Origin of the sequence: Streptomyces sp. NBC_00820 (genome assembly GCF_036347055.1) — a bacterium.
In the GTDB taxonomy this organism is placed as follows: domain Bacteria; phylum Actinomycetota; class Actinomycetes; order Streptomycetales; family Streptomycetaceae; genus Streptomyces.
The window spans coordinates 7659195-8106388 of record NZ_CP108882.1; the positions used below are offsets into that span (position 1 = coordinate 7659195).

A 447194-nucleotide genomic window follows, 5' to 3' on the forward strand; every position below is an offset into this window, starting at 1 on the left:
GACCTTGGTCATGTCCAGCAGCTCAGTGACGTCGACATCGAGATCGATGCCCAGTTCGGTCTTGGCGGCTTCGATCCATTCGTGCATGCGGCTCATGTTGTCGTCCTCGCGGTCGTGTGGTCGGTCTGGTCGGGTCGGGTGTCGCGTCCGGGGATCAGCCGCCGATGGCCGACATCGGGCGGTCCGGGCGGCGGAAGTCCTCGCTGTTGATGGCGTGGCCGCGGGCCTTGCCGGCGATGCAGGACCGCCAGGCCGCCTCCAGCGCCTCGTCGTCGGCGCCGTCGCGGAGCAGGGCCCGCAGGTCCGACTCCTTGGTGGCGAACAGACAGTTGCGCAGCTGGCCGTCCGCGGTGAGCCGCACCCGGTCGCAGGTGCCGCAGAACGGGCGGGTGACGCTGGCGATGACGCCCACCACGGCGTCGGTGCCGTCGATGCGCCACTCCTCGGCCGGGGCGTTGTCCTCCCGGCCGACCGGGGTGAGGTCGAAGCGCTCGCCGATGCGCTCCAGGATCTCCTCGGCCGTGACCATGCGGTCACGCTCCCAGGCGCCCTGCGCGTCCAGCGGCATCGACTCGATGAACCGCATGCGGTAGCCGTTCTCGACGGCGAAGGCGACCAGATCGGCGATCTCGTCGTCGTTGACCCCGCGTACCGGGACCGCGTTGACCTTGACGGGGTCCAGACCGGCCGCGTGCGCGGCCCGCAGACCGTCCAGCACGTCGGCGAGCCGGTCGCGCCGGGTGATGGCGGCGAAACGCTCCGGGCGCAGGGTGTCGAGGCTGACGTTGACCCGGCTCAGTCCCGCCTCGCGCAGTGCGGTGGCGCAGCGGGCCAGGCCGATGCCGTTGGTGGTGATGGAGAGCTGGGGGGCCGGATCCAGGGCGGTCAGACGGGCGATCAGGTCCGGCAGGCCGCGCCGCACCAGCGGTTCGCCGCCGGTCAGCCGGACCTCGGTGATGCCGAGGCGCTCGGTCGCGATGCGGACCAGACGCACGATCTCGTCGTCGCTGAGGATCTCGTCCTTGGGCAGCCACGCCAGGCCCTCGGCCGGCATGCAGTAGGTGCAGCGCAGGTTGCACCGGTCGGTCAGGGACAGGCGCAGGTCCGTGTGGACACGGCCGAAACGGTCCACCAGGGGCTCCGGTGCGGCCGGCCGGCGCCCGGCGGGGCCGTGCCGAAGCGGACCGGCGCCGGCGGTTTCGCTGTGCTGGTCGGTGTGCTTTCGGTACACGGTCCTGCCTTCTTCCTCTGCTGCCCGAATCCGGTCGTACGGTGCGGGATACTCCTCCGCGGGGAGGCGGTCTTATGGTCGTATGGTGCGCGATCCGGGGCCGTGTTGACCTGCCGCGGCGCGCCGGGGCGGCGACTTCGGCACGATCGGTCCGCCTGACGGGCCGCCCGACAGGGGCTGCCCGGGTCGTTCCGGCCGCTCGGGCCGTCCCGGTCGCGTGGCGGTGGACCCGGCCGCGGTGGCGCGCCGGTGCCAGGTGGCCGGAGTCCGCCGTACCGGCGTGAACGCGGCACGTCCCGATGATGATCTCGGGAAGGGGCCCGGCCCCCGGACATCGCCACGCCGTCGCCTGCCCCGCCGGGCCGCCGTCGGACCGCGCGGGAGGCGCGGCCCGCGGTGGCGCGGGGGAGCGGGCGAGAGGCGTGGGACGTCATGGCGGGCCGGGTTCTCACCGGGCGGCGTGGCTGCCGTGGACGGGGCCGTGCACGACCGGCGCGGGAATGTGCTGCACGCCGATCCGCTTGCGGAACACCCAGTAGGTCCAGCCCTGGTAGAGCAGCACCAGCGGGGTGGCGAAGCCCGCGACCCAGGTGATGATGCCCAGCGTGTACGCGCCCGCCGCCGCGTTGGTGGCGGTCAGGCTCCAGGCCGGGTTCAGGCTGGACGGCATGACCTGGGGGAACAGGGCGAGGAACAGCATCGCCGTGGCCGCCACCACGCTCAGGCCGGAGCTGATGAACGCCCGGCCCTCACGCTGGCCGAAGTTGAAGCCGATCGCCGCCACGATCGCCAGTACGGCGATCACCTCGGCGACCAGGCTGCGCGGGTTGCCCGTCTGGACCTGGGTCCAGGTCAGGAAGGCCAGCAGCAGGGCGATGACCAGCACGCCCAGCTTCTGGGCCAGGTGCCTGGCCCGGTGCCGGATGGTTCCGACGGTCTTCAGCGAGGCGAACACCGCCCCGTGGAAGGTGAACAGCACGGTCGTCGTCACGCCGCCGAGGATGGCGTACGGGTGGACCAGGTCGGACAGGCTGCCGCGGAACTGGTGGTCGGCCCCGATCGGCAGGCCGTGGACCATGGCGGCGAACAGCAGGCCCCAGATGAAGGCCAGCACCAGGGAGGTGATGAAGATGATCGCTTCCCAGTTGCGCTTCCAGCGCTCACCGTTGCGCTTGGCCCGGTACTCGAAGGCCACGACGCGCAGGATCAGGCAGAGCAGGATGACGAACATCGGCAGGTAGAAGCCGCTGAACAGGGTGGCGTACCAGTCGGGGAAGGCCGCGAAGGTCGCGCCGGCCGCGGTGACCAGCCAGACCTCGTTGCCGTCCCAGACGGGGCCGATGGTGTTGATGAGGACGCGGCGCTCGTCCTCCCCGCGGGCCAGGAGCCGCGTGAGGATGCCTATGCCGAAGTCGAAGCCTTCGAGGAAGAAGTAGCCGACCCACAACAGGGCGATGACGAAGAACCACAGATCATGGAGATGCACGGATCCGGTCTTTCTCTCTCAGTAGGCGAAGGCGAGCGGCTTGTCGGGGTTCTGCTCGGCGCCCGGCTCCGTGGATCCGCCGCCCAGCTTGATGTCCCGCATCGGCGGCCGGTCCGCGGTGACCGGACCGGCACCCGCGTACTTGACCAGCAGCTTGAGCTCGACGACGGCGAGCGCGATGTACAGCAGCGCGAAGCCGATCAGGGTGATGAGCTGCTCGGTGAGCGACACGTTCGGCGAGACGGCGTCGACAGTGCGCAGCAGGCCGGTCACGGCCCACGGCTGACGGCCCATCGCGGTGAAGATCCAGCCGAAGGAGTTGGCGATCACCGGGAAGGCGAGGGTGAAGATCAGGGCACGCCAGACCAGGCCGGTCACGGCGGGGCCGAGTTCACGCTTCTTGGTCAGCATCATCCGCGGCACGTCGAAGGAGCCGGTGCGGAACTCGGGAGCCAGCCAGAACTTCCGCCGCGTCAGCCACAGTCCGGCCGCGCCGAGCGAGAAGGAGGTCATGCCGAACAGGATCATCGCCCTGAAGCCCCAGTACGTCATGGGGACGTTCGGCATGTACGCGGACGGGCTGCCGCCGTACTTGGCCGCCTCGGCCTTCGCCGTGTCGTTGATGCCCGGGACCGCCGAGTGGAAGTCCTTGTGCGCCAGGAAGGACAGCAGTCCGGGAACCTGGACGTCGACGCTGTTGCGGTGGTTGGCCACGTCGGGGACGGAGAAGGCGGAGAAGGGGGCGGGAGCCTCCTTGTCCCACAGCGCCTCGGCGGCGGCCATCTTCATCGGCTGCTGCTCGAACATGACCTCGCCGAGCTTGTCACCGCTGATGGCGGTACCCAGACCGAAGATCACGGCCAGGACGAGGCCGAGCCGCAGCGACGTGCGCATGGCCGCCACCTGCTTGAGGTCGGTCGGCCGGCCGGCGCGCTGCCGGCGGGCGGCACGCCACAGGTGGATGGCGGAGATGCCCATGACGAAGGCCGCGCCGGTGAGGAACGAGGCGGTCAGCGTGTGGGCGACGACCACCAGGTTCAGCTTCTGGAAGAGAACCGCGGCGATGTCCGTCAGGTGCGCCTTGCCGCCCGTCCTGTCGAGCCGGTAGCCCACGGGGTTCTGCATGAACGAGTTGGCGGCGAGGATGAAGTACGTCGACAGGATCGTGCCGATCGAGACCATCCAGATGCACGCACAGTGGATCTTCTTGGGCAGCTTGTCCCAGCCGAAGATCCACAGCCCGATGAAGGTGGACTCGAAGAAGAAGGCGAGCAGGGCTTCCAGCGCGAGGGGCGCGCCGAAGACGTCACCGACGAAGCGGGAGTAGGCGGACCAGTTCATGCCGAACTGGAACTCCTGCACCAGCCCGGTGGCGACGCCCATGGCTATGTTGATCAGGAAGAGCTTGCCCCAGAACTTGGTGGCGTGGAAGTACTTCGTCTTCCCCGTGCGCACCCATGCGGTCTCCAGGCCGGCTGTGATCGCGACCAGGCTGATGGTCAGGGGTACGAACAGGTAGTGATAGACGGTCGTCATGCCGAACTGCCATCGCGCGATGGTGTCCGGGGCCAGTGCCAGGTGCACGGCGGGTCTCTCCTCACTCCACGGCGCCGCTCGCGAGGCCGAGTCGGGGCACCGCCAGAGGGTGAATGTGGATATGTCGGTAATCATCCCGAAAGCGACATTTCGTGAGCCGTCTTCGGGTGTGATAAGGGTGCTCTGCCGGCGGAGCCTTTTCCGCGGCGGTGAATGCTTGATTACTGTGCGCTCGCCAGCGTCGACGAATTTCCCGTACAAGTCAAAGAGGGGCGGTCGATCGGGCAATAGGTGGCACTTATCTATCGCTCACCGGCGGCGTCGAGGTCAGCCTACGGCCGACATTATGCCTGGTCCGAGGGGTGTGCGTCGCGACGGGACCCGATCGGGACCGCCCCTGGAGGGAAAGGGCGCGGGCGTGCGGCGACCGAATATGAGATGCTCCGTTCCGGGGAGAGGCCCTAGATAAGCGGCGCCTATCGCGTGATCGGAATTGCCTCTTTGACTTTCCCTGCCGGAATAGAAGAAGCTGCCGTTGCAGCGGGATTCGGAAATCGCGACTCGCAGACGACGCAGACGACGCAGGGAGGAAGAGTGCGGGACCTGACGCGGCACACCGACGCGGGACCCGGCTCTACGACGGCGCGGACCGTCACGGCCTGCACGGCCGCGGAGGTGCCCGCGTCCTCGAATCCCCCTCCGGGCTGACCCACCTGCCGCAGCGCCCGCCCGCTCGCCCGTCCCGGATCCGGGGAGACACGTCTCTCCCGGGGACGCGAGCGGCCCGCCCTCGGCGACACGCGTCTCCCCGTCGACCGGAACCCGCCTGTACAGGCGTATGTCAGAAAGAGGCAGAGCACATTATGAGCAGCAGCATCGAGGATCCGATCGACGACCTCACGGTCACGCCGCCCAAGAAGTGGGCGACGGGTCTCCCCGCCGTGACGCACGCGCTGGAGTACTCCCTTAGCCAGACGTCCCCGCGGCGCACCATGCTGACGCTGCTGAACATCAACCAGGTCGACGGCATCGACTGCCCGGGCTGCGCGTGGCCCGAGGACAAGAAGCGGCACTTCAACGAGTACTGCGAGAACGGCGCCAAGCACATCAACGACGAGGCCACCTCGCGCCGCGTCACCCGTGACTTCTTCCGCCAGTACTCGATCGCCGAGCTGGACTCCAAGTCGGACTACTGGCTGAACCAGCAGGGCCGCCTCACCGAGCCGATGATCAAGCGCCCCGGCGCCACCCACTACGAGCCGGTCAGCTGGGACGAGGCCCTCTCCCTGCTCGCCCGCGAGCTGCGCGCGCTGGACCACCCCGACGAGGCGATGTTCTACGTCTCGGGCCGTCTGAACAACGAGGCCGCGTTCCTCCTGCAGTTGTTCTCCCGCGCCTTCGGCACCAACAACCTGCCGGACTGCTCCAACATGTGCCACGAGTCCACCGGATGGGGTCTGGGCCAGTCGCTGGGCATCGGCAAGGGCAGCGTCTCGCTGGACGACATCCACAACTCCGACCTGATCTTCCTGGTCGGCCAGAACCCGGGCACCAACCACCCGCGCATGCTCGCCGCGCTGGAGGAGACCAAGCGCAACGGCGGCGAGGTCGTCGCGGTCAACACCCTTCCCGAGGCCGGCCTCATCCGGTTCAAGCACCCGCAGAAGGCCCGCGGTGTCATCGGCAACGGCACCGCGCTCGCCGACCAGTTCGTGCACATCCGCGCCGGTGGCGACATGGCCCTGTTCCAGGGCCTGAACAAGCTGCTCCTCGACGCCGAGGACGCGGCGCCGGGCACCGTGCTCGACCACAAGTGGATCAAGAAGAACTCCATCGGCTTCGAGGAGTTCACCGAGAACGTCCGCAAGATCTCGTGGGACGACATCCTCGACGCCACGGGCATGACCATGGCCGAGATCGAGCAGGTCCACCAGCGGGTCATGAAGAGCAAGAGCGCCATCGTCTGCTGGGCGATGGGCGTGACCCAGCAGAAGCACGGTGTCGCCACCATCCGCGAGATCGTCAACTTCCTGATGCTGCGCGGCAACATAGGCAAGCCGGGCGCGGGCGTCTGCCCCGTCCGCGGCCACAGCAACGTGCAGGGCGACCGCACCATGGGCGTCTGGGAGCAGATGTCCGACGAGTTCCTGGACGCGCTCGGCCGCGAGTTCGACTTCAACCCGCCGCGGCACCACGGCTACGACGCGGTGCAGGGCATCAAGGCGATGCACGACGGCAAGGCCAAGGTCTTCCTCGGCGTGGCCGGCAACTTCGTCCGGGCGACCCCCGACAGCGAGTACACCGAGCGGGCGATGCGCAACTGCCGTCTGACCGCGCACATCTCCACCAAGCTCAACCGCTCCCACACCGTCTGCGGTGAGTACGGCCTGATCCTGCCCACGCTGGGCCGCAGCGACCGGGACTACCAGAACGGCGTCGAGCAGTGGATCACCGTCGAGGACTCGATGAGTGACGTGCACCGCTCGCACGGCAAGCTGCCCCCGGCCTCCAAGCACCTGCTCAGCGAGGTCTCGATCATCGCGCGCCTGGCCCGCAAGACGCTCGGTGCCGAGTCGAACATCCCGTGGGAGGAGCTGGGGGCCGACAACGACAAGATCCGCGACCGGATCTCCCGCGTCGTCCCGGGCTTCGAGAACTTCAACGAGCGCGTCCGCCAGCCCGGTGGCTTCAACCTGGGCAACCCGGTCAACAAGGACGTGTTCCCGACGCCGAGCGGCAAGGCCGTCTTCTCGGCCAGCTCGTTCTACGTGCCGCACGTGCCCGAGGGCCACCTGCTGCTGCAGACGACCCGCTCGCACGACCAGTGGAACACCATCTGGTACGCCCCCAACGACCGTTACCGCGGCATCCACAACGCCCGCCGCGTCGTGATGGTCAACCCGGCCGACCTCGACGAGCTGGGCTTCAAGGACGGCGACATGGTCGACCTGGTCAGCATCTGGCACGACAAGGAGCGCCGCGCCGAGAGCTTCAAGGTCGTCGCCTACCCCGCCAGCCGCGGTTCCGCCGCCGCCTACTACCCGGAGACCAACGTCCTCGTCCCGCTGGACAGCACTGCTGACATCAGCAACTGCCCCACGTCCAAGGGCGTCGTGATCCGCCTTGAGCCCGCCCGAGTCACGACGGGCGTCGCACACGCCGGCTGAGCGGACCGGTGGCCACTCCTGTCTACGGTCAGGGAGGAGTGGCTCGTGCGCCTCGGATGGCCCGGGGCCCGCTGCAGGAGCGGGCCCCGGGCCGTACGGGGATCTCATGCCGCACACCGCGGGCCGGAACCTTTCGTCCGCCCGCGTGCTGACGCGTCAGTTCTGATGCGTCAGTTCTGATGAGCCGGCTCTGAATCGTCCAGCTCTCTTTCCCCGCGCGCACCGGACCTGAAGCACCCGTCCGTACCGTCCGCGCACGCGACCGGCGGCCCTCACCCGCCCGCGGCCGTGCCACCGGGACCACGGCGGACAGACGCGCCCCTCGCACCAGGACCCGCCACGGGCCTGGTACGCCCCGAGTGTCAGGCCCCCCCCACCACAGGCCGGTATGCGCCCCGAGCACCAGAACCCCACGGGGGCCCGATACAGCCCCACGCACCAAGACCCGCCACGGCCCTGTACGACCCCGAGCACCAAGACCCGTCACGGGCCAACGAAGCACCGCGTACTGATGTCCACCGCGTTCCGACGCGTACAGAAAGGTACTTCCCGGCATGCCAGCCACTCGCGCCGCGCACGGATGGTTTCCGGCGGCGGCCGCGGTATCCGCTGCTGGATGGGGTGCGAACCAGTTCACCCCGCTCTCGATGGTGTACCGGACGCAGAAGCACTGGGCAGCCGTCCCGGTCGCCTCCATGTTCACCACCTACCTGCTGGGCTTCCTGCCCGGCCTGTTGCTCGGTGGCCCCGCCGCCGACCGCTACGGACGGCGGCGCGTGGTCCGGCCGGCCCTCGTGCTGTCCGCGATCGCCAGCGCCCTGCTCGCCGCGGCGGTCCTGCTGCAGCCCCTCGTCTACGTCAGCCGCCTGCTCACAGGCATCGCGGCCGGACTCGTCCTGTCCGCCGGCACCACCTGGCTGCAGGAACTGTCGGCCGCCTCCGGCAACCCGGAAGCCGGCACCCGCCGAGCCACCTACGCGACCGGATCCGGCTTCGCGGCCGGCGCGCTGATCGCCGGCGTCCTCGCCGAATGGCTGCCCGGGCCGATGCTGCTGCCCTGCCTCGTGCACGTGCTGCTCGCCCTGGCGATCGTCTTCGCGACCCGCGACCTGCCCGAGACGGCGGCGCCGCGCGCGGGCGCCCTGCCGAACCCGTACGCCTCCGGCCGACGGCGGTGTCCCGTCCTGCACCCCCGCTTCATCAAGGTGATACTCCCGGCGGGCCCGGCGGTCTTCGCGGCCTCGACCGTGGCCTACGTCGTCCTGCCCCCGCTCGTCGCCAACCGGACCCTCGGGTACGCGCCGGTGTTCAGCGGGGCCGTCACGGCGCTGACGCTCGTGGTCGGCATCGCCGTCCAGCCCCTGGCCGCGTGGCTGGACCACGTGCGCAGTGCGCGGGCCACCCTCGTCGCCATGATGACGGTGATCGGCGGCCTCCTGGTCAGCGCGCTCGCCGTGCACTGGAACTCCGCCGGCCTGGTGCTGACCGCCGCGGTCTTCCTGGGCGCCGGCTACGGCCTCACCCTGTCCTCGGGCCTCAGGGAGGTCCGGCGACTCGCTCCACCCGAGGCGCGGCCGGCGGCCGTCTCCCTCTACCACGGCGTCACATACAGTGGGTTTCTGACCCCGCTGCTGCTCGCCGTCACCGCCAGATCCGCCCCCTACCCCGCCCTGCTGGCGGGCCTGGCCGCCATCGGCCTACTGTGCCTCATGATCACGGCATGGCACAGCCGCCGGCATCTTCCCTGATGGCACGGTAGGCGGCAGCCGCGCCGGCCGCGGAACCCGCCGCACACCGACGACACCACCCACCGGAGGCCCGGGACCGGCCCGCCGCCCCCATCGAACCAACTCACCGGCACGACACCTTCGGAGCCGGAATCCGAGGAGAGGAACAAGACCATGGGACGAGTGACCGCGCGGCGACGGGTGCTCCGCATTCGCGACGGAGTCTCCTCATACCGTCCGGACACGCTGGCCGCGGAGGAGCCGATGGAGATCCGTGTCAACGGACGCCCGCTCACCGTGACCATGCGCACCCCGGGTGACGACTTCGACCTCGCGGCCGGATTCCTGGTCAGCGAAGGCGTGGCGCACAAGGAGGCGGACGTCGCCGGCATCCGTTACTGCGCCGGTGCCACGTCCGACGGCGGCAACACCTACAACGTGGTCGACGTCGTCCTCGGTGCGGGCGTGGAGGCCCCCGACGCCTCCCTGGAGCGGAACTTCTACACCACGTCCTCCTGCGGACTGTGCGGCAAGGCGAGCCTGGACGCGGTGCGCACCACGGCCGCCTGGACCGTCGCCGAGGACCGGCTGAACGTCGGCCCCGAGATGCTGGCCTCCCTGCCCAACAAGCTGCGCGCGGCCCAGAAGGTCTTCGACAGCACGGGCGGACTGCACGCAGCTGGCCTGTTCTCCTCCGACGGCGAGCTGCTGTGCCTGCGCGAGGACGTCGGCCGGCACAACGCCGTGGACAAGGTCGTCGGACATGCTCTGCGGGAGGGACTGCTGCCGCTGCGGGGGAGCATGCTCATGGTCAGCGGCCGCGCCTCGTTCGAGCTGGTGCAGAAGGCGGTCATGGCCGGCATCCCGCTGCTCGCCGCCGTCTCGGCCCCGTCCTCCCTGGCCGTGGACCTGGCCGCCGAGAGCGGCCTGACCCTGGTCGGCTTCCTGCGCGGCAACTCGATGAACGTCTACACCGGCGCCGAGCGCCTGGAAGCGCAGCCCGTCGCCTGACGTTTCGGCCGCAGACACCGATGCCGCCTCTCACCCCGCGTGGGTGAGAGGCGGCATCGGTGTCTGCGTACGCCGTCCGAGTCGGCGCCCGCTACGGCATCGAGGTCTCGCCCGGCAGCCGTTCCAGGGCGGTGGCCATGTCGATGTGCTCGGCGATCTCCGTCAGGGCGCGCGCCATGACCGAGCCCGGCTTCTGGGCCGTGGTCACCAGCCCGACCGGCATGGTCCAGGAGGGCTCCACAAGGGGCACAGCGCGCATCCCGTGCGGCACACCGAAGACGTGGAGCCAGGCGTGCGGCACGATGCTCGCCCACCTGCCCGTGCGGACGTGGGCGAAGAGAGCGGCCACCGAGTCGGTCTCGATCCGCGGCGAGGGCGCCGCCCCGGCCTGCGTGAACACGTCGTCCAGTACCCGGCGGCCCTGCATCGCCTCGGTCAGCAGGCACAGCGGCAGACGCGCGGCCTCCGCCCACGTGGCCTTCGACTGGTGAGCCAGCCCGTCCGCGGCCGTGATCAGGAGTACATAACGCTCCTGATAGAGCGGAATGGCATGGAAATTGTCCGAAAGGTCCTCGGGGAGGTAAGTGATTCCGGCGTCGATCTCGAAATTCTGCAGCTGACGGAGAATGTCCTCCGACTGGAGATCCGCTATCACCTCGACGGTGACCAGCGGGTGCTCCGTGCAGAACGGCCCCGTCAGTTCCGACACGGCGGCGGACGCGGTCGGGATCGAGCCGATGCGCATCCGGCCGCTGAGGCCACTGCGCAGGGCGCCCACTTCGTCCCTCAGGGCGTCACGGTCGGCGAGGATGCGCTGCGCCCATACCACGATGCGCTCACCCTCCGGCGTGAGCCCCTCGTATTTCCGGCCGCGCCGGACGAGGGGAACGTCAAGTTCCTCCTCCAGCTTGCGGATTCCCTCCGACAGCGCGGGCTGGGAGACGAAGCAGGCCGAGGCGGCGCGGGCGAAATGATGCTCCCGGGAGAGCGCGACGAGATACTCGAGTTGGCGAAACAGCACTCCATGGGTGTACCGGACAGCTCCCCGGAAATCCAATCGGCTCCGTTCCGTGTGTCGCCCGGACCTGGCCGGACGCCGGCCGGACGCCGGCCGGACGGACACCCGGACGTGCCGGTGGCGGGGCGGCCCGTCCGGCGCGTCGGCGCAGGCCGGGCTGCCACCGCGCCACGGGCCCGCCCGCCTTATTGCGCTCATGAATCCGCGAAGTCCGTGCCTTTTTTCGTGCCCTTCTGATAGGCGGCCCCTGTCTTCTGATAGGCCGTACTTGATCTACGATTTGCTAGAATTGGCGAGCCATGCCAAAGAGCCGCGAAGACTTCTCTCAGCTGATCACCGGACTGACCCGTGTTCTCTCGCCACGCGGCTCGTTCGCCATGGCCAAGATCAGCGGGGCGCTCCCTTTCGCTCTGCGGGCCGCGGTGACCATGGCGCTGCCCACTCTGCCGCTGGTGCTGGCCGGGCGGCCCGATCTCGCGCTCTTCCCGGCGCTCGGCGCGTTCACCATCACGTTCGAGCGCAGTCTCCCCCCGCTGCGCCGACGCCGGCTGTGGCTGCTGGGGTTCTGCGCCCTGGCGATGACGGCGGCCGTGGGCCTCGGTTCCCTCCTCGCGGTGTGGGCCGGCCCCTCGGGCCCGTGGTTCCAGGGCGTGGCGGCCGTCGCGGGCATGGCGGCGGTGGCCGGACTCGCCAAGTTCGGCTGCGACTACGCCGGGCTGCGCGGACTCGGCGCGGTGCTGATGCTCTTCAGCTTCGCCGTCACGGCCGAAGCGCCGACCCAGCTGTCCCAGGTAGCGCCACACACGGCGCTGACCGCCCTGGGAGCCGCCATCGCCTGGCTCATGTGCCTGCCGAACTCGCTCCAGCCCCGGCGGCTGCGACTGCTCGCCCTGGCCGACGCGCTGCAGGCCTTCTCCACCGCGCTGGACGCCGTGGGACCGAGCAAGACCTCGAAGGCCCGGAGGCAGGCGCTCGCGGCGGCGCTGCGGGCCCACTACGCGCTGAACGACGCCGACGTCGATCTCGACGGCCCGCCGGGCGGCGAGAACGAGGAGTTCTCGGCCGACTACGTGTGGGCGCTGCTGACCACCGACGCCTGGCAGTCGGCCAGGGGCGCCGCCCTCTCCCGTCATCTGCGGGAGCAGGCGCGGGCGCTGGCCGGCCGACGCTGGCACCTGCTGAAGCCGCTGCCGCAGGACCTCCGCCCGCGGTCGTCCGGAACCGGGACCGACAACGCCCCCGCGGCCGGCACACCCGTCACCACGGCCTCGCACGCCCCCGCCGGGGTACCCCGGCCGAAGCGGAGCGGCGCGGGCCGCCGCCGGGCCGCGGCCCTCCTGCCGAACGCGGTGCGCACCGCCGTCGGCACCGGCGCCGCCGGCGGACTGGCGCTCTTCCTCGGCGTGGGACACAGCTACTGGGCGGCGATCTCGGCCGCCGCCGTGCTCCACTCGGTCAGCGCGTGGAGCACCGTGCAGCGCTCCGTGCAGCGCACCCTCGGCACCGCGATCGGCCTGCTGCTGACGGCCGCCGCCCTGATTCCGCACCCGGGCCCGGTGCCCATCATGTGCATGATCATCGTGTGCGAGTTCTTCCTGGAGTACCTGGTCGCCCGCAACTACGGCCTGGGGGTCGTCTTCCTGACCCCCCTCGCCCTGCTGCTGAGCGAACTGCACGCGCCGATCTCGGCGCACCAACTGCTGCACGACCGGGTCATCGGCAGCGCCATCGGCATCTGCGTGGGCCTCGTCTGCGCCCTGCTGCTGGTTCACGGCCGGGCCGCCGCACGTCTGCGCGACGCGCTGGCCGCCTGCGCCGCGGAGGCGGCCCGGGCGGAGCACGCGCTGTACGGCTCGCTGGAACGGCGCCGCGTCGCCCAGGTGCACCTGGCGGCCGCCCTCGTCGACCTCTACGAGGCCAGGGACGCGGCGACCGGCGAGGTGAAGCCGACACGGGTCGATCCCGGCGCCGTACGGGACATCGAACACCGCGCGTACGACGTGCTGAGCCGGCTGAGCGAGGCCGTACTGGACAGCGACCGCACCGCAGGCGCACCGCGTCCGGAGACCGCGAACGCACCGCGTCCGGACCAGCAGGAAGGGCCGGAAGAGCCCGTGTGAGGTCCCACCCGCGCACCCCGTGGCTGCGCTCGGACTCTCTCCTTACCCAAGTGACCTAGGCTGTGGCCCACTTGTGGCGTGCGAGTGCCGCGAGTCGACCTGGAACACAGGGAGTTGCCATGAGCCGAGACACGTCGGGACAGTCCGCCGAAGGCGCCGAAGCGCAGCGGTCTCCGGAGTTTCACCCGTACCATCACCCGGCGGCGGGCTGGGGCGCCGCCAAGAGCGTGTCACGCTTCCTGCTGCGCGAACGCGAACTCCTGGACGGCCCCAGGGCCATTCAGAAGATGAACCACGAGGGCAAGGGCTTCGACTGCCCCGGATGCGCCTGGCCGGACGACCTCAAGGGCCTCAAGCTCGACATCTGCGAGAACGGCATCAAGCACGTCACGTGGGAGATGACCCGCAAGCGCGTCGACCCCGGCTTCTTCGCCGCCCACACGGTCACCGAACTCGGCACGTGGAGCGACGCCGCGCTGGAGGACCAGGGCCGGCTGACGCACCCCATGCGGTACGACGCCGCCACCGACACCTACGTGCCCATATCCTGGCAGGACGCGTTCGACCTGGTCGGCCGGACACTGAGCGGCCTGGACGCCCCGGGCGAGGCCGCCTACTACACCTCCGGACGGCTCGGCAACGAAGCCACCTTCCTCTACCAGCTGATGGCGCGCGAGCTGGGCACGAACAACCTGCCGGACTGCTCCAACATGTGCCACGAGGCCAGTGGCCGCGCACTCACGGCCGCGCTGGGCACCGGCAAGGGCACCGTCGACCTCAAGGACTGGGAGGCCACCGACGCGCTGTTCATCCTCGGAGTCAACGCGGCCTCCAACGCCCCCCGGATGCTCACCTCGCTGGCCGAGGCGTACAAGCGCGGCGCGAAGATCGTGCACATCAACCCGCTCGTCGAGGCCGCGGCGCGGCGCACGATCATCCCGCACGACTTCGTGGACATGGCCCTCAACCGGTCCACTCCCACCAGCACGTTGAACCTGCAGCCGCGCATCGGCGGCGACATGGCGCTGCTGCGCGGCATGGCGAAGGCGATCCTCGCCGAGGCGGAACACCGGCCCAAGGCGCTCGACCGGCAGTTCATCGACCGCCACACGACGGGATTCGAGGAGTACCGCACCCTGTGCGAGTCCACCTCCTGGGACGAGATCGAGCGGCAGAGCGGTCTCGACCGCGACCGGATCGAAGCGGCCGCCCGCGTCTACTGCGACGCCGACCGCAGCATCTTCAGCTGGTGCCTGGGCATCACCCAGCACGAGCACGGAGTCGACACGATCCGCGAGATCGTCAACGTGCTGCTCCTGCGCGGCAATCTGGGCCGGGAGGGCGCGGGCCCCTCGCCGGTGCGCGGGCACAGCAACGTGCAGGGCAACCGCACGTGCGGCATCGACCACCGGCCGTCCAAGGAGTTCCTCGACCGCCTGGCCGAGGCCTGCGGCATCGACCCGCCCCGCGAGCACGGCCTGGACACCGTCGCCACCATCGAGGCCATGCGGCGCGGCGAGGTCAAGGTGTTCGTCGGCATGGGCGGCAACTTCGCCCTCGCCGCGCCCGACACGGCTTACACGTTCGAGGCGCTGCGCAGCTGCGAGCTGACCGTCCAGGTCAGCACCAAGCTCAACCGCAGTCACCTGGTCCACGGTCGCCAGGCGCTCATCCTGCCGTGCCTCGGCCGTACCGAGAAGGACGTGCAGCGGGGCGGCGAGCAGGCCACCTCGGTGGAGGATGCGATGAGCATGGTCCACCTCTCGGTGGGCATGAAGAAGCCCGCCTCCCCGCACCTGCTCTCCGAGCCGGCGATCATCGCCGGCATGGCCCGGGCGGCCCTGCCCGACAGCGCCACGCCGTGGGAGTCGTACGTCGAGGACTACGACCGGATCCGCGACACCATGGCCAGTGCCCTGGAGGGGTTCGAGGACTTCAATCGCCGCGTGCGGCTGCCGCTGGGCTTCCGCATCAAGCAGCCCGCCCGCGAGCTCGTGTTCCTCACCCCCTCCGGGCGCGCGGAGTTCTCCGCCGCGGAACTGCCCGACGTGGTCCCCGCGACCGGCACCCTCAAGCTGGGCACCATGCGCTCCCACGACCAGTGGAACACCACGATCTACTCGGACGACGACCGTTACCGCGGCGTCAAGAACCTGCGCACGCTGATCTTCATGAACGAGGAGGACATGCGCGAGCGCGGCCTGAACCTCTTCGACGAGGTCGACATCACCAGTCTGGCCAAGGACGGCAGCACCCGCAGCGTGTACGGCTACAAGGCCATCCCGTACGACATCCCGCGGGGGTGCGCGGCCGGCTACATGCCGGAGCTGAACGTGCTGTGCGCGATCGGCGACTACAGCACACAGAGCGACCAGCCGCTGATGAAGAACGTCACCGTCACGGTGAACCCCGCCGGCCGGGCCGGCGACGCCTGACAGGACCGATGAGCGGTGACCGGCCCGTGACGAGGACCGGTCACCGCTCACCTCGGACCGGCCACCGCTCCCGGCCCGGCCGGTTCACCGCTCGCCGGACACGCGCTGCCTTTTCCGCTTCGGCCGCGTCAATTACCGATCTCGATGGTGCGCCGCGTCACGTGGCCGCTTTTCGGTAGACGCACGGTCAGCACTCCGTGGGCCATATCGGCCTGAACGGCCGAGACGTCCACGTCACCCGGAACACGAATTCCATAGGAGAACGACCCGGACCTGCGGCGCAGCGCATTGCCGCTCCCGGATTCCTCCACCGCGCCGTGAATCTGCAGTTCCCGGCCGTCGATCTCGATATTCACGCTCTCCCGGGGGATACCGGGGAGTTCCGCACGCACCAGGTAGGCGTCGCCCGCGTCCTCTTCCTCGACCAGCGGCATCCAGTGCCGGGCGGGCTCGGCGGGCTGCGCGGAGTGCTCGAACAGCCGGCTGACCTCGCCCCACAGCTGCTGGAGTTCCACGGCGGGGTCGTGTCCGGCCCACCAGGCCGACCTGGCCGATTTCGCGAGGCCCGTGCTTTCGTCCATGGCGGTGTCTCCCCTTTTCGTCGGGTCCGCGATTCAGTCTAGGTCGGAAGCTCTCCGCTCGCGCCCGCAAACGCACGGTGACCGCGAGAGGCCTTCGGACAGCCATGTAATAGGGGTGCGTGACATGCCTTCTTCCCTTGCCTGGGGCGGCAGTGCTCGGGTTGCGGAGCATTGCACATCGCGGTTCAGTGAAAACCTGATCCGTCGCGCACCAGGAGCTGGAGCTGCCATGTCGATGTCGTTCGGTTCACCGTTCGGTTCGTCCGATCCTTTCAGCGAACTGTTCAATCGCTTCTTCGGCATGTCCCCGGCCTCGTCGCCTCCCGCTGTGCAGCGCGTACCCATCGGACGACTGCTGACGGAGTCGTCGCACGAGCTCCTCAACCTGGCCGCGCGGAAGGCCGAGGACGACGGGACCTCCGACCTCGACACCGAATACCTCCTCTGGGCGGCCACGCAGGTCGAACCCTCACGCAGGCTCCTCGCCCAGGTCGGTGTCGACCCCGACAACCTCGCGTCCGAGCTCGCCGAGGTGCTGCCGCGTGAGTCCGGCATGCCCTCCGCGGAACCGGGTCTCACCCCGGCGGCCAAGCGCACTCTTGCCAACGCGTACGCGCACTCGCAGGCGGCAGGGGTGTCGTACATCGGGCCCGAGCACATTCTCGCCGCGCTGCTGGAGAACGTGGACTCCGGTGCCGGCCGGGTGCTGTCGGCCGAGGGCTTCGACGGCAGGAAGCTCTCCGGCCTCGGCGAACAGGGTTCCCGCCCCGAGGGCGGGGGCGCCGAGCGGAAGAAGACGCCGGCGAACACGCTGGAGGAGTTCGGCCGCGACCTGACCGAGGAGGCGCAGCAGGGCAAGCTCGACCCGGTCGTCGGACGGGCGGAGGAGATCGAGCAGACCGTTGAGATCCTCTCCCGGCGCTCCAAGAACAACCCCGTCCTCATCGGTGAGCCCGGTGTCGGCAAGACGGCGATCGTGGAGGGCCTGGCCCAGCGCATCGTCGCGGGCGAGGTCCCCCAGACCCTGAAGGGCAAGCAGGTCATCGCCCTCGACATGTCGGCCCTGGTGGCCGGCGCGCAGTACCGGGGCCAGTTCGAGGAGCGCCTGAAGAAGGTCATCGACGACGTCAAGGCGTCGCAGGGCAACATCATCCTCTTCATCGACGAACTCCACACGGTCGTCGGCGCGGGCGCCACGGGCGAGGGTTCCATGGACGCGGGCCAGATCCTCAAGCCCGCGCTGGCCCGGGGCGAACTGCACGTCGTGGGTGCGACGACCATCGACGAGTACCGCAGGTACGTCGAGAAGGACGCCGCCCTCGAACGCCGCTTCCAGCCGGTGCTGGTCCCCGAGCCGAGCGTCGCGGAGACGGTGCTGATCCTGCAGGGCCTGCAGGACGCGTACGAGGCCCACCACGGAGTCCGCTACGACCTCGCCGCCCTGGAAGCCTGTGCGGGGCTGTCCGACCGCTACATCACGGACCGCTTCCTGCCGGACAAGGCGATCGACCTGATGGACCAGGCGGGTGCGCGGGTGCGGCTGCGCAGCGCCGAGCGCTCCACCGAGGTGGTCAGCCGCGAGGACCGGATCGCCAAGCTGCGCCGCGAGCTCGACCAGGCGGTCTCCGGTGAGGACTTCGAGAAGGCGACGAACCTCAAGAAGGACATCGCCGAGGCCGAGGCCGAACTCGCCGGCATCGAGGAACGCCGTGAGGGCGTCGTCGTCGTCACGGCGAAGGACATCGCGGACGTCGTCTCGCGCCGTACCGGCATCCCGGTCTCGCAGCTCACCGAGAGCGAGCGCGAGCGGCTGATGAAGCTCGAGGAGGAGATGCACGCCCGGATCGTCGGCCAGGACGAGGCGGTCACGGCCGTGTCGCAGGCGGTGCGCCGCAACCGGGCCGGCATGGGCGACCCCAACCGCCCCGTGGGCTCCTTCCTCTTCCTCGGGCCCACGGGTGTGGGCAAGACCGAACTCGCCAAGACGCTGGCGGAGTTGCTGTTCGGCGACGAGGACCGCCTGATCCGCTTCGACATGAGCGAGTTCCAGGAGAAGCACAGCGTCGCCCGGTTCGTCGGCGCTCCTCCCGGATACGTCGGTTACGAGGAGGCCGGCCAGCTCACCGAGAAGGTCCGCCGCCAGCCCTACAGCGTGGTGCTGTTCGACGAGGTCGAGAAGGCGCACCCCGACATCTTCAGCACGCTGCTGCAGATCCTGGACGACGGACGCCTGACCGACGGGCAGGGCCGCACGGTCGACTTCCGGCACTGCGTCATCATCATGACGTCCAACATCGGCGCCCATCTGATCCTGGACCACAAGGGCGACGTCGCCGAGATCAAGGACGACCTGATGGAGGAGCTGCGGGCCCGCTTCCTGCCCGAGTTCCTCAACCGGATCGACGACATCATCATCTTCCACGGCCTGACCGAGGAGAACCTGTCGAGCATCGTCGACCACCTTCTCGCGCAGAGCAGGCGCCGCGTCGAGGCGCAGGGCATGAAGCTGGAGGTCACCGAGGCCGCCAAGAAGCTGCTGATCGCCCACGGACACCAGCCCGAGTTCGGTGCCCGCCCGCTGCGCCGCACCATCCAGACCGAACTCGACAACCGCATCGCCGAACTGCTCCTGAGCGGCCAGGCGGAGGCCGGCGACACCATCGTCGCCGACGTCAAGGACGACTCGCTGCGCGTCATGGTGCGCAAGCCCGGGGAACACGGCAAGGACGAGCACGAGAAGAAGGGCGCCGCCGCCAAGGCCGCCGCCGAGCCGGGCGAGAAGAAGGAAGCGAAGCCCACGGGCGCCAAGAAGACCGCGAGCCAGTCCCGCGCGAAGAAGGAAGCCAAGCCGGCTGACGACGCCGAAGCGAAGAAAGGCTGACAGCGACTGACCGCGACAGCGACCGACCGCCGAGAGACGGACGACGGTTGTCCGGCACGATGACCCGGGCGTGACCAGCGCCCGGGTCTTCACTCCATGAGGAGGACCCATGGCGCACCACCACAAGTCCAACAAGGAAGTCGAGGGCAACCCGGACTACGGTCATGGGCGTGGTCTGCCCCGGCGCCCCGACGAGGTGCGGCTCCAGGAGCGCACGGTGGAGGACCGCCGGGAGATGGGGTTGCCCGTAGCGGAGCGGCAGAGCCCTCAGGCGGAGTACGAGGCGGAGCAGGCCGAGATCGACCTCCAGGTCGGCGAGGGCGAGATGGAGACCGGCGACGTCACGCGCAGGGAGCGGGACCCCTTCCCGCCCAGCAGCTACGAGGGCTGAGCCGGCACTGTATACAGAGAGAAGTCTGGCGCTACAGAGAAGTGAGGGCGGGGCACCCGGATCCGGGTGCCCCGCCCTCACTTCTGTCGTCCTGCCCGTCGTCGTCCTGCTCGCGCTCGGCTATCCGATCGACACGACGACCGCGGACGCCTCTCCGTCCGGCGCGTGATAGCGCACGGTGTCTCCGGGGCGACGGCCGAGCAGGGCGCCGCCGAGCGGGCTGTCGGCCGTCACCAGCTGCCGGTCGTCGGCGTCGGGGAGTTCGCTGATCTGGAAGGTGTCCGTCGAGCCGTCCGGGAACCGGACGGTCACCGTGCTGCCCACACCGACCACGTCCGTGGCGGCGGGACCCGCCAGGTCCGCCTGGCGCAGCCGTACGGTGATCTCGTCGATGCGGCGGTCCAGACGGGCGGTCTCCTCGGAGCGCTGCAACTCGTCGGCCTGGTCGGCGTGGTCGCCGGTCTCGGTGGTGTCCTGCAGCGTCGCGGCGGCCAGTCCGCGTTCATGGCGCAGCACGGCAAGCTCTTTTTCGAGCGCTTGACGGGCTTCGGCACTGATCGGCTCGGGGTCTCCCGACATCCCTGCTCCCGTGGTACAGGCGGAAAAGCTGGACGAGGCAACGATAGGTGCCCCGGCGCCCGGCGTGCCAGTTGTGCGCTGCCGTGGTGTCAGGTGCCGGGCAGCCAGGGCTGCTGCCAGGGCGGCGAGCCGGCCAGCAGTTCGGCGGCCTCCGGCGGGCCCCACGAGCCGACCGGGTACGGGTACACGGGCGGCGGATAGGTCAGCAGCGGCTGGACGATCCGCCAGCTCTGCTCCACCGCGTCCTGCCGGGCGAAGTACCGGTCGTCGCCGGTCAGGGCGGCGTACAGCAGCCGCTCGTACGGGGCGAGGGGTTCACCGAGCTCGTGGGCGAAGATGGTGTCGAGCGGCACCAGGCGCCACGCGGACTCCTCGCTGAGCGCGGACAGTTGCAGCCGCATCCCGGGCTCGGGGCCGATGCGCAGCACGATCTGGTTCGGGGCGACCTGTCCGGGGTCGGGCAGGAAGTTGAGCCGCGGCGGCTCGCGCAGGATCAGCCGCACCTCGGTGACCCGCGCGGGAAGGCGCTTGCCGGCCCGGATGAAGACCGGTACCCCCTCCCACCGCCAGTTGTTGATCTCCAGCCTGAGCGCGGCGAACGTCTCCGTGGCCGATCCCGGGGCCACTCCCGGCAGCTGTAGATAGCCGTCGTACTGGCCGCGCACGTACTGGTGCACGGAGGCGTCCGGGATGGACCGCAGCACCTCGACCTTCTTGTCCCACAGGTCGTCGGCGCTGGGACCGACGGGCGGGTCCATGGCCACCAGTGCCAGGACGAGCAGGAGGTGGTTCTGCACGACGTCGCGCAGTGCGCCGACCTTGTCGTAGAAGCTGCCGCGGGTCTCCACGCCGAACTCCTCGGCCATCGTGATCTGGAGGGAGACGACGCTGTCGCGGTTCCACAGCTCGGCCATCGCGGAGTTCGCGAACCGCAGATACTCCAGCTCGATCACGGGCTCCTTGCCCAGGAAGTGGTCCACCCGCAGGATCTGCTCCGGGGCCAGCACCTGGTTCAACTGGCGGTTGAGCGCGCGGGCCGAGGCCAGGTCGTGCCCGAACGGCTTCTCCAGCGCCACCCGTGCCTGCGCGACCAGGTGCGCGGCGGCGAGCTCGTCCACGATCGGCGCGAACAGCGACGGGGGCATCGCCAGGTAGTAAAGCGGCCGGCGGCGGCCTCCCAGCGCGTGAGCGATCCGCGGGTACGGCTCGGGGCTGGTGACGTCTCCGGAGACGTACGTGAACCGGGAGGCGAGCCGCTCGAAGGCCGCGTCGTTGACGGATCCCTCGGCCCGCTCGATCGACTTGCGCGCGCTGTCGACCAGTTCGGCGGTGGTCAGCTTCCGGCCGGCGACACCGATCACCGGAACGTCGAGCAGGCCCCGGCGCTCCAGCCGGTACAGCGCGGGGAACGTCATCTTCTGCGCGAGGTCACCGGTCACCCCGAAGATCACCAGAGCGTCGGCTTCCCATCCACCGGGCATGCGTCCGTGCTCCTTCTCCGTGGGGCGAGTTGTGCGTGGGACGTGCTGTCCGTGGGGCGAGTTGTCGGAGGGGCTCGCTGTCCGTGCCACGACTTGTGCGTGGGGCGAACGGTGCGGGCCGTTCCTCGTATCGTCCGCGCCGTGGTCGGCGTCCGCGACTCGTGCACGCCCGCCCCGACTCCGGTGGAGGGGGGAAAGGCCCGGGGGTATCGTGCCTGCACGGGCACATGGTCGTGCGGTGCCCGGACACGCGATCCCCGCCCACGCCCGCAGGAGGTTCCATGTCCTCGAAGCGACGCCGGAAGAAGAAGGGCCGCCGCAAGCACGCGGCGAACCACGGCAAGCGGCCGCAGTCCTGAACCTGGCCGCCGCGGCGCGAACGAGGCCCAGCCGCCTTCATCAGGTCGAGGCGGCTGGGCCTTCGAGGCCGGACCACGACGTTGACGGGACGCCGCCCCCGGCCGGTCCGGGGCGTCCACCACTGTCCGGCCGCGGACCGAACTCCGCCGCACGGCACGATCCGAACCTCGCAGAGGGGAACACCGCCCGGCCATGAGTGAACAGGGTGAACCAGAGCGGGAGCCGGGAACCCCGGAGCCGGAGCGGGCAGCGCACGTGCCCAGGGCACCGATGCTGGACGCCCGGGTGGGCTCCACGACCGGTCCCGGGGCGGGCGGATCGGTCTTCACCGTCCTCGTGGCGACCGCGGCCAACCTGGGCGTCGCACTCGCCAAGGCGGTCGCCGGTGTCCTCAGCGGCTCCAGCGCCATGCTGGCCGAGGCCGGACACTCGGTCGCCGACACCATCACCGAGCTGTGCCTGCTGACCGCGCTGAAACGCAGCCGCAGGCCCGCCGACGAGGACCACCCGCTCGGCTACGGACCCACGCGGTACATCTGGGCGCTGCTCGCCTCCGTCGCCACGTTCGTGGGCGGCGGTGTCTTCGCGCTGTACGACGGCATCCACGCCCTGACGCACGACGAGAAGCCCGGCAACCCGCTGATCTCCTACATCGTGCTCGCCGCCTCCTTCGTCCTGGAAGGCATGTCGCTGCGGACCGGGTTCAAGCAGGCCACCGGGCGGGCCGAGCACTTCAGGGTGCCCACCCTGCGCTACCTCAAGCACACGCCCGACACCGCGGTCAAGGCGGTGGTCATGGAGGACTCGGCGGCCCTCGTCGGCCTGGTGCTCGCCGCGCTCGGCCTCCTCGGCGGCCAGCTCACCGGATCAGGCCTGTGGGACGGCGTCGCCTCGATCCTCATCGGTGTGCTGCTCATCTTCGTGGCCTGGGTCCTGGGCCGCGCCAACACCGAACTCCTGGTCGGCCGCGCCCTGCCCGCGCCGCTTCGGGACGCCGTACGCAAAGAGCTGCTGTCCGTCGGGCCGATCGAGGGCGTCATGGAGCTGACGACGCTGGTGCAGGGGCCGGGGGAGATCCTCATCGCCGCGAAGGTCGACTTCCGCGACGTGTCCACCTCCCGTGAGATCGAGCTGGGATGCGAAGAGGCGGAGGACCGCCTGCGCGCCCTGATCCCGGCCGTCAAGCGGGTCTACCTGGACCCGACACCGCCCCGCCGAAGCGACTGACACCGCGGGAATCGGCGAGGACCCCGGCCGTGATCGGCGTGGTCGTGAGGCCCGGCCGGCCACGGGACCGGGCAATGCCGTCACTGGAACATGGTGAAGGGATTTCGCAGCGCCGTGACCTCCCCGTCCCCCGGCACCCGGGCATTCGTCGTCATCGGCGAGACCAACGTCGCCCGCCGCGTCTGCGCGACTCTCCAGGAGCGCCGTGACACCGTCGTCCACCTGCACGAGCCGGGCGACCGTGAGCTGCGTGCCGCCCTGGGGGACCGTCCCGACGGCGTCGCCATCCTCCTGCACGACGACGTGGCCGCCCTGCGCTACGCACTGGCCGTCGCCCACCTCGCCCCGAGCGTCCCCATCGTCGCCACGGTCTTCGACCGGACCGTGTCGGACGAACTCGAGCGCCTGCTGCCGCAGTGCGACGCGACCTCGCCGGCGGATCTCGCCGCACCCGCGCTGGCGGGCCCGTGCGTGGACCCGGCGTACCTCGCCGTGCAGCGCTCCGGGCAGCGGGTGCGCGCCGTGCGCGCGCGGCACGACACGCCGTACGTGGAGGAGTGGCAGCCGCATCCGCGCAGGCTGTGGCGCCGCCTGGAACACGTGGCGAGGCAGCTGCGTCCGCACGACGCGGGCGCCCGCCTGCTGCTGATCGGCCTGTTCGGCATCCTCGCCGTCCTGCTGGCCGACTGGGCGTGGCTCGTCACGCACGGCCTCCCTCCGGCCGAGGCGCTCTTCCACGCGGCCCGGGTCGTCGCCGGGGTCGGTCCGGCGACGGCCGAGGCGGACGAGACCGGTTACGAGGTCGCCTCCAGCGTGGCCATGCTCGCCACCCTCGTCTTCAGCGCCCTGTTCACCGCGGGCGTCATCGAGCGCATGCTCGGCCCCAAGCTGATCGGTCTCATCGGTCCGCGCACGCTGCCGCGCTCCGAGCACGTCATCGTCGTCGGCATGGGACAGGTCGGCATGCGGCTCTGCGCCGAACTCCAGCGTCTGGACATCCCCGTGGTCGGCGTGGAACGCGATCCGCACACCACGACCGCGCGGCTCGCCCGGTCCCTGGGCATCCCCGTCATGACGGGCCACGGCGGCGACCGCGCCGTTCTCGAAAAGCTGCGCCTCGGACACGCCCGGGCGCTGGCCGCCGTCGGCTCGGACGACCTCGACAACATCGCGGTCGCCCTCGCCGCCCACGGCGTGGCGCCCGGTACCCGAGTCGTCATCAGAGCCGGTGAGCACGAGGCCATCGCGGAGACCAGGTCCCTGCTGCCCATGGGCACGATCCGGGACGTCACCAGCCTGGCCGCCGCCTATGTGCTGGCCCGGCTCCTGCGCGAGCCGGTCACCGGCGTCGTCGCCCACCAGCACGACGTGTGCCTCCAGACCGATGAGGAGACCTTCGTGCACTGGCCCCTCACCTCCCGCGACCGGTGTCCGCACACCCCGGGCGCCACCTCGTCCGCACCGCCCGCCCGGCAGGGATGACCTCCGGCGGCCGGCGGTCGCCCGGTGCGGTGAGGATGCCTCGCGGCGGGAGCGCCCTCCTCGCGGACCCTGATCCGTGGACCCTGACCGGCGGAACCCGAGCGGCGAACCGCACGCGGAGGGCGAAGACTGGAGCGGACTGTTCCGCTTAGGGAAGGACTTCGCCATGGGCCGCCTCCACCGCAAGGATCTGGGACTGCTGGCCGTACGCCTGGGTACGGGCGGCGTACTGTGCGCGCACGGCGCGCAGAAGCTCTTCGGCTGGTTCGGCGGCGGGGGCATCGACGGCACCGCCAAGGCGATGGAGTCCATGGGCTTCCACCCCGGCAAGCCCGCCGCGATCGCGTCGGGCGTGGCCGAGGCGGGCGGCGGCCTCCTGCTCGCGCTCGGCTTCGCGACCCCCGCGGCGGCGGCCGCCGCGGCCGGCGCCATGGCCGGCGCGGTCGCCGTCCACTGGAAGTCCGGCTTCTTCCTGACCTCCGGCGGCTACGAATACCCCGCCTACCTCGGCTTCGTCGCCGCGACCCTGGGTCTTTCCGGTCCCGGCCGCTACTCGCTGGCCCGGATCATGGGCTGCCGCCTCGACCGCCCCGGCATGGTTCTGCTGTCCTTCGGGGTGGCCACCGTGGCCACGGCCGCCGTCGTGGCCCGCCGGGAGCAGGCACTGGCCGCGAAGCAGGAGGAGGCCAGGCAGCACTGACGACGTCGAGCGCGGCGTGAACGCCTCGACGACCCTCACGTGCGACGTGCCCCGGCCGACCGGATCAGCCGGTCGGCCGGTCTCGTGCCGGCGTGCTTTTCGTGCCGCCCGCAGGGCCCGCTGTGCGGTGCAGGGTCGCGAATAAGTGCCGAATTGCGAAAAATAACAGCATTTGCGACCCAATTCGCCATCGCTGGATTGTGGGGGTCTGGAAGGTGGTCGAAATGCTCCCGATGATCCGCTTTATGGCCAGTCGCGAGCCGTCTGGCGAGGGTAGTTTGACCGACATAGTCTGATCTAAAGCTCCATATACAGATATGGGGTCATGCCCGGACGGCGGAAGGGTGAGAGCCTTGAGCACCACCGAAGACGACAAGCGGGTCATCGAAGCAGAGGACGAGCTCGAGCCTCAAGTGGGTCCCCGCCCGGAGGGTTTCCCGCACTTCCACCCGTACCACCACCCCGCCGCCGGCTGGGGTGCTGCCAAGGCCGTGACCAAGTTCCTGCTGCGCGAGGGCGAGTTCTTGGACGGGCCGCGAGCGATGTTCAAGATGAACCACGAGGACGGCGGCTTCGACTGTCCCGGCTGCGCGTGGCCGGACGACATGAAGGGCCTCAAGCTCGACATCTGCGAGAACGGCACCAAGCACGTCATGTGGGAGATGACCCACAAGCGTGCCACCCCCGAACTCTTCGCCCGCCACACGGTGAGCGAGATGTACGAGTGGAGCGACTTCAAGCTGGAGGACCAGGGCCGGCTCACGCACCCGATGGTGTACGACCCGGACACGGACCACTACGTCCCGATCAGCTGGCACGCCGCGTTCGAGATGATCGGGAAGGCCATCCGCGGGCTGGAGAGCCCGAATCAGGCCTCCTACTACACGTCGGGCCGCCTCGGTAACGAGGCCACCTTCCTGTACCAGCTCATGATCCGCGAGCTGGGCACGAACAACATGCCCGACTGCTCCAACATGTGCCACGAGGCCAGCGGCCGCGCGCTCCAGGCGGCACTGGGCACCGGCAAGGGCACGGTGGACCTCAAGGACTGGGAGGCCACGGACGCGCTGTTCATCATGGGCGTGAACGCGGCCTCCAACGCCCCCCGGATGCTCACCTCCCTGGTCGAGGCGTACCACCGCGGCGCCCAGATCGTGCACATCAACCCGTTCATCGAGGCGGGTGCGACGCGTGCGCTCATCCCGCACGACATCGTCGACATGGCCACCTTCCACTCGACCCCGGTCAGCACCCTGAACCTCCAGGTGCGCGTCGGCGGCGACATGGCGCTGATCCGCGGCATGGCGAAGGCCGTACTGGAGCAGTCGAAGAACGACCCCAGGGCCCTGGACCGCGAGTTCATCGAGCGGCACACCCATGGGTTCGAGGAGTACCGGGCGGTGTGCGAGGCCACCGAGTGGTCCGACATCGAGCGCCAGTCCGGGCTCAGCCGCGCCGACATCCTCAAGGCGGCCCGCATCTACACCGACGCCGACCGCAGCATCTTCAGCTGGTGCCTGGGCGTCACCCAGCACGAGCACGGTGTGAGCACGATCCGGGAGATCGTCAACCTCCTGCTGCTGCGCGGCAACCTGGGGCGCGAGGGAGCGGGACCGTCCCCCGTGCGCGGGCACAGCAACGTGCAGGGCAACCGCACGTGCGGCATCGACAACCACCCGCCCGAGCAGTTCCTGCAGCGCCTCGACGAGGCCTGCAACATCACCTCGCCGCGTGAGTTCGGCCTGGACACCATCGGCACCCTCCAGGCGATGAACCGCGGGGACGTGAAGGTGTTCGTCGGCATGGGCGGCAACTTCGCCCTCGCCGTCCCGGACTCCGCCTTCTCCTACGAGGCGATCCGCAACTGCGAACTCACCGTCCAGGTGAGCACGAAGCTCAACCGCAGCCACGTCGTGCACGGCAAGCAGGCCCTCATCCTGCCGTGCCTCGGCCGCACCGAGAAGGACCACCAGCAGCAGGGCATCCAGTCCACCTCGGTCGAGGACTCCATGAGCATGGTGCACCTCTCCGTCGGCATGAAGCGCCCGGCCTCCAAGTACCTGCTGTCGGAGCCCGCCATCGTCTCCGGCATCGCGCGCGCCGCCCTGCCCACCAGTGCCACCCCCTGGGAGTGGTACATCGAGGACTACGACCGCATCCGCGACACCATGTCGCGAGCCCTCGACGGGTTCGAGGACTTCAACCGCCGGGTGCGGCTGCCGCTGGGCTTCCGCATCAAGCAGCCCGCCCGCGAGCTGGTCTTCTACACCAAGACCGGCAAGGCGGAGTTCTCCGCCGGTCCGCTGCCCGACGTCGTCCCCGAGCCGGGCATGCTGGCGCTGGGCACCATGCGGTCCCACGACCAGTGGAACACCACGATCTACTCCGACGACGACCGCTACCGCGGCGTCAAGAACCTGCGCACGCTCGTCTTCATGAACGTGGACGACATGCGTGAGCGGGGCATCTCGGAGTTCGACCCGGTCAACATCGTCAGTACGGCCAGGGACGGCAGCCACCGTTACCTGGAGGACTACCTGGCCATCCCGTACGACATGCCCAAGGGCTGTGCGGCCGGCTACATGCCCGAGATGAACGTGCTGTGCGCGCTGTGCGACTACAGCACCGAGAGCGACCAGCCGATCATGAAGCACGTCAAGGTCCACATCACGGCCGCCACCTGAGCGGCACAGACCCTATCCGCCGACGGGCAGGCCCCCCTTCCGAGGGGGGCCTGCCCCTTTGTCCGCAGGGCCTCGGCCCCTGTGGTGGGTGCGATGCCGCCCACTCGGCCCGGCCGCAGGGCCTCGGCCCCTGTGGTGGGTGCGATGCCGCCCACTCGGCCCGGCCGCAGGGCCGTGAGTGCTCGGCCGCAGGGCCGTGAGACGCCCACGCCACGCCTGCCCCGTCCCCGGACGGTGGAAAGGCTCGCGCCCGCCCCGTCCCCGGGCAGCGGAAAGGCCCGCGCCCTCCCCGCCGGGTGGCAGGGAGGGCGCGGGCGCTGAGCGCGGCCGGAGTCGGGCGAGAGGTCAGTGACCGCCCGCCGGGATGTGATGGACGGCGATGCGCCGGCTGAAGACCCAGTACGTCCAGGCCTGGTAGATCACGATCAGCGGCGCGAAGATGGCCGCGACGACGGTCATCACCGTGAGGGTGTAGGACCCGGAGGAGGAGTTGCTCACCGTCAGCGACCAGTTGGGGTTGAGCGTCGACGGCATGACCTCCGGGAACAGGGTCAGGAACAGCATGGCGAACGTCGCCACGACGGTCAGGGCGGAGAAGATGAACGCCCAGCCCTCACGGCCCAGCTGGTTGAAGAACATCGCCACGACCAGCGCCACGAACGCGACGACCATCACGCCCAGGCTCTGGCCGTTGCCCGAGTTGGACTGCGTCCACAGCAGGAAGGCGAGCATCAGCAGCAGCGCCACCAGGCCCAGCGCGGGTGCCATCTTCCGGGCACGCTCGCGGATCTCACCGTCCGTCTTCAGCGCCGCGAAGATCGCGCCATGGCAGGTGAACAGCACCAGCGTCATGAAGCCGCCGAGGATCGCGTACCCGTTGAACAGGTCGCCGGGGGTGCCCACGTACGACTTGGCGCGGTCGATCGCGATCCCACGGACCATGTTGGCGAAGATCACGCCCCACATGAACGCGAGGATCAGCGACGTCCAGAAGGTGACCTGTTCCCAGCTGCGCTGCCAGAGGTGGCTCGACCGTTTGCCCCGGAACTCGAACGACACGCCCCGGGCGATCAGACAGATGATGATGATCAGCAGGGGGATGTAGAAGCCGCTGAACATCGTGGCGTACCAGTCCGGGAAGGCCGCGAAGGTCGCGCCCGCGGCCGCGACCACCCAGACCTCGTTGCCGTCCCAGACCGGCGCGATCGTGTTGATGAGGACGCGCCGTTCGGTGTCGTTGCGGGCGAGGAGCTGCGTGAGGACGCCGATGCCGAAGTCGAACCCCTCGAGGAAGAAGTACCCGACCCACAGGAGGGCGATCAGGATGAACCACAGATCGTGGAGGTGCATGGAGATCCGTCCTCAGTAGGCGATGGAGAGGGGCTTGTCGTGCTCCTCCGGGGAGATGCGCAGGGTGGGATCCTTGGCGGGCGGTCTCTCGTCGACCTTCGGGCCGGGTTTGGCGTACTTGATCATGAGGCCCACCTCGACCACCGCGAGGATCGCGTAGAGCACGCTGAGTGCGACCAGCGAACCGACCTGGGTGCCCACGCTGACGTTGGGGGACACCGCGTCCGCCGTCTTCTTGAGGTGGAAGACCACCCAGGGCTGACGGCCCATCTCGGTGAAGATCCAGCCGAAGCTGTTGGCGAGGAGCGGGAAGCCCAGGGTGAGCATGGCGATGCGCCAGCTCCACTTGGTGAAGAAGTCGTTGATCCGGATCTTGTTGGTGATCATCAGGTTCGGCGGCTCGTCCTCACCCGTGCGGTACGCGCGGTCCACCCAGAATTTCTTCCGGGTGAGCCACAGGCCGATCAGGCCGATGGTGAAGCTGGTCATCCCGAAGAAGATCATGAGGCGGAAGCCCCAGTACGTCATGAAGATGTTCGGGATGTACTCGTCGCGGGTGCCGCCGAACAGGCGAACCTGCTCATCGGCCCGGTTGTTGATGCCGGGGACGGCGGAGTGGAAGTCGCTCTTGGCGAGGAAGGACAGCGCACCGGGGATCTCCAGCGCGACGTCGTTACGGCCCTTGCCGACGTCGCCGACCGAGAAGATCGAGAACGGGGCGGGGGCCTGGGTGTCCCAGAGCGCCTCGGCGGCGGCCATCTTCATCGGCTGCTGCTCGAACATGACCTTGGCCAGACGGTCGCCGCTGAGCGCGGTGAGGATGCCGGCGATGGCCGTGACGATCAGGGCGCACCGCAGCGAGGCACGCATGGCGGCGATCCGCTTGCGGTCGGTGTCCCTGCCGCGCTTGGCCCGCCACAGGTGGTAGGCGGCGATGCCCATCACGAAGGCGCCACCGGTGATGAACGCCGCGGTCAGGGTGTGGAAGACCTGCACCAGCGTGGTGTTCTGGAACAGCACGCGCCAGATGTCGGTGAGCCGCGCCCTGCCGCTGGCGTCGATCCGGTAGCCGACCGGGTGCTGCATGAAGGAGTTGGCCGCAAGGATGAAGTACGCGGACAGCAGGCTGCCGATGGTGACGATCCAGATGGTCGCGAGATGCACCTTCTTCGGAAGTCTGTTCCAGCCGAAGATCCACAGGCCGATGAACACGGACTCGAAGAAGAAGGCGATCAGCGCCTCCATCGCCAGCGGGGCGCCGAAGACGTCACCGACGAAGCGCGAGTAGTTCGACCAGTTCATGCCGAACTGGAACTCCTGGAGGAGACCTGTGACGACACCCATCGCGATGTTGATCAGCAGGAGCGTCCCCCAGAACTTGGTGGCGTGGAAGTACTTCTCCTTCCCCGTCCGGACCCAGGCTGTCTCCAGCCCCGCGACGATGCCTCCGAGGCCGATGCTGAGCGGGACGAAGAGGAAGTGGTAGACGGTGGTCACACCGAACTGCCATCGGGCGATGGTCTCGTGAGCGATTGCTAGTTCCACTACGTCCTTCTCTCGCTCGATCCAGCCGCATTTCGGATAAAAGCTATCTCTTATGCATAGGTGCGGCGACTCAGGCAAATCAGGAGCAGGGCCGTTCGGGTGAGCGGCGGGCTCCGCCGTCCGCGTCGGCCAGGCGCCGGTACGGAGAGCCTCGCAAATGGGACCCTAATCAGTACTTTTGGTGTGCATGTGCGACCTGTGATGATAAATGAGGTCTGAAATACGCCGGAACAATTCCTTCTTGTATTCGCGCGGGTCGGCGACTTCGGATGCCGTCCGGGGCCGGTGCGGCTTGGTTCCTGCCTCGCCCCCCAGGAGGTGCGGTCGGTTGTTTGAAAGGCCGGCCCGTTCACCGGCAGACTCAGGACCATGAGATCCACGACGCCGCCCGGCCGGACAAGCACCGACGCGACCGGCGCCGCCCACGCGACCGACGCCGCCCACGTGACCGACGCCGCCCACGTGACCGATGCCGCCCACGTGACCGGTGCGGCCGGGGCCACCCGTTCAGGCGGCCTCCCGCTGGACACCGCGTCATGACGTCCGCCGTCGTCGTGGGCGGCGGCCCCAATGGGCTCGCCGCCGCGGCCCTGCTGGCGAAAGCGGGGCTGAGCGTCACCCTCCTGGAGGCCGCCGACGAGGTCGGCGGCGGCACCCGCAGCTACGAGGCCCTCGTCCCCGGACTCCTGCACGACCACTGCTCGGCCATCCACCCCCTCGCCGTCACCTCACCCGCGCTGCGCGCACTGGACCTGGAACAGCACGGCCTGCGCTGGCGGTCGGCGGACATCGACTGCGTGCACCCGCTCGACGACGGCACCGCCGGCGTCCTGCTGCGCTCCGTCGAGGAGACGGCCCGCATGCTGGGAGCGGACGGCGGCCGCTACCGGGCACTCCTCGGACCGTCGGTGCGTGACTGGGACGCGCTGGCCCAGGACACCATGGGTCCTCTGCTGCGCGTCCCGGCGCATCCGCTGCTGCTCGCACGCTTCGGCCTGCCCACCACCCTGCCCGCGGCCGCGCTCGCCCGCCTCTTCACCACCCCCCAGGCCAGGGCCCTGTGGGGCGGCGTCGCGGCACACGCGTTCCGCCCGCTGTCCCGGCCCCTCACCTCCGCGATCGGACTCGGCATCCTCACCGCCGGTCACGCCGCCGGATGGGCCGTCGCCGAGGGCGGCTCCCAGGCCATCGCCGACAGCATGGAAAGCGTGCTCCGCAAGCACGGCGGCACCGTCCGCACCGGCGTCCGCGTCACCGACCACCGGCAGATCCCGCCCGCCGACGTCACCCTGCTCGACCTCGACCCCGGTCAGGTCGCCGGCATCTACGGCGACCGGCTGCCCGCGCGGGTGCGGAGCGCCTACCGGCGTTTCCGCCGCGGCCCCGCTGCCTTCAAGGTCGACCTGGCGGTCGAGGGCGGCGTGCCCTGGACCAACGAACACGCGCGGCGGGCCGGCACCGTGCACCTCGGTGGCACGTTCGCCGAGATCGCGCGGGCGGAGAAGGACGTGACGGCCGGACGCATGCCTGAGCGCCCCTTCGTCCTGGTCGGCCAGCAGTACCTGGCAGACCCGTCCCGGTCGGCCGGCGACGTGCACCCCGTCTGGGCGTACGCCCACGTCCCCCACGGCTACGACCAGGACGCGACGGAGGCGATCCTTCGCCAGCTGGAGCGGTTCGCCCCCGGCGTCCGCGAGCGGATCGTGGGCCGTCAGGTCACCCGCCCCGCGGACTTCGCCGCCGCCAACCCCAACTTCGCCGGGGGCGACATCCTCACCGGGGCCAAGACCGCTTTCCAGCTCGTACTCGGCCCCCGTGCCGCGCTCGATCCGTACTCCACCGGTCTCCCCGGCGTGTTCCTGTGCTCGGCGGCCACCCCGCCCGGTCCCGGCGCCCACGGCATGTGCGGAGCCGGAGCGGCGGCATCCGCGCTGCGTCACCTGGGCATCCGGGCGGCCTGAGCGGACGCGGGGACAGAGGGCGGCCTGGCGCGGCGAGGGCCGCCCTCGCGGCATGCCGGCGGCCGGCGGGGAGCCGAGGCGGACGGGGGCCGAGGCGAGCAGGGAGCCGAGGTGGGTGGGCGTCGGGCGGGCCGTCGGCAGATCCGAGGCAGACGTCGGGCAGGCCGTCGTACGGACATCGGGTGAGCGTCGGGTGGGCCGTCGGGCGGGCTGTCGGGCGGCCGTCGCGGGTGTGCGTCCCGGCGGTCACGGAGCGGCCGAATCCGCCCGGTTCGCCGCTGACACCCCCCGATATGCTGCTGTTTTTCCTGGACCGCCCATTCGCGCCCGCCTTGGAAGGACACCCCGTTGGAGTTCCGGTTGCTCGGCACCGTCTCCGTCGACACGCGCCGCGGACCGCTGCCGCTCGGCCCCGCCAAACGCCGCAGTCTGCTCGCCGCGCTGCTGCTGTCGGCCAACACGCCCGTCTCGATCAACCGGCTGACGGCCTGCCTCTGGGACGACGTGCCGCCCAGCCAGGCCCGGAGCGTCATCCAGGGGCACGTGTCCCGGCTGCGCGCCCTGCTGGCGGAGGGAGACGCGGAGGCGTACGGGGTGGAACTGCGGACCATCGGCGACGCGTACGCGCTCCGGCTGCCGGAGACCCTGCTCGACGCCCAGCGGTTCGAGGAGCTGCTGACGCTGGCGCGTGAGCAGCGTGACCCCGGCGACGCCGCGCTCATGTACCTGGACGCACTCGCCCTGTGGAAGGGACCCGCCCTGGCCGGCGCGTTCGCGGGCCCGCCGCTCCAGGCCGCGGCACACTCCCTGGAGGAGTCACGGCTGTCCGCCGTGGAGCAACTGGCGCGCGCGTACGGCAGGCTGGGCGAGCACCACCGGGCCGCCGCGGTGCTGCGGACCGAGGCCGTCGCGCACCCGCTGCGGGAGTCGCTGTCGGCCGCGCTGATGACAGCGCTCTACCAGGCGGGCCGCCAGTCCGAGGCGCTGGACTGGTTCCATCGCACGCGGCGGCTCCTCGCCGACGAACTGGGTATCGACCCCGGACGCGAGCTCGCCGACGCGTACGGGCTGATCCTGCGCGGCGACCCGGTACCGGGCGGCACGGCCCCGGCCCATCTCGCCAACCCGGCCGTCCAGCCCACCGCGACGGTCTTGGCCACTCAGGCCACTCAAGTAACCCACACCTCTCAGGGCACCCCGGTCACTCAAGCCGCCCAGGCCGCCCAGGTCACCCACGCCTCTCAGGCCACTGTGGCCACCCAGGCCTCAACGGGCCGCCTCGACGGGCAGCCTGCCTCGCCATCCACCACCCTCGCGGCCCCCGCGGCTTCCTCGGTCCCCGCCGCCCCCGCCGCACCCCCACGCCCCGTCCCGCTCCCGGCCCTGATTCCCGCCGGCCCGCGCCCCGCCGACCTGCTGCCCCGCGCGCCGCGCGGATTCCACGGGCGCACGGCCGAGTTGGCCGCGCTCGGGCGGGCCGCGGCCGGAGAGGCGCCGGTGTGCCTGGTGACCGGGCCGGCGGGCGTGGGCAAGACCGCGCTCGCCCTGTGGTGGGCGCACCGCAACGAGGACGCGTTCCCGGACGGCCGGCTCTTCGCCGACCTGCACGGCTTCAGCGACACCGGCGAGCCGCCCGTGACCGAGGTGCTGCGTGAATTCCTGCTGGCCCTGGACGTGCCGGCGCGCCGTGTGCCCGAGTCGGCGTCCGCCGCCGCGGCGCTGTTCCGCTCCCTCACCGACCGGCTGCGGCTGCTGGTCGTCCTCGACAACGCGCGCGACTCCGCCACCGTTCGCGCCCTGCTGCCCGGCGGGGCCGACTGCGTCACCGTCGTCACCAGCAGGAACCGGCTCGAAGGCCTCATCGCTTCGGACGCGGCCCGCCCCGTACCGCTCGACACGCTCGACGCGCAGGACGGCACCGCGCTGCTCGCGGGCGTCCTCGGCGAGGAACGCGTCCTCGGCGAACCCGTCGCCGCCCGCAGGCTCGCCGAACTGTGCGGCGGACTCCCGCTCGCCCTGAGGGTCACTGCCGCACGCCTGGCCGGCCGGCCGCAGTGGACGCTCGCCGGACTCGCCGACGAACTCGCCGACGAGCGCGGACGGCTGGCCTATCTCGACATCGACGACACCGGGGTCCCGGCCGCGCTGCGGCTCACCGTGCAGCAACTGCCGAGCGACGCCGTCCACCACTTCGCCCGGCTCGGCCATCACCCCGGCACCCACTTCGACCCCTACACCGCCGCCGCACTGGCCGGTACCGACCCGGTCACGGCCGCGGCCGCCCTGGAGCGGCTCGGCGCCGCGCACCTCGTCACCGAGACCGCCCCCGGCCGCTGGGAACTGCACGATCTCGTACGGCTCTACGCGAGGGGCATCGACCCGGCCGCCGGCCCCGCTGCCCTGCTCGGGGTCCTGGACCACTACATCGCCACCGCCCTCGCCGCCACCGACACCGCGGAACCCGGCGGCGAGCCCTGCTTCTCCCTGCCCGCGCACTACCGACGCCCGGCCGCCGTAAGGGACTTCACGGACCGCGCGCAGGCCATGCGCTGGCTGGCCGTCGAACGGGAGGACCTGGCGCGTGCCGTGTCCGCCGCGCGGGCCGCCGGGCGCGACGACCGGGCCTGGCGGATCATCCTGCTCCAGTGGCCCCAGGTGGTGTGGCGGGTGCGGGACAACTGGGTGCCGCTGCTGCGGACCGCGCTCGACTGCGCCCTCGCCGAGCAGGACCCGTACGCCGAGGCGCGGGTGCGCACCCTGCTCGGCTGGGTGCTCGGCGAGGAGGGCATGCTCGCCGACGCCGTCGAACTGCTGACGCCGTCCCCGGACCTCGCCCGGCGGGCCGGTGACCGGCTCGGCGAGGCCACCGCGCTGATCAACCTCGCTGTCGTCCAGGCTGCGCAGGGCGCGCTCGACGCCGCGCTGGACGGCTGTACCCGCGCCGTCGACCTGGCCCGCGAGGAGAAGGACGCGCACACCGAGATGCTGGCCCTTCAGCACCTCGCCCGCGTCCAGCTGACCGCCGGCCGCCCGGCGGAGGCCCTGCACGTGGCACACCGCGCGCTCGACCTCGGGCCCGAGCACGAGCAGGCCGCGCGCAGATCCCTGCTGCTGACCGTCTCCGGTGAGGCCCGGCTCGCGCTCGGCGAAGAGGCCGAGGGCATCCGGCTGCTGGACCGAGCCGCCGAGGAGGCGGAGCGGGCGGGGTACGACGAGGGCGCCGTACAGGCCCTCGGAGCGCTGCTGCGGGTGAGCGCGCGGGCCGACCTCCGCAGACGGTACGAGGACGCCGTACGGCGGCTCGCCGCGGACGACCTGTAGGGCGGGCGCGCCGACGGGGTCCAGGAGTGCGCCGGGCGACGTCAGCGAAACGTCAGCGGGACATCACCGGAACGTGAGCGGCACCGCCGAGACTCGACATGTCAGCAGGTCAGAGCACGGCCGACGACCCGACCGGTCGTCGTCGTACCGCACACACGGGGGAAATCTCCATGAACGCATCGCGTCAGCGCGCCACCTTCCTCGCCGCCACCACGGCGGCCCTCGCCCTCTCCCTGACCGCCTGTCAGGACGGCACCGGCGCCAAGTCCGAGGGGTCCACCGGCGCGTCGGTCTCCGTCTCGGCCTCGGCGGCCGCGCAGGCGTCCGGTTCGGGCGGAAGCAAGGGCACCACGATCGGCAGCGGGCAGAAGGCGTCGGGCTCGACGGGTTCCACCGGCTCCAGCGGCTCCACGGGCACGTCCGGCTCCGGCACGTCGTCCGGCTCCGGCTCCTCCGCCTCCGCCGCCGCGTGCACGTCGAAGGACGTCAAGGTCACCGCCGAGAAGCAGGACGGTCCGCCGTACACCCACATCGTCCTGACGGCGAAGAACGTCTCCGGCCACAGCTGCCGGATGGCGGGCTTCCCGCGGATCCAGTTCCTGGAGAGCCACAAGCAGGACGTGCCGGCCGTCGCCAAGAGCAAGCCGGGCGTCCCCACGGTGATCGCCCCCGGCGCCCCCGCCTACGCCGCGGTCAAGCTGTCCGACGGCGGCCGGGAGGAGAACGGCGAGCCGGTGTCGGCGTTCTCCGTCTGGCTCGAGGGTGCCGCTGACACGGACTCGATCACCGTCGACTCCTCGGCCGGCGGCGGTCTCTTCGTCGACCCGGCCAAGGCGCTCACCGGCTACTGGACGACCGAACTGCGCAACGGAGCCGACGAGTTCTGACCGGTACCGCCGACGCTCCACCCCGGTCGCGGCCTCGCCCGCGCGACCGGGGCGTTGCCGGGAGAGGAAGATCACCTCAGGTGGTGTGGTCTTGGCCATGCCTGCGGCACGCGGTACCTTCGGTTCGATATCGACGACGGCGAGTCGGAAGCCGGTGAGAACCCGGCACGGTCGCGCCACTGTGTGCGAACGGTCCTCGGGGCCGTTCGTGAGTCAGACCCGTGGCCGTCGTCCTGTGCACCACCGAGATGGGACGCGAACTCCCGTAGGAGGTCCTGCCATGGCGCAGACCGTCGCCCAGCCGACAGCCACCACTCCCGTCGTACCCGCCACGCTGCCGCTGAAGGCGATAGCTCCCTGGGCGGTCTTCTTCGGCATCCTGATGATGATCCTGCTGTACTTCGTCGGCGCCGAGCAGGGCGCCACCTCCGTGTTCAACGGCATGGACGTCCACGAGTGGGTGCACGACGCCCGCCACCTGCTCGGCTTCCCCTGCCACTGACGCGAGGGGCGCCGCGCATCCATGAACTCCGCAACCGTACGCAACCTTCTCGTACGGGGCATGCTCGCCGGCCTGGCCGCCGGCGTGCTCGCCCTGATCGTGGCCTACTTCCTCGGTGAACCGAGCGTGGACAGCGCGATCGGCTTCGAGGAGGCCCACTCCCACGAGCACGAGATGGAAGTCGTCTCCCGCTCCCTGCAGTCCACCGCCGGCCTCGCCACGGGCGTTCTCGTCTACGGGGTCGCCTTCGGCGGCATCGCCGCACTCGCCTTCTGCGTCGCCCTCGGCCGCGTCGGCCGCATCGGCGCGCGCGCGACCGCGCTGCTGCTGTCCGGCTCCGCGCTGCTCGCGGTCTACGTCGTACCGTTCTTGAAGTACCCGGCCAATCCGCCGTCCGTCGGCGACCCCGGCACCATCGGCAAGCGGACCACCCTGTACTTCCTGATGATGCTCCTCAGCGTGCTGCTGGCGGTCGGCGCGACCATCCTGGGCAAGCGGCTCGCACCCCGGCTGGGTACCTGGTACGCCACCGTCGTGGCCGTGACCGCCTTCGTCGTGTCGATCGGGCTGGCCTACGCGTTCCTGCCCGTCATCAACGAGGTGCCGAGGGACTTCCCGGCCGCCCTGCTGTGGCGCTTCCGGCTGTCCGCGCTGGCCATCCAGGCCGTGCTCTGGGGCGGGTTCGGCCTGCTCTTCGGCGAACTGGCCGAACGGCAGCTCAACCCGAAGCCGCAGCCCACGGCGAGCGGGACGACGGAAGCGGTTCCGGCCGCGCGCTGACGGGCCGGGCTCCTCGGGTACCCCGCACTCCGGGGCCCCCGGGAGCAACTACCGGCCACGAGAGGGCCCTTAGGATCCGTCCGGGGCCCTCTCGTCGTCCAAGTGGCCGGTGGACGAACGAAATCGCTGGCCAGGACGGTACGCCTGTGGCAGCGTCCCCGCCATGACCGCCATGGACAGCATCCTGATCACGCCGCTCGCCGAGCGTCCCTCGCTGATCTCCCGGGTCTACGAGATCACCGACACCTGGCCGGTGTTCACCCCGCACGATCCGGTCGCGGGCGCGTTGCTGAGCCGGGTGGCCGAGGACTTCCCCCACTACTGCGTGGTGGCGACGGACGGCGACCGAGTCGTGGCACGCGGGCTGAGCGTCCCGTTCAACGCCGGGCTCGAGGGCCGTGAGGAGATGCCGGACCGGGGCTGGGACCAGGTGCTCGTGTGGGCGTTCCGTGACCGGCGGCACGGGCGTCCGACCACCACGGCAAGCGCGTTGGAGATCACGATCGACACCGAGTACCTGGGCCGCGGTCTGGCCCACCGGATGCTGGCCGCACTGCGGGACGCCGTCGGCGGGGAGGGCCACGACGGACTGCCGGCCCCGGTCCGCCCCACGGCCAAGCACCTCGAACCGCGCGTCGCCATGGCCGAGTACATCCGCCGACGGCGCGACGACGGGCTGCCGGCCGACCCGTGGCTGCGCGTGCACGTCAAGGCCGGCGGCACCATCGAGAAGGTCGCCCCGGCGTCGATGACGGTCAGCGCCTCCCTCGCCCAGTGGCGACGATGGACCGGCCTGACCTTCGAGAGCGACGGCCTCGTCGACGTACCCGGCGCCCTCGTCCCGGTGCACTGCGCCACCGCGCACGACCACGCGGTCTACGTCGAACCCAATGTGTGGGTCCGCCACCGCTGGCCGGTCACAGCGGGCTGCCGAGCCGCACGTTCCAGCGGGCGGCGCGACCGCTGAGTTCGGTCGCCGTCAGCGGTGGCACGTCGAGACGCCAGAACGCCGCGGCGGGGATGCCCAGTGCGTGGACGACGGCCGCCCGTACGATCTCCGGCTCGACCACGGCGACCGTACGGCCGGGCACCTGAGCGGCCGACTCCAGCCAGCCCCCGACACGTGCGCACACGTCCTCGACCGACTCCCCGCCGTGGGGCGCGCCGGAGGGGTCCGCGAGCCAGCGGGCCACCGCCTCCGGTTCGGCGGCACCGACCTCGTCGAGCGTACGGCCCCGCCAGCGCCCCACGTCCAGCGGCGCCAACTCCGGTGCGTCCAAGCCGTGCAGGCCGAGTTCCGCGGCCGTCTCCCGGCAGCGTGCGCTGGGGGAGATGAGGGTGCGGACGGCCCCGGGCAGCGATCCCGCGGCCGCCCGGGCCCGGGCAGCTCCGCGCTCGTCGACGGAGCCGCCGCCCCCGAAGCGGGCCTCGCGCAGTTCGGGGCTCGTCGCGGGCGAGACGAGGACGACACGGGTGGTCACGGGGGTGGTTCTCCTGCGCTCTCGGTGGCTACGAGGGTGGCTGCGACGGCATGTTCGTGAACCTAGCATCCGGGGAGTCGGGGGAGTCGGGGGAGTCGGGGGAGTCGGGGGAGTCCGGGGGAGTCCGGGCATCCGTGGCCGTCACGGTCACGGTCGCGGGCTCGGTGATCGGGGGATCGGCGACCGGGGGTGCCGAACTCCGCCCGTATCAGGGGCGTTACGCCCATCTCGCGAGAACGCCGGACGGACGAGGCCGAGGAGCGGTACGAGGAACTCTCGCACCGGTACGACGAACTGCTGGAGAAGTCCACGCAGCCCGATCCGCCCCACGGCGACGGACAGCACCCGAAGACCTCCTGAACGGGACCGCCGGGCACGTCCGGTGAGGTGACGTTCGCGGCCGCACAGACCGCCGTGACCGGAGACGGCCCCGGCGGCGCGTGCCCCGTCAGCCGTCGTGCCGCTCGAGCACCTCCCACGGCGTCCTGCTCGCGTACCAGCCGTCGACGCGCGGCCCGAACAGGTCGGGCGGCCAGCCCGCCGTCTGTACGGCCGCGTCGTAGACGGCTTCGCCGAACTTCACGATCGCCCGGTGCGGGTCCGGCAGCCGCCTCAGGTTGTCCCACGGCAGGAGCGCCAGGCCGGCCTCGGGATACCAGTTCGCGCCCTCCACGCCCCAGGACCGGCCCTCCAGGCCGTCCGGCTGGGGCCAGATGTAGGCGTACATCCCGATCTCCGGCGCGTCGGCGTTGTTGAACCTGGTGTTGTCGAAGGAGAAGCCCACCGACACATAGGCGTTGAGCTGGGCGTTCTGCATGAACGGCGGCCTCTGCGGCGGGGGCGCGGTGTGCTGCGCCCGGAACCGTGTCGCGGACAGGTCGAACCCGCCCCACATCACCCCGACCCGCGGGCGGTGCCCCAGGAAGGGGGCCTGCCACGCCTCGAGTCCGGCCGCGGCGAGGTTCATCGCCTGCCAGATCCGACGGGCCGCGTCCGGATCCCAGGTCCGCTTCGCGGTGTCCGCCTCGAAGGTCGGCGGGGCGTCCGGGATCTCGCAGATCAGCGAGCTGCGCGGTCTGCTGATGCCGAGCTCGGCCGCCGTCTCGCAGTAAGCGGCGTAGAACGCGGCGACCGACTCCGCGTCCAGCGGCAGGCTCCGCGAGCCTTTATCGGTCTCGATGAGCACGTCCCCGTCCAGCAGACGGTAGTGCACCGAGAAGGTCACGTCGGGGTGCCGGAACGTCGGCGTTCTGAGCCCCCTGGGCGTGACCTCGAGAACGATGTTCCCCCAGCCGACTTCGAAGGGCTCGTCGAGGGTGTACTTGCCGGCGACCTGCGCCACGCGGTTCACGTAGTCGACCATGGGTTCCAGGTCCTTGTGGACCAGGACCGGCCACGGCTCGGGACGTTCGCTCACGGAAAGCCTCCCAGGGGTTCGGAGGGGATCTCAGCCGTGGGTGCCACGAGTCCGAGCCAGCTCCACGGTGCGGCGACGGCTCGCCCTGGGACACCGAAATGCGACCGGTTCCATTCTGGCACGCGGCTCGGGGAGCCGCCCGGCACGGACCATATGGTCTGCCCGAACGGGCACGCGCGCCGGACCGCCGGAGGCGGTGGGGGATGGGCCGGGGACGGACGAATCCGCCGGCTCGGCGGAGGCGCGGAAGGGGCGAGGGACGGACGATCTGCCGGATCCACGAGGGCGTGGAACGATGGTGAAACGGCACTCGACGGGTGCCCGGGACCTGTTGAGGCCACGACAGGAACGGTGAGAAGCGGGCCGCGCGACCGCCTCGGGCGGGAGCCGGCGGAATCCCTCAGCCGGCGAGTCGAGGAGGAATGCAGCATGGCCTCGTCCGAAACGCCCCCCACGGAGTCGTCCGCACCGTCGTCCGCGTCCTCGCCCGAACCGGCGGCGATGCAGTTCGGCATCTTCACCGTCGGTGACATCACCACGGACCCCACCACGGGGCACACGCCCAGCGAGGCGGAACGCATCCAGGACACCGTCGCCATCGCACGGAAGGTGGAGGAGGTCGGGCTGGACGTCTTCGCCACCGGCGAGCACCACAATCCGCCCTTCGTCCCGTCCTCGCCGACCACGCTGCTCGCCTACATCGCCGCGCAGACCGAGCGGATCATCCTCTCGACCTCGACCACGCTGATCACGACCAACGACCCGGTCAAGATCGCCGAAGACTTCAGCGTGCTCCAGCACCTGTCCGGCGGCCGTACGGACGTCATGCTCGGACGCGGCAACACCGGGCCCGTGTATCCCTGGTTCGGACAGGACATCCGCGACGCCATCCCGCTGACCGTCGAACACTACGGACTGCTGCGGCGGCTGTGGCGGGAGGAAGTGGTCGACTGGGAAGGTGAGTTCCGCAGCGCACTGCAGGGATTCACCCTGGCGCCCCGCCCGTTGGACGACATCCCGCCGTTCGTCTGGCACGCCTCCATCCGCACCCCCGAAGTGGCCGAACTGGCCGCCTACTTCGGGGACGGCTTCTTCGCCAACCACATCTTCTGGCCCTCCTCCCACACCAAGTCACTGGTGAGCCTGTTCCGCCGGCGCTTCGCGCACTACGGTCACGGCACACCGGAGCAGGCCGTCGTGGGCCTGGGCGGGCAGGTCTTCATCCGGCCCAACAGCCAGGACGCGGTGGACGAGTTCCGCCCCTACTTCGACAACGCGCCCGTCTACGGACACGGCCCGTCGCTGGAGGAGTTCACGGAACTGACCCCGCTGACGGTCGGGTCTCCGGCCCAGGTCATCGAGAAGACCCTGAGCTTCCGCGACTACGTCGGCGACTACCAGCGCCAGCTCTTCCTCGTCGACCACGCCGGCCTCCCCCTCAGGACCGTGCTCGAACAACTCGAACTTCTGGGCGGGGAAGTGGTGCCGGTGCTCCGCAAGGAGTTCGCCGTCGGCCGGCCGGCCGACGTCCCGCCGGCCCCGACCCACCAGACACTCCTGCGCGCCCGCCGCGAGGAGGAGACTGCACGGTCCGGTGAAAACACCGACGCCGATGCCACCAGCGGCAACAGCGGCAACAGCGAAGAGAATCCGGGAACACGATGAAGATCACCATCATCACCGGCGGCCTGCGCGAGCCGTCCTCGACACGGCTCCTCGCGGACCGGCTGGCAGCGGCCGTCGCCAAGGACCTCGAAGGACAGGGCGAGCCGGTCGAGTTGACGTTCGTGGAACTGCGCCCGCTGGCCCACGCCATCATGGACGCCATGCTGACGGGCTTCTCCGGCGAGCCCTTGGACGCGGCCTTCGAACAGGTCGCGGGCGCCGACGGCGTCATCGCCGTCACGCCCGCCTTCAACGCCTCCTTCAGCGGCCTGTTCAAGTCCTTCTTCGACGTCCTGCCCGAAGAGACCCTCGCCGACATGCCCGTCCTCATCGGCGCCACCGGGGGCACCGAGCGACACTCCCTCGTCCTCGAACACGCCCTGCGCCCGATGTTCTCCTACCTGCACGCCATCGTCTCCCCCCGCCCCGTCTACGCCGCCACCAGCGACTTCGGCGCCCAGACGGGCTCGGCACTGGGCAGCCGCATCACCGCCGCCGCCGCCGACTTCACCCGCCTCCTGCGCGCCTGCGGCCCCCGCGCACGCCGCGAACTGGTCGACGAGGACCTGGCTGCCATGCAGCGGCTGCTGAGCGACACCTGAAGCCCCGAGCCCCGAGCCCCGAGCCCCGAGCCCCGGGCCCGGTCCGCGGACGCCGGACCGTCGGCCGCGTTCGGCCGGCCGCGGTCGGCGGACCGGTGGCGGTTACGTGTTCGCCGCGGTTGCCCGCGTCAGCAGCAGGACCGCGTCGACAAGGTCACCCGCGGGGTCGCCCGTGGCCAGGTGGCGGAGCTGGAGGCCCATCACCAGGGCGACGGTGGCGGCTGCCAGACGTTCCGCGTCCGGGACCCCGAGGGCGGTGAGGATCTGGGCGGCGACACGGTCGTAGGCGGTGAAGGCCTCACCGGCCGCCTGGCGCAGTCTCTCGTCGCGCCCGGCGTGGAGATAGAGCTCGAACGGGGCGAGGTGGGCGCTGTCGAGCGAGGTGCCGCACCCCACCTGGCCCGCCAGAGACGCGGCGTCGTCGATGTCGACGCCCTCGGTCTGGCACCGGTCGGCCAGTTCGGTGAAGTGCCGTGCCTCTCCGCGCACGAAGTGCAACAGGCTCTCCCGCAGCAGCTCGTGCTGGGTCGCGAAGTGGTAGGTGACCGAGCCGAGCGAGACCCCCGCCACCGTGGCGATCCGCCGGTTGGTGACCGCCGCGACGCCGCCCTCGCCGATGATCCGCAGGACAGCCGTGATGATGCGCTCGCGCGTCGGGGCGGAGGCCTGGGAGGAGACGGAACGGTTCGGCATGAACCTGATTGTTCCATCACTACGGTCTGCCGGTCCCGGATGTCCCCCAGGGGCGGAGCAGCGGCCTGGCGAGTACTCAAGTACGCCCCAACGCACAGCGATTGACGCGTCCCTCGGTGGACGGAGCCGTCTACTCTCTCTATTGTTCGTTCGAACGAACAAGACGGGAGACCAGTCGTGCGCATTGCCGGGGCAACTGTTCTGCTGACCGGAGTCACCGGTGGCATAGGAGGCGCGCTCGCCGCGGAACTGTCCGCCCGCGGGGCGAACCTCGTCCTCACCGGCCGGCGAGGCGACGCGCTGGCGCCCCTGGCCGACCGCTACGGCGCCCGGACGATCCTGGCGGATCTCGCCGACGCCGACGATGTGTCGCGCCTGGCCGAGGAGGCGGCCGGAACGGACATCCTCGTCGCCAACGCCGCCCTGCCGTCCAGTGGTGACGTGCTCGACTACACGCCGGAGCAGATGGACCGTGCGCTCGCGGTGAACCTGCGCGCACCCGCGATGCTCGCGCGACTGCTCGCCCCGGGGATGGTGGACGCGGGGCGCGGACACATCTGCTTCGTCGGTTCGCTTTCGGGGCTGGCGGCCACCAAGTCGGCGTCCCTCTACACCGCGACGAAGTTCGGGCTGCGCGGCTTCTCGCTGGCCTTCCGCCAGGACCTGCACGGCACCGGGGTGGGCGTATCGATCGTCCAGCCGGGTTTCGTACGTGACCTCGGGATGTTCGCCGCCACGGGCTCGGCGACGCCCGGCGGGGTGCGAACCGTGTCGCCGGACCAGGTGGTCAAGGGCGTGACGCGCGCGATCGAGCGCGATGTCGCCGAGATCAACGTGGCACCCCTCGAACTGAAGTTCCTGACCAGGATCGCCTCGCAGTTCCCCGGGTTCGCCGAGCGGGTGCAGCGGATGGCGGGAGCGGAGAAGACCGTGGACGGGATCGTGGCGGCCCAACGCCCGCGCCGCTGACGGGTGTTCGTCAGCGGTGGCGGCGGTGCCTCCGCTCACCCCGTCGCGCACGGGCGAGAGGTGACGGCGCACCGCCGTGCCGGCTCGGCGCTCTCGCCGCTGTGGTTCTCACGGCGCCGCGTGTTCCCCAAGGTGAACGGCACCGGCTGCAGCGCTGCCGAAGCGGCCGTCAGGCGCCGCTTTCCCGGACGGGAATGACGATCTCGTCGACGAGCCAGCGGGCGGCCTTGGGAGGGTAGGGGCGGGGGAGCGCGAGGACGACGTGCTGGATGCCGGCGCCCGCGAGGGCGTGGACGTGGGCGCGGGTGCCGGCGGGGTCGGCGTAGTCGACGATGATCTGCGCGGAGCGGGTGATCTCCGTGGGGTCGCGTCCGATCGCGGCGCAGTGCGCGTCCAGGACGCGGGAGCGTGCGGCGATCCAGTCGGTGGTGTTGTGCGGCGGGCCGGGGACGTTCCAGATGTCGGCATGCTCGGCGACGATGCGCAGCGTGCGGTCGCCCCACCCGCCGAGCAGCAGCGGCGGTCCTCCGGGCCGGACGGGGCCCGGCCGGTTCCGTGTGCCGCGCAGGGTGGTGAAGGGCCCGGCGTGGTCGAAGACCGCCTCGTTCCACATGCGGCGCAGGATGGTGATCGTCTCGGTCAGGCGGGCCAGGCCCTCGCCGGGGCTGGGGAGCGGGAAGCCGTAGGCGGCGTACTCGGCGACGGCCGGGTTGGGTCCTTCGGGCTGCCGGGTGCCGCCGACGCCCAGGCCCATGATCAGGCGCCCTCGGGAGATCACGTCCACCGTGGTGGCGATCTTTCCGAGGTGGGCGGGCGCGCGCAGCCTGTTGCTGGTGACGAGCAGGCCGAGGCGGAGACGGGTGGTGCGAGCGGCGAGCGCGGCCAGCAGGGTCCAGCCCTCCAGGGCGGCGCCGTCGGGCGGTCCGGCCAGCGGCATCAGGTGGTCCCACAGCCACGCGTCGCCGATCTCGGGCAACTCGTCGGCTTCCTCCCAGGTGCGGAGGATCTCGCCGTAGGTCAGATGCATGGGCGTCGTCTTGATGCCGAAGCGGAGAGTACGGCGTGATGCGTCGGTAGGCATGACCATCAACCTACCGAATCATCAGCATGGCTGACTATCAGTTGGCGGGTACGATGCGAAAATGATCGAAAGCGGTGACGACATCGCGGCCCGGGAGGTCCTCGGCACGCGGCTGGGCTACTTGCTCAAGCACGCGCAGATGCGGCTGGCGGAGTACGCCGGGCCCGCGCTGGCCCGGTTCGGGCTCGACGCCCGCGAGCTGGCGGTGCTCGCGGTGCTCGCGGCAGACCGGCCGCTGTCGCAGCTGGAGGCCGCGCGTCGGCTGGGCGTGGACCGTACGACCATGGTCGCGTTGGTCGACGCACTCGAGGGCAAGGGCCTGGTGGAGCGGCGGCGCAGCGAGGAGGACCGCCGCCGCAACGTCGTCGAGCTGACCGAGTACGGCACACAGGTGCGGGCTGACGCGGAGGTCGCGCGCGAGGCCGCGGAACGCGCGTTCCTCGCACCGCTCGACGAGAAGGAAACGGCCGGCCTGATGAAGGCACTGCGCGTACTGGCGACGGAAGCCCGCGCCGAGGCACCGCCCCACCCTTAGGGGCCGCCCCGAGGTCAGCCGCCCTGACCGGCGTTTCCGACCGGGCCGACCTTCACCGGGGAGCCGGAGCCGTCCGTGACGGGCAGCGTGCCTGCGCCCGGCCAGGGGAGGGTGACCGTCTTCGTCTCGTTCGGCGGGGTCACCAGCAGCGCCGTGACACGGACACCGGAGCCGCCCGACCTGTTGACCGGGTAGTTGATGCCGAAGGCCACCGACTGCCCGCTTTTGAGGACGATCGAAGTGGCCCGCTCACCATTGCGCTGCGCGGACAGAGCCCCCGCGTTGGTCTTCAGGTCGACGCCCGCGTACCCGGACATCGCGCAGGCCTGGCCGCCGCCGTTCTTCATCTGCACCGTGACGGTGCCGTCGGGGTCGCCGGCGATGGTGTTGTCCGCCGCCGTGATCTTCAGGTCGTCGGTGTGGCACCTGTCGACCTTGCCGTTCTTGCTTCCGCTCTCAGTGGAGCCGGTCCCGGCTGCCGTGCCCTGCCCGCCGGAGCTCTTCCCGGTGGCTGTGCCCTGCCCGCCGCCCGTGGCCGACGAGTCGGACGGGGTGGCCGCCTTGCCGGACGGGGTGACCGCGTTGCCGGCCGGAGTGGCGGACGAAGAGCTCTGCGCGGCGCCCGAGTCCGCGTCCTGGCACGCCGTCATCAGCATGGCGCCGCCGACAAGGACTGCGGAGAGGAGAAATACCTTGCGACGGTTGCCGGACATGAAAGCCCCCTTGGTGTTGGTATCCAGTGGTCGAAGCCGAAGCCGAAGCCGAAGCCGAAGCCGAAGCCGAAGCCGAAGCCGAAGCCGAAGCCGAAGCCGAAGCCGAAGCCGAAGCCGAAGCCGAAGCGGATTCGGCTCCCCGGTGCTTGCTCAATCACTATGAGGGGGCTGTGAGCCGCGGCGATGCCGACGTGGTCGTTCCACGACAACGCTGTCGCAGACCGGTGACACGGTCACGAGGTGAGCCGCTGCTTCTGACCGTCTCCCGCTCGCCACGTTCGGCATGATTGCGACCATGCGTAGAAGGGTGGGCGAGGGGTTCCGCCGACTGTGGCGGCGGGGCGGGCGTGAACGTGATGAGCCGGTGCTCACCGAGGTCGAGGCCGAGATCACCGCTTCCGGTGAGGCTTTGAAGGGTGGTCGGATCATCCGAGGCCCTGACCCGACTCCCGGCCCTGCCGCCCGGCACCACGGTCGTCGCCCTGATCAACGACGGCGGGGAGAAGTACCTGGACACCGTGTTCGACGACGACTGGATGGAGGCCCACGGCCTCCTCGATCCCGACGCGGAACTGGCGATCGGCGCCCTCCTCGCAAAGCTCCGCAGGAACCGGTGAACCGGTGAACCGATCGGGCACGGCAGCATCGACGCTCTCGCCGAGGCCGGTACCACCTGTTCGGTGGACAAGGGATTCCAGGGCGCGGGGGCACGGTTCGACGAGGCGGCCATAGGGTGGCCTTATGTTCGATCGGCTGGAGATCGCGGTGCTGCCGAGGGGAGCACGTTTTCCCGCCCAGTTGCGCTTCTGGGTCAACGGCGAGGACGTGGTGGAGCAGGCGGTGGGCCCCGGGGGACGTGGGCCGCTCGCCGCGGAAGCGCTGCCCGCCGGGCTCCCCGGCCCGCTGAGGGCGACGTCCGAGCCGCGCCGGGTGCGGTTGGGTGAGCCGGAATGCACCGGGGGGTGCTGCGGCTTCCTCTCCGTGGTCGTGAGGCGCACGGGGAACGTCGTCCAGTGGTCGGACTGGCAGATTCCCCACCTGGCGGACCGGCCACCGGAATTCGACTTCGACGCGAGCGAGTACGACGCGGAGATCGCCCGTGCGGAGACGGATTACACGCCACGCCCGTTGAGTTTCTGACTGATGATCAGGCCGTCCAGTGTGGAGTCTTCAAAGCGGCCCCGTTCAAGGCCTGCGGTCGTGAAAAGTGCGGCGCAGGTCGTTCACCCAGGCGTCGGGGTTCTCCCAGGGGATGAAGTGACCGCCGTGGTCATGGGCGTTGACGTTGACGTGGTTGAACCAGTCGCCCTGCGGGCCGGCCCTGAACGCCTGGACGCGCTCGGTGGTGGTGTGGATGCCGGGCGGGTTCTCGTATGTGACGAAGGTGAGGCCGACCGGGGCCTGCACGACCGGGGTGCGGTCGTGGGCGGGGGTCCAGGGGTAGCGGTTGGCGTTGGCGTAGTAACGCATCGACGTGGCGATGGAGTTGTTCACCCAGTAGATCGTGGCGTGGGTGAGCAGGTCGTCCTTCGTGAAGACGGATTCGACGTTGCCGCCGTTGTCGCTCCAGGCGTTCCAGCGCTCCAGCAGCCAGGCGAGCAGTCCGGCGGGTGAGTCGCTCAGCCCGTGGGCCAGCGTGGCGCCGTCGAGCATGTGCACGGCGAGGTGGCACGCCGAGCGGTGGTCCAGCTCGACGATCCGGGCGCGGACGTCGGCGGGCTGGCCGTCGGTGAGGGGCCGATTCCGGGCGAAGTCCCAGGCCCGGGGACCGGAGAAGAAGTCGAGCGGCAGCCCGGAGCCGATGTGGATGCCGTACAGCTCGTCGGCGTACTTGTGGCCGAGCTGGCTGGAGACGATCCCGCCGATGTCGCAGCCCCCGGCGGCGTATTTCTCGTATCCCAGGGTCTCGGTCATCAGGGTGTGCCAGAGGTCGGCGACCTTCCAGAAGTTGACGTCCGGAAAGCCGGTGAGCGGGCCGGGGAAACCGAAGCCGGGCAGCGACGGCACGATGACGTCGAAGGCGTCGGCGGGGTCACCGCCGAACGCGGCCGGGTCGGCGAGCAGGTCGATCACCTTCGACCAGTGCCAGAACGTCCACGGCCAGCCGTGGGTGAGGATCAACGGGATCGGGCGGGGGCCGCGGCCGGGCTTGCGCATGAAGTGCACCGGGACACCGGCGACGCTCACCTGGTAGTGCTCGTGGACGTTGATGGCGGCCTCGGCCTTGCGCCAGTCGTAGTCGTCCCGCCAGTAGGCGACCAGCTCACGGAGATAGCTGTCGGGGACGCCGTAGGACCAGTCGCCGTTCCCCTCGTCCAGCGGCGGGCGGGTCGATGTGAGGCGGGCGCGCAGGTCGTCGAGGACTTCGTCGGGCACATGGATCGGAACGGGCTTCAAGGGAAAGGCGTGCGGGGTGCTCATCGCGTGGCTCCTCACTGGGGTGTGTCACCGGCCTGCTGGGCCGCGAGCCGTGGCGGCCTTCCGTCAGGATTCTCCGGCCGCCGGCCTGTCGGCAAACGATCGAACGACGACAGGCGCAGCGAGTGTGTCCGGCGAGCCAGGGCAATCCACTGCGAAGGTGCGCCTTCGATCCCCCCCGATCACCGGCCACGCCCCTCCGCCCCCGGAATCAGCCGCAACGCGTGCAACGCCGCGCCCAGATCGGCGAGATGGGCGGGCTCGGTGAGTGAGCGGCCGGTCAGTTTCTCTATCCGCCGGAGCCGGTAGCGCACGGTGTTGGGGTGGATGAACAGCCGGGCCGCCGTTTCGCCGGCGGCACCGCCGGCCGAGAACCAGTGCCCCAGCGTCTGAAGGAGCCGTGCCCGCTCGGGGACGGGGAGATGAAGGACGGGACCCAGGACGACCTCGACCAGGCGGGCCGCCTCCGCCGGGGCGGCCGCGACCAGCATGGAGAGGGGGCTGTCGTCGAAGTGGGCGACGCCGGGGCCGTCACCGGGCAGCCCCGTGAGCGCCAGCCGGGCGAAGCGCAGCGCCTGCGGGGTGTCGCGCAGCGAGTCGAAGCGAGGGCTGACCCCCACGCGCGCGGGCCGGTGCCGCAGCGCCCGGTGGCTCACCGCCTCGGCGTCGGGATGGGCCAGTGCCAGCAGCCCGATCTGCTCGTCGGGCAGCAGCCGCCAGGCGGACGGCACACCGGACCGGCGCAGGGCCGCCTCGATGCCGGGCAGCGGCTCGCCGCCCGGATCCGGTACGGAGGCGGCGACGACGGCATAGGGTCCCCGCTCCGGAAGGCCGAGTTGGCGCGCCGTCTCCCACAGGGTCGTCCGCTCCGCGAGGGCGCCCGTGAACAGTGCCTCGACCAACGCCGAACGCCGTGCCTCGCGTTGGAGCGCGAGGTCGGCACTGGTCTCGCGGTAGGCCGCCGCGACAGCCTCCGCGTAGCGGCCGAACTGCGTCCAGATCTCCGACGACCCGGCGACCAGGTGGGAGTCCGTCACCTCCGGGTGCCGCTGGGCCTCGTCGACGAGCCGCGCCCAGAGGTACTCGAAGCCGATCCGGTAGGCGTGCAGGGTGTCCGCGAGGGGCACCCCCTGCTCGGCCCGCAGCCTGCCGGTCCGCTCCGCCGGCCGCACGTCGGGTTCCGCGTCGAGCGCGAAACGCCCCAGCAACTGGTCGGCGTTGGCCGTGCAGGACTCCCGCAGCGACGCGAAGGGGATCAGCGACTCGTCGGCGTACGACTCGACCTCGTCGCGGATGCGCAGCGCCATCCGCTCACCCAGTTCCGGCAGCCGCGCCCGCAGTGCCCCGCTCACGTCAGACAGACTCATCCCCGCAGCGTACGACGTGCTCTTTGTTCCTCGGAACAAACCCCGGCGCCGTGAGCTGTCCGTCAGCCCATGGACGTCGACAGGCGCGCCAGCCACCATGCCGTGAGCGTCGGCGGCGGGAGCCCGGCGCTCACGCATGTGAGGAGGCACCATGGCCAATCTGGCGGAGTTCCTGGCGGAGACGGCGGTCAAACGGCCCGAGGGCGCGGCGCTGCGGCTGGGTACGGTGACCATCACCTACGCCGAGCTGGACCGGCTGAGCGCCCAGGCCGCGGCCCTGCTGCGCACCGAGGGCCTGCGCGGCGGCGACAGGGTCGCGCTGATGCTGCCGAACGTGCCCGAGTTCGTCGTCCTGTACTACGGCATCCTGCGCGCCGGCGGCATCGTCGTACCGATGAACCCGCTGCTCAAGGAGCGGGAGGTCGAGTACCACCTGCGGGACTCCGGCGCGGCGCTGCTCTTCGAGTGGCACCAGGCACCGGGGGAGGGCGCGCAGGGCGCGGCGGCGGCCGGGGTGCGGCACATCGCGATCGAGCCCACCGCCTTCGCCGCCGAGCTGGGCCGGCTGGAGCCGCACCACCCCGTCGCCCCCGTCTCCGGTGACGACATCGCCGTACTGCTCTACACCTCGGGCACCACCGGCCGCCCCAAGGGCGCCTCGCTGACCCACGCGGGACTTCGTCACAACACCGAGGTCAACGTCGTCCACGTGCAGCGGGTGACGTCCGAGGACGTCATCGTGGGCTGTCTGCCGCTGTTCCACATCTTCGGGCAGGTCTGCACGATGAGCGTCGCGGTGTACAGCGGCGCCACGCTCGTCCTCGTGCCCCGGTTCGACCCGCAGGCCGTCCTCGACGCCATCGCCCGTGACCGCGCGACGGTCTTCGAGGGCGTCCCCACCATGTACGCGGCCCTGCTCCAGCACCCGGGCGCCGACGACGCCGACGTGTCCACGCTGCGCATGTGCGTCTCGGGCGGCGCGTCCCTGCCGGTGGAGGTCCTGCACGGCTTCGAGCGGCGCTTCGGCTGCATGGTGCTGGAGGGCTTCGGCATGTCCGAGACCAGCCCGGTCGTCTCCTTCAACCACCCCGACCGGCCGCGCAAGCCCGGCTCCATCGGGACGCCCATCCGGGACGTCGAGGTACGGCTCCTCGACGACGCCGGCCAGGACGTGGCCCCCGGCGAGGTCGGCGAGCTCGCCGTGCGCGGTCCGAACGTGATGAAGGGGTACTGGAACCGCCCCGAGGAGACCGCCGCCGCCGTCCCCGACGGCTGGCTGCGCTCCGGCGACCTGGCCCGCCGGGACGAGGACGGCTACCTGTACATCGTCGACCGCAAGAAGGACCTCATCATCCGCGGCGGCTACAACGTCTACCCGCGCGAGATCGAGGAGGTCCTGCACGAGCACCCCGCCGTCGCCCTCGCGGCGGTCGTCGGCGTGCCCGACGAACGGCTCGGCGAGGAGGTGGCGGCCGCGGTCGTCCTGCGCCCGGGAGCCGAGGCCGGCCCCGAAGAGCTCCGGGAGTACGTACGGGAGCGGGTGGCGGCGTACAAGTACCCGCGTCTGGTCTGGCTGGTGGACGCGCTGCCCATAGGCCCGAGCGGGAAGATCCTGAAGCGGGAGATCTCGGCCCCGGCGAGCTGAGGGCGAGCCGAGGGCGGGCTGATCGCGAAGCGTGGGTGAGCTTATCGCGACGCGTGGGCGAGCTGAACGCGAGGCGTGGGTGAGCCGAGGGCGAGCCGGGACAGTCGTCCCGGGCGCCGTCGCGCTCACCCCACCTTCGCCAACTCGTCCGCCAGAGGCCCCAGTACCTGCGGGGTGTACGGCAACGGGAGCTGTACGACGGCGAGTTCCGCACCCTCGGCGGCGAACTCGGCCGCCTCCGCCGCCGTCCGCGCCGGGTCACCGGTGAACCGGACCTGCGCGGAGAGCCGGATCTCCGCAGGGTCACGCCCGACGCGCGCGCAGTGCGCGTGCAGCACCTCGCGTGCCCTGCGGAACTGCTGGGGCGTCCCGGTGTCGAAGTTCCAGTGCTGGGCGAACCTGGCGACGGTCCGCAGTGTGCGCTTCTCCCCGCTGCCCCCGATGCAGAGCGACGGGCGGGGCCGCTGCACCGGCTTCGGTTCGCAGCGCGCGCCGGTCAGTTCGTAGTACGTGCCCTTGAACGTGGTCACGGGGTCGGGGCCGAGCAGCGAGGTCAGCACCTCGCACGCCTCCTCGAAGCGGTCGCTGCGCTCGCGTGGCGTGCCCAGCGCGATGCCGTACGCGCGGGACTCCTCCTGGTTCCAGCCGGCCCCGATACCGAGCTCCAGGCGGCCGCCCGAGATGACGTCCAGCGTGGCCGCCATGTTGGCGAGGACCGCCGGATGCCGGTGGTGGATGCCCGTGACCAGCGTGCCCAGACGCAGCCGCCGAGTCGCCTGCGCGAGTGCCGCGAGCGTGACCCAGCCCTCCAGCCGAGGGGTCGCCGGATCCGTTCCGTGCATGGCCTGGAAGTGGTCGGAGGTCCATCCGGACTCGAAGACGTCCATGTCGTCCGCCGCGCGCCACACATCCAGCATCGCGTCCCAAGTCGTGCCCTGCGGTGAGGTCTTGAACGCGAAGCGCATCGGGCCACGGTACGGCAGCGGTGGTGAACCGCGCGGATAAAACAACAATTATCGACACGTCCAAAACTTTGAACAAGCCCGAAGCGACAGATCTTGACAGGACCAACCAGGATCCGTACGTTCCGCAACGGTCCCGCCGAGATCCGAACTCGGCTGTCACGTAAGCCCGTTGAAGCACGTCCCGTCCTTCGAGGAGCAGACGATGCGCGGAAAGAGATCTGCCGTACCCCCACCCACCGCGGGCGGCGCGCCCCGCGAACGGCGGCACCCCCACAGACTCCTGGCGTCCCTCCTGGGCGTTCTGACGCTCCTCCTGGGAGCCCTGGTCGGCCTGGCCGCCCCGTCCGAGGCCGCAGGCTCGCTGCCCTGCGACATCTACGGCGGCGCGGGCACCCCGTGCGTCGCCGCGCACAGCACCGTGCGCGCCCTGTTCTCCGCCTACAACGGCCCCCTCTACCAGGTCACCCGCACCTCCGACGGCGCGAAGGCCGACATCGGGCTGCTCGCCGCGGGCGGATACGCCGACGCCCAGCGCCAGGACACCTTCTGCGGCGGCACGACCTGCCGGATCACCAAGGTCTACGACCAGACGACCCGGCACAACGACCTCACCCCCGGACCGGCCGGAACCGCGGGCATGGGCGCCGACCGCGGGGCCGACGCCGGCGAGATCGCGGTCACCGCGGGCGGCCACAAGGTCTACGGCATCTGGATCTCGCCCGGCGTCGGCTACCGCTACACGGGCGTGGCCTCGGGCGTCGCGGTGAACGGCCAGGCCGAGGGCGCCTACATGGTGGCCAGCGGCACCCACGTCGGCTCCGCCTGCTGCTTCGACTACGGCAACGCGGAAAGCACCCCCGCCGACACCGGCAACGGCCACATGGACGCCGTCAGCATCGCGACCACCTGCTACTTCGCGCCGTGCACCGGTTCGGGGCCCTGGATCGAGGCCGACCTGGAGAACGGCATGTTCCAGGGCGACAACGGCTCCAACACCGCCAACCGCGGCAACAACAGCACCTACGTCACGGCCATGCTGAAGAACAACGGCCAGACCAGGTACGCCCTCAAGGGCGGCAACTCCCAGACGGGAGCGCTCACCACCTGGTGGGACGGCGGCCTGCCCACGCGCGGCGGCTACCAGCCCATGCACCAGGAGGGCGGCATCATCCTCGGCACGGGCGGCGACAACAGCAACTGGAACATGGGCACGTTCTTCGAGGGCGTGATGGTCTCCGGCTATCCCACCGACGCTGCCGAGAACGCGGTGCAGGCGAACATCGTCTCCGTCGGCTACTCCGGCCAGACCAACGTCCCAGGCGGCCCCCAGGGAACGGTCACCGGACCGGGCGGCAAGTGCGTCGACGTCGCGGCCGACGACACCGGCGTCAACAGCGCGGCCGTACAGCTGTGGGACTGCCAGACCTACGCCGAGGACCAGCACTGGACCCACAACCCCGACGGTTCCCTCGGCACCCTCTCCCGCTGCCTCGACATCAACGGCAACGGCACGGCGAACGGCACGCAGGTCGAGTTGTGGGACTGCAACGGTGTGGGCGGGCAGAAGTGGGTTCAGCAGGCGGACGGTTCGCTGCTGAACCCGCAGTCGGGCCGCTGCCTGGACTCCCCGAGCGGCGCCACGGCCAACGGCACCCGGCTGCAGATCTACGACTGCAACGGCTCCGCGGCCCAGAAGTTCTCGGTCAACGCCGGCGCACCCGTTGCCTCACCCGGCGGCAAGTGCGTCGACGTGGCCGCCGACGACAGCGGCGTCAACGGCACCGCCGTACAGCTCTGGGACTGCCAGACCTGGGCGGTCGACCAGCACTGGTTCCAGCGGACCGACAACGCCCTGAGCACGCTCGGCCGTTGCCTGGACATCAACGGCAACGGCACGGCGAACGGCACGCAGGTCGAGTTGTGGGACTGCAACGGTGTGGGCGGGCAGAAGTGGGTTCAGCAGGCGGACGGTTCGCTGCTGAACCCGCAGTCGGGCCGCTGCCTCGACGCACCCAGCGGGGCCACCGCCAACGGCACCCGGCTGCAGATCTACGACTGCAACGGCTCCGCGTCCCAGAAGTTCAAGCTGGGCTGACGGCCGTACGGGCTGCCGGACCCGCGAGGCGACGCGACATCATCTCCGCATCACCTCCGCCTCGCGGGCTCGTCGCCCGTGCCGTTCCGGCCGAACCGCCCGGTGAGACGCTTCAGCCACCCGGTGCGCGGCTGGTTCTCCCGCTCGATGAAGAGGCGGGCCGTCTCCAGGGGGTCGTGAGTGGTCGCGTCCGGACCGTACCGCTCCCAGTAGCGGGCCACCCGCCGCCGCAGACCGGCGAGGTCGGTCGCGTCCGTCCTCTCCAGAAGGACGAGTCCCCTCCAGGCGTCCGGGGCGGTCAGCGCCAGCACCCGGCCGTCGGGGGAGTAGGCCGCCGGGTACTCCCCCTCCGCCACGTCGATCGCCTCCAGGTAGTTGACGGCATCCGCGAAGGAGGTGAAGACCGAGAGGTCGTCCTCCCGGCCGAAGACGAGCACGGTGTCGGGAGGCAGCTCCATGTTCATGCCGGTCACTGTGGCAGGGGTGTTTGTCGTGGCGCCAGCGAAATGATCGACGGAACGGGCGCGGCCCGGCGATGTCAGTGCCCCCGCATAGGCTGGAGGCGTCGTACCGGGCTTCTGCCGTTCGTCGTCCGTCGTCCCTCGTCCGTCGTCTGTGGCTGGAAGAAACCGTGACCCTCACCGCCCGTCTCGTCACCACCGTCACCGCGCCGCTGGGCCCGGCGTCGGCAGATGCTCCGCAGGTGTTCCGCCGGTCCGGCGGCGGGATCCTCGTACAGCGGGGGGACACCGAGGTGGTGGCGCTCGACATGGACGCGCCGTACGACGGCCGAGCCTCCGAGGTCCGGTTCCCGGCGCCCTGGCCACGCCGGTTCGGAACGGTGACGGTCTCGCCGGAGCGCGATGCGGCGGTGTTCGCCGGCGTGCACGCGGTGCGTTCGGTGGAGGTGAGCGGTGCGACGCGGTGGGAGGTGCGACATGGCTGCTGGGACGGCGGTTGTTTCCTCGCACACCGGTCGTTCGACGAATACGCGCACGACGAGGACCACTCCCGCGCCGACAGCGGTTCGGTCGCTGTCAGCGCGGACGGCAGGCAAGTCTGGGCCCACGTCCGCGAACCGTTGGACGGTGACCCGGACACGTCCTCGGACAGCGGTACGGACCCGGAGGACGACCAGGAGCTGTGGATGGTCCTGGACGCCGCGGACGGCAGGGTCCTCGGCCGGGTGAACACCCTGACCGTGGCCTCCGACTCCGTGCACACCCCACACCCCGACCCCGCGCGGATGGGGCTGAGTGTCGGCGAGGGCGAGGAAGGGTCGCCCGTGCTGTGGGGACACTGGGACGGACAGCGACTGAGCGTCGAGCAGTTGGGGATCGAGCGGATCCTCCTGGCGGTGAGCCCGTCTGGCCGGTACCTCCTGACCGTACCGGTCGGGCAGCACTCCCTCTTCCTCCACCGGACGGAGGACGGCTCGAAGGCCCTGCGGGAACTGGATGCCACGGACACCGTGCCGGCTCACCCGGACGGCACCGGTGGGGGCGGCGTGTACTGGGACCAGGAGGCGGCCTTCGTGGACGAGGGCACCCTTGTCGCCGGAACCTCCGAGTACGACGGCCGGTACGGTGCGGCTCGCCACTGGCTCGTCGACGTGCCGGGGTTGACCCTGCGCGGCGAGATCTCCTATCCCGTCCCGGTCTCGGGCCCCGCGCGCCCTGCGGGGGACGGCACCTGGTACACGGTCTCCGCGGACGGGACGTCGGTGCACCTCTGGGAGTTGGACGAGGGCCGGGCGAAGGCGTAGCCAGCGTAGCCGGCGTGGCTTGCGTGTCCGTAGTGTCCGGCGTGCCCGGAGCGTCTGGCGTGAGCGCCGAGGCCGCAACCGTGCCTCCCGCCTGGGCGGGTACTTGTCGTTCGCGCGGCCCGGAGCGGCCCAGGTAGCCGAAGCCGACCGCGTGCGCGGGCCGTTCGGTACGCGCCGTTCCCTGGTGAGGCGGCCGTAGACTCGCACGCCATGGAAGAGATCTTCAGACTCGGCGAGATCCGCTGTCCGTCGGGCACGCTCGTCGTCATGGACGGCGGTCACCTGGGACTGTGGAGCGGAGAGCGGTCGCCGGCGGAGATCGATCCCGCTCTGCTCGGCATCCACGACACGGCGACGGCCGACGACGTCCGCGGCTCGGTCGACTTCGCCGTGGCCGGGCCGGACGCCTCGGCGGCGGTGCGCGGTTTCGACCGGCAGCCGGGTGCGATGCTCCATGACATACCGGGCTCTCGGGTGGAAGAGTTCCGGACGCTGTTCGACGAGCACTGCCGGGCCGCAGGTCTGAATGCCCGCCTGGAGGCGCTGCCGGACCGCGAACCTCATGCCCGGCGCGTGAGCAGGACCGCCTCAGAGGGCGGCGGCGGCTTTCTGATGTTCGGGGTGCCCGTGGTCGCGGTGGGCGGAGTGCCCCGCGACCGCCACCTGCCGGTGCTGGCCACTCGGCCCGGCACGGGCACCGGCGCCGGCACGCGCTGGTCCGGGATATCGGTTCGGCTGGGCGACGGCCGCGCGGAGACGTCCGTGCCACTGGGGGACGTCGGGGTCGACTGGGCCCGGGTGCTCTTCGGTGATGCCGACGCCCTCAACGTATGGCAGCACCACGACCCCGTGGACGGCTTGGCCGACGTCGCGTTCTGGGGTGCTGCCGCGGAGGAGGCCGCCGCGACGTTCGCGGCGCCGGAACTGGGCGAGCCCGGCGAGGACGGTGTCCGCGGGTGGACGGGGATGCCCGTGGCGGAGGCGGTGGGAAAGGCTCGCGCGCTGACGAACTGGAAGGAGGAGACCGGCCGCCGCATGATGGTGGACTTCCGGCCCCATTCCCACCACTGGCAGGTCATGCGGCAGGTGCGTGCCTCCGACCACGAGGCCGGCACCGTGGACATCGGTGACGCCCGGCTGCTCTGCGCGATGACGACATGGGGCGACGGCTGCTTCCCTGTGACCGCCGACCTGGACGCGTCGGGTGCCGTGGTCGCGGTCCGGGTGGACTTCTCCGACCGATTCAAGTGACCGAGACCGGCACGCCGCAGTCCTGTGCCGTCGGTTCCGCATGGTGTCCGTCGAGCAGGGAGGAAGATCGCTTCCACCCTTCCGATTCATCTGTTCGGGGTAAAGGAACGGGTTAAATGAGGGGCTAAGTTTCGCTAGTGTCTGGTGTGGAAGCGCGACGTGGAAGCGCGTCGGGAGCCCGGAGGCGGAGGTCGCATGGCATCGGAAGAGGAGCTGTTCGCGTCGGTGGACGCTCTGCTCGAGGAGGAGCCGCAGCTCCCGCCTCCCGCGGAGCGTGCCCGGCTGCGCGAGGCCGCCGGTGTCACGCAGGCCCGCCTGGCACAGGCGCTGAAGTCGACGACGCAGTCGGTGAAGAACTGGGAGAACGGCCGGTCCGAGCCGAAGTCGCCGCGCCTTGAGGCGTATCAGCGGCTGCTGAGCGGCTGGGCGGAGAAGTATCCGGCGCCCGGCGCCGCCGAGGCTTCCGCCCCCGCCCCCGCCGATTCCGCCTCCGTGGCGCCGGGCACCGTACCCGGGACGCGAGCGGCGGAGGCGCAACCCGCGGGGGCGGAATCCGCCGCTGCGGAGTCGACCGTGGTCGCGGCCGCCCTCCTGCCGGCCACCGCGGAACAGCGGCCCCCCGCTCCCCGCCCGGCGCCGGCCGACTCCGCCGCCGCGGCCACCACGATGACGGCGACGGCGACGGCGACGGCGACTACGGCCACGGCGACTACGGCCACGGCATCGCGCCGCACCGTCGGCCGACGTGCCGTGCAGTCCGCCGGAGCCGGCCTCGACGCGCACGGACCCCTCGCGGTCCTGGACGGCGACGGCTGCGCGTACGGGACCGACGGGATCGTGCTGGACTGCCCGGCGACCACTGTCGCGGAACTGGTGAAGTGGACGCTCGAGGAGTCCGGGCTCGGTGCGCCCAGGCTGCACCGCAACGGCAAGGACTCCGACCCGCTGATCGTCCTGACCACGGCCGCCGCCGTGAAGCTCGGGCTGCCCGAGCGCCTGGAGGGCCACGAGCAGCGGCGCTCCCTGCGGCTCGAGGACGACCACCCGGTCGTGAAGCAGATCGCGCGGGCGAAGTGGAAGCTCACCCAGCGCGGGTTCGGCCCCTGGGCGCGGATCTACCGTCCCGCCGAGACGGGCAGGCGGCAGTGCGTGCAGCTCGCCGTCCTCTCATGGGGTGCCCTGGACGCCCGGTCCTGGCCGGGCGTGGCCGACATGGAACCGCCCGCCATCGCCCGCGTTCTCGGCGTCTACGCCCGACGCGTCATCACCCCGCGCGGTTCGACGGCCGTCTCCGGGCTGGAGCTGATGACGGCCCTGCGGCCGCCGACCCGTGCCGTGCAGGACCGCGTGAGCGGCCAGTGGGTCTCCGGCCACCACCCCGGCAGCCTGGGCACGGACCCGGTCGACCCGGCGCCGCCGGAGGCCACGGCCGAGCACCCGGTGGCGCAGGGCTGGAAGGGCGGCTTCCTCGACGAGGAGGCCTACCAGTGGGTCCGCGACGTCGACCGGCTCACCGGTGAGGAGGCGGCGCTGCCCTGGGCGGTCGGCCTGGACCTCAACACCGCCTTCCTCGCGGCCGCGTCCCGTCTGGTGGTCGGCCTGTCCGGGCCGGAACACGTGCGGCGCCCGCAGTTCGACAAGAAGATCCCCGGCAGCTGGCTGGTGGACCTCTCCCACGTCGTGCTCGACCCCCGCCTGCCCAGCCCGTTCACGCCGACCGGCGAGCGCCCCACGGCCCCGGCCTGGTACGAGACCCGGACGGTCGCCTACGCCCAGGAACTCGGGTACAACGTCGCCCCGGTCGAGGCGTACCTGCGCCGCGAGACGGGGGCGTACCTGGACCCGTGGCACGACCGGCTCAGGGCCGCCTACATCGACACCCTCGCGGACCTCGGTGTGACCAAGGACCTGACGGACCAGGAGTTCCTCGTCGCGATGGAGCGGCACAAGGAGTCCGACCCGGGGTCGGTGGCCGTACTCGCCGCGGTCAAGGCCACCGTCAAGGGCGGCGTGGGCAAGCTGCGCGAGCGCCCGCAGGGGCGGCACTACCGTGACGGGGACCGGTGGCCGGCCCTGGAGCGGCCGACCTGGCGCCCGGACATCCGCGCCGCCGTCATCTCCAAGGCCCGGGTCAACATGCACCGCAAGATGCTCAAGATGGCGGAGTTCACCGGGCTTTACCCGCTGGCCGTACTGTCCGACTGCGTCGTCTACCCGAGCCCGGGGCGCAGCCCGCTGGACTTCCTGCCCTACAGCACCAGCGGCAAGCCCATCCCGGGCGCCTTCCGCCTCGGCTCCAGCCCGGGGCTGGCCAAGGTCGAAGGGGTGCAGCAGATGGCCTGGGCGGTCGACCTGATGGAGCAGGGCTACAACCCGGCCCGTCACATCAAGGGCGGCGACGCCGTCGTCGAGGAAGGGGAGTAGCGCCATGGGGGACATCGACGACGCCCTGGAGCGCGCCGGACAGGAGACGTTCACCCGCCGGCCGCCCACGACGCTGCGGGGGCGCGTCAACTTCCTGCTGAGGCAGCTGAAGACCACCCGCGCCGTCGCGGCGGAACTCGGCGTCAGCCAGCGGTCGGTGGAGCGCTACCGCACGGGCGAGCGCAAGCATCCGCCCCGGCACATCACCGACCGGCTGGACGCCGCGGTGCGTGCCCGCTGGCAGCCGCAGGTCCGCAGACGCCGGCAGCGGGAGGCCGCGACGAACACCGGCATCACCATCGAGACCCGCGCCCAGTTCGGCTACAGCGCACCCATCGGCAGCACCGACGACGGCCGCTTCCGCCGCCTGACCGTACACCTTCCGCCCGAGTACGCCCGCCGACTCTTCGACGCCCGGCAAGAGGGCGCCGAGGACCGGCGGATGCGCGACATCGTCGCCGAGGGACTGCAGGAGATCTACTTCAAGGACGGCGGCCGGCGCGCCCAGGACCTCGAAGTGAGCCTCAACGACATCGACTACTTCGACGTCTCCTTCTAGGGCCTCTCTTCCGGATCTTGCCGGGGTCGCGGGGTCTGGCACGCACTCCCCCAAGCTCTGCGAGCAGGGGGTACCCCCAGCGGCGTTGTCGTCTGTCTCCCCCAAGCTCTCGGCTTCGCTCGAGCAGGGAGGGACCCCCATCGCGCCGCGTCGACTCCCTCCTCCGCCTTGCAGTTGCACGCACCAGACCCCGCTCGGGTCGGCCAGAAGGCGCCGTAGACCGGAGCCGGCCTGATCCGGAAGAAAGGCCCTGGTCCGGGGCGGCGCCCGGGCCGGTGGCCGGCCCGGGCGCCCGGTTCACGCCTCTACTCCATGAAGTGGAAGGACCACGCCTGGCGTTGGTTGCCGACATCGAGCGGCCTCAGGGCGATGCGGGGCGGGAAGATCCGCAGCAGGCTGAGGTCCAGAGCCAGCTCCACGCCGTCGACGGGGCCTCCCGGGACGACGACGTGGAACGTGTGCGGCTGGGCGCTCTGGTAGAGCGCCCACTCGCGCTGCTCGGGGTATCCGACGACCGGCTTGTTCATCTCCGGGTCGCCGTCGAAGGACAGGTACGTCCCGCTCCTGAGGTTGCGGATCGTGTAGTTGCCGTTGCCGAGTTCCTCCAGCTGCCATTCCTGCTCGCCGGGGTTGCCGGTGGGCGGCAGCATGACGACGGGTGTCTTGGGCTCCGACCCCCCTCCCTCCATCGTGAGCATCTGCTCGCCGGGATGGGTGATCGCGTAGAGGCCGTTCGGGACAGGTGCCAAGGCCGACTCCACTTCTGACGTGCGGTGCCCGCGCGGGGCGCCGCTGATCTTCTGGGACGAGGCATCCCTTCCCTGTCGCCGCGCAACAAGAGGTCGGAAAAGCTCTGTGTCACCCATCGGGAGTACAGCGGATTCATTTCGGTGTTCGACCGGGGTGCAGGGCGTTTTTCGGTCGGGTACCGGTCGGTCGTGGGGGAGTGACAGCGGCCGAGGTGCGCGGTTTCGCCCTTTTTGTTCCTGGGGGAGTGTCGGTGCGTTCTCGTCAGGGAACGTCGCCGCCTCGGTGGCGGAGGGGGGAAGCCGCCGTTCTCGGAAGCGGTCGGGCGGGTGGTGCGAGGGCCGGCCGACGGCGCCCGACCGTGCCTGTTGCGGTGCGAAATCGGAAATCGGTGCCTGTTGCGATGCGGAATCCGTAGAGGCAAACGATCGAATCTGGCTAGTAAACGATCGTTGAACGGGTGTGCGGAGTGCGTAAGCTGCGCTGCACACGCGCATGCATCCGCACCCGCCCCGCATGCACCCGTACCCTCACCCACATCACCCCCTCCGGGAGCACACCGGTGGACCTGGACCCGCAGTTGCCCGAGACGCTCGAGCGTCTCGGGGCACTGATCCGCGAACGCGGCCTGAACCGCGCCGACGTGCTCGATCCGGCCGGACTCGCGGCGAGAACGGCGCTGCCGGAGAGCACCGTCCGCACACTCCTGGCCGGCGACGCGCCCCCCGCCGACACGGTCAACGACCGTGCCCGCGCCCGCATCAACACCGTTGCCATGGCTCACCTGGCGGCGACCGGCAGGCGGATGTCGGACCTCACGGCCGAACTCCACGCCCGTCTCGGTGTCTCGGAGATGTGGGCGCGACAGGTCTGCGACGGCAAGAAGGTGCCCAACCTCGAACTCCTGCACGGACTGGTGAAGTTCTTCGGAGTCGACGGGGAAGAGGGCTTCTTCACCGCCCCGGCCCACGACGCGCTGAACCGGGCCCTGCTGCCGGCCCTGCGCGGTCTGGAGACCGATCCCCTGCAGGCGTTGATGGACCGGTACGGCGTACGGGGCACCGATCTGCGGGCGCACGGGTCGATGTCACGCAGACAACTGGAGCGGCTTCTGGAGGGAGTCCTGCGGTCGGTGCTGCCGGACGAGGGAGCCGCCCGCCGATGAGCATCAGGCGCATGAAGGCGCTCCTCGCCGAGCTGGGCGAAGAGGCGTCGCGGCATCTTCAGCCGCCGGCCGAGCCCCGTGCGGTCATGGCGGGGTTCTGCCGCGCGATGAGCGTGCTCCGCGAGCGTCCCATCACGCTGGTCTTCCGCGCGTTCCCCGACGGCATCCCGGTCTCCGGCATGCGGCTGGACTGCGGTGACAGGTCCGTCATCGTCGTCGAGGACCGTACCCCTGCCGAGTCACAACTGGTCATCCTCGGACACGAGTTGTGGCACGAGGAGCAGGGCGACTGCGGGCACCACGTGGCGGGCCTCTCCGCTGCGGCCGCCCGCGCCCTCGGCCCCGGGCAGACGACGGCGACGGTACGGCAGGCGGCCGAACAGGTCCTCGCCGCGCACGAGGTACCCCGCGACACGCTGCTGGCCATCGCGGCGCGCTCCGGCTCGGCGCTGGACCACGAACAGGACGCGGAGACCTTCGGGCTGCTCTTCGGCCGCGAGGTCCGCACCTGGATTCCCGGCCGGTACGCGCAGGGTCCCGTGAGCTCCACGACCCTGGAAGGCCGTATCCGTCTGTCCCTCCTCAACCGCGGCGGGCAGATACTCCGGTGAGCTTCAGCGATCTGCACCTTCCCTACGCACTGCCGGCCGTACTCCTGTCGGCCGCTCTGGCACTCAAGGCCCCCACCTTCGTCCGGGCGTGGAAAGACCCGGACGTGCGGGCCACGACCCTCCTGCTGCTCCTGGCCTCCGCGGTGTTCCTGTCGGTGGCGCCGGCGAGCATCCACCGGATCAACACGGCGACCGGTGTGCCCAACTTCTCGGCACCCTGGGTGTATTCACTCCTGACGGCGTTCTGCGGCTCCTGCCTGACCATGGTCATTACGTGGCGGGACGAGCCCTCGCCGCGCCGCAGCGGCCTGATCCGCCGCATCTGGCTGATCTACGCCGGCATCATCGTCGCGCTGTGGATCACCTTCCTCCTGGCGGACGTCCCCATCGAGCGCGTCTACGACCTGGACACCTACTACGCCGCCGAACCGTGGATGCGCGAGCACATCCTGCTGTACCTGAGCGCGCACATGGTCTCCGTCCTCGTGGCCGCGTACATGATCTGGAAGTGGATCTCGAAGGTCCGCGGCGGCTGGCTGAAGGTGGGCCTGGTCTTCCTGCAGTCCGGCTACGCCTTCGGACTCGTCTTCGACATCGCCAAGCTCGCCGCCGTGGCGGCCCGTTGGACCGGAACAGCCGACTGGGACTGGCTGTCGACCGAAGTCGCGCCCCCGTTCGCGATCCTCGACGCCAGCCTGGTCGGCATCGGCTTCATCCTCCCGCAGGCCGGACCCTTCCTGCAGAAGTGGACCCGCGACCGGCTGACCTACCACCGGCTGCGCCCGCTGTGCCGGGCGCTGCGCACCGTCGCCCCCGCCGCGGCGCGGGCACGGGTGGGCCGCTTCGCACCGCTCGACCTCCGCCTGATGCAGCGTCAGCAGCGCGTACACGACGGCCTGTTGATCCTCGCGCCGTCCCTGGACGACGACCTGTTCCATCGCGCGTACGAAGAGGCGCGCGCCGCCGGTCACGGCGAGGACCGGGCCCGGGGCATCGCCGGCGCCCTCGCCGTGCGCACCGCGCTGGACCCCTCACCCGCGGACACCGGCACCGGCACCGTCACTGATCCCGGCACCGGCAACAGCACCGATACCGGCACCGGCACCGGCACCGCATGCGCCGCGCCGCGCACCTCGCAGGCCGCGCCCTCCCGCGACGACCGTCACGCACCGGCCGCGATGAGCGGAGTCGCGTACGACATCGAAGCCGTCTCGCGGGCGCTCAGCCGGCCGCGAACCATCGACACCATCCGCCAGCGGGTGGCACTGAGAGAAAGCATGAGCACACATGGCTGACCCGCTCGCCACCCGGCGGCCGACCGCTGTCGTCATAGGCGCCAGCGTCAGCGGCCTCTGCGCGGCCGCCGCACTGGCCGAGTACGCCGATGTCACCCTCCTGGAACGCGACACGCTGCCCGAGGGACCCGAACCTCGCCGTGGCGTGCCTCAGGCCCGCCACGCCCACCTGGTGTGGAGCGGCGGCGTGGCCGCCTTCGACGAACTGCTGCCCGGTCTGGTCGCCGAGAGCGTCGCCCGCGGCGCCCGCCTCGTCCACATCATGGGCGACATGGTCTCGCGGGCCCCCAACGAGATCTGGTTCCGCCGCTTCACCGCCACCCACCACCGCAATCTGGTGTGCTCCCGCGACCTGCTGGACGCGGTGATACGCGACCGGGTCCTCGCCCACGAGCACGTCACGCTCCGCCGGAACACCACAGCCCTGTCACTGGCCGGTGACGCCACCAGGGTCACCGGCGTCCACATCCGCACCGACGCTTGCACCCACGACCACGAGGACGGCAACGAGCGCGATCGCGGCCACTGCGAGGAGACCCTCACCGCGGACCTGGTCGTCGACGCCTCCGGACGAGGCTCACGCGCCCCCGTGTGGCTCGCGGCCCTGGGGCTGCCGCAGGTCGCCGAACGCGAGGTCAACGCAGGCGTCGCCTACGCCACGCGCCTCTACCGCGCCCCCGGAGCGACGGCCGACGGCCCCTTCCCCCTCGTCAACGTGCAGGCGAACCCCGCCAAGGCCCCGGGCCGGGGCGGCATCATCCTGCCCGTCGAGAACGGCCGCTGGATCGTCACCCTCTCCGGCACCCGCGGTGGTGAACCCACCGGTGACAGCGAGGCCTTCGCCGATTTCGCCCTCTCCCTCGGCGACCCGGTCATCGGCGAACTCATCAAGGACGCCGAACCGCTCGGTGACGTCGTCACCACGCGCAGCACCGCCAACCACCGGCGCTACTACGAGAAGATGAGCCACTGGCCGGACGGCTTCACCGTCGTGGGCGACGCCGTCGCCGGCTACAACCCCGTGTACGGCCACGGCATCACCGTCGCCGTCCAGAGCGCCCTGGCCGTCCGTGACGCCCTGCGCTCCACGCGCCTCACCGCCCCTGGCGTCGCCCAGCGGCTGCAGCGGGCCTCGACCCGCCCCGTGGCCGCCGCCTGGGACCTGGCCGTAGGACAGGACGCTCTCTATCCGGGTGCCGCCGACACCCCGCCCACCCGACTGGAGCGCTCCCTCTCCCGCTTCGTGGACCGCGCCGTCGCCACCGGCGCCCGTAACCCGCGTGCTCTCGGCGCCCTGCTGGACGTGATGAGCCTGGAGAAACCGGCCACCCGCCTGTTCTCCCCGGACATGCTCATCCCCATGCTCTTCGGCCCCAGGCGCCCCCACCTCCAGGGCCCGCCCCTGACCGAAGCGGAACGCGAGACCGCTACTTCCTAGCCGCCCACATCACGACTGCCCGGCCGGCCCGCGCCTTCCCCGACGCTTGTACTCGCTCGGTCATCAGGGAAGGAGCAGCCGGCCGTCAGGTCACGCGATCGCGAGGACGACCGCGAGTGTCGAGTCGTACTTCTGCTGGCGCCCGGCGACCGACTCCAGGACCTGCTGGGCGCTCTCCCACTGCTCGGGCTGGGCCTTGGCGAACTCCTGCCAGCCGATCACCACGAGGAGCCGGCCCGGCACCTCGGGCCCCCAGCCCACGTCGCCCGCGGCATCCGTGAAGGCCTGCCAGTTGCGGCCGGCGAAGGACGGCAGGTCGAGGGCGCTGGTGCAGCGGTCCATGAACCCGTTCTGGTCCGTGACGCCGACGAGGTCGAGCGGGATGACCTTCCAGCCGGCCGCCTGGACCACGGACGCGAGAGTGGCGTGGGACATTTCAGCACCGCCTTAGAGGGGCCGGGCCGGTCCGCTGCCTACGCCCGGAGCCGCCCCGCGGACGCGGGGGAGCTCCGGTGTGCGGACGAACGGCGCCGGCCGTTCGAGGAGACCATCCCCGCGGAAGCGGGGAGCACGTCGATGAACCCATCATGCCGCACGGTGAGCAAAGCCTCACGCTGAGCCGGTACCGGCCCCCTGGCGGACGTGCCCGATGGGTACGGCCTGTCCGGTGACCCGGGTGCGGTCGTCCCGCGGGTCCACCTCGATCAGCAGGTCGCTGGGGCGGCCCATGTCCTCTCCCTGGCGGATCGTGATCCTGGCGGCCGTGTCGCCGACGAGGTCCAGCGCGCGGAGGTAACCGCCGAACGCCGCGGCCGCCGCCCCGGTGGCCGGATCCTCCACGACACCCCCCACCGGGAACGGGTCCCGGGCGTGGAAGCGCTCCGCCGACTCGCGCCACACCAGATGCACGGTGGTCCAGCCGTGACTCCGCATCACCTCGGCGAGGCCGTCGAAGTCGTAGTCCAGGTACGCCAGCCGCTCCCGGGAGGCGGCGGCCAGCACCAGGTGGTCGTTGCCGCCGAACGCCACGTGCGGCGGCAACGCCGGGTCCAGGTCTTCGGAGGCCCAGCCCAGGGTCTTGAGCGCCGACTCCAGCTCGGTGCTCGTGGCGGGACGCGAACGGGTCGCCACGCTGGTGAGCGTGGCCAGCACCGCGCCCTCGGCGTCCACCCTGGTGGCCACGGGGATCTCGCCCGCAGGGGTGTCGAGGACGATCTCGCCCGGGCCCATCCGCTCGGCGAGGGCCACGGCCAGGGCGACCGTCGCGTGCCCGCAGAAGGCCACCTCGGCGAGCGGGCTGAAGTAGCGGACCCGGAACCGCCGCGTCGCTTCGTCGTGGGCGATGACGAAGGCCGTCTCGGAGTAGCCGATCTCGGCGGCGATGGCGAGCATCTGCGCGTCGTCGAGTCCGGAGGCGTCGAGCACGAGGCCGGCGGGGTTGCCTCCCGCCGGATCGTGGGTGAAGGCCGAATAGCGCAGGGACTCGGTGGCCGGCAGGGAGGGGCGCACGGGGCTCGTTCCGTTCACATCGAAGGTCATGGCTCTACGCTGCCATCGCACGGCAATCGAGTCCAACGATAAATATCGATCCGATCCATCGAGGTATCGCATACCCTGACGACGTGGACACCCGCCTGCTGCACACCTTCACCACCCTCGCGCGGACCGGCAGTTTCACCGCCGCGGCCGCCGAGTTGCACCTTGCCCAGTCCACGGTCACCGTGCACATCCGCACCCTGGAACGAGACCTGGGCACTCGGCTCTTCGACCGCCTGCCCACGGGCGCGGTCCTCACCGAATCCGGCCGACGGCTGCGGGAGAGGGCCGAGGACGCACTTGACGCCGTGGCCCGGCTGAAAGCCGACGTCGAGGGGGCGGGGGGACCCGCTGTCGTCGGCACCCCCGAATCGCTGTGCTCGACCCGGCTGCCGGCCGTGATCGCCGCTCTGCGCACCGCCCACCCCGAGGTGGACATCCACCTGTCCGCGGCCGGAACCGCGGAGTGCCTGGAGGGTCTGCGGTCCGGACGTCTGGACCTGGCGCTGCTGCTGGAGGAGGAGGCCGGCTTCCACGAGGTGACGACCGAGCTGATCGCCCGTGAACCCCTCGCCCTCCTCTGCGCCCCCGGTCATCCGCTGGCCGCGCGCGCCCGCGCGGCGACCTGGGCGGAACTCGCCGCCGAGAGCTTCTTCCTGCTGGAACAGGGCTGTTCCTACAGCGACGCACTGGAGCGGCGGCTGCTCTCCGTGCCCGGCGCCCGGCCGCGGCTGACCCGATTCGGGAGCGTGGACGCGGCCCGTTCCTGCGTCGCCGCCGGACTGGGCCTGACGCTGCTGCCGTTGACGACCGTCGAGGAGTATCTGCGCGAGGGGCGCCTGGTGAGGGTCCGCGGGCCGCGGTTCGCCGACGTGCCGGTGCGGCTGGCCCGCCACCGCAGACGGTGGACGGCGCCGGCCGCACAGGCGTTCACGCGGGAACTCGTACGACAGTTGTCCCTCTGACCCGGCCGGGAGCGGCCGTCAGGCGTGGAGGAGTTTGTTGAAGAAGGTCCGGTACTGCTGAAGTGCCAGGCGCAGGCCCTCCGTCTTGACCTCTTCCCCGCGGCTCCACTGGGCCTCGAGCTCCTTCTTGTGGTCGGAGAAAGTCTCGGCCAGGGACTGGATGACCTCGGCCACCAGGGAATCGGCCGCACGGACCGCCTCCTTGGGGTCGTCGACGAAGGCACCCTGGATCTGTTCCCAGCGGCCCTGATACGACTCCGCCTCCTCGGCGGCGATCAGGGGCTCCTCACCCTCCCCGGTCGTCTGTGTGACTTCCTCCTCCTCTTCGTCCTCGTCGGTGGTGCGGCCCTCGTCCTCGTTCTCACCCGTCGGCTCCTCCGCACCCTCAGGTACGGCCGTGGCCTCGCCGGGGTAGGACGGAGGGGACGCTTCGGACGTGGTGTCCCGGCCCGGGCGGGCCAGGTCCTCCGTCGTCAACTCGGTCCGCGATGCGCTGATGTCGGTGTCTGAGTCTGTGCCGGAGTCTGACATGGCAACTCTTTTCACGCTGTTTCGTGCCGAAGCGGAAAGTGCCGAAGCGGATGGGGCACGCCGAAGCACCATGGCGTCACTCGGTCTGCGGGGAGGGCGATCGTCGTGCTCGCGATGCTCGGTCTTCGAGTACCCCGGTCAAGGACGGGCACACCAGCGGCCCAGCCCGCCCGGCCGCCAAGTCGTGCGGGACGTCGTACGGCCGGTCGGCGTCGTACTCCCACCGGCCTCGTACTCCGACCGGCCGCATACTCCGATCGGCCCGTTTCCGTGTGCCCGACCGAGGGAACGCGCCGAGCGTCGGGCGGACGGGCCGCCGAGGCCGGTTCGGGTACGGCGTGCGGAAGGAGGCACCGTCCGGCTCACGTGACTGTCCGGAAGGAGCATTGCAGTGGCATCAAGTGATGTGGTCGAGCTGATCCTCAAGGACCACCGGACCATGGAGGACCTCTTCCGGCGCATGCGCAGCACGGAGGCGGACCGGGCCGGAGCGCTGCGGGAGTTCGCCGACCTGCTGATCGCGCACGGTGAGGCGGAGGAGGTCGAGGTCTACCCGGCGCTGAAGCGCTACAAGCCCATCGACAACGAAGAGATCGAGCACGGATCGGAAGAACACGCCGAGGGCGAGAAGGCTCTGCTGGGGCTGCTCGAGGTCGAGGAGGTGGGCGGCGAGGACTGGGACGAGAAGCTGGAGAACCTGGTCGAGGCCGTCAACCACCACTTCGACGAGGAAGAACGCACGATCCTGAACGCCGCCCGGCAGAACCTCACCGACGAACGCCGGGACGAGCTGGGCGAGGCTTTCCTGCGGGAGCGGGCGGCACGGCTGGCCGTAGGGTGCGGCGACATCGCGAACGTCCGCCGGATCGTGCGGAGGCAGGAGAAGGAGTAGGACGCCGCGGCGGCGGACGGAGTGGCCGCGCCCTCGCGCGGGCGCTCCGTCCGCCGCCCCTGGGACCGGAGCCCCCGATCACTCGCTGGGCAGTGCCGCGCTGATGCCGGCGAGTGCGGAGCCGGGGTCGACGGCGATGGCCAGGTCCCCCAAGGAGACGATGCCGACAGGCCGGCCCTCCTCGACCACCGGCAGCCGTCGTACGGCCCGATGCCGCATCAGCCCCATGACCTCGTCGACATCGTCATCGGGGGCGACGGTGATCAGGTCCTCGCTGCACGCGTTGGCCACGGTGCGGTCATGGATGTCGTCGCCCTCGGCCAGCACCCGGATGACCAGATCCCGGTCGGTGACCACCCCGCGCAGCCGGCCCTCGTCCACCACCAGCACGTCGCCGACGTCCTCGCGGCGCATCAGCTGGGCGACATCGACCACCGACGTCAGGGGCTCCACCGTGACGAGGTCCGTAGTCATGATCTCGCGAACTTGCTGCGTCATACGCCCTCCCTCGTAGGGGAACACGGGGCATCGGTTCGATGTCCACGCGCCCCGGGTACCCGGAACCGTGTCACCGAACACACAGGTCACGACGGCGTGCCGCGACCGCGCCGGGCTCACCGGCCGTGCCCGCTCCGTGCCGGATCACCCGGGTGGCCGGCGGACCGTGTGCCGGTGCCGGATCCACAGCGGCCAGACGAACCAGCACAGCAGGTACCAGGCGACCACGCTCCCCACCAGCCAGAGCACCCGCATGTCGTGGGTCACGACCCGCAGGACGAGCAGGAGCGCGGCGGTCATCGTCGCCAGCAACAGGACCAGGCCGACGAAGGTCAGCCGTGAGGCCAGGGCGACCGCCTGCGGCTTCACACGTCGTCCGGCGACGAGCCGGTGCAGTGCCACAGGGCCGATCAGGGCCCCGGTCGCCGCGGCGCCCACGATGACGGTCGCGACGTAGATCGCCCTGTCCGTGTCGTCGAGATCGGCGAACTTGGGAGTGAACACGACGGTGAGCAGAAAACCGAAGAGGATCTGTACGCCCGTCTGCGCGACCCGCACCTCCTGGATGAGGTCGCTCCATATGCGGTCGGCACGCTCCTCCACGGTCTCGTCGCGCCCCGTGCGCTCCGCGCCTGCGTCACGTCCCGTGCCCATCGTCGCCACGCCCTCCGTCGCCCGGTCACCGCTTCCCGCCTCCACGTCATTCCACGTGAGGGGTCCCGCCTCACGTGGAATCCACGCGACGGGAACGGGACGAGCCGGTCGGGTGAGGGCTGGGTGCGAGTTGGGTCCGGCTCGGTTGCGCGGCGGTTGCGCGACGGGTGCGGCGGCTGCGGCGGGCGCGCGGAGGACTCGCGGAGGGTGCGGACGGCCGCCTGACGGGCCGCCCGCCCCGCGCGGCCCGTACCGCTCGTACCGCGGACGTCCGCACCTCAGACGGCATCGCTCCGCTTGGTCCCCTCGTGGTCAGGAGCGTCGCCGGGCGAGCTGAGCAACTCGTTGAAGAGAGCGCGGTAGTGCACCATCGCGCCGCGCAGTTCCTCCGTGGTCGCACGGCCGTCCTCGCTGCGCAGCCGGACGTCGTGGGCGTCGCGGTAGTGCTCCAGGGTGCGGGCGTGTTCGACGGAGAGGTCCTTGAGCTGCTGCTCGAATCCCGCCGTCGGGTAGCCGCGGTCCTTCATCAGCCGGGTCACCAGACCATCCGCGTCGTCGACGCTCCGGCTCGGCTCGTCGACGAAGCGTTCCTGGGTGCCCTTCCACTCGGCGGCGTACCGCTCGCGTTCCTCCTTGGACAGGGGTTTGATGTCGAGATCCTGGTGCCGCTTCTCGCGGGAGTGCAGCTCACGTTCGGCCGACAGCCGGCCGTCCCCGGTTCCCACGGCCCGGTCGTACTCGGGCCCGAACCGCTTCCGCAGGTGGCGGCGCCGCGTCAGGAGCCACACCCCTGCGGCGATCAGAAGCAAGATGACCGCGATGGGGACAATGATGGCGATAAGGGTTTCAGTGGTGGTCATCGGACCTCCCGTTGTTCCCGGCCCGAGTACCCCTTTCACGAGGTGGTAGGCGTCCGGGCGTGTTTCACGAGGTGGTAGGCGTCCGGGCGTGCGAACGTCCGTCCGGCTCATGCCTGGCCCATGCCTGGCCCATGCCTGGCCCATTCCGGGGCCATGCGTGGCCTGTGTTCGGCCGACCACGGCCGCCCGGCCGCCGGTGACACTTCGGTCCCCGCCGAAGCGACCGGACCCTACGCTGCACGCCATGAACGCAGGACTTCCTGGCACCGCGCCCGCACCGGCGACCACAGCCGCCACCCACCTGGAGATCGAACCGAGCATCCTGTATTTCGGGACGCCGGTGGTGCTCCTGTCCACGGAGAACACGAACGGCACCTTCAACCTCGCCCCGATATCGTCCGCATGGGCACTCGGCCGGACGGTCGTGCTGGGGCTGGGCCGCGAGGGACAGACCGCGTCCAACCTCCGCAGCCGTCCCGACCTGGTGATCAGCCTGCCGTCCCCCGCCCAGTGGCCGGCCGTGGAGCGGCTGGCACCACTGACCGGCCGGAACCCGGTGCCCCCGAGCAAGCCCAAGGGCTGCCGCTTCGAGCCGGACAAGTTCGCCGCGGCCGGCCTGACCGCCCAGCCCTCCACGCTGGTCCGGCCTCCTCGCGTCGCCGGATGCCCGATCCAGTTGGAGGCCCGCGCCGAGCGGGTGCGGCCGGACGTCTCCGGTGACTTCGTCATCGTCGAAGCCGTCGTACGCCGGGTCCACGCCGACCCCCGCATCGTCCTTCCCGGACTCGGCCCGGAACTCGGCCAGTCCTACCGCACCGAGACACCGCACACGGTTCAGGGCGGTCGCCGGTCCGACGGTGTGTGGGGCCGACCGGTGCATCGTCCGCAGGGGTGATCTCGCGGGCCAGGCCGTCCCCCGGGAGCCGTGACGCGGGTTGGACGGGGCGTGAAGAGGATTCTGCCCATGAGCGTGGCGCTGGCCCTTGCCTGTGTGGTCCCGTGTGCGGCACCGGCGGCCGCCGACTCCAGCGCCTGTACCCATCACTGGTCCGGACCCCAGGTGTGCGTCCGCCTGCAGGGCCGCAATTCGTACAACAGCGTCACGGCGATCTGGACGAACCCGCCGAAGGCGACGAAGAAGCGGGGGGTGCGATTGACGCTCGACGGAGATCAGCTCGGTGTGGTGCAGACGGCCCGTCGTGTGGGTGGGACGATCAGCTTCACGTGGTCGACGATGGACACCGACACGGACACGAAGGTCTGCGTGAGGTTCACCGGCATCAACAGGGTGGCCTGTGACAGGACCAAGTACATCGGCAACCGCGCCTCGTTCTAGACCCGCCTGCGTGCCCTCCGCGTGGACGAGGCTGCCAACTCGGAGGGTATGCAGGCAAGTCGGGGAAGTCGCCGGACCGCGGACGAGCGGTCAGCGACCGGGTTTCAGGATGTCGACGAGGGTGGGATGCACCCGGCCGGGTGTGATGGTGGTGATCGTGTACGTCGCGACGCCGTTGGTGACGAACGGGTCCTGAGCGGTGATCTCCTCGATCGTCCCGCGGTCGACGCCCCGGGCGATGATGGCGCCGCCGTCACGCGTGGGAACGGTCTGGCCGGAGACCAGGAAGGTGCCGGCGCAGTGATGGCGCTCCAAGTAGGCGACGTGGCCGGGGACATGGGGGGCGGCCTCCTGCTCCGTCGCGGTGTAGCGGAGCTGGAGCAGGTGCAGCACGGTGTCCTCCGTGGTCTCTGGGACGTGCTCGGCATCATGGCATCCCTGGGTGCCGGGACGTCCGCGACATCAGCCTCTGGGTCGATAACAGCAGCCAGAATCAGATCAGTTGCGGGCATGGAAGTGACGTTCGCGTGCGTGGTGTGTGTGTTCTGTGGTGGTGTCGGGGTTGTCGCGCGACCGCTTCGGCGAGGTAGGTCCGGGGTCTCCCCGACCGGTGGGGGCCGGTGCCATGCTGGGAGGTATGGCTGAGGGGGACGCGGTGGCCGAGTCGGGCGTGCGGGTCAGGTTGGACGGAAGAGCGAGCGGTGGTGACGTCACCGCGCTGAGGGCGTGGCTGGAGCGGGAGAAGCCGCTGGCGGAGCGGATGGACGCGGAGACCCTCCGGGTGGAGGAGCGGCCCCGTACGGACGGGCCCCAGGGGCACATGGGCTTCGGGACGGAGATCGTCCTCGTCATGGTCGAGTCGGCGACCACGGCCGCGGTCGCGGAGCTCTTGGGGCACGTCGAACGGGCGGTCAAGGCCTGGCTGGCCAACCGGCGCCGGGTGGAGAGCGGGGAAGCGCCCCGGGCGAGGATCGAGCCGCTGGACTCCGGCGAGAGGTAATCCGGTGAGCCGCTACGACCCGCGCGGTAAGGCGAACAGGGCTCTGCTGGTCGGCGTGTCCGAGTACGACTACACCATGCCGGAGACGTCGGACGGGGTGCCGGGGCAGCTGCCGGCCGTCCATTGCAACCGGAACCGGCTCAAAGGGGCGTTACGCAGGCCCGGCGTGTTCGGTGAGGGCGAGGTGACCGTCTGCTCGTCGCCGTCCCACGACGATTTCGACGAGGCGCTGCGCCATGCCGCCCAGGAAGCGGAAGGGCTGCTGCTCTTCTACTTCGCGGGCCACGGCATCGTCTCCAGCTCGGGCGCCGATCTGTTCCTGCAGATGCGCAACGCGCGCGTGCTGGCCGGCATGCACGACGTGTTCCCCAACGCGGCGTGGTTCACCCACGTACTGGCCGAGCTCGCCGGAAGCCGTGCCGAGCGGGTCGTGGTGATCCTCGACTGCTGCTACGCGGGCAACGCGGCAGGGATCTGGCAGGGCTTCCAGGGGCCCGGCCGGGGAAAGATCCTGCTGCTCATGAGCGTGCAGTCCAACCGTCTCATCGCCGCGGGCGACGGCAGTCGGGCGACGCCCTTCACCGAGGAACTCGGACGACTCCTCGACCGGCATCACGACGAGAACCGTGAGTTGTGGCTCTCGGACCTCTACGCCGAACTGAAGAGCGGGATGCTCCGGGCGAACCACGGCACCGCGTCCGGTGACGTGCAGGAGCCGCAGGCGGCGTGGGACCCGGGCGAGGACGTGCTGCTCCACGGCGTGAACGGAAGCGGCGGCACCGGCATCGGCGGCAGCGGCAGCAGCGGTGCGATCGGCGGTGCGAACGGCGGTGGCAACAGGGAGGAGAGTGGGCGGGAGGGCAGCGGCGGGGACACGCGGCACCACGGCGGAGGATCCGGGGACGAAGTCCCCTTGCCCCGGCCGGAATCGTCGACCCCGTCGACCCAGATGCCCCGGCGGACCCCGCCCGTGCGGACACGTGTCCTCGCGTTCCCGCGCACCCGGCTCCAGGACATCGCCGCATGGATCCGGCGTCGCCTGCGATCCGTCGCCGCCGTGCTGCTCGCCCTCGCCGTGACAGGTCTCGGCGGCTACGGCGTCGTACACCTGACCGCCGGGCACGGCAGCTGCCTGCCGCCCCTGGAGCTGCGGGTGATGACCGACCCCGACCTGGAACCCACGGTCCGTGCCGCCGCGGCCGCCTACCTGACCTCCGGCACGGACACCACCGGCGCGGACTGCCGTCGTACCGGCATCACCGTCTACAGCGCGGGCGCGGCGGACGCGGTGACCGCGCTGGGCGAACGGAGCGAGGCCTGGCAGGACCCGGGGGAGGACGACGACCCGCAGCGGGATGTCGGGCCGCAGCCGGACGTGTGGATACCCGCGGCCCGTGCGGACGTCGCCCGGGTCACCACCGGGCAGCGGGGCCGCTCCAAGGTCCGGCTGATACCGGACAAGGCGGCGTTCGCCTTCTCACCGATCGTGCTGGCCGTTCCGGACAAGCTCGCCGGCGGCAACGAGGCGCGGCGTTCGGGACGCACCCTGGTGGAGCTGATCGACGAGCTGCGCAAGTCGGACCCGAAGGCCGACGTACGCCGCACGGACCCGGAGTACACCGACACGGCCCTCCTGGCGACGCTGGGCCTGTACAGCGGCTCGGGCGAGGCCCGCGCCGGCGAGCAGCGCCTCGCGCGGTCCGGACCGCCCGCGCCGACAGCCGCCGAACTGCTCTGCACGCTGCCCGACGACGACACCGTCGACAACCGGACGGCGGCCCTGGTACCGGAGTTCCTGATGAAGAGCGGGGTCGGCTGCGACCAGGCGACACGCGCCCCGCGCTCGGCGGACTACCCCGATGACGTACCCGGCATCGAGCCGACGTTCGTGCGCGTGCGCTGGACGGACGCCGACCGCGACGCGGCGGCGCGCAGGGACGCGGTGGAGCGCTTCCGCGGCTGGCTCACCGGCGAGGACGGGCTGAAGCTGTTCGGCGAGGACGGCTTCCGCGACGCGTCCGGCGAGCACCGGCTCCTCGCCGCGCGGCCCGCCGGCGGAGTGCTGCCGGACCCCGGCCCGCTGCTGGAGTCGGCCGGGGGGACGGGGATGAACACGGCGCTGGAGGGGTACCGCAGCGCCAACGGCCCCGGCAAGGTCCTGTTCCTCCTCGACAGCTCCGGTTCGATGACCGGGCTGTGGGACAGCGCCAGCGGCGGTCCCGGCATCCTGAAGCAGTCCCTGGGCGGGCTCGGCCCCCAGGACGAGTACGGCGTCTGGGCGGTCTACGACACCCGGCACGACAGCCACTCCGAGCTGCTGCCCTTCGGCCGCCACAAGCGCGGCGAGGCCGAGCGCGTCCTCGCCGACCGGAAGAGGACGCGGGTGCACGACGCCGAGGCCGACCCGCACGCCGCCCTGCTCGCCGCGTTCGACGAGATGGCCGCCCGCGGCAAGGACGACGACCACCCGGAGATGATCGTCTACCTCACGGACGACGAGGACGACAACCGGCTGAGCGGCGAGAACCTCACCAAGGTGCTGGACAAGGCCCACCAGAGCGGTGTGCCGGTGGCCATGGTGTCGTTGATCAGCGGCGGCTGCGACCGGGGCCGTCCCGACGCGCTGATCTCCGAGACGAGCGGCGGCCGTTGCCTGGACGCGGGCGACGACCTCGGCGCGGGCCTGCACGACGAGGTCGCCCGCACGGGAACGGGGGAGGACTGATGACCCTGCGACGGACTCCTGCCGGGGTGCGGCGGCGGCCGGAGCGGACCGGGCGGAGCGCGCCGGCTCGGCGGCAGGCGCGGCGGGAACAGCGCCGGCGGCGCTCGTTGTGGGGGCGGGTACTCGTCGTACTCCCGCTTCTGGCACTGACGTTGAACGCCTGCACCGGCGCCGCGGACAGCGGCGAGGACGGGAAGTCCGCCGGTGAGACGTCGCGCGAGATCGTGGTCGCCAGCGGGCGGGACGTCACCGGGAAGAACGGCATACGGCAGCAGCTCATCGACGCCTGGAACCGCCAGGAGGGCGACTCCGGCTACCACGCCCGGCTGGTGGAGCTGCCCGGCTCCGCCGACGAACAGCGCAGCCAGCTGCTCGGCGCCCTGCAGTCGGGCAGCGCCCGGTACGACGTGATCAACCTGGACGTCACGTGGGTGCCGGAGTTCGCCGCGGCGAAGCTGATCCGCCCGCTGTCCGACGGCGCCGTGGAGAACCCCGGCGACATCGTGCCGTCGGTGGCCGGCACGGCGGAGTGGAAGGGCGAACGGTACGCGGTGCCGTTCAACAGCGACGTCGGACTGCTGTACTACCGGCGTGACTATCTGAGCGCGTCCGGCGCCCAGCGCACCGATCTGAGCAAGGGGGTCACCTGGGACGAGCTGAGGCAGATCATCGACGCCATGAACCGCAAGCGGCCCGGGGACTACCAGGCGGGCTGGACCACCCAGCTGGCCGGGTACGAAGGCCGTACGGTCAACGCCATCGAGGCGTTCGCCTCGGCCGTGAAGGACTTCCGGCTCACCGACGCCGACGGCCACTACACCGGCAGCGCACGGGACCTGGGCGAAGGCGTGGCCGAACTGCGCCGGCGCACGGGCTCGGCGTACACCCTCGACAACGCCGTCCACTCCGACGAGACCGCCACACTCAGCGATTTCGCCGACGGCCGCACCGCCTTCCTGCGCCACTGGCCCTACGCCTACGGCACCCTGTACCAGACGTTCACCGAGAAGCAGCTCGGCGTGGCCCCGCTGCCCGGCAAGGCGGTGCTCGGCGGCCAGAACCTCGCGGTGACCGCCGCCTCGCCGCAGGCGGCCAAGGCGGCCGACCTGATCCGCTACCTCACCGATCCGGACAGCGAACGCTGCCTGCTGGACGCGGGGTTCGCCGCGACCCGTGTCTCCGCGTACGCGGACGACGGACCGACCTGCTCCCGCGTCCGCACCTCCGCCGCCGCGCCCTCGGTCTCCCCGACCGGCGAGAGCACCGACCACATGCCGCGCGACGGGGCCGGCCGCCCCAAGTACGCCCGCGACATCCTGCTCCCGGCCCTGCGCAACGCCGTACAGCGCCCGCGCACCCCGTTGTACGGCGCGTTCACCCAGACCTTCACCACCCAACTGGGCGCACTGTTCGGCGACCGGCCGCCGAGCGACACCGCACTGGCCGAGCACCTGGACGCGGCCCTGCGCACCACGCTCCCGGACTGAGACCCGCCCGCGCGACCAGCGCGTCCGCCGGAGCCGGCCCGCTGGGACGGACGGCGGCGCACCAGCCCGATCCGGCGATTCGGCAAGCCGCTCCGGAGCGAGCCGTCAGGCCGCGAGACCGCGACGGCGTTACCGTTTCGACCGATTGGTTCCCTGGGCGAGATCGGAGATTCCTGAACGGGCCCCGTGCGGCGGACGGCTGGGAACGAACCGTGCTCCGGCCCTCGGAATCACCGTGAGCAACCGCCGACGGGGGCGTCGTCGCCCTGGAGGAACCATGACCCACGACCCGGACCGGGCATCACCGATCAAGGGCCTGAACGGGCGCATGCTGATGGCGGCCGTGGTCTCCGCCATCAGCGGACTGCTGTACGGCTACGACACGGGCATCATCTCCGGCGCGCTGCTGCAGATCGCCAAGGAGTTCCACATCGGCGACACCATGAAGGAGGCCATCGCGGCCGGGATCCTGCTGGGTGCCGTGATCGGCTCCCTCGCCTGCAGCCTGCTGTGCGAGCGCTTCGGCCGGCACCGCACGATCCTGCTGGTCTGCGTGGTCTTCATCGCGGGCAGCCTGACCTGCTCGTTCGCCCCCAGCGCGGTCACCCTGGCGCTGGCCCGCGTGCTGCTCGGCTTCGCCGTCGGCGGCGCCACCCAGACCGTGCCCATGTACGTGGCGGAACTGGCCCCCAGGACGATCCGCGGACGGCTCGTGCTCTGCTTCCAGCTCGCGATCGGCGTCGGCATCGTCATCGCGACGATCGTGGGCGCGAGCGAGGCGGTGTCGTGGCGGGCGGCGATCGGCGCGGCCGCCGTACCGGCGCTGGTGATGCTGCTCGGACAGCTGCGGCTGCCCGAGAGCCCGAGGTGGCTGGTCGAGCGGGGCCGCGTGGACGAGGCCGAGCGGGTACTCGAGGACGTACGGCCCGACGGCTACGACATCGCCCCCGAGCTCGAGGAGATCGTGGAGCTGGCGGGACACCAGGAGCGGACCGGCAGGCGCGACCGCGGGTGGAGCGGGCTGCGGCAGCCGTGGGTGCGGCCGGCGTTGGTGGTCGGCTGCGGCATCGCCGTCTTCACCCAGCTGTCCGGCATCGAAATGATCATCTACTACGCCCCGACCATCCTGACCGACAACGGCTTCCCCACGGCCGACGCGCTGCGCATCAGCGTGGCCCTGGGCGTCACCTACCTGGTGATGATGGTGGTCGGCCTGTGGATCGTGGACAAGGTCGGGCGCCGCCGGCTGACCCTGGTCATGGTCCCCGGCGCGGCGCTCAGCCTGTTCGCGCTGGGAGCCTTCTTCGTCACCGGTCATTCCACCCGGGCCGACGTGCCGGGCATCGTCGCCTGCCTCATCGCCTTCATGTTCTTCAACGCCGGCGGGCTCCAGCTGATGGGCTGGCTGACCGGCTCCGAGATCTACCCGCTGGCGATGCGCGCCGCCGCCACGAGCGTGCAGTCGGCCACGTTGTGGAGCACGAACCTGCTGATCACACTGACCCTGCTGACGATGATCAGCGCTTTCGGCGTGGGCCAGGTCTTCTGGATCTACGGGCTGTTCAACGTCGCGGCATGGCTGTTCGTGTGGCGGCGCATGCCGGAACTCACCGGCCACAGCCTGGAGGACATCGAGCGGCACCTGAAGAACGGGAAGTTCCACCCCGGCGACTTCGCCCGGACCTGACACACGGCACCCGTGTCCGAGGTTCACAGGACGGACAGGAGAACCCCGCCGGGAACTCCCGCGAGGACGACGAGGGCGGCGGTGCCCAGGGTGGTCCTCCAGCCGAAGGCGCGTGCCACCATGACCATGCTCGGCAGACTGATGGCGGGCAGCGTGATCAGCAGGGCGCCGAGGACGCCCGACGGCAGTCCCAGCACCGCCAGGCCCTGCACGACGGGGATCTCACCGGCCGTGGGGATCACGAAGAGCGTGCCCAGCACTACGGCGACGAGGACGACGACGAAGACCGCCGGCACGCCCTCGCCGACGCCGTTCCGCGACAGCGGCAGCAGTCGGCCCCGGAAGGCACCGACGAGCAGGACGACCACCAGGTACTCGGGGACGAGGACGAGAGTCATCCGCGTGAGCGTCCGGACGAACCCCGACGCCAGGTCCCGCTCCGGTCCCGCGCCGCGCCGCGCCGATCCTGTCCCTCCGAGTACCAGGTGTGTGATCGGTCCGCTGCCCTGCGCCCCTCTTCTGGGTGATAGCACCAGGGCAAGTTTCGAAGTAGTTTCAAAGTTATGGGTGCTGAGGACGCGGCCGTGAACTTCTCCGAGCTGGTGAACAAGAACAAGCAGACGCTTGCCCGGCTCAAGGAATCGCCGAGACTGCTGCTGCACCGCAGAGATGGCGAGGATCTGGTCCTCACCACCGCGGCGCGGGCCGAGCAGGACCAGACGGTGGTGTCGGCAGCCACCCGGATGCTGGTCGCGATGGCGCGCCGAGAGCCCGGCAGCATGGAACTGCTCCTCGACATACTGCCGGACGCATTCCCGTGGGTCCGCTTCCTGCCCGAGCCCGATCTCCACGCCTTCGCCGTCGAACTGGTCGACACCATGCGTGCCGCCGACTCCGTCGGCAACAGCGCGTCCGTCGCCCAGTTGCTGATCGCCTGGCAGCACACCGCTGAGGTCTACTCCGACCCCGAACTGCTGGCCGCACTGACCAAGGATCACGGCGAAGACTACGGCCCGGTACCAGACCCTCGGGACGTCGCATGACCGGGGGCCGCGGCGACCGCGCCGCACCTCCGGCGCCGGACGGCCACTGGGAAGTCCGCTTCGCGGACGCGGCCTCGGCCAAAGGGTGGGAGAGCCTCGCCCAGCAGGCCCGCGAAAACACCTACCGCGCCTGGGTCACCATGCGCACCGCCCCCAGGCCGGCCATCGAGACCCCCCGGCACCACCGCCTCAAGGGCGGTCTGGCACATGGCACCCACCGCGGGCAGACCTGCGAGCAGTGGCAGATCGAGGTGACCGGCGGCGGCCGTATCCGGTATCTCCTCGACATCGTCCGGAAGACTTGCTGGATCAGTTTCGCCGGTACGGGGCACCCCCGGGCCACAGACCGACGCTGAGGCGGCGTCAGCCAGGTGGGGGCGGATCAGGACGGCGAGCCACGGCGGCCGCGGCCGGATCCGACAGGCGTACCGGCAGGGCCAGGAGGACCAGCTCGCCGCTCTCGGCCTGGTCTTCGACGCCGTGGTCCTGTGGAACACCCGCTACCTGGACGCCGCCGTTGCCCGGCTCCGTGCCGAGGGCTACGACATCAAGGCCGAAGGCGTCGTCCGCCTCTCCCCGTTCAAGGACCGGCACGTCAACTTCCTGGGCCGCTACCTGTTCCACATCAAAGCCGGCGGCTCCGGGCAGGACCTGTGCCGCTTCCGGGACCCGGACGCCTCCGAAGCGACGAGGATTGACGGTCGGCACACCCGACCGACCCGGCTACTCGTCGCGCCCCGCGGGGGCCTGCCCCCCGACCTGTCGTGACGCCTTCACGGCAGGGCGTCACACCAAGTCAGGCGCACTCTTTTGGGCGGGATCCTTGGATGCCGGGTGTTCTGGACCGTCGACCGGGGCGGCAGCACGCAGTGCCTCTTCGACCCGGCGGTTGCTGGTCATGGATGCCGTGACGGCCGTCATCGCCAGGAGGAGGACGGCAGCGGCGTAGAGCGGGGTGCGGATGTCGTAGGTGGTGGCCAGCCAGCCGCCGAGGAAGGCCCCGATGGGGGCGGCGCACATGGCCAGCATGCGGGAGGTGGAGGCGACCCGGCCCATGAGGTGGGCGGGGACGATCGCCTGCCGGAGGGAGGGTGCGAGCACCATCGTGGCGCCCATGCCGGCCCCGCAGACGGCGAGCGCCAGCCCGGCCACGTACGGGTTCGGGGCAGCGGCCAGGCCCAGGATGGCGAGTCCCTCGACTGCGGCTGTGCAGGTCAGCGCGGTGCCGGTGCCGAGTCGTCGGCCAAGGTGGGAGGCGATGGCCGCGCCGAGCAGGCCGCCGGTGGCCTCCGCCGTGAGGAGCAGGCCGAAGCCGTAGGTGTCGATGCCGAGGCGGTCGTGCGCGAAGAGGGCGAGGACGGTCTCCACGGCGAGGAAGGCGATGTTCCCGACCGCCGGACGCAGCGCGAGCCCGAGCAGCACCCGGTCCCGGAAGACGTACGAGGCGCCGGCCCGCGCCTGCCGCAGCAGCGACTCGCGGACCTCCGGCACGGGCCGGGGCATGGCGGGCAGCGTACGTACGAGCAGTGCGGAGAGCGCGAACGACACCGCGTCGGTGAGCAGCGGAACCGCCCGCCCGAGCGCGAGCAGCGCGCTGCCCGCAGGCGGGCCCGCGAAGCCGGACATGGCGGTCTGGGCGCCGCGCAGGCGGGAGTTGGCGCGCTCCAGGAGTGCGGGGTCGCGGCGGAGCAGATCCGGCAGGTAGGCCGTGGCGGCCGTGTCGAAGAAGAGTCCGCCGAGGCCGAGGAGGAAGGCGACGGCCGCGAGCAGCGGAATGCTCAGCACGTCGAGCGCGGCCGCCGCCGCGGGTATCGCGAGCAGCACCGCACGCGCCGTGTCCGCGACCCACATCGTGCGCCGGCGGTCCCAGCGGTCCACCAGCGCACCGCCGAGCACCCCGAAGAGCAGCCACGGCAGGGTTCCGGCGGCCGTGACGACGGCGAGCGCCATCGGATCCCGCGTCAACGTCAACGCGAGCAGCGGCAGCGCGGCATGCGTCACCCCGTCACCGAGCGAGGAGATCGTCTGCGCGGTCCACAGCCGTCCGAACCCGGTCGGCAACTTCCGTACGTCCGAGGTCACTTGGCGTCCCCTTCAGTCTGCTCGCGCGATGCCGGGTGGAACAGTGCGAAGACGAGGGACGCGTCCGGCAGCGACGGATCGGACAGCTCCCGGTACTCGTCAGCCAGCGCCTGCAGCCGCGCCCCCAGCTCCGCGAACTGCTCCTCGGTGAGCCGCAGATGCGCCATCCGCACGTGCCGCTCCGCATCCACCGGCGACGCCTCCAGGTCCGCCACCGCATGCCGCATCAGCACATCCGGCCCTCCCTCGCCCGGATCCGGCAGCACGATCGCCCGCGCGGCCATCGCGTAGTACCGCTCGGTGACACCCCGCACCTTCCGTGTCCGTACCACCTTCACCAGGCCGGCCCGCTCCAGCAGCCGTACGTGATAGCTGGAACTCCCCTTCGCAAGGCCCACCCGCGCGGCGATCTGCGTGATCGTCGCGGGCTCGAAGCGGAGTACGGCCATGATCCGGTGACGCGTGAGATTGGAGACGGCGCGCAGCTGCTCGTCAGTGGTGACGTGAAACGTCTCGGGAAGCTCATCAGCAGGCATGCCCCCAATGGTCAACGAGTCTTGACCATTGCGCAAGGGATTTCGCGCGGACTTCCGGGAGCCGTTCCAACGTCGCGTCCTGCCCGCGCATCGAGGCGCTGATCCAGTGGTTGCCGGCGCGGCTGGGCCGGAGGTGCCGGACACGTGCGGTCGTTCGGCAACCGTGGTCGGTCGGTTCAGGTGCCGTCGGGGGACTTTCCCTCGTTCTTTCCCTTGGCCTTCGCTCGGGTTTCCCCTCCGGGCTTCCCCGCGGGTTGCCTTTCGGGCTTCCTCGCGGCTTCTCCTCCGGGTTCGCCCTTTACCTTCCCCTCGGTCTCGGCCGCGGCCACTTCGGCGCGGACCTGTTCCGGTGTCAGGTAGGAGTCGGTGTACTCGAAGTCCTTCAGGCGGGCGGGCCTGCCCCGCTGAAAGCCGGTGCGGACGAAGTCGTCGCCGGCGACCGCGTTCAGCAGCCAGTTGACCAGGACCCGGGCCTTGGCGACGTTGGTGCGCAGCGCGGACCAGTGGTAGCCGCGGGCCACGATCTGCGCGAGCAGCCCGCGCAGTTCGATGCCGAGCGGCCGGGACACCGCGTCCTTGCCGCCGAGGTCGACGACCAGCCCCAGGTCCCTGTGGACGTACGGCCGCAGCGGCTCGCCACGCAAGGAGGCGATCACGTTGTCGGCCGCTTTCCTGCCCTGCCGCATCGCGTGCTGCGCGGTGGGCGGACAGATCGCCCCCTCCTCGTGCTTGGCCAGGTCGGGCACCGCCGCCGCGTCGCCGAGCGCGAACACCCCGTCGTGACCCGGCACGGTCAACTCCGGGGTGACCGCGAGCCGCCCGCGGACCGTCTCCGCTCCGAGCGTGCCGATCAGCGGGCTGGCGACCACGCCGGCCGTCCAGATCAGTGTGTGCGTCGGGACGACCCGGCCGTCGGTGAAGGTGACCGAGTCCTCGCTCACCTTCTCGACCGACACGCCCAGCGAGACGTCGATGCCGCGATCCCGCAGGATCCTCATCGCCTGCCGCCCGAGCCGGTCGCCCAGCTCGGGCATGAGCTTCGGCGCGATGTCGATCAGATGCCATCTGATCAGGCCCGGATCCAGCCGCGGATAGCGCTGGACGGCCGCGTGCGTGAGCCGCTGCAGACAGGCCGCGGTCTCGGTGCCCGCGTACCCTCCGCCGACCACCACGAACTGCAGCCGTGCCTCCCGCTCGGCCGGGTCGTCGCTGGCGTCCGCGAGGTCCAGCTGGGAGATGACGTGGTCGCGGACGTAGGCGGCCTCGGCCAGGGTCTTCATGCCGAAGGCGTGCTCGGCCAGGCCCGGGATGTCGAAGGTGCGGGTCACGCTGCCCGGCGCCAGTACGAGGTAGTCGTACGGCTCGTTGACGATCTCGTCGGTGATGGTGCGGATGACACAGATCCTGGCCTGAAGGTCCACGCCGATCGCGCCGCCCGGGATGATCCGGGTGCGGTACTTCTCGCTGCGGCGCAGCGAGACGGCGATGGACTGCGGCGTGAGGACGCCGGAGGCGACCTGGGGCAGCAGCGGAAGGTACAGCTGGTAGGAGAACGGCGTCACCAGCGTGACTTCGGCCTCGTCGGGGGTGAGTCCGCGCTCCAGGCGGCGGACGCACTCGACGCCGGCGAAGCCCGCACCGATCACCAGAATCCTGGGTCGTGTCATCGTGCTCAACCCTTCATGGACCCTTCATGGCTCCTGCGGTCCGCCGAACGCCGTGGGCATGTCCCGGGCCGCAGCCGACAGATCAGCCGACAGATCGATCCCAACACGCCCGAAGCGGTCCTGCCACCGGGGTGACAGGGTGCGGACCAGCGCGAACACCGGGCGTCATCGGTCCGGACAACCCCGATCCGGGGCTCCGGATCCGACCGACGGCACGTCCCCCGGACGGTGCCCCCGGCCCCCTTCCCCGACGACGCGTCCTTCCCCGGCGGCGCACCCCCGAGGCCCTGTATCACCCGTCGAAGCGCCCGTCGAAGCGGACCGCCCGCGCCAGGAAGTGGTGCGGGGCATCCTCGTACGAGGCCAGGTGCCAGCCGGCCGCCTGCAGTGCGGGCCGCAGGTTCTCCTCGGCGAGCGGGTCGTCCGGGTCGAGGTGGCGGCGGCCGTGGCGGGCGGCCCGCTCGGCGCGCCCGGAGGGGTGGAAGAGCAGCAGGACGCCGTCGCGGGCGGTGACCCGGGCCCATTCGCGCAGCGCCGCCGCCGGGTCGGGGACATGGTTGATCAGGCCCGCGCTGAAGACGCCGTCCACCGCCCCGTCCGGCAGCGGCAGCCGGCAGGCGTCGGCAAGGAGCAGGTGCCCGTCCCTCTCCCGGCCTCCGCGCACCGCCGCCGTGAGCATCGCGGGTGTGAGGTCGACACCGAGGACAAGGCCCTCCACGCCGACCTGGCCGCGAAGGGCGGGCAGCACCCGGCCGGTCCCGCACCCCACGTCCAGAACGCGCCCGCCGGGGGACAGTCCCATCCGGGCGGCCGCCGCCGCGTAACGGGGGTTGTCGTCGGCGAAGCGTTCGTCCCAGGCGGCCGCCCGCCGGGTGAAGAACGCGCGAGTCGCCGTCTGTTCGGCCCGCTCGGCCACGAAGGCGGCGAAGCGTTCGAACACGCCGTCGCGGTACCTGGCCAGGGAGGCCGGTTCGCCGGGCGCGGACTCCGGCGGGCCCGGCATGGCGGAGTCCGCGCCCGGCGAGGTCCCGGCGAAGGCTTCGGCCGCCGCGTCCTCCACCCCCAGCTGGAACCGCAGCCCCCAGGCCGAACCACCGATCCGGAACGCCTGCGCCGGGCCCCCGTCGCAGGCCGCGAGCAGCGTCGTACCGGCCGGGAGGTCCACCGTGTCGCGGTGCCGGTGCGGCACTCGCAGCCGCTCCGGGAGGGCCGCGAACAGCGGGTCGGCGGACACCGCCGCGGTCATCCGTACGTCATCCCAGGCGAGCCGTGCGTCATCCCAGGTGAGCCGTGCGCTCCTGCCGAGCCGCGCGTCGGTGTCGATCCGCGCGTCGGTGCCGATCCGCGCCCCGACGCCGGGCCGTGCGGTGCCGCCCGCCGCGACCGCCAGCAGGTGCGCGCCCAGGCACACGCCCAGCACCGGCACTTCGGCATCCAGTACGGCACGCAACAGCGCCAGTTCCGCGCCGCGGCCGGGGAAATCCTCGTAGGCGGTCATCGGACCGTCCAGTACGACCAAGGCCATCATGCCGTCGGCCGTGTCCGGTACCCGGTCTCCCGCCCAGGTCCGGCAGATCCGGACCGGCAGCCCGGCCGCCTCCAGAGCGGTGCCGACGGCGTACGGCCCTTCCTGCTGTGTGTGCTCCACGATCTGGATCACGGGCCACCGCCTCCCGCACGACCGTACCCGGACGGTGGGCGCGCGCGAACGCAAATACCGGTACGTCACCCTACAGCGGGCCGCATCTGCGATTCGATTCTATGCCCTCGGTGTGCATGTGCGTGCGTTCCGTCGACAGGGGTGGGCTGTCGGTGTGGCCGGAGCAGCTGTGCGCGGGACGGCTCTGGTTTACGAGGCTCGTGCGACTTCGCAGGTGGTGGATGCGACGGGGGTCGCAACGGGCGTCGCCGGCACGGCTAGTTTGAGGGCGTACATCCAACATCCAAAATCCAACATCCGACGGACAGGCCCGTAACCCCCTTTCCACGAGGAGGAACGTCATGAGCTTGAGCATCCGCAACCAGATTCCCGGCACCGTCACCGACATCGCCGCCGGCGAGGCGATGGCGACCGTGAAGGTGCGCCTCGACGGCGGACAGCACGTCACCGCGGCGATCACCCTGGACGCCGTCAAGGACCTGGGACTCGCCGAGGGCTCCGCGGTCCGCGCCATGATGAAGGCCACCGAGGTCGCGCTCGCGACCGGCCGCGTGGAGGGTCTGTCGATCCGCAACCAGATTCCCGGCACGGTCAGTGACGTGGCCACGGGCGGGGCGATGGCGGCCGTGAAGGTCACCGTCGACGGGGGCGAGCTCACGGCGGCGATCACCAAGGACGCGGTCACCGCTCTCGGTCTGGCGGCCGGTTCGCCGGTGGTCGCGCTGATCAAGTCGACCGAGGTGTCCCTGGCCAACGCGTGACAGCCGGCCGCCCGGTCAGACGTTGACCGGCCCGGCGCCGTCGCGCGGCACGCGTGCCGCGCGACCGTCCAGCGCGGCCAGCACCTCGGCGCAGACGGCCATGGCCGTCTCGGCCGGGGTGCGGGCGCCGAGGTCGAGGCCGATGGGGCCGTGGACGCGCCGGAGGTGCGTCTCGTCGAGGCCGGCCCCGACCAGGTCCGCCGCACGACGCGCCTGGGTACGCCGTGAGCCCAGTGCGCCGACGTAGGGGATACCGGTGGTCAGCGCGGTGGACAGGACCGGGATGTCGACGTCCGGTTCATGGCTGAGGACGACCAGACAGGCGGCCGCCGGCCGCTCGGCGAGCAGCCGGACGGCGTCCTCGGCGACGGAGGTCACGGTGGCCTTCCAGCCCAGCAGCCGGGCCTGGGCGACAAGCAGCTCGGCCAGCTCGCCTCCGCCCACGATGACCAGGTGGGGCAGGGCGGGGAAGGTCTCGATGAGGACGAGGCCGTCGTCCGTGCGGCGGGTGTCGCGGCCGGCCCGACGGCGGGCGAGCAGATCCCGGGCCCGCTCGTCGGCTTCGCCCGCACCGCCGACCTCGCTCGCACTGCCGGCCTCGCCGGCACCGCCTGCCTCGCCCGTATCGCCACCGTCCCGCCCCTGGGGCGTCGCCACGCCGCTGACCGCCCGGGTCCGGCTCCGGTCGAGCCTGGTGATCAGGGCCGCGTCGGCTCCCGAGGCCAGCAGGTCCCACCAGTCGGCGGGAAGGGCGCTCAGGGGCTGCAGCAGCACCTCGGCCTGACCGCCACAGGTCAGACCCGCCCGCTTCACGTCGTCGCCGTGGACCGACACCTCACGCACGCACGCGGAGTGCCCGGCCGGCAGGGCAGCGGCCTCGGCCGCCAGATACGCGTCGAACACACCGCGGTAGAGGGTGCCGTGGCAGCGGCCGTCCTCGTCGATCAGCACCGCGTCGGACGGGTGCCGGGGGCCGAAGCCCAGCTCGGTGAGGGGGCGGGCGAGAACGCCCGTACGGCTTTGGGCCGCCCACCGCCGTGCCGTCTCCGCCAGCTCACGCATGATCGCGTCCCTCCTCGTCCGGGCGTCGGCGCCGAGAAACCGCCTGGTCAGCGGGGCCCCGTGACCGGGATTCCAGCAACGCGCCGCACCCCGCCGCCCACAAGTACCACATCACCCCCGGCCTCGGCGTCACCGCGCGTGAGCACTTACGCTGCAAGGAAGGGCAGCTGTGCCGGTGACACCGAGCGGAGCCGTGCCGGTGACACCGCGCGCAGCGGTGCCGGAGTGGCCATGCGGAGAGGGGACACCCACGTGGCAGGCAACCGACAGGACGCGTCCGGGGCCACCGCCGACGTCCCCCGGCGCATCCCGCCCGGCCAGAGCCACGTCCACGGATGGCCCGTCTCGCACTACGGCTCCGTACCCCGGTTCCGCCCCGATCGGTGGAACCTGCGCGTCTTCGGCGCCACCGCCACCGGCGACGAGCACCGGTGGATATTCGATGAGCTGACGGCGCTGCCGCACATCACCGTCGTCGCCGACCTGCACTGCGCGACGGGCCCCACCTCCACCGACCACGAATGGTTCGGCATCCCCGCCCGGACCGTCCTCGACCTGGTTCCGCCCGCACCCGAGGTCACGCATGTCATGGCCTGGGCGGAGTACGGCTACGCGACCAACCTCCGCCTGGCCGACTTCGACACCCCGGAAACCCTTCTGGCCACCCACCACAACGGCGAGCCCCTCACCGCCGAACACGGCTTCCCGCTGCGCCTGGTCGTTCCCCACCTCTACGGTTACAAGGGCCCCAAGTGGCTGCGCGGCATCGAGTACCTCACCGAGGACCGGCGCGGATTCTGGGAGGAACGCGGCTACCACAACATCGGCGACCCGTGGCAGGAGCAGCGCTACTCCTCTCAGGAGAAGCCGGGTGACGGACCGGAGCCGAGCGGCTGAAGGGACAGCGGGCGGCGGCCGTCGCACGCGTGGGACGTGGACGACATGCCCGGCGTTGCTCCGTTCGTGTGTGACGGTCACTCGGGCGGCCGTATGTCGGGTGCTCAGGGAGGCGCTCGCCTCCCGCCGACAGCCAGGATGGCGTGACTCCAGTCGGCGAAGTGTGAGCACCAGGAGATAACGGATCTGTGAGCATCCTCAACGAACCCCAGGATGCGGCAGCTGAGGACTCGTACGAGAACGAGCTGCCGGTCAGGCGCAAGCAGCCCGGCAATGTCGTGGTCAGGTGGATGACCACCACCGACCACAAGACGATCGGGACGCTGTATCTGGCGACGTCGTTCGTCCTGTTCCTGATCGGTGGCGTGATGGCGCTGCTCATGCGGGCCGAGTTGGCACGCCCGGGCATGCAGATCATCTCCAACGAGCAGTTCAACCAGGCGTTCACGATGCACGGCACCGTCATGCTGCTGATGTTCGCGACGCCGCTGTTCGCCGGATTCGCGAACTGGATCATGCCGCTCCAGATCGGCGCCCCCGACGTCGCGTTCCCGCGGCTGAACATGCTCGCCTACTGGCTCTACCTGTTCGGCTCGGCCATCGCCCTCAGCGGGTTCCTCACCCCGCAGGGCGCCGCCGACTTCGGCTGGTTCGCCTACTCCCCGCTGACGGACGCCATCCGCTCGCCCGGCCTCGGCGGCGACCTGTGGATCATGGGCCTGGCCCTCTCCGGCTTCGGCACCATCCTGGGCGCGGTCAACTTCATCACCACGATCATCTGCATGCGCGCGCCGGGCATGACGATGTTCCGCATGCCGATCTTCGTGTGGAACGTGCTGCTGACCGGTGTCCTGGTCCTGCTCGCCTTCCCGGTCCTGGCCGCCGCGCTGCTCGCCCTTGAGGCGGACCGCAAGTTCGGCGCCCACGTCTTCGACGCGGCCAACGGCGGAGCACTGCTGTGGCAACACCTCTTCTGGTTCTTCGGACACCCGGAGGTGTACATCATCGCCATCCCGTTCTTCGGGATCGTCACCGAGATCATCCCGGTCTTCGCCCGCAAGCCGATCTTCGGTTACATGGGCCTGGTCGCCGCGACCATCGCGATCGCCGGTCTGTCCGTGACCGTGTGGGCGCACCACATGTACGTCACCGGCGGCGTGCTGCTGCCGTTCTTCTCCTTCATGACCTTCCTGATCGCGGTACCGACCGGTGTGAAGTTCTTCAACTGGATCGGCAGCATGTGGAAGGGCTCCGTCTCGTTCGAGACGCCGATGCTGTGGACCACGGGCTTCCTCGTGACGTTCCTCTTCGGCGGCCTGACCGGCGTCATCCTCGCCTCGCCCCCGATGGACTTCCACGTCTCCGACTCGTACTTCGTCGTGGCCCACTTCCACTACGTGGTCTTCGGTACGGTCGTCTTCGCGATGTTCGCCGGCTTCCACTTCTGGTGGCCGAAGTTCACCGGCAAGATGCTCGACGAGCGCCTCGGCAAGATCACCTTCTGGACGCTGTTCATCGGCTTCCACGGCACCTTCCTGGTCCAGCACTGGCTGGGCGCCGAGGGCATGCCGCGCCGGTACGCCGACTACCTCGCCTCCGACGGCTTCACCACCCTGAACACGATCTCCTCGATCAGCTCCTTCCTGCTCGGCCTGTCGATGCTGCCCTTCCTCTACAACGTGTGGAAGACGGCCAAGTACGGCAAGCCGGTCGGCGTCGACGACCCGTGGGGCTACGGCCGTTCACTCGAGTGGGCGACCTCCTGCCCGCCGCCGCGGCACAACTTCACCACCCTGCCGCGGATCCGCAGCGAATCCCCCGCGTTCGACCTGCACCACCCCGAGGTGGCCCAGCTCGAACAGGAGGCGCAGGGCGGCAGGCGGCCGGCGGTCGGCACAGAAGGCAGCCGGCCGTGACCTCGCCGAACCGTCCCGGCCCCCCGCCGGCGCGGCGCGGCCCCTCGGTCGCCAACGAGGTCGAGGGTTACCTCCTTCTGCACGCCGAGCGAGAGCAGGCCGAGCGCGAGGCAGCAGCCCTCTGTGCCCGCCTGCCCTGGCTCACCACCGGGCAGGCGGAAGACCTCACCCGCCACTACACCGAGCAGCGCCTGGGCCTGACGCGACAGGCACTCCAGGTCACCGCGGACCGGGCCAAGCGCCTGCGCGGCGAATACGAGACGCGCTACGCCGAGCTGCGGCAGACCCTGCTCAAGCGGCACGTCGCCTGCGCCTCCCTCCTGCTCGTCTGCTCCCTGGTCACGAGCTCCCTCGCGCTGACAGCTCGCTGACCCGCAGCGTTCCCCGGTTCTCCCGAGTACGGCGAGAACACGGACGGACACTTCGCCGTACCGGCGTGGCCGGACCGCCTCCGCGGTCCGGCCACCCGTGTGTCGGGGGCGCCGCCGCTTCGGCGCTCCCGCCGGACCTCCGCCCGGGCGCGGCCGAGCCGCGGACGGGCAGGGCTCAGAAGGGCAGGACGTTGGCGACCAGGTCGGGCCGTGCTCCCACGAGCCCGTAGAACTCGCGCAGCGCGGTCGGCAGGGAGCAGCCGAGCGCCGCCTCCGCCCGCGTCAGTTCCGCTGGAGACGTGCCGTCCTTCCCGGTCGGCGGATCACCCCAGGCAGCGGCGAAGTCACGGACGAAGGCCCAGACCCGCCCGCGGTCGAGGACCGTGCCGTCCAGGGCCTGAGCCACGTCGAAGCCGCCGTTCACGCGTCAGCCCGCGCAGGACTTGTGGACCTTGCGCACGGCCGCGGCGGGCGCGGCGGGCGCCGCCCCGGACTGGGCGCCGATCAGGAGGAGTACGGATGCCGAACGCATAGGAGATTCCTGTGATGGTGGGGCTGGGAGAAGACCGCGCGGGCGCGGCGTCGCACTTTAGAACATGGACGGGCACTGCCGGGATTCGGGCCGTGGCGTGACTGACGCGGTGTGGCGACTGCCGCCACCGACAGGGCGGCAGCGACGAGTTGGCGCGGTCCCGGCTCACGGGCACGGGCGCGGTCCCGGGACCGATGCCGGGGACGGGGTGAAGCCGGCGATGAGATGATGTCCGGTGACAGGGCGACGGCGGTCCGAGGAAGCCGGTGAGAATCCGGCGCGGTCCCGCCACTGTGATCGGTGAGCGCGTCCCGACAGGCCACTGCCCCCAGGGGGTGGGAAGGCCGGGGCGAGCGACGACCCGAGAGCCAGGAGACTCACGCGGTCGCCTCCTCGACGGACACCGGGGCGGATCTCCCCGGGGGAGGGGTGGTCGGGCATGCCCGAAACGCCGACGGAAGCGACCGAAGCGACGCAGGCGACGGCCGCACGAGGTGCCGGTCCGGTGCCGTGCCGGGTGGTCGTGTGCCGGGACTGCTGCTGCGGCAGTGCCAAGGTGACCGGCGTCGACCACGCGGCGCAGACCGCGCGTCTGAGCGCCGAAGTACCCATGCGGGTCTCCGACTGCCTCGACGCGTGCGACCAGGCCAACGTCATCGTCGTACAGCCCTCCGCCGCCGGCCGGGCCGCGGGCGGCCGTCCGGTCTGGCTGGGGCTGGTCAACGACCCCGAGGCGACGGAGGACGTCATCGGCTGGGTGCGCGCGGGCGGCCCGGGTGTGGCACCCCTGCCGGCGATCCTCGATCTGTACGCCTTCCCACCGCCGCGGCTCGGTGCGGCCATCCGTAACGGGCGTTGAGCCGGTCGTGGGGTCGGCCGGAGTATGGCCGGTCCGCGGGGTGACCCGGGCCGGCGCGGGACGCCACCGCGCGTCACCGTGCCCGGCCACTCCGGTCACTCCGGCCGTTCTGGTCACTCCGGTCACTCCGGCCGTTCCGGTCACCCGGAAAACTCGAACTGGTGGGTGGGAGGCGGATGTTCGGACGTAGGTTGTGGCATGAATGATCCACGCCCCGGCTGAAAGACGGACACCCCTCATGAGCGACCCCGCGGCGACGCCCGCAAGCGCGATGCGCGACACGATCGACACGTCGGTGCCGCACTCCGCCCGTATCTGGAACTACTGGCTCGGCGGCAAGGACAACTACCCCGTCGACGAGAAGGCCGGCGACGCGTACACCGCAGTCTTCCCCGGCATCGTCACGATCGCCCGCAGCAGCCGTGCCTTCCTGCGTCGCAACATCGCGTATCTCGTCTCCGAGGCGGGCATCCGGCAGTTCCTGGACATCGGGACGGGCCTGCCGACGGCCCAGAACACCCACGAGGTCGCCCAGGGGCTCGCCCCCGAGACGCGGATCGTCTACGTCGACAAGGACCCGATGGTCCTGGCTCACGCACGCGCCCTGCTGTACTCCTCCAGCGAGGGCGCGACCGCCTACATCGACGCCGACGTGACGGACCCGGACCGCATCCTCGAGGCCGCCGCCGGGACGCTGGACCTCAGCCGACCCACCGCGCTCGTCCTCAGCAACATCCTGGGGCACGTCCCCGACGGCGACCGGGCCCGCGCCATCGTCACCCGGCTGATGGACGCCCTGCCGTCGGGCAGCTACCTGTCGATCAACGACGGCTCACGCGGCATCGACCCGGTCTTCGAGCAGGCCCAGGACGCGTACAACAGCAGCGGCGCCGCTCCGTACATCCTGCGCACGGTCGAGGAGATGACCAGGTTCTTCGACGGCTTGGAGCTCGTCGATCCCGGCGTCGTCTCGGTCACGCAGTGGCGTCCGGAGCCTGGTGCGTCCACCGCGGAGGTCGTCGCCGAGCACGGCGGCCTGGCCCGGAAGCCGTAACCGCGCCCGAGTCGCTCTCCGAGGCGGCATCCGGCCTGCCGGTATCAGACCTGCCGGTATCAGACCTGCCGGTATCAGACCTGCCGGTATCCGACCTGCCGGTATCCGACCCGCTGGTATCCGACCTGCTGGTATCCGACCTGCCAGTGTCCGGCCTGCCGGCGGGCCGGATACCGCCCGCGTCCGGACCGCCCATGCCCCCTTGCCGCGGGTTGGCGCGTACACAACCATTGCTGGGGTCCGGCACCACGGCTCGCGTCCATCCCAGGAGGACACATGCGCCCCAGCAGGAGAACGGTCCTGACCGCGACGGCGGCGGGTGCCGGAGCCGCGGCGCTGGGGCGTCCGGCCGAGGCGTCCGAGGAGGCGGGACCCGGCCCGCGCCGGCCCGCGACGGCTCAGCCGCCCTCTCGTGAACTGCGCTCCCTGCTCAAGGAGATCGACCACCACCGCATCGAGGCCACCGTCCGCAAGCTGGTCTCCTTCGGTACCCGGCACACACTCTCGGCGCAGGACGACCCGGTGCGCGGAATCGGCGCCGCGCGCGACTGGATCGCATCCGAACTGCGCGCGTACGCCGCGGAGTCGAGCGGCCGGATGACGGTGGAACTCCAGTCGTACGTCCAGGAGCCGGCCAACCGCGTCCCGACCGCCACCCGCATCACCAACGTCGTCGCCACACTGCGGGGATCGGTCACACCGGAGCGTGTGTACGTCGTCTCGGGCCACTACGACTCGCGGGTCACGGACGTCATGGACGCCACCTCGGACGCGCCGGGCGCGGACGACGACGCCTCGGGTGTCGCGGTGGCCATGGAACTGGCCCGGGTGATGGCACGGCGGCGCCCGGCGTCGACGATCGTGTTCGCGGCGGTGGCGGGGGAGGAGCAGGGTCTGTACGGCTCCACGTACATGGCGGAGCGCTTCAAGTCGGCCGGCGTCGGTGTCCAGGGCATGTTCACCAACGACATCGTGGGCAGCAGCACGGCCGACGACGGCACCCGGGACCCGTACACCATCCGGCTGTTCGCGGAGGGCGTGCCCAGCTCGGAGACCCCCGAACAGGCCGCGACCCGCCGTTCGGTGGGCGGCGAGAACGACTCCCCCTCGCGCCAGCTGGCACGCTTCGTCCGCGACGTCGCCGAGAACGACGCGACCGGCATGCGTGTCCGCGTCGTCTACCGCCGCGACCGCTACCTCCGGGGCGGCGACCACATCCCGTTCCTCGAACGCGGCTGGCCCGCCGCCCGCTTCACCGAACCGGCGGAGGACTTCGCCCACCAGCACCAGGACGTGCGCGTCGCCGAGGACGGCCGGCAGCTCGGCGACCTGCCGGAGTTCTGCGACTTCCCCTTCGTGGCACGGGTCGCGAAGGTCAACGCGGCGGCCCTGTGGACACTGGCCCAGGCGCCGGCGGTACCGAACGCCGCGAAGATCGTCACCTCCGCGCTGACCAACTCCACCCAGCTCCGATGGAACCGGGGCACCGAACCGGACCTCGCCGGCTACGAGTTGGTGTGGCGCGAGACCACGGCTCCCGAATGGACCCATGTCATCCCGGTCGGCGACGTGACGTCGTACGAGGTCGATCTCTCCAAGGACAACGTCTTCTTCGGCGTGCGAGCGGTGAACCGGGCGGGCGCGCGGAGCCCGGTGGCGTTTCCCGCCCCGCAGAGCTAGGCATGCAAGGGCAACGCGGCGGTGTGCGTGCCGTGTTCGGGGGCGACACCCCCCGAGACCTGGGCGTCACACGTGACGCCCTCCGGATGAGCAGGGGGATGGTATGGCCGAGGAGCCGATCACTGATCGTCTGCGCGCGAGGATCGGGCGCGACTTTCCGGATGCCGGCGCCGCGCGAGGAGTCGAGGGAGCGCTTCGGAAGCTGGCGGGCGAGCTCGAAAGCTCGCTGCAGAGCCCGGAACGCCTCCTGACCGCGGCCCTGGTGATCGCCGCCGGTGACGTCGACAAGTTCCGTTCGGCGGTCCGCCTCGCCCGGGAGGACTGGCGCGATCTGCTCGTGGCCGGCGGGTTGGCGAACGAAGACTGGCCGGCCGTGCTCGAGGAGGAGCTGGCTCGCCGCTAGCAGGGGTACACACGAGTTGCCCGGACGGCGATGCGCCCGTCCCGCCTGTGGGGTCAGGCCGTGCGGAGACGTCGTTCGGCCGCTCGCCAGGGGTCGGGGGTGCCGCGTGGTGCGTAGTGTCTCAGTGGCTGGGTGCGGGCCACGAGGGCGCGCATCTCGGGGAGCGAGTCGCCCACGTCGCCGTGTGCGCGGGCCTGTACGAGTACGTTGCCGAGCGCGGCCGCCTCGGTGGGACCGGCGACGACAGGCAACCCGCAGGCGTCGGCGGTCAGTTGGCACAGCAGCTCGTTGCGCGCGCCGCCACCGACGAGGTGCACGACGTCCACCGCGCGTCCGGACAGACGCTGGGCGTCGGCGATCGCCCGGCAGTGGGCGAGGGCCAGCGAGTCGAGGACGCAGCGGACGGTGGCAGCCCGGTCCTCCGGCACGGGCTGCCCGCCGGCGCGGCAGGCCTCGGCGATGCGTCGCGGCATGTCACCGGGGCTGAGGAAGCCCGCGTCGCCCGCGTCCACGACCGACCTCAGCGGCTCCGACACCGCTGATTGCGCGAGGAGGCGGCCGAGGTCCGGCTCGCCCCAGGAGCGCAGGCACTCCTGGAGGAGCCAGAGGCCCATGATGTTGCGCAGATAGCGAACGGTGCCGTCCAGGCCCAGCTCGTTGGTGAAGTTGGCCCGGCGGCTGGCCTCGGTGAGGACGGGGGCGTCGAGTTCGAGCCCCACGAGGGACCAGGTGCCGGTACAGACGTAGGCGAACCGTTCCCCGGCGGAGGCCGGCACCGCGGCCACGGCGGAGGCCGTGTCGTGCGAGCCGACCGTGGTGAGGGGCACCGGGCCACGCAACCCGGTCTCCTCCAGGACGGCGGGCAGCAGCCGGCCGGCTGGGCTCCCCGGGTGACGCAGCGGCGGGAAGAGCGCCAGATCGATGCCGAGCCGTTCCGCCAGCTCCGTGGACCAGGTGCGGGTGCGCGGGTCGATCAGCTGGGTGGTGGAGGCGTTGGTGAGCTCGGTGCCGCGCGTGCCCGTCAGCCAGTACGTCAGCAGGTCCGGGATCAGCAACAACTGCCGCGCCAGCTTCAGTTGGGCGCTGTCCCGGGCGGCGACGAGCTGATAGAGGGTGTTGAACGGGGCGTACTGGAGCCCCGTTCGCGCATACAGCTCCGGCGCCGGAACCTTCGCCCACACCTGTTCGGCGACGCCCTCCGTGCGGGCGTCCCGGTAGTGCACCGGGTTGCCGAGCAGCGCCCCGTCGGCGTCGAGCAGACCGTGGTCGACCGCCCAGGAGTCGATGCCGACCGAGGTCAGGGGCGCCATTCGCCCGGCGGCCCGCAGCCCGTCGAGGACCCCGGTGTACAGGCCGAGGACGTCCCAGTGCAGGGCGCCGGGCAGCCGCACCGGCCGGTTCGGGAAGCGGTGCGCCTCGGTGAGCAGGAGCGTGCCGTGGCCGGCCCGGCCGACCATCACCCGGCCGCTGGACGCGCCGAGGTCGACGGCGGCGAACGCGTGCGCCTCGCTCCCGGTGCTCATCGCAGGAACGCGGCCGCCACGCCCGCGTCGACCGGAATGTGCGCGCCGGTCGTGTGGGTGAGGTCCCCGCCGGTCAGGGCGAACACCGCGTTCGCCACGTGCTCGGGCAGCACCTCGCGCTTGAGGAGGGTGCGCCGGGCGTAGAACTCGCCGAGCTTCTCCTCCTCGATGCCGTACGTCGCCGCACGCTGGGCTCCCCAGCCGCCGGCGAAGATTCCGGACCCGCGCACCACACCGTCCGGGTTGACGCCGTTGACCCGTATGCCGTGTTCCCCCAACTCGGCTGCCAGTAGACGCACTTGGTGGGCCTGGTCGGCCTTGGCCGCGGAGTAGGCGATGTTGTTCGGGCCCGCGAAGACGGCGTTCTTGGAGGTGATGTAGACGATGTCGCCGCCCAGGCCCTGCTCGGTCATCACCCGGGCCGCCTCGCGGGAGACCAGGAAGGAGCCGCGGGCCATGATGTCGTGCTGGAGGTCCCAGTCCTTCGCGGTCGTGTCGAGCAGCGGCTTGGACACGGAGATCCCGGCGCTGTTGACGACCAGGTCCACACCGCCGAAGGCGAGCACCGCCCGCCGGAAGGCGTCGGCTATCTGTTCCTCGCTCGTCACGTCCATCGCGACGGGGACCGCCTTGTCGGGGCCGCCCAGTTCCTCGGCCACCGCGGCCGCACCCTTGATGTCGGCCACCACCACGCACGCGCCCTCGGCGGACAGCCTATGCGCGATCGCCCGCCCGATACCGGAACCCGCGCCTGTCACCAGCGCGATCCGGGTGGCCAGCGGCCTGGGCTTCGGCATCCGCCGCAGCTTGGCCTCCTCCAGCTCCCAGTACTCGATCCGGAACTTCTCCCGCTCCTCGATGGGGGCGTACGACGACACGGCCTCGGCCCCGCGCATCACGTTGACGGCGTTGAGGTAGAACTCGCCCGCGACCCGGGCCGTCTGCTTGTCCTTGCCGAAGGAGAACATCCCGACGCCCGGGACCAGGACGATCGCCGGGTCGGCGCCGCGCATCGCGGGGGAGTCCGGGCCGGCGTGCCGCTCGTAGTAGGCGGCGTACTCCTCCCGGTAGGCGGCGTGCAGCTCCCGCAGGCGTGCCCGCACCTCGTCGAGCGGCGCCGTCGGCGGCAGGTCGAGGACGAGCGGGCGCACCTTCGTACGCAGGAAGTGGTCCGGGCACGAGGTGCCGAGCGCCGCGAGCCTCGGGTGTTCGGCGCGGGACAGGAAGTCGAGAACCTCGGCCGAGTCGTCGAAGTGGCCCACCTGCCCCCGGTCCTGGGAGGCGAGCGCGCGGACCGTGGGGGCCAGCGCGGCCGCCCGCTCCCGGCGCGCGGCCGGTTCCAGGGGGCCGTACCCGGCGAGGAGGGGACCGAACGGCTCGGCCTTTCCGCGTGCGGCGATGAAGTCCTCCGCGGTGCGGATGATGTGCAGGGCGTTGCGCTCGCACTCCGCGGAGGTGGCGCCCCAGGCGGTGATGCCATGGCCGCCGAGGATCACCCCGATCGCCTGCGGGTTGGCCTCCTTGACCGCGGCGATGTCGAGGCCGAGCTGGAATCCGGGCCGCCGCCACGGCACCCACACCACTTGGTCGCCGAAGCACTCGGCGGTCAGCTTCTCGCCGTCCGCCGCGCAGGCGAGCGCGATACCGGAATCCGGGTGCAGATGGTCGACATGGGCCGCGTCCACCAGGGCGTGCATCGCGGTGTCGATGGACGGTGCCGCACCGCCCTTGCCGTGCAGGCAGAAGTCGAAGGCCGCGACCATCTCGTCCTCGCGCGCCACCCCCGGATAGACGTCGGCGAGCGCCCGCAGCCGGTCCAGGCGCAGGACGGCCAGACCCTCGGCCGTGAGGGTGCCGAGGTCGCCGCCCGAGCCCTTGACCCACATCAGCTCGATGCCGGCGCCGGTCACCGGGTCGGGGGCCGTACCCTTCGCGGAGGCGTTGCCGCCCGCGTAGTTGGTGTTGCGCGGATCGGCGCCGAGCCGGTGTGCGCGCTCCAGGAGTTCGGCCACCGCCGGATGCTGCTCCGTCATGCCGCTCACGCGCCCCACCCCGCCTGCTCGCCGCCGGCCCGCTCCTTGACGATCCGCTCCATCCAGCCCGAACGCCGGTACGCCGCCATCGGATCGGCGTCGAGCCCCGCCTCCTCGCGCACCTCGGCGAGCAGCGGTCGTACGTCCGTGCTGAACGCGTCCATCAGGACGCCGTTGGCCGCCAGTACGTCCCCGCCGCGCTGGGCGTCGCCCAGGGCCTCGGCGTCGACCAGGAGCGCCTTTGCGGTGGCCTCCTGGACGTTCATCACCGAGCGGATGATCGCGGGGATCTTCGCCTCGATGTTGTGGCACTGGTCGAGCATGAACGCCACGTCCGGGGTGAACCCGCCGCCGCGCACCACCTCGTACATGATGCGGAACAGCTGGAAGGGGTCGGCGGCGCCGGCCATCAGGTCGTCGTCCGCGTAGAAGCGGGAGTTGAAGTCGAAGCCGCCGAGCTTTCCCTCGCGCAGCAGCGTCGCGACGATGAACTCGATGTTGGTGCCGGGCGCGTGGTGGCCGGTGTCCACCACCACCTGCGCCTTGGGGCCGAGTTTGAGGCAGTGGGCGTAGGCCGTGCCCCAGTCGGGCACGTCGGTCGCGTAGAAGGCGGGCTCGAAGAGCTTGTACTCCAGCAGCATCCGATGGCCGTCGCCCAGGCGGTCGTAGACCGTGCGCAGCGCTTCGGCGAGCCGGTCCTGACGGTCGCGCAGGTCGTCCTGGCCGGGGTAGTTGGTGCCGTCGGAGAACCAGAGCTTCAAGTCCCTGGACCCGGTCGCCTCCATGATGTCGACGCAGTCGAGGAGATGCCGTACGGCCTTGCGGCGCACCGCCGGGTCCGGGTTGGTGACCGAGCCCAGCTTGTAGTCGTCGTCCTGGAACACGTTGGAGTTGATCGTGCCGATCCGCAGGCCGCGCTCGCGCGCGTGGGCGGCCAGCGCCCCGTAGTCGTCGACGCGGTCCCACGGGATGTGCAGGGCGACGGTCGGCGCCACCCCGGTGTGTGCGTGCACCTGGGCGGCGTCGTCCAGCTTCTCGAAGGGGGTACGGGGGACACCGGGCTGCGCGAACACCTTGAAGCGCGTACCGGAGTTGGCGTACGCCCAGGACGGGGTCTCGACGGACTGGGTGCTCAGCGCCGCTTTCACGGCGTCCCGTGACAGGGATTTCGCCCCGGCGGCGTCCTTACTGGTTCCGGCGGTCATCGCGCAGCCCTTCTGGGGGATGGATCCGGTGGGTCAGCTGGAGAAGCGGTGGGTCCCCGAGCCCGCGGCGAAGACGGCACAGCCGTCGTCCCTGCGCAGGAACACGGCGGTGTCACCGGCGACGTGGGCCGGCCGGCTGCCGTCGGGTATCCACACCTCGGCCGTGCTGTTGGGGGGTACGGTCACGGTGAGGCGGAAGCCGTCGGCGTCCGCCTTCCAGTCCGTGGAGATACGGCCGTACACCGAGTCGAAGCGGCCGTGGGCCTCGGTCACTCCGCCGCCGGGACGGGGCCGGACGAGAATCTTCCGGAAGCCGGGCGCGGCAGGGGCGATTCCGGCGATGTGGGCGTACATCCACTCGCCGACCGAGCCGTACGCGTAGTGGTTGAAGGAGTTCATGCCGGCGTCCTGGAAGGTGCCGTCCGGCCTGATGGAGTCCCAGCGCTCCCACATCGTGGTGGCGCCCCGGTCGATCTGGTAGCCCCAACTGGGGTACGTGCGCTGGGTCAGCAGCCGGTAGGCGACGTCGGTGTGCCCGGTCTCGGTGAGCACGGGCAGCAGTCGCGGGGTGCCGAGGAATCCGGTCGACAGATGCCAGTCCCTGGCCTCGATCAGTTCCACCAGGCGGTCGGCGGCGGGGGCGCGGTCGGCCTCGGCGAGCAGATCCATGGACAGGGCCAGGACGTACGCCGTCTGGGTGTCGCCCTTCACGCGTCCGCCGGCGGTGACGTAGGCGCCCCGGAAGGCGTTCCGGACGCTCTCGAAGAGGGCCCGGTGCGGCGCCGGATCCTTGCCCAGGGCCTCGGCCGCCTGCGCGACCAGCGAGGCGCTGTTCGCGAAGTACGCGGTGCCGATGACCTCCTTCGGGGTCTCGTCCTGGACGTTCAGCCAGTCCCCGAAGCCCTCGTCGGGCCGCAGGAACCCGGTGCTGTGCGCCTTCAGGTAGTCGAGCCACTTCACCATCGACGCCCAGGCCCGCTCCAGGACCCGTACGTCCCCGTACGTCCGGTACACCGCCCACGGCACGGTCACCCCGGCATCGCCCCAGCCCGCAACCCCCGCGCCGGTGTCCATGAACGGCGCCACGTTGGGGAAGGCGCCGTCCGCCCCCTGCCCGTCGCGCAGGTCGTCCAGCCACTTGGTGAGGAAGCGGGCCGACTCCATGGTGTAGGTGGCCGTCGGCGAGAAGACACTGATGTCACCGGTCCAGCCGAGCCGTTCGTCGCGTGCCGGGGTGTCCGTGGGCACCGAGACGAAGTTGCCGCGCTGTCCCCAAGTGATGTTGTTGTAGAGCTGGTTGAGCATGGGTACGTCGGTCTTGAAGTCCATCGTGAACGGGGCGGACGTGTGGATCACGCGCCCGGTGACCGCGTCGAGCGCAGGCGTGCCCGGGTAGCCGGTGACCTCGACGTAGCGGAACCCGTGGGAGGTGAAACGCGGCTCGAAGGTCTCGGTGCCGCCTCCCTTGAGGGTGTACGTGTCCGTGGCGCGCGCGGTCCGCAGGTTGGCGGTGTAGATCGTCCCGTCGGGGTTCAGCACCTCCGCGTGCCGCAGCCGTACGGAGGTGCCCGCCGTACCCCGGACGCGCAGGCGGACCACGCCCACCATGTTCTGGCCCAGGTCGAAGACGAAGACGCCGGGCCGGGGTTCGGTCACCTTCTTGGCGGCGATGTCCCGTTCCACGCGGACGGGCGCGTCGACCTGGGCGACCAGCGGGGGCGCCGCCTTCCGGAGCTCCTCGACGGGCGTCCAGGCGGAGTCGTCGAAGCCGGCCCCGGTCCAGCCCGCCGTCTCGCGGCGGGCGTCGTAGTCCTCGCCCGACATCATGTCGGCGCTCGTGACCGGTCCGGTCGCCGCACGCCAGTCGGTGCCGGACAGCACGCGGTCCGTCGAGCCGTCGGTGTACGTCACCTCCAACTGGCCGATGAAAGCCGGTCGGTCACCGTACTGATGCGGCCCGAACCAGGCGATGTTGCCCGCGTACCAGCCTGCCGCGAGGGTCACCGCGAGCGCGTTCGCGCCCGGCGTGAGCCACTGCGTCACGTCGTACGTCTGGTACTGGACCCGCTTGCGGTAGTCGGTCCAGCCCGGCGCGAGCCGGTCCTCGCTCACCAGTGCGCCGTTGAGACGGGCCTCGTAGAGGCCGAGCGCCGACGAGTAAAGGCGTGCGCGGGCGACCTTCTTCCCCGCCGGGATCCGGAATCCGTGGCGCAACTGCGCGGCGGGGGAGTAGGCGGCCACCACCTTGCCCCAGGGGCCCCCGCCCCACGGGGCGAGCACCTTGGCCGACGCCCACGAGCCGTCGTCGTAGCCGGCCGAACTCCACTCGCCCGAGGGCTCCTTGTCGACGGCCTTCCAGGAACCGTCGGTCGCGACGGTGCGCACGCCGTCCGGGGTGGTCAGTTCGACCAGGCCGAGGAGACCCGCCGGGCCCTGCGTCGCGTTGGTCGCCGCGACGGCGATCACCGTGGTCCCCGGCTCCAGACGGGACTCCACCACGACGGGGCGCCGCCAGTTGTCCGCCGGGCCGTCCGGTTCGACGTGGGCGAGCAACTCGCCGTTCGCGTAGGCGGTGAACCCGTCGTCGGCGGTCATCACCAGGCGGGCCCTGGTCACCCCCGCCGGAACCTCGACGCGGCCGCGGAACCAGCGGGTCGCCGCGGGTGCGCTGCTCGCGGGATCTCCCTCGGGGAACCAGATCCAGGACGCGCCCTCCAGCGAGGGCGCCCCGACCAGAGCGGCGGGGGCGGAGATCCACCGCGCCGCCCAGTCGGAGCCCGCGGGCAGGCCCGTCTCCCACCAGGAGGGCTCGCTCCACTCGCCGGCGCGGCCCGCGGAGTCCCAGACCCGGACCTGCCAGTGGTAGCGCGTCCGCGCCCTCAACTCCGGCCCCGCGTAAGGGACCAGAACCGAATCCCCGGACACGACCTTGCCGCTGTCCCACACGTCCGGACGGTCCAGGCGGCCGGGCGCGGTGGCCACCCGGACCTGATAGGCGCTCTGCGCCTGGACCTCCCCCTGAGGTGCCAGCGGCCAACTCAGCCTGGGGCGGGGCGCGTCGAGTCCCAGAGGGTGGCTCACGTACTCCACGGTCGGCCGGGAGACCCGTAGGGGCAGGCTCCTGGCGTGCGGGGCCGCCGGTGCGGCGGCGGCGCCGGTCGCGGCCCCGGTGCCCACGGCGGTCACGAGGGCGGTACTGGCGGTGGTGCCTAGCAGCTGTCTTCTGCTGATCACAGTCGGCTCCGTAACGACTCGGCAATGAATCGTTTCACGGAAGGCGAAGCTAGGGGTGTGAACACGGTCCGTCAAGAGGTAGGGGGCAGTCTCCGGGCGTCCACAACAATTCCAAGTCGCGCCCATTGACTCGGTAGTTGGCGCTGCCTTAGCTTCCCTGGACGTTGACTGAAACCTTTCACGACCGATCGGTGTGACCCATGCCAGAGCCCCCCGTCCTGGCCGTGCAGGGCCTGAGCAAGTCCTTCGGTGCCGTGCGCGCACTCCACGACGTCTCCCTGGAGCTGCACGCCGGTCAGGCCCACGCCCTCGCGGGCGAGAACGGTGCCGGAAAGTCCACCCTCATCAAGACCCTCGCAGGGGTCCACCGCCCCGACACCGGTGGCCTGTTGCTCCACGGCGAGCCGGTCGACTTCCACGGCCCGGCCGACGCCCGCGACGCCGGAGTGGCCGTCATCTACCAGGAGCCGGCACTCTTCCCCGACCTGTCCGTCGCCGAGAACATCTTCATGGGCCGCCAGCCCCGCCGCTCCTTGCGGCGCGTCGACCACAAGGCCGCGAACGCCGCCGCCAGGGACCTGTTCACCCGCCTCGCCGTGGACCTCGACCCCGAACAGCCCGCGCGCGGCCTGTCCATCGCCGACCAGCAGCTCGTCGACATAGCCAAGGCGCTCTCCTTCGACGCCCGCGTCCTCATCATGGACGAGCCCACCGCCGCCCTCACCGGCAGCGAAGCGGCCCGTCTCTTCGGCGTCGTGCGCACACTGCGCGAGCAGGGCTGCGCGATCCTGTTCGTCTCGCACCGCCTGGAGGAGATCTTCGCGCTCTGCGGACACGTCACGACCCTGCGCGACGGCAGGCTGATCGCGAGCGAACCCGTCGACGGACTCACCGAGGACGATCTCGTGCGCCGCATGGTGGGCAGGGACCTCGACGACCTGTACCCGAAGCGGCCGGCCGAGATCGGCGAAGTCGCGCTCAGCGTACGGCGGTTGACGCGCGAGGGCGTCTTCACCGATGTTTCCTTCGACGTGCGGCGCGGCGAGATCGTGGGCCTCGCGGGCCTCGTCGGCGCCGGCCGCAGCGAGGTCGCGCGGGCCGTGTTCGGCGTCGACCGGTGGGACGCCGGATCGGTCGAGGTCTGCGGCAGACCCCTGAAGGGCGGCGCCCCGAGCGCCGCCATGGCCGCCGGACTCGTCCTCGTGCCCGAGGACCGGCGCGCCCAGGGCCTCGTCACGGGCATGTCCATCGAACGCAACATCGGCCTCACCGGGCTCCGTACGACCGCGCGGGCCGGACTGATGGACCGCCGCGCCGAACGAAGCCGCGCCCTCGACTGGGCGGTCCGGCTCCAGGTCAAGTACGCCCGCATCGCCGATGCCGTGGGCACCCTGTCCGGCGGCAACCAGCAGAAGGTCGTCCTCGCCAAATGGCTCGCCACCGGGCCCGAGGTGCTGATCGTCGACGAACCCACCCGCGGCATCGACATCGGCACCAAGGCCGAGGTGCACCGGCTGCTCTCCGGACTCGCCGCCGACGGCGTCGCCGTCCTGATGATCTCCTCCGACCTGCCGGAGATCCTCGGCATGGCCGACCGCGTCCTCGTCATGCACGAAGGGCGGCTCACCGCCGAGATCCCGCGCACGGACGCCACCGAGGAGTCCGTGCTGGCGGCGGCCACCGGGAGGGCGGCATGACGGTCACCGAGCACACCTCCGCCCCCGCCGCCGTCCCGCGAAAGTCCGGCGCGGCCCGGCTCGTCGACCGCGTCCTCGCGCTCCGCGAACTCGCCATCCTCCTGGTCCTTCTCGTGATGCTCGCGACCGCCCAGGCGGGGAACCGGGAGTTCCTGTCCGCACAGGGCGTCAAGGACCTCCTGCTCAACGCCACGATCCTGGTCCTCGTCGCCGCGGGCCAGGCACTCGTGGTCATCACCCGCAACGTGGACCTGTCCGTCGGCTCCGTGCTCGGGCTCAGCGCCTTCGCGGCCGGCGACCACCTCCAAGGGGGCGGCGGCCCCACGGCCGCGGTCCTGCTCGCGATCGCCCTCGGCGTCGGCTGCGGCCTGCTGAACGGTGCCCTCGTCAGCCTCGGCCAGGTCCCGGCCCTCGTCGTCACCCTCGGCAGCCTCTACGTCATCCGGGGCATCGACTCCATCTGGGTCGGCTCCCGCCAGATCACCGCGTCCGACCTGCCCGGCGGCTTCGTCGACTTCGGCTCCGGCGGCATCGGCGCCGTCCCCTACCTCGCCCTGATCGCCCTCGCCGTGCTCGTCGCCACCGCCTCCTACCTGCGCCATTACAGCGGCGGCCGTGAACTGTACGCCCTCGGCTCCAACCCGGAGGCGGCACGCCTCGCCGGCATCCCCGTACGCCGCCGCGTCCTCGCCGCCTACACCGCCTGCGGCGCCCTCACCGGACTCGCCGGCGCCCTCTACCTGGCCCGCTTCGGCAACGTCGACAGCTCCACCGGCAGCGGCTACGAACTCACCGTCGTCAGCGCCGTGGTCGTCGGCGGCGTCGCCTTCACCGGCGGGTCCGGCAGCCTCTACGGCGCGGCCCTCGGCGCGCTGCTCCTCACCTCCGTCAACGGCGTGCTTCCCGCCCTAGGCGTCAGCTCCGTGTGGGTCCTGGCCGTCAACGGCGTCCTGCTGGTCCTCGCCATCGCCGTCGACCAGATCGTCGCCCTGCGCGTCGCCCGCTCCCTGAAGAAGAGGTCCGCGTCGAACCGGAGGGACGCCCGCCATGGCTGACACGTCGAACCGGAGGAACCCCGCCGTGGCCGGCACACCCCCGCCCCTGCTGCGCGCCGTCCGCTGGGACACGGTCGTCGGCGCCCTCCTGCTCGTCCTGCTCCTGCTGTCCTTCTCCTTCGTGGACGGCTTCGGCAACGCCCTCAACCTGTCGTTCCTGATCGGCAACACCCTGCCCACCGCGCTGATCGCCCTGCCCATGACGCTGCTCGTGGTGTCCGGCGAGATCGACCTCTCGGTCGCCTCCACCGCGGGACTGTCCGGCGCGGTGATGGGCGCCCTGTGGAACGCCGGGATGGCCATCGAGACGATCATCCCGCTCTGCCTCCTGCTGGGAGCTGTCTGCGGACTGGTCAACGGGCTCCTGGTGACCCGCCTCGGCCTGCCGTCCCTGGCCGTCACCATCGGCACCATGGCCGCCTACCGGGGCATCGCCCAGATCGTCCTCGGCTCCGACGCGGTCACCGACTTCCCCGCCCAGTACCTCGACTTCGCCGCGGGCCGCATCGGCGACACCTTCGTCCCGTACGCCCTGCCGCCCTTCCTCGCCCTCCTCGCGATCGCCGTCGTCGCCCTGCACGCCACTCCCTTCGGCCGGTCCCTCTTCGCCATCGGCGCAGGCGAGGAGGCCGCGCGGTTCGCCGGCATACGCGTGAAACGGCAGAAGCTGTGGCTGTTCACCGCCACCGGCCTCATGGCATCGGCCACCGGGATCTTCTGGGCCCTGCACTACGCCAGCGCCCGCTACGACAACGCCACCGGGCTCGAACTCTCCGTCGTCGCCGCCGTGCTGCTCGGCGGCATCGACTTCGACGGCGGCCGAGGCACCCTGGGCGGCGCCGTCGCCGGGGTCTTCCTGCTCGGCGCCCTGCAGAACGTGATGAGCCTGCTCGACGTCTCCGCACAGTCGCAGATCGTCGTCACCGGCGTCCTCCTCGTCGTATCCGTGCTGGGGCCGCGCCTCGCACGTCGTACCGCCGTCGCCCGGGCCGGCCGCAGAGCCGCCGCCACCGTCCTCCCGCGCGCCTCCTGAAGGGACCCACCCGCGATGTCCACTCCCCGAATCCGCCAGGTGTGTGCGGCACTCGCCGCCGTCATCTCGCTCACCCTCACCGCCACCGCCTGCGGGGGCACCACCAAGAACTCCGCCAAGGACGACGACGGCGGCGCGAAGGCCGCGCACGGCAAGGCCGATCCGAACGCCCCCGTCAAGAAGGGCCTCACCGTCGCCTTCCTGCCCAAGCAGGTCAACAACCCCTATTTCACGGTCGCCGACAAGGGCGGCGAACAGGCCCTCAAGGAGCTGGGCTCCTCCTTCAAGGAGACCGGCACCAACAGCGCCACCGACACCTCCGGCCAGGTCTCCTACGTCAACACCCTCACCCAGCAGCAGGTCGACGGCATCGCCGTCTCCGCCCAGGACCCCGGCGCCCTGTGCACCGCCCTCAAGCAGGCCATGAAGAACGGCATCAAGGTCGTCACCTACGACTCCGACACCGACGCCGGCTGCCGCGACGTCTTCGTCTCCCAGGCGAGCGCCGAAGCCCTCGGCCGCTCCGAGGTCCAACTCCTCGGCAAGCAGCTCGGATACAAGGGAGAGATCGCGATCCTCTCCGCCGCGCAGACCGCCACCAACCAGAACACCTGGATCGGGTTCATGCGGGACGAACTCGCGAAGCCCAAGTACAAGAACATGAAGCTGGTCAAGACCGCCTACGGCAACGACGACGCCCAGCAGTCCTTCCAGCAGACCCAGGGCCTCCTCCAGGAGTACCCGAAGCTGGCCGGGATCATCTCCCCGACCACCGTCGGCATCAAGGCCGCCGCCCAGTACCTGTCCGGCTCCAAGTACAAGGGCAAGGTGAGGCTGACCGGCCTCGGCACCCCCAACGACATGCGCCAGTACGTCAAGAACGGCACCGTCGACGCCTTCGAACTCTGGGACCCCGCCAAGCTCGGCGCCCTCGCCGCGCACGCCGCCGTCGCCCTCTCCTCCGGACAGATCACCGGTCAGCGGGGCGAGACGTTCAAGGCCGGCGACCTCGGCAGCTTCACCATCGGCGACAAGGGTGTCATCGACCTCGGCGAGCCCACCGTCTTCGACAAGGACACCATCGACCGGTACAAGTTCTGACCAGGTGCGCATCCTGGCCGTGGCCAGGAGCGGTGTCCCGCGCCCGGCATAGGCTGGGACGCGGGACGGGGGACGGCAGAACGGAGCACAGGGGCGCATGGCAGGCAGAGTCGGCATCAAGGACGTGGCCCGGCACGCGGGGGTCTCCGTAGGCACCGTCTCGAACGTCATCAACCGCCCCGGGTCGGTCACCGAGGAGACCCGGCTGCGGGTCCAGGCGGTGATCGACCGGCTCGGCTACGTACGCAGCGAGAGCGCCCGCCAACTGCGGGCCGGGCGCAGCCGTATCATCTCGCTGCTCGTCCTCGACATGGGCAACCCCTTCTTTGTGGACGTCGCGCGCGGCGCCGAACGCGCCGCGCGCGAGGCGGGAATCGGCGTGATGGTCTGCAACAGCGACCAGAGCCCCGCCGAAGAGGCCGACTACCTCTCCCTCTTCGCCGAACACCGCGTCCGCGGGGTGCTGCTCACCCCGGCCGACGCCACCGGCCGCAACATCGACGCCTTCCGCCGCCACCGCATCCCCTTCGTCCTGGTCGACCGGGTCGCCGAGGGCACCACCGAGTGCTCGGTCTCCGTGGACGACGTGACCGGCGGCGTCCTCGCCGTGCGCCACCTCGTCGACACCGGCCACCGCTCGATCGCCTACGTCAGCGGCCCGCCCCAGCTCCAACAGGTCAAGGACCGCCGGGAAGGCGCCCTCCTCGCCCTGTCGCAGGCCGGGCTCCCGCCCCGAGCGCTGCGCGAACTCCCCACCGACCGCCTCGACGTGGCCGCCGGCCGCGACGCGGGCGCCCGCCTCCTCGGCCTCGCCGACCGCCCCACCGCGGTGTTCTGCGCCAACGACCTGCTGGCCCTCGGCGTCCTGCAGGCCCTCTACGCCGCCGGCGTCAAGGTCCCCCAGGACATGGCGATCGTCGGCTACGACGACATCGAGTTCGCCGCCGCCTCGGCCGTCCCGCTCACCTCGGTACGCCAGCCCGCCGTCACCATGGGCGCGCTCGCCACCGAACTCCTCCTGGAGGAGACCGAGGCCGACACCGCCGCAGACCACACGCACCGCCGCGTGGTCCTCCAGCCCGAACTCGTCGTACGTGGCTCCAGTTTGATGCCGCGCTGACCTTCCGCCGCGCGCACGACCCGGCAGTCGCTCCCCGCCCACTCCCGGGCGGGCGGTCGCGCGAACGGCCACCACCGGCCGGTCAAGTGGCTTCGGAGGGGCGGATGTTCTGGTTGAGGCGGAACATGTTCGTCGGATCGTAGGCGTCCTTGACCCGCACGAGCCGTGCGTAGACCTCTTCGGGATACGAGGCACGCACCTTGTCCTCGGCGCCGTCCCCCGTGAAGTTGACGTACATCGCGCCCCGGCCGTTGCCCGCGATCTCCTCCCGGGCCGCGCGGGCCCAGACGACGCTGTCATCGAAGTCCCGCGCGTCGGCGCACCGCGCGACCACGTTGCACAGCACGCTCGGCTCGCGCTGGCTGAACGCCGTGGCCTCGGCGGGGACGCGCGCGAAGGCACCGCCCAGGTGGTGCAGATGCACTTCACAGGAGGGCGTCGGGGTGGTCAGGTGATGGCGCAGGACGGCGTCGAGCGCCTCGTCCGACGGTTCGACGAACGCCGACGTGAAGTAGTTGTGGGCGCCGGCCGTCCACAGCGGGTCCAGCATCGTTTGCACGGCCGTGTACGGCATCGGACCCATGATGTCCGCGATCGGCGTCCCCAGCGCACGCAGCGGGGCCACGGCCGCCTCACCGGAGGCGAGGTCGCCCGCGTACATCGCGGCCAACACCACCACGCGCGTCCCGTGCACCTCCGGAGGCAGGAACGGTACGGGAGGCGCCGTCGTCAGGTTGACGACCGTCGTCAGATCGTCGGGCAGCTCCGGGAGCAGCTCGCGCCAGCGGGTGATCACCTGCCGCGCCTCCTCCAGGGGAAACACGATCAGGCCGCCCAGGACCTGCGGTCCGACCGGATGCAGTCGGAACTCCAGCGAGGTCACGATGCCGAAGTTGCCGCCACCGCCCCGCAGGGCCCAGAACAGCTCCGGGTTCTCCTCCTCGGACGCGCGCACCACCCGGCCGTCGGCGGTGACCATCTCGGCCGCCGTCAGGTTGTCGGAGGTCAGACCGTGCCGGCGCAGCAGCCAGCTCACGCCGCCGCCGAGCGTGAACCCGGAGATCCCGGTCGAGGACACCAGACCGCCGGGCAGGGCGAGACCGAAGGCCTGGGTCTCGTGGTCGAGGTCGCCCCACGTCATGCCCGCCTGCGCGATCACCCGGCGCCGTACCGGATCGACGAAGGCGCCCTTCATTGGCGACAGGTCGATGACGATGCCGTCGTCGCAGGTCGAGAACCCGGCGATGCTGTGCCCGCCGCCGCGTACCGCGACGAGCAGGTCCTGGCTGCGCGCGAACTCGACGGCCCGGACCACGTCCGCGGTGCCCGCACAGCGCACGATCAGGGCGGGCCGCTTGTCGTGCGCGGCGTTCCAGACGGTCCGGGCCTCGTCGTAGCCGTCGTCGCCGGGGCGGACGACGGTGCCGCGCAGGCCCGCCTCCAGTTCGGCGATGGTCGCGTCCCCCAGGATCCCCCTCGACGTGTCGACCGACATGACCGGCTCCCTCGGTAGGAGTGCTTCGACGGATGTCCACGACCCTAGGCACGGCTTCTTAGCATTCACTCAGCAGTCGCTTTGACCGCGTCGTTCAGGTGTGGCTCCACTACGCCCCGTCGCTCGGACACGGCTCCGCTTCGCCCTGCCGCTCGGATACGGCTCCGCTTCGCCCTGCCGCTCTCCGACGTTGCCTCGCCGCGCGGCATCACCGTCCTCCCGCCGCGAGCCGCAGCAGGGCGGTTCCGCGTGTGTCACCGAGGCGGGCGAACAGGCCGGCCGCGCGGGCGAGCGCGGCCTCGGCGCCGTCCCGGTCGCCCTCCTGTCGCAGCAGCGGCGCCAGCATGAGCTCGACCCAGCCGGCGGCGGACGTCGACCCCGGAACGTGCTCCAGCGCCCGCGCGCGGGTCAGCAGGGCGACGGCGCCGTCCGCGTCCCCGGCGCTTCGCGCCACCTGCCCGAGGTGCAGCAGCGTATTGGTGACGCCGGGCAGGTCGTCGGTCTCCTCGAAGTCCGCGAGGACCCGGGCGAACGTGTCCCGCGCGCCGTCGGTGTCGCCCTCGGCCAGCGCGAGCAGGCCGAGACAGCCGAGAGTGACCCCTTCCTCCCGGCGGTCGCCCATCTCGCGCCGGATCGCCAGGGCCGCGTCGAGAGGCTTGCGCGCCGGCCCGTGCTCACCCCGGCCGCGCAGGACGTTGCCGAGCACGTTCAGGGCGAGCGACTCCCCGTGCGGGTCGGCCAGCACGCGGAAGCGGTCGACGGCGCGCTCGGCCGCCGCGACCGCGGCATCGTGGTCTCCCGCCAGGCGGCAGGCCCACGCGTACGTCGTCAGGGCGTGGCCGAGCGCCCGGGGCGGCCCCACGGCCCTGCCCGAGACCACGGTCTCCTCGAAGCACACCGAGACCTGACCCGCCGGGCCCGCCTCGATCGCGTAGCCCGGTGTCATGACCGGGAAGAACCGTCCGCCGTCCGCCGTGGCACCCTCCAGCAGCCGCAGACTCCACGCCAGAGCGTCGCGGGCCGCGGCACCTTCGCCCCGGCACAGGGCCCACACGCCCTCCAGGTGCGCCGTGGCGGCCAGCACCGACGGCTCGCCCGCGTCGAGGGCCAGGGCACGGGCCCGGTCCAGCGCGGGACGGGCCCGTTCCCAGGCGCCGCGCATCCACAGCAGGACGGCCTGCTGGTAGTGGGCGTATGCCCGCCCGGTAGGATCCGGCCGCCGCCGCTGGATCGCGACGATCTCCTCGGCGACGTCCTCCAGCAGGGCACCGTCACCGAGGCGGATCGCCAGCACGGCACGCCCCAGCAGCGCCCTCGCCCGCTGAGGGGTGGGCTCCGGTGCGGCGGCCAGAGCGTCGTCCAGCCAACGCCGGCCCTCGGCGAGACGCCCCCGTTCGGTCCAGAACAGCCGCAGGGCCACGGCGAGGCGCAGCGCCTCCTCCGGCTCATGGCGCAGCAGCGAACGCAGGGCCGCCCGCAGGTTGCCGTAGTCGGCCTCCAGCTCCAGCGAGGTCGGCCCCGCGACCCCGGCGGCCGGCTCGCGGTCCCGCGCCAGCGCCAGCGACAGATAGAAGTGCCGGTGCGCCGCCTCGGCGCCCGCCTGCTCTCCGGCGGCCCGCAGCCGCCCCACGGCGTACTGCCGGATCGTCTCGGGCAACCGGAAGCGGACCTCCTCCCGCCACGGCTCCACACACACCAGCGACTTGTCGGCCAGCCGTCCGAGGAGGTCCAGCACCGGAGTGCCGCCGGGACCGTTCGCGCACACCGCCTCCGCGGCCGCCAGCGAGAACCCGCCCGCGAACACGGCGAGCCCGCGGAACAGGCGCCGTTCCTCCTCGTCGAGCAGCCGGTGACTCCACTCCAGGGTGGCCAGCAAGGTCTCCTGACGGGTCACACCGCGCCGACTGCCTCGGCCGAGCAGCGTCAGCGCGTCGTCGAGTCGCTCGGCGATCTGCCGGGGGGACAGTACGTGCATCCGGGCCGCCGCGAGTTCCAGCGCCAGCGGCATCCCGTCCAGCCGGAAACATATCCGCGCCACGGCCGCCGCGTTGCCCGCGGTCAGCCGGAAACCCGGGGACACGTCGGCCGCACGCTCCACGAACAGCCGCACGGCCGCGAACCGGCCCAGCTCCTCGACGGGCGGCAGCCGACGCGGATCGGGCAGCACCAGCGAGGGCACGCGGAAGGTCCGCTCCCCGTAACTGCGCAACGGCTCCCGGCTGGTCGCGAGAACCAGCACACCGGGACAGCGGGCCACGATCTCCGAGACCAGAGCGGCACACGCGTCGACCAGATGCTCGCAGTTGTCCAGCACCAGCAGCAGCTCCCGAGTGCCGAGCCGAGCGGTCAGCGCGTCCGCCGAGTTCCCGGCGCTCCCGGACAAGGGCACCTGCAACCCGAGCGCCGAGGCGACGGCCTCGGGCACGAGATGCGGCTCCGTCAGCGACGCGAGCCCGACGAACGCCGCCCCGTCCCGGAAGTACCCGGCCCGCCGGCCCGCCACCGCGAGCGCCAGTCGCGTCTTCCCGCAGCCTCCGGCCCCGGTCAGCGTCAGCAGCCGGCTCCGCCCGAGCAGCCTCTCCACCTCGGCGATCTCACGCTCCCGGCCGATCAGAGCGGTCGCCGGCAACGGCAGACGGTACCGGCGCGCCCCGGGCCGCCGTTCCCCCGCCTCTGCCGCCTCCGGCTCTCCCGCTTCCGGCTCGGCCGCCTTTTCCGCCCCCGCCTGCGCCGCTCTCGTCTCCGCCTCTTTCGGCTCCACCGAATCGGCCAGCAGAGTCCGGTACAGGCTCCGTGTCTGCGGGTCCGGATCGGCGCCGCCGTCATGACACGACGCCTCCCGCAGGCGCTCGTACACGGCCAGCGCCTCCCCGCGCCTACCGGCGCCGGCCAGGGTCCGCATCAGCGCGCGGTGGGCCGGCTCGTGCAGCGGGTCGTCGACGATCAGGGAGCGCAGCACCTCGGCGGCCTCCTCGGCGCGGTGCTCGCGTTCGAGCGCCTCACCGAGTCCCAGCCGCAAGGCCGCGCGCCGCGTCTCCAGGAGCTCCGCCGCGTCGCTCACCCAGGGCTCGTACCGGTCCTCCGGCAACAGGCCCGGCCCGGCCATGTCCAGCGCGGTGCGATGGTCCGCCACGCCTCCTCCGGCCAGGGCCCGCCGGGCCGCTTCGTCGAACGCGTCCAGGTCCACCCGTACGCGACCGTCGGGACCGAGCAGTACCAGGTCGTCCCGGAGTACGACGACATCACCGTCCGCGCCCGAGGAGGCCAGCGCCCGCCGCACGGCGTGCAGCACCTGGTGCAGATTGTTCGCGGCGGCCGGTCGGGCGAGGTCCGGCCACAGCAGGTCGTACACCCGCTCGCGGTGCAACCGGTGGCCCGGTGACAGGCAGAGCAGCTTCAGCAGGCTCCGCGCCTTGCGCAGCCGCCACGCCCCGGCGGCGACCGGGCGGTCCTCGACCACCACGGTGAACCCGCCGAGGAGCCGGATATGTATCGCATCGGCCATGGCTGCCCTCATGAGCAGGCTACCGTCCGGCCGCGGCGACGGCTTGCGGGCCGACGGAGCGCTTCGCGGCCGGCGCAGTCAGCTCGGTCTATGCGGGCGATGCGGCTGACGTGGGCGATGCGGGCAACGCGGTGCTCGCCCTGGCGGAACCGTGTGGGTTCCGCCAGGGCGAGCTGGTTCACCGCGGGTTCCCGGGCGGCCTGCCGGCCGGGCGGGAGGCGCGGGTCACCGGGTGGTGGTGACGCGCTGTTCCTTGAGGGCGGCGCAGTTGGATCCGGTGACCTGGACGTACACGTTGCTGATGTGGCCGCCCCAGTCGACGCAGTGGGCCTTGCCGTAGACGTAGGCCGGCCCCGCGTACGACGTGTACAGCCCGTAGTCCTGGTCGCCCGCGTCGGTGTCGGGGACGTAGATCCACGCCGACATCTCCTGCGCGGCGCCCGGGTTGGTCCGGATGGTCACGACGCAGTTCTTGCCGTTCGAGGAGTTGTACGTCAGGTAGACCGTGCCGAGGGAGCCGATCGGCGCCGAGTTCACGGTCTTGTAGCTGCTTCCGCAGACCTTCTGCGGAGTGGTGTTGGGTGCGGCGGAGGCCGGTGCCGCCAGAGCGGCGGTGGTCCCGACCGAGAGGGCCGCCAGCGCGGTGGCGGTCAGGACGGATCGACTGAATCGCATATTTCCCCCTTGTAGCTGTTGGAGTTCGTTGCTCCTGTCTGGTGTGACTCGCGGCCCATCCGGATGGTTGTACCTGTCCGCAAGAGATGTCGGAGCGGGTTGCCGGGGCCGGGGCCGGGGCCGGGGCCGGGGCCGGTACGACCGTCCGGATCCGCCTGTCGCACCGACGTGTTCTGTTTGGAGGGGGTGCCGTGACTGCCTCCAGGAGGGGTGCCGGCGAGTGTGCGCGCGAGGTCGCGGCCCGAAGGCCGGACGCGTCCTTCCTCGCTGAAACGGTGCCGGTGACGAGGTGTGCCGGATAAGCGGGGCCGGGTAAATCAGACGCGCGCCGAGCGGGCGCCGCAGAGCCGACCACCCTACACGTGACGTGCGCAGTTGCATGCCGATGGGGCGTGAACGGCTCGCATGTGCGACCATCGGTGCCCCCATTCCATCGACACCGCTCCCACCCTGCGGGTCCAGGGCTTCGACCACGTCTGGTCCGCCGGAGACAACGCCCAGGTACCCGACCTGGCCGCGGGCGAGGGCGCCTGGTGCCCCCCGAACGCGCAGCACGCGTGCCGGCAGGCCGCCGTCCTCGGCGACAACATCGTCGCCCGCCTGCGTGGCCGCGCGCAGAAGGAGTACGAGCACAAGAACCTCGGCGCCGTGGCGAGCATCGGCCTGCACAAGGGCGTGGCCGTTCTCTTCGGCAAGTACCGTCTCAAGGGCCTTCCGGCCTGGTGGTTCCACCGCCTCTACCACGGCAGCCGGGTCCCGACCATGAACCGCAAGATCCGCGTCTTCACCGACTGGACGCTTGCCATGTCCTCAGGCGCGAGACCGTCGGCCTTCCGCAACTGGCCCACCCTCGCGACGCCTTCGTCGACGCCACCCTGCCCGAACCGCTGCTGCGCCGCGCCGACCGGATCGACAGCCTGTCCTGAGCCACGGCACAACAGCTACGGCACAACAGCTACGGCACAACAGCTACGGGACAACGGGGTCCGGCGTTCCCGTGCCGGGCCCCTCGACGAGCACATCCCGCGCGAGTCCGGTCTCACGCTGTTCAACGTCTTCGCCTCGAAGGAGAAGACGTTGCACGCCAACACGGGCGCGCACACGGAGCTGCCCAGGTTCGAGGCCGACAGCGCGCGCCGGGTCGGGGCTGTGATGCGGAACGGACTTTTCCGGGCCGAGGTCCGCAAGCGACGGTTGTCACCGGAGGACGACGGTGACGCCCCGCTTCTCGAAGATCTTCAGAAGCAGGTCGAACAGCGAAACCTCTCCATGTCCGGCGGAGGCCGGCACGCGCTCGGTCAACCGCGCCCTGGCCTCGGCCGAGGAATCCCAGTGCAAGGTGAACGGAGTGTCCGCGCCCCAGCCGCCTCTCAGGCAGTCGTTCAGAGCGTCGAGGTTCCAGCCGAAGTATCCGCCGGGCCCGTTGACGGCTTCACCGATCGCGCAGAAGAAGCTGTCCCTGTCGACGACGTGCCGACCGTCCAAGGTGTACACCTGGCCTGCGGGAGCGTCAGGCCTTCCCCGGCGTCGGTACTCCCGGGACCACAGTGCCACGGACAACCACGCCTGCCTGTCCTCGGGGGCGAGCTCGTGCCACATGCCGGTGCGGTTCAGACGGCCCGTGCGGATCAGATCCCACACTCGTTCCGCTCCGGGCAGGGCGTTCTCGCACCACAGCGTCATCGTGAGGTCGACGAGACCGGCTCCGCGGGCGGACGGCTCGACGGCGACGACGGTGACATCGCCGACGAAGTAGGACCCCATGGTGGCACCGTCGGTGTCGAGGACGTCGAAGCAGGCGTTACCCGCCATGGCGCGACGACTGCCGACGTGGGCGACGCTCTTCAGCAGGCCGCCCCGCGGGAGGCAGCCGACGAGGTGCACTCTGCGGGCTCCCTCCTCATCCGGCAGCGGAGTGAACAGTCCCTCGGCCTCGTGAGCGGAGCCCCAGAAGTCGGTGTCGTCCTCGTCCGAGGCCAGAGCGTACTTCGGCCCCTGCTCGCCCCGCCCTGGTGATCGCATCGCACTCCCCATGAGAGCGCCGATCCTACCGGTGCCCCCGGAGTCTCCACCCGGTTCGACCGACACCCGGGCCCGCACTGCCGGGCGGCGCGTCAGTCGCTCGGTTCGTTCTCGGGGTTCTCCCGCAGTTCCCGCCAGAACTGCGTGTGGCGCACCACGTACAGCGCGGCGAAGAGGATCGCGACCTGCAGAGCCACCGCGAGCAGCCAGAAGACGACCTCGCTTGTCAGCTCGTTCGTCAGGTAGGTGAAGTTCATGCCGAAGAACCCGGTGATGAAGGTCAGCGGAAGGAAGATCGTCGATACGACGGTGAGCCGGTTGATCACGGCGTTCTGCTCACCGCCCACCAGGGACGAATAGGTGACCATGACCCGTCTGGTGGCGTCCTGCAGTGACTCGATGGCCGCGAGCGCCTGGGCCATGTTGCGTTCGTACGTGCGGTGCAACGCCCGCCGGTCCTCCGGGACCGCGCTGTCCACCGCCCGCCGCGCGAGAACTTCCAGCATCGCCTGCACGAAGGGCAGGAGCTCATGGTGGAGCAGGGACGCGCGCCGCCGCAGGAGCGCCAGCCGGTACACCTGCTGCTGACGCCGCCGTTCGAACATCTCGTCCTCGAGGTCCTCCACCTCCAGGACGCCCTGCGCGGCGGACCGGCGGAACGTCTCCAGGGCGCCTTGCAGCAGCAGGAACACGCAGGCGATGAGATGGGTCGGCCTGTCGTGCGGCAGGCGGGCGACGAAGTTCTGCAACAGCCCGACCGGACCCCGATGCATTGTGATCATGTACCGGTCGCCCAGCAGGACGTGCACATGGACCACGTCGTCGTCCACCACCACGGGCATCACGAAGCCGCCGATCCGACCGTCGAAGTCGGCCCGGACGGGTTCACCGTCCCTGCCGAACCACGCCAGTTGCGGCGAATCCAGCCCCAGCCGATCGGAGACCGTCTGCGCCTCCTCCGGCGGCGTCTCCTCCAGCAGCTCGATGTCCACCATCAGGCAATCCGAGACCGCCATGCGCTCCCGCGCCTCCGACAGGCTGGTACGCGCGACGACCCCGTCCGGCATCGACACCACCGATACGATCACGCTGCCCAGCCTGCGCACACGTCGCGGCTCCCGTGCGGAGAGATAGACGTAAACGCTCGAAGATCCCCCGGACAGGTGCAGCGCTGTTACCGACTTCCCGCAGACGGGTACGCCCGCCCGCCCGGCCCCGGCAGGGGTACCGCACGCATGGTCACAGCCCTCGTCGCCGGCGTCCCTGAGCGACTGGGACCGGGCGCGTCACGATGCCGCCGCGTAACAGCGGACGGCCACCAGCTGAGAGGGGCCCCAGCGTTGCTCGACCGTGGCCATCAGTTCCCAGCCCAGCCGCTCGTACAGGGCCGCCGCGGCGGTGTCGGACGCCACGACGTCGAGCACCGGATGCAGGCCATGACGCCGCGCCTCCGCCACAGCGCGGCCGATCAGCAGTGCGCCGACCCCGTGCCCCCTGGCCCGCGGGGCCACGAACAGCCGGCCGACCACCGCGGTCGCGTCCTCGCTCGTCCCGGTCCGCTCGCTCCACAAACCGGGGGCCAGGTCTCCTTCGCCGCTGCGGGACAGGCCGACATGGCCAACGGGACGGCCGCCCAGCTCGGCGACCCAGGCCCCCAGCAGAGCAGCCTGTGACAACCACTCGTCGGGACGGGCGGGCCAGTTCACCGGGTAGCCGTCACGTCGATGGACCTCCGCGAGAACCCTCACGCAGCTCTCGACATCGCCGTCGGTCCTCGGCCGCACCAAGGGACCTGATCTCTCCACAGCGGGCCCGAAGCTCTCGGTGTTCACTTCGGCATGGAAACACAGGCCCCGGAGTCCCGACCAGCCTCTCGCGGCACCCCCTGGAAACAGGCAGGCAGGCAGGCTGGCTGGCAGGTAGGCGACGCGGTTGGCCAGGTCAGGCCGTACGCCCGTATCAACTCGCCCATCCGCATCAGCGGTGGGATCCACGTTCCACGTCACGGGCAGATCGCTGCCGCAGAAGACACAGACGAAGTCGTCCTCGCGCACGATGTTGTGCTCCTGGCAACCGGGGCACCGCCTGAACACCACCTCATGGGTGAAGCCCGAGGGGTGCTTGAGCTCTGCATCGTCCAGAGCACGAGCGACTTCCGACCAGGAGCTGACGTCCGGGCAGTACCCGGTGGACTGGTTGCTGACCTCGCCCACAACCCATCGGCCCGACTCGCGTATGAAGCTGATCTCACCGGCGCTCAGAACCATGTCTCCGCCGGCACAGGCCACGTGCTCGCTTCGTCGCGGCGCCAGCCGAAGCGCACCGTCCGTGCCGACCACGAAGGTGAACGGTTCTGTTAGCTCCGCCGCCGATCGCTCGACGATCCAGCCGTCGAAGTCGGCCGCCGAGCTGATCCGGCACCCGCCGCTGCCCGGTCGGACCCCGGTCTTCAGCTCGATCGGTCCGACGTATCGGTAACCCGGCCTCCGTGCACTCACGTGAGCCAAGCTAAAGCACTTCCGACGGTGGCGGCGGCCGATACCGCCACCCAGGAACGGAAATTGGCGTAGAGCTGGGCGTTGGATCACGGCGGCGGGCAGCCGTTTAGGGTCGAGGTCATGTCGAGGACCACACCCCCGCGCCCGCTCGATGTCGAGGCGCTGTTCCCTGAGTTGGCGGCCTACCGCGGTACCACCACCCGGCTCCATCCGCGCCCGGGCCGACCGGATGTGGCGGACAGTTCCGTGGGCGGTCCGCTGCTGTGGCCGGCGGACGAACCCTGGCCGGTGTGCACCGAGCCCCACGACCACACGCGTGGCCGGCGCCCGGCGGACATCCACCGTCACCGGCGGATCCTGGATTCCGCATGGCGCCGAGAGCCGGACGCCGGCCCCACGGACGAGGAACGGCCGCTGCTGGAGCGACTGAGCCGGAAGCACGAGGTTCAACAGGCCGCCGAGGACGATCCGTTGCCGCTGATCGGCGTAGCGCAGTTCTATCGGAGGGACATTCCCGACCTACCGGCCGGGCCGGACGGCTGCGATCTGCTCCAGGTGTTCTGGTGTCCCTTCGACGCACATGGGCCGACCGGCTACGGCATGCTGCTCGACCTGCGCTGGCGCCGCTCGGGCGAGGTCGCCGAGGTGGTGACGGTGCCGCCGCAGCCGCAGGTGGTCGGTTTCGAGGGGTACGTGCCCGAGCCCTGCGTGCTGCATCCGGAGCAGGTGGTCACCTATCCGTTCGCCGGCCTCCTCCCGGAGGACCTGTGCGCCCGGATCTACGCCTGGGAGGAGGAGCGGGAGGAGCAGGAGGAAGCGGCGTACGAGACCATGGCGTACGAGGCGACGGCGCAGGAGGAGAAGGCCGAGCAGCCGACCGCCGAAGTCGTCCCGGCCTTGGTGGGCTACCAGTACGACCTGTCCATCCCGCCGGGCTGGCGCGCCGGCGGTTTCGCCTCCTGGCACCTCACCGACCCGGCCCCCATGAACTGCCGTACCTGCTCGGCACCGATGCACCTGCTGCTGACCATCGACAGTTCGGAATGGGACGGCGGCAGCGGCAGCTGGAAGCCGCAGGAGGAACAGGGACTGCCCGCGCACCGCTTCGCCACGCCGACCCAGGTCACCGTGGGCCGCTGGGGCGAACTCAACATCTTCGCCTGCCCCGAAGCACCCGAACACCCGCACCGTTGGAGCATCCAGTAGGGAACCTGCGGCAGGGTCGAGTGCCGTCACGTCCCGCGGCTCCCCGGCGACACCGTCCTCGGCCTCTTGTCAGAGGGCCCGCCTACGCTGGCCGTCAAGATCACCGGCAGAGCCTGCCGGGCTGCTCGGATCGATGGGGGGCTGGGATGCGCTGGTGGAACGTGGCGTCCGAGGAGCGGGCACAGTGGGTGCTCGATCCGTTGGCAGGGGTGGGACCGCTGCGGTTCGGGATGGATCCCGACCAGGTGAAGGCGGCTCTGGACGGGGCGGTCGCCGGCATCTCGCAGAGTGCGGAAGGCCGACTGTCCTGGCAGCGATACGGCGACGTGGGCGTGACCGCGATCTATGAGCGGGGGCCGCGTCTCGCCGCCGTGGCGATCCACGCGTTGGACGGACCACAGGTGTGGCTGCGGGACGTCGCGCTGACAGCCCGGGCGCCGTCCGAGGCACGCGCGGACATCCACGAACTCGCGCGCCGGGAGGGGGAATCGGTCCGGGTGAACTGGAGCGGTGATCCCGAGGTGGCGGCATGGGGACTGTCCATGGGCGCCACGCAGGAGTGGGTGTCGTCGCCGGAGGGATACGCACAGCGGACGGACAGGGTGATCACCGATGCCCTGCTCGTCGGCCCCGAGGCGGCCGCGGATCCGTACGGGGCGGAGCCGGTCGTCCGGTGGTGTGATGTCCGCGAGCGGGAGACGAACCCCGGGACGTGGCCGGTGACGCCCGACCGGGAGCGGCCGCGCTGGGACTGGACGCCGCTGGAACACGTCGGCCCGCTCCGGTTCGGGATGAGCCCCGGGCAGGTGGCGGCCGCGTTGGACGGCGAAGTGCCGGGCGGCCGCCAGGGCCACCACCGCTGGTACGCGGCCGGGCCGTGGAACCTGACCGGCGAACGGTACGACAAGGTCGGGGTGACCGCCCACTACTGGTGGCCGGAGGGCGTCCCGGCCCTGGCGGCCGTGACTGTGCACGGGCGCACCGGACCCCAGGTCGCCTTCGCCGGCATCGAGTTGACGGGCAGGAAACTGTCCGCTGTCGACGCGGCCGTCACCCGGTACATCGAGGATCACCGGATCAGCCTGCTCATCGGCTGCGGCGGTGACCTCGGACCGGACGGGTTCCACATGTACGTGCGGGCCGCCAGAGCGGGGGACGCCGTGGTCAGCGAGGCCCGGTTCTGCGCAGCGGACTGGGAGGACCGCGGCTGACGTGACGTGACGTGACCCGACCCGACCTGCCCTGCCCTGACCCACCGTCCGCCGCCGGGAGACCCGGCCGGGCTATGGCCCGCAATGCGGTGGTCGGGGTTCCGTCAGGTGCAGGTCGGACAGGATCTGGCGGGCCAGTTCGAAGGGCTGGTTGAAGGGGCCGTGAGGTACGGAGGCGGCGGACGCGAAGCCGCGCTGCGCGGCCAGCGCTCTCGGCCCGACCAGGCCGGTGAGCCGGTAGTGCCGCCAGAGCGGGGTGGGCCGGCGGGCGTCGACCACGACGAGGTCGGGCCGACGCCATACGACCAGCGCCCAGGGGCCGTCACCGGAGCCGGAGCCGGAGCCGGAGCCGGCCCAGGCTCCGACCAGCGGCGCCCCTTCGGCGGCACCGACCGCTTCGAGCGCCGCCAGCGCGGGGTTGCTGAAACGGCCGGTGACGTGGAGCAGTACCTGCCCGTGGCGGTGCACGTCCCGGTCCTTCTCGGCAAGGGTCCAGACCGCGTCGGCGAGGGGATCGTCCTGGACGACGTCCGACGCGACGTCGAGCACAGCCGCCTGGTCCACGGCCGGCCCGAAGGCCGTGTCGAGCAGCGCCGTGTACTCCGCGACGTACGCGGGATCCACGGCGGGCAGCAGATGGCCGACCGCCTGGGAGGCCTCGTTGAAGGCGAGGGTCTCGGGCGTGACGTCGTAGCGTGGGGCGTTGCTGCGGAGCACGGCGAGGGCGACCGCGGCGAGGCTGCCGACCTGGGGCTCGATCCGCTCGGGGAGATCGCCCCGGTCCAGCGCGCGGACGGCGCGGGAGAGCAGGGACAGCCAGTCTCCGCGCCCCGGAGACCAGGCGCCTGCCGCGACGGTCCACAAGGTCAGCCGCACGATGAGCATGCGCTCCGGAGGGGCCGTGCGGGGCGCGAGAGCGACCAGACGTTCCACCCAGCGCCGGTACCTGCGGCGGACCTCCTGGTCGGCCTGCCGGAGGTCGGGCAGTGCGGCGGTGCCCGCTTCGGCGCCGGCATCCTCGGGGGCGGTCCCCGCGGCCACGGCTTCGGTGTCGTCCTCGTCGAGGGCGCCTTCGCTGTCGTCGGTGAACCGTTCGTCCCAGGAGACGGGCAGCAGGTCCTGAAAGGCCGTGCCGGTCCCCGCGGGCAGGGGGAGGCCCAGCGCGAAACGCGCGAGCGAGTGCCCCACGCGCCCCGCGCATTCGTCCAGATAACGCTCCCAGCCGTCGTCGTCGCCGTCCAGCGAGGTCGTAGCCGCCGTACCGCCCCTGCTGTCGTTCGCGGACGCGGACGCGCCGACGGGGGCCGGCGTCAGACCGGTACGGAGGGTTTCCAGGTCGCCCAGAAAACGCTCCGCGAGCCGGGGGTCCGCGAACAGATCCGGTGGCCGTGTCGTGGGGATCCGTGACTGGGCCGGGGTCGTACGGCGCAGCGCGCGGTCGGGGTCGACGACGAACACCGTGTTACCGAAGCGCGGTACGCCGTCGCTGTCGACGACGACCAGGCGCAGGCGGCTTCCCGCATCGGCCGGAGCCGTCACCGTCAGCGTGGCCTGGCCGGGTGGGACGTCCGCGACGCGCTCCCAGGTCTCCGGCGGCGCCGCGGCCTGGGACAGCTCCAGGTGAGCGGTGACGGAGAGCGGCCGGGCCAGGCTGATGTCCAGGCCGTCCGCGACGCGTGTGGCGCCGAGCAGCAGCGGCCCGTTGCCGGCGGCGGGACGGGGGAGGGGAGCGGCCGTGCTCAGGCGGGCGGCCGGCTCGTCGGTGCCGTCCGGAAGGAGGGTGGCGGGGACGGGGGCGATGACACCGAGTTCGCAGTTGCCGCCGTCGCCCTGGGCGAGCAACAGGGCCGCCGCGGAGATGTTCGGGCTGCCGGTCAGGGCCCAGCGCTGCCCCTCGCAGACCCACTCGACGAGCTTGCCGTGGCGGTAGCGCTGGTCGTTGTCGCTGACGACGCGTCCGTCGTACTCCTTCACCAGGGCGGCGACCGACGGGCCGTCGAGGTCGCTGAGTCCCGGCTGGTAGGCGAGGGTGAACCGGCTCGGGCGGAACCGCTCGAGCAGTCGCCGCAACGCCAGGGAGCGCCGGTCGTGGAAGGGTGCGAACACGGCCAGTTCGTCGACCGGTCCGCGCGGCAGCTGGTCGATGACGGGCGAACGCAGGTTGCTGACGACACGGACCGCCGGTGCCGTGGGGACCCTGTCGCGGTGGAGCCGGTCCAGCAGGGCGGCGACCCGTCCCAGCGCCTGCGGCACGCCGGCGGAGAACCTCACCTTCTCCGGCAGCTCGCGCAGCCATGCCGAAAGCTCCGGGACGGCGGCGGGGCTCTGCTCGCCGTTCACCCGCAGGACCGTCCACAGCTCGGCGTTGGCCTGCCAGCCGGCCAGGGTGGTGTTGCCGGAGCCGATGGCGATGGTGGCACGCTCCGGTCCGGCCAGAATCATCAGCTTGGGGTGGAACGCGGCGCCGTGCGCGTATGCCAGACCGGCCAGGTAACCGCGCCCGGCCCGCCGGACGGACCGGGGATCGTTCCGGGCCATGGAGACGTCCCCCGCGATCGTGACGCGGGCGCCGGTGGCCTGGGTGACGCCGAGGGCGACCTCCTCGAAGAAGCCCAGATCGGCGGTGAAGCTGAGGAAGAGCGCTTCCTCCAGGCCCTGTCCGCCGGTGCGCTCCTCGTCGAGGATCAGCGTCAGCGGCGAGGCGAACCCGACCGGTGGCTCCACTCCGGCAGCCGGTGCGGTCTCAGTCAACGAGGGCCTTTCCGCTCCTGGTCACCGACCAGCGCTGGTCGTCGTGGCGCAGTACGCCGCAGGTGGCCAGGACGGTCCCGAGCTGGTCCAGCCGCAGACCGACGTCACCGCGCCCCTCCTGGCTGGTCCGGTACAGCAGACCGCCGCGCTCGTGCAGCCGGGTCGGCAGCCACAGCGAACCGTCGGGGCGGCGGCGGGCTTTGGCCAGCGCGATGCGCTGCGAGCGCGTCACCAGATCCGTGGTGAGCCTGCGGGCGACATCGCTCAGCCTCAGAGGGCCGGCCTCGGCGAGCCGTCGCTGGACCCACTCCGGTCCGAGCTCGATGCCGCGCCGGCCGAGGAACGCGTCCCGTACCCGGCCGGTGAGTTCGTCCACCCGACGGGCACTCGTGGCCAGCACCCGCAGTTCGGTGAGGGGCAGGGGGTCGGCACTCGGGCGGCGCAACTCGTGCTCGGCGGGCAACGGCGTACCGGTCGTGCTCTGTGTCGCGGGGAGCGAGGACAGGAAGTCGGCCACGGTCATGTCGGGCAGTTGCCCGGCGAAGCGGTCGGCCAGTTCCTCCACCGGCATCAGTCCGTCGACCTGCTCCACCAGCCAGGACCACAGACGGCGCCAGGCCCCGACGGCGTAGTTCCGCAGCACCACCCCGCGCCAGGCAGCCGCGGCCTCGATCCGGCTCGTCACGGCATCGGTGGTCAGGAAGTCGCCGAAAGCGAGGACTTCACCGACGTCCCGGGTGAAGCGGACCACGGGATGGGTGGCGACCACCCGGGCCAGCAGCTGGATCGTCTGCCGCCGAGTCGCCGCACGGGAGTCCGCCGCGCCCGACGGGTCAGGCCGGCACATCACGCCGGCCAGCCATGCCCCGTCGGGGTGTTCACCGCCGGCGCACACGCATAACCGGTCGCCGAGAGCGGTGAGGTCGTCCACGCGAAGCGTGTCCTCGGCGGCCAGTTCGAGCAGTTCGCCCAGGCCGTGCCCTACGGCCGACCGGTCCAGCCGCGGTCCCGGCGTCGGCAGGGGGCCGGGCCCCAGGATGCCGAGCGCGATCTCGGATCCCGCGTACGCGTTCCAGAATCCCCAGGAGTTGCCCGCGTAGCCGTCCTTGCCGGGGACCTCGGCCCCGGCCACGTTCACCGTACCGGCGTGCAGCCGCCGGGCCATCGCGTCGACTCCATGCGCGCGCGGAAGCCACTCCAGGCCCTGCGGGTGATGCGCGAACGACACGGCCGCCAGCGCGACTTCGGCGCGGCGCAGCAGCGTCTGGGCGACCGGGACCGTCAGACCCTCGTCGTCCGCCTTCGCCGCGATCAGCCCGTGCAGAGCGTAGTAGCGCGCGTGCGGTGTCACCGCGATGACGCCGGGAATCAGTTGGTCGACCATGTGCATCACGTGCCGCTCCACCGAGAGCGGGTAACGGCCCGCGGCCACGTCCAGCCCCGGACGGCTCCACCGCGGCCCCTCCACGAGGCCCGCAGCGCTCCCGTCCCCGCCGAGGGCGGCGACCTGATCGGCCGTGTGCTCAGCCATGAGCATCACAGGCCCTCACGCCTGCTGTTCCGCTGCCGCGTCCGCCCATCCGCCACTGCCCCCAGTGCCCCACTGCCCCCACCGCCGCTCAAGGCGGCGATCGAGCAGCCATTCTCGCGCATCGGTCGCCGCTGCGTTAAGGGTTGGCGGATCATCGGCCACGACGGGCGTCACCTCAGCCGGGCACGCGCCCGCCACGCCCGTTGCGCCTTCCCCGTCCGGCCCGGGTACGACCGGAAATCCGTACCCCCGGCCCGACGGGGGTGCGACCGAGAGGCCGTATCCCCGGCCGGGCCGGGTTCGCTACCCTGCCACTCCCTTCCACCTGGAGGCGTCCTCATGAACGGGACCACCCGGCCCCCGTCCCGCGTTCCGGCCGCCGTACTGGTGCCGGCCGCCACCGTCGCGGCCGTCGGCGCACAGCTCCTCCTCCTACCGTGGGACCCGCGCTCCAACGTGCCCGTGAGTCCTGGTTCGGACACTCTGACCAGCGGCTACACCTGGTGGGGAACCGCCCTGTTCGCGGTCGTACTGGCCGCGGTGGCCTGGGCGGTGGGGCGCTGGGGCCGGCCCGAGGCGGCCGTCGTGGCCATCGGCGGGGTGCCGGCCGTGCTGCTGCTGGGCTCCTTCCTGGCTCATGAGCCCGACCCTGATGGATTCGCCGGGCTGTGGCCGACCAGCTGGCTGGTCGGCGCCGTGCTGATGGTGGTGGGAGCCGGACTGGTGGCGGGCCTGGCGCACGGGGAAGCGGCGCGTGTTTTCCGGTCGCTGCTCGTGCCGGTGCTGGTGGCCGCGGGGGCCGCGCTCTCCGGCTTCGTCCTCGGGTCGTTGGCGTCCCACGCCGGGTGGGCCGCCCGCGCCGTCTCGGCCGTCCTGGCACTGGCGGCCGGCCACGGGCTCGGCTGGGCCGTGCGCGCCGCCGGACGCGGCACCGCCGCGAGCGTCGCGCTCACGGCGGGCGGAGTGCTGCTCATCGCGGCCGTGAACAGTGCCTCCGTGCCGCTGTGGGGCTGGGCGGCGCCCGACACGGCCGCCTGGGCGGTCACGGTCCTCGCCTACGCCGCCGGAGCAGCTTCCGTACCGCTGTGGCGGGTACGGGTGCGGGTGTGACCGACGCCGGTCGCACGGGCGCGGGAGCCGTGTCCGACGCGTGCCGGCTCGCCCCCGCCGCTCGCCTGCTTCGTACGACGCGTCCGCACGCCACGTCTGCCTGCGTGTCTGCGCTGCACGTCTGCCTGCGTGTCTGCGCTGCGCGCCTGTTCCGTGCGTCTGTTCCGCACGCCTCTTCCGGGCGCAGCCCCGCTTCACCACAGGTGCTCCCGGTCGGGCCGGCCGTCGAGGAGGCCTTGTCGCGGCAGCGGGGCTGCTGACGAAAGAGCGGACCGCGTGCGGGTCAGCGGGTCACGAAGGCAGCGTCCAGCTCTGGTTGGCCGCGCCGGTGCACGACCAGATCTGCAGGCGGGTGCCGTTGGCGCTGCTGGGGCCGGTGGCGTCCAGACACTTCCCGGACTGTGGGTTCACCAGCGAGCCCGCGGTGCCGGGCTGCCATCTCTGCGCGCCGGTGCCGTTGCAGTCGTAGAGCTGTACCGCCGCGCCGTTGGCGGTGCCGCCCGAGGAGATGTCCATGCACTTGCCGAGCGCCCGGAGGCTGCCGTCACCGGCCACCGTCCAGTTCTGCGCGCCGGTGCCGTTGCAGTCGTACAGCTGCACCGCCGTGCCGTTGGCGGAGCTGGCGCCGGCGACGTCCACGCACTTGCCGCCGTAGCCGCGGACCGGCCCGGTGCGGTCGGACGGCGGAGGGGTGACCGGGCCGGACTGACCGCCGGCCCAGCGCAGGCCCTGGATGAGCAGCTGGTTCTGCTGGGCGCTGGCGAAGGTGGAGGACAGGGTCGTGTCGGTGGCGTAGTCCATGGCGTTGTGGCCGAAGTTCGCGTAGATCATCTTGTAGTTGCGGTTCGACCAGACGACCGGGTAGAAGCCGCTGTACCAGGACTGGTTCGGGTCCGTACCGACAGGGAAGGTGGACGGCGCCATCGACGCGAGGATGTCGATGGCCGGGTTCTGCCGCAGGTCGTTCTGCCAGCTGTACCACTCGCTGACCGACGACGTGATGGTCGCCGGAAGCCCCGCGGTGGCTGGATGGCCGGGGTCGTTGATGGTGAGCGTCTCGGCGGTGGGTCCCCAGGTGTTGGTCTGGAAGGTGCCCGTGCCGAGGAAGGTGTTGTGGTACCAGGGCCAGTCGGTGGTGTCGGTGGTGAAGGCCGAGACGTGGAAGCCGAGGAAGCCGCCGCCGTTGTTCATGTAGGTCTGGAACGCGGACTGCTGCGCGGCGGTGTGGGGATAGTCGTCGAGGAACATCACCACCTGGTAGTCGGCCAGGCTCGCGGTGTTGAGACGGCTCCAGTCGTTGGTCGCGGTGTACGAGAATCCGTTCTGGGCCCCGGCCTGCGGGAACCAGGTGTTGGCCTCGTGGACGAAGCTGATGTGCGCCGCGTCGTACGTTCCGTCGTAGAAGGCGAGCACCTTGAAGGCGGGCGCCGCCTGGGCGTCGTACGCCGGGCCTGCCTGCAGGCCGAGCAGCACGGCCAGCAGCACTGACAGCCGTGTCAGGGTCCGGGGTAACCAGCGGGCGGTGCGCGGTCTGACCATGGAGCGTCCTTCCTCGTGCGCGGAGGAATGGGAACGGGCTCCCATTCATTGCTTCCTATGCCTAGGCCCAGTGCATGCCCATGTCAACGTTTGGTCCAGACCAAAAACGGGCGGCGTGATGACCACTCGAACTCCTCACCGCGCCGCATGACTTGCCGGCGTCCGGCGAAATCCGCGCCGAGTCGTCCGCGGGGCGCCACGGTCACAGTCGCGATTCGGTCGATCCGGAAGAGGCCCGTCCGGGCTCGAACCGCTCCGATAACATGATCGCACTTACGACGAACGCCCTCATCGCCTGCCCTACACCGGAAAACCGTGCTATCCGGCACGAAGAGTGACCTATTCGACTGACAACTAACAAAATGGCCAAACAGTTGATAACTGGAAAAAAGCGGGTGTTCCCGCGAATAAATCGCAGAATCACCCTCACCGCATGGACCCGACCACGGGTGATGCTATGGATCGCGGCGGGTGTGGTGGCCCTCGGGTTCCTCGTCGCACTGGAGATCGCCGCGCGTCGCTACGGCCTGCCGGGACCGATCACCACTCAAGTGCAAGAGGTGATATTTCCGCCCAAGTCGGGCTTCCTGCTGTACGCCAGTATGGCGTTGATGATGGTGGTGCTCACCTGGCGGCAACGGCTCATCGCGACCGGTGTCGCGATCGGCATCGACGTCGTCTTCTTCCTGGTGCGGTGGGCGTTCGACGTCAGGGCGACCGAAGGCCACCCCTTCGGCAACGGCGCGTTGTGGGTGATGCTGGGTTACGCGGTCATCGCCGTCACGCGCCGCACGGGCCAGGAACGTGCCCTGCTCCTGAAGGGTGTCGGGCTGGGTCTGCTGCTGGTGGCCGGCCGCAAGACCGGCGACACCTGGCTGCTCATCACCTCGAAGACCCGCCCGGCGGTGCTCGACCAGTACGTGGCGACCGCCGATCACGCTCTGGGAAACCCGTCGTGGGTGGTGGGCCGGATGGTCGCCGCCACCGGCCCGGTCGGCGCCCATCTGCTCGACTGGGTCTACATCCAACTCGCCGTGGCCGCGGTCGTCGTCGCGCTGTACCAGCTGCGGAACGTGGCGGTCGAGCGTCGTTTCCCGGGCCATCACCTGGTGCGCACTTTCCTGGTCATCGGCCTTCTCGGACCGGCCTTCTACATGATCTTCCCGACGGTCGGACCGGTCTTCGCCTACGGCGCCGACGGCGGGCACTGGGCGGTGGCCAACATATGGCCGCACACACCGACACCGCTCGATGTGCCGCAGCACATGGCATTCGACGAGATCACCCCACGCAACTGCATGCCCAGCCTGCACGCGGCATGGGCTACGACGATCTTCGTCCATTCCCGCAAGGGCCCACGATTTCTGCGGTTCGCGGGTACGTTCTGGCTGATCGCCACGCTCGGCGCGACGCTGGGATTCGGCTATCACTACGGCGTCGATCTCATCGCCGGTGTGGTGTTCGCGCTCACGATCGAGGCGGGATTGCGCGCGCTCGACCGTGGCTGGGACCGGTCGGGAATCCAGCTCGCCGCATACGGCGCCGCCGTCTTCGCCGCGCTCCTGACGTCGTACCGCTGGCTGCCGACGCAGATGGCCGCACACCCGTGGGTGTTCGGACCGCTTCTCGTTCTGGCGATGACCTCGGTGATCTACGGCTATGTGCGGACCGTCAAGCTGTGGGACCTGGCGGCCGCGCCCGAGCGGAAACCGGAACTGGAACTGGAACCGCAACCGGAACCGCAACCGCAACCCGAGCTGAAGCTTGCGCGGTAACCGCTCGCCGGGGCGGCGATTGTCGTGGTGTGGCTGACCGGCGGCTGGTGCGAGTCCGACCGGCGCGGGGCCGAGGGCCGGCGGCCAGTGCGCCGGTACGCGGCCGCCCCCGGCCGCCCCCGGCCGCAGGCCCCGGCCCCTGGGCGTCATCCCCGGCCCCGAGCCGCCGCCCCCTCCCCGCCCCGGGGCGTTGCGCAGGTTCGTCAGGCGGTCACGGGAGTGAACGTCACCGGCACGGACTGCGGTCCGCGGGTGAACACGCCCCGCTCGACCGGGTCGGAGCCGTCGGCGAGACGCATGTCGGGCATCGCGTCGAGGAGTTGACCGACACCGATTTCGACCTCGGCCTTGGCGAGCAGCGCGCCGACGCAGAAGTGCCGGCCGAGCGCGAAGGCGAGATGGTCGGCGGCGGCGGAGAAGGCGGTCGTGGCGGTGAGGTCGTCGCGGAAGATGTCGAAGCGGTCGGGATCGCGGTAACGGTTCTCGTCGCGGTTGGCGGCGCCGATCAGGCAGGTCACGGTGGCGCCGGGCGGTATCGTCCCGCCGCTGACGGTGACCTTTGTCGCGGTCTGCCGCATGATCATGTGAACCGGCGGGCTGTGGCGCAGGGTTTCGGCGAAGGCGCGCGGGATCAGGTCCCGGTCCGCGCGGACCGCGGCCAGTTGTTCCGGATGACGGAGCAGGTTCGCGAAGATGCCGGCGATCGCCTTGTCGCTGGTCTCGCCACCGGCGGCGAGCAGCAGGCTGCAGAAGGCCTTGATGTCCTCGTCGCTCATCCGCACGCCGTCGACCTCGGCGGCGCACAGCGTGGACAGCAGGTCGTCGCCCAGGTTCTCGCGGCGTTCACGGATGACCGGCAGCATGTACTCGGCGAATTCGGTGCGCGTGCGTTCCCCTGCCGCGATCACCTCGGGGTCGCCCGAGAGGTTGCCGAGGAAGGCGATGACGCTCGTGTACCAGCGGTGGAAGCGCGGGTGGTCGGCCTTGTCGAGGCCCAGCATGTCGGCGATCACGGCGACGGGGAAGCGGGTGGCGTAGTCGGCGACCAGGTCGGCGGAGCCCTTGTTCCGGAAGGCGTCGATCAGTTCACGCGAGTTGCGTTCGATGACGGGCAGGAACCTCTCCCGCAGGTCGCCGCCACGGAAGGCGGGGGCGACCAGGGCACGGCGCACCGCGTGTTCCCGACCACTGAGCTGGAGGATCGTCCTGCCGTGCACGGGCTCGATCTGCCAGGCGTAGTTGTCGGTGGTGAACTCGCCGTCCCTGTCCTTGAAGACGCGTTCGACGTCCTCGTAGCGTGAGACGATGTAACTCCGCGTGGCCTCATGCCAGATGAGAGGCGCGGACTCGCGCATCACGCGGTAGGCCTGATAAGGGTCGGCCGCGAACTCGGGCGAGAGGATGTCGGGTACGTACTGCGCGGTGGACATGCGTTTCCTCGGGTCGGTGACGGGCACTGCCGTGCAAGGTGGCTTCCCAGAACCAGACGGATCACTCGCGAAGATCGGCTCGGCGTAGCGCGCAACATGTGCTGGCCATGGTGGCCTTCATGCACGAAACGGATCGCCGCATCGACCTCGGAGACCCGCACTCCCGGCAGAAGGCCCTTCGCTCCTGGAGCGCCCAGGTGCTGGCGGCCATGGACGGCGTGGAGACGGAGGGCGTGGAAACGGCCTGGACAGCAGGGTTGTGAGTTCAGGAGGGCACGCGAGATCGTTTGGGGCGGTACTGCCGGTGTCGTCTGTAGGAGGACCTCCGTGACCGATCCTGCGCCCGCTTCGCTGCCCGCCCCGCCCTACTACGCGGTGGTGTTCACCGCCGTGCGGACCGCCGGCGACAACGGCTACGCGGAGAGAGACGAGCGGCTGATGAAACTGGCTGCCGACCAGCCTGGATTCCTCGGTGTCGATTCCGCTCGCGGTGCGGACGGCCTGGGGATCACGGTGTCGTACTGGAGGGACGAGGACTCGATTGCCGCTTGGCGGGATCACGCGGAACACGCACTGGCCCGTGCAGACGGACGCGAGCACTGGTATTCCTCGTTCGCGCTCCACGTGTCCAAGGTCGAGCGCGCCTACGGGTTCACCCGCCCGGCAGATCAGTGAGCCTTTTCCAACCTCACGCGTCAGCGTGAGGTTGGAAAAGGCTCAGTTGCTTCGGAGCATCCGCACACCGACCTGATCCGGTGAGCTGTCGCTGAGTCCATTTTCGCGAGCCCGCACACACCGCAACAGCTCTGGGCGGGGCTCGGGCTCGGGTTCGGCGGGACGCGCGGCGGTCGGGTCCGCCCAGGTGACCGGTCGCACCGTGGTCTTCACCGAAAGCCTCACCGCCGAGGTGATGTCCCTCTTCCTGGACCGGCTCGCCGGCCACTTCGACCGCAAGGTCCATCTCGTGGTCGACGGACGCAACCCAGACCAGCACCAAGACCGTCCAGAGGCCCGGGATGAACAGCCAAAGCAGGAAGCCGCTGTTGGCCGCGTTGTTCACTCCCACGTCACAGGGGTTCCACGACCTGCCCAGAAGCATGGCAGTAGCCACCGTGAGAGCCAGCCCCACCGCCGCCCCGAGACATCCATGCAGCCGTCGACTCCCCACAGGCCCCCCGTTCGCCGTCCGCTGCGGGAAGCACCGGATCCGCACCGCTCGTCACTGCCGCATCCACCCAGTCCGCCGGCACTGATCAGCAGGGATCGAGCGCCCCTTGATCCTGGCAATCACATGATCCGCCGGACATTGTCCAAGGGCTGTCCCATAACTGCTGGTCGGGGTCAGGCAGTAGCGCCGGCCGACGTCAGCCGAAGAGGAGGGCGACGTCCTTCTCGATGCAGAGCTGCAGGACGACCACCAACTGGCGGGCGTCGTCGATGTGCCGTAGGAGGAGCGGGCCAGTGCTGCCGTCAACGCGGTGGAGGCGCCGGCCCTCGGGGACCGGATCGGGGTGATGTTGGATGAGCCGCATGAATGAGCATGCCGCAGTGCGACTTCGTCAGGCCGTCCGCCGCATCGAACAGGCCACTCGGGACCGTACCGCCACGGGGTGCCGACCGGAGGACGCCGACGACCTCACCGGAACGTTCGCCACGGACGGGGCACTCGGTTTTGACCCGATACCCTTCCTGCGCGCCCTGCACGAGGCCGGCTCGCACGCGATGGTCATCGGTCAGGTCGCGGGCATCATGCACGGATCCGCCGAGCTGACCGGGGACCTCGACCTGCTGTGGGACGGCACACCGGCGCAGGCCCGAGCCTTGCGAGATGCCCTTACCGCGGCTGGCTGCGCCGATCCGCCCGACCTCGACCGAGCCCAGGTGGGATACCAAGTGACCGGTGCCACCGGGGATCTGTGCACCCCTGCCTTGTCCTGGGGCGACTTTGATGTCACCGACTGCCTGGCCCGAGCACAAAGCGCCGACGACTCCTCCGGTTTCGCGATCCGCTACGCGTCGCTCGACGACCTGATCCGAATGCGGCGGGCCATCGGACGGCCGAAGGACCATCGCCGCGCAGACGAACTCGACCGCCTCCACGGCCAGCCCGCAGTTCCCGAGTAGCTGCTGAATCAAGCCCTGCCTCGAAGTCGGATCCCGCAGATTGATCACAACCCGATACGCGCCCCAGTAGTGCCGTATCAGGCAACGTTCGCCTCGGTTCCGCCCGTTGGGTGCGGATCTCGTGGTGCGCGTAGTCTCGCGGGGTGCACTCTCATCTGAGCTTCGAGAACCCACCCGCGCTGCCTCACGAGGCGGTGGTGGAGGCGTTGGAGCGGGCCCTGTATGACCGCTTGGCGGAGGGCGAGGCGGCGGGTGTCCTGGTCGGGACCGCGTTGAACGACAACGACGCGGAGTTCGTCGAGCACTGGTGCATGGAGGTCGGGACGCGGGCCGTCCCGGGAAGTCCTCTGCTCGGGCTGGCCGGCCTGTGCCTGGGACACACCGCTCGACGCTTCGGGCGTCTCAGCGATGAGGCGCTCTCACTGGCAAAGTCGCTGGCGGCACGTGCCGAGACGGACCCGTCGGACGTCGACGGTCGGGCTCTCGACGGGTATGACGACGTCCGGAGCTTCCTGCACCTGTGGTGAGGAGGTCCCCGGGCGCGGGTCAGGCGGAGTTCGGCTACCGCTCGCTTCCTGGCCGACGAGGCCCGCAACTCGGGGTCGGCCATGGCCGACCGGACCGCGTGACGGATCTGCCACGACAACCGCTGGTGGAGCGTGTTCGGGAAGAAGCACGGCAGGATCAAGAAGGCCGGCTCGCCGGCGCACGACGACCTGGTCCGCCCTGACTTCACCGCGGATGGCCCCGACCGGCTGTGGCTCGCCGACAGCACCGAACACGCCACCGGTGAAGGAAGAACGTCCTCGACCGCCGTTCGTGGGCCACCCGTCAGGAACTGCGGATCGCGATCGCGCCTGGACCGAACGGACCTACCACCGACGCCGCCGACAAGCCTCGCTAAGTCGGCTGACCCCCGTCGAATTCGAAACCGTCATGACCACACCGGCCCTCCAGACCGCGTGACTGAACCTGTCACAAAAACCTGCTTCAGTCCCCGTCGGTGAGTTGGTGATGTGGAGCGGAAGAACGGCCGTGGAGGCCGAGTTGGCCGTGACTGCGGTAGCGGTCGACCCACTTCGGCGTGCAGGCGCGGGAGATCCCCATCTCCTCGGCAACCGTGCGCGATCGGACGTGACTCGCAACGCTCGACAAGTCGGCCTGCGGCCCTCGACGGACGGCGCCCTGGCATGGGTGCCCATCAGATGATGGCGAGGTTGTTGATGAGTCGGCCGAGTTCTGCCGGTGCCTGGATGTGGCCCAGGTGGCCTTGACCGGCAAGCTCGTGGACTTCGGCGTCAGCAATGCGCTGCCGAACGTCGTCGAACGTCGTTCCGTAGGGGCCTGTTCCGCGATTGCGCTGGCCGATGATCAGGTCGACCTGATCCGCCTGTCGTGCCATCACATCCGGGGGCGGTGTCGCGTTCAGCGCGCCGAGCTCGGCGCGCAGTGGTCCGCTCAAGCGGCGCAAGGCCGCCCAACCCTGACGATCAGCCCGGAGTTCCTCGACATGCGCCGCGGTGAAACCGGAGATCTGCCGATTGACGATCTCGACGCTGCGGTCCCAGTCCGCCGTCTCCTCCGCAGCCTCCAGGTCCGACAGCGCATGACGGCCGAACGGTCGCATCACCGGCTCGTAGGCGATCAGCTGGCGTATCGGACGCTCGTTGGCGGACAGCAACGCGATCAAGCCGCCGTAGCTCCAGCCGAACAGGGCCCTTGCGCCGTCGAACTCGTCAAGGACCGCGCCGAGGTCCTCGACCTCTGTTCGCATCGAGTACGAGCTGGTCAACGGCCCCGAGGGAGTGCGACCTCGGCGATTTACGACCGCCACCGAAGGCCAGGCGTCGATGGCCACCGCAACGCGGCGCCACGTGTGCGCATCGCTCATCACGCCCGGGACGACGACGAGGGCCGGAGCATCCGGTTCCCCGTACACATCGACCGTGACCCAACTGCCCCCGCCGACCGGCAGTCTCTTCTGAATCGTTCGCTCCATAAAAGTATTATGGAGCGAACGATCTACAATGCAACTGTGACCGCACACAACCGTGGACGACCACGAGCCTTCGACCGCGACCGCGCGATCCTGGACGCTGCCCGCCTCTTCTGGCGACGGGGCTACTCCGGCACCTCGACCCGAGCCCTGACCGCGACCCTCGGACTCTCCACGTCCAGCCTCTATGCCGCCTTCGGAAGCAAGGCCGGACTGTTCGAGGAAGCGGTGCGGACCTATGCCGAGCGATACCGCGAGATCTACCAACAGGCTGTGGCCGAGGAGGACATCCGGACCGCCATAGAACGCATCCTCATCGACTCGGTCCACGAGTTCACCCAGCCCGACGACACACATCCCGGGTGCCTCATCAGCAGCGCCGTGATGACCGACAGCACAGGCACACTCGATACCAGCGCCTACGTCGCCGAACTCCACCGCTCGAACGAGCAGGCGCTCCTGCGGCGCATCGAACGAGCGATCCAGGACGGTGACCTTGCCGCCGGAGTCAGCGCAGTGGTGTTGACCGGGTTCATCCAGGCCCTCTGGCACGGTCTGTCCGTACGATCCAACCTCGACACACCTCGTGAGGACCTGATCGAGGCAGCACAGCTTGCCCATGAACTGATCTGCCAACAGCTCACGTCAACAACGTCCTGACCCGCAACAGCTAGTCCGTGGCGGCGGGTTCAGGCACGCCGCCCAGGCGCGTGTCCGGGACGGCCGGCCGGCGTTCCTCGTGCCTGTTCAGTGCCGCGAGGGTCAGGGTCACGGTGACCGATGCGGCTGCCATGAGCGTCATCGCCGTTGCGGGGGAGGTGAGTTGGGCCAGCGTGCCCGCGAGGGCGGCGCCGATGCCCTGGAGGGCGGCCATGCCGGTGGCGTACAGGCCGAGGGCCTGGCCCGCGAGGTCGTCGGGGGTGAGGGACATCAGGCGCTCCTGAAGGACCAGGCTCGCGGCGAAACCGACGGAGGCGACGCAGGCGGCCGCGGCCGACAGCGCCACTCCCGGCCGTAGGACGAAGAACAGGTAGGGAGCCGCCAGCAGCAGGCGCAGCGGGGTCGCGAGACGGGGGCGCAACGCGGGCGGTACCAGTCGGCCCACCGCCATGTCACCCACGAACATGCCCAGCGCCCCGCACGCGTACAGCGTGCCGGCGGCTGCGGGCGCGTAGGAGACGTAGAGCGAATCGCTGCCGACCACAAGGCCGTTGGGAACCCACAGCCCCAGGTACGCCAGGCGGCGGGGGCGTGAGGACCACAGGAGGGCGTTGACGCGCCAGGTCGCCGAGAGGGACGGGCGGCCGGAGGAGCGCGGTGGGCGGGCCGTGAGGCCCAGGCGGGTGACGAGGGCCGACACCAGGTACAGCGCGGCAGCAAGGAGCAGGCAGGTCCGCGGGGACAGGAGCGCCAGCAGTGCGCCGCCCGTCGCGAAACCGGCCATCTGCGTCAGGCCCCAGAGCATGTTGTAGACCGAACGGCCGAGGACATAGCCGTCTTTGGGCAGGATCTCGTTCAGCAGCCCCCCGCGCACTCCTCCGCCCAGCGACGCGACCAGGCCCTGCAGGAGCAGGACGGCGAAGAGGGCCCCGACCGGCAGACCGGGCAGCGCCAGCACCGCCGTGCCGGCCGCGAAGACGACGGCCAGGCCGGAGAGGATCGCGCGCGGGGGCAGGCGATCGGCACCCGAGAGCAGGAACGTGGCCCCCGCCAACTGCGCCAGCTGCGGGCCGAACATGCTCACCGCCGACAGGAGCGGGGAGCCGGTGGCCCGGAAGACCAGCGTGCCCAGGGCCAGGCCGCCGATCGTCCTGGCAGCGGCGTCGGCGGCGAAGGAGAGCAGGAACGGGGTGAACTCCGGGGTGCGGAACAGGGTTCGGTAGCTGCGCATGCGTCGGAGTCTCGGGCCGGACCGGGGGCCGTGTTTATTGTTTCGCCGAAACGCGAAAGGTCGTACGCATGGGCCTGTGGCAGATCGACACCGACACCCTCGCCCGCAGCCGGTTCGTGCTCTCGCCGTTCGCCGAGACCTTCGCGAGCCTGAAGCTGCTGCACTCGGGGACCGGTGCCCATCCGGGGGAGGAGGCCTGGCTGCGCGCGCACCTGCCCGGGTACCACGCACACCTCGCGGCCGACCCGGTGGCCGCGCCGCTCGTGCGCGCGGGACTCGGCAAGGCCTGGATCGCCGACTTCCTCTGTCCCACCTCGTGCGAAGGGGAGAGCTTCGAGGCGACCGTCGCCCGGGTGCGGGCCGCCGGGGCAGGGGAGGCGCGCGCCGACCTCCGTGTGTCCCTCCGGGGCCCGCTCCCCGCCGCCCTGGAGCGGGACGACCTGCCCGAGCGCGCGACCGCGCTCCTGACGTACGTCTGGGAGGAGACCGTACGGCCGTACTGGGAACGGCGGCGACGCGCCCTGGAGGCCGACGTGGTCGCGCGGACCGCGCGGGTGAGCCAGGGCGGCTGGGCGGCCGTGCTGGACTCGCTGCGGCCGGGGACGCGGTGGCTCGGGGGAAGCCGGATCCAGGTCAACCTGAACGCGTATCCGCCGCGGGAGGTGGCCGCCGGCGCCGACCTGCTGTTCATGCCGGTGACACCGAGGACCGGGTGGGTGTCGTGGGAGGGTCGGGAGCGGTACGCCGTCGTCTACCCGTGTCTCGGGGCGCTGGCCGAGGACCACGACCGGCGGCCCGTCCCGGCCGGGCTCGGCAGGCTCATCGGGACCAAGCGGGCCGCGTTGCTGGTGCTGCTGGGAACTCCCATGACCACGACTCAGCTGGTCGCCGTGACCGGACAGGGGCTGGGGTCGGTGGGCCGCCACCTGCGGGTGCTGCTGGACGCGGGGCTGGTGGAACGGCGGCGGGCCGGACGGTCGGTGTTGTACGTGCGGACGGCGCCCGGGGAGGTGCTCATGGAGGCGTCCGGGGGAGCGAGGGGGGCTTGAGATGGAGGCCTGCCGGCGTGACGTGGGCCGGACGGGTCGGTGAAGAAGCGGTCAGGCGACCCGGTCAGGCGGACGGGTCGGTGAAGACGCGGCCAGCCGGGCCGGTCAGCCTGCTCGGTCAGGCAGCTTGCTCCGGCAGCCTGCTCAGGCGGGCTGCCAGAGCTCGACCCGGTTGCCCTCGGGATCGGTGACCCAGCCGAACCGGCCGATGCCCTCCATGTCCTGAGTCTCCTTGTCCACGTCCGCTCCCTTGGCGCGCAGTTGCGCGAGCATCGCGTCCAGGTCGCGGACCCGGAAGTCGAGCATGGTCCCCTGGGTGCGGGAGCCGAAGTAGTCGGTTCCGGACTCGAACGTCGCGAACACCGTCGGCCCGGGTTCCTGCCGCCACAGGCCGTGCTCGTCGGCGTCGAGGCCCAGACAGTCGCGGTACCACGCGCTCAGGGCCGCCGGGTCCGCGGCCCGCATGAAGTATCCACCGATTCCAAGTACGCGTTCCATGCCGCCATCCTGCCAGGCCGCTGACCGGGGGCGGCCCGGCACCACACCAGCGCCAAATTCCCGCGCCTCGACCGCCACGGAACTTGTAATGTCGCGGGCATGCTTCTTCTTCAGTTCTACGGCTGACAGGGACCGGGGCGACGCCCCGACCGCCCCGTCCCGCATGCCCCCGTGCGCCCCGCCCCCTACGACCGGCCTTTCCCGGAGGGGCGGCGCACCGGCCTGCCGTGTCCTTTCCCGTAGACCTGAGATGAGTGAGCTTCATGCCTTCGCTGTTCCCTCGCCGTGCCCACATCGCGATGGTCGGCATCCCCGCCGTCAGCCACGTCCTGCCGAGCCTCGAGATCATCCGTGAACTGGTCGCCCGCGGCCACCGGGTGACCTACGCCAACGACCCCGCGGTCTCCGACCTGATCACGGCCACCGGCGCCGAACTCGTGCCCTGTACCTCCGTGTTGCCCGTCGCCGACAACAACTGGCCCGACGATCCCATCGCCGCGATGGGCCTCTTCCTCGACGACGCCGTCCAGTCACTTCCCCAGTTGCGTGCCGCGTACGACCACGACCCGGCGGACCTGTACCTGTACGACATCGGCGCCTACGCCGCACGCGCCCTCGCCGAGTCGCAGGAACGGCCCGTCATGCAGCTGTCTCCGACGTTCGTGGCGTGGGACGGCTACGACCAGGACGTCGCGGCACAACTGCGCCAACTGCCCGGCGCCGACGCGTACCGGGCCAGGTTCGCCCGGTGGCTCGCCGGCTGTGGGGCGTCCACCACCGACGTGGACGCCTTCTCCGGTCCTCCCGCGCGGGCCCTCGCGCTGATCACCAGGGCGATGCAGCCGCACGCCGACCGGGTCGACACCGACAGGGTGACCTTCGTCGGGCCCTGCTTCGACGCGCGTGCCGGCGCGGGCGGCTGGACCCGGCCGGCGGACGCGGAGAACGTGCTGCTGGTCTCTCTCGGCTCGGCGTTCACCCGTCGACCGGAGTTCTACCGCCAGTGCCTCGCGGCCTACGGCGACCTGCCCGGCTGGCACGTCGTCTTCCAGATCGGCAAGTACACCGACCCGCGGGAACTGGGCGACATCCCGCCCAACGTGGAGGTGCACCCCTGGGTCCCTCAGCGGGCGATCCTGGAACAGGCGGATGCCTTTGTCACCCACGCCGGAATGGGCGGCTGCGGTGAAGGACTGCTGGCGGGTGTCCCGATGATCGCCGTGCCCCAGGCCGCTGACCAGTTCATGAACGCCGACCGGCTCGTGGAACTGGGCGTCGCCCGCCGGGTCGACACCGCTGAGGCCACCGCCGAGACCCTGCGTGCCGCGCTGAACGACCTGGTCACCGGCGCGGAGGTCGCCCGCCGTTCGGCACTGCTGCGCGCCGGCGCCCGCGCCGAGGGCGGCACCCCGCGCGCCGCCGACCTCATCGAGAACATGCTGGGCTGAGCCACGGCCGAAGTGCCCTGGGTACAGGGGCCTGGGCCCAGCGTCCAGGCCCAGGTCCAGGGCACAAGGCCCAGTACCCGACGACCCCGATGTGACGACGGCCGCGGCGGTCGCCCTGGACGCGCGCGGGGGAGCGGTGCGTTATCTGCTGGCGCCATGGGTGGCCGAGACGTCCACCCGTGACCTGGCGCGTCCCGACTCTCCCGCGCACCCGCTCACGGTGTCCCGGGACGGGGTGACCGATCCGGTCCCCCTGTTCGGAGGCGGTACGGGCGGCGGAGGCGGCGGGGGCTGCGGTACGCACCCGGTCCTCCAGTTCCGGTCGGCCTCCGCGATCGTCGAGCACCACGCCTTCCTGCTGGCCGGCCTCGGCGGCATGACGCCCGTACACCTGACGTACTCGCCCTTGCCGGGGCACGGGTCGCCGCCGGCGCGGCAGCCGCGTGAGGCGACCGGGCCCGCGGCACTGCTGGCGTGGGCCCGGGTGGGCTGCGGTCCCGGCGCGCTCGGCGACGGCGGGACGAAGGCGGTCAACGCCTGGGACTTCGCCGAACAGGATCTGCCGGACGGCGCGGGCCACGCCGTGTGGACGTGCACGCGCGCCGACACCTGGCGGGGGCCCGGGGGCGTGACCGTGACCCTGCGCCTGACCGGGACCGGGTCACACTCGGGAGAACCCGCGCGGGTGGTGGCGCGGGTGCGCTCGACGGCCGCGTGCAGCAGGTTCGGGCAGAACGTGCTGGCCCAGGCGCGCTGGCGGTCGCCGCAGGGACGGTGGTACGTGCTGGCGGCGGGCAGCCGGGCCGTCACCCGACTCACCCTCACCCCCACCGGTAGCGGCACCGGCAGCGGCGGCGTCGACGAGGCATCGCGGAGCGGACACACCCTCGCGGTCCGGGTGCCGGAGGGAGCCACGACGCGTGTCCGGGGCCGACTGGCCTCCGGTGAGGAACTGCCCGAGGTGACGGAGCGTCAGGACTGAGTCGCGGGCGCCCCTCGTACGTGGGTCAGCCACGTGGAGCAGTCGTACCAGGGTCAGCCGTACCTGGGTCAGCCCTAACCGAGTCAGCCGTACCTGGGTCAGTCGTCGTCCCGGTCGCTGACCACGACGAGGAAGGCGTCGGAGCGCAGGTCCATCACCACGGTGGCGGCCACGCCCTGCGCGCGACGGGCGGCCGCGTACTCCTCCGCCGGCCACGACCCTCGGGGAGAGCCTGCGGGAAAACGCTCCAGCACCTTGGTATTCATGGCGGCGGACACCTCCGGCATCTCGGTCGCGGACCCTGCGTCCCGCCCTGTTCCGTCTGCCCCCGATCCGCGCGGACATGTCACCGCACGCGTTTCCTTCCGATCGGACGACCTCGGAGCGCCGAACCCGATGGGCAGGCCGTCACTTTCCTATGGTGGTGGTCATGGCGGAGGATGCGAGACCTCTTGAGCGCATCGCGACCCGACGGCTCCGTCCCTACGCACCGGAGAGCAGCCCATGAAGATCCACCTGTCCAGTGTCTTCGTCGACGACCAGGACAAGGCCCTGCGGTTCTACACCGACGTGCTCGGCTTCGTGAAGAAGCACGACGTCCCGCTGGGCGTGGACCGGTGGCTGACCGTGGTCTCGCCGGAAGACCCCGACGGGACCGAGCTGCTGCTCGAACCCTCCGGTCATCCCGCGGTGCGGCCGTACCGGACGGCGCTGGTCCAGGACGGCATCCCCGCCACCTCCTTCGCCGTGGACGACGTACAGGCGGAGTTCGACCGGCTGCGTGGGCTCGGGGTGCGCTTCACCCAGGAACCGGTGGAGTCGGGCCCGGTCACCACCGCGGTGCTGGACGACACCTGCGGCAACCTGATCCAGATCGTGCACAGCAAGTAGGGCGCCGCCCCCGGTGTCCGTCGTGGACAAGCCATCATGCGGGCGAGACGTGACACGTGGTGCGGGCGTGGTTCCCGTGGGCTACGCCAGATGGTAGACACAGCGGGATCACAGCTCCTGTCCGCCAGCAGGAAGGTTGTCGCCGCATGTCCGCAACACGACGTCAGATCCTGGCCCGAGCGAGCGCGCTGGGAGCGGGCATCGCCTTCACCGGGGCGCTGTCCGAACTCTTCGAGGGCACCGCGGCCGCGCGGAACCTGGGCCACACCGGCTACGGTCCTCTGGTCCCCGACCCGGGCGGCCTGCTCGATCTGCCACAGGGGTTCCGCTACAGCGTGCTCTCCCGCGAGGGCGACGAACTGCGCTCGGGCGAGGGCCTCGTGCCGTCCAACCACGACGGCATGGCCGCCTTCGCCGGCGCGGGCGGCCGTACCCACCTCGTCCGCAACCACGAGAACCGCAACACCGCGAAGATCTCGGTGCCCACCGTGCCGGGCCTCACCTACGACCCGGGCGGCCACGGCGGCTGCACCGCCCTGACGCTGGACTCCCGCAACCGCGTCCTGTCCGAGCGGGTCGCCATCGCCGGCACGGCCGTCAACTGCGCGGGCGGCCGCACCCCTTGGGGCACCTGGCTGACCTGCGAGGAGACCGAGGACAGTGCGGGTACCAACGGCTACACCAAGGACCACGGCTTCATCTTCGAGGTCCATCCCACCGACCCGCACCGCACCGGCGCCGTCCCGCTGACCGCGATGGGCCGCTTCCAGCACGAGGCGATCGCGATCGACCCGGAGCGCGGTGTCGTCTACGAGACCGAGGACGCCTTCCTCAAGCCGTTCGGCCTGTTCTACCGCTTCCTGCCGCACAAGCCGCTGGGCGGGGTCGGTTCGCTGCGCGCGGGCGGCCGGCTGCAGGCGATGCGGGTACCCGGCGTACCGGACCTGTCGACGATCCAGGAGACCGGCGCGACCTTCGACGGGATCGAGTGGGTGGACGTCCCCGACCCGCTGGCCGCCTCCACCCCCACCCGGCTGCAGGACTACGGGCCGAAGGGGATCACGCACGCGCAGAAGCTGGAGGGCTGCTACTGGGGCGGGAACCGTGTGTACTTCGTGTCGTCGTTCGCCCGCGGCGCGGACGGCTCCGGAGCCGACCACTACGGCCAGATCTGGCGCTACGACCCCCAGCGGCGCCGCCTGACCCTGGTGATCGTCTTCGGCCCGGACACCGATGTGCAGTTGCCCGGCGAGTCCCCGGACAACATCTGCCTCGCCCCCAGCGGCGGCCTGATGGTCTGCGAGGACGGCAACGGCGCCCAGCACGTCTTCGGCGTCACCCGCGGGGGCGAGGTGTACGCGATGGCCCGCGGCCGGCAGAACCTCGGCACCCCGGAGGAACCCGAGTGGGGCGAGTTCGCCGGAGTCACCTTCTCTCCCGACGGCGACACGATGTACGTCAACTGCTACACACCCGGTACGACCTTCGCGGTGACCGGGCCGTGGCGTAGATAACCGGCTACCGGCGCCCCCTTCCCCTGAGAGGACGCGTCGAAGCCCGCCGTCCCGGCGTGGGCGTGCGACGGATTCCAGCGCCACGCCCACGCCGCAACGCGCCCCCACCGCCGACGCACGGGGCGGCGATCACCGGGTACCACACCAGAGCCCGCGACCGGCGGATCACACCGGATCCCGGCCCGCCCGCGGGGATGCGCGAAGCGGTGGGCGGCGAAGTGTGACGGAGGGATGCGCTCATGAAGAACAGGGCTGTTCAGCACGGTGGCCGATGGGGAAGAGCCGTCGTCGTCGGCGGAGGGTACGCGGGCCTCGTGACGGCCCGGGTCCTGGCCGACCACTTCTCCGAAGTGGTCATCCTGGAACAGAGCTCGGTGGACGAGCGCACCGGTACCCATCCGCATGCGCCGCAGGGGTACCACGCGCACGCTCTGCTGGCCAAGGGCGGAGAGGTGCTGGAGAGACTCTTCCCCGGGCTCCGCGCGGAACTGCGGGCGATCGGGGCCCCGGTCTTCGACTACGGCGAGGGCATCAGTTTCCTCCTGCCCGCCGGGTTCGCACCCCGCAGGCGGACAGGCGTGGAGATCCAGACGTTCACCCGGGACGAACTGGAGCGGCGTCTGCGCGGCAAGGTGCTCGCGCTGCCCGAGGTGACGCTCCTTTCCTCCACCCGGTGCGAGGGCCTGGGAACGACCCGCCCCGGCGCGGTGAACCGGGTCCGCTACAGGACGGAGGACTCCGAACAGCCGTCGGAGATGGAAGCGGACCTGGTCGTCAACACCTCGGGGCGGTCCAGCGCTCTGGACGGCTGGCTCGCGGACCTGGGCCTGTCCGTGCCCGCGAAGCGCGTCGTCAAGGCGAAGATCACGTACACGTCGATGGACTTCGACCGGCCGGAGAGCCAACCGGACTTCAACCTGGCCTACCAGATGACGTTCGCGCCCCACATCCCCCGGGGCGGTGTCATCCTGGCCGTGGAGCGCGATCGCTGGATGTGCTCGTTGATCGGGTTCGAGGACCAGAAGCCGCCGACCGAGGACAGCGCCTATCTCGATTTCGCGAAAAGCCTGAAGAACGGCCGTCTTGCCGAGCGGATCGAGTCCCGCACCAACCAGGGACGGACCCACCGCTACACCAACGTCAACAACCAGTGGCGCCTCTACCACAAGATGAAGGACTGGCCCGAGCGCCTCGTCGCCCTCGGTGACGCGGTCTGCGTCTTCAACCCCGTGTACGGGCAGGGCCTGACCGTCGCCGCGCTGGAAGCCGAACTCCTGCATCGCACCCTGGCGGAGCACGCGGCACGAGGGAACGGCCTCGACGGTCTCAGCAGGGGGTACCAGCGCGCGCTGGCCCGGATCGTGCTGTCTCCCTGGATCCTGTCGAGCAATTCGGACCTCATGTGGAACCCGCGCCGTCAGCCGCTCACGGCGAAGATCGCCCACTGGTACAACAAGCACCTCTTCGAGGTGTCCGTTCGCGACGCACGGGTGTGGTCCCGGTTCGTGCGGGTGGCCAACATGGTGGCCGATCCGGCCGTGCTGTTCCACCCCACCGTGGTCGCGAAAGTCGTCCGCCAGGCCCTGTTCCGCGGCCCCCGGAACTCCGTCTAGTCGGGCCGCGGTCCAGCAGGCGGTGAGCGACCTGCCGTTCCTGCTGTACGCGCCGTTCCTTCCGTACGCGCCGTACTGCCGTGCCTGCCGTCTCCGCCGGCCTCGGCGGCCAGGTCGAGCCGGGTGACGCCGATGCCCGCGTCACCCGGTGCGCGTCCGGGCCGGGAACCGGGCGAGGCGTCCCCGCGGACGGCCGGCTCGGTCGCACACGAAAGGGGCGGCGCACTCCGGCATGGTGCCGGTGTACGCCGCCCTCGGGTGGGACGAGCCGCGGCAGGCGGCCCGCGTCGTCATGGCGGTTACCTCGGGTCGTTGTCGAACTTCGAGGTCGACCAGAAGTAGCCGAGCACCGCGAGGCCCAGGCACCAGCCGACGGCGAGCCAGCCGTTGTTGCCGATCTCGGTGCCGAGCAGCAGGCCGCGCAGGGTCTCGATGGCGGGCGTGAAGGGCTGGTACTCGGCGATCGGCTGGAACCAGCCCGGCATCGCGTCGATGGGGACGAAGGTGCTGGACAGGAGCGGCAGCAGGATCAGGGGCATCGCGTTGTTGCCGGCGGCCTCGGCGTTGGGGCTGAACAGGCCCATGCCGACCGCGATCCAGGTGAGCGCCGTGGCGAAGAGCACGAGCAGTCCGAACGCCGCGAGCCACTCCAGGACGGTGGCATCGGTGGAGCGGAAGCCGATGGCCACGGCGACCGCGCCGACGAGGACCACGCTGGTGACCGACTGCAGCACGCTGCCGATGACGTGCCCGACGCGCACCGAGCCGCGGTGGATCGCCATCGTGCGGAAGCGGGCGATGATGCCCTCGGTCATGTCGTTGGAGACGGACACCGCCGTGCCGATCACGGTGCTGCCGACGGTCATCAGCAGCAGACCCGGCACGATGTGGGCGATGTACTCGCCGCGGTCCGCGGCGCCGCCGCCGATGCCCGTGCTCATGGTGTCGCCGAAGATGTAGACGAAGAGCAGCAGCATGATCGGGGTGAGCAGCAGGTTCAGCGTGAGGGACGGATAGCGCCGGGCGTGCAGGAGGTTGCGGCGCAGCATCGTGGAGGAGTCTCGCACGGCGAGGGAGAAGGAGCTCAACGGACAGCCTCCTTGGGCTGGTCGGGGACGCCGGCGCCACTGGTCAGGGCGAAGAAGACGTCGTCGAGGTCGGGGGTGTGCACGGTCAGCTCGTCGGCCTCGATGCCGGCCGAGTCCAGCCGGTCGAGGAGGGAGCGCAGATCGCGCTGGCTGCCGTCGCTCGGAAGCTGCAGCGCGAGGGCTTCGTCGTCCCGGAAGCACTCGCGCAGGGCGGAGGCCGCGCTCTGGTACGCCGCCGGGTCGGTGAAGCGGAGCCGGACGTGCCCGCCCGGGATGAGCCGCTTCAGTTCCTCGGCGGTGCCCTGGGCGACGACCTTGCCGTCGTCGAGCACCGCGATGCGGTCGGCGAGTTCGTCGGCCTCCTCCAGGTACTGGGTGGTGAGGAAGACGGTGACGCCGTCGGGGACCAGCTCGCGGACGATCTGCCACATGTCGTGCCGGGAGCGAGGGTCGAGACCGGTGGCCGGCTCGTCGAGGAAGATGATCCGCGGGCTGCCGACCAGGGTCATGGCGATGTCGAGGCGGCGCTTCACGCCGCCGGAGTAGGTGGAGGCGGGCTTCTTCGCGGCCTCGGTGAGGCCGAAGCGCTCCGGCAGTTCGGCGGCGACCTGCCGTCCCTCGCGCTTGGAGAGGTGGTGCAGGTCCGCCATGAGGAGCATGTTCTCCTCGCCGGTGATCAGGCCGTCGACGGCGGAGAACTGACCGGTGACGCCGATCGCGGCACGCACCGACTGCGCGTCGGTGGCGAGGTCGTGGCCGCCGACGCGGATCGGGCCACTGGCGGGGGCGGGGGAGACGAGGGTCGAGAGGATCTTGACGGCGGTGGTCTTCCCGGCGCCGTTCGGGCCGAGCAGCGAGAAGACCGTGCCTTGCGGGACGGCCAGGTCGATGCCGTCGAGGACGGTCTTGTCGCCGTAGGACTTGCGCAGCCCGTTCGCCGCGATGGCCAAGTCGGTCATGAGGGACGCTTCTTCTTGTTTTCAGGCTGCGGGCGGTGAATGGACGGCGCGGACGGAACGGAGGGCGCGGACGAGCCGCGCGGGTGACTGAGTGACGCTGCGTCAGGCGGCTGAACGGGGAAGGCCGACGGAGCGGAACTCCTCCATCACTCGATAGCCGGCGCTCGTGTACAGGTTCATCGCCACCTCGTTGCCGCCCCACACGGTGAACATCAGCGCCGAGTCGCCGGCCGCGAGCGTCGCCCGCTCTCCGGCCGCCATCGCGGCCCGCCCGTACCCCTTGCCGCGGTGCCGCTCCAGGACGTGCAGAGAGTAGCCGTAGGTGACCCCCGGGAGATGTCCGTGCCGCAGCCAGCCGGTGCCGATCCGCTCGCCCGCCGCCTCGAGCACCAGGAAGGTGTTGTCGGGCGTCGCCAGGCCCTCGGGGATCAGCTTCGCGAAGTCGCGGTCGGACTTGCGTTCAGCCTCCTCGGGGCTCAGCGCTCCCGCCCGGACGATGTCGCCGACGTACGCGGTCTTCTCGGACGCGAGCCACTCGGGATACTCGGCCCCTGTCATCGGCCGTGCGGTGACGGCGTCGGCCGACTCCGGCGGGGAACCCACATGCCGCATCCTGAGCTGGCCGCGGACACGGTAACCGTCGAACAGTTCGCCGGCGGACTCGGTGAGCCGTACGTTCAGCCGGCGCGCGCCGCGCTGCGCGCACCATTCCTCGGCCCACTCCCGGGCGGCCCGCTCGTGTCCCCGGCCGGCGTGCGGCGCGTCGACATGGAGGTCACAGATCCGGCCCGCGAGGGCGCCGTTGTCCTCGGCCACGACCACGGCCACATGCCCCACCCGGGTCCCGGCGTCCGTGATCTCGGCGACGGTCCAGTCGCCGACGCCGCCGCGTGCCTCCTCCAGCATGCGCTCCGCCGCGTCCGCACCGAGCCCGGCCGCCGTGTACGAGGCGTGCAGCCGCCGCTCGAAGTCCTTCTGCCATGCCGTGTCGTCACCAAGGACGCTGAATTCCGTCATCCGATCACCCTAGCCAGGTTGTCATGGACCTGAGCGGGTGATTTCGGAGCGGCCCACGACCGGCGGGTCGCGGCCCGCCCGGGGAGGGCCCCGTCCCGGGGCGACCACCGAGCGGCTACGCGCCCGCCCGCTGCCACCTCTTGGCGACATGCGGCCGGTCGTGAGGGGCGGGCCAGATCTGCAGCCGGACCCGCTCGGTGGTCTCGGGGCGGTCGCCCGAATCGACGTCGGCGCGGGCGGCAGCGGCCAGATTGCGCCGGCACGCGCGGACCCGGGTCCAGCCGGCAGGAACCTTGAAACGCCGTGCCTCGGGAAGGTAGTCGGAGCAGCCCATCACGACCAGCTGCCCGGAAGGCACCCGCAGACTCGCTTCGACGACGTGGTCGAAGCCTGCGCTGTCGTCGTCCGGCTCGCCGTCGAGGACATCCACACGCACGGCGACGTGGACGTTCACGGTCGTGCCGATCGCCAGGACGTCCTCGGCCGCGGCGAGGCCGTCCCGTACGGCCTGTTCGGTCCACGCGTCCCCGAGATCGGATTCGGAGTTCTCGTCCATGACATGGATCTGGTGGTAGTCCGCGAAGAGCCGCAGTTCGGTCGTCATACCGGCATCATCGCCTTCGCCGCCGTGCGCTCACCGGGCGGGGGCGGGGGCGGGGGCGGGGGCGTGGGCGTGGGGCGTGGGTTGCGGTTCGCGGCCTGAGGGGCGCAGGAGCACCGCGGGTATCCTCGGACGATGTCGAACAAGGTAGCAACGGCCGGAGTGGCTCTCGCGCGGGTGATGGCGCACTGCGGGGGCAGCCCCGTCGCGGCCGTGGACCATCTGGTGGGTGCGATCGCCGCCGCGCCCGATGACCCCGAGCCCTATACCGTCCTTGCCGAGTTGTGGAGGGACAAGCCGGCGGAACTCGCCGAACTCGTCCAGGGCGGCGACTCCTTGAGGGCGGTACTGGCCCAGTCGTACGTCAGCTTCCTCGAAGGCGACATGGACGGTGCCGCGCTGGCGATCGGATCGGTGACGGGCGCGCGACCCGACATCGCATGGGCCGAAGCACCCTGGTTCGGCGATGAACGATTTCTCGGTGCGGTGAGTGCCGACGCGCTGGCCGAAGCCGCGATGCGCACCATGGACTACGGCCGCGACCTGGACACCGACAGCATGCGGGAACGGTTCCGGCCCTGGTTCGATGCCATCGACGTGGTCTCCGCCCGCCGGCCGTCTCCGGAGGCGTTGGCCAGGATGGCGATCCTGCTGCGGGCGTGCGGCCGTACCGACGCGTCGTTCGCCCTCTGCGACCGTGCGGACGCCGTCGCACGGAGCATGCTGACGGAGGTCGTACGGGCGGGCACATGGCGGAAGCTGGGCGATCCCGAACAGACCGCGGCGGCGTTCGAGCGCGCCCTCGACCTGGACCCGGACAACTGGTCACTCCATCTCGACCTGGCCGACGTGCGAGCCGAACAGGGCGACTTCGCCACCGCGGTCCGGCTGATCGACCAGGGGTTGCGGCGGGAGCCGGCCGAGCTCACGCTCCGCGCGGCCGGGGCCGCCTACCGGGCGCGGCTCACCGGCTCGCCGGACGCCCTGCGTGAACTCGTCGAACTGGCACCGGACTTGCCCAACGACGCGTACCGGAACCTTCTGATCGACCACGCGTGTGCCGGCCCCGCCCTGCCTCCCGGGCTTGTGGCCGAGGCCCGCGGAATCCAGAACGGCTGAGGTGCCACTCCGCTACGAACGGCCCTGAGGGCAGCGCGGTCAGCCGACGTCGACCGTGAAGGTCCTCGTGTCGCCGTCGGGGGTGGTCAGCGTGACGGGTCCGAAGGTGATCACCGTGTACGAGCTTGCGCCGGGCCCCCGGTAGAAGCCCGTCGTCTCGCTGACGCGCACGGCGAGAGCGATCAGCGTGGCCGCGGCCTGCTCATCGGCTTCGAACGTGGCGCGCGTGAAGGCATCGTGCTGGTGGGCGTCGCCCCACGCGCGGAGGTTCTGGGCGTCACGGGCCATTCCCGGCAGGATGCTCGGGTTCGCCCAGGCCCACATCCACGAGCCGGACCGGGAACTGTAGCTGCCGAGGATCTGGGCCGGCGCCGTGGCGGTCTTGTCCGGAAAGGTCCAGGTGATGAGTCCGGTCGTCTGGTCCAGATCCCAGCGGTCGGCTGTGCCGAGCCCCCAGGTCCGGTGGGCCTCGGCGAGCTGCGCGATCATTTCCTCGCCCTGCAGGAGCAGGAGGCCCAGTCCGTCCTGTTCGGAGCTTTGACCAGGCATTTGTGTCTTCTTGTCCTTGTCAGCCCGCTTGAACAGTCCCATGCCGCAGAAGTCTGCCAGAGGCCCTCCTGACCCCATCCATGGGCCCCTCTCCCACTTAGAGGCTTACCCCAGCCGCCGCTCCGGGCCGCGAACTTCTCACGCGTGAGTATCCGTACTCAGGCCCCTGAACAGCGTATGAGGAAGCCTGTTGACATGAGCACCCCGCACACTGCCCCTCGTGCAGTCGCACCCCGCGCCGCAGCGGCTGCCGCGACCGGCGCCGTACTGGCCTACGGCGCCGTCCAGTTCCTCGCCTGGACCACCCACAACCGCGAACGGGCGTGCAGGGATTCAGACACCATGTGCTTCACGGGCTGGGACGTGGCCTTCCTCCCGATCGCCTTCGCCACAGCCCTGCTGGTCCTGCTCCCCGTCTACAAGCGGCTGGAGATCGGCCCCCGGATCGTCGCCATACCACTCACGATCCTGCTGGCGCCGTTCCCTCTCCAAGCCGCGTACACCACGGGTGGCCCGTGGCTCAGTGCGCTGTCGGGCGGAGTGCTGTCATGCTCCATCGCACTGTCGTCATGGAACCGCTCCCGGAGCCTGGGGGTCACGGCCGCCATCGTCCTTCTCGCCGCCTCGTTCGGCGTGCTCTATCACTGAGGTGCAGACAGGGCTGGACTGATGCGAGGATCGTTGGAGTGGGCGAACCGACCGTGATCGGCGGCACCTTGTGTCTGATATGCCTTTCGCCACTGTTGGACGTGCTCGAATCGCCGGTACGGCAGCCGGTCGACAACCGTGCCGGACCGTGCCGGACCGTGCGGGTCACAGGTCGGGCGGGAGAGCGGTGAGCTCGGCGCGGGAGCTGACGCCCAGCTTGGAGTAGCAGTTCCGCAAGTGAAAGTCGATGGTGCGTGGACTGACGAACAGCTGCGCGGCCACGTCCCGGTTCGACATACCTTGCCGGACCAGGGCGGCGACCTGGCGTTCCTGCGGCGTCAGTTCGGCGGCGGTGGCAGTGCTGGTGCCGCGGCGGCGGGCGGTCTCCCCGGAGGCGCGCAGTTCCTGCGCGGCTCGCTCGGCCCACGGGCGGCGCCGAGGTCCTCGAACAGGGCCAGCGCGGTGCGCAGGTGTTCGCGGGCGGCGACCCGGCGGCGTGCTCGGCGCAGGTACTCGCCGAAGGCCAGATGCGTACGGGCCCGGTCGGGCCGCCGAGGAGAGTCGGCGTGCGCGGCGAGTGCCCGCTGGAAGTGGACCTCCGCGGTGCCGTCGCCGGCGAGCAGGGCGCGACCGTGCTCGACGACCGCGATCGCCGCCGGTAGACCGGTGTCCGCGGCGAACCGCTCCAGCTCGGCCAGCCGGGTGCGGGCGAGTTCGGGACGGCCGTCGCGGACCGGGGCGTCGAACAGGTCGAGAGCGGCGAGACGGCGCCAGGCCGGACCCTCGATCCGTTGGAGGTGGTGCAGCGCGGTCGCCGGGTGCGCGGCCGCGCGCAGCCCTCGGGCCCAGCGCGTCAGGTCGGCGACGAGGCCGTCGGTGATGCCGACCCCAAGCAGCGCGCGAGCGAAGGAATCGGCTCGGTAGCAACCTCCGTTGTCGGTGACGATCCGCTCGATGGTGGTGATGCCTGCGCTGCGAACCGGACGCGAGCGCGGCACATGAACGTAATGGCGGGGGTGGCCATCTCGTTCGGCAGTGCCTCGGTGCAGGCCAGGTGCGAGAAGCCGTCGATGGCAGAGCGCAGGTAGATGTAGCCGCGACGGCCGGTTCGGCGTTTCTGCCGTTCTGCAGATCTGGCCTGCGTACTTCCGCGGTCGTGGACTCGCCGGCCTCCGCCATCGGGGATGCGGCCGGCCTTCTTGACGTCGATGTGCACCATGTGACCTGGGCGGTGGGCGATGATGTGCCGCGCTGTGCGGTTGGACTCCCCGTATGGATCGATGAACCGACGGCGACTCAGTCCGAGCTGTTCCAGATGTCGCGTGATGGTCCGGCGACTGATCTGGACGCCCTGGACTGAGAGGTCGCAGGTGATGCGCGTTGCGGACCACTTGTATTCCCGGCGTACCCGCTCGATTTGCTCCACTACCTCGCCCGGCGTGGCCGGCGGTTGGTGGCGAGGTGCGGAGGACCGGTCGTGGAGGCCAAGTTTCACCGTAGCGGCGGAACCGGTCTACCCACTTCGACGCGCACGCTCTTGAGATCCCCATCTCCGCGGCCACGTGGGCGATCGGGCGGGACTTGCAGCGTTCGCCGAGGCGGCGTCGGCCTTCGGCCTTCGGCAGACAGTGGGGCGTTGCGGTGCAGCGACGGTCTCTTCACGGTCATCGAGTGCGCCGTGTCGGTGCAGCAACGGCAGGAAGACGAACCGCTACCAGCGGCAGGAAGCAGCCGACGAGGGGCCCCATGCACAGTGCGATCAGCACGGTTCCGACCCCGACGGTTCCACCCAGAAGCCAGCCGGCGCAGGCAACAGTGATTTCGATGCCGGTGCGCACAAGGGCGACGGGTAGGTGGGTGAGCCGAACCAGTCCGGTCATGATGCCGTCGCGTGGTCCCGACCCGAACTGCGCGCCGAGGTAGAGCGCGTCGAAGAATGCCAGGGTGACAAGGCCGACGGCCAGGTATCCGATCTCGGCGAGCGGCCCGTGTGGGTGGGGGAGCACCGTCGCGGTGGCATCGGCAGCGAACCCGACGATCGCCACGTTGAGGAGCGTGCCAAGCCCGGGTAGTTCTCGCAGAGGGATCCATGCGAGAAGCACAAGCAGCGAGATCAGGTTTGTTGCCCAACCGAAGGAGACACCAAGGGATTTGGCGGTGCCTTCTGTGAGCACGTTCCAGCTGGCCGCGCCAAGCCCGGACTGGACGAGCAGCATGACGGCGGCCCCGTACCCCATCAAGCCGAACAGGAGCTGGGGGATCCGGCGTGCCTTCCGGGCCGCCCGGACCTGGGCGAATGCGTTCATCCGCGATATCACGGGCGGTTCGTGACGAGCCGCGACGGAGGTGTGTGCCGTAGAAGCAGGGGGTGCCATACGGTGAGTCTCTGGGTGATCTGGACCTGGATTCCATAGCCAGATTGCTTATGCTGGTTTGGTGAAAATCAGCTCGCATGCGGTAGCGCGGATGTTGGGGGCCTGGCAGGAGGGGCCCGGGCCGGCGCATCAACGCCTCTCCGACAGACTGCGCCTGCTGATCCTGGATGGCCGTCTCCCCCTTGGTGCGGCCCTGCCGAGCGAGCGTGACCTGGCTGTCGCGCTCGGCACCAGCAGAACCACCGTCGGTACCGCATTCCGCACGCTGGTCGAGCAGGGATACCTCGCCACACAGGCGCGTACCAGGGCGACGGTACGGCTACCTGATGACACCACGCCCGAGCACACGGTCGGCACGGACACAGAGACCATCGACCTGTCCTTTGCCGCGCCGGCTGCGCCGGTCGAAACCCTCCACGCTGCGTTCGCGACGGCTCTTGAACAGCTGCCACGACATTTCGAGCGGCACGGTTACGACCGATACGGCACCGCGGAGCTGCGCGAAGCAGTCGCCCACTGGTATCAACGGCGAGGACTGCCCACCCGGCCCGATCACATCCTGATCACCAACGGCGCACAGCACGCGCTCGCTCTTCTGACGCGCGTACTCCTGTCGCCACGCGACAAAGTCCTCATCGACCACCCGACCTATCCACACGCGATCACGACATTCACTCAAGCGCGCGCCCGACTGCTGCCCGTCGCCGTGACATCTTCCGGCTGGGACACCGAACAACTCCAAGCAGCAGGGCAAGCCGCGAACCTGGCCTACCTGATACCTGACTTTCACAACCCGACCGGGATGTGCATGCCCACCAGCGTGCGCCAACAGCTCAGGCTCGCGTGTCCCACGGTCGTCGACGAGACCATGGCCGATCTGGCTCTGGACGTTCCACGCCCCGAACCCCTCGCGCTTCACATGCCGGCAGCCATCAGCATCGGCTCTGTGTCCAAGAGCGTCTGGGGCGGCCTACGCATAGGCTGGATACGCGCGCTGCCCTCTCTCCTGGAACGCGTCGAACAAGCCCGTCCCACCACAGACCTCGGCACCCCCGTCGTCGAACAGCTGGCCACAGCCGTCCTCCTGAACGAGCAACAAACCCAGCGGCCGGACACGCTCCAGCAACTCAGGTCGCAACGTGACGCCCTGCGGCAAGCACTCACCGAGCACCTGCCGGACGTCCATGCCCTGCAACCAGTCGGCGGTGTGACGCTATGGGCAACATTCTCCGGGCCCATCAGCTCACGGCTGGCAGCCATGGCGCCCGACCACGGAGTGACCATCGCGGCCGGACCACGATTCGGGATCGGGGGTGCGTTCGAACGCAACATCCGACTGCCGTACACGCTCCCGTCGAGTCAACTGATCCAGGCAATCCGCAGACTCGCGCAGGCAGAACAGGCACTCGCACAAGGCGCTACCGGGACTCACACCCCCGCGCCCATCGCATGAGCGACAGCAACGTCATGACCCGCAACAACCAACCAGCACCGCGGTGCACGTCGAGCCGACGCCATGAGTTCGGGTTCGAGCCGACGGTCCGGGCCACCCGCAGGGCCGTTCACCGGCGCTTGACCTCAACCAAACTCGAGCTTCTAGGTTCCTTCCGGAGCCGCAAGAACTGACCAGTCCGGCCCTGCCCAAGGAGGTTCGCCGTGCCCGAGCGTGCTGCCCATGCCGAGATCCCCGACCGCTACCGCTACGCCGTGATCCCGCACATCATGGTCGACGACGCCGCCGCGGCGATCGACTTCTACCAGCGGGCGTTCGACGCCCGTGAGAACTTCAGGCTCGGCGCCCCGGGCGGCGGGATTCTCCACGCCGAGATCACCATCGGGAAGTCGGCCCTGATGCTGGGCGACGCCGGCTTGGACGAGGCGGAGAACGCCTCCTTCGCCGCGCCGACCGCGCTCGGCGGAGGCACGTCCGTCACGCTGCACGTCTTCGTACCGGACGTCGACGGCGTGGCCGAGCGCGCGGAAGCCGCCGGCGCCGAGATCCTGCAGCCGCCGAAGGACATGTTCCACGGCGACCGCACCGTCATCCTCAAGGACCCCTCGGGTCACATCTGGGTCTTTCTGACCCACGTGGAAGACGTCTCGCAGGAGGAGATCCGGCGCCGCCTGTCCGCTGCCGGGTGACCGGCGGCCGTACGCGGCTGCCGGCCCGCGTACTGGCCGCCGCACGCGATTGTCGGTCCGCGTACCGGGCGCCGTTGCGACAGGACCCCGCCGACCGAACCGCCCGTACGCGGCAGCTCCGACGAACCAAGGACGGCAGACCGCGACCCCCGTCTCCTCACACCCCCGCCGACCGGTCCTCCAGCCCCTCGGGTGCGGCCTGGCCGGGCGGCGTCACCAGGACCATCTGGGACACCCGGTTCCTGTCCCTGCTGTGCACCGTGACCCGGTAGAGGCCCGGTTCGTCGACGCGGGCCGTCGCCGTGAGGCGGCGGTTGTGCAGCGAGAGCCGTGCGGGCGGCAGCGCCGTACCGTCGACGGCGTCGATGCGGCAGGTCACGCCGGACGGTGACGCCAGGCCGCTGATCGTCATGGTCCACGGCGTGCCGGCCTCGGCGAGGTCGGGCGTGCTCAGCCCGCAGCCCGCGCCGCCCATCGGAGGACCGAAGTGCCTGTCGCGGCGCACCAGTTCCTCGACGGCGCGCAGGGCGAACCGGTCGGCGGCGACGGCGCCGTGCTGCAGGGGGAGGGGAGTGGTGACCGAGTCGAGGGAGGCGGACTCCGTGGACACCGTGCCGTCGCCCTCGCAGTCGAAGGTGGCGAGCTGCCCGTCACCGCGACGGATGAAGGAGCCGTCGCTGTGGCGACGTGCCGTGTGGCAGTGGGCGTGGACGGTCCCGTTGTCGATCGACAGGCTCTGCGTCGTCTCCTGACTGGTCCCGATGAAGGCGTGGTGGCCGGGCAGAGCGATGGCGATCCGTTTGGCGGCGTCGTCCGCGGCGAGGCGGGCGAGATCCGGGTCTCCTCCGATACCGGCGACGTCACCGGGCGTGAGACGACGGGCCTCACCCCTGTCGAGCAGACAGGCGTACTGCGGAAGCAGGTCGTGCAGGCCGGGCATCGTCGCGCACAGATCCCGCAGCTTGCCGTGGGGGAGCGGTACGGGAGCCCCGCGGCCGCTGTTGAGGATGGAGGCGGCCGCGACCGCCCCGTAGAAGGGGGTGCCCAGGGTGAGGACGGCCCGGGTGTCGGCGGCCAGATCCGAGTCGTGCAGAGGATCGAGAGCGGCCTGGGTCACCAGCCCTCCCATCGAATGGGAGACGAACACCAGGCGCGCCGGAGCCGCGTCCCGACGGAGCCGGCGGGCGGCGTCATGGGCGGGATGACCGCGCCAGCTCATGAGATGTGCGCGAGCGGCCGCGGCGAGGCGCCGGCCGTTGACCGCGACCGGGAGACGCCAGTCGTAGGGGAACTCCAGTACGGAGGCGGGGTCGGGCACGCACCGGCGCATCGTGGCGGCCAGCTCGGTGTAGGGCTCGAAACCCCTCAGGTACGGCGTCCAGGCGGAGTGACGCAGGAGCTGGGTCGGGACGATGCGCCCGACGCGTCCCTCGAGTTCGTCGTCCGTCATGCGCAGTGCCGCCAGACCGTCACGGCTCGTCCAGGCCGAGACCAGCCAGCGCGTGCCGGACAGGCCCCAGACGAGCCGGCCGGTGGCCGTGTCGAGAAGCTCGCTGCCCATGATGCCGGGCACGACGACGACGGCGTCCTGCGTGACGTTCCCGCTCGCGGGTGACGCGTCGTCGGGATTGGCCGATCGGCCGGTCGCGTAGTTCATGAGCGTGAACAATAGGGAGCATGTATCCAGAGGAAGGGGATAATCCGGAAGATCGCCATCAGGCTGGTACGCATGCGGTAATAGACGGTCCGCCGGCGGATGCGGGCGTCCTGGCGGTGATCGCCGTGGACGACCCGGACACCCGTGGTTTCGCCGACGCCATCCGCCTGCAATTGCAGGTGGTACGGCAGTGGTGGGCGCCACCCTCCCCCGGAGGGTTCAGCGAGTGCCGCGTCGAGCCGCACGCCCGGCACGACGTCGAACGCTTCCTCCACGAGCAGCGGTTGCGGGAGACCCCCCAGCACGTGCCGCTCGTCCTCTTCATCTCCTCGCACGGCGTGCTGGGCCTGTCCCAGCGCCACTTCCTCCGGCTGCCCGCCACCGAGTTCGGCCGACTGCTCGCCACCGGCATGCCGACCAACGAAGCGGTCGTCGCCGCACTGGACTCCCATGCCCGTGACGTGCTGGTCATCCTCAACGCCTGCCACGCCGAGGGTATCGGCGCGGAACTGGAGCTGTGGAGACGTGACTTGGCGCTCGACAGAAGCCGTAGCCTCAACGTCATCGCCACCACCGACACCGACTCCCAGGTCCGGGCACTGGAGTTCGCCACCATTCTGGGCAGGGCCTATGAACGGCTGCGTGACGTCAACGAGATCACCCGTCCTCACCTCACGATCGACGAGTTCATCGAGGCGCTGGAGGACGCGACCGCGGATACCAACGCCGAACTGGGCCTCACCGACCCCGAGGAGATGCTGCCAGGTCCCCAGCCGGTACTGAAGTCGAGACCCGGCAGGCAGCCGCTGCCGACCCTGCCCAACCCCGGCTACAGAGCGCAGCGTTCACTCCTGCCACCCGAACGCGCGGAACTCGCCGTACCCTTGGCCGAGTTGGACGCATGGCTCGCGCCGGAAAGCCACCGAGACCCCCTCTGGTACCTGAACGGACGTTCCTCACTGACCCGGTCGATGACCGAGTTCCTGCACCGACGGGCCGGCGCCCTCATCGTCACGGGGGCAGCCGCGACCGGCAAATCCGCCCTCCTCGCCCGCACCGTCACCCTGAGCGAGCCCGCGACGCGCGACGACGCCACCTACCGACGGGCGATCGACTCCGCCGACGACGGCTGTGTGCCACCCGCCCAGGCCGTCGACGTCGCCGTGACGGCACGCAACCGCGGCTGCGTGAGCCTGCTCGAAGCCATCGCCACCCGCCTGCCCGGACCGCCTCCGCCTCCTCCCGCGACCGGCAGCGACCCCATGCGCCACTGGCAGGACACCCTCGCGGCGGCGCTGCGCGTTCCCGACGAGCGGCCGCTGACCGTGGTGATCGACGCCTTCGACGAGGCCACCGACCCCGCCGCCTGCCTCCGCGACGTCCTGCAGCCTCTCGTCACCGCCTCGCGCGGCCGCCACCGCAAGGACCCGCCGGACATCACCATCCCCGCACAGACCACGTCCTCCCACTCCCCGACCGCGGCGGGTCGCCCGTTACGCCTCGTCCTCGCGGTACGCAGCAACACACCCCACCCCACGGAGGCGGACGGCAACACACCGGATTCCGGCCTCCTCGGGCAACTGCGGACCGCCCTGCCGGCCGCGACGCTCCTGCGCACCGACACCGCCGCCGTGACACAGGAGATCCCGGAATACGTCTTCGCCCTGCTCGGAACCGCCTCATGGGCCCGCACACAACACGAACGGCGCGCCGAGGCCTCCAAGGAGATCGCCTCACTGGTGGGCCGTTCCTTCCTCGACGCGCGGCTCGCCGCACAGCAGCTCATCGAAGAGGGCCCCCGGCAACTGCGCGATCCCTTCTGGCGGACACGCGCACGCGCCGGCACCCTCGGCCTGTTCCAGGAAGACCTGAAGCAGATCGGCGAACTCGACCCGCACGGGGACGCCGTACTCGCCCTGCTGCGCGCCACGGCCTTCTCCCTGGGCCGGGGCCTGCCCTGGGCGGCGATCTGGCCCGCCACCGCCCAGGCCCTCACCGGTCGTCCGATCCCCGATGTCGATTCACATATTCAGCGACTTCTGAACGGCCGCCTCGCCGGGTATCTCACCCACGACATCGAGGACGACCGCAGGGTGTACCGGCCGGCTCACCACCAGCTCGCCTGGCTGCTGCGCCACTGGCCGACCGAGGGGGAAACGGCTTTGAGCCAGCCGGAACAGGACGCCTCACCCGATCCCGCCATCCAGTTACCCGATCCCGCCATCCAGCGCGCGCACGAAGCCATCACCGACGCCCTGGCCCCGCTGGCCGGCCGCGACGCCGGCAAACAGCCACACCCCTATCTCGCCAGGTACCTGGCCCGGCACGCGGCGCTCGCAGGCGTCCTCGACGACGAGCACCTTCCGCCCAGCCTGCTGCCCTGGGTCGCCGGCGACGCCGTACGAGGACTGCTGCGCCTTCCGCACCGCGGCCGCGGCAACCGCTGGTGGCTGCACGCGTGGGCCGCCATCGAGCCCTACATCCAGCACGCCGACCTCCCCTCGCGCTGCTCCAGCCTCCATCTCGCCCACACCGCCATGCGCTTCCCGGGCCTGCCCGCGGCGGCCATGCCGGCCGGCACCACCGCCCTGCACGGCTCACAACTACGGGTGCTCTGGTCGCGGTGGACGCCTCCCTCCAACGTCCTGGCCACCGTCAAAGGGCGCTTCCTCGCCATGACGGCACTGAGCGACGGCACACGCCAACTGATCGCGCTGGGCAGCGAAACGGGCGTCGTCGACCTGCTCGACGCCACCACCGGCGCCGTACTCGGTGATCGCATCCGCGCCCACGACGGCGCGGTGCGCTGCCTCGCCCTGATCCCCGACGGCGTCCGCACCGTCCTCGTCTCCGGCAGCACCGACGGAACCGTCCGCATCTGGGACGCCGCCGGACGCCTGCTCATCGACCAACTCGTCAACCGCCCCAACTGGACCGCCGCGCTGACCGGTTACCGAGCGGCGTCCGGCGAGATCACCGTCATCGCCATCGACGGCCAGGGCGAGGTCATGGGCTGGAACGACCGCGACGGCGCGTACGAGCTGACCAGCCTGCGCCCCCACCCCGCCGAACCCTCGGCCTTCGCCACCCTCGTCACCCGTACGCGCGACGGCCGCGACGTCCTCGTCTGCGCCGGCCACACCCTCACCGTCCGCACCACCACGACCGGCGAACTCCTCGCCGAACACGCCCTGAGCGCCGCCGTGAGAACCCTGACCGGCACCTCCGTCCCGGGCCAGATCGTCGCGGGTCACCACGACGGCACCCTCACCTTCTGGACCCTGCCCGACACCGCCGGCGACCACATCCCCGCAGGCGACCACGCGATCACGGCACTGGCCAGTCTGAGCTGCGACGGCGTACACCTCGTCGCCGTCGGCCGCGGCAACAGCATTGACCTGTGGAACCTCACCACGCGGACCAGGGCCGGATCCCTGACCGGCCACGCCGACACCGTCACCGCCCTGCACCCCGCCACCGGCACCCACGACACCGTGCTCATCTCCTGCTCCCACGACAACACCGTCCGTACCTGGACCGCGGACGCCGTGCGCAACGCGCTCAAGGGAGCAGTCCCGGCCCCCGCCGCGCTCGCGGCCGCCTCCACCAGCACCGACGCGTCGAGCCTGCGTCTGGCCGTCAGCTACCCCGCCGTCATCCAGGTCTGGAACTCGCGCACCGGCACGAGTGAGGCCAGCATGACGCTGCCCTCGGGACGGGCCGTCACAGCCCTCGCCTGGCACGAGCACAACGGCGTACAGCAACTTCTCTGGGCGTCCGACGACTTCACCATCCGCACCTGGCAGCCCCTGGCCCCCGACACGGGTCTGCGCGTCCTCCCCGTCCTCGGCGGCCACCAGCAGAGGATCCACAGCCTCGCCCTGTGCACCGACGGAACACGCCGGCTCCTGGTCAGCGGCGGCGACGACTACACCGTCCGCCTCTGGGATCTGTCCGCCGGTCATCTGCTGAAGACCTGGCCCCACGAATACAGCGTCCGCGCCGTCACCGCGTGCACCGACCGCTCCGGCCACGTCTGGATCGCCTCCGGCAGCGCCGACGGCACCGTCCGCCTCTGGTCCCCCGACCACGACCTGCCCCGCCGCCGGCTCCGCTGCGACCAAGGCGTCATCAACGCGCTGGCCATCGACCCCCGCAACGCCGACGGCCCGCACCTGGTCACCGCCGGCGACGACACCCTGCGCGTATGGAACCTGACCCACCCGGCCGGCGACAGCACCCACCTGCGCGGCCATACCGACATCATCGAAGCCGTCACCGCCTGGACCAGTCCGCGCCCCCGGCCCCGCGCCTACCTCGCCAGCGCGTCCCGGGACGGTACCGTCCGCGTCTGGGACGCGACGACCAGCCGATGCGTCCTCCAACTCGCCGTGGGAAACCGCGTCCACACCCTCACCGCGCATCCCGGCACGGAACCCGCTGTCACCACGCTCACGCTCACCGGGGACGCCGGGGTGGCCGTCGTGGAGGTCCACCTCGAAGGGTGGTGAGCACACGAACGCGCGCCCCCCTGGATGCCCACACGCGCCCCACGCCCTGCGCCAAATCACGCCACATCGAACCGATCCATCCCCAAGAATGATCGTTCGGCATCGGCTCACCAGGGAAGAGCCCGCCGCGGCAGGCGCGCACCATCCCGAGGCCGACGCACCCACCAGTAGACCGACACAGCCCGGGCATGCCCCACGCCACGGTACGCGGCCCGGCCACACGGCGGGCGCGAACCACGCGCCCGTCCCTAAGGAGCGGCGCATGTCCCAGGAGACGTACCCGGAGGTACGCCTTGTCCCGGCCCCCGAACGCGGAGTCTGGCACCTGGGCAAAGCGAAGGATCCTCTCAGGTACAACCAGATCGCGGCCGACGACGCCGACCGCTCCAGCGGCAACCGGTGGAGCCTGGTGAGCGACGGAACCCTCTACTGCGCCTCCGAGTTCGAGGGCTGCTTCGCCGAAGCGCTCGCCCCCTTCCGGGTCGCACACGAACTCCGCGACGTCATCAAGGACGACTGGCTCAAGCCCTCCTACATGCCACCAGGACACCTGCCCCGCGACTGGCGCACCCGCCACACCCTGGTGCGGCTCATGCCCGACAAGGACGCCCGCTTCCTCGACGTCGACGACGAGGACACCCTCTGCGGCATCCAGCGCGCACTCGAACCCACGCTCGCCGAACTCGACATCGAAAAGCTCACCCACGAACACATCCAGGGCTCCGACCGTCGTATCACCCGCACCATCGCCGCCTGGGCGGTCGCCCAGCAGAACCGCGAGCAGCGCCCCCTCATCAGCGGCATCGTCTACCGCTCGCGCTTCGCGGCACGCGAATGCTGGGCCGTCTTCCAGTCCACCGAACTGGCGGAAGTCGAGTCCCAGCCCATCTGGCCCGAGACGGAGGGCCTTCGGACTGTAGCCGAGGAGTATGGACTCACCATCCGCTGACCTCCCCTCTCTTCCCCCGCTGAACCCCCTCGGGTCAGCACCTGAATACGCATAGCCCAAACGAACGAACCGCACTACCGCAACAGAGCCCCAACCACCCCGCCCAAACGGAAAACCCGCATGTCACGGTCCGAAGTACTGCACCGTGGACGGTGGTTAAGGCCGACGAGCGCAACGGCGCATTGAGGCGAATCGCTGGAGAAGCGGGTGGGATATGGCTACCGTGACGGTACGCGAAACAGGAAGGGACCACTATGGACCCCACCCTCAGCGGCTCACCGCCCGCATGCTCAGGCCCCCGGCACACAGCCCCTCACGGCCACCCACCGGCCGCGCGCCCGCCGCATCCCCAGGCGGCACACCCTCTCTGAGCCACCAGCGCCGCCCGCCGCACGCGCCCCCCAGCCGGCCAAGGGACGCAGCCGGCACAACCCCGGCACGCACCCGGCACAGCACCACTCGGCGCCCCCCACCACCACCACGAAGACGACCGATCCGCTCGCGACCACCCGCTGTCTGACCGACGACCGCGCAGCCCCGGCCGGCGTCCGTCACGACACAAGGGAGACACTCATGATGCCCACCGCCAAACCGACCGCCACCAGAAGCGACGAAGCCGCCGCCAAGGCGCACCTCACCACCGTGCGCATGTCCATCGCCGACATCGCCAGGTTCCTCCAGGACAACCTCGGCCAGCGGCTCACGGCACGCATCACCAACCTCAGTGATCATCGTCAGGTCGGCAAGTGGGCATCGGGGGAGAACACGCCAAGGCCCGAAGCGGAGGAGCGCCTGCGCGCGGCACTCCAGGTCTTTCAACTCATCCAGGACGCGGAAAGCCTCTACACCGCGCGCGCCTGGCTGATCGGCATGAACCCCCAACTCGACGACCAGGCCCCCCTCAGCGTCATCGCCGAGGGCCACTACCGCGACGTCATGGCAGCGGCACGCGCCTACGTCGACGGAGGCTGAGCGCACACCCGGCTTGAGGCCCCCTCGTCAGGGGACGCTCGTCAGGGGACGACAACTTCCCACCGCCGCTGTGAGAACGGAAAGACGCAAACAATCCGCAGCGCGCCGCTAAGCTTCCCCGTCATGCCCACAACAGCGCGTAGATCCGCCCTCGGCACCGCCGCTCTCGCCCTGTTCCTCCTCGCCGGCACCGGCTGTTCCTCCGGCTCCGGCCAAGGCGACGGCGATTCCGGAGTGCTGCGGGGGCTGAGCACTCTTGCCGAAAGCAACGGCTCGAACGGGGTGAGCTATCTCGACGCGGCCAAGGCACGCGAGTTGAGAAAGGGTGACGAGAAGCGGTTCGCTCTCGTCGCCCGGCCTGGCAGCGGTCTGCTGACCGAGTACGAGCCCGGGCCGCTGTCACAGCACGTGAAGGTCACACAGATCGACACCGCCGTCGACACGAAGAACGCGGGCCACTGGGAGGGCTCGTTCGACGCGGCCGCGATCACCGCCGCGCTGAAGTCGAACGGGTACCGGCAGAGCGGGGACGGCCGGACCTGGACGCGGACGGGCCGCACAGGCCCCTCCTTCCAGATCTCGGAGGATGAGATCTCGTACTCCTCACAGGGCCGAACGCCCATGGCGGCCGTCCACCCCGAGCAGGGCGCCTCGCTGGCCGACGAGAAGGAGTTCCGGCGCGCGGCCGAGTGCCTGGGAGACACCTACTGGGCCGACTTCAGTCCCCTCAGCTCCACGAAGCCGGTACGTCTGTCCGCCGTCGGCCAGCTGGCCGCCTCCTCCGCCAAGAACACCGAGGTGCTGTGCCTCGTGGTCAAGGACGCGGCGACCGCCAACCGTGCCGCGGCCAAGCTGCGTTCGGTGGTTCGGACCAGGTCGCCGAAGTTCGACGGCACGAAGGTGACCGTCGAGAAGGGCGACCAGCCGCTGGTACGTGCGGTCGTCCCGGACACGTCCGCCCAGCGGGCGGGCCGCCTGGTCGTCACCGATCTCGAGCTGTGGATGTCCACCACGGAACTGTAGGACTCCGGCAGCATCGCGTGTCCGCGTGTCCGCGTGTCCGCGTGTCCGCGTGTCCGCGCCTTCGCCAGGAGGCGGTGGCGGTGGCGGTGACTGAACTCGGCGAGGTCCTCCCCGCCGCGCCGACCACGTCAGTGCCCGAGCTCCAGGCAGCCCCGACACGGATCGTGAACCATGCCCGCTCTAGCCGGCCCGATGACGGACGACGAGACTCTCCGGGCCGGTGACGTGCTGTCGATCGCCTGTCCTTTCACAGCGGCCAGAGTCGAACGGGGTGTGACCTGGGACCATGTGTCGGTGCGCTGGCCGTGGTGTACGGGTTTCCCCCTCAACCCGGGTGACGGGATCCCGTTCTCCATCGAACTGCTGATGCGGCCGTACGCCTTCCTCGGACCGGGAGACGAGGTCGCCGACGCGGCGGGGCGGGCATGGCGATTCGACGGGCCCTGGGACTGGGCCCCGTTCGACGGAGAGGGGCCCGGCGCAGGCCCCGAGTGGCCGCTCGTCCTGCTGACCCGCTCAGGGACACCGTGCTCCGACTCGGACGCGGAGACAGTGGCCGCGGGCACGGCAACCGGCTCCCACCAGGAGACCGTCCGACGCTGGATGTCCCTCACCGAGGCTTCCCCCACGCCCTGACAACAGGACCCTCGCTGACACGGAATCCGACCGTCACCGACGAAGCGCCTTCAATAGGCTCGGCCCATGTGCACCTACGCCTTCGTCCACTACAAACTGCACTACGCGTGCGTGTCGTGCCGGATCAGCTTCAAACGGCATCCCAACGGCACCAGAGGGCACACGTGCCCGAACTGCGCCGGGCCGCTGCTGTGCGCCGGCCACGACTTCGCGGCGCCCCGCCGCGGCAACCGGAAGGCGTGGTCGGTCGTCGCGGCGGTCCTGAACGCGGGACTGCGCTACGACGGCTTCGAGCCGTGCGGCTGCGGACGGGACCCGAAGTTCCGCCCTCGCACCCGCGCCCAGCTGCGCGCCCGCCTCATCGCCGCGGCCCGCACCGGCACCCCGCCGGCGCAAGTGCTCAGCCGCCCGGATCCACTGGAACCCCGGTGACACGGGCGGCACTCGGCACGGCGAACCGGTCCCAACTCCCCGCCCCCCACACGCACACGACCGGCAGTACAGCCAGCATCAGTTGACGCCGGTCGGTACCGGCGGACGTCAGTCGGTGTCGGTGGCCGCCAACACGGCCAAACGCCGGCGATCCGGAGCAAGGGCGGCCAGGCCGATGTCCCAGGCCACTTGCTCGAACCACTTCGTGTCGGCATCGAAACCGTGCCAGACGCAGTCCCGTACCTGTGGTTCCACCTCGTCGGGGGTGGCGCCCTCCGGGCATCCGGCCAGCGCGGCCAGAGACCGCCAGGCCGCCAGACGGCCATAGGCACCGAAGGAACCGCGGCTGTACGCCCCTCCCGAGGACGCGGCACCGAAGACGACTCGCCATGCCTGGGCCGGCGGGAGGACAGTGACCGAAAGCGCGGCTTTCTTCCCCGCTCCGCGCAGACAGTCCAGCCCCGGCGTTAGCAGCGCGGCCGGGACCGACGCGGGGTCCAGAGGCTTCGCGAGATCGAAGCCCCGTGCCTCGATACGCCCGTTGGACTCCTCGGCCCAGTTCGCCACGGCCGTGGCGATGACCGTGGCGTCGGCTTCCGTCGTCGTCTCCTGCGCCGAGGAGCTACGGACGCCGGTGAGCACAGCCGGTTCGCGGCTCTCCGACGGCCCGAACGGCATCGAGTGACTACTGCCGCGGCTGCTGTACCTCGGCAGGTCGGACCGGCTCTCGATGTCCGACCGCGTCAGGGGAAGCCCGCCCAGCGGATGACGACGCCAATGCGACGACGTCGCCCAACGGGCGATCCCCGGTATCTCTGCGACGGCGATGCCCCTGAGGACCAACTCGTGAACCAGGCAGCCCCGAAGCTCCTCCGAAGCGTGCCCGGTGAACGCCACAGCCAGATTCGCGGCGTCCTGGCCGGAGGCGAGCAGTGAGGCCGCGTAGCGATCCAGCGTCCGGCCGTTCGCCTCCGCCGAGGAGATCAATGGACATACAGACGCTTGACTCCTACGAACCTCGATCGGCGACCACGCCGACCGGGCTGCGGGGCTGCGGGGCTGCACGGCACTACGTGATACTTGCCCTGTGCAGTGGTACGAGCGGGCGCAGGAGGCGGAACGGGACCAGAATTGGGATGTGGCCATCGCGTTGGTCACCGCCCACGCCGAATGCGTCTCCGTCGATCCCTACAGGCACAACAACCACCTGTGGCACATGGACCTGCTCGCCCGCGCGGAGCGCCTCCCCGAACTCGCGGAGCTCGCTCTCACGGATGCCCATGCCCGCCGGAGACTCAACAGGGCGTTTCGTCGACGGGGGATGGTTCCGGAACTGCGCAGCCGAGCCCGGAAAGGCGACCGTGACGCTCTGTACGTCCTCGTCCGACTGCTGTGCGAGACAGACCGAGCCCAGGAGGCATCCCAGGCCGTCCAGGACTACGGCCCGGAGGACCAGTACGCCCGCGAGATCGTCGCCGGCCTTCGAACGCCATCAAGCGCTGCGGAGTAACGCCCGGACCGGGCGGCGGTCGAGCAGCCGGTTCCGCCGGTTCCGCCGGCTGCGCCGGTGTGCTGTTCCGGCCAGGAGTTGGATGCGCCGATTGCAGACCGACGTCGACGGCTCCGTCCGCGCCGCGGCCGCGGGTGACCGGGTGGCGTAGTGGTACGGAAGGTCAGCCCAGGCTCTTGTGCAGAGCCTCCAGGCCCTCGCTGTAGATCCCGGTGAAGAGAGCGACGACGTCGGCGTCCGGGACGTCTCGGGGCGTGAATCGTCCCGACCACTGAATCTCGCTGGCCGCTTCGTCCTCGACGACGAAGACGCCAGACATGCTGGTCTCCATGCCTCAGTCCCCATGCCCCATGCTCCATGTCCGCGGGGTCGACGCCGTCCGTATAGGTGTCCGTCCTCGTGACGTCCGGGCCGACCAGGCCGCCCCCACGCGCCGCCGTGCGGCCCCGGGCCGGTGGCCGCGAAGCCAGGACCAGCCCCCGTCCGGCCTTCTCCTGACCTGCCCTCTCACGAGAACAATGCCCGTGAGACAGTCGGGCAGCCCCACCGACCGCCCGAGGAGAAGGATCCATGACCGCATTGCCAACTGTTACTGGCCGCGACGAGTTCGACGCCCTGGTCGTCAGGACGGACTACCAGGACGATCAGGCATGGCAGGACGTGGTGGCGGTGCTGAGGAAACCCTGGGGAGACGGACAGTACGAGGCGCACGTCCACGTCATCGACGATCCGGTCTGGGCAGGGGCGACCCCCGACGAGGTGGTGACGGCGGTCCGCGCGGACGAGGACTTGAGCGTTGTGTTCCTCGCCGACCGGATGACCATGCAGGCCGACGGCCACGCACTGCCTCACACGTTGCTGGCGGTCACCACGCTGACGCGGGAGGAGTGCGTGGACGACGAGGACTACGAGCAGCTGACCGAATTCGGTCTGAGTTCCGCACCACCCCCGCAGGGGTCCACGACATCCACGCGAACCTCAGCATCGGCAACATGGGCTTCGAGGAGTACGCCGGATGGGCCCACGATGATCCCGAGGGCATCCATCGTTCCGCCTGAACAGCTGAACAGTCTGCTGATCCGTGTCCGTGCTTGAAGTTGTTGTTCAACCCCTTCCGTGCAGCGATGAAGCTTGATCTTCGCCTACGCAAGCGATGCCGCTGATGGAGGTACAGAGGGCGGCATCGTCGTCATCGACTGACTCGGCTCCGCCTGAGCTTGTTTTCAACGGCCCATCACGCAAGGGCAGTTGAGTGCCTGTCGGCTGTTGAGGACGGGTGCGACAGCGATGCGGCCCTGGTGCGACCAGTGCGTTGTCGAGACACCGTTGATCCTGCCAAGGCCGCGAGGGTGAGGCTGCTGTACGACGCTGTACGCGTCGAGTCCCTGACGCGGGTTCCGGCCTGTGCACGAGAACCGGATCGCCGGCCGGTGCACCGAAACCCGCCGGCCCTGGCCCCGGACGCTCGCCCGGCTCGAAGAACAGCCGTCCCGTCACCCGTCACCCGTCATGACGCGGGACGAACCCTCACCATCGACGAGACATGCCGGCGACCGACCCACCACCGGAACGGGCTCCCCTCATCAGGCCCCTTGGAGCCGACCTTCTACGCTGGTGCTGTGACTGATGAGCAGGAGCAGGTGCAGCCGTCGGGAGTGTGGGCCACGGCTGTGGGAGTGGCCAGGGTGCGGGCGCTGGAGAACGAGCGGGAGAACGCGCTGTTCCGCGACCCACTGGCACAGGCCTTCGCCGCCGCCGGCGGCCTGTGGCCCTCCTCGCCGCCGCCCGATGACGAGGCCGGGCGACGCCGTCGGCTGGCCGTGTCGTTCTCCATTGTCATCAGGACGAAGTTCCTCGACGACCTGTTGCGGCAGGCTTCCGCGTCCGGGGTCCGGCAGGTCGTGCTGCTCGGCGCCGGCATGGACAGCCGGGCCTTCCGGATGGACTGGCCCGAGGGCACCCGGCTGTTCGAGGTCGACACCGCCGCGCCACTGGACTTCAAGGCTTCGGTGCTGCGCCAGGAGCGGGCCGTCGCACGCTGCGAGCGGATCACCGTCGCGGTGGATCTGCGTGAGGACTGGCCAGGTGCGCTGGCCGCCGCAGGGCACGACCCGACGGTGCCGACCGTGTGGATCGCCGAAGGACTGCTGATCTATCTGCCCGAGGACGCGGTGGAGTTGCTGCTGGCCCGGATCAGCGCGCAGTCGGCGGCAGGAAGTCGGATGGGGCTGACGCTGGGCTCGCGCGGCGTGATCGAGCGCTTCGGCGCGGACACCGCGCCGGGATCGGCGGCGTCCATGTGGGTCTCGGAGATGCCCGACGACCCGGTGGGCTGGCTGGCCGGGCACGGCTGGGAGGCCGGCAGCCACACCCTGCGCGAGCGCGCTGCCGCCTACGGCCGCCCGATCAGCACCCCGCCGCAGCGCGAGGAACGGCCCGGCGGACTGATCTCGGCGGTCCGCCGGTAGCGCGCCTCCTGGTCACCGACCGCGACGCGGCCCGCGAACTCCTCTGGCGCCTGCGGGTCATGTAGCCGCAGATCGCGCAGATCTGCGCCGACTACGCCTACGCCGACCAACTCACCAACTGGTCCGGCGACTTCCTCAACATGACCCTGAAACCTGACCTGGGCACTCATCACCCTCATGACCCGCAGCCCCAGTCGCGGCGGCCCCAGGTCAAGTGGTCGAGAGTGCGAACCTCACTGCGCGACGGACCTGCAGGCGGGTCATCTCGGCAGGTCTACATGGCCCCGAGCATGCAATACGTCATGACTTTGTCCTGGGCTTGCCCGTCCGCGGCTTCCACTGCGGCTTGCTCTCCGGCTGCGCGGTCCGCAGCCGTCTCGATCTCAGCGGCTTGTGATTCGACATGGCGCTGCTCAGACTCGGCGCGCGTGTTCTCCCCGTGATTCATGGTCAGAATCTGCGTAATCACGGGCCTCGCCACCAGGGCGCTGCCGACAGACTTCTTGAGTGCTCAAACAGGCACTCAGCTTGTTCTTCAACCTCTGGCCCGGTCAGTCCAGCAAAGTGGTCGTGAACTTCTCGTGGTGGGCCACGAGCCACTCCTGGATGCGGTCCCACCGTTGCCAACCTCCGCGCTCGGACAGCACCTGTGTGTAGACAGGGTCGCCAGCGGTCACGCGGTCGGCGACGAAGGCCCGGCAGGACGCTGTGGCCTGTTCGATGATGCCGGGTAGTTCGGCGCGTTCCTGCGGAGAGAGGCCGTAGCTGTCGGCGAGGATTCGCAGTCGCGTCGGGGCGTCCAGCCCGGCGGGGTGGAGGGCTGCCGCGGACGTGGGATCGAGCATGGGGACCCAGTAGCGGGCGGTCATGGCGATGTCCCACAGCGGTCGTCCGGGCGCTGCCAGGTCGAAATCGATCAGGGCCGTGGCATAGCCGTCGCGGAAGACGACGTTTTCCGGGCACACGTCGTTGTGGCACAGCATCGTTCCTCCCTCCGGGTCGGCCAGAGCCTGGGGCCATGCGGCGCGGGTGTCCACGGGGATGGCCGCGCCGGCGTCGTGCAGGCGTCGCAGCAGGCTTCCCACCGAACGCAGAGCGGTCTCCGTCATCGCCCAGCGGGGATACGGCGGCAGGGCAACGTCACCGGGGATGTAGGTCAGATGCTCGCGGCCGTCCGTGGTGAGCTGGAGCGGAGTCGGAGCCGCGTCGAAGCCGTGTTCTTCGAGTGCGCGGAGGTGGGCGTGGAGGGCGCGCGCAGTGGGCGGCGCGGGGCGTTCCACCAGGGAACCGCGGCGGACGACCGCGCCCGCGTTCATCATGCCGCCGTCGAGTGCTTCGCCCTGTGCCGCCCCGTCCTCAGCTGTCACGTCGATCACGCTACCGGGAGGGCGGCGGTGGTTGGGCCGGCTCCGAAAGGCGCTTCGAACTCGGTGGTCAGCTGAGTATTCACCTGACGCTGAGGCGGCCTTCGTCTGATCATGCGCTCCGACCAAGGCACGTGACCAAGGCGATGGCTGTGAGGGTGAGTCTGCTGCCTGACGCAGCTGTGGGGGGGGGAAGCGTTCTCGGAAGCGTCACGCTTCCGGGATGAGTTGTACGCGTGTCTGACCGGACGCGGCGATGAGCTGTTCGAGCTGACGGATGCGGTGCTCTGCGCGCCGGGCGCGGTGCACTCGGCAGTCGAGCCGACGCTCCTGCCCGAGCACCGGCGGGGGCACGGCGCGATGTACGACGGCCTCAACCTGGGGCGGACCGACACCGATCGCCTGCGGTCACTCCTGGCCGGAATTCCGCTTCGCCAGGCCAGAGACGTGGCCCGATCCAGCTGTCACCACCAGCACGGCCACCGCGAGTTACGGCAAGGCCCTCACCCAGGCATGGGACCGGGTCCACCCGTAGCTGCCCCACCGGGCCGCCTGGCTGGACCACGAGGGCGAGCGTCCGCTGATCGGTCGATCGATCGACGGACCGGACACCGACGCCCTGACGGCATGCCCCTCACCACCATCAGAAGCATTCGCGCTGCGATCGGGGAACCGTGGCCGGCCGTCTTGCGTGATCACGGCAATGGAGCCGAGGAAGCATGCCAGGCGCGTAATGGCTCACTTGGCGATTGTCTGGTTGGCCGGCTGCGCCCTGACGGGCTTGCAGGGGTGGGCGGTGCTCTTCGCTCTCTTCGTCGGCGGGGCACTGTCCCTCATTGCTGCTGTTGTCGGCGTGGTACTGCTGGCGGTCACGGTACTCGCGGGACTCGGGTCCGCTGCTCGCACCATGCTGCCGCTCGTGTACCGGCCGCGGGGGCTGTGGGCCTGGACAGCCGGCGTGTACGTGCTGGGTACGGCAGGCGCGTCCGGGACTGCTGTGCTGAACTTCAAGGCCAATCACCTGGAGAGCATCCCTCTGCTCTACCTGGCCGGAGGGGCCTGTTACGCGCTGGCAGCCGCGCTCTTCCTTCCAAGCATTCGCATCAGGCTGACCGCTGTCGGCGCAGCGGCTGTTCTCGCTGTCAGCGGCGCGTATGTCACCTGGGTGGCCGTGCAGCCCCCCACTCTCGACGAATGGATCACCGCCAACGGTGTGGACCGCACCCTCCTGCGGGTCGGTGACCCACCGCCGGGCTACGCGCCGCACGTGCTGGGCGCGAGCGAGACCGGCTCCGGCACGGAATACGAGCGGCCCGACTCCGCATCACTGCACCTCGGCGTGACCCGCGAGCGACATGACAACCGTCGCGTCGACGCGCGCGGCTGCCCAGTTCCCTTCGGCGATCCGATCCACTGCACGGACGACGGTGGCGGCCGCCAACTGATCACCTACGAAGGCGACTACGAGCATCAGGAGATGCGCCTGCACCTGCGCAGCGACGGCCTGGTCTGCACCGTGACCGGATCGGGCTCTACCATCGACCTGCCCGCGGCCCGGCACATTCTGTCGACGCTCAGGCCGGCGACAGACACCGAACTCGCCGGCCTGGTGGAGCTGCCGGTGAGGCGATGAGCGCCCCGGAAGCAGTGTCGGCGTGGGTATGGGCGGGGTCGCGGATTCCTCGCTGCCGCCCTGTCAGCGGGTGGCGAGGATGCCTTCCACCACGGCGCGGAGCCCATGCAGATACGTGTCCTGCGCCGTAAGAGGTGCCCAGCGGTCCGCGAGCTGCGCCATTTCCCCCGGAGATCCCGGGACACCTCCCCATCGGCACTCCGGACCCGTCTTCGGCTACGTGCTGGAGGGCGAGATGCTCTTCGAAGTGGAAGGAGGGCCAGCGCGGGTAATCCGGGCAGGCGAGGCCTTCTGGGAGCCGGGAGGCGACCTGATCCACTACCAGGACTCCAACCAAGCCCCTCCGCTTCCTGGTCACTTTGGTCTGCCGGCCCGGCGAGCCCTTGCTGGAACTCGTCGACGCACGGGAATTGGAGGAGTGGAAGGACCGGCGCGCGCCGTGTGCCTCCTGACGGACCCGGCGGAAAGACGGTGCCCCGCCGCGTGCGCGGCGGTTGTTTCCGGGTAGGCGACTCGTGGACCTGTTGTCGGGACGAAGGAGGAGTGATGGCGGCCGATTCGTCCATGAGGGCAGTGGGGTGGGCGCGTTCTCTGCCGATCAGCAGCGGGGTGAAGGCGGCCAGGGACTGGACGCGTGAGCACCTGAACACTCTGGGATGGGACCGGACCGCTCCGGAGACGGTGGACGCGGTCCTGCTCACCGTCTCGGAGCTGGTCACCAACGCCCATGTCCACGCCCGCAGCGCCGCACAGTTGGTCCTGGCCTGGGACAGTGAATGTCTGCACGTGACCGTGCACGACTCGTCGCCCGCTCTGCCCGAGCAGCGGCAGCCCTCCGACGAGGCACCCGGCGGCCGGGGGATGCTGCTGGTGGACGCGCTCGCCGACACCTGGCAGGCCCACCCGTGTCCGAACGGCAAGGACATCACTGCCTGCTTCCGGCCGTCGTCCGAAGGCGTTCAGCTGGCCGCCAGGGCTGCGCCCAGCAGCGTGTGCTCGTAGCGGACGGCCCGTCCGGCGCGAGTGTGGGGGACCAGACCGGCATCGCGCAGCACCGTGAGCGGGTCGCGGTCTGAGCAGCGATCTCCAGTTCGCCCTCCCCGAGGAATGCCTCGGCCTGGTAGGCGAGGAACACCGCGTGGGTCTTGGAACGGGTGGCCGGGAGGAGGTGGATGCCCTCGTTCATGAGGCGATCGGCTTGGCGTCTTTGGCCGAGGTCGGCGCGGCACCGGCCGCTGTCGGCGGCGAGGTCGGCATGTGACATCGGCAGCCTTCAGCGCGCGGCGGCACGGTCCGTGCTTGTCGAGCACTGCGAGTCCCGGCACCGCCCGGCCGGCCGCGGCGACGAGCGCGTGGCAGGCGGTGACCAGGTCCAGGAACTCCACCGTCCGGTCGATATTCCGGACCGCCGGTGCGACCGGACTGGTGTCCTCAAACTGGTCGCGGGCTTGCCGACCGCGTTCAGCCTGGGCATGGGTGACCTGGAAGCGGGCGATGTCATCGCTCATCGCCTTGAACGCGACGTCCGGCCTGCGCAGCAAGTTCGTGGCAGCAGAGGTTGCCACCTGCTTGTCGCGGGTGAATTCATCCACCACCCGGGCCTTGTCCACCATGGTCGCCTTGGTCGTCACCTCGGGCCGTTTCAGGAAGTCGCTGGTCACCGCCGCAGCGACCTGGTCGTCCTGGGCCACGGTGTGGATCGCGGTGATCTTCTCCTTCGGTGTCAGCAGTGTCTCGACGCGGTTGCCGACTCGCCGGCGGGCATCGTCCGGTGTCCACCGGGCTTTGCCGTCGGGCGGCGCGACACCAACCCGAGAGATCGCGGTTACTGCTCCTGTCCGGGGTGGAGGAGGCGTTCGGCGTGCGGGGTGCGGCGGTAGTAGACGCGGTGGCCGTGGCGGGTTCGTGTGAGGAGGCCGGCGCGGTGGAGGCGGGTGAGGTGGTAGGAGACGGTTGACGGGTCCAGGCGGTGGCGTTCGGCGAGTTCGGCTGTGGTGAGGGGTTGGTTCAGGGTGAGCAGCAGGGCGTGCCGGGTTGCCCCCAGGACATCGGCGGCCGGGTGGTTGTCCGGTGTGGTGTGGCGGGCAGCGGGGGTGCGGGGGATCGGATAGCACAGCACCGTCTCGTGATGGAACAGTGGGTCGAGGCCTGGCGTCAGGTGGCTGGCGGTGACGGTGGGGATCATGATGACCGTCGGCGCGTGGGGGACCGTGGCGCGGAATGGGCTGCGGATGGTCAGTGTGGTGTCGTGCCAGCTGATGTCCGGGTGGAGGGAGTTCAGGACCGCCCCTGTCCCCAGCCGGGCCATGAGCTGGGAGCGTGCGTTGATTTCGGCCTCGAGGCGGCTGCGGATGGCCGGCCAGCGCGGTGCGAGCGTGCGGTGCCACAAGGCATGCAGTTCCTGAGCGGCCTTTTCGGCGAATGCGGTTTCCCCTCGCTCAAGTTGGCCGCGGATCGACGCGGACAGTTCGGTGCCGGGAAAGCCCTGTCCGGTGATGCCTGTGGTGAACACGGTGATCTCCTGGACCAGCCGGTCCGGCGCAAGGGTGGCTATCTGATGGAGTTCGTCATCAAGGGTGGGAGCGAACTGCGTGGGTGTGGGGTTGATGAAGTCCGGCAGCCATGTGTCCCCCTGGAGGAATCCTGCGAGCAGGGGCATCTGCTTGTCGTCCAGTAGCCGATGCACGCCATACCGTTTCGTGCCGCGGGACGATCTGATCACGGTGGACAGGACGCCGAACAGCTCGACCATCGGTGACATGGCGAACCGGGTCCTGGCCAGCTCGGCGGGGTCCAGCGACAGACGCAGCATGTTGCCCCCCGGGCAAGGCAGGCGGGCTCTGGCCTGCCAGCCAAACATTGGAGTCTGATCCAATCAATGGCGTTCTCAGTCAACGTCGGCGTCTACTTGTGGCCGCACGGAAGTTTGGTACTCGCATCCACCCCATAGCCGCTAACCGGTGGGCAAGAGAGGTACTGCTCCGGCTACGGTCCGGGAAAGGAATCCTCGTTGAGGAATCAGCGGAGTCAACGGGTGGACGGCACTAAAACCGTACGACCCGAGGTGCAGCGGTCGGTCTGATGGTTGCTCTCGCGCCCTGTCGCTTCTGCGGGGCGCTCGCCCGGAGAAATCCACAATTCGGCCAATTCTGGCTGTCAAGGAGGTCCTTGATCATGCGTATCGGAAAACACACGGTCACCCTCGCGGCAAGCGGCGCGCTGCTCGCCGCCACGATGGGCTTCGCAGCCGCATCGCCCGCCCAGGCGGCGTCCTGCGACATCCCCCCGGCGGGCAGCATGTGCGTGCATATCCACAACACGGATGCTGACTCGTGGTACTGGCTCGGCCCGTGGAGCGCCTGCACGATCCACAACATCCCCGGGTACGACCAGGTCACCTGGATCAACAACAACCAGGTCGGTGGAGTCCGGACGACCTTCTACTACGAACCCGACGGCACGAACGCCATTGGCAGCGTCGCCCAGGACTACTCCGGACGCCCGCCCGGCTACGTCAGCAGCGACCTCTCCTGGGCCCGGTCCATCCGCGTCTGCTGACCCGACCCCCGCAGGGCCGCCCAGCGAACTCCGCGCGGCCCTGCGGAAGGTCCCGTGCGGCCGCCGCGGCCGCCGTCCCTGTCGCAGGAGCGGCTCGGCCGCCCGGAGGCCGGGCCTGGGCACGTGGTGTCCGAGCTCGTGCCGAGCGGGTACGAGGTATACGTGCGGATCTTTCACCGCTTCGAGGCTACGGACGGGTCGGGCCGTAGCCGCACGTGGCAGGCGAGGGCCAAGGACTCGGCCGTCCCGTTCCACGCCGAGCTGTCCCACCGGTGGCTGCGGGACGAAGACCGCAGTACGGGACGCTCGCTGTGGCAGGCCGAGGACGGGGCTCTCGACGACAGCAGTCGGCGGGCACTGACTCGCGTGCTTGCCGGGGTGTCCGGTGACCAGGCCGTCTACTTCGCCTACGATCTCGCGGCCCTGCTCTGGGGCGAGGACGAACCGCTCATTCGTCGCGCTTCTCTGTCCGACCTGGAGCCCGTGAGGGAAGCGGTGAGGGACGTGGTGGGGGACAGCGGCCCGGAGTTCTGGTGGCCGCAGGATCGCAGCTGGGCGGTCACCACCGACTTTGACCTTCTGTCGACCTACGTCGGCTGCTCGACGGAGACCGCTGAACTACTCCTGGGTGACGATGAGCTCGAAACCCTGCCGGTCACCCCTCAGACCCGCGTCGACTGGCAAACCCACCCGCCGCAACGCCCGTGACCACGCCGATCAAGATTCAGTGAGGTTGCGCAGCCTTCGAGGTGGCAGGGCAGTTGCGCTCTGATGTGGCCAGTGGTCGTCCGCCCCAGCGGATGCCCTTCGCGCTGCGGATGCGCCAGTTCTTGTCGGCAGGCAGATTGCCCAGGATCACGTGGATCGGGGCGCCATCCGAACTCGGCCGCGCCGGGCGAGAACTCAGGCCCGGCGTGCTGGCGTGCCGGCGTTCCTCGCGGCCGCCTGCTCGGCCTCCGACGACGAGATCAGCAACCAACCCGGCCCGGAGGCTCGGCGATCGGCGACGGCCCGTCCACGACCACGCCGTGTACGCCGAACCCGACGAGTGCGCCTGCGCCAGCACCCTGATGGGTCAGCAACCGCGTTTGTAGATGGCCCGCAGCCATGGTTCCTGGACGGCGGACATCCGTGCCAGCGTGTGCCGGAACGCACCGACGGACGGCTGGAACGGCATTCGCGGGTGCGGCGGCAGTGGATCGTCCCGCTCCACGCCCGCCGGCAGGCCGCCGCCCGCCGGCAGCCGGGTCCGGTGGGGTGGGAAGGCCAGTTCGGCCCAGAGCGCGGCCTCGACGGGCACGGCCACCGCGCCGCCTCTCGGCTGCCACACCTCTCCGGACTGCGGGTGGACTGGCACCAGCAGCAGCTCGGCGGCCGGCTCGCCGAGTCCTGGCCCCGCCAAACCCAGCCGCTTCACGTCCTTTCCGGAGGGCAGCAGTGCGGCGAGTGCCCGTCCGAGGAGCTCGGCGACGGGACCGGATACTGCCTCGACCGGCCCGCCCTCGGCGGCCACCACCACGTGGGCGAGGGAAACGCCCGCCGGAATGTCCCGGTACTCGCTCAGTCCGTGCCACAGCGCGCCTTCGGCAGACAGGTCTGCCCAGTCCATGAGAGGCCGCTCCGGTGGGCCGGGCAGCCGTACGACCGCCTGCGGAAGCAGCCGGACCGCCTGCCACTGCCCGCAGTCGTCGATCCGTGATCCGACCGGTAGTCCGCAACCCAGGCAGGCGAGGTTCGGTCCGCCGCTCCCGTCGGTTCCCCTGCAATAGCCTTCGGTCCGCTCCGGGACCAGCCCGGTGCCGCGCATGTCCCCAGGCGCGAGCAGGACGCTGTCCGGCGCCCCCTCCGACAGCGCACCGACGGGCACGAAGAACCCCCGTGCCGCTGCCTCCTGCGCCCCGACCTCCTCCCACAGCAGCCAAGGCGGCCCGTACGGCTCGGGGTCGACGGCGTAGGTCCCTGCCTCCAGGAGCGGCGGGTGAAGCGTCTCCCAGTAGGTGTCGCTCAGGTGGATCGGCAGTGCCACCTTCGACACCGCCGCCGTCAGTACCGCACCGCAGCCGGCACACCCGAACACCGCCAAGCCGTCCCCTCCCACCGTTGAAGTTTTTGCATCCCAGCAGGCCGGCGACCAGGAGGCAACGGTTTTTCAGGGTGCCTGCTCACCCTGGCGCGTGGTGTGTCTTCGGCGGTGCGGAGGCGCTGACGCGGGCATGACTGCCGGACGGCTGACGGCTGACGGCTGACGGCTGACGGCTGACGGCGGACAGCTGACGGGTGTCGGCTGACGGGTGTCGGGTGTGATGGCCGGCCTGCTCCCAGGCGCCGTGGAACAGTGCGTACGCGTGCCGGTCGGGAGAGACGCCGGAGGGTCGGCCGTCCGCGCGCCTTCTTCCACGCCGTGTGGTGCTCAGGAAAGATGAGCGCACGGCCGGCGCGTTCATGCGTCCGGCCCCGGAACGGAAAGGCCTGGCATGGCTCAGGGAACAGTGAAGTGGTTCAACGCGGAGAAGGGGTTCGGCTTCATCGCGCCGGACGACGGTACCCCGGACGTGTTCGTTCACTTCTCGGCGATCGACTCCTCCGGCTACCGGTCGTTGGAAGAGAACCAGCGGGTGGAATACACCTCCGCACAGGGCCCCAAGGGCCCGCAGGCCGAACAGGTGCGTCTGCTCTGACTCCGCCCCGCGGCTGAGCGCTGCCGAGCCCCGTCGTCGTACGGGACGAGCGGATCCGCCCTTGCCGTCCATCCAGGCCTGGCCCGCGGGTTGGGCAACGGCCTGTTCGGGGGTGGAAGCGGGCGCGGGTGGCGATGACGCGCGGCCGTCGGCCGACGTCCGCCGACAGCCGGCTGCGCGTCCGCAGGCCGCCCCGTGCCCCCTGACGCTACTGCTGCCATGCGGTGTGACGGTGCGAGGCGCCTTGGCGCCGCGCCTCGCGCTCGAGCGCCCACTCCCGCACCAGGTGCCTGGTGCGGGTCGTAGGCTGTGACGACCGGCGCCCTTGCCGTGATCCGGCCTTCCCTGGAGGTCAAGGCCGATCGGCGATGCGGTGCGCCAACCAGGCAAGAGCGGGCGGCATCCGGTACTCGACGGCGTGGTGGCCCCCCTCGAACAGCTCGAAGTGCACGATGTCGTCGGCCACTCCGACTTCGCTGAGCGCATCGCGGAAGGCCAGTGCGCCCAGGTCGAGGAACCACTCGTCGCGGGTGCCGGCGTCGATCCAGATGCCCCGCTGGGAGCGGAGGGCGTCTGCGTGCGTGGTGGCCATCCGTACCGGATCCCAGGCCAGCCAGCGCTGCCACTCGTCCTCACGCAGGGCCCCGGTGCGGGGGTCGAAGGGAAGGGTGGGGGAGCCGTCGGGGCCTGGGGAGAAGCAGGCGGAGACGCCGAGGATCTCCAGGAGGTTCAGGTCCTCCTCCTTGGTGAAGGCGACCCGCGAGCGGAAATCGTCCCACCAGCGGAAGATGTCGCCGCCGTAGGGCCGCAGTTGGCGGGCCGCGGTGAGGAAGTGCGGGTGGTACTGGGCCTCGGACAGTGAGTCACCGGAGTGGGTGGCGAAAGCGCCGAACAGATCCGGGCGGAGCATCGAGGTGACCGCTGCGCCGAGTCCGCCGCTGGACTTGCCCGCGATGGCTCGGTGCTCGCGCGCGGGGAGCGTGCGGTAGCGGGCGTCGACGTACGGCACGACCTCCTCGCACAGGTAGGAGTGGTAGCGGCCGGTGCCGGGTGAGTCGATGTACTGGCTGCCGCCGTAGGTGGCCCAGGCGTCCACGAATACCAGCAGCATCCCGGGCGCCTGCCCGCGGGCGAAGATCTCGTCGGCGAGCTCGGGGACGGGCTTGCGAAAGGCCGTGCGGTTGCGCCAGACCGGGAGCGTTCCCGTGTAGCCGAGCAGCAGATAGGTGACGGGGTAGCGGCGTTCTGGCGCATCGTCGTAACCGGGCGGGGTGTAGACCCACAGCGGTCGTTGCGACGGGTCGTTGAGGGGATTGCCGCGGAGCAGCGCGCTGTCGATGACGTGTTCGTCGATGCGGCCGGCGAGCGTGAAGGTCGACATGCCCCGGGACAGTACTACGATTTCAAAATATCTCAATGCGTAATTTCTGGAGGGTAGAGTGACGCCGTGACATCACGGCATCCGGCGACGGAATCGGCGCAACGGCGGGACTCGATCGACCGGCACATCGCCCGCTGGGGGCGTGAAGTCCCCGGTCTGGTGCCGGAGTTGGAGGGCGCCGTCACCCGTATGCAGAAGCTCGTGCGGCACCTGCAGCAGAAGAAGGAGGAGGCACTGGCGCGGCACGGCCTGAAGCTGTGGGAGTACGAGATCCTGTGGCGCCTGCGCTCGGTTGGAGAGCCCTACCGCATGGCACCTACACGTCTGGCTCAGGGACTCGGCGTCCACCCCGCGACCCTCACCAACCGCCTCGACCGCCTGCAGTCGGCGGGCCTGATCACTCGCGAGCACGCACCTGAGGATCGCCGCAGCCTTCTCGTCGGCCTGACTCCCCAAGGGGCCGAGACGTGGGCAGCGGTGATCGACGACCAGCGGGAGGCCGAGGCCACACTGCTCGCGCCCCTGACCGAGAAGGAGTTGGGGGAGCTGTCCGCCCTCCTGCGGGTCGTGGCCCTGGCTGTCGAGGACGACGGCCCGCCCCTCATGCCGCACATCGACTGAATGTCCAGGGGGCCGACTTTCAAGCCTGCCTGACCCTGGCAGAACGCCCGCCACCGCTTTGCCCACTGCCCCGAACACCGCGCCACCATCGCGGTGTTACGGCCAGGAAGGTCATTCGGGCGCGCGGGTGGCCCGGAGGAAGCGGGTCCCCCACTCCTGGAGGTGCGCGGCGAACTCCGGGGGTCCCAGGACCTCGAACTCGGCGCCCATGTTGCCCAGTGCCTGGGTCGGCCAGTCGAGGGAGGTCGAGGTCATGGTGAGCCTGCAGCTGTCCTGGTCGAGTGCTTCGACCGTGCCCCACTGGCCGACCACCTGCCGCACCCGTGCGGTCGGCGCGTGGACGAGGACCTCGACCGTGTACGGAGCCGGGGCCCCGCTCGCCGCCTGGACGAAGGCCACGGCGTCCTCGGCCGGGAGCGTGCGCGGCCGGAATCGGGTGCCGGTCGCCGTAGGCCCGGTCAGCCGGTCGAGGCGGAAGCCGCGCCAGTCGTGGCGGTCCAGGTCGTAGGCGACGAGGTACCAGCGCCCGCCGAGGGCGACGACGCGGTGCGGTTCGACCTCGCGCTCGGTGGGCGAGGCGCCCCGCGCCGTGTAGCCGAACCGCAGCCGCTCCTCGTCCCGGCATGCCTGGGCGACCGCGGTGAGCACCCCCGCCGCGACGACCGGCCCGGACGCGGCGGCGGAGACGGTCATCGCGCGCAGGGCATCCACCCTGGCCCGCAGCCGGGGCGGCAGGACCCGCACCACCTTGGTGAGTGCGCGCAGGGACGCGTCCTCCATCCCTGCGATCCCGCTCTGTGCCGCGTCGCCGATGCCCACCGCGAGCGCCACCGCCTCCTCGTCGTCCAGGAGCAGCGGGGGCAGGACAGCGCCGGGGGCGAGCTGGTATCCGCCGTCCGTGCCCCTGGCCGCGCTGACCGGGTAGCCGAGCTCGCGCAGCCGGTCGACGTCGCGGCGCAGGGTCCGCTCGGACACCCCGAGCCGGCCGGCCAGTTCCAGGCCGGGCCAGTGGCGGTGGGTCTGTAGTAGGGCGAGCAGTCTGAGGGTCCGTGAGCTGGTGTTCGCCATGCCGGAATACTGCCCCGGCTTCCGGTCTGAAAGTGACCGGAAGCGTCCCTTGGAGGTCCCAGCAGAAGCCGGTTGTGGTGTGACTGTCGTCCTTGGACGCTCATCGGTCTGTCGTGGAGAGGAGGGATTCCCGTCCGTGGCTTGTTTTCGGACGAACCGTCCTCGCTGATCGAGCCGTTACTCCGCCTCGCCTTCCCTGTCCGCCATGGTGTGGGCGAGGGAGCCGTCTTCGTTGAACGCCCTGCCCTGCCGGATGAGGGGGACCTCGAACTCGCCTCGCGGCAGCCCGAGCCGCTCGTCACGTCAGTGCGCTCGGGAAGGGCTGTACAGGCTTGAAGGGAGGTGGAGGGATCGGGGCGAGCTCGGTGTTTCCCGTGCGAATCTCGCCCCGTGGAACCGCTCTCACTCGGACGGCCGCCCGAGGGTCAGGAACAGTCCCTGAGGAAGTCGATGAGCGCGGCGTTCACCTCGGCCGGACGCTCCTGCTGTGTCCAGTGACCGCAGCCCTCCAGCTTGAGCGGAGCGCGTCGCAGATCGGGCATCAGGTCGGGGAGGCGGGCGATGAGTTCGGGTGTGCCGGGGAACGCGGGCACAGGGTCGCGGTCGCCGTAGATGTACAGGGCGGGCCGGGAGACGACGGCGTCCTGCCACGGGGCGGTCAGTTCCCAGTTGCGGTCGAGGTTGCGGTACCAGTTGAGAGCACCGGTGAACCCCTTGGCGAAGCTCTCGGTGAGCGCGTCGAGATCCTCCTCGGTGAACCAGGCCGGCAGTACCTCGGGGTCGGCCATGGTCGCGAGCCAGCCCCGCTCGGGGTCGACCAGGGCCTGCTTGCCCGCGCCGACGGGAGCGTCACCGGAGGCCGAGTAGAAGAACTTGCGCAACGCGGTGCGTGTGTCCTTGGCGAACTCGGCGTCCGCCACACCGGGACGGTTGAAGTAGTTCCAGTAGAAGCGGCCGCCGAACTCCCTGTCCATGGCCACCAGCGGAGGCTCGGCACCCCGGAAGGGAGGCGGCACGCTCAGGCCGGCCACGCCGAGCACCATGTCCGGCCGCAGCAGCGCGGTGTGCCAGGCGACCGGAGCACCCCAGTCGTGCCCGACGACGTACGCCTTCTCCTCGCCCAGTGCCCGGATCAGCCCGACGACGTCGCCCACCAGGTGGAAGATGCTGTACGCGTCCACGTCGTCAGGGCGGTCGCTGCGCCCGTAGCCGCGCTGGTCGGGGGCGACCACCCGGAAGCCCGCCTCGGCCAGGGGGCCGAACTGGTGCTGCCAGGAGTGCCATGACTCGGGGAATCCGTGCAGGAGGACGACCAGGGGGCCTTCGCCTTCCTCGGCGACGTGCAGCCGAATCCCGTTCACCTCGACCATGCGATGCTCAACCATGTGCACAAGCGTACGCGCTGATGATCTTCGACATGCGCATTGGGCCCGCACCTGCCCGGTAGCTCTGCGGGGCAGCGGTCAGAAGCCCTGCCGGTCAGCAAATTCGGCAACGGCCGGCACGGGTACCGTTCCCGCGATGCGAGTGGACGGCGTGGGTGCGTGCACCGAGTCCGTGAGGGGGTCTGACGGTCGTTCGGCGGGCGCTGCTCAGCGCGCGATGAGTGTCGATGGCCGGTTCGGCGGTGCGGGAGGCGCCGTTCCATCACCTCGAACGGCGGAGTGGATCCGTCGGTCGGCCGGGTGGCGCTCTCTGTCCGTTCACGGCCCTGGAATACCTGTCGAGTTCGGCACGGGAAGATGTCTAGGCTGCTGACATGGCCCATGGGAAGACCTCATACATTTGCCTGCCTTGCCGGGCCTCGTACAAGCAGCCCTACGACAGCGAACGGCAGCGGATCTGCCCGCGCTGCTCCGAGCCGCTGAACCACGTGGGGTCGGCTTTCGCCACACCCCGGCGACGGGACACCGCGGCCTGGCGGACGCTCTCGGTCCTGGTGAACGCAGGCGTGGGTTTCCACAAGAGCTGCTGCGGCGGCCCTGGGTACCGGCCGCGCACGCTTCGCGAGATGCGGGAGCGGATGGCGTATGCGCGGCGTACCGGCGAGCCCGTGGCCAAGGCCCTCGTACGGCAGGTGCTGTGACGGGGCACCACGGCCTGACGCACCTCGTCGCGCCGCCGGCCGAACCCATTGACGCCGACGGCGACTGGACCGTCCCCGAGACCGCGCTCGGTGTCCGGTTGCCCGAGGACTACAAGTGGCTGGTCGAGATCTACGGGTGGGGGGGGAGTTCTGCGACTTCCTCTACCTGCGGACTCCCTTCGGCGTGAGTAAGCACAACGGCGTCGAATGGCAGAGCGGACGACTGTCGGGCGTGCCCGCGAAGGACCGCGGACGGTACCCGTACCCGCTGCAACCGTCGCCGGGAGGGCTGCTGATCTGGGGAACCACCATGGATGCCGACCGGTTGTGCTGGTTCACGGCCGGGGACTCGCAGGAGTGGCCGGTCGTGGTCTGGAGCCGGGACGGCCAGTACGAGACCTTCACCATGGGGGCGTCCGAGTTCATCGAAGGCTGGGCCGGCGGAGACGTCGGTTCCCGGCTGCTCGTGGACATGGAACCGGACCTTGCGCCATGGTTCAACGCCTTCCGGCCCCGCGTCCACCGGTGCCTGCGTCTGACCGAAGGCCACTCGGCCCATCCCGAGCGCCTGCGCGTGCTCCGGGAGGCGCTTGCTCCCACGGCGGACCGAGGCTCGTGGCGGTCGGACTGCGGCGCGAGCGGGCAGGACCACTTCGCGACTGTCGGCACCGACTGGTTGCTCACCTACGACATGTCCCGCCCACACCAGATCCGTATCAGCTTCCCGCCCGAGGACAGCGTACGAGTCCAGCAGCGCCTCTTCGACGCCGTACGGCTCATGGACTGTGAGGTTCTTCTGCTGACGACGGCAGCTGGAAAGGCCCTGCCGAACTGGGAGGCGGCAACGGAAGAGGAGGGCTATTAGCCAGGGCGAGCCGTAGCGGAACCGGTGGGCAGAAGAACTTGCCCGAGGGGCAGTCGGCGGTAGCAGGAGGGCGGACGGTAGCGGGGGTTCGGGCCGGGTCGGTCGCCGACTCCGACCGCTGGCTCCGCCGCTGGCTGTCGTCGGTCGGCATAAGGATGCGTGGGCTTCGTGCGGTGACGGGGGCAGGGGAGGGGCCTATGCGGACACCGATGTGCCGACGTGGGCCCGGGCGTCGGCGTCGCTCTCCGCGTCGGCGTTGCTCTCCGCGCTGATGGCGCTCCCCGTGTCAGCGCCTGCCCCCGTAACGGTCCCGCTTCCGAGATCGGCTCGCGAGGGCTCTGCCTCGGCGGCTTCCTGGGTGGTCCATCCAACGGTGGCGGCCCTGACGGATTCAGCCCCGCCTGTGCCGTGTGTACGGCCATGCCGCCCGGCGAGGCGGCACCCCAGGCAGTCGGGGTGTCCCGCACGGGCACCGGTGTCCCTGACCCGCCAGTCCCACTGCTCCGCCGGACGAGGTCCACTCGGCTTGCCCCAGCCCGCGAGATGCAGTGCCCATGTGATGAGGAGAGCCACGAGGAGCAAGCCGGCGCCGACGAGTGCGAGGGTCCCCGACGCGGTGATCACGCCGAGACCGCAGACGGCGGAGCCCAGTGTTCCCACGGCCATTCCGGTCCAGCCGGCGAGCGTGTGCCCCAGGTCGTACGCGTCGTCTCCGTGGATGAACATGATCGTGCTCCTTGCGAGCTGTGAGGATGAGAGCGAACGCCGGCGGTAGCGTGCCGCCGACCAGAGATGAATTATCTCGCGAACTAAGTAACTTAGATGCTAAGGGGAATTTGTGGGGCACCGCAAGGTCCGCCCGGCCGCGACGAGCGACCAGGCGCTCTACGCCATGGACCGGATGATCGCCACGGCGCAGTTCGGGCAACAGGACATCGCACGCAGGCTCGGCCTCAATGTCACGGACCTCACCTGCCTGGGCTTCCTCATCGAGGCATCCATGGCGGGCGAGTCCCTCGTCGCCGGGGACCTGGCAGTGCGGGCCAGGCTGACCACAGGGGCGGTCACGGGCGTACTGAACCGCCTCGAGAAGGCCGGATACATCCGCCGCGCCCCGGATCCGGGGGACCGCCGACGGGTGGTCGTGGTGATGGAGGAGACCGCCCAGGAGCGCATCCTCGCGGTGTACGGACCCGTCTATCAACGCCTGGCCGTGCTCTTCGCCGACTACGGCCCCGAGGAGATCGCGGTGCTCACGGACTGGTTCTCCCGTGCCCGCGGCCTGTTCGAGGAGGCGCTGCGGGAGATCCGCGAGGAGCCGCCGCTAGCGCCGTGAGCAGGTGACCGTGGGCGCCGCGCCGCAGCCCCTGCCCACGGTGCCGGCCGCTACGCGGTGGCTCGATACGTATGTGCCCCCGCCCGGCTGCGTCGCCGGGCGGTCAGGCTGCCTCCGACCGGATGGCAGCGCCCCCGGATGCAGCCCACCTGGCTTCCAGGGCACAGTCTCGATCTGGAAGTCGGCTGCCGCGGCTCGCCCAGGACTCGGCGTACGGCCCCCAGTCCGCACCGTCGACCGTTGAGCCCGTACCGGCCACCGTGGAGGCGAACTCATCCGGGCTTCAGGCCGGATGCCACTGTCGGTCGTCAGCTTCATCGAGCCGGCCTGCACGACCGGTGGTCTTCAGGCGCACATATATCCCGCCCGGCCCCCAGGCCGTAGCAGTCCGGCGAACCGCCCCAGTGCGTTCACCGCGCCCACGGCGTCGAGGTGAACGAGTGATGCGGAGGCCCAGACCCCATCGAGCATTCCGGCCGGGAACCGCGACCCGACCTCAGCTTGTCCTTCATCTTCCGTCTGTGCCGTAGGGCGGGGACGGAAGGTTCCAGACGGCGTCTGACCGGCTGACGACCTTTCGAAGCTCGCGGGCGTTTCGTGGTGACATGGCCTGCATCACGGTGTCGAGGAGGGCTCGGGCTTCGAGAGGGTTGCCGCAGCAGTACCAGTGCACGTTGCCCCACTCGTAGTCGAGCCACAGATCACGCTCGGGCTGGTGGACGTAGTCCTTCCACAGGCCCACAGCCGCGCTGACGTCGCCTGGCTGCAGGTAGTTGCGGGTGTGTTCGAGGCGGATGATCTCGGACAGCGCACGCGAAGACAGGCCGTCGATGACTGGCCTTGCGCCCGTTGTTCCGTGGCTGGCGGGCGCGCCGACACGGATCTTTCCTGGCCGTCTACGCGGCATGGGCCTTTCGGTTCGTCGTCATGCGGTACATGGTGCCACCGTCTCGAATGGCGTCTCGAACGGATGCGCTCGCATGAGGATTCGCCGGACGTGGGGACGGCCTTCGCCTGATCCTGTGCTCCGGCCAAGGGGCACGCGACCTGGAAGAAGGCCGTGAGGGGGAGCCAGCCGGCTGGTGCTGTCCGGAGGGAAGCGTTCGCGGAGGCGTCACGCTTCCGTGGCGAGTTGTACGAGTGCCTGACCGTGCGGCACGACCAATTGTCCGAGTTGGTGGACGCGGTGCTGTGTGCGGACGGTGCGGTGAAGTCCGTAGTCGATCTGACGCCGTTGCCCGAGCGCCGTCGTGGGCACGGATGGCTTCGTGGGCGACAACGGAGAGCGAATGTCGATGGGTCCTCGCATCGGTTCTTGATCGACTTGCTCAGAAGTGTTGATGAGACTGGCAGCACCCAGAGGCCTCGGCTCGGGCGTGTCGGTACCGACGGACATAATGCGGCTGTGGACCTGAGACCGGAGTTGTTGCCCCCGCCCGTGAGTCGGCAGCGGCTGGATGAGCTGTGCGTCGAGGTGAAGCGGATTGCTGATCTGATGGAAGCCGGCGCGGAGATGGCGGACGAGGCGATCGCGGCCTTCAACGCGATGACCGGTCACGACTATGTGGCGCTCGACTTCGCTGAGCACGACGGAAGCCGGAGCCTGGAAGAGTTCGCGCGGGAGGCGGCCAGGCCGGCTCGTCCCGTGGTTGCGGACATCACGCGTGACGAGCTCGTTGAGATCGTTCGCAGACTCCTGATGGCCGCCTCGGAGAGCGACTACTATCTGCGGCTCCTGGAGGCGAACGTGTCACATCCCCGGGTAGGTGACCTGGTCTTCCATCCCTCGGACAACCTTCAGGGCGCGTCTGCGGAGCAGATGGTCGATGAGGCTCTGAAGTACCGACCGATCGTGCTTTGAGCTCTGCGGGAAGTCAGCCGGCCGTGGCCTGTTGGTCATCCTCTGGACCCGACGCCGACAGGTCAGATACGGCTCTCCGGGAGGTCGCCTCGGAACAGGACGTGCCAGTGCAGGTGCTTCGACTCCTGGTAGGCGCCTTCGTTCGTCACCACGCTGGCAGCCCCGTATTCCCTGCGTACCCGTGCGGCCACCGACCGGACGACGCGGAGCACCTCCAACAGCAGGTCCTCCCCTTCGGCGCCGAGATCGACCAGGGACGGAACGTGTCTCTTGGGCACTACCACCACGTGGACCGGGTAGCTGGGGCGGGTGTGGTTGAACGCCAAGACGTCGTCTGTCTCCTCCACCACGCTCACCGGTGTCCGCCCGGACAGAGCCTCGTCGCAATAGAAGTCCGAGACTCTGCAGTTGGCCGGGGCAACAGACGGGCTTCCTGCCTCACCGGGAGCTGGTGAGCTCGGCTGTCGGGGGCTACGGCCTTCTGCCGGCGAACGGGATTGCGAGGGATTCATCGCTGTCTCCTTCGAGCAACGAAGGTGTTCTGTCAGGGGAATTGGGTGGCGCGGTCGTGGGAATCGGCGCGCCTGGGGGTGGTTTACGGAGTCCCGGGCGACGATGCGTCGGGCTGGGCGGCGGCACTTTGACGACCGGTCGGGTTCGCTCCTCACGCTTGCGGAGGGCTGGGTAGTTGCTGGCGCAGGGGGTGAACTGCGAGCCATCGTCAAGAGTTGTGGATGGTGTCTTCCGGGTTTGACGCGGTGATCTCGACTGCGGCGAGGCGGGCTTCCTCGCGCACGTCCCGGTCGGGGTGGTTGAGGAAAGGCTCGATCATCGGTAGCGCCTGGGGGGCGTGCGTGGCACCGAGGATGTAGATCGTGTGGCCAAGGATCTCGGTCTCCATCGTCGGCATGGCAGCGGCCAGCGGTCTGACGAGGTCAAGGGGCACGTGGTGGTGGTTGAACGCTTCACTGACCGCGTTCAGAGCGGACTCCCGAACCCGGGTGACGAGTTCGTCGACGGTCAGACTGACCAGACGCCCGACGACCAGGCGGGCCGTATCGCCGTCGAGTGCGGTGCCGCGTAGGAGATCCCCGAGCGAGGCGACGGCGACGTCCCGGCGGGCCGGATCGCGGTCAGTCAGAGCTTCGAGGGCAGCGGACATGTCCTTCACGCGGCCACCTCGGGCCGCTCGACCAGGACGCCGCTCTCGAACCAGGCTCCCGCACGGACGAGCGGCACCGGGTGGGCGCCGGTGATCGCGCGCCATCGCGCCTGGGCGGACTCGACGAGCTTGAACACCATCGCCAGGGCCGCGGCCGCACTGATCGCCTTCTCGGCGTGCGCGCGGTCCTCGCCGTTGCAGATCTCCCGCATCGCCTTGACCGCGCATGGCTGCACGGACTTCGGTAGGCGGTTCGCGACATTCCGGGCTTTATGAACCCAGCAGTGCTGGTGCCGTGCGGCCGGGAGCACCTTGCCGAGGGCCTTCCACAGGCCCATCGCTCCCTCGTCGGTGACCATGCTGAGCACGGGTATGCCTTCCCGACCCGCGCTGCGAACGCGGGCCTACTCGGTGACCATCACAGGATCATTCGGGAAGGTACGCCCTCCGCGTCCCTCCCCGCACCCATCCACAAGTCCTGAGCCTTGCTCGTGAACACTGCGCGGGGGTGTGGTCGATGAGCAGGCCGGGCTGTCAGGCGGTGAGGATCTGGGCGCTGCATACGAAGAGGTTGCCGGGAAGCTGATCCAGGGAATGCCAGGCCCAGCAAGAGCCCTTGCCTGCTCAGCAGGATCGCTCCGACGGCGACTACCGCGTGCGCCGTTGGCGGTCTGGTGCTGCGGGGTGGCTGGAGACCCGCGGCGGCTGTTCGGGCAGGCGGCGGGCGCGGATGAGCTGCTGGATGACTGGGGTGCTTCCGTCGGGGTGGTGCAGCAGGTCGATGGTCTCGACGCGGAAGCCGTATTCGGTGAGAAGTTCTTCCCATAGTTGCGGGGACAGGACCCACATCTGGGTCGGCAGGGGCGGGTCGTCGCGCAGCAGGATCATCTGCTCGCGCGGTGTCACCTCCGTAGACGGGCCGCGGCCGTGAAGGTCGGTGTGCAGGAGCGAGAGGATCAGTGGCGCGCCGGGTCGCAGGCCGCGGCGCAGGGCGGGCAGCGCGCGGTGCGGGTCGATGAAGGCCATGGTGCCGATGGCGTATGCGGCGTCGAACGGCTCGGCCTCGGCAAGGTACTCGGTCACATCTGCGTGGGTGAACTCCACTCCCTGAATGCCCGCGTGGTTGGAGATGGCGCGTTCGTGCTGGGTCGGGGACAGTTCGATTCCGGTGACGCGGGCGCCATGGGTCTGTGCGAGATGGGCGGCGTGGTGGCCGGCCCCGGAGCCGATGTCCAGGACGCGGCGGCCGGTGATGTCGCCGAGGACTTCAGCACCTGGTCCGACTCCGTCCCAGGGCGCCCAGGACATCTGGTCGGGGAGGGGAGGCGTGTAGGCGCGGGCCAGTTGGCGCTGTCCGTAGACCTTCCAGGCGTGGGTGTTGATGTCTTCGACGGGCACGGTGCCTCCTCGGTGGCCGTGATGTGGATCAGGTGTGTGTTGAGGTAGGCGGGGCCTTCGCCGCGCCGGGCTCGTTCGATGGCCTCCAGACGGGCGAAGGCCCGGGGAACCAGTGAGGGTGGTCCGAGCCGCGAACCGCTCTTCTCCGGTCATGGGTGCTGGAAGCAGGGGAACTGCAGCAGCGACCGTGCCTAGGTGTTCAATTGTCTGTACGAGTGGTACGCGGACAACAGCGGGCGTCAGCAAGCCTGTTCACCGGCTAAGGCACTCGAGCCCGGCGGCGGAAGCACCCAGCGTACGGCGGCCCGCCGCGACCCGCGACACCCGGCGAACGTCGTGGCGCAACCACGTGGACGTAGACGTCATCGGCGAGACCGACACCGCCGAGAAGTCCGTGAACCAGGCTGAAGTGAACTGGCGGGTGTATTGAGGGACCACGCCGGCTGTCTCGGAGAGGCATGCCGTGGACGCCCCGGCAGAGCCATGGAGGACGACGTGTCAGAGCAGGACGCCACCGCACAGCCAGGCATCGCGCCGACGGCTCGGCGCACGGCGGGCACCATGTTCGCCGCCCTCTACGGTGAGCTGATCCCGCACTCCTGGCACGATCCCGCATCCGAACACGACGCGTACCAGTTGTTCTTCCAGCGATCGCTTGCCATGGGCTGGCTCGACGACCGGGCGAGCACGGTGGAGGGGGATGATCCGAGGACGCGAGCGATTGTCGCGCCGGGGCTGTGGGCCATGAACGACGCCGGATGGAGCCACCCCCTCGCCGCCTCCGAGTCGAACCTGATCTCCTGGTTCCAGGTCGAGGGCGGCGCGGTGGCGGATGACCGGCCGCTCCCCGTACAGCCGTTCCTGCGGTGCGCCTGGGACACCACAGCACGGATCGGTACGGTACGTCTGTCCGCGGTACAGGTCCTCTTGCCGGTGCAGGGGCTCGACACCTCGGCACGCCCGCCGCAGGCGATCGTGCCGTCATTGCAGACGATCGACTGGTTCAGCGAGCACGCCCCGCGATCGCGGACATCGGTGACGATCCGCATCGACGGCGGGCAGGACCCGTCGATTTCCGATGTCGCGCCGCAGTTGGCGCGTCACCTCGACCACTTGGACCAGAGCCTCTTCGTGTGCAGAGCAGACGAAGAGGAAGCCCCGGACGGCGCCCCGGCCCCGCCGTTCGACGCCGGTTTCTGGAACGGCCCGCCCCTGCACGGCATGACCCTGCACGGCGAACTTCCAGAGTGGTCGTGTGACGCGGTCGGATGGCTGGCCGAAACGGTCGCCGACGCTGCTGCCCACCTCGGCGTCCACGCGCCCTTGCTGCTCACCGTCACGCGGACCTGAGCTGCTTCTCGACTGGTGATCGAGCGGTGGGTGCGGTGGGCCGCGCCTCTCGCGATCCGAGCGGCCGCGACTCGTACTCCCGCTCCTGTACAGCCGCCGGTGAACTGCCTGAAAGCCCGGCGCGATAACCCGTTTGGCTGACCACCGCGACCACTGCTACTTTTCTGGTGGCCGTGCGAGAGAACGAGGAGGTGGTACCCGTGAACGCAGTATCGACATGGGTGCTCTCCTCCGGGGTCACGGTCGGGCGATAGACAGGTCGTCCGGGAGCGCCGTTCAAGTGCACTCCCGAAAGGCACGACCATGCATTTCACTTCCGAGCAGCGCCTCGACGACGGCGTCCTCGAACGCGAATTCACCCTCGGTGAGATTCCCGGCATCCTGTGGACACCCGCATCGGCATCCGCATCCGCACCGGCGCCGCTGATCCTGCTCGGCCACCCCGGCGGACTGCGCAAGATGTACCCCCGGCTGGTGGCCCGGGCCCGGCACTCCGCGGCGGAGGGCTTCGCCACGGCCACCATCGAGCTCCCCGGGAGCGGCGACCGGCCCCGCTGGCCCGCCGTCGAGCAGGCCCGCGCCGACCTGCGCCGGGTGCTGGAGGCCGGCGAGCCGGTCAGCAACGAGATCGTCGACGCCCTCGTCCTCCCGCTGGTCGACAAGGCGGTCCCGGAATGGCAGGCCGCCCTGGACGCCCTTCTTTCGCTGCCCGAGATCGGCGGCCCGGTCGGGTACTCTGGGGGAGTGATCTCCATCGGGACCCGGCTGGCGGTGGTCGAGCCGCGCATCTCGGCCGCCGTTCTGTTCGCCGGGAGTTTCGTGCCTCGCGCCATGTTCGAGGAGGCCCGCCAGGTCACCATTCCGCTGCACGTCCTGTTGCAGTGGGATGACGTGGGGAACGACCGGCAGGTGGCCCTGGACCTGTTCGACGCCTTCGGCTCCAAGGAGAAGACGCTGCACGCCAACATGGGCGGGCACACCGGCGTCCCGCAGTTCGCGGGGGAAGCAGCGGCCCGGTTCTTCACCCGGCATCTGAGCTAGACAGTTTCGCTGAGATCATCCGATCGCTGGTCCGGGTGTGCCGTTGACTGACGCGCAGTGGGCGCGGATGGAGCCGTTACTCCCGGACCGGACACCGAAGCGGGGTGGCCGGTGACGACACCTGGGAGCGGGTCTTCACCGCGCTGATGGCTCGGGCCGATGCCGACCAGGACCTCAACTGGGCGGTCTCGGTGGACTCCACGATCGTGCGCGCCCACCAGCACGCGGCCGGGGCCCGTGAAAGGGGCCCCGGCCGGCGGGCCGGCCGACCATGCCATCGGCCGGTCCCGCGGCGGGCTGACCACGAAGATCCACCTCGCTGCCGCTGCCGACGGCGGTCGCTGCCGACGCGTGAAGCAGCGGCGCGGCATGACCACCCGCTACGAGAAGACAGCCACGATCCACCTGGCCGGACTCCATATCGCGGGCATCTTCATCCGGCCCGCTCGCTGATCCGAACGAAAGCCCCTAGATGTCGCCGACGGCGAACTGGTCGATCATCGCGGTGTAGTTGGTGACACCCCCGAGCACACAGCCCGCGCCGAGTTCGATCAGGTTGCTGGTGGTGCGGCCGTGTGCGCGTGCGGTGCCGCCGGCGAAGGAGCCGGTGGCGATGGAGCCGCCTTCCAGGGAGAAGGACGAGGCGTCGCCGCGGAACGTCGTCTGGTCGATGACGGTGCGGGTTCCGTCGTTCCAGTTGATCGTTGCCTTGGCGTAGCCAGGCCCGTAGGGACCGGGGCATTGGGCGGTGAGGGAGGCTTCGATCTGGACGGTGCCGCCGGTGATCCCCGTGTGGGTGGAGGAGGAGCAGATGCCCATGTCGCCGTTGGCGGACAGCCGCACGGTGTTCTTGCTGAAGGTGATGCCGGGGTTGAACTGGACGTTGAGGGCGCCACCGTGGCAGGTGATGTCGCCGATGTCGGCCAGGTCTGCGGCCGACGCCTGGCTGAGGGGGGAAAGAGCGATCACCGCGGTGGCGGCGACAGCCGCAGACAGGAGGGAGCTGCGCACGTGAGGGCCTCGTTTCATGGGCGGGGGAGGCGAACCCAGAAAGCGAACCGGTTTTCGTATGGGTCAGCCCGCGCCGCGCCCCCGGGTCGCTACAACGCCACTCGAACGGCTCACACGCCACCAAGCCCCGCAAGGCGTCCGCTGACCGACCCGGTCGATCATCAGTGACAACAGTCAAGGCGTCACTGGACACATGGAACGCCATCGGCACTGCGGCGCGGGAGACGTTCCACGGACTTCCCTACCGCAGGTCATGGCTGTGGAACGGTGGTTCTGTCCGCTGCCTCCGGGCGGGCGCGCGAGCCGGTTCCACAGCGGCACAGGTGGCGCTGCCGAGCGGCAATCGCCCCGCGTCCGGCTTGGGTGGCCCAATCGTGGGTGAGTGACGCGTGACTGCGTCGCCCGCCCACGATGCGGACACGGCCGTACGGGTCCCGGATCGCTCAGCCGAGGGGGAGTTCCACGCTCGTTTCGTCCCCGCCTGGCGAGCTGATGGTGGTGGGGCCGCCGTCCGGGCCAGCGAGGAGTACAGCTGGTCGCGGCTGTTGACGACCAGCGCGAGCCGGTGAGTGTCCGGCAGGTCGTAGGCGGCGGGCTGGAGTTGCCGGCTGATGGTGTGGTCCAGGTTGGGGCCAGACCGGATGTGGTGTACGGCGCGTGGGTGATGATCCGGGCTGTGCCGTCCGGGGCGCTCCCTGGTCTTCTTCTCACTGGCCCCCAACAGACCGAGTACCGACGCCACGAGCCCCACCTCCGCAAGCGACGTGAACAGACGCACCGCCGCATCTCTCGCGCTTTTAGGGGGAGTTCATGCCCACCACGGCCGAGCGAAGCGATCACGTTCTGAAAATGGATGGCGTCCGAGCGTTCCGCCTTCGTGATCTGCCGCTTACGTCACGGCTCGGCTGTTCCCGTGACACCACCGTCCAGCGCCCGCCCCCGAGCACTCGACCCACCCCGCCGTCATGTCGTATGCCCAACGAAGGAGGAATCCAGCACTGGGGGTCGGGCGTCAAGTCCCGCGTGGCTTCTCAGAGGCCGCGGTCCTTGTTCCACCGGCTGATGTACATCGCATAGAGAACGTTGCCGATGCCTCCGGTCAGGCAGAACAGCAGGACATGGACGCCCAGCGACTGCCGGCGACGTCGAAATGCCCCACCCGCGAACGCTGCTGCGGAGGCCGAGGCCGCCGCGGAGACAGTGTTGTTGATGATGATCGGCGGCTGTGCGACGTACGGCTGTGCAGGCTGTGCGCCGTACGGCTGGGCAGGCTGCGCGGCGTACGGATGGGCAGGCTGCTGGCCCGGAGGAGTGGTCATGTCGTGCCTCTAGTGTGCGTGTTGTGTGAATACGGCACTGGATAGTAAGGCCTTCTGGTAGTTGGGGTGAAATTCTTCTTACCTGTCGGTTTGGTGGTCCTGTAGGGATTCAGGCTGCGCCATGCGTGGCGACGGGCTAGTTACTTGCCGCACTGGAGAGCTCCGCCCGAAGCCCCTGAGTTGACGTTCTGATCGGAGCAACTGCCCACATTGGTAAGTGAGGTTGAGGTATCGGCGTTCTGCCCGATGAGGTGTACCGCCTGAGGGCGGTGAAACCCCGGCTGTCGTCTCGGTTCGGCCGTCAGCGGGCATGGACCAGACGCACGGTGAACCCACGCAGGCAAGGGGCAGCGGGAAACCGCCGTGTTGCCGGATCGGCGTCCCTCTCCAAAACCGGCAGGCGCCCCAGGGGTGGGTCATGAGAAGGTGCGGTTCGACCGGCATAGGGGGAAGAGTGGGACTGACCTACGGCTACGACATTTACCTGCGTCCCCGAAACGTCGCCAAGGCGCTGGCCAATCTGGCCGAGTTGGCGCCGCCGGCCTCTCGCGTGCCGCCGCTCGAGGTCACCTTGCCCGGCGGTGACCGGATCGTCCTCCCGTTCACGTCCAACTTCAAGAGCGAGCCGGTCGACTGCTCCACGAGCAGCAAACTCGAGCTCGACACGTCCATCATGTTCGACGTCGATGATGTACTGCGCGAGTACGCGGAGACGGGCGGCCCTGGACCCGAGGCGGACGGGCGCATCCGGATCGGGTACGTCTACGCGACGATCAGGTTCGAGTCCTCCCTGCACCCTGATTACGCGTCGGTGGAGTGCTGGGCAGCGACGTCGGGGATGAGCCGCTTGTTCGCGCGGTCGACCAACGTCAGGAAGCTGTTCACCGACCTCGCTGCCGCCAGTGGCGGAGTGTGCTGCCTGTTCGACACCGGCGACGGCGGCCCCGAGCAAGTGTGCTGGCTCAACGGTGAGACCACCCAGGAGATGGTCTCCGGTCCCCGCTTTCCGGATCAGCAAGCACTCGTGGCGACTTGGCCCGACCCCGGGAAGTGAGCACCGGCGCCCATGAGTTGGGCCGACTTCCGCGGCGACTGGATCCAGGAGGGTCGCTGTGTCCGAGCACTCGTAACGTGCGAGGGAAGTCGCGTTTGGCGCATGACATGCGACAGGGGCCCGGTCTCATGAGACCGGGCCCCTGTCTTTGGTAGCGGGGACAGGATTTGAACCTGCGACCTCTGGGTTATGAGCCCAGCGAGCTACCGAGCTGCTCCACCCCGCGTCGGTAATCACCATCCTACCTTGCGATCAGAGGAGGGTGTCACCGAGGGGCGGCGTCCAGTGGGCGGGATGCGATCAGCGGCGAGAGCCGCGTGATGACTGGCGCGCGGCACGCGCAGAGGGCCCTATGGGAATGGGGTCGGCGCGGCAGGTGCCCTCCTGGACGAGCTCCGCCATCGCGCCGACGGTCTCCTCCAGGGGGACGGAGGGGTCGTGGCGGTGCGCGTAGTACAGGTCGATCGTGTCGATGCCGAGGCGCTTCAGGCTGGCGTCGACGCACTGGCGGACGTAGGTGCGGTCGCCGCGGACCTGGTTCCAGGTCCGTCGGCCCGGCTGCCGCACGATGCCGAACTTCGTGGCGAGGAAGACCCGTTCGCGGTGGGCGCGGACGAAGGGGCCGAGGAGCACCTCGTTCTCGCCGTTTCCGTACAGGTCGGCGGTGTCGAACATGGTGACGCCCGCGTCGAGGGCGGCCCGCAGTGTTTCCTGCGCCTGGGCCGGTGCGCTGGGCCCGTAGAACTCGCTGAAGCCCATGCAGCCGAGGCCCTGGGCGCCTACTGACGGGCCGTTGGTGCCGAGGGCGACGACCGGGAGGTGGGGGCAGGCACGGCAGGCATGGGAAGGGCTCTCCTTGGGTGGCGGTGGGCGGCCGGGAGGGCGCGAGTGCCACGCGTGGCGGGTGTCACGCGTGGCGGGTGCCACGCGTCGCGGGTGTCACGCGTGGCGGAAGAGCACGACGTCGATGATCTCCTGTACACGGTCGGTGAGATCCTCACGATCGTGCTGGATCCAGGAGACGTGCTGGCTGCCGAAGAACGCGGCGACGACGACCCGGGCCATGGAGCCGATGTCGGTGGTGGTCCGCAAAGTGCCCTCGTTGCGGGCCTGTGCCAGTAGCTCGGTGATGAGCTGGGTGAACTCGCTGAACGGCGTCGGCATGTCGGCGTCGACCAGGTTCCGCTCGATCTGCAGCCGGGCGCCGGCCTGCATCACCGGGTTGTCCCGCAGGGCGACCGCGGTCTGCAGGAGGAGCTGGGCGACCGTGTCGAGCGGCGGGAGCTGCCTGGCCGTGACCGATTCGGCGATGGCGGGCAGCTGTGAGTAGAACTCCTCGGTGACCGCGACGGCCACTGCCTCCTTGTTCGCGAAATGGAAGTAGACGGCTCCCTTGGTCACCTCGGCGCGGTCGGCGATGTCCTGGAGCGTGACGGCGGGGAACCCCTTTTCAGCGAAGGCAGTGGCGGCGGCGTTGAGGAGCTGCCTCCGGGTGCGGCTGGCCCGCTCCTGCTTGAGTTCCCGCTGCGGGGCGGCCTTGGTCGCGGCGGCTGCCCGTGGATCGCTGTTCAGGTTGCTCATGATTCCTCTTCCGTACGCTTCGACGGTCCCTGGTGCGAAGGTCTCGCACGAGATGGTCGACCCTTGTGAGATACCTCTGCAAAGGTATATTTTCACGGCGCACCACCACGGAACGTTCTCGTGGTCCGGCGGAATCCACGCGGTCACGGTCTTGATCCGCAGATCGTTTCCGAATTTCATTCAGGCCCTGTCGAACAGACTCGCACACCGCTGCAGAGGTATGTAGCTGCGGCGGAGTGCGGTGCCCGTGAGTCACCATCGGGTCGTGCCGGGCCCGCGGGCACTGCCCGCGTTGCCTGCGCCGTCTTGTGCCGCGGGCGCCGCAGGGGGGTGGCGACGGCCGTGTAAGTGAGGACTGTCATCACTTGCACAAGCGCGCCGACAAGCACCGGGGGAGCGGGGGTTGGCGGCCACCGGAGCCGTCCGCGGCACACCGGTGGACCCGCCGCCCACTGTTACTCACCGAACAGCGCAAACGCCCCAAAGCCTCTGCCGGGGCTTGAACCTCTACGAGGACCCGGACATCCTCCAGCGCCTCATCGCCACCTGGGTCGGAACCTGCCCTGCCCCATCTGCCGACAAGTCATCCCATGGCAGTCCTGCGACACCACCTGAAAAGCACTACTGGTGCCGCATCGGGCAACGTTCGCCCCGTTGGGGCGATGGAGTTGCCTCGGTGGCCGTAGCGCGAGGGTGGTGTCAGGTGAGGTTGTCCTGGGCCCAACGGGAGATGCCGCCGAGCTTGGCAGCGGCCGCTTCGATGTCGCCGGTGGCCGTGGGCTGTTCGGTCTGACCGTCGAAGCTTTCGAGTCCGGTCACCTCCTCGACTATGCGTGCGAGGCGGTACGCCTCCGCGGCGATTGGCAATGCCGCCTTTCCGGGGTAGCGGTAGGGGATCTCGATGTCGGCCGATTCCCCGACGTAGTCCAGCTGGAGGTGGCCGGCGGGGCCGTTCCGCCACAAGGTCAGGCTGCAGAGGTACTCCTGCGAGGTGACCGGCCCGACCTCCGCGGTGACCCGCTGCAGGATCCGCTCCCACGCAGCTCGCTGGGCCGTGGTCAGGCGCATGGGTTCCGGTTCGGCGTCAGGGTCGTACTCTGCGGCGCGATCTTCCAATGTCTCCAGGAGGGTGCGGCCTGGGCGGCGACGGGCGAAGGTGATGTCATAGGTCACCGCCCGCAGGGTAGAGCACCAGAATCGATACCTTCCGGGCCGTGGCTGAGCGGGTGCGGGTGCGGGTGCGGGTGCGGGTGCGGGTGCCGGTGCCGGTGCCAGAGGCCGATGACGATGAGGGCCGGCGGTTACTGCGGATCATCCGACGCGGTACGCCGGCCGTCCGAAAACGTTCACGCTGCCCGAGCGTTGCGAGATCAAGAAGATCGCCAAGTCAAAGCAGGCCGAGCCCCGCACCCGGGGCAGGCGACCCGGACAGCATCCCCCGGTTCGAGTCGTGATCCGTGCCAGATCCGTGCCGGCCTCTACCCGAACCGCACGTACGACAAGCCTGCCGCCAGCAACCAGCCCCCGGGACCTATCAGTTGAAGCGATCGCCGGCTGCGGAAATCTTGGAAGAACGCCGATCCGGCAGTCCCCGTCCACCTGTGGACGCACCGCGTCCGACGCCCCCCGCCCCGCCCCATGTCGCGTCAGGGTGGCGGGGTAGGACGGCCGTCGCGGGACCCCGGCGCCGCTGCGCCTCGCGTACCTCGGCACAGTCCGCGTGATCGTCGAGGGGTGCCGGCTGCGTCGCACGCGGTCGCGGTGACGGAGCCTCAACTACCGGACTTCTATGCGAAGTTGACGGACCCCGCTTCCGTCTCCGGATTTACATACCTTCGCGAAGGGATTATTCTTCCCCGTGGAGCTCACCTCGGGCGGCTATCGCCCCGCTTACCCCGAAGGAAGAAGCCACACCATGGCCACCTCAGACTCCCGATCACCACGGTGGGCCGGGTACACACTCGCCCTGCTGGCATTCACCCAATTCATCGTCACCATCGACTACGACATCGTCTATGTGGCGCTGCCGGACATCGGGAGCCGGCTCGGCTTCTCCGCACAGTCGCTGCAGTGGGTCGTCAGCGCCTATGCGGTCGCGCTCGGCGGGCTGCTGTTGTTCGGAGGCCGCGCGGCCGACCGGATCGGTCCGCGGCGCATGCTGGTCACCGGTCTGGCCATCTACGCGTTCTCCTCCCTCGCCGGCGGGCTCGCGACGAACGCCGGGCTCCTCGTGGCCGCTCGCGCGATCCAGGGCGTGGGCGGTGCGCTGCTGACGCCGGCGACGCTGATGCTCGTCTTCACCACGTTCGCCCCGGGCCCCGAGCGCAACCGGGCCACGTCCGTCTGGGGCGCCATGGGCAGCGCGGGCCTGGCCGCGGGCTCGCTGCTCGGCGGCGTGCTGACCAGTACCTTCGGCTGGAGCTGGGTCTTCTTCGTCAACGTCCCGCTCGCGCTGATCGCGGCGTTCGCCGCCACCCGGATCCTGCCGCCCGACCGTCCGCTCGGCACCGGCCGCAGCTTCGACGCCGTCGGGGCCGTGGTCGCCACCATCGGTTCGACGCTGCTGGTGTTCGGCCTGGTCAGCGGTCCGGCCAAGGGCTGGGGCTCGATCGAGGGCGTCGGCGCCCTGGCGGTCGGTGTGCTGCTGCTGGCAGTCTTCGTCCTGATCGAGAAGCGCTCCACCGACCCGCTGGTGCCGCTGAAGCTGTTCGGCCTGCGGGGCCTGACCGTCGCCATGCTGGCGATGATCGTCTTCCAGGCCTCCCTCGGCGGTACGTACTACCTGCTCACCACCTACCTGCAGACGGCGCTCAACTACAGCCCGTTCGCCGCCGGCATCGCGTTCCTGCCGCCGACCGTGGTCTGCATGGCGGTGTCGATGAAGCTCAACGCCCGGATGCTGGGTCGGCTCGGGGTCCGTACGACGCTCTTCCTCGGCACGGTCGGTACCGCCGTCGGGCTGGCCTCGATCATCGCCGGCATGTCCACGCACGGCTCCTACTGGGCGCTGCTGCCGGGGATCGCGATCTGGGGCGCCGGCGGCGGCTTCGCCTTCCCGTCGCTCTTCGTTGCGGTGGCGTCCTCAGGGGCCGAACCGGCCCAGCAGGGGGTCGCCTCGGCGCTCGCCTCCACGTGCCGTCAGATCGGCGGCGCCCTCGGCCTCGCGGCCCTGATCGCGGTGGCGAACTCCCACGCCGGCCACCACCCCGGCCCCCACGCACTGGTCGGCGGGCTCCGGATGGCAGGGTGGGTCGCCGCCGCGGGGACACTCGCCGGTGCCTTCATCGGACTCGGCCTGAAGAAGCAGCCCCGACCGGACCCCGTGCCCGCCGCCACCCCGGCGTCGACGGCGGAGGTCACCGAGGCCGCCACGCAGGCAGGCTGACGCCAGCTCAGCGGCATGAGGCATGAGGCATGTGGGACCCGGGCTCCCGGGCCCAGCAGGTACGGGCGTCGGAACCGGGGTGTCGTCCTTCGTACGACGCGGATGACCGTGGGCGAGGCCCGGGCCTGTGGCCAGTCGCGCGCTGGGTCCTCGCCAGGACCGACGCACGGTCGGCGAGCAGGCCGGCGACCGTAATCACACCGGTACGGCACCGGGACGTACGGCACCGGGAAGGGCGGCGCCGGAACGGGCGGCGCCGGCCGGCGTCCCGGACCCGACCGCCATCCGCACGGACAGCAACGAGGCTCTCGCGCCGAGGGTTTGGGGCACCACGCACCTCTGCCCGCGGCATAGCCTCGTGCGTATTGGCAGGGTGGGTCCCGGCCCATGCATCCGTCCCGCCCCGCCTTGCCCCGCCCCGGCCAGGCCGGTCGCCCGCACCGTCGACTCCGACCGCAAACACCTCACCGACGTCCTGCGGCAGGCCGCCGGACACCCCGGCACCGCCCTGGTGGAGATCTACCAGAACTGCAACATCTTCAACGACGGCGCCTTCGAAGTCCTCAAGGACAAGGAGCAGGCCCAGGAGGCCGTCATCCGCCTCGAGCACGGCGAGCCGATCCGCTTCGGCACGCCTCTTGCGGACGGAAGGGGCTCCAAGGGCGTCGTGCGGGACCCGGCCACCGGCGACCTGAAGATCGTCGATGTCACGCCGGAGAACGAGGCGCGGATCCTGGTCCACGACGCCCACTCGGCGTCCCCGACCACGGCCTTCGCGCTCTCCCGCCTCGCCGACCCGGACACCCTGCACCACACCCCCATCGGCGTGCTGCGCTCGGTCGACCGCCCGGTCTACGACACCGAGATGGCCGAGCAGCTCGACACCGCTGTCGAGCAGCAGGGCAAGGGCGACCTCGCCGTCCTCCTCGCCGGTGGCGACACCTGGACTGTGCGGTGACTCCGGGCAGCCGCCCGCCATGACAATCCGTCCATCCCGGCGCCGGCCCGCCGTGACGTCCTGGACCACCGCCCACGACGACCTTCACCGGGCGAACCTCACGGCGCCCCTGCGGGCCGCGCAACGCCCCAATGCCCCGACGCGCCCCGCCCTGCCGGTGTGCCGGGCAGACGGAGAGGGGACGAGTCAGGGAACCATGGCACACGGCCCGAGGAGCGGCCTTGTACGACCCCCACGAGTTCCTGCGCGTCGTCGACGACCACAAAGTGCCCGTCCTCATCGGCGGCACCATCACCATGCTGCTCAACTACGCCTGGTTCTACGAGGCGATCCGCGTCGCTCGCAAAGATCGCGCCTTCCCCGTCCCCGCCGCCTGCCTGTTCCTCTGGTTCGCCCATGACGGCCTGTTCGTCTGGTCGTATCCGCTCTGGTTCCACACCTACGACCACTGGTTCCTCAAACTCTTCTGGGTTGCCATCGTCGTCACCGCCCTGTGCGAGCTGCTCTTCCTCCGCGACCTGCTGCGCTACGGCCGCGCCGAGACCGCCCCGTCCCTCACCCAGGGCCGGTTCCGGGTGGGTGTCGTGCTCGCCATGGCCGGTGTGTGGGTCACCTGGGTGGTCCTCCACCAGGTGATGAACGACCCGCTCAACATCTACGCCTTCTTCGTCGTCAACATCCTCTATCCGGTCTTCGGAACCGCGATGACCCTGCGTCGGGGCTCCCGCCGTGGACAGACCACCATGATGTGGGTCTACTGCACCTTGGAGACCACCGCCTGGGTACTGACCTGTGTCCTCTTCCTCGGCGACATGTTCCGCTCCTGGCCCTGGCTGAGCCTGGGGGCGGTCATGATCCTCTGGACCGCGGCCGGCGCCGTCCTGGTCCACCGTTCCCCCAGCTACGCCGCCCAGGAGCCGGCGCCGCTCAGCGCGCAGCCCGCCTGACCGCTCGGTCGACGGCTGAGCGGGCGTGGGACAAGCCCGTTCCGTACGGGTTGCCGCACCCGCCGGGAGTGTGTCCGCCCGCCCGGTCACGGCCTCGACGAGGCCCGCACCGGCGTAACCGGCGTGACCGCGGCGCTGTCCCCGTCCTGCCGGACCCTGGTGGAGCGAGCCCTCACCACCCCGGCGGACGTACGGCCGTACGCCATCAGCTTCGACGTCAACCACCGTCCCGCGCTCTGGCGTGACGATACGGCCGGCACCTTACTGCGCGACCTCGCCGACCGCGCCGACATCGCCTTCGTCGGCCTCGACGAAGCACAGGGCCTGTGGGGCGCCGACCTCGAAACGACCGACGTACGACGGCTGTTGGGGCGTCCGCCCATCCTCGTCGTCAAGGACGGCGCGACGTCCGCCACCGCTTCTCCCGCGAGGGCGCGTGCACCGTACCGGCCCTGCGCACGGACGTCGTGGAGCCCGTCGGCGCGGGCGACGCCTTCGCCGCCGAGTTCCTCGCCGGGCTCCTGAACAGCGGGAACCTGCGCCGCGCCCTGCGGCTCGGGCACATCGCGGCGTCGTCCGCGCTCAAGGCGACCGCGGACCACGGACCGCTGCCCGACGCGGACACGGTGGCGCGGCTCCTGGAGCTCGGCGACGAGCACTGGGCGGCGCTCGGTCCGACTCCGGGGTGAGCCGGGCCACGCGAAGACCAGGCGAGAGCGAGGCGCGCCCACATGGACGGCGCGCGCTTCGCCGACGCCCTCCGGGCAAATGGGTGGTGCTCAACGGACCCTACGAATTCGAGTCCGTCCTCCTCTTCGAGTCCGAACGACGTGAGGTCCTGACCGGCATCGAGGTGTGGCCCTTCCGCGAGGAGAGCGCGGACATCCGGTTCCTCCTCGACGGCGCCGATGTCTTCCGCACCCCGTCGGGGGACCTCGTACGACTCATGGCGCCGCGGGGACACGACGTCGTCGAGAGCGACTGCGGATACGACGAGGTTCCCGACCCCGGCCTGCGCTTCGCCAATAACAGCGGTTTCGAGTACTACACGGACGACGAGGGCGACCCTCTGCACGACGACTACATACTGCTCTTCGACCCGCACCAGGTGTGAGTGGCCAGAGCCGAGCAGGGGGAGCCGAACCGGAAAGTGTCTCCTGCGTGATCCGAAGTCCCGCCCGTGTCCCGAAAGGGGCCCGGACCTCCTGGTGACCTGCCCCGATGCGTGGGGGCGTGGCGCTGACCCGCGCACACGGGCCCGCGACAGCCGGCCGGATCCAGGGGCGGCTCGGGCCAACTTGAGCACGGACCGCCTGCTGGGGGCGGCCTGCGTCAGAACCCGCGTACGCGTGAGAGTGCGCGCCTGGCAAGGTGGCCCTTCATCGCGGTGCGCGCACCACTGACGGTACGGCGGTACGCCCAGACGTCACGGTCGGCGCAAGGAATCCGGCAGGACTCGGACGCGGGGCCAGTTCTGGCTTGCTGTCACCTCGCGGGCAACGTGATGCCACTGCTTCTCCCCGCCGGGCAGGGGCCAGGCCCAGGTCGGCTGTTCCGCGACGTTCAGGTCGTGAAAGAGGCGAACGAGTTGTGGGCCGGCGGTGGCGGCGCCGTCCGGGACAGTGGAGCCGTGGACGGCGCGGAGTTCGGCGAAGCGTGCCAGTTCGCCCTCGTAGAAGCCCACGGCTTCCTCGGTGCGCGCCGCCAGGTCATCGCGCGGGAGCGTGCGGTGCAGCTGCAGCAGCGGGGGCTCCACGGACTCCGCCACAGCCGCGGCGTATCGAGCGTGACCGTCCAGGATCACATGGCAGTCCAGGCCACTGACCCACCACAACAGGACGGGTGGGAGCGTCCCTTCACGGGCTTGCTTGCGGTATGCCTTGACCCGGCTGTCGTCGGCATCGGGCATCGGCCGCAGTGGCAAGACCTCCCAGGCATGGGAATGGCGGAACCAGTCGACGTATCCGTCGGGATGGCCGTCGACGAGCATCGAGCTCCAGTACTCCGCATGCGAAGTGTCGGCGTGGCGCCAGGGCTGGAGCGGACTCTCGCACGAGAGCAGCCACCGGCCCTCATGCAACGGGCCGCCCGGCGAGTCGATGAGGTACTGCGCAAAACGGTGAGCCCACCGTTCACGGCTGCCCGCCAGAACGCGAGCCACATCGGCACGCAAGGGCGGGACGAAGGAGCGGTACCCGTCGGTGCGCCAGAAGTCCACACCCTCGTGTTGCTCGCCAACGACAGCGAGCAACACGGGCTGCGACAGTTGGGAGACCAGCAGTCGCGCACCAGCACTGAACACGCACAGCCCCGGCTGGTGGCGATCCTGTACGGCCAGAGACAGCCCCACCCACGTGCCGTCGTCCCGGGTGACATCGCTGCGCTGCATACCGCGAGCGTAGACGGCCGCTCCCGGGGAACCGCGAGGGCATCCTGTCCGTCCGGTACGACCGCACGGCTCCACGAGCCGTTGATCCTGGCAGGGACTCGCGCGGCGCTCGTCCAAGCTCTTCACCCCGCTGAGCACCGAACCGACCGGGGTGACGAGCGGAACTCCAGGCAGAGCCCGTGAACCTCCCCAGGTGTCGCTCGAGGGGATGAAGGTCTCCTGGTTCACCCTCGAATCGCTCACCGCCCACCTCTGGCGGGCGACCGTCGACAACACCGTCTCCAAGGCCGTCGCGAAGCTCACCCGATGCGACCTCGTCATCATCGACGACATCGGCATGCTGCCGTCCGGACAGGGCGCCGCCGCAGCGTTCTACCGCGTCATCGACGCAGCCTACGAACGCCGATCCGTGGTCGTCACCTCGAACCTGCATCCCTCAGGATTCGACTCCATCATGCCCAAGACCCTTGGCCGCCGCCGCCGCCGCCGCCGCCGTCGACCGGCTCCTGCACCATGCCCACATCGTCCTCACCGAAGGCTCCAGCCTGCGACTGACCCAAGCCACCACCGGCCAGGGCGTCATCCCGCTGAACCAACCGGGCCGATCCCGGCCAGGAAGACCGGCCAAACACGTTCCACCGGTCTCATGGAAGATGATCTCGTGACACACCTTCCGACAGATGTGCGGGCCGCTCTCCGGCTCTTCTCCTTCTACCTGGGCAACGGCACATTGGATGTCGACCTGCTGGACGGGATCGACTACCGTGCCCATCTGCTCACATTCGGCTCAGACCTTGAGATGGTTTTCGCGATCTTCTCCAATGTCCTCGAAGTCGATGATCACGGGCAGACGCTCAACGACGGCGATGCTCAGTACCGCGCCGCCCAGTGGATCCGCAGACGCTGTGACCCCGGGTACCAGGTGGAGCCTCCGTTCGAAGCGTGGGAGACCGAGCTTCACGGCCCCTGAAGCCCAGACGTAGAACTGCGGAGCACTGCACCCTCCTGCGGCTGTAGTCATCACGGAAGCGCGGTCAGAACCGAATTCAGGGCTCTGTCCGCAGTTCCGTGATTGAGACGGAGCGAGCTGGTTGTCGTCAACCCGGCACCCTGACCAGGGGGTTTCTGGACCGCTGAGCACGACAACTGTCGTCAGATTCGCATCGTTCTTGGCGTCTACCGCACGTATTGTAAGTAAAGGCGGGCAACGTCAGGACTGCGCGGTCCGGAACGCGAGATAGCGACTGAAGGCTTCGTGGCTGTCGGGGGTGAAGCGCCACTCCAGCAGGGCCGACCGCAGCTCCGGATCCGTCAGCCAGCCATGCCAGGCGACCTCATCGGGATCGGGGACCACGGCATCCGGCACCACGGCTTCGTGCACGCCGAGCCAGTGAGGGCTCAAACCGCTGCGGTTGATGAACGTGAACAGCAAGCGCGGCAGCACACGAATGCCCAGCTCTTCAGCCAGCTCCCGCGCAGCGGCCTGTTCATAGGACTCACCGACATCCACAGCGCCACCGACCACGACCTCGTAGAACCAGGGGAAGCGCGACAGCTGCTCCGACCGCCGGTGGACGAGGATCCGCCCACGCTCATCACGACACACCGTCACGGCGACCCGGTGCAGCCAACCCTCCCGGATGGCCTGCCGGCGGCTGACCACCACCCCCAGCACACGATCTTGATCGTCGACACGCTCCACCAGTTCATCCACAATGCACACCCTGGCAGAGCCCACCGACAACGCCGCTTCCCGGCGACTCGTGGAGGGCGTCCCGAGAGCACCTGCACCAGGAGGTCGGGCGCGGATGACGACAGCTGTCGTTCCTGCTGTTGCTGGAACAAGTTCCGCCAGGTCAACCCGACATGCCCTCCCGACTGGAAGACCGCTTTGAGGGTGAGGTCGTGATCGTTGCTTTGCCAGACACCGCGAAGCAGATCCTGGAGCTACAGGAAGCCGGAGCGACGGAAGAGGATCTACATCCGATCATCGCGGAGGGGGTTGGGGTGGCCGCCACCGAGCTACGCCGGTTAGGACCGCGTCGCCCTCATGCACTCGTCTATCTGGAGGGTGGCCGACCAGGTGCCGTCCGCCGACCAGCGCCGGTGCCGTTCACGGACGGTCTGCACGGACGGTCTGCCAGGGAGCCGTACCGTTCGGGCACATCGGGCCAGGGCACACCGGTCCTGGCCCGGAACAGCACTTGCTGATCACCCTGCGGTCATCCGCCCACCGCCCGCCAGGCCGACCATCGGCGGGCAGCGGGCAGCTCGATCCTCGATCTTCTCCTACTGTGCGTCCGTGAACTCGTGTCGCCGCACCATGAGGAAGTGCTGCCCTGCACGCGACGAGATCCACCCAGCCCGCCAAGAGCCATCAGAAACGACCTGGCCCGAGGGGGCATCCGCAGTCGGTCGCCGGCTTGCCCGGGTGCGGCGGGGACGGCTTCGGCCCTGTTCCCCGCTGGGCGTCCCAAGTCGAAGCCATGAGCGAGATCTCGACGAGCCACGGACGCACCCTGGCTCAGGGCGCATTGGTCCGCCTGTGGGTGCGAAGCCCGCGAGCCCTGCTGATCCCCGGCTTCCGCTCCGTCGCACAGGCCGGGACAGCACGGGCGCGATCGCCGAAGGTCTCCTTACCAGCGCTCAGTTGACCGAGACCGACATGCGGTTCGGACGCTGAAGTCCGCACACCGCAGGTCAGGTCGTCTGGACGAGGGCCGCCGCTACCCGCCCCCTCCAGCGACAAGGCGGGTAACACCTCGGCCGCCACCGCCCACACCTTCCACGTGGGCGACGCCGGGCTCACCGCGCCCCTTCAACGGCGAGGAGATCGGCCACGCCGTCACCCTGACCGCGGCCGGCCCCGCCGACCTCACCGGGGCCACCTTCCAGTACCGGCACGGCGACAGCGACGACTGGTCGGACATCCCCGCGTCCGCCGTCACCCGCACCTCGGACGGCAGCGCGATCCACTGGCCGGTCGCCGTGACCGACGGCGAATCGCCTGACCCGACCTGGACCCGCCGGAGCTCGCGACGGTACGTCAGCCGAGGACCCGGGTCGGGTCGCCGTCGAGGTAGGCCTGGACGTCCTCCACGGCCTGGCCGTAGTAGCGCTCGTAGTTGGCGCGGGACACATAGCCCAGGTGCGGGGTGGCGAGCAGGCGCGGCGCGGAGCGCATCGGGTGGTCGGCGGGCAGGGGTTCGACGTCGAAGACATCGAGGCCGGCGCCGGCGATGCGGCCCTCGTGCAGCGCGCTGAGCAGCGCGTCCTGGTCGACGATCGCGGCCCGCGATGTGTTGACCAGATATGCGGTCGGCTTGAGCAGGGCGAGTTCAGCGGACCCGAGCAGACACCGGGTGCGGTCGCTCAGCCTGAGGTGGACGGAGACGAAGTCGCTGTTCGCGAGCAGCTCCTCCATGGAGGGGGCCAGGAACACGCCGGCCTCGTCGGCGCGCTCCTTGGTGAGGTTCTGACTCCAGGCGGTGACCTCCATGCCGAAGGCGAGCCCGACCCGGGCCACCAGGGCGCCGATCCTGCCCAGGCCCAGCAGCCCGAGCGTGCGGCCGTGCAGGTCGGCACCGACGGTGGACTGCCAGGGGCCGCCGGCGCGCAGCGCGTCGTTCTCCTGGACGACGCCGCGGGACAGGCCGAGGAGCAGGGCCCAGGTGAGCTCGACCGGCGGCGTGGAGGAACTCTGGGTCCCGCACACGGTGACGCCGTTCGCCCGCGCGGCCGCGTAGTCGATCGACGAGTTGCGCATGCCGGAGGCGATCAGCAGCCTCAGGCGCGGCAGCCGGTCCAGCAGGGAGGCCGGGAACGGCACCCGCTCGCGCAGGGTGACCACGCAGTCGAAGTCGGCGACAGCCGCGACGAGGTCGTCCTCGGTGGCGAAGTGCTCGGTGAAGGTGACGACCTCGACGCGGTCGCCCAGTGCCGACCAGTCGCCGAACGTGGTCGCCACGTCCTGGAAGTCGTCGAGTACGGCGCAGCGGAATTGCATGTCATTTCTCCCAGAGGTCCTGGCTGTGGGTGCACGGGCGGCAGCTCAGTCCGGGGTCGCCCGGCAGCGCGATCCTGCCCCGGTCGAGCACGGTGCCGGAGAACGGGTCGTCGTCGAGGCCGAGATGGCCGTCGAGATCCGGCCAGTCGGCCAGTCGGCCAGCGGAGCCAGTTGGGCCATCGCGGTCACACCGAGGGAGCTCTCGGTCTTGCCGCCGAGCATCACACCGAGCGCAGCAGCCCCGCGCGGCTGCCGTCGTCGTCCGGCGTCAGCTTCAGCTCAGGCTCGGCCAGTCGGCCAGCTCCCGTGCGCTGCACAGCAGTTCGGCCTCGTCGCCGGCGCCCAGGGAGAGCCCGGTCGGGGCGAGCGGGAGTCCGGCGAGGCCCAGCAGCCGGTGCAGGGGCACCCCCGCGGCCTTGCCGAGTAGGTCGTAGAGGGCCAGGTCGACGGCCGCGGCCACGGCTCCTGCTCCGGTCCATCTGAACGAAGGCGAGGTCGACCAGGCTGTGGCTCTGATCGAGGTCATGACCCGCGACGACCTCACCGGCCCGGAGTTCACCGACGGCTACACCGAGGCCCTGCGCAGGGTGATCGAGACAAAGCACGAAGGCCACCATCTGCCGGAGGCCCCCCAGGCGACGGCCCGGCCGGGACGCCGGTGGACCTGATGACCGCCCTGCAGGATTCCGTGGACAAGGCCCGGGCCGCACGTGTGGACGCGCAGGGGACATCGCCAACGACGCGCGAGACCAGGACGAAGACGAAGGCACCCGCCCCGACGGCGAGGGTGGCCGGCTGGAAGGGCGGGCGGCGCGGTGCGACGACACGCTGGCCTCTAGATGATCAATTCCGAGGGATGCTTGCGGAGGGTGTGGGGTGGGCGGCGGCCGAAGCCACCGTGAGACGGTCAGGCGGCGGGCTGCCGTCCTGGTTGTCGTGGTGGCAGCGGGCGGTCAGGCGTCGGGGTCGACTTCGGGGTGCGTGAACCGCACGGGCTTGCCCAGCGACCGGGCGTAGGCGATTTCGGCTCGGGTGCTGTCTCCGATGTAGTCGCCGACTATGAGCACCTCATCTGCGAGCCGGATCTTCGCCCGGTGCAGGTAGTCGAGTCGAACCTTCAGCGCCTCGGCCTCGGCCTCGACAGGGTCGGACCAAAGTTCGTGCGGCGACTTCATGTCGCAGCCCGGTTTGACGACAATCTTTCCGGCTTTGGTCTCCCGCAGATCTGCCTCGTTCATCTCGGTCATGAAGCGGGTGGAGCCGCAGATCACGACGATACGCGGGAGGCTCAACAGCTTCTTCGCGTCGGCGAGCTTCTCCTCGGGGGTGAGCAGTTGCGGGTATGACACCGGTTCCTCCTGGTGGTGTGGTCCAAGGGGTTCCTGCGGAGACGAGAACGAGGGTGTCCAAGATCGTTTTGCGACGAACGACGTGGACACCCTCGCGACAGCACCCTATGCGACGACCGACGACATGCTGAAGGAACATCCCGACCTGGCGCCGTGGCGCCCGCCGGTCGCCATTACGCCCCGCCTGAGCGATGCCGAACTGGTCACCCTCGCCACGATGCAGGCCATACTCGGCTACACCTCCGAGGCCAAGTGGCTCCCCCATGCCCGTGCCCACCTGCTCCACCTCTTCCCCTACCTGCCCCAGCAGCCCGGCTACAACAAGCGGCTACGCAAAGGCCGCCGGTCTGATGCGAAGCGTCAACCGGATCCTGGCCACCACCACCTCGGTGTGGAGCGACGACGTATGGGTCGTGGACTCCACCCCGGTGGAATGCGGCCGCTCCCGCGAGACCGTCAAACGCTCCGGCCTGGCAGGTTGGGCCGAATACGGCTACTGCGCCAGCCACAGGCGCTTCTTCCGGGGCCTGCGCCTGCACCTGGTCTGCACCCTTCAGGACCTGCCCATCGCCTTCGCCCTGACCGGAGCCAAGGCCGACGAACGCGAGACCCTCCTCGACCTCCTGGCAGCCGAATACGAGCTTCTGCGAGAGCGCCCCCGACAGACTCTCATCGGCGACAAGAACTACTTCGGCCGTGGTTTCGAACGCGAACTGTCCGAGCATGGAGTCCAGTTGCCGCGGCCTGCCCGTAAAGGTGAACGGGAACGGCCTGGCGCAGCCCTGTTCAAGCCGTTGCGACAGGTCATCGAATCGATCAACGAGACCTTGAAGGGACAGCTTGGCCTCGAACGACACCGAGGGCGCACACCCGGAGGGGTCATAGCCCGCGTCATGCAACGCATCCTCGCGCTGACCGCCGCGATCTGGCACAGCGACGCCACCGGACAAACCGTCCTACGCTCACTGATCGCCTACGATCACTGGCCCCTTGGAATAGATCATCTAGGGTGGCGGTAGCCGGCGGCGACGCGCTCGCCGCTGACCCAGCCGTGGCGGCCGGTGTGCGGGCCAGACACCACCTGCCCGTACGCCCACCAATCCGGGTCACGGCCGGTTACACCCCAACACTCGGCGTAGAAGTCGGTGTTCTTCGCCAGGTCGAACAGGACGCGGTGCCCTGTGCCTTTCCCCTCGCGTACGTGCACGGTGCGGGCCGTGGTGTGCAGCGGCGTCCAGGCCGCCTTGGCGTTGTAGGTGCGGGGGTTGGTCGGCCACGGCTTGAGTGAGGGCGGGGCGGATACGGCAGTGGCCCCCCGACCGGATTCGGTCGGGGGGCCACTGGCGCTGCCGCTGCGTGTGTGGCGGGGCGGTAGGTCAGTATGCGGAGTTGACGTTGTCGATCGAGCCGTAGCGGTGTGCGGCGTAGTTGGCGGCCGCGGTGATGTTCGCCACCGGGTCGGTCACGCTGTGCGCGGTGCCGGCCACGTGGTAGGTGTTGAACGTCGGGTCGATCACCTGCAGGAGGCCCTTGGAGGGGATGCCCTTCTGCGCGTTGACGTCCCAGTTGTTCTGGGCGTTGGGGTTGCCGCTGGACTCGCGCATGATGTTGCGGTGCAGGCCCTCGTAGCTGCCGGGGATGCCCTTGGCCTTCATGATGGCGAGGGACTGCTTGATCCAGCTGTCCAGGTTCCCCGAGGCACCCGCGCTCTTGGAGGCGGTGTGCGTGTGGTGGGAGACGGCCGTGACCGGGTGGGTGGTCTGCGGCGCCGGGGCGGCGAACGCGGACGTCGGCATCAGCGTCACAGCGGCAGCCGCGGCACCGGTGGCCACAAGGCCGGTCAGGGTGAGGTTACGCAGGCGGGCAGTACGGCGGGTAGCAAAGATCGCAGTCAAAAGGGGGTCTCTCCAGAGGACGTCGTTGAGGCACCGGCCCGAATTCGGTCGCGGCCTGTAGGGCGTCGGGGCGAGGCCCCGCAGCTGCCGGGCAGATAAGAAGCGGACCCACCCGGTGATCAACACCCGGTCCCGGTCCGCTGCTCCCGGCAACGACCTCCATGATTAACGGCGGACAATTCCCCACGCAACCATGTGACCTACTACCTCACTACGCAGAAATGTCCCGAATGTCCCGTTTTGACGTTTGCGGTGCTGCTCAGAGGGAAGCCCCGCTACGACCCTCGATAGGACGTGACCCACCCCCTATGAGCACCATCACCCCCCACCCCCCAACCAACCCCCACCACACCGGCCAACCACACCCCGCCACAGCCCACCACGCTGCTGTCCGCTCCTGGCTGGTGCTGTGGTTGTGCGCGCCAAGGCCGAAGAGGCCGGCCCAAGGCCGCCAGGCAGGGCAACCCGGCCCGGAGCGGCATGCAGGACAAGGCCTGAGGCGGGAGATCAGGTCCTGCGGGACCGGCGCCCCCGGGTCGCGAGTGGGCACCGGGGTGCCGTCGACGATCAGCGCGGTGTTCTTGGCGGAACCGCTTGCGGGGCCGGAGCGCGAGCACCGGTCCGATCAGTAGAACGGGGAGGAAGCTGCGGCCTCGACGGCTCCCGTGGGGCCGGTCACTTTGTCGGAGGTTTGCCGCTGCCGCCCTCCTGTGAAGCGGGGGTGCCCGGCTCCTCCACTAACTTGATCTTTAACCTGTGCGGCGTGGTCGTGGGGTGGTTAACTTCTTCGTTTGCCGTTTCGCTGGCTGTGTTTTGCGGGGTGTGTGCACGTCGTGGCGGGGTGTGGGCCGGGTGTTCTTTCGGCCCGGTGGTCGTCCGGGACCGGGTCGGGAGGATTTCGGTGCTTGGGCTGGGCAGGCGGCTTGTGGGCGGATGTGCCGGAAGTCGCGGCGGACGCGGGCGGGTGTGAGTCGGTCTGGAGAACTGGGTTTCTCCCAGGGACGACGCAGGTCGGCTGCGAGCGGGCGAGCGAGACGGAGTTGCGCGTAGGCGGCGAGGATCAACCAGGTCCATCGGTCCGCCGCCTCGGGGGTGCGGATCTTCGGACAGGTCCAGCCGAGAGTCTGCTTGAACAGGCGGAACGTGTGCTCGATATCGAATCGCCGCAGGTAGGTCTGCCAGAGACGGTCGGTGTCCGCCGGGGTGGCGTCGGTGCCTGACCACCAGAGCCAGACCGGCTTGGGAGTTGCGCCGCTGGGCAGTTGGTCGATGTCCAGGCGGATCACGCTGCCCTCGACGATGGGGAGCGTGCCGTCGGCTGCGGCCCAGGAGGAACGGTGAGTCAGCTTGGGGTGCAGTCGGTCCCAGGAGCGGGCGGTGGCCTGGCCGTAGAGGCGTGTGTCGGTGACGGTTTTGGTGTCCGGGGTGCCCCAGGTGTCGGGCTGGCCGAAGACGAACTCGCTGCCGTGTCGGGGCGGGCGGCCCAGGATGTGAGGCTGGCGCTGCGGGACGGCCCGGCGCAGAACCCGGTCCGAGCGCATCCGGGCCAGCACCTGGACCGGCAGGTCTCTCAGCAGGAAGGCCAGGCGGGGCGCGTCGTATCCGGCGTCCGCGACGATGAGGATGTCCGGCGAGCCCGCGTGCCACTGCCCGGCTGTGATCAGTCGCTGGACCAGGTCACGCAGTTGTCGGGCGGTGACGGTGGCGGTGTCGTCGCCGGGTGCCAGTCGCAACGCGTCCAGGGGTGCAGTCCATGAGCTGCGGCCGGGCTCGAGCGCGCAGATGATCGAGTACGGCCAGCCGGGGATCGGGATGTGCTGGTCCTTGCCCCGGCCATAGGTGTGACACAGGATCCGCTGCGGTGAGGTGTGGGCATCGGGCCGCAGCCAGCAGGTGACATCGACAGCCAGGACGAGCCGGCCGTCGGCAGCACGCGGCAGCGGCACCGCGGCCAGCGCCTGCCGCAGCCGGTCGGCATCGATGCCTCCCCGGGAAACTGCTGCATAGAGCCCTCCGTGTCCGCGGCGGTGTTCGCCCACCAGTGACAGCTCGGCCAGCGACCTCACCGGTCCGTCACCGCACAGAACAGCGTCGGCCAGCTCGAACAGCGCATCCGAACGAGCGGTCAGGCAGGAGTAGAACTCGCCCCGGAAGCATGACAGTTGCGTCAGCGGTTCTTGTCGGGCACCACGATGCAGCAGACTCATCTTCACGGCCTTCGTGCTGGACGTGTGTGTTCCTTGGTCGGAGCACATGTTCAGACGAAGGCCGCTTTGACGTACGGCGATTACCGGACCGAGTGATCAAGTTCGACGCGCCATTCGACGCGGCACGTTAAAGATCAAGCTAAAGGCTGTCCCGTAATCCAACAGTGGCCTTCGCCCGGGCTCTTCTCGTGGCGTGCAGTCGGGTCAGGTTGCCCGGCCGTCCCACATCAGTGCTGGGGAGACCGCTTCCGTGGGCGCTCTCCCCATCTGTGTTTCACGCGGTGAGGTGCTGCTTGGTGCCGGAGTCGTCGGCAGTCGCCTCGGGGGTGATGCCGTGCTGCTCGTCTTCGGAGCGGCCCTTCTTGGGCAGTAGGAAGGTGATCGCGAAGAAGACCACCAACAAAATCGCCTGGACGAGCATCGCGCGGTGGAAGCCGCCGGTGAAAGCACCGGTCTTGGCCTGGGCGAAGAACACCGAGCCGAAGACCGCGACGCCGATGGAGCCGCCGACAGCCTGAACCGCCGACAGGACGCCGGAGGCGGATCCGATCTCGTCGTCGTCGACCGCGGCCAGGATGAAGCTGAACAGGGCGGCGATCACCATGCCGGCGCCGATGCCCGCCACCGCCACGCCGGGAGCGATGTCCCAGATCGAGAACGAGGCGGCATCGAGGCCATCGAGCTCGAACCACAGCACGGCAGCGCCGGCCAGCTGGACCAGCGGTCCGATCTGCAGCACCTTGCGGCCGATCTTGTCCGCGAGGAGCGCGCCGCTGACCGCGCCGCCGATCGCGGTTCCCACCGCGAGGGGCAGGTTGCCCAGTCCCGCCTCGCCGGCGGTGAATTGCCGGCCGATCTGGAGGAACAGGGTCAGCACGAGCTGGGTGCCGATGAGCCCGCCGAAGAACAGGGCGATGCCGCCGAGCCCGACGGTGAAGGCCGGCTTGCGCAGCAGGCCCGGGGTCACCAGCGGCTCGCGGCCCGCGGCGGCCGTGCGGCGCTGCTGGAGGGCGAAGAGGGCGAAACCGATCGCCGAGGCGGCCATGGACAGCCACGTCCACAGCGGCCAGCCGTTCTCCTGCCCCTGGTTCAGCGGCAGCACCAGCAGAGCACAGGAGATCACGACCAGGGTGGCGCCGGTCATGTCGACCCGTACCGTGGGGTCGCCCGCCTTCTTGGGCACGAACTTCGCGGCGATGATCAGTGCCGCGATTCCGATGGGCAGGTTGATCAGGAACACCGACCGCCAGCCCAGGCCGAAGAAGTCGCCCTCTATGAGAAAGCCGCCCAGGACCGGGCCGATGATGCCGCCCAGACCGAGGACGGGTCCGAAGATCGCGAAGACCTTGGTGAGTTCGGGGCCGGAGAAGTTCTCCCGCAGCAGGCCCAGGCCCTGAGGCAGCAGCATCGCTCCGACGATGCCCTGCAGCAGGCGGAAGGCGATCAGCGACTCGATGTTCGGCGCGGCCGCGCACAGCAGGGAGCACGCGGTGAAAGCCGCAAGACCGATCAGGAACATCCGGCGCCGGCCGTAGCGGTCGCCGAGCCGGCCGCCGAGCACCAGACCGGCGCCCAGGGTGAGGGCGTAGCCGCCGATCACCCACTGCAGTCCGACGGAACCGGCACCGAGCGATTTCTCCAGGTCCGGTCCGGCGACGTTGACGATCGAGGCGTCCAGGAGATCCATGATCTCCGCGACGATCATCACCGCCAGGATCAGCCACCGCCAACGGTAGGGCTCGGTCGTCTCGTCAGGGGTGGGGGACGGGGCACGCACGCCAGATACCTCCATGGTGAAGTAATTCCATGGTGAAGGTAAAGTGGTGGGGGTAGGTTGTCAAAGCGGGCTGCCCACCTGGACGCCCGGCAGGCGAGACGAGGTGGCAGGCCCTGTGGAGGAAGCGATGGGCGACGGTGTCGCGGCGCGGCGCGAGCGACTGATGGAAGGGCTGCGGATCTACGGCGGCCACTACGCCGAGCTCAGCCGGCGCTTCGCGGCATGGCTGGGCCTGCACTCCACCGACGCGACCGCGGTGCTGGAGATCGCCGCCGCCGAGGAACGCGGGACCCCGCTGTCACCGGCCCGGCTGAGCGAGCGCATCTCCCTGTCCACGGGCGCCACCACCGCACTCCTGAATCGCCTCGAAGCGGCCGGGCACATCACCCGCACCCGCGAGCACTCCGACCGGCGCATCGTCACCCTGCGCAGCGGCAGGCACATCCAGGAGCGGGCGGACGAGTTCTTCGGCCCGCTCGCCGGCCGCCTCGATGCCGCGATGTCCCCCTACCCGCCACAGCTCCTGGAACAGTTCGAGCAGCTCATGACCGATCTGAACACCGCCATGGACGCCCACCTCGCCGAGCGGAGCCCGGTGACACCGTGCCCCCCCGGCGCTCTCGGGGACCGCCGGCGCTAGAGGTCGCCTCGGGTGGGGTGGGTCAGTGCGAGGGTGTGGAGGCGGGCGATGCCGAGCATGGCGTGGTGGACACCGGTTCCGCGTAGGCGGCAGTCGCGGAGGATCTTCCAGTTCTTCATGCGGGAGAAGGTGTGCTCGACGCGGGCTCGTGCCCGTCGGTGGACGGCGTTGCCGGCTTCCTGTTGAGGCGTCAGGCGTTCCTGGCCCGGGCGTCGGCGGTGCGGCATGAGAGCCCCTGCGCCTGGGCAGCCGCCGCGGCCAGTACTGGGGCGTCGCGGCAGGCCCGGTCGACGCCAAACTCGGTGAAGTCCCGGCAGTCGTCGCGGTCGCCGGGCAGAGGAAGGCCGACGGCGACGACGAACCTGCTGTTGGCGTCGATCACCACTTGGTGGTTGGTGGAGTAGCGGTAGTTTTTGCTGGAAGCGGCAAGAGTCCGGTCGCGGGTGGGCATCAGGGTGCCGTCCACAATGACCACGGTGCCCCTGCAAGGCTGACGAGCAGGCGCGATTGCCAGCAAGGGCGCGAGATGGTCCAGTACCCGATCGGCAGCGGACTTCGACATCCCGAACAGGGGACCAACCTGGCGCAACGTCAGGTTGGTCCGCCAGTACGTCGCAACCAGCAGCACCCGATCCTCCAGCGGAAGGGACAACCTTTAGGGGTGCCCGGGCGTGGGTTGTGGTGAATCAGCGGGACGTCGAGGGATCGGGCATCGAGGTGGCCCGGGACCGCACCTGCGCGGCCCAGGCCTTCGACAGGGCCTTCGGGATCTTCGCCGTCAGGCCTCCCTCCTTCGTGAAAGCGAGCCCCCGGATGTACGCACCGCCGTCGCATCCGTCGCATCCGTCGCATCCGTCGCATCCGTCGGACTGGAGGGTGAGCCGGACATCGGCGGTCGCGTCGATGACGGGACGGGTCTCGCCAACGTTGCTTCCGTAGAAGCATCCGGCCCCACGGCGCGTCCTCGGCATCTGTCGCGCCGCGACCGGCAGAGGGTGCCTGTCAACAGCAGTATGGTAAGCGGAAGTTGAGAAACCTAAAGGTGGGGAGCGCCTCCCCTGTTCGATCTTGCTCGCTGTACGATCCGCCACATGGGACCTCTGAATCCGCCACACCCTGAACTCATAGTCGGACTCGTCTGTTTCGCCCTGGTCTTCGTCATCTTCGCGAAGGTCCTGGTTCCGCGTATCGAGAAGATCCTCGCGGCGCGCGAAGAGGCGATCGAAGGTACCGCTGAGCGGGCCGTCGCACTGAACGAAGAAGCGCGTCGCATCCTCTCTGAGTATCAGGCCGAACTCAGCGCCGCCCGCCACGAAGCCGCCCGGATCCGCGAGACCGCGACCGAGGAGGGAGCCGCCCTTCTCGCGGCCCTGCGTGCCGAAGGTGTCAGGGAGCGCGAGGACCTGGTGGCGTCGGCTAAGACGCAACTGGAGGCCGACCGGATCATCGCGGAGGCCGAACTGCGTGAGGACATCTTCGCGCTGGCCACCGAGCTGGCGGGCCGCATCGTCGGCGAACCCCTCGACGACCTGGCCGGCGCACGCGCCCTCGCGGACGAGTTCTTCGCTGGGATCGAGGCCGGGGACCCCGTCAAGGGCTGACCAGCGATCGATTGATCGGAAAGACACCCCCTAGCGGTCAGCGCGTCGGCGCCCGCCCTTCCAGTCGGCCACCCTCGCCGTCGGGGCGGGTGCCTTCGTCTTCGTCCTGGTCTCGCGCGTCGTTGGCGATGTCCCCTGCGCGTCCACACGTGCGGCCCGGGCCTTGTCCACGGAATCCTGCAGGGCGGTCATCAGGTCCACCGGCGTCCCGGCCGGGCCGTCGCCTGGGGGGCCTCCGGCAGATGGTGGCCTTCGTGCTTTGTCTCGATCACCCTGCGCAGGGCCTCGGTGTAGCCGTCGGTGAACTCCGGGCCGGTGAGGTCGTCGCGGGTCATGACCTCGATCAGAGCCACAGCCTGGTCGACCTCGCCTTCGTTCAGATGGACCGGAGCAGGCGGGCACCACGGCGCCGGGGTCGCGGATTTCGTCCGGCCACGACAGCCCGCGCAACGCGATGACAGTCCCAGGGACCCGGGGCAGACCGAGCCGCTCGCGGCCGTGCCACGCGTACCGCGCGACCGCGACCTTCCCGCGCCTGGCGCATCAGGACGTAGGGCTTGGCAGCGGTGGCGCCCTGCGGCTGGAGGCAGTAGCCGGGGCCGATGCGCAGCGGGTCGGCGGCAGCCGGCACGAACGCGACCAGCTCGATCGCGCGCGCCGTGGTCAGCGACAGATCTCTGAGATCTTCATCCGTGACAGGGGATGACCCGGCCGTCCGGCAGCTGGCAGCCGCGCCCGATCTCGCCGAAAGTGACCTCGCGGTCCTCGCTCTCGCACCAGTACCGGTTGCGCACCAGGCCCTGGTCGGCGGTGTGGATCCTTCGGAAGCGCACGCTGTGATCCTCGGTCGCACTGAGAACCGTCACCGGGACGCTGACCAGCCCGAACGTGTGAGCGCCGGTGAAGATGCTCGCGAGCATGGCACACACCTCCGTCAGCCCCGAGCACCTCCAGCCTAGGAGCCCCGTCACAGCCCGGCAGGAGGGAGACTGGAGCCCGCCGGCAGGCCTACGCGTCAGGCTGCCGGTGCAGGTCCAGGAAGCAGCGCAGCTGTACACCAGGCTTGCCGGGTTCCCGGGGGCGTACGGTCCGCTGGCGCCACGCGCACCGCGCGGCGAGCAACTCCTGGATGGCGAAGGCGGTTTCGTCATCGGCGGCCGCGACCTCCACCACCGCGCCAGCCCGGTTCCTGCGCCAGGACCTCGACGCGGTGCTGGCCGGACTGACCATGAACCACAGCTCCGGCAGGGTCGAGGGACATGTCACCCGAGTCTCCGAAGAGGCAGAGGTGCAGCCCCTTCTTGATCCATTCGCACTCGGCGAGGGTGTGGATCACGGCTGGTTCCTGATCGCGAGGAGTGTGGCGACCGGCGAGGGCCGAGCGGGTTGGGTTGTCCGGTGCGGGCGTCGGCCCAGGATGAGCGCAAGTCGTGGAAGCTGGTACGTGGGCCGTCGAGCCGGTCTTCCTGGGTCTGGGTGGCCAGGGGGGAGGAGAGGTAGACGTTGTCCCGGTAGCGGGTGAAGTCGACGCTCTTCCAGGCCGCGGCGATCCGTTCGTTGATCCGGTCGACCTCGGCCTGCTCGGGCGGCCGGCCTTCCTCGTGCGCGCTGATGCCGGGAGAGTAAGCGACCGCTCGGACCTCGGGGCTAACGGGGCCACGGGATGATCTTGGTTATTGGTCGAGGTTGCTCACCCGGTTCGCGTACTCGCGGCGGGCCTTGCGCTGTGCCGAGATTGCTGCGGCGTTGTCGAGCGGCTGGCAGCGGTCGAGGAGTTGGCGGTGTACCGCCGGGATAGCGCTGGCGCGCAGGGTGTAGCCCTGGCCGCGTCGTACGGTCACGCCCTGGTCGAGCACGGCGCGCTCGGCGGGCTCCAGTTCGGCCGTGCGGAGGAAGTCGGCGATTTTGCCCGGCATGTCGAGGAGGACCGGCAGCTCCGGGGCCGGGGCGTCCGGGTCGACGGTGGTGTGCTCGGGCAGGAGGTCGGTGACGGCGGTACGGATGGCCCCGCGGCTGAAGTCGCGCTCGTGGGCGAGGCTGGCGATGGACTGGCCGCCCGGGCACGCGCGATGCGTACGGCGGTGTCCGTTGCTGCCGTGACGACCGGGCGGCGGCCAGCCTTGTCGCCTTGGCTTCGGCGGCCCGTAGTCCGTCGCACGTGAGCTCCCGTTGGAGGTCGCGCTGTAGTTCGCCGGCGGCGGCGAGCGTCTACACCATGAACTTCATGGTGGACAGCAGTTCTCCGGTGCGCGGGTGGCGTGCGGTGAGGTCCAGCCGGTGTGCAGGACGTCGAGCACGTAACGGGACGCCGGCGCCGGGACAGCACCCGCCGCTCCTGGCACCGGCGTCGCGCCGACCGACCTGCCGGAGGGGGCAGGCCTCGGTCGACACCTCGACCCGGCGGCACGGGAGCCTCATCGGCCCCTGCCCTGCCGCACCCCGGCCTGCCTCACACCCGTACCCGCTCACTCGATCCAGATCGCCCGGAAGTCCACTCCGCCAGGATGGTTGGGGAAGGTGTAGTACGTGTTCTTCTCGACCGGGGTGCTGGGCTGCCACCGGCCGTCCGAGAGGAATTCCACGCGGTTGTTTCCCGTGGAGAACGCATCGAGCCAACAGTCACCGGTGCAGGATTCCCATTCGTATGTTCCCGCATTGGCGAAACAGGACTTCATCTCAAAGGGGTCATCGCCCGATTCGTGCCACCAGACCTGCAAGTACTCATTGTCACGCTCATCGTAGTGACACGTGACTTTGTCGATGCTCGGCCTGGCGGGTGCAGCGGAGGTGTGTCCGGCGGGGGCGAGCAGCAGTAGTCCGAGGACGGCCAAGACGGAGGCTGTCCTCGTGCGCAGTGGCGAGACCATGGGGCACTCCTTGACGGTCGGGGATTGCGGCGGCCGAGATCGGCTTCGCGCAGCCGTGAAGTGCCCCAGGTTCAGGGCGAATCACCCTGATCGCACGGAGCAACTGCCACGAAACCCATGCGCACATCGCTATTCGTGAATAGTCGGCTTTCAGGCAAGAATGTTGACATTCGGAACAAGATGGACTGACGGGCATGTCCGCGCCGTGGCCCCCCACGGCCAGCCGCCGAGCCTCCAAGGGGTTCGTCGAGATAAGCCCGAAAGGGGCCACGGGATGATCTTGAAGCCCTGAGGTCACGGCCCGTCACTCGTCCGTCTCGGCTTCGTTGGTGTGATGTTGAGCTTGCCGTCTGGGGTCGGGGCGGGATTGTGACCGCGATGGAGTGGACCGCGTATCCGCGGATCAAGCGGCTGATCACCGCGCACGAGCTGCATCTGTTCTTCGCGCCGACCCGGGATGAGGTCGAGTGGGTGTCCGGTGCGACGGACTGTGATCAGCATCTGCTGGCTCTGCTGCTGATGCTGAAGTCGTACCAGCGCATGGGGTTTCCCGAGGCTGAAGAGAGCGCCTGCGTCAGGTGTTTCGTGCTCCGCCTCGACCTGGCCGCCCAGGAACCCTGGCTGCTGGAGATCGAAGCCAACACCAGCCGGCGTCTCGGAGAGGCGCAACGGATGCAGTGGCTCGGTGAGGTTGCCGGCCTGCAGGAGAGCCTGCGGCACATCGCCGACAAGGAACAGCAGGCCGAACGCCTGCGAGCCCAAACCGGCCGAGGCGAGGACGGGGTCGCCGCCCTTGGTTAAGGTGATCATCCCGGAACCGGTGCTCAGTGCCCGCTCAGCTGCGTTCTCGCCGTTGGCCAGGCGCTCGTAGAACTGCCCAGGACCTCCGGGGTCAAGCCCGAGCACTGTCCGGTCGGCCGGGTTCAGTACCATCCACGGGTGTCCTGGATACGACGTCGTACGCGCAAAGAGGAGCCGCCGGCGAAGCGGCTGCCCGACCTGGAGTTCCTCGCCCTGGTGAGGGCCGGGCTCGAAGAGTGCGCGCCCGGTGTGACGCGGGGCGCCCAACTCAAGGGCAACTCGTTGAGCAGCCCGCATGGTTGGGCCGTGGCCGTTGCCCCGCCGCACCACGGGGGCGGCCACCACTACGACCTCGTCGCGCTGCCCGACGTCGGTCTCCAGCCGGACGTACCGTGCTTCATGGACTGCGTCGTGTCGATGTCCGCTGATCCGCAGGACGCGGCGGACACGTGGGTGCAGACGGCGGGCGCCTGCCTGCTGGAACTCCTCGATCGCCGCGAGCATTTCGCGGACCACGCGGGCCCCGACGACGGGCGCGGCGTGCCCGGCTGGCACATGATCACGTCGGGTGCAGTCGGTCTCGGAAGCGACATCGACGAGAACCGGCGACTGCAGGGCGCGATGCTGGAAGCGAACGTGCTGCACCGGATCGCGGGCTCGTTCACTGCTGACCTGGAATCGCCCTTCTTCAACGGCGTCAAGGTCTTCTACGGCGGTCACCCAGGCGCGATGCAGGCGGAGATCCGCGTCAACGGTGAACGCCACGAGGCCGCTTCGGCAGCGATGACGGCGCTCGGACTGCCCGAGCCCACGACGTTCACGGCAGTGCGGTTCTACGCGCTGCTGCTTCCGGTACAGGCGAGCAGTGGCGCGCCGAGCTACCCGACGGCCCGGCTCGATCTCACTCCCGACTCGGTGCAGGCAAATGCCCACACCCACGATGCCGCCTGCGGTTGCGGCGGCCACCTCGACCCGGAGCACCCCGGCTTCGACCTGGCCCTGCCCCACCTGGTGGCCGAGCTCTCAGAGGAGGAGCGCAGGCGCCGCGTGAAGTCTGACACGGGCGCGATCGTCATCGCAGAGGGCGTCGGCAACTTCCTCAAGGTCCGCCTCCCGATCCGTCTGGACGATGGACGCACGGTGGTCTACCTCGCCTGGGTCTACCTCGAGGCAGCTGTGATCGACGACTTCGTGCAGCGGGTCCACAACGACACCCTGGCTGGCCACCGCTTCGAGGGCCTGCTGTGCAATGCCATCGGCCCCTGGGGTGAGGACGTCCTGCGCGCCCCCGTCGTCCTCGGCGGTCAACGGATCAACGAGAACGGCTCGGTCCGCCCCAGCGAGGTTCTGGAGTCCAGCGACCCCCTGCTCGGCAAGGTGTTGAGCGAGACCTGGCCCGCCGCCTTCGTCCTCGGCGACCGCTTTCCCCGCTCGCCGTCAAGCTGAGGTGCTGGCAGATGAAGCGGGCCCGAGGGCGCGGAGGACCGAGCAGGGCCGGCGTTCGGCGCTCGATAGGCATGGCAATCACCCGTCGTGTAACCGACCGTGTGAAGTACAGAGAAGGGTCTTCGCCTCCTGCGGCCAGGAGCCGTTTCTCGCCGAACTGCTGATGGCCGCGTGTGACGACCGGGCTCGCCGCAGGTCCGAACGACGGATCAAGGCTGCCTCCTTCCACCGTGACAAGAGCCTGCGGGCGTTCGACTTCGACGCCAATCCCAACATCGACCTGGCCACCGTCAATACCGTCGCCACCTGCGGATAGGTCAAGTAGGGCGAGCCGCTCTGCCTGATCGGCGACTCCGGCACCGGCAAGTCCTGCCTGCCGGTCGAGCTGGGCACCGAAGCCGCGATGCACGGCTTCCGCGTCCGCTACGTGCTGGCCACCAAGCCCGTCAACGAGCTCGTCGAAGCCGCCGACGAGAAGCAGCTGTCGAAGACGGTCGCCCGTTGCGGCCGTGTCGATCTTTTGTGCATTGATGAACTCAGGTACATGGAGCTTGACCGCAGGGGCGCTGAGCTGCTGTTTCAGGTTCTGACCGAGCGCGAGGAGAAGAGCAGCGTCGCCATCGCTTCGAACGAAAGTTTTAGCGGGTGGACGAAGACGTTCACCGATCCACGACTCTGCGCGGCCATCGTCGACCGCCTGACCTTCAACGGCGCAGGTCGAACGGGTCGAGGCGAGCTGACGCAACGTTTGCGTGCTCCACGTCGCGGGCGTAGGGCTGCTTGCGGCATCGACCGTGCCACTTCGTCTGTTCCAGGTGGGCGCGGACCACGTCCAGGTGGAAGCGACGCGGCAGGGTCACGCTGTTCAAGGCAGCCACGGCACTCCAGGAGGTGCAACGCGCCGCCTTCGATCTGGAGGAAGTAGTACGGCGCGCGCACGTTCCATTCCGTGCACGGCGTCGGCGCCTTCCACTGCTCGGCGGGGACCTCAGCGATCAGGTCGCCGACGACTTCGGACGCGCGCGCGAGATCTTCAACGGAAACGGTGGTCATCCGGGGATACTGCGGCGTCATCTGCCAGGCCCCCCACGGGCTTTGCGTCGGCGCGGAGAAGTCCTGTCGAGCCGGGTGACCGCGCGATCGCTCAGCGCCGATGAGTGGCGCCTTCGCAGGTACCCTCCTCCGCCCACCAAAATCAGCGACGCGGAACCCACCGCACTTCCGAGCACGCCTGCAGAAGATGCCGCGGGTTCCCGGTGAAAGTCCCTCAGTCACGCTGAACCCACGGCCGTCGTGCCGGTAAGAACGCTGTCACCAGCCGCAAACGAGGGGTGTCACGTCCGGCGATGTGCGGCGGGGTCGCGTTCGGCGACGTGTTGCGAAGTGATCTGACTCACATGCTGTCACAGGGGGCGATGAGGCGGTGTCTTGTGCTCGAACCGCTCGAAACGAGGGAGACATCATGGCTGAGAACACCGAGGTGGTCGTGATCGGCGGCGGGTACGCCGGCGTCATGGCGGCCAATCGCCTGACGCGGCGCGACGACGTGACCGTGACGCTGATCAACCCGCGCCCGAACTTCGTCCACCGGGTCCGCCTGCACCAGCTTGTGGGCGGGACCGACGCCGCCGTCGTCGACTACCGGGAGGTCCTGGCGGAAGGCGTCCGGCTGGTGGTCGACAGCGTGACGCGGATCGACGCGGCCGGGCGCGGTGTGGAACTGGCGAGCGGTGGTGCGGCCGGCTACGACTACCTGGTCTATGCGGTAGGCAGTGGCAGCGCCGACCCGCGGGTGCCCGGAGCGGCCGAGTTCGCCTACCCGATCGCCACCCTGGAGGAGGCGGAGCGGCTGCGGCCGGTCCTCGATTCCGCGCCCACGACGGCCGCGGTGACGGTGGTCGGCGCCGGGCCCACCGGCATCGAGACCGCCGCCGAACTGGCAGAGCAGGGCCGTACCGTCACCCTGGTCTGCGGCGGCGTGCTCGGCCCGTACCTCCACACCCGGGGCCGGCGTTCGGTGGCCGGGCGGCTCGCGGCACTCGGAGTGACCGTGCTCGACGGCTCCGACACCAAGGTGACGGCGGTGACTCGCGATGCCGTGCGGCTCGCTGACGGCCGGGAACTGCCGAGCGCGGTGACCATCTGGACCGCCGGCTTCGGCGTGCCGGACCTGGCCGCGCGCAGCGGGCTGAGCACCGATGCCCTGGGCCGCCTGCTCACCGACGAGACGCTGACCAGCGTGGATGACGACCGCATCGTCGCGGCCGGCGACTCGGCGGCACCGTCGGGCCTGCCGCTGCGGATGAGCTGCCAGGCCGCGATGCCGCTGGGTGCGCGGGCCGCAGACACGGTGCTCAGCCGGTTGACGGAGGAGCAGCCCGAGACCCTCAGCCAGTCGTTCGGAGCGCAGTGCATCAGCCTGGGCCGGGGCACCGGCATCTTCCAGTTCGGCAACAGGTCCGACGTCGCGGTGTGGTTCCACATCGACGGTCGCCTCGGCGCGAAGATGAAGGAGGCCGTGTGCAAAGGCATCGTGAAGCACCTGGCCGATGAGGCGCACAAGCCCGGTGGGTACAGCCTGCACCGCATGAAGGGAGGCGCCGGGCGCCAGGAGGCGCTGGAGGCGATGCGCGCAGAGGCGCCGGTCGTCGTCGAACGGGTTTCCTAGGTCCGGGCCGGCCGAGGGGAAGATGATCAAGACATGAGTGATGATCACGCCATTGACCGGGCGACCGAGACATTCGTCGCCCACCGCAATCTGCTCTTCACCGTCGCGTACGAGATGCTCGGCTCGGCGGCCGATGCCGAAGACGTCCTGCAGGAGACCTGGCTGCGGTGGGTCGAGGTCGACCTGGAGCAGGTGCGCGACCAGCGCGCGTACCTGGTCCGGATCACGACCCGGCAGGCGCTCAACCGGCTGCGCACGATGTCGCGGCGCAAGGAGTCGTACGTGGGCCCGTGGCTGCCGGAGCCGCTGCTGACCGCGCCGGACGTGGCCCAGGACGTCGAGCTCGCCGAGAGCGTGTCGATGGCGGTGATGCTCGTCCTGGAGACGTTGTCGCCGACCGAGCGGGCCGTGTTCGTGCTGCGCGAAGTCTTCGACGTCGGCTACGACGAGATCGCGGCGGCGGTCGACAAGACCCCGGCGGCCGTCCGCCAGATCGCGCACCGGGCCCGCCGGCACGTGGATGCCCGCCGTCCGCGCGAGGTGGTTTCCCAGAGCCAGACGCGGGCGGCTCTGGAGTCGTTCTTGCGGGCGCTGGAGGGCGGGGACCTGCAGGGCCTGCTCAACGTGCTCGCGCCTGAGGTCGTCTACATGGGCGACGGCGGCGGCGTGAAGCACGCTGCACCGCGGCCGATCGTCGGCGCCGACAAGGTGGCCCGCCTCTTGGTCGGCGGCCTCGGCAAGAGCACGATCCCGATCACCTTCGGCCCCACCGTGGTCAACGGCAGCCCGGCGCTGGTGGTCCACATGGACGGTGAGCTGGACGGCATCATGGCAGCCCGCGTAGAGGCTGGCCGCATCACCGGCCTCTACGTCGTCCGCAACCCCGAGAAGCTGTCCCGCATCGAATCCGAGACCCCGCTCGCCCTGCGATGAACTCCCAGTGGCGGATCAGCCACTTGAGGATCAGGCGCGGCACTGAGACCGGGCCCGTTCCGAGGGCCTGGAGCTGACCGGCGAGCACTCCTCACTCCACCCCGAGCCCGCCTCCGGAGTCGCCCGCTAGGCCGGCCCGGCCTCGTGATGCGGTGGGCGACGGCGGGTAGTCGTCGACGGTCATGGAGTTGTGGAGGCGTGCGGTCTTGGTGGTGAGGCGGAGGAGGGCGCGGCTGGGTCCCGCGGGCAGGGCGGAGATCAGGCGGGCGCCCTGGGCCAGTCCCCGCACGCCGAGACGTGAGTTGGGGATCAGGGTCTTCGCCGCGCTGAGCGCGGTCGCGCGGCTGCCACGTACGTACTCCGTCATCGTGCGCTCGTAGGCGGGGAAGGCGTGCTCGTAGTCGCCGCCCGCCCGTGCCAGCTCGCCGGCGAGGACGTAAGCTCCGACGATGGCCAGGATGGTGCTGCCACCGACGGCCGGGCCGGGGCAGTAGCCCGCGTCGCCGACGAGCGTCACCCTCCCCCGTGACCAGGTGTCCATGCGGAGCTGGGTGATCGAGTCGAAGTAGAACGCCGGGGTGGGGTCGAGCTCGTCCAGCCAGCGGTCCGTCGTCCAGCGACAGCGTCGAACTCTCGGTGGCCTCAGCGCCGCTGTACACGTGTGGTACGCCGTCAGAAACAGTCATGAGCCCACTGTCGCCGCCGGTACCCCCGGCGGATTGGATAAATGTTCCCCTCAGCCGGCTCACCTGGCATGGGACTATGCGGACCTTCGAGCGCGGTGCGGCTGTGTGGGACGTCGCATGCCCGCAGCGTCCCAGCAGGGTGGCCGGTGTCACCACGGCCGGGTTCCGTGTCCGTGACCTGGACGCGCTCCGGATGGTCCCGCACCCGGCCATGACGCTGCTCCTGGAGTTCGGCGCCGGCACGTCCGTCCTTGACTGTGCCGACGGGCGGCGGCAGCGGGGAAGCGTCGTCGCCGGGCCCGGGTTCGGGTCCGGAGGCGCGGTCCGGGCGCGGGGAGAGAACATCGAGTGCGGTCCACGACCGTTACCAGCGCAGGCTGAGGGATCTTCCGCTGGCTGACCAGCGCTTGGTGATCCGGCTGACGGTCCGACGCTTCATCTGCGGCTCGGCGGACTGCCCGCGCCGGACGTTCGCCGAGCCGTTCTCCAGGATGACTGTCCCGCACTCACGGTTCACCACTAGGCTCAACCGCGCCCTGGAACGGGTGGGGGCTCGCCCTGGCGGGGCGGGCCGGCGCTCGGCTGGCGGCCCAGCTGGGCTTCGGAGCTGGCCGGATGACCTTGTTACGCAGGGTCATGGCACTGCCCGATCCATGGTTCAGCACTCCACGGGTGCTGGGCGTGGACGACTTCGCGATCCGTCGCGGCCAGACCTACTCCACCGTACTGACCAGCGTCGAAGACCACCGCGTGGTCGATGTGCTCCCAACACGTGAAGCCGGACTGCTGGCCGACTGGCTGGACCGCCACCCTGGCGTGGAGATCATCTGCCGGGACCGGGCCGGCGCCTACGCCGAGGGCGCCCGACGCGGCGCCCCCGATGCTCTGCAGGTCGCCGACCGCTTTCACTTGTGGCAGGGCCTGGGCCGGGCCGTGGAGACCTGCGTCGCCGCCCACCGCGACTGCCTGCGCACCCCGACACCCAGCGGCGTGCTGCCACCGGACACCCCACCGGCTCCCGATCGGCCGCAGGACGACTCGGAGCCCGTCGGCCGACGGGCCGAGCGCAAAAAGGCAGCACACGTTCCGGTCCACGAGATGCTCGCCCAAGGCCACTCACGCCGGGCGATCGCCCGGCACCTGGGCTGGGGCCTCAACACCGTGCTCCGGTACGCGAACGCCACACACTGGCAGGAGACCATCCGCGAGAACCGGCCCCGGCCCAGCAGACTCGACCCCTACAAGCCCTACCTCGAACGACGATTCGAGGAGGGATGCACCAGCGTCACCCAACTCCACGGCGAGCTGGTCGCCGAGCAAGCCCCCGTCACCTACGGAATGGTCCGAGCCCACATCGCCACCTTGCGCAATGCTCCAGCCGTCGTGCCGCCCCGGCCTCCGACGGTACGGCAGGTGACCGGCTGGCTCACCCGCCACCCCACCGCTCTGACCGAGGAGGACCGCGTCGGCCTGAAAGACGTCCTGACCCGTTGCCCCGAACTGGACATGGCCGCCGGACACGTCCGTGATTTCGGCGAGATGCTCAGCGGCCGCCTCGGCGCCACGCTCCCTGACTGGATCAACGTCGTCGAAGCCAGCCGGCTACCCGGCCTTGCCGGCTTCGCACGGCACCTGCTCCGGGACCTCGACGCCGTGACCGCTGGCCTCACCCTGGACTGGAGCTCGGGCAGCATCGAGGGAGCCGTGAACCGTATCAAAAAGATCAAGAGACAGCTCTACGGCCGAGCCGGCTTCCACCTGCTCCGGAAGATGATCCTGCTGCAGGTGAAAGCAGGCAGCCACGTCCGGTTACGTGAGTTGTAGGACAGGGAGAGGCGGCAGCGACGTCATGCTTTGGCGCCTGCCATGCCACTGGTGACGACGATCGCGGCCACGTCGCCAGCCTTGGTGCGGCCCAACCAGACGACGCCACCCGATTCGGCCCCGAACGTGACCAGATCGGCTTTTTGCGACTCGTCGCGTACCCGCTCGCAACCGTCGGCCAGCAGTTCGGTGTCACGCGGTGCCGGAACGCCGTCTACGAACGTGCTAAACGGCGCGGACAAGGTGGTCCACGCGCCTGCGTCGGCGAAGCAGCCAACATTCGCGTCGGAGAAGAAACGGGGCTTATCGCCCGGCTGAAGCTGGTCAATGTCCTCGTCGACGCCCAGGCCCATTTCCCACCCGACCACAGGGTCGTCGCTGATGCACAGGCGCGTCGCGGCACACTCAACGCCATCGAAGTGCTCGCCAAAGAACTCATACGGGCCCGCCGTCCACGCGATCTCCACTCGGTACACGCCCGGGGGAATGCTCACCGCCAGCTCACGCGGGGACCTCGTCGGTAGCCCTTTCTCGTATCTCCAGACTTCGTCGTCGTCCCACGGCGCATCGACGACGAGCCGGCCGCTGGGAACGCGGATGGTGGTCAGCTCCTCGACCCCTGTCACGACTACGGGCGTTGTCGGATCGTCGTACACCGACCCCAGATGCGCACCAGGCGTGAAAGCCGCCTCCAGGTACCAGGTGGCCTCAGGCCCGGCTGCCAGCCGAGCGTCCCCGACCCATTCCATGTCTCACCCTCCTCACCGCCCGGCCGGGCGGTCAACCGAAAGCTACTTGGGCCCGCTGACATCGGCACTTCGTGCATCGTCACGATCCGTGATCGCTCCCCAAGATCTGTGCCAGAACCCCGAAGTCACCAACAAACGACTCCCGCCGGTGTACCTCGGCGCCGGCCCCACCGCACGCTGCCGGGCCTGACAGGTCAGTCGGACGGTGAGCGCCCGCCGGCGGCGGTGCGGGCGAGCACCGAGAGGGCGGGCTCCCCGCCCCAGAAACGAGTCCGAGGGCCCCGCTTCGAGGTGGTGACCACGCAGGAAGCCCATGCCTGGATCGAGGCACGGATGGGCCCCAAGAGCGTCCGGAACCACAAACGCTGCCGGCGATGCGGCCCCGCCCTCCGCGGCCCAGCATGTCCCTCCGTGCTTCGCTGGGCCACGGCGCGTTGCACTCGGCGTGCCGCGTGCGCCCGATCCACCGCCGACGAAGTGCCCCCGGCGGCCTGGTGAGTGAGGGCCGTTGCTCTCTGGTGAGAGACGGCTTCGCCGTGTAGCGTCGCTGTCAGATGTCGTGATTCGCAGTGCCTGCCCGCGCTCTGGCGTGGGCGTTTTGCTGTGCGGTGCGGGAGCAGGGCATCACGTTCGGGTTCGCGCGGTGCGGGCCCGATATCGACCGGAAGGCTCAGCATGACCAGCGGAACCGTCAAGTGGTTCAACGCCGAAAAGGGCTTCGGCTTCATCTCCCAGGACGGCGGAGGCCCGGACGTCTTCGCGCACTACTCCAACATCAACTCCTCCGGCTTCCGCGAGCTTCAGGAAGGCCAGAAGGTGACCTTCGACGTCACTCAGGGGCAGAAGGGCCCGCAGGCGGAGAACATCACCGTCGCCTGACCTCGTGCGGCTGCGGGTCCCGGCGCAACCCCGGGACCCGTCCCGTATCGGCAACGACAGCGGACCCCGCACAAGAACGGTCCGGACGACTTCAACGTGCTCGCACCCTCCTTGCCAACAACTCCCATGCGGACAGCCTGGGCGTGGAGTTCACCGACATCGAGCACAGTTGCGGCAGCTGGTTGAAACACCCCGGCGGTTGGTGGCCGAGCACAGGACTCCGGTGCTGTACAGGGGTGTTCGTGGCCCTCGCCGGGGCGGGGCGCTGAACCGGTGGTGTGTGACAGGCGGTCCGGGACGCGGGGCCGCATCTGAGTATGAGTGTGGGCGGAGATAAGCATCCGGGCTCATGCCGGGGCGGTGTCGGCGCGATGAGGATCGTTCGCACCGTCATTGGAAGGAGTCCGGATGAACCCTGGCACTTACGCCCGCTTGTACGGGCCCACGCAGCCGGCGCCGGGCCCCGAGCGGAACGGCGTCGTCGTGCTGGCTGATGCGCCCCTGGAGGGTTGCACCGCCGCCACGGAGGACGACAAGGTGTGGTTCGTCTGGTACTCCGGCAGCAGCCGCGGGGGCACCTTCCTGACACGGATCACGCCCTCCACAGGCGAGGTGAAGAGCTGGCCCAGTCCCGTACGTGATCCGGACGGATTCGCCGTACGCGGCCGTCGAGCAGTTTTGACCAGTCGCGTTCACAACCGGCGGTCGACCGAAGTGGTCCGAGCGGAACTGGTCGGCGATGCGTGGAGCGTGACCGAGCGGCGCAAGATGAGGGTGCCCGGTCGGATGGCTATGCGCTGTGGTCAAGGGCGTGACGGTTTTCTGTGGCTGCGGGCCGGCCGCACCTGGCTTCGGATCGAAGCCTGATAGCTGCACGCGAATTACCTGACCGCTCACACCTGGCGGTCCACGACCAGCAGGCCGTTCGCCGGACGGGAGCCTTTCGCGTCGCCCGACCGGCGTCAGGGACTGGCGGATCAGGTGTCAGTGATCGGCTTCAGCGGCAGAGCTTCATGATGGTGTCGTCGAAGTCGGGGAACTCGCGTGTGGCCCCCTCGATCACCGCAGTCGCCGGCGCGCGACGGTCTGGAGCAAATCGCTCCGCGACAGCCACCAGGTCGGGATTGGGGTGTGGGGCCTAATCGGGCTCGGGCTCGTCCGCGGTGGCTGCTTCCCGCGGGCCGAAGCCGTCGGCCGGCAGCCACAGGAACGCGCCCAGGTTGCGGGCGACGATGCCGGTCTCTCCTTCGGAGCCCAGAGAGATGATGGGCTGCTCGACCAGCGCTCGACCAGCGCTCGACCAGCGCTCGACCTGGGCGGTGGCAGCGGCGAGCGCGGCGGGAAGCTTGCGATCTTCGTTCGGCGACATGCCGACAAACGAGCGGCTGGTCGGGTCCTGGTGTCGTTCGAGGTCAAACGGTGAGCCGGAGCAGACCAGCTGAGATGACGTCCAGCATCCGCTCGCCCGAGACCGGGCCGACCGAGATCCTCAGCACCTCCACCGCAGATCACCGGTTGGGACCGGGCCGGATCTTTTCTTGCAGGCAGCCCTCGCGGCTGAAGACGCTGTGCCGGGTGGTGCTGATCCATCCGGAGAGATATCGGGGCCTGGCGTTCCGTCCGCTCACGCACCGCTCACGCAGACGGCCCCGGACGGGGAGTCCGAGGCCGATTGGAACGCCCCCCGAGGGGAGAAAACCCAGGTCAGCGACGTAACGCGTTGTGCCCCCGGAAGGATTCGAACCTGTGACCCCCGCTTGAGGAGTGGGATCGAGTCCTTGCCGGTTGGTTTCCGGCGCTGCCGCGTGGTGCTGTTTCGGCTGGTCAGCGCCACGCGGATGCGTGCTCCATCCGACTCATTACGCCCGCCCCGTGCCGGACGGTCCGCTCACGCACCGCTCACGCGTGAGGACATCCCGGCGTACGGGTTGTCGCCGGTGACCAGGATGGACGCGGTGCCGGTGAGGGCGGCGACGGTGTCGGCGGCGTCCGGCCGCAGGTCGGCGATGCCCAGCACTCCGGCCGGGACTCCGGTGGCCCTGACCAGCACGGCGGTGTGTCCGCTCTCCTCCAGCCCGGCGGCGACGGCCGCGGCGCGGGCGGAGTGGGTACCCTCGGCGCCGGACAGCAGTGGGGCAGGCTCCTCGGTGAGCAGGCGTGCGCGCACGGGTTCCGGGTATGCCCCTTGACCCGGGATCGGTCCTGGTTACTTGACCCGGGATCGGTCCTGGTTATGCGAGCGGTCCAAGGATCTCCTGGGACTCGATGAGTCCCTGCTCGCTGGGGGCCTCACCGCCGCCGAAGACACGTGTGGCTTGCAGGGCCCGGAATTCGAGATGCGCTTCGGCGGGCTTGGCGTAGCCGTGGCGGGCACGGGCTTCTGCGGGGGTCAGCACTTCCTCCTTACGGGGAGGAATGCCGAGCCTGACCGGCGCAACCACCGCGACCGTGGAGGGCGAGGTCCTTCCCAGCAGGCGCAGTTCGACCTTGGGGCTGAGGTGGGCGAGCGCGAAGGCCGCCTTCATGACGGGCACGATGAGCATGTCGAGGAGGCGCGACTGCCGGATCCCGGCCATCTCGCGCATCCAGTGCGGCAGGGTGGCGATCGTGGCGATCCGCTGTGCCTTTGCGACAGCCAGACTCGCCGGCTTCGCCCAGCGCGGCGTGGGCGGCAGTATGAGCTCGCTCCTGAGCAGGTGGTTCATGGCCTGCCGGGCGATCGGGCTGGCGGACAGCTGCGGGCGCATCCGTTCGAAGTACGCCCGGACACCTTCACGGCTGCGGGGAATGTCGTCGGGGGAGCACGTCTGCAGTTCCGCGGCGACCGCGCATGCCTCCCAGTACTCCTTCTCCTCCTGTGCGGAGAGCTTCCCGGGCCCGTACTTCTCGTACGCGTAGAGGATCGAGTGCCAGCCGGTGAGCTGGATCCACAGCTGCGAGGCGGGGTCGTTGGCATCGTAGGTCCCGCCGCCGTAGGGCAGTTGGCCGATCGCCTTGGAATGGACTTTGACCAGGATGTCCGCGGCCTTGCACACCTCCCGTGAACCAGCGAAGGCCACCATCGCGAAGTACTTCAGGGTCCGGTCGTAGCGAGTGCGGGAGCGCCGGTAGATGCCCTGGGTCGCGTGGACCGCGGCCACCAGCGGCGGGTCGAGTTCCTCCACCACCACGGCTCGTTGGAAACCCACCGTCGGTGCCGTCGGATAGCCCCAGACCTTCCACACCACCGAGCCCGGACCGAAGAAGCCGTAGTCCTCGTGCGGTTCTATCTCGCCGCGCTTCAGCTTCGCCATGGAGCTGCTCCTCCTGCGTCTGCGGCGTACGCCGCCCTCGATTACGACACTGCTGTCTTAAATTAAGACACGCATGTCGTAAACTGCCAAGGTGTCAGCGTCCCCCTCTTCGCAAGACAGGCCACGCAAGCGCCGCCCCTACGCCCCGCGCGTGCCGATCGAGCAACGCCGCGAGCAACTGCTCGACGCCGCCCTCGCCGTGATCGTGAACGACGGCTACGACCGGGTCTCCATCGATGCCATCGCGAAGAGAGCCGATGTCGCCCGGTCGGTGGTCTACGGCGCCTACGAGAATCTCGACGCCCTGCTGACCGCCCTGCTCGACCGGCAGCAGGCACGCGCCTTCGACTGCCTTCTCGAGACGATTCCCGACCCGCACGGACCCCGCGACCCGGCCGCGTTCGCCGCCGAAACCGTGCGCCGGATGTCCGCGATGCTCCACCAGGACCCGGACACCTGGCGGCTGATCCTGCTGCCCCCGGGCAACATGCCCACGGTCGTCCGCGACCGCATCGAGGTGGACAGGGAGCGGTTCCGGCTCCGGGTCGAAGCATGGATCTCCCTCGCCCTGGCCGAGCGCAGTGGCCCGGCACCCGGTCCGCAGCTCGACCCGCAAGTCGTCGCCCACGCACTCGTCGCCTGCGCGGAACACTTCGGCCGCATGGCGCTGACCGATCCCGGCAGGTTCGATCCACCCCGCCTGAGCAGCCAGGTACAGGTGATCCTCGACGCCGTCTTGCCGCGGACGCGTTGACGCCAGCTGGGCACGGTTTCTCGGCAGCCGCTTCAGCCCTGCCGCAACGGCGGCCCGACGTGTGGCTCGCCGTTGGCATGCGGTCGGTCAGCTCTCTTCGTGCAGGGCGCGGTGTCGCGAGGGTGTCTTCGGCATGCCGGGGAGCGTGGCGACCGGTGAGGGCCGAGTGGGTTGGGTTGTCCGGCGTGGGTGTCGGCCCAGGATGAGCACAAGTCGTGAAAGCGGATACGTAGGCCGTCGAACCGGTCTTCCTGGGTCTGGGTGGCCAGGGGGGAAGGTGGGGGTTGTCCCGATGGTGGGTGAAGCGGACGCTCTTCCAGGCCGCGGCGATCCGTTCGTTGATCCGGTCGAACTCGGCCTGCTCGGGCGGCCGGCCTTCCTCGTGCGCGCTAGGAGCTGTTGGCGGGTATCGCGTCCGGCGGCGAGGTCCGCGACGGCCTGGTGCACGAGCGGCTGGTCGACCAGGCCGAGGCGTTTGCCGGCCATCGGCCACGCCTGACACGGCGGAGACGCGATCACCCCTCGCGTCCGGCCGGCCCAGGGCCACACCGGATACAGGGCCGCGTCCGTCTGCAGTGTCAACTGCCCTGCCGTGGAGTGGGTTCGGCAGGCCCAGGCATCCCATTCCAGGCTGACAGGCGTTCGGCGGTGTTCCTCTCCTTGTAAAGGTCGGCGTCGTGGCTGATGGGTCGGCCGCCTCGGGAGCCCTTGTACTTTCGGTTGGCGGCTTGGTCCTCCTTCTGGGGGATGACTGACATGATGAGGCCTTTGCGCAGATAGGCCTGATTGCCGCGGGACGAGTAGGCCTTGTCGTCGGCAACCGCGTCCGGGCGAGTGCGGGGCGGCCGACGGGCCCGCGGACTCGTACCTTGCCCAGCACGGGGATGAACTGCGGCTGCGACGGACGACCCCTGTCCCGGGTCACCCTTTTCGGCGGGCGTGAGGCGTGGTCGGTCACCGCGCACGCCACGGCCCGCGCCCCCGACGGGGCTGCCTGAGGCAGACCACACCGTGCAAGACCGACCGGTCGCCATTCACCGTTATGGGGACGGGGTGGTGGGTGATTGGTATTGATGATCTTCGAGCCGGTGACCTGCGTAAGCGGCCAAGAGGGAACGCCGCGGCACCTGACTGGGTGACACATTCAGCGATTCGCCAGGTTGCGGAACTGACGAACTGTCGGTTGCCTCGTCAACAGAACACAGGAGAGCCGTCGCGCATACAGGCCGGACACTGTTCCGTTGGAGGATTCGCATGCGTATCACACACATGGGTGCAGGTATCGGCCTGGCATTCGGTGTCCTCGGACTGCAGATTCCGGCCGCTGCCGCCGCGGATGACTCAGATGTCCGTATCGACCCGTGGAATGCCTACCCGGGTTCCACGGTCACGGTCAGTACGGAGGCCTGCGACCCTGACGCGGACTTCGGGAAGGGCTGGTCGGAGGTGGGGGGAGAGTTCCAACTCTTCAAAGGCGACCAGGAGGGGGTGCTCACCGGCCGGTTCCAGATCCCGGAAGGAACCAGGACGGGCAGCGACACAGTCACCGTGAAGTGTCCGCCACTGACCAAGGTCACGGAAACGTACCAGGTCACCGGCCGCCCACCGAGCGGCTCAGTCGACGCCGGTTTCGGACCGGCCGAAGACACAGGTATGGGGATCGCCCTGGGCGGTGGGCTGCTCATCACGGCCGCCGCCGGGGGTGTGGTCTGGATGTGCCGTCGCCCGAACGGCAACCGAACCTGACCGTCCGGCTCCGCAGGCCGGCCCCGTCCACCTCGGCCTGGAACCGGCTCCGAAGCGGAATGGCCGCCAGGCCCACACCACCCGCTGCGAAGCACCCGCCGTGAAGCGAAGGCTCAACCACGATGGCGCCCAGACACCACACCAGCGCTTCCCCGGATCGGCTCATCCCTGCAGTGCTCCTTCTGGCCTACGCCATGACGGCAGGTACGGTGCTGCTGATCAGCGGGGTGCACGACGAGGAGCCACGGCAGCCATCGGCGGTCCAGGCCTTCTCAACCTCTGCGGCCCCCACCCGCCCCACGGTCCATCCGGTCCATCCGCTGCCCCCAGCGGATCCGGTCCGGCTCCGGATCGCCGCCATCGGCGTGGACGCCCCGATGACACGAGTGGGTCTCGATGCGGCAGGGGCGCTACGGACTCCACCACGTGGCAAACCCGGCTTCGCCGGCTGGTACGGCGACGGCACCGCTCCCGGCTCGGCAGGAACCGCCATCGCCACCGGGCATGTGGACACACCCACCGGTAGCCCCGGAGTCTTCTACAACCTCGACGCCCTGACCGAGGGCGCCACCATCGAGATCAGCCGGGCGGACCGGCGGACAGCGGTGTTCGCCGTCCGCGCCGTCGAGCTTTACGACCGGAAGAAGTTCCCCAGCAACAAGGTCTACGGCAGTTCCGGCCGGCCCGAACTCCGGTTGATCACCTGCGGTGGCAACTACACCAAGCGCACCGGCTACCTGAGCAACGTCGTGGTCTACGCGACGCTGACCGCGGTGACGTGACCAGCCGAGGGATGCGGCGTCGTGCCCCTTGTCGTCGACCTCGCTGGGAATCCTCCTGGACAGCCCGACCCGGCGTCCTACTGGTAGACCGTGGTGATGGACGTTGAGACGCTGGCGCCGCTGCTGGGGGCGGAGTAGGAGATGGTCCATACGGCGGCGGATTTGTTCGGGTCCCCGTACAGGTAACCGCCGTTGTCGCAGCCGTAGTTCAGCCGCTGCCCTGCCAGCGTCGCGGTGCCGCCACCGGCGAACGAGCAGCGGGCACCGTTGGCGAGGACGATGATGATCGGCTCGATGTCGGGTCCACCCGGCATGTGGTCGTTGTTGCCGGGAAAGCCCTCAGGGACCGTCAGCTCGACCATGCGGTCGGGGGCTCCGTCCAGGCATAGCGCGCTGGTGTCCTCGGGGTCGGAGTCCGGGGAGAAGCACGGGTCGAGGAGCCGGTCGCCGGCCGTGCAGCGCCAGGCGTCCGTGCGCACTGGAATGGTGCAGCCCGCACGGCTTTTGCCCCGCGCTCTACGGCCAAATATGTCGGCCCCCTGCGCTGTCCGGGCTCCGCGCTCAGGCCGCCCATTTGACCGGATGCTGCCTCCGTTTTACTCTCGAACATATACGGAGGCAGCATCCGTTTTGATGCGGCCGCACGATCACGGCAGGCAGGAGGGCGCATGAGCGCCGGTGAACTGCGGGGACGCAAGCCCCGCGCGGACGTCCAGCGCAACCGCGCGGCCCTCCTGGAGACCGCGCAGCGTCACTTCCTGCAGCACGGGGTCGGTACCTCCCTTGAGGGGGTGGCCAAGGAGGCGGGTGTCGGGCCCGCCACCCTGTACCGGCACTTCCCCACCCGGGAGGCGCTGCTGGCGGCTGTGCTGCAGACGCGCTCCGAGGAGCTGGTGGCCCGCCAGGCGGACATCGAGCAGCTCGGCGACCCGGCCGAGGCGCTGGAGCAGTGGCTGCGGGCGATGGAGGAGTACTTCAGCGCCTTCAGCGGGCTGCCGGACCCGCTCATGGCCGCAGCCAGGGCGCAGGAGCCGGACAACCCGCTCACGATTCCCTGCGACATCCTCATCTCCGCCACCGATCAGTACGTGCGAGCCGCGCAGCTCGCGGGGCGCGTGCGCACGTCGGTGCGGGGGCACGACCTGTTCCTCGCGGCCTGTTCCGTTGCCTGGATCAAGGGCACCGGCACCGAGGAGGAATCGCTCGACCGGCTCCGCAGGCTCATCGCAAGCGGCTACCGCGAGCGGGACACCCAGGCGTAGACGTCAGTCACCCCGCCCCGACCCCCGCAACACCAGGTGGCACCACCACCCAGCCATCACATCGCGCTGCCCTCAGGGGCAGCACAACCTCCGAGGGAACAAATCATGAAAATTACCATCATAGGCGCCGGTGCCATCGGCGGGAACCTCGCTGCCAAGCTCAGCACGGCCGGTCACGACGTCCAGGTGGCCGACGCCCGCGGCCCCGAGGCCGTCCGGGCGGAGGTGCTGGAGTCCGGGGCCCGCGCGGCGGCCCTCGCCGACGCCGTCCAGGGCCGGGACGTCATCGTCCTGGCCATCCCGTTCGGGGTGGCGGGCCAGCTGGCGGACCTGTTCGCGTCGGTGCCCGACGAGACGGTGGTCATCGACACCTCGAACTACTACCCCGGCATGCTCACCGAGCCGATCGAGGCGGTGGACAACGGCCAGGTGGAGAGCGCGTACACCGCCGAGCTGCTCGGCCGCCCCGTGGTCAAGGCGTGGAACGCCGCCCTGGCAGAAACCCAGCGGACCAAGGGTGCTCCGGCCGGTACGCCCGACCGCCTCGCCATCCCCGTCGCCGGCGACTGCGAGGAGGCGCGGCGCGTGGCCATGCAGCTCGTGGACGACACCGGCTTCGACCCCTACGACGCCGGCACGCTGGCAGACTCCTGGCGCCAGCAGCCCAACAGCCCCGCCTACTGCACCGAACTGACCCTGGAGGAACTGCCGACGGCCCTGGCCGCGGCCGACCGCGCCAAGGACGCGGCCATCCGCGACACCCTCCCGGAACGCTTCGCCGCCCTCGGTGCCAACCCCACCGTCGACGACGTCGTCGAGATGAACCGCGCCGCCCACCGCTGAGTCACCCGACGCGGTTCTCGTGCACGCAACGACCCGAGGGCGGCTGCGTCGGCACGCCGCGAACACACACGACGAACGGCGCTCACTTCGGCAAGGCCGCCATTACTCACCCGCACCACCGCGTCCGCGGCCGGCCCGCAGCCCAAGAACCCCGGTCACCGAAACCGGGGTTCCGTTTCGGGCAAGGAGTTTCACCATGAAGATCGGCATTCTCGGCACCGGGAACATCGGCAAGACGTTGACCAGGCGGTTGAGCGTGGCCGGGCACGAGGTAAAGGCGGCCAATTCGCGCGGCCCGGAGACGATCGAGGCGGACGTGCTGTCCTCGGGCGGACGCGCGGTGACAGCGGCGCAAGCCGTAGCGGACGTCGACGCCGTGATCCTCTCCATTCCCTTCGCCCGCATTCCGCAGGTCGCACCACTGATCGTCAAGGTGCCGGCTGACACGGTGGTCATCGACACGTCGAACTACTACCCGCACCGGGACAACGGAATCGCCGCGATCGAGGCCGGCCAGGCCGAGAGCGTGTGGGCTGCCACGCAGCTGGGCCGACCCATCGTCAAGGCGTGGAACTCGATCGGAGCCGAGTCGTTCGCGCACAGGAACAAGCCGGCGGGAAGCGCGGACCGCATCGCGCTCCCCGTCGCGGCCGACAGTCCACGAGAGCGTGACCTGGCCATGGCACTCGTCGAGGACACCGGATTCGACGCCTTTGACGCGGGGCCGCTCGCACAATCGTGGCGGCAACAGCCCGGCACCCCCGCCTACTGCACGGATCTCACCCGTCAGGAGCTGCCTGACGCACTGGCGACGGCCGACGCGGCGCGATCACCGAAGCGGCGGCGCGACCTCGGGCTCGCCGTGCTCCAGGAACGTTTCGCGGCCGGCGGGCAACCAGACGCGGAATACCTTGTCCGCCTGAACCGCGCAATTTACATGTGAGGAGGGACGGGGGGGCCGACGCGGTGACCCGTCATTGTCGAACAGTTTGTCGCTCTGTGTAGGAGTCTCACCATGTCATCCCCCCACCAGACGCCCATTGGCGTGGGCATCGTCGGTCTCTCCGCCAGGCGCGGCTGGGCTTCTCAGGCCCACCTTCCCGCGCTGCAACAGCTGGACGGCTTCGAACTGCGCGCACTTTCGGCGAGCAGCGCCGAGTCCGCGCGGCAGGCTTCGGAGAAGTACGGAGTCGCGCAGTCCTTCGGGACGGCCGGAGAGCTGGCGGCGGCCGACGGGGTCGACCTGGTGGTGGTCACCGTGAAGGTGCCGGACCATCGGGAGATCATCCAATCCGCCCTGGCCGCAGGGAAGACGGTGCCCTCCGAGTGGCCGCTGGGCAACGGCACCGCGGAGGCCGAGGAGCTGGCGACCGCCGCTGCCGAACGCAAACTGCGCACTTTCACCGGGCTGCAGGCCCGGTCCGCCCCCGTTGTGCGCTATCTGCGCGACCTGGTCGCCGACGGATATGTCGGCGAGGTGCTCTCGACCAGCCTGGTAGCGTCCGGCGGGAGTTGGGGAGCGGTCTTCTCCGAGGACGGTGCCTACCTACTGGACCGCGCCAACGGCGCAACCATGCTGACCATCCCGTTCGGGCACACCCTCGACGCACTGACCATGGTGCTCGGCGATGTCGGGAAGGTCACCACCGTCACCGCCACCCGCCACCGAGAAGTCAGGGACCCGCAGACCGGCCGGGTCTTCCGGCCGAACGTCGCCGACCAGGTGGTGTTCGGCGGCGTGCTCTCCTCCGGCGCGGTGGCCTCCGTGCACTACCGGGGCGGCCAGTCCCGGGGCACCAACTTCCACTGGGCAGATCAACGGAACGGACGGTGACCTGGTCATCACCCGCACGCTGGCGCAGTTCAAGACGGGCACGTCAGCGTGCTGGTAGCGACCAACGTCGCGGCGCGCGGCATCCACGTCGACAACCTCGACCTCGTCGTCAACGTCGACCGGCCGACCGACCACAAGGACTACCTCCACCGCGGCGGACGCACCGCCCGCGCCGGCGAGTCCGGCAGCGTCGTCACCCTCGTCACACCGAACCAGCGCCGCGACATGGTCCGCCTCATGTCGGACGCCGGGATCCGGCCGCAGACCACCCAGATCCACTCGGGCGACGAGGCCCTGAGCCGGATCACGGGAGCTCAGACCCCGTCCGGCATTCCGGTCGTCATCACCGCACCGGTGGTCGAACGCCCTAAGCGCAGCGCCACCTCCCGGGGCCGACGCCGCCCCTCTTCGACAACCCGGCGCGCGCCCGTACGCCAAACCACTCTTGATGCGGCGGCGTAGAACTTTCGTGATCAGGAAGCTGACCCATCTCTGCAGGAGGCACCTTTTGACGCTGGTTCAGATGCAGCCCCGCCCGGCGAGCGCCGCCCCCGTGCACAAGACGGTGACTGAGGCCATGGACGCGGCCGGGCCGCAGGTCTGTGACGACATGAGCGTAGAGGTGGCGCTGGCTGTTATGGCCGCCGCCCGCGCGGGTCGGCTGGTCGTCTGCGACCAGGGCGGCCAGGGCACCGGCCTGGTCACCCAGGCCGAACTCACCGCGGTCCGCGACAGTTCCGCTTACACGGACCGCGTCCGCCTGTGCGACCTCCTCGGCGACCACGGGTCGATCGCCTCACCCGTGACCACGATGGCCGAAGCCGAGCACGCGATGCGCTCCCGCCGGCTCGGTGCCCTGCCGGTGGTCGACGGGCAAGGCAACTCCCTGGGCGTCCTCGCCCTCTCCCGCTGAGCCGCCTCACCCTGGTCGGATCGTTCTCCCCTTCTCCCTGTGAGGCCACATGCGCTGCGTCATCGCCCGCTTCCCCTTCGAGCTCACCAAGAGCGGCGTGCTGGAATCGATGAAGGGCATCAAGCCCGAACCGGTCACCGCCGAATCCGTGACCATCGGCCGCCGCCACTACCCCGTCAAGCAAGTCGGCCAGGTCATCACCCGCCAGGACCGCCGTGACTTCAGCGCCGCCGAAGTCCTGCGGGCCATGACCCAGCTCGGCTTCACCTGCCACACCCTCCCCAAGGCCGCGCCTCTGGGCATCCTCAGCTCGCTCCAGCACGCCTCCGCGATGCTCGGCACCCCCGCCACGGTCTGACCGGGTAAACAGGCACGAACCGACACCTGACCAGCAGTGTGGGCCCGACCGGTACGCCGGTCGGGCCCACACTGCTGGCAGCCGGTTCCCGTCGCCCTCGCTCAGTGGTCGGAATAGCTGAAGTCGCCTACGGTCCAGGCGCTGACGTCGTCGATCGCAACCCGGTACATCCCGCCCGTCTCCGGGATCCCCACCGTGCCCTGCAGGATCCGGGCGACATGGAAGTGAAGATGCTTAGGCGGCCCGTCCTCCTTCACGGGGGCGTCGAAGACGGCGGAGAACTCGCCCAAGCGGGCGGAATCCCTCAGCACATCCGACACTCTCTGCCTCCACACCGCTTCGGGAGCCAGCCGACCGGTGATGACAGCGCCACCGGTGACCACGGTCAGGGACATCTGGTTGCTCTGCCCGGACTCCACCAGGGCGGCGACGTCAACGAGCAGCTCGTCAGGCTTCGACATGGGACAGATTATATTTGCCGGCCATCCGGCTGCTTGAGCGGTGGCGCTACCGGGCAAAACGGGCGCTCACGGTCTTTCCGCCGGAGGCCCGGCGGGTGACCGCCGTGGCGTGGGCGAGACGGTTGACCATGGGCCAGCCGAAGCCGCCGGTGCCGTCGTCAGGTCAGGGGTGCGCATGCGCGGCACATGCCGGCTGGGGTCGTGAACGGCCACCTCGATGGTGTCGGGGTGCGCAGTCAGTTCCAGTGTGCAGCGGCCCCTGCCGTGGCGCAGGGCGTTGGTGACGAGCTCGGACACGACCAAGACCACAGTGTCCGCTGCGTCAGGGGCCACGGCCGGCTGCTGCAAACCTTCGAGGAAGGCCCGTGCCTCATCGCGCGCGTCGGCAACGGCTGTCGCGGAACAGACGGCTGCGGCGTTGACGGCCATCATGTTCATCACGGTCACCCTGGTCTCTGGATCGTCCATGCCCGGCCTTTGCCTACCCGACCTCTGTGCCCCGCTCCTCCACCCGCCAACCCGGCAGAGCCGCAGTGCTTGCCGGAGAACCGCAGTGCTTGCCGGAGAAACTGACGGCCACAGTCGACGCGTGGCGGCACGCTGCCGTGCGCCCGCGTCACGGTGCCCGCCCACGGCCCGCTCGAGACGGGGGCCCGCGCCGGTTCGTGCAAGCGGCCCATCCGAGGCGACGCTACCGGTCGGGCGCGCACGGGCAGCCGGGCGAGGGCGCAGAGAGTTACCGCGGGCCGATGAAGCAGATCCTCGTCGAGGCGCTGAGGGCGGCAGCAGGAGCGCCAGTCTGCGGATTGCGGCCACCGGCACCGGCGTGCACGGCTTCCACGAACTGCTGCTCGGTCGTCGGGCCGGGATCGTCAAGGCCGGGCCTTCGTGCTACGCCCGTCATCGGCCGGCCTGTCGGGTGTTACGACCGGAAATATGGGGTGCCCAGTGGTGGCCGGTACCCGCCGACGGTAGCCGCGGCGCAGTCGGCGGCGTCACGGGAAGCCCGACGGGCTGCGCGGCTGTGGGTCACTCCGGGCGCCGGACCTGGGCCTCGGGGCTGCTCCGACCATCCATGGACCGGTTGAGGCGGGTTACCTCATCTTCGAGCGCGCGGAAACCTATGCCCGCTGGAGTAGACATTGAGCGGTGGTGCGGTTACGGTTTCTCTCGTAGCCGAGATCGAGCAAGGCCCGGCAGAGATGAACTGCCGGCCAGCAGTACACGCAGTTGCAGTTGGCAGGACGGTGCGGTGGTGGAGTTCCGAAGCCAGAGCGGTTGCAGGACGGTGACGGGACTGACGGCCGGACCGGGTGGCCCGCAGTGATCAGGGGCCGCCGTGAGCAGGACCGCAGCTGACGCAGTGGCAGTTCAGCAGTTGCGGTTGTCGGTACCAGCAGTGCAGTAATCAGTGGTTCCTCGGTAAAGGCGTCGGCTGCGGGCGCGCGTGCCGGGAAGTTCGGCAGTGGGGTTCCAAGCCAGAGCAGACGCAGGACGGGCGACGGGGCTGACTGCCGAAGGGTGGCGCTGCGCGAGGCCACCAGCAGTTCGCAGTATCAGCAGTGCAAGCAGTACGCAGTACCCGTTTGGTAAGTGATTGGTTCAGAGGGAAGGACGGAGGAGTTCAGCGCCATCAGGATCGCCCGGGCGGAAGGCTTGAGCCCGGGTACCGCAGGACATCGATAGGCAGGTGGTCTCCGGTCACGCATCCGCGATCCCCGCATTCCCCGCCCTCTCCCGGGTGGGCCTGCGGAACAAATAGGTCGGCGCAGCACTAGGGCCGGCAGATGGTGTAGTTCCTTCGGGGCCCTGGTGCCAGTACGGCACCAGGGCCCCTCCACGCGTTCCACAGAGAGGTGAGATGACAGCAGACGATTCCTTCGGCCGTCTCGACGACGACGATTACCCCGCCTACACCATGGGTCGAGCTGCCGAGATGCTCGGCACCACCCCCAACTTCCTCCGCGCCATCGGTGAGGCCCGGCTGATCACCCCGCTCCGCTCGGAGGGTGGCCACCGCCGCTACTCCCGTTACCAGCTGCGCATCGCGGCCCGCGCCCGGGAACTCGTCGACCAAGGCACCCCCATCGAGGCTGCCTGCCGCATCGTCATCCTCGAAGACCAGCTCGAAGAGGCCCAGCGCATTAACGCCGAACACCGCCGCGCCGCCGAATCGCCCAACCCCCCGGCCACGGCGTGAGATGAGAGTGCCCGCCGGTATCGGCGGGCGCCCCACGCACGGTCCCGGTGCGCGGCGTGATCGTTCCTGTGGTGACGTGGTGTGCGGGCGTGTAGCGTCTGCGTCAGCTGTCGTGGTTCGGAGTTCCCCTTTGCCCACGCTTTTAGCGTGGGCGTTTCGCTGTGCTGTGCCGCAGGAACCAGGGCGATCACCTCCGCCTTCCACATGGTGTGGGAGGCGTTCATCGACTGGAAGGCATGACTATGGCTACGGGAACCGTGAAGTGGTTCAACGCGGAGAAGGGCTTCGGCTTCATCGCCCAGGACGGGGGCGGCCCCGATGTCTTCGCGCACTACTCCGCGATCAACTCCTCGGGCTTTCGTGAGCTCCAGGAGGGCCAGATCGTGACGTTCGACGTCACCCAGGGCCAGAAGGGCCCGCAGGCCGAGAACATCAACCCGGCCTGACCTCGCGGCCTTGTCCGAGGGATCGCGCACGCCGCATTCGGTGACTGCCACAGCCTGTGCGGGCCGTGCTTTCAACCGGACAAGGGGACCCGCTCTCGTGCCGGGCGTCGATCGGACCTGTGGTGCACAGGATCAGGGCCGCGCAGCAATGGCTGCGCGGCCCTGATCTGTTGAGCTGCATCTGGAGCCGTCTGAGTGCCGGGCTTGCCGGTGACCGCCTCCCACAGCGCGTTGACCGTCAGCGCCGACTCGTCCACGCCCTCCGTCAGCCGGGGGCCCACCAGCCCGTAGTAGCCGGTCTTGCCCCGGGACAGCATCACCTCCCCGGCAGCGACGCGCTGGGGCGGACGCCATCTCCCTCGCCACCTACTGACCCCGCGACAACGTTCTGGCTCGCGCCGCTCGTCACACGCGTTGCCGCGCTGGTCGCGACGGGCCGGGCGGCAGCGCCGAGGCATCGCGCCACTCGCGAAAGCCGTCCGTCCCTCCGGCCTGCAAGTTGGCCTGCGAACGTGTTCACGCTGACACGTGCGAAAACGACGCCGCTGATCGTCAGAGCGGCTAGGGCACGCGCCGGATGCTGTTGCAGCGGGCCTGCCGATCGGCAGCGTCGTAGATTCTGCTGAAGTCAAGGCAGCCATGCTGGGGAACTCCTCCCGGGGCGTCGTACCAAGTCTGAGGCGCCGAATGTCACCGGGCTTCGGAGCTTGGGTTGTACCTTTCGGCGTGCGCCACGTTCAGCCGTAGTTCATGCGGCCATGGGATTCGATCCCGGTACCGGGGTCGGACTGGGGGTGTTGCGGGAAGCGGCGACTCCGCACGTGCCCCACCAACTTCTCCCACCGTGAGGTGACACGGGGGTCTTTCTTCGCCTGCTGGTCACCGTGGCCATGGTGCTCGGCATCATCGGAGTGGTGACGAAGGGCCTGCTCCAACTCTTGGTCAACGGTGTGGTGGTTTTGGTGGGCGACGTCGTCCTGCTCGGCCTGCGTATGGGCCGCCGCCGCAGGCGCCTGCCCCGGTGACGCGGTCACCCGGGGAAGAGTCCATCGCCCAGGCGTGGTGGGCCCCGTCCGCGACGGTGCGGAGGCGTCGGTGAGGTCGGCGCCGGTGTCGGCGTTCCGCCGGGAGTGGCCGGTCACGAGCAGCAGAGGCGCGCACCGCCGGGTGTACCAACTCGGCGAGGCGAGATAGGCCGTCGGCCATGACGCCCGTTTGACGCTCTGAGCGCCTGACACAGTGGATGCACGACCCGCAGAATGCCTCTGACCTGGTGTTTCCCCCGGTTCGACTCGGGATGACATCCTTTCGATGACGCATCCCGTGGAGTGCGTCGCCATCCTGGAGCCGGTGAAGAAGGACGCCTGACCTGCGGTTTCCTGTCTCAGGGTCGTTTCTCGACCTGTTTCCCTGAGTACAACAGGTCGGGCGGTCCGGGGCGCTGTGACCTGCATTTCCGGAGTGAGGGCGGTAGTCGAAGGGCGTCGGGGTGACTGTCTCGCGAACGTTCTTGACGCTCAAATGACGCTGGCTTCGACGGTCGAACTTCGTCGCCGGCACGCCCTCGATGCCGGTGGTGCTCATCCTCCCAATCGTCGCCGTGCTCGCGTCGGGACGGCGGGACCGCACACCATTGCGCGGCTCCGCCCACGGTGACACCGCCGGCGGCACCGGTCACGGTGCCGCCGCTTCGGGCCGCTGAATCCTACCCGTGACTGGCGTGTGCGTCTCCGAAGGGCGTGGTGACTCCGTCGTAGGAGACGCGCAGCATCATTCCCTGCTCGGCGTGGGGCAGGTTGTGGCAGTGATTCATCCAGATCCCGGGGTTGTCGGCTTTGAATGCCACCTCCCAGACCTCTCCCGCCCGCACCTCGAACGTGTCCACCCACAGGGGACTGCCGGATGAGACCGTCCCGTCCCTGGACAGGATCAGCACGGGATGGCCGTGCAGATGCCAGGGGTGAGTCTCCAGGCTTCGGTTGACGACCCTGAACCGGACGACATCGCCTTCGGCGACCATCAGGTCCGGGATCGATGGGTGCCCCAGCCCGTTGACCGCCTGCGCGTAGGCCGGCCGACCGTCGACCATGGCGGCCGCGCGGTCCAGGACGAGGGTGAAGTCCCGGTCGGCGGTGTCCGGATCGAACGGGGCGCGAGCAGGTGTTCCGTACCGCAGGAGGTCGAGCTCCGGCCAGTCGGAGGTGTCCTCGATCCGCGGCTCGCGTTCGGCGTCGTCGTCCGGGCGCAGCAACACCCCGGTGTCGCGGTCGTTGTCGAGCACCAGCGCGACGGCCGTGTCCGGCATGACGAACATCAGGTCGTAGCGCCCGCCGGCGGGCAGCCGCAGGCTCACGTCACGGACCTGCTCGGGATGGTTGAGGTCGCGGCCGTCGACGGCCGCGACCCGGAACCGGGTCCCGGCCAGCGCGAGCCGGTGCGGATCCGAATCGGTGTTGATCAGTCGCAGCCGTACCTCCGTACCGGGTGCCGCGGTGGGTGCGGTGCGCCCGTCCTGATCCCCCACGACCACGGTGCCGGCGAACGTGTGCACGGGCAGCGTGAGATCGAGCTGCTGACGGCCGCCAGAGCCTACACCCGCCGGCTGTCCGTCTCGTGGTGTGACGACGAGCGTCCCGTACAGTCCCTTGCGCACGCCGGGATCCGATGCCTCGTGGGTGTGGTACCAGTAGGTGCCCACCTGGTCGGCGCGGAATCGGTAGACGAACTCCTCACCCGGTGTCACCGGACGCTGTGTCAGGCCCGGCACACCGTCCTCGCCGCACGGCACGTCGTAGCCGTGCCAATGCAGGGTGACCCCGTCCTCGATGTCGCTGTTGCGCAGCGTCACCTCGATCAGATCGCCCTCGGTGGCGGTGATCGCCGGGCCCGGTACCTGGCCGTTGTACGTCCACGCGTCGATCTCACGTCCGGACGCCAGTCGCGCGGTGGCGTTCTTCGCGGTGAGCACGTACCGGCGCCTGACACCGCCGGCAGACGGACTCGCGAAGCCACGCAGATCTGCCACCGACATTGCGTGATGGGAGCTGGACGAATGAGCCGGGCCGCCTCCGGTGACGGCGGAGCCGATGGGTCGCAACAGCAGGGCGACGCCGGTGCCCCCCGCGCCCACGACACCCGCTCCGACGGCGGCGTTGACGAATCGCCGCCGGGTGAAGGCGGCATGACGATCCGTCCCCACGCGCGACCCCTCGTCCTGTGTCTCTCGTGCCACGACACGTGCGGTGAGCGCGGAGCCGGCTGACACCAGCGAGACCGTGATCAACGCAGTCGACCAGGTGAGGGGGTACCCAGCGAGGAAGGTCACCAGGAGGCCGGCCAGGGCCGCGTAGGCGGCGGTGAACAGCGAGACGACGCAGCTTGCCGGCAGGTCCTCGCCGGCCGCCGTTCTCGCCACCCACAGCCGAGGCCCGGCGATGAGCACCGCGGCCACCCCGGCAACGCCGAGCAGCGGTAGCCCCAGCAGCACCTTTTCCGCTACGAACCACCAGCCACGGCCGGCCAGGACCGACACGGTGGCGACCCGGGCGAGCGTGACCAGGACAGCTGCGACGAGCAGCCCGAATCCGAGCTGGTGGCGCCGGAGGACCGCCGCGATGCCGGCCCCGAACCACGACACGACGCCCAGCAGGGCAACGGCATGGTCCAGGAGAATCAACTGGGCCGTAGTCACTGAGCGGATCCCGGGGCGTGCCCGGCAGCTCGAGCGCCGTCATCGGCGGCCGGCGCGGCGGATCCCGAGGGGTTCGGCAGCTCTCGCGCCTCGCGGTGGATCCTGACGGCCACAGCCATCATGATCAGCGCGTTGACCCCGTGCAGGCCGAAGACGAGTCGACCCGCGGTCGTGGAGTCGTCTGTGTCACCGCATGCCTTGGCGATGGTCGCGATCAACGGCTGAGCGATCCCCAGCCCGGCGAGCAGACCGGTCATGCCGACGAGCCGGCCGGGCATGCGGGCCAGCGCGGCGGTCAGCGTCGTCACGATCGCAAGGAGGACGATCATGTAGCCCAGCGCCCGGTGCGGCCGGAATGCCTCGTCGATGGGCGCGTTGTCGAACGCTCCGCTGCCGGCCAGGAAGAACTGCACCGCGATCGCGAGCACGAGCACTGCCGCCAGTCCGGCGATGGTTTTACGCATCGAAGAGCGCCCCTCGGGTTGGTGTGGTCACGAACGTGCTTGTTTCCGTCGGCCGGTTCACGAAGAAATCGTCGCGTCGACGATCCGGAACGTCCTCCGATGGCGGATGGCTGTGCGTACGCAGATCTGCGTACGGAGTTGGCCTCTGATCGCGCTCTTCGCCGTAGAGGATCACGGGCGGACGAGCATTCGGCGTCACGCGCCCCGGCAGTATGCTCCTGGGCATGCAACGCAGAGCCAGATCGTTGGCAAGCACGCGATCCCTGGCGCCGACCGGAAGGGCGCGGCTATGAACGCGGCAGGCACAGGCACATCCTCGCTCGGCAACGCTCCGATCAAGGTTCTGCTTGCCGATGACGAGCGGCTCGTGCGATCCGGGTTCAAGGTTCTGATCGACGTCGAGGACGACATCGAGGTGGTAGGGGAGGCCACCGACGGTGCCGAGGCCGTCGAGCGGGTCCGTACGACCCGCCCCGACGTTGTGCTCATGGACATCCGCATGCCGAAGCTCGACGGGATCCAGGCAACCCGTCAGATCGTCAAGACGCATGGGCTTGGGCATGTCCGGGTCCTGATCCTCACCACCTACGAGACCGATGCGTACGTCTTCGAAGCACTGCAGGCCGGCGCAAGCGGTTTCATGCTCAAGGACGCGGGACCGGCCGAACTCCTCCATGCCATCCGGGTCGTCGCCGCCGGAGACGCGTTGCTCGCCCCGCGGATCACCCGACGCCTGATCGCCCAGTTCACCGCGCAACGGGTCGCCACGCAGGCCGGCGAGGACCGGCTGGCGGTCCTGACCCAGCGCGAACGTGAAGTGCTGGCTCTGGTGGGACAGGGCCTGAGCAACGACGAGATCGGCACTGAGCTGTGCATGAGCCCGGCCACCGCGCGTACCCATGTCAGCCACGCGATGGTGAAACTGGGTGCGCGGGACCGCGCACAACTGGTCGTCATCGCCTATCGGACAGGGCTCGTCAGCCCTTAGCCGTGATCCCGCACCGTCGCGGCGGCAGTCCCGTCAGGCGGCCGGCGGCATCGCGCACCCCGGTCGTCCAGCAGCATCACAGAAAACGCCCGTCTCACGCCTCGATGGGCTCGACGGCATGCCGTGCGCTGGTCGCCGCGTAGAAGCGCATGAAGACCCATGGCATCTTCATGCCGCCGACAGCGATGCAGAAGAGCTTCGACAGGTGAACCCACGGATCCTGACCCGACAGCGGGTGGAATCCTCGCCGAACAGGGGGCCGGGGCCCAGGAGATCGAACCCGCACTGGTCCGGCTGCGCATTGGCCTGGGCGTCGTCGAGCAGCCCGAAGATGTTCATCTTGTACCAAGCGCAGGTGGGTCGGCCTGGATCCACCTTCACGGTGGATCCAGGCCGAAGGAGGGTCAGACCTCGACCCTTCCCTCGACCTCGGCCGGGGGTGCCGAGACCGTCTTCGGTGCCCGGCGTCCGGGCATCCACCAGTTGGCCTTGCCGAACAGTTCCATCACCGCGGGCATCAGGACCATCCGCACGACGGTGGCGTCGATGAGCACGGCGATGGCCATGCCCACAGCCCCCTGCTTGACCCCAATGTCGGGCCCGAGTACGGAGGTCATGAAGACGGCGATCATGATGGCGGCCGCGGCCGTGATGACCCTGGCGGTCCGTGCCAGACCGTGGGTGACAGACGCCCGGGTGTCGCCGGTTCGCTCGTACTCCTCACGGATCCGTGCGATCAGGAATACCTGGTAGTCCATCGACAGGCCGAAGAGGACCGGGAACATCGTCATCGGCACCCAGCTCGTGACCGGCATCGGGGTGGGGAAACCGAAGGCCGTGCCGAGCCATCCCCACTGCACGATCGCGACCACCACACCAAAGGCGGCACCGATCGAGAGCGCGTTCATCACCGCGGCCTGCAGGGCGATCGTGGCCGACCGGACCAACGCGAGCATCAGCACCATGGACAGCGCGATGACGACCCCGATCATCAGCGGCAGACGTTCGGCGGATTCCTCGGAGACATCGATGGTGCTGGCGTTCGGTCCGCCGATGAGGACCGATTCACCACCGGGCCTCTCGGGCAGCACATCGTCGCGGAGCCTGTGCACCAGGTCCGCGGTCGCTTCGTCCTGGAATCCGGTCGTGGGGAAGGCCGTGAAGGTGGCGGCCTTCCCGTCCTCGCTGACCTGGGGCGGCGTGGCCCGGGCGATGCCCTCGGTCTTGCTGACCGCTGCGACAACAGGACTCAGATCGGCGTCCGCGGAGTGGACCTCAGTGGCAAAGATCAGGGGTGCTCCGAAGCCCGGACCGAAGCCCTCGGAGAGGATCTTGTAGGAGACGTAGCTGCTCCGGTCACGGGGCTGGACACTGGCATCGGGCTGGCTCAGCCGCATGTCCAGCATGGGGGCGGCCAGCACCAGCAGGAACCCGCCGGCGAGGATCGCAGAGATCAACGGCCTGCGCTGCACCACGCCGGCCCAACGCTCGGCGGGGGTACGACGCTGGGACTGGGCATCGACCGGCTGGTTCCGGCGCGACGCACGACGAGGCAGGCGCAGCGAGTTGATCTTGTAGCCGATGAACCCCAGGAACGCCGGCAGCAGGGTCACCGCGGCGATCATCGTCACCAGCACCGCGATGGACGTGGCGATGGCCACCCCGGTCATCAGCCGCTGTCCCATGACGATCAGACCCAGCAACGCGATCACGACGGTCAGGCCGGCGAACAGTACCGCGCGACCGGCGGTGGTGATGGCCGTGACGGTTGCGGTCTCGGGGTCATCGCCGTCTCGCAGGCCGTCCTTGTAGCGGGTCACGATGAACAGGGCGTAGTCGATGCCCACACCGAGCCCGATCATCGCGCCGAAGATCACAGTGAAGTCCGGCGCGGGGACCACGTGCCCCACCAGCTTGATCAACGCGAGGCCGGCCGTGAGTGCCAGCACGGCGGTCACGATCGGCAGGCCCATCGCCACCAGCGACCCGAAGGCGATGAACAAGATCACCGCCGCCGCCAGGATGCCCACACTTTCGGCAGGACCCTGTGGCGGGGTCTCGGCCTTTTCTGCCATGTACCCGCCGAGTCCGAGGGTGACGCTGTCGTCGGAGGCGTCCTTGACCACGTCCACCAAGGGCTTGACCTCGCTCTTCTCCACCTCCTTGTCGGTCAGCGGGATGGTCATACGGGCGATACGGCGATCCCTCGTCACCAGGCTCTCGTCCTGATACGGCGAGACCACCGGTCCGGTGACGGACGAGTCGGAGATGTCGGCGATGACCTTCTCGATCTTCTGCCGGGCGGCAGGATCGTCAATTCCCTTGTCAGCCTTGATCGCGAGGGTCAGCGTGTCCCCTGACCGTTCGGGAAAGTGCTTCTCAATCAGCTCCTGCGCCCTGGCCGACCCGGAGTCACCGCCGGAGAAGTCGTCGTCGGAGGCGGCGCCGAAGTTGAAGCCGACGAACGCCACGACGATCACACCGACGAGCCAGGTCAGGAGGACCAGGCGGCGGCGGCGGAAACAGAAGCGACCCAGTCCCGCCAGAGTTCCATCCGTACGTGGAGACTCGGTTGTCATCATCTGCTCCTCAGTGGTCGAGCCTTGCGGCATGGCTCGTTTCTCGATATGGGGGAGGTTGATCGGTCACAACGGCGATCGTCCCGTCCGCAAGGCGGCCCCGCCTCTGACGACGGATGGTGATGTCTACGCAATCGGGCGTAACCCGCGGTGCCCCGCTGCGCCTGGCGACGTAGCAAGTCGCGCGTGTGAGCGGAGCGTTGTCCGTGGACCCGAACAGTAGGATCACGGTATGAAACTCCGCCCCGGGTGGTTTTTTCAGCGGGTGCTGACCCAAGACGTGCTGCTCGCGCTCTTCGTCACCGTGATGCAGGTGCAAGGAACGGTCGCCCTCGCCGCCGCCAGGGCGACAGAACAGCGTTCGCTCGCCGACTTCGGATACCTCGGATACGCGCTGCTGGTGGTGGGTGGCCTGGTCGTGGCCGTCCGCCGCGTGTGGCCCGTTCTGGTGTTCGTCACCGCCGCAGCCGCCAGCTTGGTGTATTACGCCCTCGAGTTCCCGGACGGCTACGGCTGGCTCGGACTCATGATCGCCCTGTACACCGTCGCCGCCTACGGTGACGGGCGCCGGTCATTGGCGATCGCCGGCGTGGGCACCACGGTCCTGGCCACCGGGTGGCTGTTCGCATCCGCCGACGTGGAGCCGCGCGAGGCCATCGGCTGGGTGTTCTTCCGCATCGGTGTGACGGTCATGAGCACGACTCTCGGCGAGTCCGTCCGGTCCCGGCGGGTCATCGCGGCCGACGCTCAAGAGCGTGCGGAGCTGGCGGAACGGACCCGCGAGGAAGAAGCACGCGCGCGGGTCGATGCCGAACGGCTCCGGATTGCGCGCGAGGTCCACGACACCGTCGCTCACGCCATAGCGATCATCAACGTACAGTCCGGGGTCACCGCCCACGTGCTCGACAAGCGACCGGAACAGGCACGCGAAGCGTTGCAGACCATCGAGCAGACAAGTTCCCGGACGCTGCAGGAGATGCGAGCCATCCTCGGCGTTCTCCGTGGCGACAACGACGACCCCGTGCCGCACGCCAGCCTGGAACAGATCGACGACCTCACCGCCGAGGCACGCGCCGCCGGACTGGACGTCACGCTCGAAGTGGACTCGCCCGCAGCACCGTTGCCGAGCGCGGTGGACAGTGCCGCCTACCGGATTCTTCAGGAGTCGATCACCAACATCATTCGGCACACCGGCCCGACTCGGGTGACGATCGCGGTGAGCCCAGGGCTCGATCATCTGGAGATCCGCGTCACCGACCAGGGCCGCGCCGGTTCCCATGACGCCCCCGTGCGTCGGCCGTCCGGCAACGGCATGGGCACAGGCATGCGGGACAAGCCCGGCCGCGGGGTCCTGGGCATGCGCGAGCGCTGTCAACTGCTCGGCGGAGATTTCAACGCCGAGCCGACTCCGGGCGGGGGGTTCGAGGTCAAGGCACGGCTGCCCCTCGCGCCGACCAGGTCGCGCCTTTGAACACAGCGTCCCGCAGCCATTTCAACGGGCATCATGGCGAGCAACACCCGCCCCAGCTCCAACGTGAGTAGCTGGCGGACGCCGCAGAAGGAGAAGACGCTGTGGATGTTTATTGCGCAGCGCCGTCCCGGGAGGACACGGCACATCCGGCGCCCGCGAAGCCGACCACGGCAGCCCCGGCCGGTCGAAAGAGCCCCAGCGGCTTCTCCTTCGAGGGGTCGGAGCGCGGAGCACGCTCATGGCGGAGCTGAGCGTTCCTAAGTCCTGTCTGGAGTCCGGATCATCACTGCGGTGCGATGCTGCGGAGCCAGAGCATCGCCCCGCACAGATGTAGTCCGGCCCCGTAGCTTTCCGGGGTCTTGTCGAAGCGGAACGCGATGCCGCGCCAGTTCCGCGGCCGGTTGATGCACCGCTCCACGGTGTTGCGCTCCTTGTACAGCTGCGCGTCGTGGCCGACCGGTCGACCTCCCTTTGAGCCGCGCTTCTTGCGGTTGGCGGCCTGGTCCACCTTCTCCGGTATCACCGCGCGGATCCCGCGTCGCCGCAGGTAGCGGCGGTTACGGCGGGAGGAGTACGCCTTGTCGCCGGCCACCGCGTCCGGCCGGGTCCGGGGACGCCCGATCGGCCCGTGCACCTTCACTCGCTCCAGGACCGGAACGAACTGCGGGCTGTCGCCGGCCTGTCCGGGCGTGAGGACGAACGCTAGCGGGCGGCAGCGCCGGTCGGCCGCAAGATGGATCTTGCTGGTCAGCCCGCCCCGGGAACGCCCCAGTTCAGCGGCCTTCAGGCGGGTCCGGTGCCGCCGGCGGAGGCTTCGCCGCGCGGCGCTCGGGTCATCCTCTGCCTGACCGTCCTGCGGCTCTTGTCCCTCCGCGGCACCCCCTTTTCGGACTCGAAGGCCGCTTCCAGGGCGGCCAGCTGGTCGGGGTCCAGGGCCATCCCGGCGGCGTGATGGTGAGCCCGGGCTGTCGCCGAGTCCACGCTGACCAGGCCCAGGTCCACCTGGCCACGCGCGGCAGCCTCGGCGATCAGCGCCTCCATCAGGCGTTGGAAGACCCCCTGCGTCGCCCATATCCGGAAGCGGTCATACGCGCTCTGCCAGGGCCCGAACTCATCCGGCAGGTCACGCCAGGGGCTACCCGTCCGGAACCGCCACATCACCGCGTTGAAGTGTTTACGCAGATCAGGGATGGGACCGACCGCAGCGATCGGGAGATGGGGCTCGATCAGTGCCCACTGGATGTCGGTGAGATCGCCTCGCGCCATGGCTGACGGCTTATCAAGAACCAACCTCATCGCGCAGGCGATCTACCGAACTCGTAATCCGGACTCCAGACAGGACCTAGACGGGCTGATGGAACTCGGCGGCTTCGTAGTGGGGCGTGGGTCGAGAACGCTCTGTCTCAAGCCGCCAGGGACGGGTTCGGGAAATGTCTTGACGCTCGTTCGACGCTGTTTCTGACGGCGCGTAAGGTGGTCGTCCTGGATCAGCTGGCGTGGGTCAATCGACTTGTCGGGCTTGACCCGTCGAGCAGCGCGTCGGCCTCGAAGTTTGCCAGTGCCGGCGAGGCGGAGGATTCACCGATGGCCGGTGGTGACGAGCTGTCCGGCTGTGGTCAGCAGGCGAGCCGCAGTCGGCGGACTCCCAGAGTGGTGGCGATGTGTGAGGACGGATTTCCTGGTGCCGGTCTCGCTGAGTGCGGGGCAGGGGCCATGGACCTGTCCGGCGGCTGGCTACCGTTCCAGGAATTCGAGCGCCCGCGGGACGAATCTGTCGTAGTGCTGGAAGATCCCTCCGTGTCCGGCGTCGGGGTAGAGGGGTTCGAGTTCGCCTTGGGGCAGCCGGGCCGCCAGGTCGACGGTGTTGACGCTGGGGACCATGCGATCGCTCTCGCCGTTGGCCACCAGGACCGGTTGGTGGATGCGTGACAGATCGGCCGGTGCCTGGCGGCCCCAGTGGTGGATGGCCTTCAGCTGGGCGCGGAATGATGAGAGCGAGATGGCTTTGTCGCGGTCGTTCGTGCGTTCCTTCAGCCGGTCCAGGAAGGCGTGGGCCGCCCGGCGGCCACCGGCGGTGTCGGTGAAGAAGAGGTACTGCTTGGGATCCTTGCGGGTCAGGACGGCCTTGACGGTGTCCTTGATGGTGAGGCTTGTGACCTTGTCGATGCCGGGGCCTCCGGCGGGTCCCGTGCCCGCGAGGATGAGCTTGCGTACAAGATCGGGTTCTTCTGCCGCGATGACCTGGGCGATGAAGCCGCCCATCGACAGGCCGAGCAGGTCGACCCTGTCGTACCCGAGGGCCCGGATGAACAGCACGGTGTCGCGAGCCATCGCCTCGATCGTGTCGGGTGTGGAACCGCCGGACGCGCCGACGCCGCGGTTGTCGAAGGTGATCACGGGGCGTCGGGCGGCCAGTCCGTCGACGACGCGGGGATCCCAGTTGTCCAGGACTGCGGACAGGTGGTTGAGGAGGATCAGGGGCACGCCGCCGTCCGGGCCGAGCCGCCGGTAGGCGAAGGTCATGCCACGCACGGACACGGAGCGGTTCGGCGTGTTCCTGTACGACGTCGGGGCGGGTGAACTGGACGGTGTGCTCATGGCCGGGTCCTGAGGTGGTGCGGCGGAAGAGTGGGGCGTGCGGGGTCTTATTGCTGTCGGAGGTGACTGGCGCCTGGGACTCGTTTTCACCCTTACGTCATCGCGACGACGACTTTGCCGGCCTTTGCCCGTCCCCTCTCGACATATTCCATGGCCTGGAGGGTTTCTTCGAACGGGAAGACGCGGTCGACGACGGGGCGGATCTTCCCGGTGTCGATGAGGGGGGTCAGTTCACGCAGTTGGTCGCCGCTGGCCTTCATGAACAGGAACGAGTACGTCACACCGTGGCGCCTGGCGTTGTGCCGGGTTCTGAAGCTGAGGGCGGTCATGGCCAGGCGGAGGATCGGGTTCGCACCCAGTTCGCGGGCGAAGGCGGGGTCGGGCGGGCCCGCGACGCTGATGGCCATGCCGCCGGGCTTGAGAACGCGCAGGGATTTGGCGAGGTTCTCGCCGCCGAGGCTGTCGAGGACGACGTCGTAGCCGTCGAGGACCTCTTCGAAGTCCTGGGTGCGGTAGTCGATGACGACGTCCGCGCCGAGGTCCTTGGCCAGGTCGACCTTGGCGGTGCTCACGGTGGTGGCCACGTGCGCGCCCAGCGCCTTGGCCAGCTGGACGGCGATGGAGCCGAGGCCGCCGGCGCCCGCGTGGACGAGGATCTTCTGACCCGGTTGCACGTGTGCCCGCTCGACCAGTGCCTGCCATGCGGTGAGGGCGACCAGGGGGAGGGAGGCGGCCTCGGTCATGGTGAGGGTGGCCGGTTTGGGCGCCAGGTCGTCCTGGTGGACGGCGACGAGTTCGGCGAAGGTACCGATGCGGTCCTTGTCGGGCCGGGCGTAGACCTCGTCGCCCACCGCGAAGCGGGTGACGGACGGGCCGACCCGGACGACCGTCCCTGCGAGGTCGTTGCCCAGAATGAGCGGGAGGCGGTATGGCATGAACGCCTTGAAGTCCCCGTTGCGGATCCTGATGTCCAGCGGGTTCACGCCCGCCGCGTGGATCTTGACCAGGACGTCGTCGGCACCTACCTGGGGGTCGGGTGCTTCGGCGGCGCGCATCCCGGCCTGGTCGCCGTACTTCTCGACCATGAAAGCCTTCATGGTTGTCTCCGTTCCGTTTCCCGTCCGTGAAAGGCCGGGGTCTCCGCTCGCCCCGGGCTTCTCCCAGTACGAGACATCTGTGTTGCTCTCCTGGCTCCGGCGCGGGCGCACCTCGTCCTCAGCCGCGTTCACCCATCAGGCCACCGGCACGACCGGGGCGGTGACGCGGTCGGCGGCGCCTCCTTGGAGGCGGTCCAAGGTGGCGGCGATCCCTTCGTGGGGCATGCCGAGCGGCACCGCGCTGACCTCGGCCAGGCGGCTGTACTGCGCGTCGGTCAGCTGGACGTCGAGGGCGCCGAGGTAGCTGTCGAGCTGGGAGAGACTGCGCGGGCCGATGATCGGGACGAGCGTGGCAACGGAGCGGGCGGCGCGCTCGCGCACCCAGGCCACTGCCACCTGGGCGGGCGTCACGCCGGTCTCCTCGGCGATCGCCAGGACGGTGTCGACGACGGCGGTCTTCTGGTCGGTGCTCTCGGTGTGGATGACCATGCCCAGGTCGCTCAGGCGCCCCTCGGCGGAGCTGCGGTACTTGCCGGTGAGCAGTCCGCCGCCGAGCGGGGACCACAGGGCGGCGCCGAGCCCGAGGCTCTCGGCCATGGGTAGCAGTTCGCGGTCGGCGGTGCGCTCGACGAGGCTGTACTCGTGCTGGATGCCCACGATCGGGGCCCAGTTCTTCAGGTCCGCGAGGGTTACCGCGCGCGAGACGCGCCAGGCCGGGAAGTTGGACAGTGCGGCGTGGTGGATCTTGCCGGCGCTCACCAGGCCGTCGAGTCCGCGCAGGAGTTCGTCCATCGGAGTGAGCTCGTCGGGGAAGTGCACCCACAGCAGGTCGATGTAGTCGGTGCCCAGGCGCTTCAGGCTGGCCTCGACCGAGGCGACCATGTTTTTGCGGCTGTTGCCGGTCCTGGAGATGTCCGGCTGCGGCGCGGCCCCGAGGGAGAACTTGGTGGCCAGCACGAAGTGCTCGCGGTCGGCGGAGATCAGCTTTCCGGTCAGCTCTTCAGACTCGCCGAACTGGTAGCCGTCCGCGCTGTCGAGGAAGGTGCCGCCGGCCTCGGCGAACCGGTCGAAGATCCGGCGTGCCTCGTCCGGCTCGGCACCTGCGCCCCAGCCGGTGCCGAAGTTCGCGGTGCCGAGCGCGTACTCGGACACGCGCAGTCCGGTCCGGTGTCCGAAGGTTGTGTAACGCATGAGATGTCCTTGCTTGAAGGCGGAAAGGCGGTCGCGTCGGGGTGGAGGGGTGAGCGTCAGCCTGCGTTCGGCTGGGGTGCCGCGGCCAGGCTCTGCTTGACGTACCGGCTTGTCTCGTCGGCGAGGATCTCGGGCAGGCCCGTCTCGATGCCGTACAGGGCCTGGGCCGCGACGTCGGCGGCGGCGACCTTCTGGTCGGCGGGCACGCCGGCGGCCATGTCGGTGTCCATGTAGCCGACGTGCAGCGCCGAGACGGTGATCCCGCGCGGTGCCAGCTCCTCACGGGTCGCGTCGCTCAGCGCCCAAGCGGCGGCCTTGGACGCGGCGTAGGAGCCGAGTCCTGCCGGGTGGAACCAGGACAGGGCGGACAGGACGTTGAGCACGGCGCCGCCGCCGTTGCCCTCGATGACAGGGGCGAAGGCGCGGGTCGCGGCGAGCGGGCCGTAGAAGTTGGTCTCCATCTCCCGACGCACCTCATCGGTGTCGCCTCCGATCAGCGTCGCGCCGGTGGAGATGCCCGCGTTGTTGATCAGTAGGGTCGCATCCGACGCGATGCGGGCGGCCTCCCGTATCGATGCCTCGTCCGTCACGTCGAGGCGCAGCGGGACGGAGCCCGGCACATCGACGGTCTCGGGGCGGCGGGCCGCCGCATACACCTTCGCGCCGCGCTCCACGAGCTGGGCGGCCAGGTGCCGCCCGAGGCCCCGGTTGGCGCCGGTGACGACCGCGACCGCGTTCTTCAGTTCCATGCCCACTCCTGGTCTACGGCGGGTGCCGTCGGGTCACCCGCCCGATTTAGATTACGCAACCAATCTAAACACGGGTCTACGATAGATGCCAGTCGACATCCAAATGGGAGGGTGATCATGGGCCGCGTATCGCAGGCGCAGGCGGAGGAGAACCGCAGGCGGGTGGTGGACACCGCCTCGCGGCTGTTCCGGGAGCAGGGCACTCAGGTGAGCGTCGCCGACCTGATGAAGGCGGCCGGCCTGACCCACGGCGCCTTCTATAAGCAGTTCGCTTCCAAGGAAGCGCTCGTCGACGAGGCCACCGCTCACGCCTTCGACGAGCTCGCCCGGGGTCACACCGCCGGGCTCGCGCAGTACGAAGGGCGGCGCGACGCCGCCCAGCGAGCGCTGATCGACGCCTACCTCTCCGTCGAACACCGCGACGACCCGGCGGACGGCTGCCCGGTCGCCGCGCTCGCCACGGACATCGCACGCGAAGGCGGGGGTCGAGAGGCCCGCCGTGTCTACACCGAGGGGGTGGCCGACTTCGCCGACTTCCTCGGCGGTGACGACCAGGACGGCATCGTCCGCCTCTGCACCCTGTTCGGTGCGCTGGTCCTGTCCCGGGCCACCAAGGGCTCCCCGCTCTCCGGGGAGATCCTCGCCGCCGCGCACGCGGCCTTGACCGAAGCAGGCTGATCACGGGCGCGGTGGCCGCGTCGTGGCAGCCGTCCGGTCACCGGGGTAGTGACGAGCCGGTCGTCATGACGCTCGTTTGACGCTCTGCGCACGTGGAGAGGGAGACAGAGAGCCGACACAGCGCTCTGACCTGGTATTTCGCAGCATCTGCTCAGGCCGACATCTTTCCGATGACGTCGCACGTGGAGTGCGTGGCGATTCTTGAGCCGGCTCAGAAGGGCCTCTGACCTGCGGTTCTTCGCATGTTGTCGGCTTGCCCGACCTGTTTCCGGGCAAGCAACGGGTCGCGCGGTCGGCGTAGCTGCGGAGGCGGTCTGACCTGCGAGTTCACCGCACAGCAAGAACGGCATCGGTGACAGTACCGGGCATCGGCGAGCATTCTTGACGCTCAAGTGACGCTCGAGCGTTCGTGTCGGTCGTGGTGCGCCGATGCTCCAGGACTGCGGGTAGCGCCTGGGGGAACGTCAGCGCGGGGGCGGTGACGTGCGCGGCGACCGCGCCGTTGGGCGGAGCCAGGCCGCCTGCCTCGTCGATTGCACTAGCCCGACAGCGAAGGCAGCACCAGCCGCGGTGATAGCTACAGGGGCGGTAATGAGAGCAGCCGTCACAGCAGGATCCATGAGTCTGATCCTGTCCCACACCGCGCACGCCACGCCCAACAGGGCTTTCGCCACACCCAGTGGCCGTTGACTGGAAAGCGAGTCGAGCAGACCCCGACCTGGGGCGACTGTGTTGAATGAGACGGGAGGCCAGTCGCCTCGCTTCCTTGAGACGACGACTGGGTTCGTTGTTGTAGGTTCTTGCGACTTGCGGCAGAGAGCATCGCGCTGACCAGTTGTTCTCCGGACCGTCTCACGCGGCGGACGGGTGCTTTTGTCTCAGGATGGTGGCGCTTTCCTAGCCTGGGCAGAGGACGGCGATCCGCATGGCATGTCCGGGCAGATAGGCGACGTAAGTCCTTTCCCGGTCCGGTGGTTGCTCGCCTCCGACTCGGTCGCCATGGCCGCTGCGGGCCCCGTCATCACCGCGCTCCTCGCCGACCTCACCGATAGCCGCGCCTCATCTCAAGCACCGCTCGGCTCCCCGGCGCTCCGGCCTCGCAACACCGGCGACGCCGCGGCAACAGCGCGTACGGGGTGCCGGGAGTTTGGATTCGGCGCCCCCGTTCCCGCAGTCATGGCTGCGGGAACGGGCATGCCGCGTTCAGGCATGGGGCAGGAGCCCATCCACCCCGGCTTTCAGCCCCACTGCATCCGCCAGAGGCGGGTTCGCGCCGGGGACTGAGCAGGTCAGGGCGGCGACGCGAGCGGCGAAGGAGCAGGCGTCGGTCAGGTCTTCGAGGCTCAGTGCGTCGAGTCGGCCGCCGAGGTGGCCGAGGGCGGCGAGCCGGTGGAGCAGGCCCGCGGTGAAGGAGTCCCCGGCGCCGACGGTGTCGACGACGTCGATGGCCGGGGCCGCGACGGTGACGCGGAGACCGTCGAGGGAGGCGAGGGCGCCCCGTCCGCCCAAGGTGATGACGACGAGGCGCGCGCCGGCGGCGTGCCAGGTGTCGCACGCCTCCTCGGCGCCAGCACCCGGCAGGAGCAGCGCGAGGTCGTCCTCGCTGAGGCGAAGGATGTCGGCGAGGGCGCACCAGTGGGGGAGCCGTTCGCGGTAGGCGGCGGGGGGTACGAGCAGGGGGCGGACGTTGGGGTCGATGGACACGGTGACGTGCTCGCGTGCCTGGGCGAGGTGGTCCTCGATGCGGGTGCCGCCGGGTTGGCGTATGAGTGCCAGGGAGCCCGTGTGCAGGCAGGCCGCGTCGTCCTGCTGGGTGGCGGCGAGTTCGTCGGTGGTCCACTGCCAGTCGGCGGCGCTGTCGGCGTAGAAGGTGTAGGTGGCCTGGCCGGAGTCGTCGAGGTCGGCGACGGCGAGGGTGCTGGGCTCGGGAGCGGTCACGCTGCCGGTCAGATCGACGCCGGAGGCGCTGAGGCGGGCACGGAAGAGGGTGCCGAAGACGTCGTGGGAGAACCGGCCGAGGAAGCGGGTGGGGGTGCCGAGCCGGGCGAGAGCGACGGCGGTGTTGGCGGGGCCGCCACCGGGCAGGGCCCGCAGTGCGAGTTCATCGGAGCTGGACCGGGCGGGGTCGGTGAAGGCGTCGGCGACGCACTCGCCGAGGACGGTGACACTGACGGGGGCCTGGGGTCGGGCCATGGTGACTGTCTGCCTCTCTCAGGAAGAGCGCGGGTAGCGAAGGGCACCGGGACGGTGGCCTGATGCAGCCCATTGCGCAGGTATTGACATGCCGCTCAAGACGGACGTAACTTCCCTGCCACAAGGAAGTAACGCGCGTTATTAAAGCGCGAAACTGGAGGCGGTGTCTCGTCTCCGGCTAGCCGAAAGGGACTGGAAGTGGCCACGAACAGGACGCATCGCGTGACCATGAGCGATGTGGCCCGCCATGCGGGTGTCTCGCGGACCACGGTCTCCTTCGTCCTGAACGACAAGCCCGGTGCCTCCATCCCTGACGAGACCCGTCGGCGGATCCTGGAGGCGATCGACGAGCTCGGCTACCGGCCCAACGCCGGGGCGCGGGCGCTGGCCGCGAACCGCAGCGGGTGGTTCGGGCTGATCACCGAGATCGTGACCGGCCCGTTCGCGGGGGAGGTGATCACGGGCGCGCAGAGCCGCGCCTGGGGTGACCGGAGGTTCCTGCTGATCGCCGCGAGCGAGGGCGATCCCGCCCAGGAGGCCGCCGCGCTCGACCAGATGCTGGAGCACCGGGTGGAAGGGCTGCTGTACGCCACGACCTGGCACCGCGCCGTCACGCTCCCCAAGGCCGCCCGGGAGGTGCCGACGGTGCTCGTCAACTGCTACGACGTGGACGGTGAGCTGCCGTGCATCCTGCCCGACGAGGTGTCGGGCGGATACAAGGCGACCCGCCGGCTCCTGGATTCCGGTCACACCCGCATCGGGTTCATCAACCTCGACCCGGCGATCCCGGCCGCCATCGGCAGGCGCGAAGGGTACGAACGTGCCCTGCGCGAGGCCGGGATCACCCCCGACACGTCCCTCGTCGTCCCCGGCTGGGCGACCGCCGACAGCGCCTATACCGCCGCCTGCGAACTGCTGGACCGCCCGGCCGGCGACCGGCCGACCGCGCTGTTCTGCGGAAACGACCGGATGGCGATGGGCGCGTACGACGCGATCAAGGAACGTGGACTGCGCATCCCGCACGACGTGGCCGTGGTGGGGTTCGACAACCAGGAACTCATCGCCGCCTATCTGCGGCCGAAGCTGACGACGCTCGCCCTGCCCTTCGAGGCCATGGGCACCAAGGGCATTGACATGCTCGCCGCTCTCGCAGCCGGGCAGCCGCTCGACACCCACCGGGTGACGATCGACTGCCCGCTGCTCGAACGCTCGTCGGTCTGACCGCTAATCAGCCCGCCGAGGAATCCCATCCCAGTCTTCGCCCTGTGTGTTGAAGAGAGGAAAAGAGTCTCCATTATGGCACCTTCCCGCATACCTTCACGGCGGCCCCGAGCCGTCCTGAGAGCGGTCACCGCGACCGCCGCCGCAGCCCTGGTCCTGTCCGCCTGTACGGGTGGCTCGGGCACTGCCGGCGCCGGTGACACCTCCGGCAACCAGCTGCTCACCATCCCGCGCGAGGATCTGGCGACGTTCACGCGCAACTTCAACCCGCTCTCCCCGCAGGCCGCCCCTATGACCCTGCAGGCGGTCTACGAGCCGCTGGCGGTGCACAGCATGGCGGATGCCAAGGACACGCCGTGGCTGGCCACCAAGTGGGAGCAGGCCAAGGATGGCAAGTCCCTCACCTTCACGTTGCGCGACGGCGTCAAGTGGTCGGACGGCCAGGCTCTCACCGCCGACGACGTCGTCTACACCTTCGAGCTCCAGAAGAAGGTGCTGGGCGGCTTCGACTACCTGGACAAGGTCACCGCGGTCGACGCCCACACGGTGAAGTTCTCCTTCAACAAGGCGTTCTCGACTGCCTTCTTCGAGATCAGCGGCCACTACATCCTGCCGAAGCACATCTGGTCCAAGGTGAAGGACCCGGCGAAGTTCACCAACCCGAACCCGGTCGGCACCGGCCCTTACACCAAGATCGAGAAGTTCCAGAGCCAGTCGTACGAGCTGCGCAAGAACCCCGACTACTGGCAGCCGGCGAAGCAGCAGATCGCCGGCATCCAGATGCTCGCCTTCTCCGGCAACGACAGCGCTAACATCGCCTTCACCAACGGCGAGGTGGACTGGACGCAGTCGTTCATCCCGGACATCGAGAAGTCCTTCGTCGCCAAGGACAAGAAGCACAACCACTACTGGTTCCCGGCCACCGGCGCCATGATCAACTGGCAGCTGAACACCACCAAGGCCCCCTTCGACGACCCGGCCGTGCGCAAGGCGCTCAGCATGGCGGTAGACCGCGGCCAGATCACCAAGGTCGCGATGAACGGCTACGCCGAACCCGCCGACTGTATGGGCCTGGCCCGCACGTACGACAAGTGGCGTGACACGTCGCTGGCCGCCTCCTGCACCTGGACGAAGTACGACACCGACGCGGCGGCCAAGGCCCTGGATGCGGCCGGCTACAAGGAGAGCGGCGGCAAGCGCAAGCTGAAGAACGGCAAGAACTTCACCCTCGACATCTCCGTCGGCTCCGCCTCCTCCGACTGGATATCGGTCGCCAACATCATCAAGCAGAACCTCGCGAAGGTCGGCATCACCGCCATCGTGAAGACGCCCGACTGGTCGGCGGTCTCGTCCTCGTACAACACCGGCACCTTCGACACCGGCATCGTGTGGAGCAACAACGGCGCCACGCCGTACGAGTACTTCCGCGGCGTGATGTCGACCAAGATGGTGCAGCCGGTCGGCAAGCAGGCCACGGAAAACTACCACCGCTTCGGCGACAAGAAGGCCGACAAGCTCATCGACGCCTTCGCCGCCGCCACGGACGAGAGTGCGCAGCACGAGCAGATGAACGGTCTGCAGGCGCTGTACAACAAGGACGCGCCCGTCGTCCCGCTGTTCACCGGCCCCGAGTGGGGCGCGTACACGGACGCCCGCTTCACCGGCTGGCCCACCGAGAAGAACCCGTACGCCACCCTCGGCAACCGCAACGGCAGCACGATCCTCGTGCTCACGTCGCTGAAGCCCGTCAAGGGCTGACGCCCGGCGAACCGACGGCCGTCCTCCTCCCCGGACGGCCGCCCCGCCACCGACCTCCCGCACCCCCACCGACAGGAGCACGACCCGTGCGTCTCATCCTGCGCAATCTGGGGTTCTATCTGCTCGCCTTCTGGGCCTCCATCACCCTGAACTTCGTTCTCCCGCGCTTCATGCCGGGCGACCCGGTCTCACGGATGTTCGCGCAGGCCCAGGGCACCATGCAGCCCGACCAGATAGCCCAGCTGCGCAAACTCTTCGGCCTCGACAACCGCCCCCTCTGGGAGCAGTACGTCTCCTACGTCAAGAGCGTCTTCACCGGTGACCTCGGCATCTCCATCACCCGCTTCCCCACCCCGGTCACCGACGTGATCGGCTCGCAGATCGGCTGGACCCTGCTCCTCGGTGGCGTCGCGCTCGTCATCGCCGCCGTGCTCGGCAACCTGCTCGGCATCGTCGCCGCCTGGCGGCGCGGCGGCGTCCTCGACTCCGCCTTCCCGCCCCTGCTGATCTTCGTCGGCTCCTTCCCGTACTTCTGGCTGGCGATGGGCGCGCTGTACCTGTTCGGGGTGAGCCTGGGCTGGTTCCCGATGCGGCACGCCTACGACGTCGGCCTGACCCCCGGCTTCAACGGCGAATTCCTCTCCAACGTCGCCACCCACCTGGTGCTGCCGGCACTGACCATCGTGCTGGTCTCCATCGGCGGCTGGATGCTCGGCATGCGCAACACCATGATCGCCACGACGGCCGAGGACTACATCACCATGGCCGAGGCCAAGGGGCTCAGCCCCTCGCGGATCATGTTCCGCTACGCCGCCCGCAACGCCCTGCTCCCCTCCGTCACCAACTTCGGCATGGCACTCGGCTTCGTCGTCGGCGGCGCCCTGCTCACCGAGGTCGTCTTCGCCTACCCCGGCATCGGCTACCAGCTGCTGATGGCCGTCCAGGGCCTGGACTACCCGCTGATGCAAGGCATCTTCCTGACGATCACGGCCGCGGTACTGATCGCGAACTTCCTCGTCGACCTCGTCTACGTCCGCCTCGACCCGCGCGTCCGCGTCCGCTGAAGGGGGCTGCCGACATGACCGCCATCGAAATCGCAACGGCCACCACGCCGACAGTCCCCGCGCGCTCATCCCGCCGGCGCGGACTGCTACGCCAGCTCACCGACAGCAAGAAGGCGATGACCGGGCTGATGCTGCTCGCTCTCTTCGCTCTCCTTGCTCTGCTCGCTCCCGTCCTCGTCCCGGGTGAACCGTCGCTCATCAACTCCACGGGCAGCCAGGTCCCTTCGGCCGCACACTGGCTCGGTACGACCGCCAAGGGACAGGACGTGCTCGCCCTCACCCTGTGGGGCGCGCGCAGCTCGCTCTTCGTCGGGTTCACCGTGGGGCTGGTGGCGACCGCGGTCGCCATCGTCGTCGGCCTCGCGGCCGCCTACTTCGGCCGCATTGTGGACGACGCGCTGACCCTGGTCACCAACATCTTCCTGCTGCTGCCCGGACTGCCGCTGCTCATCATCCTGGCCGCGTTCCTGCCGCCCGGGACCTCCACCGTGATCCTGGTTCTCGTCGTCACCGGCTGGGCGGGCTCGGCCCGGGTCCTGCGCGCGCAGGCCAAGTCGATCCGGGGCAAGGACTTCGTGGCCGCCGCGGTCGTCACCGGGGAGCGCCCGCTGCGGATCATGTTCCGCGAGATCCTGCCCAACATGGCGTCCGTGGTGATGACCACGCTGCTCGGCTGCGTGATCTTCGGCATCGGCGCCCAGGCTGGCCTGGAATTCCTCGGCCTCGGCGACAGCAGCGTCGTCAGCTGGGGTACCAACCTGTACTGGGCCAGCAACGACGGCGCGTTGATGACCGGCGCCTGGTGGGCCTTCGTCCCCTCCGGACTGTGCATCGCGCTCGTCGCGTTCGCGCTCGCGCTGGTCAACTATGCGGTCGACGAGATCACCAACCCGAGGCTGCGCAACCGCCGTGCCCGCCGCGAGAGGAGGGGCTGAGCCATGGAACCCGTACTTGAACTGAGCGGCCTGCGCGTCGAATACCGCGGCGACGGACGCACCGTGGTCGGCGCCGACGAGGTCTCCTTCTCCATCGGCGCCGGAGAGATCTTCGGCCTCGCCGGAGAGTCCGGCTGCGGCAAGTCGACCATCGCCAACGCGGTCATGCGGCTGCTGAAGCCCCCGGCGGAGATCACCGCGGGCAGCATCCGCTTCCAGGGGCGGGACGTCCTCGCCCTGGACGCACGTGAGCTGCGCGCCTTCCGATGGCGGGAGATCGCGATGGTCTTCCAGTCGGCGATGAACTCCCTCAACCCCGTTCTGACCATCGGCGAGCAGACCGTCGACATCTTCACCACCCACGAGAAGCTGAAGAAGCGGGTCGCGAGGGAGCGGGCGGGAGAGCTCCTGGAGCTGGTGGGCATCGACCCGGGGCGGCTGAAGGCGTACCCGCACCAGCTGTCCGGCGGTATGCGTCAGCGCGTGGTCATCGCCATGGCCGTCGCGCTCCGCCCCCGGCTGCTGATCATGGACGAGCCGACGACCGCGCTCGACGTGGTCGTGCAGCAGGAGATCATGGCGCAGATCCGCGACCTCCAGCGGGAGCTGGGCTTCTCCATCCTCTTCATCACTCACGACATGTCCCTGATGGTCGAGCTGTCGGACCGCATGGGCGTGATGTACGGCGGACGGATCGTGGAACTCGCCGCCGCCAAGGACCTGTTCACGGGGCCCCTCCACCCGTACACCGAGGCGCTGATGAACGCCTTCCCGCCGCTTACCGGCCCGCGCCGCGAACTCACCGGCCTGTTCGACGCCCCGCGCACCGCCGACAGCTGTGGCTTCCACGTCCGCTGTCCCGAGGACCGCTCGGACTGCTCCATGACCATCCCCGACCTGCGCGAGGTCGCGCCCGGCCGCTGGGTGGCCCGCAGTGTGGCCCCCAGTCCGGAAGGAGCCTCCCGATGACCGAACCGACCGAACCCCTGCTCTCCGTACGCGGTCTGACCAAGGACTTCCAGGTCGGCACCGTCTTCTCCCGGCGCCGCGTCCGTGCCGTCAACGACGTCTCCTTCGATCTCCCGGCCGGCCGGATCACCGCCCTGGTCGGCGAGTCCGGCAGCGGCAAGTCCACCATCGCCCGCTGCCTCGCCCGCCTCGAACAGCCCTCGGCCGGACAGGTGCTGCTCGACGGCGAGGACGTCCTGCGCACCGAGCGGCGCCGGGTGTCACGTGCGTACCGCCGCAAGGTCCAGATGGTGTTCCAGGACCCCTTCGGCTCGCTCAACCCGGTCCACCGCATCGAGCACTTCCTCACCCGGGCCCTCGTCGTGCACGGCCGCCCCGCCACCCGCGAGGCGCTGTGCGAGCTGATGGCAACGGTCGGCCTGACAGAGGACATGCTCCAGTCCTACCCGCACGAACTCTCCGGCGGCCAGCGTCAGCGCGTCTCCATCGCCCGTGCGCTGGCAGTGGAGCCGCGCCTGATCCTGGCCGACGAACCGACGTCGATGCTGGACGTCTCCGTGCGCGTCGGCGTGCTCAACCTGATGCGGCGCCTGCGCGACGAGCGGAACATCGCCATGCTCTACATCACCCACGACCTGGGCTCCGCCCGCTACCTCGCGGACACCACGATGGTCATGTTCGCCGGCGAACTCGTTGAGGGCGGCGACGCACTGGCCGTCATGGACGCCCCCGCCCACCCCTACACCCGCCTACTGCTGTCCGCCGTACCCGACCCCGAACGGGCCGGCAGCTACGACCCCGTCGAGCGCGCCAGGCTCCGCGAGGCGATCCTCAACCCCACGTCCTGCCCCTACGGCGACGACGGCGCGTGCAGCCGCACCGACCCCGTCCGCCACATCGTCGGCGAGAACGACGGACAACCCCACTGGGTGCGCTGCCACCTGCGCGCACCCACCTCCGATATCGCCCGCCGCGTCCTCAAGGCCACCGACCGGCCGGACGGCGAGGCCACCGACGACACCGAGAAAGCGGAGCCCACCGCCGCATGACCCACGACCTCACCCTCCCCCCCGGCACCCCCACCGCCGAGGGGCTGGCCGAACGCGCCCTGCGCGACCCCCACCGCCCCCGCTTCCACTTCACCTCGCCCGGCGGCTGGCTCAACGACCCCAACGGGCTGAGTCACTGGAACGGCGTCTACCACCTCTTCTACCAGTACAACCCGCTCGCCGCCGCCCACCACCGCATCCACTGGGGCCACGCCACCAGTATCGACCTCGTGCATTGGGCCGATGAGCCAGTCGCCCTGGTGCCAGGCTCGGACGGCCCGGACCGTGACGGCTGTTGGTCCGGTGTCCTGGTGGACGACGGGGGAGTGCCCACGCTCGTCTACTCCGGCAGGCACGGCGAGCATGAACTCCCCTGCGTGGCCAGGGGATCGGCCGACCTGCGGTACTGGACCAAGGACCCGGCCAACCCGGTCATCACCGCCCCGCCCGAGGGCACCGACATCACGGCCTTCCGCGACCACTGCGTCTGGCAGGAGGGCCAGGTGTGGCGCCAGCTGGTGGGCTCGGGCATCCGGGGCGCCGGCGGAACGGCCTTCCTGTACGAATCCGACGACCTGCGCAGCTGGCGCTACGTCGGCCCCCTGCTGACCGGCGACGCCTCGCAGAACCGGGGCGAGCTCGACTGGACGGGCACGATGTGGGAGTGCGTCGACCTCTTCGGCATCGACGGCGCCGACGTCCTGGTCTTCTCCGCCTGGGATGAGGGCACCACCCACCACCCCCTGTACTGGACCGGCCGCTACCAGGGCGACACCTTCACCCCGACCGGCCTCCACCGGCTCGACTACGGCGGCCGCTACTTCTACGCCCCCCAGTCCACCGGCGACGAGCACGGCCGCCGCATCATGTTCGGCTGGCTCCAGGAGGGCCGGACGGACGAGGCGAACGCGCAGGCCGGCTGGTGCGGTGTGATGTCCCTGCCGAGGGTCGTCACGCTCGCCACGGACGGCGGCCTGCACCAGGCCCCGGTGCCGGAGCTGACCGAGCTGCGGCGGGAGCGCGTAGAGGTGGCTCCAGGCCGGCTGGCCGACCCGTACAGCCGGCTGCCCGCCGTGCGCGGGGAGCAGCTGGACATCGAGACGACCCTGCGCCTGGGCACCGGAGCGACCGCCCGGCTCGTGGTCCGCGAGACACCGGACGGCGCGGAACGCACGGTCGTGGAGGTGAGCCGGTCGCACGACGGAGCGGGCACGCTCCGACTGCACCGCGAGAGCAGCAGCCTCGACCCGACGGTCGACACCGAACCCCGGTACGGCGAAGTGCCGTTGGACCCCGACGGGCGGGTCGACCTGCGCGTCCTCGTCGACCACTCCGCACTGGAGATCTTCGCCAACGGGCGTGCCCTGACCGCCCGCATCTACCCCACCCGCCCTGACGAGGCCGTCGGCGTCGGTATCGGTGCCGACGGCGACGTGGCCCTGGAGCGGTTCGACGCCTGGCAAATGGCGTCGGCCTTCACCGACGGACCCCGGCCGCTGTGGCCGTGACCGTCTTACACACGACCACGGCCCGCGGGGTGGACGTCCCCCCGGGCCGTGGCCCCCTCCCCGTTCTCCCTCAGGAGCCGCCATGAGCGTGTCCCGCCGTACCCTCCTGCTCGCCGGAGGAACCGCCGCCACCCTGCTGCCTCTCGGAGGCATCCTCCCCGCAGCACAGGCCGCCGCCTCGAGCGCCGCCGGAGCGACCCCCGCCGCCACCCCGATTCCCGACCCCATCCCCGTCACCGGCACCTGGACCCGCACCTCCGACGGCGGCCAGAAGGCGACAGCCGGCCGTCGCGGGCCCGCTCTCGCCCTGTCCGAGCAGCAACTCGCGGCCAAGGGCACGTACGCGGCCCGCATAACGCCCCAATCCTCTTCCTCCGTAGGCGCGTTGGTGTTCCGGGCCGCCCTCGACGGCTCGACCGGATACGCGATCGCCCTCGACCCCGACCGCTCCCGCATACGGCTCTACGACCTGGCCGGCGGCGACACACTCGCCACCGCTCCACTTCCAGGAGCGCGGACCGCAAGACCCCATGACCTCGAAGTAGCAGTCGACGGACCCGAGCTGACGGTACATGTCGACGGCAAGCGGCTCCTCCACACCGAGGACCACCGCCACGACACCGGCTCGGTGGGCCTGCTCGCCCAGGGCGGCAAGGTCACCTTCGGCCCGCCCTCCCTCTCCTCAGTCACCACCAACCTCACCGGCTGGACCACGAGCGGCGGCACCTGGACGGCGAGTCCGCTGGGCTGGCGCGCGGCCCCAACCCAGGGAGCCACCGCCCGCGCCGTCACCACGACCCAGACGTACGACACCGCGCTCCAGGCCGACCTGCTCCTGCACGACGCCTCCGCCATCGCCTCACTGCTGGTGCGCACCGACGCCACGGCCACGCACGGATACGGCGTCCAAGTCGACGCGGACCAGGGTAGGCTGAGGCTCTACCGCATCGACGGCAACGTCACCCTCGGCACCTACGCGACCACCATCAAGGCCGACACGGTCTACCGCCTGCGCGTCGAAGCCGAACACGACGAACTGCGCGTGCACTGGCAGACCAACTTCTTCTCTCCCGACGGCTACAGCCCCGTCATCACCGCCCAGGACTCCACCCACACCAAGGGCCGACTCGCCGTCTCGGCATCGGCCGGCGAGGTGTCCTTCGAGAACATCGCCGCCGCCGACCTCGCCACCGGCCTCCAGGGCTGGACGGCCCGCTCCGGCACCTGGACCCCCGACCTGCGCGGCATCCGCGGCGAGAACGGCCTGCGCACGGCCCCCTCCACCGACGGCGACCTGGTGGCGAGAGCCGACATCACCCCCGGCGACCGCTCCTCCTCGGCCGGCCTCGTCCTGCGCGCGTCCGCGAACGGCTCCGGCGGCTACGAAGCCCGCCTGGAAGCCGGCCGCAACGCCGTCGTCCTGCTGGACCGCTCCTCCAGCGCCCGCCTCGCCTCCGCCTCCGGCCCGGTCCGGCGCATCACGGCCGGAAGCACGTACCGCGTCGAGGCCCGCGCGACGGGCAGAACCATCGAGGTGTACGTGGACGGCGTACGGGCGCTCAAGACCCGCGTGTCCCGCACCAAGGGCGCCACCTTCGGCACCGCCGCCGCGCACGGGACGTCGTACTTCCAGAACGTCGAGGTCCACAGCACCGCCTACTACTTCACCAAGCCGTACCGCCCCACGTACCACTACTCCCAGCTCACCGGCTCCACCAGCGACCCCTGCGGCCTGCTGCACTACGACGGCGAGTACCACCTCTTCCACCAGGACGAGGGCCGCTGGGCGCACGCGGTCAGCACCGACCTCGTCCACTGGCAGCCCCTGCCGATCACCCTGCCCTGGAACGCCTATGGCCACTGCTGGACCGGCTGCGCGGTCGTGGACGCCGACGACACCTCCGGTCTCTTCGACGGCGGCTCGGGCCTGATCGCCTATTACACGAGCTACCACCCGGACAAGCCGGGCGGGAACGCCAGCGTGCGCATCGCGTACAGCAAGGACAACGGCCGCTCCTGGCAGCTGCACGGCGGCTCGACCCCGGCCGTGCAGAACCCGGGCGGCCCTGACGCCGGCTGGACCTTGCGCGACCCGAAGGTCATCCGCGACGAGGCTCACGACCAGTGGCTGATGGTCGTCTCCGGCGGCGACCACATGCGCTTCTTCACCTCCACCGACCTCCTCACCTGGACCCAGGTCAGCTCCTTCGGCTACGGCGACTGGGCCACGCCCGGCGTCTGGGAGTGCCCCGACTTCTTCCCGCTGCCGGTCGACGGCGACAAGGACAAGGTGAAGTGGGTCCTCACCCTGAGCACCGGTGCCGTACGCGCCACGAACGGCTCGGCCGCCCAGTACTTCACGGGTGACTGGAACGGCACCGGTTTCACTCCCGACCAGAAGGCCGGCACGGTCCTGCGCGCCGACTCCGGCCGTGACTACTACGCCGCCATGTCCTTCTACGGCCTGCCCGACGACCGCCGCGTCTGGCTCGGCTGGATGAGCAACTGGGACTACCCCTTCAGCGCCCCGACCGGCGGCTGGAACGGCCAGCTGAGCACCCCCCGCGAACTGACACTCACGAACACCGCCGACGGCGTACGCCTGGTGCAGCGCCCGGTCCGCGAGCTGACCGCCCTGCGCTCCTCTGCCACGACCCGCAAGAACCTCTCCGTCGGCCCCGACTCGGCGAATCCGCTCACACGTGTCACGGGTATCGCCTACGAGATCGAGGCCGAGATCACCCTTGGCACCGCCACGGAGGTCGGCTTCCGGCTCCGGACCGACGACGACCAGCACACGACGGTCGGATACCACGCGGAGGCGCAGGAGCTGTTCGTGGACCGCTCGGCATCGGGCCTGAGCGACTTCACGCAGTACTTCACGGGCCGCACGACCGCGCCGATGAAGACGACCCACGGCCGCGTGACCCTGCGCGTGTACGTTGACTCGTCCTCGGTCGAGGCATTCGGCGGGGACGGACAGGCCGCCGTGACCAGCCTGATCTTCCCCGGCCCGGACGCCGACGGCATGGCCTTCTACGCCAAAGGCGGCACCGCACACATCGAGTCGCTCAAGGTGCACAGGCTGGACAGCACCTTCCGCCTGGTGGATCGAGTGAAGCCGCTGTTGGCCGCCCCGACCGGCGGTGAATTCCGCTCGGACCTCGGCAACTTGACGATCACCCCCGCGGGCCGCTGGTCGACGGACAGCGCGGGCCGCGCCGGAAGCTTCGACAAGGACTCCAACGCGATCTCGTCCCACACGGCGACGGACTTGGACCTCACCACCCTGGTCCGGCTCGGCGGCCCCGACCCGGACACGGGCGGCGCCCTCTCCCTCCTCTGGCGCGCCTCCTCCGACGGCACCGATGCCTACTGCCTCAACATCGACCCCGACCTACGCGTGATCCGCCTGGTCGCCAAGGCCAACGGCTTCTTCGACGACGGCGCCGCCCTCGCCCGCGTCCCGGCCTTGCTCCGCCGCGGCACGACCTACCCCGTCCGCATCCTCACCGAGGGCGACCGCATCCAGGTGTTCCTCAACGGCGAGCGGATCATCGACGTGACGGATGCGACGTACACGAGCGGACACATCGGCCTCAACGTGTTCGGAGGGAGGGCGGCCTACCAGGACACGTACGTGAAGCAGCTGTAACCACCGACCCGGCCGACCTACGGCAATGCCCGCGAGGCTCCACCCCCCGAGTAGCGGGGCGGAGCCTCTGCGCGCTGGAAGGACAATCCGCTGTGAGTGGGTTCGGAACCCCTTCCCGAATTGGCGAGATCGGCCCTCGGCGACGCCCCGCGGAAGGGCCCACTTGTCTCCGCTCCCGGAAAGCTCACCTCCTTCGCTGGCGGCCCTGCTGAGACCCGGCAGGGCGGAGCTCGGTGCCGTTCTTCAGCAGTGCGAGGCGGACGGTGGCGGGGCTGGCATCCTCTCGATCGGCGATGGCTTGCAGCGATAGGCGGTCGTGTTCGTACCAGATGCGCCACTGCCCGAAGCGGGGGCGGTGTGCTGGGTGCGCCGAAGCCGTGGTGGGCTCCAGTCGACGGGGTGCTTCGACAGCAGGTACGTGACGTGGGCGGTGGTGGTGTTCAAGGTGTGCGCGAGCTGGGCGCTGGAGAAGTCGCCGCCGGGAACGGCCTGGTGGAGCTGGGCGACGCTGATGCTGTCCGTGTCGGACCCGGGGAGCACGAGGTCGTGCAGTGCGCGGGCGGGGAGCCGCGGTGCCCATTGGACGGGCTCGTCGATGGTGCGCTCCTCGAGGAGGTTCTGTGCGGTGCGGTGGAGCAGTTCGGCCTCGGGGGGCAGGATCCGCCAGCGAAAGCGCTGGTATTGCCGGCGTTGAACGGGGGTGGCGGGCGCGATGTCCGGGTGGGCGAGGTGCGCGGGTGATCCGGTCAGGGTGTGGAATAGCCAGCGTTGTGCGTGTACGGCGTCGAGGCTGGGGTTGGATCGCAGCCGCCGTTGCAGATCCAGCCAGGTCTGCACGTCGATGAAGCGGGAGCGCGCGGCGAACAGCGCACGACGGCGTGCATAGTCGATCGGGGCGCCGTGCACATCGAGGTGGTCGGCGAGCAGGATCAATGTGTACAGGACATCGGCGCCGTCCTGGTGGCGGGTGAGGCCGGCGAGGAACGTGGACGTTGTGGCTACTGACGGTGGTGCCGGTCAGGTGGACCGCGGCGCGGATCGAGGTGATGTTGCCAGCAAACAGGTAGGCGAAGGTGAGGAGTTCGTCGATGCGTTGAGCAACGGGTTTGCCGCTGGGGCGACTTGGGAAAAGCCGCAAGGTCCACTCGGGCCATAGAGCGGTCGGTAGCGCGCAGCCGTACCCGTAGCGTCCCGGGACTGATCCGGCACCGCACGGGAGCCGGCAGGGTGACGGCTTCACCGTCCAGGCGCGGCCCTGGCTGGCGACGAGTCGCGCAGCAGGTTCCAGACAGAACGGGCAATGCGGGAGCGCGCGAGCCTCGAAGATCATGGCCGAACGTCGTGCTGTACCGGGCAGGTCCACAGATTGCCCGACTCGCCGGGCGGCCGTGCGGCTTTTCGCTGTTCGCCGGTCACCGGCCGATCCGGCTCCGGTGATCAGTGCTGGGGGTGCGGACGGTGGAACAGGGGGCGCCGCTGGGCGGCGGGGGCCGGAGCAAGACGGCCCATTTTGACGCGCATCATGACGGCGCGGACCACCTCGGTCAGGCCCAGGACTATGGCCATGATGCCCACTACCAGGGTGAGTGCCGCGATCGAGGCGAACGGCGAGACGATCAGCACGATACCGGCCAGAGCGCTGATGATCCCGAAAGCCACATGCCAGCCTCGGGCCGGCATGTCCTGGGCGGAGGCAGCCGCGGCCGTCTCCATGGTGCCGCGCAGCAGCCAGCTGAAGCCGATCCACAGGGCGAGCAGCAGGATCGACTCCAGGGCGCCTCGGAAGCAGATCAACCCCAGCAGGACGGAGAGCGAGCCTGTGAGGAAATGCATCACCCGAAGATGCCGGGGCACGTGGGTGCCGAAGGCGCCGGCCAGCTCGAAGACGCCGGTTGCCAGCAGATAGAAGCCGAAGAGGTCGAGGTCGACTATCTCTCTGACTAGCGTACGAAAATCTATGTCGGCTGGAGTAGACATTGGGTGGTGGTGTGGTTATGGTTTCTCTCGTACCCCAGAGAGACCGCGGGGCCTGGCAGACACGAACTGCCGGGCGGTAGTACACGCAGTTGCAGTTTGCAGGACGGTGCGGTGGTGGAGTTTCGAAGCCAGTGTTGTTGCAGGACGGCGACGGGACTGACGATCGGACCGGGTGGCCCGCAGTGATCAGGGGCCGCCATGGCAGTACCGCAGTAGCAGTTCAGCAAGTGCAGTTCGCAGTACCCAGCAGTGAAGTGGAGTAAGCAGCACCTCGGTGAAGGCGTCGGCTGCGGACGCGCGTGCCGGGAGGTTCGGCAGTGGGGTTCTAAGCCAGAGCAGATGCAGGATGGGCGACGGGGCTGGCTGCCGAAGAGTGGCGCTGTCGCAGGCCACTGGGCAGTTCGCATCACCAGCAGTACGCAGTCCCCGTTGGTAAGTGTTGGTCAAGAGGGAAGAACGGAGGAGCCCCGCGCCATCAGGATCGCCCGGGCGGAAGTTTTGGGCCCGGGTACCGCAGGACATCGATAGTGAGGTGGTCTCCGGTCAAGCAACCGCGATCCCCGCACCCCGGACAGCATTCTGGTCGGGTCTGCGGAAACAGAAGGTCGGCGCAGTATCAGGGCCGGCAGATGGTGTAGCAGTTCCTTCGGGGCCCTGGTGCCAATGGCACCGGGGCCCCTCCACGCGTTCCACAGAGAGGTGCAATGACAGCAGACGACTCGTTCGGCCGTCTCGATGACGACGACTACCCCGCCTACACGATGGGCCGGGCCGCCGAGATGCTCGGCACCACCCAGGGCTTCCTGCGTGCCATCGGCGAAGCCCGCCTGATCACCCCCCTGCGCTCGGCGGGCGGCCATCGCCGCTACTCCCGCTACCAGCTGCGCATCGCGGCCCGCGCCCGGGAACTCGTCGACCACGGGACCCCCATCGAGGCCGCCTGTCGCATCGTCATCCTCGAAGACCAGCTCGAAGAAGCCCAGCGCATCAACGCTGAACACCGCCGGAGCGCCGGACCGTCCAATCCACCGGCTGCAGTTTGAGATGACGCCCGCCGGCATCGGCGGGCACCGCACGCACCGTCCCGGTGTGCGGCGTGATCGCTTTCTATGGTGACGCGGTGTGTGGGCGTGTAGCGTCTGCGTCAGCTGTCGTGGTTCGGAGTTCCCCTTTGCCCGCGCCTTTGGTGTGGGCGTTTTGCTGTGCTGTGCCGCAGGGACCAGGGCGATCACCTCTGCCTTCCGCATGGAGTGGGAGGCGTTCATCGACTGGAAGGTATGAGACATGGCTACGGGAACTGTGAAGTGGTTCAACGCGGAGAAGGGCTTCGGGTTCATCGCCCAGGACGGGGGCGGCCCGGATGTCTTCGCCCACTACTCGGCGATCAACTCCTCGGGCTTCCGTGAGCTCCAGGAGGGCCAGGCCGTGACGTTCGACGTCACTCAGGGCCAGAAGGGCCCGCAGGCCGAGAACATCAACCTGGCCTGACCTGGCAGCCCTGCCCGAGGGATCGCGCACACCGCGTCCGCTGACTGCCGTCGCCCGTGTGGGCCGTGCTGCTCACCCGGACACGGGGACCTGCTCTCGTGCCGGGCGCCGACAGGACCTGTGTGGTTCACAGGATCAGGGCCGCGCAGCAATGGCTGCGCGGCCCTGATCTGTTGAGGCGCATCCGGGGTCGGCGCGACCCGACGCGTTGGGGCGGGGTCATCTCATCGACGGCCGAGAGGATTTGTCGGGCCAGGTCGGTTCCTTCTCCTGCCAGGGAACGCAGCACCGGAGCCTTGCTGTTGACGGGTAGCAGGGCGTGGTGCCCGAAGACCTCCTCAGGTCCGGCCAGAAGCATTCTCCTGCCTTGGTGGGGGCAGGTAGCGCGGCCAGCAGCGCGAGGAGATGGCTGATGGCCGGATTACGAGTTCGGTAGATCGCCTGCGCGATGAGGTTGGTTCTTGATAAGCCGTCAGCCATGGCGCGAGGCGATCTCACCGACATCCAGTGGGCACTGATCGAGCCCCATCTCCCGATCGCTGCGGTCGGTCCCATCCCTGATCTGCGTAAACACTTCGACGCGGTGATGTGGCGGTTCCGGACGGGTAGCCCCTGGCGTGACCTGCCGGATGAGTTCGGGCCCTGGCAGAGCGCGTATGACCGCTTCCGGATATGGGCGACGCAGGGGGTCTTCCAACGCCTGATGGAGGCGCTGATCGCCGAGGCTGCCGCGCGTGGCCAGGTGGACCTGGGCCTGGTCAGCGTGGACTCGGCGACAGCCCGGGCTCACCATCACGCCGCCGGGATGGCCCTGGACCCCGACCAGCTGGCCGCCCTGGAAGCGGCCTTCGAGTCCGAAAAGGGGGTGCCGCGGAGGGACAAGAGCCGCAGGACGGTCAGGCAGAGGATGACCCGAGCGCCGCGCGGCGAAGCCTCCGCCGACGGCACCGGACCCGCCTGAAGGCCGCTGAACTGGGGCGTTCCCGGGGCGGGCCGACCAGCAAGATCCATCTTGCGGCCGACCGGCGCTGCCGCCCGCTAGCGTTCGTCCTCACGCCCGGACAGGCCGGCGACAGCCCGCAGTTCGTTCCGGTCCTGGAGCGAGTGAAGGTGCACGGGCCGATCGGGCGTCCCCGGACCCGGCCGGACGCGGTGGCCGGCGACAAGGCGTACTCCTCCCGCCGTAACCGCCGCTACCTGCGGCGACGCGGGATCCGCGCGGTGATACCGGAGAAGGTGGACCAGGCCGCCAACCGCAAGAAGCGCGGCTCAAAGGGAGGTCGACCGGTCGGCCACGACGCGCAGCTGTACAAGGAGCGCAACACCGTGGAGCGGTGCATCAACCGGCCGCGGAACTGGCGCGGCATCGCGTTCCGCTTCGACAAGACCCCGGAAAGCTACGGGGCCGGACTACATCTGTGCGGGGCGATGCTCTGGCTCCGCAGCATCGCACCGCAGTGATGATCCGGACTCCAGACAGGACCTAACACAATGAGCTGCCAGGACTGATGGTCTGTCAGAGAGACGTGGGGGTGGGGTGCATGACGGCTCGCGGCCGGCCCGACCTGCGACGGTTACTGTGCAGGAGAACTACACGCATGCTGTTCGGTGCTGTTCTCTGATCCCATTGAGTAGTTCGGGACGGGGACCGGGGAGGTGGGCGCGTGCCAGGTGACAATCCAGCCGGCGGTAAGCGCCGCCGCGCCGCCCGCCAGGGCTATCGCGCCGCCTGTTCCGATGCCTGCGGCCACCGAGCCGAAGCAGGCCGGCCCGACGCCCTGCAGCGTCATGCTGCCGGAGCCGAGCAGACCGAAGGCCTGGCCCTGGCCATCCTGCGGCAGGGCGTCCAGGAACGGCCGTTGCAGGCCGAGAAGGTAGGCGAATCCGAAGCCGCTGAGCAGCAGCAGACAGGACGAGACGCCCACTCCGGGCTCGGCAGCGAAGCCGAGCAGCGGTAGTCCCGTCAGCGCGGTCAACGGGACTACCAGTCGCTCCCGGGTGGGTGGCCGTAGGAGTCGACCCACCAGCAGGTCACCGACGAGCATGCCGACCGGCAGACAGCCCATCAGCACCGCGTACCAGCCGGGCGCGAAGTGGCGTCCTCCCGCGTAGGCGACGATCAGGCCTTCCGCGCCTGCTACGAACGCGGGCGGTAGCCACTGGGCCAGCATCAGTCGTCGCACCGTGTGTCCGCGCAGCAGCAGGCCGGCACCGTGCAGGCTTGTCCGGACGGCCCCGCCATCGCCCCGAGCGCTGCCGGGTGTGCCGCCGAACTCTTCCAGCGGCAGCCGGGGTAGCCGGATGCGGACAGCGAGCGCGCAGCCGAGGTAGAGGGCGGCGCTCACCGCGAGCGCGCGGTGCGGGCCGAGTACCGCGACGGCCGCACCTCCCAGCGCCAGACCGAACAATTGGGCGCCGGAGGAAGCGATGTTGTTCAGTGAACGGCCCAGTACATAGGCGTCGCCCTTCAGCCACTGCGCGACCAGCCGACTCGACGCGCCGCCGAACACCGGTGTGGCGAGGGCGACCAGCGCCACGACACCGAGGCTTGCCGCGATCGGCATCCGCACCAGGGCGAGCAGCAGGGCGGCGGCGCACTCCAAGGCGTAGCCGCCGGCGATGAGCGTGCGGGGCGGCAGTCGGTCGGCCAGTGAGCCCAGCAGCAGCGAGCCGAACAACTGCGGGAGAAAGCCGATGCCGAAGGCCAGTGCGCTCAACAGCGCGGAGCCGGTGGTCGCGAAGACCAGCACCGAGAACGTGGTGATCCGCAGCGAGCCCGCAGTGATCGCGACGGTGCGGGTCGAGAAGAGCAGCCGGAATCGCGGCTCGGCCAGCACCTCCCGGTAGGTGGCACGGTGGTTGCCCTGTGCGGGTTCGGCGGTTGGGGTCATGACGCCCAGCCTCGCCGTGCGCCCACTCCACTCACCAATGATTCGTCGCTGGACGAATCGGAACGGATGTCCAGCGGTAGCATGGCAGGGTGCTCCGCTTCGAAGTCTCCGTCGAGGACCTGCTGCGCAGCCGCTTCGCACTGTCGCCCGCGATGGATCTCTGCCTACTGCTGCGCTCGCTCGCCGGCCAGAACCGGCCGTTGCCGCGAGCCTGGGCCACCCGGCTCCTGCCGACCTTTGAACGGCTTCGCCGCGACACCGAACTGAACGCCGTCCTTGCCCTGCAAACCCCGCAAGGCGGACCGAACTTCGTCGCCCCGCCCCCGCGCGGCCTCAACCAGACCTGGGCAGACGACCTGGCCATGATCCGGGCCACACCGCTGGAAGCGGCCCGCCGCGAATTCGCCACCACCGCGACCGGCCCGTCCGCCCGTGATCCCCGCGTACGCGCAGTGCTGGACTCGACGGACGCCGTCTCCAGGATCGCCGAGGCGATGGACCAGGCGTGGCACGAGCTGCTCGCCGCGGACTGGCCGCAACTGCGCACGATTTGTGAGCGCGATGTCGTGCACCGGGTGGGTGTGATCGGCGAACACGGATGGGCCACGGCCGTCGAGAGCCTGCACCCGGGCATCGCCTGGCGCGCCGGCGGTATCGAGATCGGCTTCTTCCGAGGCGGAACAGTCCGCCTCGCCGGCGACGGGCTACTGCTGATCCCTTCGGTCTTCGTCGGGAATGTCGCCGCCCACCTGGAAGACCCCTGGCCCAGGACCTTGGTCTATCCTGCCCGCGGCACCGCCGCCCTGTGGGGCGAACAGGAGGCCGTCCCCCAACCGGACGCGCTGACCGCTCTGGTCGGCCGGGCCCGAGCTCGGCTGCTGGTGGCGCTGGACGCCCCGGCCAGTACCAGCCACCTCGCCCGAAGCCTCGCCATGGCACCGGGCGCGGTAGGAGACCACCTCGCCATCCTGCGAGGCGCGGGGCTTCTCGTCCGCGCCCGGTCCGGACGGTCGGTGCTCTACCGGCGCACCCCGCTCGGCGAGGCCCTGGTCGGCGGTTCGGGCTGAGGGATCGGATCAACACTGCTTTTTGAGGCGTCGCCGGCAGATGATTGCGCAGCCGAGGGTGAGAAGGCCTGGTGGATGTCGGCGTGGATTTCCCAGCGGATACGCAGTCGGCGGAACCAGCGCAGAAGTGCGAAGGCCGCTTCGACGACCCAGCGGTTCTTGCCCAGGCCGCTTCCGTGCTCGGTGCCGCCCCGGGCGATGAGCGGGCGGATGCCCAGCTCACGGACTGATGGCGGTAGAAGTTGTGGTCATAACCGCGGTCGGCGTAGAGGACGTCGGGGCGCTGACGGGGTCGTCCGCGCTTGCCGCGGATGGGCGGTACGGCGTGGATCAGGGGCAGGAGCTGGGTGACGTCGTTGAAGTTGCCACCGGTCACGGTGGCGGTCAGGGGTATGCCGTGGACGTCGACAATGACGTGGTGCTTGCTGCCCGTCTTGCCCCGGTCCACTGACGAGGGCCCGGTGGCGCCTCCGCCCTTCAGGGCCCGCAGGTGGGAGCCGTTGACGGAGGCGCGGGACAGGTCCAAGGCGTGGCCGGCTCGGAGTTCGGCGAGCAGGAGTTCGTGCAACTGCTGCCACACGCGGCCTCCTCCCAGTCGCGCAGTCGCCGCCAGCAGGTCATCCCGGAGCCGAAGCCCAGCTCCTGCGGCAGGAACTCCCACCGGATACCCGTGTACAGCACGAACAGGATCCCGCACATGGCTCTGCGCTGGTCAAGCCGTTTACGTCTGGGATAGCGGTAGCGCCGCTTCACTAGCGACGACATACGGAATGGGATTCACCTCGACGTGTGCACTGCATGGGGCCGGTTCACGGAGGAGGAGGGAAGGGAGGAACGGGGGGTACCCGGTCTCAGCGGGGCGGTCGGCGGTCGGCACGGGCGCCGGGCCGCCGGTCCTGTCCGGCCGGGGGGTGGTGGGGGTTGTCAGCTGTTCGCCCGGGGAGTGTTCGCGCGGGCGGTTCAGCTCGATCCTCAGGAACGGTCACCGGGTGCCGGCGACCGGGGCGCGCTTCGCCGGGGCGGGGGCGGTGGTGTTCGCTGTGGCGGGGGGCTTCTCGGCGGGATTGCGGCGCAGCAGCGCGGTGGCGGTGAGCACCGCGGCGGTGCCGAGCAGGACGGTCCAGCCGAGGGACTCGCCGAGGAAGGCGGCGCCGAGGACGACGGACACCACGGTCATGAGGTAGATGACGGTGGCGGCGGCAGCGGGGCCGTCCTTGGTGATGATGACCGTGTTGAGCAGGACGGCGAAGCCGGTGCACACCACGCCGAGGATGATCAGGGCGACGACGGAGTCGGTGCGCCAGTGCACGGGCTGCAGGCCGAGGAACGGCACGGCGATCAGGGTGAGTACGGCGGCGATGCTCAACTGCCCGCCCGCCAGCATGACGACGGGGATGCCGCGGCCGGCGAGGAAGCGGCCGACGTAGGCGAAGCTGCTGCCGAAGCTGACAGCGCCGAGGACGAAGCAGACGATGCTGCCGGTGGAGGCGTGCGTGCCGGAGTTCCAGGGGGCGGCGACGAGCACGACGCCGAGCAGACCGACGATCATGCCCATGATCCGTGCGCCGCCCAGCCGCTTCTCGGAGCCGAGCACGACGGCCGCGCCGAGCGTCCAGACCGGGCCGGTGCCGCTGATGATGCCGGCGATGTTGCTGGAGCCGTGCACCTCACCCTGGGCGAACAGCAGCCACGGGACGGCGTTGCCGAGCAGCGCGGCCACGGCCATGTGCCCGAGGAGCTTCTTGTCGCGGGGTGGGCGCTGCCCCTTGGACAGGCCGATGGCCATCAGGACGGCGGCGCCGAGCACGAGCCGCACGAACACCATTTCCACGGGCGAGAAACCGTACCCGGAGATCTTGATCCAGAGGAAGACCGAACCCCACAGCAGGCTCAGGCCGGACAGTCGCAGCAGCGCGCCCGATTTCATGGTGGACCCTCACATTCGACGGATAAAGACGGGAGGTGAACGGGGGAGAGGCGGGAAGCGGAACCACTCTCCGACCCGCACCCAGAGCGTCGCCCGCGCCACCGTCGAACGTCCAGCAAATGATATTTCCGATGAACGTGAAGGCCACCTGAAATATTCGATACAGCGACCGTGCGTTGTTGATGTCCTTCGAATCTATGACTGAGATGCGCCATTCATCTTAGACTCCGCTACTCCGGCCGCCTCGCTCAGCGCGTCCAGCACCGCCTCGATCTGCGGCGTCTGCGTGCTGCCCGACCGCACTGCGGCGAACACCCGGCGCCAGGGCGCCTCGTCGAACCGCCGCACCGCGACGCCGGGCTGGGACGAGCGGCGGGCCAGCCGGGGCACCAGGCAGATGCCCAGCCCCTGGCGAACGGCGGCGAAGGTGGCGTCCCAGTCGCCGATGACATGCGTGGCTCGCGGGGTGAAGCCGGCCGCGGCGCAGGCCGCGAGCGGGATCTCCTGGCACATGCCGACCGTGGCGAAGATCCACGCCTCCTCGGCCAGGTCGCCGAGGGCCAGCGAGGGCGCGTCGGCCAGCGGGTGCTCCGCGGGCAGCGCCACGTCGAACACCTCGGTCATCAGGGGCCGTTTGTCGAAACGGCGGTCGAGCACGGGCGCGGTCGGCGACTCGACGGCGATGACCACGTCCGTGCGCCCCAGCTCCAGCAGCTCGAAGCTGACCGGCGGGTCGACCTCCGCGAGCGTCGTGCGCAGCCCGGGCAGCCGCCGCTTGAGGATGCCGGCGGCCGGCAGGATCAGCGGCGCGAGAGTGGTGCCAAAACCGGACACGGACACCTCGCCGTGTTCGCCGCCGCGGTGCTCGGCGAGCGCCCGGTGCAGCCGCTCGATGCTCTCGAAGATCTCCTCCGCGTGCCGCAGTACCACCTTCGCCGCCCCGGTCAGCCGCAGCCGCCGCCCCACCGGCTCGGTCAACGCTACGTCCAACTCCTTGGCCAGTCCGGCGAGTTGCTGGGAGACGGCCGACGGGGTCAGATGCAGCGCGGCCGCCACCGCGCTGACCGTGCCCCGCCGGTCCAGCTCCACCAGCACCCGCAGTTTGCGCAGATCGATGTCGCTGCCGTACGGCTTTGCCGCCGCAGCCCCCTTGTCCATGGCCATGTCAGCCGCAACGTCAGTGCAGTCTCCCGTGTTCCAGGTCGATCACCCCCTCGGTCGGCCGTTCGAACGCGGCGAGGTCGGCGGCCGCCCGCTCGGGGTGTGCGCCGCTGGCCGGGAAGGTGGGGTCGAGGATCACTGTCTCGGCGCCCAGTCGGTCGAGCAGGACGAGGTGGTCGTGGATCTGCTCCAGGGTGCCCGCGCCGAGCACCCGCCCGGCGGGCTGCGGCCGGCAGGTCAGCCGCAGCTTGATCCGCGGGGCGAGCGCGGGAGCCGGCTGCCCTAACCGCTTGGCTGTGTCGGCCAGCGCGGGAAGCCCGAGGTGCACCAGCCAGTCGGCGCTGACGGAGGTGGGATGCCAGGCGTCGCCGTAGTGGACGGCCCGGCGCAGGGCGCCCGCGCCGTGCCGCCGATCCAGACCGGGGGCACGGCGGGCTGCACCGGCCGGGGCCCGGTGTGCACGGGGCCGAACCGGACGAACTCGTCGTTGTGCGCGATGATATCCTGCGACCAGAACGCCTTCATCACCCGTAGATACTCGTTGCTGCGCGCGCCCCGGCGCTGGTAGGGCACCCCGAGGGTGGCGAACTCGCCCGGCGCCCGGCCCGCGGCGGCCCCGAAGACGAACCGGCCGCCGCTGAGCTGGTCGATGTTTGCGACCTGCCGGGCCACTTGCAGCGGCACCTCGGGCGTGCGCGCCATGTGGTCGGACACCATCAGCTGGAGGTAGCCCAGCTCCTCCATCCGCCGGGCCCAGTCCAGCGTGCTCGAAGAGGTGGCGGCCGGACCGTAGTTGGGCAGGTCAGCGCCGAACTTCATGAGAGTCTCCGCTTCGCTCCGATCCCGGATCCGGTCGTCCGTCCGGGTCCAGGTGGGCCGCGCTGCGGTGCCCGAGCAGATGCAGCGTGCAGGCCACAGCGGCCACGGCCGCGGCCGCCAGCGGTAGTTGGTGCGGTGGGATCCCGGCGGACAGCGCGGTCCCGCCGAGGGCGGCGCCGACCGAGCCGCCGAGGTAGGTGGCGGAGCTGTTCAGCGCCAGGACGGCCGCGCCACCGGACGGCCTCAGGCCCAGCAACCAGTGCTGCTGCGGCACCACGAATGCCCAGCCGGCCGTGCCCCACAACACCAGCAGCGGCAGCACGGCCGCGCCGCTCAGCAGCGGCACCGGGGCGAGGCACAGGGCGTGCGAGGCGAGCAGCACGCCCGCCATCACGCCCGCCAGCACACCGGGCCGGCCGGTGCGCGGTGAAGCGGGCCGCGTGGCCAGGACGGCCACGACCGTGCCCGCGAGCGTGTCGGTGGTGAGGCCGACGACCGTGCCGGGGCTGATACCGCGCCGGGCCAGATTTGCCGCGGCCGAGCGGACCAGACCGCGCAGCTCGCCGTAGGTCACGGCGCGGCCGTTCTCCTCCACGGCGATCGAGGCACCGGGGCGTTCGGCCAGGCGGTGCGCACCCAGCGGCGCAGGTCCGGGTGGGGCGGGCGGCGCCAGAACCCGTCGCGGGCCCAGGGCTCGGCGACCGAGGCGTTCTCGAAGAGCTCGCGCAGGAGCGCGCCAGGGTGTGCCACGACCCGCTGCAGTAGGCCGGTCAGCGAGTCCGCCAGTGCAGAGGCCAGTGGTTCGGGCAGCAGCTCGCGGTCGTGCCCCAGCTCCAGCTTCAGCCGCCAGCCGTCGGGTGCTGGGGTGACGCCCAGCCAGAGGTCGAACTTCGCGGTGCCGTTGCCGTGTTCGCGTACTGGGCGCACGGCGGATCCGGGCTCGGCGCCGGTCGCGTCCTACATGGCGAGCATGCAGGAGAAGACGGGGTTGCGGTCCGGGGAGGTGTGGCGCACGATGCGGTCGAAGGAGACCGCCGCCTGTGAGCGCACCCGGTCCGCCTCGGCCTGCACTGTCTTGCAGACGAAGGCGCCGACGGATTGGTCCCAGGAGATGTCGATGATCAGCGGCAGCGTGTTGACGAAGTAGCCGCACAGGTCGAGCGAGCCCAGGGTGCGGCGGGCCATCACCGGGCTGCCGAAGACCACCGGCGTGGTGGCTGAGTGCCGGGCGAGCAGCGCCGCGTAGACGGCGGAGAAGAGGACGAACGAGCTGACGTCGAGGGCGGAGCCCATCTCGTCCAGGGCCCGGGAGTGCTCCGCGGACAGCCGGATCTCGCGCCGTACGCCGGTGAAGGCGGTGCCGGCGGGCCGGTTCGGCCGGGGGTTGAGCACGGTGGCAGGCACCGTGCGCAGCCAGGCTGGGAGTTCGGCGGCGGCCTGCTCGACGCGCTCGGCGTCGAGCTCTCCGCGTACGGCACGGGTCGGGCCGCATACGAACTGGCGCAGCGAGCAGCCGTTGAAGACGAGGTGGTGCGCGACCAGCAGGAGCGTGGCGCCGGAGCGGTTCCTGGTGCGCAGCAGGACGGCCCGCAGCAGGGGGAGCACGCCAGGTCGAAGGCGTGGTCACCGAGTTCGGCGAGCAGCGCGCGCCGTGCGTCGAAGTGCGCGGTGTCCGTGACAGCGATGGTGAGCGGGGCCGTGACCGGGATGGAGCCGGGGACGGCGTGCGGGGCGGGCCGTTCGCGTACGGCGAGGCGCAGCGCCGGCTGGACCGCGGTGAGCGCCGACCCCAGGTCCTCGGGGGCGAGTGCCGGGTCCAGTTCCAGCTCGGCCAGGACGTTGTAGAGGTGCGGGACCGGAACGGTGCGGTGGACAACGAGCAGACCCTGCTGGGCGACGGTCAGCGGCACGGTGACGAGCTGCGGCGCGACGGTCATCGCAGGCTCTCCATGGGGCGAGCAGACCGCGCAGCCACTGCCGCAGATCCGCGACGGTACGGACCGTGGCGAGGGCCGCCGGATCGATTTTCTGGTCCGGGTTGGATATCAGATCACTGGCGATCCGCACGACGGAACAGGGAATCCAATCCGACTTCGGCCAGCAGGCAATGTTCCTGGAAAGGTACGTACGTACCTCCTGATCCCGAATCGATGGCGCCGCCGGTCATGTCCTCCGTACGGTTCATTCTGCAGACTCCTCGGGCCGCGGTCCCTTTTCCTGGCACGCCACAGATGATTCAGGAATGTGCGAACAGGGGTCAAGGATGGCCGGAGGAGGTCATCAGAAGACTTGATGACCGGTAGTCCGCGGAAGGGGCAATAGAAATGCTCAATGACCCAATCGAATAATATGATGGGGTCATTGAGTCATTCGATCGGGCGGCGCGGAAAGGCAGGAAGAGCGGGTTAACCGCGTTCCTCGCCGAGCGCCTGGGCGAGCGCGGAGCGGGTCAGGACTCGCAGGAAGGGCAGGACGGTGACCGCGACGGACGCGGCGAAGACCAGGAACGCCAGGCGCAGCCCGAGCCACTCGGCGAGCAGGCCCATCACTCCGGCGCCGACGGGCATGGCACCCCAACTGAACAGGCGGGAGACGGAGTTGTAGCGGCCGAGCATCGCGTCGGGCACCAGGCGCTGGCCGATCGTGCGGGCGTTGACCGTCCACAGGATGCCGCCCATCCCGCCCGCGAAGGCCGCGCCGGCGACCGCCCACAGGCTGGTGGTCAGCGTGGGCACGGCCATCATCGCGAACGTGCCGGCCAGGTCGGCGAACATCACCCAGCGGCGTCCGAAGAACCGGTTCACCCAGGTCACGGCAAGAGCGCCGGCCAGGCCGCCGATGCCGAGGGCGCTCAGCACCGCGCCGTACTCGCGGGGGCTGAGCCGCATCACGGTGGTGGCGAACAGCGGCATGAGCGCGAGCCAGGCTCCCCAGCACGCGCACAGCACGGTCAGGATCAGGGACATGGTGCGCAGCAGGGTGTTGCGCCACAGGTGGCGCAGTCCGCCGGCGATCTGCCGGTTGACGCTGTCGCGGGCCTGCGGGGCACCGGCGTTCCGGGCGGCCCGGAACCGTCCGGCGAGCAACAGCAGGACGAGCGCGGCGGCCAGGTACGACACCCAGGTCACGCCGAGCGTGAAGCCGGTGCCGGCCGCGAGTAGCAGCCCGCCGACGAAGGGGCCGCAGAACTCGTTGCAGACCGTCTCGGCCCCGGCGATCCACGCGTTCGCGCGCTCCCGGCCCTGTGCCGGGATCAACGCCGGGATCAGGGCCGATGCCGAGGTCAGGGCGATGACCTCGGCGATCCCGAGCACGGCGCCGACGGCACACAGCATGGGGATGGTGAGCTCGCCGCCGGCCGCGGCCTGGAGGAGCGCGCCGAGCGAGAGCAGTCGCAGCGCGTTCGCCGCCCACAGCAGGCGCCGCCGGTCGGCGCGGTCGACCAGGGCGCCGACGTGCAGGGCCACCAGGAGCCAGGGCAGGGACAGGGAGAGGGACACCGCGGAGACGTGGGCCGGGGAGCCCGAGGCGCGGGTGGCCAGCATCGGAAGGGCCATCTTGGTGACGCCGTCCGCGAGGTTGGTGACCGCGGTGAAGACTAGGAGGGTGACGGTGTTGCGGGTGCCGTGCTGCGCGTCGAGGTCCAAGGTGCGCCCGGATATGTGCTCCGTGGCGTGTTCTGCGAGGGCCATCGGCGCCCCGGCGGCCTCGAGGGCTTGGTCACTCATCGGTCTTTCCTAACCATCTAACAGCTTTGCTGGTGAGTGCTGAGGGCGCAAGTTTGGCATGGCCGGGCCACGTCCGCTACCCGATAAAGGCGTTAGCCGGTTAGTTGGGTGTACGCTGGAACCCCTATGCGAGGAGGCGCCCATGCTCGATGCCCCGGCTTCGGCCCAGCTGATTGAGGCCTTCGCCAACACCGTCGACGTGGAGCTCGGCACCGACGAGCTGGACACGCCTGGCAAGCTCTCCGCCTGGCTCGCCGAGCGCGGACTCCTCGACCAGACCCGCCGGATCGGCGCCGAGGACCACGCTCTGTGCCTGCGCCTGCGCACCGGCATCAGGGAGGAGTTGGGGGCCAACGTCGGCTACAGCTCCGACGCGGAGCTCCTCGTCGGAGCTGACGCGGCCCTGAGTGAGCTGCCGGTGCTCATCACGGTCCGCGCTGGCACCCGCGCCGCCGCCCTGACCCCGACCCCCGGCCTGTCACCGGTGAGAAAGGCCCTGGCCGCCCTCGCGATCGCCTGGAGCGAGCTGCTCGTCACTGGCGAGTCCGCCCGCCTCAAGCGCTGCGCCGAACACGCCTGCGCGTGGGTTTTCTGGGACGTCTCCAAGAATCGCAGCCGCCGCTGGTGCTCCATGCGCGTCTGCGGCAATCGCAACAAGGCCCGCCGCTACTCTGCAAAACAGCACATGTCATAAAGCGATGTTCCCCGTGCAGGGCCGTCGACGACAAATAGGGGATTCGGAACCTCTATGGTTCGACGAGAACGGACGACGGCACCCTTGACGCGTTTCGGCCGAAGGTAAATACCATTCCTCACAATGCCTCGACGGATATTTTCATCTCCCTGTTGCGAGGCTGCGAGCCGTTCCGCAGTCATGCGACGCGTCACGGCAGAGGGCCGGGCCTCATAAATGCCACCAGGATCATGTACGACTGGTTCGCCGTCTCCGTCGCCGAGCACGGCGACGGAGACCACCCTCGAAGTCGCCGGGGATCACCTGACCTACGCCGAACTCGACGCCACTGCTCGCCGGCCGGCGGGTGAGCCGGTCGCCGGACGCGGCGGCGTCCCGGTCCGGGTGGGCCTGCTGGCGGCCCGGAGCACCGCCGCCTACGCCGGTTACCTCGCCGCCCAGCGGCTCGGTGCCACGGTCGTCCCGCTCAACCCAGCCTTCCCGCCCACCTGCCCACCCGCAACGCCGCCATGGCCGCCGACGCCCGCCTGGACCTGGTGATCGCCGAGGAGGACGCCCCGGGCCACACCGAACTGCCCGTCCCGGTCGTCCGGCTCACCGCCGCGCAGATGGTGACGCCTTTTGACTGCGATCTTTGCTGCCCGCCGTACTGCCCGCCTGCGTAACCTCACCCTGACCGGCCTTGCCGCCACCGGTGCCGCGGCTGCCGCTGTGACGCTGATGCCGACGCCCGCGTTCGCCGCCCCGGCGCCGCAGACCACCCACCCGGTCACGGCCGTCTCCCACCACACGCACACCGCCTCCCACGCTCGTGCCGGATGCTGGGGACGGAATCCCAGAGGACTCCCACAGTTGAGTTCTCGGTCCTGTCCGCAGTGCCGGAGTGCTGGCGCTGGACACCGGCCGAGATGGTGCCCTTCTTGATGAATCCGGTGTCATCGATGATCAAGACGTCTTCCAGCGTGCCGAGTTGTTCTTCGGTGTAGGTCTGCAGGTCGTGCGGAGTCGCCCTCGGCCGCCTCGGCCGGCACGTCGACCGCCCGCTCCACGTCGGCCGCCTTGCCCTGTCCGTCGACGCGCTGCACCCCGTCGCGACCGCTTTCCCGAAGCAACCGTTCTCCATCGGGCGCTGGGCGCCGGTACCGCGGGCGCGCACCTCCGTACGCGGGCTCCTCCGTCGTTGTAGGCAGTGGAACTACAAGCGTATGTGCATGACTACCTGTCACTCGTTCTGACTACCATGCGTTCGCGGGTGCGACAGGGAAGGGTGTTGACGGGGATGGGCTATACGCTGCCGGGCTGGCTGGATCAGGTCCTGGACTTCATAGGAATCAACTTTCCGAACGTCGACGAGGACGACTACCGCGAGATGGCCGACGCCATGCGGGACTTCGCCGACAAGTTCGAGGGGCACGGGGCCGACGCCCACAAGGCGGTCGAGCGCATTCTCGCCTCATCGCGGGGCTGGGCCGTGGGGGCGATGCAGTCCCACTGGTCCAAGGTCAAGACGGGGCACTTGGACAAGATCCCGGAGCTGGCACGACTGTTCGCCGAAGCCTGCGATGTGGTCGCGGACATCATCTTCGGGATGAAGACCAAGGCTGAGGCCGAACTCGCTGTCATGGCGGGCTCGGTGGGTGTCTCGGCCGGGCTGGCCGTCGCCACCGGCGGCTTGTCGGCTCTGATCGGAGCCGCCGAGGTCACGGCGATGCGGCAGATGGTGAAGCGCATCATCGACGAGGCCGTGGACCAGATTGTGGACGAGCTGATAGCCCGGGTCACCGCGCCGGTCAATGCCAAGCTGGAGGCGATGGTCGAGGACGTGGTCCTGAACCTGGCGGAGAGTGCATTCTCCCTGCCCCCGGACCCGGGCGGACACGGCGGCCACGGACACGGTGGCATGAAACTGGCCTCCGCAGGCGATGCGGGCGGCCTGATGCCCGCATCCTCGGGTGAGGGGTCAGGGGGCGTCGACCTCTTCATCGACCACGAGGAGTTCGAGAGTGGGGCAGGCAAGGTCTCCGCGCACGGCAGCGAACTGCACCTGGCCAGCTCCTCCCCACTCGGACGTGCGCGGAGCGCCTTCGGCCGAAGCAAGGGCAGGGACCCTTTCACCCAGGCTTTCGATTCGGTACTCGAGGGAGCACTGCGCGGTTCCGAGAAGGCCCTCGCGAAAGTTGCCAAGCATGTCACCGAGACCCTTCCGGACCGGGTGAAAGCCACTTCCCGGTTGCACAAGGGCGTCGATCTGCACGTCCGCAGCGAACTCGACGGGATCGACCTCGCCAGGGCCGGCAGGAGGGGAGAGCACCGGCACCGAGTACCGGGGGCAGAAGACGGCCTTGGGACGGACTCCGGGAATCTGTCCAAGCAGGCCCGGGCCATGAACACCAAGCAGCTGTGCGGCGACCCGGTCGACATGGCCAGTGGCCAGATGGTGCTGGCCCAGACCGATGTCGACCTGGCCGGCGTCCTGCCGCTCACCCTGCGCCGCACCCATCTGACCGGTTACGGAAGCGGACGCTTCTTCGGGCCGTCCTGGTGCTCCACTCTCGACGAACGCCTCGAGGACAGGAGCGGCTCGTCGCAAGGCGTGCGGTGGTACCGCGAAGATGGCTCGATGCTCGTCTACCCCCGTCTGCCCGACCTCGTCGGTGACCAGGTGCAGCCGGCCGAAGGGGAGCGCGTACCGCTGACATACGTCACGGACGGCGCGACATACATCCTGGCCGTGCGGGAACCGCACACCGGCCTCACGCGCCTCTTCGAGCGGTCCCCCGCAGGAGGCGATGTGTGGTGGCTCACCAGCATTGAGGACCGCAATCACAACACCCTCACCATCGAACGTGCCGAGGACGACACCCCCACCGCCGTCACCCACACCGGCGGCTACCGAGTCCGGGTCGACGCCGCGCCCGGCCACCGTCGTGTCACCGCGCTGCACCTGCTGACCGACGACGGTCCGCTGCGTCTGCGGGACTTCGGCTACGACGACGTGGCCGACCTGGTCGAGGTACGCAATGGACTGGACGCCCCGCTGCATCTCACCTACGACGCCGCGCACCGCGTCACCGGCTGGCGGGACTCCCACGGCACCGCATTCGCATACGACTACGACGACCGGGGCCGCGTCGTGTCGACGGTCAAGTAATTCCCCACGGGTCTCATCTTCGGCTTCACGTAATTCCCCACCCCTGTCCGCACGTCTGGAGGCGAGCGCTTGGGCGAGAACTTTGCAGACCGGGACGACCCCCTCGGTCGGAGCTTCGATGACGGTCTTCTGATAGCCCGGATATTCGCTCGTGCGGCATAGCGCTCCCGGCCTCACCGCGCCCACCCAACCTGGCCGCAGTGGAGAATTCGAGCATGACGACGGACGCTTCAGGCACAGACAAGGTGGAAGCGGCATGGCAGGAGCTGCTCGACTCCGACCGGGCGAGTGCTGAGTTGGTTGCGGCGGCGTACGCCGAGCCACGGCTACGGCAGCTCTTCCCCTGGGTTGGGATGTGGGAGCTGCACTTCAGTCGCTGCACTGAGCAGCGTTGGACATGGGACGTGCCCTACATCGGCCCGACAGCAGCCGGCCCGGGCCACGCCGGGCCGTACTACGTTGAGGGACCTTCGCGGACCCAGAAGATCGGGAGAGCTGATACAGCCCAGGAGGCGATCGCGATGGTCGTGGAGCGACTGCCGTCCAACTGCGGCCCCGCGTTCAACGGCACGCCCGAAGAGCTGGCCGTGCATGAGAGTGGAAGAAACCTGTGATCAACCGGAGTTGTCGACCGCGGGGGTGGTTCTGACGGCCCCGGCCCACCAGCGCTCGGCCACCGAGCAGGCTGATCCCGTTGCTGCGGGACGGGCGGTGAACCGATGCATGATGACGGGGTTCTACCAGCCCGCTTGGCCGAGGCAGAAGGCGATAGCGGACGTCGGTGTTCCACCTCTAATCGGTAGCGCCCACGATACGGACTCCGGGATCCCCATGGGGAAGGTCGTGAACTTCTGGCTGGGGAATTGCGTGAGCGTCCACACGTCGTCGCCACTCGCGGCAGCGACGGCATCCTCGACTCCCGGATCGACTACGGCGAGGCGGACGCCGACGGCGCGACGACCGTCACCTACACCGATTCCCTCGGCCACTCCACCGTCTATCGCGCCAACTGGCGCGGTCAGATCGTCGCCGTCACCGATCCGCTCGGAGACACCGTCACCCAGCGATGGGACCGCTACGACCGGCTCCTGAGCCGCACCGACGCGGCGGGCGCCACCACGGAATGGACCTGGGACGAGCACGGCAATCTCACGGCCGTCCGGGAAGCCGATGGCGCCGTCACCACCGCCGAATACGACGAGTGGGGCATGCCGGTCGTCATGACCGCGGCGGACGGGGCCGTGTGGCGGTGCGCGTACGACCGGGCCGGCAACCACGAAGAACTGATCGCACCCGACGGCACGGTCACCCGCTACTCGCACGACGAGCGTGGCGGCATCACCGCGATCATCGATGGCCTTGGCTCCACGGAGACGTTCCAGCCCGACACGGCGGGGCTGCCGATGACACGCACCGACGCCCTCGGCCACGTCTGGACCATCACCCGCGACGCGTTCCGCCGCCCGACCTCGATCACCGATCCGCTCGGTGCCGTGACCCGCCTGGAATGGAACACCGAGTGCCGGCTCGTCCGCCGGACGGAACCCGACGGCGCCGAACAGACCTGGACGTACGACGGCGAGGGCAACCGCCTCAGCGAGACCAACGCCAACGGCGGCGTCACTCAATGCACATACACGCACTTCGGTCTGCTCGCGGCCCGGACACTGCCCGGTGGCGCACGGTACGAATTCGCCTACGACACCGAGATGCGCCTCACCGAGGTCCGAAACACCGCCGGGCAGTCCTGGACCTACGCCCACGACGCGGCCGGCCAGGTGGTCCGCGAGACCGACTTCGACGGCCGAACCCTTGTCTACACCCACGACACGAGCCGTCGGACAATCGCACGCAGCAATCCGCTGGGACAGACCGTCACCCAGCATTACGACTCCCGCGGCCACCTTGTCGCCAAGGACGTCGACGGCACCGTCACCTCGTTCACCCACGACCCGACGGGCAGGCTCCTGAGCGCCGTGTCCCCTCAGGGATCACTGGAGCTGGAATGGGACTCGCAGGGCCGAGTCACCGCCGAGACGGTCGACGGGCGTACCCATCGCTACGCGTAAGACGCCGTGGGCCGCCGCACCGGCCGCACGACGCCCGGCGGAACGGTCACCACCCAGGAGTACGACGCGGCCGGCAACCGCACGCACATGCGGCTCGCGGGCCGTCCGCTGAGCTTCACCCACGACGTCCTCGGCCAGGAGCTCACTCGCACCTTCGGCCCGCCCGACCGGGCGGTCACCCTCGCCACCTCCTGGGACTCCTCCGGCCGCGTCAGCGAGCAGAACCTCGGAGTCCGGGGGCGCACGCTGCGTGCCCAGTCTTATTCCTACCGCCCTGACCGACACCTGCTCGCCGTCACCGACCAACTCACAGGTGACACGGCATCGTTCAGCCTCGATCCCGACGGCCGCCCCACCGGCGTCGACGCCCGTGACTGGAGCGAGCGCTATCTCTACGACACCGAGGGCAACCAGACGGAGGCCCTCTGGCCCGACCGGGCACCGCATCCGGACGCGCGCGGCCCCCGCGACTACGACGGAACACGACTGCGCTCCGCCGGCTCGCTGCACTACACGTACGACGCGGCCGGCCGCGTCACCGAGCGCCGCCGCAAGCGCCTGTCCCACAAGCCCGACATATGGCGCTACACCTGGGACGCGGAGGACCGTCTCACATCCTGCACTACCCCGGACGGCGTGCTGTGGACCTACAGCTACGACGCGTTCGCGCGCCGTACCGCCAAGCGTCGTCACGCACCGGACGGGACAGTCGTCGAGGAGACGGTCTTCTCGTGGGACGGCGGCCGCCTCTCGGAGCAGACCGACAGCGTCACCCGGACCACGTTGACCTGGGAATACGACGGGATGCGGCCCTTGGCCCAGGCCGAGACCCGGCAGACGGCCGGCGCCGGGCAGGACACCGACTCCCGCTTCTTCGCGATCGTCACCGACCTGATCGGCACCCCGACCGAACTCGTCGACGAGAGCGGCAACGTCGCCTGGCGCAGCCTGGCCGGCCAGTGGGGCGCCACCGCCTGGAACCGCGACGCGACCGCCTACATCCCGCTGCGGTTTCCGGGCCAGTACGCGGACCCCGAGACCAGGCTCCACTACAACCACTTCCGCCACTACGACCCCGAGCCGGGCCGCTACATCACCCCGGACCCGCTCGGACTCGATCCCGCACCCAACCCCGCCGGTTACGTGGACAACCCGGCGACCATGTCCGACCCGATGGGGCTTGCGCCGTGCATGGGCGCCATGGAGGACATGGCGGTGCAGATCAACAACCTCAAGAAGCCAGGCATACCCCGCGAGAAGCAGACCGTCGCGCTCATTCACGCGCGGACCCCGAACGGCCCCGTGACCTTTGTGGCAGGCACCAGCAAGAGCAAACTCACCAAGGAACAGGTGAAACTGGCCAAGGAGCTGGGGCTCGTTCCGTTGCCCAATGACCAGTATCTGAAGATTCCCGTGGGAGAGGAGGGGGGCCATGCGGAGCAGAACATCCTGCACTTCCTGCACCGGAGGAATGAAGCGGAGGGCGCTGCCGGTTGGCTGCCCACACACGGGGCCGCATCGAACTCCGTGTGCACGAGGTTCTGCGCACCGATCATCCGAGGCACCGGCGGAGCTATGTTTGGGCTGGTGCACGAGCACACCCACGGAACCCAACAGAAGCAGTTCTACTGGCCTGCGCGGCACTCCCCACACTGAACCGCACGCAGAAGGAAGCAGATACATGTCCCCCACCCACCTCACCGCCGAGCTTCTCAGCGCGGAGGAACTGCCCGGGTACGGCGAGAGATTCTCGTGGTACGACGCCTTTCAGACACGCGGTGGTGCGAACTGGCTGGTGACGCAGGCTGAGGGTGAGTTCGTCGTGGGACGGGTCTCCGACGACCCCTCTTGCGTGCTCGGCGAGCGACGCCGGTGGCCGTCACCACTGCCTGAGGGACAGTACGGCTGTGTCTCCCCGCTGCCCGACGAGGGTCTCGCCGTCTGCGGCAACGGTGCCGTGACGGTGTACGCCCCCGACGGGCGCGTGCGCTGGACACGCGAATTCGCCGCGTGGCCGCTCGGCGCCGGTGCCTCTCCTTCCTGCGTCGCCGACCCGGCGGGGGAGCGCCTGCTCGTGACCGTCCCCGGGCCGGGGGGCGGGGTAGGGGAGTACCCCGGTGACCTGTGCGTCGCCCTGGATCTTTCCGACGGACGGCCTGTGGCGAACGCGCAATTGCCTTCCGCCTCGGCCGGTTACTCCTTCAAGCAGTCGCTCACCCTGCCCTCGCAGCTGTTCCTGGACGCCCTGCAGGGGGACACGTTCTACTCGTTCTCCGTCATGGCACACGGCGGCGAACTAGGCGTGAAGCGGGTCGGTCTGCCGACGGGAATGATCGCCGGCGTGAGCCTCGCAGGAGCCTTCCTGCAGACGGATGTCGGCGGGGAGTGGCTGGGCCGCTACGAGCCGCGGCGACCGGACGTCCTGGTGGAGGCGGAGGAGGTCCTGCCGGACGACCTTCGGTTCGTCGGCTACCGGACCGGATTTCTCGACACGGACCGTGTGCTGGTTGCCGTCGCAGAGGAGGAGGAATCAGAGGAGAACTGCCATCTGACCCTCGACGGGTACACCCTCCAGCCGCTCGCCGAGCTCGACTACCCCGGTACGGCGTGCTTCGACCCGATTGCCTTGGGCGACGGCACCTGGCTGACGGTGGAGGGGGACGTGGTCCGCAGGTGGCGGGTGTCCGGCACCGCGTGACCGGGTGGCAGTGAAATGGTCCGGATCTTGGTCCCTAGCGGCTTGCGCAATGTGCTGTTGCTGAACGGGGCCTTTTCGGACCGACGCTGTGTTAGGCAGTGCGACGAATCGGATTGTGCTGTGGCTCTCCCCGTGCGCCGAGCGCGGCCGCCGGATTCAGTTGTCCGGGCGGCGCTGGGCAACGGACGCGCGGTCGGCGTCCACATCACCTTCAACAGGCGTCCCGACGTCACCATCCTCGAAGCGGAGGCCCACGAGCCGTTCATCCCTCACATTCCTAGGACCGGGTATGAGTTGATGCTGTCCAACGACCGCGCGGTCCAGTGACGCGTCGCCCAAGTCCGGTTGAATCAGAACAGGGGGAACATTGCCAAGAATCTGCTGTACACCTGGCGGCATGATGCTCAGCGACCTCAGCCTGCTGATGGCACGCTGACAAGACGGCGGCCTCAGCTATGAACGCTTCCGCGCCGATTCCTTGGTGGCCTCACTTCAGTGGCCGGATGATGTCCTCGAACAGTTCCTTTCGACCACGGCGGTAACGCCGCCTTCGTGCGCGACTACAGGTGTCCGACGGGTCGTTCGGACGGCCTGGTGGCCTTGCGTCGCGCAACCGCTCGGAAGGCTCGGGCGAACTCCTGGCGAGCGTAGCCCCCGGTCAGCGAGCGATCTCGTCCAGCAGCGATGCCAGTTCGATCGGCCGGGAGAACATCGGCCAGTGCCCGGTCGGCAGGTGGCGTAGGTCCATTGCGGCCATCGGTTCGAAGACCGGGTTGCCGGTGTCGGCCAGCATGCGCACCTGTTCGGGAGTGAACGTCGAGGCGATCACCGAGCACTGCGCGTCCGGCGGCACCGTAGGCCGGTTCAGGGGGCGAGTGGCGGTCGCGAATGGCTGAGGTGTGGCCAACTCGACCATGAGCGCCAGTTGTTCATCGGTGATTCCTGCCAAGTTGCCTGGATCCGCTGCCGGGTCGAACGGCGGTACTGGCAGCTTCCAGCCGTCCCCATGTTCCGCGACCTGCTTGCGCCACTCCTCCTGCTTCTGGGGCGGATTGAAGTCGATCACAGCCATGCCGCCGGGCAATGGGCCGGCGTCCACGTACACGATCTGTGCGATCCGCTCCGGGATCCGGTCTGCGGCACCCGTAACCGGCAGGTTCGCTCCGCTGTGCCCGACCAGCACCACGTCCCTCAGATCGTTGTCTTCGATGAGACGGACGATGTCATCCACGTGCGTGTAGACGTCCACATCCGGGGTGGCCTCGGCTGCCCGGTCGCCCAGGCCGGTCAGCGTGAGCGGGTAGACGTCATGTCCCGCCGCCCTCAGCTCCGGTGTCACTTCTTCCCATGCCCACGCTCCGAGCCAGAACCCGGGAACCAGAACGATCTCTGCCATGGATACTCCCATTGCGCGCTTGCCCTGCGGTGTTGGACGCCAAGCTAGGCACGATGGCGGACACCAGTTGTCCTAGATGTGGGTGGCAACGGCGTCTTTCTGAGCAGTTCGAAACGCCGCCACCGGAGACTTCGGGATTCACGGACGGCGCCGGAGGCGTACGGCAGCAACGGTCACAGTGCCGTGAAAGACGTATGCCCTCTTGGCGAAGCGTGTTGCCACGGCCCGGTTGATCTTCAACCGGTTGATCAGCCGCTCGACTTCGTTTCTGCGGGCGTAGTTGGGCCAAAGCTGGCGGGCCTGCCGCCGTGGCTGCCACGGCGTTGGCGGTGGGCTTGCTGGTCACGGCGTTCGGGGATGGTGTGCTTGATCTGTCGACGCCGCGGGCGGTTGCGGCGTGATGAGTAGGCTTTGTCGCCGCTGAGATGATCGGGCCGGGTGCGGGGATGGCCGCCCGCCGGCCGGGGCACGCGAATGCGTTCCAGGACCGGGATCATCTGTGGGCAATCACGCCACTGCCTGGCGTGACCAGCAGGGCCAACGCCCGCAGGCCGCCCTCACCGGCCAGATGCCATCTGTTCGACCACCACCGTTGGTCTTTCCTGGATCTCCCACAGGAAATGCGCAACCGTCGCCCTCGGGTGTGATCCCGGCCCGTGATCGCGGCGGCGATTCGGTCGATGGGCAGGAGCGTCCCGCCCAGGATCACGTACGCCTTCGTCGACGTCACTCGGTGCCGCTTCGGTGCGGGTGGGGGCGAGGGCGGCCAAGAGGTTGACGGCCTCGGCGATGTATCGGTAGGCGGTGGTGGTCGTGCCGGTCCCGAATCCGGCCGCGAGCTGGGCGTAGGGCTGACCGTTGCGCAGGTGGGCGAGAGTGAGCAGGGCCTGTCGGCCTGCGTTCAGGCGCCTCCATCGGGTTCCGAGAGCGCGGCGGTGTTCCCTCAGGCGAGCAGTGAGAAAGCGCAGGCCAGAGCCGGACACGTCGACGCCGGGCGGGTAGACAAACATGCGAAGCCTCTGGTGGAGACGGTTCTCTTGGTCGAAAACCCATCCACCAGGGGCTTCATCTGTCTGTCACCCCAACTGCCCAGCTGGCATGTGAGGTTGCAAAGAGCTCAGTGTGTATGGAACATCCCTGGCGTTGCTGAGCGCGGTACTCGGGGACGGAACCAGGCCCGCCGAAGGATCGCCCTCCCTGGTGCACGGAGCGTGGCGCGCGGCCCAGGAGGCCATCGGGTGTCGGGTGCGCACTCCTTCGTTGCGAGCGCGCCGCTGACCACCGCGTCGCCGGCCGGCCCCACCAGTGATCGCCTCGACGGGCCGGGGCGGTACCAGCCACCACGCAGGTGTCCGCCGGTGAGGCAGGTCGGGTCGTCGCCGTCGCGTGCCGCGCGCAGCCAAGGCGTCTCCCAGCACTGCTTCTCGGCCACGCCTTTCGGCCGACGATGCACACAGTCGCCCCCCTGCTGGAGGAATAGTCAAGACCTGTGGAAGGTGCCTGTTGTCGGCGTACTCGTCGAAATGTCCAACCGGGTACGGATGAACGTGCTCAGATGTTCAGGCGCCAAGCCATGGGCTTTCTCTGTGGGGAGGTCTCGGACGGGCTCGTGGTGCGATCCGGAAAGAGGGAAGATCACCCCATGATGCGAGGTGCCTTCGACGACGTCCCCGTGACCGCACTCGTCCCTCTCCTGGAGCCTGCGGATGTGGACTCCTTGAATCAGGCGGCCGGCACGGTCGACACGGCTCGTGCTGGTAGAGACACGGCGGATTGGGAGTGGGCCCTGGAACATGCGGCCTTCCCGGGCACACGGTCGGGGGCGCCGATCGTCCTTGGGCTGGATGTCATCGAGCACGCAGAGGGAGGCGACCAGCTGGAGTTTCTGCTCCAGGTGGTGTGGACCGACCTGGGCCGGCTCGCGGTCGACGCGGCGGTGAACGTGGCCTTGCTGGTGCGAGACCGATCACGCCACCCACGACAGCGAAGCCCTGAGGCTCGTGGTTGGCGAGGAGGCCTCGTTGCCCGCTGCATTCCGTGCCGGCGCTGAACGTCTGACCGGCCGGCTGGCCGGTCCTCACGACACCGACCACTGGCGTGCCAAAGCGGGGCTGCCTCCCCGGTGGGTCCCCTGAGGGTCCGCGCCGGGCACGTTCGTCTGCACCCGACTGGGTACGTGCACCTGTACGCCGACACCTGTCACGAATGCCACAGACCCCGGAGGGGCGGTCTGTGGGGGCGTCATCCCCGTCCGAGAATGGCGCGTTGGTCGAACGTCTCGGTGGCAGCACAACTGCCTGACTGGTCAGGTCCTATGCTGCGGGGATGATCAGGCCCATTGAGCTCGTCATATTCGACTGCGACGGCGTGTTGGTCGACAGCGAGCGCATCGCCGCACGCGTGCAGGTCGCCCTCGGAGCTGAGTTGGGCTGGCCACTGACCGAGGGCGAGGTCGTGGACCGGTTCATCGGGCGCTCACACGCAGCCATCCGCGACCAGGTTGCGACTCAGCTCGGCGAGGACACGGCCGCGACCTGGTCGGAGAGGTTCGAGCAGCTCCACCGTGAGGCCGTGGACGCCGAGATCGCCCCGGTCGAGGGCCTGCCGGAGGCCCTCGACACGCTCATCCTGCCGGCCTGCGTCGCCTCCAGCGGCTCCCACGACAAGATGCGGCACACCCTCGGCCGCACCGGACTCTACGAACGCTTCGCGGGTCGCATCTTCAGCGCCACCGAGGTCGCCCACGGCAAGCCCGCCCCGGACCTGTTCCTCCACGCCGCCCGACAGATGGGTGCCGATCCCGCAGCCTGCGTGGTGGTCGAGGACAGCCAGCCCGGCGTCCGCGCTGCCCGCGCCGCCGGCATGCGATCTTTCGGCTATGCCGGCGGGCTCACCCCGGCTGAACGACTTGAAGGCCCGGACACCACTGTCTTCTACGACATGCGTGAACTGCCGAAACTCATCGCAGAGCGGTAGTCACCCTGCACTGTCCCATCCGGAGGAGCCACCCGGTTCGGCAGTCCCGCGTACCGTGTGCGGATGGGTAACGCGCTTCCCACCCGTCCGCGATCTGTGGTGTTTTGCGCGACTGTCTCCCTTAGGTTCGAGGTAGCGTCAGTCGCGCGAACGGCAAGAGGAGGTTTCCTCCGCCACGAACTGTGGGTCCGGCCTGATCGATCGGAGGTGTGGTCGTGTCGGCCGACATGAGCACCGTGGACGAAGCGAAGCTGAACGAGCTGCTCGGGAAGGTCGTGACCGATCTGGGCGCGGTCGCGGCGGCGCCCCTGGCCCTGCTCGGGGAGAGGCTGGGGCTCTTCCGGGCCCTCGTGGACGGCGAAGCAGTCACCCCGGGGCAGCTCGCGGAGCGCACCCGGACCACCGAGCGCAACGTCCGCGAATGGCTGGCCGCGATGGCCGCCAGCGGGTACCTGACCTACGAGGGCGATGACCGCTTCCGTATGGCACCGGAACAGAGAGCGGTCTTCGCCGACGAGAACAGCCCGGTTTTCGCGCTGGGCGGATACCAGTCGTTCCTGTCCTGCGGCTCGGCCGAGGAACAGGACAGGCTGGAGCGCGCCTTCCGGGACGGCCGCGGCGTCGGCTGGCACGAACACCACACGGACCTGTTCGAGGGGACGGCCCGTTTCTTCCGTCCGGGCTACGCCGCACACCTGGTGGACGAGTGGCTGCCGGCACTGACCGGCGTGGTGGAGAAGTTGCGCACCGGCGGCAGGGCAGCCGACGTGGGCTGTGGACTGGGCCACTGCACCGTGATGATCGGCAAGGCGTTCCCGGGCGCGCTGGTGACCGGCTTCGACAATCACGGGCCGTCCGTCGACGCGGCCCGGGAGCTGGCCGCGGAGATCGGTGTCGAGGGCCGGGTCTCGTTCGAGGTGGCCGGCGCCAAGGACTTCGCTGGCGGGCCGTACGAACTGATCGCGTTCTTCGACTGCCTGCACGACATGGGTGACCCGGTCGGCGCCTTGGCGCACAGCAGGCAGCAGCTGGCCGAGGGCGGCAGCATCATGCTCGTGGAGCCGTTTGCGGGCGACCAGCTGAAGGAGAACCTCACCCCGCTCGGCCGCGCGTTCTACAGCGCCTCGACCCTGATCTGCACGCCGGCCTCGCAGTCCCAGGAGGTCGGCCGCGCTTTGGGCGCCCAGGCGGGCGAGGAGCGCACCCGCCAGGTCGCGTCGGAGGCCGGCCTGACCCGTTTCCGCCGGGCGGCACAGACCCCGTTCAACATCGTCTACGAGGCCCGCGTCTGACCGCGGAACGCCGGTTGCCCACTTATGCCGAGGACATTCTGATCGAGCCGTAAAGCCCCCCCTCGAATCAGCTCTGTTCCAAGCTGGCCAGCACGATAGACGGTGGGTCTGACAATCCAGTCGGAAGGAGCGCACGCTTAGAATGCACGTAAAGGAAAACGGGCAGCCTTGGTACATCACCGCAGGTAAACAAACGTCGTCCCCGCGCCCGCGGGGGGTGCCCCTATGACTTTGGTCAAGGGGCAATCGGGGTTGGTGGTTGATAGAAGGTGCCGTCACGGGGCATCGCGAAGAGAACGTCGGCTCGGCGACGGGCGAGGCAGAGGAGGGCTTGCGTGTGGTGCTTTCCCTCCTTGATCTTCTTGTCGTAGTAGGTGCGGGAGGCGGGGTCGGCCAGGGCGGCGAACGCGGAGAGGAAGAAGGCACGCTTGAGCTGCTTGTTCCCTCTCCTGGACTGCTGTTCGCCGCGGATCGATGTGCCCGAGCTCCGCGTCGTGGGAGCGAGGCCGGCGTAGGCGGCCAGGTGGGCTGCCGACGGGAAGTTGGTGCCGTCTCCGACGTCGACGAGGATGCGGGCTCCGGTCCTGATGCCGATGCCGGGCAGGGACATCAGGACCTGGGAAAGAGGGTGAGCCTCCAGCAGTTCCTCGATCCGGGCGGCGATGAGTTTGCGCTGGCGGCGCTGTCGACATCGGTGCGGACCAGAAGGTCCACGGTCTGGCCATCGGCTCGAACGGCGGCGGCCTGTCCTACGTCGCGGGCCCTGATGGATCGGTTCATCGGACGAGGACGGCGTCGCTGGACGAACCGGAGCTCGACAAGGTAGCCAACGACCTGCGACAGTTCCTGGAACTGCTGGAGCAATCCCTGACGCGGGTCCTCGTTGACGGCGAGCCGGGATCTCTGTAGATCAGCCCGCGAGGCCCATTCTGTAAGCCTAGCGGTGGTTTGTTGACGGCGGCTCAGGTCCGCAGTAGGCCGGTAGCAGAGGAACGTTGCCTCGCCGCCTGGGAGCTCGTGATGACCCGTCGTGTGCCGTGTCCGCCTGCTCCGGGCCCGCTGGAAGCCTACGCCGCACGCTTCGATGACCTCTTCTCCACACTGGCACAGCGCCGCGGGTTCCGGGAGTACCTCGCGGGGCTGCTGCTGCCGCGGGACCGCAACAAGACGCTGACCTGCCTGGCAGGCACCGAGCCGGTGGTCGGTGCCCAGCACCCGGCGGTGCAGCGGCTCCAGTTCTTCCTGTCCGAGTCGACGTGGGACCACGAGCGGGTCAATTCCCGCAGGGTGGAGTTGCTGCTGGCCGATCCAGCGACCGCGCCGCACCCGGGCGGGGTGCTGGTGATCGACGACTCGGGGGACCGCAAGGACGGGAAGGCGACGGCGTACATCGGCCGGCAGTGGCTGGGCCGGCTGGGCAAGACCGACAACGGCATCGTCACGGTGACCACCTGTTGGGCCGACGAGAACCTCTACTACCCGCTTCACGCCGTGCCCTACAGCCCCGCCCATCACTTCCCCAAGGGCAAGAGCGACCCTGACTTCCGCACGAAGCTGCAGATCGCCGCAGAGCTGGCCCGCACCGCGAAGGCTGCCGGGGTGGCCTTCCGAGCCGTGGCCGCCGACTGCGCCTACGGCGACCAGGACGGCTTCCGCAGGCAACTCGACGCGGCGGGGCTGCCGTTCGTCATGGCCCTCAAACCGAGCCACGGCACCTGGGCCTACGGCAAGGACACCTACACCCCCGCCGACGCCGCCCGCGCCCTGACCTGGACGGACCCCGAACATCCCGGCGACTGGACCCCGGTCGAGCGCACCTTCCGCGACGGGCACACCGAGAACTGGTGGGCCGCCGATGCCCACCTCGGCTGGTGGGGACCCGACGGAAACGTCCGCCTGGTCGTGACGACCTCAGACCCGACCACGTTGCCCGCACAAGCCACCTGGTACCTGGCCACCGACCTGCCCCGCCCCGGCGGCCCACGCGAGGCCGACAGCCCCGAACCTGCCGCTGACCTGCACGAAGTCGTCCGGATCTACGGCATCCGGCACTGGATCGAGCAAAGCTACAAGCAGGTCAAGGACGAACTCGGCTGGGCCGACTTCCAGGTCCGCTCTGACACCGCCATCCGCCGCCACCAGACCCTGGTCACCTGCGCCTTCTCGTTCTGCTGGGACACCTGGTTCGCTCAACTACCGGACCGGGAACTCGCCCTTGTCCCCGCGGCCCCGCCGGCCGCAACTCCGGCGGGACCGGCTGAGAGGGGGCCAAGGCAGACCCCACCAGCCCCAAACGGCCAGCTGGCCCAAGGCGATCCGCGCCGTCCGGGCCTGGCTCGACCCCTGGACCACCCTCCAACGCTGCTGGCGAGCCTGGACCAACGCACCCCCGCCACCCGAACTCCAAGCCCTGATCAACGCCGTCGGCGCAGGCCACCCACTTGATCTCTACACCCCCGTTTAACAAACCACCGCTAGCGGCGGAACGGTGGACGGCCTGCGGCGGGTCCGGGAGCATGGCCTGCATGCCTACCTGGACCATCAAGCCCGAGCCCGTGATCGGCGTGAATGTCGACGAGGTGATGAGGCAGTACTTCACCGAGATGGGCCAGCGGGTGCTGGGACGCTCAGTTACAGAGGCAGAGCTTCAGGCAGTGCTTGCCAAGGACCCGCACCAAGACCTCAGCCCGCCCGACGGCGCGTTCCTCGTCGCACGCAGTGATGGAGGCGAGTTCCTGGGCTGCGCTGGGCTCAGGCTGCTTGGCGGAACCCCGAAGACCGCAGAGCTCAAGCGGATGTACGTGCACCCCGCTGGGCGGGGAGCTGGGTTGGGTCGGGGTCTGCTGCGCGCCGTCGAGGAGGCTGCCGGGAGGCTCGGCGCAACTCGCATCGTGTGTGAGACCAACAGCCAACTTACTGAGGCACGGGCTTTGTACACGCGGTATGGATACGAGGAGACCCCGCCATACGAAGGCCATGGCAGGGCGGATCACTGGTACGCCAAGGTTCTTGGGTAGCGAGTCTGACTGGTCGACTCCCAACCACTGAGATGATTTTGGGGTGGCTGGTGTGACCACGGCGTCACAGCCGTCCTGGATAGGCCCGTTCACCGGGCTGAGCCCACGCTGCTTCGGCAAACTGGTGACCGCCCTGCACCGCGAGGGAGCGGACACGGTCCGTCGGGGCCGACCGACCGTGGAGCCTGCCCCTGGAGGACCGTGTCCTGCTCGTTGCCGCGTACTGGCGCACCAACTTGACGCTACGCCAGCTCGCGCCGCTGTTTGGAATCTCGAAGTCTGTGGCCGATCGCATCATCAACCGCATCGCACCGCTGCTTGCACTGTGGCAGCGCCGACGGTTCGGCAAGGACACCGTACTCATCGTGGATGGCACCGTGGTGCCCACACTGGACCACCAGGTGGCCGAGCAGTCGAAGAACTATCGCTACTCGACCAACCATCAGGTCGTCATCGACGCCGACCCCCGGCTTGTCGTCGCGATCGGTCGGCCGCTGCCGGGCAACCGCAACGACTGCAAGGCATGGGAACTATCCGGAGCCAAAGCCGCCGTCGGCAAGACCGTCGTGATCGCAGACGGTGGCTACCGCGGCACTGGCCTGGTGATCCCGCACTGCCGTGAACGCTGCCAGGAAACACTTCCGGCATGGAAGGAAGAGCGCAACCGCTCACGCCGAAAGGTCCGCGCCCGCGTCGAGCACACCTTCGCGCGCATGAAGAGCTGGAAGATCCTCCGCGCCTGCCGCTTGAAGGGCGACGGCGTGCATCACGCGATGCTCGGCATCGCCCGCCTCCACAACCTCGTGCTCGCCGGATAGACCGGCCCACGGTGGGCATCCTCGCTGCTGACCCCGTCGAGCCAGTTGATCATTACGGGACAGTCTTTAGGCCGATCGGCACGATGAACATCTCAGTGACAAGGTGAGCACCAACTCGGCAATCCGGGGCCGAGTTGTTTGCTCGTCATGCTCAGTTTGAACGGCAACTCCCCGTGCTCACCTTGAGCGGCACTGAACAGCATGGAGTGGCTGTGCGGTACGGGGGTGTGTCAGTCCCCTGAAGTAGCCTTCCCGCCACCACGTACCACCTGGAAGGACCTGGAGAGTTGACTGACCTGGCCGCGTTCCCGCTGCCCTTCCCCGCGTCCCACTCGATGTTGATGGCGCCGCCCAGAACCCGGCGGGAACTGGAGATGATCGAGTGCAGCGCCCACATACGGTCGAAGCCGGACTGGTTCACCAAGATGAAGGACTCCGAAATCGTCGCCAGGTGGAAGCAGGAGGCGGCCGACCAGGGCATGACCGAGGCGCAGATTCGTTATGTGCTCGCCGAACTCGCGCACTACGCCGAGCTGCGGGATAGGCGTACGGGCATCGAGGTGTCCGCCGTCGACGGCGTGTGGCAGTCGGACGCCCTGGTCGACGACGAGCTCAGGTCCCGGCTGCGTGAGGCGGTCCGGGTTCTGGAAGAGGTACCCGAAGCGGAGCAGGACTGGCATCCGGGATCCGACGGCCAGGTACTGGACCTGGTTCACCCCTCGCTGTTCTGCAACGTACGTGAGGTGAGCGGCGGACCCGAGAGGGCATGGAAAAGCCCGGCGAAGAACGACTGGACGAAGTACCAATTCTCGGAGAAGTTCCAGTGGCTGCCTACGGACGTCAAGGTCGGCGACGACGGCGACGTTTCCTTCCTCTCGTACGTCAACAACGTCCACCCCGTGGAGCACCGCGAACTCGCCTCCGTACTACCGGAGTTGTTCGGCCGTATGCTCCCGCTCCTCGAGAACGTACTCACCGACCTGCGCCACCCGCGGCCGCTGCGGATCGAGGCGGATCCGTACTCCTGGTACGGCGACAGTGAGCCGGTCGCCCCCGAAAGCGACGACGCAGACGCGTACACCGCATATGAGGTAGCCATGGACGACTGGTGGGCCAACCGCCGCCCGGTCGTCCCGGACGCCCCGGATTTCAGGGCTCCCACGGCACCCGACGACACCGCCCGGGTTGACCTGCACGGTCGGCGCCTCCAGGTCATAGCCAAGCTCGCCACCATTCAACTCACCCCGGACAAGCCGGAGTACGCCGGCGGCTCCTGGCACGTCGAGGGGATGATGAACGAGCGGATCGCCTCGACCGCCATCTACTACTGGGACAGCGAGAACATCACCCAGAGCCGGCTGAGCTTCCGGTCCGCGGTCGACGACCCGGACTACGAGCAGAACGACGACACCGGCGTGAGTGACGTCTACGGCCTGGACAACGAGGACCCGCTGAACCAGGTCCTCGGTTCGACATTGACACCGGCGGGCCGCTGCCTGGCGTTCCCGAACATCCTGCAGCACCGCGTCGGCTCGTTCCGCCTCGCCGACCCCACCCGGCCGGGACACCGCAAAATCCTTGCGTTCTTCCTGGTCGACCCGTCGAACCACATCGTCTCGACCTGCGACATACCGCCGCAGCAGCCATGGTCCGACACCTCGACCATGACACTGGAGCAGGCCAAGGCATACCGCGAACAGCTCATGCATGAACGGAAGTTCTTCGTCGACGAACACAACGAGCAGCTCTATGAGCGAGAGTTCTCCCTCTGCGAGCACTGAGCCACGCCACACCGCTCACACCGCACGCCTCACTCGGCCTGGAACCGGCGCCGGACACCGTACGTGCGCACCACCTGAGCGTCGCGCATGCTGGCCGTCGATCCATACGGCCAGCCCCTGCGGCTGTCCGGTGCGAGCTTGATCGTGTTCGGCCCGCTGGCCCCCGTGTCAGCGGGCCGACGTGTGCCAGTTCTGACCGTGGAGCCGTGTGAGGTCACGACCACTCGATGGCCGGCGGCTCGACCGCCTCTACTCCGCTTCTGCGGCCTGCGCATGGCGGCAAAGGAGGGCCTGGAGTCGGCGGCGCAACGCGGAGTGCGGGAGGGCCTCGAGTGTCAAGCCGCCAGAGGTTCCGGGGACCCCATGCCCGAGCGTGCTGACCGATCCCGAGGGCAAACTGCTGCGGATCTCAACCACGTTGCCCGGCCGCACCCACGACCTCACCGCAGCCCGCACCCGCCACATCATCCGGATCTGCGAACGCCAGGGCGTGCCAGTCCTCGCCGACCGCGCCTACACCGGAGCCGGCCCCTGGGTGCCCACCCCGCTCAAACGCCCACCCCTCGGGGAACTCACCCCCACCCAGCTGACAGTCAACCGAGCCCTGTCGGCAGCCCGGGCGCCCGTCGAACGAAGCATCGTGAGACTGAAGTCCTGGCGGATCTTCCGCCGGGCCCGCTGCAGCCCGAACCGCCTCACATCAATCGCCGCCGCCACCCTCACCCTGGAGCGTCAGCGCTGAAAATGCTCAGTCACTACAAATAACGGGGCCACAGCCCACAGCCCCTGGAAACTGCCCAGCAATCAGCGCAAGCACCGTTGCAGTATGAGGTCGTGTCCGCGATGTCAGGGGAGCCAGATACGTCCAACCGTCCTGTCCCCGAACTTGTGACACCTCTGTGGCCGGAATTATGGCCTCCGTCACATGCGCAGGGTTCACACCCTGATCAGATGACCGGATGCGCAGACCTGCCCCCTTCCTGTCGGCTCTCGCCGCGACCGCTCTGCTGCTCACGGCCTGCGGGACGGAGCGCGTCGGCGCTGGGAGTGCCGGCGCCGGCACGGCCGAGCCATCGTCCCGTACGCAGGTCGACGATCCGGGTAAGGACGGGGTACGGATCACCTCGCTGACCCTCCCGTCGGCTTCCCCCTCGCCCACCCGCAGCCACTCCGTCTCCGCCGACAGCCTCGCCACGGACTCGGGGATCATTGCCGACTACGAGGTCACCAACGAGGGCGCCGAGTCCCTGACCTACTCGGTCGTCTTCACCTTCATGAGCGATGACGGCGGGGCCGTGACCAACCAAACTGTGACCGTGCGCGACGTCGGCCCCGGGAAGACCGTACGGGGCACGGTCCGGGCCGGGGAACTGCCGCCCGCCGCGCCGCGGGTGACGCAGGCCAAGGTGCTTGAAGTGGCCAAGGTCCCCGCGAGCGAGGCGCCGGCCGAACCAGGCACGTGCCCCGGCCCCGGGATCCGAGTCAGCGTCGACAAGGGCGACGCGGCCATGGGACTGCGCGTCGTGGGCCTGCATCTCGACAACTGCGGCACGCGTGACTACACCGTCGAGGGCTACCCGCTGCTGGAGCTCCTGGACGACGGCCTCAAGCCCGTCGACGGCGTCGAGATCCTCGATGGCAGCCGCGAGATCACCACCGGCGCCGGGCCCGACGAGCAGCCTCGTCCCGTCACACTCAGGCCCGGCGAGTCGGCGACCGCCAGCCTGGTTTGGCGCAACACCACCGAGTTCGGCACGCCGGTGAACGTGCCCTATGTGCGGGTCCGGGCGAAGGCCGGTGCCGACCCGGTGACGGTGACTCCGAACCTCGACCTCGGAACCACGGGAAAGCTCGGGGTCAAACCGTGGGAGAAGGCGGAGCGCTGAGCAGCGTGGCGCGGGCGTAACCGGGGTTCTCCCGACGGCCGTTGGGAACTGTGTGAAGAGAACCGAAGAGTACGCCGAGGACACCTGCCCGCCTATCCACCAGTGCCGTCTGCCGCGGGAACACCGCGAGTCCCGGCCGGCCGGGCCGGCGGCGGGCGAAGAACTCAGCCATGGGCGGCCGCCTCCGACCGTAGCCGGGACAGGAGGCCGAGGGCCCGGCCGTCCCGGATCACCTCGCGGGCCGCGTCCAGCGCGGCCTCCCAGTCGCCGGTGACCCGGCCGGCCACCGCCAGCGCGGCGGCGTTCAGGGCCAGGCTCTCCTCCGCCACCGGGGCGCCCCGCCCGGACAGCACCTCGCGGAAGTACGCCACGGGGTCGCCGTCCCGCGGCCGCAGTTCGTCCGGCGAGCCCGGACGCAGCCCGAGCCGGGCCGGATCGAGCACGAACTCGTCCTCCAGCGAGCCCTGGCAGACGTACACCCGGTTCGGCAGGAAGCTCAGGAGTTCGTCGGCACCCGCCTCGTTGGCGCACAGCCACACCGAGCGGACGCCGCCCCGCGCCAGGTGCCCGGCGGCATGCCGCAGCCCGGTGACCAGCCGCCGGTCCGCGACACCGGTGAGCTGTGCCCGGGCCGGCAGCCGGGCCAGGAAGGGGCCGAGCGCGTTGACGAAACCGGCGAGCTGCCTGATGTCCAGCGGAAGCACACTGCGGGGCAGCAGGCCGAGTTCGGGCGGGTATACGAAGGCGCCGGCGAAGGCGATACCGTGCCGCTCCAGGGACGCGTGAGTCTCCTCGTACGACGCGGTCAGCGGAATCCCGAGCCGCTCCAGCAGGTCGACCGAGCCGAGGCTGCCGGTGTAGGCGCGCGAGCCGGTCTTCACGACCTGGACGCCCGTCGCGGCTGCGACCAGCGCGGCGGCCGTCGAGATGTTGAAGGTGCGCAAACCCCCGCCGGTCCCGACGATGTTGACCGCGGCGCCGACCTCGTCGGGCACGCCGGCCGGCCGGTTCCCGACCAGCGAGTCCAGGAGGCCGGTCAGGGTGGTGCGGTCGGGCATCCGGGTGGCCAGCGAGGCGAGCAGGGCCACCGACTCGCCCCGCCGCAGCCCGCCCTCGTGCAGCCGGTCCCAGAACGACCGCCAGACCGGCGCTTCGACGGGCCGCTCCCGCCGGAGCAGCGTGGTGACGGCTTCGTGCACGGCTACGCGCTCTTCTCCGCCGGGGCGACGCGTGCGTGATGAACGCGTCGATGGCCGCCACCGTGTGGAAGGACTCCGGCCGCAGCTCGACCGTGTCGGGGTCGATCCCGTACCGGTCCTCGATCCAGGCGATCACCTTCAGCAGCCCCAGACTGTCGATCACCCCGTTCGTCAGCAGGTCGTAGTCGGCGTCCAGTTCCGCCGCAGACACGTCCGGCAGGAACTCCTCGACCACGAACTCCTTGATGGCCTGGGCGTAGGGCATGTCAGCTCTCCTCGGTGAAGTGGACTCCTACGGCGCGCTCCCGGTCGACCTTGCCGGTGGGGGTCCGGGGCAGCGGCTCGTCGGTGATCAGCAGGGCCGCGGGGATCGCGGCCCGGGGCAGTCCGCGCGCCAGATGCCCGCGCAGGGACAGGCTGTTGGCCCCGGTGCCGGGGCCGCGGCGCGCCACGGCGTGCAGCTTCCGCCCGGCCACCGGGTCGGGCACCGCCGGCACAGCGGCCTCGGCGACGTCCGGGTGGGCCGGCAGCAGCTGCTCGACCTCCTGCGGATTGACCCGGACACCGCGGACCTTGACCTGGAAGTCGGTGCGCCCGACCAGGGTGAGCGTCCCGTCGGCCGAGCGGCGCGCCAGGTCGCCGCTGCGGAACCAGCGCCGGTCGTCCGTTCCCTCAGGATGCGGGACGAACGCGCCGGAGGCCGCGGCCGCGCCGTGGTAGCCCTCGCTCTGGAAGGGGGTGGAGACGTACAGCTCACCGGTGCCCGGCCCGTCCAGCACCCGGCCCTCCGCGCCGACGAGCAGGGCCGCCACACCGGGCAGCGGCTGCCCGAGCGGCGGCGAACCATCCGGGTCCGGGGCGCCGCGCAGTTCGTACAGGAAGCTGTCGTTGGTCTCGGTGCAGCCGTAGACGTTGTACAGCCGGGCGCGGGGCAGCAGTCCCGGCAGCGCGGCCAGGAGCGGGACGGGCATGGTGTCCCCGGTGAAGACCGCGTGCCGGACGGACGGGAGCGTACGGCCCCCGGCGCGGGCGGCGTCGGCCAGCAGCCGGTAGAACATCGGCACCGACTGGACCACCTCGGGCCGCTCCCGCTCGATGAGGTCGAGGAGACGGCAGCCGTCGGTGACGCGGTCCACGTCGACCAGGACGACCCGTCCGCCGCGGGCGAGGGTCGTCCACACGTCCAGGAGGCACACGTCGAAGTTCAGCGGCGCGTAGTTGAGCACGGTCGTGCCGGGACCGATGCCGAAGGTGTCGCCCGCCCAGACCGCGAAGCGGTCCAGCGCGGCGCCGGACAGCGGCACGATCTTCGGCAGTCCGGTGGATCCGGAGGCGGTGAGCAGCAGCGCGGTCCCGGTGAGGTCCGCGCGGGGGGAGCGGCGGGTCGCGGGCGGCCGCCCCGGAGCGAGTACATGGCCCACCCCGGCCTGCTCGTACAGCCGCTCCAGGACGTCCGCGCCCAGGTCCGGTGACGGCAGCAGCAACGGGCGCCGGGCCAGCAGACAGGCCAGGACGAGCGCGACGGTCCGGGGCGACTTGACCGCGGGCAGGGCCACCGGCGCGCCGGCCGGCAGATCGGCGATCCGGTTCCGTTCCCGCTCCGTGTGGGCGAGCAGCGCCCCGTAGCCGACCGAGTGCCCCCGCCAGACCAGGGCGGTCGCCTCCGGCGTCCGCCGGGCATGGTCCACGAAGCCCTCGACGAGCGGGCGCGGACCCGTGATGGTGGTGCCCTCCACGATGCCTCCTTCCGGACCGCGTCCGGCCGGGATTCGGCGAACGCGTTGATCCCCATGGTGGTTTCGACACCTGGAGGCTCGTTGGAGCCTGGCTCGGCGGGCGCCGGCCGCCGGGCGCACGGAAAACGGCGGCCGGTCCGCACCCCGGTGCGGGGGCGGGCCGGCCGCCGTCGGCGGGTCGGGCAGGTCGGGCGGTCAGCCGTCGAGGAGTTCGGCGAGCGCCAGGGAGGGGTCGTGCGCGGGCGGCCCGGCGGGCCACCAGGTGCCGGACCGCTCCCGGTACGGGTACCAGCGGCCGTCGCGCCCGTACCGCAGCTGCAGGCCCCGGCCGGACAGCGTCCAGCGGTTGTCACGGACGACGAGTTCGGGCAGCTCCTCGTCCTCCCAGCCCGCCGAGAGCGCCGTGCGCGCCCGGGTGACGTCGGACCCCTTGGGCTGCCACGCCTCTTCGAGTACCGCCAGTCCGGCGGCTCCGCCCCACCGCCATGCCTCGGCCGCCCGGTCCAGCTCGTCCGGCCGGTCGCAGGAGTCCCACAGCCGTGCGGGCACCCGGGGGTCGGGGTGGGTGGCGGCGATCCGTACGGTGTCCTGCCACCGGTCGAGCGGCCGGGGCGGCTCGCCGGCCGCCCCCAGGGTGTACGCGAGGAGTTCCCGGGCGCGTACGGCCGCATCCGCGACCAGCCGCTCCAGCGGGTCCGCCTCGATGCCGGTGACCGGCTCGGTGCCGTCCTCCGGCAGTTCGGGCAGCGGCGGGAGCGCCGGGAGCGCCGGGAGGGGGACGGCCGGGCGGGCGTACGCCTAGTCGGCAGGGGTCCCGGCGGCGGCCGGACCGTCCGTCAGCTCCGCCCCCTTCGCACCGGCGGGGTCCAGCAGCCGCTCGGCGTCCGGCAGGCCGGCATCGAGATGGGTGAAGCTGATGGCGCTCTGGCCGGGGTCGTTCTCCCGCAGTCGGCTCAGCAGCACCAGTCCGCCGTACAGCCCGGCGTACGGGGACCCGGCGCCATCGCGGGCCCGGTGCGTCGGCCGATTCATACACCGCGTGTGGTGTTGAGGGATCCATGGGCAGTGTATCGGCGGCGGCCCTCGCCAGGACGGCGGTCCCAACTGGTCTGTGCGGCAAGGCGGTTCCACATGCGCAATGCCCCAGCAACCGGCATGCACGGTGCTCGGACGACGGAACGTGGCCCGCTCGGGAGCGGCGGAAGCCACGGTGTGATCTCGCGGTCGCACGCGCAGGTCATGGCGTCTCCTCGGCGGGCAGGTGCTGGGACGACTTGGGGTGTGGTGCTCCTGGCAGGGCGATCAGTGGTGGGTCAGCCTCGGAAGATCTGCTCGGACTGGTCGCGGTTGGTGATATGCAGGTCCCAGTAGAGGCGGGAGAGTTGGTCAGCCGTGGCCCGTGGCTGTCCGTAGAAGGTGGGGGTGCCTATCGTGGCGTCGATGCCGATGTGGGCGGCTTGGGTGCCGGTGTCGGCCAGTTCCTTGTGCAGGCTGATCACCCAGTTGCGCAGCGCCGCTGCGGCGGCGTTGACGTTGGCGACCCGCGGGTCAGGCCAGATCGAGTCGGCGCCGGTGGTGTAGAGCAGGGTGCCCGCACCGGCCTCGCGTATCGCGGGCAGCACTGCCTTGGTAGCAGCCACCTGATGTCAGCGGGCCTCGGGGCGGATCCGCCTGATGAAGTGTAGTTCGAGTCCCGACAGGGGAGCCCCGACCTCGTGCATCGCCCCACCGGTGGCCAGCGACCCCAGATTGACCGCAGCGAAGCCCGCATCGTTGAGCATGTCGATAACCAGGTACTTCGCCTCCGCGTCGTCGCCGGACGCGAACAGGACTGTGCGTGGTCGGTCGGCGCCGTAGTCATCGATCCACTCCATCGGCATGTTGCTGATCGATTTCACCAATCGCGCGCCCGGGGCCCACTTCGCCACCATTTCGCTTGATGTCGAGCCGGCACGCGCAAGCTCGGCGCGCGATTTGGTCACGCCCTCCAGGCTGGTGACGTCGGGACGCATTTCGTGGTGAGCGTTCATCGCGTCGATGAGGATCCGTCCGCTCCAGTCGACGCCCTGCAGGGCTTCTTCGGCCTGCACCCAGTTGACCGCAATGATCACGACGTCGCTTTCCACGACCTGCGCCTTGGTTTCCGCGGTGGCGCCCCGCCCGAGCTCCTCGACGAATTCGGCGAGAGTCTCGGGCCCCCTTGAATTGCAGACGGCGATCGTGTGGCCCGCATTGAGCAGATGCCGGCCCATGACCCGAGTCACCGAGCCGGCTCCAATGAATCCGATGCGCATTTCGAACACTCCTTTGCAAAAGAATGGACAGGCCGGCAGCTCGCCGCCTGGGGTTGGCTGACCTGGCATCGACGACGGAACTCATCGATGAGCTTGTCGGTGTTGTTGGGGCTGGCTGACCTCCACGTCCGTGCCCGCGAGGAGCCAGGGCATCGATGCGGGCGAGAAGATCGTGGGCCGCAAGCGCAGCATCATCACTGACACCCTCGGCCTGCTGCTGGCGGTGCCGGTCACCGCGGCCGGCGTCCAGGACTCCGCGGCTGGCCGCATCCTCCTTCAACAGGCTGCCGCCAACCACCCCGGCCTGCGCAAGGCCTGGGTCGACGGCGGCTACCGCAAGCACTTCGCCGAACCCGCAGCGACCCTCGGCATCGACCTCGAAATCGCCCAACGCACCCCTGGGAGCAGGAGATTCACCCCGATTCCGAAACGGTGGGCAGTGGAGCGGACCTACGACTGGCTCATGCTCCACCGCCGCCCGGCCCGCGACTACGAAACCCACCCACACCGTTCCGAAGCCATGATCCACCTCGCGATGACCGACCTGATGGCCCGCCACCTCCCCGGAGAGAACACCACCTCCTGGCGAAACCCGACACCAGCACATCAAAGCCGCATCCAGGGATGAAACAACAGGATGAAACGACCTCTAAGGGACTTCGACGAGTCGGACCCGTGGCGCCGGGTTCGCTCCGTGCACGGACCGGCAACTGCCGCGCGCTGCGAACAGCGCGCCCACGCTGTCCTGACGGAGGACATGGCGTTCTGACCTGCGCTGGTCGGCTGCAGCAAGCGCACCGGGGCCGCACCCGCAACCCCTCGGCCGCGGATGGCACCGCGGTTGCGGCGGGAGCACAGCAGCCCTGCCCTGCCAGGCGGCACGGCCTTCCTACGGGCCGAGCCGCATACGCTCCCGCTCTGTATCTCCTCCCCGGCGGGGGCGTGGCACACCTCACTGTGCGGTAATTGGCGGTTACGGCGTTGCTGCGGCCAGAGCGGCGCGGATGGCGTCTGTACCGGCCGGCTCGCCCTTCTCGTTCGAGTAGGGGCCGTACGGTGTTCCCCACACCGGCGTGCCGGTTGCCTGCCGCCAGCTGTCGGCGAGAGGTCCTGCGTCCACCACGTTGTAGCCGATGGAGTCGATGAATGCGCTCACCGTCGCCTTCGCCGGTGCGAAGTCGCCGGCGATCGGCAGGCTGGAGCGGTCGGGGGCCCCTGCCGGGCGGGCGAGGAAGAGCAGGTGCTTGTAGAAGATGTTGTTGAACGCCTTGACCAGGAGTGCGTCGGGCAGATGCCGGAGGAGCAGTTCGCTGGAGGTGAGGGTCCCGCTGTCGAGGTCGGTGATGTGTCCGTCACGCTCGGGTCCGTAGTTGCAGGTGTCGATGACCGGCTTTCCGGCCAGGGGCGCGGCGGGTACGCGGGGGAAGGCACTGACCGGCACGGTGACCACAACGATGTCACCGGCCGACGCAGCCTCTTCGCTCATGGCCGCGGACGCCCGCGGCCCCAGTTCGCGGACGGTCTCCGCGAGCGTGTGGGGGCCGCGTGAGTTGCTGAGCACCACCTGATGCCCTGCGCCCACGGCCAGGCGGGCGAGAGTCTTGCCGATGGCTCCGCTTCCGATGAAGCCCACTGTTGTCATGGTTCTACGTCCTTTTCACAGAGCTGGGCGTGCCGGACTGGTTACGAGCCGCGGATGGTGCTGTTCAAGCGGCGGGGAAGTAGTGGCCGTTGTCCAGATCGGCGAGGAGGCCGGGCCGGGCGGGTTCCCAGCCGAGGGTGCGGCGGGTGATGGCGTTGGACGCCGGGTAGCTCTGCGTGGCGATGTTGGTGAGGAATCCGAAGTAGCCCGGTGTCATCAGGGCGTCATTGGGAATGCTCACGGCGGGCAGGCCCAGACGGTCGGCGAGGGCCTCGGCGATGTCGCGGAAGGGGGTGCCCTCGTCCTCGACCGCGTGCCAGTAGCTGCCGGCTGGCCCGTTTTCCAGGGCCAGGCGGAACAGGACGGCGGTGTCACGGATGTGGACGGCGTTCCACACATTGGCGCCATCGCCGGGGTAGCCGGCGAACCCCTTCTCCTTCGCGAGCGCGATCAGCGTGGGAAGGAAGCCCGCCACATCACTCGTGCCGTGCGCGATGTTGGCGATCCGTACGACCGAGGAACGCACCCCCTGCCCGGCCAGGTCGATCACGGCCCGCTCCACGACGTTGCGGACCCGCAGGGTGCCCCGGTGCTCTTCGCCGGACGGCAGGGCAGGGTCTTCCTCGGTGGCCGGCCGTCCCAGATTACCGGGCGAGCCGATGCTCCCGGCGGTGACCAGCGGCTTTCCGGTCCCCGCGAGGGCCTCGCCGTAGGCGAGCATGATGGGGAGCTCTGCGGCGGCCACCGCGTCCATCCCGCCGGTGGGCAGGAGGTCCTGTCGGTGGGCGACGTGGATGACGCCGTCGGAGGCGGCGGCTGCTTCCTTGAGCCCGTCGAGGTCCTCCAGGTCGCCGCGGCGTACCTGCGCACCGAGTGCGGACAGGGTTTCCGCGGACGCGTCAGACCGGGCCAGACCGGTGACCTCGTGCCCTGCGGAGATGAGCTCGGGAATGATGTGAGAACCGGAATGCCCGGTCCCGCCAGCGACGAATACATGCATCTGGATTATTCCTTAAAGAGGTAGACGGGGGCTTTCCGTGTCGCTCGTGAACTAATGCCGGACGGCACGGAAAGAGATGAGGAGCGCTATTCAGCGCAGAAGGGTGACGTTGAGGGAGAAATCGGTGTGCTTGACGGAGTGGCTCATCAGGCCCAGCTCCAGCAGGCCGACGTTTTCCAGTGCCCGCGCCATGAACAGGTCGCCGGTGTCCCAGGGGCGCAGCCCCAGGCTCTCGACGAACGCCGACACGCGGGCCTTGGCCTGCGCGTCGTCGCCGGCGATGAACACGTCCACCGGGCGACCCTCGGCGGACCCGGCGGCCACCACGTGGGAGAACACCGTGTTGAACGCCTTGACGACGTGCGCGTCACCGGGAGCCGCCTTGGCGATCTCCTGCGCTCCGGAGCTGTCGTCGGGCACGACGAAGCCCTGCAGGTCAGGGGCAACGGGGTTGGTGATGTCAACGATGATCTTGCCGCGCAGCGCGTCCCCGTACTCCCTCACCACCGCTGCCGCGCCGGCGTAGGGCACGGCCAGGATCACGATGTCCCCGGCCGGGACGTCACCGGCCGTGCCCACTGTGGCGCCGCCGAGCACGGCGGCCACCTCCTTCGCCTTGGCCTGGTCGCGGCCGAGGATCTCAACGGCATTCCCGCCGGCGAGCGCCCGACCGGCCAGAGCCCGGGCCATGTTTCCCAGTCCGACAATGCTGATACCACTCATCGGCATTCCTGCTTTCCGGTTTCCGGTCCTGCCCGGAAATTTCGCGTCGAATTCACTTCCCGCGCCAAGAGGCGCCGTATTTCATGCTGCCATCGCCCCCCAGGAAACGTCCAAGACCTCTTTAAACCCTGGTGATACCCTGAAGGTCTCACCACGCTGGAGGCCGTATGGATCTCGATCTGCGAAAACTGCGGTACTTCGTCGCCGTGGCCGACCGGCTCCACTTCGGCCGCGCCGCCGACGAACTCCACATCGCGCAGCCGGTGCTCAGCCGACAGATCCGCGCACTCGAACAAGATCTCGGCGCGGCGCTGTTCACCCGGGACCGTCACCGCGTCGAGCTGACCGACGCGGGCCGGCAGCTGCTGGCCGAAGCCGGCCCGCTGCTCGCCTCCACGCACGCGCTGCGGCGCCGGGTGTCCGAGGCCGCCGCCGGCCGGCGGCGGCTCATGGTCGGCTTCCGCGCCGGCATTCCCATCACCCCGGCGGCCCGCGCGTTCGAGGGCAGGCACCCGGACGTGATCGTCGACGTGCAGCGGATCGAAGGCGACGACCAGGCCGTGATGCTGCTCGACGGGCGCATCGACGTCGCCTTCGTGCGCCTGCCCATCGACGAAACCGGCCTGCGCCTGACGCCGCTGTACACCGAGCCGCGGGTGGCGGTGCTGCCTGCCGGACATCGTTTCGCCGGCAAGGCAGAGGTCACCGAGACCGACCTGGCCGGTGAGCCGCTGCTGTGGGACGGTGACGCGAGCTCGCAGCCCACCAAGCGCCCGTTCACCAACGCCGGATACCCGGTGCGCGGGGTCGACGAGACCCTCGAACATGTGGCGGCCGGACGCGGTATCTCTTTCCTGGCCCGCTCGGCGTCCGTGTTCTACTCGCATCCCGACATCGCCTACGTGCCCATCCCGGACCTGGCGCCCGACCAGGTACATCTCGCGGTAGCGGCAACGCATACCTCACCGGTCGTGGACGACTTCATCACCGCGGCTCACTCGGCGGCCGAGATCACGGCAGAATGCGGCAACTACGAAATGTGGCAGCTCGGGGGCGATGCCCTCGCACGGCACGCGTAAGAGGTCGTTTCATCCTGTTGTTTTATCCCTGGATGCGGCTTTGGTGTGCTGGTGTCGGGTTTCGCTAGGGGATGGTGTTCTTTCCGGGGAGGTGGCGGGCCATCAGGTCGGTTATCGCGCGGTGGATCATGGCTTCGGAACGGTGTGGGTGGGTTTCGTAGTCGCGGGCCGGGCGGCGGTGGGGCATGAGCCAGTCGTAGGTCCGCTCCACTGCCCACCGTTTCGGAGTCGGGGTGAATCTCCTGCTCCCAGGGGTGCGTTGGGCGATTTCGAGGTCGATGCCGAGGGTCGCTGCGGGTTCGGCGAAGTGCTTGCGGTAGCCGCCGTCGACCCAGGCCTTGCGCAGGCTGGGGTGGTTGGCGGCAGCCTGTTGAAGGAGGATGCGGCCAGCCGCGGAGTCCTGGACGCCGGCCGCGGTGACCGGCACCGCCAGCAGCAGGTCGAGGGTGGCATTTTCAGCGCTGATGTTCCAGGGTGAGGGTGGCGGCGGTGATTGATGTGAGGCGGTTCGGGCTGCAGCGGGTCCGGCGGAAGATCCGCCAGGGCTTCAGTCTCGCGATGTTTCGTTCGACGGGCGCCCGGGTTGCCGACAGGGCTCGGTTGACTGTCAGCTGGGTGGGGGTGAGTTCCTTGAGGGGTGGGCGTTTGAGCGGGGTGGTCACCCAGGGGCCGGCTCCGGTGTAGGCGCGGTCGGCGAGGACTGGCACGCCCTGGCGTTCGCAGATCCGGATGATGTGGTGGGTGCGGGCTGCGGTGAGGTCGTGGGTGCGGCCGGGCAACGTGGTTGAGATCCGCAGCAGTTTGCCCTCGGGATGGGTCACGACCTGCACGTTCACTCCGTGACGGCGATGCTTCTGGGAGAAATCGGCTCGACTGTCACCGACGCGGTCGTACTCGGCGAGCGTGCCGTCGAGCACGACATACTCGGGATCGGCCTCCCGCAGGATTCGCAGCAGCCCGGGTGCCCGACGGGACAGGTGGTCGACGACGGTGGTGGCATAGGCGTGGGCGGTACCCACGGATATGCCGAAGCCCGCGGCGATCTGCGTGAGGGTGTCGTGCCGGGGGAGGTAGATCAGGCCGACGAGGGCCCGCTGGTGAGGCGGGAGTTTGCAGCGGCGGTCACCCTCACGAGTGACGATGAGCATGGTTACCCACTCGACCAGGGCGTGAGGCAGGTCGAGTGCGGCAGGATATGGGACCAACGAGGCTCCTGTGTTGATGAGTTGAGACGTCGAACACCTCTCTCAGCGGCACGGGAGCCTCGTGCGTTGCGGACCCAAGCCCGTCACCCGATCAGTGGCCACTCTGAAAGCGCTCACTTCTTCGGGTTGATGTCACCAACGCCGGGGGTGTGGCGGGAGGGCTGGAGGCGGGGGAGGAGGTTGTCGACCAAGTGGACACGGCGGGGTGTGCTGGTGCGGCCGGTCAACGGTGGACTTTGCCCGTCTCCGGTTCAAGGCCGCCACTGGGCGGTGCTGTGTCTCAGGAGGCGTGGATGGCGAGGGACTTCGTCATGGCCCGGTTCGCTCGGTGGTCGAGTCCGGGAATGTAGGACGAGTACGGCTCCTGCATGATCTGTGAACTGTTCGGCCCACCTACAGGCAGCCCCCGGCTACACCGCTTGCCTGCCCGGACCCGCAGCCTGGGCACGTCCTCGGAGACCGTCGGGTTCAGCGGGGCCCACCACCTGTCGAAAGGGTGGGTGCTCAAGGACGGAGGCCGGGCTGCCGTGAGGCCGCCGCCCCGGTGACGGTGCGGGACGGCTCAGCGGTCTTCCTGACCGCGAGGTGCGCACGGTTGGGTGTCCCGTTGGGTTCGTGTGTCGGCCGGGGTGTGAGGGGGCGTGTGCGGCCCTGGCCGGGCCGCGGCCGGCTCGCTGTGACGGCGTACGACCACGGGCGGGGTGGGCCGGGAGCCGGGGATGCGGATGCGGATGCGGGTCGTCAGCGGCCTGGCTGCCGGGCGGGGGCTGCCCGGGTAGGGTCCGGCGGCGGCCGGATCTTCGCCGTGGTCGGGGCAGTCGCTGCCCAGCGGGCAGATCACCGGGGCAGGAACGGGCGTGCGGAAGGGCTGCGCGGGGGCAGGCAGGACGCGGGGGGCGAAGAAGTCTCCGGAGCCGGGAGGTTCGTTGAGGGTGGTCATCGTCGCGGCGTTCAGAGCCGGCGCGGGATGTGATGGGGAGGCCTGGGGCCATGTCCGTGTGGTCTGCCGCCGTGGCAGAGGGGGCCGCACGCCGGGCACCCGCAGGGACAGGGTGGGGGTGTCCACTCCGCGATCCGGCGACGGACCAGGCCCGGGCCGGCGTAGTACCAGCGTGGGAGCATCCGCAGGGGCAGCGGGTGCAACGGCCTCTGAACGCGTGGCGGGTGCGCAGCTGGAGCACAGCAGTGAAGTCCACCCGCGTTCGCCGCTGTAACCGAAGGAGGGGCGGCGACACCGCGGACAGGCGAGCTCTCCACGGCGCTGCGCCTGGTCGACGAGGAGTTCTCGGCTCATCCGCGCGACGGCGTCCGCTTCGGGCGAGGCCGGGTCGGGCACGTGAACCGTGAGCTTGAGAGCGGGGGTCCTGCGTGAGGTCGACTCCATCTCGCTCATCAGCAACTGCAGGTCTCTGGGGGTGACACGGTCGTGGAAGACCAGACGCTGGGTGGTGTCGGGTCTGCGGGAGCGCAGGCGGCTGCTGCGCCGGTCGGCGTCCGCACGGTCCCAGGCCTTCGTCCACTCGGGCAGCTCGCTCCTGCGGACGTTGCAGGCCTCGGCGAAGGCCGCGACAAACGTACGGCTGGGCGTGGAACTGCCTTTGAGGACTCGGCCGACGGTGCTGTGCGGCAGCCGCCCGACGCCCCCCACCCGGGCATCGAGGGAGCGCAGCGGTGGCCGGCCGTCGTCGTGGTGCAGATCGACGAGCGCGGAGTGCAGATCAGCGAAGTCCTTGACGACACTGATGTGCACTCCGCTGCGGTGGCCGCCGACCACGCCCTGAGCACGGGCCTCGTCGCGCCGGGCGTGCTTCCACAGCCGCTCGGCTTCCTTCGTGCTGCGCTCGCAGGCCGCGGCGTAGGCCAGGACCACCGCCGGGTTCTGCGGCACGCTGCGCCCCGAGGCGGCGCGCGCGAGAGTGTCCGCACTGAACTCGGTACGAGAGGCGAGCTGTTCGTAGGTCAGTGCGGCAGCAGCTCTGCCCTCACGCAGCCAGGTCACCAGAGCACGCAGCGACCGACTGCACAGGGGAATCGCGTTCTCGCGGCGCGCCATCGCGGATCAGGCCTGCGCGGGCCGCGCCGTGACGGTGCGGGCGCGTCGCAGCTGCATCAGGAGGCGGTAGCCGAGGGAGAGTGCCTTGAGAGTCATGACGATCACGCCGGCGGCCGGCCAGCCGGCGGCGGCCAGGGAACCGGCGACGATGATGATCACGACGAGGACGACGGCCTCAGCCACGGTCAAAGGACGCGCTGTGCCGCAATTGGTGTTGTTCAACTTCATGACCTAACTGTTCGTTCTGGACTCAACATCTGCTACTGCGGGCGTACTTGCCGGTGGTGTGGGCGGTGCTGGTATGCCGGGGCGGTTGCCGCCACCCGCGGTGGTTAGCGATGTTGCAGCATCCCGGCCTCCAGCACTAACTGCCGGGAACGCATTCCGCAGATGTGTCCCTTTGACCGCGTGGACTCGGCGCGGACTTCTGTGAGGCATCGCGCCTGTTCGTGGGCGGTGACGCAAGCTTCTTTCCGCAGTTGCGTCCCATCTTTCAGGGACCGCGACTGTCACTGAGGGTGACAATCCGCAGGGATGTCCCGCGATCCACTACAGCTTCCGGACACGCCGCAACCCCTGTCACCGCAGCTCGGGGCGGCAATGCCCCTCCCCGTTCCCGCGCCCTCGTCCCGGCCTTGACCTTCGTGCCGACATGCCTGATGTTTGTGCGTGCCTGACTGCGCGCCTCACGGCCGCCAGTGGGCTCTCCGAAGTACTGCGGGCAACACAGCTACCCAGGAGACCGAGCAGCCCCGTTGCCGCGGGACACGCTCGACTGTTCTGGCGCCGCCCATCGCGGCGCCAGACCTTTCTGCGGACCCCGGCCCTGCCACACACCGACCCAGCTCGCCGAAGTCCCTTCCGACCCCCGGCCCCTGGCCCACGGCCCCTGGCCCCTGGCCCCTGGCCCCTGGCCCCTGGCCCCTGGCCCCTGGCCCACGGCCCCTGGCCCCTGGCCCCTGGCCCACGGCCCCTGGCCCCCCGACCCCTGGCCCACGGCCCCTGGCCCCCCGGCCCCTGGCCCCTGGCCCCTGGCCCACGGCCCCTGGCCCCTGGCCCACGGCCCCTGGCCCCTGGCCCCTGACCCACGGCCCCTGGCCCCTGACCCACGGCCCCTGGCCCCTGACCCACGGCCCCTGGCCCCTGGCCCCTGACCCACGGCCCCTGGCCCCTGACCCACGGCCCCTGGCCCCTGGCCCCTGACCCACGGCCCCTGGCCCCTGACCCACGGCCCCTGGCCCCTGACCCACGGCTTCCGTGGAGGTTCAAGAGCCTAAGAGCCCTCTGAAGTGCGAGTTCAGTGATCGTTCCGGAATCCGGTGATCGTCGAAGGATTCGCTATTGCCGGGTGGATCAGGCGGAGCGAGTCTGTGCTGGTCAGGTGGGTGTGGTGGTGTGGGGGAGTGAGGTGGGCCAAGAGCGCGGCTGCGGGCGTGGCCAGTGGTGACAGGCTGTTTGGCTGGCCTCGCGCAAGGAGGGTGATCTCTGCGAATCCGTGATCAGGAGGAGGACCTGGCAAGGTGCTCGTCGGACCGTTTCCCGGTGGGTGGCAGTGCCCGCTCCTGGGCTGTGGACACGACGTCAGCGAGGCCCGAGCGCCCGGTAGGTGAACTCCTGGGCGATGCCGCCCGGTTGCATCTGGGCGTCCAGGCGGTCGGCGACGCGGCGGGCCTGGACGAGGCATGGACCGACGGCATCCTGCCCGACCTGGGATCTCAGTACGGGGCCTTCGAGTTCTGTACGAGTGTGGGCTTCGCTGCCTGACCGCACGAGCTCCCGCGCACAACAGGGCGCTGTCTTTCGCCGTCTCCACGGCATGGCAGAAGGCCGACCTGGTCGCAGGTCGGCCCTCACGGTTGGGTCGGGTGCTGTCACGCACGCCGGTGCCCGAAGGTTCTGGCCCGTTTGGTAGGGAGGAGTCCGCAGCCGCCGGGGAGTTGGAACCTGTCATGGAGCGTCGCATCCCTGCCTACGGGGGTGCAAGCTCGCCGTGTCGAAGCTGGGTCGCAGGTGCATCAACTGTGCGGGGTTCCGTACACCGCGCGAGAATTTTGCAGGTCAGCAGGGCTGATCCGCGTGGATTGCTTACGGAGCCAGCTAACAGGACTGCTTAGAAGCTGTTGTCTTTTCGGGCGTGATCGGTGCGTTTTCGCTGGTCGGGGATAGCAGTGGTGATTCCGTGGGAGTCGTGGCCTGTCGGGTCGTCGTTCCCCGGGAGGTCACGGATGCCGTCGGTTGTCGGACTGCTGGAACAGCACGAGCTCGCCGCTCGTCGTCGAGTCGACGGGCTGCGGGAGGAGGCCGACTGCATCCAAGGCGAGCTGGCTGCGGCCGAGCGGGAATGGCAGGAGTGGGCGATCGCGCGCAGGCGGGTCGACACGGTGCTGGCTCCGGATAGCGGCGACACCGCCGGCACGGAGGCCACTGGCGATCGGCGGGATGCGGACGCGCCGACGGAACCCCGGGACGCGGCGAAGCCGAAGTCGCAGGTGCCGGCGTGGCGCCAGGGGCTGGCCTGGTCGGCGCTGTCGGTCGACTACCAGCGCATCCTCACGGCGCTCGCAGACCGGGACCGGCTCCATCAAGGGCCGCTGACCTGCCAGGAGATGGCCGCGTTGTTCGGCATGGACGTGGTGCCGGCGCGGGTGGAAGCACTGCGGTCGAAGGCGAAACGCCTGGTCGCGCGGGGGTGGCTGGCCGAGCGGCAGCCGGGCCGGTTCACCCTCGCGGCAGGCGTGAGCGGGCCAGGCGGCGCGTCATGAGCAGGGTCATCGACCAGTAGATCATCGCCTCGGCGCTGGTGGTGCGCCGCTCGAAGTCGCGCACCAGACGGCGGCTTCGCATCAGGTGGGCGAAGAGGCGCTCGACGATCCACCGCTTTGGCAGCACCACGAACCCCTTCTGGTCGTCGCTGCGTTTGACGATCGCCAGGACCAGGGTGAGCGTGGCCAGGCAGTACTCGACGAGGCTGCCGGTGTAGCCGCCGTCGGCCCAGACCAGTTCGAGGCGGTGGTGCACGTCGGCGACCTGCCCGAGCAGGACCTGGGCGGCGATGCGGTCGCCGGTGTCCGCGGCGGTGACCATCACGCCCAGCAGCAGACCGAGCGTGTCGACCACGACGTGCCGCTTGCGGCCGTTGATCAGCTTGCCGCCGTCGAAGCCCCGGCTGTCCCCACCGACGACGGCGTCCGCCTTGACGGACTGCGAATCGATCACCGCGGCCGTCGGCTCCGCATCCCGCCCCAACTCCTCGCGCACTCTCGCGCGCAACCGGTCGTGGGACTCCTTGACCAGCAAGTTGTCGCGCCAGCGGCGGAAGAATGCGTAAATGTGGTCCCACGGCGGAAAGTCGACGGGCATCGCCCGCCACTTGATCCCGTTGTCTACGAGATACCGGATCGCATCGAGCATCGCCCGGTGGCAGTACGCCTCCGGCCGGCCGCCCCGGCCACGCATCCAGCCCGGCACCGGCAGCAGCGGGCGGATGACGGCCCACTCCCCGTCCGTCATGTCAGTCGGACAGCGAGGCTGCCGCGTCCCGTTGTCAGCGGCGTTTCCGAACCGGTGAGCCAGGCAGTCACACTCCCAGGTGACCGCACTGGACTGCCCGGCCATCGGCACGCAAGACTGCTGCACCAGGGCCTCCTGCTGCTCGGTGATTCGACACCAACGAGCTGTTCAGGAGGCCCTGTTCGTATGCGCCCCAGCGTCCCGTGACCACCCGATCGGGACTCCCGTTCGACGCGCATCCCTCAAGATCGAAAAGACAACAGCCTCTAACCTCAGCCATTGAAGATCTCTAGCGGAAGATCTGCTCGATCCCGAAGACGAGTTGGTGGGCTTGGGGCCATCCGGCGTCGATGAAGGCGTCGCAGATTTCCCGCAGGGCGGTGAGGTTCTCCGGTGTGTGCAGGATGCTCCTGTGGTCGGCCAGGATGCGTTCCACGAATTTTACGCAGGTGCCCAGGCCCATCGGGTCCATGGTGTATCCGTCTTGTGTGCCAGCTTGTTTGATGATGTCGCGGATCGTCAGAAGAGCTTTTTGTGGGCGATGGTCGGTGATGTATTCGTAGATCTCGACCAGGTGGTGGGTGACGGGTGCTGCGGGAACCTGCGCCAGGATCTGGATCACTGGGTCGGCTTCGTCGACGAGCCTGACTTGGTCCGATGTGGGTGGTGTGCCTTCCCGGTCGATGGCTCCGCTGCCGGAGAAGAGCTGGAAGGCGATGCCGTCGAGCAGTTGAACTTCGGCTTTCAACTGCTCTTTCTCGCTGTCGGTGAGCTGGTCTGCGCGCCTGATCGCTTCCTGCGCCGAGCGGAGTGCCGGCTCGGCGAGCTCGTGCATGAAATCTAGGGCGCGCTTGCGGACGGCGGGGTCATTGTGGGTGAGAGCCTTCTGAGAGCGGAGTATGTGGAGGGAACTTGACCAGGCACTTTGCCCCGGCCAGCTATCGATCATTTGATTGAGTAGTGTTCTGGCCTCTGGCATGGCGTCATAGACCCAGAGAAGTGCTGCAACTGTTGCGCAGGTTGAGGCGGCAGACTCGCGGGCTTCGCTCGGGTTCACGCGAGCCGCTACTTGGGCGAGGAGTTGCGTGCCTCGGTGTCGGTCGCTCATGCGTAGGGCAGCTGCCTCGACCGTTGCGCTCAGGACGGCATCGTCCGATTCCTGCTGGGCGAGCAGTTCGAGGAGTTCCCAGGCGGTGTCCGGGGAGCTGCGTGCGACAAACGGTGCTGTTTTGGCGATGGTGTGCCGGATCTGTCCGACAGGGTCCGCAGAGAGCTCGAGGATCGCCTTGCCCACCTCCGCGGTGTAGTGCTCGGGCACCAGGCACAGCTGCCCGAGTCCACGGGCTGCCTCGGTGCGCGGGCCTTGCGGGATGAGCATGGTGTAGTTGGCGTTCTGATCTGTCGGCTCAGGACGTGGGCTGCTCTTCAGCGACAGCAGGATGGACCGGGCGTGGTCCAGGGCTGATGGCGGCGCCTGGATGGTGCGTGTCCAGATTTCGGCTGCCTTGGCCACGAGGGTTTCTGCTTCGTTGCGCACTGCTACGGAGGATGCCTGGACCAGAGCTGCCTCAAGCGCGGTGACGACCGGGACGCAGGAAGTGATCTCGTCCGGAGTCGGGGCGCCGTTGAGGTAGGTGTCGGTGAACCGGCGGACTTCGTCGCTCAGGATCTGTACGGTCTCGTCTGCAGGGTTGCCGCTGGCCGCGACCGGTGTCGGGTTCAGGCCGGCCCAGGCCAGATCGTCGTCCTCGTCGTCGTTATCGATGGCTGCGGCCTGGGGCTGGTGGTCGTGGGCCAAGGACTGATCGATGAGGTGTTCTGCCGAGAGCGCGTTGAGGAACATCCGGTACCGGCGATCCTCCCGGTCCCAGTCCTGGCTGCCATCGTCGGCGCTGAGGGGCTTCAGCGCGAGCACGGCTGCCTCCAGCCGGCCTGCTTCTGTAGCCCCGAGCGTGGGATGCAGTGCTCTTGTCAGTGTGGATGCGGGTCCGGCGAGCTCGGGGATGAGTAGCCTCGTCACGAGAGTTGCCGGATCGCTGAAGAAGGCATCGGCGAGGGCGGGATTGTGGGGCGCGGACAACAGGACACGCCGCCACACGACGGCAGCCTGAGGGGCTGCCGTCAACGCCTCGACCAGCTCCTGGGTTTGCGCGGCGGTGGCGTTCGACGCGAAGTCCTGAAGGGCGTTGAACAGGGCCGCCGGGTCGTCGTTCGCGTAGCTGGTGCCGAAGTCCGTCAGGTGTGAGCCGTCCTCCTGGATCGTGACTGCGTGGCTGTTCAAGATCATCTGATGTTCTGTCGGCTGGGTATGTCCGAGGGTGCTCAGCCGGGTGAGGATGGACAGTGCGCGTCGGGAATCGGTTCGCAGGAGGTCGGGGAAGTACTGGACTAGGGGATACTTGGCTGCGCCGAAGTCCTGTCGGCGGTTGGACAGCAACGTCAGGACGGCGCCTGAGCCCATCTGTGTGGTTTCGGAAGAGTTCTCTTCATGGCTGAGCGTTGTGACGTAGAGGTCTTCCACGAGTGCGGGCATTAGCCCTGTCAGCTGTTCGACCTCGTGGGTCAGGGCCACAAGGTCGTTGTAGCCCCGTTCCTGCAGTTGCGGTGGTTCCAGGGCGCGCCTGAGCAGAGTTTCGGTTGCCTGCGGATCGCTGGTAGCTGTCTGGATCACTGCGGGGATGGCCAGTCGCGCCCACAGAGTGGGTGGCTGAGTCCAGATATGTTCCAGCAGGCGCCGCGCGGCCAAGCCACACTGTTGCAGGGACGCCGTAGTGAGGATCGTGTGGTGGGATGCCAAGTCGGTGACCAGGACACCCAACGCGGAGCCGGCGTGCTCGGGTGTGTGGGAAAGCCGCTCAGCTGCATCCGCCCACACGCCCGGGTTCGCGAGACTGCCTTCTTTGATTCTGATGGAGACGACGACGGCGATCGCCCCCAGCAGTCGCTTCAGCTCCGCAGTGCTGTCTGGAACGCCGGCGAGCAGCGGTTCGATTTCTGCGGCGTTGCTGCAATTGCGGACCACGACGTCCGCGATCGCCGGTGCCGTCATGCTTGGCGATGGCGTGGCCATCAGCTCCAACGCAAGTGTGTAGAACGGGGCTGCCCCCTGTTTCCACGCCATCTGCAGGTACACGTCGATGCTGGGTCGGGCGAAGAGCAGCAGGTCCGGATCTGCCCGCAAGCACTCCGTCAGACCGTCGCTGAAGGAATCGAAGTAGACCGTCCCCACGGCGTAGTCGAACAGCACATGGTGCGCGAACTGAATCGGCCCACGCGCAGGGTTCCCCACGGTAAGCGGTACGCGGCTGAGAACGGATCGGGAAAGCAGGCTGTCCAGGACCGTGGCCGCGGCGATATCGCCCTCCAGCACTGTCTGGGCCGGTACAGCAAGTTTCCTCTCACGCGCCGTTGCCGCGCACAGTCGCACCAGCAGGGCTTCCCTGGCGGTGCCGCCGGCCCCGTCCGAAACGCGTGCCTGCCAGTAGCGGTCCAGCAGATCCGGCCTGCTGTCGATCCCGCGAAGATCTGATGCTGCCGAGCCTTCCAGCAGGAGTTCAGCAGCCAGGCGCAGATTGAAGGTGTTGAGCATCAGCCGTCGCTGCTGTTCGGAGGCCTGGTCCAGCAGGCTCCTCAGCGCCGGAAAGGCATCACTGACTTGTTTCACCTCGTCGTCTGTCAGGTCCTCCACCAGCACGGGGGCGCCTGGGAAAAGGGTGCGCAGGCGACTCGAGTGCTGTAGGTCCCATGTGCGGATTGAGGCAACCACTCGCCAGCGGGGCAGCTGTCGACTGACATTGTCGATGACTGTCCGCCACAGTCCGGCTGAGGCGTCCGCTCGTGCCGCGTCCAAAGCGTCGATGATCAATAGCCCGGTGCTGCCGGGAGACCACTCGGCCAGGACATCGACGAAGGAGTGCTGCAGCCCCAATTCCGTGCGAAGCTCACCAATGCTCTCAGCAGCAAGGCTACTGACCTGCATGAAGACCAATGGCCGGCCTTGAGCAGCTACCTCACGAGCCAACCCGTGCAGAACCACTGTCTTACCGGCCCCAGGTTCACCCACGAGGAGGAACGACTCGTCCTGTGAGCGCGCATCCAGCCCAGTCGTCATACTGCGCTCGATTGCCACCGGATCGTGCGGCGCGGGGATGGTGGTGAGCCCGTGGTCCAACTCGTCGAGAGCCTGCTTCGTGAACTTCGTCAAGAGCTCCACATCTGCGGTGAAATCCTTGATCGTGGCCAGTGCGATGGTGGCCGACGACAGTTTTTCCTGCAGCTGCGCCACGTCGGCGCCGGAATGCAGGATGGCCAATTGTGCGCAGGCACCGAGGAGCACGTTCCAGGCGGCCTCCGCTTGAGCGGCGTCGCTGAGTACGGTCATGCGCAGCAGCCCGAGAGCCTCGCGCTCTGCCTGGCCGCCGGACTCTACATCCAGGGTCCAGACGTAGCAGCAGGCCAAGAATGCCCGGAGCTCGGCAGCCGACGGCGCTGTGCCTCGCTGCTTCTCCCACTGCCGGCGGACATGCGCCACGAACGTGTTGTGAGCGGCGACCTTGGTGGCGTTGAGGCCCAGGGAGGTCACGTCTTTTTCGACGGGCTCGCCACGGAGCCGGTCCAGGGCTTGGGCGAGATCGACTCTCACCGTTCCTGATGCCTCGGAGGACGTGACGAGGACCAGACGTTCATGCGCGTGGCCGGGCAGCAGGTGCTGCTGTACGAACTGTGCGGCCGTCTTGGCCATTTCGCTAGTTGCCCGGATAGACATGCCGATGGTCCGTTTTGCCTGCAGGACCAGGGTGATCCCATCGGAGGTGTCTACCCGGCAGTCATCGACGGGCTCCCCGGTTTCGCACGCAACTTGCTGCACCGACCCGGTCCACAGGCCCCGGACGGCGGGGGCAGCCGTGCCAGCCAAGGAGGTAACAGCAAGCCACGCTGCCACGCGATGCTGGTAGTCGAAGCCTCCCGCTCCGGCGCTGCCACCGGCATCCGACCTCGCTGCCTTGCTCGCAGTCACTGGCGGTCCCCTCGCTTCGGCTGGCTGAGAGAGAAACCTACCGGCCCCGTCCGACAATCAGAGTGAACCCGGCTCATCGGCATGACCGGAGCTGATAATTGGTGCGGTGAGGGGCCCTGTAGTCCGCCATTGCCGTGTGCGAGTGACGTTTGGCGTGGATGTCACCTGGGGGGGATGAATGCTCGCGTGAACCCACGGCCGGTCAGCACCGTGGTGGTTACGGTCCGGGGATGGATCCAGGGTTCATGGCGGAGCGGGCGATCGACCCGTCCACCAGTGCAGCGCGGTGGGTGGTCGCTGACAGCCTTACGTTGGAGTTGCATCTGGAGGCGTCGGTGTTCATCACCTCGCTGCGGGCGCGGGACCTCTCGCCGAATACCGAGCGGGCCTACGCGGGGCGGGTCGCATTGTACCTGAGCTACTGCAGTGGCCAGCGCCTGGACTGGCGGATGCCGAGCTTCCTGTCGTTGTCGGGGTTCCAACGCTGGCTGGTCACTGAGCCGCTGCCGCCGCGCGGGCATCGGGCGCGGGCGGGCAGGCCGGTGGTGCGTTCGCAGAACACGGCGAACGCGGTGATGACTGCGGTGGCTTCCTTCTTGCGGTTCTGCGTGGCGAACGGCTGGGTACAGCCGAGTGTCGCCGGCCTGCTGTCGCAGCCCAAGTACCTGATGCAATGTCCCAGCCGGCTACGACGCTGGGAAGCGCGACCAGTTCCGCACCATCGACGCCGCGGCGTTCCGGTTCCGGGTGACCGAGCCGGGCTACCAGGACCTGGCGCCGACCCAGATTGCCGAGATGATCGCCCTCGCGCCGCGGGCACGGGACCGGTTCCTCATCGCACTGCTGGCCTGCATGGGCCTACGGATCGGCGAGGCCCTCGGACTGCACGGCCAGAGTGCGGTCGCAGCTTCGACAACGCCCCGCCCTCAGATCCAGGGTCCGGTAAGCCGGTTGTCCTGATCCGCCCCCGAGTCAGCTTGGCCCTGGGATGATCAGGCCGTTACTGGACAGCAGCGAAAGGTGAGGGGGAGCGCGGTGTGGGACTACTCGGAACTCAGCGCGGAGGCACGCAAGCTAGGAGGCCCTGATGCCCTACGGGCAGCCTACGTCCAGCTCGGGCGGCGGCTAGGCCAGCGGCGAGCCTTCATTCTCGGTGCCCTTGCCGTCGGCGTGCCGGTGGCTGGGTGGAAGGTCTTGAAGGACTACCGCGACCGCCGCGCCGTCGCCGCTTCCCAGGCCACGGTCGTGACCTCCGAGGCCGCGCCCGCGACGGAGGAGGCCGTAGTCGCCGAGGCGGAGGCTGTACTCACGGCCGTCGACGTCACGCCGGTGGTCGATGAGCCGGAGCCGGAGCCCGCCGCCGAGTCCTCACCCTCGGCCACCGCAGCCCAGTCCACCCCAGCGGCCGGCGGACCATTCAGCGCGTAGGGGCGCGAACGCCCCAGCGCTGACTGCTGGGAAGGGCCACGCTAGGACTCCTCGGCCCTCCCTCGCGCAGTGCGCCGGCCACCCGACCGGGGCCTCCCGGTACGGGCGCAGCTTCGGCAGCAGCTCGGTGAGCGGGGGAGGACGCTAGTAGCCTCGCCTACTCCTCTGACAAATCCGCTAACGATCACTAGGACCTGTCCGGTCGATCATGTTCGGAGCCAGATGGTGAGGGCTGCAGCGGTTACGGTGCCGAGGTAGACGTAACGGCGCTTGTCATAGCGGGTGGCCACCGCCCGGTGCTGCTTCAGACGGTTGATGGCCCGCTCGACGGTGTTGCGTTTCTTGTACCGCTCTTCGTCGAAGCCCGGTGGCCGTCCGCCGCTCGACCCTTTGCGTAGGCGGGCGGCCTGGCTGTCGGTCTTCTCGGGAATCGTGTGCCGGATGCCCCGTTGCCACAGATAGCCGCGGCAGGGCCCGTTGCTGTAGGCCTTGTCGGCCGCGACGCTGTCCGGCTTCTTGCGCGGCCTGCCCGGCCCGAGCTTCGGGACGCGGATCTTCTCCAGAACCGGCTTGAACTGCGTGCAGTCCGCCCCCTGACCTGGCGTGACGACCAGGGACAGCGGGCGACAGCGGCCGTCCGCACTCAGGTGGAGCTTAGTGGTGAACCCGCCTCGCGAGCACCCGAGGCTCTCACCTCCCGCACTACCTCCACCAGGCGGGCGTGCAGGCTCTGCCACGGCGTTTCGACCTGATGTCCTGGCTCTTCGGCCCCCTTTGACGCGAGGGGCGGCGGGTCGGTGAGGGCGCCCGCCGCATGCTGATGCGCCCGCACGATGGTGGAGTCGACCGAGACGTCCCAGTCAATCTCCCCGACCGCGTCGGCCTGGGCCTGGACCTGTTGGAGCAGACGCTCCCACGTCCCGTCGGCCGACCACATCCGGTGCCGTTCGTAGACGGTCTTCCATGGCCCGACCCGTTCGGGCAGGTCACGCCACTGCACGCCGGTCCGTGCCCGGTGCAGAATCCCGTCGATCACCTGCCGGTGATCCCGCCACCGGCCACAACGCCTGTTGCTGACCGGCAGGAACGGCCGCAGCCGTGCCCACTCGGCATCACTCAGATCACCCCGCCCCATGACAGGAAGAACGACCAGACCACATGCCGGTCACAAGATCACACGAACCCTGCTCCCTACTCCGCGACGAAGGGTGCGTATCCGACCGGGACCTCGCTCACCTGAAGGTCCGAGAAGAGCAAGGTCAGGTTGTGTGCGTTGGTCTCAATGCGTACCTCATGGAAGTCGATCCCGAGGGCCTTCGACCAGCGGCGGGTCTCCTCCGACTCAGGAAGGAGCTTGGCTCCCGGGTACAGGCCGTGCCACTTCACGCCCCAGACGTATCCGTCGAGGTCGATACCGGTTTCGTGGTCGATGAGCCGGTCGTCCAAAGAGATCCGCCAGGTCTCCGCCGGCACCGACGTCTCGCATCGGGCCTCGACGCAGTACCGGAAGAGATACCGCAGGTGGGACGGCGTGATACCGGTACGGGGATCAGCCGTCGCGTAGACGATTACCTCGTAGTCGCGCATGTAGTTGGTGTATCCGTGGTGGACGACAGCGTGATCGAAGGTCTCGTCCAGCATCTGTTCAAGTACGGCGGTATCCATGCCGTCCTTCTACCTCACTCGACGAGACCTTCAACAACGAGATCACGGGCGTCAGACACCGTCACCTCAAAGATCGACCGGACAGGTCCTAGGTGAATGGTGCGCTGACATGTGTATCTAGTGATCGTTTCAGGATCTCTTGCTGCGGTGTGGCAATGGATCTGACCTGAGGTTTCCTGGGGCAGTTGGCATGCAGGCAGGCTCTGAGGTGCAGATTTAGTGATCGTTTCGGAGCATGGTGATCGGCTCTGGATTTCGTTATGGCTGCGTGGCCTGGGCGGCTAGGTTTGTGCTGGTCAGACATCCGATGGCGCATCTACGACGGTTGCCGATGTGCGAGCTGAGGATCGATCGCTCTTTCGTGGCGCAGGTCGCCGTCTGCTCGCCGGTGCCTGGGATTCTGGCGCCTCCACCTGAACGCGGGGGCGGAGGCCTGTGGACGACCGTGGCCGAAGGGCTGTGAGGAGGCGGGAAGCCGCGCCCACCGCGCGAGAGTTGCCCCGATCGTTCGGCTGGCTACGTCGGCTTGGACTGGCTGCGTGTGCGACTCCACCAGCGCCTCTTGTGCTGCTCTCGCCAGTGGGACAGCCGGTTGTCGACCGAGACGGTGTACGGATGGTCGGCGCCGAACGTTGTCCGGCAGCCGGTGAGGGATCGCTTCAGCAGGGCGGTGGCCGCCGACCTGTCGCCCCGGGACCAGTACAGGACGGCGAGTTTGACTTGGCATTCCAGGGTCGCGGGGTCTCCAGGCCCCAACAGCCGTGCGCGAACAGCAACGGTGTCCTCCAGCAGTGCAGAGGCATGGACGCGCCCACGGCCAACCGTAGAGGGCTCCTGTCGTTCACGGGCCAGACGCTCGTCCTGGTGGGCAAAGTCCTCCTGCAGGAGCGTGAAGGCATCCTTGTGACGGTGCGCGAGGAGGCAGGCCCATGCGAGATCGCGTCGAGCGACGAGGGTCATGGGGTGAGCGCGGCCCAACAGTTGCTCGCTGATGCCGATCAGCTGCTGCCCGTAGGGAACTGCAGTGGCAAGGCCGACACTGATCAGACTGCGCAAAGTCCAGCGCAGGAGGTAATGGCCTTCGACATTCCACAGCAGGTCCCCGGCGCAGGCATCGACGCTGTCGATGTTGGTGCGCAGCACGGCTGTCGTCTCACGGTCGAACCACGGGACCTCGTCGCACAGTTCCCTCAACGAGTCGACGGCGGTTTTCACCACCGCCTGCACCGTGGCGTCGGGAGTGCACTCGCGTACGGCTCGTGCGGTCAGGGCGTGCAGCCGCACCGCGCGGGAACCAGCCTGAGCGTGATCGGAGAGCAGGCCGTAGCGGTGCAGAAGTCGCAGGGCTGCCCGCACCTGGTCAGGATCAACGGCGGCGGTAACTCCGTTGGGAGGTGCGGTGCGTTGGGTATCGAGGTAGTGGGTGACGGCGTCGCTGGCCCACAGGGAACGGGGGTGTCCGGCCGGGTCCAGAACGGCGGCCAGACGCATGACCGGAACAGCCAGGCCGACGGGCTCGCTCGCTTGAGCGACATCCAATGAGAGCAGAAGAGCCGCGGCGACCTGCCGCCCGTAGCCCTCGGTGTCTGCCGTGCGTGGCAGTAGGTCGTCCAGGCGTGCTGTGCTGCCGTTGAAGCGGTGCAGATACTCCGTACAAGGGACGTCTTCGTTGACCATGTAGGCGGCCGCGTGTGACAGAGCCAGCGGCAGGTAGCCCAGTGCTGCGGCCAGTTCACCGGCCTGAGAGTCCATGAGATGGGCAGCGTGCGCCGAGTCGAGCCGCTCGTGCAGATAGGCCTCGGCCTCTTCCGCGCTGTAGGTGTCGATGTCCACCACGGCTCGGCCGCCGCCGGACAGCACCGCGTCGTGGCGGCGGGTCGTCGCCACGACGCGGCCGCAACCGAAAGCGGAGGACGGCGGCCACCACTTCTGCATGGCCTCTGGATCGGTGAGGTCGTCAAGGACGAGCAGCCACGGGCGTCGGGTGGTCGCCAGCCACTGAAGGAACACTCCGGCGTCGGACTCAGCACTCTTGCCCAGAAGGTGTTCCGCCGCCGCTTCCACGACGTGTGCGGCGTGCGCGTAACGTGCGATGACCTGCTCGATGTCACTGGCGTCGACCCACACCACCAGGTCGATGCCGTCTTCCAGGGCCTGGTGGGCGTAGGCGGCAGCGAGTTGGGTCTTGCCCACGCCCCCGCCGCCGGACAGGACCTGGGCCAGCACCACCGTGGTATGGCCTGCCCTGGCCTGATCGATCCGATCGCGCACCAAAGACCGGTCCTGGAACGCAGATGCAAGCACGGGTACCGAGCCCAACCGGACGGGCCAATGCAACGGCTGGCGCGGCGGGGGAGCGGAGACCAGCACTTGGCTGACATTGCCACTGATGGCCACCGCATGGGCGGCCGCGGCGATCGCATCGCCTGACCGTTCCACCCGCACGGCCCGGCCATCCGCCTGGGGGCCCGGGCCGCGGTAGCCGCTCAGCGCATCGCCGCCACCCGTGGCGACGGCATCACCGCTCTCGCTGACGCTGACGGGCGGCGCCGTTTGCTCGGTGCCGTCCTGGCCACGGGTCGGGCGCCTCACCCGGAACCGTTTCATCGGCCCTCTCACCATCCACCCCGCCGCCATGGCAGCCTTAGCCGGTGTAGTCGATGCCGGTGCCGGCCCTGCTTCCCTGCCCGCGGGCGCTCGCATCCCCGCTCTGCTCCACACTCCCCTCTCCGCTGCCTCCATGACGACGGCGAATGCCGGTGTGGGCCTCTCCGCCGCCGTACGCTTCAGCCCGCCCCGTCCGTGTGACGGTGTCCCGTGCCCGTGCGGCTGGCTGGATCCAGGCCCACAACAAGGCGCACACCCCTGTGGCGCCCTGCACCGAAGCCCCCACCATCTGCCCGGCATTCGGCCCATCGAGCAGCCAGAAAGCGGGAGTTGAGGCGATAACGGCCACAGCGGCAACCGTCACCGTGACTCTGCGCCCACGCGACATGTCCATCCCTCTCTTACCGTGCGCCACCTCTTGCAGCTCCCGAACCCCGGCAACCAGCGGTCACGGGATGAAGGACGGTTCCTGCGATCACAGCAGTTCCCGTAGTACCCGACGCATGATGTGGCTTTCGGTCACGATCGCACCCGCGTGCAGGAGACGAGCGACGGACTGCCTTCCGCCATGCCTCCTTGCCGGTCGGCGGGTTTGGCTCTTGGCCACTGATCACAGAATCGACCCTAGCGACAGGCACTGACATGGCCGTCAGGGCTCGACGTTGATGCCGTAGTCCGCGGCCAGGCCGGCAAGCCCGGTGTCGTAGCCCTGGCCGACAGCACGTACTTTCCAGCCCGAACCATGCCGGTAGATCTCCATAGCGATGGTGACGGTCTCGCCCGAGACGAACGGGACAGGCGTGAAGGCGAGTCCGCCGCCAACGGGTTGGGTGACCTCGACGTGCCACGTGGTGTTCTGGTCGAAGGAAGCGGCGGGTTGGGCTTCGAGGTCGATGCTGGTGATGACGGCCACGGTGTGGACGTCATCGGGCACGTGCGGCAGATCTGCGGTGACCGTGTCGCCGCTGGTGCGGACTCCGTCGTGGTGCGGGTGGTGGTAGAAGACCAGGTCGTGGTCGCTGCGTACTTTGCCGTGGCTGGTGAGGAGTACGGCAGAGACATCGACTGGCACGCCGGTGGTGATGAGGCGCACCGCTACCGATTCGGTTCGCAGAGGGGCGTTGGCTCCCTTGGCCAGCACGTGCTTGGTGTTGTCCAGCAGGCGTGGGGCGGCCTCGGCCGTCCCTGCGGCAGGTTCACTTGCGGGCGGGCTGGTATTGGTCAGAGCGGCGAGGGTGTGCTGGAAGAGCGGCCAGCCCTCAGTTTCCTCTCCGGGCCATGGCCAGGCCAGGCGTGAAGAGCCGAACTGTTTGCCCGTTGGGGGCTGTCCGAGCGCTTCGTGGAGCTGCAGGTATCGCAGGCTTTCGACGGCTAGGCGGCTGAGTTGCCACTGCCGTCGGGCTTCTTCGGGCTGGTTCATGCGCAGGTCGTTGTCGACCGTGGTGCCGCCGAGCGCGGTGTAGACGCGCTGGGCGACGTCATAGCCGTCACCCGGCAGCAGACGGGCCGGGTGCAGTTGCTGGGCGGGTGCGGGTTCCCCGATCGCGGTGTAGAGAGCGCCGAGGTCGCCGCCGGTCCACTGGTTGGCTGCGGCGGTGGCGAACTGGGCGAACTGGATCAGGGTGGGCGGACGGCCCTTCGCGGCCACGAACCGGTGGTGCGCCTGGGCGACGCCTTCCAGGGAGGTGCGCCAGCGCTGCTGCAGGTAGGTGTCGAAGTACCGCTCGGCCCAGGCACGACGATGGCGGGTGACGATGTCGCGGACCCGTTCGAAGCCTTCGCGGCGGCTGCCGCCGCTGATGGTCGACGTCATGGTGAAGGCGCCGATGGCGGTGTCCACCGGGAGCTCTGTGCGCTCCTTGACGATCATCTCTTCGGGGCCCAGATGCTGCTCAGCGATGCGCAGTTCCTCGAACAAGTCCGGGGGGACCGGGCAGCCGGCGGCAGTCAGCGCGGTAAGGGTGCGGCTGTAGTAGTCGGCCACACCGGACAGGGGAGCGCGGGAGTAGGGGCCTTCGCACACAAACCAGGCGGTCAGCGCGACGCCGTGCCAGAACTCCAGGGCGGGGCCGAGGGCTTCGGCCATCAGCTGGTGGGGGCGGGGGTTGCTGACGAGGCTCTTGGCGTGCCGCTGCAGCGTCACCGACTGCCACAGCCGGTCCACCTGCTCGTTGACGGAAGAGGGCAGCACCTGCCGGTACAGCTGCTGGGTGAAGCCGTGTTCGTCCTGCCAGGAAAAGGCCATGATGTTGTCGTCGACGAGCCCCCACAGCGGCCGCATGCCGGGTTTCTGGGCGGCGTGCGCCTGGTCGAAGGCCGTCCACCACTCGCGCAGAGCCGCCACGCGTTCTTCGACGGGGGAGAGGGAGGTCGGGCCGCCGAGGAAGGCCGCGAGCATCGCGTGGATCTCGTCCTCTGGGATGCCTGCCTCGGCTGCCATGTCGGCCGCCTGGGCGGACATTCCCACATACAGGCGCGGTTCGGGCAGCGCGGTGATGACCTCCTCGTCCGGGTGCGGCGGCGCCTGCAGGTAGTCCAGCGTGGCCAGCCAGTCGCCGGCGAAGTAGCCGGAGACAACCGGCTGCAGTGCGCGCGTCACAACCCGGCGCGCGAGGGCGGTGCCGGTCTTGGATTTCTTGGCGAAGCCGGCCATCAGCGCCTGCAGTTGCAGGATGCGATGGCGGGTGACGAGCTGCAGCGGATCAACGGCCGCCAAAGCGTCCAGGAGGCGCAGGCGGGCGTGCTGCTGGCCGTGCCGGTCCAGCCGGTGCCATCCGCCGCCGAAGCGGAAGGCGTCCAGAACATCGCCGGCGATGCCCAGCAGCCGGTAGCGTTCCTCGATGCCGGACCACAGTTGCCGCTGGTCGTCGGTTGTCTTCCCAGGCCCCGCTGCCCGAACCCGGATCGGTTCGATCAGTGTCTCGAACAACGGGACCAGCACTGCCCACAGCAGCACCGCATCGGCTGCGCCGTCCACCAGGCTCACGCCGGCCGAGTCGTCAGCGGCCAGCGTCAGGGCATGGGCTGGCCGTTCACGCACCAGCCGGGGCAGGTTCACCGCCCCGGCGTTCAGTGACAGCTTCTGCGGCAGGTACCAGGCACCGCGCCGCTGCTGCTCCGGCACCCCGAACGTTTCAGCACACCACGCCTTCTCCTGGGAGCTGAGCCCCAGCACCTCGACGTGGTCCGCAGCCTGCGGCCCGGTGCTGCGGACCACCGAGACCGTGGGCTGGCCGTGGAGCGCTGCAGTCAGCAACCGGGTGGCGAGCGTGTCGAGCTGGACGAACCTCTGCTGCTGGCCGGCAGCTGCCTCGAGGGCAAGCGCGTCTTCGGGGCACGCATCGATAACGGGTTGCCACCAGCGCGGCTGGTCACTGGCCACCGGTCAGCCTCCGCATGTAGTCGACGAACTTCTCAAACGGCATCGGAGCCGCGGTGTTTTGCGCGTAGACGGCGTAGCGCTGGGCCATCAGCTGCATTTCCCGCTCCGCCCGCCGGGCCTCCACCCGGTCAAGGTCATGCACGACCCGCTGCTCGACACGCCCCTGCTCGTACAGCACGAACGCGTCGACTCCGCCCGGGAGCGCACTGTCAGAGTCGCCTTCCCCGAGGCCGTTACCGCCGGCGAAGTCCGCCTCCAGCGTGGAGATGTTGATCAAGGGAACGCCGAGCAGCAGCGCGGGATCCATGTCGTTGTCCGCGCACATGGCCTCCAGATGGTCCTCGAGGCCGAGTTCGGCATGGCAGACCACATCCAGATACTGCTGATCGGCTGCCAGACCCGGCTGGCGCAGCACCCGCACGCCACGTCCGATGAATTGGTAGAACTCGCCGAAACTGCCATAGGGACGCACGGGCACGACGACGGTGATGGGCGGGAAGTCGTAGCCCTGGCCAAGCATCCGCAGCTGCACGATGCCCTGCAGATCACCCGCGTCCGACTCGAAGCGCCGCCGGGTGGCTTTGATCGACGACGGCGACATGCTGTGGTGCAGCGTGGCGCAGGGAATGCCGTGCTCTTCGGCGATCCGGGCGATCTGCCGGGCATGGGCCTCACCCATCGCCGCAAACAGCGCCCGGGGTTTGACCGGAGCCAGCAGCTTGGCCTGCGCATCCAGACAGGCCCGCGTCACCATCATCACCTGCCGGATCGAGGCATCGGACTGCGCGGTGATGCGGGCCATCCTCCGCTCGTTACCCAACGCGGCCAACAGCGCATCGCGGCCGGTGATCTGCTCGCGTCGCCCGTCGGGCCACACCGCCTCGTACACCGTCGTCGCCGCGTCCGGGGCGAACCGGTGCACGCGCAGGTTCTTCGCCGAGCCGTCCGCGACGGAGTCCACCAGCCGGTAGCGGTAGACGACATCGGCGTCGATCGGCTTGCCGTCCAGACGCTGGAAGCACGCCGACATCAACAGCGTGCGCGCATCCCGGAAGTGGGCGAACAGCCGCTGGTAGGAGGCGCTGGCCGCGATATGGGCCTCGTCGACAACGATGAAGTCGACATCGCCCGGCTCCAGCTTTGCCAGCAGGTCCCCGCCCTTGTCGCCAGTACCCAGCGCATGGAAGTTGGTGACCAGCACGTCCGCAGCCAGCAACCGCTGCCGACTCACCTGGCTGATCTGCTCGTCATCCGCGTCCAGCACCAGTGTGGCCGGCGGCTGGGCACCCGGCAGCAGGGGCCCGCCCGCCAGTCCGTACAGGACATTGCCCGGCACACCGGGGTCGAGTGCCTTGGCGAAGGTGCCGCGGATGACCGAGCCCGGCGTCACCACCAGCGCTCGCCGCCTGGTGAAGGACAATGCGGCCGCCACCCCCAGCGCGGTCTTGCCGGCCCCGACCGCCATCACCGTGGCCGCATGCCGACCGCCGGAAGCGTAGTAGTTGGCCAGCGCGGCCAGGGCCTCGTCCTGGCAGGTACGCAACGGCTCTCGGGTCACCTGAGCGCGCACACCGGCGAAGTAGGCCTCATCTGCAGATGACCGGGTACCCCGAGGCGGATCGGCCGCCCGCAGGGGATCGCCCACCATCTCCGGGACCTCGACGCGCGGCGCGGCGATGACCAGTGGCGAGAGCACGGCATCCTGGCGCAGCATCGCCTGCAACTGCGCGACGCAGCGGGCGGTGTCCAGGCGCACCGCGTCGTAGGAAAACCGCAGCACCGTCAGCCCCGTGGCCGCCAGGTCGTTCTGCCGCAACCGGTCGTAGGTGAAGGCGGCCCGGTCACTGTGGAAGGTGAACCCGTCCAACTCCACGGCCAGATGCAGCGACTCGCCAGCGATCAGATAGTCCAGCCGGTAGGTCCGCTCGTTGACCGTCACCGGATGCTGACTGTGTACATGCGCCACGATGCCCCGCTGCGCGGCTGGAGTGAGCACCCAGCGCAGGAAGGCCTCTTCCAGGTAGGACGCCGAGGGGATCAGCAGCTCCAGCCCGGCACTCATGCGGCCCCGCCAGCCGTCGCCTCGGCCGCCAGTGCGCCGATCTTCTCTGAGAGACGGTCCACCGCATCCTCACCCTGCTCGAAACGGGCCAGCCGCCGCGCCACTTCGAGGGCGTCGGTGAAGGCGCCTTCGCGTTCCAGCAGCATCACCAGCCGGGGAACGGACGTCACGTGAACGAACGAGGTCGGGACGGAGCCGGTGTCAAAGGAGACGGCTTGCGGGGCAGCCTCCATCAACTCCAAGTCCAGCAGCGCGAACACCTCAAGCAGCTCAAGCCCGTCAGGGTAGGAGCGTCGGCCGCTCCACAAGCGGTCCACCGCGCCTTGGAGGACGAAGTGGTAGTCCATCGCCCCACCGGGAAGCTCCAGCGCCTCCCAGACCCGGGTGACCAGGTCCGTTCCGCTCGCCTCCACCGGCACATGCCGGCTGGCCGGCGTTGCCGACGTACGGCCCTCAGCAGACGGCCACGTCAGCGAGCCGTACGACACCTTCGGACGGACGCGGGCCTCTGTGAGCGCTTCGCGGACGACACCAGGGCTTCCGGTGAACCGCACACCAGGAATCGCTGCCATACGTTCGAACCACGTCGCCATGTCCCCCCCGCTCATCCCACTCCCGCAGCGTCCACCGCCATCCAACCCCCACAGACATGCTGGGGTTCGGCCGGTCCGGGAACCATGCGTCTTCGGTGACCTACTGCGTACTGCCCACCGATCCAGTGCATCCTCTCGCGGAGCCCCCGGTCGGGCGCAGGATTCTCCAGAACAGCACACCGATTGAGCGACGGCCGCTCCGTACAGCGCGAGCTGCCGCATCTCTAACCGGGGGCGGAGGAGTTGGTCCGACGGGCCATCCGGTCGAGGCCGTGCGGATGCGGCGAGTTCTGGATCGGCCAGTCCAAGCCCCCTCCGCGGGGACGGAGTTCATGCATACGGGTAACGGCAGCAGCGATCCGCCTTTGACGGCCGGTGTCTGTTCCTACGCTGGCATAGTGAAGATCGCTCAGCGGCGTCTGGCCGCTGACGGTGCTCGCAGTGCGGGACGCACTGGCCCTGCCAGACGGCATGGGGCGCCGTGACGGATGGCAGATCCCCCTTCATCTGACGCTCTGCTCCAGCTGCTTGCCGCCAGCCGGCGCCGTAGCAGGCAACTTGCCGCTGTCCGTCTTGCCGCCTTGTCAGGGCGATGGCCTTGAGGCTGTGCCTGCCGGGCCGTTGGGCGTATTGAATAGATCCTGATAGGCGCGTAGTTCCTCACCGGTCAGTTCCGGGTCGCCGCTGATGGCACTCATGGTGGTGTCCCATTCCCGGTAGCCGTCGGCGCGGGGAGTGAGCAGCGCACCGACCGACATGAGCTGGGCGAGGTTCGCATGCTCGCCGCGTTCGTGATGGCGCAGCTGAAGCCAGGCGGAGAACGCGGCGCGGGTGTGGTCGGTCAGGGCGGAACAGACGGCGAAGCCAAGCTGATCCAGGTCAGGCCCGGCGATGAAGGTGCGCATCCGCCATACCGTGGTGCCTGGCTCCGGCTCGGCGACCGCGGCCAGCGCGTCCAGCAGAAATCGGCCCAGATCTGTGCGGTACCCGACCGGCAGGCTGTCGAGAGAGGCCAGGACGCGTTGCCGGGTATCCCACTCGTCCGGGTCCAGTGGGCTGGTAGCTACGTCCTCGAGCATGATGCGGACCATGGTGTGGGCCTCGTCGTCGTCACTGCCGGCCGGGGCGGCGGGCAGCAGCGGCACGCTGTGCGGCTGTCCGCCGCGCCGAGTCCAGGATGGATCCGCCTCTTCCGCTGCTGCCTCGGCATCCGCGGCGGCCAGCTCGTAGTAACGCTCCGGCTCGCCGCCCAGAACGGGCGCCGACGTGCCGACCCGGTGCAGATAGCCGACGACGGCGTGGGTGGAGCGAAGCTGGTTGAACAGAAACTCCCAGTCACGCCGCAGCAGGGCGATCACCGGCGTGTTCCCGTGGTGTTCGGGGACAGCCAACTCCTGCGGGGGAACGGGGTGTTCGATGATGGTGACGCCTACCCAGTCGATGGCCGGGCTGTCGATGCTGAGACGATGGCCGCGTCCGTTGACCATCTGCACGCCCTGCGTTTTCAGCCGGCGTACGGTGCCGTGGATCTGCTTGCCCGCCGCGGTCAGCTGTTTGAGGACCCAGGACGTCTCCCGCTCCACGGTGGCGGGTTCGCCCTCGCGGGCCTTGATCTGCACGACCACACCGCGGTCGCCGACCACCAGCAGTCCGTCACTGATCTCCCGCACCCCACGGCCTTTGCGCTCCACGCTCGGGGCCATCACAAAATCGGGCAGGCCCCAGGTGGCGGCCGCATCCTTGACGGCTGTCTCCGCGGCCGTGCCCCGCCGGTCGTGCTGGCGCAGGGGTGTCGAGTGCGGGACGACCCGCTCGAACACACCGCCGGGCGTGCTCACCATCAGCGTGAGCGTGTCGGCGTCCTGGACCCGCCCCAGGCCAATGTCCGAGGAGGCCAGCGCGGCAAGTTCCTCGGCGGACCAGTGCCTCGACGAGCGCGTGGCCTCAATCCAGGTATCCGTAGCGCCGACGCGTCCGGCAGACAACACGCGCCGGCTGCCCGGCACCTGGCTGGACAGCCACGCGAACGAGGTGGCGAACCGGGTGACCGCCTCGATCACCAGCGACAGCCGCTGATCGAAGGTGTCCTCGTCATCGGCCGGGGCGAACCCCTCGGTGAAACACAGATCGACCCAGGTGCCGGCCTGCGCGTTCACAGCGCACCCGCTCTGGTAGGAGCTCAGCCGGTAGCGGGCCAGCACACGCTCTTGTCCGTCGAGCGCACCGGGCTGCGCCGCCTCCACGCTCTCGAGCACCGCGGGCGCCGCGGCATGGACCTGCGGTTCGACGGGAGTCGCCCAGGCGCCCATCACCGCACCCGAATCCAGCGCCGCCTCCCACTCCAGCAGATAGCCCAGCCCGCGGTGGATCCTGTCGATGACCTCGTCGCCGTCGCCGTCGCTGTCCTGGAAGGGCTGGCAATCCTCCACCATCGCCACGTGCGAGCGCAGGGTGCCGTCCATGCACGACTCGGCCAGTGACGCCCTGAACCCCTCGAGAGAATCAGCGACCGGAAAGAACCGGGGACACTCCGGCCTGCGCAGCCGCTGCAGCGCACTGAACGCCTCAACCGACTCCGCCACCAGCGCATCCAGACACGCCCACAACTCCCGCACACACCCGCGGAACAGCTCGGTCAGTTCCGCCTGCCCGCCTGGTGGCCAGGCCAGCCAGGCACCGATGACCCCCGACCCGTCCGGATGCGTGACCACGCTCTCCTCGACGAGTCCGTCCTTGAGGAGCGTGCTCCACAGCGGCGCCATCGCCATCTTGGCCTGCTGCGCGTCGCGCAGGTGCTGCCACGCCCGCGGGTAGTACTCCCTGATCACAGCACCGACCCTAACGGCGGGTACTGACACCGCCCCCTTCAGTCGCGGCTGCCATCACCCACAACGTTGGCCTGCCCGCAGCCCGCACGGCTGGGGGCAAACGTGCGCCGCAGCAGCGGCTGGGACCGTAGTCGGGAAAAACAGCGGGCTGGGGATGACACCGTCGCCTGCGCCGATATTTTTCTGCATGCCGTCGACCAGACTCCCGCGCCGTCTGTACGCCGTGGCGCCGGATTGGGAGCATGACGGGATATGCCTGGCAGGTGAGGGGTGGTTGCGTGGGGGCGGACGAGATCAGGTCTCAGGGATTCAGCCTGAACGAGCTGTTCCGTGACGTGACGTACGAGATTGATTACTACCAGCGTGACTACACCTGGGGTGACGAAGAAGTCCGCACCCTGCTGCGGGATTTGTGCGACTCGTTCAAGCACTGGTTGGGCGACTCCGCGTACCGGCGCCGCCCCCACACCGCGCCGCAGTACTTCCTCGGCCCCTTCGTCTACCACGAGCCGTCGAAAAAGCGCCGCTTCCTCGTCGACGGTCAGCAGCGCTTCGTCACTTTGCACCTGCTCTTTTTGCAGCTGAGACTGTCGGCCCGGGAGGCCGGTGATACGCACACGGTTGACCAGCTCAACCGTGTGATCACGACCGATGGCAAGCACTTCAGCGTCGGCATCACCGACCACGACCCCGTCCTTCAATCCGTCAGCGAGGGCCGTAAATACGAGACCGGCGCGGGGGACTCCCTCTCCCGCCGCAACCTGTGGGCACGCGGCCAGCAGATCGAATCCCAGCTTGCCGAGGAACTCGACGCCGAGAAGCTCCACCCCTTCACCGAATGGCTCCTGACCCGCGTAGTCCTGGTGGGCATCCGGGCGGCAGGCCCCGACCACGGCTACCGCATGTTCGAGACGATGAATGACCGCGGCGCCCGCCTCACCGCCGTCGACCTCCTCAAGAGCCATCTGCTGTCCAACGTCGGCTCCGCTGAAGATCAGCTGAATACCCAGTGGCAGGAGATGCTGCGGGAACTCTCCACCGACCGCGATGACCCCCAGGCGGCATCCCGCTTCATCAAGGCATACCTCCTTGCCCGCTGCGCGCGCGAGGACTGTGACGAGGACCGCCGCCAGATCACCACCAACCTCAACGTGTGGGTACGCCACAACGCGGAGTACCTCGGCCTGACCCCGGGACGCCCCGACCACTTCCTCAACTTCGTACAGAATCTGCTGAAGACGGCCCGTCTGTACAGGCCCGTCCTCGCCGCCACCCGCACCCTGAAGATGGACGGCGACCGCCTGGAAACGGTGCTGTTCAACGAGCGCAACGGCCTCGGCGTCCAGTCCGTCGCCGTGCTCGCCGCCATCGCCCCCGACGACCGGCCCACCGACGCCAAGGACAAGGGCCGCCTCGTCGCCTCCTACATCGACCGCTGGTACGCCCTGCGGATCCTGCAGGACCTGCCCGTCCAGTCCGCCGACGCCGACGCCCTGGTCCACACCGAGCTCGTCCCCCTCCTGCGCGGCTGCCGCACCGTCGCCGACGTCGCCTCCACACTGGGCGACCTCGCCCAGCACAACGGGAACCCGGTGCGCGAAGCAATCACCCTGGGCCTGAGAGGCAACAACGCCCATCAGATCCGCTATCTCCTCACCCGCGCCACCGCTTACGCCGACGAGGCCTGCAAAAAACCCTTCGACATCCTCGCCTACCTCGACCGCGACCAGTTCCACATAGAACACCTATGGGCCAACCACCACCATCGCGTCGCCGGTGACATCCCAGACCCGGTCGTCTTCCGCAGCCGCCGCAACCAACTCGGTGGCCTCGGCCTGCTGAGAGGCCGCGAGAACTCCAGCATCAATGACCTCCCCTTCCACGACAAGAACCGCCTCTACGCCCGCAACAACGTCCTCCTGGGCGTCCTGGCCCCTCAATACGATCACCGCAACCCTGAACTGCGCGACTTCATCAAGGCACACCAACTCGACAAGCACATGCGGGCCTTCGGGCCGACAGAGACCATGACCACGGTCATCGAGACCCGACAGGAGCTGTATCTGCGCCTGTTCGAACACATCTGGAAACCCGAACGCCTGGGGTTGCCCGTCTCTGCTGCCGTTGCACCTCCGGGGCCTGACGCCGGCCAGCCAGTCGCCCGTCCGCGCCAGGCCCCTCCGCGGCGCAGAGCGGCTTCTGGCCGACGCACCGACGTGGCCAGGATGATCGACGCCCAAGTTCTGACAGCCGGCACCCGGATCGTGCTCACCTACCGCGCCACCGAGCACTGGGCCACCATCGACGCGAACGGCGGCATCATCCTCGCCGCGACCGGAGGCACACCCTACGGCCGGGCCGACGAGGCCGGGGCCGTCGCCCGCGGCACCAAGACCTGCCAGGGAATGAACGAATGGCACATCGAAGAAGAGAACGGAGTACGCGTCAGCCTGCGGACCATCCGCGACCGCGCGGCGGCGGCCGGCGCGCTGTAGCCGGTCAGGCAGGTCTGCCGGCGGCTGCCCCGATCCCGGTCAGCGAAGTGAGCAGGGGATCGTTTCGGCAGAGTATGTCCTGGCATGGCGAGCAAGACGGTCGTGGCTGTGCTGTTTCCGGGGATCGATGTGCGAGTGGAGCGCGTCAGCGACTCCTCCGACGTCCGGCTGCCCGCTGGCAGGCCCCCGGTCGGGCGTGCCGTCCGTCACTGCTGACGCTGCCTCAGCAGGAGGCCCACGGTGTACAGCAGCCGTTTGCCGGCGGTGTTGACCTGTTCGTCCAGGGTGGGGGAGCGGAAGGCGTCGGCGAGGGACCCGGCCGCCGCCTCGAGACCGGGGCGCTCGGCGAGATAGTCGGCCGTCCAGGCTCGGGCCGCGGCGCGCGCTTCTTCCAGGAGTTGCTCACTCACGCCCGCGCGCAGGACGTGCTGCACGGCCAGGCTGATGATCTCGGCGTGGGCGACGACGTGCTCGCACGTCATCGGGGCCCCCACGGGACCCACGGCGCGCACCATCCCGCTGGCGGCGAACACGCTGTCGGGTTCCATCACCTCCCGCACCGCGTCCACCAGTTCGGCCCGCCCTCGTGGGGTCAGGGCCTGGCCGTTGCCCAGGTGGGTGACCAGCCGTACCAGGCGGGTGCGTGCCGTCGGTGTGGCCAGCGGGTGGTCGATCTGCCGCAGCAGTCCCACAGCCCCATCGCGGGCGACGTCCTTGTTGCGCTGGCCGCGCCCGAGCCAGGTGGAAAACGCCCGCTGCGCCTGTTGCAAGGCCACGTACTCCTCGCCCCACCACAGCCACAGGGCCAGCGGGATCTGGGCAAGGGAGTTCAGCTTCAGCTCCGGCGACCGGCGGCGTTTGTCGAGCACGATGAGCAGCAGCTTGCGCTGATGGGCGCTGTGCAGGGCTTTGTCGGAGCCGCGGTGCAGGGTGCGTACCTGCGGGCTGCCCAGGATGCCCTTGGCGATCCACGCATGGGCCAGCCGCGCGTTGAAGTCCGCGTGGCCCGCCGCGTGCGCGTCGGCTACCAGTTCGTCGATGGTGCCAGGTCCGGTGATGCTCTCCCAGTACTGCACGATCTGGAAAATACAGCGTTTCCGCCCCAGACAGAGCCGCTTTGAGCGTGCGTCAGCCGCACGGTCGCTGCCACGATCGAAAGCACAGGCCACCTGGCAGCCCGCCCGGTCGACAGTCCGCCGTCTTTCCCTGTTCCTGGCCGGATTCTGGGTGCCTGCCATCCACCCAGAGAGGACTTCTCCATGACCACAGCAGAGCCCGCGAGCCACAACTGCCCCGGCACCTCGCCCGCGCAGTCCGATCCCTGCCAGCGAGGTATGTCCTGGCCACGTCTGATGTCCCTGAGCCTCCTCTCCGGCGCTTTCCGGCATGTCGGATCGCTACTGGTCGGCTGGGTGCTCGCCCAATGGCACGGCTGAATTCCCCGCCCGCCGGATCGTTGCACCCGCCTTCGCCGCCCGGAGACCTTCACCGGCATCGGACGCCTGATCGAGGGCAATCCGCCGGTGCCGCAGAACCCCGCGCTGCTGGGCGAGCGGACCACACGGACGCCGGGCTCCCGCCGTCCGGCAGCCGCGGGCGTGAACGGGGCCCAGCTTGTCCGCTGCGGTTCGTTTCAGGGGCTGAGTTGGGCTGTCGCGGCGGCGATCTCCTTCTCGGTGATGTTCTCGCTGCCGCTGCGGATCGCGATGACGGCGGCGGTGGAGATGACGTAGGTGAGGGCTTTGAAGTAGCCGCCGGTGCGCTGGTGCAGTGTGACGGCGTGTTTGCTCAGGGCGTTCTCCTCCAGCCGGTACAGGCTCAGGTCGGCCTCGAAGCTCGCCAGGACGCGCCGGAAAGTCTCGTCGTCTTCGGTGTCCAGGGGCAGGGGGTGCAGCCAGGTCACCGGCAGCAGGGCGGTGGGGGAGGGCGAGACGGGTCCGGCTGGCTGTCCCGCCTGTTCGAGCCGTACCTTGTTCTCCTCGCTGACCCGGGTCAGGTCCTGGGCCAGGATGCGGGCCTGGTGCAGGCGGTGGCTGGCGCCGGTGCCGCAGAAGACGAGCGAGATGCCCAGCTTGTCGCGCAGGTAGTCGAAGTAGGGCAGCACGTTCGCCAGGTGCTGCGGCGAGGCGCGGTCGATGTCGTCGATGAGCAGCAGGCGGGTCTGTGCGGTTTCCAGGACGTAGTTGACCGGCAGGGTCACGTCCTGGTGCTTGCGCATGTCCAGGACTTCCACGAGGCTTTTCGGCTCAGGGTTGAGACCCAGGTAGGAGCCGATTTCCCAGAGCCAGTTCACCCTCGGCTCCGGGTCCGCGGGGGTGGTGATGTGCACCACCGGGATCGTGTTCTGGCGCCTGCCGCCCATGGCGGCTTCGATCTCCCTCTGGGCAGTGCGTCCAATCGCCCGCAGCAGACAGGTCTTGCCGGTGCCCGCGGGGCCGTCGATGACATGGTCCATCAGCCCGTCACGGCGCCCGCTGTTGGAGTGGACCGCCTCGACGACCATCTCCTGCATGTGGGTCACTGCGTCGGTGGGCACCATCCGTAGATGCCGGTGGTAGGCGATGGCCTGTTCGTCCGTCTTCCTGTCCTCAGTGGGACTGCTGCCGGCCGCCAGTGCGGGTGGCTCCACTTCCTCGTCGACGAAGTGGGTCCAGCCGGTGAGCTGGAACAGCGGCAGAGGCCGCATCGGGGTGTCCTTGAGCTGCTGACGCAGACGGGCTTCACGTTTGTCACGCAGTTCGATGGATGCCTTCATCACGCTTCTCTCTCGTCACGGTCCTGCCCGTACCCGTACCCGCACCCGCAGACTGGCTCCGGACCGTAAAACCTGGCCGCTCTCGGGGCCGGCCTGGGGCTACGTCGTCACGGCTTCTGTCCTCGATCGCTATATCTCCCATACGTCGTCTTCGGCCTCGTTGCCGTCATCGCCGTCCGGATCGAGGTCGTCGAGGAGTTCCGCCTCGACGACCTCGTAGATAGCTGCCGGTGTGCCGGTCGCGGAGGCATTCGGCGGGCTGTCGTCGCCGTCGTCGGGGAAGAGTGCTGCCAGCGGATGCGGAGTCTGTCCGCTGTCCGAGGGCCGCTCCACGTTGCTCGGGCCGGCGGGGAGCGCTGGCGGGGTGGCTGCGGGCGGGGAAGCCAGGGGGGAGATGGGCAGTGCCGGGTAGGGACGCAGCGTCGACAGGTCGAACTCCTCCAGGCCCGCGTAGGGGTCCTGGGAGGGCTGTTCGGTCTCCAACTCCAGTCCCTGGAAGGGCGGTTCGGCTCCCGTGCGCTTGGGTGGCGGTCTGCGACTGCGCCGTCGCCGGTCACGCTGCGCCAGGGACAGGGCGATCGCCTCCTCGTCCTTCGCGCTTCCGCCTGCCGCACGGTGCTGCTCGGCGTGTTCCTGCCACATGTCCGCGGTCCACGGATCGTGCAGCAGGTGCCGGAGCCGGAAATCGCAGGTCACCCAGGTGTCGGCCGTGTGGTCGTACAACCACACCCGCTCGGGACGGTAGGGGTTGAAGCGGCATTCCCACTGCTTCTCCCGGCCGGGCAGCTTCGAGTCGCCACGCAGGAGGATCTCCCGGTAGTGCCCGGCGTCCTGCGCGATGGGCTGATAGGTCCGATAGTCGATCATGAAGCCGCCCTTGCCGGGGATGACCCACTGCCGCAGCAGGAAGAAGCGGTTCTGGGCGGGGGAGAGCGGCACCGCACGGTAGCCGCTGCGGGCCACCTGGACCGCGTACATCTCGTTGGGTGACAGCACGACGCCTGGCCGGAACGGGTCGCGCAGCCCCGCGTCGGGGGTCTGCTGGTACTCCAGCGCCACCCACTCCTGGGCCATCTGCTGGAGCTCGGCGATCGTGTACAGCGGCATCCGGTCGATGCCGCGGCCGCGTTTCTTGTGGCTGCGGCCCTGCCAGCCGTGCGTGACGTGCTGACTGAAGCGGTGCGCGAGGGTGACGAAGAAGTGCTCGGGGAGCGGCTTGTCGGTCGGGGTCTTCTTACGCGCCGGGCGGCGGGCGATGCGCAGCCGGTCGCAGACCTCGGTGAAGTGCTCGCTCACATAGGGGCTGCCCTGGTCGTAGATGATCAGCTCGGGGCGGATGACAGGGCGGGCGGCGGTGGCCTCGGTGAACCGCTCGTCCGCCGCCCGCAGCGCCCCGAACGGCAGACTGGAGGCGGCGGCCGCACTCAGTGGGTCCCAGCCGGGCATCACCGGCCAGGGCGCGAGAGCCTGGGCCAGCATCAGGGTCAAGTCGATCGCCCGGGTCGCCTGGCCCGCCTGCCCGCTCTCGGCGTCCCGGGGACGGCTGGGCGTGATCATCAGCGCGCACGCGCTGTGGTTGGCCACATCGATGAGCGTGGTCAGCTCCGTGGCGGTGGGCCGGCCGTCGTCGCCGCGGGCCAGAATCCGCAGCGGCGTGGTGTCTGCCTGGGTCACCTGTCCCGGCCGCAGCACGACCTCGCGCCCGCCATGGGGCAGCGGCGGCGTGGAGGCCAGAGCGGCCCGGGCCCGTGTCGGCTGGTCCAGGGCATCGGCCAGGCCGGACTCCTTCATCCGCAGGTAGAAGGTGGAACGGGAGGGCAGCAGAGCCGCCACGGCAGCCGAGCCGAGTTCCTCGGCGTACCGCGAGTGCAGCAGGTCCTCGACTTCCTCGCGGATCACGTCGATGGTCACGTCCGACGCGTGTGCGCGCCGGGCCACCACCTCCTGCATGGCGGTCAGACACCGCGGGTCGGTGAAGCCCCCCGGCCGTTTGTCCCGCGGCCCGGGCAGCAGGACGACCGGGTTCTCCCCGGCCGCTTTCCACTTGCGCCGCTTGTCGGCGAGGGTGTGGGCGGAGCAGCGGACGCCGTCGGCGGCCAGCCGCGCCGACATCGCGGCGCACCGCTGGGCCAGCGTCGTGCCCGGCCCGAATCCCCGCGCATGCTCACTCCTGCCCGGCGCCAGACCGGTGTCGATCTCCACCATGCGCGCCTGCCACAGCGCGGCCTCCTCCCGGCCCTCCTGCCGCCCCCAGCCGCCAAGGGCCGCACCGTCCGCGACGGGTGCCCCACCGCCGCTGACGACGGCGAAGTCCTCCGCGCCCACCAGCCACCGGTACGACACCGCCCGGGGCACCTCCTGGCCGCCGTCCTGCGGCACCAGCGTGACCTGCGCCCCCTGCCACGCCACCACCTCCCACTCGCGCCCCTGCCAGCGAACCCCCGCCCCGATGGACAGCGACCCCGCAAGCCGGCCCTCACCTGATCCCGCCATGCGCCCCCTTCCGTCTTCAGGCCGTCCAGGCCACGGCGTCGGGCAACAGCGGCCGCGCGATATCGAACAGCAGCCGCCGCTGCCACAGCATCCGGTAGGCGAGGTCCAGACCCGTCAGCTCGTCCAGCCCGCTCGCCGCGACCCCCGCCCGCAGACCTGCCGGCTGCCTGAACACCTCCAGCAGCGCCCGCCCCTGGCCGCTCTCGTCGCCTTCGGGGAACCGGTAGCCGGCCAGCCATCCCAGATTGCGCCCGCGCAGCCCCGACGGCTCACGCACCTGCCGCACCCGCCAGCCGGCCGCCCGCGCCACCTCCTCGAGCACCTGAAGCCTCGACTCGGGCAGGCTCTCCTGGCCAGGCGGCTTCAGCACCAGCACCTCACGCACGCCATCGGCCGTGCGCGCCAGGAAATCCGGGCGCCACCGGCGAAGGCGGCCTCCCGCCCGCCACCGCAGTTCCACCGGGCCGGCACTGAACGCCACCCAGCCCGGCTCGAAGTCCAGCTCCACCGCCAGCCGCCACTGCCGCAGACTGCCGCACACCACGGTCTGCTCCCGGGTCGCCACCGGCCAGTAGGTGATGATGCCCTTGCGGCCCCGGTAGGGCACCGGCTCGCTCACCGGCCCGAACTCCTCCAGCGCCACCCCCCGAAGCCCGGCCGCGCCGCACGAGTGCACCGGCCCGTACGGCTCGCGGTACAGAGCCACGACGCCCTGCCCCGCGCCCGGCACTGTCTCACCGTCCACCAGGTCGCCGGGGGCGCGCACCGTGCTCACGCCGCCCACCTCTTGTCGCGCCGCAGCGCGGTCCCGCGGGCCTGCCCGGCCGCCAGTTCCTCCGGTTCCAGTCCCTGACCGTGCATCAGTCGGCGCCCGAATCCGCCCGCCACCATCGGCCTCCGTACCGGCAGCGGCCGACGAGAGCCGGATCGCCAGTCCTCCGCCACCTGTTCACCCACCCCTCTGGCCTCTTCCGGGTGATGACCGCTTGCGGCAGCCCGGTATCCCCATGCTGCGCCGCACCGCGCTACGAGAACGTCACCGCCCGCCGGATACGCCTGAAAGGGTGAACAGGCTGGCGAATAGGGAGGGCGTCGGGTAGTGGCCGCCCGCGTCGTGCGTGTCGGTTTGGCTGTTGAACTCGCCCGCCAAGAAGCCGACTTGGCTCTGCGGGAGGCATCCTGCGCCGATCAGTCCTGGGAAAGAGAGAAGAGGTCCAACTGCGGACGAACGCGCCTGCGGTTCCCGGTCCAGGGCGTGTTGCCTGGTGTGGCTGAGACGGCAGGTGTATGCAGACAGGAAGCCTGGCTCACGCGGTCCGGGCGGGTCGGGGGTGAGCCGGTGACGGGTGGAGCGTACGAAGAGCTGTCGCAGACGGGCGAACCCGGGCCGAAGACGCTGGAACTGCTGCTGCGCATGGTCCACCAGGTGCGCCGTGCGTCGGGGTTTCCCCCGCCCGAGGGCTACACGCAGTGGAGCGACGACGCGGCCTACGACGTGATCACGGCCATGCTGACTCGCAAGGGCGCAGGCCAGAAGTTCGTGACCGCCTGCTTCGCGCTGGCCATCAGCGAGGCCACGCTGGAGCGGCTGTTCCTCGCGTCGATCAAGAACTTCCTCATCGACGAGGCGAAAAAGACCCCACGGGGCAAACTGCGGCGCCGCATCGCCCGGTTGATGAGCGAGGACACGTCCTTCCGCCGCAGGCCGGGCTCCCCGCCGCGGTGGGCACTGAGCGGCCTGCCCGAGGACGCGGTGTGGCAGGGCGACCTCGACGATCTCATCGCCGAGGCCTCGCGCGTGGACGGCGTCGGGATCACCCGCTGGAACCGCTCCGGGCCCACACCCCGTAAAACGGTCCAGGCCCTCATGACCGTTCTCACGCGGGTCCTCCGGCACGCCCAGGGGGCGGTGCGGGAGGAAGACCTCGCCAAGGTCCTCGAGTCACGGTTCGGGCTGTTGGCCCCGGCCCGTTTCGCCACGCTCTTCGCCGACGACGGGGCATTCGTCGATCCGGCCGAAACCGGCACGGCGGCGACCCTTGCCGACTCCACGGGCGTCGGCGGCGACGCTGAAGACATCTGGCAGCGGCTGACTGCCAACGAGCGGCTACTGCTGCCCTACCTGGACGAAAACGCCCATCATGCAGCGCAGCTGCTGGAGATCGGACAGGCCCAGGCCGATGCCGTTCTGGCAGGGCTGAAGGAAAAGCTCCGGCTTGCCCTGTCCGAGGACAGGGACCGGGAAGCGGTCATGCGAGCGCTGCTACGACGCTGCGAGGACCCACCCCCTGAGCCGCCCCTGTGACGTCGTCCGTATCCAGTGAGAAGAGAATGCGCAGATGGACCACAGCCGAGGAGAGGGGGAGACACGATGAACCCTGCCCAGAGCAGCGCCTACGAGCGGCTGGTAGCTGCTGCGGCGGGACTGAAAGTGCCCGACGCCGTCCGGGAGGTCGCCACTGCGCCGCCCCGGGATCCTGAGCCCAGCCAGATCTGGAGAGCGGTCTGGGACGACACCATCCAGCTGCTGGTGATCACCGCGGTCGCAGACGACACGGTGCAGGCTGTTCCAGTCTCCTTCGAACGCTACGCCGACACGGACACCCTGCTGCTGCCCGCCGGCGCCTCCACACTGGAGCAGCCGCTGGCCCTGTGGTGGGGACTGCAACTGTCCCTGCCCTGGTACGTGCTGGACCGCCAGATCAGCCAGTTGACCCTGCCACTGCCCGCCTCCACGGGCCTGACCCGCCCCCACGAGGTGCCGCCGGGCGCGACATGGGGGAGCACCACGCCGCACCCCACGGCCGCAGCGGCCGAGTACCGGGCCGTCCTTGCTGACGGCCTCGCGGAACTGAGCGGCGCACAGTGGGTGCCACACGGATCGGGGGTCCTGCCCGAACTGCTGCAGCGCCGAGGCATCACCATCAAACAGCTGGCCTCACAACTGAACCTGCAGCCCCCCCACGCCCTGGCGGTGTGGCGGGGACAAGCACCGCTCGCACCCGAGCAGGCAGAAAACCTCGCCGCAGTACTCGGCCTCGGCACCGATGAGGTCCTGGCAGCCAATCCGGCCCTGCCCGCCCCCGTGATCCACGAACTCGGCCGCCCCTCGCGCCGCCCCCAGGTACGCGCCCTCGCCACCCGCACCGCGACGAGCGAGCCCGACGCCCGACGCCGTGCCGCCTTCGGTATCTACGCCCTGGCGGCACGCCAGGAAGGCACCACCACCGACTGGAGCGCGAGAGCGGACCGCTACTTCGAACTCCATCTGCGCTAACGAGGTCAGCTGTGGTCAACTACGTACTCGCGGCCGCCGCACGTCACCAGGCCACCGCGATGCTGGCGGAACTGGAGACGCACACCCCGGGCGCAGCACAGCGCCTGGCGCGCTCAGCCTTCACCGAACTGCAGACCTGGCCGGAGCTGACCGTCGACCTCGTCCCCGAAACCCAGACCGGCTCCCGCTGCAGTGTGGCAGGCGCCTACGACTTCGGACCGCCTGCGCTGATCTCCGTCGCCGACGCGGCCAGCCCCGCCCGCCGGGACTTCACCGCCCTGCACGAGCTGGGCCACCACTTCCAGAAGCACAGCCTCGACCTGATGGAAGCCTTCGAGAGCCAGTCCGACGGCGGCCTGCAACTGGAGGACGCGGCCTGCGACGCCTTCGCCGCCGAGATCCTGCTCCCCACCCCGCTCGTCGACCACCACCTGGATGCCACCGGCCCCACCGCTGACACGGTCGCCGACCTGTGGCGGGCGGGAGCCGCCTCCCGCATGGCCGTATGCGTGCGCGCCGTCCAGCGTCTGCCCGCCCCCGGACACATCCTCCTGCTCGACGGCAGCGGCCGGATCGCCTTCGCCGCCTCCCACGGTCTGCGGCCCCTGCGCCGAGGAAGCTTCCAGGGCGACATCCCGGTCATCGACCGGGCCCGCTCCTCCGGCCGGGGGCGCGCGCAGGGGCGCACCCAAGTCCGTTACCGCGACGGCATCCTGGGACGGGAACTGCACGCGCAGACCGCGCCGATGGGCGGCTACCTGGTCGCCGTCCTCGTCACCGACTCCGCCCCCTGGCGCCGCTTCACGCCCCCCACCAAGGACACCGGACCCCAGGCAGGCGACTACCTCTGCGCGCACTGCGACGAGGAGTACCGCTCCTTCGATCCCGCCTGCTCCGCATGCCGCGTCCCCCACTGCCCCGAGTGCGGCCGCTGCTCATGCACACCGCGTGTGAACGAACACCTGTGCCCGGGATGCTTCATCAAGCATCCGCCCGCGATGTTCGCCGACGGCAGCGACCGCTGCCTCGACTGCTCCTGACGTCCCGCCAGCCCCTCCGGAACACTCCCGTTCCGCTACCCGCGAGTTACGTCGTCCGTCCCAGGCGAAGCACCCCGCACCCGGGGTGACGGGTCCCGGCGCCGGCTCCGGAACCCCATCGGGCAAGGCCGGCAGAAGAGAACCATGGCCATCCAGATCACCGCGGTACGCCTGTCCGGCGGCACCATGCACGAGCACATCACCCACCTGTGGTGGACCAATCCGGCGGACGGCAAGACCGGCGACAACACCCGGGCGCAGATCGTCACCTGGATCGAAGACAAGAAGGGCCAGGCATACACGAGCGATGCGGGCGGGCACCGGGCGGAGGTCGTCGTGGTGACCCCGCCGCGCGGCGAGAAGTACCTGCAGACCCGCGCCGACGGGCGGTTGACCAACAACCTCCTGGCCCTTCCCCGCCGCTGAGTACTCCCGCCCCGGGGCGGGAGGAGAGCAAGGCCGGGCCGCTGCTGGGGTGCACTGGCCAGCAGCGGCCCGGACTTCCGGCTCGGCCGGCGGACCTCGCCCGATGACTTCGAGGCGGCGATCGCGGAACCAGGAAAACAGAGATGAGACGCCGCCCTGCCGCGGACGAGGGGGCGCGACGCCGCTGAAGGCGCTGCCTACCGCGGCCACCTGCGTTTCCTGCATGACGGTCATGACTCTTGATCCAGCCTGTTGCTTCGGCATTGCGCCGTCGGCAGCGGTCCGGGCTTTCACAGAACTCACGGGCCGTCACGGACCGCTTCTCGGCTGCCGTGAGAAGGCTTCGGATCGTGCGGTGTCTCTTCGCCGGGCGGAGAGTGCGCGGGCAGCTCCCACCGGACCTCGTCGCCGTCGTGATGGTGGCGCCAGACGGTCACGAGACGGGCGCGGACCAGCTGGTCGAGGAGATCCTCCAGCTGCGGAGGCGACTGCCCGCACTGGCGGGCGAGAGCATCGACCTCACCCCCGCCCGCCCCGGCGGTGCTGTGAGCGGCCAGGACGAGTGCGGTCAGCCGCAGAGCGGAGGGCAGGGCGGGCGAGACGGCCAGCGGGGCGGGGGACAGGGCCCATTGGGCGGCGCGGATGCGCGCGGTGCGTCCGGGATCCTGATGGAGGACGGCGGCATCGAGCAATTGCGCCTGGATGGGGGAGTATCTGCGTCTGGAGCGGTGCAGCCAGTCGGCGTGCTCCAGCTCGAGCCACAGTTCTACGCGGCCGTGCAGCCGCATGCCGCGCAGGAACCCGTGGGGCAGACGGACCTGCCCGCGGCGGTCGGCGCGCAGCGCGCACTGCAGGGCCAGCAGCCGGGCGGCGGGGGAGGAGAAGCGGGGCAGGGCCGTGGCGAGGTAGGTGAGCATTTCGCGTACGCGCTGCTGTTCGGCTGGGCCGAACGCAGGCGTGGTGCGCGCAGAGCGCGACATGCCGGCGGTCTGCCGGGCGCGGCGGGTGCCGGGCAGGGTGGGCGGTACGACGGCGGTGTGGCTCATCGCCGCCGCGCAGGCGGCGCAGGCATCGGCCAGCCGCCACACGCGGCCGCTGCGGTCGCAGGTCAGGGCGAGCAGGACGGGTCCCGCGCAGCCGCGGTGGCGGGGGTGCCAGTGGCAGCCCCGCGTCCGGCACTGGCAGGTGCGCAGGTGTCCGGGCAGCGCGTCGGCGCGGGCGTGGCGGGCCAGATGGGTGAGGGCGGCCGAGCGGGCGGAGCCGGCCGGCAGGACGGGGCTGTGTGTGCAGCGGGGGCAGGTCAGGGCCGGTCCGCCCGTCTGCGGGCGCAGGTGCACTGTCCAGATGCGCTGCACCGTGGCGTGTGTGCTGGCAAGCCGCATCGGCTCGTTGTCCCTCCGGTCTGGTCCGCGCCGGCCTCGTGCGGCGGTCTCCCGGTACGGGCACGCGGGAGCCGCCCGCACCGTAGTGCAGATCTCTGCACCCGTGCAGCGTGAGCGCCCGACGCGCTCACCTGCGCTGATAGTGCAGAAATCCGCACTGACAGGGCAGGTGTCTGCACCGTCGGATGGTGGGGTGACGATCTTGCCGCCCGACCCGGACCGCGACGCCCTGCGTGTGACGCTGGCGCGGCTGAGGAACGAACGCGGGTGGACCTTCGACGAACTCGCCGACCGCAGCGGCCTGGCCCGGCGCACACTGATCGACCTCGAACACGGCCGCGCCGCCGGCACCGTCACCACCTGGCACGCCCTCGCGCACGCCCTCGATGTCCCCATCGAGCAGCTGCTCGGCCCGCTCTGCGGCAACCACACCCCACCCGGACCCAAGGGCGCCTGACTCCGGTCGAGCCCTGCCTGGCACGCCACGCAAATCACCCGAACCGGCGAACACGCATGAAACACACACTCGCTGAATCGTGTTGCTGTTCGATAGCGCTGGGCCGCCCGGGGGACTGTCCGCCCGCCAGCCCCGCCCTCGGGGCGTGTCGCCTGGCACGGTCCTCGCCATGCACCCCAACACCCTCTCCACTGGCTGTCCCTGGGACGGCAGCCCCCGCACCGCACTGGCGCGCCGTCCGCTGCGGGTGGCCGCCACCAGCCCCAGCCGCCTGCTGCGCGCCGGCCAGAGCGGCCGCTGCCGGCACTGCGGCAACCGCATCGACCTCTACCCGCGTGCCGACGGGCAGCCCATCGCCCTGCATCCCGCCGAACTGGTCACCGCCCACGTCCCCGCCGCCTGCCACTGGCACCTGAGTTCCGGCATCGCCCACCCGCACAGCGACGGCAGCGCCTGGTGCCGCATTCCGCATGCCGTGCTCTGCCCGCAGCGCACGCCCGTCTGCCGGATCAGCCCACCCCTCACGTCGGTGCGCCGCCAACTCGCCGTACGAACCCGCCGCCTGATCGACACCGGTGTCTTCACCACTCCCACGGCTGCTCCCACCAGTGCAGAGCCTGACGGTCCCGGCCGCCCGGTCGTGCGGATGCTGCTGGGCCACTACCTCGCCGACGGCCCCGTGGAGGCCATCCGCTGCGTAGCCCAGACGAGCCACCGACACCGCTGCTCCCGTCCTGTCCTGGCCCCGGACTCCCCGCCCGGATCCTGGAGGCTGCTGCCCATCGGCCCCCAGCGCGGCCAACTCGCCCTGCCCGAGCAGACGACGGCCGTCTACGACCTCAGCCAACTGCCCCATGCCGAACAACGGCGCTGGCGCATGCAGCGCTGCCCCGCGCATGCCACCACCCACGGCGCCGCCGACCTGGCCCTGGCCGGATGGCAGGTCGTCGATCCGCTCCTGCACGCGCAGCACCTGCGTACCGGTCTGCCGTACCCGCCGGCACACGGCAGCGGGGAGAGGTGACGATGCCGCACCACGCCCTGGAAATCCTCCTGACCCGACCCCTGGCCCCGGCCGAACTCCGCGACGCCGCCCGCGTGCTGCCGCTCGCGACCAACCACGACACCACCCGCCTCATGACCCTCGTACGCGCCAAAACCCCCGGCCGCGCCGCACACCGGCTGCGCCAGCGCCTCGCCACTCGGCTCCCCGTGGACGTGATCACCACTCACTACCCGGACGCCGACGGGCAGGTCCTGCTCAACCTCGCCTTCCCGCCCGCCGTCCAGGCCACGATCCGCCAGGCCGCCCAGGAAGCGGGGCAGAGCCCGGAACTCTTCGTGAAGCTGGCCCTGCACCGTGCACTGGCCCAGCACGCCAGCGACGAGGCCGACCGGCTCGACCGGGCCGTGCAGCACCTGCTCGCCCACACCACGGCCGCACACCTCCTGGCAGCCGTCGGACACGCCCTGACCCGTACCCCCGGAGCAGCCTCCGCATGAACCCGACCGATGAACAGACGGCCGCGGCCGACGCCTTCCATGCCGGCCAGCACCTCGCCCTGCAGGCCGGCGCGGGTACCGGCAAAACCACCACGCTGACCCTGCTCGCCCGCATCACCAAACGCCGTGGCCGCTACCTCGCCTACAACCGGGCCATTGCCCAGGACGCACGCGCCCGCTTCCCCGACACCGTGCAGTGCAAGACCGCCCACGCCCTCGCCTACGCCGCCGTCGGCCACCGGTACACCCGCCGTCTGAACGCCCCCCGCCGCCCGGCCTGGCAGACCGGGCAGGCCCTCGGTATCACCAAGGCGATCCGCATCGGTGAACGTGACCTCTCACAAAAGACTCTCTCCAACGCCACGCTGCGCACCGTGGCCGGCTTCTGCCACACCGCCGATGAGACGATCACCCGCCATCACGTCCCCCGCCTGCGCGGCCTGGAGGACAAAGACCCGCACACCCAACTCGCCGCCCACATCGTGCCGTTCGCCGAGAAGGCCTGGGCCGACCTGCAGCACCCCGACGACGGGGCCGTGCGCTTCGACCACGACCACTACCTGAAGATCTGGGCTCTCAGCCGGCCGAAGATCGACGCCGACTTCCTGCTGCTGGACGAGGCCCAGGACACCAACCCCGTCGTCGAGCAGATCTTCCTCGATCAGCGCGGCCACGCCCAGCTGGTGATGGTCGGCGACTCCGCCCAGGCCATCTACGACTGGCGCGGCGCCAAAGACGTCATGACCGGCTTCGACGGCGCCCAGCTCGTCCTGTCGCAGTCCTTCCGTTTCGGTCCCTATCTGGCCCAGGAGGCCAACCGCTGGCTGGCCATCGCGCAGGCCCCGATCCGCCTGACCGGCGCCCCCGAGGTGTCCACCGAACTCGGGCACCTCGTCCGGCCCGACGCTGTGCTGTGCCGCACCAACGTCGGCGCCATGGCCCACGTCATGGACCTGCTGGCCGCCGGACACCGGGTGGGGCTGGCCGGGGGAGGGGACAGCCTGCGTGCCCTGGCCCTGGCCGCTCGCGACCTCAAGGAGGGCCGCCGCACCTCCCACCCCGAGCTGGTGCTGTTCCCCTCCTGGGGCGAACTACAGGACTACGCCGCCCACGACCCAGCCGGACGTGACCTGCAACCGCTGGTCGACCTCGTCGACACCCATGGCACCGACGCCATCCTGGCCGCCCTCGCTCACCTCACGCCAGAGCAACAGGCCGAGGTGACCGTGTCAACCGCCCACAAGGCCAAAGGCCGTGAATGGCCCTGCGTGAAGATCGCCGACGACTTCACCCCGCCGAAGGACACCGACCAGCACGACGACACCGGCCGCCCCGTCCCCGGACCGATCAGCGACAGCGAAGCCCGGCTCGCCTATGTCGCCGTCACCCGCGCTCGCCGGCGCCTCGACCTCGGCGGCCTCTCCTGGATCCACGAGCACCCCGACGGCACCCCGCCCAGCTAGGGGCCGCCCTCAGCGATCATGGGACGGTGGGTCACGATGAGGCGGTTCACCGTCATGAAGCCACCAGCCAAGAGCGGAAGCCGTTCACTCCACCGACACCGAGGACCGTGACAGGCAGACGCAGTCGGCGGGCCATTGACGGGGCGGTCCAAAGTACTCGGATCGGGACGCCGCAAGTCCACACAGCCGAAGGACGCGGTTGGCCAAAGCGCACGGCAGCGCCTCGGCTCGCCACGGAGAAAACAACGTCAACGACAGTCCGCGACCCCGCGTTGGCGGCCACGCCGAATGGGCTTTCATCGAAGATCGTCAGGCTTGGGCCTCTCGCGGCGGCCCTGCTCGGGTTCTCCGCTATCTGAAGCTTCTCCTGAGTGCGGTGACGGTTGTTCCCGGTGTCCGTTGCCCATCTGCGGCGTGGCCCGCCGTCTGGCTGAATTCCCTCCAGATACGGGGGTGTTCGGGTGTGACGGTCTGCCGCTCGCCGCGCATCCCCTGGACCAGGCAGTGGCCGCTTCGTTGGAGCCGCTGTTCGAGCCACTCCCGGGAGACAAGGAGGCTGTGGGCCGTGCCGGTTGGGCGGTCCCACGACAGGTACTGCACTTGGAGCCGCCCGTCGGTGTCGTACCAGAAGGGGTGGTCGGGGTCCCGTTGGAGTCCGCTGTCTCTCAGGAGCGGGTCATTGAGCAGCGTCACGGATACGGGTGCGTCGAGGGAGCAGTCGTAGCCTTGTGCACCCCAGCTGTAGGTCTGGGTGGTCGGGATAGCCGTTACGGGTTGCCCGGCGGGGTCTGCGGCGTGGTCGATCTGGGCTTGCGGCTGTGCGGCAAGGGTGCGCTCCAGCCAGGTGTCCTCGTCGTCGACGGGGCCGTCTGCCCACTGCTCTGCGAGGTCTGCCAGGGACTCGGTTCGCTTCGTTTCTCTCTTCTCCCTCCAGATGGCGAGGGCGTCGACGGGCTCGGCGGCAGCAGCTGGTGCGGGGGTTGTCTCCGGCGTGGCCAGGTCGTCGTCATCGACTGGACCATCGAGGCCATCCGGCCTGTCGGGGCCGGGGCCGGGTTCTTGGTCCGAGTACTGGAAGGTACTCACGTGCCAGGTATCGGGTTCAGGGTCCGTCCAGGGGCCGGGCACGGTGGGGAAATCGGCGAACAGGAGGCTGTGGCGGTCGGGTCCTTCGGGCATCAGCCGGTTCGTGAGGGAGCGGCCCTTGAGCCATGTGAGCAGACTGGTGAACTGGTCGTCGGAAACGGTCCAGCTCGTGACGCGGTGCCACTGCTCAGCCTGTCCATGGGTGATGCTCCAGCCTCGGCCGTCGTGGTCATCCGTGGCCTGTTCGTCGAGCACGACCCACTCCCTGCCCTGGCTGTCGGTCCGGACGGCCAGTTCCTCGAGACCGGGCAGGTTGTTCGGACGGCTGATCCACTCGTCGATCCCGTCGTCGTCCGGCAGTGCCGGGACAGGCGGTGCGAGAGGGTGCGCAGGGTCGGCGGGCGGAAAGGTTGCGTTGTCCGCTTCGCTGTGGCCGCTTGCGTCGTCGGCAGCGTCGAACGGGTGGCGGGCCGGAGGGAGGGAGGGATCGATGTCGAGCAGGGACAGCCGTGCCGCTCCCTCGTATTGGGCGGCGTCGTGCTCAGAGGTCCGGTGGGGGTGACGGTGGTTCGCCAGCCGCTCCACCAACTCGTGGAGGGCCATCCACTGGTACTTCTTGCCGATCCGTTCGCCCTTGTGGGACTGGCGGCCGCCGGACATGCGTCCACGGGTAGCGTCGAATTCGGCGAAGAGCTCGGGCGACCATCCAAGGTCGGCGACGCGGGCGAGCACCCACCTCGCGGCCCACGCAGCGTCCACCTCGGTTTCAGCGAGGCGTTCGTCGTCGGCGGGCGGCACCCGGCAGTCCCGCAGCAGCGCGTACTGGCCCCGGTCGAGGACCTGCTGCGCCTTCCACCCGGTGAGGAGCTGCGCGACCGCGGCCGACGTGCCCAGGGCAGGCCGGACGGACTCCGGGAGGCTTTCTGCGAAAGCCGGGATACGGTCGGTGTCCACCGAGACCGGATCATCGCGGCGCTGCCACGATGGCCGGCGGGGATAGCCGGACGCCAGAGGCAGCATGCTGAAGTGGTGGACGGTCGGACGGACTTCGTAGTCCGCGAAGTCTCCCAGCGATGACAGGGACGAGCGAATCGATCCCCACAGGGGCCTGTCTTCCTCCCGCCGTGGGAAGAGATCGTCAAGAGCCTCCTCCGCAGGGGCCTGACCGATGTCCGGGCAGGCATGCGGATGCCTGACCACCCCAGCTTCTTCGTCAGTGATGATCCTTGCGCCGTGCGCCATGGTGACAATGCGGGTCGCCGCATCGCACAGCAGCGCGTTCCTCGAGGCGTGCGCGGGCGAATCGGTATCACCGTAGACGTACTCGGTGATCCGCCGCGCAACCTGACCCAGGAGGCCGCGCTGCCACTCGCTCCCGCCACGCCGGGCCACCACCCCGTACGCGACCCACACCAGGCGCTCGAAGAGGTAGGGGTCGTCCACCTTCTCGGCGTCCTCGTGCAGGAATCTGTCCAGGAGAGACACGAGAACGTCCCCGTGCGACAGAAGCAGTTGCCCGAGGGCTTTGGTCGCACGGTCCCGGAGAAACCGGTTGGAGGACGTGAGGGCCCAAACAAGCGTCGTGGCCGCCAGCCGGGCCACTTCCTCGGTGTCGCCAGGCGCTGTCACGGGCCGGCCTGTCCGGGCCCCGAGCCGGGGTCGGGCCGGACGGGACGCGGGGTGGAGATCCTGCGGGGTGGGGTACTGCTCGGCCCAGCGCAGCAGCCGGTGCAGTGCCGTGACGTCCCACACCATCGGGTAAGTCTCGACACCCCACCATGCGTCGCGTTCGGGCCGCGGCCTCCTCGCCAGCACCCGGTGGAGACGGTCGGCGTTCAGCAGATGCCCCGGCTCAGCGGTGACCGCCAGGACAGCCTCCAGTACGTCGGAGTTGCGTCCGTGACGGGCGGCCGTCTCGTTGAGGAGCGCGATGGTGCGTTCGTTGACACTCCGTGTGCTGCGCAGGGGAAGCGTTTCCAAAAAGCTCCGGGCCAGCAGATAGTGCTGCATGTCCGCACGGCCGTCGGGCCCGGATGTGTCCGTCGCGGGCCCGGGAGGGGAAGCCAGGAGGTCGATGAGCTCCGTGTCGGCCTGCTCGGGCAGGAGAATCGACGCGGCCTCCTGATAGTTCGGGGAGGCCTCACGCAGCCAGTTCCGCAGAGGGGAGCCGGCGGCCAGATGCCGGCCCTGACGGAGCGACTCGATCTCGTCCTGGTGGGCAGCGAAGACCGACCGCACGACGCGGTCGTCGCTGAACGCCTGGTAGGGGAAACCGATGCCGCTACCGGCCTCGGCCCCGTAGGTCCGCTCGTTGGACACGATGCCCTGAGCGAGGAGCTGCCCGAGCATGGTGTCCGGCCATGCCGTGGCCGCAGGAGCGCAGGCGTCGGCAAGGTCACGGGCCTCGCCACGCGGAAGCACGGAAAGGTGTTCGGCGGCCATGCGCGAGGCAAGAGCATCTACCGCACGGTGCACGGGCCGCTCAAGAGGGTCCAGCCCCAGCCGGGTACAGATGGCCTCCGCCCGGTGATCGACATAGGCGTCGAACACCGCGCTACGGTCACGCGGACGGCCGCCCGAGCCGGCTGTACTCTGGTTCCGGCTCCTGCTCAGACTGTCCGCGTACAGCTTCACGAACAGCGGGTTGGTGAAGACCGAGGCAAGCAGGGGCGTGTTGGGAAGAGCAGCCGGATTCCTCCGAAGGTAGCTCTCAAGGCCTTCCATCTCCCGGCCCGCGAAGCCGGAGTGCACCGAAGCCGGCCCGTCGAAACGGTCCGGCACCACGAGGGAACTGAAGGTCGAACGGCAGGACACCGTCAGAGCGATGTGCCGGTACCCGGCCAGATGCCCCTGGAGAGCGAGCAGTTCACTCTTCCAGTGCCCGGCATCGGCGGAGTCATTGAGGGCATCGATGATCAACAGGAAGCGGCACCCGCTGGCCGCGCCCGCGGCGTCCATCGCCTGGAGGAAGTCCCGCTCGGGCAGCTGGCCCAGCCCGCACCTCTGCGCGATCTCGCTCAAGGTCCTGTGCCCGCTGAGCTCCTGCCCGAACACCACCAGTGCCGGCCGACCTTCGTCCACAGCCCTTCGCGCGGCATCGACCAGCAGATGCGTCTTGCCCTGGCCGGCTTCCCCCAACAGCAGCCACGCTCCCTTCTCCGCTGCTTGGGCAGCGCTGCCCCGCAGCAGGGCCAGTACCTGCTCGCAGGCGTTGCTGGCACGAGCGAGGGCACCCTCACGCATCGACTCCACGCTCTCGGACGCTGTCCGGGCGCTGCTTGTGCGCGGCTGTGACAGAGGCGGTGCCGGAACGTCACCGCTCCCGGTCGGTTCCCCGACGAACCGGTCGGCCAAGCCGCTGAATTCACCCAGCCGATTCAGCATGTCCTCAGCCACAGCAACTGCCTGCTCGGCGGGGAAACCAGAACCCGCGGATGCCGCAGACAGGTCCTGGACCAAAGCGTCCGCGCCCTCCCGCAGCGGAGGCGTCCACAACCGCACCCACTGCGACAGCGCTTCGTGCGCTGGACTGCTGTCCGGCGCGGGATAGCGGTCACGCCACCACGACATCTCGGCCAGGAGCGTCTCGACAACGGCCCGCAGGTCCCGGGCCCGCTGTGCGAATTGCCGCAGAAATTCCTGTGGCAGGGCGCACGCGTCCGCCACCTGAGCCAGTGGCAACGCCACGTGATGTTCGGGCGTGTACCGCGACTCGGCCAGACGCTCAGCAAGCGTGACCTGTTCTCGGAACCACTCCGTGCCCAGTGCGCGATTCTCGAAGAAGAACCACTGGCGTCCCTCGTTACCGGGCCGGGTCAGGCGTTCCAGCAGTTCGCCACCACCGACATAGCGGATGTCGACACCGGCGAGACCGGGCAGTTCCTCCTTCCACTTGGCGATGTGGATGTTCCACCGCTCCCGTGCGCCGGTACGCGGCTTCCCGCTCGGGGTGAAAGGGGCGGGGTCGGAGAGGTCGAAGGGCGTCAGGAACTCAAGCCGGACGATTTTGCGGTGGGCGATGTTCTCGCCGACCGTCTTGGCGCTCTTCCTCGCCTGAGGGAGCAAGTCCTCGATGCGCTGGACGAACTTGACCTGGTATCCGTGTGCGGCGCTGCCGTCGGGCGCCTGGTTGTACCATTCGACACCGCCGTCCGGGGCAGCCGTCTTGATCGTCTCCCAGCCTGGAGGGGCTGCCTCGCGCAGCTGGAAGCACAGTTCTTCAAAGGCGCGATGCTGGCTCCCGTCCCACTCCCGGATGCTCTGCCAGTTGTGCGCCCTGCCGCCGTTCTCCGCCACTGCCGTCCTCAGACCGTTCTGCCGCCCCGTCGCGCATGAAATTCCAGCGTAGAGGGCCAGACTGACAGGCGAGAGCGTGCCACTGCCGGGGGACGGCAGGTGCGGGCAGTTCCGCTGCGGTTGGACCTGCAGATGCCGTCAGCGGTTCGAGGCCGAGTGTTGCCACGATGCTGGCTGCTGGGCAGTACGTAAGGGGGCAGGCCTGTGGTGAACTCGCCCTGACTTTAGCCTGGTTCCCGCTGTACTGGCTTCTCAGACGGCATGGGCGCAGTGATGTGACCGAGTTCGGACTATCGTCGTCGTCCCGTGCGCGGTCTGGCCCTGGCTGTGGTGGGGCGGCCGATGGTGCGACCGCGGCTGAACCCGAGGCGGTCGCTGAATTCGCCGGCCTTTGCGAGTTCGATCTCGTACCGCGGCTCGAAGTGATCGTCCGTGACGCTCAGACCGCTGATCCGGTAGTGGAAGAAGGACTTGATGCCGGGACGAGAGCGCCCGCCGGTGCGGTCGTAGACGTACAGATACTCCTGCGCGACCCCGTCCTCGCGTCTTTTGAAACGCAGGGCATAGGGCTCAACCAGGCGCTGCCGCCCCTCGTAGGTCAGGAGCATCAGTTTCTGCTCGGCACCGGCCTCCATGATCGGTGTCCGTAGGTGCGCTGGATAGAAGGCGGCTTGAGTGCTGTGGCCGGTGCGGAAATCGGCGAAGAGTAGGTCCAGTTCGCTTTTCCAGCGTGCCACCGTGCTGGTGAACTCAGGCAGGCTGTCACGGGCGCAGGTGATCGTCGTGTCCCACAGGGACTGCATGCCGTCGAAGGGAATGGCAGTGAGCAGGTTCAGGGCCGCAGCGGGGCTGGGAGAGAAGATGGTCTTCCGGAGGAACGTTCTGACCAGGCTGCGCCGGTTGACGGGGATCTCACTGTTGACGAACGTCGAATAGGTGAGGTCGAACAAGTCGCGGATGGAGCGGCGCTGCAGGAGACACTTGAGTTTGTCCGCAAGAGCCTCTTCCAAGCTGATCACCGTCAGGTCCGCAGTGCAGGCCGCATGGTCGCTGTAGGGGTGAATGAGCGTGCGCGACTGCGGGGGCAGTTGAAGGCGGGTGAACTCGGTGACGTCCAGGTGCAGGGTCACAGGCATGCTGCTGGTCGTGCCGTAGAAGTCGGTGAAGAGCAACTGGTACGTGTAGACCGTCTGTTCCCGGTTGATCCTGTGCCTGCTGAGCTGCTCAGTGCGATCGAGATGGAACTGGACCCCTGTTCTGGCCTGCGCCATCCGCCCGATCTCGTTGAGCGCTTCACGGAAGTCCTGGGCGTCGATAGGGCCGGGGGAGGCGAAATCGAGATCTTCGGAGAAGCGCGTCGCCCCGAAATACCCCTTCCGTAAAGCGTTTCCGCCCTTGAGGACGAGACGGTCGGCGAGCCGGCTCTCTCCGTAGAGCCCGGCGAGGAACCAGCCGAAGACGTAGTCCCGCTGAACATGGGACGGGTCGACTCCGAGTTCCGCGCTTTTCGCGTCGATCTCGTCACGGCTGATCATGGAAAGCCTCTCCCAATGACGTGCTACCGGCGCGGCTTCCTCAGGCGACGCACAGGCGTGACCACGATACCGGCCCTCGGCCTGATCGATTGACGGCGAGCGTTCTCGTGGATGCAACTCCTGCCTGCTGTCGGGGTCTGTTCACCTGGACCGGATGGCGTGCACGCTGCTGTGCCGCATTCGGTCCCAAAACGGGCTCAACGGGGCGACCGGGGAGGACGATTCCAGGGACGCCGCCGAGTCACGCACAGGACCGAGCTGAGATAAAGCGCGGATCGCTCACGCTGACCGGAATAGTTGACTGGACCGTCTGCAAAGCAAGTCAGCGGCTGGGGAAACGGCCCCCGAAGAGCAGACTGAGATAGGTGAACGCGGTGGCGTGATCGTCCTTGTGATAAGCGTCGAGTGCCTTCCTGGCGCGGATTGCTCCCGTCCTGAGCTTGGAGAGTGCGTCTTGACGAGTCGCATCGCTGGAGCATGCGGCGAAGCGTCCGGCTTTGTTCTTGGGGTCGTTCATGGACGCGAGTTGATGGTCATCCAGCTTCTCCAGGAGACCGCATATGTCCCAGACCGCGATGAAGTTCGGCTCACCTGCCATGTACTGGGCGGCGCGCATCTCCAGGTAGAAGGAGGAGACCGGCACGTTGTTGTAGTACTTCCAGGCCTTGGCCAACCGGGCGAGCTTCTTGGCGCCGCCGACCGCAACAGGCCGCTGGTTGACTTCGTTCACGTACTCCAGGTGCGCCGTGGGGGCGGTGTCCATCCACCCGCCGGCGGCTCCGGGGATGTCGTAGACCGACGTGTCACCACCGCGAAATGTAAGAAAAGCGGGAAGAACCTCCCATGTCTCCGCGCCGGCAGTGAATCGAATCTGGACTGTAGGGCGCCGTATGACGACCTGGGTGGAGGGAAAACTCGCCTGGAGAGCCGACTTCACCCAGCCCAGGGCGGTGTCCGAACTGTTCGGGCGGCCTGCCTTGATGCTGGCCAGAAGATCTACGTCGCAGTGCCCGCGGACCCCCGTCCCATGAGTGAACGACCCTGTCTCTCGGAACAGAGATACTCCGAAGGCCGCGGCCTGCAACGAGGTCTCCACACTGCGCCGATGGCGCGCCTTGGCGTCGCGCTCGCCCGCGGTGGGCGTCAACTGCTGCAAGAAGAGGTCGAACCCCTGATTCACGGAGAGTGCCATATCTGCTCTCTAGTGCCCTTCGGGCTGGTTGGCGGACGTGTCGACCGCGTAGGATTGGCCGCCGCCGTCGACATTCGCTTTGCCACGCAGGTAGGAGCGTCGGCTGGGAGGTTCGGCGGTCTTGTTCTGTTCGTCGCGTCGCGCAGTGATTTCAGCCAGCCCGCTCCGAGCCTCTTCCACGGTCCATGCCGGGAGATCGATTTCACGGGCCTGGCGAGCGGCGGTTTGGATCTCGAGGTAGGCGTTTGCTGCGGCGGCGGCCTGGTTCATCCGGTGCGATGCGTTGATGGTGGTCAAGATTGCCCCCAGGACAGCGGCAGCGAGGGCAACCAGCCCGGCGATCACGCGCCCGGCGGCCGTCACCAGGGCCATGGCACCGGCGATGGCCGCCAGACCGCTTGCCGGCACGCCCAGCCATAGATTGATTAGGCGCCAACGCTTGGCTTGCTCGAACTGAGATTGCGCGCTGTACTTCGCACTCTCCTCAAGGCGTTCCAGCTCGTCTGAGATGGCCTGGCGACGTTCGGCTTCGGTCGGCTGGGAGGTTTCCGGCATGCAGGAACGCTACCGGTACGCACTGACACCAGCGCTTGTGTATCTCTTGTCCGGATGGCACGAGGCCTTCAGCGTGTCCAGGGCGACGGCCAGGGCTGGGGAAACGCCGGCGTGGTCGGTCTTTGCTGCGGGGCGCCGTCGCGCAGCTGAGGCAGCAGGGGCGCACCCGGAGCGAGTAGCGCGCGGAGACAGGGCAGGGGGAGGGCTTCTTGTCGCAGAACCAGGCCGTCGGTGAGCAGCTGCGCGACTGACGGTGCGATGTGGGGCGGGAGCCAGGCGGCCGCGGCGAGGGCTTCGTCGGTGGTGGCGGGTGGGTGAGGGCGCGGCCGCCCGGTGAGGAGGGCATGGTAGAGGCCGGTGGCGGGCAGCAGCGGGGGAAGGCCGGCGGCCTGTGCGCGGTGGCTGGTCTGCTGGGCGCAGTGCAGGCCGTCGAGGTCGAGGTCCGCGTACATCAACAGGGTCTCCACAGGGTGGTCGCGTTCGCGGAAGGAAGTCAGGGCGGTGGGGATGGAGGCGACGAGCTGGTCACCGGATCCGAAGCCGAGCCAGCCCACCTGGCTGCGGTCGGGCCAGGCGCCGAAGATCTCCCGCAGGCTGGTGAACGCGGCGGTGTTCTCCACGACGAGCATCCAGGGTGCGGGCCCGAGTTCGAACATGGCCAGCGGGGCGGGGGTGGGCCGGGCCCGAAGATGCACGGCGACGTCGAGGAGCCCTTTGACCACGAGATGGTGGCGGTCGATGTCCTTGAGGCGTTTCTCGTCGCCGTACAACTGGTAGGAGCGGTCGGCGATCGGAACGATCTCGGCATCCGGCTGGTCCCGCAGCAGCGTGTTGAGGGGGCCGAGAAGCGCGTGGTCGGCGGCGGTCAGGTTCAGGGTGCCGGCGAAGGACAGCTGTTCCACGAACGCCCGGGGCGCCGGCCGGGGCCGGGACGAGCGGGCGGACTGCAGGCGCTTGACCCACCGGGGCAGCGGCGGGTGGGCGCTGCAGTCCCAGCCGGCGCTGCCCTTGGGCAACTGGGCCAGGCCACGCTGTTGGAGGGTCTGAGCCGCGTCGGCGAGGATGCGGCGGCGCCCGGGCGAGGTGGCCAGACTGGAGTCGCCTGCGTCGGCGGCGCCCGCCAGCGCATCGAAGTCGACGCGCTGGCGGGACTGCTGGGCGAGGTGGACGGCCATACGGTCGGCGGCGCTCATCCGGCATCCCCGGCATCCACTTCGGGGGTTTGTGGGGCGTCAGGAGCAAGGACGCTGCGGCGCAGGAGGCGGGCGGAGGCGATGCCCTCGTCCTGGGCGCGGGTGACACCGTCCGCGACGGCGTCACCGTAGCGCTCGAGGATCTGGACGTAGCGGCGCTTGGTGTGCAGGTCCATACCATTGCGCATGCGGACGATGAGGGGGAAACGGCCCAGTGCCGGGCGATCGTTGGAACCGGTGGTGTACACGAGCTGGATGCCGTGGGCACCGGCGACGCGGCGCTGCAGATCGACGAACGGCCCGTAGTTGGCCTTTCCGAAAGGGTTGTCCAGGACGAGTGTGCCCACGCCGCCGGGGACGCGGCGGTCGCGCTGGGCGGCACGCATCCGGGCGAGTGTGCAGTACAGCAGCACGGAGACGGTCAGGAGTTCGCCGCCGCTGAATTTCTGGATCTCGGTGACGGACTCACGTTCGACGGTGTCCAGGTTCTGTGTCGGCTTGATGATGCGCGCGATGATGTTGCCGTGGCCGCCGAGCGCCGCCAGGACCAGCTGCTTGGCCAGTGGCATCGCGTCGGGCAGGGCGCTGGCCCGGCCGGCGGCGCCGGCCGGCAGCGAGGAGATGAGCCGGTCGACCTCGGCGGACAGCCTGCGCGCGAGTTCGTCCCCGCGGGCGCGCTGGCGCAGCTCCAGCGACAGGAACCGCTGCTTGGACCAGCTGCCCAGATTCCCGGGCAGCCGGGAGTGGCGTGCTACTTCCTCCACACTGTCGAGGACGGCTTCGACCGTGCTCGCGCAGGCGTCGACGACCCGGGCATGGTCCTCCTCGGACTCGGCGAGCAGCCCGGTGACCTGTCGTTCGCGTTCCTCGATGTCCTCCAGCAGCGCGGCCAGCCGGGGCTGCAGGCTGAGGTCCTGTTGCAGGCGTTCGCGCAGTCGGCCGTCGACGACGGCCGCGTACTCCGGCTGCAGGGCGAGCCGTTCCACTTGCTGTACGTACTTGCGCAGGGCGTTCTTGGCGTCGTCGTGGGCGCGGATCGCCTGGAAGACCTCGCGGGTGATGACGTCCTTGATTCGCTCGGCGTCCTGCGGCTGCAGGGACCGCACGGTGAGGGCGGACAGGCCGTGCCGTTCAAGGAGCAGCGCGTCCACGCCCGGTTCCAGGTCGCCGTCGTTGCCCTGGCCGGGCTGGCGGTCGGCGGCCGCGTTGAGACTGCCCGCCGACTGCCGAAGCTGTGCGGCCTGGCCGGCCGCCAGGTCGGCGGAGCGGTGCGTGCGCTCGGTGTCCAGGCGCCGCACCTGGGCCAGCGTGCGGTCCTGCTCCAGCCGCTCCTCTTCTGCGCGCAGTTCCTCCTGGGCGGCTCGGACGCTGGGGAAGGAGATCCGCTCCGTGCCGGGAGCAAGGTCGTCCAGGGCTTCGGCCGCCTTCTGGTGAGCCTCCAGGGCCTGGCGGTGGAGGAGATCCGCTTCGTGCTCGGCCCGGTCGGCCTTCCTGCGAGCCTCCGCTGCGCAGGCGATGCGGTCAGTGAGGCGGTCGGTGTCGGCTGCCCCGGCCTGCTGGGCGAGCTCTGCCGCCCGCGCGCGTGCCGCGGAACCAGCCCGTGAAAGGTCCTGGTTGAGAGCGTCGATGGCCGTCTGGGCGGCGGTGAGCCGCTGCTGCAGCGTGGTGTCGCTGATGCCGTCGCGCCAGTCCCGACGGGCCTGGCCCCAGCGCTCACGCAGCGCCTGCAGGCTCCCGCCCGGTACCGTGGCCGGATGTGTCCGGCTGCGGACTTCATCCGTGAGTTCCTGGCGGATCTCTTCCAGCCAGCCGGCCCAGCGTTCCCCACGCTCCCGGCACTGCCCAAGCGTTGCCTCCGCGGTCCGTCTTTGCCCCTCGGCGTTCGTGCACCGCTTCTTCAACTGCTGCACGGCGGCGCGGTGTTCGCGTGCCTCGGTCCGGGCCTGCCGGCGTTCTGCCGTCCAGTGCGCAGTGGCGCGGACCGCCACTTCCAGGGCCCGGACCTGGGGAAGCGTCTGGGCGAGCGCCATCAGCGTGTCCGTGTGCTGGGCGAGCCGTCGTTCCGCTTGGCCCGCGCTTTGCGCGGCTTCCTCTGCCTCGCGGGCCAGCATGCTGGTGCGTTCGGTGAGCGTGTTCACTTCGTCGTCGAGCCGGCTGAGCAGTTCCTCCCGCGCGGCGCGTGCCCGGGGCCCGAACGATTCCAGGTGCGCCCGCAGCCGCCCGCAGAGGGCACGGTCGCCCTCGCGCCGTTTGGTGACGGCCCGGAGGCGGTCCTCCAGTGTGTCCAAACGCGCGGTGACGCGGCGCAGTTCCTCCTCTCCCGCCTCCAGGTCGAGAGCCGAGGGGCGGACGGGCAGGACGGCGATGTTTCCCGGTTCCCGCAAGAGCAGAGCCCGCGCCTCGTCGTCGCTGCTCACGGCGATCACCGTGGGCAGCGAGACGTCGGCCTGCCGGGCCAGAGCCGCCAGGTCACCACCGGGCACCGGCCCGCAGATGACCACCCCGCCGATCAGCTGGGGGATGGCCGCGATGACCTCGTCGTGCCGGTGGGCGGGCAGGGTCTCGCGCAGGAACTGCATTCCCGAAACGGCGTTGGCACCGCGGTTCTGCAGGGCGGCAACCGCCCGTTCGACCTCCCGGGGCGGCGGACAGAACCCGTCCTGCTCCAGCGCGTCGCGCAGCCGCCGGTCCTCCGACGCCCGGGCATGCTCGGCGGCCAGTTCCGTGTCTGCGTGGGCGACCTGGTCGGTGAGCAGCGCGATGAGGTCGCTGCCCACCGCGTCCACATCCACCGATTCGCCGCCGGTGCCCGCCAGTTCTGCCAGACGCGGCTCGGCTGCCAGGTCACGGCGTTCGCGCGCCAATGCGTTCCACTGGTCCCACACTTGGTCGTGCCGCTGCCGTGCGGTACTGAGCTGGTCGGCGCACGACAGACGTTCTGTCGCGATGCCGGTGCTCCGCTCCCGTGCTGCCTCCCGTTGGCGCCGCGCCTGCTCCACCTGTTCCCGGGAGGTCTCTTCCTCGCGGGTGAGGCGTTCCAGAGCGGCATGCGGCTCCTCCTGCCCTCCGAGAACCCCGCTCGCACGGGCGGCCACGATCTCCGCCTCTCCTTCCGCGCAGCGGGCTTCGGCCGAGGCCGCGCGGCTGTCCGCGCGGCCGATCGCGCTCACCGTCTTCTCGAACTCCCGCTCGGCCGCCTGGAGCCGGGCGGCGGCCGTCTCAAGTTCGGCGCGGGCCTGTTCCTCCTCGCCCGAGAGCCGGCCGAGCCCCTCTTCGAGCCTCGCGTACAGGGCGGTGCCCGCCTGCTCCACGGCCTCCCGCAGCGGGGCCTGCTCGCTGTGGAGATCTTCCAGCAACTGTTTGACCTGCCGCAGCTCGGTCTCCCGGCCCGCCAGGTCCATGAGCAGGGGAACCGCCTGCCATGCCGTGTGTTCCCGCTCGGCGGAGTCGGCCGCCTCGATGCGCCCGGCATGCTCGCTCGCACAGTCGCTCACCCGCAGCCGCGCGGCCGCCTCGCTCACCGCGGCCACGCGGTGGCCCCGGCCCTCGACCCGGTCGTCGGCCTCCTGTGCCTCCTGCGCGTAGGCCTCGGCGCGTTCGCGCAATGAGCCCGACTCCTGCTCCAGATGGGCGGCCTGGGTCTGGAAGTGCTCGCCGGCACGTCGGGCCAGCTGGACCTGCCGGCCCAGTGCCTGCTCGGCGAGGGCGGCTTCCGCCGTGGCCTTCTGCACCGGTCGCAGCCGCAGGACGGCCTCGGCGAGGAACCGCTGTTCCAGTTCCCGTGCGGGCCGGGCCGCCAGTTTGTCGGCGTGTTTGGACAGCGCCGCACGTGCTGCCGTGGGTGCGGCGGCATCGACGATCATGTCGATGAGGAAGTTGATGAACTCCTCGGCCGTGCGGAACTTGAACAGCTCGGTGATCCCTCCTTCTTCCTGGTTCATGACCTTCTGGATCATGAAGACCTGAGGGTCCAGACCGTGATTGCTCAGCTGCTCCTCCCAGCTGTACTGCTCCTCCGCGACCACCAACTGCAGCCGCCGCTGCAGTTGGTGCGCGGCTTCCAGGGCCTTGACGTAGGAGGTCATGCTGAGCTGGAGATCCTCGGCACGCACGGGCAGGGAGTCCAGTTCCAGCCCGCCGGGCTGAGGCCGCAGAAGATACCAGCGGCGTTCCAGCCGTTCCCACCCGCTGCTCAGGTCGGCCGGGCGCTGTCCGTCGCGCCACTGGTAGACCCCGCCGGTCACCAGTACCGCGCCGGCCGTGGGCCGTTCGGAGTCTCCCCATTCAGCGATCACGTGCGAGACCTGCTCGCCGGGAATGTACTCGGCGAGCGACTTGGACTTGAGCGCCCCGATGAAGTCCTTCTTGGCGGGCAGTAGCAGGCTGAAGAACAGAGAGAGCAGACTGGACTTGCCGCCGCCGTTGCGCAGCCAAAGGATCACGTCCACGGGCTGCATGGGCCGGCCGTCGATCGAGCCCGGACCGCCGGTCAGGTCCAGGACGAGCGATTTGAAACCGGCCGCGCGGTGGCCGATGTTCTCCAGACGAATACGTCGCAGTTGGAGCATTCTTCAGTCCTCCTCGACCAGATGGGCGCGGCGCAGGTCGCACAGCACGGTGAACGCCGCCGAGGCGGCTGCCTCTCGTACCTGCACGCGGAAGCGGTGGGCGAGCCGGTAGTGGCCCGCCCCCAGGTCGTCGGCCCGCTGGGCCATCCCCTGTTCCACCAGCCAGTCGAGCGCCTCCTTGATCACCCGTCGGGTGCTCGACTCCGACAGCCGTCCCGTCGGTGTGGGGCGCGATGCGGGGAGTTTGGCGTAGACCCGCCAGGCGGCCTGGAGTTCGGGATGGGCCACGGTCAGCCCGTCCGCGTCCTTGGAGGCTTCACGGAGCCGGTCGGTGAGCCGGCGCAGGAAGTCGTCGACCTCGGCCAGCGAGATCCGTCTGACGCTCTGCTCCTCCAGGTCGGCGGGAGTGGGGTAGGCGCGGGCCGCGATCGCCACATGCGCGAGTCCCAGGACGAGGCGGTCCTTGACCCCCAGCTTGGGATGATCCTTGAGGCGGTAGGACAGCCAGGATCCCTCGCGGGGGTGCAGGATCAGTCCTTCGCTCTGATGGGCCTCGATCACGTCCAGGTCGAGGCCGTCGGCGACGGCGTCCGCCGCGTCGCGGAACGGGCCGTCCATCCGGTAGCGCTGCAGCAGGGCCCGGTAGCGGGGGAGACTCAGGGGACGCAGACGCGGCTGGCAGCCGAAGCACACCAGGGCGGAGGCGTCGGCCAGGTCGGCCGGGGAGTAGACGTTCGCGGCAGTTGTCATGCCAGGACCTCCACGTCGTCCTCGGCGCGGGCGGGACCGGGGATTAGCGACTGGGCGGGGACGAGCAGCAGGTCGCTGCCGGCGACCGCTCCGAGATCGAACACGGTGCCGTCATCGAGGACCACCAGATGTTCCTCCAGCAGGTCAGCCAATTCGTCAGCCGTCCCTTCCTCCTCCTCGTCCTCCGGATCCGGCGCGAAGGCCCGCAGGACACAGACGGCCAGGAGGTCGGCGGCCTGGAGGCTGTGCGCCAGCGCCTGTTCCAGCAGCCGGGACAGGCGCACCGGCATGCCCAGGGCCTGCGTGAGGAGGCTGCGGGCGACTGCGACGTCCTCATTGCTGAAGAGGCCGAACTCACCGGGGTCATCCGCGATCAGCTCGATCTCCTCGTCCGCGAACGCCTCCCGCACCGCGCGTGCCGGAGCCAGCAGCGAGGCCCACCAGTCCCGCAGCCGCGGCCGGTGCGCGACCACCGGTCCGCCGGCCGCGTCCGCGAAGATGCTCGCGACCGCCTCGGCGTCGTCGGCGCCGAGGTCCAGCAGCGGTTCCAGCACGTCCTCCTGCATCCCCACCAGCGCAAGGCGTGGGGGAGGCCTGAAGCGCTGCTCGGCCTGGGAGCGCAGGAACGCCGGGCGGGCGTCGATGACTTTCTCCAGGAGCTGGGTGTGCCGCAGATGGGCCCGTCCCAGCAACCGCAGGATCCGCTCGCAGGTGCGCCGTACCTCCGCGTCGTCCACATCGTTGCGGACCTCACGCATCCACTCCATCAGGTCGCGCTCCACCCGGTGGCGTTCGCGAAGATGCGCACGGGAAGTCTGAAGCAGCCTGGGGACGTCCTGTCCCCAGTCCACGGCCCGTACATCGCGCTCGGTCTCCTCCAGTACCGCCCGTACCCGTTCGCAGTACATGAGGGACAGCTTCAGGCTCTCCGCCGCGCTCTCCTCGGCACGTCCCCACCGGTGGGTGCTCACCTGGCGGCGCAGCATCAGGTCCTTCGCCGCCTGCACGTCCTCCAGATCGTGTTCGAGTCCGGACAGCAGGAGATTGATGGCCGGGGTCGTGGCCCGCAGCACGGCCTGGCCGCGTCGCCCGAATCCCTCCTCCAACAGCCGCACGGACAAGGTCACCCTGCTGTGGCCCTCGCGGTAGTCGCTGTAGGAGACGTCGAACTCCTCCCCGTCCTGCGCGTCGTTGAGCAGCTCACGCAGGACGAACCGAGCCACCGCCAGATGCTCCGAGGCATCCCGCGCGGGCGCCGCTGACGCCGCCAGGGAGGCGAGGAACTGAATCACCTCCTCCGTGGTCGCCTCCGCCTCCATCTCCTGCTGGCTGACCACTGCCTCCAGCGCGGCCAGGGCGAGCGTGCGAGGGTCGTAGAGCCCTCGGGGGAACCGCTGCCAGGCGCTGCGTTGATCGATGCGGTGCAACGGCACCCCGCGGGCGAGAACCGAACTGCGCCGGACGAAACCCGGCTCAGCAACCAGCGCACGCCACTCGTCGACTCCGTCGGGAGCCGCCGGCACCGAGACCAGCAGCCGCCGCTCCTCCCGGTCCAGCAGGGCCTGGAGCATCGTGTCGGGACCGTCGTCCTGCGTACAGTCCGGGCCGTGGGGGGATGCCTTCGTCTCTGTCATGGAGTCAGTGCAGCAGCTGCCACTGACAAATAGAACAAAAGACCCTTGTTGGGGCATCCGTTCGGGCGCAGTCAAGGGGGTGAAGCGGGGGCCGGTCCGTGAGCGCCCTCTTGGTGCCGGTGGGGGTGTCTGTGCTCCCGTCCGGTCGGCGGGTCCCTGGCGCCCCCTCGTTAGGCGGTTGCCGACGACGCTGCAGTCCGCCATCGGCGGCAGGCTTCATGTAGGTGGTATTCGCATTCTCGTGTGCTTATTGCTGATTCTCATGCATTTTCCGCATGAAGTCTGGTAAGGTGAAGGCATGGGATTGGGGCTGGAGGAGTCGCTGCGGCTCACGGTGGCCGCACTGATGCAGGCGACAGGTGAGCCGCAGCGGGCGGTGGCGGACGTGCTTGGACTGACCCAGACGCAGGTCTCGCGTCGGCAATCGGGTGCCACTTCGTGGACTCTGCGTGATGTCGACACGCTGGCCGGACATTACGGCGTCGCTGCGCTCGATCTGTTGTCCGGGCCGACCAGGGCGTGCGAAGCGCTGTCGGTCGGCCGCCGCCGCGGTATCCGGTCCGAGATGAAGAGGGCCGGCCGGTGAGCGACTACGACGCGATCGACTCACTGCTGGCCTCCGTCGGCCCGCAGGTGGAACTCCCGGCCCCGGAGCTCCGCCGTGGCCTGCGGGAGCGGGCGGGGCTGTCTAAAGCGCAGGTGGCCCGTGCGCTGGGAGTGGGCCCGTCCACGGTCGGCGGCTGGGAGAGCGGCCGGGACCCGGCCGGTGAGACTCGCGCCAAGTACGCGTACCTGCTGGAGGGTCTGACTACCAAGCTCGCCGAGGCCGATATGGCAATGCCGCCCGCTGAGCAGCCCGTGGCGGACGGCTTGGTAGACGCGGCATCGTCACCGGAGCCCGCGCAGGACTTCGACGAGGTGGAGACACTCACTGCTTTGCAGCCGTGCGTCTTGTGCGGTGCCCCGGCAGGTCAGCGGGTGGCGGGATTCGTCCAGCACCTGGACCCCTCCGACTGCCAGACAGTCCCCGCCGGAACTCCGAAGCCCCCGCCTGTCAGGGAAGCCCAAGTCCCGCGCACTGCACGCCCGCCCCGTCCGGCCGACGGGAAAGGCGCGGCCCCGCGCGGTCGGGCGTTCCAGGAGCCGTCCGGGCCTGCCGACTTGATCCACGAAGCGGTGCACGCCGTGCTCGCCGAGCACCAGGGCGATGTCGAAGCGGCGAGCGCCGCGTTGCTGAAGCGGGCCATCCCGGACGCGATGCGCCTGCTGGACGAGACCCGCAAGGGCGCCCGCTACGACGTGATCGCCCATCCCTGGATCCCCGACATCCTCAAGAAGCAGACCTCCAAGGGCGCCGACCAGATCTGGGAGGCCCGCCCCAAGTGGACGCGGCCCGAACTGCCGCCCGGGAAGCATGAGGTCACCGCACTCGACATCAACGGCGCCTATTTGAGCGCACTCAAGACCCACCTCCCGCTCGGCCAGCTGGAACACTCCACGGGCTTTGCACACGACCGGCGCCGCGCCGGAGTCCACCTGATCACCCCGCCCGCCTGGGAGCACGACGCGGTGCTGCCCAACCCGATCGGCCAGCGCGACGAACCAGGACCCCTGTGGGTCAGCGAACCGACCCTGCGCCTGCTGCTGCGCCTGTCCGGCCCGAAGCACCGCCTGTGCGAGCCGCCCGAGATCCACGAGTCCTACACTTCGGGCGCCACCGAGAACCTCCTGGAGAAGTTCCGGATCGCCCTCAAGGACGCCCGCGACACCGCGATCGCAGACGGCGACGAGCTGACGCTTCAGTACGTGAAGGCGATGTACTCCAAGTTCGTGTCCACGATGGGGGAGTCGAACTACAACCGGGAGCTCTACCGCCCGGATTGGATGCACATCATCCGCTCCCAGGCCTTCGCCAACCTCTGGATGAAGGCACTCAAGGCACACGACGGGGGACTGGCTGTCGTACGGGCGATGGGCACCGACGAGCTCCACGTCATCGGAGACTGGCGCCGTGTCTTCCCCGAAGGCCGCTCGGTTACCGAGGTCAAGGTCAAGGACACTTACACCGCAGGAACCGGCACCGACGCCGACACGGGGCAGGAGCAGTAAATGCCGGAGAAGAACATCGACTTCGGGAAATTCGGAGCCCGGGGCATCAGAGGCAGCGACGCCGTCGCCCGCCAGCTCGACCGACTCGCCGGCCACATCGCCACCCCGGTGACCGCCAAACGGGGCCTGATGGCACGCCTGCACTACCTGACGACATCGGACAGGACCTGGCAGGCCGCCAAAGACGCCGGACTGACCGTGAGCGACCGGACACTGAAGGCATGGCTGGAGGACAGACGCCGTCCGTCGAAGGCCAACCTGGAACGCATCGACGCCGCATACAGGGCGGTGCGGCGCCGCAACGTCGCCCGCCACCTCACCGCCCGCCTCAACCGTGAGGGCCGCGGCACCCGGGTGGAAATCCACCCTCTCGACCAGTCCGGCGTGGCGCGCCCGCTCCAGCGTGTGGTGGAACACCGGTCGATGAACGTGCGCGGCTGGGACAAGATCGTCGGGTCCTGGGCGGCCGGCGACCATCAGGGACTGGACGACGCCTGGACCGCCGATGTCCTGCCCGACCTCGGCTCCCAGTGGGGCCAGTACGAGTACGTCAAAAACATCGGCTTCGCCGCGTAGAAGCCGACCCCGCAAGTCAATGGTCTCCAGCGTCTGCCAGCATGGCGTACGGTGGTGCGAACCGACGCGGGGTGGAGCAGCTCGGTAGCTCGCTGGGCTCATAACCCAGAGGTCGCAGGTTCAAATCCTGTCCCCGCTACTGCCAGGTGGAGGGCCACAACCGTACGGTTGTGGCCCTCCACCCGTATGCGGCCTACATGTCGGCAGCAGCCATGCCCAACTGCCAGGTCAGGCACGAGCGTTCGCTCACCGAACCGGTCCGGGACGCGATCCGGTCGTGCCCCGACGCCAGCATCAGTTGACACCGGTCGGCCGGACGGGACGGGGCGGGCACTCCCGTACGGTGGCGCCCCAGCCACACCAGCAGCGCCTGACGGCCTTCAGCCACATCCACCCCCCACCGGACCATCAACTGCTCCACGCCCGCGAGCCATCGGGCACGGCCCGCCGCATCCCGCTGCCCCACCCGTTCGAAGTCCAGCATGGCGCCCGCGAGCTGCGCCGCCTCCGGGTAGATCACCAGCGGGGCCGCCCGCATCTCCCGCGCACCCAGCCCAGCCGTCCAGGCCCGCTGCACCCAGCACACGGTGTCCGGCATCCGCGTCCACCAGTACACCGCGACCTGGAAAGCGTCGGCGAACAACTCCTCCCCGGCCGGCCCCCAGAGTGCGGCCAGCTCCTGCCGCACGCGGTGCGCCGTCATCGTCTCGGGCAGTTCGGCCAGCTGAACGAAGTCGGGACCACGCCCGCGGGAGTCGTCCGACCAGTAACCGTGCCGCGCGCACACCTGCCAGCTGTCCGGCGACATCAGCCACACCGGCTCGCCGACATCCAGGTCATCACCGCACGGCGGGCAGTGCCGCACGAGGTGTCCCGCCAGCGGCTTCCAGGGCCACTTCCACTCCGCCGCTTCCCCCTCCCCGCCTGCCAGCAGCCACTCTGCGCCCAGACTGGGCAGATCCTGCTGCAGAAGACCCAGCGACCGGTCGGCCAGGACAGACAGATAGCGCAGCCCCGTCTCGTTCACATACATCTCGGTGCACTGCGGGTACTTCTCCACCCGCAGCGGGTCCACGGATGCCTCGCCCTGCCCGACCCGGTCGAGGAAATCAGCCAGGCTCAGACAGTTGGCGTGTGCGAGCCGGTTCACGAACGACCCCGTCGACTCACCCGCCACCGGCCAGGCGCGCAGCGGCAGCGGCCTGCGAGGCCCGTACAGGCCGGGATCGTCCAGCACAGCTGTCCTTCCGCCGAAGCTGTCCTGGGCACCGTGACCGGCCCGGCAGCGTGCGGTCAAGAGCGCCGGCACTCGTTCGGGTGAACCCGTACGAACGTCCTGCCACAGCACCGCACACCCCTTCCACCCTGGAACCAGGTGCACACGCACGCCATCACCGGGGGAGGACCATGGCCACGACGACGCGCCTCCGTCCGGCCGCGACCGCCCCTGCCTCTGCCTCTCGCCTGAAGACCCGCCTGCGCGGAGGCCAGCAAATCGCCGTCGACACCTCCGCCAGCAGCTTCATCGAGGGCTACCGCCGCGTCAGCGTCTACATGGCCACCGGCACCGGAAAGACCCTGGTGGCCCTGCACATCGTCCAGGAAACCGCCCCAGAAGGCGCTTCCCTGGTGGCAGTCCCCTCTCTGCGACTCCTTGAGCAGACCGCCGCGAAATGGCATAGCGAAGGACGGCCCGGCCGCTACCTCGGTGTCTGCTCCTCAGACCAACCGGCGGACCCGTACCTGGCCGGCATCCTCACCATGGTCGACACCGCCGACGACCTGGCCCAGCAGGCCGCCGACGCCCAGGGACCGCTCAACGTGTTCTGCACCTACAACTCCCTGGACAAGGTCGTCGAAGCCCACCGCGACTTCCACCTGCCCCGCTGGGACGTCGTTGTCGTGGCTCGTTAAATCTGATCAGTGTCCGGGGTGTTGAGCTGGGCTGATCAGTTGGCTGGTTGGGGCTGGCGGTGTGCTCTGTGGTGGCGAGGGGCTTGACGTTGCTTGCGGGCTGGGGCTGGGCGGGGTCTGTGAGCTGTGGGTTTCCTGCTTCGGGGTGGCCGTAGGTCCATTGGTCAGTTCTATTGGTTGGCCGGTCACTTTCGTTGGGCGGCTGTTGTAGCTGATCAGGGGTGTGGATTCGTGGATGCCGAGGGTGCTCAGGAGGTGTTGTTGGTGGGGGTGGAGCTGATTCCAGGCGCGCTGCTGGGTACGGATCCATTTAGTGGTCGTGCCGGGGAAGGCGTGGCCGGCGGTGTGGTGGGCGTGGGCTTGGTGATAGCTGTGGTTCCAGGAGACCCGCCAGGGTGGGTTCCACCATGGGTCGAGTGCGGTGAGCTGTGTGTCGTGGGGCCAGGGCAGGCCAGTGCGGCGTAGGTGGGCGACGGCGCGTTTGCGCTGCTCGTACAGCCACCAGCCCAGGGGGAATCCGTCGTGTTCGGTGGTGTAGTGGGCGGTGCCGAGTCCGCCGTGAGTGTGTGCGTAGGAGCGGGCGTAGGGCAGGCCGCCGTCGATGGACGAGGAGACGGTTGTGGGGCGCGACCGGCTGGCGCCGGTTCTGCGGCGCGTGCGTGTTTCCTGCTGGGGGCGGGCGGCGTGTGCGTCCTGGGGTGTTATGCCGAGGCCGGTCAGGAGTTCCTGCTGGCCCGGGTGGAGGTCGTCATAGTTGATGCACTGGGTGAGCAGCCATCTGGTGGCGGCTGGAGGAAGTCCGGGGAAACCTGCGGCCGCGTTCAGAACGTGGCCGTGGATCTCGTTCCTGACGGCATGGTAGGTGACTTGCCATGGTAGACCCCAGGATGGGTTCCACCATGAGTCAAGGACGGCGAGGGCCTCGGCGCGGTGGTGGGGGAGTCGGCCGTTGGCAGCCCGCTTGCGTTGGTGGGCGAGCCATGTCCCCAGCCGGTAGCCGTGGTGGTTCGCGCTTCTGGGCACGGCGAGGTGTCCGTGTTGGGCGGCGTAGGAGCGGGCGTGTGCAAGGCCGGTGTCGAATGATGCTTGCTGGGTGACGCGACGGGGCCGTGCGGTGGGGGCATTGGTGGCGGTGATGCCGAGTTGAGTGAGCCTGTGTTGCTGCCCCGGGTGGAGGTTCTGGTAGGCGACGCACTGGGTGTAGAGCCACTGCCCAGTCCAGTCGGGGGTGCCGGGGAAGCCTTGTGCAGGGAGGAATTTGATCCCGTTCTCGACGAGTTTGCGGGCGGCGCGGTGGTTGATCTGCCAGTCCCCGTTCCATGGTGGGTTCCACCATGGGTCGACGGCGGCCAGCAGCGGGTCGGCCGGGTAGGGTGCGGCGAACTTGGCGGTGTGAAGGCCGGCCTGGTGCCGCTGGCGGGCCAGCCAGCCTCCGACGGGGAAGCCCTCGTGCCGGTCGGAGGGTGATGCGTTGAGGTCGCCGTGCAGTGCCGCGTAGGAGCGGGCGTAGTAGAGACCGGTCTCCAGGGACGGCCTGTGGGTGGCGGGGTTGGGGCGGGCGGTTTGGACAGTCTGCTCAGTCAGTCCGACGGCCGCGAGCTGTCGGCGCTGTTCCACTGCCAAGCCGGGGTAGGACACACATTGGGTGTATAGCCATTGACCGAGTTCGTCGTTGAAGGCTGCAAAGGCGCTTTCGGGGTCGAGGGGGTGGCCGGAGCGGACGAGTTCGGTCACCGTGTAGCAGGCTCGCTGCCAGTCGGAGGGCCAGGGCGGTGCCCACCACGGATCCATTGCGTCCAGCTGCTGTGTGAGGGCGGGATCGAGAATGCCGCGTCGGGCGCGTACGCGGAGGTTGGTCAGCCATTGGCCGATGGGGAAGCCGGCGTACGTATCAGCAGAGCTCGCACAAAGGTGCCCGTGCTGCTTCCAGTAGGCGCGTGCGTTGGTCAGGCCCTGGTCACGGGCCTCGGCGAGGTTGCGACGCCGCGGCAGTGCGTGGCGGGCGGCTTCGGCGCTGATGCCGATCTGTGCCAGTAGTCTGCGCTGCTGGGGGTGGAGGCTGCTGTAGACCTGGCACTGCTGGTACAGCCAGGTGCCGAGATTCTCGCTGGTGCCGGGGAAGCCCTGCTTGGGGCTGATGTCGGTGCCTGAGTCCAGCAGCCGTCGTGCGCGCAGGTAGATGCGCTGCCACAGTGTGCTCCACGCAGGATTCCACCACGGGTCAAGAGCGGCCAGGGCCTGGCTGCGCTCGGGGGAGAGCTGGGGGCCTGCGGCGCGCTGGTTGGCCAGCCACAGGCCGAGTTGGAACCCGTCCTTTTCGTACCGGTAAGGAATGCAGAGGTGGCCGTGTTCGGTGGCGTAGGTGCGGGCGTGGCGCAGGCCGCGCGCGAACCCCTGGGCGGTCTCGGCCACGTCTGGGGCCGGCGCCCCCTCCGACTCCGTTTTTCCGGGCGCTTCGTCGACGGGTCGGGTTTCGGCCAGGAGCCGGGTGATCGGTGCGGGCCGGTGGGGCGGGGAGACGTGCCACATGCTGCGTGTTTTCGGCTTGTGCCCAGCCTGCGTGCGTACGCAGGCGCGTACCCAGGCGTTCAGCGGGCCTGTCGTGAGGGCGCTGAGGCGACCGGCGATCCATGGCCGCTTAAGGCGCCGAGCCAGTTCGTCCACGAGGCTGGGGACATCGGCGAGCGCGTGCGGCTGATGCCGCCCCGCGTCATCGAGTAGCCGCTGCTGCAGGCTCGGGTCGGCGAGGGCCGCGGCCAGCGTGACGGCTTCGGGGTAGGTCACCGCATCCCGCGCCGCTGCACGCCAAGCGAGGTCGTTGCCGGGTGCCATCAGCCGCAGCCGATCGGGCCAGAGGATCTCTTCCGGCCAAGGCTCGTCCCACCACGAAGCCATGATTGCCTGCGCCACGGTGAATGCTTCGCCGGCGTGCGCAGAGCGCCGCAGCAGCCGTACATGACGGCGCTGGGCCGCCCCGTTCTGCGGCACATACCGCAGGTCCAGCTGCCCGGGGACGGCCGCTGCCCCGTCGACGACGGGTGCTTCCAGCATCCAGCACTGGTGCTTGACGCATACCCGGCCGTGCGGCAGCAGGTAGCGGCGTGCTTCCTCCCGGCCTCGTGTGGCGGTCGCGGTGCAGGCCCGGCATCCGGGGCCGGTCGGCGGGATCGTGGCTGCGGTGCGGACCCAGGCGGCCGGCTCGCTGCCGAGCCTGCTCGAAGGGACGTCCCTGCCCCAGGCTGGCAGGGCACGGTGCAGGTGTTCTTCGGGCATGCGGCAGAAAGCGGCGACCACCGCCCGGGCCTCGGCGTTGAAGACCACTTCGCCGTCGGGCCGCACCGTGAACAGATTGGGCCGCCGCCCCACGTCCACGAGCGCGCCGATGAGCTCTTTGGCCGTGATCCTGTACCGGGAGGCGACTCTGCTCATGAACGACAGCGTCGTCTCACCGTTCAGCGGAGCGACACGCACCGCTCCCAAAGACGCTCTGTGAAAGGGTAGTTTGTTCTGCTCGCGCTGTGGTGGCTGCGAATAATCCCTGACGGCAGGTTCCATCAAAGGGCTGGTGGTCTTCTTCACCGCTGGTCCGCCTCGTCAGGAACCAGTGCCGTTGTTGCGGGGGCGCGGGAGGCGTTTTCGGGGCGGGCGGGCTTGCTGCTCCGCGCGGATGTCGAGCTGGATGCCGGCCAGGAGCCGTTTGGTGATCTTTTCGCTGCCGTCGAGGAGAGCGGTGAGGGCGGCTTCACGGATGAGGTGGGAGAGGCTTCCCATGACTCCGCCGGTGCGCTGGTGGAGGTAGTCGGCGTGCCGGGCCAGAGTGCCCCCAGTGTGGCGGCGCAGGTGCAGGGCGTTTTCCATGTCGGTGACCAGGTCCAACCAGACGGCGCGCTGTTCGGCGGTGCCGCAGGACAGGGCGGTGTTGCGGACCAAGGTGAAGCGGCCTGCCAACTGTGCGCCGCGCGGCCCGTTCAGCAGGGGGGATGCCTCGACGTCGACGCCTGCGTAGACGAAGGTCGCCGGAATCCTCTCGCCTAGGTGCTTCATCTGGTCGGAGGTCTCCGCGCCGGCCCGGGTGCGGGTGTCGAGCAGATGGACATCGTCGACGAGGACCAGCGCGGTGCCCAGCTGGCACAGCAGGTGGCAGACGGCGTCGGTGATCTGCGCCTGGTTCATCCGGGCCGCGATGGGGATGCCGAGGAACCGGGCGAACTCCGATACCAGCATCTTGGGAGTGGAGGCGGGCGGCACCGCCAGGAACACCACGGGCAGGCGGTCGGTGCGGCCGGGGTGGCGGCGCTGCTCGGCGAGTTCGAAGGTACGGCCCATTTCCAGCAGGGTGGTGGTCTTGCCGGTGGTGGGCGGCCCGGACACGATCAGCCCGCGGCGCGCGGTGCCCTGTTGGCGGCGGTTGAGGAGCATAAGCCGCCGCACCGACAGCGAGATGCGCTCCATCGCCGGGGTGGTCAGGACGACGAACCGGGAGTGGTAGTCCAGGCGTTCCTTAAGCGACCAGTCCTCGTCCCCGGTGGGCGGGGGCTTCAGCGGGGGAGTGCCGACGAACTGCTGCCAGCCCTCCCGCGTGGTCGGCGGCGCATAGGCCGCCATCTGCTGCTCCTCGTCCGGGACGGGACCGGCCTCGGGGACTGCTACCACTGGGTTGCCTCCTGGCGGGCATCGTAGATCCGCGACGGGCGGGGGACTGCGGCCCGCCCGGATGGGTGTTCGTCTCCGGCGGGGTCATCGCCTGCATCGTCTGATGTGCCGAGCGGGTCTTCGTCCTCGTCCCAGCCGTCCTCGAACTCTTCGTCGTCGGGCGCATCCAGGCTTGCTGGGGTGAAGGCGCCGACCAGGCCATAGGAGAGGGTCGGGGCCATGAGGGGGGCGGGCGGCTCCTGCTGGTTTGGGGCGGGCCCGGCGAGGGAGGCTGCAGCGCTGGCGCGTGCCGCGACGGTCCGCTCGCGGCGGGTGCCTTCCCCGTTACCGGCCCGCCGCAGGAGACGGTCCAAGGCCTGGGCGAGCTGTTGCTCGTGCTCGTCGCGGTCGCCGCGGCGCTCGACGGTCGCGCGGATGTGCCGCCAGGTGAAGTCGGTGAAGGGCAGGCTTACTCGCTCCTTGTGGATCCAGGGCACCTCCTCCCACCCGCCAGGCAGCCGCACCCAAATCTGCTGGGGGTCATAAGGGTTGTGGTGCACCTCCCACATTCCGTCCGGGGCCGTCGACTGGAACCCGCGGTGCGGGTTGAGGACCTCATGGTCGTAGGTGCGATAGTCGAAGCGGATGCCGTAATCGTTGATGCCCACCCGCTTGACCGGCATGAGCTCGACATAGTCGTCTTCGCTGAGCAGCACCGGCACATAGCCGGTCACGCCGACCAGCGCGGCCCACATCTCGTTCGGCGACACCGCGAGCTTCGGGGCCAGAGGATGTCGCAGGGATGCGTGCCGACGGTGCTGCCAGTCCGCGACCAGCCACTCCTCCAGCAGATCCTGCACCTGCGGCAGCGTCCAGCACGCCTCGTCCTCGACGTGAGAGCCGCGCTGAGTGACGTCGGAGCCGGTGTAACCGGCCACGTACTGGGAGAACCGGTCGCCGATGGTGCGGAACATCCGCTCGACATTTCCCTTGGCCGGGCCGTTGGCCGGAGGCGCCGGCTGCACCGACACCCCCAAGCTGTCGCACGCCGCGACGAACGAGGCGGAGACGAACACCCGGCCCTGGTCGACGACCACCGTCTCCGGCATGATCACCGGACGGGCCGCCGCCCCCTCCAGCCGCGCGTCCAGAGACACCAGCCGCTCGTAGGGGATGACCGACCGCGATATCGCCAGCGCCTCTTCCCACCCAGGGCGCATCCGCATGGGCGTCACCATCTGCGCCAGCAGAATCGCCGCGTCCACCGACCCTGTGCCCATCGGCCGCAGAACGGTCGCACAGATACTGCGCGTCGCCACATCCAGCGCGATGGTCAACTCGGCCTTACCCACCACCCCGTCGGTCAGGACCACCATCACGTCCAAAGGCGTGCTGTCCAGCATCACCAGCTCACCGGGCCGCAACGCCACCGTCGGGGTGAACGGAGGAGCCGGCCGTGAGGAATGACGGCGCCGCTGCGCCGCGGTTCCCAGCAGCCCCTGACGGTCTGCGAGGGCGTGCACCAGCCGGTTGAACGTCGAGGCAGGCGGTACCTTCACCGCCCCCGCGCCGTGGGCGTCCTCCAGGATCCAGCCGACGGTGCGCCGCAGCCGGCTCAGCGTCCCGGTCGACCGCTCCCGCTGAGCCTGGAGTGCCTGCTCGATCGCGGCGACCACTCGCTCGTCCGCGCGCCCCACCGGCGAGCGCCGCCGGGCAGCCCGGCCGTCCACCAACCCCCACAGGCCCTGCTCCCGGTAGCGAGCCCGCATCCGCCGCACCGTCACCGCACTGGCCGGCTGCCCGGCCGCCGTCAGCTCGGCGGCCTTGGCCTCCTCCCGCTCCGCCATGCTGCGCAGGGCCGGATCGAACTCGGCCCGCGGCACCTGGTCCTGTCCCGGAACGGGGTACCCGGTCTCCACCTCGCGCACGTGCCGCTCCCAGGCGTACGCTTGCTCGCGCACGTGCTCCGGCAGTTCCTCCAGGAGCCCGAACGGCGGCACGCTGCGCCGCGGGGAGCCCACCACTTCGAAGTCGGGGTCGGCGAAGAGGTAGTTCACCAGGACCGTGGCGACGGAGTTGTCCGCGTCGATAAGCTTTACGGACAGGCCTTCCAGCATGACGACCGTCCAGGTCCGCTTCGCGAAGCGCACCTGAGCTCCGGGCTCCAGTACCGTGCCGCTCATCCCTGCCCCCGCCCTCGGGCAACCGCAGTCACGGTCACCCGCTCGTGCAGGGGCACGCCGAGTGGAGCCGACAAGTCGCCGTGCCACAGTGCGTGGAAGACCACCGGGAAGACCTGGATCGGGTCGCCGAGTTCATGCACCCCCTCGATCAGGGGCCGCGGCCGCCGGAATGCCTCGGCCGCGCGCCTGGCCAGTTTTCCGCCCTTGTAGCGGGGGTGCCGGTACCCGGCCAGCCAGCGCAGATTGGCCGCCAGAACCGGATCCGGGGGCCGCAGAACCCGGTACTGCCACCCCGCCGCCGCGGCGGCAGCCTCCATCACCGCCGCCCGACAGGACAGGCGCGGAGAGATGTCGCCGTGCCCTGCGCAGTCCGCAAGCAGACCCCTGCCGTCCGCGAGCCGGGCCATCAGATGCGGTGAGTGCCGCACCCAGCCCCCGTCACGCTCAGACCAGGCAAGTTCCACCGGGCGGCACGCAACGGCCACGACCGAAGGATCCCAGTCCAGCAGCATCACCTGGGTCCGCATGACCCCGGACCCGTAGTGCACCAGTCGTCCGTTGGTCGCCGACCACCACCACCCCGGCGCCATCCGCTTGCCGTGCCGCACCGGGAACCTCCGCACCGGGACGCACTCCTCCAAGCAGACACCACGCGCGGCCTCCAGCCACAACGTCCTCTGCTCGGTTCCCGCCTGGTCAACGAACCGAGCCTCCAGCCGGTCGCCGATCCCGACCGGTAAATCCGCGGTCGTCTCACCATCCGACAGTTCGCCCGGCAGCCCGGCGAAGTCCCCGGATGCACCAGCCGGCTTTCGGACCGCCACGAGCGGCGACTGGTCACATCCTCCGTCTGCCGGACCGGATACCTGAGTACCTGTCTCCACTGCGGCCCGCGCACCACCCTGCGCTCCCGCGCTCTGCCATGGCGATGCGGGCAAGGCAGTGCTGCCAGCGGCCGGCGGGTGATGCTCGTCGATCATGCGCTCCACTCAAGCGCGCCCACGCGCGCGAACCGCCGAAATCAGCCAACCTCCACAGCGCGCAGCGCCTCGCCTCGCTCCGCCGATGACGTTGCCGACCGGGCGCGCATCCGGCCGCATGATCTTCACCCCGATTACCCGGGGAAGGGCGCTGTACCGGCGGCACGGCGACGACGCGCCCGAAGAGGTCGCAGTTGCTGGGCCACCATGCTCGGCCTGCCGATCCTCCTGGGCGACGAGGAGTATGAACGCGTGGTCCATGCCGCGGCCCGGGCCGTCGCTGTGCCGGCTGTGGCTCCGCCCACGGGGGAGTGAGGGCCCGCTCCGCCAGCCGCGCCGGGACCAGTACGGTCACCGGGCGCGGTAGTACGCAGTGGTGGCGCGCCCGTCCCGGTCGCGGAACAGCCGACGGGCCGCGAACGTACCGCCACCGGGCCGGGCAGCGCGGTCCTCACCGGCGTGGCGTGCGGCCGCAACTCGTTCGGCCAGGGCGCGCAGTTGAACCCGGGCCGAGGCGGGGCGGTGCTCCGCGCGCAGCCACCACGGATCCAGCCCGTACCCTTTGGAGTGCTGCTGTGCTGTCCGCGCCGGATGCGGGTGAACGCGCCCATGCAGTCCAGCAGCGGTCCGGCATGCAGTGGGCCTTCCAGCACCAGCCCACGCTCCGCAGCCTGTTCGCACTTGGCCAGCCAGGGCCGCTCCAGCAGTACTGCGAGTTTGCGGAAGAACGCCCCGTCCGGCCGGAAGGGGCGTACCGGTCCGCCGCGCCCGTGATCGTCCCAGATCCGTTCCTGCACCCCGGGGTCGAGTAGCACGGCGGCGAGGGTGACGGTCTCGGGGAACGTCACCGCGTCGCGGGTGACCACTCGCCACCACCAAAACCGCGGTCCCGCGTCACCTCCGGCGACCGCATGCAGCCGGGCCGGCCAGATCCGCTCCCGCTCCCACCCCAGGGCCTGCTCCCACCACGCACACACCACCGCGTGGGTGAGAGCGAACACCCGCCCCGGATCGGCGCCGGCCGCGGCCGCGGTCCGGGCGACCTTCGGCCAGTCCCGCTGCGCCGCGGCAACCTCCGGGCTCGCCCGCAGGTCGAGGTTGCGGTGCCGGTGCCCGTCCCCGCAGGTCTGCATCCACCTCTGATGGCGGGCACAGACCCGCTGCCACGGTGCCACGTACCGGACCACCACGGTGTCGTGACCGGTGCGCGCCGCCGTGCACAGCCGACAGCCATACGCCACCGGCCCGTACTCTCCGGCCGACGCGACCTTCCACCGTCCTGCCGCTGTGTTCGGCCACGCAGCCTCACCGACCCCGCCCAGTCGGGCCAGCAACTGCCGGCCGACCGGGTTCAGCATCACCTCGGCATCCTCGCGCGGACCGGCCTCGTCCCGCGGCCGCAAACCTGACCAAGTCCACAGCGACAGCAGTGCGCCGCGGTCCAAGCCGTAGCGGCCAGCGATTCGGGACAGGTACGACCACGTCGTCTGCGCGGCGACCAGAGCGACTCGGAGCGCCGATGGGCGTGGCATCCTCAAATATCCGACCACCGGCTACACCGGTAACGGGTTCATGGAATGTGCGGCCACAGCGGACAGCCGCTCGATTCTGAGCGGGGCGGCAACGAGGCTGGATGCGGCGGAGAGGCAGTCCACGGTCTCAGCCCCTCTTGATCTGTTTGTAGAAGAAGAACGCGGGCTGTTCGGCGGTGGGAAGCGCCCACGATCTGCCCAGCAGGTCAGGCAGGGGCTGCCCGTCGGGGAGCACCGTGAAGCCGTGCCGGGTGTAGAACTCGCGGAGCTTCGTGGTCTCCAGATCTCTCGTGGCGTTGCCGAACCAGCTCCGGACACCTCGCAGCCTCAGCCGATCCTCCATTGCCCGGATCAGCATGCCCCCGATGCCCCGTCCCCGAAAGGCGGGCACGACTGCCATGAGGTCCAGTTCGCTGTGCAGGTCCATGACCGGCGCGTACTCCGGTCGCCGCATCATCGTCATGGAGACTGCGACCTGTGACCTGCACGTGAGGGCAGCCCCTGCGAGCTCGCCGGTGCCGGGGTCGCGGTAGCACAGCACCAGTGGCGCGTAGAGGGGATCGTGCTTCACCTTCGGGACCGCAGTGGGGGCGATGTCATGGAACGAACCCTCAAACAGCGCCTGCGCCTCCGCCCGTTGGGCGTCGGTTATCGCCTCAGATATCGCCACTGCAGTGCTCATGCGGCCCCAGAGTAGGGCACCTGCGGTACCTCGCTGGCAATGCAGAACCAACGGCCAAGGCTGTCCGCCGCGCTCGGGCTGAGTACCTGGACGGGAACTAGACACCGAGCCAGATCCTGAAGACGTGCACGAGCGCGTTGCCGAGGTGAAGCCCCGCGCTGTGGGCGAGGCCCTGTCGGAGGCCGCGCCCTACTGGACCGTCATGCGCTCCGCGGCCGTGTTCCGGGCGCTGGGTTGCTCGTCGCGGGCAGGCAGCCCGCCCCCGCCGAATCCGCCGCCCCCGCACACCACCGGCAGACCATCCCCGCACCCCGCCAGGGGCGCGGACGGCAGGGCGGCCACCGTTGACCGGAGCAGCGCCCGCCCTGGACCTTGGTGTCAGTGGTGAGTTCTACGCTTAAGAGCTCTGCACCACTGAGCAAGGAGCCGGCCCATGGCCATCGACTTTGTTGCCCTACATGAGCCGCTTGTGGAGTGGGTCCACGAACAGACGGTCGCGAACTCGACGGAGTACGTGACGATCACTGCCTTCGGCGAACAGCACGGTCTCGATGAGCAGCAGTCCCACCGACTCCTGCTGACGTGCAAAGACTGGGGGCTGCTGAGCGATCGTTACGCCGGGATGGGTGATCCAGCGGCCAATCTGACCCCACGAGGAATGGAATGGGTACAGGAACGCCTACGTCGGCGCGCTGACCCCCGAGCGCGCAGTGCCACTGCACGCAAAGGCCTGCTGACCTGGTTGTGGGAGCAGAAGAACGATGGCGCGGGCTACCCCGTTGTGGAGGGAGTCCTTCAGTCCCCGCACTCGCTCCACGAGGGAGGTCGACTGACGCTGGAGGAGATCGATCGTGCCAGCGCCTACCTCCTCGCCAAGGCATTGATCACAGGAACCGAGACGGGACAAACCGAAGGGCCCGTACGAGCTGAGATTACGGCTGAAGGGCAGGACTGCGTGGAGCACTTTGACGGCGACGTGAGCGCGTACGAGCGTCGAAACAGCACCGGCAACACGACGTTCAACATCGGCGAGAACACGGGCAACATCGCCGCGAACAGCCGTGACTTCACCATGAACGCCACGACCAACAAGGACGGCATCGACCCTGCGGCAGTCGTCATGCTCGCCCGCGCACTGCGTCAGGCCGCGCCTGCCTTGGAACTGCCGGAAGAAGACGCCCTCGAGTTCACCCAGCTCGCCACGCGTCTCGAAACCGAGGCCGCCAACGGCTCTCCCGACCCCAGCAGGCTCCAGCGTTGGGGCGGTTCCATCATCGGCATCCTCAACTCGCCCGTGGTCAGTGGAGCCCTGGGGAGCGTGCTCGCTGCATACACCGGGACGGTGCTTCCGGGCCTGCCTCCCGCGTAAGACCGCAACAAATGACCACGGGGTGTGCCGAAAAAGGAAAGTCATGAGGCCCACCCCGTGGTACTACGCCGCTGCTCACTCCAGTCCAAGGGCACCGACCAGGGGATGTTCCACCGCGGATCAATCTCCCTCAGCGCGGCTGTCGCAGTGAGGCTGGGCGGGCTGGTCGAGCATGAGAAAGCGCGGCTGCAGCTGCGTCGCACGCCGAAGCATGCTGAGGGGCCGACCACAGTGGTCGGCCCCTCAGCATGTGCCCGGGTGCTGCCACGCACACCGGCACCGGAGTGCGTCCAGCTGCTCCGCGGTGAGTTTGCCGCGCAGGCTCTGGTAGCCAGCGCCGAACGGCGTGCGCCAAAGACGCCGGATCCAGCGAAGCGGCGAAGGCTGGCGCCGTGCACGCTGCAGGTACGCAAAGTGTTCGCTTCGGCCGGGCCAGTGGGCGGGCAGAGGCCGAGGGCGCCGGACTCGTGTGAGCGGTCTCTCCGTGCAGGGGGCCTCGCGGTGCGGCGCGCGGGTGTGCGACGGTGGGGAGACAACGAGACCGACCGGCACCTCGGGGCGCTGGTCTTTTAGGGGAGTCGGGCGTTGCCCCCATCCCGGGCACCCGGCCCCCTTCCATCGTCGTCCACCCTCTTGTCCGGGGTGCTCGACAACCCCCGGAAGGGGGCGCCCCAGCTGAACGCCATCACCACCCTCAACGGGACGACCGCGACCATCACGGTGCGCGGCGACATCGAAGGGCCTGGATCGCGTAACCCGCGGAACGGCCGCCTGGCTTGCTGCCTATTGTCAGCTAATTTCAGGCGGCTGAGCCGTCCCGGGCCATAGGCTCACGGGCTAGTGCCGGTGGTTTGCGCGGATGCGTGGACCATGCTCGGGGACGAGGGGGGAATCAGCCGGGTGGAAGAGCGGGAGCGTGGGCTGCTGGGGGTGTACGGCCGGTGGCGCAAGGGGGAGTCGGACGAGGATCCTGCGCAGCTGCTCATCGATATCGTCGCGACGCTGCTGGTCCAGTCCGTGTCGTTGGACTCCATACAGACCTATGAGCTCGGCGACGTCCCTGCGCTGGCGTACGAGTTCGAGGGGCGGGACTACCTCCTTCTCCTGGCGGGGCATGAAGAGTCGTCTTCTTGGGGCTGGGCGATCCTCACGGCCGAGGGCCGCATGGTCCGCGGCGAACAGTGGGCGGTGCTCTACTGGCCGGCCGATCAGGCGGACGACGAACTCGTACGCAAGGCAGCCGGGCTCGGGGGAGCCGTCCTCGATCGGACTCACCTGGATGCGGCCGCGGCTGGGGTGTGTGCACTGACCGAGCTGGTCCGCCGCGCCGTGCGCCGGCAGGAGTTCTACCTGCCGCTGGCCGAACTGCTTGGCGTGGGGAAGGCGGCGCCGACGCCCGAGGCGATGGTTGTGCCGGCACGCCTGACGTCTCCTGTGGCCGTGGAGACGCGGACGTGGGCTGGGACGACGGCGGAGGTGCTGCTGATCGGACCAACGCGCCCTGACCGGCCCACGGGGCTGGCGTGCCTACCCCAGGGCCGTGTCCTCATCACCTGCGCTGACGGGCTGCTCGAGGTCGACACGGCCAGCGGCCAGGCCCACTGGCACCTCATGCTGCCCGGTTGCCATGGCGCTGCGTTGGTGTGCCGGGATGGCGGCGTCCTGGTGCTGCGCGGCTCCTCACTCATCCGCTGGCATGAAGGCCGTCTTCACGCCGTCGCCGGAGACTTCGACGACAGCTCCGTGCTGCTGGCCGGACCGGACGGTGAGCCGTGGGTCCTGTCGGGCTCTGGTGTCACGTTCGGTGTCGGTGAAGGGGACCTTGCGCTGGTGCGCGCCGGGGACACGGTCGGGGGCCAGATGCCCTATCCGATCCATTTCCCTGGCGCAGTGCGCTCGGCGGTCTGGCTGGAGCGGCGTCGGTTCTTCCTCGCCGCCTCGGGACACAGCACGGTCATGGACCTGGCTCGCTCTACGGACGCGGGCCAGCGCGAGGACTGGATCCGCACCCCCGTGCACTTCCCGGCCCATGTGCTGCGCGCCGACGCCACCAGCGTCCTGAGCGCCTCACCCGACGGCACCGGCACCGGGATCGCCGTGCACCGCACCGACGTCGTTAGCCGTACCAGCGAACCCATAGTCGAAGCCCGGCTCGGCGAACTCTTCGGCTTCGCCCAGGCCCCAGACAGCAGCCCTGCCTACCTGCTGGCCTCGCTGCCCTCCAACGACCACACGCAAATCCGCCCCGTTCTGCTACGGCTCACCGGAAACCGCCCCGCGGCTCCCCGCTCGGCACCCGCACCGACGGCGTACCGCTATGACGTGGTGAGCCAGACGGCGCGCGGCGAGCGCGGGGACTACGCGCTGGAGCCTCGCCCCCTGGACCCGCCCGGGGGGCAGGCCGAGGTGTTCCCGGCCACGCACAAGCCCTCGGGGACGGTCGTGGCCTTCAAGCGCCGCTCGGGCTGGCGGGAGCGTGGCCAGCGGCGCATGCGCCGCGAGGTGGAGGCAGCCCAGCGGTTCGGCGACAACCCGCACGTCATGCCGGTCCTCGACTTCCACCCCGGCTACGCGTGGTTCGTCATGCCGAAGGCCGAGGCCACCGTAGAGGACAAGCGGACCGAACTGCAGGACCCGGACAGGCTGCGGCCCCTGGTTGAGGCCGTTGCCGCAGGCCTCGCCGACGCGCACCGCGAGGACTGGATCCACCGGGACATCAAACCCGCCAACATCCTGCTCCTAGAGGGCCGCTGGGTGGTCGCGGACTGGGGCATTGTGCGCCGCCCCCGCGGGCAGACCAGCACCGCCGGCCTGCTGACCACGACCGCCATCGGCACCGAGGGGTTCGCCGCGCCGGAGCAGTTCCTCGACGGTCACGACGTGTCCCCCGCCAGCGACATCTACAGCCTCGGGCAGCTCATCGGCTGGATTCTCACCGGGATCTGGCCGCAAGCCAATGTGCCCCTCCTTCCCGATCCGGGCCCGTGGTACGGCGTTGTACGCCAGGCCACCCAGCTAGATCCCGCCCGCCGCCCTCAGGACATGGCCGCTTTCCTCGGCCTGGTCGAACGCGAGACAGGGGCCAGCAGCGAGCTGCCCATCGTGCGCGCCCGGCGACTGCTGGAGGACGCCGACCAGAACGACACCGCTGCGGCCGCCCAGCTGCTCGCTCTCGCCGCCGATCAGCCCGGCTCCTCCGAGCTGTACCTGGACGTGATCACCAGACTGAACGTGCCGACGGTCAAGGGAGCGCTGCTCGACAACCCGACCCAGACGGCCACCGTGGTCCACGCCCTCACCCAACATGCGGCTGCCCACGACTGGCCCAGCAGGGAGGAGGCCGACCGGGCCCTGTGGTGGCTGCTTGATGTCGCCCGCCTGGCAGGATGCGAGAAGCAGTGGGCGCTGCTCGACATAGCCGTTCAGGGCATGTGCGACTGGGACGGCCGCTTCGACCGGTGGAGTCCACGAGACGACATCAAGGACTGGATGCGTGAACTCACTGGTCACGCCGCCAGCATCGTTGCCTCCGCGCTTCGCGCCCAACCGGCGGGAGCACGACTCCTCTGTGAACTTGCCGAAGACCGGCGAGTCGACCAGGCCATCCGAAGCGCTGTGTACAGACACTGAGCGGCCTGTGCAGAGGCATTGATCAACCACACCCCGGGTCCTTACGGTATGTGAGTGGATGATGACGAGGGGGATCGCTTCTCCGACGCCATGCGGCTGCTGCTGCTCATTGCAGCAGTGTGCGATCCGTTGCGCGAAACGGAGCAGCAGGCAGCGCCGAAGGATGCGGTCGCTGTGCTGCGCGCTGAGGGCCGGCTGCAGAAGCTCGACTTCTGGCTTCGGAACCCGGACTATCTGGCCGATGAGCTTCTCAACGACTACGAGCGTGAGCGTGAGAAGGAAGCCATCAACCTGGAGTTGGCCGGCAGCATCCTGGATTCGGACGAGCCGGAGATCTGTGCCATCCCGATGCTGCGCTACCTGTTCGGGGCGTTCGAGTACATCGATCAGGCGATGAGCGTCCTGGCCGCCCCGCGGCTGGTGGTGGTCGTGCCGCGGCGCACCGCCGCGCGGGTGCTGCAGGACAACTACTACCTCACGGCCCAGGGCCGCGAGGTGGCCGAGCGGGCGACGGAGCAGTTCCCGGTTCTGGCCTGGTACACCGAGCGCGCCCGCCTCGTCCGGGCGCTCGCCGAGGCCACCGGGCATTCCGCACTGGCGCTGCGCAAGCGGCAGTACCTGCAGCGCGACTACGCCCAGACCCCGCTGAACGAGTTCATACCGTCGATTGCCGACCGGGCCCGCGCGCGCCTGGCCCGGCTACGCGCCGAAGCACAGCAGGGGGACGCCGCGTGACCACAGAGCCTTTGCCCGTGCCGTCCGAGGGTGAGCTGTACGAGCAGATCGCCGCTCGGCTGCCGTCCGCTGACGCGGAGAGGGTCCGCCACGCTCTGTCTGCCCACGGCATCCAGCTGACCAGCCCGCTGCCCGCGCGCCGGCAGCTCGTCGTGCATCGGCTGTACTGCGAGGGCACCAAGACCGGTACGGACGACAACGACGGCGACTTCACCGTCGACATGACGCTGGGGCCGGGGCCGTGGGCGATCGCCAGCACCCTGAACAATGCCGGCAAGTCGAGCCTTCTGTGGGCGCTGAGCTACGCCCTGCGTGGGGATGGCTTCGAAGCCTTCCGCCGGTCGGAGACAGTGGACTGGTTCTCCTACATCCGCGCGGATATTGAGGTCGCTGGCGTCGCCGCCTCCATACGCCTCACCTTCGACAAATCCGAGCGCCCCAGCTGCCGGCTCCTGAGCGCCGACACCCTTGAGCACCTCACAACCCTCGACGGCTCCCAGGAGAGCGGTCCAGGCGTACGCGTGGCGGCCACTGCGGAGCCCGGCGGCGTCAAGGAGCTCATCGACCGTTTCATGCTCGACCGCTTGGGCCTTCGGCCACTGTCCCTGTGGGCGGCCGAGGCAGGCGCGCCGAAGGACGCCGACGGCAACCGCGACAGCGCGGAACAGGTGCACGGCTGGGCAAGCTACTTCTATGCCATTGCGCTGAACGCAGGGAACTCCAGCATCCTGCTGGGCCCGACGTCGTACAACCAGCTCCCCGTGAAGCTGATGCAGCTCTTCCTCGACGTCCCCTACGCGTCCGAGCTGACCCAGATCAACACGGCCCGCAAGAAGGACACCCAGGAGAACAACCGCGTTCAGCGGCGGGCACGCGAGGACACCAGGGCCCGCGAGCAGCAGACCGAGCCGCTGCGCCAGGCACTCAGGGCTGCCGAGGAGAAGGTGGCGACCTTGGAAGCGGGCCAGCCGGACCTGACTGGCTTGCTCGCCGACGTCGATGCCGCCGCACGACGACTCGCCCACGACCAGGCGGCTCACCAGGAGGCTGAAGAAAGCCACGCCCTCACGCGCAAAGCCCGTCTCAAGGACGAACGAGCCGTCCGCCGGGCCCAGCAAAGCCGTGCGGCCCGAGCCCTTCTGGGAGCGCTCGAGCCGGAGGCCTGCCCGCGCTGCGACCACGAGATTGATGACGCCCGGCGTACCGCGGAAGAGAGTGAACACCGGTGCTCGGTGTGCGCGAGCCCTCTGCCGGAGGTGGAGGACGACCCAGAGGCGCGGGCAGCGCTGCTAAGCCGACTGGAGGATCGGGTGAATGCCTCCCGCACGGCTGAAGAGACAGCCCGGCTGGCTGTCGAGGCGGCTGTCGCCGCCTGCGACAACAGCCGTGCGGCGTACGGCCTGGTGAACGCCCGCCTTACTGCGGCACGTTCCGGCAACTGGTACACCCGCCTCGAATCCGCCCGGCAGGACGTCTACCAGCTACGCGGCGCTCTGGCAGTCGCCACCGGCAACGGGACCGGACTGCCGGAGGTGGTCGGTGACTACGTCACCGCAACGACGAGCCCGTCGGACACCGAGGACGACTCCGACGACAGCGACGCCGTCTTGGAGGCGGCCGCCGAGGTGTTGTCGACTGTGGTCGCCGACCACAGCAAGGCCCTGTTCGCCGACCTGAACCGTGAGATCGTCGCCATCGCCCACGACCTGGGTGTCGCCAACCTGACCAGCGTCGACCTCAACCTGGCGGGACACCTCAACGCCCGCAAGACCGGCAAAAAGCACCCCTTCAAAGCATTCAGCCCTACCGATCGCCTGCGCATGCGCATCGCGGCCATCGTCGGCATGATCAAAGTCGGCCGCAAACGGGGCATCATGTCCCACCCCGGTCTGCTGCTCATCGACGCACCCACAGCCGAGGAGCTCGCCCCCGAGAACGCCCGCCAGTGCATCAAGACCCTCTACGAGACCGCTGAAGACGACCCGGGCATCCAGATCGTGATCACGTCGATCGACGACGCGGTTTGGGAGTTCTACCCCGAGGACCGTACCGTGACCGGTCCTGACAAACGCCATCTCTTCTAGGCCAGGCCACCAGGACTATCCAGCAACGACGGGGGAGGCGGAGGGCATCGTGCACGTCATCGACGAGCGCCTGGCCCAGTGGGCCGCGCACGCCTCCCGCCCCCAGCTGCGCGCCGGCCCGACAGTGGAGGACCTCGGAGGTCTCGACGCCGTTCTCACCGCCGCGGACCACCTCGCTCAGGGCCCCTTCCTGGCCCACCTCATCCAGGCGACCGCGCACCACCTCGACACCTTCGGTTCCGAAGCCTGCAAGCCGCTGTACGACGCCGTCCTCGACGGCCTGCGGACCAACAACAACCACGCGGCCTTCGCCAGCGCCACCGACGCCCTCGCCAGCCGCCCGGCCCTGGCACGTGAACTCGGCACTCCACTGACCCGCGCGCTGCTCGCCCGTCTCCAACAAGCCCAGGACGCCAGCGACGACCTCGCCGCGGCCCTCATAGGGGTGGAAGCCGCGGACTGTCTCGTCCAGCTCACCCTGGCCGGCGTCACCAAGGCCGCTCGTCTCCTCGGCGCCATGGACGAAGCAACCGAGGACCCGGCTGCACTTCCCGAGGCCATGGCCACCCGCCTGCCGCGCCTCCTCGGCGTCCTCGACGCCCACCATCCAGGCGCCGGCCTTCGGGAGGCCCTCGAACGCTGCCTGATGCTCGACCACACCTGCCGGGACGCAGCCTTCGAACTCGCCCTGGGCGACCTGCGCCAGGCTCTGGAACAAGACCAGTACGCGCCCATGACCGAACAACTCCGCAACACCCAGGATCGGCTGGCCGAACTGATCACTCTCGACCCCCACCGCCTGGACGCCCAGCTCTACCACGCCGCCATCGAAGCCGTCCTCGGCCTGTCCGCCCCTGACGCCCCCGCACGCGTCCGCACCGCCGCATCCACCCTGCGCGACGTCCTCCACCGCTACCGGAGCTATCGCTACCGCACCCGCACCCCGGCCTGGGCACGACCACGCCAGAACGACGTGCTCGCCTGGTCGGAACTCACCGTCCTACTCGACGGTGCCGCCGCACACCTCGCCCACGATGACCCCTGGTACGAAGGCGGCCACGGCATCCTCACCGCGCTGCTCCGCGCGTACACCGCGCACAACACGGTCGCCGTCCTTACAGACAGCCCGGCGGCCGCCGCCGTGGAAACCTTGGTGGCGCCCGTCATCGAAGATGCCTTCCTCCAGCACGAGCACCGGCAACGATTCCTCCAGCACGCCCTGGCCCACGACGAAGAGATCCGCGACGATCCCGCGGCCCAGCAACTTCATGCTGCCCTCCTCCACCGCACCGCGACTAGCGCAGGATCCCATGATCAGCAGGCGGGTGATCAGGGAAAAGCACGGCGCTGGCAACAGCTGGCACACCAACTGAAAGACGACTTCGCTGCGTTCGTTGACCAGACACCCGAGCATGTCCTCGACCGTCTGGAGCTCAGCCTCCGCACCCACGAAGACGTCCTCGCGGCCATCGCCGACCCCAAGTACGGTCGCCTCAAGGCGCAACTACTCAAACAGCTGGAAAGCTCCCGTGACTGGCTTTCCGGCATCGCCGACGAGTTCACCGCCCTTCTGGACACCACGATCCGCTTCGCCTACCAGTGCTACGACATCGGCCGGAAGATGGGCGGCTCCTATACCGAGTACCTCCGCAGACGAGACAAGGACGGCAAGAAGCAGAAGGTGGACGAGGCTCTCTTCCATCAGCACTACCGGGAAGTACTCGCGTTCTCCGCCCTCTTCAACATCGTCAGCGCAGAAGTCATCGACAAAGGCGGCGGCCGCGCCGACATCATCGTTTCCTTCGGATCCGTCCAGTTCAACGTCGAATGCAAGATCGAAGAAGACGACGCCAGTGAGGCCGGCCTACGTCAGTACGTCGCGCAAGCAGCCGAATACCAGAACACCAACGCCGCCTTTGCCATCCTCCTTGCCCTCGATAAGACAGTCGGCGCCGAAGGCGCCGCCAACCTCTTCGACAGCATCTGGATCGAGCCTGTCCAACGCGCCGACGAACGCGAACCCTGCCACGTCGTGATCATCCGTGTCCCAGGAGGACGCGATAACCCCAACCTGCTACGCCCAGCATGACCACTCGTCGCTGACCTTGCTACGGCTGGTCGACCGTCGTCGCCTGGTGGACTTGTACGCGCCTGGGTGGCTGATGCTCCACGGCTGTCAGGCCCACTCCACGCCTAGCTCCCGCAAGGCGTCGAGCTGCTGCGCTGTGAGTTTGTCGCGTCGTTGTTTGGTGTTGCTGTACCAGATGCCGAGCTTGGCCTCCGTCCCGTCGGGCAAGGTCACCACCGCCTTTCGGGGTACAGGCCGGTGGGTGCCTTCCTGTTCGACCCACTGGGTGAGGGCCGCCAGGCCCCTCTGGAATGCCTGCTGTGTCTTGCTCCCGGCCTGCCCCGGGCCCTTCGTCGCGCCCTCAGCGGCTGGTGCCGCAGCCGGTGCCTCGTCCGGTGTCACGCCCAGCCGGGGCAGCCGTTCCTGCTGCTCTTTGGAGAGCTCCGCCCAGTTGCGGCGTTGTCGTTGGAGCCATCGTCCGAGGTCGTCGTTGTCGTGGAGGACGCCGGGTGCGATGTCGGGGAGCCGGCCGCCTGGTTCGTCGGCGGCGAGGTCGGTGAGGACGCGGTGGTGGCGCTGCCAGTCCAGCGGCCAGGGGCAGTTCCAGTCCGCATCGATCGCGGTCAGCTGCCCTGCGCGCTCCGCCGCCCGATCTGAGTCCTTGCCGAGGCCGTGGGGGCGGCGGAGGTTGGCGATCAGTTGTCCGATGGCGACGGGCCGGCCGTCGGGGTCGTCCCAGACGGCGTCCTGGCGGGGTGCGAGGTGGCCGGTGGCGCGCCGGTAGGACCGGAGGGTGGCGAGTTTGTTCTCCCAGGCTTGGTTGCCGGGTTCCCACACCATCCCGGCGTCGGGGGCGTCGAGCAGCTCGACGCGGTGGGGGTCGAGCTCGCCACTGCGTAGCGCTTTGCGCTGCTGGTGCACCCACCTCCCCAGCGGGAACGCCTTGGTCACCCCCACCCGCGTCTCCACGTCATACGGGACGGCGTACAGCCCGGTGATGTTGTTCTGGGCTCGCCAGCGCAGGAGGGCTTGGTAGCCCTCGAGCCAGACCAGTGACTGGGGCCGGTAGACGCGGGTGCGCAGGAACGCGGCGATGGTGGCCGGATCTCGGGGGCTGGAGAACTGCAGCAGCTCCGACTCCGCCACGCCGCTCCCCGGCTCCCGCCCCTCCCGCTCACCGGCGCCGGTACCGGTACCGGTACTGGCAATGATGCGTCCGTCATCGTCCCGCCGAACATGGACTTTGCGCGTTCCTCGGGTGAGGGCGCGGTTGGCGAGTTGTTCGGTGAGGTGTTCGGAGTGGGAGCGCAGGCCTTGAAGGACGGCGACGAGGGGGGCGTAGGAGGCGCTGGCGATCATGTCGGTGGGGTCTTCGCCGGGCTGGAGGAAGACGGGCACGATGATCCGCGCGGTCTTCGTGGTGCCGTCGAGGTTGGGCCGCAGCGCCCGGCCGATGTTCTGCACGATCTCGACCTGGGAGCTACGGGTGTCGGCGAAGCAGACGGCCTCCACACCCCGCTCGCCCCGGATGTCGACGCCTTCGCCGAGGACGCGGCAGCTGGCGAGGAACGCCCGGTGCACCCGCCGCCCCGCGGCGTCGATCCCGTTCGCGAACTGGCGCAGGACCTCGCGGCGTTCGGTGACGAGGTGGTCCCCGCACAGCCATGCCGACCACACCCGGTCCGCGGGAACGTGCCGCCCGGCCTCCTCGACATCCCCCGGCACGGCGCCGAGAGGGGACCGCGGCCGGTCGGCGGCCTCGCCGAGGGCGTAGGCGGTGACCTCGTCCGCATACAGGTCCGCAGCGGTCCGGGGCAGGTTGACGGCGAAGGCCTCGGCTTCCTCGACCCGGCTGTGGAAGGTCATCATCGTCTTGATGTTGCGGGCACTGGCGTGCTCCAGCAGCGCGGCCTGCAGCAGCGCGAGCCGCCGGCCACGCCGCGCCTCGTCGGACAGGCCGACAAAGCAGTCGGGGTCCTCGATCTCCAGGACGTCGATCTCGAACCCGGCGAGGACCCCCCGCTCGACCGCCTCGGCGAGAGCGAACTCGGTCAGCCACGGCCCGAACGTAGGGGAGTCCTGGCCCATCGAACAGAGCTCCAGCTCACGCCCGTCCTTCCCCCGCTGCGGCCGGGGCGAGGCCAGGATCCGCGGGGTAGCGGTGAGGTAGAGCCGGAAGTCCGCGGGGATCCGCTGGTTGTCGTGGATCGCCGCCCACGGCCGACCAAGATCACCGGTAGTGCCATGAGCCTCATCGACGACCGCGAGATCGAACGGGGCCATCCGCTGCCCGTACAGCCGCTCCCCGCCCGCCAGAGCGGCTTCCAGCGGCCCCCGCACACGCCCCTGGCCCTCCGGGGCGTCGAAGTCATCACGGTCCACCAGGGAGGCGTACGTGGCGAACACGACCACCGGCCCCGACCCCGCCCACAACGCGAGCTGAATCGGGTTCGTCGTCGTCCGCACACCCAGCCCGTCCAGCACCGGGTCGCTCTCCAGCGAGCACACCGCCACCATCGCAGCGCGGTGACCCACCGCCCGCCACGCCTCCGCGGTCTGCACGAGCAGATCCAGGGTCGGCACGGTCACGAGGACCCGGCCGGCAGGGAAGCACTCCAACGCGCACGCAGCCGCCATGATCGTCTTCCCCGACCCGGTCGCCGACACAATCGTTCCCCGCGCCCCCTGCGCCGGCACCGAAGATCTTGCAGGAAATCCCACCCAATTCTGAAAAGCCGACTTCTGCCGTACCTGGTGTTCTCGGAGCTGAATCAAAAGAGCTCTCCAAACTCGGGAAAGACTTGCTCGACGGAGGCGATACGGCACCCGGTGCGCCGGTAGAGGCCGCCGTTCTTACCGTGCACGGCCCAGGCCCGCCCGGCCGCCTCTTCGGCCGGCGCAACCATCAGATGAACGACGGGACCCGGCACGCCCGGGCGGGAGCGGCCGGCAACAGTCCGGGCACCGATCCAGCAGACGGGATGCCGCGAGACCTTCACAGCCGCGACACCCGACCGCTCGACCTCGGCCACGTCCGCCATCAGCCGCTGCAACCACTGCTCTTCACAGCGGACAGCACGCGAGTCGAGCGAACGCGCGTACATAGCCACCTGCTCCCTGTCCATGACAGCGGCGATCCGCTCCCACTGAACGCACGCAGCTCCGCGATGAACAGCTCACTCAAGTGATGCGGTTCCGCAGGACCCACCCGTGCGCGCCCGGCGCGTTCCTGAGCCCGGCGTACCTGCGCGGCCACCTGGCGCCGATCGAGTCCGGCGGCTCTCACGATCCCTCCGCGCCGGGCAAGCTCATGCGGAAGATACTTGCGAATCTGAATGAGAATGTCATTGGTCTGCGGTGGGTGTCATGGGATGGCTGTGCGCGTCTGGCCTGGGGTGATGTGGAGTTGGTGTCATCGGGGTGACGCGTTGCTGGTGACGCGGGATTGGGTTTCCGCTGGTCGGTGTGGTGCAGATTCCTGAGCGGTGGGGGAGTGTACTGCTCGGTGTGCCTCACGTTTACCGGAGTCGAATAGTTGTCCCGGATTGGGTGAACTGCCGGACTGTGTACGGTGGTTGGCGGGGAACGGGCCTGGTGTGCGCCGCGTGTGCGGTGTCGGTGCCAGGGGGTGCTCTATGGCCGATATGGGCGGGCTCGAGGTCACCGGTGCGGTGGGGGAGCCGGCCTTCGTGGTGGGGGAGCGGCTGCTCGGGCGTGAGCAGGCGGTGTCGCGCCTGCTGGCGTTGGACAGGCGCGGGGAGCTGACGACGGAGCATGCGGAACTGGTCGCCTCCGCGGTGGGGGTGTCGCTGCGGACGGTGTGGCGGTGGGTCGAGGCCGGTCGTCAGGGGCGTACAGGGCCTGTTCAGCGGGAGCGTTTCCGGATCACGGACGAGTTGCATGCGCGGCTCGCGGCGTGCTGTGGGAACGCGGCCGAGGTGTACCGGGATCTGGTGGCCGAGGCTGAGCGGGCGCGCGTGGAGGGCAAGGATGTGCCGGCGGTGCCGTCGCTGGCGACGTTGCACCGGGCGATCCGCCTGGACCTCAATCCGGGGCAGCGCGCGGCCCTTTCGGGCGGGGAGCGTGCCCGGCGGCGTCATGATGTGCATCTGCGGCGTCCGCGCCAGTGGCGTAATGCCTGCTGGGAGGCGGATCACAAGCATGTGCCGGTCGAGGTTTTGCTGGATGGCGAGTTGGTGTTCCCGTGGGTGACGTGGTTCATCGACTGCGCCACGGGCGCGATCCCAGGCGCGGCCATCACCCCGCACCAGCCCTCGCGCGACGCGATCCTCGCGGCGCTGCGGATCGCACTGTCCCGCGATGACGATCCGGCGGGTCCGTACGGGCCGATCGGCGGCCTGCCCTCGCTGGTGCGGATCGACCGCGGCGCCGACTTCCTCTCGCGCACGGTCACCGAGGCGCTGGGGCACTTCGCGGTGCCGGTGCAGCCGCTGCCGCCCTACCGGCCGGACTTGAAAGGGACGATCGAGAACCTGAACCGGTGTGCCGAGCGGATGCGTTTTGCTTCCCTGCCCCGCTACACCCACGCCCCTTCCACGCGGCTGCGCCCCGGGGCCCGCAGCCAGCACATCGATGAAGCCCAGCCGCTGCCGTTCGCCGAGTTCGTTCGGCTGCTGCTGGAGTGGGTCACCTGGTGGAACACCGAGCACACCTCCCAGGCCCTTCAGGGGCGCACGCCGCTTGAGGCGTGGCGGGCGGACCCCACCCCAATCGAGGACGTGGACCGCGAACTGCTGCGCCGCTACACGCTCGCCGACGACGGCCGCCTGCGCACCCTGACCGCGAGCGGGGTGCGCTGGGCGGGCCGGTACTACGTAGGGGAATGGATGCACGGCGGCGCGGAGGTGGGCACGAAGGTCCGCATCCGCTTCATCCCGCACCACGACCACGAGATCGAGGTGTTCGACGCCTCCAGTAACCGGTATCTGGGGCCGGCGCACCCTTCGGATGAGGCCACACCCGCCCAGCGCAGGGCGCACCGGCGGAGCAAGGACGCCGAGAAGCGGCGCCTGGCCAGGGCCCTGGCGGCTGCTTCGGAGCACACCAACAACCGGTATGCGGCCGTTACCGAGGCCGAAGTGCCCAAGCAACTGGGCACGTTGAGTGCGGCCGAGGCCGAGCGCCAACTCGCCCGAGCGCACCTGAACGACGCGGCCGAGCTCGCGCTGCCCGATCTCATCCCGCCTGCGGCGCCGCCCGAGGACTGGGCCACCCCGGCCTCGCTGCGCGCGCAGTGCCGGCCCACCACACCGGCCGACCAGGCGCGTCCGTCGGACGAGGAGACGGACCGGTGACGGGCCAGTTGCCTCCGGGCGAGGGGGACCACTACCTGCACCGGAGCCTGCCAGGCGCGCAGGTGGTGGCCACCAAGCCGCTGCTGACCGCGCGGGAGAACATCGCGGACACAGTCGCAGCGCGGGCCATGATGTGCGTCTACGGGGCGGCGGGCTGCGGCAAGACCCTCGCGGTCAACCGCGGCCTGCGCCAGCTGGAACCGGGTGAGGAGGTGCGGCAGATCACGTTCCGCGACCGCACCACGGCCCGGGCAGTTCGCTACGAGATCTTCACCGCGCTCGGCCTGCAAGGGGATGCACCGGCGCATCCTTCCGAGTTCGACCGGCTCCTCAAGGACGCGCTGGCCACGAAGCCGCGCACGCTGGTGGTGGACGAGGCGCAGTGGCTCAACTCCGAGGCGTTCGAGTACTTCCGCTACCTTTGGGACGACTATGCCACCGAGCTCGCGCTCATCTTCGTCGGCGGTCCCGGCTGCTACTCGGTGCTGCGCAGGGAGCCGATGCTCTCCTCCCGCGTCTTCATCTGGCAGGGCTTCAAACCGCTGACCCGCGGGGAGGTACTCGAGACGATCCCGCTGTTCCACCCGGTGTGGAAGAACGCGTCGAGCGAGGACATCCTGTTCGCCGACGAACACGCCGCGCACGGCAACTTCCGCAACTGGGCCTGGCTGACCGCCCAGGTGCTGCGCGGCCTGAAACGCCTGGGCCGCGACAAGGTGGACCGCGACGTCGTGCGGTGGACCTTCAGCCACCTGGGCAGCAGCGGCTCTGTAGGTAAGGACTGATGAGCCCCGCCGCCCGCACTCCGGCCGCCCGGGCCTCATCGTCCGGTCGTCGCCGGCGTGCCCTGGCTCGCACTCCGCCTCGCCGCCCAGCTCCCGCCGTACCCCGGCACTACCTGTTGCTCAAGGGTGCCGAAACCGTACCGCTGCCGTGGTTCGCGGACCTGGCACGCGGCCTGGAGCAGATCGTGAGTCAGCGGGCGATCATGTGCCTGTCCGGGAACGCCGGCGTCGGCAAGACCTTCGCCCTCGACACCGTGCTCGCCGCACGGCCCCGGCCCGCCCGCCGCGCGCGCCTGGTCCGCCTGGTGCCCCGTCCCGCTCCCACTCCGCTGTCCCTGCGCTCGGACCTCGCCGACGCCCTGAACCTCGAGGCACGTTTGAAGGATCCGGGGGCCTTCGACGCGGCGCTGCGCGAGGTACTGGCCGCCCGCGACCATCTGCTCGTGGTGGACGAATCCCAGCGCCTGGACGGAACCTGCTTCGAGTACCTGCGCTACCTCTTCGACGATCCCCATGCCCGCCTGGCGATCGTCCTGGTGGTCGGCGAGCGCGGCCAGGCGGTGCTGCGCCGCCAGAAGATGCTCGCCTCGCGTACCGGCGTGTCGCTGCAGGTCCCCCTGCTCACCCCCGCCGACGTCGCCGAAGTGATCCCTCGGTTCCACCCGCTGTGGCGCGAAGCCGACCGCGACGCCCTTTCGCGGCTGGATGCCCGCTGGTGCCACGGAAATTTCCGCCGCTGGGCGCAGGCCACCCACCACGCCCTGCGCCTGCTGCAGCACGCCTCCGCGCACCGGGAACTCGCCCCCCACCCGCTGCTGGAAGACGTCCTGGATGCCACCCTGCAGCCGCACGAGGACCTGTGATGAGTACCTGCACTGCTGAACGGGTCGGTCTGGTGACGCTGGTCTGCGACTGCGACGACAACGCCACCTGGCCGCGCTCCGTCCTGGCTGCCTCGCACCCGGCTACCGGCCACATCGCGGTGGACACCGTTCCCGGCAGCTCGGCCCGGATGGCCCGGGACATCCTGCGCGCCCTGGATGTGACCGGTCACCGGGCCACGGCCTCACCCAAGTTGGCCACCGAGCCCGCATGGCGGGCCGTCACCTGCTGGATGGACATCCTCGAGATCCGCCAACTGACGGTCCTGCGTGCGCACCTGCTCACTCCGCCCCGTGTCCGGCGTCTCGCCCGCCTGCGGGAGGGGACCGGAATCTCCCTGTTCCTGTTGGCCCACTGCGCCACCGAACATGCTGCCCAGCGACTGCACGCCCTCCTGAAGAGCAACGGCCTGGCCCCCGACCCGCCGTCCCTCGCACCGATGCTCACCCGCCCTGCCCTGCCGCTGCTTCCTGCACCTGTCCCGCGCCCTGCTGCTCCGCCGCCGGACCGCTTCGCCCAGCTGCCCGCGCTGACCGAGTTGTCGGAATGCTCTTTCACTCGTTTCCGCGCCGAGGCCCACCGCCGCTTGGAGGCGGACGGCTTCGCCTGCGTCGACGCGCAGTACCTCGCCGGCCTGTACGCGGCCCGTACCCACTGCGCCCGCAGCCCCCAGCCCATGACGCAGCAGGATCTGGAGTTCTTCCTCGCCCGCCTCACCGCCACCAGCCCCAGCCGGGCGCACACCCTGGCCCGGCTACGCGGAGCCCAGGTCGGCTTCCTCACCCGCGGTCTGCTCCTCCACGTGCCCGGGGACCTGGACCGTGCGTCAGGGCCGGGGCTGACCACCTGCCCCGTCACCCCCTACGTCCTGCACCAGGTCAGCCGGGGCATCGCCCATCCGGTCCAACTCGCGGCGATCCTAGCCCTGTTGTTCACCGGCACCCATCCTGACGCCTTGCGCGCCACCCCGCTCTCGGGTCTCGATGCGCGCTGCACACACCTGACCGTCCCCGACGTGTGGCACCCTGGGCACGGCTCGCCTAGTGAGCCGCCCGGCGTCTGCTACACGATCCCGCCCCGCGCCCGCCCGGTCTTCGCCGCTGCCAGCGCTTTTCGCCGCATGGGCGGTGCCCGCGACCACTTTCCGTTGTTCGAGCTCTCCTTCGGCCACCTCCTCGAGGCTCTCGCCCAGGACGCGGCACTGCCCATGCCCGCGCTCACCCACCCGCACTACGGGCCCGACTGGCACCACCGCGCCCACTGCCACCAGCTCACCGACGGCTCACCCCCGTCCGGGCACCGTCCGCCGCCGCACCGTACACTGCCGCCCCGGCTGCCCGGACCGCCCCCAAACCCCCACACGTTGAGCCCGAGCGAGCGTGCCACGCTGCTCGCCCACGCCGACGACACCGCGCCGGACGACCTCACCTTGGGACAAGCAGCCCTCCTGGCCGCAGCCATCAGCGGACATCTGACCACCACCCCAGGCTGTGCCCCGCTGAGCGCGTCGGCCCTGGCCGAGCTCACCGAGCGCCGTCTGCTGGATGCCCGCTCCACGGCGCCCATCCCCGTCCTCCACCCGGATCTGCGCTTCGCCCTCGCCCTGTCCACCCGATGCGCCCGCGCCCGGAGCTCCGCATGAGCAGAAAGGTCATCTATCCGGCCGCGCCGCCGGTCACCGTGCTCTTGGACCTCGCCGACAACGCGGCCATCCTGCGCGCCGCGCTGGCCGCGCACGCCCCGTCCGCCGGCCGTATCACCGTCCACCCCACGCCCGCCGCGTCCGACACCACGCTCGCCCTCGACATCCTCGCCGCCCTCGGCAAACCGACCGAACTGCCCGGCACCGGGGGCTCCATAGGCCCGCCCGCCTGGATCCTCGCCGCAGACTGGATTCTCTCCCTGCCCGACGTCCGGCTCACCGTGCTGCGCGCCCACCTCCTGGACGAGGCAAGCTGGTCCCACCTGCTCACCCTGCGCATGCGCACCGGCATGCACCTGGTCGCCGTCTGCCACACCCGGCGCCCGCCCGCCGTCATGCGCACCGCGCTGCGCCCCCTCAAGCACCACACGGTCTCCACCGACCACGGCCTGGGCGATCTGCTGGCCCCGGCCCCCACCGCCCCTGCACCACCGAGCCGCGCGGCCGAGGGCCGCTGGATCACCGTGCCCGCCCTGGCCTACCTCGCCTCCCACCACACCTTCCCCCGCTGCTCATGCACCCCGCCCCCGGCCCCCCACCCCTACGTACCCGAACGCGCCTACAGCATCGACCAGATCGCCCACCGCCTGGCCACCCGCACCGCCTATCCCCAGCTCGCCGGGGCCCTGGCCACCGCCGTCTTCACCGGCGCCCCCATCGCCCAGCTCCACACCATCCGTACCGGCCACCTCGACTCCGACGCCGCCACCCTCACCCTCCACGACCCCCGCCGCACCCGCCGCCCGGGCTTCACCGCCGACTGCGGCATCTACACCGTCCCCACCTGGGCAAGGCCCTTCCTGCTGGCCGCGGCGAACCTGGTCCACCTGTCCCCACGCGGCGACGACCGTCTCTTCACCACCGGCACGCCGCGGGCCCTGCCGTACCTGACCGACTTTGCCGAGCACTGCCGCCTGCGCCCGCCACAGCCCGCCCCGCCCTGGCCGCGCCCCCGCACCAGGCGCAAGAAGCGGGCCGGCGCGCCCGAAGTCCAGTGGTACGACGGCATCAGCTCATCCCGCTTCGAATACATCAGCTACGAGGAGTGGCTGCACACAGCCGCGTCCGCACCGCCGCCGCGGAGGCGCGCGCCGTAGGCTGACCGACGTCACGGTCATCACAGGGAGGGGGCGGAAGGCCAAGTGCCCCAGAAAAACCTCGAGTTCGGCAAGTATGGAGCCCAAGGAATCAAGGGCAGCGACGCCGTGGCCCGCCGCCTGGACTACCTCATCGACTTCATCGCCACCCCCGTCACCGCCAAGCGCGGCCTGCTCGCCCGCCTGAACTACCTGACCAGGTCCACCCGCACCCTCCACACCGCCCACCAGCTCGGACTGACCGTCACCGACCGCACCCTGAACGCATGGCTGGCCGGCACGCAGCGCCCCACGAAGGCCAACCTGGACCGCATCGAGGCTGTCTACCGCAGGGTGCGCCGCCACCATGTGGCCCGCCACCTCCTGGTGCGCCTCAACGCCGGCGGCGGCACCCGCGTGGAGATCCACCCCCTCAACCAGTCCCGGGTTGCCCGGCCGCACCAGCGCGTCGTCCCCTACCGGAAGCTGAACGTGCGCCGCTGGGACGCCATCGTCACCGCCTGGGCCAACAACGACCCCCGCGCCCTCGAGGAGGCCTGGACCACCGACGTCCTGCCCGAGCTCGGCTCTCAGTGGGGCCAGTACGAATACGTCTCCAACATCGGCTTCTCCGCCTGAGGTTTCCGGATCCGCCCGCCACCGCCACGCCGCGTCCACCCACTCATTGGAGTGATGTTCTCCCCGGCGCGACCCCGCAGGGGTAGAGTCCGCCATCAGGCGATAGTCCGCTGATGAGAGCGCGGTGCCGCGTGCGAGGACTCCTGAACTCCCGTACGGGCTGACCCGGTTCGGCAGTGATTACATCCCCACATGGTGGTGTGATCAGCTGAATCGACTTAACACCGAAGGATCGTCGGCGCGCTCCAACCGTCGAGACGGGCAACCCGCTCCTCCCCGCGGATGGAAACGCTGGCCACCGGGCCTGCACGTTGATCGCACGGCTTGTTCACGTACCGCGTGAACCCGGTGATGGGCATCCTCATGACCTTCCCCGCTGTCTCGAGCGACTCCGAGACGCTGTTCTCTCTGCCGAACCAGAACGCCACCGTGGGCACACCGGACACGCACCCTGCGCCCAGTGCTGGAGAGGACTCCGAATCCCAGGTCCCTGACAGCCATTTGAAGCTGCTCGCGGACCGCATCAAGCCTCTGAGTCTGAAGCAGTACCGCTCCATTGCGGAGACCGCCCGAGCCCAGGGCCTGCCCGAGGTGGTGGCGCGCGCGCTGCCCTGGGTGCTCGCCGACCCGCAGGAAGGCCTGCGCCAACTCCGCAACCCCGACACCGAACTCATCGGGAACGTTGTCGCCCGAGTCCTCATCCTCAACACCCTCAACGCCCCCGTTCTCAAGGCGCTGGAGAACCTGCGCGGCAGCGAACTACGGTTTGCCGGTGAGTTCCTGCTCCCTCCCTACACCGTGGTGTCCGACCAGACGGCGCTGCGCTTCGACGCCACCCGCTATGCCGATGCCGCTGAGGCACTGGACGAGATGCTCACCCAGATGAGCGCCATGGACGACCACGTCGAGAAGGTCAACCCCTACCTCGACGACATCGCCGAGCGAGGCGTACGCACCGGCGGGATCCTCTTCCCCCTGGTTGTCGACCTGCCCGGGGCGCCGACCTTCGGAGCGTTCGAGACCGCAGACTGCTACGGGCGCGTGCACGCCGCACAGAAGGCCGCCACCATCACCCTCAAGCACGTCCTCGACCGAGCCCAGGTCGTGCCGCGGGACGAGGAGTCGTTCAAGAAGCACCCCTGGAAGACACACCGCAACAAACTCCTGGCGATCTGCGGCAAGGTCCGCTCCGGGGCACCGCTGTCCGACGCCGAGCGCCGCAACCTGACCGTGGCGACCATGCCCCGCACCACTATCGTCCTCGCCGGGGACACCACCGCCCCCCTGGACGAAGTACGCCGCCGGGTGGTGTCCCAGGCCCACCTCGAGCCCGCCACACCGTTCTCCGCCACCACCACAGCCCAGGTACGCGCCGAGGCCGTACTGGCCGAGCAAGAACAGCGTGGCGCACTGCCCCAGGCCCCGCCGTTGAACCCGGCCCAGGTGCGATCCGCCCTCAACGACCCGGCCACCGCCGCCGCACAGGGACTGCTACACCTGGACGAGATCGCCGTATTGGCGACGGCCGCGTTCCTGCCCAAGCAGGGGACGAGCGCCGACCGCGTGATCGCCAAAGCGCTCGCGACCCGCGGCCACGTCGGGAACTCCAAGTTCGTGCGGCAAGGACTGGCCGCCGAAGTTGCCCTGCGCCACGTCCCTGCTGCCGCCAACAAACCCGCCCGCCGCTCGGCTTTCGACCGCGCCCTGCGCTGGCCGCAGCTGCGCGGCCGCACACTGGACCGCCGGGAAGTCTCCGAGCTCCTCCACCAGGCCCTCACTCAGGAGCTTCCCGACTACCAGGCCGCCCGCGACATCGGGGAAAAGCCTCTCGTCGGCGACGCCTCCGCTCAACTGGCGATCATGGGTTCCTTCTGGCTCGTGACTTCCGGATCCGCTCCCATCCTCAACCGCACCGCCTTCGGCACGCGAAGCCACGATGACGACCAGGACGAAGAGACCGGTGAAAGCACCAATACCACCCCGGACGAGAGCAAGACGTCCAAGGGTGACTACCGCGAACCCAACCTGATCGTGATCGAACTCGCCACCACCGAACACGGGTTGAAGCAGCTCGCCCAGGCAATCTACGACGGGCGGGCCGGACGGCAGGTACGCCACCTCGATACGGAAACACTCGACGACCCCACCGACCGCCCCGTCCCCAACGCACCGGTGCTCAACGCCTCCGCGCTGCGCCGGCTCACCCTGCCGGTGGGCGGCGAGGGGGTGTCGGTCCCGGACACCACCGCCAAGGCACGCCTGGCGCGGCTGGGCGTCAAGCTCAACACTCAGGTCCTGCAGGTCCAGAGCCTCGTCGAGCAGATGGCCAGCACCGCCGACAACGACGACCGGCCCTGGGTGCGGCGCCATGGCTGGTCCGACCCACACGAATGCCTGCCCAAACTGGAGGAGATCAGCCGACAGGCGGGCGGCTGGAAGCAACTCCACGACGCTCTCAGCGAGCGACTCACCGAGGACCTCGATGAGCACACCGAGCCGCTGGAGGGCTGAGAACATGGCACCCGCTCCCTCGGCACCTGCCGGAACCCGCCTCACCCCGGCATTGTTCGCCCACGCAGTCGACCTTGTGCCAAGCCCACCGACCGGCAGCCCCATCAGCCGCGAACTCGTCTTCGAGCGCACCGCTGACGTGGTCACCGCTGCCGCGTGGGCGACCATCACCACGGCCGTGTACGTGATCTGTGATCCCCGCAGGATCGTTCGCTATGTGGGCAGCATCGCCGGGCGAACTCTCGCCGGGCGCATCCGTGAACACGTTGCCGCCCGGCACGGTGCCCGGCAATGGACCCAGATCACTGTCATCCCACTCCACCCCACAACTCGATTGACCCTCGTACGCCAATCTGAAGGACTCGTCGGGCGCGCGCTGGACCCCCTCGACAATGAACTCCTGCCTGCCGCCCCAGGCATGCCCCGATGGGTTCCCCCGCACCGCCGCACCTGAGCACTGGAGACCTACTGCCTGACCGCCTACAGCTCAAACTGCAGGTCGACGATGTCCTTGAGTTCCACTTCGAGGCCGTGGGCACGGCGGCCGCCGTCGCGGAAGTACACCTCACCCAACGCCTCGGCAGCGAGTTCGCGGAGGTCGTCCTCGTCGACGCCTGCTTCCTGGGCTTGAAGGAGGCGGGCGGCGTGCCGGGGCGGCAGGGCCAGGGTGAGGTGACGCACGCGGGCCTGGTCGGTGCTGCCGACGGCGGCGGTGTAGCCGAACCGGGCCTGGACATCGATCATGATGCCGCTCGTGGTGGCCGCGGCCTCCTTCGCCTTCGCCCTGATCTGCGGCTGCCAGCGCACGCGGACCTCACGCTCCAGCCGGTCGGCGAGCTCCGGCCGGGGCCTTTTGATCTGGTTCTTCACATACCGCTCCACCGTGCGCTGGCTGATGCCGAGCAGCTCGGCCACCGGCATCGTCCGGCCGCCGTGCTTCTTGAGGAGGTAACGCATCTGCGCCCCGGCGGACTTGGGGATGGGCTGCGTGAACGCGCCCTGCACCGCCCTGTCGAGTTCTTCCCCGACCGTGACCATCGCCTGTAACGCTCCCTATTCTCCAGTGTCCTTGGCGGTGACCTCGCCGGTCTTGATGTAGCGGGCGAGGTTGGCGACATGGCCGTCGGCGCCGAGCTGCTCGAGCACGTCCGCCCCCCACAGCACGCTCTGGGTGCCCTCGTGCTTGACCATTCCGGGCGAGACCCCCAGCCGGAACGAGCCCGGCACGGTCTTGCCGTCGGCGCCATAGGGCAGGACGTCCAGCGGGCTGGGGCCGTCGGCGGCGTACACGGCGCAGTCCGAGAGGACCGCGACCGGGTAACGGCCGGTGGCCGCGGCCAGGTTGAGTATCTTGCGGTGCATGTTGATGCGGGCCCGGGAGATGACGGTGGCGCGGATGTCCGGACGCCACGTCGGGCGGGCGAGAGCGGGCCAGGCCTGTCCCGGCTTCCAGCCGCCGCCGCGCGCCTTCTCCTGCAGCTTGCCGATGCCGCCCTTGACGGTCATCTTGACCGCGTCCACGACGATTCCCAGCTCCGGATCACGGCTCTTGTAGCCGTCCATAGCCCTCAGGAACTCGGCCGGGGGCAGCTTCTCGCCCACGCCGAGGTCCGCCATGGTGTCGACATAGGCGTTGCGCAGGCGCTTGTACCAGCCGTCCAGGAACCGGCCACTCTCCTGGCGCACCCACGCCTCGAGCGGGGCGACGTCGTAGCCGAGTTCGACGGCGTAGGCGACCGTGGGGGTGGTGTACCAGGCCGGGCCCTCGGGGCGTTCGCCAGTCGGCGTGAACGGGCTGGGCAGCAGGTCGCCGTCGAGCTCATGCCACTGCTTTCCGACCTTCACGTGACTGAGGTCGACGTGGGACAGGTCGACCAGCCAGGAGCCCGGCACCGCCGCGTCGAAGGCGGGGTTGGTGACGTGCACGGGCGGGGAAGCGAGGCCGATGACGGCGCCGTTCGCGGCAGCGCCGAAGGCCAGGTTCACGTCGATGCCGACCAGGTAGCGCTGCATGCACTCGGCATCGGTCAGGTCCCGCGCCCAGTCGTAGGCCTCCTCGAACAGCCGCTCGCCAGGGCCGCGCACGTGGAAGCGGGGCAGGTCGGCCAGGACGGGGTGCCCGTCGGTCGCCTCGCACGGCGCCGGGTCGACCGGCTCGGTGCCCAGCGAGCCGGGCCGGTGTTCGGAGTGGCGGCGGCCGTCGGCGTCCGGCTCGCTCGCACGGGTCGGCGGGTTGAGCGCGGTCATCAGCTGCAGCCCCGTCACAGCGGTGGAGCCGACCGGGGTCATCACCCGCTGCGCGTACGCGCCCAGCAGCCGGGCGAGCTCCGCGGGCTCCAGCTGCGCGGCATGGCCCCACGCGCGGGCATCGAGGGCACGCCACGAAGGGATGCACAGCTGTACGCACCTTCGGCGGCCCCCCTGGGCGGGGCGGTAGATCCGCGCCCAGGGCCCCAGCCCCCGCTTGGTCAGCTTCCACTCGGCGCGCTGAAGCTGCTTGATGGCCTTGTGCCCCTCCGGGAGCCGTCCGGCAAGCCGCTCCTCGTGCGACAGTGCGGCGGGCAGGCCGTAGCGCTCGCACGCCGCCTCGGTGAGCACCAGCAGCGGGTCGGCGTCCTTCCCCGAACCATGCAGCCTCTCCGCCCCGAGCTGCGCCTCGGTGAGCGTCCACTCCACCAGCGCGGGCAGGGACTTGGCGGGCACGTCCAGGATCAGACCGCCGATGCCGTAGCCGGTCACCTTCCGGTCGGCGTCCGCGTCGAGGACGAGCAGCGGGCCGTGCGCGTACACGCCGCCGGGCGCGGGCGCGTTCGCCGGGGCGGTCTTCGCCGCCCCCGGACGGCGCGAGGTCTGCGATTCCCGCTCGGCGCGCGGGCGCGGCGCGGTGGCCGGTGCCCGGACCGCCGCCGGGGGAGCGGAGGCAGACTCCCCGGCGGTCTCGGCCCCGGCCGTGGCATCCGGTGCGCCGCTCGCCGACACCGTCGGCGGGTTCACCAGGGGCCTCGGCGGCGTTGGCGCCGTGGCGGGGGCTGCGGGCGCCGGGGCGGTGAACGTCCGCGGCACCGCGGTGTCTTCCTGCTCGGCACCGGCGTTCTCAGAGGCGGGGTAGAGCGTGGCGAGCTGCTCCAGCAGGCGTGCGTACGCCTCCCGCTCCGGCGGCCGCGGCTCGGTCCGGCCCGACTCCCACGCGCCGACGGTCGCCCGCCGCACCTGCAGCGCGGCGGCCACCTCGTCCAGGGTGAGCGCGTGAGCCTGGCGCAGCCGCCTGCGCTCCGCCGGCGGCGGCAGCGGGGAGCGGGACGCGACCAGCGCGTCCACGGCATCGAACAACTCGGACATGGGACACCTCCGTCCCCATCCTATCCATGAAGCGTACCTATCGCGTACCAGCCACGTACTTTCCACGTGCGATGGGCGTACGGGTGGTAGTGTCCGGGAAAGCCCTCGCCCATGGGGCTCGCCGCCCTTGTCCCGACCCGGCCCCGTCCAAGGTCCCGTCCGCTTCAGGATCAGGAAGAGCTGTCATGACTGTGGTGGAACTGCCGCGCCCCGGCCGCCCCGAGCGGTCCCGGCTCTTTACCGACCAGGCGGACGCGGTGAACCGGCTCGTGCGGCACCTGCGCCGCCCCGGGACGAGGGGACTGTTCGTATCGGCGACGGGGACCGGGAAGACGCTGGTGTCCATCCGCGTCGCGAACCAACTCGGCGCGCGGCTAGTGCTGTTCGTGGTGCCCACCCTTGACCTGGCGGCGCAGACCGCCCTGGCCTGGCGCGGTGACGGCCACGGCGAGCACATGGTGATCGTGTCATCGATGGATGTGGCCGGCCGTGAGGATCTGGTGGCCGCCCGCGTCATGTCGACCACCGACCCGCACGCGCTGGGCGGGCTGATGTCGGTGGTGGGGGAGGCAGAGGATCAGATCCCGGCTCTGACGCTGATCTGCACCTACGACTCCCTGAACAAGATTGAGGAAACCCAGAAGACGGGGTACGCAGTTCCGCCGTTCGACCTGGCGATCATGGACGAGGCGCACCGGATCGCCGGCCGGGCCGACAAGAAGTGGGCGATCGTCAACGCCGCCCAGCGCATCCACGCCGACCGCCGCCTCTACATGACCGCCACGCCCCGCATCTTCGCCGCCCCGGAGCTGGCGGAGTCCGCCGACCTCACCCGCCCGCGCCGAGGGCGCCCGCAGGGCGAGGAGGTGGACGCGTTCGCCAACTCCATGGACAACGAACAGATGTACGGCAAGAAGGTCGTTGAATATCCCCTCGCGAGGGCTGTGGCGGATGGCCGGGCGGCGGACTACCGCATCGTGGTGCCCACCCTCACCGACACCGACCTGCGCCGCCGCCTGAACATGCCCGCCCCCGGCACCACGACCACCGGCAGCACTGCGGCCCGGGAGCAGAAGGACGACAGTGCGCTGCGCACCACCGCCCTGCACTTGGCCGTCCTGCGCGCCATGACCGAGCACGGCCTGAAGAAGGTCCTGGTCTACTTCAACCTCGTCTCCGACGCCCGCCGCTTCACCCGCGAACTGCCCCACACCCTGCGCCTGCTGGCCAAGACCGACCCCGGCCTCGTCCCCGGCATCGACCCGCAGCTGTTCTTCGCCCACGGCGAACACACCCCCGCCCAGCGCGCCGACATCTTCGCCGCCTTCGCCGCCGCCGACACCGCGATCCTCGCCAACTCCCGCCTGATCGCTGAAGGCGTCGACATCCCCAGCGTCGACGCCGTCGTCTTCGCCGACCCCACCCGCAGCGTCATCCGCTGCGTGCAGGCCCTCGGCCGCGCCCTGCGTCTGGACGTCTCCGGCAAGACCGCCAGCCTGGTCGTCCCCGTCTACATCCCGCCCGGCGCCGACAGCGAGAACATCCTCGGCACCGCGTACGAGCCGGTGTGGGCGATCGCCTGCGCGCTGGCCAGCCACGACCACCGCATCCTCGAACGCCTCCCCGACAAGGCCAACCGCCTGCCGAAGGAGACCAGCGACGTCATCGCCCGTCGCTGGCACTTCGACTTCACCGTCCACCCCGAACGCATCGCCCAGGCGATGGACCTGGTCTCCTTCGACCCCCGCGACCCAGCCGTCTCCCGCTCCCGCCGCCTCGGCCTCGCCGCCGCCCGCTCCTACCGCGACCAGTACGGCCACCTCGACATCCCCGCCGACTACACCGACCCCACCGGCTACACCCTCGGCACCTTCATCACCACCATGCGCGACGCCGCGAAAGCCGGCCGCCTCGAAGCCGACTGGATCGCCGAACTCGACGCGCTGGGCATGATCTGGGACAAGCACGACGCCGCCTGGCGCTCCCGCCTCGCCGCAGCCGCCGACTACCACCGCGCCCACGGCCACCTCGCCGCCCCCGCCACCACCCCCGTCGGAGCCTGGCTCGCCGAACAACGCCACCTCGCCGCCAGGAACGACCTCGACACCGCGCGCGCCGAGGCCCTCACCGCCCTCGCCGCCGACTGGCGTCTGCCGCACGGAGCGGACTGGCACCGCAAATACCACCTGCTGCGCGCCCACCTCGCCACCGGCGCCGACCCCGCCGCCCTGACCCGCGACACCCAGATCGGCGGCGTGAAGATCGGCTCCTGGCTGGGGCGCCAGCTCACCACCTGGTCGGCCCTTGCCGACGGCCAGCAGCAGCTGATGACCGCGCTCGGCCTCACTCCCGAGGCGAACCCGCTGGCTCCCGCCAGCCGTACCCGCCGAACGTTCGAGGAGACCGTCCAGCTGCTGGAGCTTTTCCTGCACCGCGAGGGCCGCATCCCTGCCGCCCGGGAGACGGTCCGCGTCGACGGCGACACCGTCAAGCTCGGCGCCTGGCTGGCCAAGGCCCGCCACCGGCACCGCGCCGACCAGCTCCCCGACCATCACGTACGCCTGGTCGCCGCCCTGTTCGAGGGGGACTGGACGGCCGAGGACGCCGTGCCGGCCGTTCTTGTGTAGGTCCTGCCCCGGCTGGTGCGGGCCGCAGGGAAAGCCCGAGACCCCGCTGAGACGAGTGCTTGCAGGCCATCGAGCCCGGTGCCCTCCTCGACTGCTCCGGGGGCATCGGATATCTGCAGTTCAGCGCGGTGTGTCAGCGGCGCGTGCTATCTGCTGTTGCGACGAATTCACCGCGCTGCGCGTCAGATTCCCGGGGGTCACGAGCCCGTGCCGTTCACCGCGCTGCACCCAGATGCCGGCCGACTGGATGCCACCCTGCCTGATCTCGGGTGCGCGATGAGCTGGGCCCAGGTCTACAAGGTGCGGCCCCGCGTCCCCCTGGCCTGCCCCGGATGCGGGTGGGCCGTGCATGCCAAGCACTCCCCGCAAGGGGTGCGGTTCTTCTGCCACGACCCGGGCCGCGACGGCACCTGCGAACTGGGCGGCGAATCGTGGGAACACCACATGCTCAAGCTCGAGCTGGCCTCGACGGTCCGCAGCGCCGGATGGCACGCCGCCCTCGAGGTGGCGGGAGGTGATGGCGCATGGCGCGCGGACGTGATGGCGTCCTCACCCGACGGCAGCAGGCGCATCGCCTGGGAGGCGCAGCTCTCACCGATCACCGACCGGGACATCCTGGCCCGCACCGCCCGCTATGCAGCCGAGGGCATCGGCGTGTGCTGGGTGTCCCCGGGCCCCCAGGCACCCCCGTGGATCGACGTGGTCCCGGCCGTACAGGTCAGCGCCCCCGACCAGCACGGGCAGCGTTGGAGGGTGGTCGACGGCCTGGGAGGATTCGACGCCGCCGCCGGGACATGGGCGTTCAAACCGCAGGACCTGGGGCGGTTCGTGAGATGGGTGCTGTCCGGCAGCGTCACCCCCGTCGCCAGCCTGCCGCACTACACGTCCGTACAACGCGGCTCCGGCCTCGGCCGCTACGTGCAGCGTCGCCTGTGGTGGACCTCCGCCCAGTCCGAGCGCGCGCAGAACGAGCACGACCGCAGACGCCAGGAGCAGGCCGAACGGGCCGACAGAGCCCGTCGGGAGGCCGCGGACCGCCGCGCCGCACGCCAGCAGCAAGAGCTCCAGCGCAGGCAGCAACTCCAGCGGCGCCGCAAGAGTCAGCCTGTGCCGGATCCCGAAGACGAAGAGACCCGCCGCGCCCAGGCACAGGAGCAGCGGCGCTTGGAGCAGGCATGGCGGCGGCAGCGTGAGCAGGAGGCCGCGAAGCGGGAGGAGCTGGCCGGTCGGGCGGTGGAGGTGGCACGGGCGTGGTGGCAGGACGTGAACCCACGGCAGCGTGCCGAGCTCTTCGCCGCGGTCGCCGAGCGGGCCTGGCACGACGAAGAGGTACGGGTGGAGATCCCCGAGAGGCCGCAGGTGTCCGAGAGCTTCGCATACGGCATCCCGCTCTTCACGACGGGGCGGCTGCGCGCCCTGTACGGGATCGTGCGTCCCTGCCCCGAACTGGTCTGTCTGTCACCGCAGCTGGAGTTCCAGCACATTGTGGTGCGTGATGAGCAGGAAGCCCGTCAGCTGGCCGGGGTGATGTCGCCGCGAGCCCGGATCACGAACCTCTGCCTCTCCAGCGACGCCACGGGTAGGCCCGGGTAGACAGCCTGCGATGCCCGGTCCGGCGCAGCTGGGCAGCCGGGCAGGCATACGACCGTCATCCCCGCGGCCGGCGCAGGATTCCTGTGACGACAGCAGGCCGAGCACGGCGTGTTCAGCGTGGTGGCTGCACCACCGTTCGGCGGCGGCAGTCGGTGAACGTGCCGATGCCCCGGTCTGTGCGAGAGGTGCAGAGTCTCGACCTGTACTGCGGCCGGTCGCCGGAGCCGGCCCGGGTGCCCGCCGGGCTTGGGGGCCCGCCGGGCGGTGCGGACCCTCCTGGTCTGAGCAGGCGCCGTCCGCCGCTGGGGGCGGCGCCGGTAGCCGCGCCGATCCCGCCGCCGGCAGGACGAGTGATGTCAAGGCTGTTGTGCCGGGTCGACGGTGACGAGTGCCTGCTGCGCGGGTGTTTGCTGGGCTGTAGGACGAACACCCCGGCTACAGGGGCGCATGGCGGCCGTCGTGACTATGCGGCTCAGACGCGGGAGCGCAGGTAGCCGGGCAGGTGCTTGTCGCAGCAGGCCCACTTTGCGCCGGACTTGTCGGTGACGGCGTACTTGGGCGTCTCGGTGCAGGGCTTGGCCTTGCTGCCTCCCCAGGTGCAGCAGTTCTTGCTGGCGTGACCGGAGATGACGTCGGGGTCGTGGCGCTGGACATCGACGGCGGGCGGGCGCTTGCCGGTTAGTTCCGCTACGGCCATGACTTCCTCGGCGCCGAAGGCGCGGCTGACGCCGGAGGGGCTGAGGCCGGCGGCCGCGCCGAGGGATTCCAGCGTGTGCGGGCGGGGCTGGTGGAAGATCCGACCGTAGGCCAGGAGCAGTCGGATCTTCTCGTCGGCGTCTCGCTTGATCTCGACGAGGTCTTCGAGAGCGACCAGGAGCGCGTCGTGTTGCGGGCCGTGCTCCTGTGCCGCCTTGACCGTCTTCCTATACCAGGCGTTCCACGCGAGGTGCCTGGCCTTCAACGTGTCGAGTTCCTCTTGTTGCGGGTCAGCCGGCCGCGGCCAGCGGATGGCGGAGATGTCCTCGTAGCGAGCTTTGAACATCTCCGGCGTCTCATCAGTCATGCCGCGAAGCGTGCACGAAATTTTGACTGACTACAAGCAAACTTGAGTGAAGGCAAGTTCTCGTGATTGCATGGGCGTTCACCGAAGTGCACCCTCGCCCTCGGCCTCAGCGGCCCTGTGGCGTGGCGCTCGCGTCCCACCGGCGCGCCTGGACCGGGGGCGTCAAAACGGTTACCTCGCACAGCCCTTGCGTTCTACCGTTGCTGGGCATGAGCACGCAGGCCTTCCAGGGCGCCTATCTTCTGCCGCTGTTCCACGCGATTGAGCAGGCCCGTGGTGAGCACGCCTACCGGCAGTTGCCTGCACCCGCACCGGCCAGCAGCCTGGCTGCCGACGACGCCCCGCTGGGCCTGTACTCCGCCGCGCACCTGATCCAGAACCGGCCTGTCTCCGACCCGTGAGCTGTCCCAAGGGCCACCTGCCCCGCCGCCCGATCCGCTCGCGCCTCACCGCCCTAAGCTGTGCGCCGGGCAGTGGGGTGTCGCGGACGGTGAAGTGCGCTACTTTCGTGCCGCATGGAAGCCACCTCCCAGCTGCGTCAGGCCGTCCTTACCTGGCTCGAGCAGGCACGCGATCTGCCCTCCATACCCCAGGCCATCACCGATGTAGCACTGTCGACGCAGCCGGAGTTCGAAGCCGTGATCAACGCGGTCGTGAGCGCCGCGCCGAAATCCGAGCACCGCGACCTGTACGGCAAGGTCGACGGTGACTGGCTGCCCCGATGGTCCACGCTCCTGGCAGGATCGAGACTGGGTGATGCGACCCGTCTAGTGGCCCAGGGCGCGACGGTGCCGGTGGAAGACGTCGCGGACAGCTTCGTCGCCTTCTGCACGGCCCCCGCTCCGGCAGCGGAGGACTGGCTACTTCTCACCGGTGACCTCCCCGTGGGGACACGGATCCCGCTGGGCCGCTACACCCTGCAGACCTTCACCGCCGACGAACTGAGGCAGCTGGGCCCCATGCCGGCCCTCCAGGGCCTCCAGCCGTGCGGGCTCGACCTCGATCTCTTGGCCGGTGCGCCCTTCGTCCACGCCCCGAACCCCGAGCGCGCGCCGGACCGCAGGGACACGGGCTGGTTCGACTTCGCCGGTCCACGTCCGGAATCCCTGCACTGGAGGGCGTTGCTGCCATTGATCCTGTGGAGTGAGGAGCTGCTGCACGTCAACGCGGTGTTCGGCGTCGAGCGCGGCCGCTACTTCGACCTGAACCCAAATCAGGTGCCCACTACCATCCAGACCTACGAGGACCGCCACGGCAGCCTGGAAGAAGTCGAAGTCCGCGAGAGCGGCAGCTTCCACGTCGCTCCAGCCGCTCTCCCGCGGCTGCAGGCCTTCTGCTCCGCGGTGACAGCGAAGATCGACGCAGTCATGGACGGCATCACCAGCGGCCGGAGTCTTCCGAGGAAGCGCGCCCGCCGCTTGGAGCGAGCTGCCCGTCACCTGCTGCAGGCCTACCAGCGCACCTACAGGGATGACGGTGTGTGGGAGCAAGAAGCCGACGAGCGGCTTCTGGACTACGTCATCGCGCTGGAAGCCCTGATGGTCAGCCCCGGCGACAAGCACGAGGGCATCAGCGAGAGGATCCGGACGCGGACGGCGGCCCTGTTCCCCAGCCCTCTGCGCGAGGGCGTCGAGAGCAGAGTGCAGAAGGCGTACAGCGCGCGATCGAAGTACGTACACGGAGACCTGCTCGCTGACCAGAAGGAGGCCCAACTGCGCGAGCTCAGGCTGCTCGTCCGGCAGGTCGTCCTGCGCTGGCTCATCCTCACCCCCTACGACACTCAAGACCTCGCACCTCGTCTCGACGCTGCAGCCGACTGCACCAGCTGCGCACGTGCCATCAGCGAACCCCTGCTGGCCTTCTTTCAGGCATCACCGCCACAGGAGGACAACCGGGCCTGAGGCGGCACTGCCTCCGCTGCCACTGGCCGGCATCGCCCACAGGTGCGAGTTGCACTGATCAGGGCATCAGGGGGTGACGTGCGCGCTGTCGAGCCGTCGGTGCACCATCGACAGCGTGGTGAGCAGTTCCAGCAACTCCTCGTCGGTGACGGTGCGGTGAAGGCGTGGCTCGTGCGCGGCCGGGTTGCGGTACATGCTGAACAGGCCCTTGACCAGGTTCGCCAGCCCCTTCTGCTCATCCAGCTCGGGCCCCGTGGCGTTCGCGTTGATGGCTACCCGGACCGTTCCCTGGCCCGGCATGAGCACCGCGTCGACCAGGCGCGCCCCGTCCATGCCCTGGCCGGTGAGGGTCCGCAGCCGGTCGGCCACCGACTTGACCGCCTCCAGACTGGCGTGAAAGGGGTTCTTGGCCAGGATCTCCAGGGTGCAGTAGCGCAGCACCTCCGGATGCGTGGAGCGGCGGCGCAGCTCGGCCCGCAGGGAACTGGCGTGCCGTGCGGCCTCGCTCAACGTGGCAGCCGCCGGCCCTCTGGCAACCTGCCCCTGGTCGTTCACCCGCAGCCCGACATGGACGAGGACCTCGTTGAGGTCGTCCTGCCGGCGTGAGAACGTGTGCGGCTGCTGAACGTAGCGCACCGGGGACATCGCCACTTTGATGAACGCGATCACGCAGTTCGACGCACCCTGGCGTGCCTGCTGCGCCAGCAGCGCTCCGGCCAGCCGGTCCCGCTTGTTGCCGCCGTCGACGTCCGGCACCTTCACGACGGCCAGCAGTTGCCCGATCTCCCGTCCGGTCAAGCCGTGAGTGGTGTCGCCGAGCACACCTGCCACCGCCGTGACGACCGTTGCCGGCCAAGGCTCGTGACGTGTTGCCATATGCCGTCCCTTTCCCCTCGTCCCATGGCCAACCGGCCAGGATGACACGGGCGTGAAGGGCAGATCCCCGCTTTTTCTGTTCATGGCGGCGGTGTGTGCGGCGCAGCGGCTGCCGGCCGGAGTGCTGCCCTGGTGTGGCTATCACGCCAACTCGCCGCTGTGGAAACTGTCTCGAAATGGCTGTATCGATCCGCTTTCTAGTCGTGTACTACTGGGCATCAATAGCGTTGTAGTCATCTACAGCAGTGAAGTCGAGAAGGGGAACACGTTGGTCTACGACATTCGTCCGCTCGCCAACGGCCTGCGCACGGACCACCCGGTGCCCGGTCTGCCGTTCGTCGACGACTCACATCTGCCGCTCGACGACGGTCCCGACGCCATCGAGGCCGTCGGCCGCAACAAGGGCGAAGGCATGTGGGGCCGTTGCGACCCCTCCCGCGAGGGAGGATGGCTGGCCTTCACCACCGACCCGATCGCCCACCACCTGGGCTGGGCCGTGCGCTACCACCCCGACCACGGGCGCACCGTGCTCCTGCTGCGCGATGAGGACACCGCCAGCCTGCACACCTACTGGACAGGCGCACCGCTGCTGTTCCGGGCCGGCGGCTACTGGCGGGACGGCGAAGCCTGGTACCGGCCCGGCCAGATCTGGGACCCCGTCACCGAGGACTACGCCCGCCACAGGGCCCGCGCCACGGCCACCGTCCACGCCAACGACATGCTCGACGGCCACGCCCACCCTGACCGCGCACACGTGCACAAGGTCGCCACCTTCGACCCCGCCACCGCGGCGCCGAACGACTGGCTCGACGACCTGACCCGGTGGGCGCAGCACCACCAGAAGCAGAACGACCCCCTGCCGCTCGACCGGTGCGTCGTCGACCTGGCCAGTCCCGAACTTGCCGGGGACCGGCTGCTCGGCGTGCCCGAGATGGCAGCGCTCGGCGGCATCACGGCCTCCACCCTGCGGGGCTACATCTCCCGAGGCGAGAACGACGTCCCCCTGCCCCAGGCGACCGTCGGCGGCCGCGCCCAGTGGTCCCGCCCGGTCGCCGAAGACTGGGCCGAAGCCCGGCGCCGCTCCTCCGAGGGGCTAAAGGACGCCATGTCGGCCGGCGACCGGCACCATCTCGCCCCGGGAGCGGCCCAGATCCGCGACCGGTTCAGCGAAACCTTCTTCAGCTTCCTGTGGAAGCGGCCCGACATCCGCAAACGCTGGGCCCTGCGCCACCGCAACGAGCCGAGCGTGCGGGAGGTAGCCGACCAACTGGCCTTCGAAGTCGCCGACAGTCTCCGGCAGATCATCCCGACCGACGCCCTCGGACCGACCCTCCGCCACGCCATCCTGGAGGACTTCACCACCTCACTCCGCATCGCCGAACGCCGGGGTCGTGAGCTCACGGACTTCGACCTCATCCTGTCGCTGCCCCTGGCGAAGATGCTCAGCTGGTTCATCCAGCACTTCCCGACCTCGGCCCAGTGGTACCTCGGCGAGATCATGAGCGAGGCGGACAAGCAGCTCGGCATCCCCGCCCAGGTGACGGGCGAAGCAATGCGGCGATCCGCGACCACGAACGGGGAACTCGACGCGCAGGCCGCGAAGGAGTTCTTCTCCCGCCTCGTGCCGAGGGAACCGGAGAGCTGAGACCACCAGCGGACCCGGAGGGGGCGGGAGCCGCCGACAGTGGCTTCCGCCCCGAGCGGCTTGAGGGCGCTGGTACGCGAGCTGACCGACCGGCCCTGTGAGTCAGGCCGGTTCAGTGCGGTCGATCATGGCGCGCAGCTTCTCGCGCAGGTCGAGATGCTCCTTGGCGGACGGCTGGGCCGCTGCCTCGGCCTCCCAGGCGGCGAGCTCCTCTTCGTCCGGCCACTGGAATTCGGGCGCGGGGGAGTTGAGGTAGCGGAGGCCGAGGAGTTCGTAGTCGTCCGGCGTCTTCAGCTGTCCGGTCTTCCGTTTGATCCTCTCGTCCTGCTCCAGACGAGGGAGTACGCGTTCGGCCGCTTCGCACGGGGTGAGCGCAGGCGGCTCAGCGCGTACGACGGGGGGCGGCTGTCCAAAGGCGCGCCGCGCGGGGGCATCGGCGAAGAGACGGCGATGGGCGTCCAGCCAGTTTCGTCTGTCGGCGGCAGGCATGGACAGGGCTTCCATGAAGGCGGTGAACAGCGTCTCGGTGGGAGGTATCTGTCCCTGGAGGACCAGGTGGAGGGTCGAGTGGGGCAACCGCGTCCGGCCGTCCGGGGCGCTGCCCGCGAACTTCTCGAGCTGATGCAGCGGCGGATACCCGCCCGCGATCCGCATGAAGATCATCGACTCGACGAGCTCGGCGCGCGAGGTGACCATCTTCGGCCCCAGCGCCCGGGCGCCCGGCAGGACTTCCTCCGCCTTCGCGGCGTGCCAGGCCCGTGCCATGTCGTCCTCCTTGCGGCCGCAGGCGCGCGTGATGGCCTCCACGGTCTCCAGCAGGGGCACCCTCTTACCTGCGAGGGCGCGGCGTACGACGCTCTCCGAGACCCCGCTGTCCTTGGCGAGCGCCTCGAAGGTCTTGCCCGAGGCCTCCTTGGCGGTGCGCAGCCGCTGGATGAGAGCTCGCAGCTCGGGGTGCGTGCTCGCCGGGATGGGGCTGAGCGGTCGGCCGGCCATCTCAGAGCGTCCTGCCGAACGCGTGACGCATGTCCAGGCGCAGCCCGGGTCGGGCCCGCGCGAGCCGGCTGGCGGCCGCGGCCGCCAGCCCCCCCAGCACGGCGGGCACTTCGTGGCCGGTCACGGCCAGTGCGGTGACTGCCAGGACGACGATGACGATGACGACGGCCTCGCCAGCCAGGAGACGGTCGGCGAGCGGGTTCGCGATGCCGCACTCGGCGACCGCACCGGCCGTGGCCAGGCGGGCGGAGAAGACGAACATGGTGCTCCTCGAACTGATGACGCAACAGATGAAGCTCGCTGCAAGGCTGTTGGGGGTGAGGCGCCCGCAGGCCTTGGCGAGGCCCTGATCGTGGCACCTGACCGGCCCGGCGGGCCAGGCCGATCAGGCGCATTCCGACACCTGTGTCCACACGGACGTACCGTCGTCGCGCGAGGTCTTCATCTCGCATCACCGCAGTTCAGCGCGTTGTCAGCGCGGAATTCCGTCTCTTTATCCAATTTGGCGGCCCGAAGCGGTAGCACCCTCAGCCACACCCCTCGAGAAGCGCGGACCACCTGGCCCGGACACCACGCCCTGCCGGTCTCCAGAGAAAGAGAAGCGGACGATGCACCGCCTTCGCCCCGGGCCGCCGGTCCGCAGCAGACCGCAACCGACGACAAGCCGGGGAGATGCACCTTCCTCCGGACCGGCAGGCGTTGTCAGTGCCACGCCCTAGGGTGCCGGGCATGGCCCGTTCCTGGACACGACTGCATGAGCACCTCGGGGCTGCGCCCGGCCCCCTGGACTTCGACATAGTCGCCAAGGCTGCTGCCGACCGGCTGGCGGAGTCCGACGACCTGGACTGGAAGGAACAGCTTCCTCAGCCCCCGCGCGAGGGCCGCTGGAACGAACTGGCCAAGGACGTTGCCGCGATGGCTAACACCCGCGGCGGCCTGATCATCTTCGGCGTGCGGGACACCACGTGCGAACTGGTCGGCATCAACTCCGGCGACGTGAACATCGAGCAGTACGCCCAGTGGGTCCGCAACCACGTCCAGCCCTACCTGCCCGACCTCACCTTCACGGTCCTCACCTCGGCCGACGGCGCCACCAGTGTGCTGGTGGCCGATGTCCCCGCCAGCCCCATGGCCCCCCACCTCGTCTACGGCACCGCCACCCGGGACAAGGACCAGCAGGCCGCCGTCGCTCCCTACCGCGACCGCGATCACACCGCCTGGATGGCCGAGCACCAACTCGAACGCGCCTACCGCGACCGCTTCACCCGCGCCCAGCGGGCCGAGGACGAAGCACACCACCTGCTCGCCCACGCCCAGGAGACCGTCTCCGCCCAGCACACCGAGCCGGCCGCCTACTTCGTCGCCCTGGCCCGCCCCGAACGCCCGCTGCCGCGTACCGCTCCCCGCCTGACCCGCGAAGAGACCACCGCCGTGGCCCAGGCCGCCCGCCGCCGGGGCGGCGATCCGATGAGGCCCGGCCCCCTGACCAGTCTGGAGATCGTCACCGGCAACCCGCGGCCCGGACTGCGCCGCTGGGTTCTGAGCACCCTCCTGCTGCAGAGCGCCCGCGAGGTCCACGCCGAACTGCACCACGATGGGACCGTGCTGCTGGCCGCCGACGTCTCCTGGAACGCCGCACGAAACCTGGCCGCCGATGAGCTGCCCGGCGCCGGCGTCGCGGTGTCCCAAGACTTCATCGGCGCCTGCTGCCGCGACCTGACCACCACGGCCTGGGAACTGGCCCGTCGGCTGCGGGTCGACAGCGCGCTGCAGCTGACCGTGACACTCACCGCCGTCACGCCCTCTCCCAGGACGCCGAAGCCGGCCCTGGTCCCGGTCGTCACCGGTTTCGGCGGCTTCACCGACGTTCCCGACCACGCACGCCACCCCCGCCGGATCCAGCCCGTCACCGCCCCACTGACCCCGCTCGACGAGGCCGAAGCCCTGCAGGAGACCGCACAGGAGCTGTTCACCGACGTGATGAACCAGTTCGGCCTCGACCCGCAGCTCTGAGCACCCAGAAGCCCATCTCATCCCGACGACATGAGAAGGCCCGCACAGACGATGCGCCTGCCCGCACCGCACGGCGCACCCAACCCGCTTTTCGCACGCCGTTTCGCGACCAGAATCCGGCAGACCGGCCGCCGCGCCGTGACCCCGGCCCGACGACCGTCGTTGTCCTGGCTGGTGCCGCCCTACCTTGTCGCGCTGTGACGGTGCCCGGCCGAGTGTCGCGTCAGCCCGCGACTGACGCGGACGGGTAGGCCCTAGACGCGCCGCGTCACTCACAGCGCCCCGCACGTGTGGCCACGCCACCCAGCAGGCGCCGGATCGTGGGACCGGCCGTAAGGGACGGCACGGCCATGACCTCCACCCACCCGCGCAAGCGACCGCAGCGGCGCAGCGAGATCCCCCACGGCCCGCAGCAGGACACCGGTCTGCAGCAGATCCGCGACGCCCTGCCGCCCGCGCCCGCCCCCTGCACGGTCGAGCCCGCCCCGGGTCCGGTGGGCGAGGAGGTGCCACCGGAGCTGCTGGCGCTGGTGACCCACCACTGCCGCCGCATCAACGCCTACCTCGCCCGCGCCCAGCACCTGCAGACCCTGCACGGCGACAACATGAAGCAGTGGCAGCGCCTGGTCCTGTACGCCCTGACCGACGCCCTCGCCCACAACCACCTCCTGGTCGGCACCCTCGCCGCCTACCTCCAGCGCCAGGACCTCGACACCGACCTGCTGCGCCGCTACCTGCAGTCCCCCGACCCCGATCGCTACATCACCGGTGAGGCCGTGCAGCACCTCGACGGCCTCACCGGCGCCGTGCCCGAGGACTCGCCAGAGCCGGTCTGGATGGCCGTCGGCCGGCACATCGCTCGCGACGGCCGCTTCAGTTAGCCGTGCTGGCGCGTAGTGCCTGGCGTATGCGGGTGTCGGCGGTGCGGTCGTCGGCGACATGGCTGAAGTGCTGGGCGGAGTCGGGGTGGTCACGCAGGACGGCGCCGATGACGGATGCGGCCTCGCTCGTCAGAGCCCGCAGCCAGGGGGTGATCTTGGCCTGGGCGCTCCACTGGTCCCAGGCGGCGTCCCAGGTGCACATGGTGTGGGCGGCCTCCTCCAGCAGGTCCCAGTCGCGGTGGTCGGCGGCGTAGGAGCAGAGGCCGTGCAGCCAGATCACGACCCTCGCGGCTGCGCCGAACTGCACGATGTGGGTGTCGTCTCCGTCGACGTGCTCTGCCAGGGCGCGCAGGAGATTGTGAGCTCGGGCGGGTTCTCGTGCGAGGGCCGGCCCGGCCTGCTGGGTGTCGAGCTGGGCGAGCACGCCGACGTGGAGTTCGTAGTCCTCGGGGTGGTCGCCGACCAGGGTCAGCAAGGTCTCTGCGGCGGCCGCGTCGCCGTTGCCGACGGCTTCGAGCAGGGTCTCGGCGGCCGGGAGGGGGTCTTCGGGGATGACCGCGTGTTCACGGTCGATCAGGTCGAGGAGGTCGCTGACGGTCTGGGGGCGACGCTGCGGATCCTGGTGGGTGGCGGCGCGCACGATGGTGCGCCACGGGCCGGGAGGGGGCAGCAGCGACAGGTTGGTCTCCGGCAGCTTGCCGGTGAGGGCCCAGGCGATGACTCTACCGATGCTGTAGATGTCGCTGGACGCCGTGGCCTCATGGGGTGCCCTGAACAGTTCCGGGGCGGCGAACCCCTCGGTGCCGAGGAAGTGGCCGGTGCGGCCCACCTTGGTGGTCTGGCCTCGTGGCCGGCGGACGATGCCCCAGTCGGCGAGGGTCCAGCGGCCGTCGAAGTAGAGGACGTTCGACGGTTTGATGTCGCGGTGCAGCCAGCCGTGCTCGTGCGCGGCGGCCAGCACCGATGCCAGGGCGTCGACCAGGGCGCGCAGCTCGGCCGGTTCCTGGAGCACCTCTTGGCGCTCGGCGGCGGTCGCGTCCGCCCAGGGCATCACGAACCAGATGTGGTCGGTGCTGAAGTCGAGGATCGGCATGGCGTGGGGATGGCCGTTCAGCAGCTGGCCGATCTCGATCTCCCGTCGCATGCGGGCCACTTGACGGTCGGCCGGGTACTTGCTGTGCAGCTTCTTCAATGCGACGGTCGTGCCGGTGGGCTTATGGATCGCCTCGAACACATCGGCCTGGCCCCCGTCCGGGACCGGCTCACGCGGGCAGGCGTAGTCCTTGCGCACGCCGCGAGCGGCACGGCGGACCGCGGCGTAGGCGGCCTCGCTGGATGGTGCGGACGGCGCGACGGCCGAGGGAGCGGGGTGCTCGGTGCGAGGGCGCGCCGGGATCAGGCGGCCCTCGTACACCGGGTAGCCGCTGACCGTGCTGGCCTCGGCGAGCTCGTAGCCGTCGGGCGCCAGATGGTGGTTGACCACGGCCAGCAGCCGCCGGACCTCGACGGGGTCCGTCCGCACCGCGGGGTGGATCATCTCCGCGAGGAAGTGGAGTAGGACCTCGTCGGTGCCAGCGGCGAGCCCGAAGCGATCATCGCCGAAGACCCAGTCGTCTTCCCAGTCCCCGGGGTTGTTCCAGCAGTGCTGGACGATGTCGTCCTCGGCCGTGGTGAACCGCGGGTCATGACTCTTCAGACGGTCCAGGTCGTACAGCCTGCGCAGGAAGGTGACCTCGTCCAGGCTGCCCGACCAGCTCGCCCCCGTGCTGCGCAGCGCGTCGAACAGGTGCCGCCGGGTGACTTCGGTGATGGACGCCGGCGGCCCTGCGGGTATGCCGCTGCCCCGGAAGCGGCCGACGACGGTGTCGACGGAAACCGACCGGAGCAGGGACGTGCCCATCACCCTCTCGGTGCGAGCACGGGCGAAGAGATCCAGATCGAAGGAGACGTCGTTGAGAGCCCGCAGCACGGTGCGCTGCAGATCGGGACCCAGCTCGCGCAGCCGTTCGTAGTAGGTGTCCCGCAGCCCGAGCGAGAAGAAGGCCCCGTCCAGGGTATCGAAGTCCTCCGGCAGCGGCGTCCAGGCCGGCCCCGTCATGCCGAATCGGCCGATCTTGACCCCGCCGATCTCCCGGATCTCGCCGCCTGGATCCACACAGAGCAGCAGGAAGGTCGTCTTGAAGCTGTAGTCATCCCAGTCGTCCCGAACCAGGAAGGCCTGCCCCGGCATGGGGGAGACGGGCCGCCCGCGGACGGGCAACACAGTGAACTGCACAGTTCCTCCGGAAGACACCTCGGCCTCGCGGCCGGGCACATCAGAACAGAAGATCCAACCGCCTATATACGAGCGGTGCCGCTCCCGGCGGAGCAGCATCGGGCCCACCGCGGGGTCTGAGCCGCGCCCTCGGCGGGGCGACCGTCTTGTGCCGCCAGGGTGGCGGATGGCTACTGGTCAGGGTGGACGGCTTGAACGCCGGTGCCCGCGTACGCCTTGGGGGTCAAGGTGAGCAGGTACCGCCCGGCGGGATGGGTGGCGGAGGGGCGGGCAGCGTGGATGGCGTGGACGGCGGCCCAGGAGTGCCCGAAGCGCAGCAGTTCGGTGGCGGTGACCGCGGCGTCGGTGTCGAAGGCCTCGATGCGGATGAACCGCAGCCCCTTGATGTAGCCGAGCAGGCCGGCCCGTTCGGCGTCGCCGGCCGTCAGGGACAGCACCGGTGCGTACAGGTCACCGAGCCCCCCGGAGGCCTGGACGTAGAACGCGGCGACCGCCTCGTTGAACGGATCCTTCGGGTCGAACAACGCGCTCGCGGTCGTGTGGTCCAGGACGACCGCGATCCCCGCCACTACGCGGCCGCCTGCGGGCTGTGCGCGGCGCCGCCCAGGCGCTCGAGCAGGGCTCGGGCCTTAGCCTCGGCCTCCGGGCTCGGCGCGTGGCCGAGGGCGGAGGCGAGTTCGGCACGGGCCAGCTCGGCCCGCTCGGCGTACTCGGCCTGCGTCGGAGTGCCCTGCGCGAGGTCCTCGACCAGGCTGCGAATGGTGGTGCCGTGCTCGGCCGCCAGCTGGGCGAGCCGGTCCCGCGCGGCAGTGCTCACCTTGATGCTCGTCTCGTCTGCTGCCATATCCCCACCCTACCCCGCTCCTCTACCACAGGTAGAGGAAACTCCGATCAGCCCGGGAGCCGCAGATACACGCTCCGGACGGGGCACGGCTCCGGTACGCAGTCGGTACGCGAGATGCGAAGAGGGATGAGGGGCAACCCCGCGCGGCGCCCTGGACCACCGGTCTTGCTGCACTCATCCACCGACACGCGCAGCCGCCATCACCGAGGCTGCGGCAAGATCACGTCATCCGGCCTGCACCCACGCCCCTTCACCTCTGCGCCGCCGTTCGCCGCCTGTCGGCCGTTCGTCAGCTCCTCCATGGAGCGCATCCACCTCTCCCCGAAGCCGACGGCCCCCGTCTCGTCGCCGGGGATGCTGAAGATGTCCGGGTTCTCGGCGAACTGGTCCATCAGGATCTGGTACAGCCTGCCGAAGAACGGCTCGAGGAAGACCGCCAGGGACTCGGCGAACTGCCTGGGGGAGGGGTTGATGGCGATGACGTGGTCCAGGAACGGGAACATGCCCCACTCATCGATCCGCTGCCGTAGCGCGGCCTGCGCGGGGGTGTCCGGCAGGAGCAGTCCGTGCAGCACGTACAGCCCGTAGAACATACGCAGACCGACCAGCACCTCTCGTGCGCGCACCAGCTCCTCGTCACTCGCCCGCAGGACCTGAGCCACCATGTCCGCGTTCTGCTGGAGCAGCCCCCAGTCCACCGGCGGCCCCTCGCCACGCTCCGCGGCACCCAGCATCTGCGCCCAGTCCTCGGCCGTCAGCCCGAACATGCCGAACGCGGCGAACGCTTCGGCCAGCGCGTCCGCCCCGACCTCCTGCGCTCCCAGGCCGATCGCGGCGGCCACGTGCACCATGCTCCTGAAGTCCGGCCCCTCGGCCTCGGCCGGCACGTCCCCGCCGGCTTCGAGCGCCGCACGCACGAGCGTGGGATTCGCCGCCCCGCGATACGGCCCAATGAGCCGCCCGGCGGCCGCGTACAACGCGTCCTGCCCTTCCTCGCCCGCCCCGGCCGCGCTGCGCGCGAACTCCACCAGCCGCTGCGACGCCGAGCGTTGCAGCGCCCACACCAGGGCCTCACGCACGGCGGCCACCGGCGGCTCCGGCACCCGGGCCGCCCCCGGCCGCACCGGCGGCGTCCCGGCCTCGGCGAACCACGCCAGCACGGCCAGCCGCCGGTCACGCCCCTGCCGAAGATGCCGAGCCAGCGCCGCCGCGCTCTCCACCACCAGCGGATCGACCGCGTCCACCACCGACCCCCGGCCGCGCCCCAGCCCCCGCCGCCGATGACGCGGCAACAAGCCCGCCCGCCGCCAGCTCTCCAGCTGGCTTGCCGTCACCGCCACCTCCCGCGCGGCAAGTTCACGGACCACTTGCAGATCAGCCGGACTCGGCGCCCCTCGTGCCATGCCCACCATTACAACCCCGAGAAGCGCAATTTTCTGCGGCTTTGCGGCTCTGGCTCACTGGTCCCAGCACCACAGCCCACGCCGCTGCACCCGGCCCGAACGAAGGACACCCCGCGATGCCGAAGAAAAACCGGCCCTCCGCCACCCCGCCCCAGGACCACGGTGCGCCCGTTCCCGCCTCGTGGCGGCGCCTCGTCTCCTTAGCGCTCCTCGCCGGAGCCGTACGCCACCTCGGGGCCCTTCTGGCCGGCCTCGCAGTGACCTGGTGGCAGCACGACTGACACCCGCTACCCGCCTGGCACACCCCCGCTGAGGTGATGTCAGGCGGGTTCGCTGCACAGAGGTTGAGTTCCTCTTCGTGCTTCCCGCTCCGGCACACCACAGACCCGCCCCACCGCAATCTCCCACTCAGAGGGCACGCACCCAAACCCGGATTCACCCAAAGTTCTGAGGTGAAGGAAACAACCAATCGGCCACCCCGAGCCTGTCCCCGTAGCCAGCCGCCCGCGCATGCGGGCAGGGTCCGGGAGCGCAGCGGACGGACCTCAAGGCTCCTTCTAGGAGCGTAGCGACGAAGGAGCCGCCGGCTCGGAGCGTAAGCGGAGAGCCGGAAGACCATCCACCCAACCTGCGGATTGGGTAAAAGTCCTGACGGAAGGAAACACGGCTCGGAGCGCAGCGCAGAGCCAACTCCTCGCAACGCGAGGAGTCCCACTTCGTCACCCGCGCGCAGCGCGGGGCTTCGCTCCGAACTCCCAAGCGCAGCACGGGAGTTCTCTTGGAGCCTGCGCAGCGAGCTCTT

At 69.8% G+C, this 447194-nt stretch carries 368 protein-coding genes, 2 tRNA genes, 36 pseudogenes and 1 riboswitch (1 of these 407 only partly in view); of the genes and pseudogenes, 212 read left to right on the forward strand and 194 right to left on the reverse strand.

The features are described from left to right. From OIB37_RS34160 to OIB37_RS34175, 4 genes are all read right to left on the reverse strand, one after another. Window positions 1-96, reverse strand: the 5' portion of a protein-coding gene (locus OIB37_RS34160; RefSeq protein WP_330461473.1) for a DUF6457 domain-containing protein. The gene continues 171 nt to the left of window position 1, outside the view; only the first 96 of its 267 coding nucleotides appear in the window; it begins with the start codon at window positions 94-96; its stop codon lies beyond the left edge, outside the window. A gap of 58 nt (window positions 97-154) precedes the next feature. Continuing rightward, window positions 155-1135 carry a GTP 3',8-cyclase MoaA gene (moaA, locus tag OIB37_RS34165; protein WP_330462077.1) on the reverse strand — a complete coding sequence of 327 codons (981 nt, stop codon included), beginning with the start codon at window positions 1133-1135 and terminating at the stop codon, window positions 155-157. A 544-nt stretch (window positions 1136-1679) separates the two neighbouring features. Continuing rightward, complete coding sequence (cydB, locus tag OIB37_RS34170; protein WP_330461474.1) at window positions 1680-2717, reverse strand: cytochrome d ubiquinol oxidase subunit II; 1038 nt, start codon at window positions 2715-2717, stop codon at window positions 1680-1682. An 18-nt stretch (window positions 2718-2735) separates the two neighbouring features. Then, window positions 2736-4301: a cytochrome ubiquinol oxidase subunit I gene (locus OIB37_RS34175; RefSeq protein WP_330461475.1), complete on the reverse strand. Its 1566-nt coding sequence runs from the start codon at window positions 4299-4301 to the stop codon at window positions 2736-2738. Window positions 4302-5116: 815 nt separating this feature from the next. Here OIB37_RS34175 and OIB37_RS34180 point away from each other — a divergent pair. From OIB37_RS34180 to fdhD, 3 genes are all read left to right on the forward strand, one after another. Further along, window positions 5117-7420 (forward strand): FdhF/YdeP family oxidoreductase, encoded by a 2304-nt coding sequence (locus OIB37_RS34180; protein WP_330461476.1) that lies wholly within the window; start codon window positions 5117-5119, stop codon window positions 7418-7420. A 554-nt stretch (window positions 7421-7974) separates the two neighbouring features. Continuing rightward, complete coding sequence (locus OIB37_RS34185; RefSeq protein WP_330461477.1) at window positions 7975-9168, forward strand: MFS transporter; 1194 nt, start codon at window positions 7975-7977, stop codon at window positions 9166-9168. A 153-nt stretch (window positions 9169-9321) separates the two neighbouring features. Next, window positions 9322-10158, forward strand: a complete 837-nt coding sequence (fdhD, locus tag OIB37_RS34190) for a formate dehydrogenase accessory sulfurtransferase FdhD (protein ID WP_330461478.1) — start codon at window positions 9322-9324, stop codon at window positions 10156-10158. A gap of 91 nt (window positions 10159-10249) precedes the next feature. Here fdhD and OIB37_RS34195 read toward each other — a convergent pair whose 3' ends face one another. Then, complete coding sequence (locus OIB37_RS34195; protein ID WP_330461479.1) at window positions 10250-11179, reverse strand: LysR family transcriptional regulator; 930 nt, start codon at window positions 11177-11179, stop codon at window positions 10250-10252. A gap of 296 nt (window positions 11180-11475) precedes the next feature. Between OIB37_RS34195 and OIB37_RS34200 the strand changes: the two genes are divergently transcribed. Continuing rightward, the gene (locus tag OIB37_RS34200; protein WP_330461480.1) at window positions 11476-13296 is read left to right on the forward strand and encodes an FUSC family protein; all 1821 of its coding nucleotides are present in this window, start codon (window positions 11476-11478) and stop codon (window positions 13294-13296) included. A 119-nt stretch (window positions 13297-13415) separates the two neighbouring features. Beyond that, the gene (locus OIB37_RS34205; RefSeq protein ID WP_330461481.1) at window positions 13416-15731 is read left to right on the forward strand and encodes an FdhF/YdeP family oxidoreductase; all 2316 of its coding nucleotides are present in this window, start codon (window positions 13416-13418) and stop codon (window positions 15729-15731) included. 128 nt (window positions 15732-15859) lie between these two features. On the opposite strand, the gene OIB37_RS34210 is transcribed toward OIB37_RS34205, so the two are convergent. Further along, a complete protein-coding gene (locus tag OIB37_RS34210; RefSeq protein WP_330461482.1) occupies window positions 15860-16312 on the reverse strand; it encodes an Hsp20/alpha crystallin family protein in 453 nt (150 codons plus the stop codon). Window positions 16313-16541: 229 nt separating this feature from the next. Here OIB37_RS34210 and OIB37_RS34215 point away from each other — a divergent pair, with 229 nt between their 5' ends. Beyond that, window positions 16542-19193: an ATP-dependent Clp protease ATP-binding subunit gene (locus OIB37_RS34215; protein WP_330461483.1), complete on the forward strand. Its 2652-nt coding sequence runs from the start codon at window positions 16542-16544 to the stop codon at window positions 19191-19193. Window positions 19194-19302: 109 nt separating this feature from the next. Beyond that, window positions 19303-19584 carry a hypothetical protein gene (locus OIB37_RS34220; protein ID WP_330461484.1) on the forward strand — a complete coding sequence of 94 codons (282 nt, stop codon included), beginning with the start codon at window positions 19303-19305 and terminating at the stop codon, window positions 19582-19584. A gap of 120 nt (window positions 19585-19704) precedes the next feature. Here the strand turns inward: OIB37_RS34220 and OIB37_RS34225 are convergent, their stop codons facing one another. Next, entirely contained in the window at window positions 19705-20163 is a 459-nt protein-coding gene (locus tag OIB37_RS34225) for a GreA/GreB family elongation factor (RefSeq protein ID WP_330461485.1), read from the reverse strand. Between the two features lie 89 nt (window positions 20164-20252). Beyond that, window positions 20253-21644, reverse strand: coding sequence for a glucose-6-phosphate dehydrogenase (locus OIB37_RS34230; RefSeq protein ID WP_330461486.1), 1392 nt, complete (start codon window positions 21642-21644; stop codon window positions 20253-20255). A gap of 281 nt (window positions 21645-21925) precedes the next feature. Here OIB37_RS34230 and OIB37_RS36380 point away from each other — a divergent pair, with 281 nt between their 5' ends. From OIB37_RS36380 to OIB37_RS34250, 5 genes are all read left to right on the forward strand, one after another. Beyond that, window positions 21926-22003, forward strand: coding sequence for a 50S ribosomal protein bL37 (locus tag OIB37_RS36380; protein WP_373296929.1), 78 nt, complete (start codon window positions 21926-21928; stop codon window positions 22001-22003). 271 nt (window positions 22004-22274) lie between these two features. Then, window positions 22275-23231, forward strand: coding sequence for a cation diffusion facilitator family transporter (locus OIB37_RS34235; RefSeq protein WP_330462078.1), 957 nt, complete (start codon window positions 22275-22277; stop codon window positions 23229-23231). 114 nt (window positions 23232-23345) lie between these two features. After that, window positions 23346-24713 (forward strand): potassium channel family protein, encoded by a 1368-nt coding sequence (locus OIB37_RS34240; protein ID WP_330461487.1) that lies wholly within the window; start codon window positions 23346-23348, stop codon window positions 24711-24713. A gap of 166 nt (window positions 24714-24879) precedes the next feature. Beyond that, entirely contained in the window at window positions 24880-25413 is a 534-nt protein-coding gene (locus OIB37_RS34245) for a DoxX family protein (protein ID WP_330461488.1), read from the forward strand. A 383-nt stretch (window positions 25414-25796) separates the two neighbouring features. Continuing rightward, window positions 25797-28097 carry an FdhF/YdeP family oxidoreductase gene (locus tag OIB37_RS34250; protein WP_443058299.1) on the forward strand — a complete coding sequence of 767 codons (2301 nt, stop codon included), beginning with the start codon at window positions 25797-25799 and terminating at the stop codon, window positions 28095-28097. A gap of 345 nt (window positions 28098-28442) precedes the next feature. On the opposite strand, the gene cydB (OIB37_RS34255) is transcribed toward OIB37_RS34250, so the two are convergent. Further along, window positions 28443-29447, reverse strand: a complete 1005-nt coding sequence (gene cydB / locus OIB37_RS34255) for a cytochrome d ubiquinol oxidase subunit II (protein ID WP_330461490.1) — start codon at window positions 29445-29447, stop codon at window positions 28443-28445. A 12-nt stretch (window positions 29448-29459) separates the two neighbouring features. Continuing rightward, entirely contained in the window at window positions 29460-30992 is a 1533-nt protein-coding gene (locus OIB37_RS34260; protein ID WP_330461491.1) for a cytochrome ubiquinol oxidase subunit I, read from the reverse strand. A 369-nt stretch (window positions 30993-31361) separates the two neighbouring features. Between OIB37_RS34260 and OIB37_RS34265 the strand changes: the two genes are divergently transcribed. The 7 genes from OIB37_RS34265 (at window position 31362) to OIB37_RS34295 (ending at window position 39410) form a co-directional block, all read left to right on the forward strand. After that, entirely contained in the window at window positions 31362-31532 is a 171-nt protein-coding gene (locus OIB37_RS34265) for a hypothetical protein (protein WP_330461492.1), read from the forward strand. Beyond that, window positions 31529-32953 carry a phytoene desaturase family protein gene (locus tag OIB37_RS34270; RefSeq protein WP_330461493.1) on the forward strand — a complete coding sequence of 475 codons (1425 nt, stop codon included), beginning with the start codon at window positions 31529-31531 and terminating at the stop codon, window positions 32951-32953. The genes OIB37_RS34265 and OIB37_RS34270 overlap by 4 nt, the downstream gene beginning before the upstream one ends. Before the next feature lie 348 nt (window positions 32954-33301). Then, a complete protein-coding gene (locus OIB37_RS34275) occupies window positions 33302-36274 on the forward strand; it encodes an AfsR/SARP family transcriptional regulator (protein ID WP_330461494.1) in 2973 nt (990 codons plus the stop codon). A 170-nt stretch (window positions 36275-36444) separates the two neighbouring features. Continuing rightward, window positions 36445-37161, forward strand: coding sequence for a DUF4232 domain-containing protein (locus OIB37_RS34280; RefSeq protein ID WP_330461495.1), 717 nt, complete (start codon window positions 36445-36447; stop codon window positions 37159-37161). A 280-nt stretch (window positions 37162-37441) separates the two neighbouring features. Continuing rightward, entirely contained in the window at window positions 37442-37663 is a 222-nt protein-coding gene (locus OIB37_RS34285; protein WP_330461496.1) for a CbtB domain-containing protein, read from the forward strand. Window positions 37664-37684: 21 nt separating this feature from the next. Continuing rightward, window positions 37685-38443, forward strand: coding sequence for a CbtA family protein (locus OIB37_RS34290; RefSeq protein ID WP_330461497.1), 759 nt, complete (start codon window positions 37685-37687; stop codon window positions 38441-38443). Window positions 38444-38606: 163 nt separating this feature from the next. Further along, window positions 38607-39410 carry an N-acetyltransferase gene (locus OIB37_RS34295; protein ID WP_330461498.1) on the forward strand — a complete coding sequence of 268 codons (804 nt, stop codon included), beginning with the start codon at window positions 38607-38609 and terminating at the stop codon, window positions 39408-39410. Here the strand turns inward: OIB37_RS34295 and OIB37_RS34300 are convergent. Continuing rightward, window positions 39361-39924 (reverse strand): histidine phosphatase family protein, encoded by a 564-nt coding sequence (locus tag OIB37_RS34300; RefSeq protein ID WP_330461499.1) that lies wholly within the window; start codon window positions 39922-39924, stop codon window positions 39361-39363. The two genes, OIB37_RS34295 and OIB37_RS34300, sit on opposite strands and share 50 nt — an antisense overlap. A gap of 189 nt (window positions 39925-40113) precedes the next feature. Here OIB37_RS34300 and OIB37_RS34305 point away from each other — a divergent pair, with 189 nt between their 5' ends. Beyond that, the gene (locus OIB37_RS34305; RefSeq protein ID WP_330461500.1) at window positions 40114-40284 is read left to right on the forward strand and encodes a hypothetical protein; all 171 of its coding nucleotides are present in this window, start codon (window positions 40114-40116) and stop codon (window positions 40282-40284) included. A gap of 88 nt (window positions 40285-40372) precedes the next feature. On the opposite strand, the gene OIB37_RS34310 is transcribed toward OIB37_RS34305, so the two are convergent. Beyond that, window positions 40373-41341: a DUF5996 family protein gene (locus tag OIB37_RS34310; RefSeq protein WP_330461501.1), complete on the reverse strand. Its 969-nt coding sequence runs from the start codon at window positions 41339-41341 to the stop codon at window positions 40373-40375. Window positions 41342-41842: 501 nt separating this feature from the next. On the opposite strand from OIB37_RS34310, the gene OIB37_RS34315 reads away from it, so the two are divergent. Then, entirely contained in the window at window positions 41843-43006 is a 1164-nt protein-coding gene (locus OIB37_RS34315; RefSeq protein ID WP_330462079.1) for an LLM class flavin-dependent oxidoreductase, read from the forward strand. Next, window positions 43003-43608 (forward strand): CE1759 family FMN reductase, encoded by a 606-nt coding sequence (locus OIB37_RS34320; RefSeq protein WP_330461502.1) that lies wholly within the window; start codon window positions 43003-43005, stop codon window positions 43606-43608. Before OIB37_RS34315 ends, OIB37_RS34320 begins: the two co-directional genes overlap by 4 nt. A 102-nt stretch (window positions 43609-43710) precedes the next feature. Here OIB37_RS34320 and OIB37_RS34325 read toward each other — a convergent pair whose 3' ends face one another. After that, window positions 43711-44301, reverse strand: coding sequence for a TetR/AcrR family transcriptional regulator (locus OIB37_RS34325; RefSeq protein ID WP_330461503.1), 591 nt, complete (start codon window positions 44299-44301; stop codon window positions 43711-43713). Window positions 44302-44478: 177 nt separating this feature from the next. Here OIB37_RS34325 and OIB37_RS34330 point away from each other — a divergent pair, with 177 nt between their 5' ends. Beyond that, window positions 44479-45270 (forward strand): SDR family NAD(P)-dependent oxidoreductase, encoded by a 792-nt coding sequence (locus OIB37_RS34330; RefSeq protein WP_330461504.1) that lies wholly within the window; start codon window positions 44479-44481, stop codon window positions 45268-45270. A gap of 169 nt (window positions 45271-45439) precedes the next feature. Here the strand turns inward: OIB37_RS34330 and OIB37_RS34335 are convergent, their stop codons facing one another. Then, window positions 45440-46351 carry an LLM class flavin-dependent oxidoreductase gene (locus OIB37_RS34335; protein ID WP_330461505.1) on the reverse strand — a complete coding sequence of 304 codons (912 nt, stop codon included), beginning with the start codon at window positions 46349-46351 and terminating at the stop codon, window positions 45440-45442. A 61-nt stretch (window positions 46352-46412) separates the two neighbouring features. Here OIB37_RS34335 and OIB37_RS34340 point away from each other — a divergent pair, with 61 nt between their 5' ends. Continuing rightward, window positions 46413-46886: a MarR family winged helix-turn-helix transcriptional regulator gene (locus OIB37_RS34340; RefSeq protein WP_330461506.1), complete on the forward strand. Its 474-nt coding sequence runs from the start codon at window positions 46413-46415 to the stop codon at window positions 46884-46886. Between the two features lie 14 nt (window positions 46887-46900). Here the strand turns inward: OIB37_RS34340 and OIB37_RS34345 are convergent, their stop codons facing one another. Next, window positions 46901-47599 (reverse strand): DUF4232 domain-containing protein, encoded by a 699-nt coding sequence (locus tag OIB37_RS34345; protein WP_330461507.1) that lies wholly within the window; start codon window positions 47597-47599, stop codon window positions 46901-46903. Window positions 47600-47625: 26 nt separating this feature from the next. Between OIB37_RS34345 and OIB37_RS34350 the strand changes: the two genes are divergently transcribed. The 3 genes from OIB37_RS34350 to OIB37_RS34360 all read left to right on the forward strand — a co-directional run bounded on the left by OIB37_RS34350 (window position 47626) and on the right by OIB37_RS34360 (window position 48739). Continuing rightward, entirely contained in the window at window positions 47626-47886 is a 261-nt protein-coding gene (locus OIB37_RS34350; RefSeq protein WP_330461508.1) for a hypothetical protein, read from the forward strand. A gap of 129 nt (window positions 47887-48015) precedes the next feature. Next, on the forward strand, window positions 48016-48216 hold the full coding sequence (locus OIB37_RS34355) for a hypothetical protein (protein ID WP_443058240.1): 201 nt from the start codon (window positions 48016-48018) through the stop codon (window positions 48214-48216). A 124-nt stretch (window positions 48217-48340) separates the two neighbouring features. Next, window positions 48341-48739, forward strand: coding sequence for a hypothetical protein (locus OIB37_RS34360; protein ID WP_330461509.1), 399 nt, complete (start codon window positions 48341-48343; stop codon window positions 48737-48739). A gap of 45 nt (window positions 48740-48784) precedes the next feature. Here the strand turns inward: OIB37_RS34360 and OIB37_RS34365 are convergent, their stop codons facing one another. Together OIB37_RS34365 and OIB37_RS34370 are read right to left on the reverse strand one after the other, a co-directional pair. Beyond that, window positions 48785-50020, reverse strand: a complete 1236-nt coding sequence (locus tag OIB37_RS34365; RefSeq protein ID WP_330461510.1) for an epoxide hydrolase family protein — start codon at window positions 50018-50020, stop codon at window positions 48785-48787. Window positions 50021-50199: 179 nt separating this feature from the next. Beyond that, window positions 50200-51384: a PucR family transcriptional regulator gene (locus OIB37_RS34370; protein ID WP_330461511.1), complete on the reverse strand. Its 1185-nt coding sequence runs from the start codon at window positions 51382-51384 to the stop codon at window positions 50200-50202. A gap of 151 nt (window positions 51385-51535) precedes the next feature. Here OIB37_RS34370 and OIB37_RS34375 point away from each other — a divergent pair, with 151 nt between their 5' ends. Next, on the forward strand, window positions 51536-53029 hold the full coding sequence (locus OIB37_RS34375; RefSeq protein WP_330461512.1) for a long-chain-fatty-acid--CoA ligase: 1494 nt from the start codon (window positions 51536-51538) through the stop codon (window positions 53027-53029). Between the two features lie 125 nt (window positions 53030-53154). Here the strand turns inward: OIB37_RS34375 and OIB37_RS34380 are convergent, their stop codons facing one another. After that, window positions 53155-53994: an LLM class F420-dependent oxidoreductase gene (locus OIB37_RS34380; RefSeq protein WP_330461513.1), complete on the reverse strand. Its 840-nt coding sequence runs from the start codon at window positions 53992-53994 to the stop codon at window positions 53155-53157. A 202-nt stretch (window positions 53995-54196) separates the two neighbouring features. Here OIB37_RS34380 and OIB37_RS34385 point away from each other — a divergent pair, with 202 nt between their 5' ends. After that, complete coding sequence (locus OIB37_RS34385) at window positions 54197-56089, forward strand: arabinofuranosidase catalytic domain-containing protein (RefSeq protein WP_330461514.1); 1893 nt, start codon at window positions 54197-54199, stop codon at window positions 56087-56089. Window positions 56090-56139: 50 nt separating this feature from the next. Here the strand turns inward: OIB37_RS34385 and OIB37_RS34390 are convergent, their stop codons facing one another. Continuing rightward, window positions 56140-56553: a hypothetical protein gene (locus OIB37_RS34390; RefSeq protein ID WP_330461515.1), complete on the reverse strand. Its 414-nt coding sequence runs from the start codon at window positions 56551-56553 to the stop codon at window positions 56140-56142. Window positions 56554-56720: 167 nt separating this feature from the next. Between OIB37_RS34390 and OIB37_RS34395 the strand changes: the two genes are divergently transcribed. The 4 genes from OIB37_RS34395 (at window position 56721) to tpg (OIB37_RS34410) (ending at window position 62088) form a co-directional block, all read left to right on the forward strand. Next, window positions 56721-57854: a hypothetical protein gene (locus OIB37_RS34395; RefSeq protein WP_330461516.1), complete on the forward strand. Its 1134-nt coding sequence runs from the start codon at window positions 56721-56723 to the stop codon at window positions 57852-57854. 210 nt (window positions 57855-58064) lie between these two features. Next, on the forward strand, window positions 58065-59105 hold the full coding sequence (locus OIB37_RS34400) for a hypothetical protein (protein WP_330461517.1): 1041 nt from the start codon (window positions 58065-58067) through the stop codon (window positions 59103-59105). 195 nt (window positions 59106-59300) lie between these two features. Then, window positions 59301-61529, forward strand: a complete 2229-nt coding sequence (tap, locus tag OIB37_RS34405; RefSeq protein ID WP_330461518.1) for a telomere-associated protein Tap — start codon at window positions 59301-59303, stop codon at window positions 61527-61529. Window positions 61530-61533: 4 nt separating this feature from the next. Continuing rightward, entirely contained in the window at window positions 61534-62088 is a 555-nt protein-coding gene (gene tpg, locus OIB37_RS34410) for a telomere-protecting terminal protein Tpg (protein WP_330461519.1), read from the forward strand. Window positions 62089-62393: 305 nt separating this feature from the next. Here tpg (OIB37_RS34410) and OIB37_RS34415 read toward each other — a convergent pair whose 3' ends face one another. Beyond that, the gene (locus tag OIB37_RS34415; protein WP_330461520.1) at window positions 62394-62837 is read right to left on the reverse strand and encodes an RICIN domain-containing protein; all 444 of its coding nucleotides are present in this window, start codon (window positions 62835-62837) and stop codon (window positions 62394-62396) included. Between the two features lie 560 nt (window positions 62838-63397). On the opposite strand from OIB37_RS34415, the gene OIB37_RS34420 reads away from it, so the two are divergent. From OIB37_RS34420 to OIB37_RS34435, 4 genes are read left to right on the forward strand one after another with little or no spacing between them, the layout of a single operon-like run. After that, window positions 63398-64000: a hypothetical protein gene (locus OIB37_RS34420; protein ID WP_330461521.1), complete on the forward strand. Its 603-nt coding sequence runs from the start codon at window positions 63398-63400 to the stop codon at window positions 63998-64000. After that, window positions 63997-64611, forward strand: a complete 615-nt coding sequence (locus tag OIB37_RS34425) for a toxin (RefSeq protein ID WP_330461522.1) — start codon at window positions 63997-63999, stop codon at window positions 64609-64611. Before OIB37_RS34420 ends, OIB37_RS34425 begins: the two co-directional genes overlap by 4 nt. After that, window positions 64608-65906 (forward strand): MAB_1171c family putative transporter, encoded by a 1299-nt coding sequence (locus OIB37_RS34430; protein WP_330461523.1) that lies wholly within the window; start codon window positions 64608-64610, stop codon window positions 65904-65906. The genes OIB37_RS34425 and OIB37_RS34430 overlap by 4 nt, the downstream gene beginning before the upstream one ends. Then, the gene (locus OIB37_RS34435; protein WP_330461524.1) at window positions 65899-67344 is read left to right on the forward strand and encodes an NAD(P)/FAD-dependent oxidoreductase; all 1446 of its coding nucleotides are present in this window, start codon (window positions 65899-65901) and stop codon (window positions 67342-67344) included. The genes OIB37_RS34430 and OIB37_RS34435 overlap by 8 nt, the downstream gene beginning before the upstream one ends. Before the next feature lie 90 nt (window positions 67345-67434). On the opposite strand, the gene OIB37_RS34440 is transcribed toward OIB37_RS34435, so the two are convergent. Beyond that, on the reverse strand, window positions 67435-67779 hold the full coding sequence (locus OIB37_RS34440; protein ID WP_330461525.1) for a barstar family protein: 345 nt from the start codon (window positions 67777-67779) through the stop codon (window positions 67435-67437). Window positions 67780-67953: 174 nt separating this feature from the next. Then, the gene (locus OIB37_RS34445; protein ID WP_330461526.1) at window positions 67954-68883 is read right to left on the reverse strand and encodes a PhzF family phenazine biosynthesis isomerase; all 930 of its coding nucleotides are present in this window, start codon (window positions 68881-68883) and stop codon (window positions 67954-67956) included. Between the two features lie 83 nt (window positions 68884-68966). Between OIB37_RS34445 and OIB37_RS34450 the strand changes: the two genes are divergently transcribed. Continuing rightward, the gene (locus OIB37_RS34450) at window positions 68967-69845 is read left to right on the forward strand and encodes a LysR family transcriptional regulator (protein WP_330461527.1); all 879 of its coding nucleotides are present in this window, start codon (window positions 68967-68969) and stop codon (window positions 69843-69845) included. A gap of 18 nt (window positions 69846-69863) precedes the next feature. On the opposite strand, the gene OIB37_RS34455 is transcribed toward OIB37_RS34450, so the two are convergent. Next, entirely contained in the window at window positions 69864-70376 is a 513-nt protein-coding gene (locus tag OIB37_RS34455; RefSeq protein ID WP_330461528.1) for a hypothetical protein, read from the reverse strand. Between the two features lie 391 nt (window positions 70377-70767). Between OIB37_RS34455 and OIB37_RS34460 the strand changes: the two genes are divergently transcribed. Continuing rightward, window positions 70768-71268: a hemerythrin domain-containing protein gene (locus OIB37_RS34460; protein WP_330461529.1), complete on the forward strand. Its 501-nt coding sequence runs from the start codon at window positions 70768-70770 to the stop codon at window positions 71266-71268. Between the two features lie 78 nt (window positions 71269-71346). On the opposite strand, the gene OIB37_RS34465 is transcribed toward OIB37_RS34460, so the two are convergent. The 3 genes from OIB37_RS34465 to OIB37_RS34475 form a co-directional block, all read right to left on the reverse strand. After that, a complete protein-coding gene (locus OIB37_RS34465; RefSeq protein ID WP_330461530.1) occupies window positions 71347-71766 on the reverse strand; it encodes a CBS domain-containing protein in 420 nt (139 codons plus the stop codon). 144 nt (window positions 71767-71910) lie between these two features. Next, on the reverse strand, window positions 71911-72420 hold the full coding sequence (locus OIB37_RS34470) for a DUF6328 family protein (protein WP_330461531.1): 510 nt from the start codon (window positions 72418-72420) through the stop codon (window positions 71911-71913). 278 nt (window positions 72421-72698) lie between these two features. Next, window positions 72699-73280: a hypothetical protein gene (locus OIB37_RS34475; RefSeq protein ID WP_330461532.1), complete on the reverse strand. Its 582-nt coding sequence runs from the start codon at window positions 73278-73280 to the stop codon at window positions 72699-72701. 244 nt (window positions 73281-73524) lie between these two features. On the opposite strand from OIB37_RS34475, the gene OIB37_RS34480 reads away from it, so the two are divergent. Beyond that, complete coding sequence (locus OIB37_RS34480) at window positions 73525-74175, forward strand: flavin reductase family protein (RefSeq protein WP_330461533.1); 651 nt, start codon at window positions 73525-73527, stop codon at window positions 74173-74175. Between the two features lie 69 nt (window positions 74176-74244). Continuing rightward, entirely contained in the window at window positions 74245-74616 is a 372-nt protein-coding gene (locus OIB37_RS34485) for a hypothetical protein (RefSeq protein ID WP_330461534.1), read from the forward strand. A 90-nt stretch (window positions 74617-74706) separates the two neighbouring features. On the opposite strand, the gene OIB37_RS34490 is transcribed toward OIB37_RS34485, so the two are convergent. Then, entirely contained in the window at window positions 74707-75009 is a 303-nt protein-coding gene (locus tag OIB37_RS34490; protein WP_330461535.1) for a YciI family protein, read from the reverse strand. 244 nt (window positions 75010-75253) lie between these two features. Between OIB37_RS34490 and OIB37_RS34495 the strand changes: the two genes are divergently transcribed. The 4 genes from OIB37_RS34495 (at window position 75254) to OIB37_RS34510 (ending at window position 81515) form a co-directional block, all read left to right on the forward strand. Then, window positions 75254-75616 carry an effector-associated constant component EACC1 gene (locus OIB37_RS34495; RefSeq protein ID WP_330461536.1) on the forward strand — a complete coding sequence of 121 codons (363 nt, stop codon included), beginning with the start codon at window positions 75254-75256 and terminating at the stop codon, window positions 75614-75616. Window positions 75617-75620: 4 nt separating this feature from the next. Next, a complete protein-coding gene (locus tag OIB37_RS34500) occupies window positions 75621-78341 on the forward strand; it encodes a caspase family protein (RefSeq protein WP_330461537.1) in 2721 nt (906 codons plus the stop codon). Then, window positions 78341-79828, forward strand: a complete 1488-nt coding sequence (locus OIB37_RS34505) for an extracellular solute-binding protein (RefSeq protein ID WP_330461538.1) — start codon at window positions 78341-78343, stop codon at window positions 79826-79828. Before OIB37_RS34500 ends, OIB37_RS34505 begins: the two co-directional genes overlap by 1 nt. 277 nt (window positions 79829-80105) lie before the next feature. Further along, window positions 80106-81515 carry a sugar porter family MFS transporter gene (locus tag OIB37_RS34510; protein WP_330461539.1) on the forward strand — a complete coding sequence of 470 codons (1410 nt, stop codon included), beginning with the start codon at window positions 80106-80108 and terminating at the stop codon, window positions 81513-81515. Window positions 81516-81538: 23 nt separating this feature from the next. Here OIB37_RS34510 and OIB37_RS34515 read toward each other — a convergent pair whose 3' ends face one another. Continuing rightward, a complete protein-coding gene (locus OIB37_RS34515; RefSeq protein WP_330461540.1) occupies window positions 81539-81913 on the reverse strand; it encodes a hypothetical protein in 375 nt (124 codons plus the stop codon). 165 nt (window positions 81914-82078) lie between these two features. Between OIB37_RS34515 and OIB37_RS34520 the strand changes: the two genes are divergently transcribed. From OIB37_RS34520 to OIB37_RS34530, 3 genes and pseudogenes are all read left to right on the forward strand, one after another. Further along, the gene (locus OIB37_RS34520; RefSeq protein ID WP_330461541.1) at window positions 82079-82558 is read left to right on the forward strand and encodes a hypothetical protein; all 480 of its coding nucleotides are present in this window, start codon (window positions 82079-82081) and stop codon (window positions 82556-82558) included. Continuing rightward, the gene (locus tag OIB37_RS34525; RefSeq protein WP_330461542.1) at window positions 82555-82914 is read left to right on the forward strand and encodes a hypothetical protein; all 360 of its coding nucleotides are present in this window, start codon (window positions 82555-82557) and stop codon (window positions 82912-82914) included. The genes OIB37_RS34520 and OIB37_RS34525 overlap by 4 nt, the downstream gene beginning before the upstream one ends. Before the next feature lie 34 nt (window positions 82915-82948). Continuing rightward, window positions 82949-83179: pseudogene (locus tag OIB37_RS34530) on the forward strand (Tn3 family transposase); the annotation flags it as partial. A 165-nt stretch (window positions 83180-83344) separates the two neighbouring features. Here the strand turns inward: OIB37_RS34530 and OIB37_RS34535 are convergent. From OIB37_RS34535 to OIB37_RS34550, 4 genes are all read right to left on the reverse strand, one after another. After that, entirely contained in the window at window positions 83345-84640 is a 1296-nt protein-coding gene (locus OIB37_RS34535; RefSeq protein WP_330461543.1) for an MFS transporter, read from the reverse strand. Continuing rightward, the gene (locus OIB37_RS34540; RefSeq protein ID WP_330461544.1) at window positions 84637-85176 is read right to left on the reverse strand and encodes an ArsR/SmtB family transcription factor; all 540 of its coding nucleotides are present in this window, start codon (window positions 85174-85176) and stop codon (window positions 84637-84639) included. The genes OIB37_RS34535 and OIB37_RS34540 overlap by 4 nt, the downstream gene beginning before the upstream one ends. A 176-nt stretch (window positions 85177-85352) precedes the next feature. Then, a complete protein-coding gene (locus OIB37_RS34545) occupies window positions 85353-86843 on the reverse strand; it encodes an NAD(P)/FAD-dependent oxidoreductase (protein WP_443058241.1) in 1491 nt (496 codons plus the stop codon). A gap of 292 nt (window positions 86844-87135) precedes the next feature. Beyond that, on the reverse strand, window positions 87136-88503 hold the full coding sequence (locus tag OIB37_RS34550) for a methyltransferase domain-containing protein (protein WP_330461546.1): 1368 nt from the start codon (window positions 88501-88503) through the stop codon (window positions 87136-87138). Window positions 88504-88844: 341 nt separating this feature from the next. Here OIB37_RS34550 and OIB37_RS34555 point away from each other — a divergent pair, with 341 nt between their 5' ends. Next, window positions 88845-89264 (forward strand): TOBE domain-containing protein, encoded by a 420-nt coding sequence (locus OIB37_RS34555; protein ID WP_330461547.1) that lies wholly within the window; start codon window positions 88845-88847, stop codon window positions 89262-89264. A gap of 15 nt (window positions 89265-89279) precedes the next feature. On the opposite strand, the gene OIB37_RS34560 is transcribed toward OIB37_RS34555, so the two are convergent. After that, window positions 89280-90326: an XdhC family protein gene (locus OIB37_RS34560; protein ID WP_330461548.1), complete on the reverse strand. Its 1047-nt coding sequence runs from the start codon at window positions 90324-90326 to the stop codon at window positions 89280-89282. Between the two features lie 252 nt (window positions 90327-90578). Between OIB37_RS34560 and OIB37_RS34565 the strand changes: the two genes are divergently transcribed. From OIB37_RS34565 to OIB37_RS34575, 3 genes are all read left to right on the forward strand, one after another. Further along, the gene (locus tag OIB37_RS34565) at window positions 90579-91223 is read left to right on the forward strand and encodes a sulfite oxidase-like oxidoreductase (protein WP_330461549.1); all 645 of its coding nucleotides are present in this window, start codon (window positions 90579-90581) and stop codon (window positions 91221-91223) included. Between the two features lie 188 nt (window positions 91224-91411). Continuing rightward, window positions 91412-93139 (forward strand): aa3-type cytochrome oxidase subunit I, encoded by a 1728-nt coding sequence (gene ctaD / locus OIB37_RS34570; protein WP_330461550.1) that lies wholly within the window; start codon window positions 91412-91414, stop codon window positions 93137-93139. Next, window positions 93136-93510, forward strand: a complete 375-nt coding sequence (locus tag OIB37_RS34575; RefSeq protein WP_330461551.1) for a hypothetical protein — start codon at window positions 93136-93138, stop codon at window positions 93508-93510. The genes ctaD and OIB37_RS34575 overlap by 4 nt, the downstream gene beginning before the upstream one ends. A gap of 175 nt (window positions 93511-93685) precedes the next feature. On the opposite strand, the gene OIB37_RS34580 is transcribed toward OIB37_RS34575, so the two are convergent. After that, on the reverse strand, window positions 93686-93934 hold the full coding sequence (locus OIB37_RS34580; protein WP_330461552.1) for an SMI1/KNR4 family protein: 249 nt from the start codon (window positions 93932-93934) through the stop codon (window positions 93686-93688). 365 nt (window positions 93935-94299) lie between these two features. Further along, a riboswitch (cobalamin riboswitch) is annotated at window positions 94300-94420 on the forward strand. 61 nt (window positions 94421-94481) lie between these two features. Between OIB37_RS34580 and OIB37_RS34585 the strand changes: the two genes are divergently transcribed. The 4 genes from OIB37_RS34585 to OIB37_RS34600 all read left to right on the forward strand — a co-directional run bounded on the left by OIB37_RS34585 (window position 94482) and on the right by OIB37_RS34600 (window position 98038). Further along, entirely contained in the window at window positions 94482-94901 is a 420-nt protein-coding gene (locus OIB37_RS34585) for a (2Fe-2S) ferredoxin domain-containing protein (RefSeq protein ID WP_330461553.1), read from the forward strand. Window positions 94902-95139: 238 nt separating this feature from the next. Further along, a complete protein-coding gene (locus OIB37_RS34590; RefSeq protein ID WP_330461554.1) occupies window positions 95140-95955 on the forward strand; it encodes an SAM-dependent methyltransferase in 816 nt (271 codons plus the stop codon). Window positions 95956-96231: 276 nt separating this feature from the next. Next, window positions 96232-97635 (forward strand): M20/M25/M40 family metallo-hydrolase, encoded by a 1404-nt coding sequence (locus OIB37_RS34595; RefSeq protein ID WP_330461555.1) that lies wholly within the window; start codon window positions 96232-96234, stop codon window positions 97633-97635. Between the two features lie 103 nt (window positions 97636-97738). Continuing rightward, complete coding sequence (locus OIB37_RS34600) at window positions 97739-98038, forward strand: hypothetical protein (RefSeq protein ID WP_330461556.1); 300 nt, start codon at window positions 97739-97741, stop codon at window positions 98036-98038. Window positions 98039-98091: 53 nt separating this feature from the next. Here the strand turns inward: OIB37_RS34600 and OIB37_RS34605 are convergent, their stop codons facing one another. From OIB37_RS34605 to OIB37_RS34620, 4 genes are read right to left on the reverse strand one after another with little or no spacing between them, the layout of a single operon-like run. Continuing rightward, on the reverse strand, window positions 98092-99561 hold the full coding sequence (locus OIB37_RS34605) for a rhamnulokinase (RefSeq protein WP_330461557.1): 1470 nt from the start codon (window positions 99559-99561) through the stop codon (window positions 98092-98094). Then, window positions 99558-101594 (reverse strand): bifunctional aldolase/short-chain dehydrogenase, encoded by a 2037-nt coding sequence (locus OIB37_RS34610; RefSeq protein ID WP_330462080.1) that lies wholly within the window; start codon window positions 101592-101594, stop codon window positions 99558-99560. Before OIB37_RS34610 ends, OIB37_RS34605 begins: the two co-directional genes overlap by 4 nt. Before the next feature lie 5 nt (window positions 101595-101599). Further along, entirely contained in the window at window positions 101600-102799 is a 1200-nt protein-coding gene (gene rhaI / locus OIB37_RS34615; RefSeq protein ID WP_330461558.1) for an L-rhamnose isomerase, read from the reverse strand. Between the two features lie 33 nt (window positions 102800-102832). Then, window positions 102833-106033 carry an alpha-L-rhamnosidase gene (locus tag OIB37_RS34620; RefSeq protein WP_330461559.1) on the reverse strand — a complete coding sequence of 1067 codons (3201 nt, stop codon included), beginning with the start codon at window positions 106031-106033 and terminating at the stop codon, window positions 102833-102835. Window positions 106034-106233: 200 nt separating this feature from the next. Between OIB37_RS34620 and OIB37_RS34625 the strand changes: the two genes are divergently transcribed. The 5 genes from OIB37_RS34625 (at window position 106234) to OIB37_RS34645 (ending at window position 112039) form a co-directional block, all read left to right on the forward strand. Continuing rightward, complete coding sequence (locus OIB37_RS34625; RefSeq protein ID WP_330461560.1) at window positions 106234-107730, forward strand: sugar ABC transporter ATP-binding protein; 1497 nt, start codon at window positions 106234-106236, stop codon at window positions 107728-107730. Beyond that, window positions 107727-108785: an ABC transporter permease gene (locus OIB37_RS34630; RefSeq protein WP_330461561.1), complete on the forward strand. Its 1059-nt coding sequence runs from the start codon at window positions 107727-107729 to the stop codon at window positions 108783-108785. Before OIB37_RS34625 ends, OIB37_RS34630 begins: the two co-directional genes overlap by 4 nt. Then, on the forward strand, window positions 108778-109818 hold the full coding sequence (locus OIB37_RS34635; protein WP_330461562.1) for an ABC transporter permease: 1041 nt from the start codon (window positions 108778-108780) through the stop codon (window positions 109816-109818). Before OIB37_RS34630 ends, OIB37_RS34635 begins: the two co-directional genes overlap by 8 nt. Before the next feature lie 15 nt (window positions 109819-109833). Continuing rightward, entirely contained in the window at window positions 109834-110919 is a 1086-nt protein-coding gene (gene rhaS, locus OIB37_RS34640) for a rhamnose ABC transporter substrate-binding protein (RefSeq protein WP_330461563.1), read from the forward strand. Between the two features lie 97 nt (window positions 110920-111016). Further along, a complete protein-coding gene (locus tag OIB37_RS34645; RefSeq protein ID WP_330461564.1) occupies window positions 111017-112039 on the forward strand; it encodes a LacI family DNA-binding transcriptional regulator in 1023 nt (340 codons plus the stop codon). 82 nt (window positions 112040-112121) lie between these two features. Here OIB37_RS34645 and OIB37_RS34650 read toward each other — a convergent pair whose 3' ends face one another. The 3 genes from OIB37_RS34650 to OIB37_RS34660 form a co-directional block, all read right to left on the reverse strand. Further along, window positions 112122-113534 carry an FAD-binding oxidoreductase gene (locus OIB37_RS34650; protein ID WP_330461565.1) on the reverse strand — a complete coding sequence of 471 codons (1413 nt, stop codon included), beginning with the start codon at window positions 113532-113534 and terminating at the stop codon, window positions 112122-112124. 208 nt (window positions 113535-113742) lie between these two features. Continuing rightward, complete coding sequence (locus tag OIB37_RS34655; RefSeq protein WP_330461566.1) at window positions 113743-117039, reverse strand: AfsR/SARP family transcriptional regulator; 3297 nt, start codon at window positions 117037-117039, stop codon at window positions 113743-113745. A gap of 225 nt (window positions 117040-117264) precedes the next feature. Continuing rightward, window positions 117265-117714 (reverse strand): spore-associated protein, encoded by a 450-nt coding sequence (locus tag OIB37_RS34660; protein WP_330461567.1) that lies wholly within the window; start codon window positions 117712-117714, stop codon window positions 117265-117267. A 432-nt stretch (window positions 117715-118146) separates the two neighbouring features. Here OIB37_RS34660 and OIB37_RS34665 point away from each other — a divergent pair. After that, window positions 118147-118640, forward strand: a pseudogene (locus OIB37_RS34665) (NAD(P)/FAD-dependent oxidoreductase); the annotation flags it as partial. A 271-nt stretch (window positions 118641-118911) separates the two neighbouring features. Here OIB37_RS34665 and OIB37_RS34670 read toward each other — a convergent pair. From OIB37_RS34670 to OIB37_RS34685, 4 genes and pseudogenes are all read right to left on the reverse strand, one after another. Then, window positions 118912-119736 carry a barstar family protein gene (locus OIB37_RS34670; protein WP_330461568.1) on the reverse strand — a complete coding sequence of 275 codons (825 nt, stop codon included), beginning with the start codon at window positions 119734-119736 and terminating at the stop codon, window positions 118912-118914. Between the two features lie 92 nt (window positions 119737-119828). Beyond that, window positions 119829-120824 carry a CorA family divalent cation transporter gene (locus OIB37_RS34675; protein ID WP_330461569.1) on the reverse strand — a complete coding sequence of 332 codons (996 nt, stop codon included), beginning with the start codon at window positions 120822-120824 and terminating at the stop codon, window positions 119829-119831. 198 nt (window positions 120825-121022) lie between these two features. Next, on the reverse strand, window positions 121023-121484 hold the full coding sequence (locus OIB37_RS34680) for a GNAT family N-acetyltransferase (protein ID WP_330462081.1): 462 nt from the start codon (window positions 121482-121484) through the stop codon (window positions 121023-121025). A 231-nt stretch (window positions 121485-121715) separates the two neighbouring features. After that, window positions 121716-122189 (reverse strand): annotated as a pseudogene (locus tag OIB37_RS34685) (hypothetical protein); the annotation flags it as partial. 165 nt (window positions 122190-122354) lie between these two features. On the opposite strand from OIB37_RS34685, the gene OIB37_RS34690 reads away from it, so the two are divergent. Next, a complete protein-coding gene (locus OIB37_RS34690) occupies window positions 122355-123440 on the forward strand; it encodes a hypothetical protein (RefSeq protein ID WP_330461570.1) in 1086 nt (361 codons plus the stop codon). Window positions 123441-123586: 146 nt separating this feature from the next. Further along, complete coding sequence (locus tag OIB37_RS34695; protein WP_330461571.1) at window positions 123587-124651, forward strand: hypothetical protein; 1065 nt, start codon at window positions 123587-123589, stop codon at window positions 124649-124651. A 72-nt stretch (window positions 124652-124723) separates the two neighbouring features. Here OIB37_RS34695 and OIB37_RS34700 read toward each other — a convergent pair whose 3' ends face one another. After that, a complete protein-coding gene (locus tag OIB37_RS34700; RefSeq protein WP_330461572.1) occupies window positions 124724-127402 on the reverse strand; it encodes a hypothetical protein in 2679 nt (892 codons plus the stop codon). Beyond that, window positions 127395-128933, reverse strand: a complete 1539-nt coding sequence (locus OIB37_RS34705; RefSeq protein WP_330461573.1) for a hypothetical protein — start codon at window positions 128931-128933, stop codon at window positions 127395-127397. The genes OIB37_RS34700 and OIB37_RS34705 overlap by 8 nt, the downstream gene beginning before the upstream one ends. Before the next feature lie 339 nt (window positions 128934-129272). Here OIB37_RS34705 and OIB37_RS34710 point away from each other — a divergent pair, with 339 nt between their 5' ends. Then, on the forward strand, window positions 129273-130043 hold the full coding sequence (locus OIB37_RS34710) for a hypothetical protein (protein WP_330461574.1): 771 nt from the start codon (window positions 129273-129275) through the stop codon (window positions 130041-130043). Between the two features lie 291 nt (window positions 130044-130334). Here OIB37_RS34710 and OIB37_RS34715 read toward each other — a convergent pair whose 3' ends face one another. Next, window positions 130335-131582 (reverse strand): ThuA domain-containing protein, encoded by a 1248-nt coding sequence (locus OIB37_RS34715; protein WP_330461575.1) that lies wholly within the window; start codon window positions 131580-131582, stop codon window positions 130335-130337. Between the two features lie 452 nt (window positions 131583-132034). Between OIB37_RS34715 and OIB37_RS34720 the strand changes: the two genes are divergently transcribed. Beyond that, window positions 132035-133357 carry a phosphatase PAP2 family protein gene (locus OIB37_RS34720; protein WP_330462082.1) on the forward strand — a complete coding sequence of 441 codons (1323 nt, stop codon included), beginning with the start codon at window positions 132035-132037 and terminating at the stop codon, window positions 133355-133357. Between the two features lie 203 nt (window positions 133358-133560). Here the strand turns inward: OIB37_RS34720 and OIB37_RS34725 are convergent, their stop codons facing one another. After that, on the reverse strand, window positions 133561-134787 hold the full coding sequence (locus OIB37_RS34725; protein WP_330461576.1) for a cytochrome P450: 1227 nt from the start codon (window positions 134785-134787) through the stop codon (window positions 133561-133563). Between the two features lie 119 nt (window positions 134788-134906). On the opposite strand from OIB37_RS34725, the gene OIB37_RS34730 reads away from it, so the two are divergent. Together OIB37_RS34730 and OIB37_RS34735 are read left to right on the forward strand one after the other, a co-directional pair. Continuing rightward, on the forward strand, window positions 134907-135050 hold the full coding sequence (locus OIB37_RS34730; protein ID WP_330461577.1) for a hypothetical protein: 144 nt from the start codon (window positions 134907-134909) through the stop codon (window positions 135048-135050). A 64-nt stretch (window positions 135051-135114) separates the two neighbouring features. Further along, on the forward strand, window positions 135115-135462 hold the full coding sequence (locus OIB37_RS34735; protein ID WP_330461578.1) for an antibiotic biosynthesis monooxygenase family protein: 348 nt from the start codon (window positions 135115-135117) through the stop codon (window positions 135460-135462). A 689-nt stretch (window positions 135463-136151) separates the two neighbouring features. Here OIB37_RS34735 and OIB37_RS34740 read toward each other — a convergent pair. Next, a complete protein-coding gene (locus OIB37_RS34740; protein ID WP_330461579.1) occupies window positions 136152-136319 on the reverse strand; it encodes a hypothetical protein in 168 nt (55 codons plus the stop codon). 16 nt (window positions 136320-136335) lie between these two features. Between OIB37_RS34740 and OIB37_RS34745 the strand changes: the two genes are divergently transcribed. Together OIB37_RS34745 and OIB37_RS34750 are read left to right on the forward strand one after the other, a co-directional pair. Next, a complete protein-coding gene (locus OIB37_RS34745) occupies window positions 136336-136911 on the forward strand; it encodes a hypothetical protein (RefSeq protein ID WP_330461580.1) in 576 nt (191 codons plus the stop codon). Window positions 136912-137054: 143 nt separating this feature from the next. Further along, complete coding sequence (locus OIB37_RS34750; RefSeq protein WP_330461581.1) at window positions 137055-137438, forward strand: hypothetical protein; 384 nt, start codon at window positions 137055-137057, stop codon at window positions 137436-137438. Window positions 137439-137913: 475 nt separating this feature from the next. On the opposite strand, the pseudogene OIB37_RS34760 reads toward OIB37_RS34750, so the two are convergent. Next, a pseudogene (locus OIB37_RS34760) lies at window positions 137914-138113 on the reverse strand (helix-turn-helix domain-containing protein); the annotation flags it as partial. Beyond that, complete coding sequence (locus OIB37_RS34765) at window positions 138113-138910, reverse strand: alpha/beta fold hydrolase (protein ID WP_330461582.1); 798 nt, start codon at window positions 138908-138910, stop codon at window positions 138113-138115. The gene OIB37_RS34765 and the pseudogene OIB37_RS34760, both read right to left, overlap by 1 nt. 36 nt (window positions 138911-138946) lie before the next feature. Here OIB37_RS34765 and OIB37_RS34770 point away from each other — a divergent pair, with 36 nt between their 5' ends. Next, window positions 138947-139567 (forward strand): TetR/AcrR family transcriptional regulator, encoded by a 621-nt coding sequence (locus OIB37_RS34770; RefSeq protein WP_330461583.1) that lies wholly within the window; start codon window positions 138947-138949, stop codon window positions 139565-139567. Window positions 139568-139577: 10 nt separating this feature from the next. Here OIB37_RS34770 and OIB37_RS34775 read toward each other — a convergent pair whose 3' ends face one another. Next, complete coding sequence (locus OIB37_RS34775; protein ID WP_330461584.1) at window positions 139578-140798, reverse strand: MFS transporter; 1221 nt, start codon at window positions 140796-140798, stop codon at window positions 139578-139580. A 68-nt stretch (window positions 140799-140866) separates the two neighbouring features. Here OIB37_RS34775 and OIB37_RS34780 point away from each other — a divergent pair, with 68 nt between their 5' ends. Further along, window positions 140867-141847 (forward strand): ArsR/SmtB family transcription factor, encoded by a 981-nt coding sequence (locus OIB37_RS34780; RefSeq protein WP_330461585.1) that lies wholly within the window; start codon window positions 140867-140869, stop codon window positions 141845-141847. Between the two features lie 144 nt (window positions 141848-141991). Here the strand turns inward: OIB37_RS34780 and OIB37_RS34785 are convergent, their stop codons facing one another. Further along, window positions 141992-142345 carry a VOC family protein gene (locus OIB37_RS34785; protein ID WP_330461586.1) on the reverse strand — a complete coding sequence of 118 codons (354 nt, stop codon included), beginning with the start codon at window positions 142343-142345 and terminating at the stop codon, window positions 141992-141994. Window positions 142346-142608: 263 nt separating this feature from the next. Here OIB37_RS34785 and OIB37_RS34790 point away from each other — a divergent pair, with 263 nt between their 5' ends. Continuing rightward, on the forward strand, window positions 142609-143793 hold the full coding sequence (locus tag OIB37_RS34790; RefSeq protein ID WP_330461587.1) for a macrolide family glycosyltransferase: 1185 nt from the start codon (window positions 142609-142611) through the stop codon (window positions 143791-143793). Window positions 143794-143884: 91 nt separating this feature from the next. Next, a complete protein-coding gene (locus tag OIB37_RS34795; RefSeq protein ID WP_330461588.1) occupies window positions 143885-144775 on the forward strand; it encodes a hypothetical protein in 891 nt (296 codons plus the stop codon). Between the two features lie 98 nt (window positions 144776-144873). Here the strand turns inward: OIB37_RS34795 and OIB37_RS34800 are convergent, their stop codons facing one another. Beyond that, entirely contained in the window at window positions 144874-145062 is a 189-nt protein-coding gene (locus OIB37_RS34800) for a hypothetical protein (RefSeq protein ID WP_330461589.1), read from the reverse strand. 217 nt (window positions 145063-145279) lie between these two features. Between OIB37_RS34800 and OIB37_RS34805 the strand changes: the two genes are divergently transcribed. The 3 genes from OIB37_RS34805 to OIB37_RS34815 all read left to right on the forward strand — a co-directional run bounded on the left by OIB37_RS34805 (window position 145280) and on the right by OIB37_RS34815 (window position 148793). Then, complete coding sequence (locus OIB37_RS34805) at window positions 145280-145666, forward strand: VOC family protein (RefSeq protein WP_330461590.1); 387 nt, start codon at window positions 145280-145282, stop codon at window positions 145664-145666. A 146-nt stretch (window positions 145667-145812) separates the two neighbouring features. Then, complete coding sequence (locus OIB37_RS34810) at window positions 145813-147180, forward strand: alkaline phosphatase PhoX (protein ID WP_330461591.1); 1368 nt, start codon at window positions 145813-145815, stop codon at window positions 147178-147180. Window positions 147181-147419: 239 nt separating this feature from the next. Next, a complete protein-coding gene (locus tag OIB37_RS34815) occupies window positions 147420-148793 on the forward strand; it encodes an FAD-dependent oxidoreductase (RefSeq protein ID WP_330461592.1) in 1374 nt (457 codons plus the stop codon). A 299-nt stretch (window positions 148794-149092) separates the two neighbouring features. Here OIB37_RS34815 and OIB37_RS34820 read toward each other — a convergent pair whose 3' ends face one another. The 4 genes from OIB37_RS34820 to OIB37_RS34835 form a co-directional block, all read right to left on the reverse strand. Next, window positions 149093-149881 carry an ABC transporter permease gene (locus OIB37_RS34820; protein WP_330461593.1) on the reverse strand — a complete coding sequence of 263 codons (789 nt, stop codon included), beginning with the start codon at window positions 149879-149881 and terminating at the stop codon, window positions 149093-149095. Then, window positions 149878-150840 carry an ATP-binding cassette domain-containing protein gene (locus OIB37_RS34825; RefSeq protein ID WP_330461594.1) on the reverse strand — a complete coding sequence of 321 codons (963 nt, stop codon included), beginning with the start codon at window positions 150838-150840 and terminating at the stop codon, window positions 149878-149880. The genes OIB37_RS34820 and OIB37_RS34825 overlap by 4 nt, the downstream gene beginning before the upstream one ends. Window positions 150841-150942: 102 nt before the next feature. Then, window positions 150943-151857, reverse strand: a complete 915-nt coding sequence (locus OIB37_RS34830; protein ID WP_330461595.1) for a GNAT family N-acetyltransferase — start codon at window positions 151855-151857, stop codon at window positions 150943-150945. A 115-nt stretch (window positions 151858-151972) separates the two neighbouring features. Further along, window positions 151973-152461: a hypothetical protein gene (locus OIB37_RS34835; RefSeq protein WP_330461596.1), complete on the reverse strand. Its 489-nt coding sequence runs from the start codon at window positions 152459-152461 to the stop codon at window positions 151973-151975. A 132-nt stretch (window positions 152462-152593) separates the two neighbouring features. Here OIB37_RS34835 and OIB37_RS34840 point away from each other — a divergent pair, with 132 nt between their 5' ends. Next, entirely contained in the window at window positions 152594-153577 is a 984-nt protein-coding gene (locus OIB37_RS34840; RefSeq protein WP_330461597.1) for a tetratricopeptide repeat protein, read from the forward strand. Between the two features lie 39 nt (window positions 153578-153616). Here OIB37_RS34840 and OIB37_RS34845 read toward each other — a convergent pair whose 3' ends face one another. After that, the gene (locus OIB37_RS34845; protein ID WP_330461598.1) at window positions 153617-154126 is read right to left on the reverse strand and encodes a DUF6882 domain-containing protein; all 510 of its coding nucleotides are present in this window, start codon (window positions 154124-154126) and stop codon (window positions 153617-153619) included. Window positions 154127-154321: 195 nt separating this feature from the next. Between OIB37_RS34845 and OIB37_RS34850 the strand changes: the two genes are divergently transcribed. After that, a complete protein-coding gene (locus OIB37_RS34850) occupies window positions 154322-154774 on the forward strand; it encodes a hypothetical protein (RefSeq protein ID WP_330461599.1) in 453 nt (150 codons plus the stop codon). A gap of 165 nt (window positions 154775-154939) precedes the next feature. Here OIB37_RS34850 and OIB37_RS34855 read toward each other — a convergent pair whose 3' ends face one another. The 3 genes and pseudogenes from OIB37_RS34855 to yczE all read right to left on the reverse strand — a co-directional run bounded on the left by OIB37_RS34855 (window position 154940) and on the right by yczE (window position 157080). Next, window positions 154940-155071, reverse strand: a complete 132-nt coding sequence (locus OIB37_RS34855; protein ID WP_330461600.1) for a helix-turn-helix domain-containing protein — start codon at window positions 155069-155071, stop codon at window positions 154940-154942. 590 nt (window positions 155072-155661) lie between these two features. After that, window positions 155662-156442: pseudogene (locus tag OIB37_RS34860) on the reverse strand (helix-turn-helix domain-containing protein); the annotation flags it as partial. Further along, on the reverse strand, window positions 156439-157080 hold the full coding sequence (yczE, locus tag OIB37_RS34865) for a membrane protein YczE (RefSeq protein ID WP_330461601.1): 642 nt from the start codon (window positions 157078-157080) through the stop codon (window positions 156439-156441). The gene yczE and the pseudogene OIB37_RS34860, both read right to left, overlap by 4 nt. 130 nt (window positions 157081-157210) lie before the next feature. On the opposite strand from yczE, the gene yczR reads away from it, so the two are divergent. After that, window positions 157211-158602: a MocR-like transcription factor YczR gene (gene yczR, locus OIB37_RS34870; RefSeq protein ID WP_330461602.1), complete on the forward strand. Its 1392-nt coding sequence runs from the start codon at window positions 157211-157213 to the stop codon at window positions 158600-158602. A gap of 203 nt (window positions 158603-158805) precedes the next feature. Then, window positions 158806-159291 carry a VOC family protein gene (locus OIB37_RS34875; RefSeq protein WP_330461603.1) on the forward strand — a complete coding sequence of 162 codons (486 nt, stop codon included), beginning with the start codon at window positions 158806-158808 and terminating at the stop codon, window positions 159289-159291. A gap of 157 nt (window positions 159292-159448) precedes the next feature. Here the strand turns inward: OIB37_RS34875 and OIB37_RS34880 are convergent, their stop codons facing one another. Next, on the reverse strand, window positions 159449-160948 hold the full coding sequence (locus OIB37_RS34880) for a lipase/acyltransferase domain-containing protein (protein ID WP_330461604.1): 1500 nt from the start codon (window positions 160946-160948) through the stop codon (window positions 159449-159451). Window positions 160949-161073: 125 nt separating this feature from the next. Between OIB37_RS34880 and OIB37_RS34885 the strand changes: the two genes are divergently transcribed. From OIB37_RS34885 to OIB37_RS34910, 6 genes are all read left to right on the forward strand, one after another. After that, window positions 161074-165459 carry a WD40 repeat domain-containing protein gene (locus tag OIB37_RS34885; protein WP_330461605.1) on the forward strand — a complete coding sequence of 1462 codons (4386 nt, stop codon included), beginning with the start codon at window positions 161074-161076 and terminating at the stop codon, window positions 165457-165459. A gap of 262 nt (window positions 165460-165721) precedes the next feature. Further along, a complete protein-coding gene (locus tag OIB37_RS34890) occupies window positions 165722-166408 on the forward strand; it encodes an RES domain-containing protein (RefSeq protein ID WP_330461606.1) in 687 nt (228 codons plus the stop codon). Window positions 166409-166981: 573 nt separating this feature from the next. Then, window positions 166982-167380 carry an XRE family transcriptional regulator gene (locus OIB37_RS34895; protein ID WP_330461607.1) on the forward strand — a complete coding sequence of 133 codons (399 nt, stop codon included), beginning with the start codon at window positions 166982-166984 and terminating at the stop codon, window positions 167378-167380. Between the two features lie 123 nt (window positions 167381-167503). After that, entirely contained in the window at window positions 167504-168403 is a 900-nt protein-coding gene (locus OIB37_RS34900) for a hypothetical protein (protein ID WP_330461608.1), read from the forward strand. A gap of 171 nt (window positions 168404-168574) precedes the next feature. Beyond that, window positions 168575-169039, forward strand: a complete 465-nt coding sequence (locus tag OIB37_RS34905; protein ID WP_330461609.1) for a hypothetical protein — start codon at window positions 168575-168577, stop codon at window positions 169037-169039. Window positions 169040-169105: 66 nt separating this feature from the next. Then, a complete protein-coding gene (locus tag OIB37_RS34910; protein WP_330461610.1) occupies window positions 169106-169471 on the forward strand; it encodes a hypothetical protein in 366 nt (121 codons plus the stop codon). 108 nt (window positions 169472-169579) lie between these two features. On the opposite strand, the gene OIB37_RS34915 is transcribed toward OIB37_RS34910, so the two are convergent. Further along, window positions 169580-170536: a DUF6183 family protein gene (locus OIB37_RS34915; protein ID WP_330461611.1), complete on the reverse strand. Its 957-nt coding sequence runs from the start codon at window positions 170534-170536 to the stop codon at window positions 169580-169582. Between the two features lie 22 nt (window positions 170537-170558). Between OIB37_RS34915 and OIB37_RS34920 the strand changes: the two genes are divergently transcribed. Next, the gene (locus OIB37_RS34920) at window positions 170559-170981 is read left to right on the forward strand and encodes a hypothetical protein (RefSeq protein WP_330461612.1); all 423 of its coding nucleotides are present in this window, start codon (window positions 170559-170561) and stop codon (window positions 170979-170981) included. 163 nt (window positions 170982-171144) lie between these two features. On the opposite strand, the gene OIB37_RS34925 is transcribed toward OIB37_RS34920, so the two are convergent. Next, window positions 171145-171300: a hypothetical protein gene (locus OIB37_RS34925; protein WP_330461613.1), complete on the reverse strand. Its 156-nt coding sequence runs from the start codon at window positions 171298-171300 to the stop codon at window positions 171145-171147. A 251-nt stretch (window positions 171301-171551) separates the two neighbouring features. On the opposite strand from OIB37_RS34925, the pseudogene OIB37_RS36385 reads away from it, so the two are divergent. The 3 genes and pseudogenes from OIB37_RS36385 to OIB37_RS34935 form a co-directional block, all read left to right on the forward strand. Next, a pseudogene (locus OIB37_RS36385) lies at window positions 171552-171818 on the forward strand (DUF6924 domain-containing protein); the annotation flags it as partial. A 50-nt stretch (window positions 171819-171868) separates the two neighbouring features. Next, a complete protein-coding gene (locus tag OIB37_RS36390) occupies window positions 171869-172039 on the forward strand; it encodes a DUF6924 domain-containing protein (RefSeq protein ID WP_443058300.1) in 171 nt (56 codons plus the stop codon). Window positions 172040-172636: 597 nt separating this feature from the next. After that, the gene (locus OIB37_RS34935) at window positions 172637-173449 is read left to right on the forward strand and encodes a class I SAM-dependent methyltransferase (protein WP_330462083.1); all 813 of its coding nucleotides are present in this window, start codon (window positions 172637-172639) and stop codon (window positions 173447-173449) included. A 551-nt stretch (window positions 173450-174000) separates the two neighbouring features. Here the strand turns inward: OIB37_RS34935 and OIB37_RS34940 are convergent. Further along, complete coding sequence (locus OIB37_RS34940; RefSeq protein ID WP_443058301.1) at window positions 174001-174768, reverse strand: phosphotransferase; 768 nt, start codon at window positions 174766-174768, stop codon at window positions 174001-174003. 216 nt (window positions 174769-174984) lie between these two features. Here OIB37_RS34940 and OIB37_RS34945 point away from each other — a divergent pair. The 4 genes and pseudogenes from OIB37_RS34945 to OIB37_RS34960 all read left to right on the forward strand — a co-directional run. Next, a pseudogene (locus OIB37_RS34945) lies at window positions 174985-175245 on the forward strand (transposase); the annotation flags it as partial. A 310-nt stretch (window positions 175246-175555) separates the two neighbouring features. Then, on the forward strand, window positions 175556-176446 hold the full coding sequence (locus OIB37_RS34950) for a hypothetical protein (protein ID WP_330461616.1): 891 nt from the start codon (window positions 175556-175558) through the stop codon (window positions 176444-176446). A 28-nt stretch (window positions 176447-176474) separates the two neighbouring features. Then, window positions 176475-176898, forward strand: a pseudogene (locus OIB37_RS34955) (cupin domain-containing protein). Between the two features lie 94 nt (window positions 176899-176992). Next, entirely contained in the window at window positions 176993-177448 is a 456-nt protein-coding gene (locus OIB37_RS34960) for an ATP-binding protein (RefSeq protein WP_330461617.1), read from the forward strand. 311 nt (window positions 177449-177759) lie between these two features. On the opposite strand, the pseudogene OIB37_RS34965 reads toward OIB37_RS34960, so the two are convergent. Continuing rightward, window positions 177760-178266, reverse strand: a pseudogene (locus OIB37_RS34965) (DUF6192 family protein); the annotation flags it as partial. Between the two features lie 5 nt (window positions 178267-178271). Beyond that, window positions 178272-179258 carry an ArsR/SmtB family transcription factor gene (locus OIB37_RS34970; protein ID WP_330461618.1) on the reverse strand — a complete coding sequence of 329 codons (987 nt, stop codon included), beginning with the start codon at window positions 179256-179258 and terminating at the stop codon, window positions 178272-178274. A 362-nt stretch (window positions 179259-179620) separates the two neighbouring features. Here OIB37_RS34970 and OIB37_RS34975 point away from each other — a divergent pair, with 362 nt between their 5' ends. After that, the gene (locus OIB37_RS34975) at window positions 179621-180004 is read left to right on the forward strand and encodes a hypothetical protein (protein ID WP_330461619.1); all 384 of its coding nucleotides are present in this window, start codon (window positions 179621-179623) and stop codon (window positions 180002-180004) included. A gap of 162 nt (window positions 180005-180166) precedes the next feature. After that, window positions 180167-180712 (forward strand): hypothetical protein, encoded by a 546-nt coding sequence (locus tag OIB37_RS34980; protein WP_330461620.1) that lies wholly within the window; start codon window positions 180167-180169, stop codon window positions 180710-180712. A 367-nt stretch (window positions 180713-181079) separates the two neighbouring features. Here the strand turns inward: OIB37_RS34980 and OIB37_RS34985 are convergent, their stop codons facing one another. Further along, window positions 181080-182102 carry a hypothetical protein gene (locus OIB37_RS34985; protein WP_330461621.1) on the reverse strand — a complete coding sequence of 341 codons (1023 nt, stop codon included), beginning with the start codon at window positions 182100-182102 and terminating at the stop codon, window positions 181080-181082. Between the two features lie 376 nt (window positions 182103-182478). On the opposite strand from OIB37_RS34985, the gene OIB37_RS34990 reads away from it, so the two are divergent. After that, the gene (locus OIB37_RS34990; protein ID WP_330461622.1) at window positions 182479-182682 is read left to right on the forward strand and encodes a cold-shock protein; all 204 of its coding nucleotides are present in this window, start codon (window positions 182479-182481) and stop codon (window positions 182680-182682) included. 352 nt (window positions 182683-183034) lie between these two features. On the opposite strand, the gene OIB37_RS34995 is transcribed toward OIB37_RS34990, so the two are convergent. Continuing rightward, window positions 183035-184063, reverse strand: coding sequence for an alpha/beta hydrolase (locus OIB37_RS34995; protein ID WP_330461623.1), 1029 nt, complete (start codon window positions 184061-184063; stop codon window positions 183035-183037). A 66-nt stretch (window positions 184064-184129) separates the two neighbouring features. Between OIB37_RS34995 and OIB37_RS35000 the strand changes: the two genes are divergently transcribed. After that, a complete protein-coding gene (locus tag OIB37_RS35000) occupies window positions 184130-184684 on the forward strand; it encodes a MarR family winged helix-turn-helix transcriptional regulator (protein WP_330461624.1) in 555 nt (184 codons plus the stop codon). A gap of 111 nt (window positions 184685-184795) precedes the next feature. On the opposite strand, the gene OIB37_RS35005 is transcribed toward OIB37_RS35000, so the two are convergent. Together OIB37_RS35005 and OIB37_RS35010 are read right to left on the reverse strand one after the other, a co-directional pair. Further along, entirely contained in the window at window positions 184796-185752 is a 957-nt protein-coding gene (locus OIB37_RS35005) for a helix-turn-helix transcriptional regulator (protein WP_330461625.1), read from the reverse strand. Window positions 185753-186177: 425 nt separating this feature from the next. Next, complete coding sequence (locus OIB37_RS35010) at window positions 186178-187137, reverse strand: alpha/beta fold hydrolase (RefSeq protein ID WP_330461626.1); 960 nt, start codon at window positions 187135-187137, stop codon at window positions 186178-186180. A gap of 374 nt (window positions 187138-187511) precedes the next feature. On the opposite strand from OIB37_RS35010, the gene OIB37_RS35015 reads away from it, so the two are divergent. Together OIB37_RS35015 and OIB37_RS35020 are read left to right on the forward strand one after the other, a co-directional pair. Continuing rightward, on the forward strand, window positions 187512-187838 hold the full coding sequence (locus OIB37_RS35015) for a deoxyxylulose-5-phosphate synthase (protein ID WP_330461627.1): 327 nt from the start codon (window positions 187512-187514) through the stop codon (window positions 187836-187838). A gap of 184 nt (window positions 187839-188022) precedes the next feature. After that, window positions 188023-188703, forward strand: a complete 681-nt coding sequence (locus tag OIB37_RS35020) for a hypothetical protein (RefSeq protein ID WP_330461628.1) — start codon at window positions 188023-188025, stop codon at window positions 188701-188703. A gap of 417 nt (window positions 188704-189120) precedes the next feature. On the opposite strand, the pseudogene OIB37_RS36395 reads toward OIB37_RS35020, so the two are convergent. Beyond that, a pseudogene (locus OIB37_RS36395) lies at window positions 189121-189429 on the reverse strand (HGxxPAAW family protein); the annotation flags it as partial. Between the two features lie 166 nt (window positions 189430-189595). Between OIB37_RS36395 and OIB37_RS35030 the strand changes: the two are divergent. Then, window positions 189596-190039, forward strand: a complete 444-nt coding sequence (locus tag OIB37_RS35030; protein ID WP_330462084.1) for a MarR family transcriptional regulator — start codon at window positions 189596-189598, stop codon at window positions 190037-190039. A 508-nt stretch (window positions 190040-190547) separates the two neighbouring features. On the opposite strand, the gene OIB37_RS35035 is transcribed toward OIB37_RS35030, so the two are convergent. Beyond that, the gene (locus OIB37_RS35035) at window positions 190548-190946 is read right to left on the reverse strand and encodes a hypothetical protein (RefSeq protein ID WP_330461630.1); all 399 of its coding nucleotides are present in this window, start codon (window positions 190944-190946) and stop codon (window positions 190548-190550) included. Window positions 190947-191444: 498 nt separating this feature from the next. On the opposite strand from OIB37_RS35035, the gene OIB37_RS35045 reads away from it, so the two are divergent. Beyond that, the gene (locus tag OIB37_RS35045) at window positions 191445-191900 is read left to right on the forward strand and encodes a hypothetical protein (RefSeq protein ID WP_330462085.1); all 456 of its coding nucleotides are present in this window, start codon (window positions 191445-191447) and stop codon (window positions 191898-191900) included. Between the two features lie 62 nt (window positions 191901-191962). Here the strand turns inward: OIB37_RS35045 and OIB37_RS36400 are convergent, their stop codons facing one another. The 4 genes and pseudogenes from OIB37_RS36400 to OIB37_RS35065 all read right to left on the reverse strand — a co-directional run bounded on the left by OIB37_RS36400 (window position 191963) and on the right by OIB37_RS35065 (window position 194460). Next, the gene (locus tag OIB37_RS36400) at window positions 191963-192619 is read right to left on the reverse strand and encodes an HIT domain-containing protein (RefSeq protein ID WP_443058302.1); all 657 of its coding nucleotides are present in this window, start codon (window positions 192617-192619) and stop codon (window positions 191963-191965) included. A gap of 2 nt (window positions 192620-192621) precedes the next feature. Further along, window positions 192622-193062 carry a hypothetical protein gene (locus OIB37_RS35055; protein WP_330462086.1) on the reverse strand — a complete coding sequence of 147 codons (441 nt, stop codon included), beginning with the start codon at window positions 193060-193062 and terminating at the stop codon, window positions 192622-192624. Between the two features lie 5 nt (window positions 193063-193067). After that, window positions 193068-193445, reverse strand: a pseudogene (locus OIB37_RS35060) (transposase); the annotation flags it as partial. Between the two features lie 265 nt (window positions 193446-193710). Next, entirely contained in the window at window positions 193711-194460 is a 750-nt protein-coding gene (locus tag OIB37_RS35065) for a class I SAM-dependent methyltransferase (protein ID WP_330461633.1), read from the reverse strand. A gap of 483 nt (window positions 194461-194943) precedes the next feature. Here OIB37_RS35065 and OIB37_RS35070 point away from each other — a divergent pair, with 483 nt between their 5' ends. The 3 genes and pseudogenes from OIB37_RS35070 to OIB37_RS35080 form a co-directional block, all read left to right on the forward strand. Further along, entirely contained in the window at window positions 194944-195810 is an 867-nt protein-coding gene (locus OIB37_RS35070) for a hypothetical protein (protein WP_330461634.1), read from the forward strand. A 303-nt stretch (window positions 195811-196113) separates the two neighbouring features. Next, window positions 196114-196851, forward strand: a complete 738-nt coding sequence (locus tag OIB37_RS35075; RefSeq protein WP_330461635.1) for an alpha/beta hydrolase — start codon at window positions 196114-196116, stop codon at window positions 196849-196851. A 62-nt stretch (window positions 196852-196913) separates the two neighbouring features. Next, window positions 196914-197187, forward strand: a pseudogene (locus OIB37_RS35080) (IS5/IS1182 family transposase); the annotation flags it as partial. Between the two features lie 132 nt (window positions 197188-197319). Here the strand turns inward: OIB37_RS35080 and OIB37_RS35085 are convergent. Both OIB37_RS35085 and OIB37_RS35090 read right to left on the reverse strand, forming a co-directional pair. Continuing rightward, on the reverse strand, window positions 197320-197862 hold the full coding sequence (locus OIB37_RS35085) for a hypothetical protein (protein WP_330461636.1): 543 nt from the start codon (window positions 197860-197862) through the stop codon (window positions 197320-197322). 1031 nt (window positions 197863-198893) lie between these two features. After that, on the reverse strand, window positions 198894-199181 hold the full coding sequence (locus tag OIB37_RS35090; protein WP_330461637.1) for a hypothetical protein: 288 nt from the start codon (window positions 199179-199181) through the stop codon (window positions 198894-198896). 454 nt (window positions 199182-199635) lie between these two features. On the opposite strand from OIB37_RS35090, the gene OIB37_RS35095 reads away from it, so the two are divergent. Further along, complete coding sequence (locus tag OIB37_RS35095; RefSeq protein WP_330461638.1) at window positions 199636-200235, forward strand: hypothetical protein; 600 nt, start codon at window positions 199636-199638, stop codon at window positions 200233-200235. 149 nt (window positions 200236-200384) lie between these two features. Here the strand turns inward: OIB37_RS35095 and OIB37_RS35100 are convergent. The 4 genes from OIB37_RS35100 to OIB37_RS35115 all read right to left on the reverse strand — a co-directional run bounded on the left by OIB37_RS35100 (window position 200385) and on the right by OIB37_RS35115 (window position 202989). Continuing rightward, a tRNA-Met gene (locus OIB37_RS35100) sits at window positions 200385-200461 on the reverse strand. A 74-nt stretch (window positions 200462-200535) separates the two neighbouring features. Beyond that, window positions 200536-200994 carry an aldo/keto reductase gene (locus tag OIB37_RS35105; RefSeq protein WP_443058242.1) on the reverse strand — a complete coding sequence of 153 codons (459 nt, stop codon included), beginning with the start codon at window positions 200992-200994 and terminating at the stop codon, window positions 200536-200538. Window positions 200995-201174: 180 nt separating this feature from the next. Further along, a complete protein-coding gene (locus OIB37_RS35110; protein ID WP_330461639.1) occupies window positions 201175-201816 on the reverse strand; it encodes a ScbR family autoregulator-binding transcription factor in 642 nt (213 codons plus the stop codon). Window positions 201817-202515: 699 nt separating this feature from the next. Continuing rightward, on the reverse strand, window positions 202516-202989 hold the full coding sequence (locus OIB37_RS35115) for a hypothetical protein (RefSeq protein WP_330461640.1): 474 nt from the start codon (window positions 202987-202989) through the stop codon (window positions 202516-202518). 41 nt (window positions 202990-203030) lie between these two features. On the opposite strand from OIB37_RS35115, the pseudogene OIB37_RS36405 reads away from it, so the two are divergent. The 6 genes and pseudogenes from OIB37_RS36405 to OIB37_RS35140 all read left to right on the forward strand — a co-directional run. Beyond that, window positions 203031-203218: pseudogene (locus OIB37_RS36405) on the forward strand (hypothetical protein); the annotation flags it as partial. A gap of 513 nt (window positions 203219-203731) precedes the next feature. Next, window positions 203732-205201, forward strand: a complete 1470-nt coding sequence (locus tag OIB37_RS35120) for an MFS transporter (RefSeq protein ID WP_330461641.1) — start codon at window positions 203732-203734, stop codon at window positions 205199-205201. Between the two features lie 415 nt (window positions 205202-205616). Further along, a pseudogene (locus OIB37_RS35125) lies at window positions 205617-206159 on the forward strand (2-oxoacid:ferredoxin oxidoreductase subunit beta); the annotation flags it as partial. A gap of 221 nt (window positions 206160-206380) precedes the next feature. Further along, window positions 206381-207106, forward strand: a complete 726-nt coding sequence (locus OIB37_RS35130) for a hypothetical protein (protein ID WP_330461642.1) — start codon at window positions 206381-206383, stop codon at window positions 207104-207106. Between the two features lie 114 nt (window positions 207107-207220). Continuing rightward, window positions 207221-207795: pseudogene (locus OIB37_RS35135) on the forward strand (PfkB family carbohydrate kinase); the annotation flags it as partial. Window positions 207796-207881: 86 nt separating this feature from the next. Continuing rightward, window positions 207882-208220 carry a hypothetical protein gene (locus tag OIB37_RS35140; RefSeq protein WP_330461643.1) on the forward strand — a complete coding sequence of 113 codons (339 nt, stop codon included), beginning with the start codon at window positions 207882-207884 and terminating at the stop codon, window positions 208218-208220. A 312-nt stretch (window positions 208221-208532) separates the two neighbouring features. Here the strand turns inward: OIB37_RS35140 and OIB37_RS35145 are convergent, their stop codons facing one another. Continuing rightward, window positions 208533-209495 (reverse strand): hypothetical protein, encoded by a 963-nt coding sequence (locus OIB37_RS35145; RefSeq protein WP_330461644.1) that lies wholly within the window; start codon window positions 209493-209495, stop codon window positions 208533-208535. Window positions 209496-209688: 193 nt separating this feature from the next. On the opposite strand from OIB37_RS35145, the gene OIB37_RS35150 reads away from it, so the two are divergent. Continuing rightward, complete coding sequence (locus OIB37_RS35150) at window positions 209689-210465, forward strand: DUF7677 family protein (protein ID WP_330461645.1); 777 nt, start codon at window positions 209689-209691, stop codon at window positions 210463-210465. Between the two features lie 240 nt (window positions 210466-210705). Here OIB37_RS35150 and OIB37_RS35155 read toward each other — a convergent pair whose 3' ends face one another. From OIB37_RS35155 to OIB37_RS35175, 5 genes and pseudogenes are all read right to left on the reverse strand, one after another. Then, a complete protein-coding gene (locus tag OIB37_RS35155; protein WP_443058243.1) occupies window positions 210706-211209 on the reverse strand; it encodes an NUDIX domain-containing protein in 504 nt (167 codons plus the stop codon). After that, window positions 211104-211433 carry a DUF6228 family protein gene (locus tag OIB37_RS35160; protein WP_330462087.1) on the reverse strand — a complete coding sequence of 110 codons (330 nt, stop codon included), beginning with the start codon at window positions 211431-211433 and terminating at the stop codon, window positions 211104-211106. Before OIB37_RS35160 ends, OIB37_RS35155 begins: the two co-directional genes overlap by 106 nt. Before the next feature lie 126 nt (window positions 211434-211559). After that, window positions 211560-211758 (reverse strand): annotated as a pseudogene (locus OIB37_RS35165) (transposase); the annotation flags it as partial. 783 nt (window positions 211759-212541) lie between these two features. Then, on the reverse strand, window positions 212542-213501 hold the full coding sequence (locus tag OIB37_RS35170) for a D-2-hydroxyacid dehydrogenase family protein (protein WP_330461647.1): 960 nt from the start codon (window positions 213499-213501) through the stop codon (window positions 212542-212544). 274 nt (window positions 213502-213775) lie between these two features. After that, window positions 213776-214027 carry a hypothetical protein gene (locus OIB37_RS35175; RefSeq protein WP_330461648.1) on the reverse strand — a complete coding sequence of 84 codons (252 nt, stop codon included), beginning with the start codon at window positions 214025-214027 and terminating at the stop codon, window positions 213776-213778. Here OIB37_RS35175 and OIB37_RS35180 point away from each other — a divergent pair. Further along, window positions 214026-214169 (forward strand): hypothetical protein, encoded by a 144-nt coding sequence (locus tag OIB37_RS35180; protein ID WP_330461649.1) that lies wholly within the window; start codon window positions 214026-214028, stop codon window positions 214167-214169. The two genes, OIB37_RS35175 and OIB37_RS35180, sit on opposite strands and share 2 nt — an antisense overlap. Window positions 214170-214454: 285 nt before the next feature. Here the strand turns inward: OIB37_RS35180 and OIB37_RS35185 are convergent, their stop codons facing one another. Next, window positions 214455-214850, reverse strand: coding sequence for a hypothetical protein (locus OIB37_RS35185; RefSeq protein ID WP_330461650.1), 396 nt, complete (start codon window positions 214848-214850; stop codon window positions 214455-214457). Between the two features lie 124 nt (window positions 214851-214974). On the opposite strand from OIB37_RS35185, the pseudogene OIB37_RS35190 reads away from it, so the two are divergent. Further along, window positions 214975-215869: pseudogene (locus tag OIB37_RS35190) on the forward strand (IS982 family transposase). A 357-nt stretch (window positions 215870-216226) separates the two neighbouring features. Here OIB37_RS35190 and OIB37_RS35195 read toward each other — a convergent pair. The 3 genes from OIB37_RS35195 to OIB37_RS35205 form a co-directional block, all read right to left on the reverse strand. Beyond that, window positions 216227-216745 carry a transglycosylase SLT domain-containing protein gene (locus OIB37_RS35195; protein WP_330461651.1) on the reverse strand — a complete coding sequence of 173 codons (519 nt, stop codon included), beginning with the start codon at window positions 216743-216745 and terminating at the stop codon, window positions 216227-216229. A gap of 749 nt (window positions 216746-217494) precedes the next feature. Beyond that, complete coding sequence (locus tag OIB37_RS35200; protein WP_330455968.1) at window positions 217495-218952, reverse strand: NF041680 family putative transposase; 1458 nt, start codon at window positions 218950-218952, stop codon at window positions 217495-217497. 274 nt (window positions 218953-219226) lie between these two features. Beyond that, complete coding sequence (locus OIB37_RS35205; protein ID WP_443058244.1) at window positions 219227-220729, reverse strand: MFS transporter; 1503 nt, start codon at window positions 220727-220729, stop codon at window positions 219227-219229. A gap of 127 nt (window positions 220730-220856) precedes the next feature. Between OIB37_RS35205 and OIB37_RS35210 the strand changes: the two genes are divergently transcribed. After that, entirely contained in the window at window positions 220857-221369 is a 513-nt protein-coding gene (locus OIB37_RS35210) for a MarR family winged helix-turn-helix transcriptional regulator (RefSeq protein ID WP_330461653.1), read from the forward strand. On the opposite strand, the pseudogene OIB37_RS35215 reads toward OIB37_RS35210, so the two are convergent. Continuing rightward, a pseudogene (locus tag OIB37_RS35215) lies at window positions 221366-222018 on the reverse strand (transposase); the annotation flags it as partial. The gene OIB37_RS35210 and the pseudogene OIB37_RS35215 sit on opposite strands and share 4 nt — an antisense overlap. A gap of 442 nt (window positions 222019-222460) precedes the next feature. On the opposite strand from OIB37_RS35215, the gene OIB37_RS35220 reads away from it, so the two are divergent. Further along, window positions 222461-222970 (forward strand): F0F1 ATP synthase subunit B family protein, encoded by a 510-nt coding sequence (locus OIB37_RS35220; RefSeq protein ID WP_330461654.1) that lies wholly within the window; start codon window positions 222461-222463, stop codon window positions 222968-222970. A 191-nt stretch (window positions 222971-223161) separates the two neighbouring features. On the opposite strand, the gene OIB37_RS35225 is transcribed toward OIB37_RS35220, so the two are convergent. The 6 genes and pseudogenes from OIB37_RS35225 to OIB37_RS35250 all read right to left on the reverse strand — a co-directional run bounded on the left by OIB37_RS35225 (window position 223162) and on the right by OIB37_RS35250 (window position 225837). Further along, entirely contained in the window at window positions 223162-223323 is a 162-nt protein-coding gene (locus tag OIB37_RS35225) for a hypothetical protein (protein WP_330461655.1), read from the reverse strand. Between the two features lie 333 nt (window positions 223324-223656). After that, on the reverse strand, window positions 223657-223890 hold the full coding sequence (locus OIB37_RS35230; protein ID WP_330461656.1) for a Ku protein: 234 nt from the start codon (window positions 223888-223890) through the stop codon (window positions 223657-223659). An 88-nt stretch (window positions 223891-223978) separates the two neighbouring features. Continuing rightward, window positions 223979-224236 (reverse strand): DUF6207 family protein, encoded by a 258-nt coding sequence (locus OIB37_RS35235; protein ID WP_330461657.1) that lies wholly within the window; start codon window positions 224234-224236, stop codon window positions 223979-223981. Continuing rightward, window positions 224235-224315 (reverse strand): annotated as a pseudogene (locus OIB37_RS35240) (IS21-like element helper ATPase IstB); the annotation flags it as partial. The pseudogene OIB37_RS35240 and the gene OIB37_RS35235, both read right to left, overlap by 2 nt. 328 nt (window positions 224316-224643) lie before the next feature. Beyond that, window positions 224644-224886, reverse strand: a complete 243-nt coding sequence (locus OIB37_RS35245) for a hypothetical protein (protein WP_330461658.1) — start codon at window positions 224884-224886, stop codon at window positions 224644-224646. A 549-nt stretch (window positions 224887-225435) separates the two neighbouring features. Then, window positions 225436-225837 carry a beta/gamma crystallin domain-containing protein gene (locus tag OIB37_RS35250; RefSeq protein ID WP_330461659.1) on the reverse strand — a complete coding sequence of 134 codons (402 nt, stop codon included), beginning with the start codon at window positions 225835-225837 and terminating at the stop codon, window positions 225436-225438. A 378-nt stretch (window positions 225838-226215) separates the two neighbouring features. Here OIB37_RS35250 and OIB37_RS35255 point away from each other — a divergent pair, with 378 nt between their 5' ends. The 5 genes and pseudogenes from OIB37_RS35255 to OIB37_RS35275 all read left to right on the forward strand — a co-directional run bounded on the left by OIB37_RS35255 (window position 226216) and on the right by OIB37_RS35275 (window position 231685). Then, window positions 226216-226638: a DUF4158 domain-containing protein gene (locus OIB37_RS35255; RefSeq protein ID WP_330461660.1), complete on the forward strand. Its 423-nt coding sequence runs from the start codon at window positions 226216-226218 to the stop codon at window positions 226636-226638. Between the two features lie 138 nt (window positions 226639-226776). Beyond that, a complete protein-coding gene (locus OIB37_RS35260; protein WP_330461661.1) occupies window positions 226777-228084 on the forward strand; it encodes a DUF6348 family protein in 1308 nt (435 codons plus the stop codon). Between the two features lie 145 nt (window positions 228085-228229). Next, a pseudogene (locus tag OIB37_RS35265) lies at window positions 228230-228796 on the forward strand (ATP-binding protein); the annotation flags it as partial. A 750-nt stretch (window positions 228797-229546) separates the two neighbouring features. Then, window positions 229547-230752 (forward strand): NAD(P)/FAD-dependent oxidoreductase, encoded by a 1206-nt coding sequence (locus OIB37_RS35270; RefSeq protein ID WP_330461662.1) that lies wholly within the window; start codon window positions 229547-229549, stop codon window positions 230750-230752. Window positions 230753-230785: 33 nt separating this feature from the next. Then, window positions 230786-231685 carry an RNA polymerase sigma-70 factor gene (locus OIB37_RS35275; RefSeq protein ID WP_330461663.1) on the forward strand — a complete coding sequence of 300 codons (900 nt, stop codon included), beginning with the start codon at window positions 230786-230788 and terminating at the stop codon, window positions 231683-231685. A 91-nt stretch (window positions 231686-231776) separates the two neighbouring features. Here the strand turns inward: OIB37_RS35275 and OIB37_RS35280 are convergent, their stop codons facing one another. Continuing rightward, window positions 231777-232226: a hypothetical protein gene (locus tag OIB37_RS35280; RefSeq protein WP_443058245.1), complete on the reverse strand. Its 450-nt coding sequence runs from the start codon at window positions 232224-232226 to the stop codon at window positions 231777-231779. A 221-nt stretch (window positions 232227-232447) separates the two neighbouring features. Between OIB37_RS35280 and OIB37_RS35285 the strand changes: the two are divergent. Further along, window positions 232448-232723: pseudogene (locus OIB37_RS35285) on the forward strand (AraC family transcriptional regulator); the annotation flags it as partial. A 263-nt stretch (window positions 232724-232986) separates the two neighbouring features. Continuing rightward, complete coding sequence (locus OIB37_RS35290; RefSeq protein ID WP_330461664.1) at window positions 232987-234195, forward strand: transposase; 1209 nt, start codon at window positions 232987-232989, stop codon at window positions 234193-234195. A gap of 23 nt (window positions 234196-234218) precedes the next feature. Here OIB37_RS35290 and OIB37_RS35295 read toward each other — a convergent pair whose 3' ends face one another. After that, window positions 234219-234944, reverse strand: a complete 726-nt coding sequence (locus OIB37_RS35295; RefSeq protein ID WP_330461665.1) for a DUF4241 domain-containing protein — start codon at window positions 234942-234944, stop codon at window positions 234219-234221. A 675-nt stretch (window positions 234945-235619) separates the two neighbouring features. On the opposite strand from OIB37_RS35295, the gene OIB37_RS35300 reads away from it, so the two are divergent. Both OIB37_RS35300 and OIB37_RS35305 read left to right on the forward strand, forming a co-directional pair. Beyond that, window positions 235620-235823 (forward strand): cold-shock protein, encoded by a 204-nt coding sequence (locus OIB37_RS35300; protein ID WP_161147263.1) that lies wholly within the window; start codon window positions 235620-235622, stop codon window positions 235821-235823. A gap of 408 nt (window positions 235824-236231) precedes the next feature. Further along, on the forward strand, window positions 236232-236690 hold the full coding sequence (locus OIB37_RS35305; RefSeq protein WP_330461666.1) for a hypothetical protein: 459 nt from the start codon (window positions 236232-236234) through the stop codon (window positions 236688-236690). Window positions 236691-236961: 271 nt separating this feature from the next. On the opposite strand, the gene OIB37_RS35310 is transcribed toward OIB37_RS35305, so the two are convergent. The 3 genes from OIB37_RS35310 to OIB37_RS35320 form a co-directional block, all read right to left on the reverse strand. After that, window positions 236962-237192, reverse strand: coding sequence for a hypothetical protein (locus OIB37_RS35310; protein WP_330461667.1), 231 nt, complete (start codon window positions 237190-237192; stop codon window positions 236962-236964). 519 nt (window positions 237193-237711) lie between these two features. Continuing rightward, window positions 237712-237990, reverse strand: coding sequence for a hypothetical protein (locus OIB37_RS35315; RefSeq protein WP_330462106.1), 279 nt, complete (start codon window positions 237988-237990; stop codon window positions 237712-237714). 64 nt (window positions 237991-238054) lie between these two features. Continuing rightward, window positions 238055-239116: an oxygenase MpaB family protein gene (locus tag OIB37_RS35320; protein ID WP_330461668.1), complete on the reverse strand. Its 1062-nt coding sequence runs from the start codon at window positions 239114-239116 to the stop codon at window positions 238055-238057. A gap of 151 nt (window positions 239117-239267) precedes the next feature. On the opposite strand from OIB37_RS35320, the gene OIB37_RS35325 reads away from it, so the two are divergent. Next, entirely contained in the window at window positions 239268-239870 is a 603-nt protein-coding gene (locus OIB37_RS35325) for a TetR/AcrR family transcriptional regulator (protein WP_330461669.1), read from the forward strand. 357 nt (window positions 239871-240227) lie between these two features. Here OIB37_RS35325 and OIB37_RS35330 read toward each other — a convergent pair. After that, window positions 240228-240500 (reverse strand): annotated as a pseudogene (locus OIB37_RS35330) (DNA cytosine methyltransferase); the annotation flags it as partial. Beyond that, window positions 240464-240822 (reverse strand): annotated as a pseudogene (locus tag OIB37_RS35335) (hypothetical protein); the annotation flags it as partial. The pseudogenes OIB37_RS35335 and OIB37_RS35330, both read right to left, overlap by 37 nt. 302 nt (window positions 240823-241124) lie before the next feature. Between OIB37_RS35335 and OIB37_RS35340 the strand changes: the two are divergent. Both OIB37_RS35340 and OIB37_RS35345 read left to right on the forward strand, forming a co-directional pair. Then, entirely contained in the window at window positions 241125-241616 is a 492-nt protein-coding gene (locus tag OIB37_RS35340) for a sortase (protein WP_330461670.1), read from the forward strand. A gap of 194 nt (window positions 241617-241810) precedes the next feature. After that, window positions 241811-242398, forward strand: a complete 588-nt coding sequence (locus OIB37_RS35345; protein WP_330461671.1) for a class F sortase — start codon at window positions 241811-241813, stop codon at window positions 242396-242398. A gap of 77 nt (window positions 242399-242475) precedes the next feature. On the opposite strand, the gene OIB37_RS35350 is transcribed toward OIB37_RS35345, so the two are convergent. Then, on the reverse strand, window positions 242476-242877 hold the full coding sequence (locus OIB37_RS35350; protein WP_330461672.1) for a hypothetical protein: 402 nt from the start codon (window positions 242875-242877) through the stop codon (window positions 242476-242478). Between the two features lie 189 nt (window positions 242878-243066). Between OIB37_RS35350 and OIB37_RS35355 the strand changes: the two genes are divergently transcribed. The 6 genes and pseudogenes from OIB37_RS35355 (at window position 243067) to OIB37_RS35380 (ending at window position 247608) form a co-directional block, all read left to right on the forward strand. After that, window positions 243067-243660 (forward strand): TetR/AcrR family transcriptional regulator, encoded by a 594-nt coding sequence (locus OIB37_RS35355; protein WP_330461673.1) that lies wholly within the window; start codon window positions 243067-243069, stop codon window positions 243658-243660. Between the two features lie 105 nt (window positions 243661-243765). Then, window positions 243766-244503, forward strand: a complete 738-nt coding sequence (locus tag OIB37_RS35360) for an NADPH-dependent F420 reductase (protein WP_330461674.1) — start codon at window positions 243766-243768, stop codon at window positions 244501-244503. A 196-nt stretch (window positions 244504-244699) separates the two neighbouring features. Further along, window positions 244700-245446 (forward strand): NADPH-dependent F420 reductase, encoded by a 747-nt coding sequence (locus OIB37_RS35365; protein WP_330461675.1) that lies wholly within the window; start codon window positions 244700-244702, stop codon window positions 245444-245446. 72 nt (window positions 245447-245518) lie between these two features. Then, a pseudogene (locus tag OIB37_RS35370) lies at window positions 245519-246799 on the forward strand (helicase-related protein); the annotation flags it as partial. 46 nt (window positions 246800-246845) lie between these two features. Further along, the gene (locus tag OIB37_RS35375; protein WP_330461676.1) at window positions 246846-247250 is read left to right on the forward strand and encodes a CBS domain-containing protein; all 405 of its coding nucleotides are present in this window, start codon (window positions 246846-246848) and stop codon (window positions 247248-247250) included. Between the two features lie 49 nt (window positions 247251-247299). Further along, window positions 247300-247608: an SCO5918 family protein gene (locus OIB37_RS35380; protein ID WP_330461677.1), complete on the forward strand. Its 309-nt coding sequence runs from the start codon at window positions 247300-247302 to the stop codon at window positions 247606-247608. Between the two features lie 101 nt (window positions 247609-247709). Here the strand turns inward: OIB37_RS35380 and OIB37_RS35385 are convergent, their stop codons facing one another. Both OIB37_RS35385 and OIB37_RS35390 read right to left on the reverse strand, forming a co-directional pair. Then, window positions 247710-248069 carry a hypothetical protein gene (locus OIB37_RS35385; RefSeq protein WP_330461678.1) on the reverse strand — a complete coding sequence of 120 codons (360 nt, stop codon included), beginning with the start codon at window positions 248067-248069 and terminating at the stop codon, window positions 247710-247712. Window positions 248070-248115: 46 nt separating this feature from the next. Next, a pseudogene (locus tag OIB37_RS35390) lies at window positions 248116-248507 on the reverse strand (ATP-binding protein). 1423 nt (window positions 248508-249930) lie between these two features. Here OIB37_RS35390 and OIB37_RS35395 point away from each other — a divergent pair. Then, on the forward strand, window positions 249931-250269 hold the full coding sequence (locus OIB37_RS35395) for a helix-turn-helix domain-containing protein (protein WP_330461679.1): 339 nt from the start codon (window positions 249931-249933) through the stop codon (window positions 250267-250269). Between the two features lie 242 nt (window positions 250270-250511). Further along, the gene (locus OIB37_RS35400; RefSeq protein ID WP_008734837.1) at window positions 250512-250715 is read left to right on the forward strand and encodes a cold-shock protein; all 204 of its coding nucleotides are present in this window, start codon (window positions 250512-250514) and stop codon (window positions 250713-250715) included. Between the two features lie 71 nt (window positions 250716-250786). On the opposite strand, the gene OIB37_RS35405 is transcribed toward OIB37_RS35400, so the two are convergent. Beyond that, window positions 250787-251032, reverse strand: a complete 246-nt coding sequence (locus OIB37_RS35405; RefSeq protein ID WP_330461680.1) for a hypothetical protein — start codon at window positions 251030-251032, stop codon at window positions 250787-250789. A 573-nt stretch (window positions 251033-251605) separates the two neighbouring features. Between OIB37_RS35405 and OIB37_RS35410 the strand changes: the two genes are divergently transcribed. Beyond that, a complete protein-coding gene (locus OIB37_RS35410; protein WP_330461681.1) occupies window positions 251606-251740 on the forward strand; it encodes a hypothetical protein in 135 nt (44 codons plus the stop codon). Window positions 251741-252420: 680 nt separating this feature from the next. Here the strand turns inward: OIB37_RS35410 and OIB37_RS35415 are convergent. Together OIB37_RS35415 and OIB37_RS35420 are read right to left on the reverse strand one after the other, a co-directional pair. Further along, window positions 252421-254406, reverse strand: coding sequence for a multicopper oxidase family protein (locus OIB37_RS35415; protein WP_330461682.1), 1986 nt, complete (start codon window positions 254404-254406; stop codon window positions 252421-252423). Then, the gene (locus tag OIB37_RS35420; RefSeq protein WP_330461683.1) at window positions 254403-254870 is read right to left on the reverse strand and encodes a DUF6220 domain-containing protein; all 468 of its coding nucleotides are present in this window, start codon (window positions 254868-254870) and stop codon (window positions 254403-254405) included. Before OIB37_RS35420 ends, OIB37_RS35415 begins: the two co-directional genes overlap by 4 nt. Window positions 254871-255159: 289 nt before the next feature. Between OIB37_RS35420 and OIB37_RS35425 the strand changes: the two genes are divergently transcribed. Beyond that, window positions 255160-255858 (forward strand): response regulator transcription factor, encoded by a 699-nt coding sequence (locus OIB37_RS35425; RefSeq protein ID WP_330461684.1) that lies wholly within the window; start codon window positions 255160-255162, stop codon window positions 255856-255858. Between the two features lie 404 nt (window positions 255859-256262). On the opposite strand, the gene OIB37_RS35430 is transcribed toward OIB37_RS35425, so the two are convergent. Next, complete coding sequence (locus tag OIB37_RS35430) at window positions 256263-258437, reverse strand: MMPL family transporter (protein ID WP_330461685.1); 2175 nt, start codon at window positions 258435-258437, stop codon at window positions 256263-256265. 232 nt (window positions 258438-258669) lie between these two features. Here OIB37_RS35430 and OIB37_RS35435 point away from each other — a divergent pair, with 232 nt between their 5' ends. Further along, the gene (locus OIB37_RS35435; protein WP_330461686.1) at window positions 258670-259908 is read left to right on the forward strand and encodes a sensor histidine kinase; all 1239 of its coding nucleotides are present in this window, start codon (window positions 258670-258672) and stop codon (window positions 259906-259908) included. Window positions 259909-260191: 283 nt separating this feature from the next. Here the strand turns inward: OIB37_RS35435 and OIB37_RS35440 are convergent. From OIB37_RS35440 to OIB37_RS35460, 5 genes and pseudogenes are all read right to left on the reverse strand, one after another. Next, window positions 260192-261174 (reverse strand): annotated as a pseudogene (locus OIB37_RS35440) (IS5 family transposase). 468 nt (window positions 261175-261642) lie between these two features. Next, the gene (locus tag OIB37_RS35445) at window positions 261643-262431 is read right to left on the reverse strand and encodes an alpha/beta fold hydrolase (protein ID WP_330461687.1); all 789 of its coding nucleotides are present in this window, start codon (window positions 262429-262431) and stop codon (window positions 261643-261645) included. Window positions 262432-262598: 167 nt separating this feature from the next. Then, on the reverse strand, window positions 262599-263603 hold the full coding sequence (locus OIB37_RS35450; protein WP_330461688.1) for an NADP-dependent oxidoreductase: 1005 nt from the start codon (window positions 263601-263603) through the stop codon (window positions 262599-262601). A gap of 135 nt (window positions 263604-263738) precedes the next feature. Then, window positions 263739-264794 carry an aldo/keto reductase gene (locus tag OIB37_RS35455; protein WP_330461689.1) on the reverse strand — a complete coding sequence of 352 codons (1056 nt, stop codon included), beginning with the start codon at window positions 264792-264794 and terminating at the stop codon, window positions 263739-263741. A gap of 56 nt (window positions 264795-264850) precedes the next feature. Then, window positions 264851-265543, reverse strand: coding sequence for an SDR family oxidoreductase (locus OIB37_RS35460; RefSeq protein ID WP_330461690.1), 693 nt, complete (start codon window positions 265541-265543; stop codon window positions 264851-264853). Between the two features lie 117 nt (window positions 265544-265660). Here OIB37_RS35460 and OIB37_RS35465 point away from each other — a divergent pair, with 117 nt between their 5' ends. Further along, a complete protein-coding gene (locus tag OIB37_RS35465) occupies window positions 265661-266221 on the forward strand; it encodes a TetR/AcrR family transcriptional regulator (RefSeq protein ID WP_330461691.1) in 561 nt (186 codons plus the stop codon). A gap of 1203 nt (window positions 266222-267424) precedes the next feature. On the opposite strand, the gene OIB37_RS35470 is transcribed toward OIB37_RS35465, so the two are convergent. Next, window positions 267425-268414: a carbohydrate kinase family protein gene (locus tag OIB37_RS35470; protein WP_330461692.1), complete on the reverse strand. Its 990-nt coding sequence runs from the start codon at window positions 268412-268414 to the stop codon at window positions 267425-267427. Window positions 268415-268642: 228 nt separating this feature from the next. On the opposite strand from OIB37_RS35470, the gene OIB37_RS35475 reads away from it, so the two are divergent. The 8 genes from OIB37_RS35475 to OIB37_RS35510 all read left to right on the forward strand — a co-directional run bounded on the left by OIB37_RS35475 (window position 268643) and on the right by OIB37_RS35510 (window position 280573). After that, a complete protein-coding gene (locus OIB37_RS35475; protein ID WP_330462088.1) occupies window positions 268643-269635 on the forward strand; it encodes a LacI family DNA-binding transcriptional regulator in 993 nt (330 codons plus the stop codon). 75 nt (window positions 269636-269710) lie between these two features. Further along, window positions 269711-271393, forward strand: coding sequence for an ABC transporter substrate-binding protein (locus OIB37_RS35480; RefSeq protein WP_330461693.1), 1683 nt, complete (start codon window positions 269711-269713; stop codon window positions 271391-271393). An 86-nt stretch (window positions 271394-271479) separates the two neighbouring features. Further along, window positions 271480-272457 carry an ABC transporter permease gene (locus OIB37_RS35485; RefSeq protein ID WP_267006452.1) on the forward strand — a complete coding sequence of 326 codons (978 nt, stop codon included), beginning with the start codon at window positions 271480-271482 and terminating at the stop codon, window positions 272455-272457. Window positions 272458-272471: 14 nt separating this feature from the next. Beyond that, window positions 272472-273392: an ABC transporter permease gene (locus OIB37_RS35490; protein ID WP_330461694.1), complete on the forward strand. Its 921-nt coding sequence runs from the start codon at window positions 272472-272474 to the stop codon at window positions 273390-273392. Window positions 273393-273395: 3 nt separating this feature from the next. After that, entirely contained in the window at window positions 273396-274361 is a 966-nt protein-coding gene (locus OIB37_RS35495; protein ID WP_330461695.1) for an ABC transporter ATP-binding protein, read from the forward strand. Then, a complete protein-coding gene (locus OIB37_RS35500; protein ID WP_330461696.1) occupies window positions 274358-275410 on the forward strand; it encodes an ATP-binding cassette domain-containing protein in 1053 nt (350 codons plus the stop codon). Before OIB37_RS35495 ends, OIB37_RS35500 begins: the two co-directional genes overlap by 4 nt. Beyond that, a complete protein-coding gene (locus OIB37_RS35505) occupies window positions 275407-276918 on the forward strand; it encodes a glycoside hydrolase family 32 protein (protein WP_330461697.1) in 1512 nt (503 codons plus the stop codon). Before OIB37_RS35500 ends, OIB37_RS35505 begins: the two co-directional genes overlap by 4 nt. Window positions 276919-277000: 82 nt before the next feature. Next, window positions 277001-280573: a glycoside hydrolase family 32 protein gene (locus tag OIB37_RS35510; protein ID WP_330461698.1), complete on the forward strand. Its 3573-nt coding sequence runs from the start codon at window positions 277001-277003 to the stop codon at window positions 280571-280573. 243 nt (window positions 280574-280816) lie between these two features. Here the strand turns inward: OIB37_RS35510 and OIB37_RS35515 are convergent, their stop codons facing one another. Together OIB37_RS35515 and OIB37_RS35520 are read right to left on the reverse strand one after the other, a co-directional pair. Further along, window positions 280817-281506 (reverse strand): hypothetical protein, encoded by a 690-nt coding sequence (locus tag OIB37_RS35515; protein WP_330461699.1) that lies wholly within the window; start codon window positions 281504-281506, stop codon window positions 280817-280819. A gap of 504 nt (window positions 281507-282010) precedes the next feature. Continuing rightward, complete coding sequence (locus tag OIB37_RS35520) at window positions 282011-282550, reverse strand: HdeD family acid-resistance protein (protein ID WP_330461700.1); 540 nt, start codon at window positions 282548-282550, stop codon at window positions 282011-282013. A 704-nt stretch (window positions 282551-283254) separates the two neighbouring features. On the opposite strand from OIB37_RS35520, the gene OIB37_RS35525 reads away from it, so the two are divergent. From OIB37_RS35525 to OIB37_RS35535, 3 genes and pseudogenes are all read left to right on the forward strand, one after another. After that, on the forward strand, window positions 283255-283593 hold the full coding sequence (locus tag OIB37_RS35525; protein ID WP_330461701.1) for a helix-turn-helix domain-containing protein: 339 nt from the start codon (window positions 283255-283257) through the stop codon (window positions 283591-283593). A 241-nt stretch (window positions 283594-283834) separates the two neighbouring features. Continuing rightward, window positions 283835-284038 (forward strand): cold-shock protein, encoded by a 204-nt coding sequence (locus OIB37_RS35530; protein ID WP_065965692.1) that lies wholly within the window; start codon window positions 283835-283837, stop codon window positions 284036-284038. 478 nt (window positions 284039-284516) lie between these two features. Next, a pseudogene (locus OIB37_RS35535) lies at window positions 284517-285499 on the forward strand (IS5 family transposase). A 113-nt stretch (window positions 285500-285612) separates the two neighbouring features. On the opposite strand, the gene OIB37_RS35540 reads toward OIB37_RS35535, so the two are convergent. Further along, window positions 285613-286929, reverse strand: coding sequence for an MFS transporter (locus OIB37_RS35540; protein WP_330461702.1), 1317 nt, complete (start codon window positions 286927-286929; stop codon window positions 285613-285615). A gap of 89 nt (window positions 286930-287018) precedes the next feature. Here OIB37_RS35540 and OIB37_RS35545 point away from each other — a divergent pair, with 89 nt between their 5' ends. After that, entirely contained in the window at window positions 287019-287996 is a 978-nt protein-coding gene (locus OIB37_RS35545) for an ArsR/SmtB family transcription factor (protein ID WP_330461703.1), read from the forward strand. A 9-nt stretch (window positions 287997-288005) separates the two neighbouring features. On the opposite strand, the pseudogene OIB37_RS35550 reads toward OIB37_RS35545, so the two are convergent. From OIB37_RS35550 to OIB37_RS35595, 10 genes and pseudogenes are all read right to left on the reverse strand, one after another. After that, window positions 288006-288743 (reverse strand): annotated as a pseudogene (locus OIB37_RS35550) (IS5 family transposase); the annotation flags it as partial. Between the two features lie 235 nt (window positions 288744-288978). Continuing rightward, on the reverse strand, window positions 288979-289923 hold the full coding sequence (locus OIB37_RS35555) for a DMT family transporter (RefSeq protein WP_330461704.1): 945 nt from the start codon (window positions 289921-289923) through the stop codon (window positions 288979-288981). Between the two features lie 195 nt (window positions 289924-290118). Next, window positions 290119-291087 (reverse strand): LysR family transcriptional regulator, encoded by a 969-nt coding sequence (locus tag OIB37_RS35560; protein WP_330461705.1) that lies wholly within the window; start codon window positions 291085-291087, stop codon window positions 290119-290121. Between the two features lie 13 nt (window positions 291088-291100). Next, window positions 291101-291412: a hypothetical protein gene (locus tag OIB37_RS35565; RefSeq protein WP_330461706.1), complete on the reverse strand. Its 312-nt coding sequence runs from the start codon at window positions 291410-291412 to the stop codon at window positions 291101-291103. Then, window positions 291367-291903: an LLM class flavin-dependent oxidoreductase gene (locus OIB37_RS35570; protein WP_330461707.1), complete on the reverse strand. Its 537-nt coding sequence runs from the start codon at window positions 291901-291903 to the stop codon at window positions 291367-291369. Before OIB37_RS35570 ends, OIB37_RS35565 begins: the two co-directional genes overlap by 46 nt. Further along, on the reverse strand, window positions 291887-292477 hold the full coding sequence (locus OIB37_RS35575; RefSeq protein WP_330461708.1) for a hypothetical protein: 591 nt from the start codon (window positions 292475-292477) through the stop codon (window positions 291887-291889). Before OIB37_RS35575 ends, OIB37_RS35570 begins: the two co-directional genes overlap by 17 nt. After that, window positions 292474-292830: a hypothetical protein gene (locus OIB37_RS35580; RefSeq protein ID WP_330461709.1), complete on the reverse strand. Its 357-nt coding sequence runs from the start codon at window positions 292828-292830 to the stop codon at window positions 292474-292476. Before OIB37_RS35580 ends, OIB37_RS35575 begins: the two co-directional genes overlap by 4 nt. A gap of 30 nt (window positions 292831-292860) precedes the next feature. Continuing rightward, window positions 292861-293508, reverse strand: a complete 648-nt coding sequence (locus OIB37_RS35585; protein ID WP_330461710.1) for a condensation domain-containing protein — start codon at window positions 293506-293508, stop codon at window positions 292861-292863. Between the two features lie 445 nt (window positions 293509-293953). Beyond that, window positions 293954-294088, reverse strand: coding sequence for a hypothetical protein (locus OIB37_RS35590; protein ID WP_330461711.1), 135 nt, complete (start codon window positions 294086-294088; stop codon window positions 293954-293956). 220 nt (window positions 294089-294308) lie between these two features. Continuing rightward, window positions 294309-295631 (reverse strand): MFS transporter, encoded by a 1323-nt coding sequence (locus OIB37_RS35595; protein ID WP_330461712.1) that lies wholly within the window; start codon window positions 295629-295631, stop codon window positions 294309-294311. A gap of 142 nt (window positions 295632-295773) precedes the next feature. Between OIB37_RS35595 and OIB37_RS35600 the strand changes: the two genes are divergently transcribed. From OIB37_RS35600 to OIB37_RS35610, 3 genes are all read left to right on the forward strand, one after another. Then, window positions 295774-296325: a CGNR zinc finger domain-containing protein gene (locus tag OIB37_RS35600; RefSeq protein ID WP_330461713.1), complete on the forward strand. Its 552-nt coding sequence runs from the start codon at window positions 295774-295776 to the stop codon at window positions 296323-296325. Between the two features lie 216 nt (window positions 296326-296541). Continuing rightward, window positions 296542-296865 carry an AMP-binding protein gene (locus tag OIB37_RS35605; protein ID WP_330461714.1) on the forward strand — a complete coding sequence of 108 codons (324 nt, stop codon included), beginning with the start codon at window positions 296542-296544 and terminating at the stop codon, window positions 296863-296865. After that, on the forward strand, window positions 296835-296990 hold the full coding sequence (locus tag OIB37_RS35610; protein WP_330461715.1) for a hypothetical protein: 156 nt from the start codon (window positions 296835-296837) through the stop codon (window positions 296988-296990). Before OIB37_RS35605 ends, OIB37_RS35610 begins: the two co-directional genes overlap by 31 nt. Before the next feature lie 176 nt (window positions 296991-297166). Here the strand turns inward: OIB37_RS35610 and OIB37_RS35615 are convergent. After that, window positions 297167-297322 (reverse strand): annotated as a pseudogene (locus OIB37_RS35615) (transposase); the annotation flags it as partial. Window positions 297323-297604: 282 nt separating this feature from the next. On the opposite strand from OIB37_RS35615, the gene OIB37_RS35620 reads away from it, so the two are divergent. The 5 genes and pseudogenes from OIB37_RS35620 to OIB37_RS35640 all read left to right on the forward strand — a co-directional run bounded on the left by OIB37_RS35620 (window position 297605) and on the right by OIB37_RS35640 (window position 304243). Beyond that, window positions 297605-299476, forward strand: coding sequence for an RHS repeat domain-containing protein (locus tag OIB37_RS35620; RefSeq protein WP_330461716.1), 1872 nt, complete (start codon window positions 297605-297607; stop codon window positions 299474-299476). Between the two features lie 215 nt (window positions 299477-299691). Further along, a complete protein-coding gene (locus OIB37_RS35625; protein ID WP_330461717.1) occupies window positions 299692-300090 on the forward strand; it encodes a DUF6193 family natural product biosynthesis protein in 399 nt (132 codons plus the stop codon). Window positions 300091-300339: 249 nt separating this feature from the next. Then, window positions 300340-301545, forward strand: a complete 1206-nt coding sequence (locus tag OIB37_RS35630) for a hypothetical protein (protein ID WP_330461718.1) — start codon at window positions 300340-300342, stop codon at window positions 301543-301545. A gap of 246 nt (window positions 301546-301791) precedes the next feature. After that, window positions 301792-302736, forward strand: a pseudogene (locus tag OIB37_RS36410) (RHS repeat-associated core domain-containing protein); the annotation flags it as partial. A 490-nt stretch (window positions 302737-303226) separates the two neighbouring features. Further along, a complete protein-coding gene (locus OIB37_RS35640) occupies window positions 303227-304243 on the forward strand; it encodes a hypothetical protein (RefSeq protein ID WP_330461720.1) in 1017 nt (338 codons plus the stop codon). 658 nt (window positions 304244-304901) lie between these two features. Here OIB37_RS35640 and OIB37_RS35645 read toward each other — a convergent pair. Both OIB37_RS35645 and OIB37_RS36415 read right to left on the reverse strand, forming a co-directional pair. Next, window positions 304902-305639 (reverse strand): alpha/beta fold hydrolase, encoded by a 738-nt coding sequence (locus OIB37_RS35645; protein WP_330461721.1) that lies wholly within the window; start codon window positions 305637-305639, stop codon window positions 304902-304904. 138 nt (window positions 305640-305777) lie between these two features. Continuing rightward, window positions 305778-306649, reverse strand: a pseudogene (locus OIB37_RS36415) (transposase family protein). 1315 nt (window positions 306650-307964) lie between these two features. Here OIB37_RS36415 and OIB37_RS35660 point away from each other — a divergent pair. Both OIB37_RS35660 and OIB37_RS35665 read left to right on the forward strand, forming a co-directional pair. After that, window positions 307965-308615: an HAD family hydrolase gene (locus OIB37_RS35660; RefSeq protein WP_330461722.1), complete on the forward strand. Its 651-nt coding sequence runs from the start codon at window positions 307965-307967 to the stop codon at window positions 308613-308615. A gap of 215 nt (window positions 308616-308830) precedes the next feature. Beyond that, window positions 308831-309907, forward strand: coding sequence for a methyltransferase domain-containing protein (locus OIB37_RS35665; RefSeq protein ID WP_330461723.1), 1077 nt, complete (start codon window positions 308831-308833; stop codon window positions 309905-309907). Between the two features lie 235 nt (window positions 309908-310142). Here the strand turns inward: OIB37_RS35665 and OIB37_RS35670 are convergent. Further along, window positions 310143-310586 (reverse strand): annotated as a pseudogene (locus tag OIB37_RS35670) (transposase); the annotation flags it as partial. 341 nt (window positions 310587-310927) lie between these two features. Here OIB37_RS35670 and OIB37_RS35675 point away from each other — a divergent pair. The 6 genes and pseudogenes from OIB37_RS35675 (at window position 310928) to OIB37_RS35700 (ending at window position 317409) form a co-directional block, all read left to right on the forward strand. Further along, entirely contained in the window at window positions 310928-312352 is a 1425-nt protein-coding gene (locus OIB37_RS35675; RefSeq protein WP_330456339.1) for an IS701 family transposase, read from the forward strand. Window positions 312353-312432: 80 nt separating this feature from the next. Then, window positions 312433-312924: a GNAT family N-acetyltransferase gene (locus OIB37_RS35680; protein ID WP_330461724.1), complete on the forward strand. Its 492-nt coding sequence runs from the start codon at window positions 312433-312435 to the stop codon at window positions 312922-312924. 43 nt (window positions 312925-312967) lie between these two features. Continuing rightward, a pseudogene (locus OIB37_RS35685) lies at window positions 312968-313742 on the forward strand (transposase). Window positions 313743-314029: 287 nt separating this feature from the next. Next, the gene (locus tag OIB37_RS35690; protein ID WP_330461725.1) at window positions 314030-315523 is read left to right on the forward strand and encodes a DUF4246 domain-containing protein; all 1494 of its coding nucleotides are present in this window, start codon (window positions 314030-314032) and stop codon (window positions 315521-315523) included. Window positions 315524-315896: 373 nt separating this feature from the next. Further along, window positions 315897-316265, forward strand: a pseudogene (locus OIB37_RS35695) (transposase family protein); the annotation flags it as partial. Window positions 316266-316482: 217 nt separating this feature from the next. After that, the gene (locus OIB37_RS35700) at window positions 316483-317409 is read left to right on the forward strand and encodes a DUF4232 domain-containing protein (protein ID WP_330461726.1); all 927 of its coding nucleotides are present in this window, start codon (window positions 316483-316485) and stop codon (window positions 317407-317409) included. Between the two features lie 164 nt (window positions 317410-317573). Here the strand turns inward: OIB37_RS35700 and OIB37_RS35705 are convergent, their stop codons facing one another. Beyond that, window positions 317574-318608, reverse strand: a complete 1035-nt coding sequence (locus tag OIB37_RS35705; protein ID WP_330461727.1) for an anthranilate phosphoribosyltransferase — start codon at window positions 318606-318608, stop codon at window positions 317574-317576. Window positions 318609-318658: 50 nt separating this feature from the next. On the opposite strand from OIB37_RS35705, the gene OIB37_RS35710 reads away from it, so the two are divergent. After that, complete coding sequence (locus OIB37_RS35710; protein ID WP_330461728.1) at window positions 318659-318793, forward strand: hypothetical protein; 135 nt, start codon at window positions 318659-318661, stop codon at window positions 318791-318793. Window positions 318794-318874: 81 nt separating this feature from the next. Here the strand turns inward: OIB37_RS35710 and OIB37_RS35715 are convergent, their stop codons facing one another. From OIB37_RS35715 to OIB37_RS35735, 5 genes are all read right to left on the reverse strand, one after another. Continuing rightward, entirely contained in the window at window positions 318875-320344 is a 1470-nt protein-coding gene (locus OIB37_RS35715; RefSeq protein WP_330461729.1) for an AMP-binding protein, read from the reverse strand. 195 nt (window positions 320345-320539) lie between these two features. After that, window positions 320540-320893, reverse strand: a complete 354-nt coding sequence (locus OIB37_RS35720) for a hypothetical protein (RefSeq protein WP_330461730.1) — start codon at window positions 320891-320893, stop codon at window positions 320540-320542. A 249-nt stretch (window positions 320894-321142) separates the two neighbouring features. Then, window positions 321143-321376: a hypothetical protein gene (locus OIB37_RS35725; RefSeq protein ID WP_330461731.1), complete on the reverse strand. Its 234-nt coding sequence runs from the start codon at window positions 321374-321376 to the stop codon at window positions 321143-321145. Between the two features lie 281 nt (window positions 321377-321657). Beyond that, window positions 321658-321984, reverse strand: coding sequence for a hypothetical protein (locus OIB37_RS35730; RefSeq protein WP_330461732.1), 327 nt, complete (start codon window positions 321982-321984; stop codon window positions 321658-321660). A gap of 6 nt (window positions 321985-321990) precedes the next feature. Then, entirely contained in the window at window positions 321991-322638 is a 648-nt protein-coding gene (locus OIB37_RS35735) for an NADPH-dependent F420 reductase (RefSeq protein ID WP_330461733.1), read from the reverse strand. Between the two features lie 118 nt (window positions 322639-322756). Between OIB37_RS35735 and OIB37_RS35740 the strand changes: the two are divergent. After that, window positions 322757-323266 (forward strand): annotated as a pseudogene (locus OIB37_RS35740) (transposase); the annotation flags it as partial. A 345-nt stretch (window positions 323267-323611) separates the two neighbouring features. Here the strand turns inward: OIB37_RS35740 and OIB37_RS35745 are convergent. The 3 genes from OIB37_RS35745 to OIB37_RS35755 form a co-directional block, all read right to left on the reverse strand. Further along, window positions 323612-324280 (reverse strand): NADPH-dependent F420 reductase, encoded by a 669-nt coding sequence (locus tag OIB37_RS35745; RefSeq protein ID WP_330461734.1) that lies wholly within the window; start codon window positions 324278-324280, stop codon window positions 323612-323614. A gap of 64 nt (window positions 324281-324344) precedes the next feature. Beyond that, complete coding sequence (locus OIB37_RS35750; RefSeq protein WP_330461735.1) at window positions 324345-325280, reverse strand: SDR family oxidoreductase; 936 nt, start codon at window positions 325278-325280, stop codon at window positions 324345-324347. A 90-nt stretch (window positions 325281-325370) separates the two neighbouring features. Then, complete coding sequence (locus OIB37_RS35755; protein ID WP_330461736.1) at window positions 325371-326003, reverse strand: NADPH-dependent F420 reductase; 633 nt, start codon at window positions 326001-326003, stop codon at window positions 325371-325373. A 167-nt stretch (window positions 326004-326170) separates the two neighbouring features. Here OIB37_RS35755 and OIB37_RS35760 point away from each other — a divergent pair, with 167 nt between their 5' ends. After that, window positions 326171-327082: a LysR family transcriptional regulator gene (locus tag OIB37_RS35760; RefSeq protein WP_330461737.1), complete on the forward strand. Its 912-nt coding sequence runs from the start codon at window positions 326171-326173 to the stop codon at window positions 327080-327082. A 64-nt stretch (window positions 327083-327146) separates the two neighbouring features. Here OIB37_RS35760 and OIB37_RS35765 read toward each other — a convergent pair. The 4 genes and pseudogenes from OIB37_RS35765 to OIB37_RS35780 all read right to left on the reverse strand — a co-directional run. Further along, window positions 327147-327530, reverse strand: a pseudogene (locus OIB37_RS35765) (transposase); the annotation flags it as partial. Window positions 327531-327537: 7 nt separating this feature from the next. Further along, window positions 327538-328287, reverse strand: coding sequence for a transposase family protein (locus OIB37_RS35770; protein WP_330455489.1), 750 nt, complete (start codon window positions 328285-328287; stop codon window positions 327538-327540). Window positions 328288-328849: 562 nt separating this feature from the next. Continuing rightward, on the reverse strand, window positions 328850-330286 hold the full coding sequence (locus tag OIB37_RS35775; protein ID WP_330455488.1) for a helix-turn-helix domain-containing protein: 1437 nt from the start codon (window positions 330284-330286) through the stop codon (window positions 328850-328852). A gap of 60 nt (window positions 330287-330346) precedes the next feature. Continuing rightward, window positions 330347-330523: a hypothetical protein gene (locus OIB37_RS35780; protein WP_330455487.1), complete on the reverse strand. Its 177-nt coding sequence runs from the start codon at window positions 330521-330523 to the stop codon at window positions 330347-330349. Window positions 330524-331882: 1359 nt separating this feature from the next. Here OIB37_RS35780 and OIB37_RS35785 point away from each other — a divergent pair. Both OIB37_RS35785 and OIB37_RS35790 read left to right on the forward strand, forming a co-directional pair. Then, window positions 331883-332104 carry a hypothetical protein gene (locus tag OIB37_RS35785; RefSeq protein ID WP_330455486.1) on the forward strand — a complete coding sequence of 74 codons (222 nt, stop codon included), beginning with the start codon at window positions 331883-331885 and terminating at the stop codon, window positions 332102-332104. A gap of 461 nt (window positions 332105-332565) precedes the next feature. Next, window positions 332566-333102, forward strand: a complete 537-nt coding sequence (locus OIB37_RS35790; protein ID WP_330455485.1) for a hypothetical protein — start codon at window positions 332566-332568, stop codon at window positions 333100-333102. On the opposite strand, the gene OIB37_RS35795 is transcribed toward OIB37_RS35790, so the two are convergent. From OIB37_RS35795 to OIB37_RS35805, 3 genes are all read right to left on the reverse strand, one after another. After that, window positions 333059-333850, reverse strand: a complete 792-nt coding sequence (locus tag OIB37_RS35795) for an IS5 family transposase (RefSeq protein ID WP_330455484.1) — start codon at window positions 333848-333850, stop codon at window positions 333059-333061. The two genes, OIB37_RS35790 and OIB37_RS35795, sit on opposite strands and share 44 nt — an antisense overlap. Before the next feature lie 289 nt (window positions 333851-334139). Continuing rightward, the gene (locus OIB37_RS35800; RefSeq protein ID WP_330455483.1) at window positions 334140-338867 is read right to left on the reverse strand and encodes an ATP-binding protein; all 4728 of its coding nucleotides are present in this window, start codon (window positions 338865-338867) and stop codon (window positions 334140-334142) included. 418 nt (window positions 338868-339285) lie between these two features. Next, window positions 339286-339528: a hypothetical protein gene (locus OIB37_RS35805; RefSeq protein ID WP_330455482.1), complete on the reverse strand. Its 243-nt coding sequence runs from the start codon at window positions 339526-339528 to the stop codon at window positions 339286-339288. A gap of 533 nt (window positions 339529-340061) precedes the next feature. Here OIB37_RS35805 and OIB37_RS35810 point away from each other — a divergent pair. Then, the gene (locus OIB37_RS35810; protein ID WP_330455481.1) at window positions 340062-340295 is read left to right on the forward strand and encodes a hypothetical protein; all 234 of its coding nucleotides are present in this window, start codon (window positions 340062-340064) and stop codon (window positions 340293-340295) included. A 206-nt stretch (window positions 340296-340501) separates the two neighbouring features. On the opposite strand, the gene OIB37_RS35815 is transcribed toward OIB37_RS35810, so the two are convergent. The 7 genes from OIB37_RS35815 to OIB37_RS35845 all read right to left on the reverse strand — a co-directional run bounded on the left by OIB37_RS35815 (window position 340502) and on the right by OIB37_RS35845 (window position 353462). Further along, window positions 340502-341430, reverse strand: a protein-coding gene (locus OIB37_RS35815; protein ID WP_443058097.1) for an IS5 family transposase whose coding sequence is annotated in 2 segments (ribosomal slippage) — window positions 340502-341097 and window positions 341097-341430 — 930 coding nt in all. Because the reading frame shifts where the segments join, the coding sequence is not laid out codon by codon here. A gap of 56 nt (window positions 341431-341486) precedes the next feature. Continuing rightward, window positions 341487-341960 (reverse strand): YxiG-like protein, encoded by a 474-nt coding sequence (locus OIB37_RS35820; RefSeq protein WP_330455480.1) that lies wholly within the window; start codon window positions 341958-341960, stop codon window positions 341487-341489. Window positions 341961-342476: 516 nt separating this feature from the next. Further along, window positions 342477-344567, reverse strand: coding sequence for a tetratricopeptide repeat protein (locus OIB37_RS35825; RefSeq protein WP_330455479.1), 2091 nt, complete (start codon window positions 344565-344567; stop codon window positions 342477-342479). A gap of 649 nt (window positions 344568-345216) precedes the next feature. Continuing rightward, window positions 345217-347949, reverse strand: coding sequence for a TerD family protein (locus OIB37_RS35830; protein WP_330455478.1), 2733 nt, complete (start codon window positions 347947-347949; stop codon window positions 345217-345219). Further along, window positions 347939-350011, reverse strand: a complete 2073-nt coding sequence (locus OIB37_RS35835) for a DEAD/DEAH box helicase family protein (RefSeq protein WP_330455477.1) — start codon at window positions 350009-350011, stop codon at window positions 347939-347941. The genes OIB37_RS35830 and OIB37_RS35835 overlap by 11 nt, the downstream gene beginning before the upstream one ends. Next, complete coding sequence (locus tag OIB37_RS35840) at window positions 350008-350604, reverse strand: hypothetical protein (protein WP_330455476.1); 597 nt, start codon at window positions 350602-350604, stop codon at window positions 350008-350010. The genes OIB37_RS35835 and OIB37_RS35840 overlap by 4 nt, the downstream gene beginning before the upstream one ends. Before the next feature lie 584 nt (window positions 350605-351188). Next, window positions 351189-353462 carry a hypothetical protein gene (locus tag OIB37_RS35845; protein WP_330455475.1) on the reverse strand — a complete coding sequence of 758 codons (2274 nt, stop codon included), beginning with the start codon at window positions 353460-353462 and terminating at the stop codon, window positions 351189-351191. 248 nt (window positions 353463-353710) lie between these two features. Here OIB37_RS35845 and OIB37_RS35850 point away from each other — a divergent pair, with 248 nt between their 5' ends. Further along, window positions 353711-355927 (forward strand): DUF262 domain-containing protein, encoded by a 2217-nt coding sequence (locus OIB37_RS35850; protein WP_330455474.1) that lies wholly within the window; start codon window positions 353711-353713, stop codon window positions 355925-355927. Window positions 355928-356133: 206 nt separating this feature from the next. Here OIB37_RS35850 and OIB37_RS35855 read toward each other — a convergent pair whose 3' ends face one another. Continuing rightward, the gene (locus OIB37_RS35855) at window positions 356134-357003 is read right to left on the reverse strand and encodes a hypothetical protein (protein ID WP_330455473.1); all 870 of its coding nucleotides are present in this window, start codon (window positions 357001-357003) and stop codon (window positions 356134-356136) included. Between the two features lie 183 nt (window positions 357004-357186). On the opposite strand from OIB37_RS35855, the gene OIB37_RS35860 reads away from it, so the two are divergent. After that, window positions 357187-357363 carry a hypothetical protein gene (locus OIB37_RS35860; RefSeq protein WP_330455472.1) on the forward strand — a complete coding sequence of 59 codons (177 nt, stop codon included), beginning with the start codon at window positions 357187-357189 and terminating at the stop codon, window positions 357361-357363. Window positions 357364-357560: 197 nt separating this feature from the next. On the opposite strand, the gene OIB37_RS35865 is transcribed toward OIB37_RS35860, so the two are convergent. The 3 genes from OIB37_RS35865 to OIB37_RS35875 form a co-directional block, all read right to left on the reverse strand. Further along, window positions 357561-358682: an ATP-binding protein gene (locus tag OIB37_RS35865; RefSeq protein WP_330455471.1), complete on the reverse strand. Its 1122-nt coding sequence runs from the start codon at window positions 358680-358682 to the stop codon at window positions 357561-357563. 129 nt (window positions 358683-358811) lie between these two features. Next, window positions 358812-361175 (reverse strand): transposase, encoded by a 2364-nt coding sequence (locus tag OIB37_RS35870; protein WP_330455470.1) that lies wholly within the window; start codon window positions 361173-361175, stop codon window positions 358812-358814. Between the two features lie 16 nt (window positions 361176-361191). Further along, window positions 361192-361950 carry a TnsA-like heteromeric transposase endonuclease subunit gene (locus tag OIB37_RS35875; RefSeq protein ID WP_330455469.1) on the reverse strand — a complete coding sequence of 253 codons (759 nt, stop codon included), beginning with the start codon at window positions 361948-361950 and terminating at the stop codon, window positions 361192-361194. A 564-nt stretch (window positions 361951-362514) separates the two neighbouring features. Here OIB37_RS35875 and OIB37_RS35880 point away from each other — a divergent pair. The 4 genes from OIB37_RS35880 (at window position 362515) to OIB37_RS35895 (ending at window position 365918) form a co-directional block, all read left to right on the forward strand. Then, window positions 362515-363480 (forward strand): hypothetical protein, encoded by a 966-nt coding sequence (locus tag OIB37_RS35880; protein ID WP_330455468.1) that lies wholly within the window; start codon window positions 362515-362517, stop codon window positions 363478-363480. 66 nt (window positions 363481-363546) lie between these two features. Next, window positions 363547-364452: a hypothetical protein gene (locus tag OIB37_RS35885; RefSeq protein ID WP_330455467.1), complete on the forward strand. Its 906-nt coding sequence runs from the start codon at window positions 363547-363549 to the stop codon at window positions 364450-364452. Between the two features lie 11 nt (window positions 364453-364463). Next, window positions 364464-365492, forward strand: coding sequence for an ImmA/IrrE family metallo-endopeptidase (locus OIB37_RS35890; RefSeq protein ID WP_330455466.1), 1029 nt, complete (start codon window positions 364464-364466; stop codon window positions 365490-365492). A 144-nt stretch (window positions 365493-365636) separates the two neighbouring features. Beyond that, entirely contained in the window at window positions 365637-365918 is a 282-nt protein-coding gene (locus OIB37_RS35895; protein ID WP_266469265.1) for a DUF3892 domain-containing protein, read from the forward strand. A 299-nt stretch (window positions 365919-366217) separates the two neighbouring features. Here OIB37_RS35895 and OIB37_RS35900 read toward each other — a convergent pair whose 3' ends face one another. After that, a complete protein-coding gene (locus OIB37_RS35900; protein ID WP_330455465.1) occupies window positions 366218-367300 on the reverse strand; it encodes a hypothetical protein in 1083 nt (360 codons plus the stop codon). 193 nt (window positions 367301-367493) lie between these two features. Here OIB37_RS35900 and OIB37_RS35905 point away from each other — a divergent pair, with 193 nt between their 5' ends. The 4 genes from OIB37_RS35905 (at window position 367494) to OIB37_RS35920 (ending at window position 370723) form a co-directional block, all read left to right on the forward strand. Continuing rightward, a complete protein-coding gene (locus OIB37_RS35905; protein ID WP_330455464.1) occupies window positions 367494-367757 on the forward strand; it encodes a helix-turn-helix transcriptional regulator in 264 nt (87 codons plus the stop codon). A gap of 169 nt (window positions 367758-367926) precedes the next feature. After that, a complete protein-coding gene (locus tag OIB37_RS35910; protein WP_330455463.1) occupies window positions 367927-368781 on the forward strand; it encodes a DUF6083 domain-containing protein in 855 nt (284 codons plus the stop codon). Beyond that, complete coding sequence (locus OIB37_RS35915; protein ID WP_330455462.1) at window positions 368778-369260, forward strand: hypothetical protein; 483 nt, start codon at window positions 368778-368780, stop codon at window positions 369258-369260. Before OIB37_RS35910 ends, OIB37_RS35915 begins: the two co-directional genes overlap by 4 nt. Beyond that, window positions 369257-370723 carry a UvrD-helicase domain-containing protein gene (locus OIB37_RS35920; RefSeq protein WP_330455461.1) on the forward strand — a complete coding sequence of 489 codons (1467 nt, stop codon included), beginning with the start codon at window positions 369257-369259 and terminating at the stop codon, window positions 370721-370723. Before OIB37_RS35915 ends, OIB37_RS35920 begins: the two co-directional genes overlap by 4 nt. A 351-nt stretch (window positions 370724-371074) precedes the next feature. Here OIB37_RS35920 and OIB37_RS35925 read toward each other — a convergent pair whose 3' ends face one another. From OIB37_RS35925 to OIB37_RS35960, 8 genes are all read right to left on the reverse strand, one after another. Further along, entirely contained in the window at window positions 371075-375496 is a 4422-nt protein-coding gene (locus OIB37_RS35925) for a hypothetical protein (RefSeq protein WP_330455460.1), read from the reverse strand. An 899-nt stretch (window positions 375497-376395) separates the two neighbouring features. Next, window positions 376396-377640, reverse strand: a complete 1245-nt coding sequence (locus OIB37_RS35930; RefSeq protein ID WP_330455459.1) for a nucleotidyl transferase AbiEii/AbiGii toxin family protein — start codon at window positions 377638-377640, stop codon at window positions 376396-376398. A 322-nt stretch (window positions 377641-377962) separates the two neighbouring features. Further along, window positions 377963-378832 carry a nucleotidyltransferase gene (locus tag OIB37_RS35935; RefSeq protein WP_330455458.1) on the reverse strand — a complete coding sequence of 290 codons (870 nt, stop codon included), beginning with the start codon at window positions 378830-378832 and terminating at the stop codon, window positions 377963-377965. 9 nt (window positions 378833-378841) lie between these two features. Continuing rightward, on the reverse strand, window positions 378842-379387 hold the full coding sequence (locus tag OIB37_RS35940; protein WP_330455457.1) for an SLATT domain-containing protein: 546 nt from the start codon (window positions 379385-379387) through the stop codon (window positions 378842-378844). Window positions 379388-379455: 68 nt separating this feature from the next. After that, window positions 379456-380580, reverse strand: a complete 1125-nt coding sequence (locus OIB37_RS35945; protein WP_330455456.1) for a hypothetical protein — start codon at window positions 380578-380580, stop codon at window positions 379456-379458. Next, complete coding sequence (locus OIB37_RS35950) at window positions 380577-385148, reverse strand: hypothetical protein (RefSeq protein ID WP_330455455.1); 4572 nt, start codon at window positions 385146-385148, stop codon at window positions 380577-380579. The genes OIB37_RS35945 and OIB37_RS35950 overlap by 4 nt, the downstream gene beginning before the upstream one ends. Before the next feature lie 3 nt (window positions 385149-385151). After that, entirely contained in the window at window positions 385152-385898 is a 747-nt protein-coding gene (locus OIB37_RS35955) for a hypothetical protein (RefSeq protein WP_330455454.1), read from the reverse strand. Continuing rightward, the gene (locus tag OIB37_RS35960; protein WP_330455453.1) at window positions 385895-387532 is read right to left on the reverse strand and encodes a hypothetical protein; all 1638 of its coding nucleotides are present in this window, start codon (window positions 387530-387532) and stop codon (window positions 385895-385897) included. Before OIB37_RS35960 ends, OIB37_RS35955 begins: the two co-directional genes overlap by 4 nt. A gap of 298 nt (window positions 387533-387830) precedes the next feature. Here OIB37_RS35960 and OIB37_RS35965 point away from each other — a divergent pair, with 298 nt between their 5' ends. From OIB37_RS35965 to OIB37_RS35980, 4 genes are all read left to right on the forward strand, one after another. Continuing rightward, complete coding sequence (locus OIB37_RS35965) at window positions 387831-388118, forward strand: helix-turn-helix domain-containing protein (RefSeq protein WP_330455452.1); 288 nt, start codon at window positions 387831-387833, stop codon at window positions 388116-388118. Continuing rightward, window positions 388115-389641, forward strand: coding sequence for a helix-turn-helix domain-containing protein (locus tag OIB37_RS35970; protein ID WP_330455451.1), 1527 nt, complete (start codon window positions 388115-388117; stop codon window positions 389639-389641). The genes OIB37_RS35965 and OIB37_RS35970 overlap by 4 nt, the downstream gene beginning before the upstream one ends. Next, window positions 389642-390217, forward strand: coding sequence for a transcriptional regulator (locus tag OIB37_RS35975; protein WP_330455450.1), 576 nt, complete (start codon window positions 389642-389644; stop codon window positions 390215-390217). Window positions 390218-390282: 65 nt separating this feature from the next. Beyond that, a tRNA-Met gene (locus OIB37_RS35980) sits at window positions 390283-390356 on the forward strand. Between the two features lie 54 nt (window positions 390357-390410). Here the strand turns inward: OIB37_RS35980 and OIB37_RS35985 are convergent. Next, a complete protein-coding gene (locus OIB37_RS35985; RefSeq protein ID WP_330455449.1) occupies window positions 390411-391454 on the reverse strand; it encodes a TniQ family protein in 1044 nt (347 codons plus the stop codon). Window positions 391455-391624: 170 nt separating this feature from the next. On the opposite strand from OIB37_RS35985, the gene OIB37_RS35990 reads away from it, so the two are divergent. Next, a complete protein-coding gene (locus OIB37_RS35990; protein ID WP_330455448.1) occupies window positions 391625-392131 on the forward strand; it encodes a DEAD/DEAH box helicase family protein in 507 nt (168 codons plus the stop codon). Window positions 392132-392137: 6 nt separating this feature from the next. Here the strand turns inward: OIB37_RS35990 and OIB37_RS35995 are convergent, their stop codons facing one another. The 6 genes from OIB37_RS35995 to OIB37_RS36020 all read right to left on the reverse strand — a co-directional run bounded on the left by OIB37_RS35995 (window position 392138) and on the right by OIB37_RS36020 (window position 402140). Next, complete coding sequence (locus OIB37_RS35995; protein ID WP_330455447.1) at window positions 392138-395560, reverse strand: helicase associated domain-containing protein; 3423 nt, start codon at window positions 395558-395560, stop codon at window positions 392138-392140. A 165-nt stretch (window positions 395561-395725) separates the two neighbouring features. After that, the gene (locus OIB37_RS36000; RefSeq protein ID WP_330461738.1) at window positions 395726-396736 is read right to left on the reverse strand and encodes a TniB family NTP-binding protein; all 1011 of its coding nucleotides are present in this window, start codon (window positions 396734-396736) and stop codon (window positions 395726-395728) included. 41 nt (window positions 396737-396777) lie between these two features. Further along, the gene (locus OIB37_RS36005) at window positions 396778-398946 is read right to left on the reverse strand and encodes a transposase (RefSeq protein ID WP_330455446.1); all 2169 of its coding nucleotides are present in this window, start codon (window positions 398944-398946) and stop codon (window positions 396778-396780) included. After that, entirely contained in the window at window positions 398943-399926 is a 984-nt protein-coding gene (locus OIB37_RS36010; protein ID WP_330455445.1) for a TnsA-like heteromeric transposase endonuclease subunit, read from the reverse strand. The genes OIB37_RS36005 and OIB37_RS36010 overlap by 4 nt, the downstream gene beginning before the upstream one ends. Window positions 399927-400060: 134 nt before the next feature. After that, entirely contained in the window at window positions 400061-401284 is a 1224-nt protein-coding gene (locus OIB37_RS36015; RefSeq protein WP_330455444.1) for a hypothetical protein, read from the reverse strand. A gap of 301 nt (window positions 401285-401585) precedes the next feature. After that, window positions 401586-402140, reverse strand: a complete 555-nt coding sequence (locus OIB37_RS36020) for a GNAT family N-acetyltransferase (protein ID WP_079155150.1) — start codon at window positions 402138-402140, stop codon at window positions 401586-401588. 433 nt (window positions 402141-402573) lie between these two features. Between OIB37_RS36020 and OIB37_RS36025 the strand changes: the two genes are divergently transcribed. From OIB37_RS36025 to OIB37_RS36045, 5 genes are all read left to right on the forward strand, one after another. Further along, a complete protein-coding gene (locus tag OIB37_RS36025; protein WP_330455443.1) occupies window positions 402574-403509 on the forward strand; it encodes a hypothetical protein in 936 nt (311 codons plus the stop codon). An 870-nt stretch (window positions 403510-404379) separates the two neighbouring features. Further along, the gene (locus tag OIB37_RS36030; protein WP_330455442.1) at window positions 404380-407139 is read left to right on the forward strand and encodes a serine/threonine-protein kinase; all 2760 of its coding nucleotides are present in this window, start codon (window positions 404380-404382) and stop codon (window positions 407137-407139) included. 54 nt (window positions 407140-407193) lie between these two features. Further along, window positions 407194-407874 carry a hypothetical protein gene (locus OIB37_RS36035; RefSeq protein ID WP_070390092.1) on the forward strand — a complete coding sequence of 227 codons (681 nt, stop codon included), beginning with the start codon at window positions 407194-407196 and terminating at the stop codon, window positions 407872-407874. After that, window positions 407871-409958 (forward strand): ATP-binding protein, encoded by a 2088-nt coding sequence (locus OIB37_RS36040; RefSeq protein ID WP_330455441.1) that lies wholly within the window; start codon window positions 407871-407873, stop codon window positions 409956-409958. Before OIB37_RS36035 ends, OIB37_RS36040 begins: the two co-directional genes overlap by 4 nt. A 124-nt stretch (window positions 409959-410082) precedes the next feature. Further along, window positions 410083-412047: a hypothetical protein gene (locus OIB37_RS36045; protein ID WP_330455440.1), complete on the forward strand. Its 1965-nt coding sequence runs from the start codon at window positions 410083-410085 to the stop codon at window positions 412045-412047. 87 nt (window positions 412048-412134) lie between these two features. Here OIB37_RS36045 and OIB37_RS36050 read toward each other — a convergent pair whose 3' ends face one another. Next, window positions 412135-414801, reverse strand: coding sequence for a DEAD/DEAH box helicase (locus tag OIB37_RS36050; RefSeq protein WP_330455439.1), 2667 nt, complete (start codon window positions 414799-414801; stop codon window positions 412135-412137). Next, the gene (locus OIB37_RS36055) at window positions 414798-415130 is read right to left on the reverse strand and encodes a hypothetical protein (protein ID WP_330455438.1); all 333 of its coding nucleotides are present in this window, start codon (window positions 415128-415130) and stop codon (window positions 414798-414800) included. The genes OIB37_RS36050 and OIB37_RS36055 overlap by 4 nt, the downstream gene beginning before the upstream one ends. Before the next feature lie 621 nt (window positions 415131-415751). On the opposite strand from OIB37_RS36055, the gene OIB37_RS36060 reads away from it, so the two are divergent. The 8 genes from OIB37_RS36060 to OIB37_RS36095 all read left to right on the forward strand — a co-directional run bounded on the left by OIB37_RS36060 (window position 415752) and on the right by OIB37_RS36095 (window position 425390). Beyond that, the gene (locus OIB37_RS36060) at window positions 415752-417341 is read left to right on the forward strand and encodes a transposase (RefSeq protein ID WP_443058246.1); all 1590 of its coding nucleotides are present in this window, start codon (window positions 415752-415754) and stop codon (window positions 417339-417341) included. Next, entirely contained in the window at window positions 417338-418126 is a 789-nt protein-coding gene (locus tag OIB37_RS36065; protein ID WP_330455436.1) for an ATP-binding protein, read from the forward strand. Before OIB37_RS36060 ends, OIB37_RS36065 begins: the two co-directional genes overlap by 4 nt. Further along, window positions 418126-418989 carry an ATP-binding protein gene (locus OIB37_RS36070; RefSeq protein WP_330455435.1) on the forward strand — a complete coding sequence of 288 codons (864 nt, stop codon included), beginning with the start codon at window positions 418126-418128 and terminating at the stop codon, window positions 418987-418989. Before OIB37_RS36065 ends, OIB37_RS36070 begins: the two co-directional genes overlap by 1 nt. Then, window positions 418989-420650, forward strand: a complete 1662-nt coding sequence (locus OIB37_RS36075) for a hypothetical protein (RefSeq protein ID WP_330455434.1) — start codon at window positions 418989-418991, stop codon at window positions 420648-420650. Before OIB37_RS36070 ends, OIB37_RS36075 begins: the two co-directional genes overlap by 1 nt. Then, window positions 420647-421807 (forward strand): hypothetical protein, encoded by a 1161-nt coding sequence (locus OIB37_RS36080; RefSeq protein ID WP_330455433.1) that lies wholly within the window; start codon window positions 420647-420649, stop codon window positions 421805-421807. The genes OIB37_RS36075 and OIB37_RS36080 overlap by 4 nt, the downstream gene beginning before the upstream one ends. 45 nt (window positions 421808-421852) lie before the next feature. Further along, window positions 421853-422425, forward strand: coding sequence for a transcriptional regulator (locus tag OIB37_RS36085; RefSeq protein WP_330455432.1), 573 nt, complete (start codon window positions 421853-421855; stop codon window positions 422423-422425). 363 nt (window positions 422426-422788) lie between these two features. Then, a complete protein-coding gene (locus OIB37_RS36090) occupies window positions 422789-424936 on the forward strand; it encodes a hypothetical protein (RefSeq protein WP_330455431.1) in 2148 nt (715 codons plus the stop codon). Between the two features lie 76 nt (window positions 424937-425012). Continuing rightward, window positions 425013-425390 (forward strand): hypothetical protein, encoded by a 378-nt coding sequence (locus OIB37_RS36095; protein WP_330455430.1) that lies wholly within the window; start codon window positions 425013-425015, stop codon window positions 425388-425390. A 26-nt stretch (window positions 425391-425416) separates the two neighbouring features. Here the strand turns inward: OIB37_RS36095 and tpg (OIB37_RS36100) are convergent, their stop codons facing one another. Further along, the gene (gene tpg, locus OIB37_RS36100; RefSeq protein ID WP_330455429.1) at window positions 425417-425974 is read right to left on the reverse strand and encodes a telomere-protecting terminal protein Tpg; all 558 of its coding nucleotides are present in this window, start codon (window positions 425972-425974) and stop codon (window positions 425417-425419) included. Between the two features lie 15 nt (window positions 425975-425989). Next, complete coding sequence (gene tap, locus OIB37_RS36105; RefSeq protein WP_330455428.1) at window positions 425990-428275, reverse strand: telomere-associated protein Tap; 2286 nt, start codon at window positions 428273-428275, stop codon at window positions 425990-425992. A 185-nt stretch (window positions 428276-428460) separates the two neighbouring features. On the opposite strand from tap (OIB37_RS36105), the gene OIB37_RS36110 reads away from it, so the two are divergent. Both OIB37_RS36110 and OIB37_RS36115 read left to right on the forward strand, forming a co-directional pair. Continuing rightward, window positions 428461-430902 (forward strand): DEAD/DEAH box helicase, encoded by a 2442-nt coding sequence (locus OIB37_RS36110; RefSeq protein WP_330455427.1) that lies wholly within the window; start codon window positions 428461-428463, stop codon window positions 430900-430902. Window positions 430903-431178: 276 nt separating this feature from the next. Then, window positions 431179-432495: a competence protein CoiA gene (locus OIB37_RS36115; protein WP_330455426.1), complete on the forward strand. Its 1317-nt coding sequence runs from the start codon at window positions 431179-431181 to the stop codon at window positions 432493-432495. 472 nt (window positions 432496-432967) lie between these two features. Here the strand turns inward: OIB37_RS36115 and OIB37_RS36120 are convergent, their stop codons facing one another. Next, a complete protein-coding gene (locus OIB37_RS36120) occupies window positions 432968-433558 on the reverse strand; it encodes a hypothetical protein (protein WP_330455425.1) in 591 nt (196 codons plus the stop codon). Between the two features lie 209 nt (window positions 433559-433767). On the opposite strand from OIB37_RS36120, the gene OIB37_RS36125 reads away from it, so the two are divergent. Together OIB37_RS36125 and OIB37_RS36130 are read left to right on the forward strand one after the other, a co-directional pair. Then, a complete protein-coding gene (locus tag OIB37_RS36125; protein ID WP_330455424.1) occupies window positions 433768-433959 on the forward strand; it encodes a hypothetical protein in 192 nt (63 codons plus the stop codon). A gap of 114 nt (window positions 433960-434073) precedes the next feature. Further along, on the forward strand, window positions 434074-435459 hold the full coding sequence (locus tag OIB37_RS36130) for a hypothetical protein (RefSeq protein WP_330455423.1): 1386 nt from the start codon (window positions 434074-434076) through the stop codon (window positions 435457-435459). Between the two features lie 66 nt (window positions 435460-435525). On the opposite strand, the gene OIB37_RS36135 is transcribed toward OIB37_RS36130, so the two are convergent. Continuing rightward, a complete protein-coding gene (locus tag OIB37_RS36135) occupies window positions 435526-436335 on the reverse strand; it encodes a TIGR02391 family protein (protein WP_330455422.1) in 810 nt (269 codons plus the stop codon). Between the two features lie 268 nt (window positions 436336-436603). Between OIB37_RS36135 and OIB37_RS36140 the strand changes: the two genes are divergently transcribed. After that, window positions 436604-437980, forward strand: a complete 1377-nt coding sequence (locus OIB37_RS36140) for a helix-turn-helix transcriptional regulator (protein WP_330455421.1) — start codon at window positions 436604-436606, stop codon at window positions 437978-437980. A gap of 102 nt (window positions 437981-438082) precedes the next feature. Here the strand turns inward: OIB37_RS36140 and OIB37_RS36145 are convergent, their stop codons facing one another. Then, window positions 438083-438976: a helix-turn-helix domain-containing protein gene (locus OIB37_RS36145; RefSeq protein ID WP_330455420.1), complete on the reverse strand. Its 894-nt coding sequence runs from the start codon at window positions 438974-438976 to the stop codon at window positions 438083-438085. A gap of 1 nt (window position 438977) precedes the next feature. Then, window positions 438978-439238, reverse strand: a complete 261-nt coding sequence (locus tag OIB37_RS36150) for a hypothetical protein (RefSeq protein WP_330455419.1) — start codon at window positions 439236-439238, stop codon at window positions 438978-438980. A gap of 467 nt (window positions 439239-439705) precedes the next feature. On the opposite strand from OIB37_RS36150, the gene OIB37_RS36155 reads away from it, so the two are divergent. Continuing rightward, entirely contained in the window at window positions 439706-440989 is a 1284-nt protein-coding gene (locus tag OIB37_RS36155; protein ID WP_330455418.1) for an AlbA family DNA-binding domain-containing protein, read from the forward strand. A 350-nt stretch (window positions 440990-441339) separates the two neighbouring features. Further along, on the forward strand, window positions 441340-441870 hold the full coding sequence (locus tag OIB37_RS36160; protein WP_330455417.1) for a hypothetical protein: 531 nt from the start codon (window positions 441340-441342) through the stop codon (window positions 441868-441870). Here OIB37_RS36160 and OIB37_RS36165 read toward each other — a convergent pair. From OIB37_RS36165 to OIB37_RS36180, 4 genes are all read right to left on the reverse strand, one after another. Beyond that, entirely contained in the window at window positions 441863-444145 is a 2283-nt protein-coding gene (locus OIB37_RS36165; RefSeq protein WP_330455416.1) for a protein kinase domain-containing protein, read from the reverse strand. The two genes, OIB37_RS36160 and OIB37_RS36165, sit on opposite strands and share 8 nt — an antisense overlap. A 170-nt stretch (window positions 444146-444315) precedes the next feature. Then, complete coding sequence (locus tag OIB37_RS36170) at window positions 444316-444714, reverse strand: hypothetical protein (protein ID WP_330455415.1); 399 nt, start codon at window positions 444712-444714, stop codon at window positions 444316-444318. Further along, complete coding sequence (locus tag OIB37_RS36175; RefSeq protein ID WP_330455414.1) at window positions 444714-444989, reverse strand: hypothetical protein; 276 nt, start codon at window positions 444987-444989, stop codon at window positions 444714-444716. Before OIB37_RS36175 ends, OIB37_RS36170 begins: the two co-directional genes overlap by 1 nt. A 200-nt stretch (window positions 444990-445189) precedes the next feature. Continuing rightward, complete coding sequence (locus tag OIB37_RS36180) at window positions 445190-446323, reverse strand: hypothetical protein (protein WP_330455413.1); 1134 nt, start codon at window positions 446321-446323, stop codon at window positions 445190-445192. 185 nt (window positions 446324-446508) lie between these two features. Here OIB37_RS36180 and OIB37_RS36185 point away from each other — a divergent pair, with 185 nt between their 5' ends. Beyond that, window positions 446509-446673 (forward strand): hypothetical protein, encoded by a 165-nt coding sequence (locus OIB37_RS36185; protein ID WP_330455412.1) that lies wholly within the window; start codon window positions 446509-446511, stop codon window positions 446671-446673. Window positions 446674-447194 lie beyond the last annotated feature (521 nt).

Coding starts and splice junctions, on each gene's coding strand:
- OIB37_RS34180 (WP_330461476.1), top strand. CDS start 5,117: ATGAGCAGCAGCATCGAGGATCCGATCGACGACCTCACGGTCACGCCG.
- OIB37_RS34185 (WP_330461477.1), top strand. CDS start 7,975: ATGCCAGCCACTCGCGCCGCGCACGGATGGTTTCCGGCGGCGGCCGCG.
- fdhD (WP_330461478.1), top strand. CDS start 9,322: ATGGGACGAGTGACCGCGCGGCGACGGGTGCTCCGCATTCGCGACGGA.
- OIB37_RS34200 (WP_330461480.1), top strand. CDS start 11,476: ATGCCAAAGAGCCGCGAAGACTTCTCTCAGCTGATCACCGGACTGACC.
- OIB37_RS34205 (WP_330461481.1), top strand. CDS start 13,416: ATGAGCCGAGACACGTCGGGACAGTCCGCCGAAGGCGCCGAAGCGCAG.
- OIB37_RS34210 (WP_330461482.1), bottom strand. CDS start 16,312: ATGGACGAAAGCACGGGCCTCGCGAAATCGGCCAGGTCGGCCTGGTGG.
- OIB37_RS34215 (WP_330461483.1), top strand. CDS start 16,542: ATGTCGATGTCGTTCGGTTCACCGTTCGGTTCGTCCGATCCTTTCAGC.
- OIB37_RS34220 (WP_330461484.1), top strand. CDS start 19,303: ATGGCGCACCACCACAAGTCCAACAAGGAAGTCGAGGGCAACCCGGAC.
- OIB37_RS34225 (WP_330461485.1), bottom strand. CDS start 20,163: ATGTCGGGAGACCCCGAGCCGATCAGTGCCGAAGCCCGTCAAGCGCTC.
- OIB37_RS34230 (WP_330461486.1), bottom strand. CDS start 21,644: ATGCCCGGTGGATGGGAAGCCGACGCTCTGGTGATCTTCGGGGTGACC.
- OIB37_RS36380 (WP_373296929.1), top strand. CDS start 21,926: ATGTCCTCGAAGCGACGCCGGAAGAAGAAGGGCCGCCGCAAGCACGCG.
- OIB37_RS34235 (WP_330462078.1), top strand. CDS start 22,275: ATGCTGGACGCCCGGGTGGGCTCCACGACCGGTCCCGGGGCGGGCGGA.
- OIB37_RS34245 (WP_330461488.1), top strand. CDS start 24,880: ATGGGCCGCCTCCACCGCAAGGATCTGGGACTGCTGGCCGTACGCCTG.
- cydB (WP_330461490.1), bottom strand. CDS start 29,447: ATGCACCTCCACGATCTGTGGTTCATCCTGATCGCCCTCCTGTGGGTC.
- OIB37_RS34265 (WP_330461492.1), top strand. CDS start 31,362: ATGAGATCCACGACGCCGCCCGGCCGGACAAGCACCGACGCGACCGGC.
- OIB37_RS34270 (WP_330461493.1), top strand. CDS start 31,529: ATGACGTCCGCCGTCGTCGTGGGCGGCGGCCCCAATGGGCTCGCCGCC.
- OIB37_RS34280 (WP_330461495.1), top strand. CDS start 36,445: ATGAACGCATCGCGTCAGCGCGCCACCTTCCTCGCCGCCACCACGGCG.
- OIB37_RS34285 (WP_330461496.1), top strand. CDS start 37,442: ATGGCGCAGACCGTCGCCCAGCCGACAGCCACCACTCCCGTCGTACCC.
- OIB37_RS34290 (WP_330461497.1), top strand. CDS start 37,685: ATGAACTCCGCAACCGTACGCAACCTTCTCGTACGGGGCATGCTCGCC.
- OIB37_RS34295 (WP_330461498.1), top strand. CDS start 38,607: ATGACCGCCATGGACAGCATCCTGATCACGCCGCTCGCCGAGCGTCCC.
- OIB37_RS34315 (WP_330462079.1), top strand. CDS start 41,843: ATGCAGTTCGGCATCTTCACCGTCGGTGACATCACCACGGACCCCACC.
- OIB37_RS34320 (WP_330461502.1), top strand. CDS start 43,003: ATGAAGATCACCATCATCACCGGCGGCCTGCGCGAGCCGTCCTCGACA.
- OIB37_RS34325 (WP_330461503.1), bottom strand. CDS start 44,301: ATGCCGAACCGTTCCGTCTCCTCCCAGGCCTCCGCCCCGACGCGCGAG.
- OIB37_RS34335 (WP_330461505.1), bottom strand. CDS start 46,351: ATGCCTACCGACGCATCACGCCGTACTCTCCGCTTCGGCATCAAGACG.
- OIB37_RS34340 (WP_330461506.1), top strand. CDS start 46,413: ATGATCGAAAGCGGTGACGACATCGCGGCCCGGGAGGTCCTCGGCACG.
- OIB37_RS34345 (WP_330461507.1), bottom strand. CDS start 47,599: ATGTCCGGCAACCGTCGCAAGGTATTTCTCCTCTCCGCAGTCCTTGTC.
- OIB37_RS34360 (WP_330461509.1), top strand. CDS start 48,341: ATGTTCGATCGGCTGGAGATCGCGGTGCTGCCGAGGGGAGCACGTTTT.
- OIB37_RS34365 (WP_330461510.1), bottom strand. CDS start 50,020: ATGAGCACCCCGCACGCCTTTCCCTTGAAGCCCGTTCCGATCCATGTG.
- OIB37_RS34370 (WP_330461511.1), bottom strand. CDS start 51,384: ATGAGTCTGTCTGACGTGAGCGGGGCACTGCGGGCGCGGCTGCCGGAA.
- OIB37_RS34375 (WP_330461512.1), top strand. CDS start 51,536: ATGGCCAATCTGGCGGAGTTCCTGGCGGAGACGGCGGTCAAACGGCCC.
- OIB37_RS34380 (WP_330461513.1), bottom strand. CDS start 53,994: ATGCGCTTCGCGTTCAAGACCTCACCGCAGGGCACGACTTGGGACGCG.
- OIB37_RS34385 (WP_330461514.1), top strand. CDS start 54,197: ATGCGCGGAAAGAGATCTGCCGTACCCCCACCCACCGCGGGCGGCGCG.
- OIB37_RS34390 (WP_330461515.1), bottom strand. CDS start 56,553: ATGAACATGGAGCTGCCTCCCGACACCGTGCTCGTCTTCGGCCGGGAG.
- OIB37_RS34400 (WP_330461517.1), top strand. CDS start 58,065: ATGGAAGAGATCTTCAGACTCGGCGAGATCCGCTGTCCGTCGGGCACG.
- tap (WP_330461518.1), top strand. CDS start 59,301: ATGGCATCGGAAGAGGAGCTGTTCGCGTCGGTGGACGCTCTGCTCGAG.
- tpg (WP_330461519.1), top strand. CDS start 61,534: ATGGGGGACATCGACGACGCCCTGGAGCGCGCCGGACAGGAGACGTTC.
- OIB37_RS34425 (WP_330461522.1), top strand. CDS start 63,997: ATGAGCATCAGGCGCATGAAGGCGCTCCTCGCCGAGCTGGGCGAAGAG.
- OIB37_RS34435 (WP_330461524.1), top strand. CDS start 65,899: ATGGCTGACCCGCTCGCCACCCGGCGGCCGACCGCTGTCGTCATAGGC.
- OIB37_RS34440 (WP_330461525.1), bottom strand. CDS start 67,779: ATGTCCCACGCCACTCTCGCGTCCGTGGTCCAGGCGGCCGGCTGGAAG.
- OIB37_RS34445 (WP_330461526.1), bottom strand. CDS start 68,883: ATGACCTTCGATGTGAACGGAACGAGCCCCGTGCGCCCCTCCCTGCCG.
- OIB37_RS34455 (WP_330461528.1), bottom strand. CDS start 70,376: ATGTCAGACTCCGGCACAGACTCAGACACCGACATCAGCGCATCGCGG.
- OIB37_RS34465 (WP_330461530.1), bottom strand. CDS start 71,766: ATGACGCAGCAAGTTCGCGAGATCATGACTACGGACCTCGTCACGGTG.
- OIB37_RS34470 (WP_330461531.1), bottom strand. CDS start 72,420: ATGGGCACGGGACGTGACGCAGGCGCGGAGCGCACGGGGCGCGACGAG.
- OIB37_RS34475 (WP_330461532.1), bottom strand. CDS start 73,280: ATGACCACCACTGAAACCCTTATCGCCATCATTGTCCCCATCGCGGTC.
- OIB37_RS34480 (WP_330461533.1), top strand. CDS start 73,525: ATGAACGCAGGACTTCCTGGCACCGCGCCCGCACCGGCGACCACAGCC.
- OIB37_RS34485 (WP_330461534.1), top strand. CDS start 74,245: ATGAGCGTGGCGCTGGCCCTTGCCTGTGTGGTCCCGTGTGCGGCACCG.
- OIB37_RS34495 (WP_330461536.1), top strand. CDS start 75,254: ATGGCTGAGGGGGACGCGGTGGCCGAGTCGGGCGTGCGGGTCAGGTTG.
- OIB37_RS34505 (WP_330461538.1), top strand. CDS start 78,341: ATGACCCTGCGACGGACTCCTGCCGGGGTGCGGCGGCGGCCGGAGCGG.
- OIB37_RS34510 (WP_330461539.1), top strand. CDS start 80,106: ATGACCCACGACCCGGACCGGGCATCACCGATCAAGGGCCTGAACGGG.
- OIB37_RS34515 (WP_330461540.1), bottom strand. CDS start 81,913: ATGACTCTCGTCCTCGTCCCCGAGTACCTGGTGGTCGTCCTGCTCGTC.
- OIB37_RS34520 (WP_330461541.1), top strand. CDS start 82,079: ATGGGTGCTGAGGACGCGGCCGTGAACTTCTCCGAGCTGGTGAACAAG.
- OIB37_RS34525 (WP_330461542.1), top strand. CDS start 82,555: ATGACCGGGGGCCGCGGCGACCGCGCCGCACCTCCGGCGCCGGACGGC.
- OIB37_RS34540 (WP_330461544.1), bottom strand. CDS start 85,176: ATGCCTGCTGATGAGCTTCCCGAGACGTTTCACGTCACCACTGACGAG.
- OIB37_RS34545 (WP_443058241.1), bottom strand. CDS start 86,843: ATGACACGACCCAGGATTCTGGTGATCGGTGCGGGCTTCGCCGGCGTC.
- OIB37_RS34555 (WP_330461547.1), top strand. CDS start 88,845: ATGAGCTTGAGCATCCGCAACCAGATTCCCGGCACCGTCACCGACATC.
- OIB37_RS34560 (WP_330461548.1), bottom strand. CDS start 90,326: ATGCGTGAGCTGGCGGAGACGGCACGGCGGTGGGCGGCCCAAAGCCGT.
- OIB37_RS34585 (WP_330461553.1), top strand. CDS start 94,482: ATGCCCGAAACGCCGACGGAAGCGACCGAAGCGACGCAGGCGACGGCC.
- OIB37_RS34590 (WP_330461554.1), top strand. CDS start 95,140: ATGAGCGACCCCGCGGCGACGCCCGCAAGCGCGATGCGCGACACGATC.
- OIB37_RS34595 (WP_330461555.1), top strand. CDS start 96,232: ATGCGCCCCAGCAGGAGAACGGTCCTGACCGCGACGGCGGCGGGTGCC.
- OIB37_RS34600 (WP_330461556.1), top strand. CDS start 97,739: ATGGCCGAGGAGCCGATCACTGATCGTCTGCGCGCGAGGATCGGGCGC.
- OIB37_RS34605 (WP_330461557.1), bottom strand. CDS start 99,561: ATGAGCACCGGGAGCGAGGCGCACGCGTTCGCCGCCGTCGACCTCGGC.
- OIB37_RS34610 (WP_330462080.1), bottom strand. CDS start 101,594: ATGACGGAGCAGCATCCGGCGGTGGCCGAACTCCTGGAGCGCGCACAC.
- rhaI (WP_330461558.1), bottom strand. CDS start 102,799: ATGACCGCCGGAACCAGTAAGGACGCCGCCGGGGCGAAATCCCTGTCA.
- OIB37_RS34625 (WP_330461560.1), top strand. CDS start 106,234: ATGCCAGAGCCCCCCGTCCTGGCCGTGCAGGGCCTGAGCAAGTCCTTC.
- OIB37_RS34630 (WP_330461561.1), top strand. CDS start 107,727: ATGACGGTCACCGAGCACACCTCCGCCCCCGCCGCCGTCCCGCGAAAG.
- OIB37_RS34635 (WP_330461562.1), top strand. CDS start 108,778: ATGGCTGACACGTCGAACCGGAGGAACCCCGCCGTGGCCGGCACACCC.
- rhaS (WP_330461563.1), top strand. CDS start 109,834: ATGTCCACTCCCCGAATCCGCCAGGTGTGTGCGGCACTCGCCGCCGTC.
- OIB37_RS34645 (WP_330461564.1), top strand. CDS start 111,017: ATGGCAGGCAGAGTCGGCATCAAGGACGTGGCCCGGCACGCGGGGGTC.
- OIB37_RS34650 (WP_330461565.1), bottom strand. CDS start 113,534: ATGTCGGTCGACACGTCGAGGGGGATCCTGGGGGACGCGACCATCGCC.
- OIB37_RS34655 (WP_330461566.1), bottom strand. CDS start 117,039: ATGGCCGATGCGATACATATCCGGCTCCTCGGCGGGTTCACCGTGGTG.
- OIB37_RS34660 (WP_330461567.1), bottom strand. CDS start 117,714: ATGCGATTCAGTCGATCCGTCCTGACCGCCACCGCGCTGGCGGCCCTC.
- OIB37_RS34670 (WP_330461568.1), bottom strand. CDS start 119,736: ATGCGATCACCAGGGCGGGGCGAGCAGGGGCCGAAGTACGCTCTGGCC.
- OIB37_RS34690 (WP_330461570.1), top strand. CDS start 122,355: ATGTCGAGGACCACACCCCCGCGCCCGCTCGATGTCGAGGCGCTGTTC.
- OIB37_RS34695 (WP_330461571.1), top strand. CDS start 123,587: ATGCGCTGGTGGAACGTGGCGTCCGAGGAGCGGGCACAGTGGGTGCTC.
- OIB37_RS34705 (WP_330461573.1), bottom strand. CDS start 128,933: ATGGCTGAGCACACGGCCGATCAGGTCGCCGCCCTCGGCGGGGACGGG.
- OIB37_RS34710 (WP_330461574.1), top strand. CDS start 129,273: ATGAACGGGACCACCCGGCCCCCGTCCCGCGTTCCGGCCGCCGTACTG.
- OIB37_RS34715 (WP_330461575.1), bottom strand. CDS start 131,582: ATGGTCAGACCGCGCACCGCCCGCTGGTTACCCCGGACCCTGACACGG.
- OIB37_RS34720 (WP_330462082.1), top strand. CDS start 132,035: ATGCTATGGATCGCGGCGGGTGTGGTGGCCCTCGGGTTCCTCGTCGCA.
- OIB37_RS34725 (WP_330461576.1), bottom strand. CDS start 134,787: ATGTCCACCGCGCAGTACGTACCCGACATCCTCTCGCCCGAGTTCGCG.
- OIB37_RS34730 (WP_330461577.1), top strand. CDS start 134,907: ATGCACGAAACGGATCGCCGCATCGACCTCGGAGACCCGCACTCCCGG.
- OIB37_RS34740 (WP_330461579.1), bottom strand. CDS start 136,319: ATGCGGCTCATCCAACATCACCCCGATCCGGTCCCCGAGGGCCGGCGC.
- OIB37_RS34765 (WP_330461582.1), bottom strand. CDS start 138,910: ATGGAGCGAACGATTCAGAAGAGACTGCCGGTCGGCGGGGGCAGTTGG.
- OIB37_RS34775 (WP_330461584.1), bottom strand. CDS start 140,798: ATGCGCAGCTACCGAACCCTGTTCCGCACCCCGGAGTTCACCCCGTTC.
- OIB37_RS34780 (WP_330461585.1), top strand. CDS start 140,867: ATGGGCCTGTGGCAGATCGACACCGACACCCTCGCCCGCAGCCGGTTC.
- OIB37_RS34785 (WP_330461586.1), bottom strand. CDS start 142,345: ATGGAACGCGTACTTGGAATCGGTGGATACTTCATGCGGGCCGCGGAC.
- OIB37_RS34790 (WP_330461587.1), top strand. CDS start 142,609: ATGCCTTCGCTGTTCCCTCGCCGTGCCCACATCGCGATGGTCGGCATC.
- OIB37_RS34800 (WP_330461589.1), bottom strand. CDS start 145,062: ATGCCGGAGGTGTCCGCCGCCATGAATACCAAGGTGCTGGAGCGTTTT.
- OIB37_RS34805 (WP_330461590.1), top strand. CDS start 145,280: ATGAAGATCCACCTGTCCAGTGTCTTCGTCGACGACCAGGACAAGGCC.
- OIB37_RS34810 (WP_330461591.1), top strand. CDS start 145,813: ATGTCCGCAACACGACGTCAGATCCTGGCCCGAGCGAGCGCGCTGGGA.
- OIB37_RS34815 (WP_330461592.1), top strand. CDS start 147,420: ATGAAGAACAGGGCTGTTCAGCACGGTGGCCGATGGGGAAGAGCCGTC.
- OIB37_RS34825 (WP_330461594.1), bottom strand. CDS start 150,840: ATGACCGACTTGGCCATCGCGGCGAACGGGCTGCGCAAGTCCTACGGC.
- OIB37_RS34830 (WP_330461595.1), bottom strand. CDS start 151,857: ATGACGGAATTCAGCGTCCTTGGTGACGACACGGCATGGCAGAAGGAC.
- OIB37_RS34835 (WP_330461596.1), bottom strand. CDS start 152,461: ATGACGACCGAACTGCGGCTCTTCGCGGACTACCACCAGATCCATGTC.
- OIB37_RS34840 (WP_330461597.1), top strand. CDS start 152,594: ATGTCGAACAAGGTAGCAACGGCCGGAGTGGCTCTCGCGCGGGTGATG.
- OIB37_RS34845 (WP_330461598.1), bottom strand. CDS start 154,126: ATGCCTGGTCAAAGCTCCGAACAGGACGGACTGGGCCTCCTGCTCCTG.
- OIB37_RS34850 (WP_330461599.1), top strand. CDS start 154,322: ATGAGCACCCCGCACACTGCCCCTCGTGCAGTCGCACCCCGCGCCGCA.
- OIB37_RS34855 (WP_330461600.1), bottom strand. CDS start 155,071: ATGTCGAACCGGGACGTGGCCGCGCAGCTGTTCGTCAGTCCACGCACC.
- yczE (WP_330461601.1), bottom strand. CDS start 157,080: ATGAACGCATTCGCCCAGGTCCGGGCGGCCCGGAAGGCACGCCGGATC.
- OIB37_RS34880 (WP_330461604.1), bottom strand. CDS start 160,948: ATGAACTACGCGACCGGCCGATCGGCCAATCCCGACGACGCGTCACCC.
- OIB37_RS34890 (WP_330461606.1), top strand. CDS start 165,722: ATGTCCCAGGAGACGTACCCGGAGGTACGCCTTGTCCCGGCCCCCGAA.
- OIB37_RS34895 (WP_330461607.1), top strand. CDS start 166,982: ATGATGCCCACCGCCAAACCGACCGCCACCAGAAGCGACGAAGCCGCC.
- OIB37_RS34900 (WP_330461608.1), top strand. CDS start 167,504: ATGCCCACAACAGCGCGTAGATCCGCCCTCGGCACCGCCGCTCTCGCC.
- OIB37_RS34905 (WP_330461609.1), top strand. CDS start 168,575: ATGCCCGCTCTAGCCGGCCCGATGACGGACGACGAGACTCTCCGGGCC.
- OIB37_RS34910 (WP_330461610.1), top strand. CDS start 169,106: ATGTGCACCTACGCCTTCGTCCACTACAAACTGCACTACGCGTGCGTG.
- OIB37_RS34925 (WP_330461613.1), bottom strand. CDS start 171,300: ATGTCTGGCGTCTTCGTCGTCGAGGACGAAGCGGCCAGCGAGATTCAG.
- OIB37_RS34940 (WP_443058301.1), bottom strand. CDS start 174,768: ATGATGAACGCGGGCGCGGTCGTCCGCCGCGGTTCCCTGGTGGAACGC.
- OIB37_RS34960 (WP_330461617.1), top strand. CDS start 176,993: ATGGCGGCCGATTCGTCCATGAGGGCAGTGGGGTGGGCGCGTTCTCTG.
- OIB37_RS34970 (WP_330461618.1), bottom strand. CDS start 179,258: ATGCTGCGTCTGTCGCTGGACCCCGCCGAGCTGGCCAGGACCCGGTTC.
- OIB37_RS34975 (WP_330461619.1), top strand. CDS start 179,621: ATGCGTATCGGAAAACACACGGTCACCCTCGCGGCAAGCGGCGCGCTG.
- OIB37_RS34990 (WP_330461622.1), top strand. CDS start 182,479: ATGGCTCAGGGAACAGTGAAGTGGTTCAACGCGGAGAAGGGGTTCGGC.
- OIB37_RS34995 (WP_330461623.1), bottom strand. CDS start 184,063: ATGTCGACCTTCACGCTCGCCGGCCGCATCGACGAACACGTCATCGAC.
- OIB37_RS35005 (WP_330461625.1), bottom strand. CDS start 185,752: ATGGCGAACACCAGCTCACGGACCCTCAGACTGCTCGCCCTACTACAG.
- OIB37_RS35010 (WP_330461626.1), bottom strand. CDS start 187,137: ATGGTTGAGCATCGCATGGTCGAGGTGAACGGGATTCGGCTGCACGTC.
- OIB37_RS35015 (WP_330461627.1), top strand. CDS start 187,512: ATGGCCCATGGGAAGACCTCATACATTTGCCTGCCTTGCCGGGCCTCG.
- OIB37_RS35030 (WP_330462084.1), top strand. CDS start 189,596: ATGGACCGGATGATCGCCACGGCGCAGTTCGGGCAACAGGACATCGCA.
- OIB37_RS35035 (WP_330461630.1), bottom strand. CDS start 190,946: ATGCCGCGTAGACGGCCAGGAAAGATCCGTGTCGGCGCGCCCGCCAGC.
- OIB37_RS36400 (WP_443058302.1), bottom strand. CDS start 192,619: ATGGCTCGCAGTTCACCCCCTGCGCCAGCAACTACCCAGCCCTCCGCA.
- OIB37_RS35055 (WP_330462086.1), bottom strand. CDS start 193,062: ATGTCCGCTGCCCTCGAAGCTCTGACTGACCGCGATCCGGCCCGCCGG.
- OIB37_RS35070 (WP_330461634.1), top strand. CDS start 194,944: ATGGAGGACGACGTGTCAGAGCAGGACGCCACCGCACAGCCAGGCATC.
- OIB37_RS35075 (WP_330461635.1), top strand. CDS start 196,114: ATGCATTTCACTTCCGAGCAGCGCCTCGACGACGGCGTCCTCGAACGC.
- OIB37_RS35090 (WP_330461637.1), bottom strand. CDS start 199,181: ATGACCACTCCTCCGGGCCAGCAGCCTGCCCATCCGTACGCCGCGCAG.
- OIB37_RS35105 (WP_443058242.1), bottom strand. CDS start 200,994: ATGGGCTTCAGCGAGTTCTACGGGCCCAGCGCACCGGCCCAGGCGCAG.
- OIB37_RS35110 (WP_330461639.1), bottom strand. CDS start 201,816: ATGAGCAACCTGAACAGCGATCCACGGGCAGCCGCCGCGACCAAGGCC.
- OIB37_RS35120 (WP_330461641.1), top strand. CDS start 203,732: ATGGCCACCTCAGACTCCCGATCACCACGGTGGGCCGGGTACACACTC.
- OIB37_RS35145 (WP_330461644.1), bottom strand. CDS start 209,495: ATGCAGCGCAGCGATGTCACCCGGGACGACGGCACGTGGGTGGGGCTG.
- OIB37_RS35170 (WP_330461647.1), bottom strand. CDS start 213,501: ATGCAATTCCGCTGCGCCGTACTCGACGACTTCCAGGACGTGGCGACC.
- OIB37_RS35180 (WP_330461649.1), top strand. CDS start 214,026: ATGACCCGCGACGACCTCACCGGCCCGGAGTTCACCGACGGCTACACC.
- OIB37_RS35175 (WP_330461648.1), bottom strand. CDS start 214,027: ATGACCTCGATCAGAGCCACAGCCTGGTCGACCTCGCCTTCGTTCAGA.
- OIB37_RS35200 (WP_330455968.1), bottom strand. CDS start 218,952: ATGAGTCTGCTGCATCGTGGTGCCCGACAAGAACCGCTGACGCAACTG.
- OIB37_RS35210 (WP_330461653.1), top strand. CDS start 220,857: ATGGGCGACGGTGTCGCGGCGCGGCGCGAGCGACTGATGGAAGGGCTG.
- OIB37_RS35220 (WP_330461654.1), top strand. CDS start 222,461: ATGGGACCTCTGAATCCGCCACACCCTGAACTCATAGTCGGACTCGTC.
- OIB37_RS35230 (WP_330461656.1), bottom strand. CDS start 223,890: ATGCTCGCGAGCATCTTCACCGGCGCTCACACGTTCGGGCTGGTCAGC.
- OIB37_RS35245 (WP_330461658.1), bottom strand. CDS start 224,886: ATGCCGGGCAAAATCGCCGACTTCCTCCGCACGGCCGAACTGGAGCCC.
- OIB37_RS35250 (WP_330461659.1), bottom strand. CDS start 225,837: ATGGTCTCGCCACTGCGCACGAGGACAGCCTCCGTCTTGGCCGTCCTC.
- OIB37_RS35255 (WP_330461660.1), top strand. CDS start 226,216: ATGGAGTGGACCGCGTATCCGCGGATCAAGCGGCTGATCACCGCGCAC.
- OIB37_RS35270 (WP_330461662.1), top strand. CDS start 229,547: ATGGCTGAGAACACCGAGGTGGTCGTGATCGGCGGCGGGTACGCCGGC.
- OIB37_RS35275 (WP_330461663.1), top strand. CDS start 230,786: ATGAGTGATGATCACGCCATTGACCGGGCGACCGAGACATTCGTCGCC.
- OIB37_RS35280 (WP_443058245.1), bottom strand. CDS start 232,226: ATGGACACCTGGTCACGGGGGAGGGTGACGCTCGTCGGCGACGCGGGC.
- OIB37_RS35290 (WP_330461664.1), top strand. CDS start 232,987: ATGACCTTGTTACGCAGGGTCATGGCACTGCCCGATCCATGGTTCAGC.
- OIB37_RS35295 (WP_330461665.1), bottom strand. CDS start 234,944: ATGGAATGGGTCGGGGACGCTCGGCTGGCAGCCGGGCCTGAGGCCACC.
- OIB37_RS35300 (WP_161147263.1), top strand. CDS start 235,620: ATGACCAGCGGAACCGTCAAGTGGTTCAACGCCGAAAAGGGCTTCGGC.
- OIB37_RS35305 (WP_330461666.1), top strand. CDS start 236,232: ATGAACCCTGGCACTTACGCCCGCTTGTACGGGCCCACGCAGCCGGCG.
- OIB37_RS35310 (WP_330461667.1), bottom strand. CDS start 237,192: ATGTCGCCGAACGAAGATCGCAAGCTTCCCGCCGCGCTCGCCGCTGCC.
- OIB37_RS35320 (WP_330461668.1), bottom strand. CDS start 239,116: ATGGCGAAGCTGAAGCGCGGCGAGATAGAACCGCACGAGGACTACGGC.
- OIB37_RS35340 (WP_330461670.1), top strand. CDS start 241,125: ATGCGTATCACACACATGGGTGCAGGTATCGGCCTGGCATTCGGTGTC.
- OIB37_RS35345 (WP_330461671.1), top strand. CDS start 241,811: ATGACGGCAGGTACGGTGCTGCTGATCAGCGGGGTGCACGACGAGGAG.
- OIB37_RS35355 (WP_330461673.1), top strand. CDS start 243,067: ATGAGCGCCGGTGAACTGCGGGGACGCAAGCCCCGCGCGGACGTCCAG.
- OIB37_RS35360 (WP_330461674.1), top strand. CDS start 243,766: ATGAAAATTACCATCATAGGCGCCGGTGCCATCGGCGGGAACCTCGCT.
- OIB37_RS35365 (WP_330461675.1), top strand. CDS start 244,700: ATGAAGATCGGCATTCTCGGCACCGGGAACATCGGCAAGACGTTGACC.
- OIB37_RS35380 (WP_330461677.1), top strand. CDS start 247,300: ATGCGCTGCGTCATCGCCCGCTTCCCCTTCGAGCTCACCAAGAGCGGC.
- OIB37_RS35385 (WP_330461678.1), bottom strand. CDS start 248,069: ATGTCGAAGCCTGACGAGCTGCTCGTTGACGTCGCCGCCCTGGTGGAG.
- OIB37_RS35395 (WP_330461679.1), top strand. CDS start 249,931: ATGACAGCAGACGATTCCTTCGGCCGTCTCGACGACGACGATTACCCC.
- OIB37_RS35400 (WP_008734837.1), top strand. CDS start 250,512: ATGGCTACGGGAACCGTGAAGTGGTTCAACGCGGAGAAGGGCTTCGGC.
- OIB37_RS35405 (WP_330461680.1), bottom strand. CDS start 251,032: ATGCTGTCCCGGGGCAAGACCGGCTACTACGGGCTGGTGGGCCCCCGG.
- OIB37_RS35410 (WP_330461681.1), top strand. CDS start 251,606: ATGGTGCTCGGCATCATCGGAGTGGTGACGAAGGGCCTGCTCCAACTC.
- OIB37_RS35420 (WP_330461683.1), bottom strand. CDS start 254,870: ATGCGTAAAACCATCGCCGGACTGGCGGCAGTGCTCGTGCTCGCGATC.
- OIB37_RS35425 (WP_330461684.1), top strand. CDS start 255,160: ATGAACGCGGCAGGCACAGGCACATCCTCGCTCGGCAACGCTCCGATC.
- OIB37_RS35430 (WP_330461685.1), bottom strand. CDS start 258,437: ATGACAACCGAGTCTCCACGTACGGATGGAACTCTGGCGGGACTGGGT.
- OIB37_RS35435 (WP_330461686.1), top strand. CDS start 258,670: ATGAAACTCCGCCCCGGGTGGTTTTTTCAGCGGGTGCTGACCCAAGAC.
- OIB37_RS35445 (WP_330461687.1), bottom strand. CDS start 262,431: ATGACCTTCGCCTACCGGCGGCTCGGCCCGGACGGCGGCGTGCCCCTG.
- OIB37_RS35450 (WP_330461688.1), bottom strand. CDS start 263,603: ATGAAGGCTTTCATGGTCGAGAAGTACGGCGACCAGGCCGGGATGCGC.
- OIB37_RS35455 (WP_330461689.1), bottom strand. CDS start 264,794: ATGCGTTACACAACCTTCGGACACCGGACCGGACTGCGCGTGTCCGAG.
- OIB37_RS35460 (WP_330461690.1), bottom strand. CDS start 265,543: ATGGAACTGAAGAACGCGGTCGCGGTCGTCACCGGCGCCAACCGGGGC.
- OIB37_RS35465 (WP_330461691.1), top strand. CDS start 265,661: ATGGGCCGCGTATCGCAGGCGCAGGCGGAGGAGAACCGCAGGCGGGTG.
- OIB37_RS35470 (WP_330461692.1), bottom strand. CDS start 268,414: ATGGCCCGACCCCAGGCCCCCGTCAGTGTCACCGTCCTCGGCGAGTGC.
- OIB37_RS35475 (WP_330462088.1), top strand. CDS start 268,643: ATGAGCGATGTGGCCCGCCATGCGGGTGTCTCGCGGACCACGGTCTCC.
- OIB37_RS35480 (WP_330461693.1), top strand. CDS start 269,711: ATGGCACCTTCCCGCATACCTTCACGGCGGCCCCGAGCCGTCCTGAGA.
- OIB37_RS35490 (WP_330461694.1), top strand. CDS start 272,472: ATGACCGCCATCGAAATCGCAACGGCCACCACGCCGACAGTCCCCGCG.
- OIB37_RS35495 (WP_330461695.1), top strand. CDS start 273,396: ATGGAACCCGTACTTGAACTGAGCGGCCTGCGCGTCGAATACCGCGGC.
- OIB37_RS35500 (WP_330461696.1), top strand. CDS start 274,358: ATGACCGAACCGACCGAACCCCTGCTCTCCGTACGCGGTCTGACCAAG.
- OIB37_RS35505 (WP_330461697.1), top strand. CDS start 275,407: ATGACCCACGACCTCACCCTCCCCCCCGGCACCCCCACCGCCGAGGGG.
- OIB37_RS35510 (WP_330461698.1), top strand. CDS start 277,001: ATGAGCGTGTCCCGCCGTACCCTCCTGCTCGCCGGAGGAACCGCCGCC.
- OIB37_RS35520 (WP_330461700.1), bottom strand. CDS start 282,550: ATGTCTACTCCAGCCGACATAGATTTTCGTACGCTAGTCAGAGAGATA.
- OIB37_RS35525 (WP_330461701.1), top strand. CDS start 283,255: ATGACAGCAGACGACTCGTTCGGCCGTCTCGATGACGACGACTACCCC.
- OIB37_RS35530 (WP_065965692.1), top strand. CDS start 283,835: ATGGCTACGGGAACTGTGAAGTGGTTCAACGCGGAGAAGGGCTTCGGG.
- OIB37_RS35540 (WP_330461702.1), bottom strand. CDS start 286,929: ATGACCCCAACCGCCGAACCCGCACAGGGCAACCACCGTGCCACCTAC.
- OIB37_RS35555 (WP_330461704.1), bottom strand. CDS start 289,923: ATGAAATCGGGCGCGCTGCTGCGACTGTCCGGCCTGAGCCTGCTGTGG.
- OIB37_RS35560 (WP_330461705.1), bottom strand. CDS start 291,087: ATGGCCATGGACAAGGGGGCTGCGGCGGCAAAGCCGTACGGCAGCGAC.
- OIB37_RS35570 (WP_330461707.1), bottom strand. CDS start 291,903: ATGAAGTTCGGCGCTGACCTGCCCAACTACGGTCCGGCCGCCACCTCT.
- OIB37_RS35590 (WP_330461711.1), bottom strand. CDS start 294,088: ATGAACCGTACGGAGGACATGACCGGCGGCGCCATCGATTCGGGATCA.
- OIB37_RS35595 (WP_330461712.1), bottom strand. CDS start 295,631: ATGAGTGACCAAGCCCTCGAGGCCGCCGGGGCGCCGATGGCCCTCGCA.
- OIB37_RS35600 (WP_330461713.1), top strand. CDS start 295,774: ATGCTCGATGCCCCGGCTTCGGCCCAGCTGATTGAGGCCTTCGCCAAC.
- OIB37_RS35605 (WP_330461714.1), top strand. CDS start 296,542: ATGCCACCAGGATCATGTACGACTGGTTCGCCGTCTCCGTCGCCGAGC.
- OIB37_RS35610 (WP_330461715.1), top strand. CDS start 296,835: ATGGCCGCCGACGCCCGCCTGGACCTGGTGATCGCCGAGGAGGACGCC.
- OIB37_RS35620 (WP_330461716.1), top strand. CDS start 297,605: ATGGGCTATACGCTGCCGGGCTGGCTGGATCAGGTCCTGGACTTCATA.
- OIB37_RS35625 (WP_330461717.1), top strand. CDS start 299,692: ATGACGACGGACGCTTCAGGCACAGACAAGGTGGAAGCGGCATGGCAG.
- OIB37_RS35640 (WP_330461720.1), top strand. CDS start 303,227: ATGTCCCCCACCCACCTCACCGCCGAGCTTCTCAGCGCGGAGGAACTG.
- OIB37_RS35645 (WP_330461721.1), bottom strand. CDS start 305,639: ATGGCAGAGATCGTTCTGGTTCCCGGGTTCTGGCTCGGAGCGTGGGCA.
- OIB37_RS35660 (WP_330461722.1), top strand. CDS start 307,965: ATGATCAGGCCCATTGAGCTCGTCATATTCGACTGCGACGGCGTGTTG.
- OIB37_RS35675 (WP_330456339.1), top strand. CDS start 310,928: ATGACCCGTCGTGTGCCGTGTCCGCCTGCTCCGGGCCCGCTGGAAGCC.
- OIB37_RS35680 (WP_330461724.1), top strand. CDS start 312,433: ATGCCTACCTGGACCATCAAGCCCGAGCCCGTGATCGGCGTGAATGTC.
- OIB37_RS35700 (WP_330461726.1), top strand. CDS start 316,483: ATGCGCAGACCTGCCCCCTTCCTGTCGGCTCTCGCCGCGACCGCTCTG.
- OIB37_RS35710 (WP_330461728.1), top strand. CDS start 318,659: ATGGCCGCCACCGTGTGGAAGGACTCCGGCCGCAGCTCGACCGTGTCG.
- OIB37_RS35725 (WP_330461731.1), bottom strand. CDS start 321,376: ATGAATCGGCCGACGCACCGGGCCCGCGATGGCGCCGGGTCCCCGTAC.
- OIB37_RS35735 (WP_330461733.1), bottom strand. CDS start 322,638: ATGCGCATCGGATTCATTGGAGCCGGCTCGGTGACTCGGGTCATGGGC.
- OIB37_RS35745 (WP_330461734.1), bottom strand. CDS start 324,280: ATGACAACAGTGGGCTTCATCGGAAGCGGAGCCATCGGCAAGACTCTC.
- OIB37_RS35750 (WP_330461735.1), bottom strand. CDS start 325,280: ATGCATGTATTCGTCGCTGGCGGGACCGGGCATTCCGGTTCTCACATC.
- OIB37_RS35755 (WP_330461736.1), bottom strand. CDS start 326,003: ATGAGTGGTATCAGCATTGTCGGACTGGGAAACATGGCCCGGGCTCTG.
- OIB37_RS35760 (WP_330461737.1), top strand. CDS start 326,171: ATGGATCTCGATCTGCGAAAACTGCGGTACTTCGTCGCCGTGGCCGAC.
- OIB37_RS35790 (WP_330455485.1), top strand. CDS start 332,566: ATGCCGTCGGTTGTCGGACTGCTGGAACAGCACGAGCTCGCCGCTCGT.
- OIB37_RS35795 (WP_330455484.1), bottom strand. CDS start 333,850: ATGACGGACGGGGAGTGGGCCGTCATCCGCCCGCTGCTGCCGGTGCCG.
- OIB37_RS35820 (WP_330455480.1), bottom strand. CDS start 341,960: ATGGATACCGCCGTACTTGAACAGATGCTGGACGAGACCTTCGATCAC.
- OIB37_RS35825 (WP_330455479.1), bottom strand. CDS start 344,567: ATGAAACGGTTCCGGGTGAGGCGCCCGACCCGTGGCCAGGACGGCACC.
- OIB37_RS35835 (WP_330455477.1), bottom strand. CDS start 350,011: ATGAGTGCCGGGCTGGAGCTGCTGATCCCCTCGGCGTCCTACCTGGAA.
- OIB37_RS35840 (WP_330455476.1), bottom strand. CDS start 350,604: ATGGCGACGTGGTTCGAACGTATGGCAGCGATTCCTGGTGTGCGGTTC.
- OIB37_RS35860 (WP_330455472.1), top strand. CDS start 357,187: ATGACCACAGCAGAGCCCGCGAGCCACAACTGCCCCGGCACCTCGCCC.
- OIB37_RS35865 (WP_330455471.1), bottom strand. CDS start 358,682: ATGAAGGCATCCATCGAACTGCGTGACAAACGTGAAGCCCGTCTGCGT.
- OIB37_RS35870 (WP_330455470.1), bottom strand. CDS start 361,175: ATGGCGGGATCAGGTGAGGGCCGGCTTGCGGGGTCGCTGTCCATCGGG.
- OIB37_RS35885 (WP_330455467.1), top strand. CDS start 363,547: ATGAACCCTGCCCAGAGCAGCGCCTACGAGCGGCTGGTAGCTGCTGCG.
- OIB37_RS35895 (WP_266469265.1), top strand. CDS start 365,637: ATGGCCATCCAGATCACCGCGGTACGCCTGTCCGGCGGCACCATGCAC.
- OIB37_RS35900 (WP_330455465.1), bottom strand. CDS start 367,300: ATGCGGCTTGCCAGCACACACGCCACGGTGCAGCGCATCTGGACAGTG.
- OIB37_RS35910 (WP_330455463.1), top strand. CDS start 367,927: ATGCACCCCAACACCCTCTCCACTGGCTGTCCCTGGGACGGCAGCCCC.
- OIB37_RS35920 (WP_330455461.1), top strand. CDS start 369,257: ATGAACCCGACCGATGAACAGACGGCCGCGGCCGACGCCTTCCATGCC.
- OIB37_RS35930 (WP_330455459.1), bottom strand. CDS start 377,640: ATGATCAGCCGTGACGAGATCGACGCGAAAAGCGCGGAACTCGGAGTC.
- OIB37_RS35935 (WP_330455458.1), bottom strand. CDS start 378,832: ATGGCACTCTCCGTGAATCAGGGGTTCGACCTCTTCTTGCAGCAGTTG.
- OIB37_RS35940 (WP_330455457.1), bottom strand. CDS start 379,387: ATGCCGGAAACCTCCCAGCCGACCGAAGCCGAACGTCGCCAGGCCATC.
- OIB37_RS35945 (WP_330455456.1), bottom strand. CDS start 380,580: ATGAGCGCCGCCGACCGTATGGCCGTCCACCTCGCCCAGCAGTCCCGC.
- OIB37_RS35950 (WP_330455455.1), bottom strand. CDS start 385,148: ATGCTCCAACTGCGACGTATTCGTCTGGAGAACATCGGCCACCGCGCG.
- OIB37_RS35955 (WP_330455454.1), bottom strand. CDS start 385,898: ATGACAACTGCCGCGAACGTCTACTCCCCGGCCGACCTGGCCGACGCC.
- OIB37_RS35960 (WP_330455453.1), bottom strand. CDS start 387,532: ATGACAGAGACGAAGGCATCCCCCCACGGCCCGGACTGTACGCAGGAC.
- OIB37_RS35965 (WP_330455452.1), top strand. CDS start 387,831: ATGGGATTGGGGCTGGAGGAGTCGCTGCGGCTCACGGTGGCCGCACTG.
- OIB37_RS35975 (WP_330455450.1), top strand. CDS start 389,642: ATGCCGGAGAAGAACATCGACTTCGGGAAATTCGGAGCCCGGGGCATC.
- OIB37_RS35990 (WP_330455448.1), top strand. CDS start 391,625: ATGGCCACGACGACGCGCCTCCGTCCGGCCGCGACCGCCCCTGCCTCT.
- OIB37_RS35995 (WP_330455447.1), bottom strand. CDS start 395,560: ATGAGCAGAGTCGCCTCCCGGTACAGGATCACGGCCAAAGAGCTCATC.
- OIB37_RS36000 (WP_330461738.1), bottom strand. CDS start 396,736: ATGGCGGCCTATGCGCCGCCGACCACGCGGGAGGGCTGGCAGCAGTTC.
- OIB37_RS36005 (WP_330455446.1), bottom strand. CDS start 398,946: ATGAGCGGCACGGTACTGGAGCCCGGAGCTCAGGTGCGCTTCGCGAAG.
- OIB37_RS36010 (WP_330455445.1), bottom strand. CDS start 399,926: ATGATCGACGAGCATCACCCGCCGGCCGCTGGCAGCACTGCCTTGCCC.
- OIB37_RS36015 (WP_330455444.1), bottom strand. CDS start 401,284: ATGCTGAACCCGGTCGGCCGGCAGTTGCTGGCCCGACTGGGCGGGGTC.
- OIB37_RS36020 (WP_079155150.1), bottom strand. CDS start 402,140: ATGAGCACTGCAGTGGCGATATCTGAGGCGATAACCGACGCCCAACGG.
- OIB37_RS36025 (WP_330455443.1), top strand. CDS start 402,574: ATGGCCATCGACTTTGTTGCCCTACATGAGCCGCTTGTGGAGTGGGTC.
- OIB37_RS36030 (WP_330455442.1), top strand. CDS start 404,380: ATGCTCGGGGACGAGGGGGGAATCAGCCGGGTGGAAGAGCGGGAGCGT.
- OIB37_RS36055 (WP_330455438.1), bottom strand. CDS start 415,130: ATGTACGCGCGTTCGCTCGACTCGCGTGCTGTCCGCTGTGAAGAGCAG.
- OIB37_RS36070 (WP_330455435.1), top strand. CDS start 418,126: ATGAGCCCCGCCGCCCGCACTCCGGCCGCCCGGGCCTCATCGTCCGGT.
- OIB37_RS36075 (WP_330455434.1), top strand. CDS start 418,989: ATGAGTACCTGCACTGCTGAACGGGTCGGTCTGGTGACGCTGGTCTGC.
- OIB37_RS36080 (WP_330455433.1), top strand. CDS start 420,647: ATGAGCAGAAAGGTCATCTATCCGGCCGCGCCGCCGGTCACCGTGCTC.
- OIB37_RS36090 (WP_330455431.1), top strand. CDS start 422,789: ATGACCTTCCCCGCTGTCTCGAGCGACTCCGAGACGCTGTTCTCTCTG.
- tpg (WP_330455429.1), bottom strand. CDS start 425,974: ATGGTCACGGTCGGGGAAGAACTCGACAGGGCGGTGCAGGGCGCGTTC.
- tap (WP_330455428.1), bottom strand. CDS start 428,275: ATGTCCGAGTTGTTCGATGCCGTGGACGCGCTGGTCGCGTCCCGCTCC.
- OIB37_RS36110 (WP_330455427.1), top strand. CDS start 428,461: ATGACTGTGGTGGAACTGCCGCGCCCCGGCCGCCCCGAGCGGTCCCGG.
- OIB37_RS36115 (WP_330455426.1), top strand. CDS start 431,179: ATGAGCTGGGCCCAGGTCTACAAGGTGCGGCCCCGCGTCCCCCTGGCC.
- OIB37_RS36120 (WP_330455425.1), bottom strand. CDS start 433,558: ATGACTGATGAGACGCCGGAGATGTTCAAAGCTCGCTACGAGGACATC.
- OIB37_RS36125 (WP_330455424.1), top strand. CDS start 433,768: ATGAGCACGCAGGCCTTCCAGGGCGCCTATCTTCTGCCGCTGTTCCAC.
- OIB37_RS36130 (WP_330455423.1), top strand. CDS start 434,074: ATGGAAGCCACCTCCCAGCTGCGTCAGGCCGTCCTTACCTGGCTCGAG.
- OIB37_RS36135 (WP_330455422.1), bottom strand. CDS start 436,335: ATGGCAACACGTCACGAGCCTTGGCCGGCAACGGTCGTCACGGCGGTG.
- OIB37_RS36145 (WP_330455420.1), bottom strand. CDS start 438,976: ATGGCCGGCCGACCGCTCAGCCCCATCCCGGCGAGCACGCACCCCGAG.
- OIB37_RS36150 (WP_330455419.1), bottom strand. CDS start 439,238: ATGTTCGTCTTCTCCGCCCGCCTGGCCACGGCCGGTGCGGTCGCCGAG.
- OIB37_RS36155 (WP_330455418.1), top strand. CDS start 439,706: ATGGCCCGTTCCTGGACACGACTGCATGAGCACCTCGGGGCTGCGCCC.
- OIB37_RS36160 (WP_330455417.1), top strand. CDS start 441,340: ATGACCTCCACCCACCCGCGCAAGCGACCGCAGCGGCGCAGCGAGATC.
- OIB37_RS36175 (WP_330455414.1), bottom strand. CDS start 444,989: ATGGCAGCAGACGAGACGAGCATCAAGGTGAGCACTGCCGCGCGGGAC.
- OIB37_RS36185 (WP_330455412.1), top strand. CDS start 446,509: ATGCCGAAGAAAAACCGGCCCTCCGCCACCCCGCCCCAGGACCACGGT.